At 60.4% G+C, this 461,373-nt stretch carries 409 protein-coding genes, 2 tRNA genes, 1 other RNA gene and 5 pseudogenes (1 of these 417 only partly in view); 192 read left to right on the top strand and 225 right to left on the bottom strand.

The features are described 5' to 3' along the window. Together DXT77_RS13330 and DXT77_RS13325 are read left to right on the top strand one after the other, a co-directional pair. Positions 1-436: the 3' portion of a CTP synthase gene (locus DXT77_RS13330; RefSeq protein WP_119427917.1), read on the top strand. Its footprint begins 272 nt before the window's first position; only the last 436 of its 708 coding nucleotides appear in the window; the start codon falls outside the window, past its left edge; the stop codon is at positions 434-436. After that, a complete protein-coding gene (locus DXT77_RS13325; RefSeq protein ID WP_119427916.1) occupies positions 433-747 on the top strand; it encodes an antibiotic biosynthesis monooxygenase in 315 nt (104 codons plus the stop codon). The genes DXT77_RS13330 and DXT77_RS13325 overlap by 4 nt, the downstream gene beginning before the upstream one ends. 131 nt (positions 748-878) lie before the next feature. Here the strand turns inward: DXT77_RS13325 and DXT77_RS13320 are convergent, their stop codons facing one another. Then, positions 879-1,205: a DUF2025 family protein gene (locus DXT77_RS13320; RefSeq protein ID WP_119427915.1), complete on the bottom strand. Its 327-nt coding sequence runs from the start codon at positions 1,203-1,205 to the stop codon at positions 879-881. A 215-nt stretch (positions 1,206-1,420) separates the two neighbouring features. On the opposite strand from DXT77_RS13320, the gene DXT77_RS13315 reads away from it, so the two are divergent. Then, positions 1,421-2,545, top strand: a complete 1,125-nt coding sequence (locus DXT77_RS13315; protein WP_119427914.1) for a glycerophosphodiester phosphodiesterase — start codon at positions 1,421-1,423, stop codon at positions 2,543-2,545. A gap of 138 nt (positions 2,546-2,683) precedes the next feature. Continuing rightward, positions 2,684-2,989: a PepSY domain-containing protein gene (locus DXT77_RS13310; RefSeq protein ID WP_065259299.1), complete on the top strand. Its 306-nt coding sequence runs from the start codon at positions 2,684-2,686 to the stop codon at positions 2,987-2,989. 60 nt (positions 2,990-3,049) lie between these two features. Here the strand turns inward: DXT77_RS13310 and DXT77_RS13305 are convergent, their stop codons facing one another. Both DXT77_RS13305 and DXT77_RS13300 read right to left on the bottom strand, forming a co-directional pair. Further along, entirely contained in the window at positions 3,050-3,493 is a 444-nt protein-coding gene (locus tag DXT77_RS13305; RefSeq protein WP_119427913.1) for a hypothetical protein, read from the bottom strand. Positions 3,494-3,605: 112 nt separating this feature from the next. Further along, complete coding sequence (locus DXT77_RS13300) at positions 3,606-5,228, bottom strand: methyl-accepting chemotaxis protein (protein ID WP_085709694.1); 1,623 nt, start codon at positions 5,226-5,228, stop codon at positions 3,606-3,608. Positions 5,229-5,504: 276 nt separating this feature from the next. Between DXT77_RS13300 and DXT77_RS13295 the strand changes: the two genes are divergently transcribed. Then, positions 5,505-6,527, top strand: a complete 1,023-nt coding sequence (locus DXT77_RS13295; RefSeq protein WP_085709746.1) for a transporter — start codon at positions 5,505-5,507, stop codon at positions 6,525-6,527. A gap of 108 nt (positions 6,528-6,635) precedes the next feature. After that, positions 6,636-8,249 carry an inorganic phosphate transporter gene (locus DXT77_RS13290; protein ID WP_119427912.1) on the top strand — a complete coding sequence of 538 codons (1,614 nt, stop codon included), beginning with the start codon at positions 6,636-6,638 and terminating at the stop codon, positions 8,247-8,249. A 53-nt stretch (positions 8,250-8,302) separates the two neighbouring features. Here the strand turns inward: DXT77_RS13290 and DXT77_RS13285 are convergent, their stop codons facing one another. Beyond that, complete coding sequence (locus tag DXT77_RS13285) at positions 8,303-9,199, bottom strand: LysR family transcriptional regulator (protein ID WP_119427911.1); 897 nt, start codon at positions 9,197-9,199, stop codon at positions 8,303-8,305. Positions 9,200-9,319: 120 nt separating this feature from the next. On the opposite strand from DXT77_RS13285, the gene DXT77_RS13280 reads away from it, so the two are divergent. Then, a complete protein-coding gene (locus DXT77_RS13280; RefSeq protein WP_119427910.1) occupies positions 9,320-10,075 on the top strand; it encodes an SDR family NAD(P)-dependent oxidoreductase in 756 nt (251 codons plus the stop codon). Between the two features lie 58 nt (positions 10,076-10,133). Here DXT77_RS13280 and DXT77_RS13275 read toward each other — a convergent pair whose 3' ends face one another. Further along, on the bottom strand, positions 10,134-10,571 hold the full coding sequence (locus tag DXT77_RS13275; RefSeq protein ID WP_119427909.1) for a multidrug/biocide efflux PACE transporter: 438 nt from the start codon (positions 10,569-10,571) through the stop codon (positions 10,134-10,136). 88 nt (positions 10,572-10,659) lie between these two features. Between DXT77_RS13275 and DXT77_RS13270 the strand changes: the two genes are divergently transcribed. Then, on the top strand, positions 10,660-11,514 hold the full coding sequence (locus tag DXT77_RS13270; RefSeq protein ID WP_119427908.1) for a LysR family transcriptional regulator: 855 nt from the start codon (positions 10,660-10,662) through the stop codon (positions 11,512-11,514). A 75-nt stretch (positions 11,515-11,589) separates the two neighbouring features. Here the strand turns inward: DXT77_RS13270 and DXT77_RS13265 are convergent, their stop codons facing one another. After that, a complete protein-coding gene (locus DXT77_RS13265; RefSeq protein WP_119427907.1) occupies positions 11,590-12,426 on the bottom strand; it encodes a LysR family transcriptional regulator in 837 nt (278 codons plus the stop codon). A gap of 111 nt (positions 12,427-12,537) precedes the next feature. Here DXT77_RS13265 and DXT77_RS13260 point away from each other — a divergent pair, with 111 nt between their 5' ends. Further along, entirely contained in the window at positions 12,538-13,263 is a 726-nt protein-coding gene (locus DXT77_RS13260; protein ID WP_119427906.1) for an SDR family oxidoreductase, read from the top strand. Positions 13,264-13,409: 146 nt separating this feature from the next. Here the strand turns inward: DXT77_RS13260 and DXT77_RS13255 are convergent, their stop codons facing one another. The 3 genes from DXT77_RS13255 to DXT77_RS13245 are packed head-to-tail and all read right to left on the bottom strand — an operon-like array spanning position 13,410 to position 15,442. Beyond that, entirely contained in the window at positions 13,410-14,639 is a 1,230-nt protein-coding gene (locus DXT77_RS13255) for an RNA polymerase sigma factor (RefSeq protein ID WP_119427905.1), read from the bottom strand. Beyond that, complete coding sequence (locus tag DXT77_RS13250; RefSeq protein WP_007951101.1) at positions 14,632-14,976, bottom strand: YciI family protein; 345 nt, start codon at positions 14,974-14,976, stop codon at positions 14,632-14,634. The genes DXT77_RS13255 and DXT77_RS13250 overlap by 8 nt, the downstream gene beginning before the upstream one ends. Positions 14,977-15,016: 40 nt before the next feature. Next, complete coding sequence (locus tag DXT77_RS13245; protein WP_119427904.1) at positions 15,017-15,442, bottom strand: nuclear transport factor 2 family protein; 426 nt, start codon at positions 15,440-15,442, stop codon at positions 15,017-15,019. 142 nt (positions 15,443-15,584) lie between these two features. Here DXT77_RS13245 and DXT77_RS13240 point away from each other — a divergent pair, with 142 nt between their 5' ends. Next, positions 15,585-16,070, top strand: a complete 486-nt coding sequence (locus tag DXT77_RS13240; RefSeq protein ID WP_119427903.1) for an N-acetyltransferase — start codon at positions 15,585-15,587, stop codon at positions 16,068-16,070. A gap of 17 nt (positions 16,071-16,087) precedes the next feature. Further along, on the top strand, positions 16,088-16,693 hold the full coding sequence (locus tag DXT77_RS13235) for a pyridoxamine 5'-phosphate oxidase family protein (RefSeq protein ID WP_119427902.1): 606 nt from the start codon (positions 16,088-16,090) through the stop codon (positions 16,691-16,693). A 119-nt stretch (positions 16,694-16,812) separates the two neighbouring features. Here DXT77_RS13235 and DXT77_RS13230 read toward each other — a convergent pair whose 3' ends face one another. From DXT77_RS13230 to DXT77_RS13220, 3 genes are all read right to left on the bottom strand, one after another. Next, positions 16,813-17,301, bottom strand: coding sequence for a GNAT family N-acetyltransferase (locus DXT77_RS13230; protein ID WP_119427901.1), 489 nt, complete (start codon positions 17,299-17,301; stop codon positions 16,813-16,815). Positions 17,302-17,617: 316 nt separating this feature from the next. Beyond that, positions 17,618-18,112, bottom strand: coding sequence for a GyrI-like domain-containing protein (locus DXT77_RS13225; protein WP_119427900.1), 495 nt, complete (start codon positions 18,110-18,112; stop codon positions 17,618-17,620). Between the two features lie 69 nt (positions 18,113-18,181). Then, positions 18,182-18,844, bottom strand: a complete 663-nt coding sequence (locus tag DXT77_RS13220; protein WP_039766147.1) for a LysE family translocator — start codon at positions 18,842-18,844, stop codon at positions 18,182-18,184. Positions 18,845-18,983: 139 nt separating this feature from the next. Between DXT77_RS13220 and alaC the strand changes: the two genes are divergently transcribed. Continuing rightward, complete coding sequence (gene alaC, locus DXT77_RS13215; protein WP_119427899.1) at positions 18,984-20,195, top strand: alanine transaminase; 1,212 nt, start codon at positions 18,984-18,986, stop codon at positions 20,193-20,195. 120 nt (positions 20,196-20,315) lie between these two features. Here the strand turns inward: alaC and DXT77_RS13210 are convergent, their stop codons facing one another. Continuing rightward, positions 20,316-21,668, bottom strand: a complete 1,353-nt coding sequence (locus tag DXT77_RS13210) for a GntP family permease (protein WP_119427898.1) — start codon at positions 21,666-21,668, stop codon at positions 20,316-20,318. A gap of 82 nt (positions 21,669-21,750) precedes the next feature. Next, positions 21,751-22,284 (bottom strand): gluconokinase, encoded by a 534-nt coding sequence (locus tag DXT77_RS13205; RefSeq protein ID WP_085730316.1) that lies wholly within the window; start codon positions 22,282-22,284, stop codon positions 21,751-21,753. Between the two features lie 216 nt (positions 22,285-22,500). Between DXT77_RS13205 and DXT77_RS13200 the strand changes: the two genes are divergently transcribed. Beyond that, complete coding sequence (locus tag DXT77_RS13200; protein ID WP_065259320.1) at positions 22,501-23,532, top strand: LacI family DNA-binding transcriptional regulator; 1,032 nt, start codon at positions 22,501-22,503, stop codon at positions 23,530-23,532. Position 23,533: 1 nt separating this feature from the next. Here the strand turns inward: DXT77_RS13200 and DXT77_RS13195 are convergent, their stop codons facing one another. Further along, positions 23,534-24,406: a LysR family transcriptional regulator gene (locus DXT77_RS13195; RefSeq protein ID WP_119427897.1), complete on the bottom strand. Its 873-nt coding sequence runs from the start codon at positions 24,404-24,406 to the stop codon at positions 23,534-23,536. A gap of 121 nt (positions 24,407-24,527) precedes the next feature. Here DXT77_RS13195 and DXT77_RS13190 point away from each other — a divergent pair, with 121 nt between their 5' ends. The 4 genes from DXT77_RS13190 (at position 24,528) to DXT77_RS13175 (ending at position 27,845) form a co-directional block, all read left to right on the top strand. Further along, positions 24,528-24,968, top strand: coding sequence for a PACE efflux transporter (locus DXT77_RS13190; protein WP_119427896.1), 441 nt, complete (start codon positions 24,528-24,530; stop codon positions 24,966-24,968). A gap of 125 nt (positions 24,969-25,093) precedes the next feature. Beyond that, on the top strand, positions 25,094-26,518 hold the full coding sequence (locus tag DXT77_RS13185; protein WP_119427895.1) for an MFS transporter: 1,425 nt from the start codon (positions 25,094-25,096) through the stop codon (positions 26,516-26,518). Positions 26,519-26,670: 152 nt separating this feature from the next. Further along, a complete protein-coding gene (locus DXT77_RS13180) occupies positions 26,671-27,228 on the top strand; it encodes a hypothetical protein (protein WP_119427894.1) in 558 nt (185 codons plus the stop codon). A gap of 185 nt (positions 27,229-27,413) precedes the next feature. Next, complete coding sequence (locus DXT77_RS13175; RefSeq protein WP_119427893.1) at positions 27,414-27,845, top strand: DUF6252 family protein; 432 nt, start codon at positions 27,414-27,416, stop codon at positions 27,843-27,845. Between the two features lie 54 nt (positions 27,846-27,899). Here DXT77_RS13175 and DXT77_RS30390 read toward each other — a convergent pair. The 6 genes and pseudogenes from DXT77_RS30390 to DXT77_RS13145 all read right to left on the bottom strand — a co-directional run. Continuing rightward, positions 27,900-28,328: pseudogene (locus tag DXT77_RS30390) on the bottom strand (methyl-accepting chemotaxis protein); the annotation flags it as partial. 120 nt (positions 28,329-28,448) lie between these two features. Beyond that, positions 28,449-29,219: pseudogene (locus DXT77_RS30385) on the bottom strand (PAS domain-containing protein); the annotation flags it as partial. Positions 29,220-29,737: 518 nt separating this feature from the next. Further along, positions 29,738-30,751 carry an ABC transporter substrate-binding protein gene (locus tag DXT77_RS13160; protein WP_085709672.1) on the bottom strand — a complete coding sequence of 338 codons (1,014 nt, stop codon included), beginning with the start codon at positions 30,749-30,751 and terminating at the stop codon, positions 29,738-29,740. Next, a complete protein-coding gene (locus DXT77_RS13155) occupies positions 30,748-31,293 on the bottom strand; it encodes a sigma-70 family RNA polymerase sigma factor (protein WP_119427892.1) in 546 nt (181 codons plus the stop codon). The genes DXT77_RS13160 and DXT77_RS13155 overlap by 4 nt, the downstream gene beginning before the upstream one ends. A 127-nt stretch (positions 31,294-31,420) precedes the next feature. Next, a complete protein-coding gene (locus DXT77_RS13150) occupies positions 31,421-32,212 on the bottom strand; it encodes a phosphate/phosphite/phosphonate ABC transporter substrate-binding protein (protein WP_119427891.1) in 792 nt (263 codons plus the stop codon). Between the two features lie 7 nt (positions 32,213-32,219). Then, positions 32,220-33,161, bottom strand: coding sequence for a fatty acid desaturase (locus tag DXT77_RS13145; RefSeq protein WP_119427890.1), 942 nt, complete (start codon positions 33,159-33,161; stop codon positions 32,220-32,222). 325 nt (positions 33,162-33,486) lie between these two features. Between DXT77_RS13145 and DXT77_RS13140 the strand changes: the two genes are divergently transcribed. Continuing rightward, on the top strand, positions 33,487-33,906 hold the full coding sequence (locus DXT77_RS13140; protein WP_119427889.1) for a GNAT family N-acetyltransferase: 420 nt from the start codon (positions 33,487-33,489) through the stop codon (positions 33,904-33,906). Here the strand turns inward: DXT77_RS13140 and def are convergent, their stop codons facing one another. The 3 genes from def to DXT77_RS13125 form a co-directional block, all read right to left on the bottom strand. Then, positions 33,907-34,446 carry a peptide deformylase gene (gene def, locus DXT77_RS13135; protein ID WP_114885021.1) on the bottom strand — a complete coding sequence of 180 codons (540 nt, stop codon included), beginning with the start codon at positions 34,444-34,446 and terminating at the stop codon, positions 33,907-33,909. 2 nt (positions 34,447-34,448) lie between these two features. Next, positions 34,449-35,399, bottom strand: coding sequence for a YihY/virulence factor BrkB family protein (locus tag DXT77_RS13130; RefSeq protein ID WP_119427888.1), 951 nt, complete (start codon positions 35,397-35,399; stop codon positions 34,449-34,451). Positions 35,400-35,575: 176 nt separating this feature from the next. Further along, positions 35,576-35,767, bottom strand: a complete 192-nt coding sequence (locus DXT77_RS13125) for a CsbD family protein (protein WP_114885023.1) — start codon at positions 35,765-35,767, stop codon at positions 35,576-35,578. A gap of 198 nt (positions 35,768-35,965) precedes the next feature. On the opposite strand from DXT77_RS13125, the gene DXT77_RS13120 reads away from it, so the two are divergent. Next, positions 35,966-36,343 (top strand): hypothetical protein, encoded by a 378-nt coding sequence (locus DXT77_RS13120; protein WP_119427887.1) that lies wholly within the window; start codon positions 35,966-35,968, stop codon positions 36,341-36,343. Between the two features lie 49 nt (positions 36,344-36,392). On the opposite strand, the gene fadD1 is transcribed toward DXT77_RS13120, so the two are convergent. Together fadD1 and fadD2 are read right to left on the bottom strand one after the other, a co-directional pair. Further along, on the bottom strand, positions 36,393-38,090 hold the full coding sequence (fadD1, locus tag DXT77_RS13115; RefSeq protein WP_085709665.1) for a long-chain-fatty-acid--CoA ligase FadD1: 1,698 nt from the start codon (positions 38,088-38,090) through the stop codon (positions 36,393-36,395). 351 nt (positions 38,091-38,441) lie between these two features. Beyond that, positions 38,442-40,130 (bottom strand): long-chain-fatty-acid--CoA ligase FadD2, encoded by a 1,689-nt coding sequence (fadD2, locus tag DXT77_RS13110; RefSeq protein WP_119427886.1) that lies wholly within the window; start codon positions 40,128-40,130, stop codon positions 38,442-38,444. Positions 40,131-40,378: 248 nt separating this feature from the next. Here fadD2 and DXT77_RS13105 point away from each other — a divergent pair, with 248 nt between their 5' ends. Then, positions 40,379-41,323, top strand: a complete 945-nt coding sequence (locus DXT77_RS13105; RefSeq protein ID WP_119427885.1) for an alpha/beta hydrolase — start codon at positions 40,379-40,381, stop codon at positions 41,321-41,323. Positions 41,324-41,365: 42 nt separating this feature from the next. Continuing rightward, entirely contained in the window at positions 41,366-41,836 is a 471-nt protein-coding gene (locus DXT77_RS13100) for a MaoC family dehydratase (protein WP_003227420.1), read from the top strand. Positions 41,837-41,964: 128 nt separating this feature from the next. Here the strand turns inward: DXT77_RS13100 and DXT77_RS13090 are convergent, their stop codons facing one another. Beyond that, entirely contained in the window at positions 41,965-42,432 is a 468-nt protein-coding gene (locus DXT77_RS13090; protein WP_025112834.1) for a PA2169 family four-helix-bundle protein, read from the bottom strand. A 204-nt stretch (positions 42,433-42,636) separates the two neighbouring features. Between DXT77_RS13090 and DXT77_RS13085 the strand changes: the two genes are divergently transcribed. Both DXT77_RS13085 and DXT77_RS13080 read left to right on the top strand, forming a co-directional pair. Then, entirely contained in the window at positions 42,637-42,873 is a 237-nt protein-coding gene (locus DXT77_RS13085) for a DUF3820 family protein (protein ID WP_003213031.1), read from the top strand. Between the two features lie 30 nt (positions 42,874-42,903). After that, on the top strand, positions 42,904-44,085 hold the full coding sequence (locus DXT77_RS13080; protein ID WP_119427883.1) for an aminotransferase class V-fold PLP-dependent enzyme: 1,182 nt from the start codon (positions 42,904-42,906) through the stop codon (positions 44,083-44,085). Here the strand turns inward: DXT77_RS13080 and DXT77_RS13075 are convergent. The 4 genes from DXT77_RS13075 to zwf form a co-directional block, all read right to left on the bottom strand. Further along, complete coding sequence (locus DXT77_RS13075; protein WP_119427882.1) at positions 44,082-44,798, bottom strand: intradiol ring-cleavage dioxygenase; 717 nt, start codon at positions 44,796-44,798, stop codon at positions 44,082-44,084. The two genes, DXT77_RS13080 and DXT77_RS13075, sit on opposite strands and share 4 nt — an antisense overlap. Before the next feature lie 172 nt (positions 44,799-44,970). Beyond that, entirely contained in the window at positions 44,971-45,636 is a 666-nt protein-coding gene (locus DXT77_RS13070) for a bifunctional 4-hydroxy-2-oxoglutarate aldolase/2-dehydro-3-deoxy-phosphogluconate aldolase (RefSeq protein ID WP_119427881.1), read from the bottom strand. Between the two features lie 17 nt (positions 45,637-45,653). Continuing rightward, positions 45,654-46,367 carry a 6-phosphogluconolactonase gene (pgl, locus tag DXT77_RS13065; protein WP_119427880.1) on the bottom strand — a complete coding sequence of 238 codons (714 nt, stop codon included), beginning with the start codon at positions 46,365-46,367 and terminating at the stop codon, positions 45,654-45,656. Further along, a complete protein-coding gene (zwf, locus tag DXT77_RS13060; RefSeq protein ID WP_114885036.1) occupies positions 46,354-47,820 on the bottom strand; it encodes a glucose-6-phosphate dehydrogenase in 1,467 nt (488 codons plus the stop codon). Before zwf ends, pgl begins: the two co-directional genes overlap by 14 nt. A gap of 226 nt (positions 47,821-48,046) precedes the next feature. On the opposite strand from zwf, the gene DXT77_RS13055 reads away from it, so the two are divergent. After that, on the top strand, positions 48,047-48,907 hold the full coding sequence (locus DXT77_RS13055) for a MurR/RpiR family transcriptional regulator (RefSeq protein WP_169842436.1): 861 nt from the start codon (positions 48,047-48,049) through the stop codon (positions 48,905-48,907). A 41-nt stretch (positions 48,908-48,948) separates the two neighbouring features. Here the strand turns inward: DXT77_RS13055 and DXT77_RS13050 are convergent, their stop codons facing one another. The 11 genes from DXT77_RS13050 to edd all read right to left on the bottom strand — a co-directional run bounded on the left by DXT77_RS13050 (position 48,949) and on the right by edd (position 62,250). After that, positions 48,949-49,803 (bottom strand): D-hexose-6-phosphate mutarotase, encoded by an 855-nt coding sequence (locus tag DXT77_RS13050; RefSeq protein WP_119427879.1) that lies wholly within the window; start codon positions 49,801-49,803, stop codon positions 48,949-48,951. Between the two features lie 116 nt (positions 49,804-49,919). Further along, on the bottom strand, positions 49,920-51,269 hold the full coding sequence (locus DXT77_RS13045) for a carbohydrate porin (RefSeq protein ID WP_119427878.1): 1,350 nt from the start codon (positions 51,267-51,269) through the stop codon (positions 49,920-49,922). 95 nt (positions 51,270-51,364) lie between these two features. Beyond that, positions 51,365-52,525, bottom strand: coding sequence for an ABC transporter ATP-binding protein (locus DXT77_RS13040; RefSeq protein ID WP_085709655.1), 1,161 nt, complete (start codon positions 52,523-52,525; stop codon positions 51,365-51,367). A gap of 2 nt (positions 52,526-52,527) precedes the next feature. Further along, a complete protein-coding gene (locus DXT77_RS13035; protein WP_085709654.1) occupies positions 52,528-53,373 on the bottom strand; it encodes a carbohydrate ABC transporter permease in 846 nt (281 codons plus the stop codon). Continuing rightward, positions 53,366-54,274 (bottom strand): carbohydrate ABC transporter permease, encoded by a 909-nt coding sequence (locus DXT77_RS13030; protein WP_085709653.1) that lies wholly within the window; start codon positions 54,272-54,274, stop codon positions 53,366-53,368. The genes DXT77_RS13035 and DXT77_RS13030 overlap by 8 nt, the downstream gene beginning before the upstream one ends. 142 nt (positions 54,275-54,416) lie before the next feature. Then, positions 54,417-55,718: an ABC transporter substrate-binding protein gene (locus DXT77_RS13025; RefSeq protein ID WP_085709652.1), complete on the bottom strand. Its 1,302-nt coding sequence runs from the start codon at positions 55,716-55,718 to the stop codon at positions 54,417-54,419. Between the two features lie 118 nt (positions 55,719-55,836). Further along, positions 55,837-57,096: an AGE family epimerase/isomerase gene (locus DXT77_RS13020; RefSeq protein WP_119427877.1), complete on the bottom strand. Its 1,260-nt coding sequence runs from the start codon at positions 57,094-57,096 to the stop codon at positions 55,837-55,839. Between the two features lie 104 nt (positions 57,097-57,200). Then, on the bottom strand, positions 57,201-58,628 hold the full coding sequence (locus tag DXT77_RS13015; RefSeq protein WP_162803532.1) for an ATP-binding protein: 1,428 nt from the start codon (positions 58,626-58,628) through the stop codon (positions 57,201-57,203). A 31-nt stretch (positions 58,629-58,659) separates the two neighbouring features. Beyond that, positions 58,660-59,391: a response regulator gene (locus tag DXT77_RS13010; RefSeq protein ID WP_003227460.1), complete on the bottom strand. Its 732-nt coding sequence runs from the start codon at positions 59,389-59,391 to the stop codon at positions 58,660-58,662. A gap of 79 nt (positions 59,392-59,470) precedes the next feature. Then, positions 59,471-60,427, bottom strand: coding sequence for a glucokinase (locus DXT77_RS13005; protein WP_119427876.1), 957 nt, complete (start codon positions 60,425-60,427; stop codon positions 59,471-59,473). Next, the gene (gene edd / locus DXT77_RS13000) at positions 60,424-62,250 is read right to left on the bottom strand and encodes a phosphogluconate dehydratase (RefSeq protein ID WP_119427875.1); all 1,827 of its coding nucleotides are present in this window, start codon (positions 62,248-62,250) and stop codon (positions 60,424-60,426) included. Before edd ends, DXT77_RS13005 begins: the two co-directional genes overlap by 4 nt. Before the next feature lie 221 nt (positions 62,251-62,471). On the opposite strand from edd, the gene gap reads away from it, so the two are divergent. From gap to DXT77_RS12960, 9 genes and pseudogenes are all read left to right on the top strand, one after another. Further along, positions 62,472-63,473, top strand: coding sequence for a type I glyceraldehyde-3-phosphate dehydrogenase (gene gap, locus DXT77_RS12995; RefSeq protein WP_119427874.1), 1,002 nt, complete (start codon positions 62,472-62,474; stop codon positions 63,471-63,473). A gap of 190 nt (positions 63,474-63,663) precedes the next feature. Next, positions 63,664-64,182, top strand: a complete 519-nt coding sequence (locus tag DXT77_RS12990; protein ID WP_085709647.1) for an RNA polymerase sigma factor — start codon at positions 63,664-63,666, stop codon at positions 64,180-64,182. 124 nt (positions 64,183-64,306) lie between these two features. Next, positions 64,307-65,272, top strand: a complete 966-nt coding sequence (locus DXT77_RS12985) for a FecR domain-containing protein (RefSeq protein ID WP_119427873.1) — start codon at positions 64,307-64,309, stop codon at positions 65,270-65,272. A 122-nt stretch (positions 65,273-65,394) separates the two neighbouring features. After that, positions 65,395-67,980, top strand: coding sequence for a TonB-dependent receptor (locus tag DXT77_RS12980; protein ID WP_119427872.1), 2,586 nt, complete (start codon positions 65,395-65,397; stop codon positions 67,978-67,980). Positions 67,981-68,088: 108 nt separating this feature from the next. Further along, positions 68,089-68,685: a biliverdin-producing heme oxygenase gene (locus DXT77_RS12975; RefSeq protein ID WP_119427871.1), complete on the top strand. Its 597-nt coding sequence runs from the start codon at positions 68,089-68,091 to the stop codon at positions 68,683-68,685. A 162-nt stretch (positions 68,686-68,847) separates the two neighbouring features. After that, the gene (locus DXT77_RS12970; protein WP_119427870.1) at positions 68,848-69,243 is read left to right on the top strand and encodes a YbaN family protein; all 396 of its coding nucleotides are present in this window, start codon (positions 68,848-68,850) and stop codon (positions 69,241-69,243) included. 102 nt (positions 69,244-69,345) lie between these two features. Continuing rightward, a pseudogene (locus DXT77_RS30380) lies at positions 69,346-70,704 on the top strand (HAMP domain-containing protein); the annotation flags it as partial. Positions 70,705-70,806: 102 nt separating this feature from the next. Then, the gene (locus DXT77_RS30375) at positions 70,807-71,562 is read left to right on the top strand and encodes a methyl-accepting chemotaxis protein (RefSeq protein WP_372238676.1); all 756 of its coding nucleotides are present in this window, start codon (positions 70,807-70,809) and stop codon (positions 71,560-71,562) included. 38 nt (positions 71,563-71,600) lie between these two features. Then, positions 71,601-72,950 carry a CoA transferase gene (locus DXT77_RS12960; protein WP_119427868.1) on the top strand — a complete coding sequence of 450 codons (1,350 nt, stop codon included), beginning with the start codon at positions 71,601-71,603 and terminating at the stop codon, positions 72,948-72,950. A 13-nt stretch (positions 72,951-72,963) separates the two neighbouring features. Here the strand turns inward: DXT77_RS12960 and DXT77_RS12955 are convergent, their stop codons facing one another. Together DXT77_RS12955 and arcD (DXT77_RS12950) are read right to left on the bottom strand one after the other, a co-directional pair. After that, on the bottom strand, positions 72,964-73,815 hold the full coding sequence (locus DXT77_RS12955) for a DNA-3-methyladenine glycosylase (protein WP_119427867.1): 852 nt from the start codon (positions 73,813-73,815) through the stop codon (positions 72,964-72,966). After that, on the bottom strand, positions 73,812-75,239 hold the full coding sequence (gene arcD, locus DXT77_RS12950) for an arginine-ornithine antiporter (RefSeq protein WP_119427866.1): 1,428 nt from the start codon (positions 75,237-75,239) through the stop codon (positions 73,812-73,814). Before arcD (DXT77_RS12950) ends, DXT77_RS12955 begins: the two co-directional genes overlap by 4 nt. Positions 75,240-75,677: 438 nt before the next feature. Here arcD (DXT77_RS12950) and arcD (DXT77_RS12945) point away from each other — a divergent pair, with 438 nt between their 5' ends. From arcD (DXT77_RS12945) to DXT77_RS12890, 12 genes are all read left to right on the top strand, one after another. Further along, positions 75,678-77,105 (top strand): arginine-ornithine antiporter, encoded by a 1,428-nt coding sequence (gene arcD / locus DXT77_RS12945; protein ID WP_096818272.1) that lies wholly within the window; start codon positions 75,678-75,680, stop codon positions 77,103-77,105. 34 nt (positions 77,106-77,139) lie between these two features. Further along, a complete protein-coding gene (gene arcA, locus DXT77_RS12940; RefSeq protein ID WP_119427865.1) occupies positions 77,140-78,396 on the top strand; it encodes an arginine deiminase in 1,257 nt (418 codons plus the stop codon). A gap of 69 nt (positions 78,397-78,465) precedes the next feature. Beyond that, on the top strand, positions 78,466-79,476 hold the full coding sequence (locus DXT77_RS12935) for an ornithine carbamoyltransferase (protein WP_025126828.1): 1,011 nt from the start codon (positions 78,466-78,468) through the stop codon (positions 79,474-79,476). A gap of 73 nt (positions 79,477-79,549) precedes the next feature. Further along, positions 79,550-80,479, top strand: a complete 930-nt coding sequence (arcC, locus tag DXT77_RS12930) for a carbamate kinase (protein WP_119427864.1) — start codon at positions 79,550-79,552, stop codon at positions 80,477-80,479. A 64-nt stretch (positions 80,480-80,543) separates the two neighbouring features. After that, entirely contained in the window at positions 80,544-80,906 is a 363-nt protein-coding gene (locus DXT77_RS12925) for a DUF5064 family protein (RefSeq protein ID WP_119427863.1), read from the top strand. A 221-nt stretch (positions 80,907-81,127) separates the two neighbouring features. Then, complete coding sequence (locus tag DXT77_RS12920) at positions 81,128-82,636, top strand: sigma-54-dependent transcriptional regulator (RefSeq protein WP_085709635.1); 1,509 nt, start codon at positions 81,128-81,130, stop codon at positions 82,634-82,636. A 429-nt stretch (positions 82,637-83,065) separates the two neighbouring features. Further along, positions 83,066-83,449, top strand: coding sequence for a glycine cleavage system protein GcvH (gene gcvH / locus DXT77_RS12915; protein WP_119427862.1), 384 nt, complete (start codon positions 83,066-83,068; stop codon positions 83,447-83,449). A 10-nt stretch (positions 83,450-83,459) separates the two neighbouring features. Then, on the top strand, positions 83,460-86,312 hold the full coding sequence (gcvP, locus tag DXT77_RS12910) for an aminomethyl-transferring glycine dehydrogenase (protein ID WP_119427861.1): 2,853 nt from the start codon (positions 83,460-83,462) through the stop codon (positions 86,310-86,312). Positions 86,313-86,387: 75 nt separating this feature from the next. After that, on the top strand, positions 86,388-87,764 hold the full coding sequence (locus DXT77_RS12905; protein WP_085730271.1) for an L-serine ammonia-lyase: 1,377 nt from the start codon (positions 86,388-86,390) through the stop codon (positions 87,762-87,764). Between the two features lie 51 nt (positions 87,765-87,815). Beyond that, positions 87,816-88,940 carry a glycine cleavage system aminomethyltransferase GcvT gene (gcvT, locus tag DXT77_RS12900; RefSeq protein WP_114885063.1) on the top strand — a complete coding sequence of 375 codons (1,125 nt, stop codon included), beginning with the start codon at positions 87,816-87,818 and terminating at the stop codon, positions 88,938-88,940. Between the two features lie 404 nt (positions 88,941-89,344). Further along, positions 89,345-89,557: a cold-shock protein gene (locus DXT77_RS12895; RefSeq protein WP_007951194.1), complete on the top strand. Its 213-nt coding sequence runs from the start codon at positions 89,345-89,347 to the stop codon at positions 89,555-89,557. 97 nt (positions 89,558-89,654) lie between these two features. After that, positions 89,655-90,143 (top strand): RDD family protein, encoded by a 489-nt coding sequence (locus DXT77_RS12890; protein ID WP_085730269.1) that lies wholly within the window; start codon positions 89,655-89,657, stop codon positions 90,141-90,143. A gap of 58 nt (positions 90,144-90,201) precedes the next feature. On the opposite strand, the gene nadA is transcribed toward DXT77_RS12890, so the two are convergent. The 19 genes from nadA to DXT77_RS12795 all read right to left on the bottom strand — a co-directional run bounded on the left by nadA (position 90,202) and on the right by DXT77_RS12795 (position 105,262). After that, complete coding sequence (gene nadA / locus DXT77_RS12885) at positions 90,202-91,260, bottom strand: quinolinate synthase NadA (RefSeq protein WP_119427860.1); 1,059 nt, start codon at positions 91,258-91,260, stop codon at positions 90,202-90,204. Between the two features lie 270 nt (positions 91,261-91,530). Next, positions 91,531-91,606: transfer RNA gene (locus tag DXT77_RS12880), tRNA-Lys, on the bottom strand. A 63-nt stretch (positions 91,607-91,669) separates the two neighbouring features. Beyond that, complete coding sequence (gene queC, locus DXT77_RS12875) at positions 91,670-92,362, bottom strand: 7-cyano-7-deazaguanine synthase QueC (protein WP_119427859.1); 693 nt, start codon at positions 92,360-92,362, stop codon at positions 91,670-91,672. 1 nt (position 92,363) lies between these two features. Continuing rightward, positions 92,364-93,011: a 7-carboxy-7-deazaguanine synthase QueE gene (gene queE, locus DXT77_RS12870; protein WP_119427858.1), complete on the bottom strand. Its 648-nt coding sequence runs from the start codon at positions 93,009-93,011 to the stop codon at positions 92,364-92,366. Positions 93,012-93,176: 165 nt separating this feature from the next. Continuing rightward, entirely contained in the window at positions 93,177-94,010 is an 834-nt protein-coding gene (ybgF, locus tag DXT77_RS12865) for a tol-pal system protein YbgF (RefSeq protein ID WP_114885069.1), read from the bottom strand. A gap of 6 nt (positions 94,011-94,016) precedes the next feature. After that, complete coding sequence (gene pal / locus DXT77_RS12860; protein WP_003178634.1) at positions 94,017-94,514, bottom strand: peptidoglycan-associated lipoprotein Pal; 498 nt, start codon at positions 94,512-94,514, stop codon at positions 94,017-94,019. A 52-nt stretch (positions 94,515-94,566) separates the two neighbouring features. After that, the gene (gene tolB, locus DXT77_RS12855; protein ID WP_162803533.1) at positions 94,567-95,847 is read right to left on the bottom strand and encodes a Tol-Pal system beta propeller repeat protein TolB; all 1,281 of its coding nucleotides are present in this window, start codon (positions 95,845-95,847) and stop codon (positions 94,567-94,569) included. Between the two features lie 17 nt (positions 95,848-95,864). After that, on the bottom strand, positions 95,865-96,944 hold the full coding sequence (gene tolA, locus DXT77_RS12850; RefSeq protein ID WP_085709625.1) for a cell envelope integrity protein TolA: 1,080 nt from the start codon (positions 96,942-96,944) through the stop codon (positions 95,865-95,867). Continuing rightward, the gene (gene tolR / locus DXT77_RS12845) at positions 96,944-97,396 is read right to left on the bottom strand and encodes a protein TolR (RefSeq protein ID WP_162803534.1); all 453 of its coding nucleotides are present in this window, start codon (positions 97,394-97,396) and stop codon (positions 96,944-96,946) included. The genes tolA and tolR overlap by 1 nt, the downstream gene beginning before the upstream one ends. Before the next feature lie 23 nt (positions 97,397-97,419). Next, a complete protein-coding gene (tolQ, locus tag DXT77_RS12840; protein ID WP_007912733.1) occupies positions 97,420-98,115 on the bottom strand; it encodes a protein TolQ in 696 nt (231 codons plus the stop codon). Next, on the bottom strand, positions 98,105-98,572 hold the full coding sequence (gene ybgC, locus DXT77_RS12835) for a tol-pal system-associated acyl-CoA thioesterase (RefSeq protein WP_085709624.1): 468 nt from the start codon (positions 98,570-98,572) through the stop codon (positions 98,105-98,107). The genes tolQ and ybgC overlap by 11 nt, the downstream gene beginning before the upstream one ends. A 127-nt stretch (positions 98,573-98,699) precedes the next feature. Beyond that, the gene (gene ruvB, locus DXT77_RS12830) at positions 98,700-99,761 is read right to left on the bottom strand and encodes a Holliday junction branch migration DNA helicase RuvB (RefSeq protein WP_085709623.1); all 1,062 of its coding nucleotides are present in this window, start codon (positions 99,759-99,761) and stop codon (positions 98,700-98,702) included. Continuing rightward, positions 99,762-100,370, bottom strand: coding sequence for a Holliday junction branch migration protein RuvA (gene ruvA, locus DXT77_RS12825; protein WP_007951205.1), 609 nt, complete (start codon positions 100,368-100,370; stop codon positions 99,762-99,764). 114 nt (positions 100,371-100,484) lie between these two features. Continuing rightward, entirely contained in the window at positions 100,485-101,009 is a 525-nt protein-coding gene (gene ruvC / locus DXT77_RS12820) for a crossover junction endodeoxyribonuclease RuvC (RefSeq protein WP_065258525.1), read from the bottom strand. Positions 101,010-101,110: 101 nt separating this feature from the next. Next, positions 101,111-101,857 carry a YebC/PmpR family DNA-binding transcriptional regulator gene (locus DXT77_RS12815; RefSeq protein ID WP_085709622.1) on the bottom strand — a complete coding sequence of 249 codons (747 nt, stop codon included), beginning with the start codon at positions 101,855-101,857 and terminating at the stop codon, positions 101,111-101,113. Between the two features lie 129 nt (positions 101,858-101,986). After that, a complete protein-coding gene (aspS, locus tag DXT77_RS12810; RefSeq protein ID WP_085709621.1) occupies positions 101,987-103,762 on the bottom strand; it encodes an aspartate--tRNA ligase in 1,776 nt (591 codons plus the stop codon). 108 nt (positions 103,763-103,870) lie between these two features. Further along, on the bottom strand, positions 103,871-104,092 hold the full coding sequence (locus tag DXT77_RS12805; protein WP_065258528.1) for an FmdB family zinc ribbon protein: 222 nt from the start codon (positions 104,090-104,092) through the stop codon (positions 103,871-103,873). 113 nt (positions 104,093-104,205) lie between these two features. Continuing rightward, a complete protein-coding gene (locus DXT77_RS12800) occupies positions 104,206-104,550 on the bottom strand; it encodes a ribbon-helix-helix domain-containing protein (RefSeq protein ID WP_114885071.1) in 345 nt (114 codons plus the stop codon). Positions 104,551-104,791: 241 nt separating this feature from the next. After that, positions 104,792-105,262, bottom strand: a complete 471-nt coding sequence (locus DXT77_RS12795; RefSeq protein WP_119427857.1) for a Dps family protein — start codon at positions 105,260-105,262, stop codon at positions 104,792-104,794. Between the two features lie 309 nt (positions 105,263-105,571). Here DXT77_RS12795 and DXT77_RS30270 point away from each other — a divergent pair, with 309 nt between their 5' ends. After that, entirely contained in the window at positions 105,572-106,174 is a 603-nt protein-coding gene (locus DXT77_RS30270; protein WP_114885073.1) for a cold-shock protein, read from the top strand. A 70-nt stretch (positions 106,175-106,244) separates the two neighbouring features. On the opposite strand, the gene DXT77_RS12785 is transcribed toward DXT77_RS30270, so the two are convergent. After that, positions 106,245-106,451, bottom strand: coding sequence for a SlyX family protein (locus DXT77_RS12785; RefSeq protein ID WP_085709618.1), 207 nt, complete (start codon positions 106,449-106,451; stop codon positions 106,245-106,247). A 2-nt stretch (positions 106,452-106,453) separates the two neighbouring features. After that, the gene (locus DXT77_RS12780) at positions 106,454-106,879 is read right to left on the bottom strand and encodes an HIT domain-containing protein (protein WP_085709617.1); all 426 of its coding nucleotides are present in this window, start codon (positions 106,877-106,879) and stop codon (positions 106,454-106,456) included. 189 nt (positions 106,880-107,068) lie between these two features. Here DXT77_RS12780 and DXT77_RS29810 point away from each other — a divergent pair, with 189 nt between their 5' ends. Together DXT77_RS29810 and DXT77_RS12775 are read left to right on the top strand one after the other, a co-directional pair. Beyond that, positions 107,069-107,614 (top strand): hypothetical protein, encoded by a 546-nt coding sequence (locus DXT77_RS29810; RefSeq protein ID WP_158593092.1) that lies wholly within the window; start codon positions 107,069-107,071, stop codon positions 107,612-107,614. Between the two features lie 143 nt (positions 107,615-107,757). After that, complete coding sequence (locus DXT77_RS12775) at positions 107,758-109,104, top strand: OprD family porin (RefSeq protein WP_114885075.1); 1,347 nt, start codon at positions 107,758-107,760, stop codon at positions 109,102-109,104. A 120-nt stretch (positions 109,105-109,224) separates the two neighbouring features. Here DXT77_RS12775 and DXT77_RS12770 read toward each other — a convergent pair whose 3' ends face one another. After that, positions 109,225-110,064 carry a mechanosensitive ion channel family protein gene (locus DXT77_RS12770; RefSeq protein WP_119427856.1) on the bottom strand — a complete coding sequence of 280 codons (840 nt, stop codon included), beginning with the start codon at positions 110,062-110,064 and terminating at the stop codon, positions 109,225-109,227. A gap of 138 nt (positions 110,065-110,202) precedes the next feature. Then, the gene (locus DXT77_RS12765) at positions 110,203-110,688 is read right to left on the bottom strand and encodes a YajQ family cyclic di-GMP-binding protein (RefSeq protein WP_011335651.1); all 486 of its coding nucleotides are present in this window, start codon (positions 110,686-110,688) and stop codon (positions 110,203-110,205) included. A 140-nt stretch (positions 110,689-110,828) separates the two neighbouring features. On the opposite strand from DXT77_RS12765, the gene DXT77_RS12760 reads away from it, so the two are divergent. Genes DXT77_RS12760 through DXT77_RS12750 form a run of 3 tightly spaced genes read left to right on the top strand, consistent with a single transcriptional unit; the run spans position 110,829 to position 114,416 of the window. Next, the gene (locus DXT77_RS12760) at positions 110,829-111,746 is read left to right on the top strand and encodes a putative 2-dehydropantoate 2-reductase (RefSeq protein WP_119427855.1); all 918 of its coding nucleotides are present in this window, start codon (positions 110,829-110,831) and stop codon (positions 111,744-111,746) included. Between the two features lie 45 nt (positions 111,747-111,791). Continuing rightward, positions 111,792-113,828 carry an ATP-binding protein gene (locus tag DXT77_RS12755; RefSeq protein WP_119427854.1) on the top strand — a complete coding sequence of 679 codons (2,037 nt, stop codon included), beginning with the start codon at positions 111,792-111,794 and terminating at the stop codon, positions 113,826-113,828. Between the two features lie 3 nt (positions 113,829-113,831). Further along, a complete protein-coding gene (locus DXT77_RS12750) occupies positions 113,832-114,416 on the top strand; it encodes a cob(I)yrinic acid a,c-diamide adenosyltransferase (protein ID WP_119427853.1) in 585 nt (194 codons plus the stop codon). Between the two features lie 137 nt (positions 114,417-114,553). Here DXT77_RS12750 and DXT77_RS12745 read toward each other — a convergent pair whose 3' ends face one another. From DXT77_RS12745 to secA, 4 genes are all read right to left on the bottom strand, one after another. Continuing rightward, positions 114,554-115,498 (bottom strand): Nudix family hydrolase, encoded by a 945-nt coding sequence (locus tag DXT77_RS12745; protein WP_119427852.1) that lies wholly within the window; start codon positions 115,496-115,498, stop codon positions 114,554-114,556. After that, complete coding sequence (locus DXT77_RS12740) at positions 115,495-116,127, bottom strand: glutathione S-transferase family protein (RefSeq protein WP_119427851.1); 633 nt, start codon at positions 116,125-116,127, stop codon at positions 115,495-115,497. Before DXT77_RS12740 ends, DXT77_RS12745 begins: the two co-directional genes overlap by 4 nt. Before the next feature lie 158 nt (positions 116,128-116,285). Continuing rightward, positions 116,286-117,503, bottom strand: coding sequence for a bifunctional glutamate N-acetyltransferase/amino-acid acetyltransferase ArgJ (gene argJ, locus DXT77_RS12735; RefSeq protein WP_108563086.1), 1,218 nt, complete (start codon positions 117,501-117,503; stop codon positions 116,286-116,288). Positions 117,504-117,625: 122 nt separating this feature from the next. After that, the gene (gene secA, locus DXT77_RS12730; protein ID WP_119427850.1) at positions 117,626-120,364 is read right to left on the bottom strand and encodes a preprotein translocase subunit SecA; all 2,739 of its coding nucleotides are present in this window, start codon (positions 120,362-120,364) and stop codon (positions 117,626-117,628) included. 307 nt (positions 120,365-120,671) lie between these two features. On the opposite strand from secA, the gene DXT77_RS12725 reads away from it, so the two are divergent. Continuing rightward, complete coding sequence (locus tag DXT77_RS12725) at positions 120,672-121,127, top strand: DUF721 domain-containing protein (protein ID WP_085709608.1); 456 nt, start codon at positions 120,672-120,674, stop codon at positions 121,125-121,127. A 23-nt stretch (positions 121,128-121,150) separates the two neighbouring features. Here DXT77_RS12725 and DXT77_RS12720 read toward each other — a convergent pair whose 3' ends face one another. After that, positions 121,151-122,638, bottom strand: a complete 1,488-nt coding sequence (locus DXT77_RS12720; protein ID WP_119427948.1) for a helicase HerA-like domain-containing protein — start codon at positions 122,636-122,638, stop codon at positions 121,151-121,153. A 188-nt stretch (positions 122,639-122,826) separates the two neighbouring features. On the opposite strand from DXT77_RS12720, the pseudogene DXT77_RS30370 reads away from it, so the two are divergent. The 3 genes and pseudogenes from DXT77_RS30370 to DXT77_RS12710 form a co-directional block, all read left to right on the top strand. Next, a pseudogene (locus DXT77_RS30370) lies at positions 122,827-123,858 on the top strand (cache domain-containing protein); the annotation flags it as partial. Positions 123,859-123,951: 93 nt separating this feature from the next. Beyond that, positions 123,952-124,716, top strand: coding sequence for a methyl-accepting chemotaxis protein (locus DXT77_RS30365; protein WP_372238675.1), 765 nt, complete (start codon positions 123,952-123,954; stop codon positions 124,714-124,716). Positions 124,717-124,903: 187 nt separating this feature from the next. Further along, positions 124,904-125,899, top strand: coding sequence for a lysylphosphatidylglycerol synthase transmembrane domain-containing protein (locus DXT77_RS12710; protein ID WP_119427848.1), 996 nt, complete (start codon positions 124,904-124,906; stop codon positions 125,897-125,899). Here DXT77_RS12710 and DXT77_RS12705 read toward each other — a convergent pair. Both DXT77_RS12705 and purU read right to left on the bottom strand, forming a co-directional pair. Continuing rightward, positions 125,868-126,062, bottom strand: coding sequence for a hypothetical protein (locus tag DXT77_RS12705; protein ID WP_119427847.1), 195 nt, complete (start codon positions 126,060-126,062; stop codon positions 125,868-125,870). The genes DXT77_RS12710 and DXT77_RS12705 overlap by 32 nt on opposite strands. Before the next feature lie 85 nt (positions 126,063-126,147). After that, positions 126,148-126,996 carry a formyltetrahydrofolate deformylase gene (gene purU / locus DXT77_RS12700; RefSeq protein WP_007912774.1) on the bottom strand — a complete coding sequence of 283 codons (849 nt, stop codon included), beginning with the start codon at positions 126,994-126,996 and terminating at the stop codon, positions 126,148-126,150. A gap of 337 nt (positions 126,997-127,333) precedes the next feature. Here purU and mvaT point away from each other — a divergent pair, with 337 nt between their 5' ends. Next, positions 127,334-127,711 (top strand): histone-like nucleoid-structuring protein MvaT, encoded by a 378-nt coding sequence (gene mvaT / locus DXT77_RS12695; protein WP_046054737.1) that lies wholly within the window; start codon positions 127,334-127,336, stop codon positions 127,709-127,711. Between the two features lie 100 nt (positions 127,712-127,811). Here the strand turns inward: mvaT and sbcB are convergent, their stop codons facing one another. Next, positions 127,812-129,242, bottom strand: coding sequence for an exodeoxyribonuclease I (sbcB, locus tag DXT77_RS12690; RefSeq protein ID WP_119427846.1), 1,431 nt, complete (start codon positions 129,240-129,242; stop codon positions 127,812-127,814). 180 nt (positions 129,243-129,422) lie between these two features. On the opposite strand from sbcB, the gene DXT77_RS12685 reads away from it, so the two are divergent. The 6 genes from DXT77_RS12685 to DXT77_RS12660 are packed head-to-tail and all read left to right on the top strand — an operon-like array spanning position 129,423 to position 136,139. Continuing rightward, positions 129,423-130,148, top strand: a complete 726-nt coding sequence (locus tag DXT77_RS12685; protein WP_119427845.1) for an RDD family protein — start codon at positions 129,423-129,425, stop codon at positions 130,146-130,148. Further along, the gene (locus DXT77_RS12680; protein ID WP_119427844.1) at positions 130,145-131,122 is read left to right on the top strand and encodes a stage II sporulation protein M; all 978 of its coding nucleotides are present in this window, start codon (positions 130,145-130,147) and stop codon (positions 131,120-131,122) included. Before DXT77_RS12685 ends, DXT77_RS12680 begins: the two co-directional genes overlap by 4 nt. Beyond that, the gene (locus DXT77_RS12675) at positions 131,109-132,653 is read left to right on the top strand and encodes a DUF4129 domain-containing protein (RefSeq protein ID WP_119427843.1); all 1,545 of its coding nucleotides are present in this window, start codon (positions 131,109-131,111) and stop codon (positions 132,651-132,653) included. The genes DXT77_RS12680 and DXT77_RS12675 overlap by 14 nt, the downstream gene beginning before the upstream one ends. After that, entirely contained in the window at positions 132,650-133,813 is a 1,164-nt protein-coding gene (locus DXT77_RS12670) for a DUF4350 domain-containing protein (RefSeq protein ID WP_119427842.1), read from the top strand. Before DXT77_RS12675 ends, DXT77_RS12670 begins: the two co-directional genes overlap by 4 nt. Then, the gene (locus tag DXT77_RS12665; protein ID WP_085689472.1) at positions 133,810-134,811 is read left to right on the top strand and encodes a MoxR family ATPase; all 1,002 of its coding nucleotides are present in this window, start codon (positions 133,810-133,812) and stop codon (positions 134,809-134,811) included. The genes DXT77_RS12670 and DXT77_RS12665 overlap by 4 nt, the downstream gene beginning before the upstream one ends. After that, the gene (locus tag DXT77_RS12660) at positions 134,808-136,139 is read left to right on the top strand and encodes a DUF58 domain-containing protein (RefSeq protein ID WP_119427841.1); all 1,332 of its coding nucleotides are present in this window, start codon (positions 134,808-134,810) and stop codon (positions 136,137-136,139) included. The genes DXT77_RS12665 and DXT77_RS12660 overlap by 4 nt, the downstream gene beginning before the upstream one ends. A gap of 39 nt (positions 136,140-136,178) precedes the next feature. Here the strand turns inward: DXT77_RS12660 and DXT77_RS12655 are convergent, their stop codons facing one another. The 6 genes from DXT77_RS12655 to DXT77_RS12630 all read right to left on the bottom strand — a co-directional run bounded on the left by DXT77_RS12655 (position 136,179) and on the right by DXT77_RS12630 (position 152,841). Then, a complete protein-coding gene (locus DXT77_RS12655) occupies positions 136,179-137,450 on the bottom strand; it encodes a hypothetical protein (RefSeq protein WP_119427840.1) in 1,272 nt (423 codons plus the stop codon). Positions 137,451-137,522: 72 nt separating this feature from the next. Then, a complete protein-coding gene (locus tag DXT77_RS12650; protein WP_119427839.1) occupies positions 137,523-138,482 on the bottom strand; it encodes a hypothetical protein in 960 nt (319 codons plus the stop codon). Then, complete coding sequence (locus tag DXT77_RS12645) at positions 138,475-142,197, bottom strand: hypothetical protein (RefSeq protein ID WP_119427838.1); 3,723 nt, start codon at positions 142,195-142,197, stop codon at positions 138,475-138,477. The genes DXT77_RS12650 and DXT77_RS12645 overlap by 8 nt, the downstream gene beginning before the upstream one ends. Beyond that, a complete protein-coding gene (locus DXT77_RS12640; RefSeq protein WP_119427837.1) occupies positions 142,194-146,297 on the bottom strand; it encodes a neuraminidase-like domain-containing protein in 4,104 nt (1,367 codons plus the stop codon). Before DXT77_RS12640 ends, DXT77_RS12645 begins: the two co-directional genes overlap by 4 nt. A gap of 12 nt (positions 146,298-146,309) precedes the next feature. Then, positions 146,310-149,885, bottom strand: coding sequence for a Tc toxin subunit A (locus DXT77_RS12635; protein WP_158593091.1), 3,576 nt, complete (start codon positions 149,883-149,885; stop codon positions 146,310-146,312). Between the two features lie 133 nt (positions 149,886-150,018). Continuing rightward, on the bottom strand, positions 150,019-152,841 hold the full coding sequence (locus tag DXT77_RS12630; protein ID WP_147406997.1) for a hypothetical protein: 2,823 nt from the start codon (positions 152,839-152,841) through the stop codon (positions 150,019-150,021). Between the two features lie 471 nt (positions 152,842-153,312). Between DXT77_RS12630 and DXT77_RS12625 the strand changes: the two genes are divergently transcribed. After that, a complete protein-coding gene (locus tag DXT77_RS12625) occupies positions 153,313-153,717 on the top strand; it encodes a DUF6124 family protein (protein WP_119427834.1) in 405 nt (134 codons plus the stop codon). 46 nt (positions 153,718-153,763) lie between these two features. Here the strand turns inward: DXT77_RS12625 and DXT77_RS12620 are convergent, their stop codons facing one another. Both DXT77_RS12620 and DXT77_RS12615 read right to left on the bottom strand, forming a co-directional pair. Continuing rightward, on the bottom strand, positions 153,764-154,123 hold the full coding sequence (locus DXT77_RS12620; RefSeq protein WP_119427833.1) for a PilZ domain-containing protein: 360 nt from the start codon (positions 154,121-154,123) through the stop codon (positions 153,764-153,766). A gap of 216 nt (positions 154,124-154,339) precedes the next feature. Continuing rightward, positions 154,340-154,723 carry a tol-pal system YbgF family protein gene (locus tag DXT77_RS12615; RefSeq protein ID WP_085709591.1) on the bottom strand — a complete coding sequence of 128 codons (384 nt, stop codon included), beginning with the start codon at positions 154,721-154,723 and terminating at the stop codon, positions 154,340-154,342. A 171-nt stretch (positions 154,724-154,894) separates the two neighbouring features. Between DXT77_RS12615 and pyk the strand changes: the two genes are divergently transcribed. Then, positions 154,895-156,346 (top strand): pyruvate kinase, encoded by a 1,452-nt coding sequence (pyk, locus tag DXT77_RS12610; protein WP_085697206.1) that lies wholly within the window; start codon positions 154,895-154,897, stop codon positions 156,344-156,346. Positions 156,347-156,528: 182 nt separating this feature from the next. Here the strand turns inward: pyk and DXT77_RS12605 are convergent, their stop codons facing one another. Genes DXT77_RS12605 through DXT77_RS12595 form a run of 3 tightly spaced genes read right to left on the bottom strand, consistent with a single transcriptional unit; the run spans position 156,529 to position 159,342 of the window. Next, positions 156,529-157,278, bottom strand: a complete 750-nt coding sequence (locus tag DXT77_RS12605) for an enoyl-CoA hydratase-related protein (RefSeq protein WP_119427832.1) — start codon at positions 157,276-157,278, stop codon at positions 156,529-156,531. Positions 157,279-157,307: 29 nt separating this feature from the next. Continuing rightward, positions 157,308-158,243 carry an iron-sulfur-binding ferredoxin reductase gene (locus DXT77_RS12600; protein WP_119427831.1) on the bottom strand — a complete coding sequence of 312 codons (936 nt, stop codon included), beginning with the start codon at positions 158,241-158,243 and terminating at the stop codon, positions 157,308-157,310. Further along, positions 158,236-159,342, bottom strand: coding sequence for a diguanylate cyclase (locus DXT77_RS12595; RefSeq protein WP_119427830.1), 1,107 nt, complete (start codon positions 159,340-159,342; stop codon positions 158,236-158,238). The genes DXT77_RS12600 and DXT77_RS12595 overlap by 8 nt, the downstream gene beginning before the upstream one ends. A 441-nt stretch (positions 159,343-159,783) precedes the next feature. On the opposite strand from DXT77_RS12595, the gene DXT77_RS12590 reads away from it, so the two are divergent. The 7 genes from DXT77_RS12590 to DXT77_RS12560 all read left to right on the top strand — a co-directional run bounded on the left by DXT77_RS12590 (position 159,784) and on the right by DXT77_RS12560 (position 176,153). Further along, positions 159,784-161,307, top strand: a complete 1,524-nt coding sequence (locus DXT77_RS12590; RefSeq protein ID WP_007960181.1) for a fumarate hydratase — start codon at positions 159,784-159,786, stop codon at positions 161,305-161,307. Between the two features lie 153 nt (positions 161,308-161,460). Next, positions 161,461-165,912, top strand: a complete 4,452-nt coding sequence (locus DXT77_RS12585; protein WP_119427829.1) for a SpvB/TcaC N-terminal domain-containing protein — start codon at positions 161,461-161,463, stop codon at positions 165,910-165,912. Next, positions 165,909-168,659 (top strand): RHS repeat-associated core domain-containing protein, encoded by a 2,751-nt coding sequence (locus DXT77_RS12580; RefSeq protein ID WP_119427828.1) that lies wholly within the window; start codon positions 165,909-165,911, stop codon positions 168,657-168,659. Before DXT77_RS12585 ends, DXT77_RS12580 begins: the two co-directional genes overlap by 4 nt. Before the next feature lie 4 nt (positions 168,660-168,663). Beyond that, a complete protein-coding gene (locus tag DXT77_RS12575) occupies positions 168,664-171,522 on the top strand; it encodes an RHS repeat-associated core domain-containing protein (protein ID WP_119427827.1) in 2,859 nt (952 codons plus the stop codon). Between the two features lie 57 nt (positions 171,523-171,579). Further along, positions 171,580-173,340, top strand: a complete 1,761-nt coding sequence (locus tag DXT77_RS12570) for an ATP-binding protein (protein ID WP_119427826.1) — start codon at positions 171,580-171,582, stop codon at positions 173,338-173,340. Next, entirely contained in the window at positions 173,340-174,668 is a 1,329-nt protein-coding gene (locus DXT77_RS12565) for a sigma-54 dependent transcriptional regulator (RefSeq protein WP_119427825.1), read from the top strand. The genes DXT77_RS12570 and DXT77_RS12565 overlap by 1 nt, the downstream gene beginning before the upstream one ends. A gap of 165 nt (positions 174,669-174,833) precedes the next feature. Next, entirely contained in the window at positions 174,834-176,153 is a 1,320-nt protein-coding gene (locus tag DXT77_RS12560; RefSeq protein ID WP_119427824.1) for an MFS transporter, read from the top strand. A 63-nt stretch (positions 176,154-176,216) separates the two neighbouring features. Here the strand turns inward: DXT77_RS12560 and DXT77_RS12555 are convergent, their stop codons facing one another. Next, positions 176,217-176,975 carry a hypothetical protein gene (locus DXT77_RS12555; RefSeq protein WP_119427823.1) on the bottom strand — a complete coding sequence of 253 codons (759 nt, stop codon included), beginning with the start codon at positions 176,973-176,975 and terminating at the stop codon, positions 176,217-176,219. Between the two features lie 347 nt (positions 176,976-177,322). Here DXT77_RS12555 and DXT77_RS12550 point away from each other — a divergent pair, with 347 nt between their 5' ends. Together DXT77_RS12550 and DXT77_RS12545 are read left to right on the top strand one after the other, a co-directional pair. Next, positions 177,323-177,724, top strand: a complete 402-nt coding sequence (locus tag DXT77_RS12550; RefSeq protein WP_119427822.1) for a hypothetical protein — start codon at positions 177,323-177,325, stop codon at positions 177,722-177,724. A 128-nt stretch (positions 177,725-177,852) separates the two neighbouring features. Next, on the top strand, positions 177,853-178,482 hold the full coding sequence (locus DXT77_RS12545) for a flavin reductase family protein (RefSeq protein ID WP_114885139.1): 630 nt from the start codon (positions 177,853-177,855) through the stop codon (positions 178,480-178,482). A 6-nt stretch (positions 178,483-178,488) separates the two neighbouring features. Here DXT77_RS12545 and DXT77_RS12540 read toward each other — a convergent pair whose 3' ends face one another. Both DXT77_RS12540 and DXT77_RS12535 read right to left on the bottom strand, forming a co-directional pair. Continuing rightward, the gene (locus DXT77_RS12540; protein WP_065258578.1) at positions 178,489-178,731 is read right to left on the bottom strand and encodes a hypothetical protein; all 243 of its coding nucleotides are present in this window, start codon (positions 178,729-178,731) and stop codon (positions 178,489-178,491) included. A 43-nt stretch (positions 178,732-178,774) separates the two neighbouring features. After that, positions 178,775-179,128, bottom strand: coding sequence for a putative quinol monooxygenase (locus DXT77_RS12535; RefSeq protein ID WP_119427821.1), 354 nt, complete (start codon positions 179,126-179,128; stop codon positions 178,775-178,777). Positions 179,129-179,463: 335 nt separating this feature from the next. On the opposite strand from DXT77_RS12535, the gene DXT77_RS12530 reads away from it, so the two are divergent. Next, on the top strand, positions 179,464-180,405 hold the full coding sequence (locus DXT77_RS12530) for an AraC family transcriptional regulator (RefSeq protein WP_119427820.1): 942 nt from the start codon (positions 179,464-179,466) through the stop codon (positions 180,403-180,405). 112 nt (positions 180,406-180,517) lie between these two features. Here DXT77_RS12530 and DXT77_RS12525 read toward each other — a convergent pair whose 3' ends face one another. The 6 genes from DXT77_RS12525 to DXT77_RS12500 all read right to left on the bottom strand — a co-directional run bounded on the left by DXT77_RS12525 (position 180,518) and on the right by DXT77_RS12500 (position 187,932). Then, positions 180,518-181,573, bottom strand: coding sequence for an ABC transporter ATP-binding protein (locus DXT77_RS12525; RefSeq protein WP_085709574.1), 1,056 nt, complete (start codon positions 181,571-181,573; stop codon positions 180,518-180,520). 16 nt (positions 181,574-181,589) lie between these two features. Continuing rightward, positions 181,590-182,438, bottom strand: a complete 849-nt coding sequence (locus DXT77_RS12520; protein WP_007960165.1) for an ABC transporter permease — start codon at positions 182,436-182,438, stop codon at positions 181,590-181,592. Next, positions 182,435-183,343, bottom strand: a complete 909-nt coding sequence (locus DXT77_RS12515) for an ABC transporter permease (RefSeq protein ID WP_007960163.1) — start codon at positions 183,341-183,343, stop codon at positions 182,435-182,437. Before DXT77_RS12515 ends, DXT77_RS12520 begins: the two co-directional genes overlap by 4 nt. A 182-nt stretch (positions 183,344-183,525) precedes the next feature. After that, entirely contained in the window at positions 183,526-184,629 is a 1,104-nt protein-coding gene (locus DXT77_RS12510; RefSeq protein WP_085730221.1) for an ABC transporter substrate-binding protein, read from the bottom strand. Positions 184,630-184,846: 217 nt separating this feature from the next. Next, entirely contained in the window at positions 184,847-186,295 is a 1,449-nt protein-coding gene (locus DXT77_RS12505) for an aldehyde dehydrogenase family protein (RefSeq protein WP_178083466.1), read from the bottom strand. Further along, positions 186,295-187,932 (bottom strand): 5-guanidino-2-oxopentanoate decarboxylase, encoded by a 1,638-nt coding sequence (locus DXT77_RS12500; protein WP_119427818.1) that lies wholly within the window; start codon positions 187,930-187,932, stop codon positions 186,295-186,297. The genes DXT77_RS12505 and DXT77_RS12500 overlap by 1 nt, the downstream gene beginning before the upstream one ends. Positions 187,933-188,071: 139 nt before the next feature. Between DXT77_RS12500 and DXT77_RS12495 the strand changes: the two genes are divergently transcribed. Beyond that, positions 188,072-188,950 carry a LysR substrate-binding domain-containing protein gene (locus tag DXT77_RS12495; protein WP_085709569.1) on the top strand — a complete coding sequence of 293 codons (879 nt, stop codon included), beginning with the start codon at positions 188,072-188,074 and terminating at the stop codon, positions 188,948-188,950. 122 nt (positions 188,951-189,072) lie between these two features. Here the strand turns inward: DXT77_RS12495 and DXT77_RS12485 are convergent, their stop codons facing one another. Further along, positions 189,073-189,687: an NAD(P)-dependent oxidoreductase gene (locus tag DXT77_RS12485; protein WP_119427817.1), complete on the bottom strand. Its 615-nt coding sequence runs from the start codon at positions 189,685-189,687 to the stop codon at positions 189,073-189,075. A 46-nt stretch (positions 189,688-189,733) separates the two neighbouring features. Continuing rightward, complete coding sequence (locus tag DXT77_RS12480) at positions 189,734-190,612, bottom strand: MBL fold metallo-hydrolase (RefSeq protein ID WP_119427816.1); 879 nt, start codon at positions 190,610-190,612, stop codon at positions 189,734-189,736. A gap of 114 nt (positions 190,613-190,726) precedes the next feature. On the opposite strand from DXT77_RS12480, the gene DXT77_RS12475 reads away from it, so the two are divergent. Beyond that, a complete protein-coding gene (locus DXT77_RS12475; protein ID WP_119427815.1) occupies positions 190,727-191,632 on the top strand; it encodes a LysR family transcriptional regulator in 906 nt (301 codons plus the stop codon). Between the two features lie 41 nt (positions 191,633-191,673). After that, positions 191,674-191,901 carry a hypothetical protein gene (locus tag DXT77_RS12470; RefSeq protein WP_085730216.1) on the top strand — a complete coding sequence of 76 codons (228 nt, stop codon included), beginning with the start codon at positions 191,674-191,676 and terminating at the stop codon, positions 191,899-191,901. 9 nt (positions 191,902-191,910) lie between these two features. Here DXT77_RS12470 and DXT77_RS12465 read toward each other — a convergent pair whose 3' ends face one another. Further along, complete coding sequence (locus DXT77_RS12465) at positions 191,911-192,807, bottom strand: helix-turn-helix domain-containing protein (protein ID WP_119427814.1); 897 nt, start codon at positions 192,805-192,807, stop codon at positions 191,911-191,913. 178 nt (positions 192,808-192,985) lie between these two features. Here DXT77_RS12465 and pobA point away from each other — a divergent pair, with 178 nt between their 5' ends. Continuing rightward, complete coding sequence (pobA, locus tag DXT77_RS12460; RefSeq protein ID WP_119427813.1) at positions 192,986-194,179, top strand: 4-hydroxybenzoate 3-monooxygenase; 1,194 nt, start codon at positions 192,986-192,988, stop codon at positions 194,177-194,179. 75 nt (positions 194,180-194,254) lie between these two features. After that, complete coding sequence (locus DXT77_RS12455) at positions 194,255-195,772, top strand: MDR family MFS transporter (RefSeq protein ID WP_119427812.1); 1,518 nt, start codon at positions 194,255-194,257, stop codon at positions 195,770-195,772. A 121-nt stretch (positions 195,773-195,893) separates the two neighbouring features. Here DXT77_RS12455 and DXT77_RS12450 read toward each other — a convergent pair whose 3' ends face one another. The 4 genes from DXT77_RS12450 to DXT77_RS12435 all read right to left on the bottom strand — a co-directional run bounded on the left by DXT77_RS12450 (position 195,894) and on the right by DXT77_RS12435 (position 199,772). Then, complete coding sequence (locus DXT77_RS12450; RefSeq protein ID WP_119427811.1) at positions 195,894-196,739, bottom strand: cache domain-containing protein; 846 nt, start codon at positions 196,737-196,739, stop codon at positions 195,894-195,896. Between the two features lie 132 nt (positions 196,740-196,871). Beyond that, a complete protein-coding gene (locus DXT77_RS12445; protein WP_119427810.1) occupies positions 196,872-197,726 on the bottom strand; it encodes an ATPase in 855 nt (284 codons plus the stop codon). 105 nt (positions 197,727-197,831) lie between these two features. Further along, positions 197,832-198,824, bottom strand: a complete 993-nt coding sequence (locus DXT77_RS12440; RefSeq protein WP_119427809.1) for an NAD(P)-dependent oxidoreductase — start codon at positions 198,822-198,824, stop codon at positions 197,832-197,834. A gap of 54 nt (positions 198,825-198,878) precedes the next feature. Further along, positions 198,879-199,772, bottom strand: a complete 894-nt coding sequence (locus DXT77_RS12435) for a LysR family transcriptional regulator ArgP (RefSeq protein WP_119427808.1) — start codon at positions 199,770-199,772, stop codon at positions 198,879-198,881. Positions 199,773-199,868: 96 nt separating this feature from the next. Between DXT77_RS12435 and DXT77_RS12430 the strand changes: the two genes are divergently transcribed. The 10 genes from DXT77_RS12430 to DXT77_RS12385 all read left to right on the top strand — a co-directional run bounded on the left by DXT77_RS12430 (position 199,869) and on the right by DXT77_RS12385 (position 213,848). After that, on the top strand, positions 199,869-200,270 hold the full coding sequence (locus tag DXT77_RS12430; protein ID WP_119427807.1) for an ACT domain-containing protein: 402 nt from the start codon (positions 199,869-199,871) through the stop codon (positions 200,268-200,270). Positions 200,271-200,275: 5 nt separating this feature from the next. After that, positions 200,276-200,878 carry a LysE/ArgO family amino acid transporter gene (locus DXT77_RS12425; RefSeq protein WP_119427806.1) on the top strand — a complete coding sequence of 201 codons (603 nt, stop codon included), beginning with the start codon at positions 200,276-200,278 and terminating at the stop codon, positions 200,876-200,878. Positions 200,879-201,054: 176 nt separating this feature from the next. Next, positions 201,055-201,651, top strand: coding sequence for a superoxide dismutase (locus tag DXT77_RS12420; RefSeq protein WP_016773431.1), 597 nt, complete (start codon positions 201,055-201,057; stop codon positions 201,649-201,651). Positions 201,652-202,006: 355 nt separating this feature from the next. After that, positions 202,007-204,058 (top strand): bifunctional diguanylate cyclase/phosphodiesterase, encoded by a 2,052-nt coding sequence (locus tag DXT77_RS12415; RefSeq protein ID WP_085709556.1) that lies wholly within the window; start codon positions 202,007-202,009, stop codon positions 204,056-204,058. A gap of 192 nt (positions 204,059-204,250) precedes the next feature. Further along, entirely contained in the window at positions 204,251-205,594 is a 1,344-nt protein-coding gene (locus tag DXT77_RS12410) for an imelysin family protein (protein ID WP_085709555.1), read from the top strand. Positions 205,595-205,871: 277 nt separating this feature from the next. Beyond that, on the top strand, positions 205,872-207,299 hold the full coding sequence (locus DXT77_RS12405) for a di-heme oxidoredictase family protein (RefSeq protein ID WP_119427805.1): 1,428 nt from the start codon (positions 205,872-205,874) through the stop codon (positions 207,297-207,299). Between the two features lie 26 nt (positions 207,300-207,325). Further along, positions 207,326-208,390, top strand: coding sequence for an imelysin family protein (locus DXT77_RS12400; protein ID WP_119427804.1), 1,065 nt, complete (start codon positions 207,326-207,328; stop codon positions 208,388-208,390). A 14-nt stretch (positions 208,391-208,404) separates the two neighbouring features. Next, positions 208,405-209,505, top strand: coding sequence for a DUF1513 domain-containing protein (locus tag DXT77_RS12395; RefSeq protein ID WP_119427803.1), 1,101 nt, complete (start codon positions 208,405-208,407; stop codon positions 209,503-209,505). Between the two features lie 145 nt (positions 209,506-209,650). After that, positions 209,651-210,799 (top strand): efflux RND transporter periplasmic adaptor subunit, encoded by a 1,149-nt coding sequence (locus DXT77_RS12390; RefSeq protein WP_119427802.1) that lies wholly within the window; start codon positions 209,651-209,653, stop codon positions 210,797-210,799. Positions 210,800-210,812: 13 nt separating this feature from the next. Then, entirely contained in the window at positions 210,813-213,848 is a 3,036-nt protein-coding gene (locus DXT77_RS12385) for a multidrug efflux RND transporter permease subunit (protein ID WP_119427801.1), read from the top strand. 67 nt (positions 213,849-213,915) lie between these two features. Here DXT77_RS12385 and DXT77_RS12380 read toward each other — a convergent pair whose 3' ends face one another. From DXT77_RS12380 to colR, 5 genes are all read right to left on the bottom strand, one after another. Then, positions 213,916-214,143 (bottom strand): hypothetical protein, encoded by a 228-nt coding sequence (locus DXT77_RS12380; protein WP_114885184.1) that lies wholly within the window; start codon positions 214,141-214,143, stop codon positions 213,916-213,918. Positions 214,144-214,145: 2 nt separating this feature from the next. After that, positions 214,146-214,859: a lipopolysaccharide kinase InaA family protein gene (locus DXT77_RS12375; RefSeq protein WP_119427800.1), complete on the bottom strand. Its 714-nt coding sequence runs from the start codon at positions 214,857-214,859 to the stop codon at positions 214,146-214,148. 4 nt (positions 214,860-214,863) lie between these two features. Next, positions 214,864-215,532: a class I SAM-dependent methyltransferase gene (locus DXT77_RS12370; protein ID WP_119427947.1), complete on the bottom strand. Its 669-nt coding sequence runs from the start codon at positions 215,530-215,532 to the stop codon at positions 214,864-214,866. 124 nt (positions 215,533-215,656) lie between these two features. Beyond that, the gene (locus tag DXT77_RS12365; RefSeq protein WP_119427799.1) at positions 215,657-216,967 is read right to left on the bottom strand and encodes a HAMP domain-containing sensor histidine kinase; all 1,311 of its coding nucleotides are present in this window, start codon (positions 216,965-216,967) and stop codon (positions 215,657-215,659) included. Further along, positions 216,957-217,640, bottom strand: coding sequence for a two-component system response regulator ColR (gene colR, locus DXT77_RS12360; protein WP_085709546.1), 684 nt, complete (start codon positions 217,638-217,640; stop codon positions 216,957-216,959). The genes DXT77_RS12365 and colR overlap by 11 nt, the downstream gene beginning before the upstream one ends. Positions 217,641-217,843: 203 nt before the next feature. Here colR and DXT77_RS12355 point away from each other — a divergent pair, with 203 nt between their 5' ends. Together DXT77_RS12355 and DXT77_RS12350 are read left to right on the top strand one after the other, a co-directional pair. Then, positions 217,844-219,793, top strand: coding sequence for an LTA synthase family protein (locus tag DXT77_RS12355; protein WP_119427798.1), 1,950 nt, complete (start codon positions 217,844-217,846; stop codon positions 219,791-219,793). Positions 219,794-219,845: 52 nt separating this feature from the next. Further along, positions 219,846-220,589, top strand: a complete 744-nt coding sequence (locus DXT77_RS12350) for a phosphatase PAP2 family protein (RefSeq protein ID WP_119427797.1) — start codon at positions 219,846-219,848, stop codon at positions 220,587-220,589. Between the two features lie 90 nt (positions 220,590-220,679). Here DXT77_RS12350 and groL read toward each other — a convergent pair whose 3' ends face one another. The 4 genes from groL to DXT77_RS12330 form a co-directional block, all read right to left on the bottom strand. Further along, the gene (gene groL, locus DXT77_RS12345) at positions 220,680-222,326 is read right to left on the bottom strand and encodes a chaperonin GroEL (RefSeq protein ID WP_119427796.1); all 1,647 of its coding nucleotides are present in this window, start codon (positions 222,324-222,326) and stop codon (positions 220,680-220,682) included. A 51-nt stretch (positions 222,327-222,377) separates the two neighbouring features. Further along, complete coding sequence (locus tag DXT77_RS12340; protein WP_011335724.1) at positions 222,378-222,671, bottom strand: co-chaperone GroES; 294 nt, start codon at positions 222,669-222,671, stop codon at positions 222,378-222,380. Between the two features lie 259 nt (positions 222,672-222,930). Further along, on the bottom strand, positions 222,931-223,407 hold the full coding sequence (locus DXT77_RS12335) for an FxsA family protein (RefSeq protein WP_085709542.1): 477 nt from the start codon (positions 223,405-223,407) through the stop codon (positions 222,931-222,933). A gap of 65 nt (positions 223,408-223,472) precedes the next feature. Continuing rightward, entirely contained in the window at positions 223,473-224,201 is a 729-nt protein-coding gene (locus tag DXT77_RS12330; RefSeq protein ID WP_119427795.1) for a HugZ family protein, read from the bottom strand. 163 nt (positions 224,202-224,364) lie between these two features. Here DXT77_RS12330 and DXT77_RS12325 point away from each other — a divergent pair, with 163 nt between their 5' ends. After that, entirely contained in the window at positions 224,365-225,123 is a 759-nt protein-coding gene (locus DXT77_RS12325; protein ID WP_119427794.1) for an SDR family oxidoreductase, read from the top strand. Positions 225,124-225,191: 68 nt separating this feature from the next. Here DXT77_RS12325 and apbC read toward each other — a convergent pair whose 3' ends face one another. Beyond that, a complete protein-coding gene (gene apbC, locus DXT77_RS12320) occupies positions 225,192-226,286 on the bottom strand; it encodes an iron-sulfur cluster carrier protein ApbC (protein ID WP_119427793.1) in 1,095 nt (364 codons plus the stop codon). A gap of 155 nt (positions 226,287-226,441) precedes the next feature. Here apbC and metG point away from each other — a divergent pair, with 155 nt between their 5' ends. The 8 genes from metG to DXT77_RS29905 all read left to right on the top strand — a co-directional run bounded on the left by metG (position 226,442) and on the right by DXT77_RS29905 (position 233,471). Continuing rightward, entirely contained in the window at positions 226,442-228,493 is a 2,052-nt protein-coding gene (gene metG / locus DXT77_RS12315; RefSeq protein WP_119427792.1) for a methionine--tRNA ligase, read from the top strand. 131 nt (positions 228,494-228,624) lie between these two features. Further along, positions 228,625-229,194 (top strand): electron transport complex protein RnfA, encoded by a 570-nt coding sequence (locus DXT77_RS12310; RefSeq protein WP_119427791.1) that lies wholly within the window; start codon positions 228,625-228,627, stop codon positions 229,192-229,194. After that, positions 229,191-230,405, top strand: coding sequence for an electron transport complex subunit RsxB (gene rsxB / locus DXT77_RS12305; protein ID WP_119427790.1), 1,215 nt, complete (start codon positions 229,191-229,193; stop codon positions 230,403-230,405). The genes DXT77_RS12310 and rsxB overlap by 4 nt, the downstream gene beginning before the upstream one ends. Next, a complete protein-coding gene (locus tag DXT77_RS12300; RefSeq protein WP_119427789.1) occupies positions 230,392-231,375 on the top strand; it encodes an RnfABCDGE type electron transport complex subunit D in 984 nt (327 codons plus the stop codon). Before rsxB ends, DXT77_RS12300 begins: the two co-directional genes overlap by 14 nt. Next, complete coding sequence (locus DXT77_RS12295) at positions 231,372-231,977, top strand: RnfABCDGE type electron transport complex subunit G (RefSeq protein WP_119427788.1); 606 nt, start codon at positions 231,372-231,374, stop codon at positions 231,975-231,977. Before DXT77_RS12300 ends, DXT77_RS12295 begins: the two co-directional genes overlap by 4 nt. Then, a complete protein-coding gene (locus DXT77_RS12290) occupies positions 231,974-232,555 on the top strand; it encodes an Rnf-Nqr domain containing protein (RefSeq protein ID WP_119427787.1) in 582 nt (193 codons plus the stop codon). The genes DXT77_RS12295 and DXT77_RS12290 overlap by 4 nt, the downstream gene beginning before the upstream one ends. Next, positions 232,552-233,190, top strand: coding sequence for an endonuclease III (gene nth / locus DXT77_RS12285; protein ID WP_085709532.1), 639 nt, complete (start codon positions 232,552-232,554; stop codon positions 233,188-233,190). The genes DXT77_RS12290 and nth overlap by 4 nt, the downstream gene beginning before the upstream one ends. A 107-nt stretch (positions 233,191-233,297) precedes the next feature. After that, the gene (locus tag DXT77_RS29905; protein ID WP_167443787.1) at positions 233,298-233,471 is read left to right on the top strand and encodes a PA3496 family putative envelope integrity protein; all 174 of its coding nucleotides are present in this window, start codon (positions 233,298-233,300) and stop codon (positions 233,469-233,471) included. An 87-nt stretch (positions 233,472-233,558) separates the two neighbouring features. Here the strand turns inward: DXT77_RS29905 and DXT77_RS12280 are convergent, their stop codons facing one another. Then, positions 233,559-234,185 (bottom strand): response regulator transcription factor, encoded by a 627-nt coding sequence (locus tag DXT77_RS12280; RefSeq protein WP_085730184.1) that lies wholly within the window; start codon positions 234,183-234,185, stop codon positions 233,559-233,561. A 333-nt stretch (positions 234,186-234,518) separates the two neighbouring features. Here DXT77_RS12280 and DXT77_RS12275 point away from each other — a divergent pair, with 333 nt between their 5' ends. Further along, positions 234,519-235,103, top strand: a complete 585-nt coding sequence (locus tag DXT77_RS12275) for a hypothetical protein (RefSeq protein WP_119427786.1) — start codon at positions 234,519-234,521, stop codon at positions 235,101-235,103. 158 nt (positions 235,104-235,261) lie between these two features. Here the strand turns inward: DXT77_RS12275 and DXT77_RS12270 are convergent, their stop codons facing one another. Together DXT77_RS12270 and DXT77_RS12265 are read right to left on the bottom strand one after the other, a co-directional pair. Then, a complete protein-coding gene (locus DXT77_RS12270; RefSeq protein WP_007963976.1) occupies positions 235,262-236,479 on the bottom strand; it encodes an argininosuccinate synthase in 1,218 nt (405 codons plus the stop codon). A 129-nt stretch (positions 236,480-236,608) separates the two neighbouring features. Further along, the gene (locus DXT77_RS12265; protein ID WP_119427785.1) at positions 236,609-237,517 is read right to left on the bottom strand and encodes an OmpA family protein; all 909 of its coding nucleotides are present in this window, start codon (positions 237,515-237,517) and stop codon (positions 236,609-236,611) included. Between the two features lie 160 nt (positions 237,518-237,677). Between DXT77_RS12265 and pyrC the strand changes: the two genes are divergently transcribed. Then, the gene (gene pyrC, locus DXT77_RS12260) at positions 237,678-238,724 is read left to right on the top strand and encodes a dihydroorotase (protein WP_047296199.1); all 1,047 of its coding nucleotides are present in this window, start codon (positions 237,678-237,680) and stop codon (positions 238,722-238,724) included. After that, positions 238,721-239,395 (top strand): ribonuclease T, encoded by a 675-nt coding sequence (rnt, locus tag DXT77_RS12255; RefSeq protein ID WP_119427784.1) that lies wholly within the window; start codon positions 238,721-238,723, stop codon positions 239,393-239,395. Before pyrC ends, rnt begins: the two co-directional genes overlap by 4 nt. Before the next feature lie 74 nt (positions 239,396-239,469). On the opposite strand, the gene DXT77_RS12250 is transcribed toward rnt, so the two are convergent. After that, on the bottom strand, positions 239,470-240,072 hold the full coding sequence (locus DXT77_RS12250) for a peroxiredoxin (protein WP_007963972.1): 603 nt from the start codon (positions 240,070-240,072) through the stop codon (positions 239,470-239,472). A 291-nt stretch (positions 240,073-240,363) separates the two neighbouring features. On the opposite strand from DXT77_RS12250, the gene DXT77_RS12245 reads away from it, so the two are divergent. Both DXT77_RS12245 and bfr read left to right on the top strand, forming a co-directional pair. Then, a complete protein-coding gene (locus tag DXT77_RS12245) occupies positions 240,364-240,582 on the top strand; it encodes a bacterioferritin-associated ferredoxin (protein ID WP_003227725.1) in 219 nt (72 codons plus the stop codon). A 200-nt stretch (positions 240,583-240,782) separates the two neighbouring features. Beyond that, the gene (bfr, locus tag DXT77_RS12240; RefSeq protein ID WP_011335740.1) at positions 240,783-241,259 is read left to right on the top strand and encodes a bacterioferritin; all 477 of its coding nucleotides are present in this window, start codon (positions 240,783-240,785) and stop codon (positions 241,257-241,259) included. Positions 241,260-241,365: 106 nt separating this feature from the next. Here the strand turns inward: bfr and grxD are convergent, their stop codons facing one another. The 3 genes from grxD to DXT77_RS12225 form a co-directional block, all read right to left on the bottom strand. Then, entirely contained in the window at positions 241,366-241,707 is a 342-nt protein-coding gene (gene grxD, locus DXT77_RS12235) for a Grx4 family monothiol glutaredoxin (RefSeq protein WP_039765841.1), read from the bottom strand. Positions 241,708-241,804: 97 nt separating this feature from the next. Beyond that, positions 241,805-243,910, bottom strand: a complete 2,106-nt coding sequence (locus tag DXT77_RS12230; RefSeq protein ID WP_119427783.1) for a molybdopterin oxidoreductase family protein — start codon at positions 243,908-243,910, stop codon at positions 241,805-241,807. A 137-nt stretch (positions 243,911-244,047) separates the two neighbouring features. Next, positions 244,048-244,338, bottom strand: a complete 291-nt coding sequence (locus DXT77_RS12225; protein WP_119427782.1) for a hypothetical protein — start codon at positions 244,336-244,338, stop codon at positions 244,048-244,050. A 392-nt stretch (positions 244,339-244,730) separates the two neighbouring features. On the opposite strand from DXT77_RS12225, the gene argF reads away from it, so the two are divergent. Continuing rightward, positions 244,731-245,651, top strand: a complete 921-nt coding sequence (gene argF, locus DXT77_RS12220) for an ornithine carbamoyltransferase (protein ID WP_119427781.1) — start codon at positions 244,731-244,733, stop codon at positions 245,649-245,651. After that, on the top strand, positions 245,648-246,757 hold the full coding sequence (locus DXT77_RS12215; RefSeq protein ID WP_119427780.1) for an ABC transporter ATP-binding protein: 1,110 nt from the start codon (positions 245,648-245,650) through the stop codon (positions 246,755-246,757). Before argF ends, DXT77_RS12215 begins: the two co-directional genes overlap by 4 nt. 42 nt (positions 246,758-246,799) lie before the next feature. On the opposite strand, the gene DXT77_RS12210 is transcribed toward DXT77_RS12215, so the two are convergent. Both DXT77_RS12210 and ybaK read right to left on the bottom strand, forming a co-directional pair. Continuing rightward, positions 246,800-247,582 (bottom strand): PhzF family phenazine biosynthesis protein, encoded by a 783-nt coding sequence (locus DXT77_RS12210; protein ID WP_119427779.1) that lies wholly within the window; start codon positions 247,580-247,582, stop codon positions 246,800-246,802. 88 nt (positions 247,583-247,670) lie between these two features. Continuing rightward, positions 247,671-248,141, bottom strand: a complete 471-nt coding sequence (gene ybaK / locus DXT77_RS12205) for a Cys-tRNA(Pro) deacylase (RefSeq protein WP_114885222.1) — start codon at positions 248,139-248,141, stop codon at positions 247,671-247,673. Positions 248,142-248,502: 361 nt separating this feature from the next. Here ybaK and DXT77_RS12200 point away from each other — a divergent pair, with 361 nt between their 5' ends. The 14 genes from DXT77_RS12200 (at position 248,503) to DXT77_RS12135 (ending at position 262,812) form a co-directional block, all read left to right on the top strand. After that, positions 248,503-249,354 carry an MIP/aquaporin family protein gene (locus tag DXT77_RS12200; RefSeq protein ID WP_119427778.1) on the top strand — a complete coding sequence of 284 codons (852 nt, stop codon included), beginning with the start codon at positions 248,503-248,505 and terminating at the stop codon, positions 249,352-249,354. A 78-nt stretch (positions 249,355-249,432) separates the two neighbouring features. Next, the gene (gene glpK / locus DXT77_RS12195; RefSeq protein ID WP_119427777.1) at positions 249,433-250,935 is read left to right on the top strand and encodes a glycerol kinase GlpK; all 1,503 of its coding nucleotides are present in this window, start codon (positions 249,433-249,435) and stop codon (positions 250,933-250,935) included. A 95-nt stretch (positions 250,936-251,030) separates the two neighbouring features. Then, a complete protein-coding gene (locus tag DXT77_RS12190; RefSeq protein ID WP_085709487.1) occupies positions 251,031-251,786 on the top strand; it encodes a DeoR family transcriptional regulator in 756 nt (251 codons plus the stop codon). Positions 251,787-252,072: 286 nt separating this feature from the next. After that, positions 252,073-253,608, top strand: a complete 1,536-nt coding sequence (glpD, locus tag DXT77_RS12185) for a glycerol-3-phosphate dehydrogenase (protein WP_119427776.1) — start codon at positions 252,073-252,075, stop codon at positions 253,606-253,608. 343 nt (positions 253,609-253,951) lie between these two features. Next, entirely contained in the window at positions 253,952-254,878 is a 927-nt protein-coding gene (locus DXT77_RS12180) for a glutamate/aspartate ABC transporter substrate-binding protein (RefSeq protein WP_119427775.1), read from the top strand. Positions 254,879-255,070: 192 nt separating this feature from the next. Next, a complete protein-coding gene (locus tag DXT77_RS12175; protein ID WP_085709477.1) occupies positions 255,071-255,817 on the top strand; it encodes an amino acid ABC transporter permease in 747 nt (248 codons plus the stop codon). After that, complete coding sequence (locus DXT77_RS12170) at positions 255,817-256,488, top strand: amino acid ABC transporter permease (RefSeq protein WP_114885245.1); 672 nt, start codon at positions 255,817-255,819, stop codon at positions 256,486-256,488. Before DXT77_RS12175 ends, DXT77_RS12170 begins: the two co-directional genes overlap by 1 nt. After that, entirely contained in the window at positions 256,485-257,219 is a 735-nt protein-coding gene (locus tag DXT77_RS12165) for an amino acid ABC transporter ATP-binding protein (RefSeq protein WP_085709475.1), read from the top strand. The genes DXT77_RS12170 and DXT77_RS12165 overlap by 4 nt, the downstream gene beginning before the upstream one ends. A gap of 176 nt (positions 257,220-257,395) precedes the next feature. After that, on the top strand, positions 257,396-259,309 hold the full coding sequence (locus tag DXT77_RS12160) for an ATP-binding protein (RefSeq protein WP_119427774.1): 1,914 nt from the start codon (positions 257,396-257,398) through the stop codon (positions 259,307-259,309). After that, on the top strand, positions 259,306-260,634 hold the full coding sequence (locus DXT77_RS12155; RefSeq protein WP_085709473.1) for a sigma-54 dependent transcriptional regulator: 1,329 nt from the start codon (positions 259,306-259,308) through the stop codon (positions 260,632-260,634). The genes DXT77_RS12160 and DXT77_RS12155 overlap by 4 nt, the downstream gene beginning before the upstream one ends. Positions 260,635-260,654: 20 nt before the next feature. Then, positions 260,655-260,984 (top strand): GlpM family protein, encoded by a 330-nt coding sequence (locus DXT77_RS12150; protein WP_167443801.1) that lies wholly within the window; start codon positions 260,655-260,657, stop codon positions 260,982-260,984. Positions 260,985-261,105: 121 nt separating this feature from the next. Then, a complete protein-coding gene (locus DXT77_RS12145; protein ID WP_119427773.1) occupies positions 261,106-262,026 on the top strand; it encodes an arginase in 921 nt (306 codons plus the stop codon). Then, entirely contained in the window at positions 262,023-262,397 is a 375-nt protein-coding gene (locus tag DXT77_RS12140) for an EamA family transporter (protein WP_085709470.1), read from the top strand. Before DXT77_RS12145 ends, DXT77_RS12140 begins: the two co-directional genes overlap by 4 nt. A gap of 31 nt (positions 262,398-262,428) precedes the next feature. Further along, positions 262,429-262,812 carry an EamA family transporter gene (locus DXT77_RS12135; RefSeq protein ID WP_371856504.1) on the top strand — a complete coding sequence of 128 codons (384 nt, stop codon included), beginning with the start codon at positions 262,429-262,431 and terminating at the stop codon, positions 262,810-262,812. 45 nt (positions 262,813-262,857) lie between these two features. On the opposite strand, the gene DXT77_RS12130 is transcribed toward DXT77_RS12135, so the two are convergent. Next, positions 262,858-263,724 (bottom strand): fatty acid desaturase, encoded by an 867-nt coding sequence (locus DXT77_RS12130; RefSeq protein ID WP_119427772.1) that lies wholly within the window; start codon positions 263,722-263,724, stop codon positions 262,858-262,860. Between the two features lie 67 nt (positions 263,725-263,791). After that, entirely contained in the window at positions 263,792-264,553 is a 762-nt protein-coding gene (locus tag DXT77_RS12125; protein ID WP_119427771.1) for a MipA/OmpV family protein, read from the bottom strand. 218 nt (positions 264,554-264,771) lie between these two features. On the opposite strand from DXT77_RS12125, the gene DXT77_RS12120 reads away from it, so the two are divergent. From DXT77_RS12120 to DXT77_RS12095, 6 genes are read left to right on the top strand one after another with little or no spacing between them, the layout of a single operon-like run. After that, on the top strand, positions 264,772-265,485 hold the full coding sequence (locus tag DXT77_RS12120; RefSeq protein WP_085709466.1) for an HAD-IB family phosphatase: 714 nt from the start codon (positions 264,772-264,774) through the stop codon (positions 265,483-265,485). Further along, positions 265,478-266,872: an aspartate aminotransferase family protein gene (locus DXT77_RS12115; protein WP_085709465.1), complete on the top strand. Its 1,395-nt coding sequence runs from the start codon at positions 265,478-265,480 to the stop codon at positions 266,870-266,872. Before DXT77_RS12120 ends, DXT77_RS12115 begins: the two co-directional genes overlap by 8 nt. Beyond that, on the top strand, positions 266,869-267,750 hold the full coding sequence (locus DXT77_RS12110) for a carboxylesterase (protein WP_119427770.1): 882 nt from the start codon (positions 266,869-266,871) through the stop codon (positions 267,748-267,750). The genes DXT77_RS12115 and DXT77_RS12110 overlap by 4 nt, the downstream gene beginning before the upstream one ends. A 42-nt stretch (positions 267,751-267,792) precedes the next feature. Next, the gene (locus DXT77_RS12105) at positions 267,793-268,920 is read left to right on the top strand and encodes a GNAT family N-acetyltransferase (protein WP_119427769.1); all 1,128 of its coding nucleotides are present in this window, start codon (positions 267,793-267,795) and stop codon (positions 268,918-268,920) included. 6 nt (positions 268,921-268,926) lie between these two features. Next, positions 268,927-270,702, top strand: coding sequence for an ATP-binding protein (locus tag DXT77_RS12100; RefSeq protein ID WP_119427768.1), 1,776 nt, complete (start codon positions 268,927-268,929; stop codon positions 270,700-270,702). After that, positions 270,692-272,080 (top strand): sigma-54 dependent transcriptional regulator, encoded by a 1,389-nt coding sequence (locus DXT77_RS12095; protein WP_119427767.1) that lies wholly within the window; start codon positions 270,692-270,694, stop codon positions 272,078-272,080. The genes DXT77_RS12100 and DXT77_RS12095 overlap by 11 nt, the downstream gene beginning before the upstream one ends. Before the next feature lie 37 nt (positions 272,081-272,117). On the opposite strand, the gene DXT77_RS12090 is transcribed toward DXT77_RS12095, so the two are convergent. Then, positions 272,118-272,783: a DsbA family oxidoreductase gene (locus tag DXT77_RS12090; RefSeq protein WP_119427766.1), complete on the bottom strand. Its 666-nt coding sequence runs from the start codon at positions 272,781-272,783 to the stop codon at positions 272,118-272,120. Between the two features lie 50 nt (positions 272,784-272,833). Further along, positions 272,834-273,868, bottom strand: a complete 1,035-nt coding sequence (locus DXT77_RS12085) for an alpha/beta fold hydrolase (protein ID WP_119427765.1) — start codon at positions 273,866-273,868, stop codon at positions 272,834-272,836. Between the two features lie 210 nt (positions 273,869-274,078). Between DXT77_RS12085 and DXT77_RS12080 the strand changes: the two genes are divergently transcribed. Then, positions 274,079-279,634 carry a dermonecrotic toxin domain-containing protein gene (locus tag DXT77_RS12080; protein ID WP_119427764.1) on the top strand — a complete coding sequence of 1,852 codons (5,556 nt, stop codon included), beginning with the start codon at positions 274,079-274,081 and terminating at the stop codon, positions 279,632-279,634. A 39-nt stretch (positions 279,635-279,673) separates the two neighbouring features. On the opposite strand, the gene metE is transcribed toward DXT77_RS12080, so the two are convergent. Then, positions 279,674-281,986 carry a 5-methyltetrahydropteroyltriglutamate--homocysteine S-methyltransferase gene (gene metE / locus DXT77_RS12075; protein WP_119427763.1) on the bottom strand — a complete coding sequence of 771 codons (2,313 nt, stop codon included), beginning with the start codon at positions 281,984-281,986 and terminating at the stop codon, positions 279,674-279,676. Between the two features lie 111 nt (positions 281,987-282,097). Between metE and metR the strand changes: the two genes are divergently transcribed. Then, on the top strand, positions 282,098-283,015 hold the full coding sequence (gene metR, locus DXT77_RS12070; RefSeq protein WP_085709456.1) for a transcriptional regulator MetR: 918 nt from the start codon (positions 282,098-282,100) through the stop codon (positions 283,013-283,015). Here metR and DXT77_RS12065 read toward each other — a convergent pair. The 4 genes from DXT77_RS12065 to DXT77_RS12050 all read right to left on the bottom strand — a co-directional run bounded on the left by DXT77_RS12065 (position 282,999) and on the right by DXT77_RS12050 (position 286,056). After that, the gene (locus DXT77_RS12065; protein ID WP_119427762.1) at positions 282,999-283,529 is read right to left on the bottom strand and encodes a GNAT family N-acetyltransferase; all 531 of its coding nucleotides are present in this window, start codon (positions 283,527-283,529) and stop codon (positions 282,999-283,001) included. The genes metR and DXT77_RS12065 overlap by 17 nt on opposite strands. 2 nt (positions 283,530-283,531) lie before the next feature. Further along, positions 283,532-284,170 carry a LysE family translocator gene (locus DXT77_RS12060; protein WP_119427761.1) on the bottom strand — a complete coding sequence of 213 codons (639 nt, stop codon included), beginning with the start codon at positions 284,168-284,170 and terminating at the stop codon, positions 283,532-283,534. 23 nt (positions 284,171-284,193) lie between these two features. Further along, positions 284,194-284,628 carry an NUDIX domain-containing protein gene (locus DXT77_RS12055; protein WP_119427760.1) on the bottom strand — a complete coding sequence of 145 codons (435 nt, stop codon included), beginning with the start codon at positions 284,626-284,628 and terminating at the stop codon, positions 284,194-284,196. 72 nt (positions 284,629-284,700) lie between these two features. Next, positions 284,701-286,056: an HD domain-containing phosphohydrolase gene (locus tag DXT77_RS12050; RefSeq protein ID WP_119427759.1), complete on the bottom strand. Its 1,356-nt coding sequence runs from the start codon at positions 286,054-286,056 to the stop codon at positions 284,701-284,703. A 248-nt stretch (positions 286,057-286,304) separates the two neighbouring features. Here DXT77_RS12050 and DXT77_RS12045 point away from each other — a divergent pair, with 248 nt between their 5' ends. The 5 genes from DXT77_RS12045 to DXT77_RS12025 are packed head-to-tail and all read left to right on the top strand — an operon-like array spanning position 286,305 to position 294,229. Continuing rightward, the gene (locus DXT77_RS12045) at positions 286,305-288,179 is read left to right on the top strand and encodes a bifunctional diguanylate cyclase/phosphodiesterase (protein WP_119427758.1); all 1,875 of its coding nucleotides are present in this window, start codon (positions 286,305-286,307) and stop codon (positions 288,177-288,179) included. Then, positions 288,176-290,050: a bifunctional diguanylate cyclase/phosphodiesterase gene (locus DXT77_RS12040; RefSeq protein ID WP_119427757.1), complete on the top strand. Its 1,875-nt coding sequence runs from the start codon at positions 288,176-288,178 to the stop codon at positions 290,048-290,050. Before DXT77_RS12045 ends, DXT77_RS12040 begins: the two co-directional genes overlap by 4 nt. Then, positions 290,047-291,015: a cytochrome-c peroxidase gene (locus DXT77_RS12035; protein WP_119427756.1), complete on the top strand. Its 969-nt coding sequence runs from the start codon at positions 290,047-290,049 to the stop codon at positions 291,013-291,015. Before DXT77_RS12040 ends, DXT77_RS12035 begins: the two co-directional genes overlap by 4 nt. Next, positions 291,015-292,829 carry a DAHL domain-containing protein gene (locus DXT77_RS12030; RefSeq protein WP_119427755.1) on the top strand — a complete coding sequence of 605 codons (1,815 nt, stop codon included), beginning with the start codon at positions 291,015-291,017 and terminating at the stop codon, positions 292,827-292,829. The genes DXT77_RS12035 and DXT77_RS12030 overlap by 1 nt, the downstream gene beginning before the upstream one ends. Beyond that, complete coding sequence (locus DXT77_RS12025) at positions 292,826-294,229, top strand: ATP-binding protein (protein ID WP_119427754.1); 1,404 nt, start codon at positions 292,826-292,828, stop codon at positions 294,227-294,229. The genes DXT77_RS12030 and DXT77_RS12025 overlap by 4 nt, the downstream gene beginning before the upstream one ends. Positions 294,230-294,231: 2 nt before the next feature. On the opposite strand, the gene DXT77_RS12020 is transcribed toward DXT77_RS12025, so the two are convergent. Beyond that, positions 294,232-295,557 carry an APC family permease gene (locus DXT77_RS12020; RefSeq protein ID WP_119427753.1) on the bottom strand — a complete coding sequence of 442 codons (1,326 nt, stop codon included), beginning with the start codon at positions 295,555-295,557 and terminating at the stop codon, positions 294,232-294,234. A gap of 206 nt (positions 295,558-295,763) precedes the next feature. Then, on the bottom strand, positions 295,764-296,585 hold the full coding sequence (locus DXT77_RS12015; protein WP_119427752.1) for a carbon-nitrogen hydrolase family protein: 822 nt from the start codon (positions 296,583-296,585) through the stop codon (positions 295,764-295,766). A 125-nt stretch (positions 296,586-296,710) separates the two neighbouring features. Here DXT77_RS12015 and DXT77_RS12010 point away from each other — a divergent pair, with 125 nt between their 5' ends. Together DXT77_RS12010 and DXT77_RS12005 are read left to right on the top strand one after the other, a co-directional pair. Continuing rightward, positions 296,711-297,511, top strand: coding sequence for a LuxR C-terminal-related transcriptional regulator (locus DXT77_RS12010; RefSeq protein WP_119427751.1), 801 nt, complete (start codon positions 296,711-296,713; stop codon positions 297,509-297,511). A gap of 36 nt (positions 297,512-297,547) precedes the next feature. Continuing rightward, a complete protein-coding gene (locus DXT77_RS12005) occupies positions 297,548-299,167 on the top strand; it encodes an FMN-binding glutamate synthase family protein (RefSeq protein ID WP_119427750.1) in 1,620 nt (539 codons plus the stop codon). Positions 299,168-299,176: 9 nt separating this feature from the next. Here the strand turns inward: DXT77_RS12005 and DXT77_RS12000 are convergent, their stop codons facing one another. Together DXT77_RS12000 and DXT77_RS11995 are read right to left on the bottom strand one after the other, a co-directional pair. Next, positions 299,177-300,682 (bottom strand): glucosyltransferase domain-containing protein, encoded by a 1,506-nt coding sequence (locus DXT77_RS12000; RefSeq protein ID WP_119427749.1) that lies wholly within the window; start codon positions 300,680-300,682, stop codon positions 299,177-299,179. A gap of 171 nt (positions 300,683-300,853) precedes the next feature. Beyond that, complete coding sequence (locus tag DXT77_RS11995) at positions 300,854-302,272, bottom strand: amino acid permease (RefSeq protein WP_119427748.1); 1,419 nt, start codon at positions 302,270-302,272, stop codon at positions 300,854-300,856. 496 nt (positions 302,273-302,768) lie between these two features. Here DXT77_RS11995 and DXT77_RS11990 point away from each other — a divergent pair, with 496 nt between their 5' ends. Continuing rightward, the gene (locus DXT77_RS11990; protein ID WP_119427747.1) at positions 302,769-305,879 is read left to right on the top strand and encodes a transglycosylase domain-containing protein; all 3,111 of its coding nucleotides are present in this window, start codon (positions 302,769-302,771) and stop codon (positions 305,877-305,879) included. 176 nt (positions 305,880-306,055) lie between these two features. Continuing rightward, positions 306,056-311,014, top strand: a complete 4,959-nt coding sequence (locus DXT77_RS11985) for an NEL-type E3 ubiquitin ligase domain-containing protein (protein WP_119427746.1) — start codon at positions 306,056-306,058, stop codon at positions 311,012-311,014. 14 nt (positions 311,015-311,028) lie between these two features. On the opposite strand, the gene DXT77_RS11980 is transcribed toward DXT77_RS11985, so the two are convergent. The 7 genes from DXT77_RS11980 to DXT77_RS11955 form a co-directional block, all read right to left on the bottom strand. Continuing rightward, complete coding sequence (locus DXT77_RS11980) at positions 311,029-312,291, bottom strand: hypothetical protein (protein ID WP_119427745.1); 1,263 nt, start codon at positions 312,289-312,291, stop codon at positions 311,029-311,031. A 49-nt stretch (positions 312,292-312,340) separates the two neighbouring features. After that, complete coding sequence (locus tag DXT77_RS11975) at positions 312,341-312,844, bottom strand: CS1 type fimbrial major subunit (protein ID WP_119427744.1); 504 nt, start codon at positions 312,842-312,844, stop codon at positions 312,341-312,343. Between the two features lie 18 nt (positions 312,845-312,862). Continuing rightward, on the bottom strand, positions 312,863-313,603 hold the full coding sequence (locus DXT77_RS11970) for a molecular chaperone (RefSeq protein WP_119427743.1): 741 nt from the start codon (positions 313,601-313,603) through the stop codon (positions 312,863-312,865). Positions 313,604-313,640: 37 nt separating this feature from the next. After that, positions 313,641-314,117 carry a hypothetical protein gene (locus DXT77_RS30265; RefSeq protein ID WP_305955958.1) on the bottom strand — a complete coding sequence of 159 codons (477 nt, stop codon included), beginning with the start codon at positions 314,115-314,117 and terminating at the stop codon, positions 313,641-313,643. Beyond that, positions 314,077-314,874 carry a hypothetical protein gene (locus DXT77_RS30260; protein ID WP_305955957.1) on the bottom strand — a complete coding sequence of 266 codons (798 nt, stop codon included), beginning with the start codon at positions 314,872-314,874 and terminating at the stop codon, positions 314,077-314,079. The genes DXT77_RS30265 and DXT77_RS30260 overlap by 41 nt, the downstream gene beginning before the upstream one ends. A gap of 3 nt (positions 314,875-314,877) precedes the next feature. Then, on the bottom strand, positions 314,878-317,400 hold the full coding sequence (locus DXT77_RS11960) for a TcfC E-set like domain-containing protein (protein WP_119427742.1): 2,523 nt from the start codon (positions 317,398-317,400) through the stop codon (positions 314,878-314,880). A gap of 81 nt (positions 317,401-317,481) precedes the next feature. Beyond that, complete coding sequence (locus DXT77_RS11955; protein WP_119427741.1) at positions 317,482-317,982, bottom strand: CS1 type fimbrial major subunit; 501 nt, start codon at positions 317,980-317,982, stop codon at positions 317,482-317,484. A gap of 494 nt (positions 317,983-318,476) precedes the next feature. On the opposite strand from DXT77_RS11955, the gene DXT77_RS11950 reads away from it, so the two are divergent. Continuing rightward, positions 318,477-319,052 carry a PadR family transcriptional regulator gene (locus DXT77_RS11950; RefSeq protein ID WP_119427740.1) on the top strand — a complete coding sequence of 192 codons (576 nt, stop codon included), beginning with the start codon at positions 318,477-318,479 and terminating at the stop codon, positions 319,050-319,052. Further along, positions 319,049-319,834, top strand: a complete 786-nt coding sequence (locus DXT77_RS11945) for a siderophore-interacting protein (protein ID WP_119427739.1) — start codon at positions 319,049-319,051, stop codon at positions 319,832-319,834. The genes DXT77_RS11950 and DXT77_RS11945 overlap by 4 nt, the downstream gene beginning before the upstream one ends. An 18-nt stretch (positions 319,835-319,852) precedes the next feature. On the opposite strand, the gene DXT77_RS11940 is transcribed toward DXT77_RS11945, so the two are convergent. Both DXT77_RS11940 and DXT77_RS11935 read right to left on the bottom strand, forming a co-directional pair. Next, on the bottom strand, positions 319,853-320,491 hold the full coding sequence (locus DXT77_RS11940; protein WP_119427738.1) for a Pr6Pr family membrane protein: 639 nt from the start codon (positions 320,489-320,491) through the stop codon (positions 319,853-319,855). Between the two features lies 1 nt (position 320,492). After that, positions 320,493-320,723 (bottom strand): VF530 family DNA-binding protein, encoded by a 231-nt coding sequence (locus DXT77_RS11935; protein WP_007956650.1) that lies wholly within the window; start codon positions 320,721-320,723, stop codon positions 320,493-320,495. Positions 320,724-321,023: 300 nt separating this feature from the next. Here DXT77_RS11935 and DXT77_RS11930 point away from each other — a divergent pair, with 300 nt between their 5' ends. The 12 genes from DXT77_RS11930 to cmoB all read left to right on the top strand — a co-directional run bounded on the left by DXT77_RS11930 (position 321,024) and on the right by cmoB (position 335,837). Then, positions 321,024-322,385 (top strand): carbohydrate porin, encoded by a 1,362-nt coding sequence (locus DXT77_RS11930; RefSeq protein WP_119427737.1) that lies wholly within the window; start codon positions 321,024-321,026, stop codon positions 322,383-322,385. 92 nt (positions 322,386-322,477) lie between these two features. Continuing rightward, complete coding sequence (locus tag DXT77_RS11925; protein ID WP_119427736.1) at positions 322,478-324,889, top strand: glucose/quinate/shikimate family membrane-bound PQQ-dependent dehydrogenase; 2,412 nt, start codon at positions 322,478-322,480, stop codon at positions 324,887-324,889. 166 nt (positions 324,890-325,055) lie between these two features. After that, positions 325,056-326,282, top strand: coding sequence for a hydroxymethylglutaryl-CoA reductase (locus DXT77_RS11920; protein WP_119427735.1), 1,227 nt, complete (start codon positions 325,056-325,058; stop codon positions 326,280-326,282). Between the two features lie 38 nt (positions 326,283-326,320). After that, entirely contained in the window at positions 326,321-327,340 is a 1,020-nt protein-coding gene (locus tag DXT77_RS11915; protein ID WP_119427734.1) for a mevalonate kinase, read from the top strand. Next, entirely contained in the window at positions 327,337-328,338 is a 1,002-nt protein-coding gene (gene mvaD / locus DXT77_RS11910; RefSeq protein ID WP_119427733.1) for a diphosphomevalonate decarboxylase, read from the top strand. Before DXT77_RS11915 ends, mvaD begins: the two co-directional genes overlap by 4 nt. A 338-nt stretch (positions 328,339-328,676) precedes the next feature. Further along, a complete protein-coding gene (locus DXT77_RS11905) occupies positions 328,677-329,051 on the top strand; it encodes a DUF6124 family protein (RefSeq protein WP_119427732.1) in 375 nt (124 codons plus the stop codon). A gap of 659 nt (positions 329,052-329,710) precedes the next feature. After that, complete coding sequence (gene lon, locus DXT77_RS11900; protein WP_119427731.1) at positions 329,711-332,134, top strand: endopeptidase La; 2,424 nt, start codon at positions 329,711-329,713, stop codon at positions 332,132-332,134. Positions 332,135-332,325: 191 nt separating this feature from the next. Continuing rightward, entirely contained in the window at positions 332,326-332,718 is a 393-nt protein-coding gene (locus DXT77_RS11895; RefSeq protein WP_119427730.1) for a protease inhibitor I42 family protein, read from the top strand. 2 nt (positions 332,719-332,720) lie between these two features. Then, the gene (locus tag DXT77_RS11890; RefSeq protein WP_178083463.1) at positions 332,721-333,356 is read left to right on the top strand and encodes a lysoplasmalogenase; all 636 of its coding nucleotides are present in this window, start codon (positions 332,721-332,723) and stop codon (positions 333,354-333,356) included. A 132-nt stretch (positions 333,357-333,488) separates the two neighbouring features. Next, on the top strand, positions 333,489-333,971 hold the full coding sequence (locus tag DXT77_RS11885; protein ID WP_102620812.1) for a hypothetical protein: 483 nt from the start codon (positions 333,489-333,491) through the stop codon (positions 333,969-333,971). A gap of 205 nt (positions 333,972-334,176) precedes the next feature. Further along, complete coding sequence (cmoA, locus tag DXT77_RS11880) at positions 334,177-334,884, top strand: carboxy-S-adenosyl-L-methionine synthase CmoA (protein ID WP_219737186.1); 708 nt, start codon at positions 334,177-334,179, stop codon at positions 334,882-334,884. Continuing rightward, positions 334,881-335,837: a tRNA 5-methoxyuridine(34)/uridine 5-oxyacetic acid(34) synthase CmoB gene (gene cmoB, locus DXT77_RS11875; RefSeq protein WP_119427728.1), complete on the top strand. Its 957-nt coding sequence runs from the start codon at positions 334,881-334,883 to the stop codon at positions 335,835-335,837. Before cmoA ends, cmoB begins: the two co-directional genes overlap by 4 nt. A gap of 122 nt (positions 335,838-335,959) precedes the next feature. Here cmoB and tadA read toward each other — a convergent pair whose 3' ends face one another. Beyond that, on the bottom strand, positions 335,960-336,457 hold the full coding sequence (tadA, locus tag DXT77_RS11870) for a tRNA adenosine(34) deaminase TadA (protein WP_119427727.1): 498 nt from the start codon (positions 336,455-336,457) through the stop codon (positions 335,960-335,962). Continuing rightward, entirely contained in the window at positions 336,457-337,833 is a 1,377-nt protein-coding gene (locus tag DXT77_RS11865; protein ID WP_119427726.1) for a multicopper oxidase family protein, read from the bottom strand. Before DXT77_RS11865 ends, tadA begins: the two co-directional genes overlap by 1 nt. 197 nt (positions 337,834-338,030) lie before the next feature. On the opposite strand from DXT77_RS11865, the gene DXT77_RS30105 reads away from it, so the two are divergent. The 3 genes from DXT77_RS30105 (at position 338,031) to DXT77_RS11855 (ending at position 345,655) form a co-directional block, all read left to right on the top strand. Continuing rightward, the gene (locus DXT77_RS30105) at positions 338,031-339,797 is read left to right on the top strand and encodes a dermonecrotic toxin domain-containing protein (RefSeq protein WP_256662939.1); all 1,767 of its coding nucleotides are present in this window, start codon (positions 338,031-338,033) and stop codon (positions 339,795-339,797) included. 191 nt (positions 339,798-339,988) lie between these two features. Further along, positions 339,989-341,122 carry a membrane-targeted effector domain-containing toxin gene (locus DXT77_RS30100; RefSeq protein WP_256662938.1) on the top strand — a complete coding sequence of 378 codons (1,134 nt, stop codon included), beginning with the start codon at positions 339,989-339,991 and terminating at the stop codon, positions 341,120-341,122. 183 nt (positions 341,123-341,305) lie between these two features. Beyond that, on the top strand, positions 341,306-345,655 hold the full coding sequence (locus DXT77_RS11855) for a membrane-targeted effector domain-containing toxin (protein ID WP_119427725.1): 4,350 nt from the start codon (positions 341,306-341,308) through the stop codon (positions 345,653-345,655). Positions 345,656-345,736: 81 nt separating this feature from the next. Here the strand turns inward: DXT77_RS11855 and guaA are convergent, their stop codons facing one another. The 4 genes from guaA to DXT77_RS11835 form a co-directional block, all read right to left on the bottom strand. Beyond that, positions 345,737-347,314 carry a glutamine-hydrolyzing GMP synthase gene (gene guaA / locus DXT77_RS11850; protein WP_085709414.1) on the bottom strand — a complete coding sequence of 526 codons (1,578 nt, stop codon included), beginning with the start codon at positions 347,312-347,314 and terminating at the stop codon, positions 345,737-345,739. Positions 347,315-347,413: 99 nt separating this feature from the next. Beyond that, on the bottom strand, positions 347,414-348,883 hold the full coding sequence (gene guaB, locus DXT77_RS11845; protein ID WP_034156270.1) for an IMP dehydrogenase: 1,470 nt from the start codon (positions 348,881-348,883) through the stop codon (positions 347,414-347,416). Between the two features lie 115 nt (positions 348,884-348,998). After that, positions 348,999-349,547: a hypothetical protein gene (locus DXT77_RS11840; protein WP_011335799.1), complete on the bottom strand. Its 549-nt coding sequence runs from the start codon at positions 349,545-349,547 to the stop codon at positions 348,999-349,001. 163 nt (positions 349,548-349,710) lie between these two features. Further along, positions 349,711-350,478 carry a sulfite exporter TauE/SafE family protein gene (locus tag DXT77_RS11835; RefSeq protein ID WP_119427724.1) on the bottom strand — a complete coding sequence of 256 codons (768 nt, stop codon included), beginning with the start codon at positions 350,476-350,478 and terminating at the stop codon, positions 349,711-349,713. 101 nt (positions 350,479-350,579) lie between these two features. Here DXT77_RS11835 and DXT77_RS11830 point away from each other — a divergent pair, with 101 nt between their 5' ends. The 4 genes from DXT77_RS11830 to leuA all read left to right on the top strand — a co-directional run bounded on the left by DXT77_RS11830 (position 350,580) and on the right by leuA (position 355,727). Further along, positions 350,580-351,467 (top strand): LysR family transcriptional regulator, encoded by an 888-nt coding sequence (locus DXT77_RS11830; protein WP_119427723.1) that lies wholly within the window; start codon positions 350,580-350,582, stop codon positions 351,465-351,467. Between the two features lie 10 nt (positions 351,468-351,477). Beyond that, on the top strand, positions 351,478-352,857 hold the full coding sequence (gene xseA, locus DXT77_RS11825; protein WP_119427722.1) for an exodeoxyribonuclease VII large subunit: 1,380 nt from the start codon (positions 351,478-351,480) through the stop codon (positions 352,855-352,857). A 3-nt stretch (positions 352,858-352,860) separates the two neighbouring features. Then, positions 352,861-353,682, top strand: a complete 822-nt coding sequence (locus DXT77_RS11820; protein WP_119427721.1) for a peptidoglycan DD-metalloendopeptidase family protein — start codon at positions 352,861-352,863, stop codon at positions 353,680-353,682. Positions 353,683-354,047: 365 nt separating this feature from the next. Beyond that, entirely contained in the window at positions 354,048-355,727 is a 1,680-nt protein-coding gene (gene leuA, locus DXT77_RS11805) for a 2-isopropylmalate synthase (RefSeq protein WP_085709408.1), read from the top strand. Positions 355,728-355,860: 133 nt separating this feature from the next. Here leuA and DXT77_RS11800 read toward each other — a convergent pair whose 3' ends face one another. From DXT77_RS11800 to trmJ, 21 genes are all read right to left on the bottom strand, one after another. Continuing rightward, positions 355,861-356,652: an amidohydrolase gene (locus tag DXT77_RS11800; protein ID WP_119427719.1), complete on the bottom strand. Its 792-nt coding sequence runs from the start codon at positions 356,650-356,652 to the stop codon at positions 355,861-355,863. Next, positions 356,640-357,788 (bottom strand): pyridoxal phosphate-dependent aminotransferase, encoded by a 1,149-nt coding sequence (locus DXT77_RS11795; protein WP_119427946.1) that lies wholly within the window; start codon positions 357,786-357,788, stop codon positions 356,640-356,642. The genes DXT77_RS11800 and DXT77_RS11795 overlap by 13 nt, the downstream gene beginning before the upstream one ends. Positions 357,789-357,905: 117 nt before the next feature. Then, complete coding sequence (der, locus tag DXT77_RS11790) at positions 357,906-359,378, bottom strand: ribosome biogenesis GTPase Der (protein ID WP_085699823.1); 1,473 nt, start codon at positions 359,376-359,378, stop codon at positions 357,906-357,908. Between the two features lie 140 nt (positions 359,379-359,518). After that, positions 359,519-360,670: an outer membrane protein assembly factor BamB gene (gene bamB, locus DXT77_RS11785; protein ID WP_085734103.1), complete on the bottom strand. Its 1,152-nt coding sequence runs from the start codon at positions 360,668-360,670 to the stop codon at positions 359,519-359,521. Beyond that, positions 360,663-361,304 carry a tetratricopeptide repeat protein gene (locus DXT77_RS11780; protein WP_119427718.1) on the bottom strand — a complete coding sequence of 214 codons (642 nt, stop codon included), beginning with the start codon at positions 361,302-361,304 and terminating at the stop codon, positions 360,663-360,665. Before DXT77_RS11780 ends, bamB begins: the two co-directional genes overlap by 8 nt. A gap of 41 nt (positions 361,305-361,345) precedes the next feature. Continuing rightward, positions 361,346-362,635 carry a histidine--tRNA ligase gene (gene hisS, locus DXT77_RS11775; RefSeq protein ID WP_119427717.1) on the bottom strand — a complete coding sequence of 430 codons (1,290 nt, stop codon included), beginning with the start codon at positions 362,633-362,635 and terminating at the stop codon, positions 361,346-361,348. Between the two features lie 22 nt (positions 362,636-362,657). Further along, positions 362,658-363,767 carry a flavodoxin-dependent (E)-4-hydroxy-3-methylbut-2-enyl-diphosphate synthase gene (ispG, locus tag DXT77_RS11770; protein WP_007956680.1) on the bottom strand — a complete coding sequence of 370 codons (1,110 nt, stop codon included), beginning with the start codon at positions 363,765-363,767 and terminating at the stop codon, positions 362,658-362,660. A 3-nt stretch (positions 363,768-363,770) separates the two neighbouring features. Further along, positions 363,771-364,814: a RodZ family helix-turn-helix domain-containing protein gene (locus DXT77_RS11765; RefSeq protein ID WP_119427716.1), complete on the bottom strand. Its 1,044-nt coding sequence runs from the start codon at positions 364,812-364,814 to the stop codon at positions 363,771-363,773. Beyond that, positions 364,814-365,572, bottom strand: a complete 759-nt coding sequence (pilW, locus tag DXT77_RS11760; protein WP_085709401.1) for a type IV pilus biogenesis/stability protein PilW — start codon at positions 365,570-365,572, stop codon at positions 364,814-364,816. Before pilW ends, DXT77_RS11765 begins: the two co-directional genes overlap by 1 nt. A 12-nt stretch (positions 365,573-365,584) precedes the next feature. Continuing rightward, the gene (gene rlmN / locus DXT77_RS11755) at positions 365,585-366,733 is read right to left on the bottom strand and encodes a 23S rRNA (adenine(2503)-C(2))-methyltransferase RlmN (protein ID WP_119427715.1); all 1,149 of its coding nucleotides are present in this window, start codon (positions 366,731-366,733) and stop codon (positions 365,585-365,587) included. 28 nt (positions 366,734-366,761) lie between these two features. Continuing rightward, entirely contained in the window at positions 366,762-367,187 is a 426-nt protein-coding gene (gene ndk, locus DXT77_RS11750; protein ID WP_003227894.1) for a nucleoside-diphosphate kinase, read from the bottom strand. An 88-nt stretch (positions 367,188-367,275) separates the two neighbouring features. Further along, on the bottom strand, positions 367,276-367,476 hold the full coding sequence (gene iscX, locus DXT77_RS11745; protein WP_085709399.1) for a Fe-S cluster assembly protein IscX: 201 nt from the start codon (positions 367,474-367,476) through the stop codon (positions 367,276-367,278). A 14-nt stretch (positions 367,477-367,490) separates the two neighbouring features. Continuing rightward, positions 367,491-367,832 carry an ISC system 2Fe-2S type ferredoxin gene (gene fdx, locus DXT77_RS11740; protein WP_041071821.1) on the bottom strand — a complete coding sequence of 114 codons (342 nt, stop codon included), beginning with the start codon at positions 367,830-367,832 and terminating at the stop codon, positions 367,491-367,493. Next, positions 367,832-369,697 carry a Fe-S protein assembly chaperone HscA gene (hscA, locus tag DXT77_RS11735; RefSeq protein WP_119427714.1) on the bottom strand — a complete coding sequence of 622 codons (1,866 nt, stop codon included), beginning with the start codon at positions 369,695-369,697 and terminating at the stop codon, positions 367,832-367,834. Before hscA ends, fdx begins: the two co-directional genes overlap by 1 nt. A gap of 51 nt (positions 369,698-369,748) precedes the next feature. Further along, positions 369,749-370,270, bottom strand: a complete 522-nt coding sequence (gene hscB, locus DXT77_RS11730; RefSeq protein ID WP_085709397.1) for a co-chaperone HscB — start codon at positions 370,268-370,270, stop codon at positions 369,749-369,751. A gap of 8 nt (positions 370,271-370,278) precedes the next feature. Then, positions 370,279-370,602 (bottom strand): iron-sulfur cluster assembly protein IscA, encoded by a 324-nt coding sequence (gene iscA, locus DXT77_RS11725; RefSeq protein ID WP_003227904.1) that lies wholly within the window; start codon positions 370,600-370,602, stop codon positions 370,279-370,281. Between the two features lie 28 nt (positions 370,603-370,630). Continuing rightward, on the bottom strand, positions 370,631-371,017 hold the full coding sequence (iscU, locus tag DXT77_RS11720) for a Fe-S cluster assembly scaffold IscU (protein WP_064589074.1): 387 nt from the start codon (positions 371,015-371,017) through the stop codon (positions 370,631-370,633). A gap of 101 nt (positions 371,018-371,118) precedes the next feature. Further along, positions 371,119-372,333, bottom strand: coding sequence for an IscS subfamily cysteine desulfurase (locus DXT77_RS11715; protein WP_119427713.1), 1,215 nt, complete (start codon positions 372,331-372,333; stop codon positions 371,119-371,121). Between the two features lie 50 nt (positions 372,334-372,383). Then, positions 372,384-372,875, bottom strand: a complete 492-nt coding sequence (gene iscR, locus DXT77_RS11710) for a Fe-S cluster assembly transcriptional regulator IscR (protein ID WP_007956690.1) — start codon at positions 372,873-372,875, stop codon at positions 372,384-372,386. Between the two features lie 168 nt (positions 372,876-373,043). Further along, entirely contained in the window at positions 373,044-373,820 is a 777-nt protein-coding gene (cysE, locus tag DXT77_RS11705) for a serine O-acetyltransferase (protein WP_119427712.1), read from the bottom strand. Positions 373,821-373,822: 2 nt separating this feature from the next. Next, positions 373,823-374,593, bottom strand: a complete 771-nt coding sequence (trmJ, locus tag DXT77_RS11700) for a tRNA (cytosine(32)/uridine(32)-2'-O)-methyltransferase TrmJ (protein ID WP_007956692.1) — start codon at positions 374,591-374,593, stop codon at positions 373,823-373,825. A 145-nt stretch (positions 374,594-374,738) separates the two neighbouring features. Here trmJ and suhB point away from each other — a divergent pair, with 145 nt between their 5' ends. Beyond that, positions 374,739-375,557 (top strand): inositol-phosphate phosphatase, encoded by an 819-nt coding sequence (suhB, locus tag DXT77_RS11695; RefSeq protein ID WP_085709393.1) that lies wholly within the window; start codon positions 374,739-374,741, stop codon positions 375,555-375,557. A 115-nt stretch (positions 375,558-375,672) separates the two neighbouring features. Here the strand turns inward: suhB and DXT77_RS11690 are convergent, their stop codons facing one another. From DXT77_RS11690 to queA, 6 genes are all read right to left on the bottom strand, one after another. Beyond that, positions 375,673-376,221, bottom strand: a complete 549-nt coding sequence (locus tag DXT77_RS11690; RefSeq protein WP_085709392.1) for a glycine zipper 2TM domain-containing protein — start codon at positions 376,219-376,221, stop codon at positions 375,673-375,675. Positions 376,222-376,341: 120 nt separating this feature from the next. Beyond that, positions 376,342-377,256, bottom strand: coding sequence for a protein translocase subunit SecF (gene secF, locus DXT77_RS11685; RefSeq protein ID WP_085709391.1), 915 nt, complete (start codon positions 377,254-377,256; stop codon positions 376,342-376,344). A 9-nt stretch (positions 377,257-377,265) separates the two neighbouring features. Further along, positions 377,266-379,134, bottom strand: coding sequence for a protein translocase subunit SecD (secD, locus tag DXT77_RS11680; protein WP_119427711.1), 1,869 nt, complete (start codon positions 379,132-379,134; stop codon positions 377,266-377,268). 64 nt (positions 379,135-379,198) lie between these two features. Then, a complete protein-coding gene (gene yajC / locus DXT77_RS11675) occupies positions 379,199-379,534 on the bottom strand; it encodes a preprotein translocase subunit YajC (protein ID WP_065257675.1) in 336 nt (111 codons plus the stop codon). 43 nt (positions 379,535-379,577) lie between these two features. Beyond that, entirely contained in the window at positions 379,578-380,693 is a 1,116-nt protein-coding gene (gene tgt / locus DXT77_RS11670) for a tRNA guanosine(34) transglycosylase Tgt (RefSeq protein WP_178083462.1), read from the bottom strand. A gap of 14 nt (positions 380,694-380,707) precedes the next feature. Continuing rightward, positions 380,708-381,772, bottom strand: coding sequence for a tRNA preQ1(34) S-adenosylmethionine ribosyltransferase-isomerase QueA (gene queA / locus DXT77_RS11665; protein WP_119427709.1), 1,065 nt, complete (start codon positions 381,770-381,772; stop codon positions 380,708-380,710). Between the two features lie 108 nt (positions 381,773-381,880). On the opposite strand from queA, the gene DXT77_RS11660 reads away from it, so the two are divergent. Further along, positions 381,881-381,965: transfer RNA gene (locus DXT77_RS11660), tRNA-Leu, on the top strand. A 93-nt stretch (positions 381,966-382,058) separates the two neighbouring features. Next, on the top strand, positions 382,059-382,388 hold the full coding sequence (locus DXT77_RS11655; RefSeq protein WP_119427708.1) for a hypothetical protein: 330 nt from the start codon (positions 382,059-382,061) through the stop codon (positions 382,386-382,388). Positions 382,389-382,395: 7 nt separating this feature from the next. Here DXT77_RS11655 and DXT77_RS30095 read toward each other — a convergent pair whose 3' ends face one another. Both DXT77_RS30095 and DXT77_RS30090 read right to left on the bottom strand, forming a co-directional pair. After that, entirely contained in the window at positions 382,396-382,836 is a 441-nt protein-coding gene (locus tag DXT77_RS30095; RefSeq protein ID WP_256662937.1) for a hypothetical protein, read from the bottom strand. Then, on the bottom strand, positions 382,820-383,143 hold the full coding sequence (locus DXT77_RS30090; RefSeq protein ID WP_256662936.1) for a hypothetical protein: 324 nt from the start codon (positions 383,141-383,143) through the stop codon (positions 382,820-382,822). Before DXT77_RS30090 ends, DXT77_RS30095 begins: the two co-directional genes overlap by 17 nt. Positions 383,144-383,166: 23 nt before the next feature. Here DXT77_RS30090 and DXT77_RS11645 point away from each other — a divergent pair, with 23 nt between their 5' ends. From DXT77_RS11645 to DXT77_RS11625, 5 genes are all read left to right on the top strand, one after another. Continuing rightward, positions 383,167-383,628 (top strand): hypothetical protein, encoded by a 462-nt coding sequence (locus DXT77_RS11645; RefSeq protein WP_256662935.1) that lies wholly within the window; start codon positions 383,167-383,169, stop codon positions 383,626-383,628. Between the two features lie 116 nt (positions 383,629-383,744). Continuing rightward, positions 383,745-384,488 (top strand): hypothetical protein, encoded by a 744-nt coding sequence (locus tag DXT77_RS11640; RefSeq protein ID WP_119427706.1) that lies wholly within the window; start codon positions 383,745-383,747, stop codon positions 384,486-384,488. A gap of 72 nt (positions 384,489-384,560) precedes the next feature. Beyond that, on the top strand, positions 384,561-386,480 hold the full coding sequence (locus DXT77_RS11635; protein WP_119427705.1) for an alkaline phosphatase D family protein: 1,920 nt from the start codon (positions 384,561-384,563) through the stop codon (positions 386,478-386,480). Positions 386,481-386,679: 199 nt separating this feature from the next. Then, on the top strand, positions 386,680-386,934 hold the full coding sequence (locus tag DXT77_RS11630; RefSeq protein ID WP_119427704.1) for a type II toxin-antitoxin system Phd/YefM family antitoxin: 255 nt from the start codon (positions 386,680-386,682) through the stop codon (positions 386,932-386,934). Then, positions 386,931-387,185, top strand: coding sequence for a Txe/YoeB family addiction module toxin (locus DXT77_RS11625; RefSeq protein WP_119427703.1), 255 nt, complete (start codon positions 386,931-386,933; stop codon positions 387,183-387,185). The genes DXT77_RS11630 and DXT77_RS11625 overlap by 4 nt, the downstream gene beginning before the upstream one ends. Here DXT77_RS11625 and DXT77_RS11620 read toward each other — a convergent pair. Continuing rightward, entirely contained in the window at positions 387,179-388,366 is a 1,188-nt protein-coding gene (locus DXT77_RS11620) for an aspartate aminotransferase family protein (RefSeq protein WP_119427702.1), read from the bottom strand. The genes DXT77_RS11625 and DXT77_RS11620 overlap by 7 nt on opposite strands. Before the next feature lie 102 nt (positions 388,367-388,468). Between DXT77_RS11620 and DXT77_RS11615 the strand changes: the two genes are divergently transcribed. Next, a complete protein-coding gene (locus DXT77_RS11615; protein ID WP_119427701.1) occupies positions 388,469-389,374 on the top strand; it encodes a LysR family transcriptional regulator in 906 nt (301 codons plus the stop codon). 85 nt (positions 389,375-389,459) lie between these two features. Continuing rightward, positions 389,460-389,975, top strand: a complete 516-nt coding sequence (locus DXT77_RS11610) for a DUF6622 family protein (protein WP_119427700.1) — start codon at positions 389,460-389,462, stop codon at positions 389,973-389,975. An 18-nt stretch (positions 389,976-389,993) separates the two neighbouring features. On the opposite strand, the gene msrA is transcribed toward DXT77_RS11610, so the two are convergent. From msrA to msrB, 3 genes are read right to left on the bottom strand one after another with little or no spacing between them, the layout of a single operon-like run. Further along, entirely contained in the window at positions 389,994-390,698 is a 705-nt protein-coding gene (gene msrA, locus DXT77_RS11605; RefSeq protein WP_119427699.1) for a peptide-methionine (S)-S-oxide reductase MsrA, read from the bottom strand. A 15-nt stretch (positions 390,699-390,713) separates the two neighbouring features. After that, entirely contained in the window at positions 390,714-392,522 is a 1,809-nt protein-coding gene (locus DXT77_RS11600) for a cytochrome c biogenesis protein DipZ (protein ID WP_119427698.1), read from the bottom strand. Positions 392,523-392,565: 43 nt separating this feature from the next. Then, on the bottom strand, positions 392,566-393,084 hold the full coding sequence (gene msrB / locus DXT77_RS11595) for a peptide-methionine (R)-S-oxide reductase MsrB (RefSeq protein WP_119427697.1): 519 nt from the start codon (positions 393,082-393,084) through the stop codon (positions 392,566-392,568). A gap of 151 nt (positions 393,085-393,235) precedes the next feature. On the opposite strand from msrB, the gene DXT77_RS11590 reads away from it, so the two are divergent. The 3 genes from DXT77_RS11590 (at position 393,236) to DXT77_RS11580 (ending at position 396,291) form a co-directional block, all read left to right on the top strand. Continuing rightward, positions 393,236-393,952 (top strand): response regulator transcription factor, encoded by a 717-nt coding sequence (locus DXT77_RS11590; RefSeq protein WP_119427696.1) that lies wholly within the window; start codon positions 393,236-393,238, stop codon positions 393,950-393,952. Continuing rightward, a complete protein-coding gene (locus tag DXT77_RS11585) occupies positions 393,949-395,469 on the top strand; it encodes a HAMP domain-containing sensor histidine kinase (RefSeq protein ID WP_119427695.1) in 1,521 nt (506 codons plus the stop codon). Before DXT77_RS11590 ends, DXT77_RS11585 begins: the two co-directional genes overlap by 4 nt. A 117-nt stretch (positions 395,470-395,586) precedes the next feature. Then, positions 395,587-396,291 carry a hypothetical protein gene (locus DXT77_RS11580; protein WP_119427694.1) on the top strand — a complete coding sequence of 235 codons (705 nt, stop codon included), beginning with the start codon at positions 395,587-395,589 and terminating at the stop codon, positions 396,289-396,291. A 69-nt stretch (positions 396,292-396,360) separates the two neighbouring features. Here DXT77_RS11580 and DXT77_RS11575 read toward each other — a convergent pair whose 3' ends face one another. The 9 genes from DXT77_RS11575 to hmpA all read right to left on the bottom strand — a co-directional run bounded on the left by DXT77_RS11575 (position 396,361) and on the right by hmpA (position 405,196). Next, a complete protein-coding gene (locus DXT77_RS11575) occupies positions 396,361-396,852 on the bottom strand; it encodes a RidA family protein (RefSeq protein WP_085709372.1) in 492 nt (163 codons plus the stop codon). A gap of 194 nt (positions 396,853-397,046) precedes the next feature. Beyond that, positions 397,047-397,934: a heme o synthase gene (cyoE, locus tag DXT77_RS11570; protein ID WP_039765651.1), complete on the bottom strand. Its 888-nt coding sequence runs from the start codon at positions 397,932-397,934 to the stop codon at positions 397,047-397,049. Between the two features lie 10 nt (positions 397,935-397,944). Further along, positions 397,945-398,280 (bottom strand): cytochrome o ubiquinol oxidase subunit IV, encoded by a 336-nt coding sequence (gene cyoD, locus DXT77_RS11565; protein ID WP_065261339.1) that lies wholly within the window; start codon positions 398,278-398,280, stop codon positions 397,945-397,947. Next, complete coding sequence (locus DXT77_RS11560) at positions 398,280-398,906, bottom strand: cytochrome o ubiquinol oxidase subunit III (protein ID WP_007956720.1); 627 nt, start codon at positions 398,904-398,906, stop codon at positions 398,280-398,282. Before DXT77_RS11560 ends, cyoD begins: the two co-directional genes overlap by 1 nt. Positions 398,907-398,909: 3 nt before the next feature. After that, a complete protein-coding gene (cyoB, locus tag DXT77_RS11555; protein WP_085701769.1) occupies positions 398,910-400,940 on the bottom strand; it encodes a cytochrome o ubiquinol oxidase subunit I in 2,031 nt (676 codons plus the stop codon). Positions 400,941-400,943: 3 nt separating this feature from the next. Next, positions 400,944-401,885 (bottom strand): ubiquinol oxidase subunit II, encoded by a 942-nt coding sequence (gene cyoA / locus DXT77_RS11550; RefSeq protein ID WP_065261342.1) that lies wholly within the window; start codon positions 401,883-401,885, stop codon positions 400,944-400,946. 823 nt (positions 401,886-402,708) lie between these two features. Next, positions 402,709-403,218 carry a disulfide bond formation protein B gene (locus DXT77_RS11540; RefSeq protein ID WP_085709370.1) on the bottom strand — a complete coding sequence of 170 codons (510 nt, stop codon included), beginning with the start codon at positions 403,216-403,218 and terminating at the stop codon, positions 402,709-402,711. A 25-nt stretch (positions 403,219-403,243) separates the two neighbouring features. Continuing rightward, on the bottom strand, positions 403,244-403,804 hold the full coding sequence (locus DXT77_RS11535; protein WP_119427693.1) for an ester cyclase: 561 nt from the start codon (positions 403,802-403,804) through the stop codon (positions 403,244-403,246). Positions 403,805-404,014: 210 nt separating this feature from the next. After that, positions 404,015-405,196, bottom strand: coding sequence for an NO-inducible flavohemoprotein (gene hmpA, locus DXT77_RS11530; RefSeq protein WP_119427692.1), 1,182 nt, complete (start codon positions 405,194-405,196; stop codon positions 404,015-404,017). Positions 405,197-405,359: 163 nt separating this feature from the next. Between hmpA and norR the strand changes: the two genes are divergently transcribed. The 5 genes from norR to DXT77_RS11505 all read left to right on the top strand — a co-directional run bounded on the left by norR (position 405,360) and on the right by DXT77_RS11505 (position 409,649). After that, positions 405,360-406,916 (top strand): nitric oxide reductase transcriptional regulator NorR, encoded by a 1,557-nt coding sequence (norR, locus tag DXT77_RS11525; protein ID WP_119427691.1) that lies wholly within the window; start codon positions 405,360-405,362, stop codon positions 406,914-406,916. Positions 406,917-407,044: 128 nt separating this feature from the next. Continuing rightward, positions 407,045-407,947: a chemotaxis protein CheV gene (locus tag DXT77_RS11520; RefSeq protein WP_085709366.1), complete on the top strand. Its 903-nt coding sequence runs from the start codon at positions 407,045-407,047 to the stop codon at positions 407,945-407,947. A 27-nt stretch (positions 407,948-407,974) separates the two neighbouring features. Continuing rightward, positions 407,975-408,433 carry a GNAT family N-acetyltransferase gene (locus DXT77_RS11515; RefSeq protein WP_119427690.1) on the top strand — a complete coding sequence of 153 codons (459 nt, stop codon included), beginning with the start codon at positions 407,975-407,977 and terminating at the stop codon, positions 408,431-408,433. Positions 408,434-408,494: 61 nt separating this feature from the next. Further along, a complete protein-coding gene (locus DXT77_RS11510) occupies positions 408,495-408,812 on the top strand; it encodes a hypothetical protein (RefSeq protein WP_119427689.1) in 318 nt (105 codons plus the stop codon). Positions 408,813-408,899: 87 nt separating this feature from the next. Further along, the gene (locus DXT77_RS11505) at positions 408,900-409,649 is read left to right on the top strand and encodes a YkgJ family cysteine cluster protein (protein WP_119427688.1); all 750 of its coding nucleotides are present in this window, start codon (positions 408,900-408,902) and stop codon (positions 409,647-409,649) included. Between the two features lie 96 nt (positions 409,650-409,745). Here the strand turns inward: DXT77_RS11505 and DXT77_RS11500 are convergent, their stop codons facing one another. The 3 genes and pseudogenes from DXT77_RS11500 to DXT77_RS11495 form a co-directional block, all read right to left on the bottom strand. After that, entirely contained in the window at positions 409,746-410,813 is a 1,068-nt protein-coding gene (locus DXT77_RS11500; RefSeq protein ID WP_372238674.1) for a methyl-accepting chemotaxis protein, read from the bottom strand. Positions 410,814-411,056: 243 nt separating this feature from the next. Then, positions 411,057-411,338 (bottom strand): annotated as a pseudogene (locus DXT77_RS30360) (PAS domain-containing protein); the annotation flags it as partial. Positions 411,339-411,488: 150 nt separating this feature from the next. Then, positions 411,489-411,716, bottom strand: coding sequence for a hypothetical protein (locus tag DXT77_RS11495; protein WP_114885412.1), 228 nt, complete (start codon positions 411,714-411,716; stop codon positions 411,489-411,491). A 755-nt stretch (positions 411,717-412,471) separates the two neighbouring features. On the opposite strand from DXT77_RS11495, the gene DXT77_RS11490 reads away from it, so the two are divergent. The 7 genes from DXT77_RS11490 to DXT77_RS11460 all read left to right on the top strand — a co-directional run bounded on the left by DXT77_RS11490 (position 412,472) and on the right by DXT77_RS11460 (position 422,323). Further along, positions 412,472-413,632 carry an efflux RND transporter periplasmic adaptor subunit gene (locus DXT77_RS11490; RefSeq protein ID WP_119427686.1) on the top strand — a complete coding sequence of 387 codons (1,161 nt, stop codon included), beginning with the start codon at positions 412,472-412,474 and terminating at the stop codon, positions 413,630-413,632. Next, positions 413,629-416,730 (top strand): multidrug efflux RND transporter permease subunit, encoded by a 3,102-nt coding sequence (locus DXT77_RS11485; RefSeq protein ID WP_114885416.1) that lies wholly within the window; start codon positions 413,629-413,631, stop codon positions 416,728-416,730. Before DXT77_RS11490 ends, DXT77_RS11485 begins: the two co-directional genes overlap by 4 nt. 8 nt (positions 416,731-416,738) lie before the next feature. After that, positions 416,739-417,416: a heavy metal response regulator transcription factor gene (locus DXT77_RS11480; protein ID WP_053123617.1), complete on the top strand. Its 678-nt coding sequence runs from the start codon at positions 416,739-416,741 to the stop codon at positions 417,414-417,416. After that, positions 417,406-418,770, top strand: a complete 1,365-nt coding sequence (locus tag DXT77_RS11475) for a heavy metal sensor histidine kinase (RefSeq protein WP_119427685.1) — start codon at positions 417,406-417,408, stop codon at positions 418,768-418,770. The genes DXT77_RS11480 and DXT77_RS11475 overlap by 11 nt, the downstream gene beginning before the upstream one ends. Positions 418,771-418,891: 121 nt before the next feature. Continuing rightward, positions 418,892-419,113, top strand: a complete 222-nt coding sequence (locus DXT77_RS11470) for a hypothetical protein (protein ID WP_085709734.1) — start codon at positions 418,892-418,894, stop codon at positions 419,111-419,113. Between the two features lie 194 nt (positions 419,114-419,307). Next, positions 419,308-420,624 carry an OprD family porin gene (locus tag DXT77_RS11465; protein ID WP_119427684.1) on the top strand — a complete coding sequence of 439 codons (1,317 nt, stop codon included), beginning with the start codon at positions 419,308-419,310 and terminating at the stop codon, positions 420,622-420,624. Between the two features lie 190 nt (positions 420,625-420,814). Next, a complete protein-coding gene (locus DXT77_RS11460; RefSeq protein ID WP_119427683.1) occupies positions 420,815-422,323 on the top strand; it encodes a sensor domain-containing diguanylate cyclase in 1,509 nt (502 codons plus the stop codon). A 61-nt stretch (positions 422,324-422,384) separates the two neighbouring features. On the opposite strand, the gene lpxC is transcribed toward DXT77_RS11460, so the two are convergent. The 18 genes from lpxC to rsmI form a co-directional block, all read right to left on the bottom strand. Beyond that, positions 422,385-423,296: a UDP-3-O-acyl-N-acetylglucosamine deacetylase gene (lpxC, locus tag DXT77_RS11455; RefSeq protein ID WP_065261513.1), complete on the bottom strand. Its 912-nt coding sequence runs from the start codon at positions 423,294-423,296 to the stop codon at positions 422,385-422,387. 112 nt (positions 423,297-423,408) lie between these two features. Beyond that, positions 423,409-424,605: a cell division protein FtsZ gene (gene ftsZ, locus DXT77_RS11450; RefSeq protein WP_085709356.1), complete on the bottom strand. Its 1,197-nt coding sequence runs from the start codon at positions 424,603-424,605 to the stop codon at positions 423,409-423,411. A 67-nt stretch (positions 424,606-424,672) separates the two neighbouring features. Beyond that, positions 424,673-425,932 carry a cell division protein FtsA gene (gene ftsA / locus DXT77_RS11445; RefSeq protein WP_065261511.1) on the bottom strand — a complete coding sequence of 420 codons (1,260 nt, stop codon included), beginning with the start codon at positions 425,930-425,932 and terminating at the stop codon, positions 424,673-424,675. A gap of 15 nt (positions 425,933-425,947) precedes the next feature. Further along, positions 425,948-426,814 (bottom strand): cell division protein FtsQ/DivIB, encoded by an 867-nt coding sequence (locus DXT77_RS11440; protein WP_085709355.1) that lies wholly within the window; start codon positions 426,812-426,814, stop codon positions 425,948-425,950. A 4-nt stretch (positions 426,815-426,818) separates the two neighbouring features. Next, complete coding sequence (locus DXT77_RS11435; RefSeq protein WP_119427682.1) at positions 426,819-427,793, bottom strand: D-alanine--D-alanine ligase; 975 nt, start codon at positions 427,791-427,793, stop codon at positions 426,819-426,821. Continuing rightward, positions 427,790-429,250, bottom strand: coding sequence for a UDP-N-acetylmuramate--L-alanine ligase (murC, locus tag DXT77_RS11430; RefSeq protein WP_085709353.1), 1,461 nt, complete (start codon positions 429,248-429,250; stop codon positions 427,790-427,792). Before murC ends, DXT77_RS11435 begins: the two co-directional genes overlap by 4 nt. Next, entirely contained in the window at positions 429,243-430,313 is a 1,071-nt protein-coding gene (murG, locus tag DXT77_RS11425) for an undecaprenyldiphospho-muramoylpentapeptide beta-N-acetylglucosaminyltransferase (protein ID WP_085709352.1), read from the bottom strand. The genes murC and murG overlap by 8 nt, the downstream gene beginning before the upstream one ends. Next, positions 430,303-431,520: a putative lipid II flippase FtsW gene (ftsW, locus tag DXT77_RS11420; RefSeq protein WP_085709351.1), complete on the bottom strand. Its 1,218-nt coding sequence runs from the start codon at positions 431,518-431,520 to the stop codon at positions 430,303-430,305. Before ftsW ends, murG begins: the two co-directional genes overlap by 11 nt. Then, entirely contained in the window at positions 431,517-432,863 is a 1,347-nt protein-coding gene (murD, locus tag DXT77_RS11415; protein ID WP_114885424.1) for a UDP-N-acetylmuramoyl-L-alanine--D-glutamate ligase, read from the bottom strand. The genes ftsW and murD overlap by 4 nt, the downstream gene beginning before the upstream one ends. Before the next feature lie 5 nt (positions 432,864-432,868). Then, positions 432,869-433,951: a phospho-N-acetylmuramoyl-pentapeptide-transferase gene (mraY, locus tag DXT77_RS11410; protein WP_015096766.1), complete on the bottom strand. Its 1,083-nt coding sequence runs from the start codon at positions 433,949-433,951 to the stop codon at positions 432,869-432,871. Beyond that, positions 433,951-435,318: a UDP-N-acetylmuramoyl-tripeptide--D-alanyl-D-alanine ligase gene (murF, locus tag DXT77_RS11405; protein ID WP_119427681.1), complete on the bottom strand. Its 1,368-nt coding sequence runs from the start codon at positions 435,316-435,318 to the stop codon at positions 433,951-433,953. Before murF ends, mraY begins: the two co-directional genes overlap by 1 nt. Beyond that, positions 435,311-436,774: a UDP-N-acetylmuramoyl-L-alanyl-D-glutamate--2,6-diaminopimelate ligase gene (locus DXT77_RS11400; RefSeq protein WP_085709348.1), complete on the bottom strand. Its 1,464-nt coding sequence runs from the start codon at positions 436,772-436,774 to the stop codon at positions 435,311-435,313. The genes murF and DXT77_RS11400 overlap by 8 nt, the downstream gene beginning before the upstream one ends. After that, on the bottom strand, positions 436,774-438,513 hold the full coding sequence (locus tag DXT77_RS11395; RefSeq protein ID WP_170929662.1) for a penicillin-binding protein 2: 1,740 nt from the start codon (positions 438,511-438,513) through the stop codon (positions 436,774-436,776). The genes DXT77_RS11400 and DXT77_RS11395 overlap by 1 nt, the downstream gene beginning before the upstream one ends. After that, entirely contained in the window at positions 438,513-438,806 is a 294-nt protein-coding gene (gene ftsL / locus DXT77_RS11390) for a cell division protein FtsL (RefSeq protein WP_007956777.1), read from the bottom strand. The genes DXT77_RS11395 and ftsL overlap by 1 nt, the downstream gene beginning before the upstream one ends. Next, a complete protein-coding gene (gene rsmH / locus DXT77_RS11385) occupies positions 438,803-439,750 on the bottom strand; it encodes a 16S rRNA (cytosine(1402)-N(4))-methyltransferase RsmH (protein ID WP_372238671.1) in 948 nt (315 codons plus the stop codon). Before rsmH ends, ftsL begins: the two co-directional genes overlap by 4 nt. Beyond that, complete coding sequence (mraZ, locus tag DXT77_RS11380; protein WP_003205355.1) at positions 439,747-440,202, bottom strand: division/cell wall cluster transcriptional repressor MraZ; 456 nt, start codon at positions 440,200-440,202, stop codon at positions 439,747-439,749. Before mraZ ends, rsmH begins: the two co-directional genes overlap by 4 nt. A gap of 403 nt (positions 440,203-440,605) precedes the next feature. Continuing rightward, positions 440,606-440,959, bottom strand: an RNA gene (gene rnpB, locus DXT77_RS11375) — RNase P RNA component class A. A 73-nt stretch (positions 440,960-441,032) separates the two neighbouring features. Further along, positions 441,033-441,938, bottom strand: coding sequence for a 16S rRNA (cytidine(1402)-2'-O)-methyltransferase (rsmI, locus tag DXT77_RS11370; protein ID WP_119427680.1), 906 nt, complete (start codon positions 441,936-441,938; stop codon positions 441,033-441,035). 177 nt (positions 441,939-442,115) lie between these two features. Between rsmI and DXT77_RS11365 the strand changes: the two genes are divergently transcribed. The 4 genes from DXT77_RS11365 (at position 442,116) to DXT77_RS11350 (ending at position 445,560) form a co-directional block, all read left to right on the top strand. After that, on the top strand, positions 442,116-443,927 hold the full coding sequence (locus DXT77_RS11365; RefSeq protein WP_119427679.1) for a penicillin-binding protein activator: 1,812 nt from the start codon (positions 442,116-442,118) through the stop codon (positions 443,925-443,927). Further along, complete coding sequence (locus DXT77_RS11360) at positions 443,927-444,289, top strand: YraN family protein (protein WP_007956783.1); 363 nt, start codon at positions 443,927-443,929, stop codon at positions 444,287-444,289. The genes DXT77_RS11365 and DXT77_RS11360 overlap by 1 nt, the downstream gene beginning before the upstream one ends. Before the next feature lie 102 nt (positions 444,290-444,391). Further along, complete coding sequence (locus tag DXT77_RS11355; protein ID WP_007928463.1) at positions 444,392-444,985, top strand: phosphoheptose isomerase; 594 nt, start codon at positions 444,392-444,394, stop codon at positions 444,983-444,985. Beyond that, entirely contained in the window at positions 444,982-445,560 is a 579-nt protein-coding gene (locus tag DXT77_RS11350) for a BON domain-containing protein (protein WP_085709343.1), read from the top strand. The genes DXT77_RS11355 and DXT77_RS11350 overlap by 4 nt, the downstream gene beginning before the upstream one ends. Positions 445,561-445,612: 52 nt before the next feature. On the opposite strand, the gene DXT77_RS11345 is transcribed toward DXT77_RS11350, so the two are convergent. From DXT77_RS11345 to rplM, 7 genes are all read right to left on the bottom strand, one after another. Further along, on the bottom strand, positions 445,613-446,026 hold the full coding sequence (locus DXT77_RS11345) for a ClpXP protease specificity-enhancing factor (protein WP_065261496.1): 414 nt from the start codon (positions 446,024-446,026) through the stop codon (positions 445,613-445,615). Between the two features lie 16 nt (positions 446,027-446,042). Continuing rightward, on the bottom strand, positions 446,043-446,660 hold the full coding sequence (locus tag DXT77_RS11340; RefSeq protein WP_007956788.1) for a glutathione S-transferase N-terminal domain-containing protein: 618 nt from the start codon (positions 446,658-446,660) through the stop codon (positions 446,043-446,045). A gap of 147 nt (positions 446,661-446,807) precedes the next feature. Next, positions 446,808-447,590 (bottom strand): cytochrome c1, encoded by a 783-nt coding sequence (locus tag DXT77_RS11335; RefSeq protein WP_064383969.1) that lies wholly within the window; start codon positions 447,588-447,590, stop codon positions 446,808-446,810. Next, positions 447,590-448,801 (bottom strand): cytochrome bc complex cytochrome b subunit, encoded by a 1,212-nt coding sequence (locus DXT77_RS11330; RefSeq protein WP_119427678.1) that lies wholly within the window; start codon positions 448,799-448,801, stop codon positions 447,590-447,592. Before DXT77_RS11330 ends, DXT77_RS11335 begins: the two co-directional genes overlap by 1 nt. Further along, positions 448,801-449,394 (bottom strand): ubiquinol-cytochrome c reductase iron-sulfur subunit, encoded by a 594-nt coding sequence (gene petA / locus DXT77_RS11325; RefSeq protein WP_003228055.1) that lies wholly within the window; start codon positions 449,392-449,394, stop codon positions 448,801-448,803. Before petA ends, DXT77_RS11330 begins: the two co-directional genes overlap by 1 nt. Positions 449,395-449,663: 269 nt before the next feature. Further along, positions 449,664-450,056 (bottom strand): 30S ribosomal protein S9, encoded by a 393-nt coding sequence (rpsI, locus tag DXT77_RS11320; RefSeq protein WP_119427677.1) that lies wholly within the window; start codon positions 450,054-450,056, stop codon positions 449,664-449,666. A gap of 14 nt (positions 450,057-450,070) precedes the next feature. After that, entirely contained in the window at positions 450,071-450,499 is a 429-nt protein-coding gene (rplM, locus tag DXT77_RS11315; RefSeq protein WP_007928449.1) for a 50S ribosomal protein L13, read from the bottom strand. 244 nt (positions 450,500-450,743) lie between these two features. Between rplM and DXT77_RS11310 the strand changes: the two genes are divergently transcribed. Continuing rightward, complete coding sequence (locus DXT77_RS11310; RefSeq protein ID WP_119427676.1) at positions 450,744-451,784, top strand: NADP(H)-dependent aldo-keto reductase; 1,041 nt, start codon at positions 450,744-450,746, stop codon at positions 451,782-451,784. Positions 451,785-451,833: 49 nt separating this feature from the next. Here DXT77_RS11310 and DXT77_RS11305 read toward each other — a convergent pair whose 3' ends face one another. Further along, entirely contained in the window at positions 451,834-452,970 is a 1,137-nt protein-coding gene (locus DXT77_RS11305) for an acyl-CoA dehydrogenase family protein (RefSeq protein WP_119427675.1), read from the bottom strand. A 245-nt stretch (positions 452,971-453,215) separates the two neighbouring features. Between DXT77_RS11305 and DXT77_RS11300 the strand changes: the two genes are divergently transcribed. Then, on the top strand, positions 453,216-454,112 hold the full coding sequence (locus DXT77_RS11300; RefSeq protein WP_173861364.1) for a GlxA family transcriptional regulator: 897 nt from the start codon (positions 453,216-453,218) through the stop codon (positions 454,110-454,112). A gap of 62 nt (positions 454,113-454,174) precedes the next feature. Here DXT77_RS11300 and zapE read toward each other — a convergent pair whose 3' ends face one another. The 3 genes from zapE to DXT77_RS11285 all read right to left on the bottom strand — a co-directional run bounded on the left by zapE (position 454,175) and on the right by DXT77_RS11285 (position 457,369). Further along, positions 454,175-455,269, bottom strand: coding sequence for a cell division protein ZapE (zapE, locus tag DXT77_RS11295; protein WP_085700854.1), 1,095 nt, complete (start codon positions 455,267-455,269; stop codon positions 454,175-454,177). Between the two features lie 90 nt (positions 455,270-455,359). Beyond that, on the bottom strand, positions 455,360-456,715 hold the full coding sequence (locus DXT77_RS11290) for a tryptophan--tRNA ligase (RefSeq protein ID WP_119427674.1): 1,356 nt from the start codon (positions 456,713-456,715) through the stop codon (positions 455,360-455,362). Positions 456,716-456,739: 24 nt separating this feature from the next. After that, positions 456,740-457,369: an alpha/beta hydrolase gene (locus tag DXT77_RS11285; protein WP_119427944.1), complete on the bottom strand. Its 630-nt coding sequence runs from the start codon at positions 457,367-457,369 to the stop codon at positions 456,740-456,742. Positions 457,370-457,513: 144 nt separating this feature from the next. Here DXT77_RS11285 and DXT77_RS11280 point away from each other — a divergent pair, with 144 nt between their 5' ends. Then, positions 457,514-457,948, top strand: coding sequence for a YhcB family protein (locus DXT77_RS11280; RefSeq protein ID WP_085709336.1), 435 nt, complete (start codon positions 457,514-457,516; stop codon positions 457,946-457,948). A gap of 67 nt (positions 457,949-458,015) precedes the next feature. Here DXT77_RS11280 and DXT77_RS11275 read toward each other — a convergent pair whose 3' ends face one another. Together DXT77_RS11275 and DXT77_RS11270 are read right to left on the bottom strand one after the other, a co-directional pair. Next, positions 458,016-458,753 carry an OmpA family protein gene (locus tag DXT77_RS11275; RefSeq protein ID WP_119427673.1) on the bottom strand — a complete coding sequence of 246 codons (738 nt, stop codon included), beginning with the start codon at positions 458,751-458,753 and terminating at the stop codon, positions 458,016-458,018. Positions 458,754-458,869: 116 nt separating this feature from the next. Beyond that, the gene (locus DXT77_RS11270) at positions 458,870-459,511 is read right to left on the bottom strand and encodes an MBL fold metallo-hydrolase (protein WP_119427672.1); all 642 of its coding nucleotides are present in this window, start codon (positions 459,509-459,511) and stop codon (positions 458,870-458,872) included. 211 nt (positions 459,512-459,722) lie between these two features. On the opposite strand from DXT77_RS11270, the gene DXT77_RS11265 reads away from it, so the two are divergent. Continuing rightward, a partial coding sequence (locus DXT77_RS11265; RefSeq protein ID WP_147406994.1) for a M10 family metallopeptidase occupies positions 459,723-461,373 on the top strand: 1,651 nt, incomplete at its 3' end.

Here is a 461,373-nt window from a genome sequence, read left to right as displayed (position 1 = left end):
CACCTGCGGCGGTTTTCAACATGCCGTGCTGGAGTTTTCCCGCCACGTATTGGGCTGGGCCGATGCCGAGCATGGCGAAACATCGCCCGATTCCAGCCGCGCGGTGCTCTCGCCGCTGACCTGTTCGCTGGTGGAGGCGGTAGACAGCATTCATCTGGTGTCTGGTTCGTTGATCGCCAAGGCGTACGAAACGTCCGAGATTCGTGAAGGCTATCGCTGCCGGTTTGGTGTGAATCCGCAGTTCGAACGGGAATTGCTGACCCATGACCTGCACGCCGTGGGCCACGATTCGGCAGGCGATCTGCGCGCCATCGAGCTGAAAAACCATGTGTTCTTTGTCGCGACGTTGTTCCAGCCAGAACGTGCCGCACTCAAAGGGCAATTGCCGCCCTTGGTGCGCGCGTTTGTCGAAGCCTGCGCGGAGCGACCTCGATGAAACCGGCCACTGAATGTTTCGCGGTGATCTTCACCTCGACTCGCACCGAGGGCGACAACGGCTATGCCGAAGCCTCCGAGCGCATGATGCAATTGGTGGCCGGGCAACCGGGGTTTCTCGGCATTGATTCGATCCGGGGCGCGGACGGCGTGGGGATCACGATTTCGTACTGGGAGAGCGAGGCGGCGATTCTGGCCTGGCGCGAGCATCCGGAGCACCGGGTGATTCAGGCGCGTGGGCGGGCCGAGTGGTATTCGGCGTTTCATACGCGGGTGTGTCGGGTTGAGCGGGAGTATCGGTTTGCTCTGTGAGTATTGAGGTGTTCTCACTGGCCCCTTCGCGGGCAAGCCCGCTCCCACAGGTACCGCGTAATTTTCAGAACAACCCATATCCTGTGGGAGCGAGCTTGCTCGCGATGGAGGCAAGTGAATCACCAAAAACCTCAGCCCTTCACCAGACTACGCACCGCCTCAATCTCCGGCACTTCACGCTTGCTCATATAAACCCGCAACGGCTCGGTGATGTTGATCCGGTCGTCGATATGCTGATCGAGCAGCAACTGGATCAACTCGCGCTTCAACGTCATGGTCTTTTCGGTGGTCGGGGCCCAGACGAACTCGCTGGCGGGAATGATGCCGTCATCGGCCACGTCCATGCCGAACGAATCTTCGCTGAAACGCACGATGTACTGACCGGTCTTGCGGTTGAGGCCGACAAAGCCCTTGAGGTCGTCGGCCGCCTGGCAGATGAGTTGGGATGTGATGCGCATGGTAAACCTCACAAGAGTGATCGAAGGTTTACACGCAGGGCATTGAGGCACACCCTCTGCCGGGGTGGTTGCCGTGGCCAAGCGTACTGCAAACAAACGCACAAAAGTGCGGAAATTTTCGCTTTCAGTACGTTTATGTCGGTCTTGCGATAGCACGTTTTCGTTTGAGTTGCTAAAAGGGACATCTTCGAAAATACCTGCGAAAGGACCTCGACATGCCCGCCACGTTTACCAAAAGCGCTTTGCTGCTGAGCCTGATGCTCGGTCTCGGCCAGGCTCATGCCGCCGCCCAGCCAAGCCCAGTTGCGCTTGCCGCCTCCGAGGGCATTCCGCACCCGGCGGTGATCGCCCACCGTGGCGCCTCCTTCGACGCACCGGAATCCACTGCAGCCTCCTACAAACTGGCCCGGGACCTCGGCGCCGACTACCTGGAAATGGACCTGCAGCGCAGCAAGGACGGCGTGCTGTTCGCCCTGCACGACAACAATCTGCAACGCACCACCGACGTCGCCACCAAGTTCCCGGATCGCAAGGACAGCCCGGCCAACGCCTTCACCATGGCCGAACTGAAAACTCTCGATGCCGGCAGCTGGTACAACAAGGCCTACCCGGATCGCGCGCGTCCTTCATACGTCGGCCTGCAGATTCTGACCCTGGACGAAATCATCGACATCGCCCAGGCCAACCCGCAGCACAAGCCGGGCCTGTACATCGAGACCAAGGAACCGCAACTGTTCCCCGGCATCGAGCATGACCTGAAAGAAAAACTCCAGGCTCGCGGCCTGCTGATCCCGGCCGGCGCCAAACCGGCGAAAAACGTCGCCAGCGTCGGCGAAAGCAACGGCAAGGTGATCCTGCAGACCTTCGAGAAAAACAGCCTCGAACTGCTGCAAAAGGAAATGCCGCAGGTGCCGAAGATCCTGTTGCTGTGGGTCGGCGAAGGCAGCATCGAGCCGAAATCCAAAGTGACCTTTGCCGAATCCGGCGAGAAGGACAAGAACGTTTTCTATGGCAAGCAAGAGCCGAAATCCGAAGCTGAATTCAAGCAATGGATCGACTACGCCAAGGCCCAGGGCGCCATCGGCACCGGCCCTTCGGCCAAACTGACTCACGGCGGAGATCAGAGCTATTCGGACCTCGTGCAGCCATGGATGAACAAGTACACCCATGACAAAGGAATGCTGGTGCACGTCTACACCGTCGATGAGCCAGTGGACTATGAGAGAGTCATGGCCGCCGGCGTCGACGGCATCTTCACCAACCGCGCCAGTGAACTGCTGAAGTTCTACAAACGCCCAGCCGCCAGTGTGGATCAGGTGTTGAAGAACAACGGTTTCTGATCTGTAAATCGGGCGTCAGTATTCGCGAGCAGGCCCGCTCCCATTGGGAGTCCGGCCTGCTCGCTGTGTATTAAGGGTGAATTAAGTTGAGGTCGTTAACCTGAACTCACTTGAACGAATCACCCAAAGGAATAACCGATGAAAACCCTGACTGCCCTGTTTACCGCCGCTGCCCTGACCCTCACCGCTGGCCTGGCCCAGGCTGACGTTCGTGTCGATCAGATCCCTGAGCTGGTCAAATCCGGCAAGATCAAGCCACTGGAAGAGCTGAACAAGATTGCCCTGGCCCTGCACCCGGGCGCGACCATCGTCGACACCGACCTGGACAACCATTTCAACGGCTATGAGTACGAAGTCGAGTTGCGTACTGCCGATGGCAAGGAATGGGATGTGGATCTGGATGCGGCCACTGGTAAGGTTCTGAGCAACAAGCAGGATCACTGATTGCCCCACACGACAAAGCCGCACGATTTTCGGATCGTGCGGCTTTTTTGTGTCCGAAGCTTAAGCGGTGGTACTGACCAACGCCCCCGACGTACTCGAATCCGACTCCTGCAACGCCGCCAGCAAAGCCGCCGTCGCCGTCTGCAACGAAGCCGACGTCGTCGCGATCTGCGACTGCGCAGCGGCAACATCCGCCGCCTTGGCATCCTGACTTTCCTGCTTGGCCTGAGCCGCTTGCAGCGCCTTTTGCTGTTCCTGCAATTGCTTTTGCAGCTCGGCGATCTGCTTGCGCAGCTCTTTCACCGTGTCCGATTCATCATTGCTGGAGCTGCTGTCACCCGACGGCGTCGCACCACCGCCCGCCGCCACTTTGCTGGTGTCGGCTTTCACCCCCGTGCTGGCCGCCGCTGTGGTCGAGGTATCGTCGCCCGTGTCGGCAATCGATGTTTTGCTGGTAGTTGTGGTGACGGTCTGATTGATCGAAACAGACGTGATGCTGACCATGGGGAATCTCCAATGACGGTTATAGATAACCGGCCATCGGCGATGCACACATGAAATTGAGATCGACTGTGTACCGACTCGGTAACCGGGCCGGTACACAATCAGTGGCAGGTCAGACGCTCAGGCGGGCGGTGACGTCGTTGAGTTGGCCGGACAGGCCGTGCAGGTTCTGGCTGGCGCTTTCGGTGCGCTGCACGTTGTCGAGGTTGGTGCTGGCGATCGAGGTAATCTCGGTCAGGTTGCGCGAGATGTCTTCGGCCACCGAGGTCTGCTCTTCAGCTGCCGTGGCAATCTGACGGTTCATGTCACGGATCGCTTCCACCGCATGGGTGATGCGCTCGAGCATGGCGCCGGCCTGGGTCACTTGCTCGACGCTTTCATCGCTGCGGGTCTGGCCGCTGTCGATGGCGTGAGCCGCATCCACCGCACCGGTCTGCACGCTCTGGATGATCTGGTTGATCTCGATGATCGACTCCGCCGTGCGCTGCGCCAGGTTGCGCACCTCATCGGCCACCACCGCAAAACCACGCCCGGCTTCACCGGCCCGGGCCGCTTCGATGGCCGCGTTGAGCGCCAGCAGGTTGGTCTGCTCGGCGATGCCGCGAATCACTTCCAGCACCTTGCCGATACGACCGCTGTCGGCTTCCAGACGACGGATCACCGTGGCGGTGTTGGCGATTTCGCCGCGCATCTGGGTGATGCTGTGGATGGTGCTCTGCATGACCTTTTCACCCTGCTGGGCGGACTGGTCGGCATCGTCGGCAGCACGCGCCGCATCGGCCGCATGACGGGCGACTTCCTGGGCGGTGGCGGACATTTCGTTCATCGCCGTGGCCACCTGATCAGTGCGGTTGAACTGCTCGTTGGTGCCGCCGGCCATCACGGTGGCGATGGCGTTCAACTCTCCGCTGGCGCTGTCCAGATCCTTGGCGCTGCGCTGCAGATGGTTGAAGGTTTCGGCGAGGAAATCGCGCAGGGTGTTGGCCGCAGCAGCCAGATTGCCCAGCTCGTCCTGACGGTCGCTGGCCACACGCTCGACCAGACGGCCCTTGCTCAACTGAGTGACGTAGTCGATGAGTTTGCGGATCGGTTCAACCAGGTTGCGGTTGACCAGCCACAGGCTCAACAGACCGATCAACAGACCGGACGCGAGCATCACCAGAATCCCCAGCATCACGGTGCGATCGGCGCTGGCGCTGATCAGTGCCGACTGCTCGGTGCCCTGCTTGCGCAGCTCGGCCACCAGTTCGCTCATCTGGTCACTGGCGGCGCGGTCGACGCCTTTGACCGCCACGTCGCCCGCCGTCGGATCGGCACCGGCGGCCACATAGGCATCGCGACCTTTCTGGTACGCGGCGCCAAGCAGACGATGCTCTTCACGCAGACGTTCGATGCGGGTTTTCAGCGAAGGCTCCAGGCCTTTCTGGTTGGCCAGTTCACCGAGGATGTTCTGCACATCGCGCTGACGATCCTCGAACTGGCCCCAGTATTTGGCCAGGTCCGCCGGCTGCTTGCCGCGCAGCAGGACGTTTTTCCACTCCTGCACCTGCACCTTGAATTGCAGGTTGGCTTCGTCGATCAGTTGCGAGGTGTGCAAGGGACCGGCGATCAACTGGCTGTAGCTTTGCACGCCGTTGGACAGGAAATGAAAGCAGGCCAGCGCGATCAACAGCATCGCCAACAGGCTGCCGCTCAGCAGGGCGAGAATTTGCGCTCTCAGGGATTTTTGCAGCATCGCAGGTACTCATGACAGGGATGAGGCACGTCCGGTAAGACGTGAATTGTGGCCGGACATCCGTGTCGGCGGACCTTGGCTCTTGGCCGAAGGCGCGCAACCTAACTCATGCGTGATCGGCGTGCCAGAGCACTTCTTGAGAAAATTCCGACCGCCGGTAAGGCATTGATTTTGACGTCATTTCGCCGTCACCAAAACGTCACATTGCATTGCAATGATGCGGCTCAGGTGAATCTGCAAATCCCGCAACAGACGCCTTCCTTGCAGCGAGACTTCATGAACCACAGCCTGGATATCAGCCATCGCGATCCTGATCTGTTTGGCCTGCTTTACGGCTTCCGTTTTCGCCCGGGCGAGCGCGGGCGCGAAGTGGATTCGGCGACCGCCCTGCGCTGCCTGCAGGACGACAGCGACAGCGACGAATTTCTCTGGCTGCACCTGAACCTGGCCCACGCCGCATGCGAACGCTGGATGAAAAGTCATCTGCAATTGCCCCAGGAATTTTTCGAGGCGCTGCACGAGGGTTCGCGCTCGACCCGCATCGAGCATGTGGATTCGGCGTTGCTGGCGGTGGTCAACGACGTGGTGTTCAACCTCAGCAGCATGGTGTCGTCGGACGTGTCGACGCTGTGGGTCTGCGTGCGCAGCAAACTGATCGTCAGTGCGCGTCTGCAACCGTTGCACTCGGTGGACAAACTGCGTTCGTCGGTGAAGGCCGGCGAGTGCTTTCGCTCGCCGTCGGAGTTGCTCGTGCACCTGCTGCGCGACCAGGGCGAAGTGCTGACGCAGATCGTGCGCAAGACCAGCATGAGCGTCGATCAGGTCGAGGACGAGTTACTGTCATCGCGGCTGTCGACCAACCGCGCCGAACTCGGCGCCAACCGCCGAGTGCTGGTGCGCCTGCAACGGCTACTGGCGCTGGAGCCGGGCTCGCTGCTGCGCCTGCTCAACCGACCGCCGTCCTGGTTGCAGAAGGAAGACGTCAAGGAGCTGCGCAAGTCCACCGAAGAGTTCGCGCTGATCATCAACGACCTCACGGCCCTCGGCGAGCGGATCAAATTGTTGCAGGAAGAGATCGCCGCCAACCTCAACGAACAGAGCAACCGCACCCTGTTCACCCTGACCGTGGTGACGGTGCTGGCGCTGCCGATCAACATCATTGCCGGTTTCTTCGGGATGAACGTTGGCGGCGTGCCTCTGGCTACCGATCCGGAAGGGTTCTGGATTCTGGTGGCGCTGGTGGCCACGTTCACCGTGATTGCCGGGCGCTGGGCGTTTCGCAAGCGCGGGGATTATTAGGACCGGCGGCGCGGCTAATCCACCGAACACTGATCTGCCGCAGTCTCTCTGTAATATTTAGCAACGATCATGGGCGACACTCCTTCCCTCGCTCAGGATTGTCCTCCCATGGCTACTCCCTCCCTGACCGCCAGCCCGGCCCCCGCTTCCAGCGGCAGGCCGGCGCTCGACAAGAAAACCGGCCCCTTCACTTACGTGGTGTTCTTCGCCGTGCTGGCCATGGGGATGCTGTTCACCGCCTACAGCCTGATGCACGACATGCACGAACTCGGCACGGTGGTCACCACCTGGACGCCGTTCCTGCTGCTCGGCGTGGCACTGCTGATTGCGCTGGGTTTCGAGTTCGTCAACGGCTTCCACGACACCGCTAACGCCGTGGCCACGGTGATCTACACCCACTCGCTGCCGCCGAATGTGGCCGTGGTCTGGTCGGGTTTCTTCAACTTCCTCGGCGTGTTGCTTTCGAGCGGTGCAGTGGCGTTCGGCATCATCGCGCTGCTACCAGTGGAGTTGATTCTGCAGGTCGGCTCGTCCGCCGGTTTCGCGATGATCTTCGCTCTGCTGATCGCCGCGATTCTGTGGAACCTCGGCACCTGGTGGCTGGGCCTGCCAGCCTCGTCGTCGCACACGCTGATCGGTTCGATCATCGGCGTTGGCGTGGCGAATGCCTTGATGCATGGCCGCGACGGCACCAGCGGCGTGGACTGGGCCCAGGCCACCAAGATCGGTTACGCGCTGCTGCTGTCGCCACTGGTAGGTTTCGGTTGCGCGGCGCTGTTGCTGCTCGCGCTGCGTGCGTTCGTGAAGAACCGTTCGCTGTACAAGGCACCGGAAGGCAACACCCCGCCGCCATGGTGGATTCGCGGCCTGCTGATCGCCACCTGCACCGGCGTGTCCTTCGCCCACGGTTCCAACGACGGCCAGAAAGGCATGGGCCTGATCATGCTCATTCTGGTCGGCACCCTGCCGATGGCCTACGCGCTGAACCGCACCATGCCTGCCGATCAGACGCTGCAGTTCGCGGCGGTGGCCGAAGTCACCCAGCAAGCGCTGGTGAAAAGCGCCCCGCTGCCGGCCCCGGCGGATCCGCGTCCGGTGCTCTCGGAGTACGTGCGCAGCAAGGAAGCCACGCCGCAACTGATCCCGGCCCTCGCCGCGCTGACCGGGCATATCGGTGAAGAGGTGAAAGGCTACGGTTCGCTGTCGAAAGTCCCGGCCGAAGCCATGGGCAACGTGCGTAACGACATGTACCTGGCCAGCGAAACCATTCGCCTGATGGACAAGAACAAGGTCGGCACCTTCGACGCCGACACCACCGGCAAGCTGCAATTGTTCAAGCAACAGATCGACAACGCCACGCGGTTCATTCCGCTGTGGGTGAAGATCGCCGTGGCGATTGCGTTGGGGCTGGGCACCATGGTCGGCTGGAAGCGGATCGTGGTCACGGTCGGCGAGAAGATCGGCAAGACCCACCTGACCTACGCCCAGGGCGCATCGGCGGAAACCGTGGCGATGCTGACCATCGGCGCCGCCGACATGTTCGGTCTGCCGGTGTCGACCACTCATGTGTTGTCCTCGGGCGTGGCCGGGACCATGGTCGCCAACGGTGGCGGCCTGCAGATGAAGACCATCCGCAATCTGCTGATGGCGTGGGTGCTGACCTTGCCGGCGGCAATTCTGCTGTCGGGCAGTCTGTACTGGCTGTTTACCCAGATTTTCTGATTGACCCGAATCCCTGTGAGAGTCTTGGCTCTCACAGGGATTTGCGGCAGGAATCAGAGCGTCGAACGAATCAAATCTCCCAGCCAGTCCATGAACACCCGCACCCGCAACGGCAGATGCCGCTGCCGCGCGTACAACAGTGAAATGCCCATCGCTGGCGCGGTGTATTGCGGCAGCACCGTCACCACTTCACCGGTGTCCAGATAGGTGTTCATCCCGGTTCGCGGCACCTGGATCAAACCGAATCCCCCAAGACACGCCGACTCATAGGCATCGGTGCTGTTGACCGTCACGCTGCCGGCCATCGGCATGCGGTGGACCTGCCCGTCCTGCTCGTAGACAAACCCTTCCGAACGCGAACCCAGCACTCCGACGTAATGCACCAGCCGATGCTGCGCCAGATCTTCCAGCGTCTGCGGCACGCCGTAGCGCTCAAGATACGCGGGGCTGGCGCAATTGATCATGCTGAAGTCCCCCAGATGCCGCGCGACCACCGATTGGTCGGGTTGCGCGCCGATGCGCACCACGCAATCGAAGCCTTCGGCGAGCAGGTCGACCCGACGATCGGTGCTGCTGATTTCCAGCTCCAGGTTCGGATGCCGGGCCATGAATTCCGGCAGCTTCGGCATGATCAGCCGCCGCGACAGAATGTTCGGCATGTCGACCCGAATCCGCCCGGTCAGCGACGCTTCGTCCCGACGGAACAGGTTTTCGATTTCGTCCATGTGCGACAGCAGATCCTTGCTGCGCTCGTACAGCGCGAGGCCGTCCTGAGTCGCCTGGACCTTGCGCGTGGTGCGTTGCAGCAGGCGCGTGCCGAGCAGAGTTTCCAGTGCCTGCACCTGCTCGGACACCGTCGAGCGCGGCAGCCCCAGACTCTCCCCTGCCATCGTGAAACTCGACAATTCGCTGACCCGGACGAAGGTGCGCAGCAGTTCCAGTTTGTTCATGGGCCACCTGTTGATTGTTCGGAATGACCGACCAGTGATTCCGGTTTCAGTCTGTTTATCACCCCACGGCGGATAAATAAACTTTGCCCCATCAACCGTCACCGCCATCGAGGAAGACCCATGAACCGCAAAATCGCATTGATCACCGGTGCCAGCCGTGGCCTCGGCAAGAACGCCGCCCTGCACCTCGCCGCGCAAGGAGTGGACATCATCGGCACCTACAACAGCCGCGCCGATGAAGCGCAATCGCTGGTCGAGGAGCTGAAAACACTCGGCGCCAACGCCGTGATGCTGCAGCTGGATGTCGGTCGCAGCGAAGGTTTTGCCGAGTTCGCCGTGCGGGTCGAACAGGCACTGCAACAGCTGGGACAGCCGCGCTTCGATTTCCTGATCAACAACGCCGGGATTGGCGTGCATGCCTCCTTCGCCGACACCACGCCGGAGCAGTTCGACCTGCTGATGAACATTCAGTTGAAAGGGCCGTTCTTCCTGACTCAGCAACTGCTGCCGCTGATCAACGATGGCGGGCGGATCATCAACATCTCCAGCGGTCTGGCCCGATTCACCCTGCCGGGTTATGCCGCCTACGCGGCGATGAAAGGCGCGATGGAAGTGCTGACCCGTTATCAGGCCAAGGAACTGGGTGCGCGGCAGATCGCCGTGAATATCCTGGCACCCGGCGCCATCGAGACCGACTTCGGCGGCGGCGCGGTGCGCGACAATTCGGCGTTGAACGCGATGGTCGCCAGCAATACCGCCCTGGGCCGTGCCGGGCAGCCGGATGACATTGGCGGCGCACTGGCGTTGTTGCTGTCGCCGGGGGCGCAGTGGATCAACGGTCAGCGGATTGAAGCGTCGGGCGGGATGTTTCTCTAAGCCCGAACAAAATCCAGACAAAAAAATCGCAGCCCTCGCAGGCTGCGATTTTTTGTTTTCAGTTCTGACAGACGCTGCGCATCACCAGCCGCTCGCGCACCACGTCATACCCCCAGTGGTAGATGTAGGTGTACGGCAGGAAGAACAGCAGCACGCCGATGTCGAGCAGGAACGCCTGCCACAGGCTGACCGACAGCCACCAGGCAATCAGCGGCACGCCCATCACGATCAGCCCGCCCTCGAACAGCAGCGCATGCGCCACCCGTACCCAGGCGTTGTGGGCGATGTTCCAGCGCTTGAGCATCCGGTCGAAGAAGCCGTTGAACACCACGTTCCAGCCCAGGGCCAGCAACGCGATGGCCATGGTGACGGCGCCCATTTCGACCAGCGGTTTGCCCATGATCCACGCCAGCAACGGGGTACAGATCAGGATCGCCAGCAGTTCGAAACCGATGGCCTGAAAGATACGTTCAGTGATGGATTTGTTGGCAGTCATGGCCGAAGTCCTCTGTGAAGATGGTTGCCATGATCCAGCACCACACCGATACTTCATAATCAATAACCATCGATCAGGACGATAGTTCATGGCCTCTCAGGAAGTGTTGCTGGCGTTTGTCCAGGCGGCGACTCAGGGTTCTTTTTCGGCGGCGGCGCGCAAACTCGGGCGCAGTCAGTCGACAGTGAGTGCGGCGGTGGCCAGTCTGGAAATCGATCTAGACTTGGTGCTGTTCGACCGCAGCAGCCGCAAACCGACACTGACCCCGGCCGGTCACGTGATGCTGCAACGGGCCGAGGCGATTCTGGCGGCCACCAGCCGCCTGGAAATGACCGCCCGGCAATTGGCTCAGGGTGTCGAGCCGAAACTCACGGTGGCGATTTCCGACACTTATCAGTCCGACCGTTTCGAAGCCGCATTGGTGGGCTTCGAGCAGCGTTATCCGGATCTGGAGCTGGAATGCCTGATCGCCGAGTGCGATGACCTGATCGAACTGGTGCAGCGCGGGCGAGCTCATCTGGCATTCGCGGAGATGCAGGACAACTACCCGCCGGATCTGGCGACCGCGACCGTTGCCGAGCGTACGGAGATCGCGCTGTTTGTGGGTCGCGGCCATCCGTTGGCGACGCAGGATTCCATCGATCAAACAGTCCTTGAGCAACACCGCGAGCTGCGTCTGGCCACCATCGTCAATCCCTATGACAGTCGCGGCAAAGGTCGGGTGTGGTCGGCACCGAGTTATCTGATGCTGCTGGAGATGGCCCAGAAGGGCTTCGGCTGGGCACCACTGCCGCGCTGGCTGGTGGAGCATTTCGGCAATGACTCGCTGGTGGAACTGAACGTGCGCGGCTGGCCGAAACCGGTGTTCGTCGATGCATTGTGGTCGCGACTGTACCCGCCGGGGCCGGCGGGGAGCTGGTTGCTCAGCAAAATGCTGGAATAGCGGTGCCCTCAATCGCTAGCAGGCTAGCTCCCACACCGGACCTTTGGGAGCCAGCCTGCTGGCGATGGCGGCCGCTCAGGCCGCTGCAATATCGACCGGGCGGTTCACCTGAAAATACTCGTGCAACCCGCGCATCGCCGGCAATTCCAGCGCCTGCGCCGCATAACACAACCCCACCCGCCGGGTCGGTGCCGGCAGGTGCAGCGATCGCACAACGATGCGCTCATGCCCGCTCACCAGCGACTGCGGCAACATCGCCACGCCGACACCTGCCGCCACCATGTGCAACGCTTGCTGCAGTGAACCGGCATGCCCCGCCACCGCTTCCGGCGAACGCCCATACAACGCCATCAACCGCTGATGGGATGGATGTTGCGGACAAGTAATCCAGTCTTCGATCGGCGCCCAGCCGGCCTGCGCGTTGGCCATCGGGTGATCGAGGGGCAGCGCCATCACATAGGACTCTTCCCACAACGGCAGGAACAGTTCGTCTTCGCAGCACATTTCCTCGACCGCCAATCGACCATCGCCGTGACAGCCCTCCTCCAGGGTCAGCAGCAGATTGGGCAACGCCTGATGGGCCATGCGCACGAAAGCTTCAATATGGCTGGCGGCGATGTCGCCCTCGATGCCGAGGGTCAGCGGCGCACGGTTTTCGCGGCCGCGAAACATCCGGCTCAGCGCCTCGGATTCGGCCACCATCCGGCGCGCCTGCGGGTACAGCAACCGCGCTTCGTCGCTGACCTCCACGCCACGGGGCTGACGCACAAACAGCGTCGCGCCGAGTTCTTCTTCCAACTGTTTGATGGTCACCGACAACGTGGGCTGGCTGATGAACAGCCGTTGCGCGGCGGCGGTGATGTTGCGTTCCTCGAACACCGCGAGGAACGCCTTGAGATGGCGGATATCCATAGGAGATTCCGATGGCAGACAGAGGAATAAGGCATTTTTCAGCCTCCAGCGGGCTAAATATACTGCGTCCCGAATCTGGTTATTTGTTTTTCTTATCTCAGGAGTCCAACCATGGGCAAGCCATTGATCATCATCACCGGCGCCAGCTCGGGCATCGGCGAAGCCACCGCCCGCCGCTTGAGCGCTGCCGGCCATCCGCTGCTGTTGCTGGCCCGGCGCATCGAACGCCTCGAAGCACTGGCCCTGCCGAACACCCTCAGCCGCCGCGTCGACATCACCGACCGCGCCGCGTTGCTGGCCGCTGTGGCCGAGGCTGAAGCCCAATTCGGCCCGGCCGATGCGCTGATCAACAACGCCGGGGTGATGCTGCTGGGCGAGATGAGCAAACAGGACCCGGCGCAGTGGGACCAGATGCTCGACGTCAACGTGAAGGGCCTGCTCAACGGCGTGCACGCGGTGGTTGCCGGGATGATCGAGCGCAAGCACGGCACCATCATCAACGTCAGCTCGGTGGCCGGGCGCAAGACCTTCCCGAACCATGTGGCGTATGTCGGCACCAAGTTTGCGGTGCACGGGTTGTCGGAGAACCTGCGTGAAGAGCTGTCGCCGCATAACGTGCGGGTGACCACGATTGCACCGGGCGCGGTCGAGACCGAGTTGCTGAGCCACACCACGGATGAGGCGATCAAGACCGGGTATCAGGCGTGGAAGCAGGACATGGGTGGGACGGTATTGAGTGCCGAGGATGTGGCGACGGCGATTGCTTATGCGTATGGGCAGCCGCAGGGGGTTTGTATTCGCGAGATTGTGATGGCTGCTACGCGGCAGCAGGCCTGATCGATAGTCGCTAGTCGTACTGGCCCCATCGCTGGCAAGCCAGCTCCCACGGTATCTTCGCCGTGCAACATATTTGTGTGCGCTGCTAAACCTGTGGGAGCTGGCTTGCCAGCGATGGGGCCAATATTGCCAACGATCCTTTCGGATCATTCCAGTGCTTTAAGCCGCCCTTCAATAAACCGCCGTTCCGGCTCCTGCCGGGTCAGTTCCAAGGCTCGTCGGTAAGCCGCCCGAGCCTCTTCAACCCGCCCCAACTGCCGACAAAACTCCGCCCGCGCCGAATGTGCCAGGTGGTAATCCTGCAACTCCCCGCGCTCCAGAATCCCTTCGATCAAGGTCAACCCTGCCAACGCCCCGTCACGCTTGGCCACCGCCACCGCCCGGTTCAACTCGATCACCGGCGACGGCACCGCCCGCAGCAACACGTCATACAGCCCGACGATCTGTTCCCAATCCGTCTCCCCTGCCGTCGGCGCTTCGGCGTGCACCGCCGCAATCGCCGCTTGCAGGCAGTACGGCCCGAAGCGCCCCGTGGTCAGCGCCCGCTCCACCAGATTGCAGCCTTCGGCAATCAGCTCGGTGTTCCATAATCCGCGATCCTGGTCATCCAGCAGAATCAACTCCCCATCCGCCGATGATCGTGCCGAACGCCGCGACTCGTGCAACAGCATCAGTGCCAGCAAGCCCATGACTTCCGGATCCGGCAATAACTCCAGCAGCAGGCGCCCGAGACGAATCGCCTCTCGGGTCAAATCCTCGCGGGTCACCTGGGCGCCGCCCGACGCCGAGTAGCCTTCGTTGAACACCAGATAAATCACCCGCAATACGCTGTCGAGGCGTTCGGGCAATTCGTTCAGGCTCGGGACTTGATAAGGGATTTTCGCGTCGCGGATCTTCGCCTTGGCCCGCACGATGCGCTGGGCAATCGCCGCCGGGGCCGAGAGAAATGCCCGGGCGATTTCTTCAGTGGTGAGGTCGCAGACTTCGCGCAGGGTCAGCGGCACTTGCGCATCGGCCGCCAGCGCCGGGTGGCAGCAGGTGAAGATCAGGCGCAGGCGATCATCTTCCACGTCTTCAACGTCCCATTCGGACCGTTCAAGCTCTTCCAGTTGCGCCAGCAGCAACGGCTGCGAGGCCTTGAACCGTGCGCGGCGGCGCAACACGTCGATGGCCTTGAAGCGCCCGGTGGACACCAGCCACGCCCGTGGATTGTCCGGCACGCCATCCTGCTGCCAGCGCTCGACCGCGACGAAGAACGCCTCGTGCAAGGCTTCTTCGGCGAGGTCGAAATCGCCGAGCAGACGGATCAGGGTCGCGAGGATCCGCCGCGAGTCTTCGCGATAGACCTGCGCGACCCGGGCCGCGACCTCAGACATTCAACTGCCGCACGGGACGCACTTCGACACTGCCGACCCGGGCCGCCGGAATGTTGCCGGCGACCTGGATCGCTTCATTGAGGTCCCGCGCGTCGATCAGGTAGAAACCGGCCAACTGCTCCTTGGTCTCGGCGAACGGGCCGTCGGTAATCGACAACTTGCCGTTGCGCATGCGCACCGTGGTGGCGGTCTGCACCGATTCCAGCGCTTCGGCGGCGACCATCCGGCCGCTGCCCTGGATCGACTCGGCGTAAGCCCAGCACTCGGCGTCTTCCGGGCTGTCGGGCGACGAATGCAGCAGGCGTTCATCGCTGTAGACCAGGCATAAATACTTCATGGCGTTCTCCTGAATCGGACGGATCAACTATGGCTGAAGATCAGGGTTTCGCATCGAACAGCGTCGAGCCGGTCATCGGATCGAACGGTGCCGACCAGTGTTCGTGGGCAATTTTCCACGTCCCGCCAACCAGCCGATAGCAGGCAGTGGCGCGCATCCAGCAGCTCTGGGTTTCGCCCTTGTCATTGGTCCCGCCGCAGTTGGCGACCCAGTGGGCGAAGGCGATGTTGTCGCCTGTCTCGATGGCGATTTCATGGAATTCGAAGATGTGCGGGCCGGGGCACATTTCCATACAGGCGATCCAATGGGCACGGTAGACCTCCTTGCCCTTGAATTGCAGGGCCTTGATCGCATCGAACGAGAGGATGTCGTCGGCGTACAGGGTCATGACCTTTTCCACGTCCTTGGTCATGACGGCCTGACGGTAGGTGTCGATGATGGCTTGAATCTGCGCTTGCGTACTCATGGGTTTTCTCCCTGGTTTTTGTTGTGAAGACACCCTTTGTCGTTCGGCGACTGGCCGGATCGACAGCTGAAACAAAAAAATTCCGAAGAAGACAAAATCGCTAGAATCCGGGACTCATCTTTGTAGGAAAAAGGAAATTCCCGTGTCAGCCCGACTCGTGCCTTACGAAAGCCTGAACGCCACCCAACGCCAACAGGTCGAGGCCATTGAAATCCACGCCGAGCAGATCAAGTTCTCCGGCGACATCCACGGCGCCCTGCACACGCTGCTGTCGAAACCCGGCCCCGGCGTGAAAGGTTTTGCGCTGCTGGCCGAAGACGTACCGGTGGCATTCTTGCTGCTCAAGCGCCCGCCGGTGTTGCCGGAATGGGCCGATGAGCACAGCGCGACCCTGCATGCCTTGCAGGTCGATCACCGCGCCCAGGGCAAGGGTTATGGCAAGGCCTGTCTGCTGGCGTTGCCGGACGTGGCGCGTCAGGCCTGGCCGGAGATCAAAGGGCTGGAACTGTCGGTGGACGCCGACAACGACGCCGCGATTGCGCTGTACGCCAAATATGGCTTCGTCGACAGCGGCGAAGCGTACAAGGGTCGCATCGGTTACGAGCGGCGCATGGGCCTGTTCTTCTAATCGTCGAGGGAGCAACGATGATCGATTCAATCGAAGCACTGGAAGCCATTTACGGACTGCCCCACGAGCGGGCAGTGCGCAAGCAGATCGGCTTTCTCAACGAGGACTATCAGGCGATGGTCCGGGTCTCGCCGCTGGTGATTGTCAGTTCGGTGGGTGCCGACGGCATCGACGGTTCACCACGTGGTGATGCGCCGGGGTTTGTGCGGATCATCGACGAACGCACCCTGGCCCTGCCGGATCGCCCGGGCAACAACCGCATCGATACCTTGCGCAACGTGCTCCACGATCCACGGGTGTCGCTGCTGTTCATCATTCCGGGAATTGGCGAGACGTTGCGGGTCAATGGCACCGCAACTATCAGCGCTGATCCGGAGTTGTTGGATAGCTTTGCGGTGAACGGCAAACCGGCGCGCACGGTGTTGCTGGTGACGGTGGAAGCGGCGTTCTTCCATTGCTCGAAAGCGTTTGTGCGTTCGGATGCGTGGAATCCGCAAACTCATCTACCGCGCTCGGCGCTGCCTACGGCCGGTGCGTTTCACAAGCGGCTGAATGATGGGCAGTTTGATGCCGAGGCCTATGATCGCGAGGCCCCGGCGCGGGTCTGGGACACCCTCTACTGACACACCACAGCTTTTGTGGGAGCTAGCCTGCTAGCGATGGCATTGGATCAGACACCCTCCATGTTGTCTGACCTACCGCTTTCGCCAGCAGGCTGGCTCCCACAAGGTTTGGTGTTGGGTTAGAGAGTGAGGATCATCTCGTGCCACGCCATCCCGCCGTGGTCGGACTCGGACGGTTTGATGTAGGCAAAACCGAATCCGGCATACAGCGGGATGTGCCGTTCCTTGCACATCAGGTGAATCGTCGCCTTGCCCTGGGCGCGCATGCGCTCGATGAATTCGCCCAGCAGGCGCTTGGCCAGGCCCAGGCCTTGATAGTCCGGATGCACCACCACCGACATGATCACCACGTTCGGCCCGGCCGGGTCGTGGCCGATCAGTTCCTTGAACGCCTCGTCGGACATGTGCACCTCGAACGCCGCGCCGGAGTTGATGAAGCCGGCCACCTGCCCGTCCACTTCCGCGACGATGAAACCGTCCGGCCAGGTAGCGATGCGCGTGGCGATCTTCTCGCGGGTCGCGGCTTCGTCGCCCTCATAGGCGAGGGTTTCGATGGCGTAGCAGCGATCCAGGTCGGCGGCGGTGACGTGGCGGATGACGGTGTTCATGGCAGCTCGAAATCAGTGGAAACAGGGCCGCCAAGGATAAAGGAATAAGGTGTCCATATCGATCCGCACGGACGGCGTAAAGCCTGCGTATAAGCGCTTTTCTTCGGATTCGGGACGGTCTATTCCTGACCACTGTCTCTGATCACCCGAAGGGGAACAGTTTATGAGCAGCATGGAAATCGGTTTGTTGATGGTGTTGGGTATCAGCTTTTTCGGCTTCATCACCCTGGGTATCGACCTGTTGCGGGCACGACGGATCAAGGGCAAGTAAGGCTTGATCGGCAGCGCGAAGCGGATTCGCGCTGCCGGTCGTTCATCAGGTTTTCCTTTCCACCGGGACGCAGATTTCCAGCTTGCCGGTATTGGTTTTCGGATTGAAATCGGCGCTGTAGCGTTCCAGCTCCGGGGCATTCAGCCCCTTGTATTCGGAGGCCGGCAGCCAGGTTTTGTAGATGTACTCGATGGTCTGCGGCAGCAGGTCGAGCGAACCCTTGTGCTCGAACACCGCGTACTGGCGCGGGAGGATTTCGATCCACGGATACTTTTCCTGCGGGAAGTCATCCAGCTTCCTGATTTCGACCCCGGCCATGTAATCGAAACCGCCGTTGCCGTCGAAATTGCTGCACACGCCGTAGGTCACTTCGCCCTTCTGCCCCGGAATATTTCCGATGTGCGGGATGAGTTTTTCCCACAGCGCAGGGATGTCCTGGACGGTCTCTTTGGTGAAGCGATCGCGAAAACCTGCAATCAGCAGGAAGTGTCCATGTTCGAAGCGAGGTTCAGCCACTTCGACGCGTTTTTGCTCATCCATGACTCGACTCCTTGGAACGAAAAAAGTGGGTTCGGCTGGGAGTATAGAAGCCAAACCCGATTCGCACATTTACAGCGTATGCAGGGCCTCGGCGGCGCCGGAGCCGACGAATTCGTTATAGCCGGATACGATCACGTAGACCGCGAAATAGCAGAAGATCGCCGCAGATGCCATGTAGGAATAGCGCAGCAGCTTGTCGCCCAGCAGTTTGCCGCCATGGCTCGCGGCGAAGCACAAACCCGCCGACCACAACAGCCCGGCGCACAGGAAACCGCCAAGGAACAGCGCCGAACTGAGCGGGCCGCCGCCACCGGAACGGGCGATCAAAGTGCCGCCCACCGCCGCGAACCAGAGGATGGCGCTCGGCGACGACATGGCGAGAAAGATCCCGCGGAAGAATTCCTTGCGATGGGAGTTCTGGCCGACCTCTGCCGTCGCTGCCAGTTGCGCCTCGTGGTGGATCGCCGAATAGATCATCTTCGCCGCGAAGTAGATCAACAGCGCCGAACCGCCGATCCACAGCACCCAGCGCACGGTTTCGTATTGGAGCAAAACGGTCATTCCGGCCAGCGCCAGAACGGCGTAGATCAGGTCACCGACGCAGGTGCCGAGGCCCAGGGCAAAACCCTGAAAGTAGCCGCGCTGCATGGCCAGGGTGATCATCGCGATGTTGGCCACGCCGATGTCCAGGCACAGCGAAAGGCTCAGCAAGAAGCCACTGGTGAATTCCATTGACCGTTTTCCTTGGGAAAAAATTGTTGTCGTGCACGCTGGACAGTCTGCCACTGCTGCCCTTATCTTCCGCCACAGGTCACCGCAGTGACCAGCGTCGCTCGGACGGTTCCGGGCGCTTACGTTATCCGAGGCAACAATGGCTGAACAAGGTTCGCCGCGCCGCTTTGCGCGCATAGATCGACTCCCCCCTTACGTTTTCAACATCACTGCCGAGCTGAAGATGGCCGCCCGACGTCGTGGCGAAGACATCATCGACTTGAGCATGGGCAACCCCGACGGCGCCACGCCGCCGCACATCGTTGAAAAACTGGTGCAGGTTGCGCAACGCGAAGACACCCACGGTTACTCCACGTCCAAGGGCATTCCGCGCCTGCGCCGGGCGATTTCCAACTGGTACAAGGACCGCTACGAGATCGACATCGACCCGGAAAGCGAAGCCATCGTCACCATCGGTTCCAAGGAAGGCCTGGCGCACCTGATGCTGGCGACCCTGGATCAGGGCGACACCGTGCTGGTGCCGAACCCGAGCTACCCGATTCACATCTACGGTGCCGTGATTGCCGGCGCCCAGGTGCGATCGGTGCCGCTGGTGCCGGGCGTGGACTTCTTCGATGAGCTGGAACGGGCGATTCGCGGCTCGATCCCGAAACCGAAGATGATGATCCTCGGCTTCCCGTCCAACCCGACCGCGCAGTGCGTGGAGCTGGATTTCTTCGAGCGGGTCATCGCCCTCGCCAAACAGTACGACGTGCTGGTGGTGCACGACCTGGCCTACGCCGACATCGTCTACGACGGCTGGAAAGCCCCGTCGATCATGCAGGTGCCGGGCGCCAAGGACATCGCGGTTGAGTTCTTCACCCTGTCCAAGAGCTACAACATGGCGGGCTGGCGCATCGGTTTCATGGTCGGCAACCCGGAGCTGGTCAGCGCCCTGGCGCGGATCAAGAGCTACCACGACTACGGCACTTTCACCCCGCTGCAGGTGGCCGCGATTGCTGCGCTGGAAGGTGATCAACAGTGCGTGCGCGACATCGCCGAGCAATATCGCCAGCGCCGCAACGTGCTGGTCAAAGGCCTGCATGAGCTGGGCTGGATGGTCGAGAACCCGAAAGCCTCGATGTACGTCTGGGCGAAGATTCCCGAAGCCTACGCGCACCTCGGTTCGCTGGAGTTCGCCAAGAAGCTGCTGGCCGAGGCCAGGGTCTGCGTCTCGCCGGGTGTCGGCTTTGGCGAGTACGGCGACGATCACGTGCGCTTCGCGCTGATCGAAAACCAGGACCGGATTCGCCAGGCGGTCCGCGGGATTCGCGGGATGTTCCGGGCGGAAGGCCTGGTGACGAAGTCCTGAAGCCAGGCACATAACACTGTGGGAGCGAGCCTGCTCGCGATTGCGGACTGACATTCAACATCGTGTCATGCCCTTATCGCGAGCAGGCTCGCTCCCACATTTGTTTTGCGGTGTGCCTGCTTAAACGAACAGCGACAGCAACAGGATGAAGCCCAGACCAACCACCGACAGGATGGTTTCCATCGCTGTCCAGGTCTTGAAGGTCTCGGCCACGGTCATGTTGAAGTACTGCTTCACCAGCCAGAAACCGGCGTCGTTGACATGGGACAGGATCAGGGAACCGGCACCGGTGGCCAGCACCAGCAGCTCACGGTTCACACCCGGGATCATCCCCACTACCGGCACCACAATGCCCGCGCCAGTGATGGTCGCCACGGTGGCTGAACCGGTCGCAATGCGGATCACCGCCGCCACCAGCCACGCCAGCAGGATCGGCGAGATCTGCGCGCTGACCGCCATGTGGCCGATCACGTCACCCACACCGCTGGTCACCAGCATCTGCTTGAAGCCGCCACCGGCACCGATGATCAGGATGATCGCGGCGGTGGGCGCCAGGCTCGCATCCAGCCACTTGAGCATCTGTTGAGAACCGATGCCCTGCTTATGGCCGAAGGTGTACAGCGACAGCAGCAGTGCCAGCAGCAGCGCCGAGATCGGGTGACCGATCATGTCCATCCAGGTGCGGAAGAAATGACCGTCCGGCAGCGCCACATCGGCAAAGGTTTTCAGCAGCATCAGGAACACCGGCAGCAGCACGGTGACCAGGGTGATGCCGAAACTTGGCAGCTTGGTCGAATCGGTTTCACGGGCCAGTTGATCGACCAGTTCCTGATTCGGCGTGCCTGGAATGTGCTTGGCGATGAACGTACCGAAGATCGGGCCGGCAATGATGGCGGTCGGCAGCGCGACGATCAGACCGTAGAGAATGGTCTTGCCGATGTCGGCACCGAACACGCCGATGGCCAGCAGCGGGCCCGGGTGCGGCGGCACCAGACCGTGCACGGCGGACAGGCCGGCGAGCAGCGGGATACCGATCTTGATGATCGACACGCCGGTGCGGCGGGCAACGATGAACACCAGCGGAATCAGCAATACAAAGCCGATTTCGAAGAACAGCGGAATGCCCACCAGGAACGCGGCGAACATCATGGCCCACTGGACCTTGTCCTTGCCGAAGGCGCGGATCAGGGTCTGGGCGATCTGATCGGCACCGCCGGATTCGGCCATCATCTTGCCGAGCATGGTGCCCAGCGCGAGGATGATGCCGACGAAACCGAGCACGCCACCGAAGCCGTCCTGGAACGCCTTGATGATGGTGCCGATCGGCATGCCGGACGTCAGGCCGAGGAACGCGGCGGCGATGGTCAGGGCAATGAAGGGGTGAATCTTGAACTTGGTGATCAGGACGATAAGCCCGATCACCGTGACCACTGCATCAAGCAGCAGGTAGGCGTCATGGGACATGCCAAACATTGGGGGTGTCTCCTGGTTTGTTGTTGTTATTAAAGCGGGTTAATCAGAAGTCGAAAGGACAGCGCTGTCTTCACAATCACACTCATACCGCCTGTTTCAGGCCATGGGCCTGCCACCAGACGTGGGCTTGCGACGCGAGTTCTTCAACGCTGTGGATCGAAGCGTTCAGGGCCAGGGTCAACGGCTCGCCGACCGGCGATTCGAGGGTGGCGAACTGGCTTTCGATCAGCGTCGCCGGCATGAAATGGCCCGGGCGATGGGACACGCGGTCGGCAGCGACTTCAGGCGTCAATTCGAGGAACACGAAGCCCAGGCCCGGCAAGGCACTGCGCAGACGTTCGCGGTAAATGTGCTTGAGGGCCGAGCAGGTCAGCACCGGGCGCTCGCCCAGCGCGTCAACACGACGCAGCTCATCGCACAGGCTGTCGAGCCAGCCGGCACGGTCTTCGTCGTTCAAAGGGATCCCCGCGCTCATCTTTTCGATGTTCGCGGCCGGATGGAAAGTATCGCCTTCAATGGCAGTGGCGCCGCTCAATTGGCACAGGGCCTCGCTGACGCACGTCTTGCCGCAACCGGCAACGCCCATGATGACCAGGGCGGTGATGGGATGATTCATGTAACACCTCAGCGCGCAGACAGCGCTACCTTTGCTAGCTATGACTCTAGTGCACAGGCAGAAGTTGCCGACGCCTTCTTGTCGTTTTTTTGGGTTGCAGCAGGTTTTGTCCAAACGCCAAAAAGCGAGGATCAGGCAGGACCTCGCTCACGCATTTGCAGCTGCATAAGGACAGCGCTACCTTAGTGCCTTGATTTTTGTTTGGCAAGCCGCCCGATGACCACCCCTAAAAACGATAAAAACACCCGCACCACCGGCCGTCCCACCCTCAATGAAGTCGCCCGGCTGGCCGGGGTCAGCCCGATTACCGCCTCTCGCGCCCTGCGCGGGGTCAGCACCGTCGCCACCGAACTGGTGGAAAAAGTCCAGAAAGCCGCGCTGGAACTCAACTACGTGGTCAACCCCGCCGCCCGCGCCCTGGCCTCGGCCCAGAGCCATTCGGTGGTGGTTCTGGTGCCTTCGCTGGCCAACCTGTTGTTCATCGACACCCTGGAAGCCATTCATCGGGTGCTCACGCCCAAGGGCTTCGAAGTGCTGATCGGCAACTTCCACTATTCCCGCGATGAAGAAGAAAACCTGTTGCGCAACTACATGGCCTATCAGCCACGCGGCCTGCTGCTGACCGGTTTCGACCGCACCGAAACCTCGCGGCGGATGATCGAGGCCAGCAACATTCCCTGCGTGTACATGATGGAACTGGACAGCGCCGCCGGCGTGAATTGCGTCGGCTTCTCCCAGCTCAGCGCCGGGGAAACCGCCGCCGAACATTTGCTGTCCCGTGGCCGCAAGCGTCTGGCGTACATCGGCGCGCAGCTCGATCAACGCACCCTGCTGCGCGGTGAAGGTTTTCGCAAAGCGTTGCAGAAGGCCGGTCGCTACGACCCGGATCTGGAAGTGCTGACCCCGCGTTCATCCTCCGTGGGCCTGGGCGGCGAGTTGTTCCTGCAACTGCTGGCGGCGCATCCGGACGTCGATGCGATCTTTTTCGGCAACGACGACCTGGCTCAGGGCGCCCTGCTCGAAGCCCTGCGCAACGGGATCAGGATCCCCGAACAAGTAGCGATCCTCGGCTTCAATGACCTGCCGATGTCGGAGCACATGGTGCCGCGCCTGAGCAGCATCAACACCCCGCGCGAGGCCATCGGCCGGCGTGCGGCGGAGCAGATGCTGACGCTGATGGCCGGCAACAGTGTGGCGCGCCCGGTCGAGGACATGGGCTTCGAATTGAAGATCCGCGAAAGCACCTGACTCAACCGCCCAGCAACTCCACAAGAGCCAGCGCGCCCTTCTGCAATGGCTGGCTCTTGAGCCACACCGCGTGCACCGGCAGTACCAGACCGTTTTCGATGTTGCGGAAATTCAGCCGTTTCAATCGTCCGCTATCGAGCCACGGCTGCACCACCGACAGCGGAAAGTTGCCCCAGCCCAGCCCCGCCTCGACCATCTCCAGCGCCGTCTCCAGACTGTCAGTGCGCCAGTGGGACTCAGCCACCAGCGGCCGGGTTTCGCTGATTGGCAAATCGCGACTGCCAACCACGATCTGCCGTACATGCACCAGATCCTCCAGAAACAGATCCTGCCCCTGCAACAGCGGACTGTCCGCCGCCAGCGTGGCGATCATCCGTTCACTGCCGACAAACTGAAAGCGCTCCAGCACGTTCACGCTCAACCCGGCGAACGCCAGGCACACGCTGACCCGGCCACTGTGAAGCATCGCCAGCACGTCATCCTGCGGCGCGGTCAGCACTTCGATGTCGAGCAGCGGATGACGCTCGCTGATCTCCTTGATTGCCGCCAGCAACCGCCGGCGATCGATATCCGCCGCCACGCCGATCGACAACTTGCTCTCCAGCCCCAACGACAACTGCACCGCATGCACCTGCAATTGCTTGAGCTGATCGGCGATCAGTCGCGCATGGGGCACCAGCGAAAGCGCCATGGCCGTGGGTTGCGGTTCGCGGTGACTGCGGTCGAACAAGGGATATCCGAGTTCGGCCTCCAGATTGCCGATGGCCATGCTCACCGCCGACGGGACTTTGCCCAACGCCCTGGCAGCGGCGGAAAACGAGCCGCGCTCGATCACGGCGAGAAACAGCTCGATGCTTTCGCTGTTGAAATTCACGCTCTCTACCTATCAATAAAACTGAAAGCTTCTGACTTTTTCTGTCATCGACATTGAAGCTATCTTTCGTCGCCTTCGCCAGCCCCACTGGCCACCAGTCGCAAGAAAGAGGCAATTCCCCATGCAAGGCGTCAAACGCAAACTGGTCTACGTGTCGCTCTATGAAGTGATCGGCATGACCTTCTCGGCCCTCGGCCTGGCCCTGTTGTCCGGCACTTCGCCCGGCAGCACCGGCCCGCTGGCGGTGATCATCACCACCATCGCCGTAACCTGGAACTTCATCTACACCTCGCTGTTCGAGCGCTGGGAAAGCCGTCAGGTCTCGCGCACCCGCACGGTGAACAGGCGCATCGCCCACGCCGTCGGCTTCCAGCTGACGCTGATCGTGTTCCTGATTCCGCTGATCGCCTGGTGGATGAACATCAGTCTGGTGCAGGCCTTCCTGCTGGATCTGGCGCTGATCGTTTTCATCCCCTGCTACACATTTGCCTTCAACTGGCTGTTCGATAAAGTGTTCGGTTTGCCGGCCTCGGCGTTGCCGGATCCGGCACCCGCAGCATGAATCGCTGATTGGTAAGCGGATATTGCAAGAAATCGGCGGTTTTCCTGCGTAAGCCGCCGATATAAGCAATCCTTGATTTCCGATAGCAGGCTAAGCTTTTCCATCATAAAAAAATGGATCGGCCCATGACTGCAAACGCCCCCGCCGCCGCGCAACGCGACGGCATCGACCCGATACGCGCCGCACAGATTTCCGCCCGCATCGACCGCCTGCCGGCAGTTGCCACGATCTGGCGGCTGGTGGCGTTGCTATCGATTGGTGGTTTCTTCGAACTCTACGACCTGTTCCAGACGGCCTACATCAGCCCCGGCCTGATCCGTGACGGCATCTTCGCCACCGGCAATCAGGGCGTGTTCGGTTTCTCCGATCAGGCCGCGTTCGCCTCGGCAACGTTCCTCGGGTTGTTTCTCGGTGCCAGTCTGCTCAGTCCGTTGGCGGATCGCTTCGGGCGACGGGCGATCTTCACCTTCGCGCTGGTCTGGTACACCGTGGCCACGGTGCTGATGGGCGTGCAGAGTTCGGCGCTGGGGATCATCTGCATGCGTTTTCTGGTGGGCATCGGCCTCGGCATCGAACTGGTGACCATCGACGCCTACCTCTCGGAACTGGTGCCCAAACGCATGCGCAGTTCGGCGTTCGCCTTCGCTTTTTTCGTGCAGTTTCTTTCAGTACCGGCGGTGGCGCTGATGTCCTGGTGGCTGGTGCCACAGGCGCCGTTCGGGGTGTCCGGCTGGCGCTGGGTGGTGTTGGCGAGTGCAGTGTTTGCGCTGTTCATCTGGTGGTTGCGCAAACGTCTGCCGGAGTCGCCGCGCTGGCTGGCCCAGCATGGCCGTTTCGATGAAGCGAACCGGATTCTCGATGGCATCGAGGCACGCTGCGAGAAGGATCATCGTCAACCACTGGACGCACCGGAAGCGGTAGCCGTGGATGTCGAAGGCAAGGGCCGCTTTGCCGATATCTGGCAACCGCCCTACCGTCGTCGGGCCTTGATGCTGATCGTCTTCCACATCTTCCAGGCCATCGGCTTCTTCGGTTTCGGCAACTGGCTGCCGGCGCTGCTGTCTGGTCAGGGCGTCAGTGTCACTCACAGCCTTATGTACGCCTTCATCATCACCCTCGCCTACCCGCTCGGGCCGCTGTTGTTCGTGAAATTCGCCAACCGTTTCGAGAATAAATGGCAGATCGTCGGCTCGGCCCTCGGCGCCATGACCTTCGGCACCTTGTTTGCGTTGCAGACCAGCGCCTTCGGCCTGATCTTCTGCGGGGTGATGATCACCTTCTGCAACGCCTGGCTGAGCTTCAGTTATCACTCCTATCAGAGCGAACTGTTCCCCACCAATATCCGCGCCCGGGCGGTGGGGTTCTGTTACTCGTTCAGTCGCTTGTCGACGGTGTTCAGCAGTCTGTTGATCGGTCTGTTCCTCGACCACTTCGGCACACCTGGCGTGCTGGCGTTCATTGTCGTCAGCATGTTGATCGTGATGCTGACCATCGGCTACTTCGGTCCTCGCACACGTAACCTGGCGCTGGAAAATATCGCCCATCGCTGACGGGCAACGGTCATCTTCTGCCGCCGCACGGCAAAGGATGACCGCTACCAGAGTTCATACAGCCTCAACCTGTTGAATTTATGGGGTTTAGCCTTCAGGCACGGTAATTGCTTTTTTTACCGCCGACAGCAATTACCACAAGGTCCTCCATCATGTTGGTCAGCTCGAAACAATCGGATCTGATTCATCTGCCCAAGCGCATCACCGATGACGCAACCGCCACGGCAGCGGCCGGTCTGCAAGGCGGGCTTCACAGCGCCATGCTGCAAACCCTGCAAAACCAGGCGCAGGCGCAAACCACCGACGCCACCAATCAGGTGCAAAGCTCGGCCACGCAACTGGCCACCCAGCAGGTCAGCGAAGCCACGCGCATCAGCGACAACGTCGACGAGGCGTTCGCCAAGACGCGTGTAAACCTGCAAGCGACCGATGCCACGTCGACCAAGACCGCCGGCGCTTCCGCCACGGACGAATTCAAGGACTACATGAGCAAGTCGCCGGAACAGCGCCTGCGCGACAGCATCCTGAAGGAAATGGGTCTGACCGAGGACGACATCAAAGCCATGCCGCCAGAGAAACAACTGGCCATCGGCAAAGAGATCGCCGATCGCCTGCAGGACAAGATGAAGCTGGCGCAGTCTGATAAAGAGAACCCTAACGACGTCAAAGACAGCGACAAGATGGCAGACAAGTTTCTGGCATCTCTTTAAGTGTCGGAGTATTGATGAAGGTCCCGCGAGGGGCCTTTTTTTGTCCACCGTTCATCGTTTACCCCGGCCAAAGACTTCCAACCTGTTACTTCTGACAGTAGACAGTGAACTCCATGCATTAAAAGATTGAGTCGAGCGCATCTGGCATAAATGCGCTTCCTCCAATTTCTGCAAGGAAGAAGATCATGAACGGAAAGATGAAAGATAAAGCCCCCAACGCCACCGGACTTTTTGGTTTGTACGCGAATGAGAACGACACGGGTGAAGAACTCGTTCCAGTTAAACGCATGACGCTTTCGCTCGATACGAGTTCTGCATTGATATGGGGAGCCCAAAACAACGCATGGGACTCACAGGGTGTAATAATCAGTATCCACGGTGAGCTGATGCCCAACACTAGCTACCCTTTCAAGAAGGACTCAGCCGTTGCCGACTACATTCCGAAAGTCTGGGCGGGTCGCTCCTGGGATTCTGTCGAAAATAGCGGCCAAGTAAAAATCGACGAAGTGGACCACGTTAAAAAGACTGTAAAAGGCACTTTTGAATTTGCGGCCAGATCCAATGACGGCAGTCAAACTGCACAGGTCAGAGGCAGCTTTAATCTGCGAAACAACTAAGATCGGATACAACAGCCCCCTTTTTTGACTGAGGGGGCTGTTATCCATGCCATATCAGTTCAACTGCAACGTCTCGTTGAACTGACTGATCGCATCCACCACATGCCGCGAGCCCTGCTGAATCTCGCGGATTGCGTCCCCCGCCTCGTTCGCCAGTTCCACCCCGAGCCCGGTGCGGCTCAGGCTCGACTGCATGCTCGACACCGCACTCAGTGACAACTCGTGGTTCTTGCGCACCACATCGACAATCTCCAGCGTCGCCTGACTGGTCCGCGCCGCGAGGCTGCGCACCTCATCCGCCACCACCGCAAAACCACGTCCGTGCTCGCCGGCCCGCGCCGCTTCGATGGCCGCGTTGAGTGCCAGCAGGTTGGTCTGGTCGGCAATCCCGCGAATGGTCTGGACGATGGTGCCGATGATGTCCGACTGCTTGCTCACCGCATCGATGCTCAGCGCCGCTTCGTTGAGGTCGCGGGAAATGTCCTGAATGATCTGCACCGTTTGCTGCACGACCTGTGAGCCTTTTTGCGCGCAGGCGTCGTTTTGTACCGAGGTGCTGTGGGCCGATTCCGCAGCGGTCTGCAAGGTGGTCATCTGATGGGTGATGTCGCTGGCGAACTTCACCACTTTATACAAGCGGCCCTTGGCGTCGAACAACGGGTTGTACGAGGCTTCGAGGTAAACGGTCTGCCCGGACTTGTTTTTGCGCTCGAAGCGGTGCGAGTGATATTCGCCGCGATTGAGCGAAGCCCAGAATGCCTTGTACTGCGCCGACTCGGCTTCGGCACGGTGACAGAACAGGCTGTGGTGATGACCGACGATTTCGTTGAGCGAGTACTGCATGGTCTTGAGGAAGTTGTCGTTGGCGGAGATCACATTGCCTTCCGGGGTGAACTCGATCACCGCCATCGAACGGCTGATGGCGGCAAGCATGCTTTCCTCTTCTTTTTCCTTGTTCACTCGCGCGGTAATGTCCGACGCCACTTTGATCACACTTCGAACCTGTTTGTCCGGGCCGTACACCGGCATGTAACTCGCTTCCAGCCAGATCTCCTGACCCCGCTTGTTCAGGCGCAGGAATGTCCCGCTGAGCGGTTCACCTCGGGCCAGGTCACGCCACAACTTGGCGTATTCCTCACTGCGGTAAAACTCTTCTTCACAAAAGATCCGGTGATGTTTGCCGCGTACTTCCTCGGCGCTGTAGCCCATGGTCTTGCAGAAGTTGTCATTGGCATCCAGCACGATGCCGTCGGGGGTGAATTCGATCATCGCCATCGAACGGCTGATCGCCTCCAGCTTGGCGTTGGCTTCGGTCAGGGCACAGCTGAAGCGTTCGATTTCCTGCAGGTCAGCCTTGTGATGTAGGTTGAACATGTCTCTATCACCTTGAGCGCGGTCTTTTGATTTGATGAAAGTTCAGGTCTTTCAGAATCCACCACTACGTTCCACAGAACAGGCACACGCATTCCTCCACGGGAGGAAGTTGTCAGGTGATAAACGATGATTAATCAAAGAGTCCATGCAGCGACGCTCTAATCAAGACATCCTTCTCTTGATAGCCCGCGAACGGGCCATTCCTAACGTGTAGAAGAACTTCCATTTAAAAAACATGCTCCTTGCCGGTTAAGTGTCGGTGCCTTGGATTGCGCACTCTGGCAGCTTTGTTCTCGGCTAACCGATTACCGTCGAGGCGCTTTGGATGGCGGTCGACATAGTTAGTTACGTGTGAGCATAGACAGCGCAAAGCCTTGCGCAAGGCCACTAGTCGGCCAGTACCACGGGGATTAAGGACAAAAAACGGACAAGAATCGGTTCAGCGGGCGGGATGTTGGTTGCCATTGCGACCGACTCGCAATGGCAACTTTTGAGACGACACAATAATCGGAAAAGAACTACAGACTGCCGCTGACTTTATTCGCCACTTCACCCGGTACCCATGGTTTCCAGACTTGTGGTTGATCGCGCAGAAATGCTTCGGCCACCTGACGTGGCTGCTGGCGCTTCTCGCTCATCCCGGCCAGGGTCTGGTTCAGCAGATCGATCGGCAAGTCGACTTTCTCAAAAAACGTCACCAGTTCCGGGTACTGCGCCTTGAACGGTGCCGACACGCCTATCGCCAGGCTCGCCGGCATCGAACGGGTGCCTTTCGGGTTGGGGTTGTTGGCGTCGGCCAGGGTTTTCCAGGCTTCGGCGTCGAACGGCGGCTCCTCCAGCTTCACCAGTTTGAAGCGACCGAGCAACGGCGTCGGCGACCAGTAGTAGAACAACACCGGTTTGCCGCGCTTGATCGACGACGCCACCTCGGCATCCAGCGCCGCGCCGGAGCCGGTGCGGAAGTTGACGAAGCTGTCGTTCAGCGCATAGGCCTTGAGCTTCTGGCTGTTGACGATCTCCGAGGTCCAACCGGTCGGGCTGTTGAGGAAGCGCCCACGGCTCGGGTCTTCCGGATCTTTGAATACATCCTTGTAGCGCGGCAGGTCGGCCACGGATTTCAGCTCCGGTGCCAGCGGTTTGATTCCGCGCTCGGGGTCGCCCTTGATCACGTACTCCGGCACCCACCAGCCTTCGGTGGCACCCTTCACCGTGTCGCCGAGACCGAATACCTTGCCTTCGGCAGCGGCCTTTACCCACGCGGGACTGCGCCCGGCCCACTCTTCGCCGATCACTTGAATGTCGTTTTTCGCCAGCGCCGCTTCGAGGCTGACGGTGCTGCCCGGCAGCGTGTCGGTCGGGTAGCCGTAGCCTTTTTCGACGATCAGGCGCAGCACTTCGGTGATGAAACTGCCGCTTTCCCAGGTGATGTCACCGAAGTGAATTGGCGCTTTCGTTTCCGCAGCGACAACATGGCCTGCCGTCAGGGTCAGGGCCAGCAGCGAACTGCCGAGCAGGGTTTTGATCGATCTCATGCGGACCTCTTGTTCTGGGAGGAAATCAGGGTTTGGTTGGCGCTGTGGCGGTTGCACAGGGCTTGGGAACGGGTCATGTACATGCTCACCGAACGCTGGGAGATACCCAGCTCGACGGCGATTTGCGGGTAGGTCAGGCCATCGATGCGCGCCAGCAGAAAGGTCGAGCGCACCTTGCCCGGCAGGCGCTGGAGCGTCCGGTCCAGATGTTTGAGGCTTTGCGACAGATCGGCCAGATCTTCGGGAGACGGCGCGTGATCGAGGTCACTCTGTTGCAGTTGATGCAGATGCCGACGCTCCAGATCGCCCCGCCGCCAGCGCTCGTAAAGCAGGCGCTGGGCGATGGTGGTAAGCAAGGCGCGGGGTTCGCGGATGGCGGTCAGGCCTGGTGCTTCGAGCAGTTGCGCGAAGGTTTCGGCGGCGATGTCTTCGGCACTGGCTGCATCGTTCGATTGCCGACGCAGGCGTGTGCACAACCACTGGTAATGGTCGCGAAAGAACGTGTTCACATGATTGCGATGGGATGCGTCGGCGCCGGACATGGGGGCTCCTTGGTCAAGGGTCGCTGAATGTCCGGTCGTCCGGTGGCGCGATCCTAGCAAGGTGCCTTATGCGTTAAAAATACTTAAAAAGAATTTTTATATTCCATTAATGAATTAATCGCAACCGCTAGCGCAAGCGGCCATAACCCAGTTCTTCGGCCTCGCGCTGGTACTCCAGCAGGACTTGGTAATCGCTTTCGCTGGCCGGCAGGACTTCGGCCAGGCCAAGGGTGCGGGCCACATCCGGCAAGTCTTGCAGGCTGCGGTTCATGGCCCGGCGCAGTTGCTCGATCTGCCGGTCCGTCGTGCTGGCAGCGGTGATGAAGGGCAAGGTCGGGCTGAACGCACTGCGCGCCACCACCCGCAACCCACTGACCTCTTCAGCGACGTGTTGCGCCAGGTAGGCAAAGGTCACGCTGTCGATGGCCGCCAGATCGGCAAGGTCTTCGCGCAACCAGCGCAGGCTCTCGCGGTGACCGCCACTGAGGCCGACCGAAGCGAAAAACCGCCCGTCCCGCTGCAATGGCGCCAAGCGCTGGCGCAACACGTTCATGCCGCTGTTGGAGTCCTCGCTGTTGATCACCCCGCGACTGTCGAAGAACTCCGCCAGACTGCGGCGCGGATCATCGGCGCGGGCAAGGATCAGGCTGCAATGATTGCCGGCCGTGGCGTCCGGCAATTCGTAGCGCGGACGGCCGACAATCCTCACCTGGCCACGCAACGCGGTCATCAGCGGATAGCCGCAGGTCTGGGTCAACAACAACTGCGGCGACAGCCAGAGGTCAGGCAGCGACAAGCCTTCGGCCTTGAGTCGCGAGCGGCCCAGGTGATCGAGAACCCGCGCCAGCCACTGCTCGTTTGCCGCGCGGATCGGCTCGGGGGCGATGTACATCAACAGTTCTGCGTAACCTGACGTCATGGTGGCCTCAAATGAATGGATGCTGCGGGCTGTCGATCGGCTTGATGCCGTGCCGGCGCCACAATTGCCCATAACCCTGCACCAGAAATCCGCCGCTGCGTTCGATCCATTGCTCCCGCCGCATGCGGTAGGCCTTGGGCAAGTCGTACCACGCCAGCTTCGGCAAATCGTGGTGCACCAGATGGAAATTCAGGTTCAGGAACAGCCAGCGCCACGGCCATCCGGCTTCGTTGAGCACCGTGCGCTGTTCCGGTTGCGCATGGGGCCGGTGTTCATAGTAGGAGCGGACCATCGCAATCGACAGCGCCGGGATGCTGATCAGCAGCAGGTAATGCCAGACCGGCAATACGCTGTAGCGGGCGATGAACACCAGCATCAGCACAGTCAGGGCACCGTGGGTCAGCCACATCAGCCAGGCCTGGCGTTCGCCGTTTTTCAGGCGTTGCAGTTCTTCATCGGCCAGCGCCAGCAACGCCAGCGGTGCGCCGAGGATGAATCGGCCGAGCACGGTCTTGTTCAGCCAGTGCAGGCTGCGTTCGAACAGCGAACTGCCCCGCCAGCGCTCGGCGCTCAGGTAGCGGCTTTCGGGGTCTAGGTCGGGAATCGTCAGATCTTCGTCGCGATGGTGCTGCAAATGGCTGTCGCGATAGAGGGTGTACGGATACCACACGGCGAACGGCGCGTAGCCGAGGACTTTGTTCACCAGTGTCCAACGCGTCGGATGCCCGTGGAGCAACTCATGCTGCACCGACAGCCACAGCACCAGCAACGGAATCAGCAGCAGCGTGCTCCACCAGAGGCCCAGCCGTTCACTGCCCAGCACAATCGCGAACCAACCGCCGTACACGCCGATCAGAAGCAGCCAGGTCGGCCAGTCGGTACGGGCGGTGAAGCGTTGACGCAGGGTTTCGATCTGTTGGCGATGGGCATCGTCTAAATAGTGGGGCATGGCGTGGCTCGGAACGAAGGTCTGTTCGTTCTGTGCAACACCAGCGGGAAATCTTGCAGATTATTTTTTGCAGAGAAGAAAGGAGCCCGAAAAGCGGGCTCCCGAGGAACGGTATCAATGGCCAAAAATATCGACCTTTTTCGCCCTTTTCTCATGGCGTTTCTCGATGGCGGTCTTGGCCGGTTTCTTCTTCGCAGCTTTCTTCGCATCCATACCTTTGGACATGACGCGTACTCCTCTGAAGGGGATGTGGGATCAGGTATACACCTATCCCGGCGAGTCCGTTGTTTTATAATCCGCGACTTTTGCACCGGCAGTCCGATTCATGACCGACACCCGTTACAGCCAGCTCGACGACCTGTCCTGGCCTTTGATGAACAAGTTCTACCGCCAGCACCAATCGTCGATGAAAGCGGTGCGCGAGGCGCAATTGTGGGTGGCGCGGCGCGAGGAGATCGTGGCTGCGCTGTGCCTGCGGCCGGTGTTCGGCGGGCATTGGCTGACCGGGTTGTTCGTTGATCCGGCCTGTCGCGAACAAGGCATTGCCGCGCAATTGATTACGGCGGCGGTGAAAGATGTCGAGGCGCCGGTGTGGCTGTTCTGCCACCCGGACCTGCGTGGATTCTACGAGCGGCGTGACTTCACCTACGATCCCGCCCTGCCCCAGGCGATGGCCGAGCGCCTGAGCCGTTATGCGCGGAGCAAGCCGATGATTGCCATGGAGCTGGCGCCGCGCACTGGCTGATCAATCGTCAGCGTTGGGATCGAGATCCGGGAACATCACTTCTGTAAATCCGAACTTGCTGAAATCGGTGATGCGCGACGGGTAGAGCCGCCCGATCAGGTGATCGCACTCGTGCTGCACCACCCGCGCATGGAACCCCGAAGCGACACGCACAATCGGCTGCCCTTTGGGGTCGACACCTTCGTAGCGGATCTGCTGATAACGATCCACCGCGCCACGCAGGCCGGGCACTGACAGGCAACCTTCAAAACCCTCCTCCATCAACGGACTGAGCGGCGTGATCAGCGGATTGATCAGGATCGTCTGCGGCACGGCTTCGGCGTCCGGGTAACGCTCACTGTGCTCGAAGCCGAAGATCACCAGTTGCAGGTCGACGCCGATCTGCGGCGCAGCCAGGCCGACACCGCCGACGCTTTCCATGGTCTGGAACATGTCGTCGATCAGTTGCCACAGCTCCGGGCTGTCGAGCATTTCGGCGGGTACCGGCGGGGCTATGCGCAGCAGGCGCTCGTCGCCCATCTTCAGGATTTCACGGATCATGATCAGGCTTCGTCTGTGTTCGGCTTGAGCGACTGATCGCGCCCCAGGCCGGAAACGTGTTGTTTGGGATGTTCATCGAGTTCGCCGGGGACTTTCTCGCCAGGGTCCTTGCCCTCGCTGGACATGTGTTCGATCACCGCATTCATCTCCGCCCCCAGCAACAGCACCGCGGCGGAAATGTAGAAATACAGCAGCAGCACGATGATCGCACCGATGCTGCCATACATGGCGTTGTAGTTGGCGAACGTCTTGACGTAGAACGCGAACCCCAGGGACGCGACGATCCACACCACCACCGCCAGCACCGAGCCCGGGGTGATGAAACGGAATTCCTGTTTGACGTCGGGCATCACGTAGTAGATCAACGCGACGGCGACCATCATCAGAATCACGATCACCGGCCAGCGGGCGATGGTCCACACCGTGACAATGAAATCTTCCAGCCCGACCTGCGCGGCGATCCAGCCCATCACCTGCGGGCCGAGCACCATCAGCGCTGCGGCCACCAGCAACATGCCGGCGATGCCGACGGTGTAGAAAATCGACAGCGGGAAACGCTTCCAGATCGGCCTGCCCTCGACCACGTCGTAGGCGGCGTTCATCGCGCTCATCATCAGGCGCACGCCGGCGGACGCGGTGTACAGGGCGATGACGATACCCACGGAAAGCAGACCGCCCTTGGATTGCTGCAACTGGTCGATCACCGGGTTGACCTGCTCCAGGGCCTGGGGTGGCAACACCAATTCCGATTGCAGGCGCAGCCAGGAAAAGAAGTCCGGCAGGTGCAGGAAACCGATCAGGGCGATCAGGAACAGAATGAACGGGAACAGCGAGAACAGCATCTGGTAGGCCAGTGCCGAGGCATAGGTCGACATCTCGTCTTCCATGAACTCGGTGACGGTACGCACGATGACCCGGTGCAGGGGCAGGCCTTTCATGTCGGGGAAAATCATTCGCGTCTCCTTTCGCCGCAAAACAGGTTGAAGTCGTGGCGACTCAGGGGCCGTTTTCTCTCATCAAAGTAGCCTACTTGGCGACTCTGAAACACTGTGATCCGTGACTGCATGTGAACGACACACAAAAACGGCCATCCTTGGATGGCCGCTTCGGTGTTTCGTTCAAGGCTGGATCAAGCCTTGTCGACGCCTTTCTTGATCGCATCCTTGGCTTTGCCCACCGCTTGCTGGGCCTCGCCTTTCTTCTCTTGCAGTTTGCCTTCGGCTTGCAGTTTGGTGTTGTCAGTGGCTTTACCGATACCCTGTTTTACGTTGCCGACCGCTTCGTTGGCCATGCCTTTTACTTTATCGCCTGTGCTGCTCATGGTTTTTCTCCTGGGTGCATTGAAGGGGAAAAGTCAGTACGTAATGATTGACTGGCCCGGTTTGCGCCAAGTTTCATTTATTTTCAGGGCTTCATTTCGTCGCGGCATGCAGGTTGCGCTTTATGTTTGCGAGCGTAGCCCCGAGAATGCCCACCATAAGGGCGCCAGGCGCCACAGAACCGATCCCGCAGGAATGTTATGAAACTCGATAAAAAGCAGGCCATCGCCCGTCGCAACCAGGAACTGGGCGGTGCCGTGCTCGGCTCCAACAACTGCCACTTCGCCGAACTGAACCGCAACCGCAACATCTGGTGGTTCGACTTGCCGGTGTCGCGTCTGGCCATCGGTCAGTACGAGTGGATTCACCTGTTGATGCACACCCCGGCCACTGACGAACTGCTGCACCTGAAAGTGCCGACCGTGTTTCTGCGCGAAAAGCTCGAAGGTCTGGTGATCCGCAACGAAGGCAAACGCAAGGCAGCCCTGAGCCTGGAACTGAGCGCCGACAAGGACTCGTACCTGCAGGACATGCGCCCGGCCGGGACCAATGTGAATTTTGCGCCGTTCCGTCAGTAAGCGATTCCTGCTGCAACAAAAAGCCCCGCATCTGCGGGGCTTTTTGGTTTTAGGCGGCGCTCTTGGCCTTGATCTTCTTCAGCTCTTCGTCGCGCAGTTCGCGGCGCAGGATCTTGCCGACGTTGGTGGTCGGCAGCGCATCGCGGAATTCCACCGAACGCGGCACCTTGTAGCCGGTGACGTTGGCGCGCATGTGCTCCATCACCGTTTCCTTGGTCAGCGTGACGCCTGGCTTGGCGACTATGAAGATCTTGATCGCTTCGCCCGACTTCTCGTCCGGAATGCCGATGGCTGCGCACTGCAACACGCCCGGCAGGGTCGCCAGCACGTCTTCCAGTTCGTTCGGGTACACGTTGAAACCGGAGACCAGAATCATGTCTTTCTTGCGATCGACAATGCGCATGTAGCCGTCCGGCTGGATCACCGCGATGTCGCCGGTTTTCAGCCAGCCTTCGCTGTCGAGCATCTCGTCGGTGGCTTCCTGGCGCTGCCAGTAGCCCTTCATCACTTGCGGCCCCTTGACGCACAGCTCGCCGATTTCGCCCAGCGGCTGCTCGACACCGGCGTCGTCGACAACTTTGCACAGGGTCGACGGCACCGGAATGCCGATGGTGCCGATCTGGATATTCTGGATCGGGTTGACCGTGGCCACCGGGCTGGTTTCGGTCATGCCGTAGCCTTCGCAGATCGGGCAACCGGTGACTGCTTTCCAGCGCTCGGCGGCGGCCAGTTGCAGGGCCATGCCGCCGGACAGGGTGACTTTCAGCGCCGAGAAATCCAGCTTGCGGAAACCTTCGTTGTTGCACAGGGCCACGAACAGCGTGTTGAGGCCGACGAAGCCGCTGAACTTCCACTTCGACAGTTCCTTGACCATCGCCGGCAGGTCGCGCGGGTTGCTGATCAGGATGTTGTGGTTGCCGATCAGCATCATCGCCATGCAATGAAAGGTGAACGCATAGATGTGATACAGCGGCAGCGGGGTGATCAGGATCTCGCAACCTTCATTGAGGTTGGAGCCCATCAGCGCCTTGCACTGCAGCATGTTGGCGACGAGGTTGCGATGGGTGAGCATCGCGCCCTTGGCCACGCCGGTGGTGCCGCCGGTGTATTGCAGCACGGCGACGTCGCCGCTGTTCGGGTTGGCTTCGGCAACCGGCTGGCCCTGGCCCTTGCTCAGCACGTCGTTGAACTTGACGGCTTTTGGCAGGTGGTAGGCCGGAACCATTTTCTTCACGTACTTGATGACGCTGTTGATCAGCAGACGCTTGAGCGGCGGCAGCAGGTCGGCAACTTCGGTGACGATGACGTGTTTGACGCCGGTTTTCGGCACCACGGCTTCGGCCAGGTGCGCCATGTTCGCCAGGCACACCAGCGCCTTGGCACCGGAGTCATTGAACTGGTGTTCCATTTCCCGCGCGGTGTACAGCGGGTTGGTATTGACCACGATCAGCCCGGCGCGGATGGCACCGAAGACGGCGACCGGGTACTGCAACACGTTGGGCAGTTGCACGGCGATTCGATCACCGGGCTGCAAATCGGTATGCTGTTGCAGATAAGCGGCAAACGCACCGGACAATTCGTACAGTTCACCGTAGGTGATGGTCTTGCCCAGGTTGCTGAACGCCGGTTTGTCGGCGAAGCGTTGGCAGGATTGCTTCAACACTGCCTGAATATTCGGGTACTCGTCTGGATTGATGTCGGCAGCAATTCCAGCGGGGTACTTATCCTTCCAAAAGTCTTCGATCATGGAAGCCCACTCCTCAGCAACGCGAATTCAGCACCGCATTTGATGCGATTATTATTGGTGTTTGTTTTGTATTGGTGAATCTGGCTTTTTATCAGGCCGAGAAGTCACAAAGCGCGCCGAGAGTAGCAGCTTTGCCAAGGGTCGACCAGAGCCAAAAGTGGCCCGCATGGTCACTTTAATGACTCAAGAACTATTGGCAGTCATTTTAGAGCAAAAATCCTATAACACCCTGAAAGTCCCGGTTTACCGGGCCTTCAAAGCAAAAGATCGCAGCCTGCGGCAACTCCGGAACCGGAAACGTGTTTCCTGGAGGCGTTACCGCAGGCTGCGATCTTTTTACTTCACGCTGGCCTATGCGATATCGCGCAGCTCCCGCCGCAGGATCTTCCCGACAGGCGTCATCGGCAACGACTCACGCAGTACGATGTGTTTCGGCACCTTGTACGCCGTGAAATTCTCTTTGCAGTAGGCCTTCAGCTCTTCCAGGCTGACCCCGGTTTCCCGCGCCACCACAAACAGCTTCACCGCTTCCCCGGAACGCTCGTCCGGCACACCGATCACCGCACAGTTGGCGACTTTCGGGTGGGCCATCACCACGTCTTCGATTTCGTTCGGGTACACGTTGAAACCGGAGACGATGATCATGTCTTTCTTGCGGTCGACGATGCGCACGAAACCGTCCGGGTCGATCACCGCAATGTCGCCGGACTTGAACCAGCCCTCGGCATCCAGCACCTCGGCGGTGGCCTCGGGCTTCTGCCAGTAGCCCTTCATGATCTGCGGGCCCTTGATGCACAGTTCGCCGCGCTCGCCCAAAGGTTGCTCTACACCGTCGTCATTGATGACTTTCAACCGGGTGCCCGGCACCGGCAGGCCGACCGTGCCGATTCGCGACAGCTCGCCGTAAGGGTTGGTGCAGGCCACCGGCGAGGTTTCGGTCAGGCCGTAACCTTCGGTGATGCGGCAACCGGTGATCTGCTCCCAGCGTTCGGCGGTGGCTTTGACCAGCGCGGTGCCGCCGGAGTTGGTGAGTTTGAGCGTGGAGAAATCCAGGGTCTTGAAGTCCGGATGATCCATCAGCGCGACGAACAGGGTGTTGAGCCCCAGCAGTGCCGAGAACTTCCAGTTCTTCAGCTCCTTGATGAAGCCACCGATGTCACGCGGGTTGGTAATCAGCACGTTGTGATTGCCGGACACCATCATGCACATGCAATTCGCGGTGAAGGCATAGATGTGGTACAGCGGCAACGGCGCGATCATCACTTCCTGGCCTTCGCGTAACAACGGCTGACCGTCGCTGCCGAACTGGCCGAGGCAGGCGCGAACCTGCTGCATGTTGGCCACCAGATTGCCGTGGGTGAGCATCGCCCCTTTGGCCAGGCCGGTAGTGCCACCGGTGTATTGCAGCACGGCGATGTCGTCCAGGCCGACCTTCAGCGGTTTGATGCCCAGGCCTCGGCCCATGCGCAACGCGCTCTTGAAGGAAATCGCCTGGGGCAGCGAATACGCCGGGACCATTTTCTTCACTTTGCTGACCACGGTGTTGACCAGCCAGCCCTTGGCGGTGGGCATCAGGTCGCCCATCTTCGCTTCGATCAGGTACTGGATGTCGGTGTCCGGCAGCACTTCCTGGACCTTCTGACCGAACATGTTCAGGTACACCAGCGCCCGGGCACCGGAGTCCTTGAACTGGTGGCGCATCTCCCGCGCGGTGTACAGCGGGTTGGTGTTGACCACGATCAGCCCGGCGCGCAGGGCACCGAACACGGCAATCGGATAATGCAGGACGTTGGGCATCTGCACCGCGATGCGATCCCCCGGCGCCAGATCGGTATGGGCTTGCAGGTAACCGGCGAACGCGGCGCTCTGGCGCTCGAGTTCGGCGTAGGTCAGGGTCACGCCCATGTTACTGAACGCCGGGCGATCAGCGAATTTCTTGCAGGAACGCTCGAACACCTCGATCACCGACTTGAACTCATTCGCGTCGATGTCCAGGGGTACGCCCGCCGGGCGTTTGTCATTCCAGAAATCAGGTTGCATTGTTCTTGTCCTCTTTACCTGAGCCGATCCGGGGCCGCTTCGCTGTCATTTCTTTCTATCCCTGAAAAAGCCGAGAGCAAAAAGCGGGGCTTCACGGACACTAGCAGCTATGGTCATTCAGGCAAATATGGGCGGCGTCCTCATTGATCGTGTGAATCTTCCTGCCGTGGCGTGAGCTGATCGGACGCGCTATACAATGCATTCTCTGCAATCCCCTGCAACAAAAGCATGCCGCAAAAGGAATCGCCATGATCCACGACACTTTCTGGCTGGACGCGAGTGACCGCAGCCGCCTCTTCGTCAACCAGTGGCTGCCAAACGCGCCGCTGAAGGCGGTGATTCTGCTGGCCCACGGCATGGCCGAGCACAGCGCCCGGTATGCACGACTGGCCGAATCGTTCTGCGCCGAAGGCTACGGTGTATATGCACCCGATCAGCGCGGGCATGGCAAAACCGCCGATCATGGGACGCTCGGGCATTTCGCCGACGACGATGGCTGGTGCAAGGTGGTCGGTGATCTGGCGAACCTCAACCAGCACATCGGCCAGCGCCATCCCGGCGTGCCGATCGTGCTGCTCGGGCACAGCATGGGCAGCTACATTGCCCAGGCTTATTTGCTGCATCACAGCGCCAGCCTGCACGGCGCGATTCTCAGCGGCTCGAATTTCCAGCCGGTTGCGCTATACCGCGCGGCCCGGCAGATCGCCCGGTTCGAAAAGCTGCGCCAGGGCGCCAAGGGTCGCAGTGCGCTGATCGAATGGCTGTCGTTCGGCTCGTTCAACAACAAATTCAAACCGGCACGCACCGCGTTCGACTGGCTAAGTCGCGATCCGGCCGAAGTCGACAAGTACGCCACCGATCCGCTTTGCGGCTTTCGCTGCACCAATCAGTTGTGGATCGACCTGCTCGGCGGGTTGCAGCAAATCAGCAAAGCGTCCAATCTCGCCCAGATCGACCCGGGCCTGCCGCTGCTGGTGATTGGCGGCGAATGTGATCCGGTGAGCGAAGGCAAGCGTCTGACTGATCTGGCCGATGCCTTGCGCTCGGCCGGCAGCCAGAACCTGCAACTGAAGATCTACCCGCAGGCGCGGCACGAATTGTTCAACGAGACCAACCGCGACGAAGTGACTGCCGATGTGCTGGCCTGGATCGACCAGGCGCTGAGCCATCCCCGTCCACACCGCAGCGAATAATTTTTTGTGGATTCATTTAATCCTTCACAGGAATCAAGACCGATGACCCAGGTTACCAACATCCCTTACGAAGCCCTCGAAGTCGGCCAGACCGCCAGCTACAGCAAGACCGTCGAGGAGCGCGACATTCAGCTGTTCGCCGCGATGTCCGGCGACCACAACCCGGTGCACCTGGACGCCGAGTTCGCCGCCGCCAGCATGTTCAAGGAACGCATCGCCCACGGCATGTTCAGCGGTGCGCTGATCAGTGCGGCGGTAGCGTGTGAACTGCCCGGGCCGGGCACCATTTACATCGGTCAGCAGATGAGCTTCCAGAAGCCGGTGAAGATCGGCGACACACTGACCGTGCGCCTGGAAATCCTCGAGAAACTGCCGAAATTCCGCGTACGCATTGCCACTCGCGTATTCAACCAGCGCGATGAGCTGGTGGTGGACGGTGAAGCCGAGATCCTGGCGCCGCGCAAACAGCAGACCGTTACCCTGCCGACCTTGCCGGCCATCAGCATCGGCTGATTGTCCTGCAAAAAAACAAAGTGGGAGCGAGCCTGCTCGCGATAGGGCCAGATCAGTCAACATCACTGTTGAATGTCAGTCCGTAATCGCGAGCAGGCTCGCTCCCACAGTTTTTTTTTCAGTGAGGCTTACGAACGTGCGCGAGCCTGATTGCGCAGCGCTTTCACCTGATCATGATTGCGTTGAACGCCGTGGTACTGACGCTCGACCAGATCACGAATGCCGACCAGGTTGTGCTTGTTGATCTTCTCGATCGCTTCACGATAAGCCTTCAGGGCGTGGTCTTCACCGCGCTCGGCTTCGTTGAGCACCGCTTCTTCGTCCTTGCCAGTGAACATCGCTTTGACGTCGACCCAGCGACGATGCAAATCACCGCTGACGCTGGTGGAAGTTTCAGGATCGCCGCCCATCGAACGCACGGTCGCCTGCAACTCGGCAGCAGCGGTAGCGCAGTCGGCGGAGCGTTTCGCGAACAGGGCTTTCAGTTCAGGATGCTTGATGTCCTCAGCGCAAGTCTTGAACCCTTCCTGACCGTCCTTGCTGGTTTCGATCAGGTCGTTGAGGACGGAGATGGCTTCTTTATTCATGTCAGTCATTTTTCAATTCCTTGCGTGGGTGAGAGATACAAGGAGTGTTGCAGTGGTCGTGCCAGCTTTTTATGAGAAATTTAATTGTTAATTTTCAATGAGTTATAAATAAAACAGAAATCTGTATGCCTGTTATTTGCATGATCTGTCATTTGGCCTGCATGCAGAATGCCTGTATTTTCCAGACTGTTACGAACTCAGACGATACCCGCAATGAATCCCGAAAAACTCGAACTGCTGATCACCCGCGAAATGCCCTTCGGCAAGTACAAGGGACGGATCATCGCCGACCTCCCCGGCCCGTACCTGAACTGGTTCGCCCGGGAAGGTTTCCCTCACGGCGAACTCGGCGGCCTGCTGGCGCTGATGCAGGAAATCGATCACAACGGCCTGTCGGAGCTGCTTGAACCGCTGCGCGCAAAACACGGCAAACCCGCCCCGCGCCACTGAGGCGTCACCCTGATCCGAGTCGAGTCGACCATGCCCGATAACACCCGCCGCGCCCGAGACGAAGCCTTCTGGCAAACCTTCGCCGACCGTTACGACCGCCATCCCGCCCCCGTGAACCTGGAAAACGGCTACTTCGGGCGCATGTCGCGCACGGTGGTCGAGGACTATCAGCGCCATATCGAACAGATCAACAACAGCAACTCGATCTACGTGCGCCAACGCTTCGAACAGCACGATAGCCTCGACATCCGGGCGCAACTGGCCGAGCTGATCGGCGTGCGCGCGCAAAGCATCGCCTTCACTCAGAACGCCACCGCCGGCCTGCAGTCGCTGATCCGCAACTACAACCGCCTCGAACCTGGCGATCAAGTGCTGATCTGCGATCTGGAATACGACACGGTCAAGGGCGCCATGCGCTGGCTGGCCCGCCATCGCGGGGTCGAGGTGATCGAGATCGAGCACACTCACCCGGCCAGCTTCGACAGCCTGCTGGCGACTTACCGCGAGGCCTTCATCCGGTATCCGAAGCTCAAGCTGATGGCGCTGACACACGTCACCCACCGCACCGGACTGGTGATGCCGGTGCAGGCCATCGCCGCGCTGGCCAGGGAACATGGCGTCGATATCATCCTCGACGGCGCCCACGCCCTCGGCCAGATGGAGTTCGATCTGGAAGCACTGGGCATCGCCTTCGCCGGGTACAACCTGCACAAATGGATCGGCTCGCCGCTGACCCTGGGTTTTCTGTATATCGCTCCGCAGCGTCTGGCGGACATCGACCCGGACATGGGCGAGATGCATTTCCCGCTCAACGACATTCGCTCGCGCACGCCCTACAGCACGCCAAATATTCCGGCGCTGATGACCCTGCCACTGGTGTTCGAAGAGCACCGTGCACTCGGTGGCGCAGCGGCCAAGGGTGCACGGGTGAACTACCTGCGCAACCTGTGGGTCAGCGCCGTGCGCAACCTGCCGGGCATCGAGGTCACCACCCCGGACGACCCGCGTCTGTATTGCGGCATCACCTCGATGCGCTTTACCCGGCATGCCGACCAGCAGGCGATGGTCGAACGCATGCTCAACGACTACAACCTGTTCACCGTGGTGCGCAACGGCGCGGCCTGCGGGCCGTGCATCCGCATCACGCCGTCGTTGACCACGACGGCGGCGGAGATTCAGTCGCTGGTTCTGGCGCTGAATGAACTGCGTTAAACCGTGTATTTGTCGAAATCTTCGGGCTTGATCTGCGACGACACCGCGAAGGTGTCGATGCCGATCGTGAGGTGGCCGAAGTAGCCGTCCTCGTGGGATTCACGGCCGATCGGCCAGACCGTCAGCGTCGAGGCCTCCCCGCACATCCGGGTGTAGTAGTGGTCCTGGCAGTTGTTCAGCGGTGAGGACGCCCGCCCACGATAAGCCTTGGCGTTGAGCACACCGCGAGAAACCACCTCCGGAAAGTACAGCTGTCCGACCCAGGCCACATTGCGCTCATCAAGGTATTCGTTGCCGGCGACGATGCGCACCGCCACGTGAATGTGCAGGGCACGCCCGGCATAAAACCCCGGATAGATCGTGGTGAAACGCACCCTGCCCTTGTGATCGCTGAACTGGCCGCCACGCAGGTAAGTATCATCGTCGGTTCGTGGGATCGAGCCGATGTCTTCAACGTCGACTTCCAGATCCGGGTTGACCCGGCTCCACCCGGAATAGGCACCTCGCGCATTGCAGTGCCAGATATCCACCAGAGCGCCGCTGACCGGCTCGGCGGTCATGGCATCGACGATGGTCAGGCGCAACAGCAAAGGCAGGCCCTCGGCACCTTCGCTGATATTGCGGCGCAACAGCTTGGGATTGCGAAAATACGGCCCGGCGACTTGCTCGGGGGCCAGTTGATAAACCGATGGGGCTGAAGGCTGGTTATCCATGACGCGTTCTCTCTTCCATAAGATGAACGCAGGTTAACGCCACACGCCAAGCCAGGTGCGGTAACTATGTATCGCAAGATAACGAAAGCTTTTTCAGGCAAAAAAAAACGGTGCACCGACCAAGCGCACCGTTAAAGCCGTAGAACACACAACGAAGTGTCGGGTGAAGCGATCAGTCCAGCAGCGCCAGTGCCTCGGCGGTGCATTCCTGAATGCGGGCCCAGTCGCCGTTCTTGATCCACTCCGGATCAAGCATCCAGCTACCGCCCACGCACATGACGTTTTTCAGCGCCATGTAGCTCTTGATGTTGGCCGGGCCCACGCCGCCGGTCGGGCAGAATTTCACTTCGCCGAACGGGCCGCCGAGGGCCTTGATCGCTGCCACGCCGCCGCTGACTTCAGCCGGGAACAGCTTGAAGCGGCGATAACCCAGGCCATAGCCTTCCATGATGCCGGAGGCGTTGCTGATGCCCGGCAGCAGCGGGATCGAGCTTTCGACGCTGGCTTCCAGCAGGTCACGGGTGATGCCCGGGGTGACGATGAACTGCGAACCGGCCGCTTCGGCTGCGGCCAGCATGTTGCGGTCGAGCACGGTGCCGGCACCGGTTACCAGTTCCGGACGCTGTTCGCGCAGGATCTGGATCGCCTTGAGGCCAAACTGCGAACGCAGGGTCACTTCCAGCGCAGTCAGACCACCGGCAGCCAGGGCGTCGGCCAGCGGCAGCACGTCCTGTTCGCGGGCGATGGTGATCACCGGCAGGATCCGCGCCTTGGCGCAGAGGCTGTCGATCAGGGCAACTTTGTCCGCCATGGAAACGGTCGGGGATGGGGTTGTCATAGCGGCTGTTCCTTGGCTCATGGGCACCAGTAAATCTCTAACGTAGGTTGCAGAAACGCGCGAACCGGCATGGCGGCGACGTCGTTGGATGCCAGTGCGGCATTCAGGGTGGTCAGTTTCGACTGACCGGAAATCGACAGAATCTTGTGCTTCGCCGAAGCCAGCAGCGCCCGGCTCATGGTCAGGCGTTGACGCGGTACGCTCGGCGCCAGCATCGGCCAGCAACGACGGGTGCCATCAGTTTGCAGCGCTTCTGCCAGGTTCGGGCTGTCCGGGAACAGCGACGCGGTGTGACCGTCATCGCCCATGCCCAGCACCAGCACGTCGATGGGCGGCAACTCGGCGAGCAACCGATCGGCCTGCTCCGCAGCCTGCTCGACGTTGGCCGCCGCGCTGTAGAGGCTAAGGAACTGCGCCTTGGCCGCCGGGCCCTTGAGCAGATACTGCTTGAGCAAACCAGCGTTGCTGTCGGCGTGCTCGACCGGTACCCAGCGCTCGTCGGCCAGCGTCACGACGACCTTCGACCAGTCCAGCTCCTGCTTGGCCAGGTGCTGGAAAAACGCCACCGGGCTGCGACCGCCGGACACCACCAGCACCGCGTTGCCGCGCGCCGCCAGTGCGTCGCTCAACTGCTTGGCGACATTCAGCGCCAGACCTTCGGCGAGCAGCACCGGGCTCTTGAACTCGTGGGCATTCACGCCCGCGGGCAGTTTCACATCAGATATCGCCATACCACGACCTCCCGTCCCGCGTGATCAATGCAATGGAGCTCATCGGCCCCCACGACCCGGCCGCATACGGCTTGGGCGCGTCACCGGATTTTTTCCACCCGGCGATCAACTGGTCACACCATTTCCACGCGGCTTCGATTTCATCTTTACGGACAAACAGGTTCTGATTGCCGTTCATCACTTCCAGCAACAACCGCTCGTAGGCGTCGGGGATCCGCGCGCTGCGCCAGGTGTCGGAGAAATTCAGTTGCAACGGGCCGCTGCGCAGCTGCATGCCCTTGTCCAGGCCTTGATCCTTGGTCATCACCCGCAGGGAAATGCCTTCGTCCGGTTGCAGGCGGATGATCAGCTTGTTGCTGATCTGCAGGCGCTGCTCCGGGGCGAAGATGTAGTGCGACGGTTCCTTGAAGTGGATGACGATCTGCGACAGTTTCTGCGGCATGCGCTTGCCGGTGCGCAGGTAGAACGGCACGCCGGCCCAGCGCCAGTTGCGGATGTCGGCACGCAGGGCGACGAAGGTTTCGGTGTCGCTCTGGGTGTTGGAATTCGGTTCTTCGAGGTAACCCGGTACGGATTTGCCTTCGCTGTGGCCGGCAATGTACTGACCGCGCACTACCTGAGTGGTCAGGCCTTCCGGGCTGATCGGCGCCAGGGCCTTAAGCACTTTCACCTTTTCATCACGGATGCTGTCGGCGGACAGATCGGCCGGCGGATCCATGGCGATCAGGCAAAGCAGTTGCAGCAGGTGGTTCTGGATCATGTCGCGCAGCTGCCCGGCCTTGTCGAAATAGCCCCAGCGGCCTTCGATGCCGACCTTCTCGGCCACGGTGATTTCCACGTGGGAGATGTAATGCTGGTTCCACTGGGTTTCGAACAGGCTGTTGGCGAAACGCAGGGCGATCAGGTTCTGTACGGTCTCTTTGCCCAGGTAATGGTCGATGCGGTAGGTGCGGTTCTCCGGGAAGAATTGCGCCACGGCGTCGTTGACCTTGCGCGAAGATTCGAGGTCCGAGCCGATCGGTTTTTCCAGCACCACACGGGTGTTTTCGGCCAGACCGACCTTCGCCAGATTCTCGCAGATCGCGCCGTACACCGCCGCCGGGGTGGCGAAGTAGGCAATCATGCGTTGTTTGGTGCCGGCCAGATCGGCCAGCGCCGCGTAATCTTCAGCCTTGAGGAAGTCGACGTGCAGATAGGTCAGGCGCGCCAGAAAGCGCTCGGCCACGGCCTCATCCAGTTCCTTGCCCACGTAGCGGCGCAGTTCGGCGGCAATGAATGCCATGTGCTGCTGTTCGGTGCCTTCTTCACGGGCCAGCGCGATAATACGCGTGTCCTCGTGCAGCAGGCCGGCGCCATCCAGGTGATAAAGGGCAGGAAACAGCTTGCGCAGGGCCAGATCGCCCAGGGCGCCGAACAAGGCGAAGGTGCACGGTTCTACCGTAATCGAAGGCATGATGTTTGTTCTTTTATCAAGTTAAGCTACAAATACCTTTTTTCAAGGCATCACTCAAGGGAAAATGTAGTAATAACCACAACATTTTCGCAAAATACAGATTCCGAGTGGTGGTCGGTCGGAGCCATCAGTAGGATAGGCCACCGTCACGGGCCACATCAAAGGCCCAATTTGCATAGCCGCGCGCTTATCGGCGCCGGTGAATCTAGGAATTCTTATGGACCGCGTGCGAAATTTACTGGAACAGATCCAGAGTCGCCTTGAAGAGCTGAACAAGGCCGAACGCAAAGTCGCCGAAGTGATCCTGCTCAACCCGCAGCAGGCTACCCGCTTCAGCATCGCCGCCCTCGCACAGGCCGCCTCGGTCAGTGAACCGACGGTCAACCGTTTCTGCCGTTCATTCGGCGTCAGCGGCTACCCCGAACTTAAGCTGCAACTGGCCCAGAGCCTGGCCAGCGGCGCGGCTTACGTCAGCCGTGCAGTGGAAGCCGACGACAATCCCGAAGCCTACACCCAGAAGATTTTCGGCAGCGCCATCGCCTCGCTGGACAGCGCCTGCCAGGCGCTGGACCCGAACCTGATCAGCCGCGCCGTCGACCTGCTGATCCAGGCCCGGCAGATCCACTTCTTCGGCCTCGGCGCCTCGGCCCCGGTGGCGCTGGATGCCCAGCACAAGTTCTTCCGCTTCAACCTGGCCGTCACCGCCCACGCCGACGTGCTGATGCAACGCATGATTGCTTCAGTGGCGCACACCGGCGAGCTGTTCGTGATCATTTCCTACACCGGCCGCACCCGCGAGCTGGTGGAAGTGGCGCGCATCGCCCGGGAGAACGGCGCTTCGGTACTGGGCCTGACCGCCGAGAACTCGCCACTGGCCAAGGCCAGCACCCTGAGCCTGAACATTCCGCTGCCGGAAGACACCGACATCTATATGCCGATGACCTCGCGGATCATTCAGTTGACGGTGCTGGATGTGTTGGCGACGGGGATGACATTGCGTCGCGGGGTGGATTTCCAGCCGCATTTGCGCAAGATCAAAGAGAGCTTGAACGCCAGCCGGTATCCGGTGGGTGACGAGTTCAACTAGTTCGCGCTGATCGCTCTCACGCTTACGCGTGGGAGCAATGACTAAGCAGCGGCCCACGCCTGCAAGCTCAAATGCGCCTTCTCCCCCGGCGCCAGATGCAGGCTGTCGGTGCCCCCCGCCGCCGCTTCAACACAGACAAATTCCGAGATCTCATCCCAGGTCACGCCCAACAACGGCCGCGCCCCCGGGTGCCAGACCACCGTGTCCGCACTGTCACCGGTATCGATGCACAACTCGCGCTGCCAGGCATGATCCTTGAGCTGCAATTCGCCGTCGTGCTGGAACACCCGCTGACAGCCACCATCAACCCGCAACTCGCCTTCCTGCTGACAGACTTCACGGTTCAACTGGTCATAACCCTGCGCCCCTTCGAGCCCAGACAGCGCTATCTCACTCACATCGCCAATACGCCAGTAAGCGTGCAAAGCCTGGCTCAACTGGCACGGCATGTCGTCCTGATGCTCGGTGCTCAGGCGCAATTCCATGCGTTCGCCCAGGTGCGCGTGCAGGTCTACTTGCCAATCGCACAGCTGCAATTGCCAATGCAGGCGCACGCCGTCATCGGCGGTGCTGCTGTCGAGCAGTTTCCAGTCCAGCAATCGCGCCCAGCCATGGGAGGGCCATGCGTTTTCGCTCGGATGGCGGCCATACCACGGCCAGCAAACCGGCACACCGCCACGGATTGCGCCGACATGCGGCCACTTCGCCGCGCACCACAGCCACGGCTTTTGTCCGCGCGGCTGAAAGTGCAGCAACTGCGCACCCTGACGACTGAACACCGCCTGACACAGCGGATGGTCGATCACCAGCACATCGCGCATCTGATAGCGCTCCCAGGCGAACACCGGTCGTTCGCGCAAGGATTTGAAGAAGCGTTGCAGCGGATGCTCATGCATGGGCCACGGTTCCAGATTCAACTTTCATGGGCTGCGACACCCCTTTCCAAAAAAAAGCGGACAGCCTGGGCTGTCCGCAAATATGCGCACATAGAGAGGAGCTTATCGCAGACGCGTTAGAACGTAGACTGAATTTTCAGGCCAGCGACCAAAGCGTTGTCCACTTGATCCACGCCACCCGGGTGAGTGATGTATTGCAGGTTCGGACGCACAGTCAGCCAGTTGGTAACGTGGAAGCCGTAGTTGATCTCGTAGTTGTATTCGGTCTCGCGAATCGGCGAGAACACCGGATTGTCGTAGTCCGAAACACCGTTGGACGCGTTCAGCAGCTCGGCGTTTTTCTTCACGTCGTCGTTGACGTGGATACGCGCCGCGCCGATACCGACGTCATCCTTCGGACGGGCGTCGAACGGGCCTTTGTAGACAAACATCACCGACTGGTAGTTGTCGATGAAGTTGGTGTCCTTGTCGTGGAACGTGGCGTTGGCCGCAATGTTCAGACCACGGGAAGCGTCGCCGTTGTGGCTGGTGAGTTGCTGTTGCGCAACGAACCAGTAGCCGTGCTTGCTGCTGTGGGTGCGGTAGGCGTTGCCGGTGGTGGCTGCGTCGTTGCCGTTGATGTCTTCGCGGACGTCGGCGGCATCAGCCGTGCTCTTGTAGTAACCGACGCGGTATTCGCCCGGCAGGCTGTTGACCTTCGGCGACCAGACCAGCTCGACCGGCAGCACAGTACCGGCGGTGCCGCTGCCGCTGAGCTTGAAGCCGTTGCCGTGTTCCAGCTGCGACGGGTTCTGGTTGTACGCGCCGATCTGCGCGTAGAGCTCGTCGTTGATGTTGTACTTAACACGGATCGCGGCCTGGCTGACGGGCCAGTTGTACCAGATGTTGGTCGCCCAGTTACCGACCTGCGAGCCACAGAACGCCAGGTTCTGGAAGTCGCACGGGAAGGTGTTGAAGTCTTCGCCTTCACCGAAGTAACCGGCCTTGACGTCGAGCTTGTTGTCGAAGAACTGGTGCTGAATCCACAGTTGGGTCAGACGCACCATGTGGCCACGACCGTAGACTTCCTGCGAGGAAGACAAGGTGCCGGCACGCGGGTCGCCAACGCGGTCGTTGGAAATGTTCTGACCGTTACGGTTGGTCAGCTGGATCTTGGCCTGAGTGTTGTCCCAGCCCCAGAGTTTTTGCAGGTCCAGGGCCACGCCCAGACCGAACTGGTCGCTGTAGCGGCCGGTCTTGTCGTCGTTGTAGCCGCCGTGCAGGTTGGCGCCCATTTCGCCAACGTAGTCGGCCTTGATGTCGATGCCTTGCTCGATCAGCTTGGTCCGCTCGCCACCCCAGTCGCCCGTCATCCACTTGGAATCGGAGCTGAATGCATCGGCGGCCATGGCATTGCCGGCCATGACCAATGCGGCCGCGGCTGACACTTGGCAGATCAACCGGGCATTGACGTGTTTCTTTTTCATCCCTACATCCTCGTCTTTATTGTTATTAACTGTTTTTTTCCAACGCGGTTTACATCCCCTGCGGAAATGGGCGCGCCCACTCCCGCATTGATTTCTTACCGACCCTTGAACTGAGCGACATTGGCGCTGTGCGCTTCGGTCTTCGGCAGCCCTGCCACACCCAGGCGCTCACCGCTCTTGGCGTCGAACAGCAGCACTTTCGACGGATCGAACTGCAGGGTCAGGGTTTCGCCCACCTGCGGCGCCACGTCCGGCGCCAGTCGGCAGCAGACCTTGGTGTCGTTGAGGTTGACGAACACCAGGGTGTCCGGACCGGTCGGCTCGGTGACCTGCACTTCAGCCTTGATGCTCGGCAGGCCGTTGCCCTCGCCGTTCGCCAGCGCGATCTGCTCAGGACGCAGGCCGAGGATCACTTCGCGGTCTTCGAGACCGGCGTCCTGCATCGCCATCGGCAGCTCGCAACGGGCCTGGCCGCTGTCGAGCAGCGCCACCAGACGGCCGTCCTTGCGTTGCAGGCGCAGCGGGATGAAGTTCATCGGCGGCGAACCGATGAAGCTCGCCACGAACAGGTTGGCCGGGTCGTTGTAGATCTCTTTCGGCGTACCGAACTGCTGAATGATCCCGTCCTTCATCACCGCCACTTTATCGCCCAGGGTCATCGCTTCGATCTGGTCGTGGGTCACGTAGACCGTGGTGGTTTTCAGGCGCTGGTGCATCAGTTTCATTTCGGTGCGCATCTCGACGCGCAGCTTGGCGTCGAGGTTGGACAGCGGTTCGTCGAACAGATAAATCTTCGGCCGACGCGCCAGCGCACGACCCATGGCGACGCGCTGTTGCTGGCCACCGGAGAGCTGGCCCGGCTTGCGATTGAGCAGGTGCTCGATCTGCAGCAGCTTCGCCACGCGAGCGACTTCCTCGTCGATGGCCGACTGGCTCATCTTGCGGATCTTCAGACCGAACTCGATGTTCTCGCGCACGCTCATGGTCGGGTACAGCGCGTAGGACTGGAACACCATGGCGATGTCGCGATCTTTCGGGCTCATGCCGCTGACGTCCTGATCGCCGATCATGATCGCGCCGCCGGTGATGGTTTCCAGGCCGGCGATGCAGTTCATCAGGGTCGATTTGCCGCAGCCCGAAGGCCCGACAAGGATCAGGAACTCACCGTCCTTGATCGACAGTTCGATGTTCTTCAGGGTGTCCGGCAGGCCGGCACCGTAGGTCTTGTTTACATTGCGAAGTTCGAGCGTAGCCATGATTACCCCTTGACTGCGCCGGCCGTCAGCCCGCGCACGAAATACTTGCCTGCGACCACATAGACCAGCAGGGTCGGCAGCCCGGCGATCATCGCCGCCGCCATGTCCACGTTGTATTCCTTGGCCCCGGTGCTGGTGTTGACCAGGTTGTTCAGCGCCACCGTGATCGGTTGCGAATCACCGCTGGAGAACACCACGCCGAACAGGAAGTCGTTCCAGATCTGGGTGAACTGCCAGATCAGGCAGACCATGATGATCGGCGTCGACATCGGCAGGATGATCCGGCGGAAGATGGTGAAGAACCCCGCACCGTCCAGACGTGCAGCCTTGATCAGCGCATCCGGAATGCTCACGTAGTAATTACGGAAAAACAGCGTGGTAAACGCCAGGCCGTAGACCACGTGCACGAACACAAGGCCGGTGGTGGTGCTCGCCAGGCCCATCTTGCCAAGGGTGAACGACGCTGGCAGCAGCACGGTCTGGAACGGCAGGAAGCAGCCGAACAGCAACAGGCCGAAGAACAGCTGCGAACCCTTGAAGCGCCAGAACGACAGCACGTAGCCGTTCAGCGCACCGATGGCGGTGGAGATGATCACGGCCGGAACGGTGATCTTGATCGAGTTCCAGAAGTAGCCGTCAACGGTGGCCCAGGCTTTCACCCAGCCGATACCGCTGACCACCGTCGGCCAGCTCAGCAGGTTGCCGGTGGAGATGTCTTCCGGGGTCTTGAAGCTGGTCAACAGCATGACCACCAGCGGTACCAGATACAGCAGGACCGCGAGGATCAGCACCGCGTAGATCGCGATGCGGCTCAGGCTGATGGCCGGTTTGGAGGCGAGACTAGTCATGACGCTTGGTCCTCAGCTCGGAGTACAGGTAAGGCACGATGATCGCGAGGATCGCACCGAGCATCAGGATTGCACTGGCCGAGCCCATGCCCATCTGTCCACGGCTGAACGTGAACGAGTACATGAACATCGCCGGCAAATCGGAGGAATAACCCGGACCGCCGGCCGTCATGGCCGCCACCAGGTCGAAGCTCTTGATCGCGATGTGCGCCAGGATCATCACCGCACTGAAGAACACCGGACGCAGGCTTGGCAGCACCACTTTCCAGTAGATGCGCGGCATGCTCGCCCCGTCGATCTGGGCGGCGCGGATGATCGACTGATCAACGCCACGCAGGCCGGCGAGGAACATCGCCATGATAAAGCCCGAAGCTTGCCAGACCGCCGCGATCACCAGGCAATACACCACGCGATCCGGGTCGATCAGCCAGTCGAGACGGAAGCCTTCCCAGCCCCAGTCCCGCAGCAATTTGTCCAGGCCCATGCCCGGGTTGAGCAGCCATTTCCACGCAGTACCGGTAACGATCATCGAGAGCGCCATCGGATAGAGGTAAATGGTGCGGATGAAGCCTTCGCGACGGATTTTCTGATCGAGGAAAATCGCCAGCGTCACGCCGATCACCAGAGTGATAGCGATGAACATGCCGCCAAACACGGCCAGGTTCTTGCTCGCCACCCACCAGCGGTCGTTGTCGAACAGCCGCGCGTATTGCGCCAGACCTGCCCATTTATAGTTCGGCAGGAAGGTCGATGTGGTGAACGACAGGACAAACGTCCAGAGGATATAGCCATAGAAGCCCACCAGAACGATGAACATGCTCGGCGCCAGCACCAGTTTCGGTAGCCAGCGCTGCAATGCGTCGAACGGCGAGGCCTTGCTGAACACAGCAACAGAACTCATGGGAAGATCCAGTAGAAGGATTAAGAATTACGGATGCGATCCCTGTGGGAGCCAGCCTGCTGGCGATTGCGTTGTGTCAATTCACACTTTCGGTGGCTGACAGTCCGCTATCGCGAGCAGGCTCGCTCCTACAGGCCAAGCATTACTTGGCAGCCTTGACGGCGGTGCCGAGTTTCTTCGCAGCGTCGGCCGGGTCGGCTTTCGGGTCGTTGATGAAGTTGGTCACGACATCGAAGAACGCACCCTGTACGGCCAGGGTGGTCGCCATGTTGTGCGCCATGCTCGGCTGCAGGCCGCCGGTCTTGGCGTCTGCCAGGAAGTCCTTGGCAGCGGTCTGGGCGCAGGAATCGAAACCGTACTTGCCCATGTCGGCGAGCATGTCGTTACGCACCGGGATCGAGCCCTTGTTGATGCTGAAGACTTTCTGGAAGTTTTCACCCAGCACGACCTTGGCGATGTCCTGCTGACCGGCCGCGGTGCCCGCGTCCTTCTGCTTGAACACGGCCAGCGAGTCGATGTTGTAGGTGAACGCCTTGTCGGTGCCCGGGAAGGCTACGCACTCGTAATCCTTGCCGGCGACTTTCTTGGCAGCGGTCCATTCGGACTTGGCCCAGTCACCCATGATCTGCATGCCGGCCTTGCCGTTGATGACCTTGGCCGCTTCCAGGTTCCAGTCCTGGCCTTTGCCGTCGACGTCCATGTAGGTCGCGACTTTCTTCAGCTCGGTCAGGGCCTTGACCATTTCCGGACCGGTCAGGGCAGCGTTGTCCAGGTCGACCAGGGCTTTTTTGTAGCCATCAACGCCCATCACCGACAGCACGACCGCTTCGAACACGGTGCTGTCCTGCCAAGGCTGACCGCCGTGGGCCAGCGGGATGAAGCCCGCAGCCTTCAGCTTGTCGCCGGCGGCGTAGAATTCTTCGAGGGTGGTCGGGGCTTTGGCGATACCGGCTTTCTTGAAGACTTCCGGGTTGATCCACAGCCAGTTCACACGGTGAATGTTCACCGGCACGGCCACGTAATCACCGTCGTACTTCACGGTATCGGAGACTTTCTTGTCGAGCAGGCTGTCCCACTTCTCGGACTTGGAAACGTCCTTCAGCACGTCGGTGTCGAGCAGACCGGTGGACGCCCATTCCTGGATGTCGGGGCCTTTGATCTGGGCCACGCCCGGCGGGTTGCCGGCGACCGCACGGCTTTTCAGCACGGTCATGGCGGTCGCACCGCCACCACCGGCGACAGCGCCGTCTTTCCAGGTGAAACCGTCTTTTTCCACTTGTGCCTTGAGCACATCGACGGCGGCTTTTTCGCCACCGGACGTCCACCAATGCACGACTTCCACCGAACCTTTGGATTCGGCAGCGGAAACACTCAGGGGCAGCACAGCGAGCGGGAACAGGGAGGCGACAGAAATGACAGTAGCGAGGCGAGAAATCGCATTCATCTGAGATGTACCTTTCTTGTTGTTATGCATGCAAGTCTGGTGCTTGCGCTGCACACGAGTTTAAACAGGACGTTTCCCCTCGCAGGTAACGAAGGGACGCGCAAATGTCACCGCATGGTTACACAGGAACGGGCCGGGACAACTGTGCCAGCGCAGTCGCCATGCTCGGCGCCAGCGGCAGACGCGGGATCAGCACCGCCTGCCAGGCGTGATACAGATCCGGTTTGCCCGCCCAGATATCGGCACTTGGACGGTTCTGCGGATCGAGTTCGTGATGCCAGCTGCCGTCGCAGCGGTCGATGAAATTCGCTTCGCAGAATTCCCAGAATAGCCGGTACCAGGATTCGTACTGCGCATCGCCGGTACGTTTGAGCAACGCACTGGCGGCAGCGCTGGCTTCGGCGTGGGTCCAGTGCAGGCGATGGCGCACCACGGCTTTGTTGTCCCAGTCGAGGGTGTAGACGATGCCCGGGGCGCCATCGACGTCCCAGCCATGACGGCAGTTGTTCTCGAACAGCTTCTGCGCATCGGTGGCCAGCCAGCCCGGCGTGAGCATGCCGGCCTGGACCCGCGCTGCTTCGAGGTGCAGGAGCAGGCGCGCCCACTCGAAACCGTGGCCCGGCGTGGTGCCGAAGGGGCGGAAACCGTCGGCGGGATTGTCTTGGTTGTATTCGCGCAGCGGTTGCCAGTTTCGGTCGAAATGCTCGATCACCAGATAATCATTGGCAGCGGCGTGACCGTGAATCACCCGCTCGACGATGCGCTGCGCACGCACCAGCCAGCGCGGGTCTTCGGTGACGTCGGCGAGCGCGAGGAACGCTTCGGTGGCGTGCATGTTGCTGTTGGCGCCGCGATAGGCTTCTTCTTCACTCCAGTCACGGTTGAAGAATTCGCGCAGGGCGCCCTCTTCTTCGCTCCAGAAATAGGTGTCGATGATGTCGATGGCGTCATCCAGCAACGCCTGCGCGCCCGGTCGTTGCGCGACCACGGCGGAACTCGCCGCGAGGGCCACGAAAGCATGCAGATAAGCGTTCTTGCCGGTGTTGCCGTCGCGGTGTTCGGCGACAGCGAACCAGCCACCATGCAGCGCATCCCGCAACGGGCCACGCAGGGCCGCAATGCCGTGATCAACCAGTTCGGCAAACCCCGGCAGGCCCTGAATGTGGGCCATGGCGAAGCTGTGGGTCATGCGCGCGGTGTTCATGGTTTCGGCTTGCGCGCCGGCCTGGAGCTGGCCGCGCTCATCGAGATTGCCGAAGCCTTCGGGCAGTCGTGAAGCCTTGGCGAACGCCAGCAGGCGCAGGCCTTCGTCGGCGAGCCATTGCTGATGGGCAGGGGCATTCAGCCAACTGCTGAAGCCCGGATTGAAGTGATCCATGGATGGCCTTTTTTGTTGTTATGACTGCGGGCAGTCTAAACAACGGGCCGGGGTGGGCTTGTAACGAAGGGGGCAGGTTTTGTCACCAGTCGGTGACATTCAGATCAATCCGCCGAACGCGGCAATTGCAGGGTCACACGCAATCCGCCTTCACGCAGATTCTGCAACGTCACTTCGCCGCCATGGCTATGGGCAATGTTGCGGGCGATCCCCAACCCCAGCCCATACCCCTGCTGCTGCCCCGCCAAGCGGAAGTGCGGCTCGAACACCTGCTCCAGCCGCTGTTCCGGCACGCCTGGCCCTTCATCGTCGACATGCAGCACGAACGCACTCTCGTCATCATCGATATGCAGATGGGCGTTCTGTCCGTACTTCAGCGCATTGTCGATCAGGTTGCCAATACAGCGCTTGAGCGCCAATGGCTTGCCCGGATACGCCGCCAATGCCCGTCCCTGCTGGGTCACGCGGCCGTTGCCGTTGGGCGCCAGATAGGGTTCTACCAAGCAGTCGAGCACATGGTTCAGATCCACCGGCTCGATGTTTTCGTGGATGTCGGTGTCTTTCACGCATTGCAGCGCACCTTTGACCAGCAGCTCCAGCTCATCCAGATCACGGCCGAACTTGGTTTGCAGCTGTTCGTCTTCCAGCAGTTCGACCCGCAGTCGCAGACGGGTGATCGGCGTGCGCAGGTCATGGGAAATCGCGCTGAACAACTGACTGCGCTCGGTCAGGTAACGGCTGATGCGCTCGCGCATGGTGTTGAAGGCACGCCCCACTTCCACCACTTCGCTGCCGCCGCCCTCGGCCACCGGCTCGACGTCGGCGCCCAGCGACAAGTCCCGCGCCGCTCGCGCCAGACGCTTGAGCGGCCGGCTCTGCCAGTGCACCAGCAGACCGATGAACAGCAACAGAAAACCGCTGGTGAAGACGATGAACCACACCTGCTGGGTCGGCAGGCCCTGTTCTTCGAGACTGGTGTAAGGCTCGGGCAACAGCGAGGCGATGTACAGCCATTCACCGGGCGCCAACTGGATCTGGGTCACCAGCACTGGCGGATTCACCGGTTCCAGGGTCAGCGCGTAATGCGCCCAGGAGCGTGGCAGCTCGTCGAGTTTCAACCCGGCGTTGAAGATCCGCAGATCATCGGGGCTGACGAAAGTCACCAGAATGTCGGTGTCTTGGCCCAGAGACTGACGGAGTACTTCATCCACGGCTTGAAGCACCGCTGCCTTGCGCGGTGTAACCGGCAACACTTCCATGCCCAGCGGTTTGTCGTTCAGCGTCACCACAAATCGGGTGCCGCCCATGCTGCGCAACTGATCGAGCACCAAAGGCCGGTAAGCCACCGGCAACGAGCGGAAATAACTGACGCTGGCGGTCATCGAATGGGCGAGGCTGCGGGCGCTGGTGACCAGGCCTTCGAGCTGGGTCGCGCGCAACTGGGAAACCCAGATCACGCTGGACAGCGTCTGGGCGAACAACACCGCGAGCAATGTCAGCAGCAGCATTCGTCCGAGCAGCGAACGGGGCATCGGCACTTTGCGCGCGGTGTTGCGCAGGAACTCAGTGACCATTGCCGGCAACCACATTGGCTGCCAGTTGGTAGCCGCTGCCGCGCACGGTGCGGATCAGCCGCGGCGGCTTTTCGGTGTCGCGCAGACGCTGGCGCAAACGGCTGACCGCCATGTCGACGATACGATCAAGGGGCATCAGGTCGCGGCCACGGGTGGCGTTGCCGATGGTGTCGCGGTCGAGGATTTCCTGGGGGTGATCGAGGAACAGTTTCAGCAAGGCGAAGTCGGCGCCAGACAGAATCACTTCCTCGCCGTCGGTGTGAAACAGCCGATGGCTGACCATGTCCAGTCGCCACTCATCGAACGCCAGCACGTCACTGCCGCTGCGTTCCTGACCGAACTGGGCACGGCGCAACAGGGCTTTGATTCGGGCTTGCAACTCACGGGGGCTGAAAGGTTTGCCGAGGTAGTCGTCGGCGCCCAGCTCCAGACCGATCACCCGATCGGCCTCGTCGGAACTGGCGGTGAGCATGATGATCGGCACCTGGGCCTGACGCGGATGCTGGCGCACCCAGCGGCACAGGCTGAAGCCATCTTCATCGGGCAGCATCACATCAAGGATCACCAGATCGCTCGGCGCCTCGTTCAGCGCCTGGCGGAAACTGGCGCCGTCGGCCGTGGCCCGTACCTGAAAACCCGCGCGGGTCAGGTAGGTTTCCAGCAACTCGCGTATCTCCTGGTCGTCATCGACCAACAAAATCGACTTGTTGACTGAACTCACTTCGAAGGCATCCTTGTTGTTGGAATTGGGCGGATTATGCCTGATGTGCCGAGGGTTCCCACGCTCGGCGTGGGAATGTTCATTTACCGGATTGTTCGAGCGCCACTCCTGCACCGACCAGACCCGAGTACGGCGCGGTTACCAGCCACACCGGAATCCCCTTGAAGTAATCGCTCATGCAGCCCTTGTCGGCAAAGCTGCGGGCGAAACCGCTTTCGAGGAAGAAATCGGCAAAGCGCGGAATCACGCCGCCAACGATGTACACCCCGCCACGGCCACCAGTGGTCAGCACGTTGTTGCCGGCCACACGACCGAGCCAGCAACAGAACTGCTCCAGCACTTCCAGGGCAATCGGGTCACCGGCAAGGCCAGCTGCGGTGATCGCTTCCGGTGTGTCGAGTTTTGGCTCGTGGCCATCCACGGCGCAGATCGCCCGGTATACCCGAGGCAACCCGCCGCCGCTCAACGCGGTTTCCGCGCTGACGTGGCCGATTTCGTTGTGGATGTGCTGCCAGAGCTGGGTTTCACGCGGGCTGCTCAGCGGCAGATCGACGTGACCGCCCTCCCCCGGCAACGCGGCAAACCGGCCTTCGCCCAGATCGAGCAAAGTGCCGACGCCCAGGCCAGTACCTGGACCAATCACCACCGCCGGACGCAACGGTTCCGGCTCGCCTTCGCAGACCACGCGGAATTCGCCGGGCTGCAATCGGGTCATACCCAACGCCATCGCGGAGAAGTCGTTGACCAGCAGCAACTGCTCGACCTGCAACGCCTGGCAGAACGCCTTGCGGCTCAGGCGCCAGTGGTTGTTGGTGAACTTGAATTCATCGCCGCTCACGGGACCTGCCACCGACAGGCACACCGAACCGATGGCGCCCGGTGCCAGGCCGAGCCCGCTCAGATAGAGGGTGATCGCCTCTTCCGGGCCGGCATGGTCGGCCGTGGCCAACACCTGCACCGATTCGAGCTGCTGATCTTTCCACAACGCGAACCGCGCGTTGGTGCCTCCGATGTCACCGACCAAAGCCAGTTTCAATTAAGCGTCTCCAGGGCAGAAGTGAAGGCGCTGGCGCCCTGCTCTGCCGAGCTGAAGGCCATACGCATGAAGCCAAACAGTTCGCGACCGCTGCCGATGTTGTTGCCCAACAGGCCTTTGGCGGGTTCGCGCGCTGCAAATTCGGCGGCGTCCACCTTGAGTTCCAGGGTGCCTTTGACGCCATCGACGCGGATGATATCGCCCTCTTGCACGCGCGCCAAAGCGCCGCCGACATAAGCTTCGGGGCTGACGTGAATGGCCGCCGGGATTTTTCCCGAGGCGCCGGACATGCGTCCGTCCGTCACCAGCGCGACCTTGAAGCCGCGATCCTGCAGCACGCCGAGGAACGGCGTCATCTTGTGCAGTTCCGGCATGCCATTGGAACGAGGGCCCTGGAAGCGCATCACCGCAACGAAATCCTTCTCCAGCAAACCAGCCTTGAAAGCGTCGGCCAGATCCTGTTGATCCTGGAACACCATGGCCGGTGCCTCGACGATCTGGTTTTCCAGCGCCACGGCGGACACCTTCATCACGCCGCGACCGAGGTTGCCTTCCATCACCCGCAAGCCGCCCTCTGCCGAGAACGCACGGGCCACCGGACGCAGGATGTTTTCGTCGAGGCTTTCGGTCGGGCCTTCGCGCCACACCAGTTTGCCGTTATCGAGGAATGGCTCCTTGGTGTACTGGCTCAAGCCGTGGCCGAGCACGGTGTTGACGTCTTCGTGCAGCAGGCCGGCTTCGAGCAGTTCGCGGATCAGGAACGACATGCCACCCGCCGCCTGGAAGTGGTTGATGTCGGCCTTGCCGTTCGGATAGACGTGGCTCAGGGTCGGCACGACTTCGGAGAGGTCGGCCATGTCCTGCCAGGTCAGTTGAATGCCCGCCGCCATGGCAATGGCCGGCATGTGCAGGGTGTGGTTGGTCGAGCCGCCGGTGGCGTGCAGCGCAACGATCGAGTTGACCAGCGCCTTCTCGTCGACGATTTCGCCGATCGGCAGGAAGTTGCCGTTTTGTTTGGTCAGACGCGTGACCTGATGCGCGGCTTCGCGGGTCAGGGCCTCGCGCAGCGGCGTGTTCGGGTTGACGAAAGAAGCGCCCGGCAAGTGCAGGCCCATGACTTCCATCAGCAACTGGTTGGTGTTGGCGGTGCCGTAGAACGTGCAGGTGCCCGGGCTGTGGTAGGACTTCATTTCCGATTCCAGCAGCTCTTCGCGGGTCGCCTTGCCTTCGGCGTACTTCTGCCGCACATCGGCTTTTTCCTTGTTGGAAATCCCCGAGACCATCGGCCCGCCAGGTACGAAGATCGTCGGCAGGTGACCGAAACGCAGGGAGCCCATCATCAGGCCCGGCACGATCTTGTCGCAGATGCCAAGCATCAGCGCGCCGTCGAACATGTTGTGGGACAGCGCCACTGCCGTCGACATCGCAATCACTTCGCGGCTCGGCAGGCTCAGCTCCATGCCCGGCTCGCCCTGGGTCACGCCGTCGCACATGGCAGGCGTGCCGCCGGCGAACTGGCCGACCGAGCCGATTTCGCGCAGGGCGTTCTTGATCTGCTCCGGGAAGACTTCGTACGGCTGGTGCGCCGAAAGCATGTCGTTATAAGACGACACAATGGCGATGTTCGCCGAGTTCATCATCCGCAGGCTGTGCTTGTCTTCACTGCCACACCCGGCCACGCCGTGGGCGAAGTTGGCGCATTGCAGCTTGCCGCGCATCGGCCCGTCGGTTGCGGCGCCGCGAATGAGCGCAAGGTAAGCCTGACGCGTGGCGCGGCTGCGGGCGATAAGCCGTTCGGTGACCTCAAGAACGCGGGGATGCATGTGTAGAACTCCAGGCTAACGGATGTGGCGACCTGATTGTCTATGCTGACCAAAGCGCCCGCACGCGTGAGATGACGGGCGGTTTCCTTGACCATTCGGACCAGTTGATTCAGGTCACTCGTTGTAGATAAAACAAAATATTGCCACTAAAAAGGCTTGTTTTCTATTTTTATGCGAATAATCTTGTAATTCCAACAACAAAACGACGGCGGCGCTGTTCAATGACTCTTCGAATCGCAATCAATGGTTTTGGCCGCATCGGCCGTAATGTCCTGCGCGCACTGTATACCCAAGGCTATCGACAGGATTTGCAGATCGTCGCCATCAACGATCTGGGCGACAGCGCGATCAATGCGCACTTGCTCAAATACGATACCGTTCACGGCACGTTCGATGCCGAAGTTGCGCACGACAACGAGAGTCTGACCGTCAACGGTGACCGTATTTCGGTCAGCGCCATCCGCAACCCGGCCGAGCTTCCATGGGCTGCAGAAAAGATTGATGTGGTCTTCGATTGTACCGGTCTGTTCACCGACCGGGCCAAAGCCGCCGCGCATATTACTGCCGGTGCGCGCAAAGTCATCATCTCGGCCCCGGCCAAGGGCGCCGATGCCACTGTCGTCTATGGCGTGAACCACGACATCCTGCGCCAGTCGCACCAGATCATTTCCAACGCCTCGTGCACCACCAACTGCCTGGCCCCCGTGGCCCAGGTGCTGCACCGCGAACTGGGCATCGAAAGCGGTCTGATGACCACCATTCACGCCTACACCAACGACCAGAACCTGACCGACGTTTATCACACCGACCCGTACCGCGCCCGCTCCGCCACGCAGAACATGATCCCGAGCAAGACTGGCGCTGCCGAAGCCGTGGGCCTGGTGCTGCCGGAACTGGCGGGCAAGCTGACCGGCATGGCCGTGCGTGTGCCGGTGATCAATGTGTCGCTGGTTGACCTGACTGTGCAGCTGAAGCGCGAAGCCTCGGCCGATGAAGTCAACGCACTGATGAAAGCCGCGAGTCAGCATTCGAAAATCCTCGGCTACAACACCCTGCCGCTGGTATCGAGCGACTTCAACCACAATCCGCTGTCGTCGATCTTCGACGCCAACCACACCAAATCCAGCGGCAAACTGCTGAAAGTGCTGGCCTGGTACGACAATGAGTGGGGCTTCTCCAATCGTATGCTCGATAACTGCCTGGCGCTGTGCAACGCGGAATAAAACCACAATCCCTGTGGGAGCGAGCCTGCTCGCGAAAGCGGTGTATCAGCCAGCATAAATGTTGAATGACACATCGCATTCGCGAGCAGGCTCGCTCCCACAGGTTTTCGATTTCAATTTGAAATCAGGGCTTGACCATCCGACTAGATGATAAGCATTATCATTCGCTCGAAATAGATCAGGTCCTCCCGTGAGTCAGTCGCAGTTCAATCACGTTTTCCTCGCCCAGCGCACTTCATTGCTGCGAACGCTGGAGCGCATGGTCAACAACCACAGCACCGCCGAAGACCTGTTGCAGGAAACCTACCTGCGCGTCACGCGGGCGCTGAGCGAACGGGCCATCGATCACCTTGAACCCTTTGTCTTCCAGACCGCGCGCAACCTGGCGCTGGACCACTTGCGTGCGCGAAAGATCCACTCACGCACCATGGTCGACGACGTGCCGCAGGACGTGGTGCACAGCGTCGCCGCCCCCGCCAGCAGCGCCGAAGACGCCGCCCACGCCGAACAATTGCTGGAGCGCTTGAACGTGAGCCTCGGTGAACTCAGCCCCCGTCAGCAGCAAATCTTCATCCTCAGCCGCCTGCACGGGCACAGCTATCAGGAAATAGCCGAAGAACTCAGCGTGTCCCTCAGCACGGTGCAGAAAGAACTCAAACTGATAATGACCATTTGCATCGGTGTCGCCGAGCGCTTGAATGGCGACTGATGCCGTAGGCCTTTTCGGTAAACGACAGGATCGACTGCACTGATCATCGGCCTTTGTTACCCTTGCCCGACTTTTACGCTTCACTAAAAAAACAGCCGTGCACAGACACTGCCGAGGAAACACCGTGACGGACACCCACCGCCCTCCTTCGCCCGACACGGCGCAGGACGCCGCCAACGCAATGGACCAGGCTCTGGACTGGCTCATCGTGCTCGGCAGCCCGGACGAGGAGCAGACCCGGCAGTTTCATGCCTGGCTGGCGGCCGATCCGTTGAACGCCCAGGCATTCGCCAAGGCCCAGTCAATCTGGGACGGTCCGCAGATCGCCCAGTGCGCACAAGACCTCGCGGCCAGACCGAAGAAAGTCACCGTCCTCACACGCCTGCGCCCGCACTGGAAACCGCTGGCCACCGCTGCGGTGCTGATTCTCGGTCTGTTCAGTTTCAGTAACCTGCCGATGCGTCTGCAGGCCGATCACCTGACCGTGGTCGGCGAGCGGCAACGTTTGCAACTTGAGGACGGTTCGAAAGTCCTGCTCAACACCAATTCCGCCTTCTCCAGCACGATCAACGATCGTCAGCGCGTGGCGCGCCTGTATCAGGGCGAAGCGTTTTTCGAGATCCCGGCCAGCCGCAACCAGCCGCTGGAAATCGACGCCGGGCCGGTAAAAGCCAGCGTGCGCGACACCGCGTTCGCCGTGCGTTATCTGGACGGTGTGGCGCAGGTTCGGGTGCAGCGTGGCGATGTCGATCTGCGCGCGACCCGCGACGATGCGCGGGTACGCCTGTCCGCTGGGGAAAGCATCCGCATCGGTCCAAACGGTTTCGACCGGCCGGCCAAGGTCGACGCCGCTACGGATCTGGCGTGGGTGCAGGGTCGGTTGATCTTCGAAAACTGCCCGTTGAACCAGGTGCTGGCGGAACTGCGCCGCTACTACCCGGGTTTCATCATCAACACCAACGAACACCTGGCCGACGTCGCCGTCACCGGCAATTACCGCCTCGACCAGCCGCTGGACGTGGTGCGTTCGCTCGCTCACATCACCTCGGCCAAGCTTCAGGAGTTCCCGGCGCTGGTGATCCTGAACTAAATGAGAATTATTTTTACTCGATAGCCAAAGCTCGTTCGTCTCGTTATAGCCAATGCAATTGATTCGCATCTTCGGACGTGAATCAGCACCTATAAAGATTCGTGCGACACGGAGCGCTATCGATGTCCTCACGCCTTACCCGCCAGACTTCTTCCCCTTCCCGCGTGCTGTCGTTGCTGACCGCCGCCATCCTGATGGCCGGCACCGCGCCACTGATGGCCGCCACCGAGCAACCGGCACGCAACATGGGCGATTACTCGTTCGCCATCGGCCAGCAATCGCTGGTGTCGGCGCTCAACGCGTTCACCGCCGTCACCGGCTGGCAGGTCGGCTTGCCGGCTGAATTGGGTAAAGGCGTGTCGTCGCCGGGCGTGCGCGGTTCGCTGCCACCGGAAAAAGCCCTGGAGCGTCTGTTGGTGGGGACCAACCTGAGCTTCCGCAAGCTGAGCAACAACAATGTCGTGCTGGAAAAACGCAACAACAGCGGCGCGCTCAACCTCGATCAGGTAACCATCAGCGCCACCCGTCAGGAACAGTCGGTCAACAGCGTGCCGGCCACCGTCACCGTACAGACCCGTCAGGACCTGGACCGCAACAACGTCAACACCATCAAGGATCTGGTGCGCTACGAGCCGGGCGTGTCCGTCGGCGGCGCCGGTCAGCGCGGCGGTATCAGCGGTTACAACATTCGCGGCATCGACGGTGACCGCATCCTGACTCAAGTGGATGGTGTCGAAGTACCGGACGGCTTCTTCAACGGCCCGTACGCCAAGACCCAGCGCAATTACGTCGACCCGGAAATCGTCAAACGCGTGGAAATCCTCCGCGGTCCGGCCTCGGTGCTGTACGGCAGCAACGCCATCGGCGGCGCGGTCAGCTACTACACCCTCGACCCGGACGACATCATCAAGCCCGGCCAAGACGTCGGCGCCCGCCTGAAGACCGGCTACAGCTCCGCCGACGACAGCTGGCTGAAATCCGCCACCGTTGCCGGTCGCGCCGAGCAGTTCGACGGCTTGCTGCACTACAGCCAGCGCGATGGTCATGAAACCGATTCCTACGGCAGCAACAACGGCACCGGTCTTGAGCGCACCGCCGCCAACCCGGAAGACGTGAAAGCCTCCAACGTGCTGGCCAAGATCGGCTGGAACTACAACGAAGGTTCGCGTCTGGGCCTGACCTACGAGAAGTACAAGGATGATCGCGACACCGATCAGAAAAGTGCTTACGGCGGCCCGTTCTTCAATGGCGCTCCGACCATTCCGAACAGCGTGCTGCCCGGCGGCATGTACCAGTGGCGTACCGGCAACGACACCGTCACCCGTGAGCGTTTCGGCCTGGAACACAGCTTCGCCCTCGACAGCCTGCTGGCCGACAACGTGAAGTGGAGCCTCAACCACCAGGTCGCCAAGACCGACCAGAGCACCGAAGAGTTCTACTACCCGATGACCCGTAAAGTGCTGCGTACCCGCGACACGATCTACGAGGAAAAACAGTGGGTGTTCGATGCGCAACTGGACAAGGCATTCGCTATCGGTGACACCGATCACGTGCTGACCTACGGCACCACGATCAAACAGCAGAAAGTCACCGGTTCACGCAGCGGCGACGGCAAGTGCCTGGCAGTCGGTCGCGGCTGCACCGCCATCGGCGCCACCAGTGCGGCGGACGTGCTGAAGAAGTCCAGCGACTTCCCGGACCCGACCATCAACACCTACAGCCTGTTCGCCCAGGATCAGATCAGCTGGAACAAGTGGACCTTCCTGCCCGGCCTGCGCTACGACTACACCCAGCTCAAGCCGCACATCACTCAGGAATTCCTCAACACCGTGGCTGCCGATGGCAAAGGCACGGTCAGCGACGAGAACAAGACCTGGCATAAAGTCTCGCCGAAATTCGGCCTGACCTACGCCCTGACCGACAACTACACCTGGTACGGCCAGTACGCCGAAGGCTTCCGCACTCCGACCGCGAAAGCGCTGTACGGTCGCTTCGAGAACAGCACCACCGGCTACAACGTGGCGCCGAACCCGGACCTGGAACCGGAAAAAAGCAAAAGCTATGAAACCGGCCTGCGCGGCAACTTCGAGCAAGGCTCGTTCGACGTGGCGGTGTTCTATAACAAGTACCGCGACTTCATCAATGAAGACGCCGTCACCCCGGGCTATAGCGAGCTGACCTTCCAGTCCAGCAACATCAAGCACGCCACCATCAAGGGTGCCGAAGTCAAAGGTCGCCTGAACCTGGATTCCTTCGGTGCGCCGCAAGGTCTGTACACCCAGGGTTCGATCTCCTACGCCTACGGACGTAACAACGACAACGGCGAGCCGTTGAACAGCGTCAATCCGCTGACCGGCGTATTCGGTCTGGGTTATGACCAGGACAACTACGGCGGCCTGCTGAGCTGGACCGTGGTGAAGAAAAAGGATCGCGTCGACGACACCAACTTCAAGTCGCCGGACGGTGTCAGCAGTCAATTCAAGTCCCCGGGCTTCGGCATTCTCGATCTGGCCGGCTACTACAAGGTCACCGACGACGTCACCGTCAGCGGCGGCATCTACAACCTGACCGACAAGAAGTACTGGTTGTGGGATGACGTGCGCGGTTACGACAGCGTCGGCGAAGCGTCGGTGACACAACCGGCCAACCTCGATCGCCTGACCCAGCCGGGTCGCAACTTCGCGATCAACCTGGTCTGGGACATCTGATCCGGATGACCTCACGGCGCGTGCATTGTCGCGCCGTGAGGTTTTTTTACTGTCCGGCGCTTGCCCGTTCGTCTCGTTATCAAGCGCCTCTTTTATCAAGGACATCTCATGAGCACCCCGGAAAAAGCCCTGCGTTCACAACGCCTGAACCAGATCACTCACGAGCCGCACAGCAAGCTCGATGCGCTGGTCAAGGCCCACGCGCCGTTCGAGACCCGCGCCAATTTCGCCCGTTTCGTGGTCGCGCAGTACCTGTTCCAGTCGGAACTGGTCTCGCTGTACAACGATGCCGAACTGACCGCCATCGTCCCTGACCTGCCGGCCCGCTGCCGCGCCGAAGCGGCCAAGGCCGACCTCGCTGACCTGGACACCGAAGTGCCTGCGCCCGTTGCCGGCGCGGTGAAAAACCCGAGCAAGGCCCGCGCCCTGGGCTGGATCTTCGTGTCCGAGGGTTCCAAGCTCGGCGCGGCGTTCCTGATCAAACGCGCTGTTGCCCTGGAGCTGAATGAAACCTTCGGCGCCCGTCACCTGGGCGAGCCTGAAGGCGGTCGCGCCGAAGGCTGGAAGAGCTTCGTGCGCACCCTCGATTCGCTGCAATTCACTGCCGAAGAAGAAGCCGAAGTGGAGCAAGGCGCGATCGACGCGTTCAACCGCTTCACCGTGCTGCTGGAACAGGCTTACGCCACGGAAGCCGAGCCGGCCTGAAGCCACGCCACTACCCACTGTGGGAGCTAGCCTGCTAGCGATTGCGGCCTGACATTCAATTCAGATGTCGACTGATATACCGCCATCGCGAGCAGGCTCGCTCCCACATGGGAACCGAGCAAGTCTGTAGAATCCCCGTTTCGCCTCACACACCTCGAGCCCATGCCCCAACCCGCCTCCTCCCGACTCGCCCGCCTGCTGTTCGGCCTGCTCGCCTATGTCAGCCTCGGCATCGGCCTGATCGCCATCGTCGTGCCCGGCCTGCCGACCACCGAATTCATCCTGCTCGCCGCCTGGGCCGCGACCCGCAGTTCGCCGCGCCTGAGTGCCTGGCTGGAAAACCATCGGCTGTTCGGGCCGATCCTGAGCAACTGGCGCAACGGCAAGATCATCGCCCGCAAGGCCAAGGTCAGCGCCACGGTGAGCATGCTGCTGTGCGCGACCCTGATGCTGGTGATGCTCGATCACGGCTGGCCGGTTTACCTGGCGATTGCCGGCATGACCCTGGGTAACCTGTGGATCTGGTCGCGACCGGAATCGCTGCCGAAGATTTCCTGATTTACCCCCTCTTTTCAGGGCTTTTGCCCGCGCAAACGTTTTGCCGTGACCGTTCGTCGGCCTGCGCCTCATGCACCCTCGCCCCGCGCCGATGAGCATTGAATGGCGCTGAATGGATTTGGCGAACCGGGCAACTCCGTGCCCCGTAGGCAACAGTTCATTCATTCGCGAGAACGTCCCATGTTCGACTCCCTGTCCATTCGCCTGAAAATCGTCCTGCTGTCCGGGCTCTGCCTGCTCGGCGTGGTTGCGCTGATCGTCGGCATCAACATCTACCAGACCAACCAGAACGACGAACTGGTCAGCGATTCGAGCAGCAAGATGCTCACCGCCAGCGTGCAGAACCTGCTGCAGGCCAAGGCGGCCGAACAGGCGGTGCAGGTGCAGAAAACCTTCGGCGAGAGCCTGCTGGTGATCACCGCACTGGCCGACCAGATCAAGGACATGCGCGTCATGGCCGCCAAGCGTTCGCTGGACGCCGGCGCCTTGCGTGAAGAGTTGAACCTGAGCCTGAAAACCGCGTTCGAGCGCAACAGCAAAGTGCTGGGCATCTGGCTGGCCTTCGAACCCAACGGGCTGGACGGCAAGGACAGCGAGTTCGTCAACGACGCGGCGCGCCAGTCCAACGAAGCCGGGCGCTTCGCCACCTACTGGAGCCGGGCCGCCGGATCTGCGCTGAACACGATCATGGTCGAAGAAGACATGACCAAGACCACCCTCAGCGTCAGCGGCACGCCTTACAACAGCTGGTACACCTGCCCTCGCGACAACAAGCGCACCTGCCTGCTCGACCCTTACGCCGACACCGTGGGCGGCAAGGAAATGCTCATGACCACCATTGCCGTGCCGCTGCTGGTGGATGGCAAGGCTATCGGCGTGGTCGGCGTCGACATCGCCCTTGATGCACTGCAAGCGGCGGCCGTGGGTTCCCAGCGCGAACTGTTCAACGGTGCCGGGCACATGCTGATCGTCTCCGGCAGCGGCGTGCTCGGCGCCTACAGCACCGACGCGACCAAGGTCGGCAAAGGCATCGCCGAAACCCTTGGCGCCGAAGGCAAGGACATCCTGCAACTGCTGAGCGCCGGCACACCGAAGATTCTCGAACAGGGCGACCTGATCCGCGCCGTATACCCGGTCGATCCGATCGGCAACTCTCGCGCCTGGGGCGTGGTCATCGACCTGCCGAAACAAGTGCTGCTGGCCGACTCGGTCAAGCTGCAAGCGGTGCTCGACGATGCTCAGCAAACCGGCGTGATGACCGCGTTGGCGGTGGCCGTGATCGCCGGTCTGATCGGCCTGGTACTGATCTGGCTCACCGCCTCCGGCGTGACCCGTCCGATCAACAGCGTCGCCGAAATGCTGAAGAACATCGCCAGCGGCGAAGGCGATCTGACCCAGCGCCTGAACTACACCAAAAAAGATGAACTCGGCGAACTGGTGAACTGGTTCAACCGCTTCCTCGACAAGCTGCAACCGACCATCGCCCAGATCAAACAGAGCATCACCGAGGCCCGAGGCACCGCCGATCAATCGTCGGAAATCGCCCGCCAGACCAGCGAAGGCATGCAGGTGCAGTTCCGCGAAATCGATCAGGTGGCCACCGCCTCCAACGAAATGAGCGCCACCGCCCACGACGTGGCCAACAGCGCTTCGAACGCGGCCAACGCGGCGAAAGGCGCTGATCAGTCGGCCAAGGACGGGATGTCGATCATCGAGCGCAGCACCCGCGACATCAATCAACTGGCCGATGAAGTCAGCAAAGCGGTGACCGAGGTCGAAGAACTGGCGGTCAACAGCGAGCAGATCGGTTCGGTGCTGGAAGTGATCCGCAGCATCGCCGAACAGACCAACCTGCTGGCGCTGAACGCCGCGATCGAAGCGGCCCGTGCCGGTGAAAGCGGTCGCGGTTTTGCGGTGGTGGCCGACGAAGTGCGTAACCTGGCCAAGCGCACTCAGGACTCGGTCGAGGAGATCCGCCTGGTGATCGAACGTATCCAGACCGGCACCCGTGGCGTGGTCGCGACCATGCATTCGAGCCAGACCCAGGCCCACAACAACGCCGGGCAGATCCGCCAGGCCGTGGACGCCCTCGGAAAGATCAGCGACGCGGTCACCGTCATCAGCGACATGAACCTGCAGATCGCCAGCGCCGCCGAACAACAAAGCGCCGTGGCCGAAGAGGTCAACCGCAACGTCTCGGCGATCCGTACCGTCACCGAAACCCTGACCGAACAGGCCACCGAATCGGCGGCGATCAGCAGCCAGCTCAACGCCCTGGCCAGTCAGCAGATGAAATTGATGGATCAGTTCCGCGTCTGATTTGATCTATGATCAGGCCCTCTCCCGGAGGGCCTTCGATGACTGATCTGCTCACGTCCATTCAAGCCGCACTCGGCTTGCCCAGCACGCCGATTCCGTTCACCGGCGAGGGCGCCCTGCCCTCGGCGTTTGCCGTCACCGACCTTGCCTGCGCGAGCATCGCCGCGGCCGGACAAGCGGTCGGCGAATTGCTCCGGCAGCAGACCGGCCAACTGCCCGACGTAGAAGTTGACCGCCGCCTCGCCTCGTTCTGGTTCGCCACTTCGCTGCGTCCGATAGGTTGGGAAGTGCCGCCGCTGTGGGACCCTGTGGCTGGCGACTACGCGACCCGGGACAGCTGGATCCGCCTGCACACCAACGCCCCGCATCACCGCGCCGCCGCTGAAAGCGTGCTGGGTGCCTGTGCCGACCGTGCGGCCATGGCCGCGAAAGTCGCGCAATGGACCAGTGCCGATCTGGAGCAAGCGGTGGTCGAGGCCAAGGGTTGCGCTGCCGAAATGCGCAGTTGGGAACAGTGGCAGAAACACCCGCAAGGATTGGCGGTGAACGCCGAACCCTTGGTGCATTTCAGTGATGGGAAAGATGAAAGTCGTCAACTCTGGCAAGGCTCTGTGGCGCAGCCATTGGCCGGGCTCAAGGTGCTCGATCTGACCCGCGTCCTCGCCGGACCTACTGCCAGCCGCTTTCTCGCGGGGCTCGGCGCCAATGTCCTGCGCATCGACCCGCCGACCTGGAACGAACCCGGCGTGGTGCCGGAAGTGACCCTGGGTAAACGCTGTGCACGACTGGATCTGCATCAACCGGCAGATCGTGCGGTGTTTGAAGGTTTGCTCAAGGACGCTGACATTCTGCTGCATGGCTATCGCGCCGATGCGCTTGAGCATCTCGGTTTCGGTGCCGAACGTCGCCGACAACTGGCACCGGGACTGATCGATGTCTGCCTGAATGCCTATGGCTGGAGCGGCCCGTGGCAGAACCGCCGGGGCTTCGACAGCCTGGTGCAGATGAGCAGCGGGATTGCCGAGGCGGGACAGCGCTGGAAGCAGGCTGACAAACCGACACCGCTGCCGGTACAGGCGCTGGATCATGCGACGGGGTATCTGATGGCGGCGAGTGTGATCAGGTTGCTGGCTGAAAGGCTGCGCAGTGGTCGAGGTGGGTCCGCGCGACTGTCGCTGGCGCGGACGGCGAAGTTGTTGATCGAGCATGGGCCGGGCACGAACGAAGTGCTGCGTCCGGAAGATGCAAAGGATCAGAGTTTGCAGATGGAGCAGACGCCTTGGGGGCTGGCGCATCGGCTGCAAGCGCCATTGAAGATCTGCGGGACGCCATTGCAGTGGGCATTGCCGGCCACTGAGTTGGGTTCACATCAACCGCGATGGATTTGAATGTGTGCGGGTATCAATCCGCACGACTCGACGATGTCCACAACACCTGCGCCGCATACCCGCGATACGGCCGCCAAATCTCGGCGCGGGCAGACAATTCCCGCGCCGTCATCCGCGTTCCCTCCAGCACCTCGAGCGCCCGCAGCAACCCCACATCCCCGGTCGGAAACCCGTCCATATCCCGCAACTGCCGCAGGGCAATGTATTGCGCCGTCCAGTCGCCGATCCCGTTCAGCGCCAGCAACCGCGCGGTCCCGGATTCAAACAGCAGCGGATCATCCAGCAACGCCTGCGACACCCCGGACAAGGTCCGTCCTCGACTTTTCGGCATGCCCAGCGCCGCCAGATCGGCCTTCGCCAGAACCGCCGCGTCGGGAAATGCATGAGTCAATCCCGGCACTGTTGAGCGCAATGGCTCGCCATACTGCGCCACCAGTTTCCCCGCCAGCCGGATCGCCCCGACCACCGTAATCTGCTGCCCCAGCACCGCCCGAAACGCCAGCTCCAGTCCGTCCCACGCCCCCGGCACCCGCAACCCCGGGCGTTCGGCAATCAATGGCGCCAGCAGCGTGTCCGTCGCCAGATGGCGCTGCATTGTCGGCAGATCCGCGTCCAGATCGAACAGCCGATGCAAGCGCATGATGATCTCGGGAACCGCTGACGGATCGGTGAAGTCCAGCTCGACCTCCAGCGCATCACCGTCACCGGGCCAGACCGAAACCGTGCCATGCACGCCGTTCAACCCGATGCTGCGCGAATACACACCATCGATCACCGCCTCCATCCCGACCACAGCCCGCGCCGCCAGAAACTCGAACATCGCCGGCCAGTCGTAGGGCGCCTGGTATTCGAGCCGCAGCCTCACAGTGACAGCAAACCGCTGTACAACCCGTAGGCCGCGAGCCCGGCCCCGGCGATCACGCAGGTGAAAATCCCCTTTTCGATGGTGGTGAACAGCGGCTCGCCCTGCTCATGCTTGGCCTTGGCGAACAGGATCACCCCCGGGGCATACAGCAACGCTGACAACAGCAGGTATTTCACCCCGCCGGCATACAGCAACCACACCGCGTAGCACAGGGCGATGCCGCCGATCAGCAGGTCCTTGGTACGTTCGGCCGAGGCATGTTCGTAGGTTTCGCCGCGCCCGCTCAACAGCACCGCATAGGCCGCCGACCACAGGTACGGCACCAGAATCATCGACGAAGCGAGGTAGATCAGGCTGGTGTAAGTGCCGGCGGAAAACAGCGTGATCAGCAGGAAAATCTGGATCATCACGTTGGTCAGCCACAGCGCATTGACCGGCACATGGTTGGCGTTTTCCTTTTTCAGGAACGCCGGCATGGTCTTGTCCTTGGCCGTGGCGAAGAGGATTTCGGCGCACAGCAGCGCCCACGACAGCAACGCACCAAGCAATGAAATCGCCAGACCGATACTGATCGCCAGCGCGCCCCACGGCCCGACGATGTGTTCCAGCACCGCCGCCAGCGAAGGGTTCTGCAGGGTCGCCAGTTCCGGCTGACTCATGATCCCCAGCGACAGCACGTTGACCAGCACCAGCAGCGCCAGCACACCAATGAACCCGATCACCGTGGCCCGGCCGACATCCGAACGTTTCTCGGCCCGCGCCGAATACACGCTGGCGCCTTCGATACCGATGAACACGAACACCGTCACCAGCATCATGTTGCGCACCTGATCCATCACCCCGCCGAAATTCGGGTTGCTGCGGCCCCAGATGTCGCGGGTAAAGATGTCGGCCTTGAACGCCACGGCAGCGATGACGATGAACATGACCAGCGGCACGATCTTGGCCACAGTGGTCAGTTGGTTGATGAACGCCGCCTCCTTGATCCCGCGCATCACCAGAAAGTGTACGGCCCACAGCAGCACCGAGGCGCAACCGATGGCGATCGGCGTGTTGCCCTGACCGAACACCGGAAAGAAGTAGCCGAGGGTGCTGAACAACAACACGAAATAGCCAACGTTGCCCAGCCAGGCACTGATCCAGTAACCCCACGCCGAAGAGAACCCCATGTAATCGCCGAATCCAGCCTTGGCATAGGCGTAGACGCCGGAATCCAGCTCCGGCTTGCGGTTGGCCAGGGTCTGGAACACGAACGCCAGGGTCAGCATGCCGATGGCGGTAATTCCCCAGCCGATCAGGATGGCGCCGGCATCGGCACGAGCCGCCATGTTCTGCGGCAAGGAAAAAATCCCCCCGCCAATCATCGAACCCACCACCAGGGCGATCAGCGCGCCAAGGCGCAGCTTTTGCGTCGGTTGCGACATACAAATCTCTTTGAAAGATGTGGTGAGGTTTTATTTGTAACAACTATTAACTAAACGGCTAACAGTCGAAGACGTTTATCAGGTAATGCCAACAAACGCCCACTTATATATAGCGGATGACGCTAACGCCTAGCACGTTAAGTCAGTTTTGTGCGCCGATCCTAATAAATCAATTCTGTACTGAAAACAGATGTGAAAAATTTGCCAAAACCCGAAAAGCAACTAGCGTCATAACTCGAAAGTAATAGGATCCATTCCCAACCATATCGACCAAAGGCCTCTGGGACGGGCCTTCCAGACAGTAGCCTTATGCCTGCAGTGGATTCATTAAGTCATTCATTAACAATGGAATGTGGCCATGCACTGATCTATGTCAGCTGTTTGAACAGTCAACAGAACTACGCTGTGAACTCTTCTCTCCTGCAATGGAGTCATGCAATGTCTGAAGCTCCCGGAAAACTACGACTAGGTGCACTGGTTGCCCTGGTAGTCGGATCAATGATCGGTGGCGGGATATTCTCTTTGCCACAAAACATGGCCGCCAGCGCCGACGTCGGTGCGGTACTCATCGGGTGGGCCATCACCGCCGTCGGCATGCTCACCCTCGCTTTCGTCTTTCAAACCCTCGCCAATCGCAAACCTGACCTGGACGGCGGCGTGTACGCCTACGCCAAGGCCGGTTTCGGCGACTACATGGGTTTCTCGTCCGCCTGGGGCTACTGGATCAGTGCCTGGCTGGGCAACGTCGGTTACTTCGTTCTGCTGTTCAGCACCCTCGGTTATTTCTTCCCGATTTTCGGTGAAGGCAACACCGTTGCTGCGGTGATTGGTGCCTCGGTGCTGCTGTGGGCCGTGCACTTTCTGGTGCTGCGCGGGATCAAGGAAGCGGCGTTCATCAACCTGGTGACCACCGTCGCCAAGGTCGTGCCGCTGCTGCTGTTCGTCCTGATCGCGATTTTCGCCTTCAAACTGGACATCTTCACCGCCGACATCTGGGGCGTGAAAAACCCGGACCTGGGCAGCGTGATGAACCAGGTGCGCAACATGATGCTGGTCACCGTGTGGGTGTTCATCGGCATCGAAGGCGCGAGCATCTTCTCGGCTCGGGCAGAAAAACGTTCGGACGTGGGTAAAGCCACCGTGATCGGCTTCATCACTGTGCTGCTGTTCCTGGTGCTGGTGAACGTGCTGTCGCTGGGCATCATGACCCAACCGGAACTGGCCAAACTGCAGAACCCGTCGATGGCCGCCGTGCTGGAGCACGTGGTCGGTCACTGGGGCGCGGTGCTGATCAGCGTCGGTCTGATCATCTCGCTGCTGGGTGCGTTGCTGTCGTGGGTGCTGCTGTGCGCGGAGATCATGTTCGCCGCCGCCAAGGACCACACCATGCCGGAGTTCCTGCGCAAGGAGAACGCCAACCACGTGCCGGTCAACGCCCTGTGGCTGACCAACGCAATGGTCCAGCTGTTCCTGATCATCACCCTGTTCTCGGCCAGCACTTACCTGTCGCTGATCTACCTCGCCACTTCGATGATTCTGGTGCCGTACCTGTGGTCGGCGGCCTACGCCCTGCTGCTGGCGGTACGTGGCGAAAGCTACGAAGGCTTCGCGGCCGAACGCCGCAAGGACCTGATCATCGGCGGCATCGCCCTGATCTACGCGGTCTGGCTGCTCTACGCCGGCGGCGTGAAGTACCTGCTGCTCTCGGCCCTGCTCTATGCGCCCGGCGCGATCCTGTTCGCCAAGGCCAAGCTCGAACTCAAACAACCGGTTTTCACCAACGTCGAGAAGCTGATTTTCGCCGCGGTGGTCGTGGGCGCCCTGGTGGCCGCCTACGGTCTCTACGACGGCTTCCTGACTCTGTAATTGCCAAACGTTTTATCTCTGGAGGATCACTGAAATGACCACGGAAAAAGTCAAGTACGGCGTCCATTCCGAAGCCGGCAAACTGCGCAAAGTCATGGTTTGTTCCCCAGGTCTGGCCCACCAGCGGCTGACCCCGAGCAACTGCGACGAGCTGCTGTTTGACGATGTGATCTGGGTTAACCAGGCCAAGCGCGACCACTTCGACTTCGTCACCAAGATGCGCGAGCGCGGGATTGAAGTGCTGGAAATGCACAACCTGCTGACCGATATCGTCGGCAACCCTGAAGCGCTGAAATGGATTCTGGATCGCAAGATCACCCCTGACACCGTCGGCGTCGGCCTGACCAACGAAGTGCGCAGCTGGCTCGAAGGCCTGGAGCCGCGCAAGCTCGCCGAGTTCCTGATCGGCGGAGTGGCCGGCGAGGATCTGCCGGACAGCGAAGGCGCCAGCGTGATCAAGATGTACCGCGACTACCTGGGCCACTCCAGCTTCCTGCTCGACCCGCTGCCCAACACCCAGTTCACCCGCGACACCACTTGCTGGATCTACGGCGGCGTGACCCTCAACCCGATGTACTGGCCAGCCCGTCGTCAGGAAACCCTGCTGACCACCGCCATCTACAAATTCCATCCCGACTTCACCGGCGCCGACTTCGAAGTCTGGTACGGCGACCCGGACAAGGACCACGGCAAAGCCACCCTCGAGGGCGGCGACGTGATGCCGATCGGTAACGGCGTGGTGTTGATCGGCATGGGCGAGCGCACCTCACGCCAGGCCATCGGCCAACTCGCACAGTCGCTGTTCGCCAAGGGTGCGGTGGAAAAAGTCGTGGTCGCCGGCCTGCCGAAATCCCGCGCGGCGATGCACCTGGACACCGTGTTCAGCTTCTGCGACCGCGATCTGGTCACGATCTTCCCGGAAGTGGTCAAGGAAATCGTGCCGTTCATCATCCGTCCTGACGAAAGCAAACCTTACGGTCTGGACGTACGACGGGAGAACAAAACGTTCCTCGAAGTCGTGGCCAGCTCGCTGAACCTGCCGAACCTGCGCGTGGTGGAAACCGGCGGCAACAGCTTCGCCGCCGAACGCGAGCAATGGGATGACGGCAACAACGTGGTGGCCGTGGAACCGGGCGTGGTCATCGGCTACGACCGCAACACTTACACCAACACCCTGCTGCGCAAGGCAGGCGTGGAAGTCATCACCATCAGCGCCGGCGAACTGGGCCGTGGCCGTGGCGGCGGCCACTGCATGACCTGCCCGATCATCCGCGACCCGATCGACTACTAAAACTCTGAGCCCTGGCCGCCGCTAACCGAGCGCGGCCAGGGGGATAACCGACACCGAAGGAGATCCATCATGGCTTTCAACATCCACAACCGTAACCTGCTCAGCCTGGAACACCACACCCCACGTGAGCTGCGTTACCTGCTCGACCTGTCCCGCGACCTGAAACGCGCCAAGTACACCGGCACCGAGCAGCAACACCTGAAGGGCAACAACATCGCCCTGATCTTCGAAAAAACCTCGACCCGCACCCGCTGCGCCTTCGAAGTCGCCGCCTATGACCAGGGCGCCAACGTCACCTACATCGACCCGAACTCCTCGCAGATCGGCCACAAGGAAAGCATGAAGGACACAGCCCGCGTGCTGGGTCGCATGTACGACGCCATCGAGTACCGTGGCTTCAAGCAGGAAATCGTCGAAGAGCTGGCAAAGTTCGCCGGCGTACCGGTGTTCAACGGCCTGACCGATGAATATCACCCGACCCAGATGATCGCCGACGTACTGACCATGCGTGAGCACGCCGACAAGCCGATCCACGAGATCAGCTACGCCTACCTGGGCGACGCCCGCAACAACATGGGCAACTCGCTGCTGCTGGTCGGCGCCAAACTGGGCATGGACGTGCGCATCTGCGCGCCGAAAGCCCTGTGGCCCCACGATGATCTGGTGCAGCGCTGCAAGAAATACGCAGAGGAAAGCGGCGCCCGCATCACCCTGACCGAAGACCCGAAAGCCGCCGTCAAAGGCGTGGACTTCATCCACACCGACGTCTGGGTATCGATGGGTGAGCCGGTTGAAGCCTGGGCCGAGCGCATCGAGCAACTGCTGCCGTATCAGGTCAACGCACAACTGATGAAAGCCACTGGCAACCCGCGCACCAAGTTCATGCACTGCCTGCCGGCGTTCCACAACAGCGATACCAAGGTCGGCAAACAGATCGCCGAACAGTATCCGCACCTGGCCAACGGCATCGAAGTGACCGACGACGTGTTCGAGTCGCCGGCCTGCATCGCCTTCGAGCAAGCGGAAAACCGCATGCACACCATCAAGGCGATTCTGGTGTCGACCCTGGCCGATCTGTAAGCGTTGCCCCTGACCTGCGGGCGCCGCCAAAGGCTGCACCCGCAGGCTCACCGAATTCTGAAAGGACTGCATTATGCGTATCGTCGTAGCTCTGGGCGGTAACGCCCTGCTCCGCCGTGGCGAGCCGATGACCGCTGACAACCAGCGCGCCAACATCCGCATCGCCACCGAGCAAATCGCCAAGATCCACCCCGGCAATCAACTGGTCATCGCCCACGGCAATGGCCCGCAAGTCGGCCTGCTGTCGTTGCAGGGCCTCTCCTATAAACCCGATGAAGCCTACCCTCTGGACGTGCTCGGTGCCGAAACCGAAGGCATGATCGGCTACATCATCGAACAGGAACTGGGCAACCTGCTGGACTTCGAAGTCCCGTTCGCCACCCTGCTCACCCAGGTCGAAGTCGATCCCAAGGATCCGGCTTTCAAGGACCCGACCAAATTCATCGGCCCGGTCTATGCCAAAGAAGAAGCCGAGCGCCTGGCCAAAGAGAAAGGCTGGGTGGTCAAGGCCGACGGTGACAAATACCGTCGCGTGGTTGCCAGCCCGAAACCCAAGCGCATCTTCGAAATCCGCCCGATCAAGTGGCTGCTGGACAAGGGCAGCATCGTGATCTGCGCCGGCGGTGGCGGCATCCCGACCATGTACGACGAAAAGCGCACCCTCAAAGGCATTGAGGCAGTCATCGACAAGGACCTGTGCTCGTCGCTGCTCGCCGAACAGCTGGAAGCGGACTTGCTGGTGATCGCCACCGACGTCAACGCGGCGTACATCGACTTCAAAAAACCCACCGAGAAAGCCATTGCCCAGGCCCACCCGGACGAACTCGAACGCCTGGGCTTCGCCGCCGGATCCATGGGGCCGAAGGTGCAGGCAGCTTGCGAATTTGCACGCCATACTGGCAAGGTCGCGGTAATCGGTTCGCTGGCGGACATCGAAGCCATCGTCCAGGGCACCGCCGGTACGCGGGTGAGCACCTCGAAACCCGGCATCACCTACCGATAAAAAAGAAATACTGGGGCAGACTCCAGGTCTGCCCTTCTCCCATGCCTTGAAAGGAGAGAACACCATGGCCCAGTTCGAACCCGGTCATTTGCACATCGAACGGCACGCGTTGACCAAAGATGACGTCAACTACAACATCCGCCTCGAATACGAGGTGTCGCAGGATCCGCAAAAAGGCAAAGGGATACAGTTCCGGCTGGTTGGAAGCATCCAGGGCAAAGAGGTCAACGAGCCCTTCTTCCTGCCAAAAGAAGAGGCTTACAACTTCGCTCGCAACGTGACGCAGATTGCCGAAAAGTACGGCATCCCCAAGAGCCACAGCCAGATCGGCTCGGTCCACAAGCATTACGATTTGATGTTTGAAGACATCCGTGTGCAGTTGAATATGAAATCCGGGGATCCGGTTAATCCCGAGCATTTCGAGTAACCCTGCCCTACCTTGAACACCACAGATCCATTGTGGGAGCGAGCCTGCTCGCGATTGCGGTTTTTTCTGTCGACATCTTCTTTGCTGACACACCGTTATCGCGAGCAGGCTCGCTCCCACATAAGCTGGGTGTCGAGCTGAAATTCCGCGCTGGAATTCACCAATTCCCCGCCCCAAGGCATACTTGCCCCTCTCCGCACTCCAGAACCCAGAACCACTCCATGCGCATCCACGTCAGTTTCATCGACCGCGTCGGCATCACCCAGGAAGTCCTGGCCATTCTCGGTGGACGCAATCTCAATCTGGATGCGGTGGAAATGGTCCCGCCGAACGTCTACATCGACGCCCCGACCCTCAGCCCGCAAGTGCTCGAAGAGTTGAAAGACGCGCTGTTCCGGGTGCGCGGCGTGGAAGCCGTGGTGGTGGTCGACATCCTCCCCGGTCAGCGTCGGCACTTGCAGCTCGACGCGTTGCTCGCGGCGATGACCGACCCGGTGCTGGCGCTGGACAGCGCCGGCAAGGTGCTGTTGGCCAACCCGGCGCTGATCGCCTTGTACGGTCGCGAGCCAGCGGGCGAAAGTGTCTCGGAGCTGTTCAACGATCCGGGCCTGCTCGAAACCCTGCTCGAACAGGGTTTCCGCCTGCCGCTGCGGGAAATCACCGTCAACGGCCAGACCCTGTTGCTGGACGCCACACCGATCACCGATGCCGGCGCCCTGCTGACGCTGTATCAACCGAACCGCATCGGCGAGCAGCTCTCGGCGCTGCACCACGATCACGCCGAAGGCTTCGACGCGCTGCTCGGCGAGTCCCCGCCGATCCGCACGCTCAAGGCCCGGGCGCAGCGCGTGGCGGCCCTCGATGCGCCGCTGCTGATCCAGGGCGAAACCGGTACCGGCAAGGAACTGGTGGCCCGCGCCTGTCACGCCATCAGTGCCCGACACAACGCACCGTTTCTGGCGCTGAACTGCGCGGCCCTGCCGGAGAACCTCGCCGAGAGCGAACTGTTCGGCTACGCCCCCGGCGCCTTCACCGGCGCACAACGGGGCGGCAAACCGGGGCTGATGGAACTGGCCAACCAGGGCACGGTGTTTCTCGATGAGATCGGCGAAATGTCGCCGTACTTGCAGGCCAAGCTGTTGCGCTTTCTCAACGACGGCAGTTTCCGCCGGGTGGGCGGTGATCGCGAAGTGAAGGTCGATGTGCGGATCCTCAGCGCAACCCACCGTGACCTGGAAAAAATGGTCAGCGAAGGCCTGTTCCGCGAAGACCTGTTCTACCGCCTCAACGTGCTCAACGTCGAAGTGCCGCCGTTGCGCGAACGCGGTCAGGACATTCTGTTGCTGGCGCGCTACTTCATGCAGCAGGCCTGCGCGCAGATCCAGCGCCCGGTCTGCCGCCTCGCCCCGGGCACTTACCCGGCGCTGCTCGGCAACCGCTGGCCGGGCAACGTGCGGCAATTGCAGAACGTGATTTTCCGCGCCGCCGCCATCTGCGAAAGCAGCCTGGTGGACATCGGCGACCTCGACATCGCCGGCACCTCGGTGGCGCGGCAGACCGACACCGACGTCGACAGCCTGGAAGAAGCGGTGGAAGCGTTCGAGAAATCGCTGCTGGAAAAACTCTACGTCAGCTACCCCTCGACCCGCCAACTGGCCGGCCGCCTGCAAACCTCGCACACCGCAATCGCGCACCGATTGCGCAAATACGGCATCCCCAACAAACCCTGATCTCACCGCAAATTCCCTGTGGGAGCGAGCCTGCTCGCGATGCTGGTTCAGCCAGCATTGATGGCGGCTGCGCCCCCTCTTCGCGAGCAGGCTCGCTCCCACAGGTATGTGGCGGATTCGAAATCCGTTCAAAAGCGACCTCCATCTGTACTGAAAGCGCTACAGCGGAACGATATCGCTACACCCTTCTCCGATCACCGCCGTGCAAGGCTTTGATCCGCTTCAGCTTTTTTCTTCGCCCCGAGCTGTAGCGATTTCGCTACAAGCCTCACCCTCAAAGCCCATCGACAAAATATCAAATCATTGATTTATAACGATATTTTTTACGTTGGCCGCGTTCTTGCTAAGTAACCGCTCATAAAATCAGGGCATTACCGCCCCAAGTAATCCACCGCGTCCACCAGACGAGTCTGGCCCTTAGGAGATTCCATGAGCGAGTTGCGTTTTACTGAAGATCACGAATGGCTGCGCGCCGAAGCCGATGGTTCTGTCACCGTTGGCATCACCGCTTTCGCGCAGAACGCTTTGGGCGATGTGGTCTTCGTGCAACTGCCTGAACTGCAGGCTTACGAGAAAGGCGCCGAAGCCGCCACCGTGGAATCGGTCAAAGCCGCCAGCGGCGTGTACATGCCACTGGATGGTGAAGTGCTGGCAGTGAACCCGGCGCTGGAAGATGCCCCTGAACTGGTCAACGAAGATCCGCTGGGCGAAGGCTGGTTCTTCCGCTTCAAGCCAGCCGACGCTTCCGCCGTCGCCAAGCTGCTGGATCAGGACGCCTACGACCGTCTGATCAAAGCCCAAGCCGAAGCCTGAGGAACCTGACATGACCCAAGTTAATCTCGGCACCGCCAACGAATTCATCGCCCGTCACATCGGCCCGCGCGCCGGTGACGAGCAAGCCATGCTCAACAGCCTCGGCTTCGACTCGCTCGAAGCCCTGAGCGCCAGCGTCATCCCGGAAAGCATCAAGGGCACCAGCGTGCTCGGCCTCGAGGACGGCCTGAGCGAAGCCGATGCCCTGGCAATGATCAAAGGCATCGCCGGCAAGAACCTGCTGTTCAAGACCTACATCGGCCAGGGCTACTACAACTGCCACACGCCGTCGCCGATCCTGCGCAACCTGCTGGAAAACCCGGCCTGGTACACCGCTTATACGCCGTACCAGCCGGAAATTTCCCAGGGCCGTCTCGAAGCGCTGCTGAACTTCCAGACCCTGATCAGCGACCTTACCGGCCTGCCGATCGCCAACGCGTCCCTGCTCGACGAAGCCACCGCCGCTGCCGAAGCCATGACCTTCTGCAAACGCCTGAGCAAGAACAAGGGCAGCCACCAGTTCTTCGCCTCGATCCACAGCCACCCGCAAACCCTCGACGTGCTGCGCACCCGTGCCGAGCCGCTGGGCATTGAAGTGGTGGTCGGCGACGAGCGTGAACTGAGCGACGTGACGCCGTTCTTCGGCGCCCTGCTGCAATATCCGGCGAGCAACGGTGATGTGTTCGACTACCGTGAACTGACCGAGCGCTTCCACGCCGCCAACGCTCTGGTGGCTGTGGCCGCCGACCTGCTGGCCCTGACCCTGCTGACTCCGCCGGGCGAATTCGGCGCCGACGTGGCCATCGGCAGCGCCCAACGTTTCGGCGTACCGCTGGGCTTCGGCGGCCCGCACGCGGCTTACTTCTCCACCAAAGATGCATTCAAGCGCGACATGCCGGGCCGTCTGGTCGGTGTCTCGGTTGACCGCTTCGGCAAACCGGCCCTGCGTCTGGCGATGCAGACCCGCGAGCAACACATCCGCCGCGAGAAGGCCACGTCGAACATCTGCACCGCGCAAGTGCTGCTGGCCAACATCGCCAGCATGTACGCCGTGTATCACGGCCCGAAAGGCCTGACCCAAATTGCCAACCGCGTGCATAACCTGACCGCGATCCTGGCCAAGGGCCTGAGCGCACTGGGCGTGACCGTCGAGCAAACCAGCTTCTTCGACACCCTGACCCTGGCCACCGGCGCGCAAACCGCCGCGCTGCATGACAAGGCCCGCGCCCAACAGATCAACCTGCGGGTGATCGATGCCCAGCGTCTGGGCCTGTCGGTCGACGAAACCACTACCCAGGCCGACATCGAAACCCTGTGGAGCCTGTTCGCCGACGGCAAGGCTTTGCCTGATTTCGCAGCTCTCGCCGCGGCCGTGCAAAGCACCATTCCGGCTGCGCTGGTTCGTCAGTCGCCGATCCTCAGCCACCCGGTGTTCAACCGTTATCACTCGGAAACCGAGCTGATGCGCTACCTGCGCAAACTGGCGGACAAGGACCTGGCGCTGGATCGCACCATGATTCCGCTGGGCTCGTGCACCATGAAGCTCAACGCTGCCAGTGAAATGATCCCGGTGACCTGGGCCGAATTCGGCGCCCTGCACCCGTTCGCCCCGGCCGAGCAAAGCGCCGGTTACCAGCAACTGACTGACGAACTGGAAGCGATGCTCTGCGCCGCCACCGGTTACGACGCGATCTCGCTGCAGCCGAACGCCGGTTCCCAGGGTGAATACGCGGGTCTCTTGGCGATCCGCGCTTATCACCAGAGCCGTGGCGAAGACCGTCGCGACATCTGCCTGATCCCGTCGTCCGCCCACGGCACCAACCCGGCCACCGCCAACATGGCTGGCATGCGCGTGGTCGTGACCGCCTGCGACGCCCGTGGCAACGTGGACATCGAAGACCTGCGCGCCAAGGCCATCGAGCACCGCGAACACCTCGCGGCGCTGATGATCACCTACCCGTCGACCCACGGCGTGTTCGAAGAAGGCATCCGCGAAATCTGCGGCATCATTCACGACAACGGCGGCCAGGTGTACATCGACGGCGCCAACATGAACGCAATGGTCGGTCTCTGCGCACCCGGCAAGTTCGGCGGCGACGTCTCGCACCTGAACCTGCACAAGACTTTCTGCATTCCGCACGGCGGTGGCGGCCCGGGTGTCGGCCCGATCGGCGTGAAATCGCACCTGACTCCGTTCCTGCCGGGCCACGGCCACATGGAACGCAAGGAAGGCGCGGTCTGCGCGGCACCGTTCGGCAGCGCGAGCATTCTGCCGATCACCTGGATGTACATTCGCATGATGGGTGGTGCAGGTCTGAAGCGCGCCTCGCAACTGGCGATCCTCAATGCCAACTACATTTCCCGTCGCCTGGAAGAGCACTACCCGGTGCTGTACACCGGCAGCAACGGTCTGGTGGCGCACGAGTGCATCCTCGATCTGCGTCCATTGAAAGACAGCAGCGGCATCAGCGTCGATGATGTTGCCAAGCGCCTGATCGACTTCGGTTTCCACGCCCCGACCATGTCGTTCCCGGTGGCCGGCACGCTGATGATCGAGCCGACCGAAAGTGAATCCAAGGAAGAGCTGGACCGCTTCTGCGACGCCATGATCCGCATCCGCGAAGAAATCCGCGCGGTGGAAAACGGCACCCTGGACAAGGACGACAACCCGCTGAAGAACGCTCCGCACACCGCTGCAGAGCTGGTTGGCGAGTGGACTCACCCGTACAGCCGCGAGCAAGCGGTGTACCCGGTGGCGTCGTTGATCGAAGGCAAGTACTGGCCGCCGGTCGGTCGCGTCGACAACGTGTTCGGCGACCGCAACCTGGTCTGCGCCTGCCCGTCGATCGAAAGCTACGCTTGACCTGTGAGGGGGCGGGTTCGCCCGCCCCTTTCATGCGTGCCTGATGTGCCTATAACAAGAAACCGGAGAACAACCATGTCGTTAAGCGTGTTCGACCTGTTCAAGATTGGCATCGGCCCCTCCAGTTCTCACACCGTCGGCCCGATGCGCGCAGCCGCGCGCTTCGTCGAAGGCCTGCGCCGGGAAAACCTGTTGTCGGCCACCACCAGCGTCAGGGTCGAGCTGTACGGATCCCTCGGCGCCACCGGCAAGGGTCACGGCAGCGACAAGGCTGTGCTGCTGGGCCTGGAAGGTGAACACCCGGATACCGTGGATACTGAAACCGTCGCCGCACGTCTCACGCAGATTCGTGGCAGCGGGCGTTTGAACCTGCTCGGTGAACACAGCATCGCGTTCAACGAGAAAGAACACCTGGCAATGATCCGCAAGCCGTTGGCCTATCACCCCAACGGCATGATCTTCCGTGCCTTCGATGCGGCGGGATTGCAGATCCGCAGCCGCGAGTACTACTCGGTTGGCGGTGGTTTTGTGGTCGACGAAGATGCGGCCGGTGCCGACCGTATCGTCGAAGACGCCACACCACTGACCTTCCCGTTCAAGAGTGCCAAGGACTTGCTCGGTCACTGCGCCACCTATGGTTTGTCGATCAGTCAGGTGATGCTGACCAACGAAAGCGCCTGGCGCCCGGAAGCGGAAACCCGCGCCGGTCTGCTGAAAATCTGGCAAGTGATGCAGGACTGCGTGGCTGCCGGCTGTCGCAACGAAGGCATCCTGCCGGGTGGCCTCAAGGTCAAACGTAGGGCGGCGGCACTGCACCGGCAACTGTGCAAGAACCCGGAATCGTCGCTGCGCGATCCGTTGTCGGTGCTGGACTGGGTCAACCTCTACGCCCTCGCCGTCAACGAAGAAAACGCCAACGGCGGGCGCGTGGTCACGGCACCGACCAACGGCGCGGCAGGGATCATTCCGGCCGTGTTGCATTACTACATGCGCTTCATTCCCGGCGCCAACGATGACGGCGTGGTGCGCTTTCTACTGACCGCGGCGGCCATCGGCATTCTGTACAAGGAAAACGCCTCGATCTCCGGCGCCGAAGTCGGCTGTCAGGGCGAGGTCGGGGTGGCCTGTTCGATGGCGGCCGGTGCGTTGTGCGAAGTACTCGGCGGCAGCGTGCAACAAGTGGAAAACGCCGCTGAAATCGGCATGGAACACAACCTCGGCCTGACCTGCGATCCGATTGGCGGGCTGGTGCAGGTGCCGTGCATCGAGCGCAATGCCATGGGCTCGGTCAAGGCAATCAACGCCGTGCGCATGGCCATGCGCGGCGACGGGCAGCACTTCGTCTCCCTCGACAAGGTCATCCGCACCATGCGCCAGACCGGCGCCGACATGAAAAGCAAATACAAGGAGACCGCCCGTGGCGGTCTGGCGGTCAACATTATCGAGTGTTAATTAGCCCCCTCTCCCGCCGGGAGAGGGTTGGTGTGAATCAAGGAGTCACGCATGTCCACCGAACAACTGTCGAAAACCCCGCTGCACGCTCTGCACATCGAACTCGGCGCCCGCATGGTACCGTTCGCCGGCTACGACATGCCGGTGCAATACCCGCTGGGCGTGATGAAGGAACATCAACACACCCGTGAGCAGGCCGGGCTGTTCGATGTCTCGCACATGGGCCAGATCCGCCTGACCGGCGCCAATGCCGCCAAAGCCCTGGAAACCCTGGTGCCGGTGGACATCATCGACCTGCCGGTGGGCATGCAGCGCTACGCGATGTTCACCAACGAAACCGGTGGCATCCTCGATGACCTGATGGTCGCCAATCTCGGCAACGACGAACTGTTCCTGGTGGTCAACGCCGCGTGCAAGGATCAGGATCTGGCGCATCTGCAAAAACACATCGGCGATCAGTGCACCATTACCGAGCTGTTCGAAGCCCGCGCCCTGCTCGCACTGCAAGGTCCGGCGGCTGTAACCGTACTGGCACGCCTGGCGCCGGAAGTGGCGAAGATGACCTTCATGCAGTTCGCCCGCGTGACGCTGCTGGGCGTGGATTGCTTCGTCAGCCGTTCGGGCTACACCGGTGAAGACGGTTTCGAAATCTCGGTTCCGGCAGCCGATGCGGAAAAACTCGCCCGCGCTCTGCTGGCCGAACCGGAAGTCGCCGCCATCGGCCTCGGTGCCCGGGACTCGCTGCGTCTGGAGGCCGGCCTGTGCCTGTACGGCCACGACATGAACACCGACACCACGCCAATCGAAGCCAGCCTGTTGTGGGCCATCTCCAAGCCACGCCGTGCCGATGGTGCCCGGGCCGGCGGCTTCCCGGGTGCAGAACAGGTTTTCGGCCAGCAGCAGAACGGTGTCGCACGCAAACGCGTCGGCCTGCTGCCGCAGGAGCGCACGCCGGTCCGTGAAGGTGCTGAAATCGTCAACGAAGCCGGCGACATCATCGGCAGCGTGTGCAGCGGCGGTTTCGGCCCGACCCTGGGCGGGCCATTGGCGATGGGTTACCTCGACAGCGCCTATGTCGCACTGGACACGCCAGTCTGGGCCATCGTTCGTGGGAAAAAGGTGCAAATGCTTGTAAGCAAAATGCCATTCGTTCCACAACGCTACTATCGTGGTTGATTGACTGTTTCTATAAGTAACGCGATTGCGTTATGCGTGCACTAATGTGTAACGCAATCGCCATAAAACAGTGCACTTTCCTTACATTCGATTCGAATATGAACTTGGCTTATAACGTTCGAAAACAATTGAACAAGCTAATCGTATAAGCCCGACTAGTGGACTGACTAACAGCCGGCAAGCACAGGAAAACCGGGGCCTTCACGGGGCTTGTTTTTCCTCCTGTAGTTGGCGTAGAGTTTGTCCACTGTGTTTGCATGGGTCAGCTTGGAATCGTGACCTGGGCAGTAGCCTACAAGTTAGCTACATCCCGTTCGACGTCTTCTTACTCTCCTGCAACCAGCCCCAGTACTCTTTCATGAGGAAGAGACTGTCATCAATTTTTGCGTCAAAGGAAATAAGAAATGTCCACACGTCAGAGCGGTACCGTCAAGTGGTTTAACGACGAGAAAGGTTTTGGTTTTATCACTCCAGAAAGCGGTCCGGATCTGTTCGTGCATTTCCGCGCTATTCAGGGCAACGGCTTCAAGAGCCTGAAAGAAGGCCAGAAAGTGACTTTCGTTGCCGTACAAGGCCAGAAAGGCATGCAGGCTGATGAAGTCATCGCTGAAGCCTGATTTTCTGTAACGAAAAAGCCCCTGATATTGATATCAGGGGCTTTTTTGTGCGCGCGAATCCGTAAAATGGCGCTTCACTTTCCGTCCAGAGGCTGCCATGTCGAAACACCTGCTCCTTCCCCAGGGCGACTTTCCTGCCGTCGGTCTCGGCCGTCGTCTGGCAGCGATGTTCTACGATTTTCTTCTGTGCACCGCTCTGCTGATCGTCACCGGCTTCATCTATAAGCTGATCCAGGCTGCAATCATCGGCGAAGAACGTCTGCGCGCAATGACCGACGCCGGAAAACTGGACGGCGACCCGCTGTACTCCACCGTGCTGCTGCTGGTGCTGTTCGGTTTCTTCGCCAAATTCTGGACTCACGCCGGCCAGACTTTGGGCATGCAGGTCTGGGGCATCCGTGTACAGAACGCCGATGGCACCGCGATCAGCCTGTGGCAGGCGCTGCTGCGGTTCATGGTGTCGATCGCGTCGTGGCTGTGCCTCGGCGTGGGGTTCTTCTGGTCACTGTTCGACAAGCGCAAGCGCGCCTGGCATGACATCTACTCGGACACGCAACTGGTGCGGATCCCGAAGAAAGCCAAATAATCCGGCAGATGCAAAAACGCCCCGATCGAATCGGGGCGTTTTCGTTTGCGGCTCAAAGTCAGGCGTTGCCTGCCAGCTTCATCCGCGCAGCCTGAGTGAAGTCGAGCATGCGCTTGAGCGGGCGGATCGCCTGGGGAATCAGCGCCGGGTCGACGAAGATCTCGTTCGAGCCCTCCTGCAAGCACTTCAGCGTGCGCTCAAGGGTGTTCATGGCCATCCACGGGCAATGTGCACAACTGCGGCACGCCGCGCCGTTACCGGCCGTTGGCGCCTCGATGAAGACCTTGTCCGGGCACAGCTGCTGCATCTTGTAGAAGATGCCACGGTCAGTGGCCACGATCAGGGTCTTGTTCGGCAGCGATTGTGCGGCAGCGATCAACTGGCTGGTGGAACCGACGGCGTCCGCCAGCTCGATCACCGACGTCGGCGACTCCGGGTGCACCAGAATGGCCGCGTCCGGGTACAGCGCCTTCATGTCTTCCAGCTGCTTGGACTTGAACTCTTCGTGAACGATGCAGGCACCGTCCCAGAGCAACATGTCGGCGCCGGTCTGGCGCTGAATGTAGGTGCCCAGGTGCTTGTCAGGGCCCCAGATGATGGTCTCGCCGTTATCCATCAGGCTTTCGACGATCTCCAGTGCGCAACTCGATGTCACCACCCAGTCGGCCCGGGCTTTGACCGCGGCCGAGGTATTGGCGTACACCACAACGGTGCGTTCCGGATGCTGATCGCAGAACGCCGAGAACTCATCCACCGGACAACCCAGATCCAGCGAGCAGGTCGCCTCCAGGGTCGGCATCAGAACACGTTTTTCCGGGTTGAGGATCTTCGCGGTTTCACCCATGAATTTCACCCCGGCAACCACCACGGTCTTGGCCGGGTGGGCGTTGCCGAAGCGGGCCATTTCCAGCGAGTCGGAAACGCAACCACCGGTTTCTTCGGCCAGGGCCTGAATGATCGGATCGCAATAAAAGTGGGCAACCAGCACCGCGTCCTGAGCCTTGAGCTCGGCGGCGATGGCGGAACGGTAATAAGCCTCTTCCTCGGCCGTCAGCGGCTTGGGCTGCTTGGCGTCGAGGTGGGCTTGTACCAGAAGGCGTTCGGAAATCTGCGTCATGTTCGCAAGACCTGCAGGCGCATTCGCGCGAAAGTCGAGTATACACCCGGCTCCGGACCGCTTGAGGGTACCGCCGGGAGAGTGAGTTTTATCAGGCACGGACAGCGTTGAAGCTGCGCAAGGCTACAGAATATCCCGATGATGCAAAAGATGATTCTGACCTGTGTCAGCGCAACGGCTGCCAAAAGGAGTGACGCCGAATCGCAGGCAAAAAAAAACCCGGAAATCCTCACTTTCGTGGGCCTTCCGGATTTTCTAAACCGCCAAATATGGTGGGTCGTGTGGGATTCGAACCTACGACCAATTGGTTAAAAGCCAACTGCTCTACCAACTGAGCTAACGACCCGCTGTGTGGTGGCGCGTATAATACTGATTTTTAAGGACTATTCAACACCTAATTTGAAAAAAATCAAAAATAAGGTGTCGGGTCGCTGATTCCGGCCGCTGCAAAGCCTTCTGCACGCAGTCGGCAGCTGTCGCATTTACCGCAGGCACGGCCATTATCGTCCGCCTGATAGCAGGAAACCGTCAGTCCGTAATCAACACCCAGCTTCACGCCAGCCTGAACGATCTGTGCCTTGCTCAGATTCTGCAGCGGGGCCTGGATGCGGAAACCATTGCCTTCCACACCGGCCTTGGTCGCCAGATTGGCCATACGCTCGAACGACTCGATGAACTCGGGACGGCAGTCCGGGTAGCCGGAGTAATCCACGGCGTTGACGCCGATAAAGATGTCACGGGCGCCGAGTACTTCAGCCCAGCCCAATGCCAGCGACAAGAACACCGTATTGCGCGCCGGCACGTAGGTGACCGGAATGCCCTCGCCCAGTTCTTCAGGGATATCGATGCTGCTGTCGGTCAGGGCCGAACCGCCCATGCCATTCAGGTTCAGGCCAATGACCTTGTGCTCGATCACGCCCAGATCGCGGGCAACGCGAGCAGCGGCATGCAATTCAGCGTGGGAACGCTGACCGTAATCGAAGCTCATGGTGTAGCAGGCGTAGCCTTCAGCACGGGCCATTGCCACCACGGTGGCCGAGTCCAGACCACCCGACAACAGGATGACCGCACGTTTTGCGTTGGTGTTCAGTTGTTCAGTCATCTCAGCGCCCCGGCTCATCATTCCATAGATATTTGTGCAGCTGCAGTTGCAACCGCACTGGCAGGTTATCCGCCACCACCCAGTCCGCCAGATCCCTTGCGTTCAGGTCATGGTGACTTGGAGAAAACAGGACTTCGCCGGCACGCCGATCAAGCCCGTACTGGATCAGCCTGGAAACCGCCCAGTCATAGTCGCCCCGCGAGCAGATGACAAACTTCACCTGATCGTTGGGCGTCAGCAGGTCAATGTTCTCGTAACGGTTACGATGGGCTTCTTTGGAGTCTGGCGTTTTCAGGTCGACCACCCGACTGACCCGCGGATCAACCGCTGAAATGTCGAGGGCGCCGCTGGTTTCCAGCGAGACTTCGTAACCGGCATCGCACAATTGTTTGAGCAAAGGGATGGCATTGGGCTGCGCCAGCGGCTCACCGCCAGTGACACAAACGTAGCGCGGGCGAAACCCGGCCACTTGCTCGAGGATGTCGTCGAGTGTACGAATGGTGCCGCCGCTGAACGCATAGGCACTGTCGCAGTATTGGCAACGCAACGGGCAACCGGTCAGGCGCACAAAAACAGTGGGCAGCCCGGCAGTCCGCGTTTCCCCCTGCAACGAGTAGAAAACTTCGGTGATTCTCAATGTGTCTTGCATAGTCGCCACGGGCGTAACAGCTAAACAGGCTGTCCGCCTCCGTCAGGCACTTCAGGCAACCCCGCCAACGCGCAGATCACCAGAAGCGTGTTTCATAAAAGGGCGTGAATTCTAACGAAAAAACCCGCGACAAGCGCGGGTTTCTTCCAAACGGGTCAAACAGTATTACATGCGCTGCAGATCGCGTTGGGCCAACTGGGCAGCGGAGGTCCCCGGATACTGGGACACAACTTGTTGCAGAATGCCTTTGACCTTGTCGGTGTGACCGAGGCGGCGCTCTACGTCAGCCAGCTTGTACAGCGAATCCGGCACTTTGGCATGCTTGGGATACAGCTGCGAGACCTTGGCAAAAGCCTGACCTGCACCTTGCAGATCGCCTTTGGCCAGGTTCACTTCACCCAACCAGTACTGGGCATTGCCCGCGTACTGGCTGTTCGGGTATTTACGCAGGAATGCGGCGAAAGCCTGGCTGGCCTTGTCGAAATCCTTGGCCTTGATCAGGTCGAAGGCTGCATCGTAATACAGCTTTTCCTTGGCCGGATCAGCCGGTTCGCCACTCGCGGCAGGTGCCTGGGCAGCAGCCCCTGCTCCAGCAGCGGCACCGGCAGCAGCACTTGCATCGCCACCGGCAGAAGAATTCTCGGGAGTCGCGGCAGGTGCAGCACCGGATCCTATGCGCCGATCAAGATCCTGGTATCGCTCCAGGGATTCCTGCTTCATGCGCGCAACCTGATTCTGCAGTTCTTCGATCACGCCCTGCTGGCGCGATATCTGATCCTGCATTTGTTGCAATTGGTTGAACAGCATGCCTTGTGCCGAGGCAGGGGCCGAAGCCGCTCCCCCGGCATAGGCGCCGTTCGTACCGTAACCTGCAGGCGGATAACTGCTCCCGCTATTGTTATAACCGGAGTTGTCATCGACCACAGGAACCGCAGCCCACGCCGCAAGCGGCGCGAGGCTGAGAGCCAGAACAGTTACAGCACGACGGCACGTTCGCATATCGAATTACTTACGCAGTTCGACGCGACGGTTTTGAGCCCAGGACTGCTCGTCGTTGCCGGTAGCAACTGGACGCTCTTCGCCGTAGGAAACCAGTTCCAGCTGAGCTGGGGAAACACCTTGCAGTACCAGGTAGCGCTGAACGGCTTTCGCACGACGCTCGCCCAGTGCCATGTTGTACTCACGAGTACCACGTTCGTCGGTGTTGCCTTCCAGAACAACGCGAGCGCCGTTTGCTTTCAGGTCTTTGGCGTGAACGTCCAGAGCGCGCATGGCTTCTGGCTTCAGGTCCGAGCTGTCGTATTCGAAGTAGAAGGTGGTGATTGCGCGCAGAGCAGCTTCTTCGCTCAGGGAACCGTCAACGGCACCGGTGTTTGCGCCGTAACCAGCGTTTGGATCAACAGCGCCTTCACCGGCGTTGTCGCCGCCTTTGGACGAGCAACCTACAGCTACAGCCATGGCCAGAGCCAGCGCAGCAAATTTACCAAACTTCAGCATTTCCATCGTGAAACTCCTAATGAACCCCAGTGTGTTAAGTAAAACGTGTAGCGCCCGCTCACTTCAGGTAAGGGGACCAGGACGGTTCTCTGACTTCGCCTTGAGCGGTAGGAAGCGGGAGCCTAACGCGTCCATTAATGGACACGAGCATCAAGACTCCCCGGCCCTGTTGGCGGGTGGCGTAGATTACCATGGTGCCGTTGGGCGCAACAGTAGGCGACTCGTCCAGAGTGCTATCAGTGAGGATTTTTACACTTCCGCGCTGCAAATCCTGAGCCGCCACTTTGAAATTGGTGAAACCGTCCTGACGATGGATCATCACCAGGGTCTTTTCATCAGCCGACAGCTTCGGGTTGGCGTTGTAGTTACCCACGAACGTCACACGCTCGGCACCACCGCCATTGGCGCTGGTCTTGTAGATCTGCGGTTTGCCGCCACGGTCGGAAGTGAAGTAGATGGTCGAGCCATCCTTGCCCCAGTACGGTTCGGTGTTGATGCCGGGACCTGCGGTCACACGAGTGATCTGACGCGAACCGAGGTTCATCACGTAGATGTCCGGGTTACCGTCTTTCGACAGCACGAACGCCAGGCGATTGCCATCCGGCGACCAGGCCGGAGCGCCGTTCAGGCCTTCGAAGTTGGTGATCTGCTCGCGGCGACCGGTGTCGATGTTCTGCATGAAGATGCGCGGACGCTTCTGCTCGAACGATACATAGGCAATACGCTTGCCGTCCGGTGCGAAACGCGGCGACAGGATCGGCTCGCGCGATTGCAGCAGAGTCACGGCGCGGGCACCGTCATAGTCCGAACGCTGCAGGGTGTAACGGGTGTTCTTCTCGGAGAAGCGTTCAGCCGTCACGTACAGCAGGCGAGTCGAGAACGCACCGTCGATACCGGTCAGTTTCTGGAACGACTGGTCAGAGATGAAGTGCGCCATGTCCCGAATTTGCTCGGTCGTACCGGAAACACTGCCGTCCGCCACTTTCTGTTCGGTGGCAACGTTGAACAACGCCCACTGAACCTGCAGGCGACCACCGGCCGGCGTGATATTGCCGACCATCATGTACTGGGCACCTACTGCCTTCCAGTCACGGAAGATGATTTCGCTCGGCTGGCTTGGCTGGCTGATCATGTTCTGTTTTGGAATCGGCGAGTAATAACCCGAGTTCCGCAGGTCGTTACCAATGATTTCAGCCATGTCGTCCGGCAGGACGGCACCGCCCTGGAAACCGAACGGTACGACGGCGATCGGGGTCGCCCGATCGCTGCCGCTGGTGACCAGAATGTTCTTTTCATCCGCCATCGCGATCCCTGCCATGCAGCAGATCACGACCAGCATTCCTCGAAGAAGGTTTCTCACAAGGCTAGATCCTCAGGTGTGAATGTCATCTTGAATGAACGATACGGAGCGAAATCGCTCGGCTTCATTCCCTGCATTTCCGTCAAACGTCCAATATTCTTGACCGCCGCCACTGCCGACGCATCGAACGGACCGTCGCCACTGGACTTGGCCACGCTGACCGTAGTCACCGTACCGTCCGGCAACATGCCGATCTGCAGTACAACCGTCATGCCTTTGCGTGCCGAAGGAGGACGTGCCCAACCTTCCGCTGCCCGCGCACGAATCAAGTCATCGAAGCTGCCCGCGGTTTCGTCACCACGCTCATCCGCCAAAGCCTGCTGACGCTCGGTCTTGTCGGACAGCAGGTCGGCCAGAGCCTGGGCCTTCTTGTCCTCGACCGACTTGCGTGCCGCGTCCTGCGCTTTCTTCTTCGCAGCATCGGCAGCAGCTTTCTTCTTGGCTTCATCGGCGACTTTCTTCTTCGCCTCTTCAGCCTCGGCTTTCTTCTTGGCGTCTTCGGCGGCTTTCTTCTTCGCGTCTTCGACGATTTTCTTCTTGGCTTCTTCAGCGGCCTCTTTCTTGGCCTCTTCTTCAGCAGCCTTCTTGGCTTCTTCTTCAGCTTTCTTCTTGGCTATATCAGCCAATTGTTTCTCTTCTGCCTTCTTGGCTTCGGCGGCTTTCTTAGCGTCTTCGGCTTTCTTGGCTTCGTCAGCCTTCTTCGCCTGTTCCGCTTTCTTCGCCTCATCGGCCTTCTTGGCTTCCTCGGCCTTTTGAGCCGCTTCTTCTTTCTTTTGTTCCGCAGCCTTCACCGCTTCCTGCTCGACCTTTTTCTGCTCCATCTGCTCGACTTCGGTCTGGCGCGCGGCGGATTTCTTCGCCTCACCCGCAATCTTCTGATTGGTCTGGGTGGTTGCCTGACTTTTCGATTTCAGCTGGTAAAGGGTCGCCTGGACAATCGGCTTGGCCGGCGGCAGCTCCGGTGTCATGGCGAAACTGACGAACAGCATGCCGAACACCAGCACGTGCAAGCCAATCGCCCAGACACTGGGCCAGAAGTAGCTTTCCGAGGCGGACGGCTCTCGCTGTTGCTGCATCAGGGGGCCTCGGTGATCAAGCCAACATTACCGACCCCGGCTTTCTGCAACCCGCCCATGGCACCCATGACGGAGCCATAATCGACGGACTTGTCGCCACGGATGAAGACCTGGGTGCGCTTGCCGCCTTCAGTGCCGGCGCGGATGATCTTGGTCACCGCGTCGGTCATCTGTGGCAGGGTCATGGCCCGGTCCTGTTGCTTCTCGGTGTCGACTTCGCTGCCAAGGTTCCAGTAGTAGGTCTTGTCAGCCTTGATCGAAATGGTCAGCACCTGGGTGTTGTTGTCCTGCGGCAAGGCTTCGCTGGAAACCTTGGGCAGATCCACTTTCACGCCCTGATTGAGCATCGGCGCAGTCACCATGAAGATGACCAGCAGCACCAGCATCACGTCGATGTAAGGCACTACGTTCATCTCGGCGACCGGCTTGCGCTTGTGTCGGGCTCGAGTGATTAAAGCCATCGGTAAATACCTGCTTATTCTTCGCTGGTGTGCACTTTGCGGTGCAGGATCGCCTGGAATTCATCGGCGAAGGTGTAGTAGCGGCTCAGCAAGGTTTCACTGCGGGCAGAGAAACGGTTGTAAGCGATAACGGCCGGGATCGCGGCGAACAGGCCGATCGCGGTGGCGATCAGGGCTTCGGCGATGCCGGGTGCCACAGTGGCCAGGGTGGCCTGTTGTGCGCTGGCCAGACCACGGAAGGAGTTCATGATCCCCCACACGGTACCGAACAGACCGATGTACGGGCTGACCGAACCGACGGTGGCGAGGAACGGCAGGCTTTGCTCGAGCTTCTCTTCCTCGCGGGAGATGGCTACGCGCATGGCACGGGCCACGCCTTCCATGACCGCTTCAGGGTCGACGCCCGGCTGCTGGCGCAGACGCGAGAATTCCTTGAAACCGGCACGGAAGATCTGCTCGACGCCCGAGTCCGGATCCGGGTTGCTGCCGGCCTGACGGTACAGTTTGGACAGGTCGATACCCGACCAGAAGCGCTCCTCGAAGCTCTCCAGGGCACGTCGACCGGCGCGCAGCAGATTGCTGCGCTGAAAGATCATGATCCATGAGGTCACCGATGCGGCTACCAGGGTCAACATTACCAACTGCACCACGATGCTGGCATTGCTGACCAGGCTCCACATGGAGGAATGGTCGACGACGTTAGCTTCCACGCTTTATCTCCTGCTTCAAGTGTGTACCCGTGCCGACCGCGTCGGCGAAAGCCGCACGCAAGTCTTCGGGAAGGGCCCGGGGTTTCAAACTGTTAGTGCGCACACAGGCCACCAGAAACTGCCCCTCACAGAGCAGCACATTATCCGTTGCCCGCCTGACCTGCTGTCGAAAGCGCAGGCTGGCACGGTTCAATTCGATTACATCAGCGCTTACCAGCAGCTCGTCGTCCAGTCGCGCCGGCGCGTGATAACGCGCTTCGCTGGAGTGCACGACGAACAACAGGTCCTCCCCTGCCAGCGCCGACTGGGCAAAGCCCAGCTCCCGGAGCCGCTCGGTTCGAGCCCGTTCCATAAACTTGAGGTAATTAACGTAATACACGATGCCGCCCGCATCGGTGTCCTCGTAATAAACGCGACAACGATGTGCGAACGGCTCAAGCCCGTTTTGCGCGCGCATACTCTAGTGCTTACTCCTCGGGTTGCCAATCCGGCCAGGCAACTGTTTTTCATAGTTCGAAGGCTTTACCGCAAAAGTACCGTCCTGAGACAGTACAAACGCTGAATAAATCGCCAATAAATGTGTATCAATCATCCACGGCATCGAGAAACTCGTCTGCCACGGGCATTTCGCCCATTCGTGACGGAATGTTTAAACCAAAATGCAGATACGCGTGCCGGGTCACCACCCTGCCCCGCGGCGTACGCATGATGTAGCCCTGCTGAATCAGATACGGTTCCAGCACATCTTCGATGGTGTGGCGCTCTTCACTGATCGCGGCCGCCAGGCTGTCGATGCCAACGGGCCCGCCATCGAACTTCTCGATCATGGTCAACAGCAATCGCCGGTCCTGATGATCGAAGCCGTGTTCATCGACATCCAGCAGATTCAGTGCCAGGTCGGCAACGGACTTGGTGATATGCCCCTTGGCCCGGACTTCGGCGAAATCCCGCACCCGGCGCAGCAGCCGGTTGGCAATCCGCGGCGTACCACGGGCACGACGGGCAATTTCGAAAGAGCCTTCCGGGTCCAGCGGCAGACCGAGGATGTTCGCCGAACGGCTGACAATCGTCGCCAGGTCGGCGGTGCTGTAGAACTCGAGACGCTGGACAATACCGAAACGGTCACGCAACGGATTGGTCAGCATCCCCGCCCGCGTCGTTGCGCCAACGAGGGTGAACGGCGGCAGATCAAGTTTGATCGAACGCGCTGCCGGCCCCTCACCGATCATGATGTCGAGCTGGAAGTCTTCCATCGCCGGGTACAGCACTTCTTCGACGATCGGCGACAGACGATGGATTTCATCGATGAACAACACATCGTGGGGTTCAAGATTGGTCAACAGCGCGGCCAGATCCCCCGGCCGTTCGAGCACCGGGCCTGAAGTGCTCTTGATCGACACGCCCATTTCCTGGGCAATGATGTTGGCCAGGGTGGTCTTGCCCAGCCCCGGCGGGCCGAAGATCAGGGTGTGGTCGAGGGATTCGCTACGGCCGCGGGCGGCCTGGATAAACAGTTCCATCTGCTCGCGAACGGTCGGCTGGCCAATGTATTCGGCCAGACTGACGGGACGTATCGCCCGATCCTGGACTTCTTCGCGCTCACGCGGACTGTGCGTGGCGGCGATCAGACGATCAGCTTCAATCACTTAAATCATTCCCTTCAGGGCGCGTCGGATCATGTCTTCACTGCTCAAGCCTTTCTCCTTGATCGCGGAAATCGCCTTGCTCGCTTCCTGCGGCTTGTAGCCCAGGGAAATCAGCGCGCTGACCGCGTCGTTCTCGGCGGTATTGACCGGTGCCGGGCCGTCCGGCTGGTTCGGTACCAGCGCAAACATGGCCGGCGAGGTTTCCCAGGCCTTGAAGCGGTCCTTGAGTTCGACCAGCAGACGCTCGGCGGTTTTCTTGCCCACACCCGGCACTTTGGTCAGCGCCGAAGTGTCCTGGGACTGCACGCAACGGATCAGCTCATCGACTTCCAGACTCGACATCAAGGCCAGGGCCAGTTTCGGGCCCACACCATTGAGACGGATCAACTCGCGAAAAAAGTCTCGCTCACGCTTGCCAGCGAAACCATAGAGTAACTGCGCGTCTTCGCGTACGACCAAATGGGTGTGCAAGGTCAGCGGTTCACCGACCGACGGCAGGCGATACAGGGTGGTCATGGGCACTTCCAGCTCATACCCGAGGCCGTTTACATCCAGAATCAGGTGCGGCGGCTGTTTTTCAGCGAGGGTGCCGCGCAAGCGTCCAATCACGTTTCAGATCCTTGAGCGTTGGCCAGCCGCGGGCTGGCGACAAAACGGAATACGGATTCGGGCCGACGACCCAGGCACAAAATCCATATACCGGAAAATTGATTGCTGATGCTATCAGAGACGCAGGCGCCCGCCACGACTGCGTGCGGTTCCCAGGCCGTGAGGCAACAGGCTGGAGCGGGTGTGCGCATGGCAAATGGCAATGGCCAGGGCGTCCGAGGCATCGATTTGTGGCTTGCTGGTCAGTTTGAGCATGTGCATGACCATCATCTGCACCTGCTCCTTATTGGCTGCACCGGTGCCGACTACGGCCTGTTTGACCTGAGTGGCTGTGTACTCGGCGATCTCCAGGCTCTCTTCGGCACCCGCGACGATCGCGGCCCCACGGGCCTGCCCGAGCTTCAGCGCCGAGTCGGCGTTTTTCGCCATGAACACCTTTTCGATGCCCATGGTCACCGGACCGTAGGTCTGGATGATTTCCCGCACACCGCGATAGACGATCTGCAAACGCTCATGCAACTCGCCGGCACCGGTACGAATGCAGCCGGAAGCCACGTAGACACAACCACGCCCGGTATCGCGTACCACGCCATATCCGGTGATGCGCGAACCGGGGTCGATACCAAGAATTAAAGTCATAAGCCTGCAGGTTCGAAAAAACACAAAAACAAATGTGGGAGATTCCATGTTCGAGATAACCCCTCAAACATGAAATCTCCCACATTGAAGCCTAGCCGTTATCAGCCGAGCTGAGCCGCCACGTCTTCCGGAATGTCGGCATTGGAATAGACGTTCTGCACATCATCCAGATCCTCGAGCATGTCGATCAGCTTGAGCACCTTCTCCGCGCCTTCCAGATCCAGTTCGGCACTGGTGGTCGGCTGCATGACGATTTCCGCGTCATCACCCTTGAAACCGGCCGCTTCCAGCGCGTTTCGCACGGCATAGAAACTGGTGAACGACGTGAACACGTCAATCGAGCCGTCTTCATGAGTGACCACGTCGTCGGCATCGGCTTCCAGTGCCGCTTCGGTCAGCGCATCTTCGTCGACACCCGGTGCGAAGCTGATCTGGCCCTTGCGTTCGAACAGGTAGGCCACCGAACCGTCAGTTCCGAGGTTGCCGCCACACTTGCTGAACGCATGGCGCACGGCCGCGGCGGTTCGGTTGCGGTTGTCGGTCATGCACTCGACCATCACCGCCACGCCACCCGGGCCGTAACCTTCGTAGGTCAGTTCTTCAACGTTGTCCGCTTCGGTCGCGCCGGCACCACGGGCCACTGCGCGATCGATGATGTCGCGACTCATGTTGGCGCCCAGCGCCTTGTCCAGGGCCAGACGCAGACGCGGGTTGGAACCCGGATCGCCACCGCCCTGACGGGCCGCAACGGTCAGTTCACGGATCCACTTGGTGAAGATCTTGCCTCGTTTGGCATCCTGACGTTCTTTGCGGTGCTTGATGTTCGCCCACTTGGAATGACCTGCCATATCTCGCTCCGAATTCTCTTTGAAACGTTGCCCGCCGCGCACATCGCGCAGCCAGCAAACAAAAAAATCTCGACCTGCTTTCTATAGAAAGAAAAAAGGCGCATCCGAAGATGCGCCTTCAGGCCCGTCTTACTCAGCCTTTGGTGTTTCGCGCAAACGAATGTGCAGTTCGCGCAGTGCCTTGGCATCCACGACACCCGGCGCCTGCGTCATCACGTCGGCAGCACTCTGGGTTTTCGGGAAGGCGATCACTTCACGGATCGACTGGGCGCCGGTCATCAGCATCACCAGACGGTCCAGACCGAAGGCCAGACCACCGTGCGGCGGTGCACCGTACTTCAGCGCGTCGAGCAGGAAGCCGAACTTCTCTTCCTGTTCCGCTTCGTTGATGCCCAGCAGACGGAATACCGCTTGCTGCATCTCCTTGCGGTGGATACGGATCGAACCGCCACCCAGCTCGGTGCCGTTCAGAACCATGTCATAGGCACGGGACAGCGCGCCAGCCGGGTTGGCTTCGAGCTCTTCCGGAGTGCACTTCGGTGCGGTGAACGGGTGGTGCAGGGCAGAGAAGCTGCCGTCATCGTTCTCTTCGAACATCGGGAAGTCGACGACCCACATCGGAGCCCATTCACAGGTCAGCAGCTTCAGGTCGTGACCGAGCTTGATACGCAGCGCGCCCAGGGCTTCGCTGACGATCTTGGCCTTGTCGGCGCCGAAGAACACGATGTCGCCGTCGACTGCACCGACGCGATCGAGGATCACGTTCAGGTTGGCTTCCGGGATGTTTTTCACGATCGGCGATTGCAGACCTTCAACACCGGCAGCACGCTCGTTGACCTTGATGTATGCCAGACCCTTGGCACCGTAGATGCCGACGAACTTGGTGTAGTCGTCGATCTGCTTGCGCGGCATGCTTGCCCCGCCTGGAACGCGCAGTGCGGCGATACGGCATTTCGGATCGTTGGCCGGGCCGCTGAACACCTTGAAATCAACTTCTTTCAGCTGATCGGCTACGTCGACCAGCTCCAGCGGGTTACGCAGGTCCGGCTTGTCGGAACCGTAGCGGCGCATGGCTTCTTCGAAAGTCATGTGCGGGAATTCACCGAATTCCAGATCCAGCACTTCCTTGAACAGGTTGCGGATCATGCCTTCGGTCAGGCCCATGATGTCTTTTTCGTCGAGGAAGCTGGTCTCGATGTCGATCTGAGTGAACTCAGGCTGACGGTCGGCACGCAGGTCTTCGTCGCGGAAGCACTTGGCGATCTGGTAGTAACGGTCGAAGCCGGCGACCATCAGCAGTTGCTTGAACAGCTGAGGCGATTGCGGCAGGGCGAAGAACGAACCGGCGTGCGTACGGCTCGGCACGAGGTAGTCGCGCGCGCCTTCTGGAGTTGCGCGGGTCAGGATCGGCGTTTCCACGTCGAGGAAGCCGTTCTCGTCGAGGTAGCGACGGATGCTGGTGGTCATGCGCGAACGCAGACGCAGCTTCTCGGCCATTTCCGGACGACGCAGGTCGAGGAAACGATAGCGCAGACGGGTTTCTTCACCCACGTCCGAGAACTCGTTCAGCGGGAACGGCGGGGTTTCCGACTCGTTCAGCACTTCCAGTTCGTAGCCCAGGACTTCGATCATGCCCGACGCCATGTTGGCGTTGGTGGCACCGGCCGGACGCAGACGCACCTTGCCGGTGATCTTCACGACGTATTCGCTGCGCACGCGATCGGCGGCGGCGAAGCTCTCGGCGCGATCCGGATCGAAGACCACCTGGGCCAGACCGTCACGATCACGGATATCGAGGAAGATCACCCCGCCGTGGTCGCGGCGACGGTGAACCCATCCGCAAAGGGTAATTTCCTGGCCTTCCAGGCTTTCGTTCAGTTGGCCGCAATAATGGCTGCGCATCATGGTAGTGGTTTCGCTTCTCGTAATTCGAAATTCGGTGGAGATCCGCCGCACTCAAGCTCTGTGCGACCGGTGGATGCTCGCGCGTGTCGTAAGACCCGGGCCTGAACCCTAGTCAGATTTGTCGCCACCGGCCAGATTCTTCTTCGCGCCGGTCTTGAAATCGGTTTCGTACCAACCGCTGCCGCTGAGGCGAAAGCCTGGCATGGACAGCTGTTTCCTGAGCTCTGGTGCCTGACAGGCAGGGCAATCGACCAGCGGTGCATCACTGATCTTTTGAATGGCTTCCAACTGATGACCACAGGAAGCACATTGGTAATCGTACATCGGCATGGAGTTGTCTCGGCGATCAGATTGCCAGCTGCCGCAGGGCGGTGTGGCGAAAGAGCGGGATTATATCCATTAAATGCGGCCTGTGCAGCCGGAAGACTGCACGGGCCGCCCGGTCACTGGCAACCCCCGACGGTCACCGGGGCATCCCGCAGGCCGTGCACGACACACACCACCCGCACCAGACCGCTGAAGTTCTTCACGCCACCGTGACGCAAGTGCACCTCGCGATCGACACGGGACAGCAAGGTGCCGACCGAACAGCAATTATCCTCGGCCATACGGCCCAGAATATTCCAGTAGACCTGCTCCAGCCGCATGCAGGTCGCAAACCCGTTCAAGCGCACCGACCTGGCCAAGGGCCGGATCAATGCCATGTCGAACTCTTCAAGAAACGGCGCCACGGCCCTGTCCTGCCGCGAGCCGATGACGATTCCACTTCGCCTGTCTCCAACTTCCATATCGTTGACACTCCTATGCCATCTCTGCTTGTTGCCAAGGCAACATCCTGTGACCTCATTAAAAGCGCAGGGACAAAGGCATGGCCAGACGACTTTTTGACCGTCCTCGTAGGATAAGCCAACAGAAAAGGGAGGATCATGGACCAGCGAAGTGCTTTCCTCGCTTCCTACAAACGCGAGTGCTTTTTCCTCGCCAGGACGGGCGCACGGCCGACAATTCGTGGCCGTGCGCCACGGGCGATCAGACTTCGAGCAGCGCCCTGAGCATCCACGCGGTTTTCTCGTGGACTTGCATGCGCTGAGTCAGAAGATCAGCCGTCGGCTCGTCACTGACCTTATCCAGCAGCGGGAAAATCCCCCGCGCCGTGCGAGTGACCGCTTCCTGGCCTTCGACCAGTTGTTTGATCATGTCTTCGGCACTCGGCACGCCCACCTCTTCCTTAATAGAGGAAAGACGCGCGTAAGTCGCATAAGCACCCGGCGCAGGGAAACCCAGGGCGCGGATGCGTTCGGCGATCGAATCCACGGCCAGTGCCAGTTCGTTGTACTGCTCCTCGAACATCAGGTGCAAGGTCCGGAACATCGGTCCGGTGACGTTCCAGTGGAAGTTGTGGGTCTTCAAATAGAGCACGTAGGTGTCCGACAGCAGACGCGACAGCCCTTCGACGATGGATTTGCGGTCTTCTTCACTGATACCGATATCGATTGCCATGCTTACCCCCTAACGGCGATTGAATTCATCCAGCAGGTGTCGGTTCACTGTAGCAAGGCCTCCCTCCCGTGGCAGCCCCCGTATCGACCCGATAGAGGCGACAAATCGCCCCACGCATTGCCACTGGCCGGCGTGATTTGAGTAGCCACGGGCTTTGCTGTTAAATAGGCAGTGTGTCGCTACGCCCCGTTTTCCGGGCGTTGCGCATAGGCTGATGCCGGGTACGTGTCCAACGCCTCTTATTGTTTCGAAGCGAACCGTGCGCCTTCAGCTCTTCCTTGTGAGCCGTCATAACGTGAGTCAATAAAAATGTTGAAAATCGTCCACCTGCTAATGGGCGCAGCGGCGTTGCTGCTGTCGTTCATACCTAGCTTGAAATCCGAAGCCGTTCCTTACCTGCAACAACCCGATGCACTTTACCTGGCCTTTTTCGGCCTGCTGAACCTGGTCATTGCCCCGGTGATCCCTTACTGGAACAAAGGCCCGCGCCAGCATCTGCAAAATCTGGTCAGCGCGCTGCTGGTGCTGACCGTCGTCCTGCAAACCCTGACCCTGATCGCGCCGATGCCTGTCATCGCCGGCCAGCCAGCCGTGCTGTTCAGCCTGGTGATCGCCCTGGTCGCCGTGGTCCTGCACCTGGCCGTCAGCTTCTACAAATCCTCACCGGCCGCCGCCGCGCAAAGCTACGACATGAGCAACCGCGATACCGGCACCGTCAAGTGGTTCAACACCTCCAAGGGCTTCGGCTTTATCTCCCGGGATTCCGGCGATGATATTTTCGTGCACTTTCGCGCCATCCGTGGCGAAGGCCACCGCGTCCTGGTCGAAGGCCAGCGCGTGGAGTTCTCGGTGATGAACCGTGACAAAGGCCTGCAAGCCGAAGACGTGATCGCCGCCCTGCCGCGTCGCTGATCCAGAACGAAAAAACCGCGAACAGCCTGGCTGCTCGCGGTTTTTTATTGCCCCTACGAAATACGCAAACTCAGTAGTGCGGCGGCGGTGCGTCTTCCTCAAAGGAGCCGAACTGGCCGACCATTTCTTCCTGGCGCTTGAGCAGCGCGGCCATCTGCAACTGCAGACGCTCCACGACTCGCTGCTGCTCCACCAGCACATCGTTCAACGCCTGAATGGTGTCATCCTGAAATGCCAGGCGGCTTTCCAAATCGGTAACGCGTTGTTCCAGGCTCATGATCAGCCCTCCAGAAACTTGAAATCTTCGTCCAGCACCAGGCGCAGGCGTTCGCGGATCGCGGCCACCTGTTCGGCGCTGTAAGGCTTGGCCGGGTGCTTGCCCCAGACCGGCGCCGGCCACGCGGCGTCATCACGTTTGCGCACGATCACATGCATGTGCATCTGGCTGACGACGTTACCCAGGGTGGCAACGTTCATCTTGTCGGCATCGAACGAGTCCTTGAGCACCTCCGCCAGGGCCGTGGTTTCCTGCCACAGACGCTGCTGATCGGCGACATCCAATTGAAACAACTCGCTGATATCGTCGCGACGAGGCACCAGGATGAACCACGGGTAGTTGGCGTCGTTGGACAGCAGCAACCGGCAGAGCGGGAAGTCGCCGATGGTCAGCGTGTCCTGTTGAAGGCGTGAATCTAAAGCAAACACTGGGTGTACTCCCGGCTGGTCGACAATATTCAGCTTAGTGGGCCTGCCCGGTGGACGGCGCACTAAACGACAGGACGGCAGCATACCTTCGAATGCCCTGCCCTTCACGATGAAGCGGCGCCCCGTCATGGAACATTTCCGGCGATTGCGCACCAGCACGAGACCCGCCGTGCCAGGCAATACGCCGAAATGACCGTGACTCACTACCGCGTTCAGGGTCATGACAGGGCTCAAGTGTTTGAATTCGGTACAGCCGGAAAAAATATTTGCACCAAAACCGTACAGCGGGTCTACGCTCAATGGCTCGGGCATCCGCCAAATACTCACTGGCAGGGTGAACCGGTAACGTTTTTGGTTGTCATGCGCAAAATCGAGCGAGGCAACACCAAGCGAGGAAGCGCGTCAACCCTGATCAAAAAGGGGCGCGCGAGCCCGCATTTACAAGGTTTTTACAGCAACAAGCGGGGCCATGGAAAAATAACCGCATCAATTTTGCGGTTTGTGCACGCTTGTTGCATTCGTACTCATATGGGCTATGAGCCCGCCACGGGAAGTGGTGGTTCAAACCCCGAAAAAAACAGTGGCAGGGTTGCCCGATGGAGATTCAAGTGTTTTGCCAGGGACTCTTTTTTACCGATGCAAAAAGGCCCAGAAACAGCGATAAAGTTGTCAGCCCGACTGCGTGGGTACTGTGAATTTGCGACATCGACCAAGCCATTTGCGACAGCGTCGTAAAGAACATGAAAGGTTGTATGTGCAAGTATCGCCAACATTGTCGGCGTGATATAAGTTTGCGCCGACACAAAAAGAAAGAGCCGCCCAGATAATAAAACAGGTGGGACGGCAGTACTCTTCTAAAACCAAAGGAGCAAATCACGATGCGCGTGATGAAGTGGAGCATGATCGCACTGGCCGTTACAGCAGCCAGTACTCAGTTGGCTACGGCCGCACCGTTTGTTAGTGATCAATCTGAAGCCAAAGGCTTTGTTGAAGACGCCAAACTGACCGAAACGTTGAAGAACTACTACTTCAACCGTGACAACAAGAACGGCGGCCACGACCAGAAAGACTGGACCCAGGGTTTCCTCGGCAACTTCACTTCCGGTTACACCCAAGGCACCGTAGGCGTCGGTATCGATGCATTCGGTTACCTGGCCGTGAAACTGGATGGCGGTGACGGTACTTCCGGTACCGGTAACATGAGCCGCAGCAATACCGTCAAAGCCAACGGTTATGCCCATGACGTTGATGAAAGCCAAGGTAAAGCCGGCGCTGCCATCAAATTCCGCATCTCCAAGACCGAGCTGAAAATCGGCGACCAGCAGCCAAGCACTGCTCCAGTGTTCGCTGTCGGCGGTTCCCGTATCCTTCCGCAAACTGCCAGTGGCTTCCAGCTGCAGAGCAGCGAAGTCAAAGACCTCGATCTCGAAGCCGGTCACTTCTACTCGGCGACCAGCCAGGACAAGAACGCCCGTGAAGGCGGCCTTTACGCCACCTACGCCGGTGTCGAAGCCAAAAACATCGACTACTTCGGTGGTAAATACGCCATCACTGACAACCTGACAGCTTCGCTGTACGGCGCCAAGCTGGAAGACATCTGGAACCAGTACTACGCGAACGTGAACCTCACCACGCCATTCGGTGGTGACACTTCGCTGAACACTGACTTCAACATCTACCGCACCACCGATACCGGTAGCGCCAAAGCCGGTGACATCAGCAACACCGCGTTCTCCCTGGCGACTGCCCTGTCGTTCCTGAAGGCACACACCTTCACCCTGGCCTTCCAGAAGGTCAACGGCGACACCCCGTTCGACTACATCGGCGTGGGCAAGAACAACCGTGGCGGCGACTCGATCTTCCTCGCCAACTCCATCCAGTACTCCGACTTTAACGGTGCAGGCGAGAAATCCCTGCAAGCCCGTTACGACCTGAAAATGGCCGAGTACGGCGTTCCTGGTCTGAGCTTCATGGTTCGTTACGTTAAAGGCTGGGATATCGACGGTACCCACACTCCTGCGGGTAGCGCTTACGCCGGTCTCTACGGTGAAGATGGCAAACACCACGAAACCAACTTTGAAGCCAAATATGTGGTTCAAAGCGGTCCGGCAAAAGACCTGTCCTTCCGTATTCGTCAAGCGTGGCACGTTGCTAACGCTGATGAAGGCGAAGGCGACGTTAAAGAGTTCCGTCTGATCACCGAGTACCCACTGAACATCTTGTAATCGTCAGTGGTTAGTTTGGTTGAATGAAAAAGGCCCATCTTCGGATGGGCCTTTTTTGTTATCTGTCACTTGCAATAAATGCCTGACCAACAAGTCAGGCATTTAATTAGCAACCTATCATTACACCGCCGACTCCTGAACCACACGAATCACGCGTTGTGGAAACGGAATATCAATACCGGCAGTCTTCAAACGATCACGGGACTGTTCGTTAAACATGAACATCACATCCCAGTAGTCTGCTGTCTTGACCCAGACACGCAGGGAAACAGTGATCGAACTATCACCCAGCGTCGAAATGACAGCCTGTGGCGCCGGATCCTGCAACACGCGATCATCTTTCGCCAGATCCAGCAGCACCTGACGGGCCTTTTGCAGATCGGCTTCGTAATCGACACCCACATCGAACACAACCTTGCGGGTTGGCTGACGGTTGGTGTTGGTGATGATGCCATTCGATAGATTGCCGTTCGGTACGATGATGGTCTTGTTGTCGCCGGTACGCAGCACGGTGTGGAAGATCTGGATGCTGTCAACAGTACCCGCCACGCCTTGCGCTTCGATCCAGTCGCCGATGCGGAACGGACGGAACAGCAGAATCAGCACGCCACCGGCGAAGTTCGCCAGGCTGCCCTGCAACGCCAGGCCGATGGCCAGGCCGGCCGCACCGATCGCCGCCACGAACGAAGTGGTTTCGACGCCGATCATCGATGCCACGCTGACGATCAGTAGCACTTTGAGAATAATGTTGGCCAGGCTGCTGATGAAACCTTGCAGCGCCAGGTCGGCATTGCGCAGAGCCAGCAAGCCACCGAGCTTTTGCGTGACCTTGTTGATCAGCCACCAGCCGATCGCCAGGGTAATCACCGCCAGCAGCACACGGCTGCCGTATTCCATGATCATCGGAATCCACGCCTGGGACACCTTGACCAGGTTGTCTACCTCAGCATTCAAATCCATCTTTTATCTCCTGATTGCCGGCTTCCCGGGCTGAAAAAATCAGCGGCAGAACGACCGGGCCTGTGGGGGCTCAATCGTTTCTGCCGCTGCTTGGGCCTCGGACGCTGAAAACGCCGAGAGGTTCCCGACTCGGATGGCTCAGTCGCGGAAGTTGTTGAATTGCAGTGGCATGCCGAATTCCTTGGCACGCAGGGCAGCGATGGCTTCCTGCAGATCGTCACGCTTCTTGCCGGTCACACGTACCTGCTCGCCCTGAATGGCGGCCTGCACCTTGAGCTTGGCTTCCTTGATGTGGCCGACGATCTTCTTCGCCAGTTCCTTGTCGATGCCTTCCTTCAGAACGGCGTCCTGCTTCATCAGCTTGCCCGAAGCGAAGGAGTCTTTGACTTCGAGGCACTGCACGTCGATCTTGCGCTTGACCAGGGCCAGCTTGAGGATCTCGATCATCGCTTCCAGCTGGAAATCGGCTTCAGCGGTCAGGTGGACGGTCAGGTCCTTTTCCTTGTATTCGAAGCTGCCCTTGCCTTTCAGGTCATAACGACGATCGAGTTCCTTCACGGCGTTCTCGACCGCGTTGGTGAGTTCGTGTTTGTCCAGTTCGGATACCACGTCGAACGACGGCATGTAATCTCTCCAATAAAAAGGCGCGCTCGTTCAGGACGCGGCGCGCTTGGCTTGCGGTTAAAATCGGGCTCATTATAACGGGTCTTTTCCCACCGACACGGCGAGCCTTGCATGCCTGTACCTTACCGAGTGAAAAACTGATGTCCACCCCCTGGCACATCCTCGGCGCCGGAAGTCTCGGCACCCTCTGGGCCACGCGTCTGGCCCGGGCCGGATTGCCGGTCCGGCTGATCCTGCGCGACATCGACCGCTTGCATGACTATGCGACAGCGGGCGGCCTGACGCTGGTGGAGCAAGGCGTGGCCAGCAGTTATGCCATCCCCGGCGAAACCCCGGACAGCCCCGAACCGATCCGGCGCCTGCTGGTGGCGTGCAAGGCCTACGATGCCGAAAGCGCCGTGGCCGGTGTCGCTCATCGTCTGGCGCCGGACGCCGAACTGATTCTTCTGCAAAACGGCCTCGGCAGCCAGGAAGCGGTCGCCGCGCAAGTCCCACAGGCCCGCTGCATCAGCGCCTCCAGCACCGAAGGCGCGTTTCGCGACGGCGACTGGCGCGTGGTGTTCGCCGGGCACGGTTACACCTGGCTCGGCGATGCCGGTCATCCCGTGGCACCGTTCTGGCTGGATGATCTTGAAGCGGCAAAGATTCCTCATGAATGGAGCGCGGACATCCTCACCCGACTGTGGCGAAAACTGGCGCTCAACTGTGCGATCAATCCCCTGACTGTGTTGCATGACTGCCGTAACGGCGGATTGCAGGAACATCATTGTGAAGTCGCCACTCTGTGCGCCGAACTGACCGAGTTGCTGGAGCGTTGCGGCCAGCCTGCGGCGGCGGACAACCTGCAACAGGAAGTCGAGCGGGTGATTTCGGCTACCGCCGCCAATTTCTCCTCCATGTATCAGGACGTGGCCAACAAGCGCCGCACCGAAATCAGCTATCTGCTGGGCCATGCCTGTAAGGCTGCGCAGCGGCATCAGCTCAACCTGCCGCATCTGAAACAATTGCTGCAACGGCTGACAGCCCATCTGCACAGTCTCGGATTGCCCGTCGACTGAGCAGCGGCTACGCTGCCCACTTGTTCCTTTGTTGCGATAAGCCCGATGCCATTGCGCCAGCGCCTCGAAAACCTGCCGGTCGGCCAGAAACTGCTGGCCGCCCTGCTGGTGCTGTTGACCACCGTGTTACTGGTCGCCAACCTGACCTTCATCAGCGCGGCCTATTACATTTCCCAGGAAAGCATGGCGCCCCAGGCGCTGCAAACCATTGGCCGACTGGTCGCAAACCCGAGCCTGATCGCCGAAGCGCTGCAATCACCACAAAGCGCCGAACGCCTGCTCAAGGAGCTCGACAGCTACTCGCCGCTGCGGGCCGCCGCCCTGTATGACGGCAAGGGCGATCGCATCGCTCAGGTGCAACGCGGCGACAAGCTCAATCTGCCGGAACGTTACCGGCACATCGAAGCCTGGCAACTCACCGAGTTTCGCAGCAATCAACTGATCACCCTGCCCCGCCCCGGCACGGCGCCGGGTCATCTGCTGCTGGTGGCCAGCAGCGAACTGCCGATGGCGTTCTACACCGGCACCCTGACGGCGAGTCTGGGGATCCTGATTTTCAGCGTGCTGTTGTGGCTGGTGATTGCCCGGCAGATCAAGCGCCTGATCACCCGGCCGATCCACGAACTCGAAGAACTCTCCCGCCAGGTGACCCGCGAGGAAAACTACGCCTTGCGCGCCTCGCGCGGCAACCACGACGAGATCGGCAGTCTGGCCGAGGCCTTCAATACCATGCTTTCACGCATCGAGGCCCGGGAGCAGCAGCTCAAGCGCGCCCGCGATGACTCGCAAGCCGCCTACGATCAGGCTCAGGGGCTGGCCGAAGAAACCCGCCACACCAACCGCAAGCTGGAGCTGGAAGTCCAGGTGCGCAGCAAGATCGAGAAGAAGCTCACAGGTTTCCAGAACTACCTCAACAGCATCATCGACTCCATGCCCTCGGCGCTGATCGCCCTCGACGAGCAGCTCTACGTCACGCAATGGAACCAGGAAGCCAGCGCCCTCTCCGGCACCCGGCTCGACGAAGCACTGAATCAACCGATCTTCCTCGCGTTCGAACCGCTCAAGCCGTTCCTGCCGCAGCTCAAGCAGACCGTCGAACAACACACCGTGGCGAAAATCGAGCGGGTGACCTGGTTCAAGGACGACGAGCCCAAGCATTACGCCCTGACCTTCTACCCGCTGATGGGCGGTGCCGGGCGTGGTGTGGTGATCCGTATCGACGACATCACCCAGCGCCTGTCGCTGGAGGACATGATGGTGCAGTCGGAAAAAATGCTCTCGGTCGGCGGCCTCGCGGCCGGCATGGCCCACGAAATCAACAATCCGCTGGGCGCGATCCTGCACAACGTGCAGAACATTCGCCGGCGTCTGTCGCCCGACCTGCCGAAAAACCTTGAACAGGCCGAACAACTGGGCATCGAGCTGGAGACCGTGAACCGTTACCTGCAAGGCCGGGAGGTCCCGCAACTGCTCGACGGCATCCAGCAGGCCGGGGCCCGGGCGGCAAAGATCGTCACCCACATGCTCAGTTTCAGTCGCCGCAGCACCCGTCAGATGGCCCCGTGCGACCTGCCGGCGCTGATCGATCAGGCCGTGGAAATCGCCGGCAACGACTTCGACCTGGCCATCGGCTTCGACTTCAAGGGGCAGGCGATCATCCGTCAGTTCGATCCGGCGCTGGGTCCGGTTCCGGGCACCGCCAACGAGCTGGAACAAGTGCTGCTCAACCTGCTGAAAAACGCTGCGCAGGCGATCCATTTGCGCGAAGACGACAGCGAGCCGGGGCGGATTATTCTGCGCACGAAGCTCAATCCGCCGTGGGCCGAGATTCAGGTTGAAGACAACGGCATCGGCATGAGCGAGAACGTGCGCAAACGCACCTTCGAGCCGTTCTTCACCACCAAGGAAATCGGCCAGGGCACGGGGCTCGGGCTCTCGGTGTCGTACTTCATCATCACCAACAATCACAAAGGGCAGATGGAAGTGCAGTCGGCACCGGGGCAAGGCACCTGCTTCACCCTGCGCCTGCCGCTGTCGCAACCGGCCCCCATCGCCGCCGAAACCAATCAACCACCGAGGTAAACCATGGGCTTTCGCTTGTCGAAGATCTACACCCGCACCGGCGACAAAGGCGAAACCGGCCTCGGCGATGGTCGCCGCGTCCCCAAGGATCATCCGCGCATCGAGGCCATTGGCGAAGTCGACACCCTGAACAGCCAGGTCGGCGTGCTGCTGGCCGGGTTGATCGCCGAACGCGAAAACTGCCCCGGACTCAATGAATTGATCGACGTGTTGGCGCCCTGCCAACATCGACTGTTCGACCTGGGTGGCGAGCTGGCAATGCCGGAATATCAGGCGCTGAACACGGCAGAAATCGAACGGCTGGAAGCCGCCATCGATATCTGGAACGAGGAATTGGGGCCGCTGGAGAACTTCATTCTGCCCGGCGGCTCGGTGCTGATTGCCCAGGCCCACGTCTGCCGCAGTCTGGCGCGCAGTGCCGAGCGGCGTTGTCAGCATTTGAATGCGATCGAACCGTTGGCCGGGGTTGGCCTGGCTTATATCAATCGCTTGTCGGATCTGCTGTTTGTGGCGGCGAGGTTGATTGCCCGCCGACAAGGGATTGCCGAAATTCTCTGGCAGCCGGCGGCAAAACCTTCAGAAATGTAGCGCCGATCAGGACGCCTTCGTCGGAACACCGCCCGGAGCAGGCCCGCTCCCACAGGGAAATGTATTCCTACAGTTGGAATGCAATCAAATGTGGGAGCGAGCCTGCTCGCGAAGGGGCCAAATGCATCAATGCCAAATCAAGCCTCAGGCCAGAACGCCCGAATCCCCGCCACACCCTGAGCCCCGGCATTCCACGCTTTCTCGCGCTCGGCCGGGCCGACTCCGCCCAACAGGAATACCGGCCTGCTGAAGCCTTCGATCAATGTAGAAGCCTGCTCCCAGCCCAACGGCTGCGCATCCGGGTGAGTCAGGGTCGGCTGCACCGGCGACAGGGTGACGAAGTCCACGCCCATCTGCTCGGCCAGCGCCAGTTCTTCAGCATTGTGGCAGGACGCCGCCAGCCAGCGCTCCGCCGGTAGCGGGCGCCCGGCTGCCGCGTACTTGCGCAGTTGCGCCGAGGTGATGTGCCAACCGGCGGACGGGAAATCCCCCAGCCACTCGAACGGGCCCTTGATCATCAACTGCGCCTTGCCGGCACACAGGCCGACCGCGTCCACCGCCAGATCGCGGTATTTCGGGTCATAGCCATTGGGCGCACGCAGCTGGATCAGCTTGATGCCCCCGGCAATCGCCTTCTGGATGCCGCGCAGCAGGGCCGGAGCTTCCAGGTCTTCCGGGGTGATCAGGTATTCAGCAGGCAGACGCGCCGCCGCGACGATCGGCTGGTTGGCCGCCGGGAACTCGTAATTCGTCAGTTCCTTAGGCGAAACCCAGGCCAATGGCTGGCCTTCGGCGCCGTGGGGTTCGCCGGTGAAGCTCGAGACTTCCCAGACATCCAGCAACACCTGTTTGTCCGGGTAATCGTGACGCACCTTGATCAGCGGGCGGGCGGCGCCGACGACAATGCCCAGTTCTTCGTGCAGCTCACGGGCCAGCGCGGTCTGCACCGACTCGTCGGTTTCGACCTTGCCACCGGGAAACTCCCACAGGCCACCCTGATGCTGAGTGTCAGCCCGGCGGGCGATCAGAATCTTGCCGCTGTCGTCACGAATGACGGCGGCGGCGACGTGTACACGTTTCACGACTGCAACTCCTCCAGTCCGGCCTTTTGCCAGGCCTTGAAGGCCGGCCATTGGTAGACGGTTTCAACATAGGCTTCATCTTCGGTCGGCAGCTTCACCTGATAGGTACGCAGGCGTACGGCAATCGGCGCGAAGAAGGCATCCGCCAACGACACGCGACCAAACAGGAACGGCCCCGGCTCGGTGGCAACGGCACGGCATTCTGCCCACAGCGCCAGCATGCGTTCGACATCGACCTTCACCTCTGGCGGCACCGGGTTGAGCGGTGCATCGTGGCTCAGGTTGAACGGCATGTGATTGCGCATGGCGAAGAAACCGCTGTGCATTTGAGCGCAGGCAGAACGCGCCTGAGCGCGGGCCGCAATATCGGTCGGCCAGAGCTGTTCGGATGGAAACTGTTCGGCCAGGTATTCGGCAATCGCCAGTGAGTCGGCAATCGTGCCCCGTGCGGTTTTCAGCAGCGGCACCTTGCCGGTGGGCGAATGCTTGAGCAGGCGCTCGCGGGTGTCGGGCTTGCCGAGTTTGATCAGTTCTTCGGTGTAGGGTGCGCCGGTCAGCTCAAGCGCGAGTGCCGCGCGCAGGGACCAGGAGGAAAGCAGTTTGTCGCCGATGATCAGGTGCAAGGACATGGTTAGGTGCCTTTCATCAGGAGGGACAGGCCAGAATCTACAGTGCCTGGTCGGCCGTTTTCGCGAGCAGGCTCGCTCCCACATTGGATCTGTGTCGCTTACAAATCCCTGTGGGAGCCAGCCTGCTGGCGATGCAGGCGACCCGGTCTCAGGTTAGATCATGTGCGGTATTCGGCGTTGATCTTCACGTACTCGTGGGACAGGTCGGTGGTCCAGATGGTTTCGCTGCAATCGCCGCGACCCAGTTCGATACGGATGGTGATTTCTTCCTGCTGCATCACCGCCGAGCCCTGGGCTTCGGTGTAGGTCGCGGCGCGGGCGCCACGGCTGGCGATGCACACGTCGCCGAGGAACACGTCGATCTTGCTTACGTCCAGATCCGGCACACCGGCACGGCCGACAGCGGCGAGGATGCGGCCCCAGTTCGGGTCGGAGGCGAACAGTGCGGTCTTGATCAGCGGCGAGTGAGCCACGGTGTAGCCGACGTCCAGGCATTCCTGGTGATTGCCGCCGCCGTTGACTTCAACGGTCACGAACTTGGTCGCGCCTTCGCCGTCACGCACGATGGCCTGGGCCACGTCCATGCACACTTCGAACACGGCCTGCTTCAGCTTGGCGAACAGCTCGCCTTCGGCACGGGTGATTTCCGGCAGCGCAGCCTTGCCGGTGGCGATCAGCATGCAGCAGTCGTTGGTCGAGGTGTCGCCGTCGATGGTGATGCGGTTGAACGACTTGTTGGCGCCGTCCAGCATCAGGTTGTGCAGCACGTCGCGGGAGACTTTGGCGTCGGTGGCGATGTAGCCAAGCATGGTCGCCATGTTCGGACGGATCATGCCCGCGCCCTTGCTGATGCCGGTGACGGTGATGGTCACGCCGTCATGCTGGAACTGACGGCTCGCACCTTTTGGCAAGGTGTCGGTGGTCATGATGCCGGTAGCGGCAGCTTCCCAGTTGTTTTCCGACAGATCGTCCAGCGCGGCCTGCAAGGCGCCTTCTATCTTCTCGACCGGCAGAGGCTCGCCGATCACACCGGTGGAGTACGGCAGGATCTGGCTGGCATCGACGCCGGTCAGTTCAGCCAGTTTCGCGGTGGTGCGCTCGGCGGCAGCCAGGCCCGGTTCGCCAGTGCCGGCGTTGGCATTGCCGGTGTTGGTCAGCAGGTAGCGCACAGCGTTCTGCACGCGCTTCTTGGCCAGGATCACCGGCGCTGCACAGAAAGCGTTCAACGTGAACACGCCCGCCACGGTCGAACCTTCAGCACAGCGCATCACGACGACATCCTTGCGCCCAGGGCGCTTGATGCCGGCCGAAGCGATACCGAGTTCAAAACCGGCAACCGGGTGCAACGTTGGCAAAGGACCAAGACCAACAGCCATGAATGCGCTCCTTACTCAATGATGTCAGCACCGCCAAGCGTAGTGGCGGTGGTGTAAATGGCAAAACGCCGCGACGGCTGGTGCCGGTCGCGGCGCGGGTATTTCAGCGATTGAAACGGGTTTTACTGGATCTGCCCGTGGCAATGCTTGAATTTCTTGCCCGAACCGCAGTAGCACAGTTCGTTGCGGCCCAGCTTCTGCTCGTTGCGAACCGGCGCGGTGGCCAGGGCCACATCGACCTCTTCACCGACCAGTGCTTCCGGCTGCTCCAGACCCGGGGCTTCGGCGTGTTCGAACTGCATGCGAGCGGCCAGCGCCTCGGCTTCCTGACGCAGACGCGCCTCCTCCTCGGCCGGATCTTCGCGGCGCACCTGAACGTGCGACAGCACACGGATCGAGTCGCGCTTGATCGAATCCAGCAGCTCGGAGAACAGTGTGAAGGACTCGCGCTTGTATTCCTGCTTCGGGTTCTTCTGCGCATAACCACGCAGGTGGATGCCGTGACGCAGGTGATCCATGGTCGACAGGTGGTCTTTCCACAGGTCGTCCAGCACGCGCAGCACGATCTGTTTCTCGAAGGAGCGCAGTGCCTCGGCACCGGCCTGGTCTTCTTTCTCGTTGTACGCGGCGATCAGCTCGTTCATCAGCTTCTCGCGCAGGGTTTCTTCGTACAGGTGATCGTCTTCGTCGAGCCATTGCTGGATCGGCAGCTTCACGCCGAAGTCGCTGGCAATCGCGGCTTCCAGACCGGCCACGTCCCACTGCTCAGGCAGCGATTGCGGAGGAATGTGCGCACTGACGGTGGCGTTCAGGACGTCCTGACGGAAATCAGCGATGGTTTCGCCGATGTTGTCGGCGGCCAGCAACGTGTTGCGCATGTGATAGATCACTTTACGCTGCTCGTTGTTGACGTCGTCGAACTCCAGCAGTTGTTTACGGATGTCGAAGTTGCGACCTTCAACCTTGCGCTGGGCCTTCTCGATGGCGTTGGTCACCATGCGGTGCTCGATCGCTTCGCCAGGCTGCATGCCCAGGGCCTTCATGAAGTTCTTCACCCGGTCGGAGGCGAAGATGCGCATCAGGCTGTCTTCCAGCGACAGGTAGAAGCGGCTGGAACCGGCGTCGCCCTGACGGCCGGCACGGCCACGCAACTGGTTGTCGATACGACGGGATTCGTGACGCTCGGACGCGATCACCTGCAGACCGCCGGACTCCAGCACTTGCTGGTGACGCTTCTGCCAGTCGGCCTTGATCTGCGCGATCTGCTCAGGGGTCGGGTTTTCCAGCGACGCGACTTCAACTTCCCAGTTGCCGCCCAACAGGATGTCGGTACCACGACCGGCCATGTTGGTGGCGATGGTCAGGGCGCCCGGACGACCGGCCTGTGCAATGATTTCAGCTTCTTTTTCGTGGAACTTGGCGTTCAGAACCTTGTGTTCGATGCCTTCCTTCACGAGCAATGCGGACATGTGCTCGGAAGTTTCGATGGTCGCAGTACCCACCAGCACCGGACGGCCGGCGGCCATGCTTTCCTTGATGTCGTTGACGATTGCCGCGTACTTCTCTTCGGCGGTCAGGAACACCAGGTCGTTGTAATCCTTACGGGCCAACGGTTTGTTGGTCGGGATGACGACGACCTGCAGACCATAGATCTGATGGAATTCGAACGCTTCGGTGTCCGCAGTACCGGTCATGCCGGACAGTTTTTCGTACAGACGGAAGTAGTTCTGGAACGTGGTCGATGCCAGGGTCTGGCTTTCGGCCTGGATGTTCAGGTTTTCCTTGGCTTCAATGGCCTGGTGCAGGCCTTCGGACAGTCGACGACCCGGCATGGTACGACCGGTGTGTTCGTCGACCAGTACGACCTGACCGTCCTGCACGATGTATTCGACGTTGCGGTTGAACAGTTTGTGTGCACGCAGGCCGGCGTAGACGTGAGTCAGCAGGCTCAGGTTGTGCGCCGAGTACAGGCTCTCACCCTCGGCCAGCAGACCGATGCTGGTCAACTGGTCTTCGATGAACTGGTGACCGGCTTCGTTGAGTTCGACCTGACGGGTCTTCTCGTCGACGGTGAAGTGACCTTCCTGGGTGACTTCGCCTTCGACTTCTTCAACGTGCAGCTTGAGTTTCGGGATCAGTTTGTTGATCTCGATGTACAGCCTGGAGCTGTCCTCGGCCTGACCGGAAATGATCAACGGAGTACGTGCTTCGTCGATGAGGATGGAGTCGACTTCGTCGATCACGGCAAAGTTGAGTTCGCGCTGGAATTTCTCTTCCATGCTGAACGCCATGTTGTCGCGCAGGTAGTCGAAGCCGAATTCGTTGTTGGTGCCGTAAGTGATGTCGGCAGCGTAGGCGGCGCGTTTCTCTTCCGGCGGCTGGAACGGCGTCACGATGCCGACGCTCAGGCCGAGGAATTCATACAGTGGGCGCATCCAGTTGGCGTCACGGCGGGCCAGGTAGTCGTTCACGGTCACAACGTGCACGCCCTTGCCGGACAGCGCGTTGAGGTAAACGCCCAGTGTACCCACCAGGGTCTTGCCTTCACCGGTACGCATTTCGGCGATCTTGCCTTCGTGCAAGGTCATGCCGCCGATCAACTGAACGTCAAAGTGACGCATGCCCATGACGCGCTTGCCGGCTTCGCGGGCGACCGCAAACGCTTCGGGCAACAGCTTGTCGAGGGTTTCCCCTTTGGCGATACGGTCCTTGAACTCGGCAGTCTTGGCGCGCAGTTGATCGTCCGAAAGAGCGACCATCTTCTCTTCGAAGGCATTGACGAGCTGCACCGTCTTGAGCATGCGTTTGACTTCACGCTCGTTCTTGCTTCCAAAAAGTTTCTTTAACAAAGGCGCAAACATATCGGCAGGATCTTCCACACTAAAGGGATGGAGGGCGGCCCCGTGAGTCGCCCGTGCAGCCCTCATGGCCGCATGCGAACGAGCATTCTACCCGGAAACGGTGGTGAGGAAAGTGGCGATATTCCACGATGCTGGCACTGCGCTTTGACGGGGCTCACTTAAAATAGGGGCGTTTTGCTCAACTTCAAGCCGTTGGCGGCAGAAGTTAGTCGTTGATTTAATGGGCAAAGCAGGGACAAAAGCAATGGGCGAGTGAAATGGGGCCCATCTGCTACCATGGCGCCTTTGCAACTTCAGGTGTTGGATCATGGCATTTCGCCCTCTTACAGCCAGAGCGCCCGCCGTTCTGCTACGCGAAGCCAGGCCGTTGAAAGCCATCCTCGGCCATGCTCAACGCCTGGCCCATCTGCAGCGCCTGCTCGACAGCCAGCTGCAACCCGCCGCCCGCGAGCACTGCCATGTGGCCAAGTGGCGCGAAGGCGAACTGTCGCTGGTGGTCACCGACGGTCATTGGGCCACGCGCCTGCGCTATCAGCAAAAACGCCTGCTGCGGCAATTGCAGATGTTCGACGAGTTTGCCGGTCTGACGCGGATCAAGTTCTCGGTGCGACCACCTGTCATTCAGCCGAGAGCAGCCGGGCATACGATGGATCTGTCGACGGATGCCGCAGCGACCATTCAATCCACCGCCGACGGGATCAGCGATCCGAGCCTGCGGGCGGCGCTGGAGCGTCTGGCAGCGCACGCCAAGGCCAAATCCTGACCCTGGCCCGCCCGCAACAGTTCTTAGCGGCGCTTGCTGCCACCGAGCAACGATCCCATCAATCCCCGCACCAACTGCCGGCCCAACTGGTTCGCCGCCTGGCGCATCGCCGACTTCAACGCCTGCCCCGCCGCGGTTCCGAGGAATTCCCCGGCCTTGTCCGCCAGGCTTGGCTCTTCAGGCGCCGGTTTGCCAGGTATCGCCTCGGCTTCAGGCCCCAGGTTCTTGCGCCCGGTGAGGATTTCATAAGCCGACTCGCGGTCGATCGGCTTGTCATAACGCCCCTTGAATGGCGACCCGGCAATCAGCACCGTGCGTTCGGTCTCGGTCAACGGCCCGATCCGCGATTGCGGCGGCGCCACCAACACGCGCTGGACCATTTCCGGGGTGCCCTTTTCCTGCAGGGTGCCGACCAGCGCCTCGCCAATCCCGAGTTCGGTCAACACCGACAACGTATCGAACGCCGGATTCGGCCGGAAACCGTCCGCCACCGCCCGCAGGGATTTCTGCTCCTTGGCGGTGAACGCCCGCAGACCGTGCTGCACGCGCAACCCGAGTTGCGCCAGCACGTTGTCCGGCAGATCGCCCGGTGACTGGGTGACGAAATACACGCCCACGCCCTTGGAGCGGATCAGCCGCACCACTTGTTCCAGACGTTCCTGCAAGGCCTTGGGCGTATCACCGAACAGCAAGTGCGCTTCGTCGAAAAACAGCGCCAACAGCGGTTTGTCGGCATCGCCCCGCTCCGGCAGTTGCTCGAACAATTCAGCGAGCAGCCACAGCAGAAACGTCGCGTAGACCTTCGGCGCTTCATGCACCAGACGACTGGCATCCAGCAAATGAATCCGGCCGCGACCGTCGGCGGCCGGTTGCAAAATGTCTTCCAGCTGCAGCGCCGGCTCGCCGAACAAGGCTTCGGCGCCCTGCTGCTCAAGGATGGCCAGACGCCGCAACAGCGCCTGGCTGGAGCCAGTGGTGAACAGCGCCGCGTCGTCGCCGAGCAGTTGCGGGTTGTCCTTGAGGTGATTGAGCAATGCTTTCAGGTCTTTCAGATCCAGCAGCAACAGCCCTTCACGGTCGGCGACCTTGAACGCTGCGTACAGCGCCGACTGCTGGCTGTCGGTCAGCTCCAGCAACGCACCGATCAATAACGGTCCCATTTCACTCAACGTGGTGCGCAGCGGATGACCGGACTCCCCGTGAATGTCCCACAAGGTCACGGGATAAGCCTGAGGCTTGTAGTTGAGCCATGGCATGCCGGCGATGCGCTCGGCAACCTTGCCCTGAGGATTGCCGGCAGCACCAAGACCGCACAGGTCACCCTTGATGTCGGCGGCGAATACCGCGACCCCGGCGTCGCTGAAGGCTTCGGCCAGACGCTGCAAAGTGACGGTCTTGCCGGTACCGGTCGCGCCGGCCACCAGTCCGTGACGGTTGGCCAGGCGCATCGCCTGGGCGATCGGTTGCCCGGCGAGGTCGGCGCCGATAACGAGTTGCGAGGAGTCAGGCATTTGGTCACCCAATAGTTAATCTTTGTCGAGCATGGCCGATAGAGAGGAGTGAGAGACCCGATCAAAAGTCCGGTCTGAGATTTCCCTAAGGAGAGACGGAAATATCAGTGAGCTTTCACCCCTGCCCATATTGCGCGCCTTTATAAAAGCACGCCCTGGACATTAAGACCTTAGCGGAACCCCAAGCCATGAACAAAAATCTACGCTTCAGCCATAAAATCTTGCTTGCCGCCGCCCTCATCGTCATTGCCGCCTTCGCCTCGTTCACGCTGTACAACGACTGGCTGCAGCGCAATGCGATCCGCGATGACCTGAACAACTACCTCAACGAGATGGGCGAGGTCACTGCCGACAACATCCAGACCTGGCTCAGCGGGCGCATCCTGCTGATCGAGAACGCGGCACAGAACATCGCGATCAACCCCGAGCCGTCCGCCGTCGCCAGCCTGCTGGAACAGAAAGCCCTGACGTCGACCTTCATGGCGTCCTACCTCGGCGACGCCACCGGGCACTTCACCATTCGTCCGGATGCGAAGATGCCGGACGGTTTCGATCCGCGGGTTCGCCCCTGGTATAAAGGTGCCGAAAGCAGCAGCACCTCGACCCTGACCGAACCGTACATCGACGCGGCCACCGGCCAGACCATCATTTCCATCGCCACCGCCGCGAAAAAGGCCGGCCAGAGCGTCGGCGTGGTGGGCGGCGACCTGAGCCTGCAAACCCTGATCGACACCCTCAGCGCCCGGGACTTCTCCGGCATGGGCTACGCGTTCCTGGTCAGCGCCGACGGCAAGATCCTGGTGCACCCGGACAAGGCCCTGGTGATGAAATCGCTCAAGGAAGCCTATCCGCAGGACACTCCGCGCATCAGCAGCGATTTCAGTGAAATCACTGTCGACGGCAAGACCCGCATCGTCACCTTCGCCCCGATCAAGGGCCTGCCGTCGGTGAACTGGTACATCGGTCTGTCCGTGGACAAGGACAAAGCCTTCTCGATGCTCAGCCAGTTCCGCACCTCGGCCGTGATCGCGACCGTGATTGCCGTGGCCATCATCATCGCCCTGCTCGGCATGCTGATCCGCATCCTGATCCAGCCGCTGCACGTCATGACGCGCGCCATGGAAGACATCGCCGACGGCGAAGGCGACCTGACCAAGCGTCTGACCATCCAGAACCAGGACGAATTCGGCGTGCTCGGCACGGCATTCAACCGCTTCGTCGAGCGGATTCACGGTTCGATCCGCGAAGTGTCGTCCGCCACCGGGCAAGTCAACGAAGTCGCCCTGCGCGTGGTCGCGGCCTCGAACTCGTCGATGTACAACTCCGACCAGCAAGCGTCGCGTACCAACAGCGTGGCCGCCGCGATCAATCAGCTCGGTGCCGCCGCCCAGGAAATCGCCCGCAACGCCGCACAGGCCTCGACCCAGGCCAGCGACGCCCGTGGCTTGGCCGCAGACGGCCAGCAAGTGGTGGATCGCAGCATCAAGGCGATGAATCAACTGTCGAGCATGCTCAGCGCATCCAGCAGCAACATCGAATCGCTGAACAGCAAGACCGTGAACATCGGCCAGATCCTGGAAGTGATCACCAGCATTTCCCAGCAGACCAACCTGCTGGCGCTCAACGCCGCCATCGAAGCTGCGCGGGCCGGTGAAGCCGGACGCGGGTTCGCCGTGGTGGCGGACGAAGTGCGCAACCTCGCCCACCGCACCCAGGAATCGGCGCAACAGGTGCAGACCATGATCGAGGAGCTGCAAGTCGGCGCCCGCGAATCGGTCAGTACCATGAGTGACAGCCAGCGCCACAGTCAGGACAGCGTAGAAATCGCCAACCTCGCCGGCGAACGCCTGAACAGCGTGACCCAGCGCATCGGTGAGATCGACGGCATGAACCAGTCGGTGGCCACTGCCACCGAGGAACAGACCGCCGTGGTCGAGTCGATCAACGTCGATATCACCGAGATCAATACGCTGAACCAGGAAGGCGTCGAGAACCTGCAGGCGACCTTGCGTGCCTGTTCCGATCTGGAACAGCAGGCTTCGCGTTTGAAGCAACTGGTCGGCAGCTTCCGCATTTAAGCCCCTCCCCCGATTGTCTTCGCGGGTCAGCCCGCGAAGACATCTCACCTCCCGCAAACCTCCCTACCGCACATCCCGACCGAACATCTATTCTGGAGTAAGGTCAACACGGGACATCAACACGCGGAGGGGCGTTCACTGTGCATATCGCTGAAATCACGCTAACGCGCCAGCACGGACATAGCGCATGAGTCGCGGCATCCTGTTGCTGATCGGTCTGCTGGCCGCCGTGCTGATCCCTTCCTTACTGGGCGGCGGTGAAACCTGGACGCGGCTGCAAGCCTTTCCTCTGCACTGGCTGTCCATCCTGCTGGCCATGGTTCTGCTGTGCTGGGGCATCAATACCTTGCGCCTGCGACTGCTGCTCGGCGATCAGCGTGAACGGGTCACGCCGCTGAAAAGCCTTGGCGTGGTCATGGCCGCCGAATTCGCCTGGTGCGCCACACCCGGCGGCACTGGCGGGCCGTTGACGATCATGGCGCTGCTGGCCCGCAGCGGAGTGCGCCCGGCCCGGGGCAGCGCGGTGTTTGCGATGGATCAGTTGAGTGACCTGCTGTTCTTCCTGTGTGCGTTGGGCGGGATTTTGATTTATGCCTTGTTCCAGCATCTGAGCGACCGGATGGAATGGCTGCTGATTGTCAGCGCCATTTCGTTGTTCGGCGGGTTGTTCGGTTGTGTGCTGGTGGCGCGTTATCACCGGATGCTGATTCGCTGGAGTGGCCGGTTGCTGGCGCGCATGAACGTGCAAACCGCCACGCGATGGCGCTGGGCGCGCAAGCTGCTGCATTTTCTCGCGGCGTTCACCGATGCCCTGAAACTGCCGCGACAAACGCTGTTCAAGGTGTTTGCCCTGACGTGCGTGCATTGGTCGCTGCGTTACAGCGTGCTGTATCTGACGTTGCGGGGGCTGGAAGCGGAAGTGCAGTGGGCCTGGACGTTTCTGATTCAGATGCTTTCGCTGGGGGCGGGACAATTCAGCCTGTTGCCGGGCGGGGCCGGGGCGGCGGAACTGACGTCGGCGGCGCTGCTGGCGCCCATGGTGGGGGCGTCGACCGCTGCCGCGGCGATCCTGATCTGGCGGGCGATGACGTTTTACTTCTACCTGCTGGTCGGCGGGCCGATTTTCCTGCTGATGCTCGGGCGACCGCTGCTCAGGAAACTGATGAAGGTGCGCCAGGCTTAGTATCGTCCGGCTTCTCTTCGTTGAGCTGTTCCCACAACTCAGCGGCGTCGGGGAAGTCCGTGCCGTCCTCCGGGCTCAGATCATCCGGGTCATAGCGGCTCAGACAGCCTTCACCCAGGGTGGCGGGCGCTTTGGAGGTGGCTTTGTCCAGTGGATCGCTCATGGGCGTTTTCTCCGGGGGCTGAAACAAAAAAGGGCCTGAAGCGATTGAACGCCCAGGCCCTTGGTTTTTCAACCGAAAGGTTCGATCAGAACACGACGGTCTTGTTGCCGTGCACCAGCACGCGGTCTTCCAGGTGATAGCGCAGGCCACGGGCCAGCACCATCTTCTCGACGTCACGGCCGAAACGCACCATGTCTTCGATGCTGTCACTGTGGCTGACGCGCACCACGTCCTGCTCGATGATCGGGCCGGCATCCAGCTCTTCGGTCACGTAGTGGCAGGTGGCGCCGATCAGTTTCACGCCGCGCAACGACGCCTGGTGATACGGCTTGGCGCCGACGAACGACGGCAGGAAGCTGTGGTGAATGTTGATGACCTTGTGCGCATATTCGCGGCACATGTCCGGCGGCAGGATCTGCATGTAGCGCGCCAGCACCACCACTTCGGCATCGTGCTGCTTGACCAGGCGCGACACTTCGTCGAAGGCCGGTTGCTTGTCCTGCGGATTGACCGGGACGTGGTAATAAGGAATGCCGTGCCACTCGACCATGCTGCGCAGGTCGTCGTGGTTGGAAATCACGCAGGAGATCTCGCAATCGAGCTCATCGCTGTGCCAGCGGTGCAGCAGGTCGGCCAGGCAGTGGGACTCACGGCTGGCCATCAGCACCACACGCTTTTTCTGCTCGGTGTCGGTGATGCGCCAGTCCATCGAGAACTCTTCGGCGATCGGTGCAAACTTCTCGCGCAACACCTCGATACCGAAAGGCAGGGAATCGGCACGGATTTCGTGACGCATGAAGAACCAGCCGACCTGATTGTCCGAGTGGTGGCTCGCTTCGGTGATCCAGCCATTGTGGGCCGCCAGAAAGTTACTGACTTTGGCAACGATGCCAACGCGGTCCGGGCAAGAAATCACCAGCCGAAAAGTGCGCATGAGGGGGAAACTCCAGAACTTCGCAAAGGCGGACATTCTAGCGACTACGCCGCAAAACTGCAGTATCGATGAGCCTTGAGCCCCGCCAGGCCTCGCCGCAGCTTTTTTGACGCGGGCAATCGTCAGGATGATGGCGCGCTAATAGCCCTGCACCAACCGGTCTCTGTGAATATCTGTGAAGACTGCATCACATTATTTAACTGAATATTCAATTCAGGGCTTTTCAACGTAACTAATCCAAATAAAAAGCCCGGTTAAATGTTTACTTGATGAAACAGCCTGACTATTATTGCCGCACTGTCCCCTGCCATCGCGCACTCCCAATAAGGTAGTAATCATGTCCTTGATCAACGAATATCGTGCCACCGAAGAAGCCATCAAAGAGCTGCAAGCCCGTTTGAAGAACCTGTCGCAAGACGACAAACTGCAAGCCGAGCTGGAATTCGAAGGCAAACTGCGCACCCTGATGGGCGAATACTCCAAGTCCCTGCGTGACATCATCGCGCTGCTGGATCCAGAGTCCAAAACCAAGGCCCCACGTGGCGGCGCAGTAAAAACTACCGGCACCAAGCGTGCACGCAAAGTTAAACAATACAAAAACCCGCACAACGGCGAAGTCATCGAAACCAAAGGTGGCAACCACAAGACTCTGAAAGAGTGGAAAGCCAAGTGGGGCGGTGACGTGGTTGAAGGCTGGGCTACCCTGCTGGGCTAAGCCGCAACCCTTGTCGCAGACCCGTCCGCGACACAAAAAAACGCCAGCATCCGCTGGCGTTTTTTTATGCCCGCCGTTCAGGCAACGAACATGTTCGATTTCAAAGATTCAAACGTTTGCGCAATGCCTGGACATAACTCTGCCATTCAACCAGCACCTCGCGCTGTAATGGCGAGGCACTAAGCAACCATTGCTCCGCGGCCTCTGTAAAAGATTGCAAGGTATTAGGGGCACCCCATTCAGGCTCGGACAAGCGCTGCCGACAAAAGATTTGCCAGCGTTCTTGCTCTTCGAAATTCAACGTATCCGGAAAGTTACGTGCGCGATATCGAAACAACAATTCAGGCAAACGTTCGTCATCGAACGGCCATTGCTCTCGCGCCAATTGCGCAGGATCCACCGTCCTCACTTGCTCACATAAACGACGATCACGATCGCCGATAAATCCGTCGTACAACTGTTGTTCGGGATCTTCACTCGGGGTGAAATCTTCGCTGGCATAAATCGCCGGGACTTTATCTTTCCAAACTTGTTGTGCGTCACTTAGTCGCAATGCGCGGGCCTGATACAGCGCCATGTCCAGACCCAGACGCTGCTGATCTTCAGCCCTCAACACCGACAACGGCGCCACCACCGGGCACTTGTTGATGTGGATGAGCTTGAGCGGCACCGGCAATTCGCCTTCGGCCAGATCTTCACGGCGGGTATACAGGCGCTGGCGCAGGGTCTGCGCATCCAGATCGAGCAGACCTTGTGGATCGAGATGCAGATCACAAACGATCAATGCGTTCTTGTTGCGCGGATGCCAGGCCAGCGGCAGCACCACACCGACAAAACTGCGCGCCGCCGAGAAGCGTCCGGAAATGTGCACCATCGGCTGCAACAGACGAATCTGGTCCATGACCTTCTGTTTGCTGCGCAGCTGGAACAGCCAGTCATACAACTTCGGCTGCTTCTCGCGGATCAACCGGGCCAGAGCGATGGTGGCGCGAACATCCGACAACGCCTCGTGGGCATTGCCGTGATCGATGCCGTTGGCGGCGGTCAAGCGTTCGAGCTTCAACGTGACCTTGCCTTCGTCATCGGTCGGCCAGACCAGCCCGTCGGGACGCAACGCATAAGCAGCGCGCACCACATCGATCAGATCCCAGCGGCTGTTGCCGCCCTGCCATTCACGGGCATAAGGATCGAAAAAGTTGCGGTACAGGCTGTAACGAGTCATCTCGTCGTCGAAACGCAAGGTGTTGTACCCCGCGCCGCAAGTGCCGGGAGCCGCAAGCTGGGCGTGAACCCGGGTCATGAAATCGGCTTCGCTCAAACCTTGTTCAGCAAGACGGCTCGGGGTGATGCCGGTGATTGCGCACGCCGCCGGGTGCGGCAGGATGTCTTCGCTGGGCTGGCAGTAAAGATTGACCGGTTCGTCGATTTCGTTGAGTTCGTGATCGGTGCGAATCCCGGCCACCTGCAACGGTCGGTCGCATCGCGGATTGATGCCGGTGGTTTCGTAGTCGTACCAGAAGATGGAAGTCACGGGCGGTTCCTGAACTGAAGATCGGCAAAGTCTAGGCGTTCGACCGCCGTCGCGGCCAGCTCCGCATCATTCAGTCACCTTTGGTTGAACGATGTGAATGACATAGTTATGTCGTTTTCCCCCGAGAGGCTGCTAGCATCGGATTCACTCGCATCCCGATCCGGCAACATCAGGTAGCCCATGCTCGAGACCACAGCACCGCCAAGGAAAGCAACGCTGGCCCCGCCGCTGGACACACGGCACCAGGTCGAAACGCCGGAAGGCATCGACCTGCCGCTGCGTCCCGCCGGCCTGATGGTGCGTGCCGTGGCCTTCACCATCGACTTGGTTTTGCGCGGGTTGATCATGGGGCTGCTGTTCATGTTGCTGGCGCTGCTCGGCAAACTCGGCATCGGCCTGGGATCGCTGCTGCTGTTTGCGGTGAGCTGGTGGTACATGGTGCTGTTCGAAGTGCTGCGTCAGGGCCGTTCGCCGGGCAAGCAATGGATGGGCCTGCGGGTGGTACACGACGATGGCACGCCGGTCGGCTGGTCGGCCTCCTTGCTGCGCAATCTGCTGCGTTTCGTTGACCTGATGCCGTTCGGCTATTTCCTTGGCGCCATCAGTTGCCTGCAACATCCGACCTTCAAACGCCTCGGCGACATCGCTGCCGGGACGCTGGTGATCTACAGCGAACGCCCGCTCAAGCGCCCTCAGTTGCCCGATGCCGAACCTCGCCGCTCACCGGTCCCGCTGACCCTGACTGAACAACGGGCCCTGCTCGCTTTCGCCGAGCGTCAGGGGGAACTGTCGACGGCGCGGGTCAATGAACTCGCAGCGCTTCTGGCTCAGCCACTGCACATCAGCGCGCCGAAAGCCGTCGGTGAACTCAACGGCATCGCCCGCGGCCTGCTGGGGCCGACATGAAGCAAAGTCTTTTCGAAACCCGTCACAAGGCCGAATGGGAGCGTTTCACGCTCGCCCTCGAACGTCTGGAACGCGGCAAGGACACTTCGCAGGTGGCTGAATTCCCCAAGGCCTACCGGCGACTCTGCCAGCATCTGGCATTGGCGCAGGAACGTGGCTACAGCAGTTTTCTCGTCGATTCGTTGCAACAGCTCGTTCTGCGCGGCCATCAACAGCTTTACCGTCACCGCAGTCAGCTCGGCGCCAACCTGCTGGGCTTCATCCTGGCCGGATTTCCACGGCTGGTACGCGCCGAATGGCGCTTCGTGCTGGCCGCCGGGTTGTTGTTCTTCGGCAGCCTGATCGGCTTCGGATTACTGGTGTACCTGTACCCGGAGCTGGTCTACAACCTGATCCCCGCCGATCAGGTGCGCGAGATGCAGAGCATGTACGACCCCGCCGCCGGCCACCTCGGGCGCTCGGCCGAACGTGCGGCGAGCGAAGACTGGGTGATGTTCGGCTACTACATCATGCACAACATCGGCATCGCCTTTCAGACCTTCGCCAGCGGATTGCTGCTGGGGGTGGGCAGCGCGTTTTTCCTGTTCTACAACGGCTTGATCATCGGCACCGTGGCCGGGCACCTGAGTGAAATCGGCTACGGCCAGACCTTCTGGTCGTTCGTGATCGGGCACGGTGCCTTCGAACTCACCGCCATTGCCCTGGCCGGGGCGGCGGGACTGAAGCTGGGTTGGGCATTGATCGCGCCGGGTCGCCTGACACGCGGCGAGGCCCTGAGACACGCGGCGCGCCAAAGTGTTTTGCTGATCTGCGGAGTGATGCTGTTCCTGTTGATTGCCGCGTTTATCGAGGCTTACTGGTCGTCACGCACCGGGGTCACGCCGCAGACCAAATACCTGGTCGGCGCCGGGCTCTGGATCTGCGTGGCGACATACCTGTTTTTCGCCGGAAGGACCCGCCATGCGCCTGAGTGACGCGACCGTGGTGATCCGCCCGCGCACCACCTGGGAAGCCATGGACCTGGGCGTGCGCATGAGCCAGCAGCACCGGCGTCTGTTGATGACCAGTTGGGCCATCGTCACCCTGCCGTTGTTTGTTGTTCTTAGCCTGTTGCTGTGGGATTCGCCGTCGCTCGCGGTGTTCATCTTCTGGTGGCTGAAACCGGCGTACGAACGCTTGCCGCTGTACATCCTGTCCAAAGCCCTGTTCGGCGAAACGCCCACACTGAAACAGGCATTGCGCCAATGGCCAGAACTGCTCAAACCTCAACTGCTGGCGAGTCTGACCTGGCGACGCCTGAGCTTCAGTCGCAGTTTCCTGATGCCGGTGGTGCAACTCGAAGGCCTGGGCGGTCTCGCGCGCCAGCAACGTTTGCGGGTACTGCTGCAACGCAATGCCGGCGCAGCCCAGTGGCTGACGATCATTGGCGTCCATCTGGAAACGGCGCTGTGGATCGGTCTGATGGTGCTGTTCTATTTACTCCTGCCACAACAGATCGAAACCGATTGGGACTGGCAAAGCCTGATCTTCGCCGCCGACCACCAATGGCGCTGGCTCGAGCACCTGACCAATGCCTTCTATGCCCTGATACTGGTGATCTGGGAACCGATCTACGTCGCCTGCGGTTTCAGCCTCTATCTGAACCGGCGCACCGTGCTTGAAGCCTGGGACATCGAACTGGTGTTCCGCCGCCTGCGCCAACGCCTGAACAGCAGCGCTCTCGGCTTGCTGCTGGCGGTTTGTCTGCTGCTGCCGGGAGTGCCGTCGACGTGGGCCGCCGACCCTGCCACCGCCCCGGATGCGCCCCGGCTCCTGAATCAGCCACTGACCAGTCAGGCCTCCCGCAACAGCATCAAGGCCTTGCTGGAACAACCGCCGTTCAAGAACAAGGAAACCGTCACCCGTTATCGCTTCGGCGAAGATCCTGCCACCGTAGAAAAGGCCAAGGACAGCAAAGCCCCACAATGGCTGAAAACCCTGCTGGGCTGGCTCAATGGTCAACACCTCGACGGGCTGGCCAAGTCGATTGAAGTGTTGCTGTGGGCCGTGGTGATCGGGGCACTCGGATGGTTGATCTGGCGCTACCGCGAGTTTCTGCAAACGTTCGTCAGTCGTCGCCCGCGATTGCCGGAGCGGATAAAACGCCCCGTGCCACAGCAAGCCTTCGGCCTCGACCTGAGCCGGGAAACCCTGCCCGACGACATCGCCGCCAGCGCCGAACAGCTCTGGCAGACCCAGCCCCGTGCGGCGCTCGGCCTGCTGTATCGGGCGCTGCTCAGCCACCTGCTGCACGACTTCAACCTGACCCTGAAACCCGCCGACACCGAGAGCGAAGTACTGGCGCGGATCGAACATTTGCAGCGTCCCGACCTGCTCGCCTACAGCCGTCATCTCACCGGCCACTGGCAGAACATGGCCTATGGGCACCGCGTACCGGCGGCGCATCTGCAACAGGAATTGTGTGAGGGCTGGCGGTCACTGTTCGGCAAGGGAGCTGCCCGTTGAACCGGCGCGCACTCTGGCTGATCGGCGCATTGATTGTTGCCTTGTTGGGTGCGCTGGGCGTTTATCTGTACCTCAAGGCCACGCCTTACCAGGCCGTGGTCGATCACGGCCCGTCCCCCGCCGCGCAAGCCAATCCTTATCTGGCGGCGGAGATGTTTCTACGCAGCCACGGGATTACCGTCGGCCATGCCGAGAGCCTCGCCGTGCTGCCAGAAATCGATCCTCGACGACACACGCTGCTGCTGTTCAACGACCGTTCAAAAATGACGCCGCGTCAGGTCGATCAAGTCTTGAACTGGGCCCGGGCCGGCGGACGACTGGTGTTCGTCGCCGAGTCGCTGTGGGATGAAAAGACCGGCCAGAGCAACGACCTGCTGCTCGACCGCGTGCAGCTGCATCAGTCCCTGAGCAAGGATCTGAAAGACCCGCCGCCGGATGCCGACGACGATCCCTGGCCCAACCTGACCAAGCTTTATCTGGAAGACGAAGACGCGCCCGCCTACGCCGGGTTCGACACCGCGTTCCACCTCGACGACCCGAAAAACCTCGCCCAGGCCTGGGCCAACAGCGCCCGGGCCACGCACATGATGCAACTGCCCTACGGCGTCGGCACGATCACCGTGGTCACCGATGCCGATCTGTGGAAAACCCCGGCCATCGCTCAACACGACAATGCCTGGCTGCTCTGGTATCTGAGCGCCGACACCGCCGTGACGCTGCTGTACAACACCGAGCACGACGGTCTGCTGACCTTGCTCTGGCGCTATTTCCCGCAGGCCATCGTCGCCCTGTTGGCGCTGATCGGTCTGTGGCTGTGGCATGTCGGCGTGCGTCACGGGCCGGTGCAGGCTCCTGCCCCGAGCGGTCGTCGTCAGTTGATGGAACACCTGCGCGCCAGTGCCGATTTCATCCTGCGCCACAACGGTCAACAGACCTTGCTGCAAGCCTTGCAGCAGGACGTCCTGCGTCGCGCCCGTCACCGACATCCCGGTTTTGACCAATTGAACGTCGCCGAACAATGGCTGGCCCTGTCACGCCTGACCCGCCAGCCGACCCGTGCCATCAGCCAGGCCCTGAGCCCGGCACCGAAGCGGCGCCTGTCCAGCGCCGAATTCTGCCGTCAGGTGGCCCACCTGCAAGCCCTGAGGAACTCGCTATGACCGAACACATCGAACCCGGCTCGCCCAGCCACGCGGCCCAGCAACGCCACCGAGCCAGTCAGTTGGCCCAAGCGGTACGCGGCGAATTACAGAAGGCGCTGATCGGCCAGAACCCGGTGATCGACGACGTCCTGACCGCGCTGATCGCCGGCGGCCATGTGCTGCTCGAAGGCGTTCCCGGCCTCGGCAAAACCCTGCTGGTACGGGCCCTGGCCAAATGCTTCGGTGGCGAGTTCGCACGCATCCAGTTCACCCCGGACCTGATGCCCAGCGACGTCACCGGCCACGCGGTTTACGACCTGCAGACCGAACAATTCAAACTGCGCAAAGGCCCGCTGTTCACCAACCTGCTGCTGGCCGACGAGATCAACCGCGCCCCGGCCAAGACCCAGGCCGCATTGCTCGAAGCGATGCAGGAACGTCAGGTCACCCTCGAAGGTCGGGCCCTGCCGATTGCCCAGCCGTTCATGGTGCTCGCCACGCAAAACCCGATCGAACAGGAAGGCACCTATCCCCTGCCCGAAGCAGAGCTCGACCGCTTCATGCTCAAGGTGCGCATGGATTACCCCGATGCCGATCAGGAGCTGGACATGGTGCGTCAGGTCAGCCGCTCGACCCGCGCCGACATGCTCGACGTGCAACCGCTGCGCACCGTGTTGCAGGCGAAGGACGTGCAAGCCCTGCAACGCATCGCCAGCGATCTGCCGCTGGACGATCAGGTGCTCGACTATGCCGTGCGACTGGCCCGCAGCACCCGCACTTGGCCGGGGCTGAGCCTCGGCGCCGGGCCTCGTGCCTCCATTGCACTGGTGCGTTGCGCCCGCGCCAGGGCCCTGTTGCGCGGCGGCGAATTCGTGATTCCCGACGACATCAAGGGTTGCGCACTGGCGGTGTTGCGCCACCGCGTTCGCCTTGCTCCGGAGCTGGATATCGAAGGCCTGCAGGTCGATCAGGTGCTCCAGCAACTGCTTGACCAGATCCCGGCGCCGCGCCTGTGAAACCCTCGCGCCTGCTGTTGATCTGGCTGGCAATCCTGCTGACCATCGGCATTGTGCTGGGCACGTTGCAGGCGCTGGATGTGGAAGTGTCTTCGAGCCTGTTGTCGATCAACTGGGGGTTGCTGCTGGCGCTGCTTGCGCTGAGCCTGCTGGACGCGCTGCGCCTCAAACGCCTGCCCTCGCCCCGTGTACAACGACAGATGCCCGGCAGCCTGGCCCTCGGTCGCTGGAGCGAAATCCGGCTGGAAGTCGAACACGATTTCGACCAACCACTGGTCATACAAATCTTCGACCATGTCCCCGATGGCCTGAGTTTCGAAAACCTGCCCCTCGACACCGAGCTGCAACCCGGTCAGCGCAGCCTGATCGGCTATCGCCTGCGTCCGCTCAAACGCGGCCACTTCACCTTCGACACCTGCGAACTCAACCTGCCAAGCCCCTTCGGCCTGTGGTCCGGCAAACGCCTGCTGAACCTCACCGACCACACCCGCGTCTACCCCGACTTCGCGCGCCTCTACGGCGGCCAGTTGCTGGCGGTGGACAACTGGCTCAGCCAGCTCGGCGTACGCCAGCGCCAACGCCGTGGCCAAGGCATGGAGTTTCATCAACTGCGGGAGTTTCGCGAAGGCGACAGCCTGCGCCAGATCGACTGGAAAGCCACCGCCCGCCACCGCACACCGATTGCCCGGGAGTACGAAGACGAACGGGATCAACAGATCATCTTCATGCTCGATTGCGGGCGGCAGATGCGCAGTCAGGATGGGGAGCTGTCGCATTTTGATCATGCGTTGAATGCTTGTCTGTTGTTGAGTTATGTGGCGCTGCGGCAGGGGGATGCGGTGGGGTTGATGACATTTGCCAGTGATCAGCCGCGGTTTATTGCACCGATCAAAGGTGCGGGGCAGCTCAAGGTGTTGCTCAACGGTGTTTATGATCTGGATAGCACGCAACGTTCGGCGGATTATCCGGCGGTGGTGAATCAGTTGCTGGCGAGGCAGAAGCGTCGGGCGCTGGTGGTGTTGGTGACGAATGTGCGGGATAAGAATGATGAGGAATTGCTGAACGCTGTCAGACAACTAAGCCAACAGCATCGAGTACTCGTGGCCAGCCTGCGAGAAAGCACACTTGAGGATGCACGGCATGCGCAGGTGCAAACGATCGGGGAAGCACTTGTATACTGCGCGACGGTGGATTACCTGAATAACCGGGCAAAACTTCATGAACAGTTGAGCGCCCATGGACTACAGGTACTGGATGTCGAGCCCGACAAGCTGGGCACGGAGATGCTGACGCGGTACTTGAGCTGGAAAAGAGCCGGGGAATTTTAATGCCACGGCGCGGTGGTGACGATCTGTGCAGCTCCCGACCTATGCAATCACTTCAATGAGCATTCGCTGCACAAAGGTGTTGTCCCTGGAAGCAACGACTAATGCCAAGCGCGCTCCCACTGGAGCAGAGAGGATGACAGCCCAATTAAACCAACCGTTTTCATTCACAAACTGGTAGTTACCAGGCAGTGGGGTAGACGAAATACCGTCATCCAGAAAGATAGCAAAATCCTTATCCGCTGATCCTTCATTTACACCTACTAGAAATCGAATGAATTGCTCCTTGCCGGGCTTCAACTTGACGACAATATCGGGAAGCAACAAGGGACTTTCATTGACCCATAAAGTAATACCGCGCACCGCAGGATCCTTCACCCACACCTTCTTCACCAGCGTCATCTCTCCTGCCTGCCCCGCATAGACCGTTGCACTCACCGTTGCAAAGTGATCTGTTGGAACGTGATTCGCCGTGAATACCGCACTTGCCCAGCCATCCGAATTCGTGGGGACTCGCTGATCCGCCTCTCCTGTATAACGCAACAGCACCTCCTTTCCCTCTATAGAAGGTAATACTCGAGCCTTGACTACAACGGTGCTACCAAGCGTCACTTCAGAAGGAAAAATACTCAACTCTGCCACTTCACGATACCCAACCGTGAAAACCAGTGATTCTTCGCTGCCAGACTGTACCGTCGCTGTCAGAAACTGCCCCCCAAGACTAGTCGGCACGAATTGAATCGAAGCAGTTCCATCGTCCCTTGTTTGAGTACTTGGCAGCTGTTGTCCCGCGAATGTCCAACGAATGCTGACGTTACCCATTGCCAGACCGCTATCTCTATCAACGACCTTGATATCGGCTCTTGATAGTTCACCGACAAAAATCTTCAAGTCCGGGCTTGTCAACGACTCAATCACAAAATCATTAAAAATCATTCCCGCAAGTCGCGGTGAATCTGGCATGCCCGAGTAACCAGGCATTGAAAAATAGATCCAGAACGAGCCGTGCTGCGCCTGCCCGGTTGAAAGGTTCCATGTCACGCTGCTGAATGTGTGCGGATCTCTGATTAATTCCACCAATTGTGATTCTGGAGGCGAAAACTCAATGTTGTTTTCAAGTAAATCCAATACGCAATGCAAAGCAATGGGCGACTCGGGATCGTCCGTCAAATAGCTTTCATCAAACTCCAGAGTCAGCTCACAGCTCTCACCCGCTACCAGCTTCAATACCAAATCATCCCATCTCCTTCGAACACCATCGAGATGAGGCCTGAAATTGGCGCGCCAGGTCGAATACTGTGAATACTTGGGCATTCGTCATGCTCCTGTTTAATAAATATCCGTTGATTTATCGGACCTGGTAATCATGCCCACCTTAAATCCTCTTCATCCTTCAGCATCTAAAACCAAAAACGATGATGACGCGCTGCTTTCTGTCTGGGCATACATATGTACCGATATCCTCCCTGATCCACTTTGAGCAGGTGTGAACGTCATGCGGACTTGTCCCCGGTCATCCGAATAACTCATATCGATATTTTTTTCGTCTTGTTTCAAAATAACTTTTATTCCCTCTAATCGGCCCATTGAAAAACGCTCCTGAGCTACCAGACTTATATGAATGGTTTCTCCAAGATTCAGCCTTTTGGGTTCGAATGACGCTCCATAAAACGTTGCATCCGGCATCGGCAGTCCCGTAATTTCCAGCGTCTTTGAATCGAGATTTCCAGAAGGCTGAACCACTGCCAAAGTATGCTCGCCCAACTCGGCAATTAAGGTGTTTAACGCATTACCGTCGGTTCCCGAAATGGAGTCTGGTAAAGACTTCTCCGCATAACTCCATTTGAGCGTGGCCCCTGGCTGAGGTCGACCGCTGGGGGAAGCCAACATCAGGGCCTGAGCATTGACTTCATATCCAACATAAGTCACAGGTCGATCGCACCTAAGCGAGTCGATAAGCACGTCCTCTATTTTTCCCGGAACCAACGGTGAAGGTGGCATCCCTTGATAGAAAGGCATCTCAAAATGCAGTTCAAACGGTGCACCGGATGTCTTGCGGGCACAAATATGCCAAGTCAGTTCGATAAGTCCTTCCTTCATTTCCACCAGTTGCCCAAAAGGCGGATCACACTCCAACCCCAACGACTCCACGTCCGGCTCACAACACAACTTCAAAGGGGACTCCGGATCGCCAATCAAATAGCTGTATTCAAACTCCAGCGTCAGATCGATGCACTCTCCCGCCATCAGAGACAAATACAGGTCGGGCCATCTTACTTTTGTGCCATTCACGTAGGGTCTGAAGTTCTGCAACCAGGTCTGAGAAGTAACGGAAATACTAGACATTCGCCCCCCCTTTGAACTCGACTTGTTTGACACTCCAACCGACAATCCCGCCTCTCACGGTTGCGCGAAGGACCGCTTTATTGAAGGCTGGTAATCTGAACACAGCTTCAGCCTCTCCTTTGTCATCGGTTATCGTCGGTGGGATGGAAAGATCAAGGAATTTCCATTCAACTTCGACGCCTTTCAAACGCCTGCCACTGATGGCCGACACCAAAATGATGTGTGCTGTGACCCTCGTCCCCGGTGTTCCCTCCGTTACATCGGAGAACAAGGCTTCAATCCGGCGAGGTTCATTCATGAAGTATTGGAAATCGATATACGCCGAGTCAGCGCCACCCTCTACTGACGCACGAACTGCGCCTGGACCAGGAAAGTCCGGGACGAAGCTGAGCCACGTCCTGCCCCGATAATCACTGGTCGTAAACGTCGCCTCATGTTCCGGCCGCTCCCACTTGACCTGGATGTTTGCCATCGCCTTGCCGGTCAACGCATTCGTCAATCGAACTTCGCAAACAACAGGTTTCCCCCAATTGACAGTCTGAAACACACCTGCGCTCGCATTGATACGCGCAGCAATAGCTTTTGTACCCAATGACATGGCTTGAGGAGGCGACAACTCCAGTAACCGACTGGCGGCCAATCGGACGGACACGCCGCCGTCCTTGATATCGCCGGCATTGAACGAGTATTTCAGCCCCTCGCTCGTCCAGTCCCGGAGTTCACCCAACACCTCGCTGAACTCCAGCCCAAGCTCGCTCGGGGCAGGATGATCCACGCCGACAGCCAGCCGTTGACTGCGCAACGGATTGTCATCGTCGGCCTGCAGATCAAAGCTGAACGACTCGGCACGTCTGGGGAACAAAGCACGTTGTCCCCAAAGCCCCTCGGATGACTCGGTGACCAACCGCAGACTTTTCCAGGGATCGTCCGGCAAGGTCTTGAGTTCAAAATGCTGCTCGGCCGTTGTCTGATCGTACAGATTGAGAGCGGTCGCGCTTACGGTGTTGATACCCGCGCTTTGCGACTGTGCGTCAAACGTTGACCAGCCATCCGGATCTGTCGGGGCATTGACCGGATCTGCACTCCCCACCTGCCATCCAATCAACGAAGACTCAACCGGCCGATCAGCAAATGCCGAGTAGAACTGCGCTTGCACTCGCGCACGCTGTCCCTTGCTCAATACCGGATCAATGGCCGGCCCACGAGCGGCAACCGCTTTGATTTTATTGTGCCCCAGCTTCAATTGAGTCTGCGCCATCAGCGGCTCATCACCCAACATAACGGTCTCGGTCAACGTCATCACTGCATCGTCCGGGCTATTGGAAAAATTCAGTTCCCGGCGCGCGCCCCCCGCCGTCATAAAAACATCGGTTGAAAGCGGGGGATCGATTACCAGACCGGGTGGAATCGGAGTCATCGCGGTCTTGACCGTCAAACCGTGCAACGCACTGACCCCGATCGGCATGAGTGTGAATTTGTGGGTAGCCCAAAGGCAGGGGTAAAGCGTGTCTTTACCCGGTTCAGCTGAAACATGATCAAGCATCGCCCGGGCCTCACTGGCGAGATCGGCGGCCAGCAGCCGCAGTGGAAACTCGCGCTTTTCGGGCAAATGAGAACTGCTGAACGCCAGGGTCGAAAACCCACTTTTGTCAGAGCCTGAGCTGATGTCCCACTCAAGGCCGGAAATGCTCATCACCCGGGCAACACCGGCTGCCGGACTCAACTGGAATCCCGGTAAAGGAGGCGTATCGCCGTTCCAGCCCAGTGCAATCGACTTGCCGATAAAGCTGCTGCCCGCAACGGGGTCAATACGCAGCTTGTGCGCTTTGCCGCGTCGGCAGACTACGCCCTGAATCAGCCGATCGACCGGTTTTCCGTCCAGGGAGACATTGACCTGCCCTTTCCAGGCATTGGTGGGCGAAGCCTTGACCGAGAATGAGTGCTCATCCACAGGTGCGTCGTCGTGGCGTTGCACCCGTGCGACGATAGCGTAATCACCGGCACTGGCCGGCAGATGATCGACGCTCCCCCAGCCATCCACCCCCGTGACCGACCTGACCGGACCGGCAGGTGTAACAAACTCTATTTGCACATTGCTGACCGGTTGTCTGTCGCGTCGTTGCACTTTCACCATGCAGGTGACGACATCGCGTTCATCCACCACCGGCGACTTGTTCGGCCCCCAGGTCTCGCCGATCCCGATTTTGTTGTGCGCCAGTGACATGGCATTGCCACGGGATAGGTGCTGCAACCTGGAACAACCAAGAATCCAGTCAAACATGCCGTCGCGCTTGTCCTCGAAGTGCGCGTTCCAAATGACTGAATCGTCAACAACAGCCACTTGCTCTTCAAAGTCCGGGACAGAAGTCGCTCCCACATCCGCAGGCGAATCCCCGCTCCCCCACTTCAGGAAAAATGTAGCGTCACTCAGCGGGTGCCCCGCCGGAATGTCCAGATTGACGGGAAATGCCTCTCCGCGCTCCGGATAGCGGGTCTTCTCCCCCCAGGCGGCCGGTGTCCCACCATCGAACCGAGCCAGTAAGGTTTTGAAAGGATCAATGGCAAACGCCCGAACCTCGAAGGTATGCGTCGCTTCACCACCGTCGGACAAAAGGCTGGCAACCGAGGCGGTCACCCTGCTCATCCCCTCCTCGGTCGGTGTGTACGGGTACGTCGCACGACCTTGAGTATCGGTGGATGCCCGGTGCAGAACCGTCCCCGCCTTACCCTCCAGCCGCCAGACCACCTCTCCCGCTACCGGTGCGTGTGTATAGAAGGATCGGACCTGAACCTGCAGCTCCACCGATTGGTTGTACTCGATGACCGGGTACGTCTCGGCCTGCTTGAGGGCAAGCAGCTCCAGGCGATGATGCCCCCATGAAACCAGCAGCGAACAAGATGGCGCCGAGTATTTGCTGTAAATCCTTGCCGTCAGTTCATAAGACTCTTTGCCTGACGGCTGCGGGCAATCGAGCTGCCAGTCCAGACCGATGAGCTGAGACTGTCCCAACTCGGGCTCAGCGGTAATGGCCTCCAGCGGGTTATCTTCAAGCCACAGGCTGGCCTCAAGGTTTTTCCAGACGCTTTGCGAGTCAACCGCAAAGGATATTCTGTGACGTTGCTCCCCGCTGGCACCCAGGCAGATCGGCAGGACACTGCCGGAGTCGAAACGTTTGCCATCATTGATGACGGCTTCCAGCGCCAGCGCCGGAAGATTCAGTTTTATCTCAATCCCGGTCAGGCGGATTTCCACTGAGCTGGGCTCGCCCACCTCTCTTTTCGGGCTGCTCAGATTGATCTCCAGCTCATCACCCGCTTGCAGCCCCAGCCTGTCCGGCAAATCCTCCTGCATCTCAAGCAGATCAACCGCAAAAGGATCGGCAAGTCCCGCCTTCGCCGGCAATTCGATTTCGAACTTTTCAGCATTGCCCCTTTTGTTGACCACCACGCGTCCGACCGAATTCGGATAAGTGTTCTCATAGAGAAAACGCAGGCTGTAACGAGTCTCCACCTGCTGTCCGATCGGCACGACCATCCTTTGCCTGACCGCCGCGAGGTTGGTCAGCGTCATGATCGACACGAGGGTGTCTTCCCATCGGTCATCCCGGATGACGACACCTGCAGGATTGGTCACATCGTCCCAGGACTCATAACCCTCGGTCATGTCGCCGTTCTTCACGAAGTTATAATCCGTGTCGATTTCTCTTTCGCTCATGATTGCGTCCCCTTGGCCCCGGTCTTGCTTTCAGCTTCGTTGACCAGCTCCTGAACCTTTTTGGAAAAGGCCAGATCCCCGAGTTTGGAGGTGTAATAAACCTTGATCACGATATCGGTCAGCGATAGCAACATCGGCTTTTGCTTCACGAACCAGGGAAATACGATCCGCCAGCGCGAGACCGCGCCGGTGTTTTCGAACGGCAGCGTCAGGCCCTCGTCAGCTCTGAGCGAAACCACACCGGTATCATCCAGCCCGGTGGACAGGGACACCTGCTGCCCGCTGCTGAGGTTGATCAGCACATCGGCAGGCGCCACGCCCTCACCGGCGTGCAGATACTCCAAAGACTCGTTCGACGGTTTCATGGCGATATAACTGCCGACCTGTATCAGGTTCGCCACCACGTTTTCGAAAGGGCCCGTGAGCACCGGCAGAGAGACTTCGACGCGAAGAATCTGTCGGCAGTAATGATCGTGGTAGTCGCGATCGAACAGCAGCTGATTCATCTCGAAATCCAGAGAGCCCGTATCAACCAGGTGCCCCAGTGCCTCGGCCCAGTTTTCATACCCCTTCTGCCGGGTCGCCGGATCGTCGAACAACCGTTGCAGCGAAACGGTCTTGAGGACCTCCTGGCGTCGCTCCCGTCGTTGCAGATATTCCGAGCGCATTCGCAACAGACTGGCCCGCAAGGTGGCACCGGCCGTCAATCCGTGTCGCTGGTCGCGCCAGACATCGGTGTCCAGGTGATAGGCATCGAACTCACAGGTTTCCGCGTGCAAGGCCGTCTGAGCGCTCCGGCACAGTGCAACAGCTGCGTCATACGCCTGAAAGTGCAAGGTTTTCAGTTGCCCCATCAGCCACTGGTAAAGCTCCGGGTTGGTTGCCCGGGTCTGCAGAAACTGGAACAGATCAAGCGCCTTGGCATTGGCCGCGAGGGTGTGCTCCAGATTGATTCTTGCCGACGCGATGGCCCGCTCCTGGGCCGCGATCTGGGCACTGATCGCATTCTTCTCGGCAACGGCCTGATTTCGCATCAGTAACCATTCATGCCGACGACGACGGTAGTTTTCGGAGGTGGCTGTCTTGTCGGCGTTCGCGCGTTGGACGTCAGCAGCAATCTGAAAGCCAAACCCTACGGCACTCACCAGATGACCCGGCTGATGGCCGCCGTTGGCCAACCCGAAGATATTGGGGAACGCATGGATGACTGCCGCCCCCAGTTGAAAGCCGGTGGCCAGAGCCACAAAGCCTGCAGCCGCTTCGACATGCTCCATGACTTTGAATTCGTCAGGTGAAATGTGTTTGTCGTACAGATCGGCGTAATGCAGTTCGCGCTCTTCGGCCATGGTTCTGCTGTGGTGCAACGCCGTCAGAAGCTCGACCTCACGTGCGATGGATTCTTCCTGGGCCCGGCGAGCGAAATCGCCCAACTCGGTCAATTGACGTTGCTGCAATACCTCCTGCTGAACCCTGTCCTGCTGTTCAAGAAGCTGCTGCACCTCGTTTCCCAACTGCTGCAATTGCTCCACCATCTGCAATGCCGCATCGAACAGGACAATCCAGCGGTAGGCCGCCACCCGCAACTGCCCGCCCATCGGTCGTACCGGGCCGGCGTTACCGGCCGCCAGACGGTTCAGCAAGTCCCGTGCATCCATGGCAGAAAAGCGCGGGATGGATGCCTGCTTGCCATCGATGGTCCGGCCATGCCGAATGTTGTCGATCCGCTGGTTCGGCAGGTCAAAGAACGTCAGCAATCTCGGGCTCACCGGTATCTTGAATGAAGATGTGCCGTAGACACCCAAATGCTGAGTGCGCCCAGCCCTGACCGGTAGATGTTCTTCTTGCAACTGCAATGTCTTTTCAAATTCTGCGAGGGCCGTCCGGGTCTGCATCTCCTTCACCAGATCCCCCAGTTCCCTGGCCACCCAGCGATTGACGCTGCGTGTATGCGGTCTGGCGCCCATCAGCGATCTGGCGCGGATATATTGCAGTTTGGCGGCCGTCAGACTGTCTCGCGTCATCTGGCGATACAGCCAGTCGCCCCAGGCGATGAGGTTGTTCACGTAGTCTAGGAAAATCACGATCTGGTAATGCCGGGGTGATGAATAGGCAATGGCATCCGGATCACCCGGTGCAAAGACTTCGTAGGCGATGTCAGGCTTTTTCACGTTCAGAGGCCGGCAATGCCAATATTGCGGTCTTGCCGGAGTCTCACCCTGCGGGTCTTTCGCTGGCGCCTGAGGCTTGAATATGAAGTGCAGCCAGCGCTGCGCCTGATCAAAGCGGTTTTCATCACGCAGCCGGGCGGCAATCAGATGCGGCAGGTGAAAGAACAGCTCCCAGAAAAACAGACCGTTTGCACCATCGAACGGGCCGTTCGGCTCCACCTGGCTCTCGGGTAAAGGCGGTTCCTTGGGAAACTGCGTCGCCCAGTCCAGCAACGCCCCGATCGATACACTGGAGCGCAATACCAGTTCGTGCCCGATCAACGTATTGAGCCGGACGTATTTCAGCTTCAAAACGCTTGCCGGTTGATTGAAGGCCAGAAACTGGGCGCCCTGCGCATCGGTGTCATGAATGGACGGCAACGGCCCATGCTCACCGAGCGTGGCGGGGACCGTCAGGACGAGGGTTCGCTGACCGTAGCTGGCGGCTCCTGTCAGCGTCACGGTGATCGTGCCGCTGTTGAATGCCGACCGCGTGATTTCCAGCCATTCCGTTGCCCATCCGCCGGAAGACGAAAACTTGTCGGTCAATGACTCCGGGTCGCCACCGGTGGAGAACTCAACGGTCAGCGTGAAATCTATCGCTGTGCCACTGCCACGCGAGACATGAGCACAATATCCCTGGACCCAAAGCGAGTGTGCAGTCGGGCTTTTACGCACGATATATGCCTTGATCCCCAGATACTCGGCCAGCGTTCCGGTCGTGCTGACCCGACTGTCAACCGCCGGAAACAACTTCGGCTGCATTTTTTGCTGAAGCGTACGGCGATCGACAAACAAGTGATTGGCCAGGTAATCCATGACTGCCGTTTCGTTCTTCACCTTGCGAAACAGCGAGTCACGGGTTTCATAAATCGCCACAGACAACGTCGATGACGTACCGACTTTGGGCTGGGCATTGGTCACATGCACCGCCAGCCGGCCCTTGGGATACGCGGTATCGATCTCGTCGCGCAAGATCACCGCGACCAGCCAGCATCCCTTCGAAACGTCTTTGTCCGTCTGCAGCAGATGCAAACGAACAGGTGGCGACCAGCTATCGTCCAGGGCGATGAACGCCACCATGACTTCCAGCTCATGGAGGGTTTGCAGTTCACCCGTGTTATCGAAAACACCCGGGCGCCACTGGACCCAGACCATGCAGGGCCGGCCCTCCCAATAGACCATCCGGCAATCCAGCACCGTGTCATCGGTCGGGATGTCCGCAGGTTTCCATTCTCGCCATGCCGTCGGATTGACCGCTGGCGAATTGAGCGCAAGCTCGATGTGTGCTTCTCGCCAGAACCACTCATAAGGTGCAACGCGCTGTCTGCCTACCAGGTAATAACGGGTTTTCAGTGGGTTCGCACCATCCAGATAACCGCTCAGGACATTCAGATTGCAGGTTTCCTCAAAGCTGCGCAGGTAACGCTGTGCGCCCTTGAGTACCGAATCGTCGGTGATCGAAGTCTGGTTCACATGACTCTCGAGCGCTTTGAACAACCCGGTTTTGCGGATGCGTACATAGGGCGTGATGTAGTCCTCCGGGGTGCACAGCAGCAGCATTTTTGCAGACCACGGCCCATAACTGCCGGCAATGTCCCATTCATCCAGCAGGTCGGGATCGAATTCCCGCCCGTCGTATCCTGGTTCGAGCTTCTGAAACACCGCATGAATGTAGGCCTGCAAACAGCTCACGGCCTCCGCCACCCACGAGGTTTCAATCTCATCGCTGTCCAGCGGATCGGAGCGCAACCACTCCCAGAGGTCGTCCGCCGATTGGGTGTTCATCGGAAAGGGAAGGCCGGCCTTTTGATGCTTGGCGTGAAGGCAGAAATCGATCAGCGCATTACGACGCAGGGCCGAGAGTTCACCTGACTGCTTATTGTTGTGCATCACCGTCTCCCCTCACTGTTTGCGTTGTTTGCGGGCTGCCGATACTCGCGAGTGCACTGAGAGGTCCGCGACAAACCTCACATCGCGGAGGGAAACGCTTGTCGAGTTTTCAGCTTTCGCCTTGACCTTCACGGTGACCGGTACGTCACTGGTGAAAGTCAATTCGGTGCGCCCCTGGCGGTCAGTGACGGTTTTGATCTCACCCTGAGGCAGGGGATCCAGCGTCCAGGTCATCGAATTGTCTGCGATGGGGTTGTCCCAGTCGTCCTGGACGAAGGCACGATAGGTCACCAGCGTTCCGACCGGTACGGTGCTGTCTGGCAGAGGGGAAGGGTTGTCGGTCTTCGTTTGGAGAGTGGCCATATCCGGACCGATTTCGATCTCCGGCGCGGCGGTCTCTTCACCCAGATCAAGCCAGAACACAGGCGTGACACTGCCCATCCGGCCTTCCGGGAAAAACTTGACCTTCGCCGTGCCATCGATACCGGTGGTGATCATTGAATGCTCGAACCGGCCCAGCGTAGTAGCGCAGTAAACATTGACATTCCGTCGCGCCTCACCTTTGCGGTTCTCTACTTTCACGGTGAACTCGGCGGACTCACCCGGCTTTTTGGCGATCAACCTGACAGGATCCGGGTCCGTGGACCAACGCACCACCACGTCCAACCCCACAGCCATGACATCGTCCGTATAGGTCGGCTCGGTCGGGGTCGTAAGGCTGGCTCTGACGAGGTCTGCGACGTGGTCATAATCTGCGTAGGGGCTCTCGGGCAACAGACTCCCGACCTTGAGAAGCGTCCCGGCACTCTGTCCGGTTTTTTTGGCAAGCAAGCGCAGGCGTGTCAGCACATCAAGGTGCTGCAACGTCACGACCAACTTTTTCGAGGGGTTCACATGAGCGGCGCAGGTGCGGACTTCATCCACGCTCCAGTTGAACAGTTCCGCAAGCCACTTCGCGGCCCGTTCCTGAACAAGCTCAAGTCCGTGGTTGCTCAGATTGGCGGGGAGCGCATGCATTCGGCGCAGATAGTCGAGCAGTCTTGCCTCAGGCTGATCGCTCACGTTCAGGGCACGTTTGTAGACCGTGAGGTCATTGAGCGTCGACAGCGTGAGCGCTTTGTCTTGCGGCGCACTTGTCGCAATGAAATGCGTCAGGAATTCACCACTGAGCTCCAGCATCGCGACCACGGCACTGCGTCTCGAGAACTCGGCCAGCACCCGTAGAACAGGGTCGCTCGGCAAGTCCGCCCGTGGCGCAACGGTGGTGCCTTCATTGGGGATTTCCGGCAATCCGAGCACTTGTGCCAGTACGAAATGCACACTACCGCCAGACCAGCCAAGCACCTGCAACACCCGATCCGGATTCAGACCGCTATACGCCGCCAGCCCCTCCTGCACCACACTGCTCTGACTGGCGCGGCTACGCAGCACGACTGCCAGAATCAAACCGACCAGACCGGGATCGAGGCTGCCTGTCTCCAACTGGACGGCCCGCTCGATCATCTCCCGGGCATAGGCTTCAAAGGTCTGATCCGCTGACTCGACGAAATCACGAATCAACCCTCGCTCGTCGACCAGCGCCGCCAGCGCCCGCAACCAACGCCGATCATTCGACAAGGGTTCGACACCGGCCATTCTCAGTGCATCTTCCGTCACCTGAGCCGGCGTGACCTGCCGGCGCCACTGGTCGAATAGCGTAAGTTGTCTTTCATCGGGCTGAGCCGGTGGCCAGGCCATTGCCTGTCTTACCACCCAATGCACCGGCAGTTGTGCGGCCCGAGCCCATTGCACGCAATCCATCAAGGCATGCATCACACTCAGTACATCCGGGTTATCAAGTATTTTCCTGTCGTTGATCTGTGGCACGCCGGCCAGGGCGTTCACCCATATCTGGCCGCCCATCATGTTCAGCAGCAGGACCGCCTCGATCGGCGTGATCCCCAGCAACCGCGGCAGCCTGACCATGCGATAAAAACCGGACACCACCGGCAAACTGCACTTGAGCTGAGGCAGTTTGTGAGCGGCGGCAATCAGGTTGGCCAGGTAAAAATAGGTTTCCAGATCAATGCCCAAGCCTGCGCACAACTGCCTGACCGTGAGCAGGTCGGCAGGGGTCTCGGGAATCACCGGGAAGGATCGGTCGTCAAGTACCAATGGACGGGAACGGGCGCCACCCCTGTTGAAGATTCGATCGAACTGAGCGCGCTCCGTGCCGCGCCCGAAAACGGAAAGCGCTCCGATGAAAGCAGCGAAGTCGTCTGCAGTGCATCCAAAGGTCTCACGAAGTTCCTGAAACAGGCCAAGCGCTCGGAGGGCATTGGCTGTCATCCAGTAACGAGAAGGTGTCGGCGCGGGCACTTCAGCGAGCACTGCTGCAACGATCAGTCGATCGGTTTCGTGACTGGCCAATCGCAACCAGTCGGTCAGTCGCACTATACGGTTGGCACGGTCAACCCGGTCGGGCTCCATATCTTCGAAACGGTTGAGCAGTTCCACACCGGTATTAACGATGGTAATGGGCGGGGCCTTGGCCTCATTGATAAAGACAGACCCATGATCTTTGCCCGTTACCAGCCCCGCTACGAAACCCGGTGCGTTTTCGGACAGGAAAGGAGTAGAAGCCCCAATCGAAAGCAACGCCTCAAGTGCCGGCGTGTCCAGTTTTGTTCTTTCATTGAAAACGGACACGAGCCTCAGATTGCCGATTGAAATATCCTTGAGGCCGAGGTATTTCGCGTAGAACTCGTCTGCATTGTCTGGAAAATGCCTCGCCTCGGTCAGGATTGTCCGCTGTGAAGGACTCAACCGTGAGGCTTGAATCAGGGCCTTGTCGGACTGGCTGCTCCACGGTCCTGAACGAAGAAAGTACGGATACTGCAAATCGCACAGACGCACCACGCTGCCCACCGATTCGCCATGCCCCTTCAGGACATGATCGAGCGTGACCCAGGGCCAGTGAAAGGGCAGTTCCCGAGGAAACGCCTTCTGGTTCAACGCCTCATCGAGATCTTGAATGGGCCCCAGCGTGGCGGCGATGAAGCGCTCCATGATGCGGCTGATCACCTCCACTGACAACACCACGCCCTGAACGGCATTGACATCGATCAGCAACTTTACGAGATCCGTACGCCGTCCCACCAGTGGCAGGCCTTTGCCATCGGTCACGCCCAGCCGATGCATGGCCCAATACATCAGGGCGGTCAGATACGCCGCCGGCGAATGAATGGCTTCAATGGCACCCGGCGGGCACAACGCATCGAAATTCGGATTGAACAGCAAGGCGTAGGTAGGTCCGTTATCGAGCCCTGCACGCGCTAGAGTCGCGGCGCCTTTGGCGGTCAATTGGTGCTCTATGAACTGCCGTAAAACCACGGTTGACAGCACATTGAGACGCTGCTGAAGCTCGCTGGCCTGATGCCGGTCCAGGCCATAGTCGTGCATCAACCCGTCAACGCCCTTGTTTGCCAGCGCGACGACCGATCCCCCCGACTTGAAAAAACGTGTGAGTGCCGTTGTGGACGAACGCTTGGGTTTACCGACTGCCTCGGTGAACATCTTCTGAGCGATCTGAGCGGGAGAGCGGGTCATGTTGATGCTCCTGGTTCCGACACGGTTTCCATTAGGTGTCGCACGTTGCGTGTTGGGCATGCCTTGCATTTGGCGTGATCGAGCCAATGACGTCTACTGTCAGAAATGACAGTTGACGTCGCCATTGGTCGGATTAGCTCGAGCGTGGCTCGTCGGCCGGCAGGACTTCGAATCGTTTGCTGTCAGCCGCCATGGAACGTTTTCCGCCCACGATCTGCACGGCACGGGCCCATTGCGGACCGGCGGGCAGATTTCGTTCGGGCACACCGGCCCAACGTCCGCCGTTGGTCAAAAGGCCTTCGGCATGGTTCTCGTCGGGGTCGTACCAGGCAAACACATCAACCTTCGAATTCGCCAGGGCACTGCCTGCGAAGCCTGGTGTCGTTCCCTCCCAGTTGCCCTCCGGCGGCTCGCCAAACGTGGGAGGGTGCTCAAGCCGCTGCACGGCTCTGGGTTGCGACCAACCCGAGTGGAACTCACCGTTGCGCTGCTCGGTGATGAATGAAAGGTTGGCGCCAGACTCAGGCAGTTCGACAGGGCAAAACCACGTTCCGTCTTCCTGGACCCTGGCCTGTCCCAGTTCCGCGCCGCCCGGCAGGGCAACCACGACGGTATCTTCCGGGTATCCAAACCCGCAGATCACCGCAGTCTGTCCGACTGCCTCACCAGTACCCGGCGTTTCGATAAGCGCCTTGTCGGGAACGATCGTGAGAAGTATCTCTTGGGCAGGCGGCGACTCCTGATCCTTGAAGTACTGCCTGGCTGTCAGCACGCAGGGTCCCAATGGCAGGGTGAAATACTCTTTGAAATAACCATCGCCAGCATCTGGATAAATGCGATGGGCGACGTCATCGAGGTACACATCCACCTCCGTACGGTCGAACCCTTTTCCCGCTCTGGCGTAGCCTTCTACCGTGAAGGTCCGGGGGACCGATGTTCTGGTTATTGGAAAGTTGATCCTTGGCGCGAACAACACCACTTTGAAAGCGACCGAAGTGCTGCGTTGCGATTGCAGGTCACCCAGTTTTTGCACAGCGAAAACGGTATGGGTCAGGTAATCGAGTTCCGTGAGCTGCACCGACCAGGCATCGCCTGTTGCGAGCGCTTCACCCAACAGCTCGTGGGTCACGTAATCGAACACGCTGATCGTGAAACCGTCGATCCCGCCGGTGCCGTGCAATACCGGCAAATGATCCGTTTGCCCACCGGGTGGCGGAGTGATCACCAGCACGCTCACCGCTATCTCGAAGGTCGTCGTCACCGGGTTGGAGGTTTGCCCGCCGAACGTCTGCGTGACCGTGACCGTGTGCCTGCCGGGGCGGAACGCTGCGGGGCGCTGGAAATCCCACTCCCCGTTCTTGTCGGTATCCGTAACCGGATGGGGGGTTGGGCTGTCACTGAACGTGATCGTCACCACCGCTCCCGGCCAGCATTGGCCATTCACCTTTGCAAACAGGCCGTTCGGGGTCACTTTTTCGATAACGGCAAGAGGCGAGGAGATGACCACGGAAACAAGCGGCAGAACCCAGTTTGATTGCAGTGTTGTGAACCACTGAGTGGCCGTAACCTGATACTTTCCGGGAGCCCAGCGTTCGATTGCCGTGCTGGACCAGGTCGTATCTGCACGAACGTCGACGATTGGCACGATTGCAGAGCCGGCGTTGTTCAATCGGACCTCTACTCTGGAGGCCGGTTGACCGGACCAGTTCCTGCCCGTACCGGAGAAGGTGGGAATGCCTTCCTCCGGGCTGACACGGAAACTTAACGTCGGCGGAGGAACAGGCACAACAACCGTGGTGCTCTCCGGTGTCCAGTCCGAATAAATCGGCTGCCCCGCACCATCGGGCACGCTTTGCCGACCGCCAATCAGCGAAGTGCCCGGCAGCCAATCGGGAAAGAGCACCGACCAGGGTGTAGTTGACACGGTGAAGGAGCGGAAAGGCGTCATGTTGCCTACGACGTGAAGATCGAACGTCGCGCCAATATGTCCGACGCCCCCAAGGGTCACATTGCCCTGGGCATCGACCTGTGCCGTCAGTTTGGTCGGTTGCGGGGGTTTTAATTTGAAGGCGCGATAAACGCTTCGATCGGAAGGGGTACCGTTTAGCGTCTGCTGCGCGACTAAACGGACTTCCCCTGGCGGGATACTGTCAGGAAGGACAACCGGCACACTCCAGTCATCTCCGGTGACCGCCTCATCACCGACTTTAATCTGCGTCAAGTCGATGAACACCTGCATGGTGGATCCCGACACACCATTTTTTCCTGAAATTCTGAACTTCCGGTCTTGGACAGTTCCCGCTAACGGCAAAGTAATCTCGGGAGTCTTATTGGTTGGAGCTAGTACATAAGTGACTCGGTGGGGAACATGAGATCCACCCAGGCCGTCGTGAACAGCTTCAATAATGAATGATGTACCCGAGGTAGGTGCGACGATCTGCATTTCCCAATAGCCTCTCGCACCAGGAATGCGAGTGCCCAAAATGAGGCCAGCAGAAACATTTGTTACCGTAACAGTAGACCCCGTTATACCTTGGCCCGTTATGGTAAAGGGTTGCCCCTGAGGAAGAACTGTCCCGCCAGCGGGGAAACCAATGAACGATGGACAGTTCTTTTGCCAGGTAACAGCCCTCGAAACTCTTAGCATCGGACTACGGATCATGGCGGCAAATATTATGGTCGGATAAGTCAAGCTCGTAAGGTCGTCTTCTACTTGCCAATAACCGTTAACGTCTCTGGGCGGATACAAAGTTCGGTTTACTTCAACTACAACCTCCTCGGAAGGATTTTGCGGAACAGCCCGTCCTCGGACAATGACTTTGCTGCCCAGTAAGGCATTATTGGGCGGAAAATCAATTTGCAGTATCTGGGCCTTTTCGCCATCCAATTGTGCCGAGAATGAGTTATCCGTTCCCGGATCGATGGACTCACCAACACCACTTTCAGACTTATCCATCATCTACTCCTCAGTGGGCAATATTGCTAAACGCGAGACTTGAAACCATTGAATGCCGATAGCGTTCATTGCCACACCTGACAGATCTGACAGTCCCGACAAACGGTAACTCTTCCCACAGCCCGGTCCGGCAACGTCCTGCAACTCGTAACAACGGGCTACGACGCCTTGTGCCATTGCCTACAAATCCCTCAGAATCCGCCGGCTTGTGCGCCTTGGCGTTGCCCCGTAACTTGATCCGTGTCGCTGCCAATCAGCGGCCGGGTTTAGTCGCCCGGGGTCTTTAGTACGTTGCGCATAAGCGTCATCCAGTCGGGTATTCCCTATCCCCGCACTCGATGGTGGCTGTTCGCAGGGCGCCCTCGGGCGCGCCGGTTCGCGTACTCCCGGTCGACTAACCTGCTTACAGCCGCCACCCTTTTCTCGTTTAGTCGCGAGCCAATGGTGGCCCTAACGACGAGTACGAAATACATGAAGAAGCCAGTTCCAAATCCCCCTTCGGACACCGATCCAAAGGACCCGACCGATCAACCCGATCCGGTTTCCCCCTACGCTTCAATCGATTCAAAAAAACTCCACGACGCGGCGCACAAGGCCCTCGACTTCTACCTCAACCCCAAGGCAGAGAAACCGCGCAACTCCGTGGATCGCGGCATGCAGATGTTCAAGGTCGATCCCGAGATCAATTCCGAGGCGATCGCCATCCAGACCTATGAAACCTTTTCTTCGGTCAGCATTCTGCTGCTGGACCTGGCCGACAGCCTGGACGACAAGCCGCGACACCTGGCGATGGCGATCTATCAGTTGAGCGAGATGGGGTTGCTGCTGGCGGAAAAGACGCTGGATAACGAGCGGGCGATTGCGATAGGCGCGTAACGAAAAAGGGTCATGACCTGCGGCAGGTCATGACCCTTTTGTTTTGTCAGGCCGAAGCCGGTAACGGCTGAAAACTGAAGTACTGCTTCAACGCCTCGACCAGTTGCCCGTATTCCGGCGGCGTGCGGAACAGACTGAAGCCGGCGTCGTAATGTCGGGGCGTCGCGTCCTCATGGCACCACAGGCAGCAGGCGCTGAGGTCGATCACCTGCTGGCAGCCATCGCCCACAGGAATCTTCAGACGCAATTTGAATTCGGCCCCGATCATCATCGGCAACTGGCTGATGAGCATCAGCCCGTCTTCGGAGACGTTGCCCAGAAACCCGATGGGTTTGTCGGTGACGCTGTTGAACACTCGCAGAAAATACGGCAACTGGTGCCGTTCGATTCGACGGTCGGTAAACATGAGCGTATCGCCATGCAGGGCCCGGCAAACGGGCCGCACTGTGCTTCGGAACGAACCTGCCCGACAGGCCCGCTCTCCCCGCTCCCGGTGTGGCGCTCGCCACGTACTGCTCATGCCAGTCGCAGGTGTTGCGCCGGTACAGAATGCATCTGCACCGGTGTCATTCGACTATAGCTCACCTTGTACAGCCGGCCAGCTTTTGTATGACAACCGCCATCAGAAACGGGCGGGTGGCACCACGGCGGCGCTGCGGGTCGGGTAGTGGCCCAGGCTCTGCAGGGTTTCCAGACGCGCACGGGCGCGGTAGGCGTATTCGCTGTTGGGATACGAGGCAATGATGAACTGGTAGGTCTGCGCCGCGTCGACAAACATTTTTTGCCGTTCCAGGCACTGGCCGCGCATCATCGACACTTCCGGCCACACGTAAGGGCGGGCGCGGCTGGCGCGTTCGACCTTGGACAGTTCGAGCATCACCTGCTCGCAATTGCCCCGGTCATAGGCGCTGTAGGCGTTGTTCAGATGATGGTTCATCGACCAACGGGTGCAGCCCGAAGCAGCGAGGACGCTGAGGGCAAGGGCGGCAATGGGCAACAATCGCATGGGGGTTCTCCTGTCTTGTGCTCTGTATCGACCCCTTGTGAGAAATCTTCAGAGCCGTTTGCGCCGATTGTCGCGTTCAAAAAAGAAAATCGTAAGTAGTGCAAACGAACAATGACTACACCCTTCGAGCATAGTAGCCTTCGCTGGCGCTTGAACCTGAGGAGTCTTTGCATGTCCGTCCGTCGTACCAAAATCGTCGCTACCCTTGGCCCGGCCAGTAACTCGCCGGAAGTTCTCGAACAGCTGATTCTGGCTGGCCTGGACGTCGCCCGTCTGAACTTCTCCCACGGCACCCCCGACGAGCACAAGGCTCGCGCGAAGCTGGTGCGTGACCTGGCTGCCAAGCATGGCCGCTTCGTCGCCCTGCTGGGTGACCTGCAAGGCCCGAAAATCCGTATCGCCAAATTCGCCAACAAGCGCATCGAGCTGAAGATCGGTGACAAGTTCACCTTTTCCACCAGCCATCCGCTGACCGAAGGCAACCAGCAAGTGGTCGGCATCGACTACCCGGACCTGGTCAAGGACTGCGGTGTGGGCGACGAGCTGCTGCTCGACGACGGCCGCGTGGTGATGCGCGTTGAAACCGCCACCGCCACCGAACTGAACTGCGTGGTGACCATCGGCGGTCCGCTGTCCGACCACAAAGGCATCAACCGTCGCGGTGGCGGCCTGACCGCACCGGCCCTGACCGAGAAAGACAAGGCCGACATCAAGCTCGCCGCTGAAATGGAAGTCGACTACCTCGCGGTGTCCTTCCCGCGTGACGCTGCCGACATGAACTACGCCCGTCAACTGCGCGACGAAGCCGGCGGCACTGCCTGGCTGGTAGCGAAGATCGAACGCGCCGAAGCCGTGGCCGACGACGAAACCCTCGACGGCCTGATCAAGGCCTCCGACGCGGTGATGGTTGCCCGTGGCGACCTGGGCGTGGAAATCGGCGACGCCGAGCTTGTGGGCATCCAGAAGAAAATCATTCTGCACGCACGCCGCCACAACAAGGCGGTGATCGTGGCGACCCAGATGATGGAGTCGATGATCCAGAACCCGATGCCAACCCGTGCCGAAGTGTCCGACGTGGCCAACGCCGTGCTCGACTACACCGACGCCGTGATGCTGTCGGCCGAATCCGCTGCCGGCGCGTATCCGCTGGAAGCCGTGCAGGCGATGGCACGCATCTGCGTCGGCGCTGAAAAGCACCCGACCAGCAAGACCTCCAGCCACCGCATCGGCAAGGAATTCGAGCGCTGCGACGAGAGCATTGCGCTGGCGACCATGTACACCGCCAACCACTTCCCGGGCGTCAAGGCGATCATCGCGCTGACCGAAAGCGGCTACACCCCGCTGATCATGTCGCGTATCCGTTCTTCGGTGCCGATCTACTGCTTCACCCCGCACCGCGAAGCCCAGGCCCGCGCGGCGATGTTCCGTGGCGTGTACACCGTGCCGTTCGACCCGGCTTCGCTGGCCCCGAACGAAGTCAGCCAGAAAGCCATCGACGAGCTGGTCAAGCGCGGCGTGGTGGAGAAAGGCGACTGGGTCATCCTGACCAAGGGCGACAGCTACCACACCACCGGCGGCACCAACGGCATGAAGATCCTGCACGTCGGCGACCCACAGGTCTGAGTGACCGGTTGCTGAAAACGAAAAGCCCTGCCATGTGAGTGGTGGGGCTTTTTGCTTTCTGATCCTGAAGAAGTGTTGTCTCAGTCAACCCTATCGCCAGCAGGCTGGCTCCCACAGGAGTGCGCAATCCCAATGTGGGAGCCAGCCTGCTGGCGATGGCGCCGTTTCAGGCAATGAACATCTCAATGCCGTTTGATGAACCCGGTCAACGCCGCCAGCGCCTCCGGCGATCTGAGCCGCTGAGTAAACAGCACCCCCTCCTCCTCGATCACCTTGCGGATCAACTCGCGATCCGGCGCCCGCATCAGTTGCTTGCTGATCCGCACTGCTTCAGCCGGCAACTCATCAAACCGCAGCGCCATCTCCCGTGCCTTGACCAGCGCGGCTTCGCCACTGCCCAGCGCCTCGGTGGCGATCCCCCATTGCGCCGCTTGTTCACCGGTGAAGCCTTCACCGAGCAGCAACAATTCCGACGCTTTGGCCTGCCCAAGCAAACGCGGCAGGATCAGGCTGGAACCGAACTCCGGGCACAACCCGAGATTGACGAATGGCATCCGCAAACGCGCATCCCGCGCCACATAAACCAGATCGCAATGCAGCAACAGCGTCGTGCCGATCCCCACCGCCGCCCCGGCCACGGCGGCGATCACCGGTTTGCGGCATTCAAGCAGTTCGAGCATGAAGTGAAACACCGGGCTGTCGAGGTCACTCGGCGGTTGCTGGATGAAGTCGGCGATGTCGTTGCCAGCGGTGAAGCACTCGGCGCTGCCGGTGATCAGCACGGCGTTGATTTCCGGATCGCTGCCGGCCTGTTTCAGCGCTTCGGCCAACTGGCTGTACATGGCGCGGGTCAGGGCGTTTTTCTTGTCCGGGCGGTTGAGGCGCAGGGTCAGCAAACCGCGTTCACGGTGCAGCAGGATGGCTTCGGGCATGGCAGGTCTCGCGTCTGAGAATTCAGCGCTCAACCACGGCTCAGGAAGACATCGGCCAGCAGTTGATTGCGCGGCAGTCCGGCCAGGAACAGACGCTTGGCAAACGCGTCGATGCTGGCAGTCGAACCGCAGACTAAAGCCAGGGTTTGCCGGGAGACAAGGCGCAGTTGCGCCAAAGCGCCCGGCAACTCGGCCGCCGTCCACAGTTCGACGCTGAGGTTTTCCCGCTGCGCGGCCAGTGCTTCAAGGGGTTTGGCCAGGTAATGCCCGTCGGCATCATGGGCCAGGTGAATGACGCGAATGGCGCCCCGATGATCGTGACGCAGCGCCTCTCGCAACACGCCGAACAACGGGCCGAGGCCGGTGCCGGCGGCGAGCAGCCACAGCGGCCGGTCGTGCCAGTCCGGGTCGTAATGCAGCGCGCCGCCGCGCAGCTCACCGAGGCGGATCGGGTCGCCGATCTGCAACCGGCGCGCAGCATCGCTGAATTCGCCGGGCTCGCGGCAATCGAGGTGAAACTCGAGAAAACGATCTTCTTCGGGAAGGCTGGCCAGCGAATACGGCCGCGCAATGTGGCCGAGCCACAACACCAGATGCTGGCCGGCGCTGTAGCGCAGCGGCCGCTGGGGTGTCAGGCGCAGACGCAACACGCTGTCGCCGAGCCAGTCCAGCGCTTCGACCGTGGCCGGACGACCGTCAGTGACCGGATCGAAGGTGTGCACCTGCAAATCTTCGATGACCTGACACTGGCAGGCCAGCCGCCAGCCCTGGTCACGCTGCCCGGCGCTCAGGGCATCCGGGCGACTGTCAGCAGGCAAGCCCTGCACGCATTGCACCAGACACGCATGGCAACTGCCGGCGCGGCAGCTGTAAGGTACCGCCACGCCGTTCTGATTGAGAGCGTCGAGCAGGTTGCTGCCCGCCGCCACCGACCACTGTCGCTCACCGACTCGCAGTTCAGGCATCGGCGTTCTCCCACGCGGCGGCGCAACGGTTGCGCCCGTCGCGCTTGGCCCGGTACAGCGCCTGATCGGCACGCTGCAAGGCGTCGTCCAGATCATCGCCCAGTTCCAGCAGGGTCATGCCGGCGGACAGGCTCAGGTTTTTCACATTCAGGCCCACCAGTTCGACGTCGGTAAAGGCGATGCGCAGGCGTTCGCAGCAGGCGGTCAGCCGTTCCGCGTTGCAATCGGGCAGCAGCACCACGAATTCCTCACCACCATAACGCGCCAGCACGTCGCCGTCGCGCAGACAGGCTCCGGCCACGCCAGCGAACGCCTGCAACACCTGATCGCCGGCGGCATGGCCGTGCAGGTCGTTGATACGTTTGAAGTGGTCGAGGTCGATCAGCGCCAGACCATGCACGACGTCCGCCTCCATCGCATTCAACTCGCGGGTGGCCAGGCGCAGGAAATGCCGGCGGTTGAACAGCCCGGTCAGTTCGTCGGTGGCCACCAGATCTTCGAGCTGGCGCATCATCCCGCGCAGGGTGTCCTGATGCGCCTGCAAGGCAAACCGGCGCTGGCGCATGCGTTGCCGCGAGGTCTGGACGAAGCGGGCGTAGATCACCAGCCACGCCAGCACGATCAACAGAATGCAGGCCTGCAACGCGGACAGTGCCGGATCGTGCAGCCGGAAGTGGTAACCGTCCCACAGCGTGATGGCGCAGAAACTGAAGAACACCAGCATCGCGCAGCGCACGAAGGCTCGCCGCGACAAATGGAACAGGCCGAACAGCAGGATCAGCACATAGAAGACCAGGAACTCGCCCCGGGCTTCTTGCAGATGCGCGATCAGCCACGTCTGCCAGCCGAGGCCGAGCAGCACTTGCGCCTCGGTCAGGCTCGGATCGGAGAAGCGCAGGTTGGCGCCCGAGAAAAACACCGCGAACAGGGTCGCCTGGCTGATGACCACCAGGGCGCTGCCGACGGCGACGCCTGCCAGCGAATCTTCGTAGTGTCCGGTGAAATACGCCAGCCACAGCAGCAGCAAGGCCAATCCGTAGGTGGCTGCAGCGAGGGCGAAGCGTTTGAGCAAAAGACGTTGAATGGCGTTATGGGTCAATCGTTGACTCACCGTGCGATAAGAGGCTGACCGAGTGTCCTACTCTACAGACCGGCTGCCACTTTAGTGGCCCGGTCGATAAATGACCATTGATTTTCGGGCCGGATATTTGGCGTCAAAAAAGCCCTTGGGCCCGCCCCTCCCGGGTTCCCGGAGCGCCCGCCAAAAGCACCGGCCACGCGTGATTTTTTGTCGGCCTTCACGGCCCCGAAACAGCGCGCCGGACGCGCATCCGGAAAATCACGACAACCGGCTCCCGCCATGCGACCAACGAATGACTACCGGCGCGTGTCACCACCGGGGAGGCGCGGTATACTGCCGCGCCTTTTTAGCGTCGCGCCAGCAGCCCCGGCGTGCCTTGAAAGGTGTCTGCGACCGACCGATGCACCCAAGCCGCAGGCACCTTATTGAATGTTCCCGTCTTTTAGAGGAGCGCGACTCATGACCGTGATCAAGCAAGACGACCTGATTCAGAGCGTTGCCGACGCCCTGCAGTTCATTTCCTACTACCACCCCGTGGACTTCATCCAGGCGATGCACGAAGCCTACCTGCGCGAAGAATCGCCAGCGGCCCGTGACTCGATGGCGCAGATCCTGATCAACTCGCGCATGTGCGCCACCGGCCACCGGCCGATCTGCCAGGACACCGGCATCGTGACCGTGTTCGTGCGTGTGGGCATGGACGTGCGTTGGGATGGCGCGACCATGAGCCTGGACGACATGATCAACGAAGGCGTGCGCCGCGCCTACAACCTGCCGGAAAACGTCCTGCGTGCCTCGATCCTCGCCGACCCGGCGGGCGCTCGTAAAAACACCAAGGACAACACCCCGGCGGTCATCCACTACTCCATCGTCCCGGGCAACACCGTGGAAGTGGACGTGGCGGCCAAGGGCGGCGGTTCCGAGAACAAGTCGAAAATGGCCATGCTCAACCCGTCCGACTCGATCGTCGACTGGGTCCTGAAGACCGTTCCGACCATGGGCGCCGGCTGGTGCCCGCCGGGCATGCTGGGCATCGGCATCGGCGGTACCGCCGAGAAAGCCGCGGTGATGGCCAAGGAAGTGTTGATGGAGTCCATCGACATTCACGAGCTGAAAGCCCGTGGCCCGCAGAACCGCATCGAAGAAATGCGTCTGGAGCTGTTCGAGAAGGTCAACCAGCTGGGCATCGGCGCCCAGGGCCTCGGTGGCCTGACCACCGTGCTCGACGTGAAGATCATGGATTACCCGACTCACGCAGCCTCGCTGCCGGTGTGCATGATCCCGAACTGCGCCGCCACCCGTCACGCGCACTTCGTGCTCGACGGTTCCGGCCCGGCCTCGCTGGAAGCGCCACCGCTGGACGCCTACCCGGAAATCGTCTGGGAAGCCGGTCCGTCGGCCCGTCGCGTCAACCTCGACACCCTGACCCCGGAAGACGTGCAGAGCTGGAAGCCGGGCGAAACCGTCCTGCTCAACGGCAAGATGCTCACCGGTCGCGACGCCGCGCACAAGCGCATGGTCGAGATGCTGAACAAGGGCGAAACCCTGCCGGTAGACCTGAAAGGTCGCTTCATCTACTACGTCGGCCCGGTTGATCCGGTCGGTGACGAAGTGGTTGGCCCGGCTGGCCCGACCACCGCCACGCGGATGGACAAGTTCACCCGTCAGATCCTTGAGCAGACCGGTCTGCTGGGCATGATCGGCAAGTCCGAGCGCGGCCCGACCGCCATCGACGCGATCAAGGACAACAAGGCCGTGTACCTGATGGCCGTGGGCGGCGCCGCTTACCTGGTGGCGCAAGCGATCAAGAAGTCCAAGGTCCTGGCGTTCGCCGAGCTGGGCATGGAAGCGATCTACGAGTTCGAGGTCAAGGACATGCCGGTCACCGTCGCGGTGGACAGCAAAGGTGAATCGGTGCACATCACCGGCCCTGCGATCTGGCAACAGAAGATCAGCGAAAGCCTGGCGGTGGAAGTGCAGTAAGCGCTTCATCTGCTAGTGAAAAACCGGGCGGTCAGCGATGACCGCCCGGTTTTTTTTTCGCCTGCCGTCAGTCGGCACCTGTCAGATCTGACAGGTGTCTGGCGCATGCCGCTCTGCTAGCGTGATACCTCGACATCTTCAGGTTGCGACGCCATGACCCCGGATGCAGATGCGCTCGTCACTGCTCCCACCATTGCCAAGACTGCGTCCATTGCAACGAACGGACGCAGTTGGGGGGAGATCGGTGCGACCGGGCAGCGCTCTTACACCCTGCCCCTCCCGATCCTGAATGCGCGCACACTCAATCCCGAGTTGCCGTTGGTCTACGACGGCAACGCGGGCAACGACAAATGCGGACTCGGCTGGGATCTGCCGCTGCCCGCCATCTCGCGCAAAACCAGCAAAGGCGTGCCGAAATACGAGGCCGCCGATGTCATGCAGGCCGACGGCACCGACCTGCGTCCCGAGCTGACGGTCCGTGGCAGGATCAAGGCAACCCGGCGCACTCGAGGCAAAGGCCGGCGGGCCAGAAAATTTTCCGTGGTGCTCTACATCCCTCGCCTGGAAAGCACGTTCGACCGTTACGAGCTCTGGACACCCGATACCGGCAATCCCTTTTGGGTGGTGTCCCGTGCCGACGGCTCGCAACATTGCTACGGCAACTCACCGGAATCATGCATTTACGACCCCGAAGATCCAACCCGCATTGCCGTATGGCTACTGGTGGAAATCAGGAACGCCGTCGGGGAAAACATCTTTTTCGAATACAAATCCGACGACACTGACGCTGATCCACGCTTTGACTATCGGGCCCAGCGCTACCTGCGCCAGATCTGCTACTGCAACAAGTCCGCCAGCACGGATCTGCTGTGTCTCGAACACCCGAAACCGCAGGATCTGGAGTGGTTGTTCAGATTGATCGTCTGCTACGGCGAACGTGCCACCCGGCTGGATGAGCTACCGACATTTGAACCTGTTCGCGCGTGGCCATTGCGCAGCGACCCTTTTCGCATGCATCGCTACGGGTTCGAGGTGGGCACCCGGCGCCTGTGCCGGCAGTTTCTGTTGTTCAACCACATCGGCCCCACTCCGGTGCTGGTCAATCGACTGCTGCTGGAGCACGAACCCACACAGCATCGGTACAACCACCTGAAAGCCGCGCACTACATGAGTTATGACGTGACAGGTCGCGTCAAGCACATGCCGCCCCTCGAATATTTTTATGAAGCGCTGATACTCGACACCACCCCCCAACCCTTCCTGCAACTCGACCACATGCCCGGCCTCAATGACGGCCAGCCCTACCATTGCGTCGATCTTTACGGCGAAGGCCTGCCCGGTTTTCTCTGCCAGTACGACGGCGCCTGGTATTACCGCGAGCCCTTGCGCGGAGCGCCCGGTACGGACGAAATCGTCTACGGCCCCTGGAGACTGCTCCCGCTGATTCCGAACGCCGACAGCAGCAAACCGGTGGTGCAGATCCTCACCGACCTCACCGGCGACGGGCGTCTGGACTGGATCGTCGCGCAACCCGGTGGCAGCGGGTATTACACGCTCAACCCGGACGGCACCTGGTCGTTGCTCAAGCCGTTCAGCCAGTTTCCCGTGGAGTATTTCCATCAACTGGCACAACTGGGCGACCTGAGCGGTGATGGCCTGGATTCCATGGCCCTGATCGGCCCGAACAGCGTTCGGGTGTACGCCAATGTGCGGGAAAAAGGATTCGCACCCGGCAAGGATGTGCCCCATGCCCCGGACAGATTGCCGCTGTTCGGCAATGCCCGCAGCGAACTGGTGTCATTCAGTGGCATGGGCGCCAGCGGCATGGAGCTGTGCCGGATCCGCCACGATGAAATCCGCTGCTGGGCCAGCCTCGGACATGGTCGGTTTGGAGTGGGTTTCAAGCTGAGCGACTTGCCGTTCGACAATCGCGAATTCGATGCCGACCGGGTGCGTATCGCCGATCTGGACGGCTCCGGTGCCCCGGCCTTCATTTACCTGTCTTCGGACTACTTTGAAATCTGGTTCAACCAGGGTGGCAATGGTTTGGCCTCGACACCCGTACGTGTGCCATGGCCCACCGGCATTCGCTACGACAACCTATGCCAGGTGACCTTCGCCGACCTGCGCGGCATCGGTTGCGCCAGCCTGCTGTTCACCAAGTCACACATGAAACCGCAGCATTGGGTGTATCACTTCGTCAGTGAACGGCCCTATCTGCTCACCGGCTGCAACAACAACATGGGCTACGGTGCCACGCTGAAATATCGCAGCAGTGCGCAATTCTGGCTGGATGAGAAACGTCTGGAACTGATGGCGCGCCGACGTCCGGTCTGCCTTCTGCCCTTTCCCCAGATGGTGCTTCACTGGTTGCGCCAGGACGATGAAATCACCGGCAATTACCTGATGCAGTTCCACGAATATTTCGAGGGCTACTACGACGGTTACGAACGTGAGTTTCGCGGTTTCGGCAAGGTCTGCCAGACCGACAGTGAACTGGAGCCGGGCGAGGCTGAAAGTGGCCACACGGCACCGATGCGCGTGACGCACTGGTTTCATACCGGCAGAAACATCGACCTTGTCTTGAAAGGCATCCGCGAACCCGACCACGAGATCGCGCCGCCGGGGCCCACGGTTATTTCAACGTTCGATGTCAAAGGCAGAAAGGAGCGTGTTCGGACGCGGCGCAAAGCCGACGACCATCGCGAAATTGCCTACGCCCTGGCCGGTCGCCCACTGCGCAGCGAGGTGTGTCAGGCGGACGACCCCGCCCCGGCGCGCCTGTTCTCCCTGAGAGAATTTCGCTATCGGGTACGGGTGGTCAAAGACAACCCGTCCAGTTTGCTGGTGCTCGAACTGGAAACCCGCAGCCATCAATACGAACGGTTCATGGACGACCCGAACTGCCAGCATGCAGTCAATCTGGCATTCGACGAGTACGGCCTCCTGACTCACGGATTGACGGTCGCCTGTGCTCGCCATCGCTCCGAGACGGACAAACCGCCCTTCGATCGAGAAGACCAGCTTCGAGCCTGGGTGGACAGTCACGATGAGCAGCAACGGTACTTTTATTTGACGGAAACACTCGCCGCCTTCATTCACCTCACTACTGACGGCCACTGGCTGCTCGGCTTGCCCTGGCGCCAGCGCAGCAACGCAATGAAGCTGCCCAAGGGCGCGCTGCCGAGCGGGCTGCGAGCGGCGGACATCAGTTTTGAAAATTTCGACCGGTATAAAGACAGTGCCGAATGGACAGCCGCGCGGGAGCTGACCTCGCTCTCGCAACACACGTATCTGGAGTCCGCCGGCAAGATGCTCTACCCGCCGTTGACCGGGCCGACCGAGCAGGCCGTGTTCGACAAAAACGCCCTGGAGGCCTACGACGACGTCCCGATAGTCATCCGGGACGAGCTGACAAAGATCGGCTACACGCCAATGAAGCTGTTCTTCCCGGAAGATCCTGCACAGGATCTGCTGCAAAACCTCTGGTCGGCGCAAAGCGGCTTTTTCACCTACGCCGACGCCAGCGGCTTTTACCACGTCACCGAGGTGCAACAGACCGCCAGCCATGGCGTGACGCACATCACCTGGGACGCAGACCATCTGCTGACCATTGCCATCACCCTGCCGGACGGCTGCGTGACATCGATGACATATGACATGCACACCCTGCAGCCGCTCAAAGTCACCGATCCCAACGAGAACATTCAGGAAGTTCTCCATGACGCAGGCGGTCAGCCCATGGTGCTCAGTTTTCATGGCACCGAAGAGGGATTGCCGGCTGGTTTCGCCCCCCTGTCCGCTTATCCGGCGCAGCCCGATCTTAGCGTCGAATACGCTCTGGCCAATCCGAAAACCGTACTGGCTTCCGCCGCCAGCGCAGTGCGCACCGAGCTGTTCAGTTGGATGCCTTCCCTACCGCTCAAGACATTGCCGCTTAAAAGAAAGGAATGGATCGCCAAAGGCTTGATCCTGCCCGATGGTCACATCCGCGCTTCGGCATTGCGCTGGCTGAACCAGCGCAAAAAACGCACCGCCAGCGAACAGACCCTGCTCAAGATCATCCACACCGCCCTCAGGCAACCGGTGCACAGCCTCAACCTGGTTGCCGACCGCTATCACACTGACCCGTTGCAACAGATTCAGATGACGATCAGCTACGTCGACGGCTTTGGCCGCGAGTTGCAAAACAAACAGCTCGTCCCGCAAGGCAAGGCGTTCCAGGCCACATTTGAAGACAAGCTTGTCATTGACGCAAATGGCGATCCTGTCGAGGCACAAGCAGATCCGCGCTGGCGGGTTCAGAGGCGTGTGGAATACAACCACAAGGGCGAAACCATCCGGGTCTACCGCGCTTACTTCCTCAACACCCATCGCTGCATCAATGACAGCGCCATGCGTGAACATGGCTACCACGACCGGATGTTCTACGACGCCCTGGGCCGACCGATCAAAACCATCAATGCCCTCGGCCATCTGGCCTTCGACGTTCTGCATCCGTGGTTCAAGCTCAGCTACGACTACAACGACACGGACGACTCGCCACTGGCCAGGCCCGCGAAAAGACCGGCGCCTGCAAGACCCGCAAAACGGATCAAATCATGAACGCCAGCGTGCACCATCTCACACCGATTCTGTCGGTAATCGGCCCGCGCGGCGAAGCCGTCAGACAAGTCGAGTACCTGCGCACGGTGGCCGGGGAAGCCGTGCGAGCACTCATCCGTCGACTGCAATATGACGTTGCCGGTCATCCTGTTGCACAGCGGGATCCGCGTCTGCCCACGCCCAATACAACAACGGTGTTCCGGTTGGACGGCCTGGCGCTCAAAACTCACAACGTTGACAGTGGCGAAAACACGGTGCTGCCTGGACCCGGCGGCGAGTTTTTGCAGAATTGGGATGCAAACGGCAATCACCGGGAGATGACCTACGATGACCAGTTGCGCTTGTTGGCCGTTGAAGAAAACGGGACACCGGATATCGAAACCTTCACCTACGCTGATCGCTCGGGCGATCCCGCGCACAACCTGCGAGGGCAACTGATCCGGCAGGAAGATCCGTCAGGCTCTGTGGAGGCTCGCAGCTTCGCACTGTCTGGCCAGGTGCTGCGGGAAATCCGTACCTTCCACGATGCTAAAGCGTTTATCAGCAGTCGCCGTTACAGCCCGCTGGGCGCAGTGTTGACGCAGACCGATGCCGGCGGTCACCAGCAAGAGTTCACACACGACGTGGCCGGCCAACTCACCCGGGTGCAACTGCAGCTCAACGGACAGTCCGGTTGGCGGCCCGTACTGAAGGCGGCGCAGTACAACGCCGCCGGACAGATCCTCGAACAACAGGCCGGCAATGATGTCATCAGCCGTTGGCAATACCGCGCTGCCGACGGGCGTCTGCACCGCCACATCGTGCAAAAGGCATCGGAGCCGCCGCTACAGAATTTCGAATATGAATACGACCGGGTGGGCAACATCACCCGTATTCTCGATCATGCCTACACGCCAACCTACTTCCGCAACCAGCAAGTCGATGGGCACCAGTCGTTCGACTACGACACGCTGTACCAACTGATCCGCGCCACCGGCTACGCCGACGCCCCACCCTCGGACAACCTCGGCAGGCCGCAGCCAAGCGATCCCGCCAACCGGCGCAATTACATCGAGCATTACAAATACGACGACGGCGGCAACCTCGTCGAAACCGTCCACATTCGCGACGGTGCCAGCCACACCACCGAGATGTCGATCGATCCGTCGAGCAATCGCGGTGTGCGCTGGAAACGCGGTGATCCACTTCCGGACTTCACAAAGCTGTTCGACTCCGCCGGCAATCTGCAAGCCCTGCAACCCGGCGTGCCGATGCAATGGAACAACCGCGGCGAGCTGGACAGGGTGATCATCGTCGACCGCAACGGCAGCAGCGCCAACGATGAAGAGTATTACCACTACAGTCAGGACGAGCGGGTCTACAAACGTCACGATACTCACACGACAAAAGTCAGCCATTTCCATGAGGTGCGCTATTTGCCGGGGCTGGAAATTCGCACCCGAGAAAACGGCGAAGAGTTACACCTGATCCCTCTGTCGCTGCCCAGTGGCAGCGTGGTCTGCCTGCACTGGAAGGCCGGCAAACCCTCGGGCATCGAGGCCGATCAGCTGCGCTACACCTACAGCGATCATCTGGGGTCGGTTTCGCTGGAACTGGATCAGCAGGCGCGAATGGTCAGCGACGAAGGTTATCTGCCGTTCGGTGGCACGGCATGGATGGCGGCGCGAACGCTGATTGAAGTGAATTACCGCTTCATCCGGTACTCGGGCAAGGAAATGGATGTCACCCGCCTGTATTACTACGGCGTCCGTTACTACGCCGACTGGCTGGGGCGGTGGATCAGTGCCGATCCGGCGGGCGATGTGGATGGGCTGAATCGGTATGCGTTTGTCGGGAATAGCCCTTTGCGTTATTTCGATAGCGGCGGGACTGAAAAAACGCCATCCGAGCAAAGGCAATTGGTCGTTCAGCAAATCAAATTTCTCTCCACTGCTCAGCAGAATCTGAACGATGTAAAAAAACAGTTTGGCAATCTGACTTCACCGTCGACGTTCCGGCTCCAGATATTGAAAAACTTTGTGTTTCTTGCTGGCAGGGCCGCCGCCGGTTTCTTAAGCGGTTACCACACCACCGGACATACCTTCCAGGAAAGCAGCCTGCCCGGAGAACTACAAGGGCTGACACTGGGAAACTTTGCGGCTGATTCTGCCGCAGAGGGGTACACGCTTATAACAGCCCCGCTCAAGTTGAATACACCGATCCTGCCAAGACATTCGGATCTGGAGCCTGGATCGATCATGAAACAAAGTGCCGGAATTTCCGCCGGACCTCTGGACGATTTCATAACCAATCCTCAAACGTGGCAGGAGCGGTCGGAGAATATCAGGACGTTTTTCCGCTTCGGTCGTAACACTGTGGGTGGCGCGATATGGCCCGGGGTCTCGGAGCTTTCCGAACTCATGCACGTTGCCAAGGATGCGACAAAGGCTGAACAGTTGTTGACCGAATACGAATTGAAAACCTATGAATCGTTACTCGACAGTCTCGAAGAGACAATCGGTAGCGTTGCAGACGCGGCCGAAGCCGGATTCGACGCCATGGGTGTCGAGCAGTTTTATGCCAGAACGTGGGACCTGCTTATCGATATCGGCCTGGGCAAGGCAGGGACGGCCGACTCTCGAATGGTCAGTCGCTCGGACATAAAAAAAATAAGGGGACAGGCATTGCAAAGCCTTGGCGAGACCCGAGCCACTATCACCCGATATCGCCAATATGCTCAGCAAAGAACGGCTTCGAAGGCGGCTTGAGACCATGAGAGCAGCGGTCCCTCCTATCCATTCCGGCACGCCGCAACTGATTGTCAGCGATGCCGCTGGACGGTTGGTCAGACAGGTCAAATACTTGCGCAAGGTAGCGGGAGAGGACGTGCAGGCACTCATTACCCGTCAACACCATGATGTTGGCGGACGAACCGTGGTTGAACTCGATCCGCGCCTGTCCGCGCCGAATACCCTGACCCTTTTCGCGTTGAATGGTCAGGCGCTCAGAACCGTCAGTGCCGACGCCGGCATAGACACCACGCTACCAGGGTTGGCCGGGCTACCCGAACAATCCTGGGACGCGAATGGTCATCATCGAGTCATGACCTACGATGACCAGCTGCGCTTGTTGGCCGTTGAAGAAAACGGGGCACCGGATATCGAAACCTTCACCTACGCTGATCGCTCGGGCGATCCCGCGCACAACCTGCGAGGGCAACTGATCCGGCAGGAAGATCCGTCAGGCTCTGTGGAGGCTCGCAGCTTCGCACTGTCTGGCCAGGTGCTGCGGGAAACCCGGACCTTCCACGATGCTAAAGCGTTTATCAGCAGTCGCCGTTACAGCCCGCTGGGCGCAGTGTTGACGCAGACCGATGCCGGCGGTCACCAGCAAGAGTTCACACACGACGTGGCCGGCCAACTCACCCGGGTGCAACTGCAGATCAACGGACAGTCCGGTTGGCGGCCCGTACTGAAGGCTGCGCAGTACAACGCCACCGGACAAATCCTCGAGCAACAGACCGGCAATGATGTCATCAGCCATTGGCAATACCGCGCTGCCGACGGGCGTCTGCATCGCCACCTCGTACGAAAGACATCGGGGGCGGCGCTTCAGGATTTCGAATATGAATACAACCGGATGGGCAACATCACCCGTATTCTCGATCACGCCTGGACACCGACCTTCTTCCGCAACCAGCAGGTCGATGGTCAGCGTACCTTCGGTTACGACTCGCTCTACCGGCTGATCCGCGCCACCGGCCATGCCGATGCCCCACCCTCGGACAACCTCGGCCGACCGAAGCCCACCGATCCTGCCGACCGGCGCAACTACATCGAAACATACGAGTACGACAGCGGCGACAACCTCGTCAAAACCGTCCACATTCGCGACGGTGCCAGCCACACCACCGAGATGTCTATCGATCCGTCGAGCAATCGCGGCGTGCGCTGGAAACCCGGTGATCCACCTCCGGACTTCACAAAACTGTTCGACTCCGCCGGCAATCTGCAGGCCCTGCAACCCGGCGTGCCGATGCAATGGAATAATCGTGGCGAGCTGGATCAGGTGACCCTCATCGACCGCAACGGCAGCAGCGCCAACGACGAAGAGTCCTACCGCTACAGCCAGGGCGAGCGGGTCTACAAACGCCACGACACCCACACGACAAAAGTCAGCCACTTCCATGAAGTGCGCTATTTGCCGGGGCTGGAAATCCGCAGCAAAGACAACGGTGAAGAGCTACACCTGATCAACCTGCCGCTGGTCAGTGGCGACGTGGTCTGCCTGCACTGGGTGACCGGCAGACCGACGGGCATCGAGGCCGATCAATTGCGCTACACCCACAGCGATCATCTGGGGTCGGTCTCGCTGGAGCTGGACCAACAGGCACGAATGATCAGCCACGAAGGTTATCTGCCGTTCGGCGCCACGGCCTGGATGACAGCGCGAACGCTGATCGAAGTGGATTACCGCTTCATCCGGTATTCGGGCAAGGAAATGGATGTCACCCGCCTGTATTACTACGGTGCCCGTTACTACGCCGACTGGTTGAGGCGGTGGATCAGTGCCGATCCGGCGGGCACTGTGGATGGTTTGAACCTGTACGCTTTCGTGAGAAATAACCCGATTACTTTCATCGACGATGACGGACAGGAGCTGTGGGACTTCATGGACAGCTTTCTGGAGACTGGGCAGCAACGTTCCACAAGAAAATCCCGAAGCGCAGCTGATCAACAGCAATACAGGGCCAATATGGCGCTATCCAGAGCGCTGGGCCGGCATACAAAAATTCTGGATCTCACGACACGACGCGCGCGCGAAGCCGAGACACAAATCAATAATCACCAGTCTGCTTTGGCACACGGACAATCCGCTGCGTTGAGGATTGGCACACACGTTGCTGCGCAAGCCATCTCTTATGGAGCGGGTATCGGCATCGGAGCGACAGCGGCGGCGCTGGGTAGTGTCGCCGGCCCTCCCGGTATTGCCGTTGGCGCGAGCCTCGGGGTCGTAGCGAAAAAGGCAGTGAGCATGGGGCTGGATTATGCATTGGAGCGTACGAGTCTCAGTGCATCGGTCAAATTCAAGTCCGGGAAGCTGGATCCGAACCGGATCATCAATAAAGGTGACTACAAGGCCATGAACTATGGTTCGTACGCGTACAACAAGTTCAAAGGCATCGGGCTAGGTATCGTGCAAATGAACAGAAAGGGCTGGCTGAAGGGCGGCAAGGAGGCTCTGAATGTCGGTGCGAGTATTGGCATGAAGGCCGCCAATACACCGTTCTCGAGCGAAATCGGTGCGGCGTTGAGTACGGTGACCGGAACCTTTGAAATACTTCATGAGATCGCAGGAGCGGGTCAGGAACTGACGGACGAAAAGCTGACCCGTGCCGATCAACACATTTCCGGAATGATCGCAATCCTGGATGAAGCCGTGGGTGTGCTGGACAGCCTGTTCGAAGCCGCCGGGCGCGACGCTATCCACACCTACAGGCCGCTCGGCAAAGTTTTCGGCAACGCTGCCGGTGATACACGTGAAACAGTAATCACTGCAACGAATGCAACCATCACACAATTGAGGCAGACCCAATCTGTGATCAGACGTGCACGCCAGGGTGGCACCTAGCGAGAAGTCCGCCTGTGCATGCTATCGTGCTCGCCCCATTCCGCACCTGATACGTCCATGCCCGCGACCTCACGCCTTGTGCGCCTGACGCTGTACACCCTGTTGATCCTCGCCGGCGCCGCCCTCGCCGCGACGCTTGCGGTCCGTCACGCCGAACGCCAGGCGCTGGTGGAAGACGCCGCCCGGGCCAACCAGCAACTGGCGCTGTACGCCAATTCGCTGCACACCCTGATCGACCGCTACCGCGCCCTGCCCGCCGTGCTGGCATTGGACCCGCAATTGCGTGCGGCGCTGGCAGGTCCCGTGGATGCCGAACAGCAGGCTGCGCTGAACCTGAAGCTGGAAAAAATCAACGGCGCCGCACAATCCTCCACCCTTGAATTGCTCGATCACACCGGCCTTGCGGTAGCCGCCAGCAACTGGCGTCTGCCCAGCAGTTACGTCGGCCACAACTATGGTTTTCGCCCGTACTTCAGCCAGACCCGCACCCAGGGCACCGGGCGCTTTTATGCGGTCGGGGTGACCAGCGGGATTCCCGGGTATTTCCTGTCCAGCGCCGTACTGGGTGACAACGGCGAGTTCCTCGGGGCGATGGTGGTCAAGCTCGAATTCCCGGAGCTTGAGCGCGAATGGAGCCATGGCAACGACACCCTGCTGGTCAGCGATGCCCGAGGCATCATCTTTATCGCCAACCAGCCCGAGTGGCGCTATCGCCTGCTGCACCCGCTGACCCCGGCCGATTACCGGGAGATCAAGGCCACCCGCCAATACGACAAACAGTCGCTGGTGCCGCTGACTCATCTGTCACTGCGCCGCTTCGATGACAACAGTGACCTGCGCCGTGTCGAGGCTCCGCAAGGCACGGCGGATTACCTGTGGGAATCCCTGCCGCTGACCGCAGAAGGCTGGACCCTGCACCTGTTGCGCCGTCCGCAATTGTCCTTCGAAGACCAGCGCAATGCCGGGCTCGCCGCGGCCGGGGTGTGGCTGGCGCTGGTGTTCCTGCTGTTGTTCCTCAACCAGCGCTGGCGCCTGGCGAAGATGCGCCAGCGCAGCCGCGAAGAGCTTGAGCAACTGGTCGAGGAACGCACCCGCGATTTGCGCACCGCCCAGGATGGTCTGGTGCAATCGGCAAAACTGGCGGCTCTGGGGCAGATGTCGGCGGCGCTGGCCCACGAAATCAATCAGCCACTGACCGCCCAGCGCATGCAGCTTGCAACTCTGAGGCTGCTGCTCGATCACGGCCGGGTCGATGACGCCTACAAGGCACTCAAACCGGTGGATGAGATGCTCACGCGCATGGCGGCCCTCACCGGTCATTTGAAAACCTTCGCCCGCAAGAGCCCCAGTGGTTTGCGCGAGCGGCTGGACCTGTCGACGGTGGTCGATCAGGCCCTGCAATTGCTGGACGCGAGAATGCGCGACGAACAGGTCAGCCTTGTGTTGCATCTGACCCGACCGGCCTGGGTACGCGGCGATGCGATCCGCCTCGAACAGGTGCTGATCAACCTGCTGCGCAACGCCCTCGATGCGATGCAGGGCAAACCTTGCAAGCGCCTGGAAATTCGCCTGGAGGCCGACGAGCAACTGTGGCGCCTGAGCGTCATCGACAATGGCGGCGGCATCGCCGAAGAACATCTGGGTCAGGTGTTCGATCCGTTCTTCACCACCAAACCGGTGGGTGACGGCCTCGGTCTCGGACTGGCAGTATCCTTCGCCATCGTCCACGAATCCGGCGGGCGCCTGAGCGCCGAGAACGGCGACAACGGCGCGGTGTTCAGCCTGACCCTGCCAATCGATCTGGAGGCGCACCTCTGATGCTCAACCGCGTGATGGTGGTCGATGACGAAAGCAGTATTCGCAGTGCCGTCGAACAGTGGCTGAGCCTGTCCGGTTTCGAGGTCCAACTGTTCAGCCGCGCCGAGGAATGCCTGGCGGCGCTGCCGAAGCATTTTGCCGGGGTGATTCTCAGCGATGTGCGCATGCCCGGTCTCAGTGGTCTTGAACTGCTGGCCGAAGTACAGCGCCGGGATGCCGACCTGCCGGTAATCCTGCTCACCGGCCACGGCGATGTGCCGATGGCGGTCGAAGCGATGCGCGACGGCGCCTACGATTTTCTGGAAAAACCCTTCAGCCCCGAGACCCTGCTCGGCAGCCTGCGCCGGGCGCTGGACAAGCGTCGTCTGGTGCTGGAAAACCGCGCCCTGCACGAGCAGGCCGACAATCGCGCCAGACTCGATGCCACACTGCTCGGTGTATCCCGTGGCTTGCAGACCTTGCGCCGGCAGGTGCTGGATCTGGCGACCCTGCCGGTCAACGTGCTGATCCGTGGCGAAACCGGCAGCGGCAAGGAGCTGGTCGCCCGCTGCCTGCACGACTTCGGCCCGCGCGCCGACAAACCCTTCGTGGCGCTGAACTGCGCGGCGATCCCCGAGCAGTTGTTCGAAGCCGAGTTGTTCGGCCATGAGAGCGGCGCGTTCACCGGAGCCTCCGGCAAACGCATCGGCAAGCTGGAATACGCCGATGGCGGCACACTGTTTCTCGATGAAATCGAAAGCATGCCGCTGGCCCAGCAGGTAAAACTGCTGCGGGTGTTACAGGAACAGAAGCTGGAGCGGCTGGGGTCGAACCAGAGCATTCGCGTTGACTTGCGCATCGTCGCGGCGACCAAACCTGATCTGCTGGATGAAGCCCGGGCCGGACGGTTTCGCGAGGACCTGGCGTATCGACTGAACGTCGCGGAATTGCGCCTGCCGCCACTGCGTGATCGTCGGGAAGATATTCCGTTATTGTTCGAATCCTTCGCCCAAAGCGCCGCTCAGCGATTGGGCCGGACTTTTCCGCCGCTCAGTGGTGCGCAATTGAGCCACCTGCTGAGTCATGACTGGCCGGGTAATGTGCGGGAACTGGCGAACGTTGCCGAGCGGCAGGTGCTGGGGCTGGATGAGCCGGTGCAGGGCATCGATCCCGGTCAGTCGCTGGCGGCGCAGCAGGAAGCGTTTGAGGCGCAGTGCCTGCGGGCGGCGTTGACCCGGCACAAGGGTGATGTGAAAGCCGTACTGGAGGAGCTGCAACTGCCGCGGCGCACCTTCAATGAAAAGATGCAGCGGCATGGACTGACCCGGGAAATGTTCGTATCTGAATGAGCGGAAATCCGCTCATTCATTCCGGCCCATCGGCAAAAACCCGCTCAGCAACTCCCCCTCCCCCCTCTAAACCGGCCCTCTCCCCGTTGGCACAGCTCCTGCTATAGCCCCCGCAGGCTGCGTATCAACGCGCTCCACAAAAACAATTAAACGAAGGATCCTTCAATGGATAACTCCAACGCCCTGCCTCTTGGGTCGGCTGCCGTGCCGGCCAAAGAAAAAACCACCGCCAGTCGCATCAAGTCGATCTTCAGCGGTTCCGTCGGCAACATGGTCGAGTGGTACGACTGGTACGTCTATGCCGCCTTCTCGCTGTACTTCGCCAAGACCTTCTTCCCCGCCGGTTCCACCACCGCCCAATTGATGAACACCGCCGCGATCTTCGCCGTGGGTTTTCTGATGCGCCCGATCGGTGGCTGGCTGATGGGCCTGTACGCCGACAAGGTCGGACGTAAAAAGGCGCTGATGGCCTCGGTGTACCTGATGTGCTTCGGCTCCCTGCTGATCGCCCTCAGCCCGAACTACGAAACCATCGGCATCGGCGCACCGATCCTGCTGGTGTTTGCTCGTCTGCTGCAGGGCCTGTCGGTCGGCGGCGAGTACGGCACCTCCGCCACTTACCTGTCGGAGATGGCGACCAAGGAACGTCGCGGCTTCTTCTCCAGCTTCCAGTACGTGACCCTGATCTCCGGCCAGCTCATCGCGCTGGGCGTGTTGATCGTGCTGCAACAGATGCTCACCACCGAGCAACTGTACGCATGGGGCTGGCGTATTCCGTTCGCCATCGGCGCGCTGTGCGCAATCGTCGCGCTGTACCTGCGTCGCGGCATGGAAGAAACCGAATCGTTCACCAAGAAAGAGAAGTCCAAGGAAAGCGCCATGCGCACCTTGCTGCGCCATCCGAAGGAACTGCTCACCGTGGTCGGCCTGACCATGGGCGGTACACTGGCGTTCTACACCTACACCACCTACATGCAGAAATACCTGGTGAACACCGTCGGCATGAGCATCTCCGACTCCACCACCATTTCCGCGGCCACGCTGTTCCTGTTCATGTGCCTGCAACCGATCATCGGTGGTCTGTCCGACAAGATCGGCCGTCGCCCGATCCTGATCGCCTTCGGCGTGCTCGGGACGATCTTCACCGTGCCGATCCTGATGACCCTGCACACCATCCAGACCTGGTGGGGCGCGTTCTTCCTGATCATGGCGGCGCTGATCATCGTCAGCGGCTACACCTCGATCAACGCCGTGGTGAAGGCCGAGCTGTTCCCGACCGAAATCCGCGCCCTGGGCGTCGGCCTGCCGTACGCACTGACCGTGTCGATCTTCGGCGGCACCGCCGAATACATCGCGCTGTGGTTCAAGAGCATCGGCATGGAAACCGGTTACTACTGGTACGTGACCGCGTGCATCGCGGTGTCCCTGCTGGTGTACATCACCATGAAAGACACCCAGAAACATTCGCGCATCGTCACTGACTGATCGCAAAAAAAACGCGCGAAGGTGCAAGACCTTCGCGCGTTTCTTTCCTGTCCGATTTCCCGATCAGGACAACTCGGCAACGCCCTGTTTGCCGCCATAGCGCTTCTGCGCATAAGACGCGCCCACGATCATCACCAGCAGAATCCCTGCCAGCACTGCCGACGAACCGATGGTGCCGAAGTCCAGTCCGCCCTTCTCATGGGACTTGGTCATCAGGTCGCCCAAGGTCGCGCCAAACGGCCGGGTCAGCACGAACGCCACCCAGAACAGCGCCACCGACGAAATCTTCGTGAAGTACTTGAGCAGTACCACCACCGCAATCGCCGAGCCGATCAACAGCGCGCCACCGGCAAAGCCCAGGCCCGAGTCGTCCGCCAGGTAATCGCCGAGCGCGGTGCCCAGGGTGTTGGAGAACAGGATCGCCATCCAATAGAACATCTCGCCGCGAAAGCTCTGCACCTTGGTGACGTTAAGCGAGTCGCCGCTCAGGCGCCACGCCGCGAAGATCGCCAGCAGGATCGCGATCAGGATCATCGAACCGGTGGCGTAACCCAGCTCCAGCGTGCGGTCCATGAAGTCGGACATGGTGGTGCCGGCGGTGCTGGTCGACAGGATCACGATCCAGTACAGCAGCGGCTTGTAGGTCTTGGACATCAGTTGCGTGACCAGCGTCAGGACGAACACGCTGATCAGGATCAGCGAGCTCATGGCGTAGCCGACATTCAGGGTCATCGACAGCAAATCCCCCGCGGTTTCCCCCAGGGTCGTCGCGCAGATTTTCATGACCCAGAAGGCCAGGGTGATTTGAGGCAGTTTGTTCATTGCAGGTAAAGCTCCAGTGTGTGACGGCCGGTTCTTGGTTTTCTGGCCGCCGGCAGACTGGCGTTACGCGGGTGAAAAACCGGTCGGGAATGTATGAAAAATCTGTCACGCAAGCCAAAAGCAGCGATTAATCACCGGTTAATGCCCCTGCCGCATCCTGCACTCACCTGATCGATTGACTGCGCGTCGCTCGCTCCCACGACGAGACGAATTCAATGCGCCGCCCTTAATATCAAGTTAATCGATTGTTTTTAGCATTATTTTGCGCTTTTTAATCAATTTAGTTGGCGTAGCATGAAACCCATGCAAGACACACCGCCAACGAATTTCGAATCTGGAGAACGACCATGAAAACCAAACTGATCCTCGCCCTGACCCTGTCCGTACTGGCCGCCAACACCTTTGCCGCCGATGGCTCGGACAAAACCAAATCCGCCGATTTCATCAACGGCGCCAGCGCTGCCATCGAAACCAGCCACTCGGGCACCTACGCTGCCGATGGTTTCGATAAAACCAACGTCGGCAAAGCCGTTGCTGCCGATGGCTTTGACAAGACCGGTACTGCCGCAGCCATCGCTGCTGACGGTTTCGATAAAACCGGCACCGCCGCTGCCATCGCGGCCGACGGTTTCGATAAAACCGGCACCGCCGCTGCCATCGCGGCCGACGGTTTCGACAAGACCGGTACTGCTGCTGCCATCGCTGCCGACGGTTTCGATAAAACCGGTACCGCCGCTGCCATCAGTTGATCGGCAGAATGCAGACACCAAAGCCCGGCCATTGCCGGGCTTGTTCATTTCCTAAGGTCGGGATTTGATCTTCGCGGACCGGACTTGCACTATTGGCCGCTTATAAAAGCCTTCAGGAACACCCCGCCATGCCCGATGACATCCATTTCTACGAACCGGCCAACGGCCACGGCCTGCCCCACGATCCGTTCAACGCGATTGTCGGTCCGCGCCCCATCGGCTGGATTTCTTCGCAGGATGCCGAGGGCAAGCTGAACCTGGCGCCCTACAGCTTTTTCAACGCGTTCAACTACATTCCGCCGATCATCGGGTTCTCCAGCGTCGGGCGCAAAGACAGCCTGAACAACATCGAGCAGACCGGTGAGTTCGTCTGGAACCTAGCGACCCGGCCGCTGGCCGAGCAGATGAACCAGAGCTGCGCAGCCGTCGCGCCGGAGGTCAACGAATTCGAACTGGCGGGACTGACACCGGTGGCGTCGAAGGTGATTGCCGTGCCGCGCGTGGCCGAAAGCCCGGTGTCCTTCGAGTGCAAGGTCACGCAGATCATTCAGTTGCAGCGCGCCGACGGCGAGACGGTGCCGAGCTGGCTGGTGCTCGGTGAGGTGGTCGCCGTGCACATTGCCAAATGGCTGTTGAAGGACGGGATCTACGACACCGCCGCCGCAGAACCGATTCTGCGCGGCGGCGGGCCGGCGGACTACTTCCAGCTGGGGCCGGAGGCATTGTTCAAGATGTGGCGCCCGGGCGCCGTCAAGTAAACGGAGTTACCAGATCAGCTCGGCGTCATCAGTGACGCCCTTGAGCTTGTCCAGCTCATTGATCGCCGCTTCATCGGCGGCAATGGCACCAGGGAACACCTGGTCATTCAACAGTTTGTGAAAGCGTGGCGCACCGCCGTCAACCAGGGCCTTGACCGCGATTGCCGCGAAATAACCCTTGTTGCTGCCCAATTCGACGGGGACTACAGCGGAAACCGCTTCGAAGTGTTCGAACTCTTTACGTGCCATGTCGCAGGTCCTGGCTCAGTCAGATAGGCCGGCCATTAAACCCTCAACCGGCGAGTTTGTGTATCGGCGCGCAACTCTGACCCAGCGCCTGCGCTGCCGACACGTCTTTAAACGTGTGGAAATCCAGGCTGTTGACCACCAGGTCCTGCACCAGCTCGGCAAACACTTCCATCGATGGGCTGCTGAAATAAGCGGTCATCGACTGCTGGTTGCTCCAGAAACCGGAAACCAGCCACAACTCGGGATCACACTGCGAATGCTGCAGGGAAAAGCTCAGGCAACCGGCGGCGGCACGGGATGGTTCGATCAACGCGCTGAGGCGCATGCCGAGTTCCGCCGAGCGCCCGGCGCGCGCTCGAACGAAGGCCATATGACTGACGGGAATCTGCTTGGACATGTTCAACCCTCCCAGGGAGTCGCGTGGCAGCCGGGGACGGGCTGCGACAGGATCCAAGGTTAAGGGCCGGGCAATGCTCGCCGTTAGTCGATTCCTGCCGTTGCGTTGCACAATCCTGCGAGACTGTCTTTCAGACCTGTAACAGATCGTGAATTGCTGTCACCGTCCTGTCACACCGGTTTCGAGCAAGTTTGCCGGCATGCGCCCTGTCATGTCTGGGCAGGCCAGCAACGCCATGCAGGATCAGGCAAGCATTTCGCAGGATGTGTCTACCGCTTGCGCTTGCACAAACTTATGCTCTGCTCCCATTCCATCCCTTGCCGAGGAGGCTGTGCATGACGTCATTCGATCGTTTTCAGGCGCCGCCCGATGCCGACATGGCAGCTGACATGGAAAAACAGCGCGAGGAACTGGCGGCGATCATTCGTCGCAACACCTCCGAAGATGGCAGTTATGCCACCGCCGTCGGCTCGCTGTTCATGTCGCGCCACACCAAATCCCACGATTTCGCCCCGGTGCTCGCGCAACCGGCGCTGTGCATCATGGCCCAGGGTCGCAAGGAGGTACGGCTGGCGGACGAGTACTTCAATTACGATCCGCTGAATTATCTGGTGGTCTCGGTCTCGATGCCGTTGAGCGGTCGGGTGGTGAATGTCTCGCCTCTGGAACCGATCCTCGCCGTGCGCCTGGACATCGATCCGGCAGAAATCACCGCGCTGATCGCCGATGCCGGCCCCATGGGCGTACCGACCCGGCCGACCGGACGCGGTCTGTATGTGGAAAGGATCGACAGCGCGATGCTCGATGCGGTGCTGCGTCTGGCCCGACTGCTCGACACGCCGAAAGACATCGCCATGCTCGCGCCGCTGATCCGTAGGGAAATTCTCTATCGCCTGCTGCGCAGTCCGCAGGGTCATCGGCTGTACGAAATCGCCATCGCCAACAGCCAGAGCCACCGCATCAGCCAGGCGATCAAATGGCTCAACGGCAACTTCGAACAGCCGTTGCGCATCGATGATCTGGCGAAGGAAGTGAACCTCAGCGTCTCGACCCTGCATCACCGCTTCAAGGCGATGACGGCGATGAGTCCGTTGCAGTATCAGAAGCAGTTGCGCCTGCAGGAGGCGCGGCGCCTGATGCTGGCTGAAGGGCTGGAGGCATCGGCGGCCGGATATCGCGTGGGTTATGAAAGCCCGTCGCAATTCAGCCGCGAGTACAGCCGATTGTTCGGCGCGCCGCCGCTAAGGGATCTGGCGCGGTTGCGGCTGACGGTCTGATCCGATTTTTTATAGCGGCCGCTGGCCCCTTCGCGAGCAAGCTCGCTCCCACATTGGATCGGCGTACAACTGAACCTGTGGGAGCGAGCCTGCTCGCGATGGGGCCTTTGATTCAAGCGCCGAGTACCCGACACGCCTCGCTCGGCAACGTCACCGACACCGGATGCCCGATCCCCAGCCCAATCCCCTGACACGGCGTACTCAGCGCCGTAAACGTCACCCCGGAACATTCCACCGTAGTCTCGATGGTCGCGCCGATATCCCGCACAAACGTCACCTTGCCCAGCAGGCGATTGCCCGCCGTGGCCTGGGGCGCCGACAGTTGCAGGTCTTCCGGGCGGATCAGCATTTTCACTTTCTGCCCGACCACGATGCTGCTGCAGATCGGCACTTGCAGGGCGTCGCCGCCCGGCAGCACGACCTTGCCATCGCCCAGCGCGGTGGCCGGGAAGATATTGCCGGAGCCGATAAAGTCCGCGACGAACTCGTTGGCCGGGTGCCGATAGATTTCAATCGGCGTGCCCACCTGCTGCACCCGATGCTCACCGAGGACCACCACGATATCGGCCATGGTCATGGCTTCGCGTTGATCGTGGGTGACCATGATGGTGGTGATGTTCAGGCGTTGTTGCAGTTGGCGGATTTCCACCTGCATCGACTCACGCAGCTTGGCATCCAGCGCCGACAGCGGTTCGTCGAGCAACAGGATTTTCGGGTGCGAGGCAATGGCCCGGGCAATCGCCACCCGTTGACGCTGACCGCCGGAGAGTTTGGCCACCGGGCGATCAATCATCGGTTGCAGCTGGATCAACTCCAGCAACTCCACCACCCGCGCCTGTTGATCGGCCTTGCTCACGCCCCGCAGTTTCAGCGGATAGGCGATGTTCTCGCCCACGGTCATGTGCGGGAACAACGCCAGCGACTGGAACACCATACCGAAGTTGCGCAGGTGCGCCGGGGTGTGGCCGATGTCCTCGCCATCCAGGCGGATTTCGCCGCCGGTGAGGGTTTCCAGCCCTGCGATCATTCGCAGCAACGTGGTCTTGCCGCAGCCCGACGGGCCGAGGAAGCACACCAGTTTGCCCTCGGGCAAATGCAGGTTGACGTCTTTTACCGCGCAGGCCGAGCCGTAGTGTTTCTCGACGTTTTCCAGAATCAGACCAGACATAAATCACCTCAAGAAATCAGAACGAAACGCCACCTTCACCGACCAGCTTCTCCAGCGCCCAGATCAGGACGAAGTCGATCAGCACGATCAGCACGGCAAACGAGAACACGGTAGGGTCGAGCGATGACACGGTGCGGCTGTACATCCAGATCGGCACGGTCATGACGTCGATGGTGTAGAGGAAATAGGTCACGGTGAATTCGTTGAACGAGACGATGAACGCCAGCAGCATCCCCGCCAGAATCCCCGATTTCATCAACGGCACCACCACGTCGACGATGGCCCGCAGTGGCGAAGCGCCGAGCATCTGCGCAGCCTCTTCGACTTCGCTGCCGATGGAAAGCATGGCCGCCGTGCAATTCTTCACCACGAACGGCAGCGCCAGAATCACGTGGGCAATCACCAGTCGCGAGGTGGTCATGTGGAACGGCAGGCTGTCGAACACCAGCAGCAAGGCCAGCCCCAGCACCACCATCGGAAACACCAGCGGCAGCGACATCAGTTGCAGCGCCACGCCCTTGCCGCGGAACTCGCAACGGGTCAGCGCATAAGCCGCCGGCACCGCGATCAGCGTGGCGAAAATCATCGTCAGGCACGACACCAGCAGACTGGTGCCCATGGCCTGGCCGAGGCTCAGCACATCGCTGGCATCCGGCGAAACGAAGGTGTGCCAAGCCGCCTTGTACCACTGCAGGCTGTAGCTGCTCGGCGGGAAGTCGAGGTTCGACGCGCCGCTGAACGACATCACGATCATGGTCAGGATCGGCAACACTGCCAGGAACAAAATGATCCCGGAAAGAATGCCGGCGAACTTGCCGGTGTCGCCCGGCAACAGCGACTGACGCTTCTTGATCAGGGCACTCATTGCGAAGCCTCCAGCAGACGGCGACGGCGGCCGGTAATGTATTCGGACAAGGTCATGATCGCCAGGGTGGTGACGATCAGCACCACCCCGGCAGCGGACGCGGCGGGCCAGTTCATCAGCGGGGCGATCTGGTCATGCACCATCACCGCGAGCATCGGCACGCGCCGACCGCCGAGCAGCAACGGCACCACGAAGCTGCTGGCGTTGTAGGCGAACACCAGAGTCGCGCCGGTGATGATCCCCGGCAGGCTCATCGGCAACACCACCTGACGGAACACCTGAAAACGGCTGGCGCCAAGGGTCGCGGCAGCCTCTTCGTAGCTGCGGGCGACGCCGCGCATGGCGCTGGCAATCGGCAGCACGGCCAACGGAAACGCGGTCTGCACCAGGCCCATCAACACGCCGTTCTGGTTGTACAGCAACATGATCGGGCGCTTGATCAGACCGAGGCCCATCAGGGTCTGGTTGAGCATGCCGCCGGGGCCGAGGATCACCAGCCAGCCGTAGCTTTGCAGCAACAGGTTGACCAGCAACGGCAACAGCACCGCCGCGAGGAAAATCCGCCGCACGAACGGCGAGGTCAGGCGCGACATGGTGTACGCCACCGGGATCGCCAGCACCACGGCGATCACCGCGCTGATCAGCGCCAGACGCAAGGTCAGCAGCAACGATTTGAGGTAGTAGGGTTCGAGCAACTGCGCGTAACTGGCCAGGCTGAAACCGGACCACTCCGCACCCTTGGTGCCGACGCTCATGCGCAGTACCAGCAGGCTGGCGGCAATCAGCACGCCGAGAAACAGCATCGACGGCGTGAGGAAAAACCACGCCCGCGCAGTCGGCGAAACACCGCGCGCCGGGCGCACGTCACCCGCGCCGACCGGTTGGGTCAGGGATTGATGTTCCATAGCAATGATCTCGTCAATGGAAAAGCAACGGCCTCAAGCTCACCTTGGCCCTCTGTGGGAGCGAGCCTGCTCGCGATTGCGGACTGACATTCACCAACGACGTCGGCTGACAGATTGCTATCGCGAGCAGGCTCGCTCCCACAGGAACTTTCAGTGTTTGAGCGCCTGTGTACGTCACTCGATCAGGAAGAAAAAATTTCCGTGTAGCGACGAATCCACTGGTCATGCACGGTCGCCAGGAAGGCGTTGTCGTGCATGATCGCCTTCTCCGCGATCTGCTCCGGGGTGAGGATGAACGGGCTCTTGCGCGCTTCGGCGGAGATGATCGCCTTGGCGTTGACCGGGCCGTTGAAGATGTCTTCGGCCATCTTGCCCTGCACCAGCGGGTCGAGGGAGTGGTCGATGAAGGCGTAGGCCAGGTCGGTGTCGCCCGGACGATTCTTCGGCATCACCGAGAGCATCAGGTCGGTGTAGAAACCTTCCTTCATACCGAACGTGGCGCCGAGGCCGTAGTTCGGATCGCGGATTTGCTTGGGAAAAAACGCCGGGGCATACAGGCCGCCCATGTCCAGGGAGCCGGTGCGGAACAGCTCGGCAATCTGGTTGGGGTTTTCGCCCAGGGTCACCACGCGTTCCTTGAGTTCGGCGAGTTTCTTGAAGCCCGGTTCGATGTTGTGCTCGTCACCACCGGCCAGTTTGGCGGCGATGATGATCAGGTCCATCGCCTCGGTCCAGTTCGGTGGCGGCAGGAAAATGTTCGGTGCCAGATCGGCGTCCCACAGCGCGGCGTAACTGTCCGGCGCTTCCTTCTGGGTGCGGGTGCTGTAGACCAGACTGTTGCACCACAGCAGGTAACCGATGCCGTGACCGTTGGCCCCGGTGCGATATTTTTCCGGTACGTCGATCAGGTTGGGAATACGGTTGAGGTCGGGTTTTTCCAGCAGTCCGGCAGCGGCCAGACCTTCGGCACCGACCCCGGCCAGGGTGATGATGTCGTACTGCGGACGATCACCGCCGGCCTTGAGTTTGGCGACCATTTCCGAGGTGCTGCCAGTGCGGTCGGCAATCACTTTGGCGCCGGTCTTGGCCTCGAACGTTGCCGCGATGTTGCGCAGTGCGGCCAGCCCAGTGTCATCGGACCAGGTCAGCAGGCGCAGGGTCTTGCCGGCAAAACGGGTGTCGCTGGCACTGGCCCGGATGAAGGGCATGCTCATGGCCGCCGCAGCCACCGAGGCCACGCCGACGGTTTTGATGAATTGACGCCTGTTCAGATCGTGCTCGCCCATTTGGGACTCCCATTATTCTTGTAAGTATGAGATTGACCGCAACCCTTGCCGTGCGTGATCGGAGCCGCTCAAGCCCCCCGGTTTCAAAGGGTTTGAGCGTGATCAGCGGGTTCATCCTGAGGTCGTGCAAAACACCTGACTATCGATAAAAACTCATTGGAGCCATGACGCCGGCGCATGCCTCGTTGCGAGGCATGCGCTGACCTTTTTCGGGCATTCAGAGTGCGCGGAGCACGTGCTTGATTTCCTGGAATGCCGTCAGGCCCCACGGCCCCAGTTCGCGGCCGATGCTGCTCTGTTTGTAGCCGCCCCACGCCGTCTGCGGGAAGATCACCTGCGGCGCGTTGAGCCACACCAGCCCCGCCTGCAAGGCGTTGGCGACCCGGTCCGCAGTCTCGACATTGCGCGTGACTACGCTGGCCACCAGACCGAACTGGCTGTCGTTGGCCAAGGCAATCGCCTCGGCTTCCGAAGCGAAACTGCGCACGCAGATCACCGGGCCGAAGATCTCTTCACACCACAGCGCACTGTCGAGGGGCACTTCGGTGAAGACCGTCGGCTGCAAGAAATATCCGCGCGGCAGATCCGCCGGGCGATTGCCGCCACAGATCAGCTTGGCACCGGCACTGAGGCCTCGGTCGATGTGACCGAGCACACGCTGGTATTGCGCCTGATTGACCAGTGCGCCCATCTCGACTTCAGGATCGAACGGGTCGGCCACACGGATTTTCTCCGCACGGGCCTGCAAGCGGATCAGAAATTCATCGGCCAGTTCATCGGCAACCAGCACCCGGCTGGTGGCCGAGCACATCTGCCCGGCGTTGAAGAAACCGCCACCGCAGGCCAGCTCCACCGCCAGATCAAGGTCGGCATCTTCCAGAATCAGCAGCGAGGATTTGCCACCCAGTTCCAGGCTCACGCCCTTCACGGATTCGGCGGCGCGCTGCATCACTTGCACACCGACGGCGTTGCTGCCGGTAAAGGAAACCTTGGCGATGCGCGGGTCCGCCGACAGCGGCGCACCAACCGCCAGACCGGTGCCGCACACCACGTTGAACACACCTTTGGGTAGACCGGATTCGGCGATGATCGCTGCCAACTCCAGCTCTGGCAGCGGCGTGACTTCCGACGGTTTGAGCACCACGCAGCAACCGGCGGCCAGGGCCGGGGCGAGTTTCCACGCGGTGGTAACCATCGGGAAATTCCACGGCACGATCAGACCGACCACACCGCACGGCTCGCGGCGCAGGCGTGCGCTGAAGTCGTCGCTGGGCAGCGGCACATCGCTGTCCTGTTTTGCATCGAGGCCTTCGGCGAGTTCGGCGTAGTACTCGAAGGTGGCGATCACGTCGTCGACATCGATGCCCGCTTCGAACTGCGGTTTGCCGTTGTTGCTCGACTGCAATTTCATCAAGTGATCACGGCCGTTGCGCACGCCATTGGCGATGTTGCGCAGTATCGCGCCGCGCTCGGCACCCGAGGTTTTCGACCAGTCCTTGAAGGCTTCGGTCGCAGCCGTCACCGCTTGGTTGACGGCGCTTTCGTCACCGCCATTGACCGTGGTCAGCAGCGCTTCGGTGGCCGGGTTGATCACGCGCAGGTGTTCGCGGCCGGCGGACCATTGGCCGTTGATGTACAGGCCGTCGAGTGTGGTCGGGAAATTCATCATTGGGCCACCGCCTTCATCCATTGGGTCTGGTCGATTTCGATCAGGGTCGGGCCCTGACGATCGGTGGCGGCGCGCAGGGCACCGCGCAGGTGTTCGGCCGAGCTGATCGCTTCCGCCGCGCAACCCAGGGCCTTGGCCACACCGATGAAGTCCGGGGTGTAGATGTCCACGCCCACCGGTTCGATGGCGCGGTTGACCATGTATTTCTTGATCTCTTCGTAACCCTGGTTATTCCACAGCAGGATGATCACCGGCGTGCGCGCTTCCACGGCGCTGGCCAGTTCCGGCAGGGTGAATTGCAGACCGCCATCGCCGATCAGGCACACCACCGGCGGACGTGCGCCGTGTTCGGGGTGGCCGCCGAGCCACGCGCCAATCGCCGCCGGCAAGGCGTAACCGAGGGTGCCGTAACCGGTGGACGAGTTGAACCAGCGGCGCGGGCGCTCCGGGTTGAACGTGAGGTTGCCGGTGTACACCGGTTGCGTGGAGTCACCGACAAACACCGCGTTCGGCAGTTCGTGCAGCACGGTTTCGAGGAAACGGGTCTGAGCCAGGGTCGGCGCGTCCCAGGTTGCGGCCAGGTCTTCACGCAGACGCGCGGCGCGTACCTGGCCCCAATCGTTGCGGCGCTCGGCCAGCGGCTTGTGCGACAGCGCGCTCAGCAATGCTTGTGCAGCGTTGCGCGAGTCGGCGACCAGCGCCACATGAGGCGGGTAGTTGCGCACGGTCTGGTCCGGATCGATATCGACGCGCAACAACTTGCCGGGGATTTCGAAGCCGCCGGCGAAGGTCACGTCGTAGTCGGTTTCCGCCAGTTCGGTGCCGATCGCCAGGATCACGTCAGCATCGGCTACCAAGGCGCGGGTCGCCACCAGGCTCTGGGTCGAACCGATCAGCAGCGGATGACTGGACGGCAACATGCCTTTGGCATTGATGGTCAGGGCCACCGGCGCATCGAGCAGTTCGGCCAGTTCGGTGAGTTCGGCAGCCGCGTCAATGGCGCCGCCACCGGCAAGGATCAGCGGACGCTGGGCGCCGGCCAGCAGCTCAGTCATGCGGCTCACGGCGGCCGGCGCGGCACCGGCGCGGTCGATATTGACCGGCACGCTGGCCAGCAGTTCGTCGGCTTCTTCGACCAGCACGTCCAGCGGAATCTCGATGTGCACCGGACGCGGACGCCCGGCCTGGAACAGCGCAAACGCACGGGCCAGTACGCCCGGCAATTCGGACGCCGACATCAGCGTGTGGGAGAACGCCGCCACACCGCCGACCAGTGCGCTCTGGTTCGGCAGTTCATGCAGCTTGCCGCGACCGCCACCCAGTTGACTGCGCGACTGCACGCTGGAGATCACCAGCATCGGGATCGAATCGGCGTAGGCCTGGCCCATGGCCGTGGTGATGTTGGTCATGCCCGGGCCGGTGATGATGAAGCACACACCCGGTTTGCCACTGGTGCGGGCGTAGCCGTCGGCCATGAAACCGGCGCCTTGCTCGTGTCGTGGAGTCACATGGTTGATGCTCGAACGGGCCAGCCCGCGATACAGCTCCACGGTATGCACCCCGGGAATGCCGAACACCTGCTCGACCCCGTAACCTTCGAGTAACTTGACCAGTACTTCGCCACACGTCGCCATGTCTTTGCCCTTCTTGTTCGTTGAGGCACCGGGCCTTGAAGGAACCGGTGATTGGCCTCATTGAAACGGGCGACCCGTAGCCGCAACAATCGATAAAAGCTCATACTAGCCATGTCCTCACGTCATACCTTGGATCCACATGAAACGACTGCCACCCCTGCCCGCCCTGCACACGTTTCTGATCACCGCGCAGTGCTGCAACTTCACCCGGGCCGCCGAGCAGTTGCACATCACCCAAGGTGCGGTGAGCCGGCAGATCGCCGGGCTGGAGGAACATCTGGGTTATGAGCTGTTCATTCGCCTGGCCCGGGGCCTGGAGCTGACGGCCGAAGGTCGCGAATGGCTGCCACGGGTGCAGCAGGTGTTCAGCCTGATCGGCGATTCGATGGAGCAGATCGGTGCAAAACGCGAGACCCTGCAACTCAAGGCCCCGAGCTGTGTGATGCGCTGGTTGCTGCCACGGCTGTTGCAATGGCAGCGCGAGCGCCCGGACGTGCCGGTGAAACTCACGGCGTCGTTGCAACACGGTGTGGACTTTCATCGCGAGCAGTTCGACGCCGCGGTGATCTACGGCACCGCGCCCCACGACTCCCCTGCCACGCTGCATCTGTTCGATGAGCAACTGACGCCGGTCTGCTCGCCGACGCTGCTCAACGGTGGGCCGGCCCTGCATACACCGGCAGACTTGCAACAACACCTGCTGCTGCATCCGACTCACACCGATGACGACTGGACGCTATGGCTTGAAGCCGCCGAACTGCACTTGAGCAACATCAGCAGCGGTCAGCATTTCGAGACGCTGGATCAGGCGATGTCGATGGCGTCCCACGGGACGGGGGTGGCGATTGGCGACTGGTCGTTGATCGGCGATGACTTGAACGCCGGACGGCTGGTGATGCCGTTCGATCTGAAGGTGAAGACGGGATTGGGTTATTACATCGTCGCGCCGGCGTCGGAGCCGTCGGCGAAATTACAGGAATTGATGGGGTGGCTGGTGGAGCAGGCTCATACGCGGTGAACACCCTAATATCCTGTGGGAGCAAGCTTGCTCGCGAATACGGTGTGTCATTCAACGTTGATGTCGACTGACACGCCCTCTTCGCGAGCAGGCTCGCTCCCACATTGGATCGGTGTTGAGACTCAGTAACCGACAGTAAACCGCTGACGCGAATGCTTCGGCGTTTCCACTTCGTCGATCAGCGCAATTGCATAGTCGGCAAAGCTGATCGAGCTCTGGCCTTCGGCGCTCACCAGCAAGTCATCCTTGCCGACGCGGAACTTGCCGGTGCGCTCGCCTTCGAAGAACAGCGCCGACGGCGACAGGAAGGTCCAGTCCAGTTCCTTCTCCTGACGCAAGGCATCGAGGAACGCTGCACCAGCACTGGCCTCGGCCTTGTACTCGGCCGGGAAACCGGCGCTGTCGATCACGCGGGTGCCGTCCGGCAGCAGCAGCGAACCGGCACCGCCGACCACCAGCAGACGTTTCACCCCGGCCTGTTTCACCGGGCCGATCAGCGCGCTGGCCGGCACCGTGGCGAAATGCGCGGCGCTGATCACCACATCGTTACCGGCGACTGCCGCTTGCAGGGCGGCGGCATCCAGCACGTCGACGTTTTTGCTGACCACACCGGCTCGGGCGCCGATCTTCGAGGTATCCCGGGCAATGGCGGTGACGCTGTGGCCGCGACGCAGGGCTTCTTCCAGCAATTGGCTGCCGGCACGGCCGGTGGCACCAATGATTGCGATCTTGCTCATGACATTCTCCAGTTGGCTTGAGAGTGCTGCGTTTTTCAGAATCGGGTTACCACTTCATCTCGCCCTTGGCGACTTTGGCGCTCAGCTCCAGCGAGCTCTCTTCGCCCAGTTTCGGGTAGCGTTTTTTCATCGCGGCGATCAGCGCGGCAGAGTCCTTGGCCTTGGCGGTCTCTTCATCGAACGCCTTGATGTAGTCGGCCGTGAATTTCACCGCAGCCAACGAACGGGCGCTGTCACCCAGGTAGTGACCCGGTACGACGGTTTTCGGTTTCAGGGTTTCGATCGAGTGCAGTGTTTCGAGCCAGTCGGCGTGAGATTGCGCAGTCTGGGTGTCGGCCATCCACACGTGAATGTTCTCGGCGACAACGACACCGCCAACCACGGCTTTCAACGACGGAATCCACACGAAGCTGCGATCCGGTTGCTTGCCTTCCAGGCCGACCACCTGCAGTTTCTGCCCTTCCAGCATCAGGCCGTCGCCCTTGAGCACGCCCGGCACGATGGTTTGCGCCGGCACGTCGGCGCCCATTTTCGGGCCCCAGAAGGCGAGTTTGCCGTCAACGGTTTGCTTGATGTGATCAACGGTCGGCTGCGAGGCCAGCACGTTGGCATTCGGGAAGGCCTTGGTCAGGGTGTCGAGACCGAAGTAGTAATCCGGGTCACCGTGGCTGATGTAGATGGTGGTCAGTTGCTTGCCGCTGGCGCGGATCTTTTCCACCACTTGCTCGGCCTGTGACTTGCCGAACTGCGCGTCCACCAGGATCGCGTCCTTCTCGCCGCTGACCAGCACCGAGGTCACCGGGAAGATTGCGTTGGTGCCCGGGTTGTAGACATCGAGGCTCAGGTTCGCGGCCGCTGCGTGGGCAGCAAAGCCGAGGGTGGCGGTGGCCAGTAAAACGCGCTTGAGAGTGGTGAAGCCGATCATGGGTTGCTCCGCTGTTCGTATGCCGTGCTTGGCGATGGGACAGAGCTTAGTTGCCAGACTCGTTACAAAAAATGCGATGCTTAAACATAGTTTGTTTCTGAAAGCGGGCAAATCATGGATCGTCTTCAAGCAATGCGGGTGTTTGTCACGGTGGTGGATCTGGGCAGCCAGTCGGCGGCGGCTGATCACCTGGACCTGTCCCGGCCAGTGGTGTCGCGGTATCTGGCGGAACTGGAAGATTGGGTCGGTGCACGCCTGATGCACCGCACCACACGCAAACTCAGCCTGACTGCGGCCGGCAACGAGATCCTGCCGCGCTGCCGGCAGATGCTGGAACTGTCGAGCGACATGCAGTCTGCCGTCAGCGAGCCCGACGATGCACCACGGGGTTTGTTGCGGATCAGCGTCAGCACCTCGTTCGGCCAGGCGCAACTGGCCGATGCCATGGCCGCGTTCGTCAAACGCTACCCGGGCGTCAACATCGATCTGCAAATGCTCGATCGCACGGTGAACCTGGTGGACGAGCGCATCGACCTGGCGATCCGCACCAGCAACGACCTCGATCCCAACCTGATCGCCCGGCGCCTGACGGTCTGTCGTTCGGTGGTCTGCGCCGCACCCGCCTATCTGCAGGAACATCCACAACCGCAGCGCGTAGAAGATCTGAGCCGGCACAACTGCCTGACCCATTCCTATTTCGGCAAGAGCCTGTGGCATTTCGAAGAAGATGGCGAACCGGTTTCAGTGCCGGTGCAAGGCAACATCAGCGCCAACGAGGCCAGCACCCTGCTGCGCGCCACGCTGGCCGGCGCCGGAGTGGCGATGCTGCCGACCTATCAGGCAGGGGTGCATATTCACAGCGGCGAACTGGTGCGCCTGCTGCCCAACGCCGAACCTCGGCGGATGAACATTTACGCGGTGTACGCCTCACGCAAGCACATGCCGGCGGCGCTGCGCAGCATGCTGGATTTCCTGGTACTGCGCTTTCCCGAAAATCCGCAATGGGATGTCGGCTTGTAAACCCGTTCGCCGCGCAGCTGGCAACTCCCCGGCGCTGACCTATGCTGAAAGTAGTACCCAAGGGTATTCGTTCAGAGGTCAACGCCATGATCATGAGCACCAGAACAAGAAGATACCTCGCGATTTTCATCACCTGCGCGGCCACGCTGGCGCTGTACGGCACCGCAGCATGGCGCGTGGAGCAGTTGCGGCAACTGCCCCGTGAGTATGCGAGCTGCAACTTCGAGCGCTGCATCCCTCACAACGCCACCCTCAACGCCCTGCGCTGATACAGGACGTCAGGCGTCGTCGTTCTGCTCGGCCTTCAAGCGGTCGCGGAACGCCTTTGGCGAGATCCCCACACGGCGCCGGAACAGGCGCGTGAAGTTGGTCGGATCGGAAAAACCCAATACCTCGGACATCTCGTAAATCGTCATGCTGGTGTACGTCAGCAGACGCTTGGCTTCCAGCAACTGACGCTCATGCATGATCTGCAACGCCGGCTGCCCCGCCAGTTCGCGGCAGGTGCCGTTGAGGTGCGAGACGGAAATCCCCAGACGATGAGCCAGGTCCTCGACCTTCACATGCTGGCGGTAAGTCTCTTCGACCAACTGGATAAAACCGTTGAGGTACTCGCGTTGACGCTGCGGGCGTTGGCTCGCGTTATGCCGGCGGATCGCCTGACGGCTGACCCACACCATGATCACGCTGACCAGCGAATGCATGAGCATTTCCCGCGCCGGTTGATGGCCGTTGTACTCGGCCTGCAACGCGGCAAACAGACTGTTGAGGTACTCCGCGTCCTGCCCCGCCGGATAACTTTCGGCCTGGGCCAGGGCCTGCACCGCGCTGCCCAGCTGCGCCTGCAAATGGTTGATCAACGGTGTGGCGAGGGTGACGACGAATCCTTCGACGTCCTCGGAAAAACGGAATCCATGCACCGATAGCGGCGGCAGGATCTGGATCGCGGCTTCGTTCAGTTGCGTGCGTTGACCTTCGATTTCAAGCTCTGCCTGACCTTTGAACACGAAGAGCAACTGGCACAAATCGGCGTGGCGGTGGGGGTTGATTTCCCATTGATGTTCGCGGCTGCGTTTGGAAATGGTTTCACAGTGCAGCAAGTCAGGGGTCGGCCAGTCCAGGCTTTCACCGTAGAGCTTGAACACCGGAATCGAAGGCAGGTCAGGCTTGTTCATCACTTCAATCCAGGCCTCGAAGGTTGCGGGCGATAATCGCACCGATTGGCAGAATGTACAGGTATCGGCTCAGTTTTCACCTTCAATTGACAGACCCGCAAGGGAAAAATGCAAGCACTCGAATCCTGAAAATCATTCACCGGCCGTTGTCGCGTGAAGCTTGCGAGTCATAAAAACAATGAAAACGCTGAAAACCCAAGTCGCCATCATTGGCGCCGGTCCGTCCGGATTATTGCTCGGCCAACTGCTGCACAACGCCGGCATCGACACCCTGATTATCGAGCGTCAGACACCTGATTATGTGCTCGGCCGAATTCGCGCCGGAGTCCTTGAACAGGGCATGGTAGAGCTGTTGCGCGAGGCTGGCGTGGGTCAGCGGATGGACGCCGAAGGGCTGGTCCACGGTGGGTTCGAACTGGCCCTCGACGGGCGTCGGGTGCACATCGATCTGCAGGCGCTGACCGGTGGAAAAACCGTGATGGTCTATGGCCAGACCGAGGTCACCCGCGACCTGATGGCCGCTCGTCGGGAGACCGGCGGACAGACAATCTATGAAGCACGCGATGTCGTTCCCTGTGGCATGAAAAGCGACGAAGCCTATGTCACCTTCGAAAAAGATGGCGAAACCTGGCGCGTCGATTGCGATTACATCGCCGGTTGCGACGGTTTCCATGGCGTGGCCCGACAGTCGATCCCGGCGGAATGCCTGAAGGTCTTTGAACGGGTTTATCCGTTCGGCTGGCTGGGGATTCTCGCCGACACGCCACCGATTCACGACGAACTGGTCTACGCCCGCCACGAACGCGGCTTCGCCCTGTGCAGCATGCGATCGGCGACCCGCACCCGCTACTACCTGCAAGTGCCGGCCGAAGAAAACGTCGACGACTGGTCGGATCAGCGCTTCTGGGATGAACTGCGCAATCGTCTGCCGGAGGATCTGGCGCAGAAACTCGTGACCGGTCCGTCGATTGAAAAGAGCATCGCGCCGCTGCGCAGCTTTGTGGTCGAGCCGATGCAGTACGGGCGCATGTTTCTGGTGGGCGACGCGGCGCATATCGTTCCGCCGACCGGGGCCAAGGGTTTGAATCTGGCGGCCAGCGATGTCAGCACGCTGTTCAGGATTCTGCTGAAGGTCTACCGCGAAGGTCGCACTGACTTGCTGGAGCAGTATTCGCAAATCTGCCTGCGCCGGGTGTGGAAAGCCGAGCGGTTTTCGTGGTGGATGACTTCGATGCTGCACCGTTTCGACGAGCACGACGATTTCAGTCAGCGCATCAGTGCATCGGAACTGGACTACTTTGTCAGCTCGCAAGCAGGGCAAAAAACCATTGCAGAAAATTACGTCGGGCTTCCATATGAGGCTATCGAATAGCCTGCTATCGACTTACACTGGCGAGCATTGATCCGCTCGCCACGGCGGATATCATCTCTGCCCACAGGTTTGCCCGTGACCACTCTCAACCACCCCGAAACGCCCAGACCGGCCATTCGCAGCGTGCTGGTCGCGCTGATGCTGGCGATCTTCCTTGGCGCGCTGGACCAGACCATCGTCGCGGTTTCCATGCCGGCCATCTCCGCGCAATTCAAGGACGTCAGCCTGCTGGCCTGGGTGATTTCCGGCTACATGGTGGCGATGACCGTGGCGGTGCCGATCTACGGCAAGCTCGGTGACCTGTACGGGCGGCGCAAACTGATGCTGTTCGGCATGGGCCTGTTCACCCTCGCCTCGCTGTTCTGCGGCATGGCCCAGAGCATGGAGCAGCTGGTGCTGGCGCGGATTTTCCAGGGCATCGGCGCTGGCGGGATGATTTCGGTGAGCCAGGCGATCATCGGCGACATCGTGCCGCCCCGTGAGCGCGGGCGCTATCAGGGTTACTTCTCCAGCATGTACGCGGTGGCCAGCGTGGCCGGCCCGGTGCTGGGCGGTTACATGACCGAGTACCTGTCGTGGCGATGGGTGTTCCTGATCAATCTGCCGCTGGGCCTTGGCGCGTACTGGGTGGCGCGACGCAATCTGGTCGGCCTGCCGATTCCCCAGCGCAAACCGGTCATCGATTACCTCGGCACACTGCTGATGATCATCGGCCTGACGGCGCTGTTGCTGGCGATCACTCAGGTCGGCCAGGGTCATGCGTGGCGCAGCAGCGAAGTGCTCGGGCTGTTCGCTTGCGCGGTGGCGGTGCTGGCGGTGTTCGTCTGGCATGAGCGCCGTGCCCGAGAGCCGTTGCTGCCGATGCACCTGTTCACCAACCGCAACGCTCTGCTGTGCTGGTGCACGATTTTCTTCTGCAGCTTCCAGGCGATTTCGCTGATTGTGCTGATGCCGTTGCGCTTCCAGAGCGTGACCGGTGCCGGCGCCGACAGCGCGGCCCTGCACTTGCTGCCGCTGGCGATGGGTTTGCCGATCGGCGCGTATTTCGCCGGGCGCCGCACCTCGATTACCGGGCGCTACAAACCACAGATTCTCACCGGCGCGCTGTTGATGCCGATCTCGATCCTCGGCATGGCTTTCAGCCCGCCCGATGCGACGCTGATCAGCAGCCTTTTCATGTTGCTCAGCGGTATCGCCGGCGGCATGCAGTTCCCGACCTCGCTGGTCGGTACGCAAAATTCGGTGGACCAAAAAGACATTGGCGTCGCCACCAGCACCACTAACCTGTTCCGCTCCCTGGGCGGCGCGGTGGGCGTGGCGTTGATGTCGGCACTGTTGCTGGCGTTGTTGCAGGACTCCAGCTTTGCCCACCTGACCGGCGCATCGTTGATCGGCGAAGGTCACTCCGGCAACGTGCTGCTCGATGGCCTGAACGCAGCACCCGGCGATGCACAGAATGCCTTGCGTGCCGAGTTGCTGGTGACGTTCCGGCATTTGCTGATGGTCAGCGCCGCGGTGTCGCTGCTCGGGCTGGCGGCAGCGATTGCCATGCCGAACCGCTTGTTGCGCGGGCGTGAGCACGGCGCCCGCTGACTAAAGAACACCGCATGACCTGTGGGAGCGAGCTTGCTCGCGATGAGGGCGTGTCAGTCGAAGATATTGGTGAATGACACATTGAATCGCGAGCAAGCTCGCTCCCACAGTCGAAGTGCATTCAAGCGCTGTAATAACCGACCGCCACCAGGAACCCGCCAACCTTCTTCAGGTAGGCATGTTTGTCCTCGACCTTGCCGGTCACCGGGTTCTTCCAGCGGTATTCGTACTCGCCCTCATCCTGCTTGCCGATCAACGCCAGAATCGGCTCACCCACCGGTTTGCCTTCCGGGTCCTTGACCTTGGCGAAGTCGGTGTTGATCAACCGCAGGTTGGTGCCATGGGCGACGTAGCGCTGGGTGTTCAGATCCACCACGAACACATACAGGTCATCCTGCAGGTAACCGCCCTTGAGCGAATTGATCGCCGTCAGCGTGCCCTTTTCGTCCTTGGTCAGATCGATGGCGGCTTTGTCGAGCAATGATTTCGCCTGCTCCGCCGACGCGCGCGGCAAGTAGTAACCGACCGCCAGAATCCGCTGACCGATGCGCTGATAGAACACATGCTTGCGCTCGACCTTGCCGTCGGCCTGGTTCTGCCAACGGTACTCGGCCTGCTGGATGCCGTTGCCTTCCGGCACTTTCAACGCGTCCTTGAACGCCTTCTGCAAATCCGGGCCAAGCACTTCGCTCACATCCCGGCCGATCAACGCCGAAGACGGCCCGCCGCTGGCGAGCATCACGCCCTTGGTATCGACCACGAACACGTAACGATCCTTGTCGACGAATTCACCCTGGCGGCTGAATGCCGCGAACGCTTTGTCGCCGTTGTCGTGATAGTAGGCCAGAGCCTTTTCCAGCAAGGCGATGGCGGCCTTGCTGTCGTCCTTTTCCGTGGCCGCATTGGCCTGTCCGAAACTCAACAACAGCACCGCGCCGAGCCAGGCCAGTTTTTGCACAAACCCCATGACGCATCCCTCGTTCTTGTTGGTGTTTCAAGAGCGTAGACGGCCTGAGGGCATGTATGGATATTCAGAAAGCGTCTGAATGTTGCGAAGGGGTTGTGGCGAGGGAGCAGGTTCCCTCGCCACAGAAGGGGCTCATGGCCGGGCGTTGAGCTGCTGTTGCAGGTTCTGGATCTGTGCCTGCAAGGTGTTGATGTTGCGGGTCATCTGCCCACGGAACGCATCGAACTCGGCGGTGCTGGAGCCGCCCTGCGCAGCGGCCGGACGGTTGTCCTGCTCGCTCTTGAGCACGACGATTTCCTGCTCCAGACGCTCGATGGCGGCGTTCGAACTGCCTTGTTTCTTCAGCGCCGTGATGTCGGCACCGAGGCTCTTCAACTGCGCGTCGAAGCCCTTGAGTTGCGCGTCGACCTTGCTGGTGTCGGCCGGCGCGTTTTTCAGCGTCGCCAGCTCTGCACTCAGGGCTTTGACCTGAGCCTGCAACTGGGTGTTGGCGTTCTGTTGCTCAGTGGTCTGGGCGGTCATCAGCGCCAGACGCTTGTCCAGATCCGTCGCCTGACCCGCGACACCTTGCTGCTGCTTGCTCTGATCCTGCAGTGCGCTTTGCAATTGCTTAATCTGCAGTTTCAGCGCTTCACTGTCGGTGTTGACGTTGGTCTGGCTGGCCACGACCTTGCCGGAAATGTCCTGCAGGCGCCCCGCCGCTTCTTCACTGATCCGCGCGAAGCTTTCCTGGGTCGCCACCAGTTGCTGCTCCATCAGCGAAATCTGCTGGAAACTCCACCAGGCCAAGCCGATGAAAGCGAAGAACAACGCGCCGACCAGCGCCCACAACGGCCCGGTACTGGCGGCCTTGACCTTGACCACCGGCGGTGTGCGCGAATGCACGGAAGTGCGGGCGGTGGTCGGGAAATCGTCGTCATCGAGTGTGTCGGCGCGCAGGCTCGGAACATCGTCGAAATCGTCGTGGGCATCGTTACGCATGGACATTGAGGCAACCTTTGTGAAACCCGGTAATGGCTGATTGCGGCGCAGTATAAACCCCGCAGCCGCAGGGATTGACCCCCAACCCGCGGCGGGGTTCAGCACTTCGTATCAACGAATGTCCTGGGCCTTCCACCAGCCACAGAACTCATCGAGGGCCGTCCAGAGACTGACTTTCGGATCGTAGTCCAGATAATGCCGGGCGCGACTGATGTCGAGGGTGAAATTTTTGTTCATCACCTGCATGCCCAGACGCGACAGGGTCGGTTCGGGACGTCCCGGCCAGAGTTTGCATGCGCCTTCATTGAGCGCCGCCACACTGTAGGCCAGCCCGTAGGACCGGTACTTGGTGACCTGTGGGACTTCCATTTTGCGCATCACGTAATTGACCACATCCCACAGCGGCACCGGGGCGCCGTTGCTGATGTTGTAGGCCTTGCCCAGCGCCGAACCGGCCGCCAGCAGACTGCTCAGCAAGGCTTCGTTGAGATTGTGCACGCTGGTGAAGTCAACCTTGTTCAGGCCGTTGCCGATGATCGCCAGACGCCCCTTGCGCTGCATCTTCAGCAGGCGCGGGAAAATGCTCATGTCGCCGGCGCCAGTGACGAAACGCGGGCGCAGGGCCAGGGTTTCGAGGCCGAATTCCTGGGCGCCGAAGACTTTCTGCTCCGCCAGATATTTAGTTGCCGCGTAATGATGTTTGAAACGCCTGGGCACCTGCTCTTCGGTCAGGCCAAGGTGATCGCGGCCGTCAAAGTAGATCGACGGCGACGACAGATGCACCAGGCGCCGCACCCGTTGCTTGAGGCAGGCCTCCACCACGTTTTCGGTGACCTGCACATTACCCTGATGAAAGTCCTGATAACGTCCCCACAGCCCGACCGCGCCGGCGCAATGCACCACGGCTTCGACGTCGGTGCAGAGCGCACGCACCAGATCCGGGTCATTCAGATCCCCCTGAACGAACTCGGCGCCGCGACGCACCAGATGCTCGACACCTTCGGCCCGGCGGCCGTTGACCCGCACGTCCAGGCCCTGCTCCAGGGCAAAACGCGCAAAGCGTCCGCCAATGAAGCCGCTTGCGCCGGTGACCAGAATTTTCATGTAGAGCTCCGCTGTCTTTCGTTTTGCCTGATTCGTGAGTCTTGACGCTGGCCGTCAGTCCAACGGCACCAGCCATTGCGCCGACGAACGCACCAATTGCTCGGTCAACAACCCCAGCAACTGGCCGCCATTGCGCCAATGATGCCAGTACAACGGCACGTCGATCGGTTTATCTGGTAACAGTTCGCGCAACACACCGCGTTCCAGTTGCTCGCGCACCTGTAATTCCGGCACCAGCCCCCAGCCAAGCCCGGCTTCGGTCAGGCGGATGAAACCTTCGGACGACGGGCACAGATGATGTTCGAAACCGCCATCGACGCCGAGGGACGCGAGGTAGCGATGTTGCAGAAAGTCGTCCGGGCCAAACACCAACGCCGGGGTGCGCGGTAATTGTTCAGCCCGCACACCATCGGGGAAATGCCGCTCGATGAACGCCGGGCTGGCCAGCGCCCGATAACGCATGGCGCCGAGCAGCACGCTGCGGGCGCCCGCCACCGGTCGTTCACTGGCACACAGGCAAGCGGCTACTTCGCCGGCGCGCATACGCTTGAGGCCGACGGTCTGGTCTTCGACGATCAGGTCCAGCAACAAGTGTTGTTCGGCGCAGAAGTCGCCCACCGCCTCGGCCCACCAGGTGGCGAGGCTGTCAGCGTTCAGGGCGATACGCAGCCGTTCCGGCAGGCCCTCTTCGTCCAGCGCCGGCACCAGCGTCTGCAAATCCCGTTCGAGCAGGCGCACCTGCTGCACATGGTTGAGCAGGCGCCGACCGATCTCGGTGGGTGACGGCGGCGTGCCGCGCACCAAAACCGGTTGGCCGACCCGCGCCTCCAGCAGTTTGATCCTTTGGGAAATCGCCGATTGCGAAAGGCCCAGCACCTGCGCCGCCCGTTCGAATCCGGCCTGCTCGACCACGGCGGCCAGAGCGGAAAGCAATTTGTAGTCGAACATCAGTTTTCCTAATGAGCGATCAGCACTATTGGTTTTTCTTATACAGCGTCTGCCCGGAGAATAGCCAGCAAGCACTCTTTATCAAGGACCACCCCCATGGCTGGCGAAACCTCGTTGACCACCCTGCTGCGCAGCATGAGCCCGCAGCTCAATGCCGGCGAATACGTGTTCTGCACCTTGCGCGACGGGCAGTTGCCGAGCGGTCTGGAAGTTGTCGGAAGTTTCCGTGAACAGGAAGGCCTGACGGTGATTCTCGAGCGTTCCCACGCCGAACGCGCCGGTTTCAGCTTCGACTATGTCGCGGCCTGGGTCACCTTGAACGTGCACTCGGCGCTGGAAGCCGTCGGCCTGACCGCCGCATTCGCCACTGCACTGGGCAAGGCCGGTATCAGTTGCAACGTGATTGCCGGCTATTACCACGACCATCTGTTCGTCGGTCAGGCCGACGCTGACCGCGCCATGCAAGTGCTGCGCGATCTCGCAGCCAACGCGGAGTAATTGTCATGTGGCAAAGCTATACCAACGGCCTGCTGGTGGCCTTCGGGCTGATCATGGCGATCGGCACCCAGAATGCTTTTGTACTGGCCCAGAGCCTGCGGCGTGAACATCACCTGCCAGTCGCTGCGCTTTGCGTTGCCTGCGATGCATTGCTAGTGGCGGCGGGTGTATTCGGACTGGCCACGGTACTGGCGCAGAATCCGACATTGCTGGCGGTTGCCCGCTGGGGCGGTGCGGTGTTCCTGATCTGGTACGGCAGCCAGGCGTTGCGCCGGGCGTTCTCGAAACAGAGTCTGCAACAAGGTGAAAACCAGACTGTGCGTTCATTGCGGGCGGTGATGCTCAGCGCACTCGCGGTGACCTTGCTCAACCCGCATGTCTATCTGGACACCGTGCTGCTGATCGGCTCTCTCGGTGCGCAACAGTCAGTGCCCGGCGCTTATGTCGTGGGCGCGGCGAGTGCTTCGCTGCTGTGGTTTTTCACTCTGGCGTTCGGCGCCGCATGGCTGGCACCGTGGCTGGCGCGGCCGGGGACCTGGCGAATTCTCGATCTGTTGGTGGCGGCGATGATGTTCACGGTAGCCGGGCAATTGATATTGGCTTCGTGATTTATTCCAAAAGGCTCTGGAACCTCTATCCCACACAGTTGTTGCGTGGTTATGCCGCACCCCCGGTGCTATGATCCGAACCCTGCGCCGCAAAGAGTAAAAACTCGCCGGTGCATTTCTGGCCGCCCGTGATCGGCCTTGCGCTCACCGCAACAGACCTGATTAGGAGAATCATCATGGCTTTCGAATTGCCGCCGCTGCCTTACGCACACGATGCCCTGCAGCCGCACATTTCCAAGGAAACCCTGGAATTCCACCACGACAAGCACCACAACACCTACGTCGTGAACCTGAACAACCTGGTGCCAGGCACCGAGTTCGAAGGCAAGACCCTGGAAGAGATCGTCAAGACTTCCTCGGGCGGCATCTTCAACAACGCCGCTCAGGTCTGGAACCACACCTTCTACTGGAACTGCCTGGCGCCAAACGCCGGCGGTCAACCAACCGGCGCACTGGCTGATGCCATCAACGCGGCGTTCGGTTCGTTCGACAAGTTCAAGGAAGAGTTCAGCAAAACCTCGATCGGCACCTTCGGTTCCGGCTGGGGCTGGCTGGTGAAAAAGGCTGACGGTTCCCTGGCCCTGGCCAGCACCATCGGCGCCGGCAACCCGCTGACCAGCGGCGACACCCCGCTGCTGACCTGCGACGTCTGGGAACACGCTTACTACATCGACTACCGTAACCTGCGTCCAAAGTACGTCGAGGCGTTCTGGAACCTGGTCAACTGGAAGTTCGTGGCCGAGCAGTTCGAAGGCAAGACCTTCACCGCTTAAGCTGCGCGCCAGACAAAAAACCCGGCTATTGCCGGGTTTTTTTATATCTGTGCAATCAGGTCGGCGGACACCGTCACAAACAAGGCCATTTCCCACACGCAAAGCAGCCCTTGCTCCCTTGCTCCCAAGCCACAGCGGACTAACATCAAACAGAGGAAAAATTGTCTGACGCCCCTCAAGTTGGAGAGCAAAACTACCGACACAGTACAATCAGGGCCAATACTCCAGGCAGCCGCATTTCGGCCAAGGCCACGGACAAACTTTCCGCGGTTCGATTGTCCCTTTGACTGCCAACACGGGATTGCCAATACTCATGGCAACTTGACGCTACCCGCACGGAACAAGGAATAACCCTTTGAAGCTGGAACTCAAGAACAGCTTGTCGGTGAAGTTGCTCCGGGTCGTGCTCCTGTCGGCATTGATCGTCGGCGTGGTCTTGAGCTGCGCGCAGATTGTCTTCGATGCCTATAAAACACGTCAGGCCGTCGCCGGTGATGCCGAACGTATCCTCGACATGTTCCGTGATCCCTCCACTCAGGCGGTCTACAGTCTGGACCGGGAAATGGGCATGCAGGTGATCGAAGGCCTGTTCCAGGACGACGCCGTGCGCCAGGCTTCCATCGGGCATCCCAACGAAGCGATGCTCGCGCAGAAATCCCGTGAATTGCAGCAATCCAGCAGCCGCTGGCTGACCGACCTGATCCTCGGCCAGGAACGAACCTTCACCACCCAACTGGTGGGGCGCGGTCCCTACAGCGAATATTACGGCGACCTGAGCATCACCCTCGACACCGCCACCTACGGCCAGGGTTTCATCGTCAGTTCGGTGATCATCTTCATTTCCGGCGTGTTGCGCGCCCTGGCCATGGGCCTTGTGCTGTATCTGGTCTATCACTGGCTGCTGACCAAGCCGCTGTCGCGGATCATCGAGCACCTCACCGAAATCAACCCGGACCGCCCCAGCGAACACAAGATTCCGCAGCTCAAGGGTCACGAGAAAAACGAACTCGGGATCTGGATCAACACCGCCAACCAGTTGCTCGAATCCATCGAACGCAACACCCATCTGCGCCACGAAGCGGAAAACAGCCTGCTGCGCATGGCCCAGTACGACTTCCTCACCGGTCTGCCGAACCGCCAGCAGTTGCAGCAGCAACTGGACAAGATCCTGGTGGACGCCGGCAAGCTGCAGCGCCGGGTCGCGGTGTTGTGCGTCGGGCTGGATGATTTCAAAGGCATCAACGAACAGTTCAGCTACCAGACCGGCGACCAGTTGCTGCTGGCCCTGGCGGATCGCCTGCGCGCCCACAGCGGCCGCCTCGGCGCCCTCGCCCGACTGGGTGGCGACCAGTTCGCCCTGGTGCAGGCCGACATCGAACAGCCTTACGAAGCGGCGGAACTGGCGCAAAGCATCCTCGACGATCTGGAAGCCCCGTTCGCCCTTGATCATCAGGAAATCCGCCTGCGCGCCACCATCGGCATCACCCTGTTTCCGGAGGACGGCGACAGCACCGAGAAGCTGTTGCAGAAAGCCGAGCAGACCATGACCCTGGCCAAGACCCGCTCGCGCAACCGCTATCAGTTCTATATCGCCAGCGTCGACAGCGAGATGCGCCGCCGTCGCGAGCTGGAAAAAGATTTGCGCGATGCCCTGCTGCGGGATCAGTTCTACCTCGTCTACCAGCCACAGATCAGCTACCGCGATCACCGCGTGGTCGGCGTCGAGGCGCTGATTCGCTGGCAACATCCGGAGCACGGCTTGGTGCCGCCGGACCTGTTCATTCCGCTGGCCGAACAGAACGGCACAATCATCGCCATCGGCGAGTGGGTGCTGGATCAGGCCTGCAAGCAACTGCGCGAATGGCACGATCAGGGCTTCGTCGACCTGCGCATGGCAGTCAATCTGTCCACCGTGCAACTGCACCACGCCGAATTGCCTCGGGTGGTCAACAACCTGTTGCAGATGTACCGCCTGCCACCGCGCAGCCTGGAACTGGAAGTCACCGAAACCGGCCTGATGGAAGACATCAGCACCGCCGCCCAGCACTTGCTGAGCCTGCGCCGCTCCGGCGCACTGATCGCCATCGACGACTTCGGCACCGGCTACTCCTCGCTGAGTTATCTCAAGAGTCTGCCGCTGGACAAGATCAAGATCGACAAGAGCTTCGTCCAGGACCTGCTGGATGACGACGATGACGCGACCATCGTTCGCGCCATCATTCAACTGGGCAAGAGCCTGGGCATGCAGGTGATCGCCGAAGGCGTGGAAACCGCCGAGCAGGAGACCTACATCATCTCCGAAGGCTGCCACGAAGGTCAGGGCTATCACTACAGCAAGCCGCTGCCGGCGCGGGAACTGAGCGTGTACCTCAAGCAGGCGCAACGCAGCAACGCCGCCATTCTCTGAAAGCTCCGGCACAGGACTCCCCGCCACCGATACCGGGAAGAACCCACGCCGTTGATCCAGCGCAACCCCTGCGCAAACAGGAAATATTTCCAGCTACAACCCTTTACACATAATGCGAAAGATTTGCATTATGTCGCAGCTTTTGCGCACCCCCGCGCCTGTCCACTCAATTACCGAAGCAGGATGTTCGCCATGATTCGTATGCCTCTGGCTACCGCCAGTCTGCTGGCCATCGCCATTTCCCTCGCCGGTTGCGGCGAAGGTAAAGACAAGGCCGCCGCTCCAGCTGCGCCGACGCCAGCCGCCAGCACTGCCGCACCGGCGACGCCTGCCGCTGCCGGTAAAGTCGACGAAGCCGCTGCCAAGGCTGTGGTCGCGCACTACGCCGACATGGTCTTCGCCGTCTACAGCGATGCCGAATCCACCGCGAAAACCCTGCAGACCACCATCGACGCGTTCCTTGCCAAACCGAATGCCGAGACACTGAAGGCCGCCCGTGAAGCCTGGATCGCCGCCCGCGTTCCTTACCTGCAGAGCGAAGTGTTCCGCTTCGGCAACACCATCATCGACGACTGGGAAGGTCAGGTTAACTCCTGGCCGCTGGACGAAGGTCTGATCGACTACGTCGACAAATCCTACGAACACGCACTGGGCAACCCGGGCGCCACCGCCAACATCATCGCCAACACCGAAGTACAGGTCGGCGAAGACAAGGTCGACGTCAAGGACATCACCCCGGAAAAACTCGCCAGTCTGAACGAGCTGGGCGGTTCCGAAGCCAACGTTGCCACCGGCTACCACGCCATCGAATTCCTGCTCTGGGGCCAGGACCTGAACGGCACCGGCCCTGGCGCCGGCAACCGTCCGGCGTCGGACTACCTGGAAGGCGCCGGCGCCACCGGCGGTCACAACGATCGTCGTCGTGCCTACCTGAAAGCGGTGACCCAACTGCTGGTCAGCGACCTGGAAGAAATGGTCGGCAACTGGAAGCCGAACGTGGCCGACAACTATCGCGCCACCCTGGAAGCCGAACCGGCTGAAAGCGGCCTGCGCAAAATGCTGTTCGGCATGGGCAGCCTGTCCCTGGGCGAGCTGGCCGGCGAGCGCATGAAGGTGTCCCTGGAAGCGAACTCCCCGGAAGACGAACAGGACTGCTTCAGCGACAACACCCACAACTCGCACTTCTACGATGCCAAAGGCATTCGTAACGTCTACCTGGGCGAGTACACCCGCGTCGACGGCACCAAGATGACCGGCGCCAGCCTGTCGTCGCTGGTGGCCAAGGTTGACCCGGCTGCCGACACCGCCCTGAAAAACGATCTGGCCGCTACCGAAGCCAAGATCCAGGTCATGGTCGATCACGCCAACAAGGGTGAGCACTACGACCAGTTGATCGCTGCCGGCAACACCGCCGGTAACCAGATCGTCCGTGACGCCATTGCCTCGCTGGTCAAGCAGACCGGTTCGATCGAAGCGGCTGCCGGCAAACTGGGCATCAGCGACCTGAACCCGGACAACGCCGACCACGAGTTCTGATCACAGCGTCCGCGTTAAAAAAGGCGACCTTCGGGTCGCCTTTTTTATTCCTGCCATACACAAAACCTGTGGGAGCGAGCCTGCTCGCGATGGCAATTTCTGCGCCAGCACTTTCGCTGAGACGAACGCCGTTATCGCTAGCAGGCTAGCTCCCACAGGTTTTTGCCGTGATCCTTCACAATTGCTCCACATCAAGCAAACGATAATTCCTCTTATTCAAACCCCCTCGCCCTGTTAGACTTTGCGCCTTTATTTTCGCCCGTCCGCAGGAAGTCTGATGCCGTCGCTGCCTCTTCGCTTGTCCGCACTGTTTCTGGCCCTTGGCCTGAGTGCCTGCGATGACGCCCCGCGTTTCACCAAGGCCGAGCCCGGCGAAGCCCGCTCCGGCGGCGCCGCGACCGTGCGCAAGACGGATCAGAATGCGTTCTCCCTGCCCTCGGCCAACCTGCCACCTTCGCGTCGGGTGGATTTCAGCGTCGGCAACAGTTTCTTTCGCAGCCCCTGGGTGATCGCGCCGTCGACCACCACCGCCCGCGATGGCCTCGGCCCGCTGTTCAACACCAACGCCTGCCAGGGTTGCCACATCAAGGACGGTCGCGGACATCCGCCACCTCCGGATGCGCCAAACGCCGTATCGATGCTGGTGCGTCTGTCGATTCCCGATGCGCCGCAGTACGCCAGATTGATCGAGCAGGTCGGCGTGGTGCCGGAGCCGGTCTACGGCGGGCAGTTCCAGGACATGGCCGTGCCTGGCGTCGCGCCGGAAGGCAAGGTGCGGGTCGAATACACGTCAGTGCCGGTGCGCTTCAAGGACGGCACCGAAGTCGAGCTGCGCAAACCGGTGTTGCAGTTCTCTCAGCTTGGCTACGGGCCGATGCACCCCGACACACGTTTCTCCGCACGGGTTGCGCCACCGATGATCGGTCTGGGTCTGCTCGAAGCGATCCCCGAAGAAGCCATCATCGCCAACGCCGCCGCGCAGGCCAAAGAGAAAAACGGCATCAACGGCCGGCCCAACCGGGTCTGGGATGACGCACAGCAAAAGACCGTGATGGGCCGATTTGGCTGGAAAGCCGGGCAACCGAACCTCAATCAACAAAATGTTCACGCGTTTTCTGGTGATATGGGCCTCACCACAAGCCTGAGACCGTTTGATGACTGCACCGACGCGCAAATCGCCTGCAAACAGGCGCCCAATGGCAACGGCCCGGACGGCGAACCTGAAGTCAGCGACAACATCCTGCGCCTGGTGCTGTTCTACACCCGCAACCTCGCCGTTCCCGCACGCCGTGGCGTCAATGATGCTCAGGTGCTGGCCGGCAAGAACCTGTTCTTCCAGGCTGGCTGCCAGTCCTGTCACACGCCGAAATACACCACCGCCGCCAACGCGGCCGAACCTGAACTGGCCAATCAAGTGATTCGCCCGTACAGCGATCTGCTGCTGCATGACATGGGCGAAGGCCTGGCCGACAACCGCAGCGAATTCCAGGCCAGCGGCCGCGACTGGCGCACGCCGCCGTTGTGGGGCATCGGCCTGACACAGGCGGTCAGCGGTCACACCCAGTTCCTGCACGACGGCCGCGCCCGCAACCTGCTCGAAGCCGTGCTCTGGCATGGCGGCGAAGCCCGGGCGGCACAGCAACAGGTTTTGTCTTTCAATGCCGAGCAGCGTGCCGCGCTGCTGGCGTTCTTGAACTCACTTTAAACACTTAAAAGAATCGGGAGCCCGACATGTTCCGTCCCAAGCTGTTGTTCACCAGCCTTGCCGCACTGGCCCTCGGCGCCTGCTCACCGCAGGATCCGCAAGCCGTCACCTCGGCCGCCATCGCCAAATCGGTGATCCTGCCGACCTACACCCGCTGGGTCGAAGCTGACCGGCAACTGGCCGTCAGCGCTCTCGCCTACTGCCAGGGCAAGGAAAACCTGGAAACCGCCCGCGCCGACTTCCTGCACGCGCAGAAGGCCTGGGCCGAACTGCAACCGCTGCTGATCGGCCCGCTGTCCGAGGGCAACCGCTCGTGGCAGGTGCAGTTCTGGCCGGACAAGAAAAACCTCGTTGGCCGTCAGGTCGAGCAACTGGTCACCGCCCAGCCGCAGATCGACGCCGCCGCCCTGGCCAAATCCAGCGTCGTGGTGCAAGGCCTGTCGGCCTACGAATACATCCTGTTCGACGCCAAGCCTGACGTGGCCAACGACGAACAGAAAGCCAAATACTGCCCGTTGCTGGTCGCCATCGGCGAACGCCAGAAACAACTGGCCGAAGAGATTCTGAGCAACTGGAACAACACCGACGGCATGCTCGCGCAGATGAGCAAGTTCCCCAACCAGCGCTACGCCGATTCCCACGAAGCGATCGCCGATCTGCTGCGGGTACAGGTCACCGCCCTCGACACCCTGAAGAAAAAACTCGGCACCCCGATGGGCCGTCAGAGCAAAGGCGTGCCGCAACCGTTCCAGGCCGATGCATGGCGCAGCCAGTCGTCGCTGACGGCGATGGAAGCCAGCCTCACCGCTGCCAAAACCGTCTGGGAAGGCGTCGACAACAAAGGCCTGCGCGGCTTGCTGCCGGCCGAACAGAAACCGCTGGCGGACAAGATCGACGCGGCGTACGCGGCTTCGCTCAAGCTGTTCGGCAGCACTCAGCGCTCGCTGACCGAAATGCTCGAAGACGACGCCGGTCGCCAGCAGCTCAACGACATCTACGACAGCCTCAACGTCGTCCATCGCCTGCACGAAGGCGAACTGGCCAAGGCGCTGGGCATTCAACTGGGCTTCAACGCCAACGACGGTGACTGATGAGGGCAAGTGCCATGCTGCGACGCCAGGCTCTGACTTTAGGTAGTTTGCTGCTGGGAGCAGTGACACTGGGCGGCTGGACGCTGTTCAAGCGCAAGGATCAGAGCCCGCTGCTGCTGTCGGCGCGGGACGATACCGACGGCAAGCACTACGCCGTCGGTTATCGGCTGGACGGCACCCGGGTGTTCGCCACCGAAGTGGGTCAGCGCTGCCACGACATCATCAATCACCCGACGCTGCCGATCGCGCTGTTCGTCGCCCGGCGTCCGGGCACGGAGAGCTACCTGATCGACTTGCGCGACGGTGCGTTGCTGCAGACCGTGACCTCGCAGCCGAACCGGCATTTCTACGGCCACGCGGTGATCCACCACAGCGGCGATTACCTGTACGCCACCGAGAACGACACCACCGATCCGGGCCGCGGCCTGCTCGGGGTGTACAAGTTCGAAGGCGAACGGCTGGTGCACAGCGGGGAGATTTCCACCCACGGTCTCGGCCCGCATCAAGTGTCATGGATGCCCGACGGCGAAACCCTGGTGGTGGCCAACGGCGGAATCCGCACCGAGGCCGAAAGCCGGGTCGACATGAACCTCGACGCCATGGAACCGAGCCTGGTGCTGATGCAACGCGACGGCACCCTGCTGAGCAAGGAAACCCTCGCCCAGCAGATGAACAGCGTGCGGCACCTGGGCATCGCCAGCGATGGCACCATCGTCGCCGGCCAGCAATTCATGGGACCTTCCCAGGAGCGCTCCGAACTGCTGGCGATCAAGCGTCCGGGCCAGCCGTTCGTGGCGTTCCCGGTGCCGGATCATCAGTTGCAGTCGATGGGGCACTACACCGCCAGCGTCGCCGTGCACAGCGAACTGCGTCTGGTGGCACTGACCGCACCGCGTGGCAACCGCTTCTTCATCTGGGATCTGGACAGCGGCGAAGTGCGCCTCGATGCGCCGTTGCCCGACTGCGCCGGTGTCGGAGCGGTGAAGGACGGCTTTGTCGTGACTTCGGGGCAAGGACGTTGCCGCTACTACGATTGTCGCCAGGATGAACTGCTGGCCAAACCGCTGGATCTGCCCGCAGGGCTCTGGGACAACCATCTGCACCTGATGGCCTGAAAATCGCCGCCGACCGTCCGGTCGGCGGTGCTCCCCTCCTCCACCTCATCCCCTCATACCTGTAAAAACTGGCAGTTGGAATCCCTGCCGGAGTCGGGGTAATGTGCCCGCCTGTCTCGCCTGATTTTCTCCAAGGAACTGGAATATGCTGCGTCGCCGCATGCTGATCATGTTGGGTGTTGTACTGCTGATCGTTCTGCTTCTCGCCGGTTACAAGGCGTTCTCGATCTACACCATGATCCAGGGCTTTGCCAAACCGAAACCGCCGATCAGTGTCGCCGTGGCCACAGCCGCCGAGCGCCCGTGGCAGATGCGCCTGCCCACCGTCGGCACGCTCAAGGCGCTGCAGGGTGTCGAGCTGAGCCTGGAAGTCGCCGGTACCGTCACAGAACTGAAATTCGAATCAGGTCAGAAGGTCAAGGCCGGGCAACCGTTGCTGCAACTCGACAGCGCCGTCGAATCCGCCTTGCTGGAAACCGCCAAGGCCGACCTCGGCCTGGCGCAACTGGACTTCGGCCGTGGCAGCCAGTTGGTGGGCAGCAGCGCGATTTCCAAGGGCGAATTCGACCGACTGTCGGCGGTGTTGCAAAAGAACCGCGCCACGGTCAATCAGCTCAATGCGTCGCTGGCGAAAAAACGTATCGTCGCACCGTTCAGCGGCACCATCGGCATTCGTCAGGTGGACGTCGGCGACTACCTCGCCAGCGGCACGAAAATCGCCACCCTGCAGGATCTGAGCAGCCTCTACGCCGACTTCTATGTGCCCGAACAATCAGTGCCGAAACTGGCCATCGGCCAACCGGTGCAGATTTCGGTAGCCGCGTATCCCGGCCTGAATTTTCCCGGCGCCATCAGTGCGATCAACCCGATTGTCGAAAGCACTACCCGCAACATTCTGGTTCGCGCGACGCTGGCCAACCCCGATGGCAAGTTGTTGCCCGGCATGTTCGCCAGCCTTGAAGTGCTGCTGCCGGATCCGCAGAAACACATCGTCGTACCGGAAAGCGCGATTACCTACACCCTTTATGGCAACTCGATCTACGTGGTCGGGCAGAAGAAAGCCGAGGACGGCAGCCTCGAAAAAGACGACAAGGGCCAGCCGGTGCTGATCGCCGAGCGCCGTTTCATTGAAACCGGTGAGCGCCGCGAGGGCCTGGTGATGATCAACAAGGGCGTACAGAGCGGCGAGCAAGTGGTGACGGCCGGCCAGATCAAACTGGACAACGGCGCCCACATCGCCATCAGCGAAGACAAGACCCTCGGCGAGCCGAACAGTCCGCGCCGCGCCGACTGATCAAGGAATCCTCATGGCCTTTACCGATCCGTTCATTCGCCGTCCGGTGCTCGCCACCGTGGTCAGCCTGCTGATTGTGCTGCTGGGCTTCCAGGCCTGGAGCAAGCTGCCGTTGCGCCAGTATCCGCAGATGGAAAACGCCCTGATCACGGTGACTACCGCCTATCCCGGAGCCAACGCCGAAACCATCCAGGGTTACATCACCCAGCCGATGCAACAGAGCCTGGCGAGTGCCGAGGGTATCGACTACATGACCTCGGTCAGTCGCCAGAACTTCTCGGTGATTTCGATCTATGCGCGCATCGGTTCCAACAGCGACCGTCTGTTCACCGAACTGCTGGCCAAGGCCAACGAGGTGAAGAACAAACTGCCGCAGGATGCCGAAGACCCGGTGCTGAGCAAGGAATCCGCCGATGCCTCGGCGCTGATGTACATCAGCTTCTTCAGCAAGGAATTGAGCAACCCGCAGATCACGGACTACCTGTCGCGGGTGATCCAGCCAAAACTGGCGACGCTGCCAGGCATGGCCGAAGCCGAGATTCTGGGTAACCAGGTGTTCGCCATGCGCCTGTGGATCGACCCGGTGAAGCTCGCCGGTTTCGGCCTCAGCGCCAGCGACGTGACCAATGCCGTGCGCCAGTACAACTTCCTCTCCGCTGCCGGTGAGGTGAAAGGCGAATACGTGGTCACCAGTATCAACGCCAACACCGAACTGAAATCTGCCGAAGCCTTTGGCAAGATTCCGCTGAAGGTCAACGGTGATAGCCGCGTGCTGCTGAGCGATGTGGCGCGGGTGGAAATGGGCGCGGAGAACTACAACTCCATCAGTTCCTTCGGCGGCACGCCCTCGGTGTACATCGGGATCAAGGCCACCCCCGGCGCCAACCCGCTGGACGTGATCAAGGAAGTGCGCAAGATCATGCCGGAGCTGGAAGCCCAGTTGCCGCCCAACCTCAAGAGCGAGATCGCCTACGACGCCACGCTGTTCATCCAGGCCTCCATCGACGAAGTGGTGAAAACCCTGTTCGAAGCCGTGCTGATCGTGATCGTGGTGGTGTTCCTGTTTCTCGGCGCCCTGCGTTCGGTGGTGATCCCGGTGGTCACCATTCCGCTGTCGATGATCGGCGTGATGTTCTTCATGCAGATGATGGGTTACTCGATCAACCTGCTGACCCTGCTGGCGATGGTGCTGGCCATCGGTCTGGTGGTGGACGATGCCATCGTGGTGGTGGAAAACATCCATCGGCATATCGAGGAAGGCAAGACCCCGCTGGAGGCCGCACTCGAAGGCGCCCGGGAAATCGCGATGCCGGTGGTGTCGATGACCATCACCCTGGCGGCGGTGTATGCGCCGATCGGTTTTCTCACCGGGCTGACCGGGGCCCTGTTCAAGGAGTTCGCGCTGACCCTCGCCGGGGCCGTGGTGATCTCCGGCATCGTCGCCCTGACGCTGTCGCCGATGATGTGCGCCCTGCTGCTGCGACACGAGGAAAACCCCAGCGGGCTCGCCCATCGCCTCGACCGGATCTTCGACAACCTCAAGCGACGCTACCAGAGCATGCTCCACGGCACGCTCAACACCCGGCCGGTGGTGCTGGTGTTCGCGGTGATCGTGCTGTGCCTGATTCCGGTGCTGCTCAAGTTCACCAAATCGGAACTGGCGCCGGACGAAGACCAGGGCATCATTTTCATGATGGCCAACGCGCCGCAACCGACCAACCTCGATTACCTGAACACCTATACCGAAGAATTCGTGAAGATCTTCAAGGAATTCCCGGAGTACTACTCCTCGTTCCAGATCAACGGCTACAACGGTGTGCAGAGCGGCATCGGCGGTTTCCTGCTCAAACCGTGGAACGAACGCAGCCGCACCCAGATGCAGATTCTTCCCGAGGTGCAGGGCAAGCTCGGCAGCATTCCGGGGCTGCAGATCTTCGGTTTCAACCTGCCCTCCCTGCCCGGCACGGGCGAGGGCCTGCCGTTCGAATTCGTGATCAACACGGCCAACGACTACGAGCTGTTGCTGCAGGTGGCTGACCGGATCAAGAAGCGCGCGATGGAGTCGGGCAAGTTCGCCTTCGTCGACCTTGACCTGGCCTTCGACAAACCGGAAGTGGTGGTCGATATCGACCGCGCCAAGGCGGCACAGATGGGCGTGTCGATGCAGGATCTGGGCGGTACCCTCGCGACCTTGCTGGGCGAAGCGGAGATCAACCGGTTCACCATCGAGGGCCGCAGCTACAAGGTGATCGCCCAGGTTGAACGGGCCTATCGCGACAACCCGGACTGGCTGAACAACTACTACGTGAAAAACACCCAGGGCGAGCTGTTGCCACTCTCGACCCTGATCACCGTGACCGACCGGGCACGACCGCGACAGCTCAACCAGTTCCAGCAACTCAACGCGGCGAAGCTGTCCGGATTCCCGCTGGTCAGCATGGGCGAAGCCATCGACAGCGTCGTGCAGATCGCCCGGGAAGAAGCCCCTGCCGGTTTTGCCTTCGATTACGGCGGTGCCTCACGGCAATTCGTTCAGGAAGGCAGTGCGCTGTGGGTAACTTTCGCCCTGGCACTGGCAATCATTTTCCTGGTGCTGGCGGCGCAGTTCGAGAGCTTCCGCGACCCGCTGGTGATTCTGGTGACCGTACCGTTGTCGATCTGCGGGGCGCTGATTCCGCTGTTCCTCGGCTGGTCGAGCATGAACATCTACACCCAGGTCGGGCTGGTGACGCTCATTGGTCTGATCAGCAAGCACGGGATCCTGATCGTCGAATTCGCCAACCAGTTGCGCAAGGAGAAAGGCCTGACGGCCCGCGAGGCCGTTGAAGAGGCGGCGGCGATTCGCTTGCGGCCGGTGCTGATGACCACTGCCGCGATGGTGTTCGGCATGGTGCCGCTGATCATCGCCAGTGGCGCGGGAGCAGTGAGCCGTTTCGATATCGGCACGGTGATTGCCACCGGGATGTCGATCGGGACCTTGTTTACGCTGTTCGTCCTGCCCTGTGTCTACACCGTGCTGGCCAAACCCGATCCCGCACCCGCCCCGTAACCGCCGTTTTCACACGCGCACAAAAAAGGCCTCGCATCTGCGAGGCCTTTGGCTCGTTTCAATCGATTCAACTCTGCGGCCTCATCCCTTGAGAAAGCCCGAACATGAACAGCAACAGATCATGGTCGGGTTTGGTTGCCACGGAGGCTTTCGCCACCCGCGGCATCGGACAATGGGCATCGCTGCTCGATGCCCCGATCACTTGCATGCGTGGCTGTTCCCAGGCCGCCACCGCCAAAGATGCAACTGCCAAGGCTCCTACCAGAAACAAACCTCGCGCAATTTCTAGTTTCATCGCTATAAACCCTTGATAGCGCTGCCAAACGCCGTCTCATAAAAATAGACGAGTTTTTTCCAGTCCGTAGGGCTGAACGACGAGTGGCGGCGCAATTGTTTCATGTCATGGGAGGCCGCACGGTAAGCGGTCAGGCGCTGACGGCATTTTTCCAGATCGATCAGGGCCACTTCGACCTTGGCCGAGTCGCCTTCACCGGTAACGCGGACAAAGACGTGCTTGATGTAAATGCAGCTGTGCTGCCAACGACCCTTGTGCATGCGGGCCAGGTTTTCGGCGAGATCCTTGAGCACGCGTTCATACACGGCTTCACCGTACTGCTCGCGGCCGCCTGCCGCTTCCCACTGTTCAAGTTCCTGGAAACCGTCCAGCGACTTGGTGACCAGCAAGGCCCGCCATTTGTGCTGCGGATCAGGCTGGGCCCCGCAAAAAACGATTTCCGGCACCCGGACGCCAAGTCTGGCTACGCCGGTCAGTGCATCCAGTTCACGCAATACGGTCGGCCGACCGAACGGATGCAACCAGCTGCGATAGATATGTCCTGTCTGGCGTTTGGCATACAGCAGTTGACCATCGCGCCCCACCACCCGCTGCACGCCACTTTCGCCACCACGACGCACGTTGGGTTCTTCCACCCACTCACCGCGCTGGTTCCAGTAGTAGTCAAAGCGATCCTGGGGAGCGACTCCCGTTTCTGCTGCAAATTGCACTGCCATCCTCTTACCTCTTGCGTAATACGTAAACTCGCCACATGGCATAGAGCGGAATGAAGTCCAGTTGTTCCTGGATTCTGAATCCTGCCTCTTCGAATTCCTTTTCGACCGTAGCGGCCGGTAACACAAACCGGTTCTGATAACCTTCCTGGCCGCGGCGTTTCTCGGCGCGCTTGCGTTTCCAGGCCTTGAAATTGCCGTCTACCCACAACGAAACGATCACACTGTCCCGGGTAACCCGTTCGAATTCCCGCAAAATCGTCCGCCGATGCTCGGCCTCGCCGATGTGATGCAGCAGACGCATGCAGAAAATGCTGTCCACGGAGTTGTCAGGCAACGCGATATCGAACGCCGAGGTGTGCAAGGGTCGTACCCGCTTCACCACATCCGCCGGCTGGGCCTGCATCGCCGTCTTGATCATCGACTCGGAATTGTCTGCCCCGATGATTACCCGATTGGGCTTTTCTGCCAGCAACGGCCAGAAACGTCCGGCACCGCACGGCAGATCCAGCACCAGTCCCGGTTCGCCAACCAGTGTCAGCGCCTTGCGGGCCAACTGCTGATCACGCCAGTTGGACAAACGACGCCCCAGACCATCCTGGTGCTTGCGCAGATACTTCTGCGCATGGTTGTCGTCGTACTTCTCGGAAAAATCGAGTTTGATCGGGCCGGCCATCATCGGGACTCCTGAATTGCTGGTATCCCCACCTTATGCAGGGGCGTGTCAGCGTCAGGTCATCCCTTTGTGAAAAAAACGTCGCGTAAACCCACGAACTATTTCAAGGTTATACAGCATTTGTTCAGGTTGGCAGCTTTTTTGTGCCATTTGGGAGGGATTCCTGTTTGCCCAGATCTACCTCGAAACGGCAGCCATTGGGTTCCATCGTACTCAAAGTGACGCTCCAGCCCTGGTTTTCACAGATGCGCTGCACCAGTGACAACCCCAGTCCAAGGCCTTCTCCGCGTTTTTCGTTGCCGCGCACGAACGGTTTGAACATTTCCTCGCGCTTTTCCTCGGGAATGCCTACACCCGAGTCTTCGACCACAAAGCCGTTGTCGTTGAGCGTCAGCCGAATGAAACCTTGCTCGGTGTAGTGCAGGGCATTACGCAGCAGGTTACCCATCACGGCATTGAGCAGTGTGGCGTTATAAGGGGTGTCCGGCGGGTTGCCCGGCTCGAAAATCAGCTTCAGCCCCTTGGATTCGATCGGCTCGCGCCACACGCCCAACAGATTGTCCGCCACCTGACCGAGACTGTGCCGGGGCGCCGCCCCCGCATCTTCGCGCTGGGCACGGGCCAGCATCAGGAAGGTCTGCACCAGTTCGCGCATTTCTTCGCTGGCACGGGCAATACGCTCGACCTGGGCGCGGCCGCGCTGATCGATGCCAGGGTTTTCCAGCAGCAGTTCACAGGAGGTGGCCAGTACCATCAGCGGTGTGCGCAATTCGTGGCTGACGTCACTGGTAAACAACCGCTCACGGGTCAACGCCTGACGCAAACGCCCGAGCGTCGCATCGAAGGCCACCGCCAGTTCACCCACTTCGTCAGCGGCGTAGTCCGGCGCCAGCGGCGGTGCCAGCCCCAGCAACTGATCGCGATGACGCACCTGACGTGCCAGCCGGACCACCGGCGCCATCACCTTGCGCGCCAGGACCCAGCCGAGGAATACCGCCAGCGCCAGACTGAGCACGAAGCCCACCAGCACCACGGCAAACAGCACGCGTTCGCGCTCTTCGAAATCGCTTTGATCCTGCAGCAACACATAACGCCGACCGTCGACGATTTCGACCATCGCGTGATAGGACAGCTGTTCACGGAAGACTTCGTGGAACCCCGAATCCAGATGTCGCAGGTCCTTGGGCAACTCGAAGTCCCCCGGGCCGCCGCTGAAATAGAACAACTGATCCGGCTCCGGCCGATGGCTCCAGTCCGAAACGTTGTCCATCAGCAACAGGCGCTGCAAGTCGCCGCCCAGTCCGGCAGAAATCAGTTTCTCTTCCACCAGGTGCACGGTCGCAACGATGCCCATGGCGAAGGCCCCTGCCACCAGTGCGCTCATCAGCGCAAAAGCGATGATGATCCGCTGGGCAAGGCTCTGCTTAAACTCCATCGCGGCCCTCGGCCAAGCGATAACCCACGCCGTGCACGGTGTGCAGCAATGGTTTGGCGAACGGTTTGTCGATCACCTGACGCAATTGGTGGACGTGGCTGCGCAGGCTGTCGCTGTCCGGGCAATCGTCGCCCCACAGGGCTTCTTCGAGAATTTCCCGACGCAGGACGTGCGGGCTCTTCTGCATCAGTACCGCGAGCAGTTTCAGCCCGACCGGGTTGAGCTTGAGCAACTTGCCTTCGCGGGTCACCTCCAGTGTGTCGAGGTCGTAGCTCAGGTCGCCGACCTGCAAAGAGCGACGACCGCCGCCCTGGGTCCGGCGCATCACCGCCTCGATTCGCGCCGCCAGTTCCGACAGTGCGAAGGGCTTGACCAGGTAATCGTCAGCCCCGGACTTGAAGCCCTGCAAGCGATCATCGAGCTGATCGCGGGCGGTGAGCATGATCACCGGCGTGTCGCGACGGGCATCTTCACGCAGGCGTTTGCACAGGGTGTAGCCGTCGATGCCCGGCAACATGATGTCGAGCACGATCAGGTCATAGTGCTCGGTGGCTGCCAGATGCAGGCCCGACAGACCGTCCTGGGCGCAATCGACGGTATAGCCTTTCAGGCCCAGGTAATCGGCCAGGTTGGCCAGGATATCGCGGTTGTCTTCGACCAATAGAATTCGCATGGGCACCTCTTCCGTACACAGTAACGGCCGTCATGGCCCGCGCAGCTTAAGGCCTGTTTCGGCTTAGGGCCAGCGCTGGTGCCCCGGCGGATGAAATTGCCCGGACGAAATAAATCTTTAACAAAGTTTTCACTCTCGATTCACAACCTGACTACAGTGGCGCCGCGAAACTCTCGTGCCATTGATAAAAGGAAAAGAAAACAATGGGTTTCTTCAAGACAGCGCCTATGCGCTATCTGTTGTTGGTCACCGGCGCCTGGCTGGTCGTGTTTCTCCTCACCCGCACCGTACTGCTGCTGACTCATCTGGATGAGGCCGGTGGCGGTGCGTTGTCCGTGTTCGGCGTCGGCCTGGTCTACGACCTGGGCTTTCTCGCCTACGCGGCCCTGCCGATGGGCCTGTATCTGCTGCTGTGCCCGCCGGGCCTGTGGCGGCGGCGCGGTCATCGCTGGTTCCTGCAGGGACTGCTGACCGTCAGCCTGTACGCCATGCTGTTCACGGCGGTGGCCGAGTGGCTGTTCTGGGATGAGTTCGGGGTACGCTTCAACTTCATCGCCGTCGATTATCTGGTGTATTCCGACGAAGTGCTGAACAACGTGCTGGAGTCCTACCCGATCGGCAAGTTGCTGAGCATCCTGGCGGTGCTGGCCATTGTATTGAGTTTCGCGCTGCGCAAACCGTTCAACGCGGCGCTGGATGCCCCGCTGCCGCCATTGCGCGGACGCCTGCTCAATGCCTTGGCCTTGCTGGTGGTCGCGGGTCTGAGTCTGCAACTGATCAGCCAGGACGCCCCACGCGCCCAGGGCGGCAACGCCTATCAGAACGAACTGGCGAGCAACGGCCCGTATCAGTTCTTCGCCGCGTTCCGTAACAACGAGCTGGACTACAGCCAGTTCTACAAGAGCCTGCCAGCGGACAAAGTCGCCGATCAGATGCGTGCCGAACTGAACGAGCCCAATGCCCGCTTCGTCGGTCAGGATCCACAGGACATCCGTCGCGACATCGACAACCCGGGCGTCACCCGCAAACCGAACATCGTGCTGGTGACCATTGAAAGCCTCAGCGCCAAATACCTGGGCAGCAATGGTGATGGCCGCAACCTGACGCCGAACCTCGACGCGTTGCGCAAGCAGAGCCTGTATTTCAACAATTTCTACGCCACCGGCACCCGCACCGACCGGGGTCTGGAAGCCATTACCCTGGCCATTCCGCCGACGCCGGGCCGTTCGATCGTCAAGCGCATCGGTCGCGAAAGCGGTTTTGCCAGCCTCGGCCAGCAGCTGAGCGCGGTCGGCTATGACAGCGTGTTCGTCTACGGTGGCCGTGGCTACTTCGACAACATGAACGCGTTCTTCAGTGGCAATGGCTATCGCGTTGTTGACCAGAGCAGCGTCGATGAGTCGGAGATTCACTTCAAGAATGCCTGGGGCATGGCCGACGAGGATCTGTACAAGCAGACCCTGAAACTGGCGGATGCCGACTACGCCAGGCAGCAACCTTTCCTGTTGCAACTGATGACCACCTCCAACCATCGTCCGTACACCTACCCGGAAAACCGCATCGATATCAAATCCGGCAACGGGCGCGATGGTGCGGTGAAGTACACCGACTACGCCATTGGCCAGTTCCTGGAGCAGGCGCGGCAGAAACCATGGTTCGACAACACGATCTTCATCTTCGTCGCCGACCACACCGCCGGCAGTGCGGGCAAGGAAGACCTGCCCATCACCAACTACCAGATCCCGCTGTTCATCTATGCACCAAAGCTGATCGAGCCACGGGAAAACGCGCAACTGGCCAGCCAGATCGACCTCGCGCCGACGCTGCTGGGGCTGCTGAACCTGGATTACCAATCGACGTTCTTCGGTCGCAACCTGCTGGCGGACAACCCCCTGCCGCCTCGGGTCGTGGTGGGCAACTATCAGCATCTGGGCCTGTTCGACGGCAAGGACCTGGCGATCCTCAGCCCGCGCCAGGGTCTGCGTCGGCATGACGACGCACTGACCGAAAGCCGCGAGTCCCGGGTCAACAGCGACGACCCGCTGGTCAGCCGCACCATCTCGTATTACCAAACCGCCAGTTATGGCTTCAAGCAACAGCTGCTTGGCTGGAAAGCACCCAAGGAGGGTGCCGCGCAAGTCAGCGATCGTTAATCGAAGCGCCCCGGACTGATGCTCCGGGGCGTTTTCCCGTTCTGGATCCCTCATGTCATCAAGCGTTGTACGCCCTGCCCCTCGCCCGCTGAACTTCTGGCTGAGCCTGGGGATTCCCGCCGTCGCGGCCGCCCTTCTGATCCTGCTGGAACTGACCGATCTGGATATGAATCTGGCGCGGATGTTCTACGACCCTGCCGCTGGCGACTTCATCGGGCGCCACAGTTACTTCCTGGAAAATATCCTCCACGATCGCGCCAAGCAGGTGGTGATCGCGTTTTCGGTGTTTTCCGTCATCGGCTTCATCGGCGCGTTTTTCATCGACCGGATCAAACCCTACAAACGTGAACTGGGCTGTCTGGTGCTGTCCCTGGGCCTGGCGACTTCGTTCGTGACACCGATGAAAGCTGTGACTGCTGTGCAGTGCCCATGGAGCCTCGAGCAGTTCGGCGGTCATGAAACCTACAGCAAACTGCTGGATTACCGCCCGCCGACCGACAAACCCGGCCGCTGCTGGCCCGGTGGTCATGCGGCAACGGGTTTCACCTTGTTTGCGCTGTTCTTCGTGCTGCGTGATCGTCGCCCGCGACTGGCGCGGCAGGCGTTCATCTTTGCCTTTGCGCTGGGGTCGGTGTTCTCGATCAGCCGGATGATGCAGGGCGCGCACTTCTTTTCGCACAACGTGTGGACGGCGATTTTCTGCTGGCTGATCTGCCTGGGGTCGTATTACTGGGTGCTGTACCGCCCGACCGTGAAAGCTGAAACGGTCATGAAGGCACAACCGGTAAACGCCTGATTACTCAAACGCCAGATAACAAAATCAGGACAATAAAAAACCCCGCCTGCTCATCGCAGGCGGGGTTTTTCGTTTCGGGGTAAGGCTGGCTTACATCATGCCGCCCATGCCACCCATGCCACCCATGTCCGGCATACCGCCGCCTACTGCACCTTCTTTCTTCGGTGCTTCAGCAACAGCCGCTTCGGTGGTCAGGATCAGACCGCCGATGGACGCTGCAGCTTGCAGAGCCGAACGGGTAACCTTGGTTGGGTCCAGGATACCCATTTCGATCATGTCGCCGTATTCGCCGGAAGCAGCGTTGTAACCGAAGTTACCTTTGCCGTTCTTCACTTCGTTGACCACAACGCTTGGCTCGTCACCGCTGTTGGCGGAGATCTGACGCAGCGGTGCTTCAACGGCACGACGCAGAACAGCGATACCGACGTCCTGATCGGCGTTGTCGCCTTTCAGTTCGCTGATGGCTTGCAGAGCGCGGATCAGCGCAACGCCACCGCCAGGTACCACGCCTTCTTCAACGGCTGCGCGGGTTGCGTGCAGGGCATCTTCAACGCGGGCTTTCTTCTCTTTCATTTCTACTTCGGAACCGGCGCCAACCTTGATCACCGCAACGCCGCCGGACAGCTTGGCCAGACGCTCTTGCAGTTTTTCACGGTCGTAGTCCGAGGAAGTCTCGGCAACCTGGGCACGGATCTGAGCGATACGGGCTTCGATGTCGCCTTGAACGCCAGCACCGTCAACGATGATGGTGTTTTCCTTGGACAGGGTCACGCGCTTGGCGCTGCCCAGGTGCTCCAGAGTAGTGCTTTCCAGGCTCAGGCCGATCTCTTCGGAGATAACGGTACCGCCGGTCAGAACGGCGATGTCCTGCAGCATGGCCTTGCGACGGTCGCCGAAGCCTGGAGCCTTGACGGCTGCGACTTTGACGATGCCACGCATGTTGTTCACGACCAGAGTCGCCAGGGCTTCGCCTTCAACGTCTTCGGCAATGATCAGCAGTGGACGGCCGGCTTTGGCAACGGCTTCCAGCACTGGCAGCATTTCGCGGATGTTCGAGATCTTCTTGTCGACCAGCAGGATCAGCGCGCCTTCCAGCTCGGCAACCATGGTGTCCGGCTTGTTGACGAAGTACGGGGACAGGTAGCCACGGTCGAACTGCATGCCTTCTACGACCGACAGTTCGTTTTCCAGGCCCGAGCCTTCTTCAACGGTGATCACGCCTTCTTTACCGACTTTTTCCATGGCTTCGGCAATGATGTCGCCGATGGAGTTGTCGGAGTTGGCGGAGATGGTGCCGACCTGAGCGATGGCCTTGGTGTCGGCGCATGGCTTGGACAGGGCTTTCAGCTCTTTCACGATCGCGATGGTCGCTTTGTCGATACCGCGCTTCAGGTCCATCGGGTTCATGCCGGCAGCGACGGCTTTCAGGCCTTCGTTGACGATCGACTGAGCCAGAACGGTAGCGGTGGTAGTACCGTCACCAGCGTCATCGTTGGCACGGGAGGCAACGTCTTTGACCAGCTGCGCGCCCATGTTTTCGAAACGGTCTTCCAGCTCGATTTCCTTGGCAACGGAAACGCCGTCCTTGGTGATGGTCGGAGCGCCGAAGCTCTTCTCGAGGATCACGTTACGGCCTTTCGGGCCCAGGGTCGCTTTTACCGCGTCAGCCAGGACGTTTACGCCAACCAGCATTTTCTTGCGGGCGGAATCGCCGAATTTAACTTCTTTAGCAGCCATGATCGATATTCCTTAAATACTTTGTAGTAGCGGGAAAATGGACGGGGGTAATCAGCCTTCGATAACGGCGAGGATTTCGTTCTCGCTCATTACCAGCAGGTCTTCGCCGTCGACTTTCACGGTGTTGCTGCCGGAGTACGGACCGAACACAACCTTGTCGCCCACTTTCACGGACAGTGCGCGCACTTCACCGCTTTCCAGTGCCTTGCCCGGGCCTACAGCCAGAATCTCACCGTGGTTGGCTTTTTCAGCAGCCGAACCTGGCAGGACGATACCGCCAGCGGTTTTCTTTTCTTCTTCGCTGCGACGGATGACGACGCGGTCATGCAGAGGACGAAGCTTCATTGTCGATCTCTCCTAATTGTGGTTTTCATCGGCCGGTGTAGTCCCGGCGGGTTTAACGAATCCGGCCTGCGCCGGTTGCGGCTCGTCGAGCGAACCGCGGAAGTCTGTCCGGTTCAAATACCGGAAACCTTTCGGTGACCGATACATAAGGGCGCATAAGCTTATTACAAGGGCAGGCCTAAAATTTTTTCATCGCGGCTCGTCATGGGCACGGCCGTAAACGAACACGGCACCCGAAGGTGCCGTGTGAGTGCAGAAGTTACTTGGTATCGCGGTGTTCGAACTCGCCTTCGATCACATCGCCTTCGCGGCCCAGAGGCTGGCGCGGTGCGGGACCGCCGCGAGGTTGCAGGTCATCGGCAAATGCACGCTGACGCATGGCCTGTTCTTCGGCGCGCTGGCGCATCTTGTTGGCGAACAGGCGACGGCTGAACGGCAGCAGCAGGATCAGACCGGCCACGTCGCTGATGAAGCCCGGCAGGATCAGCAGGCCACCGGCCAGGGCCAGCATCAGGCCTTCGAGCATGGTCTGCGCAGGCAGTTCGCCGCGGTTCAGGCTTTCACGGGCGCGCAATGCGGTGGCCAGTCCGGCGATACGCAGCACGAATACGCCGAACATCGAGCCGAGAATGATCAGCAACAGGGCCGGGAAAAATCCGATCGAGCCTGCCACTTTGACGAATACGAACAGCTCCAACACCGGGAACAGCAGAAAGAGCAACAAAAAAGGGCGCATCAAAGTTTCCTCAACGCAAGAAATGCCTTGCAGTAAGCCTTAGATGACGTCGCCCTTTCGTGAATTCAAGCGTCGGCTACCGCATTTTTTGGCCAGACCTCGGCGTGAGCCAGAGAAACCAAGGCTTCGCGCACTTGTATCGGCGTATGACAAGGCGCTTGAAACGGCAGCCAGTACAGCGCCTGACCGATACGCAGGTGCATGCCTTCGGTGTCGATCCCGGCCATTTGTGCCGGTACGCTTTTCGGCAGCCCGGCGAGGTCGACGTAATGCGCGATGGCCTTGGCGTGGTCGCTGTTCATGTGCTCGACCATGCTGATTTCGGCCTTGCCGGCGAACGGGTTGGCCAGGGTCAGGTGATCGACCCAGTGGATCGCGCCGAAACCGCCGATGTAGCGATGACGCACCGGGTTGAGCACCCAAAAATCGAAATCGTGGGCCTTGTGGTAATTCTGCGAATCGGGGAAATAGCGGTAGTAACGCTCGGCGGCTTCGATGGCGGCAGCGTCTTCGAGTTTTTCCGCTTCGGCCAGATAGGTCAGGCGACCAACGGCTTGCACATCGTCAGCCTCGCGCTCACCTACCAGCAGCGAACATTTCGGATCTTTCTGCAGGTTGTGGGTGTGCTGGGCGATGCGGCTGATCAGGATCAGCGGCCGGCCCTGCTCGTCCAGGCAGTAGGGAACCACGGAGCCAAACGGAAAACCGGGCATTGATTTGGAGTGGGTCGACAGCACGCCACGGTATTCCTTGAGAAGCAATTCTCGGGCATTCTTAGCCGCTTCAACGCTCAATTTATGACTCCTTAATTAGAATCCGTCGAAAAAACGGACGGGCAACCTGGATTACGTCCCGGTCGCCATCGGGGCAGTTCTCATGTGCAGCCGGGCCATGTCGGGCGCAGATCGAGAGGCTCTCTAAAGGACACCACTCTGACCTGCTCTCGGGGACATGCGAATGCAACTCAACGACAAAGTAATCATTATCACTGGCGGTTGCCAAGGCTTGGGCCGCTCGATGGCCGAGTATTTCGCCAGCAAGGGCGCGAAGCTGGCGCTGGTCGACCTGAACCAGGAAAAACTCGACGACGCCGTCGCGGCCTGCAAGGCCGAGGGTGTCGAGGCACGCAGCTATCTGTGCAACGTCGCCAACGAAGAGCAGGTGACGCACATGGTTGCCCAGGTCGCCGAAGACTTCGGCGCGATCCACGGCCTGATCAACAACGCCGGGATCCTGCGCGACGGTCTGCTGCTCAAGGTCAAGGACGGCGAAATGACCAAGATGAGCCTGGCCCAATGGCAGGCGGTGATCGACGTCAACCTGACCGGCGTGTTCCTCTGCACCCGTGAAGTGGCGGCGAAAATGGTCGAGCTGAAGAACAGCGGCGCGATCATCAACATCTCGTCGATCTCCCGCGCCGGCAACGTCGGCCAGACCAACTACTCCGCCGCCAAGGCCGGTGTGGCGGCAGCGACCGTGACCTGGGCCAAGGAACTGGCGCGCTACGGCATCCGCGTGGCGGGCATCGCACCGGGCTTCATCGAAACCGAGATGACCCTGGGCATGAAGCCCGAAGCGCTGGAGAAAATGACGTCGGGCATTCCGCTCAAGCGCATGGGCAAGCCGGAAGAGATCGCCCATTCGGCGGCGTACATCTTCGAGAACGATTACTACACCGGCCGGATCCTGGAGATGGATGGCGGGTTGCGCATCTGACGTCAGTCGCGCAATGAAAAACGCCCCGGTGCACAGGCACCGGGGCGTTTTTGTTTAAATCACAGGCATCAATCGTCGCTGATGGTGATGTTCGGCATCGCCGGCGATGCCGCTTCCTGCAACACGATCCGCGCGCCGACGTGGCGGGCCAGTTCCTGATAGACCATGGCGATCTGGCTGTCCGGCTCGGAAATCACCGTCGGCTTGCCGCCATCGGCCTGTTCGCGGATCAGCATGGACAGCGGCAGCGACGCCAGCAGTTCGACGCCGAACTGGGTCGCCAGCTTCTCGCCACCGCCCTCACCGAACAGATGCTCGGCATGCCCGCAGTTCGAGCAGATGTGCACGGCCATGTTTTCCACCACGCCCAGCACCGGAATATTGACCTTGCGGAACATCTCCACGCCTTTGCGCGCATCGAGCAGCGCCAGATCCTGCGGCGTGGTGACGATCACGGCGCCAGCCACCGGGACTTTCTGCGCCAGGGTCAGCTGGATGTCGCCGGTGCCTGGCGGCATGTCGATCACCAGATAATCCAGGTCGCCCCAGGCGGTTTGCGTGACCAGTTGCAGCAGCGCGCCGGACACCATCGGCCCGCGCCAGACCATCGGCGTGTTGTCGTCGGTCAGGAAAGCCATCGACATGACTTCCACGCCATGGGCCTGCAGCGGCACAAACCACTTCTGATCCTTGACCTGCGGGCGGCTGCCTTCGGGAATGCCGAACATGATGCCCTGGCTCGGGCCGTAGATATCGGCGTCGAGAATCCCGACCTTCGCGCCTTCACGGGCCAGTGCCAGCGCCAGGTTGGCGGCGGTGGTGGATTTGCCCACGCCGCCCTTGCCGGACGCCACGGCGACCACGTTCTTGACGTTGGCCAGGCCCGGAATCTGCACCTGGGCCTTGTGGGCGGCGATCACGCTGTTGACCTCGACCTTGGCCGACACCACGCCGTCTAGGTTTTCGATGGCCAGTTGCAGCAATTGCGCCCAGCCGCTCTTGAACAGACCGGCGGCATAACCGATTTCCAGCTGCACGTTGACGCGGTCGCCAGCGATTTCGATGTTGCGCACGCAACCGGCGCTGACCGGGTCCTGGTTCAGGTAAGGGTCGGTGTATTGGCTGAGGACGGCTTCCACCGCTGCGCGAGTGACGGCGCTCATGGGCAACTCCGATAACAAGACTGGGAAAAGATGGCGGGTATCCTACCCCTTCTGTCGTCCGGACGGCATGTCCGGCAACCATTTGCAGGGGTGAAATATCTTTCCCGGCGCTTTATAGTGGCCGACCTCCGTTTCATCAAGTAGCGAAGCCCCACATGTCCGAACCACGCAAGATTCTCGTCACCAGCGCCCTGCCCTACGCCAACGGTTCGATCCACCTTGGCCATATGCTGGAATACATCCAGACCGATATGTGGGTGCGCTTCCAGAAGCATCGCGGCAATCAGTGCATTTATGTCTGCGCCGACGACGCCCACGGTTCGGCGATCATGCTGCGCGCGGAAAAGGAAGGCATCACCCCGGAACAACTGATCGCCAATGTCCAGGCCGAACACAGCGCCGACTTTGCCGAGTTCCTGGTGAACTTCGACAACTTCCACTCCACTCACGCCGAAGAAAACCGTGAGCTGTCGAGCCAGATCTACCTGAAGCTGCGTGACGCCGGGCACATCGCCCAACGTTCGATCACCCAGTATTTCGACCCGGAAAAGAAAATGTTCCTGGCCGACCGCTTCATCAAGGGCACCTGCCCGAAATGCGGCACCGAAGACCAGTACGGCGACAACTGCGAAAAATGCGGTGCAACCTACGCGCCGACCGACCTGAAGGATCCGAAGTCGGCAATCTCCGGCGCCACCCCGGTGCTCAAGGATTCCCAGCACTTCTTCTTCAAGCTGCCGGACTTCCAGCAGATGCTGCAGACCTGGACCCGCAGCGGCACCCTGCAGGACGCCGTGGCCAACAAGATCGCCGAATGGCTGGACGCCGGCCTGCAACAGTGGGACATCTCCCGCGATGCGCCGTACTTCGGTTTCGAGATCCCGGGTGAACCGGGCAAGTATTTCTACGTATGGCTGGATGCGCCGATCGGCTACATGGCCAGCTTCAAGAACCTGTGCAACCGCACACCGGGTCTGGACTTCGACGCGTTCTGGGGCAAGGACTCCACCGCCGAGCTGTACCACTTCATCGGCAAGGACATCGTGAATTTCCACGCACTGTTCTGGCCGGCGATGCTCGAAGGCGCGGGTTTCCGCAAGCCGACCGGGATCAACGTGCACGGCTACCTGACCGTCAACGGTCAGAAGATGTCCAAGTCCCGCGGCACCTTCATCAAGGCCCGTACCTACCTGGACCATCTGTCGCCGGAATACCTGCGCTACTACTATGCGGCCAAACTGGGCCGTGGCGTGGACGACCTCGACCTGAACCTTGAAGACTTCGTGCAGAAGGTCAACTCCGACCTGGTCGGCAAAGTCGTCAACATCGCCAGCCGTTGCGCCGGTTTCATCCAGAAGGGCAACGCCGGCCTGCTGGTGGACAACAACGCCGCGCCGGAACTGACCGAAGCCTTCCTGGCCGCTGCGCCAAGCATCGCCGATGCCTATGAAGCCCGCGATTTCGCCCGTGCCATGCGCGAAACCATGGCCCTGGCCGACCGCGCCAACGCCTGGATCGCCGACAAGGCACCGTGGTCGCTGAACAAGCAGGAAGGCAAGCAGGATGAGGTTCAGGCGGTCTGCGCCACGGCGATCAACCTGTTCCGCCAGCTGGTGATCTTCCTCAAGCCGGTGTTGCCGGTGCTGGCCGCCGATGCCGAGGCGTTCCTCAACGTCGCCCCGCTGACCTGGAACGACCACACCACCCTGCTGGCCAACCACCAGTTGAACGAATTCAAACCGTTGATGACCCGCATCGACCCGGTAAAAGTGCAAGCCATGACCGACGCCTCGAAAGAAGACCTGACCGCCAGCCAGACCGACACCGGCGCCGCCGCGCCTGCCGGCAATGGCGAACTGGCCAAGGATCCGCTGTCGCCGGAAATCGACTTCGACACCTTCGCCGCCATCGACCTGCGCGTCGCGCTGATCGTCAAGGCCGAACACGTGGAAGGCGCGGACAAGCTGCTGCGCCTGACCCTGGACATCGGTGACGAGCAACGCAATGTGTTCTCCGGGATCAAGAGCGCTTACCCGGATCCGTCGAAACTCGACGGTCGCCTGACCATGATGATTGCCAACCTCAAGCCACGGAAAATGAAGTTCGGCATCTCCGAAGGCATGGTGATGGCGGCCGGCCCCGGCGGTGAAGAAATCTACCTGCTGAGCCCGGACAGCGGCGCCAAGCCGGGTCAGCGCATCAAGTAAGGTTCTGCACTGACCGATCCCACAGGCGTACCCCGTGCGCCTGTGGGATTTTTCATATCTGGCCCTCCCGTCATGGCGGCCGGATAATGCCTAATCTTGAGTGACACCCGCCCGCTCTCACCGGCAGAACCATGACCGAACTCGTGCTTACGCTCTTCAGTGCTGCGCTGATCAACAACTTCGTGTTGCACTGGCCGCTGGGCGTCGATCCGCTGTTGACTGGCGAACGCCGCCAGGTGCATGCGCTGGGGCTGGCAACGTTGTGCCTGATGCTGATTGTCGGTGTGGCGGGCTACGCGATCCGGCATTGGCTGCTGGTGCCGTTGCAACTGGAATTCCTGCGGCTGTTTGTGTTTCTGCCGCTGAGCGTCCTGCTGATCGCGCCGCTGCTGAAGTTGCTGGCGCGTTGGCGACCCGCTCTGCCATTCGACGGTTTGTGGCCGCTGCTGCTGGGCAATGCCGGTGTATTGGGGCTGACGCTGATCAACGCGCAAGCGGATAAGGGCCTGTTTCATGCCACAGCATTGAGCCTGGGCGCCGGCCTGGGTTTCTGGCTGGTGTTGAGCCTGTTCAGCGATTTGCGCGAACGCACGGCCGACAACGATATTCCACTGCCCTTTCGTGGCCTGCCGATCCAGTTGATCGGCGCCGGACTGATGGCGGTGGCTTTTCTCGGATTCAGTGGACTGATCAAAACATGAGTCTGATTCAACGCATCGATGCCTTGCTGCCGCAGACCCAATGCGGCAAGTGCGGCCATCCCGGATGCAAACCCTACGCTGAAGGCATCGCCGATGGCGAGCCGATCAACAAGTGCCCGCCGGGTGGTGACGAAACCATCGCGGCACTGGCCGAACTGTTGAAAATCCCGGTGCTGGAACTGGATATCAGCCGTGGCACCGCACCGCCGCAAGTGGCGTTTATCCGTGAAGCCGAATGCATTGGCTGCACCAAGTGCATTCAGGCCTGCCCGATCGATGCCATCGTCGGCGCGGCGAAACTGATGCACACGGTGATCATCGACGAGTGCACCGGTTGCGATCTGTGCGTGGCGCCCTGCCCGGTCGACTGCATCGAGATGCACCCGCTGCCGCTCGGAACGCTGCCAGTGGTGGGCGGCCTGGCCAGCAGCCTCGAAGAACAACGGGCGCGCACCGCCAAGCGCGATCACGCCCGCCAACGTTTCGAACGCCGTAACGCCCGGCTGCAAAAAGAAGAACAGCAGAAGCAGGCCGAACGTGAGGCCCGGGCGCAGCGAGCGGCACAGGTTGAAGCTGCGTTCGCCACGCTTGATCCGGTGCAGGCAGCGCTGGAACGGGTGCGAGCGCAGAAAGCCGCGACCGCCGACGCCGCGCTGAAAAAGGCCAAGATCGATGTGGCGATGAGCCGCGCCCAGTTGCACAAATCACTGAAAGCCTTCGGCCATCCGCCGACCTTCGAGCAGCAGTCGCAACTGATCGTGCTGCAGCAGCAATTCGAAGCCGCCGAGCAGGCCCTGACGAAACTGGAAAGTAGCGCCGCACCTGCGCCAGTCGTGACAGCCCCAGTGAAAGACGCCGATCTGAAACGAGCGAAAATCCAGCTGGCGATGCGCCGTGCCGAGCTGAAAAAGGCGCAGACCGCAGAGGCTCCGCAGGAGCAGATTGCTGCGCTCGAACAAGCCCTGCGTGAAGCCGAACAAGCGTTGCACGACGCAGAAGCGGCCAGCGAGCAACCGGCTCCCGATCTGGTGCGTGTGGAGAAACGTCCGATCGACAACCAGCTTCGTCAGCTGAAAACCGAACTGGCCTACGCGCGCGCCGACCTGAACAAACTGCAACGACGTGACGGCACGCCAGCAGAAGCCCTCGACAAGGCCCGCACCCGCCTGCAAGAAGCGGAGCGGCAGGTGGAAGCCCATGTCATCCATTGAAACCAGGGACGAACGCCTGCAACAGGCGATGAAGCTGGTTTTGCTGGCGACGTTGCCGGGGTTGCTGGCGTTGTTCTGGTTTTACGGCTGGGGCGTGTTGATCAACCTAATCCTGTCCGTCGCCACAGCCTTGAGCGTCGAAGCTGCCGTGACCTCTCTGCGCCGGCAGCCGCTGCAAGCGAACCTGACCGATGGCAGCGCGGTGGTCAGTGCCACGCTGCTGGCCATCGCCCTGCCGCCTTACTGCCCGTGGTGGCTGACGGTCACGGCGATCGGCTCAGGCCTGCTGTTGGGCAAACATTTGTACGGCGGCGTGGGCCGAAATCCTTTCAATCCGGCCATGCTCGGCTTTGCCCTGGTGATGGTGATGTTTCCGCAGCCGATGACTCATTGGCCTGCCCATGGGATGGATCTGACGGCGGCTTTTGGCCAGGTATTCAACTTGGGCACGCAGCCGGACGCCTGGGTTCAGGCCACCGCGCTGGACAGTCTGCGCATCAACAAAAGCTTGACCATCGATGAGTTGTTTGCCAGCAATCCGGCATTCGGCCGTTTTGGCGGTCATGGTGTGGAGTGGGAGAATCTGGCGTTTCTCGCCGGCGGGCTGTTCCTGCTGCAGCGGCGGGTGATCGGCTGGCAGGCGCCGGTCGGCATGCTCGCCAGCCTGTTTGTCATCAGCCTGCTGTGCTGGAACGGTTCGGGGTCCGACTCCCATGGCTCACCGCTGTTTCATCTGCTGAGCGGCGCGACCATGCTTGGCGCGTTTTTCATCGTCACCGAACCGGTTTCCGGTGCAAAAAGTCCACTCGCCCGCTTGTTGTTCGGCGTGGGCGTGGGCCTGCTGACCTATCTGATTCGCACCTGGGGCGGCTATCCGGATGGCGTGGCATTTGCGGTGTTGCTGATGAACCTTTGCGTGCCGACACTGGAACGCTTTGCCGCTGCCGGTCAGGCGCAGGTGAAGCCATGAACCGCACAAAAAGCCTGATCACCCTGGTGCTGCTGGCGACGGCAGGCGTCGGGCTGACTTATGTCGTGCAACACAGCAATGCGCCGCACATCGCCGCCGAACAGCGTCAGCTCGAAAGTCGCAAACTGCTGGACGTGCTTTCAGTCGATGCGTACGACAATCAGCCTCTCGAACAACCTCTTGCACTGGCCGACACCCACTTGAGCCACAGCGAGTTGCTGGGTGGTTATCAGGCGACCAAGGCCGGCCAACCGGTAGCGGTGCTGCTGCGCAGCCGGAGCGAGGGCTATGCGGGTCCCATCGAGTTGCTGATTGCCATCGATGCCAATGGCCGATTGCTCGGCGTGAAAACCCTGGAGCAAACTGAAACGCCGGCGCTGGGCGGGCACATCGGCGACTGGCCGAACACCTGGCTGCAGGCGTTTACCGGCAAATCCGGCAGCCAACCGACCGATGCCGGATGGGCCCTGAAAAAGGATCAGGGACAATTCGACCAGATCGCTGGTGCAACCATCACGTCCCGCGCAGCCATCAACGCCATCCACGATGCCCTGCGTTATTTCGATGATCACCGGACGACCCTGCTCGGGAGCGCGCCATGAACACGTCAGCGACACTGTCGAACTCAATGATGCTGGCGCTGTTGATCGGCGCCACTGACTCCGTGGCCGGTGCGCTGGCGATTGTGTTGATGTTCGCTGTTGTGATGAGCCTGTACGGCGTGTGCATGGCACCGCTGCGGGCACGACTGAGCGGCGAGAGCCTGTTACCGGTCAGCCTGGTGCTGGCCGCGACGTTGACGGGATGCGCCGATACTCTGCTGCAACGCAGCGCTTTGCAGTGGCATCAACTGATCAGCCTTTACGCCGGCCTGATCGGTTTGCAGTGCGTCATATTCGAACACAATGGATTCTTTCGACTGCCAGCCCGAGGACGTCTGAAACTGTGCGGCTTGTTCATCGCACTGATGACCGTGCTGGCGGTGTTGCGCGAGCTGCTCGGTCAGGGCAGCATCGGCCATCACCTGTCGGATCACTGGCAAGGTTTGATTCTGTTCGGTGACGGCCTGCATTTCGCGACGCTGGCTCCCGGCGCCTTCATTTTGCTGGGGCTGTTGCTCGCCGCCCGTCAGGCCTGGACTCGCTCCGCCGCCCCACCCGAGGAAACGCATCACCCATGAATGCCGCAAAACGTCTGGAGATCTTCCGCCGGTTTCACGAAGACAATCCCGAACCCAAGACCGAGCTCGCCTATTCCTCGCCTTTCGAGTTGTTGATCGCGGTGATTCTGTCCGCCCAATCGACCGACGTCGGTGTGAACAAGGCGACAGCAAAGCTCTACCCGGTGGCCAACACACCGGCCGCCATTCATGCCTTGGGCGTCGAAGGTCTGTCCGAGTACATCAAGACTATCGGCCTCTATAACAGCAAGGCCAAAAACGTGATCGAAACCTGTCGCATGCTGGTCGAGCTGCACAATGGCGAAGTCCCGCAGACACGAGAGGAGCTGGAGGCGTTGCCCGGCGTAGGCCGCAAGACCGCCAACGTGGTGCTCAATACCGCGTTCCGACAGTTGACGATGGCGGTGGATACCCACATTTTCCGGGTCAGCAACCGCACCGGCATTGCCCCCGGCAAGAACGTGGTCGAGGTGGAAAACAAACTGATGAAGTTTGTGCCAAAACAATACCTTCTCGATTCACACCATTGGCTCATTCTCCACGGGCGCTACGTGTGCCTGGCCCGCAAGCCGCGGTGTGGCAGCTGTCGGATCGAAGACTTGTGTGAATACAAGGCCAAAACTTCGGACGATTGAGCGTCTATTGGAATTATTGATATTGCGATTGAAAAAATCTTTTTTACGATCTGCTGGATTATCGATATAAGGAGCGCCAAAGGCAGTCTTAGCCTGGAGTTAACCTTATGAGCACCAGCAAAGAGCAAGTGGACGTAGAAGACGATTTCGTCGCGGATGCGGACGACGAACCGGTGGTTGAGGTCGCCAAAACCAACCTGAGCAAACGCCGGACCATCGATAACATGCTTGAGGAACGCCGACTGCAAAAGCAATTGGCCGATTACGACTTTGATCTCTGACATTTAAAAGCCTCCGCAACGGAGGCTTTTTCGTTTCTGCTGCAAGCTGATGCCGATCTGCCCATGATCCGTCAGCATCTGAAGCGGTCAGACCAGGCCATTGCGCTGGGCCAGTTCGATCAGATCCACCAGCGAACGCGCGTTTAGCTTCAACAGCAACCGTGTCTTGTAGGTGCTGACGGTCTTGTTGCTGAGAAACATGCCATCGGCGATTTCCTTGTTGGTCTTGCCGCGTGCCAGTTGCTGCAACACCATCATCTCGCGCCCGGAAAGACGATCGACCATATCGGCTTCACTGGCATTTCCCAGACTTGTGCGTACGGTGTGCAACGCCTGATTCGGAAAATAACTGTATCCGGACAGCACAGCCTTGATAGCGCTGAGCAGTTCGGTCAGATCCTGTTGCTTGCAAACATACCCTGCTGCCCCCGACTGCATGCAACGCATGGAGAAATGCCCCGGGGCCTGGGATGTCAGCACCAGCACTTTCAGGGGCATCGCGCTGGTCGTCAGCCGCGCAATCACTTCCAGGCCATCAAGTTTCGGTATACCGATATCGAGAATGACAATATCGGGCATCTGGTCGCGAGCCAGTTGTAATGCATCCACTCCGTTATCCGTTTCTGCAATGACTTCGTAGCCATGACGTTCCATCAGCATACGCACCGCAAGACGAATGACAGGATGATCATCCACGATCAGCACTTTATTCATGGGCAAGTCCAGTTTCGCTGTTCGAATTTTTAGAACCGGCACAATAACGTAGTCATTTCATCCATGGCATAGCGAAGTTCCCTTGCATCAGTAGCGAGAGACACTTCCTACAGGCAATAAAGATTTATCCTACAGAAAAGACTCATGGGCATGACTACTGGATAGCGGACCTTGAAAAAAATGCACTCAGCAGGACAAAAACCCGAAACAACATACTTATATCCATTCGGCCTTTTTTACTATAAACACCAATACGGGAAAAAAAACCCTCCCAATTACAACAATTCAAACCACCCAACATGACGAGAATGATCACACTCATGAGTAAAGAAAATGTTAAAGAACAACAGAAAAATCACCAACCCCATCAGTGTCATTGCCATATTCGCGTTTATCTCCGAAACGTCTGCGGCGGTGTCCTTGCCCTTCCTTGACAATGATGAACGGGAAATCTACATCTGGTTTCTGATCAGCTTTCCGTTCTACTTGTTATTTCTGTTCTTCATCACATTGAACTTCAACTACCGATCACTTTATGCGCCCTCCGACTTTGACAATGACAAGAACTTTCTCAAAGCATTTAAAGATAAACCTCCTGACTTTCTCGACGAGTCGACAGTTCAATCACATACAGGATCGCACACCGTAAAACTACCAAAACCACTGAACACGCTGTGCATCATCGATATTCGAGGAATGAACACCGAAGCTAAAATCGACACGTTATTGAAAAAAATCCCACACCCCGGCAAGCACTCAACAAGAATTTCCCTCGTTTTAACCGACGACATGTCAGAAATTTTACCGAAAGAAAATCTCGCCAAAATTCTTAAACAAGGAAGAAAAGCCATGGGAACGACGTATTGTATTATTTACGACATTCACTCGCTGAACATCACAGTATTGGGAAAGGTTTAAATTGAAGCGCGGATACACGAAGTACATCTATGCGATGTACAAAGTTTCAATTAATTCAGAAACGCTGATCGGCAACGATCAGGCAAACAGAAGGGTTTTACAACATAGCGGCCTTGTCACAACGACAAGGCCGCTATTTCACATCAGGCCCGAGGGGCTCAGAACAGCTTGCGGCCCTTGTTGGCAGCAATACGCATGCGCAGCGCGTTGAGCTTGATGAAGCCCGCCGCGTCGGCCTGGTTGTAGGCGCCGCCGTCTTCTTCGAAGGTCGCGATGTTGGCGTCGAACAGCGAGTCGTCGGACTTGCGGCCGGTCACGATCACGTTGCCCTTGTACAGTTTCAGGCGCACGACGCCGTTCACATTGACCTGGGATGCGTCGATCATCTGTTGCAGCATCAGACGCTCAGGGCTCCACCAGTAGCCGGTGTAGATCAGACTGGCGTACTTCGGCATCAGCTCGTCTTTCAGGTGAGCGACTTCGCGATCCAGAGTGATCGATTCAATGGCGCGGTGAGCACGCAGCATGATGGTGCCGCCCGGGGTTTCGTAGCAGCCACGGGACTTCATGCCGACGTAACGGTTTTCAACGATGTCGAGACGGCCGATACCGTGTTGACCACCGATCTTGTTCAGGGTCGCCAGTACGGTGGCCGGGGTCATTTCGACGCCGTCCAGCGCGACGATGTCGCCGTTGCGGTAGGTCAGTTCCAGGTATTGCGGGGTGTCGGGAGCCTTCTCCGGGGAGACGGTCCAGCGCCACATATCTTCCTCGTGCTCGGTCCAGGTGTCTTCCAGCACGCCGCCTTCATAGGAGATGTGCAGCAGGTTGGCGTCCATCGAGTACGGGGATTTCTTCTTGCCATGACGCTCGATCGGGATCGCGTGCTTCTCGGCGTAGTCCATCAGCTTCTCGCGGGACAGCAGGTCCCACTCGCGCCAAGGGGCGATCACTTTCACGCCTGGCTTGAGCGCGTAGGCACCCAGCTCAAAACGTACCTGGTCATTGCCCTTGCCGGTCGCGCCGTGGGAAATGGCGTCGGCGCCGGTTTCGTTGGCGATTTCGATCAGACGCTTGGCGATCAGCGGACGCGCGATGGAAGTACCCAGCAGGTACTCGCCTTCGTAAACGGTGTTGGCACGGAACATCGGGAACACGAAGTCACGCACGAATTCTTCGCGCAGGTCGTCGATGTAGATTTCTTTGACACCCATGGCCTGCGCCTTGGCGCGAGCCGGCTCGACCTCTTCGCCCTGACCCAGGTCAGCGGTGAAGGTCACGACTTCACAGTTATAAGTATCCTGCAGCCACTTGAGGATCACCGAAGTGTCCAGGCCGCCGGAATACGCCAGAACGACCTTGTTTACGTCCGCCATGCCATCACTCCACGGGGTTCTACGGAAAGCCGAGGAGTCTACCGCTCAAACGCGATAATTTACAGAGGCGCGACAGCTTAAGACGACAAAGCGACAGAATCTGTCGAGAGCGCGACGATGACCGACAGGTCAGGAAGTCGCCGCGGCGTTGGCAGGCGTACTGGCTTGAGGTGCTGGAGCGGTAACCGGTGCCACCCGGGCCAAATTCACGCTGACTCGCCGGTTTTTCGCCCGGTTGGCGGCGTTGGTGTTCGGTACCAGCGGGTATTGCTCGCCGTGGAAACGCACGGTGATCTGGGATTCGGCGATGCCGTTGGCCTTGAAGAAATCAACCACCGCCAGCGCACGACGGCGCGACAGCTCACGATTGGTCAGGCGATTGCCGCTGTTGTCGGAATAGCCATCAAGCTCAATGTGATTGACCGTCGGATCGGCCTTCATGAACTCGAGCATCACTTGCAGTTTGGCTTTCGCGGCAGCATCCAGATCGGTGCCTTCGCCCGGAAAGCCGACCTGGGAGTTTTTGACCTGATCGAAATTCTGCGGGAGCAGTTTCGCCACGCAGGTCTGATAGTCGTTGAACGCCTTGCTGAACTTGACCGGCAGCAGACGCACTTCGGAGACCCGGCCATCACCGGAGGCACGTCGCACCACCGGGCTGCGACCTTCCAGCAAACCGCTGATCAACCCGCCGGCCTGCGACTGCGAACTGTTGAACAGCACGTTGCCGGTACCGATCCTGACGCTGCCCAGATTGATATCATTGCGCCCCGGCTGCCAGGGCGCTGCCGCCGCCAGCAAGGTTGCCGAACCACCGCCCAGCATCGCGTTGTAGGCGTTCAGGCGGAAGATCGCCTGCTCGCCGGCCTTGCGCACGAACTGGCCCGAGCCGAAATCGGTGATCGGCTGCGTCAGGCGGCATTCGAACTTGTCGCCTTCGACCGTCCACTCAATGTTCTCCAGACGGGTCTGGTAGGTCAGTGCCATCGCGGGAAGACTGGCAAACACACTGAGCAAGGCTAAATAACGCTGGCGCACGGGAGGCTCCATTGGCTTCTACAACAAAAAAGACCGATACATACATGTTTACGGCATACCTATGGGATATCGGACGCTCGTCGCAAAACTTGATAGCGAGTGCCTGCAAGAGTCTTTTCCGGTAGCATTCGCCTCAGTTTGACCCGCCTGGAATCCCCTCATGTCCGACCGCCTGACCCTGCTGCGTCCCGACGACTGGCACATTCATCTTCGCGATGGTGCCGTGTTGACCAATACCGTTGCAGATGTTGCGCGCACCTTTGGTCGCGCCATCATCATGCCTAACCTGGTACCTCCGGTGCGCAACGCCGCTGAAGCCGACGGCTATCGCCAGCGGATTCTCGCTGCCCGCCCGGCCGGCAGTCGTTTCGAGCCGTTGATGGTGCTGTACCTCACCGACCGTACCCAGCCCGAAGAAATTCGTGAAGCCAAGGCCAGCGGTTTTGTCCACGCGGCCAAGTTGTACCCGGCCGGCGCCACCACCAACTCCGATTCCGGGGTCACCAGCATCGACAAGATCTTCCCGGCGCTGGAAGCCATGGCCGAAGTCGGCATGCCGCTGTTGATCCACGGCGAGGTCACCCGTGGCGACGTAGACGTGTTCGACCGCGAAAAAATCTTCATCGACGAGCACATGCGCCGCGTGGTCGAGCGTTTCCCGACCCTCAAGGTCGTGTTCGAACACATCACCACCGGTGATGCCGTGCAGTTCGTCAACGAGGCTTCGGCCAACGTCGGCGCGACCATCACCGCCCATCACCTGCTGTACAACCGCAACCACATGCTGGTGGGCGGAATCCGGCCGCACTTTTACTGCCTGCCGATCCTCAAGCGTAATACGCATCAGGAAGCTCTGCTCGACGCCGCCACCAGCGGCAGCGCGAAGTTCTTCCTCGGCACCGACTCGGCGCCGCACGCCCAGCACGCCAAGGAAGCCGCCTGCGGCTGCGCCGGCTGCTACACCGCGTACGCTGCCATCGAGCTGTATGCCGAAGCCTTCGAGCAGCGCAATGCGCTGGACAAGCTCGAAGCGTTCGCCAGCCTCAACGGCCCGCGCTTCTACGGTCTGCCGGCCAACACCGACCGTATCACCCTGGTTCGTGAAGAATGGACCGCCCCGACCAGCCTGCCCTTCGGCGAGCTGAACGTTATCCCGCTGCGCGCCGGTGAAAAACTGCGCTGGCGCCTGCTGGAGGAACACGCGTGAGTGAAGACCATTTCGACGACGAACTGGACAGTCAAGGTGGCGGCGGTTCGCGCCATCCGATGGCAGCACGCTTTCGCGGCTACCTGCCGGTTGTCGTCGACGTAGAGACCGGTGGCTTCAACTCGGCCACCGATGCGTTGCTGGAGATTGCCGCGACCACCATCGCCATGGATGAAAAGGGTTTTGTCTACCCGGATCACACCTACTTCTTCCGTGTCGAGCCGTTCGAAGGCGCCAACATCGAAGCGGCGGCGCTGGAGTTCACCGGGATCAAGCTCGATCACCCGTTGCGCATGGCGGTCAGCGAAGAGACGGCCCTGACCGACATCTTCCGTGGCGTGCGCAAGGCCTTGAAGGCCAACGGTTGCAAGCGGGCCATCCTGGTTGGCCACAACAGCAGCTTCGACCTGGGTTTCCTTAATGCTGCCGTTGCTCGGCTGGACATGAAGCGCAACCCGTTCCACCCGTTCTCCAGCTTCGACACTGCGACCCTCGCCGGTCTGGCGTACGGTCAGACCGTACTGGCCAAGGCTTGCCAGGCAGCCGACATCGATTTCGATGGCCGTGAAGCGCACTCCGCGCGTTACGACACCGAAAAGACCGCCGAGCTGTTCTGCGGCATCGTCAACCGCTGGAAGCAGATGGGCGGCTGGGAAGACTTCGACGACTGATGGTCGTCGGGTTAAATCCCGCGCATGAAAAAACCGGCTCAAGAGCCGGTTTTTTTGTACCTCGACGTTGCGCCTTACAGGGCAGCAGCGTTCTCGGTCAGGTATGCCGCAACGCCTTCTGGCGAAGCGTTCATGCCTTTGTCGCCTTTTTTCCAGTTGGCAGGGCAGACTTCGCCGTGCTCTTCGTGGAATTGCAGAGCGTCGACCAGACGGATCAGCTCTTCCATGTTACGGCCCAGCGGCAGGTCGTTGATGATCTGCGAGCGGACAACGCCCTTGTCGTCGATCAGGAACGCGCCACGGAAAGCCACGCCGCCTTCGGATTCAACGTCGTAAGCCTTGGCGATTTCGTGCTTCATGTCGGCAGCCATGGTGTATTTCACCTGGCCGATGCCGCCATTGTTGACCGGGGTGTTGCGCCAGGCGTTGTGGGTGAAGTGCGAGTCGATCGACACAGCGACCACTTCTACGTTGCGCGCCTTGAAGTCAGCCATGCGGTTGTCCAGAGCGATCAACTCGGACGGGCAGACGAAGGTGAAGTCCAGCGGGTAGAAGAACACCAGGCCGTATTTGCCTTTGATGGCCGAGGACAGGGTGAAGCTGTCAACGATCTCGCCATTGCCGAGTACGGCCGGGACGGTGAAGTCAGGGGCTTGTTTGCCTACGAGTACGCTCATTGATATCTCCTGGTGTAGAAACTTGAAGTTCAGGGTCCGCGCCAGCCTGTCACCCTCAGGCGACAGCCCTGTGACACGAACCCGCTTCGCAAGGGCCGACCATCATACACTGCGTTTTTCGACTGTCCTCAAAGGTTTTTCGCGAAATCCCGGCTGGCATTCAGCCATGCACCACCGTTCGTCAGTCACAGCCGTTGGCGATGAAAACCGTTGGGAAAGCACTTTGACAATCATTCTCGTTAACATTAAGATCCATCGCAATTGAGCCACAACCAGCGACGGTTCTCACTTATGTATGTTTGCCTCTGCACTGGCGTCACCGACGGACAGATCCGCGAAGCGATCTATGAAGGTTGCTGCAGCTATAAAGAAGTCCGTCAGGCCACCGGCGTAGCCAGCCAATGCGGCAAATGTGCCTGCCTTGCGAAGGAAGTGGTACGCGAAACCCTGACCAAGCTGCAAACCGCCCAGGCCGCGATCCCCTACCCTGTAGAATTTACTGCAGCGTAATTGCACCCTCTTTCGAAGAACCGGACTAATGTCCGGTTTTTTTATGCCTGCAAATCAATTGCTTAGCGACTAGACGCGGAACACAAACATTCTTATTCCGATTAATTTTCATATATTATTCAATAACTTAGGTTTGACACTTATAAATACCAAGCTCAAACTCTGCCGTATATACCGCTACTTAGGGCAGGACTCCCATCATGAAAGGCGACGTAACAGTCATCCAGCATCTCAACAAGATCCTTGCCAATGAGCTGGTCGCGATCAATCAGTACTTCCTGCATGCGCGCATGTATGAAGATTGGGGCCTGAACAAGCTGGGCAAGCACGAGTACCACGAATCCATCGACGAGATGAAGCACGCGGACAAGCTGATCAAGCGCATCCTGTTCCTCGAAGGCCTGCCAAACGTGCAGGACTTGGGCAAGCTGCACATCGGCGAGCACACCAAGGAAATGCTGGAGTGCGACCTGCGTATCGAGAAGACCGGCCATGCCGATCTGAAGGCCGCCATCGCTCATTGCGAATCGGTTGGCGACTTCGGCAGCCGCGAACTGCTTGAAGACATTCTCGAATCCGAAGAAGAACACATCGACTGGCTGGAAACCCAACTGGGCCTGATCGATAAAGTCGGTCTTGAGAACTATCTGCAATCGCAGATGGGCGAAGACGAATAATCAGCAAGCGCTGAACTCGAGACATTAAAAAGCCCCGCCCTCTTTCGAGAGGCGGGGCTTTTTATTGCCCGGACTTCCGACTCGCCGAAATCCGGGCAGAAACCGATCAGGCTTCGGACTTGGCCGCAGCAGCCTTGGCGGATGCTTCCTTGACCAGAGTCTGCAGCTCACCGTTGGCGAACATTTCAGCCATGATGTCGCTGCCGCCGACCAGTTCACCGGCTACCCACAGCTGCGGGAAAGTCGGCCAGTTGGCGTACTTCGGCAGGTTGGCACGGATTTCCGGGTTCTGCAGGATGTCGACGTAGGCGAACTTCTCGCCACAGCCCATGACGGCCTGCGCAGCTTTCGCGGAGAAGCCACACTGCGGGGCATTCGGCGAGCCTTTCATGTAAAGCAGAATGGTGTTGTTGGCAATCTGCTCTTTAATCGTTTCGATGATATCCATGGAGCACCTCGGCTGAACTTTCCGACTCATGGGTCGGCACGGTGGCGCATTGTAACGGAATCCCGAGCGCGCTGCTCGGTCTCCCCGACAGACATGCTCAAGCCGCCGCCACCGTCACCGGCACGCCATTGAGCGCCGCATTGCCCGACAACTCGTCGAGCTGGCATTCATCGGTCAGATCGTTGGCGCTGGAGCCCGGCTGACCGCTGGCAATCGCCATTTGCACACCCGGGCGGGCATGGCCCCAACCGTGGGGCAGGCTGACCACGCCCGGCATCATGTCCGCACTGCCGAGCACCTCGACCTCGATCTGCCCGACCCGGGAGCTGACCCGCACAAGCTGACCATCACTGAGCCCGCGACTGGCGAGATCCTCCGGGTTCATCAGCAACTGATGGCGCGGCTTGCCCTTCACCAGTCGATGATAGTTGTGCATCCACGAGTTGTTGCTGCGCACGTGGCGGCGACCGATCATCAACAGTTCACCGGCAGCCGGCGCCTGCAAGGCAGAGAAACGCGCCAGATCGGCGAGAATTTCCGGCGGCGCTGCCTGGACTCGTTGATTGGCGGTCTTCAAGCGCGGTGCCAGGTTAGGCTTCAGCGCTCCCAGATCAACGCCGTGGGGATGATCGAACAGCGTCGCCAGCGACAGCTTGAGCTCGGAGGCGTCGCCATACAAGCCCATGCGCAGACCCATGTCGATCATCTTCGCCGGCGGCATCGTCGGCTTCAGCTCCTTGTCGGTCTTCGCCGCAAAGGCCTTGGCCAGGCCGACGAAGATCTCCCAGTCATGCAGCGCACCTTCGGGTTTGGCGAGGATAGCCCGGTTGAAACGGGTGACGTTGCGCACCGCGAACAGGTTGAAGGTGGTGTCGTAGTGATCGTTTTCCAGCGCCGAGGTAGACGGCAGGATCAGGTCGGCATAACGGGTGGTTTCGTTGATGTACAGATCGACGCTGACCATGAACTCCAGGCCGTCCAGCGCCTGCTCCAGTTGCCGGCCGTTGGGCGTGGACAGCACCGGATTGCCGGCGACGGTGATCAATGCGCGAATCTGCCCTTCACCTTCGGTGAGCATTTCTTCAGCCAGCGCCGAGACCGGCAGCTCGCCGCCGTACTCCGGCCGCCCCGAGACACGGCTTTGCCATTTGTTGAAATGCCCGCCCGAGGTGGACGCCACCAGATCCACCGCCGGCTCGGTGCACAGAGCGCCGCCCACCCGGTCGAGATTGCCGGTCACCAGGTTGATCAATTGCACGACCCAATGGCACAGCGTGCCGAAGGCCTGGGTGGAAACCCCCATCCGGCCGTAGCAGACGGCGCTTGGTGCAGCGGCGAAGTCCCGGGCCAATTGGCGGATCTGCTCGGCGGGGACGGCGCACAACGGGCTCATGGCTTCGGCCGTGAACGCCGCGACCGCTGCGCGCACGTCGTCGAGACCGTCCACCGGCAGATGGCTGTCCGACGTCAGCCCTTCGCTGAACAGCGTATTGAGCACACCAAACAGCAACGCCGCATCGCCACCGGGACGCACGAACAGATGCTGATCGGCCATCGCCGCCGTCTCGCTGCGCCGCGGATCGACCACCACCACTTTGCCGCCCCGGGCCTGGATGGCCTTCAGGCGTTTTTCCACATCCGGCACGGTCATGATGCTGCCGTTGGACGCCAGCGGATTACCGCCCAGGATCAGCATGAAGTCGGTGTGATCGATGTCCGGGATCGGCAGCAGCAAACCATGGCCGTACATCAAGTAACTGGTCAGGTGATGGGGCAATTGGTCGACAGACGTGGCCGAATAGCGATTGCGGGTTTTCAGCAGGCCCAGAAAGTAATTGCTGTGGGTCATCAGCCCGTAGTTGTGCACGCTTGGATTGCCCTGATACACGGCAACCGCGTTCTGCCCATGACGCGCTTGAATCGCCGACAGTTTTTCAGCCACCAGCTCAAAAGCCTCTTCCCACCCGATCGGCAACCATTCACTGCCGACCCGACGCATGGGCTGGCGCAGGCGATCCGGATCGTTCTGGATGTCTTGCAGCGCCACGGCTTTGGGGCAGATGTGCCCGCGACTGAAGGTATCCAGTGCATCACCCTTGATCGAGGTGATCTGCACCTGGCCGTCGGTTTCAGTGGTTTCGATGCTCAGACCGCAGATGGCTTCGCACAGGTGGCACGCACGGTGGTGGAGAGTCTTGGTCATGGCCAGTCTCTGTCTTGTTCTGGGCAGGCAATAACGCCTGCGGGAACAAAACTATGGCGCGTGGCCGGGCGTGGCGCCAGCGACGTTCGTCTTGTGAATCGACGACCATCAGGCGAGCCGATAGCCCTTCATCGCGATCATTTGGAAGGCAACTGGGGCGGTGCGGCCAGCTGGATTTCCTGAATGGTTTCGATCTGCTCGTGGGCGACGTGCACGCCGGTGAGTTCACCGATCAGTCGCCAATGCTCGTCGAGCCCGGTGCTGATGGTCGCCATGCGATCGATCATGTGGCGGCCGGCGGTCTTGACCACTTCGTCTTCACTGCGCAGCAGTTCGAAGGACAAGGAGGTGACCGATGCGGTCAGATGAGTCAGTGAGCGTGCCGTGTGGCCCAGCAATTCCATTAACAGTTTTTCTTTCGATTCCATGCGGAGGCTTCCTGCGTCGCTCGTGAGTTATTTATAACCCAGCACTTTGCTTTAGCAAATGTTTCAGGTCTGACATCCGACCAGCGCTTCCATGGCCGACCGGTCGCAAACCGACCAGGCCTGCTCCATCCCCGCCCTGCCTGATTGCCAAGCCCCGCGGCGCCAGTGTACAAAGGTCTGGAATCCGGCTCGAAACCGGCGCTTCGTGTGACCTCGTCACCCTCGCACTATCCGCAAAAATCGTAGCCTATTGGAAAAACGCGACATTTAGTGTCAATATCGCGCCTCCCCCTATTTCGTCGCCCCGTGCGGCTTACGCCGCAGGTCTCGCCCGTTGTTCCTGTAAACAAGGCTTTGAGCATCTGCGGTTTGTAGCAAAAAGGTAGTCAATGATGAGCGCAAGGCACTTTCTCTCCCTGATGGATTGCACGCCCGAAGAGCTGGTCAGCGTGATCCGTCGAGGCGTTGAGCTCAAGGACCTGCGTAACCGCGGCGTACTGTTCGAGCCTCTGAAAAACCGCGTCCTGGGGATGATCTTCGAGAAATCCTCGACCCGTACCCGGATCTCTTTCGAGGCCGGCATGATCCAGCTCGGCGGCCAGGCGATCTTCCTTTCGCCACGCGACACCCAGCTGGGCCGTGGCGAGCCCATCGGCGACTGCGCCATCGTCATGTCGAGCATGCTCGATGCGGTGATGATCCGTACCTTTGCCCACAGCACCCTGACCGAATTTGCCGCCAACTCCCGCGTGCCGGTGATCAACGGTCTGTCCGATGACCTGCACCCGTGCCAGTTGCTGGCCGACATGCAGACCTTCCTCGAACACCGCGGCTCGATCCAGGGCAAGACCGTGGCCTGGATCGGCGACGGCAACAACATGTGCAACAGCTATATAGAAGCGGCGATCCAGTTCGACTTCCAGTTGCGCGTGGCCTGCCCGGAAGGCTACGAGCCGAATCCCGGGTTCGTCGCCAGGGCCGGTGACCGCGTGACCATCGTCCGCGACCCGAAGGACGCCGTGCGCGGCGCGCATCTGGTGAGCACCGACGTCTGGACCTCCATGGGCCAGGAAGAGGAAACCGCCAAGCGTCTCCAGCTGTTCGCGCCTTTCCAGGTCAATCGCGCCCTGCTCGACCTGGCCGCCGAGGACGTGCTATTCATGCACTGCCTGCCCGCCCACCGCGGGGAGGAAATCAGCCTCGACCTGCTCGATGACCCGCGCTCCGTCGCCTGGGATCAGGCAGAAAACCGTCTCCACGCACAGAAGGCCCTGCTCGAGTTCCTTGTAGAACCGGCATATCACCACGCATGAGTCATGAATTACTGCTGAACCTGCGCAACCTCGCTTGCGGCTATCAAGATCAACGTGTGGTGCAGAACCTCAATCTGCACCTCAACGCCGGTGACATCGGTTGCCTGCTCGGCTCCTCGGGCTGCGGCAAGACCACCACCCTGCGTGCCATCGCCGGTTTCGAGCCAGTGCACGAAGGGGAAATCCAGCTGGGTGGTGAAACCATTTCCAGCGCCGGATTCACTCTCGCTCCGGAAAAACGCCGGATCGGCATGGTGTTCCAGGACTACGCGCTGTTCCCGCACCTGAGCGTCGCGGACAACATCGCCTTCGGCATTCGCAAGCACCCGAACAAGGAGCGCGTCGTCGAAGAGTTGCTGGAACTGGTCAACCTGAAGAACCTCGGCAAGCGCTTTCCGCACGAATTGTCCGGTGGCCAGCAGCAACGTGTCGCCCTCGCCCGTGCCCTTGCGCCGGAACCACAACTGCTGCTGCTTGACGAACCGTTCTCCAACCTCGACGGCGAACTGCGACGCAAGCTCAGCCACGAGGTGCGCGACATTCTCAAGGCCCGTGGCACGAGCGCGATTCTGGTGACTCACGATCAGGAAGAAGCCTTCGCCGTCAGCGATCACGTTGGCGTGTTCAAGGAAGGCCGGCTGGAGCAGTGGGATACACCTTACAACCTCTACCACGAACCGGCGACGCCGTTTGTGGCGAGCTTTATCGGTCAGGGTTACTTCATTCGCGGCCAGCTCGGCAGCCCGGAATCGGTGCACACCGAACTCGGCGAACTGCGCGGCAATCGCGCCTACACCTGGCCGACCGGTGGCGCGGTGGATGTGCTGCTGCGTCCGGATGACATTGTTTATGCGCCGGACAGCGAGTTGAAGGCACGGATCGTCGGCAAGACCTTCCTCGGGGCTTCGACCCTGTATCGCTTGCAACTGCCGACCGGCGCTCAGCTGGAATCGATCTTCCCGAGCCATGCTGACCATCAGGTCGGTGCGGATGTCGGGATTCGGGTGGCGGCGGAACATCTGGTGTTGTTCCAGGCGTCCGGTAGCACTGCTGCGCAGATTCCGGCCGTGGAAAACGGTGTTCGCCGGTATAGCACTGCCCACTGACCCGCAAAAAGAGAGGGAGCCTAATGGCTCCCTTTTTTTGCTTCAGCCCAGCATCAATGTGCCGCTCGCAACGAGCGTCGCATTCCCGCCAATCTTCACCCGCTCGCCTTCCAGCCGACAGAACAATTCCCCGCCTCGCGCCGAACGTTGGCAAGCGGTCAGACTCGATTTGCCCAGACGTTTTGACCAGTACGGAATCAGACTGCAATGGGTCGAACCGGTCACCGGGTCTTCATTGATGCCGATCGCCGGGGCGAAATAGCGCGAGACGAAATCATGCTGATTGCCACGGGCCGTGACGATGGCGCCAAGCCAAGGCAGCTTGGCGAGAGCGACCATGTCCGGTGTGCAATCGAGCACCGCCTGCTCCGACTCCAGCACCACGAACAGCTCGTTGGAACTCAGAACATCCACTGCCTGGACATTCAACGCCCGCTCGATCTCCACGGTGACGCCTTTCTCCACCGCTTCGATGGCCGGGAAATCCAGCCACAGCCGGCCACCTTCGCGGCTGACACTCAACGGCCCGGCCTTGCAGGTGAAATCCAGACGCTCGGCTGTTTCCTTGTAGATCTCATACAACACATAAGCACTGGCCAGGGTCGCGTGACCGCACAACGGCACCTCCGTAGTCGGGGTGAACCAGCGGATGTGCCAGGCCTGCCCTTCGCGCACCAGGAACGCGGTTTCCGCCAGGTTGTGTTCGGCGGCGATCTTCTGCATCAAGTCGTCCGCGAGCCAGGCGTCGAGCCGATAGACCATCGCCGGGTTGCCACTGAAGGGCCGATCGCTGAATGCGTCGACCTGATGAAACTCGAGCTGCATAACCTTCTCCCTGTGTCAGTCGAAAGAGCATGCCGCTACGGCTTGTTCATCGCCAGTGACAGAACCGGTCAATTTTTCTCATACAGACTCAGGCGCGACCAATGTCGGCAAACTTCGCCTGGGTGTGCTCGGCGAGAACCGCGGGCGCCAGTTCGACTTCCAGACCGCGTCGACCGGCACTGACATAAATGGTCGCAAAAGCCTGGGCGGAATTATCAATAAAGGTGCGCAGGCGTTTTTTCTGCCCCAGCGGACTGATACCGCCCAACAGGTAACCGGTGGAACGCTGCGCGGCAGCCGGGTCGGCCATTTCCACCTTCTTCACGCCGGCAGCGTGGGCCAGCCCTTTGAGGTCGAGGCTTCCGACGACCGGCACCACCGCCACCAGCAATTCGCCTTTTTCGCTGGCCGCCAGCAGCGTCTTGAACACCTGCGCCGGTTCCAGCCCCAGCTTTTCCGCGGCCTCCAGCCCATAGGACGCAGCCTTGGGGTCATGTTCGTAACTGTGCACGCGATGTTCGGCACGAACTTTTTTCAACAAGTCCAACGCAGGGGTCATGGCAGCTCCAGGCTCGGCAGTGGCAAAAAATCCTGCGCCGGATTCTAGGCCATCGCCACGCAAAAGGCTCTACTGCGCGCCACGTTTCCCGGGGCTTGCAGGCTGACAGACGCATTTCCCGAAGAGTGCCCCGCAGGATCATTCACCTGACTGATAGTTTATTTGTGACCGATGGTTCACTTTCGACCTTTGACAGCTTTGTTTCTTGTCTATATTTTTTCGAATCTGAATAATGTAAGAATTATCGTCACCGCAGCACCCAGCAGTAAACCGGGAACAGGATGGGGATCCTGCCCCGGCGAAAATCGCGCCTTGCCCTGTCGGCAACCGCGCCAGACAACAACAAAAACCGAGGTTTTCAATGACAACTGCGTTACAGCAACCATCGCTCTCGAGCCAGTGCCTGGCCGAGTTTCTGGGTACTGCACTGCTGATCTTTTTCGGTACGGGCTGCGTCGCCGCGCTCAAGGTCGCGGGCGCAAGCTTCGGCCTGTGGGAAATCAGCATTATCTGGGGCGTCGGCGTGAGCATGGCGATCTACCTCACCGCCGGAGTGTCCGGCGCGCACCTGAACCCTGCCGTCAGTATCGCCCTGAGCATTTTCGCCGACTTCGAAAAGCGCAAACTGCCGTTCTACATTCTTTCCCAGGTCGCCGGCGCCTTCTGCGGCGCGCTGTTGGTTTACACGCTGTACAGCAATCTGTTCTTCGATTTCGAACAGGCTCACCACATGGTTCGCGGCTCGGCCGCCAGCCTGGAACTGGCCTCGGTATTCTCCACGTTCCCTAACCCAGCACTGTCGACGGCCCAGGCGTTCCTGGTCGAGGTGATCATCACCGCGATCCTGATGGGCGTGATCATGTCCCTCACCGACGACAACAACGGCCTGCCGAAAGGCCCGCTGGCGCCGCTGCTGATCGGCCTGCTGATTGCCGTGATCGGCAGTTCGATGGGCCCGCTGACCGGTTTCGCGATGAACCCGGCCCGTGACTTCGGTCCGAAACTGATGACTTTCTTCGCGGGCTGGGGTGAAATTTCCTTCACTGGTGCCCGTGAAATTCCGTACTTCCTGATTCCGATTTTTGCACCGATTGTCGGTGCCTGCCTCGGCGCTGCCGGGTATCGCGGGCTGATTGCCCGTCACCTGACCGGCGCCACACCTGCTACAAAGGACGCAGAACCGGCCATTGACGGCAAACCAAGAACTTCTTGAAACAGTCGGCGCGGGTTCCTGCCCATTTCGAGCCCGCGCCACGGCCCACTCACCCTTATTTCGTCCAAGGCAATCGACATGACCGACATTCAGAATAAGAACTACATCATTGCCCTCGATCAGGGTACGACCAGCTCCCGCGCGATCATTTTCGACCGCGATGCGAACGTGGTCTGCACCGCGCAGCGCGAATTCGCCCAGCATTACCCGCAAGCCGGCTGGGTCGAACACGACCCGATGGAAATCTTCGCTACCCAGAGCGCAGTGATGGTCGAGGCGCTGGCCCAGGCCGGTCTGCATCACGACCAGGTGGCCGCCATCGGCATCACCAACCAGCGTGAAACCACCGTGGTCTGGGACAAGACCACCGGCCGCCCGGTCTACAACGCGATCGTCTGGCAATGCCGCCGCAGCACCGAAATCTGCCAGCAGCTCAAGCGCGACGGTCATGAAGACTACATCCGCGACAACACCGGTCTGGTCACCGACCCGTACTTCTCCGGCACCAAACTGAAGTGGATCCTCGACAACGTCGAAGGCAGCCGCGAACGTGCGCGCAACGGCGAACTGCTGTTCGGCACCGTCGACAGCTGGCTGATCTGGAAATTCACCGGTGGCAAGGTGCACGTCACCGACTACACCAACGCCTCGCGGACCATGCTCTTCAACATCCACTCGCTGGAGTGGGATTCGAAGATGCTGGAGATCCTCGACATCCCGCGCGAGATGCTGCCGGAAGTCAAAGCCTCCTCGGAAATCTACGGTCGCACCAAAAGCGGCATCGCCATCGGCGGTATCGCCGGCGACCAGCAGGCTGCACTGTTCGGCCAGATGTGCGTCGAGCCGGGCCAGGCGAAAAACACCTATGGCACCGGCTGCTTCCTGCTGATGAACACCGGCGACAAAGCGGTGAAATCCCAGCACGGCATGCTCACCACCATCGCCTGCGGCCCGCGCGGCGAAGTGGCCTACGCGCTGGAAGGCGCTGTGTTCAACGGCGGTTCGACCGTGCAGTGGCTGCGCGATGAACTGAAAATCATCAACGACGCCCACGACACCGAGTACTTCGCCAATAAGGTGAAGGACAGCAACGGCGTCTATCTGGTGCCGGCCTTCACGGGCCTCGGCGCTCCGTACTGGGACCCGTATGCCCGCGGCGCGCTGTTCGGCCTGACTCGCGGCGTGCGTGTGGATCACATCATCCGCGCGGCGCTGGAATCGATCGCCTACCAGACCCGCGACGTGCTCGACGCCATGCAACAGGACTCCGGCGAACGCCTCAAAGCCCTGCGCGTGGACGGCGGCGCGGTGGCGAACAACTTCCTCATGCAATTCCAGGCCGACATCCTCGGCACTCAGGTCGAGCGCCCGCAAATGCGCGAAACCACTGCACTGGGTGCGGCGTACCTGGCCGGTCTGGCGTGCGGCTTCTGGGGCAGCCTGGAAGAACTGCGCGGCAAGGCAGTGATCGAGCGCGAGTTCGAACCGAGCCTGGACGAAGCGGCAAAAGAGAAGCTGTATAAAGGCTGGAAAAAAGCCGTCAGCCGTACCCGTGACTGGGAACGCGAAGACGCCGAATAAGCCACGAACCGGACTCGTATCCGTATGTAACTGGTAGGGAGCGGATTCCTGCGGCATCATGGGCAAATTTTGCACGGCAGCCCAAAGGAAGCCCCATGAATCTGCCTCCCCGTCAGCAGCAAATCCTCGAGCTGGTCCGCGAACGCGGCTATGTGAGCATCGAGGAAATGGCCACGCTGTTCGTTGTAACCCCGCAAACCATCCGCCGCGATATCAATCAACTGGCGGAAGCCAATCTGCTGCGTCGCTACCACGGCGGCGCCGCCTATGACTCCAGCGTCGAAAACACCGCCTATGCGATGCGCGCCGATCAGATGCGCGATGAAAAACAACGCATCGGTGAAGCCATCGCCGCACAGATCCCCGATCACGCCTCGCTGTTCATCAACATCGGCACCACCACCGAATCCATCGCCCGCGCCCTGCTCAACCACAGTCATCTGAAAATCATCACCAACAACCTGCACGTCGCCTCGATGCTCAGTGCCAAGGATGATTTCGATGTATTGCTCACCGGCGGCAATGTCCGTCGCGACGGTGGCGTGGTGGGTCAGGCGAGCGTGGACTTCATCAATCAGTTCAAGGTCGACTTTGCGCTGGTGGGCATCAGCGGCATCGACGAAGACGGCAGCCTGCTCGACTTCGATTACCAGGAAGTGCGGGTGTCCCAGGCGATCATCGCCAATGCCCGGCAGGTGATCCTGGCGGCAGACTCCAGCAAATTCGGCCGTAACGCGATGATTCGCCTCGGTCCGATCAGCCTGATCGATTGCCTGGTCACCGACCAGCAGCCGGTGCCGGCTCTGGCGCAACTGCTGAGCCAGAACAAGATTCGCCTGGAAGTCGTTTAACCCCGTCATATCTTCGCTGGCTGTACCGACGTCATCGCGAGCAGGCTCGCTCCCACATTTTGAAATGCATTTCCCCGTGGGAGCGAGCCTGCTCGCGATAGCGATAGTCCGATCAACGAGCCTTCTGCGCATTTCATGTTCGAATATTTTCTTTTAGCCGCCCTTCGATGAGTTTTTTCAATCGAAGTCGACTGGCTGCGCGCGTCTTTATGGGCTACCATTTTCGCAAATGAACATTCATGTTCGATTTCCAAGACAGAAAATCAAAAGAGCCCGAGGCCAGCCGATGTCCACCTCTACCTTGCGTACGCCCCCTATCTCCGAGATCTACGATATCGCCGTCATCGGCGGCGGGATCAATGGCGTGGGGATCGCAGCGGATGCCGCCGGTCGCGGTCTTTCGGTGTTCCTTTGCGAAAAGGACGACCTGGCCAGCCACACCTCGTCGGCCAGCAGCAAGCTGATCCACGGTGGTCTGCGCTACCTCGAGCATTATGAATTTCGTCTGGTGCGCGAAGCCCTGGCCGAGCGCGAAGTGCTGCTGGCCAAGGCCCCGCACATCGTCAAGCCGATGCGCTTCGTACTGCCACACCGCCCGCACCTGCGCCCGGCGTGGATGATCCGTGCGGGTCTGTTCCTGTATGACAACCTCGGCAAGCGCGAAAAACTCGCAGGCTCCAAAAGCCTGAAGTTCGGCGCCGACAGCGCGCTGAAAAGCGAAATCACCAAAGGTTTCGAATACTCCGACTGCTGGGTCGATGACGCCCGCCTCGTCGTATTGAACGCCATGGCCGCCCGTGAAAAAGGCGCCCATGTGCACACCCAGACCCGTTGCGTCAGCGCCCGCCGCGCCAAAGGCCTGTGGCACCTGAACCTGGAACGCGCCGATGGCAGCCTGTTCTCGATCACCGCCAAGGCACTGGTGAACGCCGCCGGCCCGTGGGTCGCCAAGTTCATCCGTGACGACCTGAAGATGGAATCGCCGTACGGCATCCGCCTGATCCAGGGCAGCCACATCATCGTGCCGAAACTGTACGAAGGCGATCACGCGCACATCCTGCAAAACGAAGATCAGCGCATCGTTTTCACCATTCCGTACCTGAACAACCTGACGCTGATCGGCACCACGGACCGCGAGTACACCGGCGATCCGGCCAAAGTAGCGATCACCGACGGCGAAACCGATTACCTGCTGAAAGTGGTCAACGCCCACTTCAAGAAGCAGATCAGCCGTGACGACATCCTGCACACCTACTCGGGCGTACGTCCGCTGTGCAACGACGAATCCGACAATCCTTCGGCCGTGACCCGCGACTACACCCTGGCGCTGTCCGGCAGCAGCGAAGAAGCCCCGTTGCTGTCGGTGTTCGGCGGCAAGCTGACCACCTACCGCAAACTCGCCGAGTCGGCGATGGCGCAACTGATGCCGTTCTTCACCCAGATGCGTCCGAGCTGGACCGCCAGCGCCACGCTGCCGGGCGGCGAAGACATGACCACACCGCAGGCCTTGAGCGCGCTGATCCGCGACAAGTTCGACTTCGTCCCGAGCGAAATCGCCCGCCGCTGGGCCACTACCTACGGCAGCCGCACCTGGCGCATGCTCGAAGGCGTGGACAGCCTGGCCGACATGGGTGAACACATCGGCGGCGGTCTCTACACCCGTGAAGTCGACTACCTGTGCGCCGAAGAGTGGGCGACCACCGCTCACGACATCCTGTGGCGGCGCAGCAAGCTGGGGCTGTTCACCACCCCGGTCGAACAGGAAAAACTGGCGGCGTACCTGAACAAGGTCGAGCAGAATCGCAAGATCGAAGCGGCATGATCGATCCGCCGGTAAAAGGAAAAGCCCCTGAATCGCGAGATTCAGGGGCTTTTTGCATTCAGGCTGAAACGAGGCCCGCCTTATGGCATTCGGTTTTCCGAACGCGACCTGTCGGTCGGTTCGGATTACCGGATCAGAAACGCTGAAAAACACCATCACAAAACTTTAATCACCAGCAAAATCAACCAGTTAACTTGTTGCAACTGGTCTGGCACGACTCATGCTCTACACTCCTTCGACGAATGCCTGTTGCGCCAGCACAACAGGAGCCGTCAGGCATTCGAAGCTCAAAAAGGGCCCGTTCAACCGGCTCCATAAAAAAAACAATGTCGAGGAAAATTTGATGCGCATCGTTCCCCATATCCTGGGCGCAGCCATTGCTGCCGCTCTGATCAGCACACCAGTTTTCGCTGCCGAGCTCACCGGCACCCTTAAGAAGATCAACGACTCGGGCACCATCACCCTCGGGCATCGTGACAGCTCCATTCCCTTCTCCTATATCGCCGATGCTTCGGGCAAACCTGTGGGCTACTCCCACGACATTCAGGTCGCTATCGTCGAAGCCCTGAAAAAAGACCTGAACAAGCCTGACCTGAACGCCAAGTACAACCTGGTCACCTCGCAAACCCGTATCCCGCTGGTGCAGAACGGCACCGTGGACATCGAGTGCGGCTCCACCACCAACAACGCCGAACGCGCCCAGCAGGTCGATTTCACCGTCAACATCTTCGAAATCGGCACCCGTCTGCTGGTCAAGAAAGACAAGGAAGGCAAGCCGTCCTACGCCGACTTTGCCGACCTCAAAGGCAAGAACGTCGTGACCACCGCCGGCACCACCTCCGAGCGCATCATCAAGGCGATGAACGCCGACAAGCAGATGGGCATGAACGTCATCTCCGCCAAGGACCATGGCGAAGCCTTCAACATGCTGGAGAGCGGCCGCGCCGTCGCCTTCATGATGGACGACGCCCTGCTGGCCGGCGAAGAAGCCAAGGCCAAGAAGCCGGACGACTGGGTCATCACCGGCACCCCGCAGTCCTTCGAAGCCTACGCGTGCATGGTTCGTAAAGACGATCCGGCCTTCAAGAAGGCTGTAGACGACGCCATCGTCGCGCTCTACAAGTCCGGCGAGATCAACAAGATCTACAGCAAGTGGTTCGAAAGCCCGATCCCGCCGAAGGGTCTGAACCTGAACTTCCCGATGAGCGAAAAGGTTAAAGAGCTGATCGCCAATCCGAGCGACAAGCCTGCGCCAGACGTAAAAATCTGACACTGATCTAACCTTGTCACCTGAGGGAGCCAACCCTCCCTCGGGCGACAGTTAATACCTGCTGGTTTCAACTGGAACACTCGACCTGGTGGTTTTCGAGCCGATCGCGTGTGCCTGACGTTCAACGTCAGACGGGAAAGGATCTTCCCCAGGCGGGCACTTGTACATCGATCGAATCGAGGGGAGACCCTAATGAATTACAACTGGGACTGGGGCGTGTTCTTCAAGTCCACCGGCGTGGGCAGCGAGACCTATCTCGACTGGTTCATCTCCGGCCTGGGCTGGACCATCGCCATCGCCGTCGTGGCCTGGATCATCGCCCTGTTGCTGGGCTCGCTGCTGGGCATCATGCGCACCGTGCCGAACCGCATCGTGGCGGGCATCGCGACCTGCTACGTCGAACTGTTCCGCAACGTGCCCCTGCTGGTTCAGCTGTTCATCTGGTACTTCCTGGTACCCGACATGCTGCCGCAGAACCTGCAGGACTGGTACAAACAGGACCTGAACCCGACCACCTCGGCCTACCTGAGCGTTGTCGTGTGCCTGGGCCTGTTCACCGCCGCCCGGGTCTGCGAACAGGTTCGCACCGGTATCCAGGCGCTGCCACGCGGCCAGGAATCCGCCGCCCGCGCCATGGGTTTCAAGCTGCCGCAGATCTACTGGAACGTGCTGCTGCCCCAGGCCTACCGGATCATCATTCCGCCGCTCACCTCGGAATTTTTGAACGTGTTCAAGAACTCCTCGGTGGCCTCGCTGATCGGTCTGATGGAACTGCTGGCGCAAACCAAACAGACCGCCGAGTTCTCGGCCAACCTGTTTGAAGCCTTCACCCTGGCGACCCTGATCTATTTCACCCTGAACATGAGCCTGATGCTGCTGATGCGCATGGTCGAGAAGAAAGTCTCCGTGCCCGGCCTGATCTCCGTGGGGGGTAAATGATGGAATTCGATTTCAGTGGCATCGTCCCGGCCATTCCCGGCCTGTGGAACGGCATGCTGATGACCCTCAAGCTGATGGCGCTGGGCGTGGTCGGCGGGATCATCCTCGGTACCATCCTTGCGTTGTGCCGTCTGTCCCACAGCAAACTGCTGTCGAACCTTGCCGGCGCCTACGTCAACTATTTCCGTTCGATCCCGCTGCTGCTGGTGATCACCTGGTTCTACCTGGCAGTGCCGTTCGTGCTGCGCTGGATCACCGGCGAAGACACCCCGATCGGCGCGTTCACCTCGTGCATCGTGGCCTTCATGATGTTCGAAGCGGCGTACTTCTGCGAAATCGTCCGGGCCGGCGTGCAGTCGATTCCCAAGGGCCAGATGGGCGCCGCCCAGGCACTGGGCATGACCTACGGCCAGATGATGCGCCTGATCATCCTGCCCCAGGCGTTCCGCAAGATGACCCCGCTGCTGCTGCAGCAGAGCATCATCCTGTTCCAGGACACCTCGCTGGTCTACACCGTGGGCCTGGTGGACTTCCTCAACTCCGCCCGCTCCAGCGGCGACATCATCGGACGCTCCAATGAGTTCCTGATCTTCGCCGGTGTCGTCTACTTCATCATCAGCTTTGCCGCCTCGCAGCTGGTCAAGCGTCTGCAAAAAAGGTTCGCCGTATGATCTCTATCAAGAACATCAACAAGTGGTATGGGGACTTCCAGGTGCTGACCGATTGCAGCACCGAGGTCAAAAAGGGTGAAGTGATCGTGGTCTGCGGTCCGTCCGGTTCGGGCAAGTCGACCCTGATCAAGTGCGTCAACGCGCTGGAGCCGTTCCAGAAAGGCGACATCGTCGTCGACGGCACGTCGATTGCCGACCCGAAGACCAACCTGCCGAAACTGCGCTCGCGCGTCGGCATGGTGTTCCAGCATTTCGAACTGTTCCCGCACCTGACCATCACCGAAAACCTGACCATCGCGCAGATCAAGGTACTGGGCCGCAGCAAGGAAGAAGCGACCAAGAAAGGTCTGCAACTGCTTGATCGCGTCGGCCTGTCGGCTCACGCCCACAAGCACCCGGGCCAACTGTCCGGCGGTCAGCAACAGCGTGTGGCGATTGCCCGTGCGCTGGCAATGGACCCGATCGTCATGCTGTTCGACGAACCGACCTCGGCGCTGGACCCGGAAATGGTCAACGAAGTGCTCGACGTGATGGTGCAACTGGCCCACGAAGGCATGACCATGATGTGCGTGACCCACGAAATGGGCTTCGCCCGCAAAGTGGCCGACCGCGTGATCTTCATGGATGCCGGCAAGATCATCGAAGACTGCAAGAAAGAAGAGTTCTTCGGCGACATCAGCCAGCGCTCCGAACGCGCGCAGCATTTCCTCGAGAAAATCCTGCAGCACTAAGCAATACCTTCGCCGGAGCAACTCCAATCCCTTGTGGGAGCGAGCCTGCTCGCGATGGCGGACTGACATTCAACATCAATGTTGACTGTAATAGCCTCATCGCGAGCAGGCTCGCTCCCACAAAGGGCCGGCGATAGCTTTCAGGTAAGTGTTGTGGTTGACCCAAGGCATCTGTGATGAAATGCGACCCCAATCTCTATCGCGCAACCACGCCATCACTTGCCGTGAAACCCCGTCTGATCCGCCATTTGTTCCTGCCGCCGCTGATCATCATCCTGATGGTCGGACTGGGTTACGCCGGCTTCTGGATCAGTGAACGCTTCGGCATTCGCAGCCTCAGCGAAAACGGCCAGCGCCAGCTCGAACTGAACGCCCGCGCCGTCGAAAGCGAAATCAGCAAATACACCTACCTGCCCAGCCTGCTGGAACTCGAATCGAGCGTTTCGCAGTTGCTCGACGACCCGACCCCGGAACACCGGCAAACGGTCAACGATTACCTGGAAGGCCTGAACCGGCGCAGCCGCAGCCGGGCCATCTATGTCATGGACACCACCGGCCGGGTCATGGCCACCAGCAACTGGCGCGACGTCGACAGTTACCTCGGCGAAGACCTGTCCTTCCGCGCCTACTTCCAGAAAGCCGTGCGTGGCGAACCCGGACGCTTCTACGGGATCGGCAGCACCAATGGCGAACCCGGCTACTACCTGGCCCACGGCCTGGAAGAACACGGCAAGATCATCGGCGTCGCGGTGGTCAAGGTGCGCATGGAAGCCATGGAGGAACGCTGGCAACGGGCGCGCCTGGAAGCCTTCGTCAGTGATGAGAACGGCATCATCATTCTCTCCAGCGACCCGGCCCGACGTTTGAAATCCGTGGTGCCACTGAGCGACGAGACCAAGGAAAAACTCGCCCGCAGCCTGCAGTACTACTGGTTCCCGCTCAACGAACTGCAACCGCTGGCCCGGGAGACCCTGGCCGAAGGCGTGGAGAAACTCACGTTCCCGGCCAACAGCGAAGTCCTGCCGCAACAGGACCGCGACGAAGAGAACATCAGCTACCTGGCACAGACCCGGCCATTGAGCGACACGCCGTGGAACTTCACCCTGCTCACGCCGTTGCAGGACCTGCGACGCGAAGCGATCAATCAGGGGATTCTGGTAGCAGTCGCTTTTGCGCTGGTGGCGTTCCTGCTGATTGCCTGGAACGAGCGCCGCAAGGTCATCGCCACCCGCCTCGCCGCCCGGGAAGCCCTGCAGGAAGCCAACAATCAGCTGGAGCGTCGGATTACCGAACGCACCGCCGACCTGCGCGCCAGCAATGAACGGCTCAAGAGTCAGATCCGCGAGCGCCGTCAGGCCGAAGAAACCCTGCGCCGGGCCCAGGACGAACTGGTGCAGGCCGGCAAACTTGCGGCCATCGGCCAGATGTCCACCAGCATCGCCCACGAACTGAACCAGCCACTGGCGGCGATGCGCACGCTGTCGGGCAATACCGTGCGTTTTCTGGAGCGCGGCCAGCTCGACGTCGCCAGCACCAACCTCAAGACCATCAACGATCTGATCGACCGCATGGGCCGGATCACCGCCAGCCTGCGCTCGTTCGCCCGGCGCGGTGACGACAAGGGCCGCGCCAGCCTCGGCAAAGCGGTGGACGCGGCACTGCAAGTGCTCGGCGCCCGTGTCGAAAAAGCCGCGCTGCAAGTGCACCGTCAGTTCATTGATGAGCAAGTGCAGATCGACCAGACGCGACTGGAACAGATTCTGGTCAACCTGATCGGCAACGCCCTCGACGCCATGCAGGCCCAACCGCTGCCGGAGCTGTGGCTGGAAGGCGAAGAATTCGACGGCAAATACCGCCTGCGGGTGCGCGACAACGGTCATGGCATCGACGCCGAAGCGCGCAAGCATCTGTTCGAACCGTTCTTCACCACCAAACCCGGCGAACAGGGCCTGGGCCTCGGCCTGACCCTTTCCGCCAGCCTGGCCGCCGCCACCGGCGGGCATCTGGGTGTCGAGCACCCGGCCAGCGGTGGTACCACCTTCGTCCTCAGTTTACCGTTGGTAAGCCCTACTCCTGCCGAGCCAATATGAACAACGACCTTAGTGTGCTGATCGTCGAAGACGATCCCCATGTGCTGCTCGGCTGCCAGCAGGCACTGACCCTGGAAGACATTCCCTGCATCGGCGTCGGCAGTGCCGAAGAAGCGCTGGAGCGGGTCGGCGACAATTTCGCCGGCATCGTCATCAGCGACATCCGCCTGCCCGGCATCGATGGCCTGGAGCTGCTGACCCGCCTCAAGCAACGGGATCGCAGCCTGCCTGTGGTGTTGATCACCGGTCACGGCGACATTTCCATGGCCGTCGGCGCGATGCAGAAAGGCGCATACGACTTCATGGAGAAACCGTTCTCCCCGGAACGGCTGGTGGATGTGGCCCGGCGTGCGCTGGAGCAACGCAGCCTCGCTCGTGAGGTCTCGTCCCTGCGCCGGCAACTGGCCGAGCGTGATTCCCTTGAAGGACGAATTATCGGTCGCTCGCCAGCCATGCAGAACCTGCGCGAACTGATCGCCAACGTCGCCGATACCTCGGCCAACGTGTTGATCGAAGGCGAAACCGGGACCGGCAAGGAACTGGTCGCCCGGTGCCTGCACGACTTCAGCCGCCGCCACACCAAACAGTTCGTCGCGCTGAACTGCGGTGGCCTGCCGGAAAACCTGTTCGAAAGCGAAATCTTCGGCCACGAGGCCAACGCCTTCACCGGCGCCGGCAAACGGCGGATCGGCAAGATCGAGCATGCCGACGGCGGCACGCTGTTCCTCGATGAAGTGGAAAGCATGCCGCTGCCGTTGCAGATCAAACTGCTGCGGGTGTTGCAGGAACGCACCCTCGAACGCCTCGGTTCGAACCAGAGCGTGGCGGTGGATTGCCGGGTGATCGCGGCGACCAAGTCCGACCTCGACGAATCGAGCAAGGCCGGCGAGTTTCGCAGCGACTTGTACTACCGCCTCAACGTGGTGACGCTGGAACTGCCGCCCCTGCGTGAGCGCCGCGAAGACATCCTGCAACTGTTCGAACACTTCACCCAGCAATCGGCCCTGCGCTTCGACCGCGCGCTGCCGGAGCTGGACAACCAGACCCTGTCCAGCCTGATGAGCCACGACTGGCCGGGCAACGTCCGTGAACTGCGCAACGTCGCCGAGCGCTTCGCCCTTGGCCTGCCGGCGTTCAAGAAGTCCGGCGCCGGCAGCGGCGGCCAGGGCCTGGCGTTCGCCGAAGCGGTGGAAGCCTTCGAACGCAACCTGCTCAGCGATGCCCTGCAGCGCAGCGGCGGCAACCTGACCCAGGCCAGCCTGGAGCTGGGCATGGCCAAGACCACGCTGTTCGACAAAGTGAAAAAATACGGCCTGAGCCATTAAGCGAGAACGACGTGGATCTGATTTTCAAAGCCTTTCTGGGTGCGGCGGTGGTGGTGATCCTCGCCATGCTGGCCAAGACCAAAAACTATTACATCGCCGGTCTGGTGCCTTTGTTTCCGACCTTCGCCCTGATCGCCCACTACATCGTCGGCAAGGGCCGCTCGGTCGATGACCTGAAGACCACCATCGTGTTTGGCATGTGGTCGATCATTCCCTACTTCGTGTATCTGGCGACGCTGTACGTGATGGTGGACCGGATGCGTCTCGAAGCTTCGCTGGCCGTCGCCGCGGTGGCATGGCTGATGGCGGCAACGGTGCTGGTCAGCGTCTGGGTCCGTCTGCACGCCTGAGCTGCCGTGCGGGAGAGGGGCTGGCCCGTCCCTTGCATTTACCCCCGAAAGCCCGCCCGGCCGGCGCTCATGTTCGATGAGGCCGGTGTCTGGGAGGGTCTGCCAAGGGTGAATTGCGACCTTGAATATTTTAGATCTCGACCACAGCCTGACCGCTCAGGCGTCCATCACGCGGCTGCTCGACAGCGGCCGCGCCCGGCGCCTGGACCTGCTCGACCTCGGCCCGAAACTGCGGCTCTGGTCCAGCGAACGCACCTTCCGCCGTTTCACCGAACGCTTGCGTGAACGGCCCAGGCACAGCGGCCCGGCACCGGAAATCTTTTTCGTCGGTTCCGGCGACTATCACCATCTGACCCCGGCCTTTTTGACTGACCTGCCGGAGCCGGTGAGCCTGATCCACTTCGACAATCACCCCGACTGGGTGCACTTCGCGCCCCGCCGGCATTGCGGTTCATGGGTCAATCAGGCACTGAAACTGCCGAACATCGAACGCATCGTCACCCTCGGGCCGTGCAGCGACGACCTGCAAAATCCGCAGATCAAGGGCGGCAATCTCGGCGCCCTCAAACGCGGGGTGTTGCAGTTGTTCCCGTGGCAGCACCCGCCATCGAAAGTCTGGGGTCGGGTCGGTGACGGCGCCGGCCATCAGCAACAGGAGAACCTGCTGCACTGGCACAACCTGGCCGATCAGGACTGGACAGCGTTTCTCGAGCGGATGATCGCCAGCCTTCCGACCCAAGCCGTGTGGATCACCATCGACAAGGACGTGCTGGCCAGTGAAGACGCCGCGACCAATTGGGATCAGGGCCAGATGCGCCTGAGCCATTTGCTCCAGGCCATCCGCAGCCTCGCCGCCAGCAAGCGCGTGATCGGCATCGACATCTGTGGCGAATTCGCCCGCCCGGCCTTCAGCAACGCCTTCAAACGCTGGGAGGCCAAGTCCGACCAGCCCCCGGCCGAACGCTGGAGCGAGGCCGATCTGCTGCGCAACTCGGCGACCAACCAGGCGCTGATCGAGTTGTTCGAGGAGCTGTTCCCATGACCTTGACCGTGATTCTGCTGGTGGCGTTTTCCATCGTGCTCGACGTGATCGGCCAGCTCTGTTTCAAGCTCGGCCTGGACCGTCTGCCTGAACTGGAAGGCGGTTTTCGTCTCGGTGCGTTCTGGGGCCAGGTGTTCAACGCACCGCTGTTGTGGTGCGGGATCGGCGCCTACGTGATCGAGTTTTTTGTCTGGCTCGAAGCCCTGTCCCGGGCACCGCTGAGCCTGTTGTTCCCTGCCGCCGCACTGGCCTATTGCGGCGTGGTGCTGGCCGGCAAGGTGTTTCTCGGTGAAACCGTCAGCCGCCGGCGCTGGATGGGCACTCTGGTGATTACGGCGGGCGTGATGCTCGTGTGTGTCGGCCATGCCTGATTCTCAACTGATACTCAAAAGGAATGGCTCGATGGATTGGCTGCACGGCCGCCTCGGCACCGTGGTGCTCTGGGCATTGTTGATCATTCTGGAAAGTGGCGGGCAGATCGCGACCAAGGTCGGCGGCGATCAACTGGGGCAAATGGACTTCACCCTGCAATGGCTGCTCAGCGTCGCCCAGGCACCGGGCGTGCTGGTAGCAATTGCCTGCTACATCGGCGCGTTCTTTGTCTGGATGCTGATTCTGCGGCGCAGCAGCCTGTCCCTGGCGTTCCCGCTCAGTTCGCTGGTGTTCGTCGGGGTACTGCTGGGGTCGTGGCTGGGGCTCGGTGAAGAGATCAGCCTGCTGCACTGGGTGGGCGTGGCCGTGATCATGGGCGGCATTGCGCTGCTGGCCGAGGGCGAGGAAAACTGAGGTGAACGGTCGTGGGAGCCTGCGGGCTCCCACCTTTTTTACGGTTCAATCCTTGCGATGCGCCACCAGAAATCCGAGGCCGTGGGCCACCGGAATATCCTTCACCCCCGCCTCCCGCTGCTGCCCGGCGATTTCCCGGTGAAACGCCTTGACCCGGGTCCAGTGCATTTTCGGCCGGTAGTGATGCTCGGCGTGATAGCCGTTGTTCATCCACAGCAGGTTGTAGAGCGGGCTGTAGGCGCTGACGCCCCAGGCGATGGGCGAATCCGGGTTGCCGCCAAAATGCTCGTAGTAACCGTTGAGCGATGACAGCGCCTGACCCAGATACCAGAACGGCAGCAACACCAGCACCGCCCGCCAGTCACAGATCGCCAGTCCCAGATAGAACGCCACTGTCACACCGATCTCCACCTTGACCCAACGCGCATCGGCGGGACGTTTGCGCTGCATCTCGTCGTAGATCGGCTTGGGGTCGTCGCGAAAAAAACTCAGGAAGGTGTAAGCCCATGGATTCTCGGGCTGATCGTCCTTGCCGCGCTGATAGATCGACAGCGGATCGATGGTCTTGCCATCCGCCCCCGGCCGGTCCGAGTTGCCCCGGTGATGGCGGTTGTGGATATCGCGATAGAGGGTCTGGGAGAAACCGATGGTCACCGACAGCAGCAGGTCAAAGGCACGATTGAGCCACGCCGGAGTGAAGTAAGCGTTGTGGATCTGGTTGTGGGAAATGCTGTTGATGCTCCATGACAGGCTCACCGCGTAAACCAGCGCCAACGGCACCAACGCCCACCAGGACAACGCATGAAAGGCCAGGACCAGCCACACCACGAAGGCGAAGTGGGCCAGGCCGAGGGCCACGGGAATCAGGTCCCACAACGAATGGGCCAGCAAACGGTAAGCAGGGCGAGCCATGAAGAACATCCTGAAACAATGGGTTCGTCACGGCTGTCTGCAAAGGCCAGACCAGTTCCCGTCGGGTTTACTTGAATTTATAGGCGATCGCCATCTGCACCTCGCCCTGATTGGTATCGCCGACGCTTTTGACGATGCTGCTGTCGGCGGCCGAACCGGTCAGGTGAATCCAGCTGGCGCTGGTCACCAGCGACCATTGCGGACCAAGCGGGAACTCGAAACTCTGGGTCAGCGCGATGTTCTGCAGGCCACCGCCGGCGTTGTAGGCACGGATGCCTGACGCCAGGGCTTCCTTGTCGCTGACACCAAAGAACGTGTTGTTCTGCCGGGCGTTGGCGAAATGCGCGGTCAGATTGCTGCTGCCGATCACGCCGCCGCCCAGTGGATAACCGATCTCGCCGCCGACCCGACCAAGCACGCCGCCCTGCCCGCCATTACCGCCGATGGCCTGGCCAACGGAGGCGAATACCCGCCAGAAGTCGGCCGGCGCGTACTGCACGAACCCACCGGCCTCGGCCATGTCCGGCACATCGCGCAAGCCGCGCAGTTCGCCGTTGGAGGTGCGACCCGGCAGGTAATTCACATAAGGGCCGGCGCTGAAGCCATTGGTCTTCAAGGCGCTCCAGGTCAGGCCGTCGTCGGTGCTCAGGCTGACGTCACCCCAGTCCAGATCCAGATACGGTATCGGCCGGGTTTCATAACGGCTGCCACTCGGGTCGTGAGGCTGATAACCCAGGCCCACGCCCGCTTCCCCGGTAATCCCGTCCGCCATTGCGCTGGCCGAAAAAGCGCCCAGCGCTGCGAATAAAAACAGTGTCTTCCTCATCATGAGGCCATTCCTTTAATTGAACATGCGCGCATCAATCCCCGGATGCCACCCACCGCGCAAGCACTCATGTTGTTTGTAGCAAGCTACAAAAATTGTAGCTTCGAATTGCCAAAGCACCTCACCGGCCCCGCCGGCAAGGGGCTGATGGCACTTGGCACAGTCCCTGCTCTACCCCTCGGCAAGCGCACACAGCGCGCTCTGACCAATAGGTAATGCAGATGATTGACTGGCATATCGTGTGTGATTTCGACGGGACCATCACCCGCACCGACGTGATCGACAGCATTCTCGAACGCTTCGCCGACCCGAGTTGGGAAACGATCGAAAACCAGTGGCTGGCCGGTGAAATCGGTTCCCGTGAATGCCTCAGCCGCCAGCTCTCGCTGGTCAAGGCCACGCCCGGCCAATTGCTGGAATTCTTCGACAGCATCGAGATCGATCCGGACTTCCCCGACTTCGTCGACCACGCCATCGGCCTGGGCGCTTCGTTCGAAGTGGTCAGCGACGGCATCGAGCAAGGCATCGCGCGGATTCTGTCGCGCAACTACGTGACCCTGCTGCCGATCCTCGCCAACCGCCTGCGACAGCTCGACCACGAAAGCTGGCGCATCGACTTCCCGCATTCCAGCGACGCCTGCCGCGCAGCGTCCGGCAACTGCAAATGCAAATCCACGCCGGGCAACAAGCGCGTGCTGGTGATCGGTGACGGCCAGTCCGACATGTGCGTGTCGTCCACCGCCGACTTCGTTTTCGCCAAGGGCCGCCTCGCCGAGTACTGCGAACGCAACGCGATCCCTTACGCCCGCTTCGACAGCTTCGCCGAACTCCCGGCGCTGCTGGCCCTGCTGCCAAAGGCCAGCGCGGCCAACGCCACCGCTTTCAACTCCGACACCTTCAATACCGAAACCCAGGAACTCTTCCACCATGTCTGATATTCGAATCGCTACCCAGGAAGACCAGATCCTTCTGGAAAAAGAAGCCAAGTACTGCTCCTACGGCGACACCGTTCACTACATCGAACCGCCGCGCATCTTCAGCCGCTGCGAAGGCTCCTATGTCTGGGACACCGAAGACCAGGCCTACCTCGACCTGCAAATGTGGTACTCGGCGGTCAACTTCGGTTACGCCAACCCGCGCCTGAACAACGCGTTGAAACAGCAGATCGACACCCTGCCGCAAATCGCCAGCCAGTACCTGCACAAAGGCAAGATCGAGCTGTCGGAAATGATCGCCGTGGACGCCAAGAAGAAGTTCGGCCTCGACGGTCGCGTGCACTTCAACGTCGGCGGTTCGCAGTCCATCGAGGACTCGCTGAAAGTCGTGCGTAACGCCAGCAACGGCAAGAGCCTGATGTTCGCCTTCGAGGGCGGTTACCACGGTCGTACCCTCGGCGCCTCGTCGATCACTTCCAGCTACCGCTATCGCCGCCGCTACGGCCACTTCGGCGAGCGCGCCAACTTCATCCCGTTCCCGTACCACTTCCGCGGCCCGAAAGGCATGACCAAGGAAGAATACGGCAGCCACTGCGTGCAGCAGTTCGCCCGTCTGTTCGAGACCGAATACAACGGTGTCTGGGACCCGAAAGTCGGCGCCAGTGAATACGCCGCGTTCTACGTCGAGCCGATCCAGGGCACCGGCGGCTACGTGATTCCACCGATGAACTTCTACAGCGAACTCAAGCATGTGCTGGACCAGCACGGCATCCTGATGGTGGTCGACGAAATCCAGATGGGCTTCTATCGCACCGGCAAGCTGTGGTCGATCGAACACTTCGACGTCAAACCGGACGTGATCGTCTTCGGCAAGGCACTGACCAACGGCCTCAACCCGCTGGGCGGCATCTGGGCCAAGGAAGAACTGATCAACCCGAAAGTCTTCCCGCCAGGTTCGACCCACTCCACCTTCGCCTCCAACCCGCTGGGCACCGCCGTGGGCCTGGAAATGTTCAAGATGACCAGCGAAGTCGACTACGGCGCGATGGTCATGGCCAAGGGCAAATACTTCCTCGAAGGCCTGCAGGACCTGCAGAAACGCTACCCGATCATCGGCGACGTCGATGGCCTGGGCCTGGCCCTGCGCTGCGAAATCTGCGCCCCGGACGGCTTCACCCCGGACAAGGCCACCCTGGACTTCATGGTCGAGGAAGGCATGAAGGGCGACATCGAGATCGACGGCCGCAAACTGGGCCTGATCCTCGACGTGGGCGGTTACTACAAGAACGTGATCACCCTCGCGCCGTCGCTGGAAATCAGCTACCCGGAAATCGACCTGGGCATCGCCCTGCTCGACCGTCTGCTGGCCCGGGCGATGAAACGATGAACACGGCCGGGATCGATCTGGGCGAAGGCGACGCCGGTTTCGTTCTCGGCACAGGGGAGGTCGCGGTGTTGTTGATCCACGGCCTCACCGGCACCCCGACGGAGTTGCGTCGGGTCGCCGTGGGACTGGCCAAGGCCGGTTGCACGGTGTACGTGCCGACCCTAGCCGGGCACTGCGGCGGCAATGCCGACCTGCAGGCCACCGGCTGGCGCGACTGGTACGAAGGCGTGCGCAAGACCTTCGTCGGCATTCGCCGCCAGCACAGCAAGGTATTCGTCGGCGGTCTGTCGATGGGTGCGGTGATGTCGATGTACGTGGCGTCCGAACACCCAGGTCAGGTCGCCGGATTACTGATGTATTCCACGACTTTGAAGTACGACGGCTGGAGCATCAACAAACTGGCGTTCCTCACGCCGTTGCTGATGAAAATCCCGTTCGGCGTGCACATCTGCAAGTTCGAAGAGAAACCACCCTACGGCATCAAGAACGAGCGCCTGCGGGCCATCGTCGAACGGCAGATGAAGGAAGGCCACAGCAGTGAGGCCGGCCTGTTGACCATGGAAGGCGTGACCGTGCGCGAACTGCACCGGATGAACGCCGTGGTGCGCAAGCGCATGCCTTCGATCACCGTGCCGGCGCTGGTGCTGCATTCCATCGAGGACGACATCACCAGCCGCTGGAATGCCGACTATGTGGAACGCAAGCTCGGCGGCGAAGTGGTAAAGATCCTGCTGGACGACTGCTATCACATGATCACCGTCGACCTGCAGTACCGACGCGTCGTGGAACTGAGCGTGCAGTTCATCAACAACCACCGCACCGACCTTGCGCCAACCGCTCATTCCCTGCCAACCGAGGAATACCGGCAGCGAGCGTGAAGCGCCTGCAAAACGACATGCCATGCCGGTTAAGGAAACGACGTGATCACGGCCCAAGCCTTTTCAACCATCGAAGCGATTGATCGCGACGCGTGGAATGCCTGCTTTCCCGAGGAGCTCGAAGACTGGGCCTACTATCGCGCCGTGGAACAGGCCGGCATCGACGGCTTTCACTGGCGCTATCTGGCGCTGTTTGAAGACGACCGACTGATTGCGGCCGTCGTGGCCTTCACCACGGCTTATTCGCTCGACACCACTCTGCAGGGCACCGGCAAGCGCTTGAGCCAATGGCTGCGCAGTTGCTGGCCGGGGCTGTTCGACATTCGTCTGTATGCCCTCGGCTCGCCGGTGGCGGAGCAGTGCCATGTCGGCACGCACCCGTCGCTCGATCCGGCACGTTTGCCGTCACTGTTCGCACGCCTGCTGCACCTGGCCCGCGAGGACGCGGACCAGGCCGGCGTCGGCCTGCTGGCGGTCAAGGATGCTTCCCACCGCAACCCGCAATGGCTCCAGGCCTGTCGCGAGGCCGGTTTGCAAAGCATGCCGGGGTTGCCCGGTGCCGAGCTGCCGATCAAGTTCGCCTCGGTCGACGCTTACCTCGGCACCCTGGGCAAATCCACCCGCAAGGACCTGCGCCGGACCCTGCGCGGTTCGGGCCCGCGAATCGAATGGCGACGTTCGGTGGACGACCTGCTGCCGACCATGATGCGGCTCTATGAAGCGACACTGGCACGCAGCGACCTGACCTTCGAATGCCTGCCGGCGGCCTATTTCCGGCAAGTGCTGGAACACCTCGACGAGCGTGCCGCCTGCGTTTTGTACTGGGTGGACGATGAGCTGGTGGCGTTCAATCTGGTACTGCTGGACGAGCAGCGGCTGGTGGACAAGTTCTTCGCCCACGATCTGGCCCGCACCCGCGAGCACAAACTGTACATGCGCAGCTGGCTGGCGAATGTCGGCTACTGTATTGAACACCGGATTCCGATCTACGCGTGCGGCCAGGCCGGTTATGCCAGTAAGCTGCGCCTGGGCTGTTCGTTCATCGGCAATACGGTGTTTTTCCGCCATCGCCACCCCGTACTCAATCACCTGCTGCGGCTGGTGAAGATTTTCATCCGCCCGGACCTTACCGATCCGGCCATGGCGACTGCGATAAGCGAACAACAATAAGCGAGCATGATGAGCAAAGACCGACGCGCCACCGCCCGACCCTTCGCCCTCTCCGGCTGGAGCCTGCAACGCAAACTGGTGCTGGCGTTCTGGCTGGTCAGCGTGATTCCGACCATGATCGCCGCCGAGCTGGCAGCCACCACCCTGTCGCAGATTTTCGACAGCAACGTGCGGATCTGGCTGCAGGAGTCGACCAAGATCGTCGAGGACGAGATCCGCGAAATCGTGCGCGACAATGCCCGTGCCGCGCAGTTGTTCCTGCGCTACACCCGTCCGCCAACGGACCGCCAGTCGGCCCGGCGCGACAAGCTGACTTCCGACATTGCCGACTCCATGGGCATCGACGTGGTCGCGCTGGTGCGCAACAGCGATCACAAAGTGGTATTCAGCACCGCCGCCGATGACATCGTGCGACAGATCAGCACCGCGCCCAAAGCCGTTCTGCAAACCCTGCAGGTCGGCGGCGTGGCAACCGGCGCCGTGGTGTCGACCTTCGAGAGCGAGCAGGACGGCACCGACTACAAACTGATCGTGGTGACCTACCTCGACAACAGTTTCCTCACCAGCGTCGCCGACGTGCACTCTCTGGACCTACGCCTTTATCTGGCCAGAGACGCCGATTTCTCCGAGATCTTTTCCACCCAGCGCTTTGAAGATCACCCGGCAATCGTTCCGGAAAGCATCGAACAGCAACTGCGCAGCACCAAGCAACCGATCGAACAGTCGACCAAGCGCTACAGCGGTATCTACCGACCGATTCTCAACGAAAACGGCGAACTGCAAGGCGTGGTATTCAGCGGTCTGCTGCGCCATACCACGCTGGTCGGACTGGTCAACCAGAGCAACCTGTTCATCCTGATTTTCATCCTCAGCTCGGCGGCTTCGCTGGCGGTGGGCTGGCTGGTATCGGAGCGCATGACCAAGCCGCTGCGCGGTCTGGCCAAAGGCGTGCAAGCGGTGATCGCCGGGGACTACCGCCAGCGCCTGCCGGTCACCGGCGGCGATGAACTGGCGGAACTGAGCAGCATCTTCAACCACATGAGCGAACGCCTCGGCGAGTTGCAGCATCTGGAGTCGCAACTGCGGCGCCGCGACCGCCTGCATGCGCTGGGCGAAGTGGCGATGGGCCTGGCTCACGAAATCCGCAACCCGCTGGGCATCATCAAGACCGCCACGCAACTGCTGCACCGGCGCGCCGACCTGCCCGAGACCGACAAGCGTCATCTGGAATACGTGGTCAGTGAAGTCAGCCGCATCAACGACCTGATCACCGAATTCCTCGACTTCGCCAAGCCCAGTGCGCCACTGCGTTCAACCCAACTGGCACGGCCACTGGTGGATGAACTGGTGGGTTTCTGCGCCCCGGAACTGGCCAGCCACAACATCGATGTGCAGATCGAGGATCGCGCGCCGGGTGCGACCCTGTATGCCGATGCACGGCAACTCAAACAGGCGGGCCTGAACCTGATCGTCAATGCCATCGACGCCATGCCCGACGGCGGCCGTCTGACCCTGGGCATCCACAGCGATCAACACAACACGGTCATCAGCATCAGCGACACTGGCCAGGGCATCGAAGCGGACATGCTCGAACGGATTTTCACACCGTTCGTCACCACCAAGGCGTCCGGCACCGGGCTCGGTCTGGCCAAAGTCTTCTCGATCATGGAAAACCATGACGGGCGCATCGAATGCGTCAGCGAAAAAGATGCCGGCGCCACCTTCAGCCTGTACATTCCGGCCAACGGTGAAGATTTCGACGAGGACAGCGATGACGCATAACGTACTGGTGGTGGACGACGAGCCCAAGCTCTGCGACCTGCTGGCATCGGCCTTGAGTCAGAACGACATTGCGGTGTTCACCGCCGGCAACGGCCTGCACGCGCTCAAGGTGCTGGAGTCCGAAGACATCGATCTGGTGATCAGCGACTGGCGCATGCCCGGCATGGACGGCCCGCAATTGCTGGCGGAAATCAAGAACCGCTACCCGCAGTTGCCGGTGATCGTGATGACCGCCTACAGCACGGTGAAGAATGCCGTGCAGTCGATGCGCAACGGCGCCTTCGACTACATCGCCAAACCCTTCGACATCGATGAGCTGGACATCACCGTCAGCAAGGCCCTGCAGTTTCGCGACATCCTCAAAGACAACCTGCGCATGCGCGCCGAACTCGACGAACACCAGCAGATCGACAGCCTGGTGGGCGACAGCCCGAGCTTTCGCCGGGTCCTAAGCGCAATCGATTCGGTGCGCGAAAGCAACGCCACCATTCTGCTGACCGGCGAAAGCGGCACCGGCAAGGAAATGGTCGCCCGGGCCATCCACAAACACGGCAACCGCGCCGACAAACCGTTTGTCGCGGTCAACTGCGCGGCGATCCCGGAAGGTCTGCTGGAAAGCGAAATGTTCGGCCACCGCAAAGGCGCGTTCACCGGTGCGGTGGCGGACCGGGTCGGGCGCTTCCAGCAGGCGGACAAGGGCACGCTGTTTCTCGATGAAATAGGCGAAATGCCTTTGGCGTTGCAGGCGAAAATCCTCCGCGCCCTGCAGGAACGCATCATCGAACCGGTGGGCGATCCACGCGAGCGCAAGGTCGATGTGCGGGTCATCGCTGCGACCAACAAAAACCTGCTGGACGCGGTGGCCAACAAGGAGTTTCGCGAGGACCTGTATTACCGCCTCAACGTGTTCCCGATTCCGTTGCCGGCGCTGCGGGAACGGGTCGAAGACATTGCCCCGCTGGCCCGGCATTTCGCCCACACGCTGGGCGCTGCGGCGGGCAAACGCTTCAGCGGTTTCAGTGCCGAGGCGTTGCAGGCCATGGCCCGTTATTCGTGGCCGGGAAACATTCGTGAACTGCAGAACTGCGTCGAGCGCGCGACCATCGTGGCGTCCGGCGCGGAGATTGAAGAACAGGACCTGCCGGCCTATCTGTTTGCCTCACAGCCGACCCAGCCGGGTGCGCTGGTCGCTGAAGGCAGCGTGCCGGCTGACCTGGAAGCGGCGCTGGCAGAAGTGGAAAAAGCCTACATCCTCGCCGCGCTGGCCCAGAGCAATGGCGTGCAGGCTGCGGCGGCGCAACTGATCGGGATTTCCGAGCGCAGCTTCTGGTATCGCCTGAAGAAACTGGGGATTCACGTCGACAAGATCGTCCGCTGATCCGGGCTCCCGGGCCATGCCCGGGAACCGCGCGGCCTCAATTCACCGTGCCGCCCTTCGCCTCGCTCATGATCTGCCGGATCGCCCCGACAAAGGTGTCCACCGGTTGCCCGCCAGTCACCGCGTATTGCCCGTTGAACACCACGGTCGGCACCGAACTCACGCCCCGCGACAGCCACAGTTGTTCTTCCTTGCGCACGTCGCTGGCGAACTCGTCGGACGCCAGAATCGCCTCGGCACGCTGTCGGTCCAGCCCCACGCTCTCGGCAATCTGCGCCAGTTGCGAGTGATCGGACGGGTTGCCGCCGTCGGTGAAATACGCCTTGAACAGCGCCTCTTTCAACGGCAACTGCAAGCCCTCCTCGCCCGCCCAATGCAGCAGCCGATGCGCATCGAAGGTGTTGTAGATGCGGCTGTTGGAATCGGTGCGGAAGGCGAAACCGACATCGGCGCCACGGGCGCGTATCACTTCACGGTTCTTCTGTGACTGCTCCGGGGTCGAGCCGTATTTTTCCTGGATATGCTCGCCGATGTTCTGCCCTTCGGCGCCCATCTTCGGGTTCAGCTCGAACGGCTGGAAACGGATCTCGGCCTGCACCTCGTCACGCAGAATCTCCAGCGCCCGCAGCAAACCGTACAGACCGACGACGCACCACGGGCAGGACACGTCGCTGACAAAATCGATTTTCAGGGCAGAACTCATGACACACCTCGCGCGTTCAATCGGGGTCAAAGACCTGCACGATACACCCGCTAGAGCAGGTTGCGCTCGCCCACCGGTTCGATCTGCGCCCAGTGCGAGGTGTCTTCACGGTGTTGCTGCAAATACGGCAACACCGCCGCCAGCAACGGCGCCTTGAACGCCTCCTGGAAACGGTGGGCCAGACCCGGAATCAGCTTCAACTGGCTGCCGCGAATGTGCGCCGCCAGGTGTACGCCGTGCATCACCGGCAGCAACGGATCGGCGGTGCCGTGCACCACCAGGGTCGGCACTCGCAACTGATTGAGCAGCGCCACCCGGCTCGGTTCGGCGAGGATCGCCATGATCTGGCGCTTCACGCCTTCGGGGTTGAACGCCCGGTCATAGGCCACCGCTGCCTGATGCAACAGCATCTGACGATCATCGGTAACCATCGGGCTGCCCAGCGCCGCCAGCAGATCCGCTTGCTGCTCCAGCGCCACTTCGCGATTGGGTGCGCCGCGCCGCGACAGCAATTGCACCAGTGCCGCGCTCGGTGCCGGCAAACCTTCGGCACCGGAGCTGGTCATGATCAGCGTCAGGCTCTCGACCCGTTGCGGCGCCATGGCTGCCAGGTGCTGGGCGATCATCCCGCCCATGCTCGCGCCGAGCACGTGGAATTGCTCGACGTGCAACGCGTCCATCAGGCCCAGCGCATCGTCGGCCATGTCGGTCAGGCTGTAAGGCGCCGCCACCGGCAGACCGAGTTTGTAGCGCAGCACTTCAAACGTCAGGTTGGCCTCGGCCGGTGCCTGGCGCCAGGTCGAAAGACCGACGTCGCGGTTGTCATAGCGGATCACCCGGAAACCCTGCTGACACAGGGCGATCACCACCTCGTCCGGCCAGTGGATCAACTGCCCGCCCAGCCCCATCACCAGCAACAATGCCGGATCCGACGCACGACCGATGCTCTGGTACGCCAGGCTCACCTGTGCCAGATCGACCCGTTCGGTCGGTACATTGACATCACAACGCGACGCCGCAGAAGACGCCGGAACGAAAAAAACCGCGGCCAACAACGCCGCGATTGCAAAAATTCCCTTGAACATGAAAAACACCGAAACGCAGAACCCCAGTAGAGCGCGAGTCTGATGAAGCTTGTTCAAGCGCGCTGCCACAGTTCGATGACAGTTTGATGAAGAGTGCCGAGCGGTCATGGGCGATAGCGATAACTATGTAACGCCGTCGCCTGTGGTTTTCTCCTTTCAATGATCGGCAGACGGAGCGGATCTCCTGCTCCCCTCGCGAACCTGTTGACCATGTCCGAAAGCATTTTTACCGAACACTTCCCGCCGGCACCGCAGGTCTGGCCGGCATCTCAGCCCTTGCCGCAGAACATTGACAGCGCCCTGCTGCATGACGCTACGACACGTTCGCGCAACGCCAGTGAGGCGTTGCGCGAGTTGTTGGCCGGTGTGCCTTCCATCCGTGCCTCGCTGACTGATCTGCTCGAGCGCGAACTGGATCTGGGAGAACCGGATGCAGGCCTGCGCTTCTCGGCAATAGATGCGCATCCCGAACAATTTGTCGGGTTTGCATCGATCCTGGCGTTTATCTATCAGAGAGATCGGCCTGACATGACACTGGACCGCCATGCAGAAGTGGTCGGTCTGGACGCAAACCATCTGCTGAATGCCCTCACCCCACAGCAACTGCTGACCCGAATCAAGAGACTCGATCCGTCGAAAGAACTCGACCGGCGCTGGAACTCGTATTGGGCTGCGCGCGCCCCCGGTACGCCACACTCGCGCCGCGAGCACGCCGGCAGGTTGTACCTCGCGCATCTCGAAGCAGCGGCGCAAGTCGCTCTGGCTCAGCGCTCACTGACCGAGGATCAGTTACAGCCATTGTGGCGGCTGATGGACGACACCTCCCCTGAACCGCGTCTGGAGAATCAACCGATACACGGTGAGCGACTGGAACTGGTGTTCGACAACCAATGCCGGAGCCGTTTGCCCGGCGCGTGGGTGATCAGTGTCGGTGAGCGGCAACCTGCGCGGCAATTACTGTACTTACCGCATAGGTCGGTGTCCTTGCAGTCTTTCGCCAACCGCAGCGACATGGAGTCATGGCTGCGTGCCCAGCCGCTTGTTCAGCAGGAATTGTCCGCCTCAAGGATTCACTTTGAATACAGCAGCGGCACCCTGCCATTGAGCTGTGGCATGAGTGAGTGGTTAAGCCGGATGCAGGAGGCTCGACTCAGCACCTTGCGCCAGAGTCCGGACAGCTCGCTGGATCTGGTTGAACAGGGAATCCGGGCACTGGTTCCGGCCGATCGTGTGGATCGCCAGCACAGCATCGCCGGAGCACTGGCGTTACCTCCCCTGTTGCCGACGCCGATGCCTTCGTTGCCTGAGGATGAGTCCCCCCTGTTTGGTGCACTGTTCGCTGATATCCCCTGGGGAGTGCGTCAGACAACGCTGTTGCGACAACAGAACGCGCTGCAAGACCGGGCGAACCAGGCCGGCGAAGAAGGGCAACGAACGCTCGACGTTTTACTCCGGCGCATGGAAGAGGCCGAGCAGATGGCGGATGTGGCCGCTCAAGCACTGATCTACCGTGAACGGGTACTGGACACCGTCACGTTCAATCGCGAGTTCACCGCGCTTCATCAGGCACACAAAACCGCTCTGCTCGCCGAAGCCGGGTTGCAGCAGACACTTGGGCAATTGAGTGAGGATCAACGGCGGGCAATCGAATCGGCACTGAATGACGTCAGCGACAGCAAAACCGACCAGTGCACGGCCGAAATCTCGCTCGCGATGCACGAGCAGTCAGGTTCATCGACCCGAGAACAGACGCTCGGCGGTCCTTTGGTCATCACTCATCCGAAGGTTCTGTCGGAGTCGGCCGCGCTGTACGGCCTGTTGCTGTACTGGCCCGGAAGCGGGGGCGGCCTGCGACAGTTCGATAACCGACGCGAACTGGAGCGTGAGCTGTTCAAGATTCAGGAACAGGACACAGTGCTGACTCTGCACCTGAAGCGAATCTCCGGCGATCCCCTGCAACATGCCCTGAATCAGGTAACCCACGACTTCGAGGAGCGAGTGGGCACGATCCGTCAGCGACTCGCGCAATCACCCTCGGCGCAGCAGGCCGAACATCTGGAAGCCGTGCGCCTGCAATACCGGTCTGCACTGCAAGTCCCCGTAAACGCTGCTCTGCGTCTGGCCGCCAGCCATTTGCGCGAGCAACGCACCAGCACCTCCATGGCTGCCCGCCTGCCGGGCTGGTTGAGCGATCTGCCCGGTGCTGACCGAAGCAGACTCAGGTGGCAGATCGAGGCGTACATCAAGGCCATGCAACAGAGCCAGACATTGATGTCGACGGCCCTGCCGCCCCGTGAGGATTTCACCCGACAGCACTTGCATGCGCGCCTGCGCAGGGACTTTTCGGTCAAAGGTCACTTCGCCGTTCGACTGGACCTGCCTGACTCGGTCGCCATGGAAAGGCATACGATCAGTGCGCCCGGAGCGCCTGGTACACCCCAGAAGCTCGAACTGGTTCCGGGCAAGGCGCGCAGCATGATGACCCTCGAAGACCTGGCTCAACACAACATCGACAATACGCCGTCGATGAGCCTGGAACCGCTGCTGCTGCGCATGAGTTTCATGACCGTGCAAGTGAGTGCTGGCGACGAGAAAGAACGTCAGATCCTGACCACCGGCATCACAAAGGACTATCTGCGCAAGACCCTGCCGGAACTGGATCTGCCCAAGGCCTACGAAACCCTGATTCGCAAGGTGTTCATGGGCTCGAACGATGACCTGCCGTTCGTCAACGATCATCGCCGCGAATGCTTGCTGGAGCCCTGGCGATTGATGCTCAGGCTGCAGGGCGAATGCGCTCGTCTGCAAAACCGTATCGGCGCGCAGGATCTGCAAATCCTCGAGACCGCCATCGATGCCGACACACCCTTTGCCTGGCGTGTGAACAACCGGCACATCGTCTTGTTGCCCGCTCTGCTCGTCTCAGGCGGCAAGGACACGCCAAACGAAGGTCCGGTCACGCTGTCCGGTGTGAGCTTCATCCAGGAACAAGTCAGTGGAGCGACGTTGCTGTACCTGACCGACAGCCCCGATGGGCAATCCCTGCGTCGTTATGACAGTCTGGAAGCGGCGCGCAAGGCGCTGTTCAGCCTGTGCGTGCAGGAAAAATGGTCGCGCTGGCTGGCCGGTCGGGCTGTGGAGGGCGACGCACAGGCCCACGAGCACCGTATAGGTCAGGCCGTGCTCAAGCACTTCGACACCTTGATCGGAGTGGGCGAACGCTGGCCGGCCACGACCTCCCTGGCCGCGCACTTGCTCGATGCGCAAATGGGGCGACTGATCCAGGCCCATCGCAGCACCTCTCGCTCCAATGCCGACTTGTTCATGGAGCGTGCTGCGCGGAGCGGCTCGCATCTGTTTACCTGCATCAAAATGGCCTTGGGACTCGTGCCGTTTGTCGGTACGGCCATAGGCCTGTACGACGCCTGGAACAGCGCCAATCAGGCCGTGGCGGCTTTTTTGCGCGGCGCTGCGGGTGACGGGCTGGCCGAAATCGAAGCGTTGCTGTTGGCGCTGATCGACGCAGCGATGGATATCCTGCCCACGGTAGGCGCAGGGAGCGGCGCCGCTTCGCTGACCAGCACTCGTCAATTGCGCAGACTGGCCAGCAGCCCCGCCGCATTGCAGGCAACCGACGGGCGAGAGGCAAGACACTTGAAGGCACGATTCGCTGGCTACGAGCACCAGCAGCCGGTTTTCCTGAGCGGCCTGCAACCGGCCAGTGCAGGGCTGTTTCGCAACGTCTACCGACATGCCGACGGCGATTTCGTTGTGCGTCAGGGACAGATCTATCAGGTGGAGCTGAGCAAGGACTCACGAGGCTGGCGCCTGGCAGGCAACTCGCAGAAAACCTACAAGCAACCCATCGCCCTGGATGAGGCTGGAAACTGGGACACTCATTTCGGTGTGTACGGAACGACATTCGACGGAGGCGGAGCCGGAGGTGGCAACGTGGCCGGACACCTCGCCGATGCACTGGATCCGGTCTGGCCCATGAGCATCCGGCAACGCCTGCCACGCTGGTGGGCCGACCGGGTGTTTCGCCGCCAGCAGCAGTTGACCCAGGTGACCGATGACCTTGCAAGGCAGATCGACACCCGATTCGCCGAGAGTCATGCAGCCATCACCCGCTACAACGATGCCCCACTCGACCTGCGTCCGGGCTTGCGAGCCGCCGCCGATACAGCCTGCATCGGCGATATCGAGATAGCCAGCCGTCGGTACCGACTGCTGACCGATCTGCTGCCCCTGACCCATGGCAACAAACGACGCAAGGTCATCGAATGCATGAGCCTCGATGCGTGGAAGGTGGCTGATCGTCTTCAGTTACGCGTTCATCACGTCAATCATCAGGTCAGCCCGCTGCTGGACCGGATCGACCCACTGATCGAACGTCTGACCGAGCTGCCGGGAAACTTGCCCGGCGAACACATCTCCCTTCACCGGGAAATTCGCGGATTGCGCCTGGAAACGCTGCAAAGAACCGAAGAGATCGAAGGCCTGATGCGCGATCTCAACCACTGGTACGAGCGCATCAGCCTTCCTCGGGACAAAGCGCAAATGCGAGCAGAAGTCGAGGGTCTGAACAGACGCCTGAGCGACAGTAACCTGCTCTACCTCAAGACCGGCAGTCTTCTGGAAATCGTCCAGTGCTACGACAACCTCGGCGAAGTGTCCTGGCATTTTCTGCAAAACCAGGCACGGGAGCTGCGCGCCAGGATGGACCGGGCCCTCTACACACAGTTCAGCCTGCCAGAGGCCGGCGCCACCCGGGGCCAGCGCAACCAGATCCTGCAGGACTGCCTCGACACTTATGCGCAGTTTCGGCGAGCCATGACCGTATGGACGGCCAGCTACTCCCAACACTTTTACATGGATGACGTCCCGGCCCTGCTGGCCGGTATCGAAAAAATGGCCGAACGCGCCCGCAAGACCCTGGAGCTGCCGACGGTTGTCGGACCCACCGGGCGCAGCAACAAAAGGATCTTCACCACCGAAGACGATCAGTTGCTGATCGGTGTCGAACATTGGGAGTCGACCACCCGGACGCGCCGCTATCATCTGACCGGCAAGGGCGGTGTCGAGGAGATCTGGGAACAGGGCAGCAACGGCAAATATCGCCTGTTGAGCACGCCTGCCCGACCACCGTCGCCCATGGAGCGGGATCTGGGCGCACTGGTGGCAGAGGCACGCACCCGTCTGGATCGATTGCCGGCGTACGAGGTCAAGGTAAATGCCCATGCCCGGCAGGACATGCTCCCGGTCGATCTGGAGCACATGATGGTCAGCGAAGCTGACGAGCTGATACGCCGGGCACAGGGAATCGGGCAGATCGACAGGCAGAACCCGCTCATCGCCACCCTGCGAGGCAAAGCGACCGAGCTGCGGATCCGAGGACGACAAATGCGTACCCGTCAGTCACTGAGCAGCAAGCATCCAACCGATGGCATGCTCGACGATCTGATCGGACAGAACGCAGTGGACGTCCGCAAGATCGCCCCTTTGAAAAACCTCGGCAAACGCAAGGACGGTCGCATCGATTATCTGCAGGAGTACGAAGTCCGTGACCTGACCCAGGCACCACCAAAACTGCTGTGGTACGCCCACTTCCACTACTCAAAGGCGACACCGGGTTTTCGCGAATTCGAAAAAGCCCATTTGAAGCTGCCCGAACACCGGTCACTGACCCACGCCGACGATCCTTCCCTGCCCCATGCCGACATCGGCAAACGCTCATCGGTACTGACCCATTTCGAGAATCTGTGAAACCGAACGGGGGAGCGATCAATCCGCTCCCCCGTTTTGTCAGGCCAACTGACTGCGCAACTGCCGTGCTGCCGCAACCATATTGACCAGCGCCGCTTCGGTCTCCGGCCAGGCACGGGTCTTCAATCCGCAATCGGGGTTGACCCACAACCGCGCTGCCGGAATCCGTTTCACGGCCTTGCTCATCAGCTTGACCATTTCCGCCGTGTCCGGCACCCGTGGCGAGTGGATGTCATAGACACCCGGGCCGATATCGTTCGGGTAGTCGAACGCTTCGAAGGCATCGAGCAATTCCATGTCCGAACGCGAGGTTTCGATGGTGATCACGTCGGCGTCCATGTCGGCAATCGCCTTGATCACGTCGTTGAATTCGCTGTAGCACATGTGGGTGTGGATCTGGGTTTCGTCCTTCACGCCCGAGGCGGTCAGGCGGAACGCTTCCACCGCCCAGTCCAGATATTCCTGCCATTGCGCACGGCGTAGCGGCAAGCCTTCGCGGAACGCGGCTTCGTCGATCTGCACGATTTTGATCCCGGCGTTTTCCAGATCCACCACTTCATCCCGCAGGGCCAGCGCCAGTTGCTGCGCCTGAACCTTGCGCGTCACGTCTTCGCGGGGGAACGACCACATCAGCATCGTCACCGGGCCGGTCAGCATGCCTTTCATGACCTTGTCGGTCAGGCTCTGGGCGTAGCTGATCCAGTCGACGGTCATGGCGTTCGGACGGCTCAGGTCACCGTAGATCACCGCCGGTTTCACGCAACGGGAACCGTAGCTCTGGACCCAGCCGAAGCGGGTGAACAGATAGCCGTCGAGCTGCTCGGCGAAGTACTCGACCATGTCGTTGCGTTCGGCCTCACCGTGCACCAGCACATCCAGGCCCAGACGCTCCTGGACTTGCACCGCATGGCGGATTTCGCTGCGCATGGCGTCGTGGTAATCGTTGGCCGACAGCTTGCCCTGCTTGAACGCCTGACGGGCCAGACGGATCGAACCGGTCTGCGGGAACGAGCCGATGGTGGTGGTCGGGAACGCCGGCAATTTCAAACGTGCCTGTTGCGCAGCGATGCGCTTGGCGAACGGCGAATGACGCTGGCTGTCGCGGGCGTTGATCGCGTCGATCCGCGCCTGCACATCGGCCTTGTGAATACGCGGCGAGCGGGCGCGGCTTTCCTGAATGGCGCGGCTTTCGGCCAGTGCGCTTTGCACTTTCGGTGCTTGAGGATCGTTCAGCGCATCACGCAGCACGGAGATTTCGGCGCACTTCTGCACGGCGAATGCCAGCCAGCTTTTCAATTCCGGATCGAGCTTGTCTTCACGCTCGACATCCACCGGACTGTGCAGCAACGAGCAGGAACTGCTGACCCACAGATTGTCGCCAAAGCGCTCCTGCGCCGGTTGCAACTGCGCCAGTGCCTGCTCCAGCTCGCAGCGCCAGACGTTGCGGCCGTTGACCAGACCCACCGAAAGAATCTTGTAAGTCGGCAGACGATCCAGCACCTGACCGAGCTGATCCGGCGCACGCACGGCATCGATGTGCAGGCCTTGCACCGGCAGGCCCACGGCCAGGCCGAGGTTGTCTTGCAGACCGCTGAAATAGGTCGCCACCAGTTTCTTCAGCGGCGAGTACTGAAGGATGTGATAGGCGCGTTCGAAGGCGTTTTTCCAGGCCTGCGGCAGATCGAGAGTGAGGATCGGTTCGTCGATCTGCACCCACTCCACACCCTGTGCAGCAAGCCGCCCGAGGATTTCGTTGTACACCGGCAGCAGGCGTTCCAGCAGGTCGAGCTTGTCGAAATCGTTGCCTTTCGCCTTGCCCAGCCACAGGTAAGTCAGCGGGCCGATGATCACCGGTTTGACGTTATGACCGAGGGCTTTGGCTTCTTCGACTTCATCGAACAGCTGTTCCCAGCTCAGCTTGAACGACTGATCCGCGGTGAACTCCGGGACCAGGTAGTGGTAGTTGGTGTCGAACCACTTGGTCAGCTCTTGTGCATATTGGGTTTTGCCGTGCTCACCGCCGCAGCAGGACGCCGTGGCGCCCCGGGCCATGGCAAACAGGGTGTCGAGGGTCGGCAGACCGCGTTCATTGCGCACACCATCGAAGCGCTCCGGGATCACACCGAAGGTCAGCGAGTGAGTCAGCACCTGGTCGTACCAGGCGAAGTCGCCGACCGGCAGCAAGTCGATGCCGGCGCCCTTCTGCAGTTGCCAGTGCCTGGCGCGCAGCTCGCGGCCGACCTTGTTCAAGGCCGACTGATCGAGATCGCCTTTCCAGTAGGCTTCGAGGGCTTTTTTCAGTTCGCGGTCGGCGCCGATGCGCGGGAAACCAAGGGTGTGGGCCACGGCCATGTCGAGTGTTCTCCATTGCGTAAAAGATGGCGCCATTGTCGACAGCCGAAGCAACATGAGACAAACTCAACCTTTTCGTGTTGATCACAAATTTTCCTCATGGAGCCTGTGGTGCTTGAAATCCGTCACCTGAAAACCCTGCATGCCCTGCGCGAAGCCGACAGCCTGGTGGATGCAGCCGACCGCCTGCACCTGACCCAGTCGGCGCTGTCCCACCAGTTCAAGGAACTGGAGGAGCGCATGGGCATGCCGTTGTTCGTGCGCAAGACCAAACCGGTGCGCTTCACCAGCGCCGGCCTGCGCCTGCTGCAACTGGCCGACGCGACCCTGCCGCTGCTGCGCGCCGCCGAACGGGACATCGGGCGTCTGGCCGGGGGCACCGCCGGGCGTCTGCACATGGCCATCGAATGCCACAGTTGCTTCCAGTGGCTGATGCCGACCATCGACCAGTTCCGCGATGCCTGGCCGGAAGTCGAACTGGACCTTGCTTCGGGTTTCTCGTTTGCACCGCTGCCAGCGCTGGCCCGAGGCGATCTGGATCTGGTGGTGACCTCCGACCCGCTGGAAATTGCCGGCATCACTTATGTGCCGCTGTTCACCTACGAAGCCATGCTCGCGGTCGCCAACCAGCACGCCTTGGCGAGCAAACCGTACATCGTCCCCGAAGACTTGCTGACGGAAACCCTGATCACTTATCCGGTTGAGCGCGACCGCCTCGATATCTTCACCCGCTTCCTCGAACCCGCCGACATCGAACCGGCGCAAGTGCGCACCTCGGAACTGACGGTGATGATGATGCAACTGGTAGCCAGCGGCCGTGGCGTGTGCGGCATGCCGCACTGGGCGCTGCATGAATACAGCTCGCGGGGTTACGTGAAGGCCAAGCGCCTGGGGGAAAAAGGTCTGTTTGCGACGCTGTACGCGGCGATCCGTGCCGACATGCTCGACGCGCCGTACATGCGCGATTTCCTGCTGACGGCCAAGGACACCTCGTTCTCGACCCTGGATGGGGTCAGCGCGGTTCGTTGAGGCTGGCGGATGGCAGCAAAGGCGCGCACCACATGTGGATCTTGTCGAAGTAGTCCTCACCGACCCGAACCGCCATCGGTTCCAGACCGAACTGGATAAAGCCGCAGCGCTGGTACAGCTTGAACGCCGCGTCATTGCCGGCAGTGACGGTCAGTTGAATGACTTTCAACGCCGGATGCTGCTGCGCTTCCCCCAGCACCGCCTCCATCAACTTCAGGCCCAGCCCGCGCTGACGAAATTCAGCCGACACATACATGCCGAATACCGTTGCCTTGTGCCGGGCCTTTTCCCGAGGCTCGAACGCCAGGCCGACGATCCCCGCCAGGCGGCCTGCTTCGAACGCGCCAAACACCGCGTCGAGCTTGTTGGTCAGGCGCGACTCCCACCAGCTCAGCGGCATCGCCGCGCGCTCGCGCACGCTGGAGGTGAAGGCCTGCGGATGCCGGTCGTAAGCCTCCAGCATCAATTCCCGATAGGCCAGCGCATGACTGGCATCCAGCCGTTCGATCCACATGCTCAAGCTGCCTTGCGCTGCTCAAGAATCAGGCGCACCGCCAGGCCGCCGAGCACGAAGCCCATGAAATAACGCTGCGCCGCCAGCCACGTCGGATTGTTGGCGAACCACGAGGCAATGCCCGCCGCCGACAGCGCGATCAACAGGTTGACGCTGAAACTGACGCTGATCTGGGTCAGGCCGAGGATGATGCTCTGGCTGAATACCGAGCCGTGTTCCGGCGTGATGAACTGCGGAAACACCGAGAGGTAGAACACCGCGATCTTCGGGTTCAGGGCGCTGGTGAGAAAGCCCATGGTGATGAGTTTGCGCGACGAGTCCGCCGGCAATGCCTGCACTTCGAACGGCGAACGCGCACCGGGTTTCACCGCTTGCCAGGCCAGCCACAGCAGGTACAGCGCGCCGGCCCACTTCAACACTTCATAGGCCATCGGCACCGCGAGAAACACTGCCGTCAGACCGGCCGCCGCCGCAAACATATGCACGAAGAACCCGGCCACCACGCCGAGCAGCGACGTGACCCCGGCCTTGCGCCCCTGACAGATCGAACGGGAGATCAGGTAAATCATGTTCGGCCCCGGCGTCAGTACCATAAGCAATGCGGCAGCGGCAAAAATCAGCAGGTCTTGAAGCGGGATCATGACGAAGTCCTTTGTACGAATGATCAGGCGATCGCGGTCAGCGAGGCTCGATAAAACGGCAGGATCAGGTCACGTGTCAATGGGGCGAGAACCACATCGCCGTCGGTGGCCGGGTCAATCCAGATCACCTCTTCGATCTCGGCCGCCGGGAAGACTTCGGCGTCGATGGTCAGCTGAAAGATCTCGGCCTGCACGACGAATCCCGGCTCGTTGGCAGCCGGTGCCGAGAACTGACCGAGAAAACTCGCCTGCGCCGGCTCGATCACCAGGCCCAGCTCTTCCTCCAGTTCGCGGGCCAGCGCATGCACCGGCAGTTCATGGGCCTCAATCTTGCCACCCGGCTGCATGAACGCCACGGTACCGCGCTTGCGCACCAGCAGGGTCTGGCCTTCGGGGTTGAGCAGCAGCGCGGCGGCAATACGAATGATGCGGGGGGAAACAGCGGATACAGAGGTCATGGGTCAGCCACCGGCCTTGGGAAAAACCGCAAGGATCCCATGCCGGCCGCGCCAGCGTCACCTCGTACGGACTCAAGAACCGGCCAGCAGCCCCGCTTCGCCCTCCTCCGGGACTTTCACGAACACCTTGTATTTAGCCCCCTCCATGGCCTCGAAACTGATCAGTTTGTCCACCAGCAGCGCACTCAGCACCTTGCCGGCATTGAGCAGCAACATGCCGTTGTCGGCATTGAGGTTGCGCGCCAGGATCATCCCCGCCGCCAGCTCCCGGGTGCCCAGCACCTTGACGCTCGGATCGGTCAGGGTGATATCGCTGACCAGCGCGCAGACCTTGATGAAGTCCTCGATCAGCTCGGGATCATAGAGTCTGCCGGCGTACTGGCGCAGGTACAGCAACGCCTCGTCGCTGTTCATCTGCCGTTCGAGAATCAACCCGCGCTGCAACTCGACGAAATCCACCGCCAGTTTCAACAGCCGCGAGCCCAAGGGAATGGCCTCACCCTTGAGCCGATCGGGAAAGCCGCTGCCGTCCCAGTGTTCCTGATGGTGCAGGATCAGCCGCGCGGCATCCTTCATCGGGTCCAGGGTCATCAGCAGTGACTCGCTCTGTTTCGGATAACCCCGATAGCGGTCGCGGTCGGTGCTGTGCAACAGGTCCGAAGGGGTGGTCATCATGCTGTCGGTCCAGCTCAGCTTGCCGATGTTGTACAGCGCGGCGGCCATGGTCAGGTCGCGGCTGGCGGCTTCGTCCAGCCGATGCACCTTGCAGTAGCCGCGCACCAGTTCAATGATCTGCCGGTTGGTCTGCTTGGCCGGCGGCAGGCGCAGGTTGGCCAGCAGCGAGAACACTTCGGTGCCGGTCACATAGCTGTGCTTGAGCTCTTCGTAGGCCAGATCGAGCATGTCGGCGGTCTGCTGCAACTCGGCGGTACGGGCGCTGACATGTTTTTCCAGGGTGCTGTTGAGCAGCTTCAACTGATCGTTCTGCACCCGGGTCAGTTGCTCCAGGCGCTCGCGCTCACGGGCCAGATGCTGATGTTCCAGGGCCTGGCGCAGGATCAGCAGCATCTCCTCGTCGTTCCAGGGTTTGCTGATGTAGCGGTCGATCTGGCCTTCGTTGATGGCCTTGATGATCGCCGAAGGGTCGGCATAGCCCGTCAACATGATCCGCGTGGTCGACGGGTACAGCTGACGAACGCTGGCCAGGAGCGTGGCGCCGTCCATATTGGGCATCCGCGCGTCACTCATCACCAGATCGACCGGACGTTGCGCCAGCACTTCCAGCGCCTGGGCACCGCTGCTGGCGAGCAACACCTCATAGGGCTGGCCCCGCAGCAGACGGCGCAGGCTGTTGAGGATCGACTCCTCGTCATCGACCAGCAACACGGCAGGCCGATGGGCCGGAGTCGGGGCGGATTGCTCTTCCATGGCGAGGCCTCGCGAATGACGATGGACGTGGCAGGCGTGTCGACAGACCTCCTCACTTGCCCGCGCCTGAGTGACAGGCTAGATGATTTTTTCGCCGGGACCGCACAAATCATCGGGTAAGGCGAAGTACCCACAGGGCAACTATGCTCAAGTCGCTGGACGACACCATCCGCCTGCGCGCAGGCCTGTGATGAGGGGAAAAGGATGCTCCCGATGACGATCGTGCGTGAACTTGCGGGTATGGCGCCATGAGTGCGCCACCCGGACCCATCAATCGCCGTGTACTGATCGTCGACGATACCGCGTCGATCCACGACGATTTCGCGAAAATCCTCAAGCCATCCACGGTTGAAGACGACAGTCTGGGCGAAACCGAAAGCCTGCTGTTCGGTACCCCGCCCGGCGCGTCTGCCACACACAACGAAATTTTCGAACTGGATTCGGCCTTTCAGGGGCGCGAAGCACTGGACAAGGTCGAAGCCGCGCTGGCCGCAGGTCGCCCCTACGCCATGGCCTTCATCGACATGCGCATGCCACCGGGCTGGGACGGCCTGGAAACCATCGAGCGGCTCTGGCGGGTCGATCCCAAGCTGCAAGTGGCCCTGTGCACCGCTTATTCCGATTACTCCTGGGAAGAGATCGATCAGCGGTTGCCGCTGAATGATCGCCTGCTGATCCTGAAAAAACCCTTCGATGCGATCGAAATACGCCAGATGGCCAGCGCTCTGACGGTCAAATGGCAAATGACCGAAGACGCCGCACTGAAGATGAATCAGCTGGAACAAAAAGTGACCCTGCTGGCCCGCACGGACGGCCTCACCGGGCTGGCCAACCGCGCCACGCTGATCGAGCGTCTGCATCAGGCCTTCGCTGCCGCCCGCCGGGGGGCAGCGCCATTCTCGGTGTTTTACCTGGACCTGGATCACTTCAAACGGGTCAATGACACCCTCGGTCATCCGGTCGGCGACCTGCTGTTGCAGCAAGTGGCACAACGGATCAAGGCCGTGGTCCGGGAAAACGACGTGGTGGCGCGCCTGGGCGGCGATGAGTTCGCGATCCTGCAACTGGATGTCAGCGAACCGACACAGTCCGCCGCCATGGCCACCAAGATCCTTGAAACATTGCAGGCCCCCTACCAACTGGGCGGCAATGCCGTGCGCATTTCGGCCAGCATCGGCATCAGCGGCTACGCCCCTGCCAGCTTCGATGCCGACAGCCTGCTGGGGCAGGCCGACATGGCGCTGTACCGCGCCAAGGAGTCCGGACGCGATCAGTTTCACTTCCACTCGGAGGACATCACTCGGGAGGTCGCCGAGCGCATGGTCCTTGCCGAGGAGTTGACCACGGCCCTCACCCAGGGAGGACTGAAGCTCGATTACATGCCGGAAGTGGACCTGCACAGCGGCAGGATTCTCGGCATGGCTGCGCAGGTCAGTTGGCAACATCCCAGGCTTGGCCTGCTGCCGGCATCAGCCTTCGTTCCGGCGGCGGAAAAGACCGGCGCAATCATTCCTCTCGGACGCTGGATTCTGGATCACGCCTGCTGGCAGATGCACCAGTGGCAAAACGACGGGGTGGCGCCTCCGGTGATGGCGATCAAGATTTCCCTGGCGCAGCTCAAGTCCGGCCCCGAACTCATCTACGATGTGTTGCGCACCACGGCCCGTTGGGAACTGGCGCCATGGGACCTGCGCTTCGATGTCACCGAAGCCACCCTGGCCCAGACCCAATGGACCCACAACGATGCGTTGCCGCGCCTGCGCGAGCTGGGTGTGACCATCGCCATCGATGATTTCGGCACCGAATACTCATCGTTCGATTACCTGAAAACCTACCGGGTCAATCACCTCAAACTCGCCCAGTCCCTGATCGACAATGCGACCCGGGATGAAGACGGCGCCAACCGGCTGCGGGCGATCGTCAATTTCGCCCGGGACCTGGCCATCGACATCAGCGCCGAGGGCGTCCGGCCGGACGCTCAGGGCGCAGCCCTCGTGCCCGGCGCACCGTTGAAAAACGTGCAGGGCTTTTGCCTGAGCGCAGCGGTCAGCCCCGAGCAGGCCGCCCGACTGCTGAAGGACGCGAGCGCGGCCGCCCCGCTGCCCAGGGAGGATGAAGGATGAAAACGCCTTTTCCCCAGACTAACCGGCGCATTCTGATCGTCGACGATACGCCGGCGATCCATGCCGATTTCCGCAAGATCCTCGCCCCCGAGACGGCGGCTGAAGCGGATCTGAGTGGTCTTGAACAGGCGCTGTTCGGCACCCGCCAGTCGCCGCATCTGACCTTTCAGCTCGACTCCGCCTATCAAGGCCAGGAAGCGTTGAAGCTGGTGCAACACGCGCTGGACGAAGGTCGCCCCTATGCCCTCGCCTTCACCGACATGCGGATGCCACCCGGTTGGGACGGTCTGGAGACCATCGAAAAACTCTGGGAGGTCGATCCGAACCTGCAAATCGCCTTGTGCACCGCCTACTCCGACTACAGCTGGGAGGCCATGGCCGAACGGCTGGAATTCGGCGATCAGTTGCTGATCCTGAAAAAGCCGTTCGACACCCTGGAAATCCGTCAGATGGCCAATGCCCTGACCTGGAAATGGCAACTGGCCCAGGACGCGGCGCTGAAGTTGCTCAGCCTCGAGCAAACCATTGAGGCCCGGGTGCATGAGCTGCTCAAGGTCTCGCATCTGCTGCAATACGACAGCCTTACGGGCCTGCCCAACAGCACCTTGCTTGGTGACCGCCTGACTCAGTCGCTGGCCGCTTGCCGGCGCCATGACAAACAGCTGGTGGTGATGTTTCTCGGCCTGGACCGCTTCAAGCGCATCAACAATGCCCTGGGCCATCCGGCGGGCGACGAGATGCTCAAACGGGTCGGCCAGCAACTGCTGACCTGCGTGCGCGAATCGGACTCGGTGTTTCGCTATGGCTCCGACGAATTCGTGGTGATGCTCAGCGACATCAACCACCCGCAGCAGACCCGCAGCATCGCCGAAAAACTGCTGGCGGCCATCCGTGAGCCCCAGACGATTGTCGGTCACGACGTCAGTGTCACCGCCAGCGTGGGCATCAGCATTTATCCGGACGACGGGCTGGAAGCCATCGACCTGATCAAAAAAGCCGAGACGGCCATGCGCAATGCCAAGGAAAGCGGTCCGAACGAGATCGGTTTCTTCATCGAGGCCATGAACCAGCGCGCCCGGGAACAGCACGGCATCGAGTCGGGCATTCGCCTGGCCCTGCAACGGCACGAATTCGTCCTGCACTACCAGCCGAAAATCGATCTGGGCAGCGGCCGGGTGGTGGGCGCCGAGGCACTGGTACGCTGGCAGAAACCGGGGCATGGCTGGGTGTATCCATCGGAGTTCATCCCCGTGGCCGAAGACAGCGGCCTGATCGTGCCGCTGAGCAAGTGGGTGCTGGGTGAGGCGTGCCGTCAGACGCGGGACTGGCAACTAGCCGGGTTGCCGCCGATCCGCATGTCGGTCAACACCTCGGCCATCGACTTTCGTCAGCGCCTGTTTGTCGAGGGCATAGAACAGGTGCTCAAAGAGACCGGGCTGGATCCCGCCCTGCTGGAACTCGAGATCACCGAAGGCGTGCTGATGCAGAACGTCGACGCGACCATGAGCGCGTTGAACCGGCTCAAGGCCCTGGGCGTCAGGCTGGCCATCGATGATTTCGGCACCGGCTATTCCAGCCTGAGTTACCTGCGGCGGTTCCCCATCGATGTGCTGAAGATCGATCAGTCGTTCATTCGCGGCCTGAGCCATGACAGCAGCGATGCCGCGCTGGTCGGCGCGATCATCAGCCTGGGCAAGAGCCTGAACCTGAACGTCATCGCCGAAGGCGTGGAGACCGCACAACAACTGGCCTTTCTCAGGGCCCACGACTGCGAGGAAGGCCAGGGTTTCCATTTCAGCAAAGCCTTGCCGGCGGACGCCTTCGCCCGCCTGCTGGTGGCCGGGGTGCCTGGTCCCTGGAGCGTTGCATGAACACGCCGACGACATGCCCGTCGCTCAGTGTTTTGTTCCTGATGCTTCTCGCGCCCTGGGCCAATAGCGTTGCCGCGCCGCTGGACGAGCCACTGAAACCGCTGCCCGACATTCCGAAACAGGATCCGAAACGGGTCGAGCTGGGCCGCCGGCTTTTTCAGGATCCACGGTTATCGGTCAACAACACCCTGTCCTGCGCCAGTTGCCATCAACTGGACAAGAACGGCGCTGACAGCCGGGCCCTTTCCCTGGGCTTCGATGGACAAGCGGTGGCGGTCAACACCCCGACCGTGCTCAACGCCAGCCTCAATTTCCGCCAGTTCTGGGACGGTCGCGTGGAAACGCTGGAAGAGCAGACCAACGTCGTCATCACCAGCCCCCACGAAATGGGCAACGACTGGAACACTGTCGTACAACGGATCTCTGACGATTCCGGCTATCGCCAGTCTTTCAGTGCCGCCTACCCGGATGCCGTGACGAAAGCCAATATCCAGAACGCCCTGACGAGCTACGAGCGCACGTTGCTGACACCCGGCTCACGCTTCGATCAGTACCTGCTCGGCAACACCGAGATCCTGACCCTCGATGAGAAATACGGCTATCAGCGCTTCAAGGACTACGGCTGCATTGCCTGCCATCAGGGCGTAAACATCGGCGGCAACATGTATCAGAAGTTCGGGGTGTTCGGTGACTACATCGCCGATCGCGGTAACCCGACGCTGGCGGATCAGGGCCGGTTCAACGTCACCGGAGACGAAAACGATCGGGCCGTGTTCAAGGTGCCGAGCCTGCGCAATGTGGCACTGACCGCGCCGTACTTCCACGACGGCTCGGCGCCCACCCTCGAACGGGCCGTGGACGTGATGTTCCAGTATCAGTTGGGGCGCATGCCGAGCGAGGAAGACAAGGCGCTGATCATCGAGTTTCTCAAGACCCTGACCGGACACTGGGAGGACCAGCCATGATGACAACCGTCTCGGGGCGGCGCAGCCTGCTGTTGCTCAGCCTCCTGGCCGTATTGCTGGCCTCGATACTGGTGTTTCTGTACCTCAAGTCCAGTTCCGAGCAGACCACCACCTACACCGAATCCCGGGACCTGATCCGTCAGATCAAGCAACAGGATTCGCAGTGGGAAAGTGAAGTCCTCAAGGCCCGGGTGGCGATCACCCACAATTACGACCCGCTGGTCTCGCCGATGAACGAGATGAATCGCCTGTGGGCACGTTTCGAATCCATGGAATCCGGGCATGGGCGCGGCGAATCCACACAATGGGACCATGCCCACGAACGCTACCTGGACGCCATGCAGGAAAAAACCCGTCTGGTGGAGCAGTTCAAGTCGCACAACGCGTTACTGCGCAACTCCCTGGCGTTTCTGCCCAGCGCCGAAGATGACATTCAGGCACAACTGGCCAATCTGTCCGACCTCGACAAGATTCAATTGCAGAACATCGTCACCGACACCTATGACCTGTTGCTCAGCGCACTGGAGTTCGCCCAGGTCGCGTCTGACGACAAAGCCTCCGACATCGAGGTGGGCCTGAACAAACTGGCGGTGAACGCGCAACGCCTGCCGGCGGACTTTCAAACCCCGATCAGGATCCTGAGCAATCACATCGCCCTGATCCTGCGCGAGCAACCGATCGTCAATCGCCTGCTCGATCAGATCGAGTCGATCCCTGTGGCCGAGCGCCTGGACACCATCACCAACATGCTCGACCTGGATCAGCAACAGGCCGAACGAACCGACCAGAAATACCATTTCTACCTGCTGCTGTTTTCCGTCCTGCTGATGTTGTCGCTGCTGTGGCTGGCCATCCGCCTGATCCGCAGCTTTGCCGAAATCAACCGGGTCAATGCGGCCCTGCAAACCGCCAACGATGTGCTCGAACAACGGGTCGACGAGCGGACCCGCGAACTGAAGAACGTGCAGAGCGAGTTGCTCGACGCCGCACGACAGGCCGGCATGGCGGAAATCGCCACCAACGTGTTGCACAACGTCGGCAACGTGCTCAACAGCGTGAACATTTCCTCCGACCTGATCTCGCGAAAACTGCGCAGCAGCAAAGCCTTGGGGCTGGGCAAGGCGATGCAGTTGATCAACGAACACCCGGACGACCTCGGGTCGTTTCTGACCGAGGATGCCAAGGGCAAGCTGCTGCCCGGCTACCTCAACCAACTGGTGGGCGCCATCGCCCAGGAACAGCAGGAAATGGCCGACGAACTGGCGCAGATGAACAAGAGCGTCGATCACATCAAGGACATCGTCGCCACCCAGCAATCCTATGCCGGCGCCAACAGCATGACCGAACCGCTGTACATCAACGAACTGCTCGAAGATGCACTGCGCATGAACGCCGGGGCGCTGACCCGGCATCACGTCACGGTGTTCAAGGAATACGGCGACGTGCCCCAGGTAATGGGTGACAAGCATCGACTGCTGCTGATCCTGATCAACCTGATCAGCAACGCAAAGTACGCGATGTCCGACCTCAGCAACCGCCCGCGGACCATGACCCTGGGGGTGAAAATCGTTGATGACGGTTTTCTGGAGATCAGCGTCAAGGACGATGGCGAGGGCATCGCACCGGAGAACATGACGCGGATCTTTGCCCACGGTTTCACCACCCGCAAGGATGGCCACGGCTTCGGCCTGCACAGTTGCGCCCTGGCGGCCATCGAGATGAACGGCCATCTGACCGCCCACAGCGACGGGCCTGGCCTGGGCGCCCTGTTCACTTTGCAGATCCCGCTGATCACGGTAACGGAGAACGCATGAGCGAACTGTCGAACCGCCGCATCCTGCTGATCGACGACATGCCGTCGATCCACGAAGACTTTCGCAAGATCCTCACCCCGAACCGGGCGCAGTCGGCGGAACTGGACGAGATGGAGGCGGCCCTGTTCGGCGCCCCCGCCAAGCCCCGGCGGGCGATGTTCGAACTGGACTCGGCCTATGGCGGCGAGGAAGGCCTGGCCAAACTCAACCTGGCCCTGCAGGAGCAATGCCCCTACGCCCTGGCCTTTGTCGACATGCGCATGCCCGACGGTTGGGACGGAGCGAAAACCATCGAACAGTTGTGGCTGCAGGATCCGCAATTGCAGGTGGTGGTCTGCACCGCGTATTCCGATTATTCCTGGGATGAACTGCTGGATCGCCTGCACGCCCATGACCGGCTGCTGATCCTGAAAAAGCCGTTCGACAACATCGAAGTCCAGCAGATGGCCAACACCCTGCTGACCAAATGGCAGATGACCGAACGTGCATCATTGCAAATGCATCACCTGGAACATCTGGTGGACCAGCGCACCGCCCAGTTCAAGCAGGCCAGCGAAGCCTTGCAGCGAGAGATCGACGAACGCAAGCAACTGGAAGGCCAGTTGGTGCAGTCGGAAAAACTCGCCTCGCTGGGGCAACTGGCTGCCGGGGTCGCCCACGAAATCAACAATCCGATCGGCTTCATTTCCTCCAACCTCGGCACCCTCGACGGTTACTTCCAGCAACTGCTGGCCATGCTCGGCGCCTACCACTCAGCGGGGCAGGCCCTGGCTGCCGAGCCGGCTGCGCAGTTGCAACAACTGCGCGAGCACCTCGAAGTGGATTTTCTGCTGGAAGACATTCCGGTGCTGATCCGCGAATCCAAGGAAGGCATCGGCCGGGTCGGGCAGATCGTCAAGGACCTCAAGGACTTCTCCCGGGTCGATACCCAGCAACAATGGCAGTGGGCGAACCTGCAACAGGGTATCGAGTCGACCCTGAACATCGTCGCCAGCGAACTCAAGTACAAGGCCGATGTGGTCAAGGAGTATCAGGACCTTCCGGAGATCGAGTGCCTGCCCTCGCAGATCAATCAGGTCATCATGAACCTGGTGATCAACGCGGCGCAGGCCATGGGCGCCGAGCGCGGCACCATCACCTTGCGCACTGCGGTGCAGGGTGAGTCGGCGATCATCGAAGTGGCCGACACCGGCTCGGGCATTGCCCCCGAGACCCTGCAGAAAATCTTCGATCCGTTCTTCACCACCAAACCCGTAGGCCAAGGGACAGGGCTGGGCCTGTCCCTGTCCTATGGCATCGTGAAGAAACATGGCGGGGACATTTCGGTCAGCAGCACTTTGGGCACCGGCACCACGTTTCGCGTGCAATTGCCCTTGCGCCAGACCCGGCCTGCGGCCTGATGTCAGGTCGCTTCCTGGAAATCCATTTCCGGTGGCTGGCGACGGAAACCGCCGGTCAGCACCGCCAGATACACCACGCCAATCGCCAGCCAGCTCAGGCCCAGATACACCGCCAGGTGATCGAGGCTGACCATCAACCACAAGTCCGCCACCAGACCGATGAACGGGAACACCAGAAACAGCAGCAGCTCACGCAGACCTTTTTTCTCGCCACCGATCCAGTAATGAAAGATCACTGACAGGTTGACCAGACTGAAGGCCAGGAATGCGCCGAAGTTGATGAACGAGGTCGAGGTGGTCACGTCGAGTTTCAGCGCCAGCAATGCCACCACGGCGCAGAGCAGGATGCTGTTGACCGGTGTGCCGAAGCGTTCGTGCAAGGTGCCGAAGAATGACTTGGGCAACACACCGTCACGGCCCATCGCGAACAACAGCCGCGAACCGCTGGCCTGGGCGGACAGTCCCGAGGCGAACTGACCGACGATCAAACCGATGAGGAAGATCGACACGAACAGATCGCCGCCGATATTGCGCGCAATCTCATAGGCCGCCGAGTCGACGTTGTCGAACTGGAACGACGGATGAGCGACCTGCACGAAGTACGACACGCCGACGAAAATCAGCCCACCGATCAGGGTGATCAACATGATTGCCCGAGGGATGGTGCGACGTGCATCGCGGGTTTCTTCGGTGAGGGTGCTGACCGCATCGAAACCGAGGAACGAGTAGCAGGCGATGGCCGCACCGCTCATGATCAGCGGCATCTGCATGTCGCCGTTGAAGAACGGCTTGATCGACCACAGCGGCGTGCTGGCATCGCCGCCGACGTAATGCACGCACAGGGCGACGAAGGCGATCAGCACCAGAAACTGCACCAGCATCAGCCAGGCGTTGATGCCGTTGGCCAGCTTCAGGCCGATGATGTTGATCGCACTGGTGATGCCGATGAACGCCAGCACCCAGATCCACTGCGGGATCGACGGGAAGGCCGAAGCGAGATATGCGGCACCGATCAGCCAGATCGCCATCGGCAGAAACAGGTAATCGAGCAGCACCGCCCAACCGGCGATGAACCCGAGTTTCGGGCTGATGGCCTTGCGCACATAGCTGTAGGCCGAGCCGGCCACCGGGAACGCGGCGGCCATGCGGCCATAACTCATGGCGGTGAAGAACATCGCCACCAGCGCCGCCAGGTACGCGGCGGGCACCATGCCGGCGGTGGACTGGGCGAGGATGCCGAACGTGCCGAGGACAATGATCGGCGTCATGTAGGCGATGCCGAACAGCACCACCGACCCCAGCGAAAGGGTGCGTTGCAAACGAGCCATGGGCGACTTACTCCGGATTTTATTGGATTTATGGCAGAGGCCGAGTTCGGCGAGTGTTTCGGGTGTTGCGTTGTTGTTTTTGGTCAAGCAAGTGTGTTGTCTGTCAGGGCCTCATCGCGAGCAGGCTCACTCCCACAGTGACCACTTCCCCCTGTGGGAGCGGGCTTGCCCGCGAAGGCGCCAGCCCGACAAATACAAAATCCGGATCAACGTGAAGGAATCAGCAGCTCCCGCAGTCCAGAAGCGTGTTCAACCACCTCCCCCGGCAACCTCAACCGCTGATCATCCAGATACCGATAATCCTTGCGCGCCAGCTCCAGCTGAGCGAAATCCAGTTCGACACTGAACCGCCCTTCCTCACGCCCGGCCTCGAACAGCACCGTGCCCAGCGGATCCACCAGCGCACTGCCGCCGGCGAACATCAGCCCGTCATCCCCGGCTTCCACCCGGTTGACCATCAGCGCAAACGCCTGGTTTTCCTGGGCCCGGGCCATGATTGCGGTGCGGTGGGTCGGGCCGTAAGGGTCCATGTTGCCGTTGGTGACGATCAGCAACTCGGCGCCCAGTTGCGCCAGGGCACGGGCCGATTCCGGGAACTCGATGTCGTAGCAGATCAGCAGACCGACCCGCACGCCGTTCCACAGGCACGTGGCGTAACGGTCGCCGGCCTCGAACACACCGCGATCCGAGGCCCAGAGGTGGGTCTTGCGGTATTTCAGGGCGATGCCTTCGGGGGTGATCAGCAGCGTGGTGTTGTAGAAGCGGCCGTTGTCGTTTTCAGCCATGCCGATCACCACGACAATGTTGCGTTCGCGGGCAGCGGCCTGCACCGCGCTGACGGTCGGGCCGTCTACCGCTTCGGCGATCTGCGCCACGGTGTCGGCGGTCGGGAAGCCCATCAGGTGGGTCTCGGGGAACACGATCAGTTGCGTGTCGGCCGGGCACTCGGCAATCGCCGCCAAGGCGCGTTCAAGGTTGTACGCCGTGTCTTTGTCACGGCCCGTCAGCTGGGCGAGTTCGACTTTCATGGGGAGTCCTTGTTATGAGCGCCGGGCGCCGAAAGATTGCCCGGCGGCTGTCTGTGGGCCAGTATGCTTCGCATTCGACCGGCCAGGGAATTACGCGGCCGGGGTAACCCGATAGGGGTAGAGGCATGACTGTTTCGTTTGACGACATCACCTGGCACCGCGCCGTCGGGCAGTTGATCGACGCCCTCGACAAGCCGAATTTCTGGGCGCAACTGGTACGCCTGCTCGACCAGTACGTGCCGTTCGATAGCTGGGTGGCGCTGCTGTTCAGCGCCGACCGTCACCCCCAGGTGTTCGCCGAATGCCCGGGGGAAGACGGCAGTCCCGACCAGTTGTTCCAGGATTACCTGCGCGGGTTGTACCTGCTCGACCCGTTCTACATCGCTTGCCGCGAGCAATCGCGCACCGGGTTGTACCGCCTGTCGGAGGTCGCGCCGGAGCATTTCGAGCTCACCGAGTATTACCAGCGATACTTTCGTCTGAATGTGGTGGCCGACGAAATCCAGTTCAATTGCCAGCTCGAAGGCGACCGCACGCTGTGCCTGTCACTGGGCAGCAAACAGCGTTTCAGTGGCGAGCAGATTGCCCTGCTGTCGCTGATCCAGCCGTGGGTGCTCGGCCTGTTGCGCCAGCGCCTGCCCTACGAGATCAATGAAATCGTCGCCCTCGCCCCGTCGCCGGCGCAACCGGACTGGCGGGTGCAGCTTGAAGCGTCGGTGCAGCAACTCAAGGGCGCGCAACTGACCGCCCGGGAACTGGATGTCGGGCGTTTGATGCTCAGCGGTTGCTCCAGTAAAGAAATCGCCCGTAAGCTGGAAATCTCTGTTGAAACCGTGAAAGTCCATAAGAAACACATGTACAGCAAGCTGGGGATCAAATCCCAGTCGGAGCTGTTTTCGATTTTCCTGCAGGCGCAGAACGCCTGACTGCCGCAAAAAATCTGTCCGAACCAAGGAAACCGTATGAGCCTGTCACTCCTGAGCCGCTACGCCTTCTTTGCCGTCTGCGTGATTTTCACCCTCGCCAGCCTGCCCTTCCTCGAACACGACTGGCTGTGGCCGATCACCGCCGTCACCGGGGTGCTGAGCCTGCTCGGTCTTTTCGACCTGATGCAAAGCCCGCACGCGGTGCGCCGCAACTACCCGATCCTGGGCAACATCCGTTATCTGGTCGAGGGGATTCGCCCGGAAATCCGCCAGTACCTGCTGGAATCCGACAGCGACGCCCTGCCCTTCTCCCGCGCCCAGCGTTCGCTGGTGTATTCGCGGGCCAAGAATGAAAGCGCCGACAAACCGTTCGGCACCCTGATCGACGTGTATCAGTCCGGTTTCGAGTTCATCGGCCACTCGATGCGCCCGGCGCCGCTGAGCGACCCGAACAGTTTTCGCGTCACCGTTGGCGGCCCGCAATGCACCCAGCCGTATTCGGCGTCGGTGTTCAACATCTCGGCCATGAGTTTTGGCTCCCTCAGCGCCAACGCGATCCGCGCGCTGAACCAGGGTGCAAAACTCGGCAACTTCGCCCACGACACCGGCGAAGGCAGCATCAGCCCCTATCACCGCGAACACGGCGGAGACCTGACCTGGGAACTGGGCAGCGGTTACTTCGGCTGCCGTACCAGCGACGGCCGTTTCGACCCGGAACGCTTCGCCGCCCAGGCGCAGACGCCGCAAGTGCGGATGATCGAAATCAAGATGAGCCAGGGCGCCAAACCCGGCCATGGAGGAATTCTGCCCAAGCACAAGGTCACCCAGGAAATCGCCGACACCCGCGGCATCCTGATGGGCGAAGACTGCATCTCGCCGTCCCGCCACAGCGCGTTCTCCACGCCGATCGAAATGATGCATTTCATCCAGCAACTGCGTGAACTGTCCGGCGGCAAACCGGTGGGCTTCAAGTTCTGCCTCGGTCATCCGTGGGAGTTCATGGGCATCGCCAAGGCCATGCTGGAAACCGGCATCCTCCCGGACTTCATCGTGGTCGACGGCAAGGAAGGCGGGACCGGCGCCGCACCGGTGGAGTTCACCGACCACATCGGCGTGCCGATGCGCGAAGGCCTGCTGTTTGTGCACAACACGCTGGTCGGTCTGAATCTGCGGGACAAGATCAAGCTCGGCGCCAGCGGCAAGATCGTCAGCGCTTTCGACATCGCCAGCGTGCTGGCCATCGGCGCCGACTGGGCCAACTCGGCGCGGGGCTTCATGTTCGCCATCGGCTGCATCCAGTCGCAAAGCTGCCACACCAACAAATGCCCGACCGGCGTCGCCACCCAGGACAACCTGCGCCAGCGCGCACTGGTGGTGCCGGACAAGGCCCAGCGGGTCTACAACTTCCATCGCAACACGTTGAAGGCACTGGCGGAAATGCTCGCCGCCGCCGGCCTCGATCATCCGTCGCAACTGTCGGCCAAGCACCTGGTACGGCGCATGTCGGCCACCGAGATCAAACTGTTCTCGCAGTTGCATGTGTTCCTGAAACCGGGGGAACTGCTCACCGGGGAAGTGAACGGCGAGTTCTATTCGCGGATGTGGCAGATGGCGCGGGCGGACAGTTTTGAGCCGCAGGACATCGCGGCTGCCTAGCGGTAACGCTCACCAACTCAAGAGCCGACCATGAGGCGGCTCTTTCATGACGATGAAACCGTAATCGCCGATCAGATAGATGCGGTAATAGAGGCTGTCCACCAGCGCTGGAAAACCCTGATAGCCGACGCGGGTGGCGTTGCGTCGCTCGCGTTCGGCGACCACGTTGGTGATGCCGGCCGAGGGCAGGTTTTCGGCGAGCATGAAGTAGTCGATATTCAGCAGATAGCGCAGCACCGGCAGCTGTTTGAACGTGCCCGTCGCACTCGCCAGCCAGCGGTCGGAGTAAGTGACCGAAATATAGATCCGCTTGGCTTCGCGCAATTCGCGATGGGCAGAAATGTCGTGACTGAGGCTGTAGAGAGCGCTGCTGGCGAAGGTTTTCTCCATCGTCAGCACCCGCCCGTACGCGAAGGACAGCGACAGCGTGGCCAGAAGCGGAATCGCCAACAACAGGGGCAGCTGCGAGTGCAGCGACGTCAATCCGATACGGGCCAGATAGAACAGCAACATCAGCAGCACGCCGAACCCCATCAGGGTTCGCGCACCTTCGTTGAAGTCGCGAAACAACAATGTCATCCCCGGCACCAGCAGCACAATCAGCGGCAAAGTCAGCAGGCAGCCAAAGCTCAGGAGCAGGCCCTTTGCGAGTGGTTCCCGGCGCAGGCGAATCTGCCGTCCCAGTGTCACACCACCGAATAAAGCACACACAAGCAACACGACGAACACCGCCGTGTAGCCACCGTGAAACAGCAGTGCCACCTTCTCCAGGACCCGGCCAGAATTGATGCCGATCTGCAACAGTGGATCAGCACTGAAGTCGAGCAATTCGGTGCGTGTTGAATCCGTGAACGGATAGGCCGTGACTGCGTAGATCGACACGCCCAGCACCAGTTGCGCCAGCCTCCATCCCGACAGGCGCCAGAACTCCGCCCACGGCACTCGCCGATGAACAGTCCTCAGTAACTCCACACAGCACAGTCCGAGAAACACATTGAGGCTGATCTGATACAGCCCGATCGCCAGCGCCAGCAACACCGAAGGCACCAGCCATCGCTGTATCCGGGAAGTGCCGCAAAACGTGATCGCGTAAATCACCGCCACCAGACTCAGGGCCATGCCGGCCCCGTCGTATTGATAGGACAGGTTCTGCAGCAGGAACGGGTTGTACCAGAGCGGCAACGGCACCAGACAACAGGCCAGGGTCGGTTCAGGGAAATAGTGAAAGGTCAGTCGGGTCAGGGCCAGTGACATCGCCAGCGTGGCGAGCAACAGCGGCAAGGGATAGATGTTCGGCGCAGCGCCCGTGAACGTCAGCGCTTTATACAGCCAGTCCATGAACAGGCGCCCCTGCCCGGCCCACACATTACCGGCAGCCAGGGTGCGCCAGTTGTCATCGATGTAGGGGAAGTCGGCGAGGATCAGCGGCAGGATGTACAGCGTCGTGGCGAGCAGGAAAAACAGCACGACCTGACGGCGGCCGAGTTCTCGTACGAGAAAATCGCTGATCCTCATACCGGCGCCTCTGTGCACTGCCGCGCGGGAAACTGCGTCTATAAAGCTTGGAACATGGCACGAGGTCAGAGGTCGTTTTTTACGCGGTTTTCAGACAAGCGGCCTCAATCTCTCGCCCACAAACAAGCCCCGGCCAATCGACCGGGGCTTTCAGGTTTCAGCAATGGCGATTTACGAAGCCGAACGCACCGCACCTTGCGACACATCGGTCGGTTGCAGCTTGAACACGTAGAACAGAACGGTCAGCAGCACCAGGAACGCCGGGCCGACATACAGCGCCACGCGGGTGTCCGGGAAGTACGCCATCAGGCCCACCACCAGCACCAGGAACGCCAGCGCCAGATAGGAGCTGACCGGGAACAGCCACATCTTGTACTTCAGGCCGGCCCGCTCGCTGGCGCTCAGGCCTTTGCGGAATTTCAGCTGGGCCAGCAGGATCATCACCCAGGTCCAGATCGCGCCGAAGGTGGCGATGGACGTCACCCAGACGAAGACTTTTTCCGGCACCAGATAGTTCAGCAGTACGCCCAGCAGCAGGGCGAAGATCGACAGCAGCAACGCCCGACGCGGCACGCCGTTGGAGGTCTTGGCGAAGCCGGCAGGCGCCTGGCCGTTCTGCGCCAGGCTGTAGAGCATGCGCCCGGTGCTGAAGATGCCGCCGTTGCAGGACGACAGTGCGGCAGTGATCACCACGAAGTTGATGATGCCGGCGGCGGTCTTGATGCCCAGACGTTCGAAAGTCATCACGAACGGGCTGCCCTGCGTGCCGATTTCATTCCACGGGTAGATCGACAGGATCACGAACAGTGCGCCGACGTAGAACAGCAGAATCCGCCAGAACACCGAGCCGATGGCACCGGGAATGGTCTTCTGCGGGTTCTTCGCTTCACCGGCGGTCAGGCCGATCATCTCCACGCCCAGATAAGCGAACATCACCATCTGCAGCGACATCAACACGCCCGTGACGCCGTTGGGCATGAAGCCGCCATGGGTCCACAGGTTGGAAATCCCCAGCGCCACACCGTCGTTGCCGAAACCGAAGGCGATGATGCCAATGCCGCCGAGCACCATGGCGATGATGGTGACGATCTTGATCAGCGCAAACCAGAACTCGAACTCACCGAAGGCCTTCACCGCGATCAGGTTGATCGAGCCCATGCTGACCAGCGCCGCCAGCGCCCAGATCCAGCGCGGCACATCGGGGAACCAGATGCCCATGTACACCGCCACTGCGGTGATTTCCGCGACGCAGGTCACCAGCCACAGGAACCAGTAGTTCCAGCCGGTGAGAAAGCCTGCCAATGGGCCGAGATAATCCTGTGCGTAACGGCTGAAGGAACCGGCCACCGGGTTGTGCACGGCCATCTCGCCGAGGGCGCGCATGATCACCAGGATCGCCAGGCCACCGATGATGTAGGACAGCATGATCGCCGGGCCGGCCATTTCGATGGCCTTGGCCGAACCGAGAAACAGACCGACACCGATACAGGCGCCGAGCGCCATCAGACGGATATGCCGTTCGCCGAGTTCGCGTTTGAGTGGACCGCCGTTCGCGGTCTCGCCATGGGGCGGGTGATTGCCGACTGGCATGGGGGACTTCCTCGTCTTGTTATTGGATAGACCACCGAGTGTCGAAGCGTCGGCCGATAAGCCCCGGCTTCCCGACACCGCACCGGCCTCGTGGGCAGACGCGTCCTCCAGGTCCGGGCCTGGGGATCAGCGGGGCTGGCAGTATAAAAAGCTTCCAGCAGGATATTTCACTCTAAAAACCGACTTATTCAGCGACAAGCATCGTTATAAATCGGCATTTCGAGATAAAAACTCCTGAAAAAACCGGATTATTCACTGCCGAAATGGGCGCCGAGTATTGCACAGCAATGGTGCAGCGTCATGCCCCTACCCAAGTCGTATTTACCCGCGAACCGCTCTGATCCGCGCTTTTTCGAGACATTCACAGGCGTTGCTGCCGGATTGCCCACTGCGCAGATTTGTTCAGGGTCGAAGCTTCACAATTTTTTCACCCGCGCCAACCACCGACTAAGCTTCAGTCAAGTCCGATCAATCTGCGTGAATGGATCAATCGACTATGGGCGCTTTGTGGCAAACCGATTCGAGTGAAAAAGTGGTTCCGACTGAACGTGTGGATGAAGCGCCTGTTCCTGAGAAACCCCGTCGTAACCGGCATGGGTGGAAGGCTTTCTGGCTGTTGCTGGTGATCATTGCGATTGTGGTGGGCCTGGCCGCGATGAAGGAAATGCGCACCTCGCGTTTTCAATCCCGCGAGGTCAGCCAGTACGCCGCCAAATTGACCTATGAACTGCAACCGGGCCCCAGCGAAGCCATTCGTTACCCAGGCAACGGGCCGTTCGATCTGCGTCTGGGTTACAGCTCGCTGGATGAGTTTTTGCCACGACTGCTCAAGCGCAATTACGTGATCACCGAACAGACGCGCTTCTCGCCAGCGCTGCTCGGCTATACCGACAAGGGCCTGTTCGTGCCCTACTCCGAGAAAATCCAGGCGGGGCTGTCGATCACCGATTGCCGGGCCGCGCCGCTGTATCAGTACAACTATCCGCAACAGCTGTATTCAAGTTTCGAGTCGATCCCGCCGGTGGTGGTCAACAGCCTGCTGTTCATCGAAAACCGTTTCCTGCTGGATCCCAAACAACCGCTGGCCAACCCGGCAGTGGACTGGCCGCGCTTCGGCATGGCCGCGTGGTCGCAGGTTGCCAAGTTGCTGCACTTGCCCGGGCAGTCGGCGGGCGGCAGCACCCTGGCCACGCAACTGGAAAAGTATCGCCACTCGCCCGACGGACTGACGGTGAACGGTGCCGAGAAAATCCGCCAGATGATTTCCGCCAGCGTACGCGCCTATCAGGCCGGACCGGACACCTTGCCGGCGCGGCGCAACATCATTCGTGACTACCTCAACAGCGTGCCGTTGTCGGCAGTGCCGGGGCATGGCGAAGTCCATGGCATGGCCGAAGGCTTGCGGGTCTGGTACGGCGCCGATTTCAACGAAGCCAACAATAAACTCGCCAGTACCGCGACCGATCCACAGACCATGGCCGACAAGGGCCTGGCTCTGCGGGAAATGCTCTCGCTGATGATCGCCCAGCGCCGTCCTTCGCATTATCTGACCAAAGGCCGGGAAGAACTGGCCGACCTCACTGACAGCCACCTGCGCCTGCTCAAACAGAATGGCGTGATCGACAACGCGCTGGCCGATGCCGCCCTGGCCAGCAAGGTCACTTACCGCGACTGGCAGACCCAGCCAACCATTCAGCCGATCGAGACCAATAAAGGCATCAGCGTCGCCCGCAGCCGGTTGGCCTCGATGCTCAATCGTCCGCTGTACGACCTCGACCGCCTCGACCTCTCGGCCACCAGCACCCTGCAAGGCGAACTGCAAACCCAGGCCACCGCCTACCTGAAGAAACTCGCCGACCCGGCCTACGCCGCCGAAGTCGGCCTGATGGGCGAACGCCTGCTGACGCCCACCAGCACCACCCAGGTGCGCTACAGCTTCACCCTGTTCGAACTGACACCGGACGGTTCGCGGGTGCGGGTGCAGACCGACAGCACCGACCAGCCGTTCGACATCAACGAAGGCAGCAAACTGGAACTGGGCTCCACGGCAAAGATGCGGGTGCTGACCACCTACCTGCAAATCATCTCGGAGCTGCATGACAAGTACGGCGCCATGACCGTGCCGGAACTGAAGAAAGTCGACGTGCCGGATCAGGACCGCCTGACCCAGTGGGTGATCGATTACCTGATCCAGAACAAGGATCACGATCTGTCGAAGATGCTCGGCGCAGCCCTTGACCGCAAATATTCCGCCAGCCCCGGCGAAGCGTTTTTCACCGGTGGCGGCCTGCACGTGTTCCACAACTTCCGCAAGGAAGACAACGGCCGCATGCCGACCCTGCGCGATGCCCTGCGCGAGTCGATCAACCTGCCGTTCATTCGCCTGATGCGCGACCTGGTGCGCTATACCACCTACTCCGGCCCCAACAACAGCGCCGAGCTGCTCAAGGACGACCGCGACCCGCGGCGTCAGGAATACCTCGCCTCGTTCGCCGACCGCGAAGGCACTTCGTTCCTGCTCAAGTTCTGGAAGAAGTACAAGAACAAGGACACCCAGGCTCGCCTCGACACCTTCCTCGACAGCATGCGCCCGACGCCGATCCGCATGGCCGCCGTGCACCGTTATCTGCTGCCCAACGCCAGCCAGGAAGACTTCAACAGCTTTGTCCGCTCACATCTGAAGGGCGTGAAAATCACCGAAAAACTGACCGACGAACGCCTCGAACGGCTTTATCTGGCCTACGGCCCCGGCACCTACGATTTGCCCGACCAAGGCTTCATTGCCAAGGTCCACCCGCTGGACCTGTGGCTGATCGGCTACCTGCTCAATCACCCGGACGCGACCTGGAGCCAGATCGTCAAGGCCAGTCAGTTCGAACGTCAGGAAGTCTACAGCTGGCTGTTCAAGAGCAAGCACAAGGGCGCCCGCGACAGCCGGATCCGCACCATGCTGGAGATCGAAGCGTTCCTCGACATCCATCAGCGCTGGCAGAAAGTCGGTTACCCGTTCGATCACCTGGTGCCGTCGCTGGCCACCGCCATCGGCAGCTCCGGCGACCGCCCTGCCGCGCTGGCCGAACTGATCGGCACCATCCTCAATGACGGTGTGCGCATGCCGACCCTGCGCATCGACAGCCTGCATTTTGCCGCCGGTACGCCTTACGAAACGCGAGTGGTCAATGACCCGCATGTCGGCAAACGCGTGATGCCTTCCGAGGTCGCTACCGCCATGCGCGAAGCGCTCTCCCAGGTGGTGGATTCGGGGACTGCCAAACGTGTTTCCGGCAGTTTCAAAATGGCCGATGGCCGACCGCTGATCATGGGCGGCAAGACCGGTACCGGTGACAACCGGATCGAAGCCATCGGTTCCGGCGGACGGATCCTCAGTTCCAAGTCGATCAACCGTACCGCCACGTTTGTGTTCTACATCGGCGACAGTCATTTCGGCACGCTCACGGCCTATGTGCCCGGTCGTTCGGCGGAGAACTTCAAATTCACCTCGGCGTTGCCGGTCCAGGTGCTCAAAGGCATGGCCCCGATTCTTAACAACTATCTGCAACCGGGTAGCCACACGCAATGCCAGCCGGTCGAGGTTGCGCGCCGCTGAAAGGTGGCGCGTCATTTCCCCGATATCGCTGCCGGGTCATATTTATTTGGTTTTCACATTCAAATTCAAGAACATGAATCACGGGATCCGCTGGTGTTCCGACAGGATATTTTGACTTTTATTTGAGAGACAGAGGAATACGCTAATGATCCTCTGACAAACGAAATGGAATTCAGATGTCCAGCCTTAAAACAAATACCCCACCTCTCTCGACAACTTCTTTCACGATAAAAGGCCGACACTACGAGCTCATCAAAAACACTATCCACGACACATTCAAACAAACTTCACTGCACCGGGCCGTGGCTTTGAATTCAGCCTCTCTGAAGAAGTATCCATGGCACGAAAAACAGAGTCAGGCGTCAGTGAAAGCGGCAAATCTCGTCGCCTGGCATGCACAGAACCAGACTGATCAGGCCCTGAGCAAAATCAAAAGTCTGGAATCGTTCGCCGTACATTTGCTGAAAAACGAACTCAAGGAAAAATTTGGCCTGACTATCAATGTCAAGCGAACTTACTTGAGATTGTATTTCCCGAAGGAACTGCCTTGGTACACCATCAATGTATTACCTGGTTTTTCCAGTCGAACCGTGTCCCTTCTGGACGCGGCGCTGCACAATTTCGCAAGTAAGGAAACCTTTACTACCGATTCCGATTTCATCAGTAAACCCGATGAAAACGGACACTTCGATGTACTGGAAATCAAACAGAAAATGTCAATCGAGCAGTTCAAGACATTGTGTCGAGAACTGGATATCGGCAAACGCTACACCCGTTATCTGCGACACCACTTACTGCCTCGCGATCCCGCAACACGTGCCGCGCTCGAGAAACAGACGACCGACAGCCAGAAAGCTGCGTTGATACTCGCTGCGCATCTGGCTCTGCTGACCAACGATATTGGTAGCAACGCCCATGCCGTGGTTCTGGGCATGGCCGAAGGGCAATCCGGGCTGACGCTGGATGGAAAGGTCATGCAGTGTTGCGAATTGTCGATCATGGATGCTGCATTGACCGGAATCGTGCTGTTCACTTCGGTCGAGCGGCAGAGCGCTGGTGAAGACCGGATGATTGCTTACATTCCCCATGACCCCGAGCACCCGTTGAAGGAGTACGCCTCGTCGCTGGACTTCGTCAGAGAACTGACTCGCCAGCTACGTGCCAACGAGACCCTGTCCAAAGGACAGAGCAACTATTGGCAATTTTTCAGCCAGTTCATCGATCAGCAACAGCGCGGTCATTTCTTTGCCGGACTCGACCAGCGACTGAACGAGATCAAATGGCCGAAAGAGAAGGATCGTCTGGACCCGGGGCCGACCTGGAGCCCCACTCGGGTGGAGAAACCCCGACTGGCCTTTCAGGTTCGACCGTTCACGCAGAATCTGTGGAGGCATCAGTACCAGCGAAAAATCGACAAGATCTTCAACGATGCTCGAGACATCGCCGTTTCAACCGAAATGGCCGACCGAAAGGAACGCTGGGCCTGGTGGGACAATTTCGAAAAAATGCTTTCCGACATTTTCCAGGCCGCCTTGCTGGTTCTTACGCCTTTTGTTCCTGTTGTCGGTGAGCTCATGATGGCCTATACCGCTTATCAACTGATCACGGACACTGTAGAGGGCTGGATCGATCTGGCGGAAGGGCATTGGGCAGCATTTGGCGAACAGGTGCTCGGAGTCCTGACCGACTTCATCCAATTGGGTACATTCGCCATCGGCGGCGAGATCGGAAAGGAGTTCAAACTCAAGGTTTCGTCCTTTGTCGACAACATGCTGCCAGTCATATCCCCCGACGGTAATATCCGTCTGTGGCACCCCGACCTCGGCCCGTATGAGATTAGTGGAGCGCCGCCACCGCCCGGCTCTCGTCGTGACGCCAAAGGTCTTTACCAACATGCCGGCAAAAACGTGCTGACACTCGATGGCAAGCACTATGAAGTCAGACAGGACTCACACAACGGCCAGTATCGTATCCAGCATCCAGCACGTCCCGGCGCCTACGCGCCGAAACTTCGCCACAACGGTCGTGGCGCCTGGGTGCATGAAGGTGAAAACCCGAGCGACTGGGCAGGCCCGAAACTGATGCGCCGCCTCGGCGCCATGGCGGAGGGCTTCAGTGATCCGCAACTGGAGACCGTCCGCCTGATCAGTGGCACCGAAGAGCATGCATTGCGCCGGATGTATGTCGAGAACGATCCCCCTCCGTTACTGCTGGAGGACACGCTCGAGCGTTTCCGGGCATCGCGGGACACTGCAACCGCCGTCTCGGATATTCGCGCCGGGCGTCCTATGGATCCCTCATCCTTATGGTTCGAACAACTGGTAACCGAATTGCCGGGCTGGCCCGAAGACTGCGCATTGAAGGTTGATCATGGTGCCGACGGACAAAGCGCCGCACACATTTACGGTAACGCCAACGCCCAACCGTCACGGACATTGACCGTCAGTCTGGCGGATGTCATGGCAGGCAGACTGCCGGAACAGGTGACCGGTTTTCTCTATGAAGCGCAGCTGGAGCGATTGCTTGGCGCCCGGGTTCCGAAGGAACGACGCGTGCAGACCCTGCGCGAACTGCTGGGGAACCAGGTCGATGCCCGCCGATACGACATTACGCAATATACCTATCGGTATCGCACGATCAGCCATGACCCGCGGATTCTTGAGCTTCAACGTCAGTTTCCGGACCTGCCGACAATCATCGCCGAACGTCTGGTCGCTCACGCCCGCCAGCGCGAACTGGACGCTCTGGACAACCATGACCGCCTTCCCCTTGACCTCAGGGCAACAGCCCGTGAATGCGCTTTCGAAACCCGCACGACGCGGGCGTTCGAAGGTTTTGGCGAGAATGAACGGCCGACCCCGGACACCGAGCGACTGGCTTTGAATGTGCTTCGTCTGCACAGCGACACCTATCGCGATTTGCGTATCGAAGTGCGCGATGGCTCGTTTGACGGGTCGCTGCGCTGCAACGCAGGTCCTGCGGATGCGAGCGAAATCCGCGTCCTTTTGCATGACGGGCATGGCCGCTATGAAGTCTTCGACGGCAACCGGCGCCCGTTGTCCGGTCTGGCCGATTTGTACGAGTCGATCCTGCAGGCGATTCCCGCTCAGGCAAGACAACAAACCGGATACAGACCAGGTCAGGGTCGTGCTTTCAAGCAATGGCTGATGGCAATGAGTGAATCGCCAAGGGAACGTCGCACGCTGCTGCTTGAACCTTCGATCCGGCCAGCCGTGCAGACTTCAATGGAGAACCTGGTGCGCGGTCCGGTATTTTCCAGATCGGCCCGGACGATCGAACAACGGGTGAAAGAACTGTATCCACAGTTGAATGATCGGGAAGTGGACATCTTCGTGAGCTCTCTGCCTGCAGGGCGTGATCCTTTCGAGACGGTCCGGGAGCTCAAGGATGAACTGCAAAGGCTGGAGAACCTCCTCGACGAGTGGAAATACTCACAGAGAAGTCCGGATCCCGACGGCTACGGGATCGTACCTGCCGGAGCGTGGACCATCACCGAGCGCCTGCTGGCGTGTTTCAAGCGAGAGGCGCGGACGTTCAACGAGCGCAGTGTTCGCCATGACGGTGGTTACACGCTGGATCTTTCCAGCGAGGGACTGGGAGTTGACCTTGAGAAATGGTGGAAGACACTCCCCGATCTGAAGCTCTGGTTCGATCAGGTCACGACCCTGAATCTTGACCATGCACGCTTCTCACCGGCATCCAGCGGTCTCTTGAAGCACTTCCCCAATCTGCGCCATTTCAGTGCCCGCCAATGCAGTCTGAAGCTGCTGCCTGCCAGAGTTGCCGAGATGCCGAAGCTGGAAACCTTACGACTCAATCGCAACCAGATTCGCCTGACGGCCGAATCATGGGCACAGCTCAGAGACCTTACGCACCTGCGTGTCCTGCGACTTTCCCTGAACCAGCTGGGGCGTGCGCCGGACGTCGGTCGAATGCCTCACCTGGCCGTGCTGGATCTGGCTTACGCCGGTATCGACAGCTGGCCGCAAGGGCTGTTCTCACCTCATCAACGTCCTCGCGGTTTCTTTCTCGATCTGTCCAGTCCGGCAATCACCAGCGTACCGAATGTTGAACCGGGATCGGCGGATGCATGGCTCATTGCTCGAACACGGTTGTCTGCGAGTTTCCTGGAGCCTGAAGATCGCGAGACCTTTTATCAATACCGAGATTCGGTGGGCCTGCCTCGAGAAAACCATTATTCGTTCCTTGCCTCAGAAGCTCGCAGCAAATGGTCAATGAGTGACGACTCTCTATTCTGGAGCGACGATGATCCAGGCCTGGCGACCTATCGCAACGAAGCCTGGGATAACCTGATGCACGAACCAGGCTCCCAGGGCTTTTTCCAGATCATCGACAGCCTCACTCAATCCGCCGATTACCGGGAGGGTGGCGCCTCACGCCAGATTCTGACCCGACGTGTCTGGGACCTGATCGACGCCATGGACATTGATACCGGGCTACGTGAAAACCTGTTTCGCACCGCTGAACAGCCGACCACCTGCGCCGATGCCAGCTCGGAAGTGTTCAACATCATGGGGGTACAAGCCCTCGCGTCACAGGCCTATTCCTACTCCGTCTCAGCCGTGGAGCTCGAAGGCAAACTGGTGAAACTGGCCCGAGGCGCTGCGCGTCTGGAACGGCTGAACGAAATTGCCCGTGCCGATGCACTGTCCCGACCGAGTCGCGAAGAAGAAGTCGAGATCTATCTGGCCTATCAGACCCGCCTCGGGGCGCGGCTCGAACTGCCCTGGCAGTCCGAATCCATGCTGTATGAAGGCATTGCAGGCGTGACGCGAGCCAGCATCGATAATGCCTACAGCACCATTATCGAGCTGGAGAACGGAGACGGGCTGGTCAACGGGATGCTCGAACAACCGTTCTGGGAACACTATCTGCGTGAGCAGCAAGCCGAGGCATACAGGATCAACGACGCGTCCTTTGAACGACAGTTGGCTCGGCTCGAACAAAGGCATTCACCTGATTCCGTGGCGCCGATCAGTGACGATGAGTACGCGCGCGAACTCGCCGAACTGGCGTACCGACGACAGGGGTTGGGACGCTCGCTGACAACCACAGCAATGCGCCGGCACGGGCTGCTGCCGATGCCTTCCTGAGGATATCGGCCCGATCAGACTTCCGAATCCCAGATCACCGTGACACTGCCGGCATAGTGCTTCGCCTGGCCGGGTTGCAACATGTGCTCCATGTAGTGACTCGGCACTTCGAAGTGCAGAACGCCAGGGGCACGATCCACGTAAGCCCCTGGTTGAAACAGCGTATCGGTCGGACGTTCGGTGAGGCGCTTGTGCTTCACCGGCTGGCCGGCAGCATCGGTAATGCCATGGGGCAGGCTGACGCTCAGATAGACCTGGGGAAACGTGCTGCCACTCTCGGGGTCACGCAAACTACAGGCGCCGACTCCTCCGAACTGACATTCGAAGGACATCCGGAATCGCGATGAAGTGGACAGATTGAATGTCTGGTCCCGGAACAACCGGACGGGACGTCGCCCCTCCTGCAACCAGGCCTGCCAGCCGCCCTGCGGTACCAGTTCGATCCTGCTGCCACCCGGCGGCAGGTCGACCTTGAGTACGTGCTGCACGTCCAGTACGAATCTGAAGGTGATGGTTGAATTGTCGGGCAGCAGGTTGTCCCCCGCATCGATATCCTGACCTGGGCCCGTGCCATAGGTGAGTTCGCCGGTATAAACGCCGGCCGACATCGCCAGCGGATTGGGGGTACGCAACTCATAGCCCACGTCCAGATAATCGTAGGACATCCACGGAATGCGAAAAGCCGCCTCCTTGCTGCATACGGCTTCAGCCGGCCCGCGCCAGAATGAGCGATAGAAGTTAGGTCCATGCGCGCTCATCGCCCCGGCATCACAAGGCCTTGAAGGAAACCACCAGCCTCTGCCACCCCACAGTTCGTTGTGTGCCTGTTGATCGTTGGCGGCGCCCGTGAGATTCACTGCCGTATCACTCAAGACGTACTGTGTGCCTACCCCTCCGATTCGCATTTCAACCGTGGCCGCTTCGCCGGTGGCGACGTGCTTCACCGTCAGGCTGCGCCATTGGTTCGGAATCTTGAACATCGCACCGTTGCGTACCGTCGCTCCCGGCTCGATCGAGCGCACTGAGGAGAAGCGCAACGGCAGCCGGACACCCGAAAGGTTATGGGCCTTGCAGTCGGCCACATAGGTACCGCAATAACCGCTTTGTGGCGTCTGATCGACAAATGCGTTGTTTTGCGGCCGGCCCGGGTCAGGAATGAAGCTGGCGCGCATTTCCTGGGTCACCGCGTGCGCTGTGGTGGACAGCATTGCACCCAGCCCCCACACAAACGCGCTGTTACTTGTAAACGTCCTGTTTTTTCCGAAGCTGAACTTCATGCAACATCCTTGCAGTGAAATGCGATGGAGGGTGGCCGAGCAAGCGCTCCTAGCCCCGGGGAGCCGCCGCGTTGAACATGAGACTGACGGTGCCGTAATAGTCGCCGGGCTTGTAGCCGTCGAACTGTTTTACCGGCTGGATCTCCAGCAACACCCGTGCCCCGGCCTTTGCTTCTTCGGCCGATACCACCTGCTGTGGAACGGGCTCGTGGCTTAATTCCTTGCCGTTGAAAAACACCCGCAGAATGATGTGCTGCTGCGAGTCCCTCGCATTGGTCAGGTAGGGAAAGCTCTCCAGGCGTGCCTCGATGGCACTGCTGTCATGCCTGACGTCGAAGTGCTTGCGCAGGGTGCTCAACGCGGAGGCATTCACGTCCCAGTGCAGCACCTGTTCGCGATGAATCCAGTCCGGCTCGCTGGGTATGACGTAGAACTGAAGCGTCGGAATATCCACCGACACATGGAACTCCAGCTCTTCCCGCGCCGCGAACGCCCAGGTGCTCATCAATCCCAATCCTGCGGCCGACGTCAGGGCCATCCATTGTCTGATCATTTTTCGTTTCCCTGAGGGTCAACCGGCGGTTTTCAGGTTCTTTTTGCTGTCGCCTTCGACCAGGATGAAGCGATATTCGCGTCCCGGCTTTTTCTCGAATTCGAACGTCTTGCCGGCCATGACATGGTGTTTGGTGGTCGGATCGCACTCGGCCTCATTGGTTCTGGAGCAACTCTTGAATTCGTCGATCACCACCACGGTGTTGCCGTTGTTGCGCACCTTGTAAGTGTCGGCACTATCGTCGATCACGCTGTCGAACCGGGCATTCTGCGGGCGGACGAAGAAGATCGTGCCGAAACCGGCCATGACGTTGACGCCCGCCGTCAGGGTCTTCTTGTATTCCTCGCGCTCTTCGCTGGAGACTGCGAATTCGTCCTCCTTCTCCGGTACCACCGGGACGAAGCGCACACGGAAGTAACGCTCCTTGTCGCGCTCCCCCATGAACAGCAATCGAGTGGCCTGCATACCCTGAGCAGGAATGATCAAGCGGGCGGGACTGGCCATCACCCCGTCCCGGGCGCCCGCCTCACCCTGCGCCTTGACCGGCACTTCAGTGGAAGTGCCGTCGGCGTTGTAGATGATTTCCAGCACGTTGATCTTGACGAACGCGGTGCTGTCACCGCTGTTGTAGACGCGTTTCAAGTAAGTGCTTTTGTCACCGGCCAGATAGTCGTAGACCACACCGATATTGATGTTCGGACCGGCGTGGGCGGATGGGTAAAACAGACTCAGAACCAACAGGGCAAATAATTGCTTCATGCACACGAACTCCTTTGTTGATCAATAACCAGATCGATCAGATCTCCGAGTCGAAAACGACAACGACTGTCTGCGAATACTTACTTCCTTTTTCCACCGTCAATATCTTCCTGATGGACTCCTTCTCGACTTCGAAATGCAAGGTTCCCTGCTGACGGTCAACGTATATGCCGGGCTGAAAAACAACGGCATTGACCTCATGGGGACGAAGACGCTGCCGATTGACCGGCCTGCCGCCGGCATCGGTCAAACCACCCGGCAGGGAGACGCTGACCGCCATCGCGGCATAACTCGACCAGTCATCGTTGAACAGAAAACAGTACTCGCTGGTGGCCGTACCGCCGCAGTCCAGATACACCTTGAACCGCGAACTGGCCGAGATATGAAACGTCTGGTCGCGAAACAGCCGCTCGGGAATTCGCCGGGTGTTGAGCCACGGCTGCCAGCCTCCCTCGGGTTCCAGCGCAATGCGATTACCGCCGGGTGGCAGGTCGACTTTCAGGGTGTGTTGCACATCCAGTACGAAATCCAGCGTCAGGTGAGTGTCGTCCGAGTCGAAGAACGGCCCCATATTGAAATCGGCGGAACCCCTGCCAACGCTGTAAGTCAGCGAGCCGGTATACAGGCCGGCTGACATGGTCAAGGGGTTCGGGGTTCGGGGTTCGCAATTCATAAGCGATATCGAGATGTTCGAAAGACATGTGCACCACATCGAATGCCGCGATCTTGTTGCAGCTTCCCGACTGCGGTGTCTTCCAGAAAAAACGATAAGTACTGGGCGTGTAAGCACCCACTCCGCTGTATTGGCAGGGAGGCGGGGCATAGACCCAGGAACTGCTGGTCCACAGTTTGCGATGCGCTTCGAGAACGTCTGGCTCACCCGTCAATTCAGTTACCGGCCTGCTGAGGCGAAAGTCGGAGCCTATGCCGGAAATGCGTACTTCCACCGTACTCGTTTGCTGAGTCTCAGGGTTGGTCACAGTCAGGCTGCGCCATTCGGCGGGCACCTTTACCCAGACGCTGTTACCCGAAAACATCGGTGTCACTGTATTGAAGCGAACCGGCACCTGAATACTGAACATGTTATTGGCAGCGCACTGATCGGGATAAATCGCGCAATAACCGCTGTTAGGTGTCTTGTTGATGAACACATTCTTCCATGGCATCGACGGATCAGGCTGAAACAATGCCTTGATCTCCTGATTCGCCGCTCGCGCTTGCGACAAGCCAAGCACCATCAGCAACCCCGACCAATACAAAAGTCTTTTCATCACTCACCCCGCCTTTTGACCAGTAACGGTCGCATCGGCCAACGTATCCGGGCTGCATCGCAAATCACCGATCATCAACACATTGTTCTCCACTCGCCCCTGCTGCGGATCGAGACGGAACTGGCACAGCAACTGATCGGCAAACCGCACTTCCAGCGTCGGCGAGCCGGCGTTCATTTCCATGGAGAAGAATCCATCCACCTCGCTCACCCCACGGCTGGCGTGGTTGATGACGTGATGGCCCTTGAGCGGCCGTCCCTGAGGATCAAGCAGACGGCCCAGCACGGTGAATGTTTTCATCACGCGCACCTTGCGATAGTCCACACCGCCCTTGTTGAGGTGATAGCGGGTGCGCGCCGGCTCGATGGATGCTGCCGGCGCATCGGTGCCAACGAAGTCGAAACTCACCGAGCTGTTCTTGTACGCGGTGATCGGGATGAAGTTGCGCCCCGGTCGCAGCGCAGCGCTGCCACCGCTCAAGTCATCGGCACGCAGCGCAATGCCGTCGATATCGGATTCGACATCCACGATCATCCCTGCGCCCCGGCCGTGAGGCTGGCTGGTCATGACAATGGCCTGCCCACCGATGGCCAGCGTGCTGTCCAGGTTGAAGCCGCCGGTGTAGTTGCCGTTGTAGGACGAACGCTGAACGAAGCCATCGCCATTGACGACGTCGGTGCTGAAGTTGGCCTGCCCGTTCAGACCGATCCCGTAGGTATCCGTGAGAACGGTCGCCATCACGCTTTGCAGTACGTGATCGTCAAAGTTCTTGCGGTAACCGAGCGAACCATTGTTGTCACGAGTACCGTCACGGGCGGTGCGTGAGCCAATGCTGCCGGAAATCTGCTGGCCTGGGCCGCCGAGTGCCACGTTGAGGCTGAGGTCGACGCCCCGGTTGCGGGCATCGCCGCTGCTGTAGCTGCCGGGGCGGTCGAACAGCGACAGTCGCCAGTTGGAGTCGCTGCCAAACACCGTGGTGCGCTGGGTCCAGCCCAGATCGACACCGACGCCCTCGACATTGCCTTCACTGTGGGCCACCCGGGCATTGAGCGAGCTGTTGCGGCTGACCCGATGATTGATCGCCAGCGAGGAGTTGCTGGTCTGGCCGATGAAAACATTGCGCTGACGGATGCGGGTGCCGTCCGGCAGCGTGTCGTAAATATCGGTGGTGTCGAGCCAGCTGCGATTGTGGCTGACCACCAGACTGCCGGCCCCGTAGTTGTACAGGCCTTGCAGATCCAGTCCGGTGCCGTGGTCTTCGGTCTTGTAGACGTTGGCAAACATGCTCACGCTGTTGGCGAGCGTCCAGTCGATGGAGGTGCCGTACTGCAACTTCTCGCGAACCTGGCGGGCCGACAGCCCGAGGATCACTCGCGGGTGCAACAGATAGTTGAGCGAGGCGCCGGCGGTAGCGTCGCCACTGGCCTGCCGGTCCCAGTTGCTGAGCAGCTTGGTTTCCTGGCCGGCAAATACGTTGTAGCGCCAGCGCTCGTCGGGATTGCGCCAGTTGTTTGGCTTGTAGACCAGTTCCTGAGTGGTCGAGGTGATCTGACCGTCCTCGATCAGACGTACCTCCACTTCATAAATGCCACCGGGCAAAGGACGGGTGTCGAGTGTCTGCAACCCGGCAGGCACCGATTGCGAATTGATCAGCAGCCCGTCGCGAAAAATCTCCACCGACGCCTGGCGGTTGGCGGTGACGTAGATCGGGTAAACGCTGGGGTTTTGCAAGTCGACCGCCAGACTGTCAGAACTGCCGTACATCAAACCGACCGTTGTGTCGGGGCTGTTGCCAAATGAGCGCGGCTGGCGAGTCAGGCCTTCGGAAGTCGGCGTGAAATAGCCCATGCGCAGGAAACTGCCTTGCAATTCGCGCTGGGTGTGCAACTCGTAGACCGCGTGATAGAGCTTGTCGTCCGGTCCGCCGAGGCGGGCCAGCTGCATGTTGAAGGTCTGGCTCCAGTTACCCAGGCTGCCATTGGCTTCGAGGCCGTAGCGGCCACCCAGATCCTGGTCCTGACCGCCATTGAGGTTGAGCTGGTTGCGCACGATCAGGCCGGTGCTGCCGTCCTGTGGCTGCTCGTAGTAACGCGGGGTTTCAGTGTCCCGCTCGGCGTTTTCGGTGACGATCGATACCAGCGAGCTTTCCAGGTTGTAGTGCACGGCGAGCATTTGATCGGGACATTGACGGGTGCAGCCACCGAGTGCCACACCGGGCTTGAGATAGCTGGCCCATTTCTCTCGCTCGGCGGTGCCGAAACGGTTTTCACTGGTATCGGTGAAATCAAGCAAGGTGATGCGGTCATCACGCGTCAGCACGATCATCGCTTCGCCCAAAGGTTGCTGGTCGAGCTCCACCCGTACAGCCAGAGGAACGTCGAAGAAATGCTCCTCGAAATCTTTCGGCAAGCCTTTGGCCTGCGCCAGCAGACTGCGCGGCGTTGTACCGGCAGGTTCGGAAGCCGCCACTGCACCGGCACAAAACAGCAGCGCAAGCGCAGTCGCGATGGAGGTCATCGGGAACATGGGTCGGACTCTGATTGCGAACGGATAAAGTCCGGCCGACCGACGAATGCGTCAGCCTGCCGGCTTTTATTACTTCACGGGTTAGAGCGAGCTGACGGCGTCAACCGGAAGAACCGCGTCAAAGATCAACGGGACTGCGCCGGTGTAGTCGCCCGGTGTAAACGTGGTGCCCTTGGCGGTAATGGTTATCGGTGCACGGTAGTTCACGTTGGACTCCGACTCGCCTACGACCAATTGTGGAGTCTGGTTGAGTACGATGTTGTTGAACTTGATCTCCAGAGGGATGAGGCTCGAACCGCCGATCAGTGTCGGAATTCCCTCCAGATAAGCATGAACCGAACCGTTGGTGTTGCGCACGTCGAAGTGCCCGTTGACGGTTTTCATGGTGCCGGTCAGCGGGTTGTAGCTCATGTCCTGGTCCTTGTTGACCAGATCCGAATCAACCGGCACCACATGAAAACCATTGGTCGGCACGCTGGCCTTCAGGGTGATGGTGTGACGTGCATCACCTGCAGCGAACGCCACGGAAGAGCTCAGAGCCAGAATAGCCAGCGGTGCAGCGAAAGCGATTTTCTTGAACATCGGTCAGTACCTGTTTTCTTTTAAGGAATCGAAACATTGAAGTTCATGTCACACCGGCCGATAGGGCCTTAAACCATGAAAGTTCAACGCCGGGGCATGATCGACTCTTGAATCGAGAATGTAAGCAGGCAACTTCCCACGAGCGCGTAGTTCAACAGCCTCGCAACTTGAAAGAAAAAACATCGAAAACCGAATATATAAAACAGTGACTGTAAGGAACGCCCTACCTACAGTTAAAAACAAAAAACAATACAGCACTTTCGCCAATATATAACGGCACTTTTTTCTGCTTTTAGAATATAAGCTCGATTATCAATAGAGTGATAGCTTTAACTTTATGGTCATTGTTGTCTGGATGAACAAGTAACCCCTGTTCGTCCGGCAGCGTGCCCTGCTCAGCCACTGACCGCTCGTCAGCTCTCAGGCCAAAAGCCCTTGTCTCGTCGTAAAGATATATCTTAAGTTGTATCTAAACACGACGAGAGAAGACTGAAATGAGAGACCATCATTCCCCCCACCGCGACCACGGCGACAGCCGTGACGGCTTCGAAAAACGTCACGGCCGCGAGCGCGGCGGACGCGGCCCGCGGGTATTCGCACCCGGCGATCTGAAATTGTTGCTGCTGGCATTGATCGCCGAGCAGCCGTGCCACGGCTATGACCTGATCCGCCAGATCGAAACCATGTTCGACGGCGCCTACAGCCCCAGCCCCGGCGTGATCTACCCGACCCTGACGTTTCTCGAAGAAAGCGAAATGATCACCGGCGATGCCGAGGGCGGCAAAAAGCGTTACGCAATCACCGATGCCGGTCGCCAATCCCTGAGCGAACAGGCCGTGGCCCTCGACGGCGTGCGTATGCGTATCGACGTCAGCAAGCGCTCATTGCGCGGCCACGACCGGCCGCCGGAAATCCATGAAGCGGTGCACAACCTGCGCCACGCCTTGCAGATGCACCACGGGCGCTGGAGCCCGGAAGAAATCCTGCGCGTTCGCGACCTGCTCAACGACACCGCCAAAGTCATCGTCGACGGCCCCGCCGTTCAACCTGCTCCGGAGAAAGCCGAATGACTGAAGTCCAGACCCAAGGCATCCACCGTGTGATGCACGAAATCAAACGCCGCCGACTCGAAGTTCTGCGCGTGGTCGACCTGACCCCGCGCATGCGCCGCATCACCCTCGGCGGACCGGAACTGGCCGGGTTCATCAGTCTGGGCACTGATGACCACGTCAAACTGCTGTTTCCGCAGAACGCCGAACAGGCCGCCGCGCTGGAAACCCTGGTGCTCGGTGCCGGCAAGAGCGACATGCCGATGCCGGAGATGCGCGACTACACCCCGCGTCGCTACGACCTCGACAAGCTGGAACTGGACATCGACTTCGTCCTGCACGGCGACGGCCCTGCCTCGACCTGGGCCGAACAGGCCAAACCCGGGCAGTACCTGCACATCGGCGGCCCGCGCGGTTCGATGATCGTGCCGGACATCTTCGACAGCTACCTGCTGATCGGCGACGAAACCGCCCTGCCCGCCATAGCCCGCCGCCTCGAAGGCCTGGCGGCCAATCGCAAGGCGCTGGTGGTGATCGAGGTGGAAAACGGCAAGGAGCAGCAAACCCTGGAAAGCGCGGCGCAGGTCAATGTGATCTGGGTTTTGCGCGAAGGCGGCAAGGACAATCTGCTGGCCACCATCAAACAATTGCAGGTGCCCAAGGGCAATCTGTATGCGTGGGTGGCAACCGAGACCAAGGTTTCGCGGCAGATCCGCCGGGTGCTGCTCGATGAGCACGGGCTGGACGAGCAGTTCGTCAAAGCCGTCGGTTACTGGCGAGCCGAAGGCTCCGAAGAAGAGTGAACAGGAGCGGCGGCGCTGTTAAAGGCGCCGCCCTTGCCAACGATCAATCCCGATCACCAGCAACGCAATCAGCACAAACCCCAGCAGAATCCCCCCGGCATTGACGAACACCTGTGGATAACCCAGCAGCGCCACGTCAATGAACGGATACGCGTAAGCCCCCAGCAAATGCCCGCGCAACAGCGCATAGGCGAAGTACACCAGCGGATAGATCAGCCACAGCGGCAGATGCTTCAGGCGCAAGGTGCCCTTCGGCACACACACCCACCAATACGCCAGGAACAGCAGCGGCATCACGTCGTGGAGCAATTCGTCAGCGATAAACTGCCAGCCCTGCGGATGCCACAGATGCCGCAGCAGGATGCTGTAGGCCAGGCCCACCACGGCAATGCTGACGGCGATCCCGCTGCTGACCCAGGGTTGCAGAAACCAGCGCCGTGCAGAGGATTCGCGATCCGTCACCGTGCAGGTCAGCACCACCGCCACCAGGGTGTTGGTGATCACGGTGAAGTAACTGAAGAAACTCACCAGCCCGCCCAGCAGACTGGCGCCGACACTCACGCGGGCGAAGAAAATCAGGTACAGCTGAATCCCCAGCCCGGCCCACCCCAGCACTGCAGCCGAAGTGATCAGGCGTCGCCGCAGTACGGCGTTCATTTCAGAGCGGACGCTTGGTGCGCATCAGTTTCACGTACAGCCGTTCGACCTTTTCCCGCGCCCATGGCGTCTTGCGCAAAAAGGTCAGGCTCGACTTGATGGTCGGATCGCTCTTGAAGCACCGGATGTCGATGCGCTCGGCCAGGCCCGACCACTCGTAATGGGTCACCAGTGCATTGAGGATCTGTTCGAGGGTCACGCCGTGCAGCGGATCGGGATTGTGGTCGTTCATGCCGGGCCTTTGGGCGAAGTGAAAATGCAGAAGCCGCGCACCTTAGCCGAGGGCATGGGCGGGTGGAAGGCCTTGGAGTAAATGTAGGCCAACCGGAGAAGATCGCAGCCTGCGCCAACGCCCGCAATGCGCTGTATTGCCGCACTGTTACCGAATCCGAAAGGGTTCATGTCTGCAAAAGCACTTTGTGTTTTTGTAACAGGACATTATCCTGCCGCCCTTCTGCTGAATCGCTTCACTGCCTGCGTCAAATCGTAGCGGTCAGCCCGTCCCCCAAAAAAGATCAAGAAAGACCATTTCATGCCCGATTTTCCGTTCTCCCGAGACAGCGCTATCTCAACCCTGCGCCTGATCGGCGGCTGCACCGCCCTAGGCCTCGCCACCTGCTCCCAGGCCGCTCCGGCCTTCGACAGTGAATCACCGTACATGCTCGGTGACTGGAACGGCACCCGCAGCGAACTCTCGGCGAAAGGCATCGACTTCAAGCTCGACTACACCGGCGAAATGGGCAGCAACCTGCACGGCGGCTACGACCACGACCGCACCGCGCGCTACAGCGATCAATGGGGCCTCGGCACCCATCTGGACCTGCAAAAACTGCTGGGCTGGAACGACGCCGAATTCCAGTTGACCGTGACCAAACGCAGCGGCAACAACATCAGCAACGACCGCATCAACGACCCGCGCGTCGGCGGCTTCACTTCGGCCCAGGAAGTCTGGGGCCGTGGCCAGACCACCCGCCTGACACAGATGTGGTACCAGCAGAAATTCTTCGATCAGAAGCTCGACATCAAGGTCGGCCGCTTCGGTGAAGGCGAAGACTTCAACAGCTTCCCGTGCGACTTCCAGAACCTGGCATTCTGCGGCTCCCAGGTCGGCAACTGGGTGGGTGGCATCTGGTACAACTGGCCGGTCAGCCAATGGGCGCTGCGCGTCAAATATCACCTGACACCAGAGTTGTACGCGCAGGTCGGCGCCTATGAGCAGAACCCGTCGAACCTCGATCGCGGCAACGGCTTCAAACTCAGCGGCAGCGGCACCCAGGGCGCGATCCTGCCGGTGGAACTGGTGTGGACGCCGAAGCTCAACGGCCTGCCGGGCGAATACCGCGCCGGTTACTACTACAGCAACGCCAAGGCCACCGACGCCTATAAAGACAGCAACGGCCAGCCGGCGGCCCTGAGCGGCGAGGCCTATCGCAGCGCGTCGAGCAAACACGGCGTGTGGCTCGGCGTGCAGCAGCAGATCACCAGCGTCGCCAGCGACAACTCCCGCGGCTTGAGCCTGTTCGCCAACGGCACGATGCACGACAAGAAGACCAACGCCATCGACAACTACGTCCAGGCCGGCGTGGTCTACAAAGGCCTGTTCGACGCCCGCGCCAAGGACGACATCGGTTTCGCCCTGGCCCGCGTCCACGTCAACCCGGCCTACCGCAAGAACGCCGAGGCGACCAACCAGGCCCGCGCCGTCTACGACTATGACGATCCGTCGTACCTGCCACCGCAGGACACCGAATACAGCGCCGAACTCTATTACGGCGTGCACGTCACCAATTGGCTGACGGTGCGCCCGAACCTGCAATACATCCGCCACCCCGGTGGTGTGGACAAGGTCGACGATGCGCTGATTGGCGGGATCAAGATCCAGTCGTCGTTCTGATTTCAATTTTGCAATGAACCATGCCCGCGCCCAATCGTCATCTAAAGTGACTACAGCGCGGGACTACTTGAAACGTCACGGAGAACCACACTATGAGCACCGAAAGTGCTTCGAGTCGAGGCCGTCTGCTTCCGAGCCTGCTCGGCATTCTGCTTCTACTGATGGGCCTGGCCATGCTGGCCGGGGGAATCAAGCTGAGCACGCTCGGCGGCTCGCTGTACTACCTGCTGGCCGGTATCGGCATCACGCTGACCGGCATTCTGTTGCTGATGCGTCGTCGCGCAGCACTGGGCCTGTACGCCATCGTGCTGTTTGCCAGCACCGTCTGGGCGCTGTGGGAAGTCGGCCTGGACTGGTGGCAACTGGTGCCGCGTCTGGCCCTGTGGTTCGTCCTCGGCTTCGTGATGCTGCTGCCGTGGTTCCGTCGTCCGCTGCTGCTCAACGGTCCTGCACCGATGGGCACCGGCGGCCTGACCGTGGCCGTGGTGCTGGCCGGCCTCACCGCTCTGGCCAGCCTGTTCACCCACCCGGGCGAAACCTTCGGTGAGCTGGGTCGCGAAACTGCCGACACCACCAGCACCGCGCCAGCCATGCCCGATGGCGACTGGCAGGCCTATGGCCGCACCGAGTTCGGTGACCGTTACTCGCCACTGAAGCAGATCACCCCGGCCAACGTCGGCAAGCTGCAGGAAGCCTGGCGCATCCAGACCGGCGACCTGCCGACCGCTGATGACCCGGTGGAGCTGACCAACGAAAACACCCCGCTGAAAGCCAACGGCATGCTCTATGCCTGCACCGCTCACAGCAAAGTGCTGGCGCTGGACCCGGACACCGGCAAGGAACTGTGGCGCTTCGACCCGCAGATCAAGAGCCCGGTCGGCTTCAAGGGCTTCGCCCACATGACCTGCCGTGGCGTGTCGTACTACGACGAAGCCGCGTACGCCAAGTCTGAAAACGCTGCGTCCGCCGTCATCTCCGAGGCCGGCAAAGCCGTCGCCCAGGCCTGCCCGCGTCGCCTGTACCTGCCAACCGCCGATGCACGCCTGATCGCACTGAACGCCGACACCGGCAAGATCTGCGAAGGCTTCGGCAACAAAGGCGTGGTCGACCTGACTCAAGGCATCGGCCCGTTCACCGCCGGTGGCTACTACTCCACCTCGCCAGCCGCGATCACGCGTGACCTGGTGATCATGGGCGGTCACGTCACCGACAACGAATCGACCAACGAGCCATCGGGCGTGATCCGCGCCTTCGACGTGCGCGACGGTCACCTGGTATGGAACTGGGACAGCGACAAGCCAGACGCCACCGAGCCTCTGGCCCCGGGCCAGATCTACAGCCGCAACTCGGCCAACATGTGGTCGCTGGCCAGCGTCGATGAAAAACTCGGCATGGTCTTCCTGCCACTGGGCAACCAGACCCCGGACCAGTGGGGCGCCGACCGCACCCCGGGCGCCGAGAAATTCAGCGCCGGCATCGTCGCGCTGGATCTGGCCACCGGCAAAGTGCGCTGGAACTACCAGTTCACCCACCACGACCTGTGGGACATGGACGTCGGCAGCCAGCCAACCCTGCTGGACATGAAAACCGCCGACGGCATCAAGCCTGCGCTGATCGCCCCGACCAAACAGGGCAGCCTGTACGTCCTCGACCGTCGTGACGGCACGCCGATCATCCCGATCCGCGAGATCCCGGTTCCGCAAGGCGCCGTGAAAGGCGACCACACCGCACCGACCCAGGCCCGTTCGGACCTGAACCTGCTGGCCCCGGAACTGACCGAAAAAGCCATGTGGGGCGCCAGCCCGTTCGACCAGATGCTGTGCCGCATCCAGTTCAAGGAACTGCGCTACGAAGGCCAATACACGCCTCCGTCGGAACAGGGCAGCCTGATCTATCCGGGTAACGTCGGCGTGTTCAACTGGGGCGGTGTTTCTGTCGACCCGGTTCGTCAGATGCTGTTCACCAGCCCGAACTACATGGCCTTCGTCTCGAAGATGATCCCGCGTGCCGAAGTGGCCGCCGACAGCAAGCGCGAAAGCGAAACTGCCGGCATCCAGCCAAACACCGGCGCGCCATATGCCGTGACCATGCATCCGTTCATGTCGCCACTGGGCGTACCGTGCCAGGCCCCGGCCTGGGGCTACGTCGCCGGTATCGACCTGACCACCGGCAAAGTCGTGTGGAAACGCAAAAACGGCACCAGCCGCGACAGCTCGCCAATCCCGATCGGCTTCACCCTGGGCGTGCCAAGCATGGGCGGCTCGATCGTGACGGCCGGCGGCGTCGGCTTCCTCAGCGGCACCCTCGACCAGTACCTGCGCGCCTACGACGTGAACACTGGTAAAGAGCTGTGGAAATCCCGTCTGCCTGCTGGCGGCCAGGCGACTCCGATGACCTACACCGGCAAGGACGGCAAGCAATACGTCCTGCTCGTGGTGGGTGGTCACGGTTCACTGGGCACCAAGATGGGTGACTATGTGATTGCGTACAAACTGCCGGAATAAGCTTTAGCGGCGGTAATGAGAAGGCGATGCCCTGTGAGGGGTGTCGCCTTTTTTTATGGGCGCCAATCGCCAATCGATATAAAAGACTGTCAACTTTGACAGGCGCTGTCCTGCCCGTTTACTCCGATCATCAACCTCATGCAGCGGTTGAATCACGGAGCCTTCCATGTCAGATACGCGCTTTGGCAACCACTGGATCGAAGCGCTGACCAAAGGGCAGACCCGCTTTCACCAGTTGCCCGCCGATCTTGATCACAACGAAGCCGCCCTGATTCGCCGTGAAGCCCTGCAACACATCAGTGGCGCCTCGCTGCGCAGCATTGGCGATTACACCCGCGAACAGCAGCCGGCCCATTGTGAGAACCGGATCGGCTCCATCCAGATTCCGCTGGGCGTCGCCGGCCCATTGCTGGTCAAAGGCCAGGCCATCACTGCCCAGGAACCCGTCTACGTTCCCATGGCCACCACCGAAGGTGCACTGGTCGCCAGTACCTCCCGTGGCTGCCGGGCATTGCACGCCGCCGGCGGTGCAGTGGTTCGGGTCGAAGATGTAGGCATTACCCGTGCGCCGGTGTTTCGCTCCAGCGGCATCCTGCAGACCGAGACCTTTCTGGCCTGGATCCGCGACAATTTCCAGCAAATCAGACAGGTCTGCGAACAGGGCAGCGCTCATCTGCAACTGCGAGACATCAAGTCTGCGGTGGTCGGTACCACGATCTATCTGCGCTTTCGTTTCCGTACCGAGGATGCGATGGGCATGAACATGGCAAGCATTGCCTGTGACCGGGTCATCCGTGAGTTGATCACCCCCGCAACCGGCGTCCCGTGCCTCAGCATTTCGGGCAACTACTGCACGGACAAAAAACCGGCGATGGTCAACTTCATCAACGGACGCGGCCAGCGGATCCACGCCGAAGTCCGGCTGAGCAAAGACATACTGCGCGACATTCTCAAGACCGACGCCCAGGCACTTTGCGAGCTGCAGTACCGGAAAAACCTGCTGGGTTCGGCCATGGCCGGCACCATCGGCTGCAATGCCCATCATGCCAACATACTCGCTGCGTTCTTCATCGCCACCGGCCAGGACGTCGCTCAAGTGGCGGAAAGCGCCATCGGCATCACCTGCCTCGAAGCCTGTGAACACGACGCCATCTACGCCTCGGTCACGATGCCGGACGTGCCGCTGGGCACCGTCGGCGGCGGTACGTCCCTTTGTACCCAACGCGAAGCCCTGGCCTTGATGGGGATCATCCCCGGCAGCAAAAAACCGGGCACCGACACCCGACGCCTGGCGGAAATTCTCGGTGCCCTGGTACTCGCCGGAGAACTGTCGATCATGGCTGCCCAGGCCTCGCATCAACTGGTTTCGGCCCATCAACGGCTGGGGCGCTGACCGTGATCCATGCCAGAGCCCCCGGCAAGATCATCCTGATGGGTGAACATGCGGTACTGCACGGATGCCCGGTGATTGCCTGCTCCGTGGGCCTTTACTGCAACGTGTGGGTCCAGCGGCGCCAGGATCGCGAGATTCAGTTGCAACTGCCCGACCTGTCTTTCCAGCAGATCTACTCGCCGTACCAATTGACCGACTACGTCGGCCGCATGCGCCTGGCATGGGCGCACTATCGCGCCGCCCCCAGCGCAAAAAGCTTTGCCCCCCTGGGTACCGTCGATCCCGATCATCTGGTCAAGTGCGCCATCGGTGAAATCCTCCACCGACTGCCTCCAGGAAACTGGCGCGGCTTCACCTTGCAAGTGCAATCGCAGATTCCGCCCGGTGCCGGTTTCGGCAGCTCCGGCGCTCTTGCGGTCACGCTCACGGCTGCGCTGATGCAATGGTTCGGGCTGAAAGAAGCCGATTGCCCGCTCGAACCGCTGGCAATGTCGATAGAACGCTATCAGCACGGCGAGCCATCGGGCATCGATCACAACACCAGCCTGCTGGGCTCGGTCATCGAAGGCCGACGCAACGCGAAAGGCGAGTTCAATCTGCACACGCTGCCCGCCATTGCCTCGAACCTGCTGCCCGATGCCTTGCGCCTCTTCAACACCGGCACCGCCAACGAGAGCACCGGCCAGGTCATTGCCGCCACCCGACATCGACTGACGGGCACTGACAATCCCCTGCTGGCCAGCATGCGGCGCAACACCGAGCGCTTCGGTTCGTTGCTGCGTCAAACACGTCCAATGCCTGAAACATTTTGCGCGGTGATACGCGATTACCAGGCCGATCTGGAATCCCTGGGCGTCGTTCCCGCCGCTGTTGCAAAAGTGATTCGCGCGGTAGAAAAAGCAGGCGGTGCAGCAAAGATCTGCGGCGCCGGCGCACTGTCCGGGGATCAGGCCGGCGCGCTGCTGGTACTGGGTGCAACGAATCTGCCGGAGCTGGCGCACTACCGGCAGATCAACGCCCCTCTCGCGGTGGCAGGGCTCGAGATCACCCGGTCATGAATCGCACCAGCGTCTCCTCCCCCGCCAACATCGCGCTGATCAAGTATTGGGGCATGCGCGATGCACTGAACACATTGCCTAACAACGCCTCGCTTTCGATGACCCTGACCCGCTGCGTCAGCCTCTGCACACTGGCCCCGCTGGCCAAGGGCACGACCGATGAAATTCTGTGGAAAACCTCGCGCGGCGCGCTGGTGCCGGCCGATCCCGTCCTGCGGGCCGGGATCGAACATCACTTGCAAGCCTTGCGCGAACACTTCGATCACTGGCAACCGCTACGCATCGCCACCACCAACAGCTTCCCGACCCGCGCGGGCATCGCTTCGTCGGCAGCGGGCTTCAGCGCCCTCGCGGCGGCATTTTCCGTGTATCGCGGATGCTTGCTGACGGATCCCGCCCTCAGCGATCTGGCGCGCCTGTCCGGCTCCGGCTCGGCGGCGCGCTCGGTAACCGGTGGTTTTGTGCAATGGCCCTGCAATGCGCAGCTACTCTCGGGACCGGCCGTGCAGATCGCCCCGGCACGCCACTGGCCGCTGCATGACCTGATCGCCGTGGTCGACGCCCGACATAAAACCGTCAGCTCCCGCCAGGGACACCTGCTCGCCGACAGCAGCGAATTTTATCCGACCCGCCTGACGCTGCTGCCGGAACGTCTGGAACAAGTGCGCCGCGCCATTCTCGAACGCGACTTCACCCGACTGGCCGACGCCGTGGAGCGCGAAGCCATCGAACTGCACCTGATCGCCATGACTTCGCAGCCACCGATCTTCTATTGGCGCCCGGCGACCCTGGCCGTGCTGGAACAGGTCCGCCAGTTGCGTCGCGAAGGCCTGGACGTCTGCGCCACCCTCGACGCCGGGCCCAACGTGCACGTGCTGTGCACGCCGCAACATTCCCCAAAGGTGTTTGCCGCGCTGCGCAAACTGCCTGACATCCAGCGCTGGATACTCGACAGAGCGGGAGACGGCCCCCGGCGGCTGGAGCAGCATCTGTTTTGAAACTTGCGTCCTACAGACGGGGTGTTTTTTGGCGACGATTCCGACAAGTCGCGTCGGTTGTCCCTAGGAAACGGGGTGGATAGGCTTTGGGGGTCGCTGCAAATTCAGCGATGGGGCGTCGCGGCCCGAGCAGTTCATTCAATTTGATGCATAATCGCCGGCCCAAACCGAAACACTCAGGTGTTTTTCGTTTGGTTTGATGGTGGCTGTGCGCGGGATACCTTCGGGTATGCCGAGCTTGCCGAATGACTCGGTCCGCGACCCCGCGCACAGCTGCCTCCCTCTATCGCGTCGCGGTGATCGAGCAGGTAGCTCCACTTTTCGTTCGGAGTTCCACTATGAAAAAACCAACACCCAATCCCCCCGAATCAAACGACGCATCGCCCTACGAATCGCCAGATTCCAAAAAACTCCACGAAGCCGCCGAACGCGCGCTCGACCACTACCTGAAACCCAACGCCACCACCCTGCGTTTCCATAAACCCAGCATTATGTTCCAGGTCGCACCCGATCAGGACAGCGAAAGCCTGCTGGTCCACGCCTGCGAATCACTGGCACAGGCCAGCCTCATGACCAGTGACATCGCCGCACACATCGACCTCCCGCAGCGGCGGATGATTCTGGCCATTCAGCAAATCATCATGCTGGCCGAGCTGACGGTGAATCGGGTGCTGGATAACGTCGAAGTACATCGTTACCCAACACACAGCTAAGCCGCCCTGACGAAACCGACCTGCCAGCGACAGACCGCATTCGCTGGCAGATCGATTGGGACGCGGAGCGTCCCGGGCTGCATTTCCACGCAGAGCGTGGGAACGATCGAGTTACAGCCATGCGTGGGAGGGCCTACGCCCTGCCAGGTTCCATTCCCCGGTCGACCAACCCGCGCATGGCTCCACAAAAACAGGAAGAGCGTTAGCTCGACAACGCTCTTGATCTTGATCCACAGGTCCCGTCGGCAGGCTGAGTGGAGGGGTTCATCCGGGGGTAGGCGCGCAGCGCCGTTCGACGCAGTCGAACACATCGAGAGGAGGTGCAGCGCAGCAAACCGGAGGCGATGCCCCCGGATGAATCCCGGAGCGAAGGAACCCCGAGCCTCAGCGAGCGGGCCGAACGTTGGGACAAGCCTTTTTTTGCTTACTTTTTTGAGGCGTTTGTCAAAAAAGTGAGTCGCCGTAAGGGCGAAACCGCCAGCAGGCGCACCCGAAGAAACGGATATGGACCCGATAAAACCGCAGCTTGGTCGGCCCAAAGGCCGCCAAGTTCAAAACCCTGTCAAAACCCTGAACACACAACCAGAAACACCCACCCCCATTGAAACCACCAAACCCCTGCCCCATCTAAGACCCATACCCCATTGCGCAGGTGCCCCATGAGCGACCAGCAAGAATTCCCCGAGAACCCCGACGACATCACCGAAACCGACGCCGAACACATCGAACACCACGTCCCCGGCAAAGGCCTCGCCCTGCCCGGCCAGAACCTGCCGGACAAGGTCTACATCATCCCGATCCACAATCGCCCGTTCTTCCCGTCCCAGGTCCTGCCGGTCATCGTCAACGAAGAACCCTGGGCTGAAACCCTCGAACTGGTCAGCAAATCCGAACACCACTCCCTGGCCCTGTTCTTCATGGACACGCCTCAGGAAGACCCGCGCCACTTCGACACCAAGGCATTGCCGCAATACGGCACCCTGGTCAAGGTGCACCACGCCAGCCGCGAAAACGGCAAACTGCAATTCGTCGCCCAGGGCCTGAGCCGTGTGCGCATCAAGACCTGGCTCAAGCACCATCGCCCGCCGTATCTCGTTGAAGTCGAATACCCGCACCAGCCCACCGAGCCGACCGACGAGGTCAAGGCCTACGGCATGGCGCTGATCAACGCGATCAAGGAACTGCTGCCGCTCAACCCGCTGTACAGCGAAGAGCTGAAGAACTACCTCAACCGCTTCAGCCCCAACGATCCGTCGCCGCTGACCGACTTCGCCGCCGCCCTCACTTCCGCCACCGGCCCCGAGCTGCAGGAAGTGCTCGACTGCGTGCCGATGCTCAAGCGCATGGAAAAAGTCCTGCCGATGCTGCGCAAGGAAGTCGAAGTCGCACGCCTGCAGAAAGAAATCTCCGCTGAAGTGAACCGCAAGATTGGCGAGCATCAGCGCGAGTTCTTCCTTAAAGAGCAGCTCAAGGTCATCCAGCAGGAACTCGGCCTGACCAAGGACGACCGCAGCGCCGACCTCGAACAGTTCGAGCAGCGCCTGGAAGGCAAAGTCCTGCCGACGCAGGTCGAGAAGCGCCTCGAAGAAGAGATGAACAAACTGTCGATCCTCGAAACCGGATCGCCGGAATACGCGGTCACCCGCAATTACCTCGACTGGGCGACCTCGGTGCCGTGGGGCGTGTACGGCGAGGACAAGCTCGACCTTAAGCACGCGCGCAAGGTGCTCGACAAACACCACGCCGGCCTCGACGACATCAAGGACCGCATCCTCGAATTCCTCGCGGTCGGTGCCTACAAAGGTGAAATCAGCGGTTCCATCGTGCTGCTGGTCGGCCCGCCGGGCGTGGGTAAAACCAGCGTCGGCAAGTCCATCGCCGAATCCCTCGGCCGGCCGTTCTACCGCTTCAGCCTCGGCGGCATGCGCGACGAAGCCGAAATCAAGGGCCATCGCCGCACTTATATCGGCGCGCAGCCGGGCAAACTCGTGCAGGCGTTGAAAGACGTCGAAGTGATGAACCCGGTGATCATGCTCGACGAGATCGACAAGATGGGCCAGAGCTACCAGGGCGACCCGGCCTCGGCGCTGCTGGAAACCCTCGACCCGGAGCAGAACGTCGAATTCCTCGACCACTATCTGGACCTGCGGATGGACCTGTCGAAAGTCCTGTTCGTCTGCACCGCCAACACCCTGGATTCGATTCCCGGCCCGTTGCTGGACCGGATGGAAGTGATTCGCCTGTCGGGCTACATCACCGAAGAAAAAGTTGCCATCGCCAAGCGTCACCTGTGGCCGAAACTGCTGGAAAAGGCCGGCGTGTCCAAGGGCAGCCTGAGCATCAGCGACAGCGCCCTCAAAGCCCTGATCGACGGCTACGCCCGTGAAGCCGGCGTGCGCCAGCTGGAAAAACAGATGGGCAAACTGGTGCGCAAAGCGGTGATGAAACTCATCGACGACCCGAAAGCGGTGATCAAGCTCGGGCCGAAAGATCTGGAAGCGTCCTTAGGTCATCCGGTGTTCCGCAACGAACAAGTGCTGTCCGGCACCGGCGTAATCACAGGACTTGCCTGGACCAGCATGGGCGGCGCGACCCTGCCGATCGAGGCCACGCGGATTCACACGTTGAACCGCGGCTTCAAACTCACCGGGCAACTGGGCGATGTGATGAAGGAGTCGGCGGAGATCGCCTACAGCTACGTCAGCTCGCACCTGAAGTCTTTCGGTGGCGATCCGAAATTCTTCGACGAAGCCTTCGTCCACCTGCACGTGCCGGAAGGCGCAACACCGAAAGACGGCCCGAGCGCCGGCGTGACCATGGCCAGCGCCCTGCTCTCGCTCGCCCGCAACCAGCCACCGAAAAAAGGCGTGGCCATGACCGGTGAACTGACACTGACCGGGCATGTGCTGCCGATTGGCGGGGTGCGCGAGAAGGTGATTGCGGCGCGGCGGCAGAAGATTTTCGAGTTGATTCTGCCGGAGGCGAATCGCGGAAACTTTGAAGAGCTGCCGGATTACCTGAAGGAAGGGATCACCGTGCACTTTGCCAAGAAGTTTGCGGATGTGGCGAAGGTGCTTTTCTGATAGCTCAGTAGCGCCTGGAGCACCGCTTTCGCGAGCAGGCTCGCTCCCACAGGGTTTGTGGCGAGTAGCACAAGGTATGTGTTCGCCACGGACCACTGTGGGAGCGAGCCTGCTCGCGAAGGCGTCGTCACACTTTGTCTCATCTTCAGTTATGCTCGCCGTTCGTCGCCAACGCCGGAGCCACTGAGCCTATGTCCCCCACTCGCCTGTTTGTCCCCCTGTCCCTCGCCCTGCTGGCCGCCTGCGCCACGCAACCGAAAACCAACGTGACCGTGGAAAAACAGAGCGAATGCCCGGTGCGGCTGACCAACGGCCAGAACCTGACCGTCATGCTGCCAAGCAACCCCACCACCGGCTATCGCTGGGCCATTCAGGACTCGGCCGGCGGGGTGCTGCATGCGCTGAGCCCCGAGGTCTACAGCAGCCCGAAAGATTCCGGCATGGTTGGCGCGGGCGGTTTCTCCACCTGGCGTTTCCAGGCCTTTGCCAACGGCACCGGCCGCCTGCGCCTGACGTCGCAGCAACCCTGGGAACCTGAGGTCGAGCCGGTGGAAACCTTCGACTGCGCGATCTCGGTGAACTGATCGTGGGCTGGCTGATCCTCGCGCTGATGGGCGCAGCGACCTTTCTCTATGGCGTCAGCACCCATGCGGCGCTGCTTTGCCTGCTGGTCAAACCGTTACCGGTGCTGGCGTTGCTCGGCTGGCTGCACGATGCGCCGCCGAGTGACTATCGCCGCTGGATCAGCCTGGGCCTGATTTTCTCCTTGCTCGGCGATGTGTTGCTGGCATGGCCGGGAGATTTGTTCGTGTTTGGCCTGGGTGCGTTTCTGGTGGCGCATCTGGCGTATCTCAAGGCTTACCTGAGCGATTGCCGGCGTCTGGCCCTGCTACCGCTGATCCTTGCTGTTGGCGTTGGCGCAATTCTGCTCGGCATCCTGATTTCCAGCGGACTCGGACCGTTGACCGTGCCGGTGATCGTCTACGGCACCGCCATCAGCGCCATGCTCTGGCGCGCCCTGGCCCGCCTCGGCAGCGGCGTGCCGCAACGTTCGGCGCTGCTGGCGGCGGGCGGCGCGGTGGCGTTCGTGTTCTCCGACAGCGTGATCGGTATCAACCGGTTTGTTTCACCATTCAATGCCGCGCCCTACATCATCATCCTCAGTTACTGGCTGGGGCAGTGGGGGATTGCAGCGTCGGCATTCAATCAGAAATCAAAATGATGAGAACGCTGCTTTCATCTATCGCTAAAAGCTCTTAAAAACTGTCATATCTGACAGTACCCCCGCCTCCTCCTGCGGAATTAGGATTCGAGTGGCGTCATCAACCACCTCTCTAACCCAAGGAAGAACAACATGAGCTTTTTTCAAAGCAACAAAAAACGGGGCGCTGCTCAGCGTTTCATTACTGTCAGCGCAGAAACCACTGCAACGGTTTCCAACCGAGTAGATCTTAGTACTCAGGTTGTTCAGTTCGAGGCTGACGAACACAGCAACAATGTTGTGTTCGCTTCACGGGCCAATACTGGCGATTACTCCGAGCGAAACAAAAAAGGCATCGTGCTTGTATTGGATAAAGATACCCCGACCGGCCAGTACTCAGCGACAGATCCAAAATTCCCCTCCCTTTACTATTTTGAGACGGGTGAAAATGAGAACTTCACGACTTCATATCAGTATCACGCCAAAAGCGGTTCCCTGACGTTGGAGGTCGTGGAAAACAGTACAGACAAGCTGCATTTAGAACTCGATTTTGATTTCAAGGGTGAAGACAGTAGGACAGAGGAGCTCAAGATCACCGGCAAATCGGTCTTTATCGTCCTGTTCAACGACAAATGATTCACGCTTGAATCCTGAGTGGCCAAACATCTTTATCCGTTGTTTGGCCACCCAATCATTTTTTTGAGTAATCACGCTTCGCCATCCCCTCGCTTTATCAGACACCCAAGCATCCGCGCGCTACTTTGGCTAAAATGCCGGCCTTTTCATCGACACCGCCGGAACCGCCGTGAGCAAAGAACCCGATCGCATTTTCGCCCAGCCGATGGCCCAGGTGCCTGACTTCGCCTTCAACGAAGACGTGGTGCGGGTGTTCCCGGACATGATCAAGCGTTCGGTGCCGGGTTACCCGACCATCGTCGAGAACCTCGGCGTACTTGCGGCGCAATTCGCCCAGCCTAACAGCGTGCTCTACGATCTCGGTGCCTCGCTGGGTGCCGTGACCCAGGCCCTGCGTCGCCACGTGCGCACTGACGGTTGCCGGGTGATCGCGGTGGATAACTCGGCGGCAATGGTCGAGCGCTGCCGCGAGTACCTCAACGGTCAGGACTCGATGTTCCAGGAGTTGCTGCCGGTCGAGGTAATCGAAGGCGACATCCTAGCCCTCGATTTCAAACCGGCTTCGGTGGTGGCGCTGAACTTCACTTTGCAATTCATCGCCCCCGAGCAGCGCACGGCGTTGCTGTCGCGCATTCGCCAATCGCTGCTGCCGGGCGGCGCGTTGATTCTGTCGGAGAAGCTGCGCTTCAACGACGCCGAAGAACACGCGCTGCTCACCGATCTGCACGTCGCGTTCAAACGCGCCAACGGCTACAGCGAACTGGAAATCGCCCAGAAGCGCAGCGCCATCGAAAACGTCATGAAGCCCGACAGCCTCGAAGAACACCGCGAGCGCCTGCTGGCCGCCGGGTTCTCGAAAGTCGTGCCGTGGTTCCAGTGTCTTAACTTTGCCTCGTTGATTGCCTTGCCATGATTGATCTGTCTCCCCTCGCCCGCCGTCTGGCCGGTACGCCGCTGGCCGAATGGGCCAACACCCTGCAAGCGCAGCTCGACAAGAAAATGGAGAAAGGCCACGGCGATCTGGAGCGCTGGCAAAGTGCGCTGGACGCCCTGCCGAAGATCCAGCCGAGCGAAGTCGACCTGCTCGACGGCCTGAAGCTGGACACCGATTGCGACGACGAAACCCGCGCACAGATGCGTACCGCGCTGATGGGCCTGTCGCCGTGGCGCAAGGGGCCGTTCGATCTGTTTGGCGTACATGTCGACACCGAGTGGCGTTCGGACTGGAAGTGGTCGCGGGTCGCTCCGCACCTGGATTTGAAGGGCAAGCGCATCCTTGATGTCGGCTGCGGCAACGGTTACTACATGTGGCGCATGCTCGGCGCCGGTGCCGACAGCGTGATCGGCGTCGATCCGAACTGGCTGTTCTTCTGCCAGTTCCAGGCGGTACAGCGTTATCTTTCAGAGCCGAATGCCTGGCACCTGCCGTTCCCGTTCGAAGACCTGCCGCCGAATCTGGAAGGCTTCGACACGGTGTTTTCCATGGGTGTGTTCTATCACCGCCGTTCGCCGATCGAGCATTTGCTGGCGTTGAAGGATTGCCTGGTGAAGGGCGGCGAACTGGTGCTGGAGACGCTGGTGGTCGAGGGCGACAAGCATCAGGTGCTGGTGCCGGAAGACCGTTATGCGCAGATGCGTAATGTGTGGTTTTTGCCGTCGGTGCCGGCGCTGGAATTGTGGCTGCGACGTGCGGGATTCACCGACATTCGTTGCGTGGATGTCAGCATGACAACGGTCGATGAGCAGCGCGGGACCGAGTGGATGAAGTATCAGTCGTTGAGCGATTTCCTCGATCCGGAAGATCACAGCAAGACGATCGAAGGGCTGCCGGCGCCGATGCGGGCGGTGATTGTCGCGAAGAAATAATTCCTCCGAACACCCAAAAAACTGTGGGAGCGAGCCTGCTCGCGATTGGATCTGACAGACACCGAAGTATTGAATGTCTGACCGCGATCGCGAGCAGGCTCGCTCCCACATTGGTTTTGTATTCAGTCTGAGGGTTTTGCCCGCCGTGCCCGGAAGAACTCGGTCAACACTGCCCCGCACTCCTCCGCCAGCACCCCACCTTCATACAACACTCGATGGTTGAGAAAGCCCTGAGTGAAGAACTGTCCCTGACTCTGCACAATCCCGGCCTTGGGCTCCAAAGCGCCGTACACCACACGGGCAACCCGCGAATGCACGATCAACCCGGCGCACATGCTGCACGGCTCCAGCGTCACGTACAGCGTGCTGCCCGGCAGACGATAGTTGTCCACTGCTTGCGCGGCGGCGCGGATCGCGACCATTTCTGCGTGTGCGCTGGGGTCGCTGGTGCTGATCGGGCAATTGAAGCCGCGACCGATGATCTCGCCGTCCTGCACCAGCACTGCACCCACCGGCACTTCGCCGAGGGCTGCGCCTTGCGCCGCCAATTCCAGCGCCTCGCGCATGAAGTCGCGATCACGGCTGCGGTCGATGATCGCCGCGGGGCGAATCTGACGCATCACTTCACCTCGATGGCGGCCATCAGGCCGGTTTCCATGTGGTCGATCACGTGGCAGTGGAACATCCATACCCCCGGGTTATCCGCCACCAGCGCCACTTGCGCACGCTCGTTCTTGCCCAGCAGATAAGTGTCAGTGAAGTACGGCACGATCTTGTGCCGGTTCGACGCAATCACCTTGAAGCTCATGCCATGCAGGTGGATCGGGTGCTGGTACTGGGTCATGTTCTTCAGTTCGAAAATATAGCTCTGGCCCAGCTTCAGGCTGGCGATCGGCCGGTCGGCGCAGGTCTTGTCGGTGATGTCCCAGGCCTTGCCGTTGATCTGCCACAGGCTCGGCGGCTTACCGTTGTCGACATTGACCGACACCGAACCGACCCATTCGAAATTGAAGTTGAGTTTCTCGGCATTGGCCAGGTCCGGCTCGGCCACCGGGTTGGCCGGCAGTGCTTTCGGCCAGTCGGTCGGCGCATCATTGTTGGCCACTGAACGCAGGGTGCCCAGGCGAACCGGGCCGTTGCGCAGCGACAGTTCCTCACCGGCGGGCGGTGCCTTGAGCGCCAGGCAAATGCGCATGCCCGGGCCGAGCCAGTATTCCTTGCCCAGCGGTCGGGGCTCGACCGGGTTGCCGTCCAGCGCGTAGATCTGCGCTTCGACGCCGGGAATATTGATGCGATAGGTCAGGGTGTTGTCGAGGTTGAGCAAACGCACACGGGTGATCTGCCCGGCGGGCAACTCGATCACCGGCGACGGCACGCCGTTGATAGTCGCCAGCCGCCCCGCCGTACCGCCACGGGCGGCTTCGCGGGGAATGCTGAATTCGACGAAGTTGCCTTCTTCATCGACGTGCCAGCTCTTCAGGCTCAGGGTCTTTTCGTACTTGAACCCGGTCGGCTCGCGCTCCTCGACGATCAGCGGCCCGACCAGCCCGCGTCCGAGCTCCTCGCTGCTGCTGACGTGCGGGTGATACCAGTAGCTGCCGGCGTCCGGCACACGGAACTTGTAATCGAAGTATTCACCCGGCAGCACCGGCAATTGCGAGACGTAAGGTACGCCGTCCATTTCCAGCGGCAGGCGGATGCCGTGCCAGTGAATGGTGGTCGCGACCGGCAGATGGTTGATGAAGCGCACCCGCAGCCACTCACCCTGACGCACGCGCAACTCGGTGCCCGGTGCCGACGGGCCGAACGCCCAGGCTTCGGTCTTGTGCCCCGGCACCAGTTCGACGTCCAGCGGTGCAGCGATCAACTCGTAGTCATGCCCGGCGTTGGCATCGGCCACCTTGCCCAGCCAATACCGCGTCGCACCACCGGCTCCCGCGCCAACCACTGCCAGACCGGCCAGGCCACCGAGAATTTGTCGACGGGTAAAGGACATGGGCACAACTACCTCTCGTATCAGCCACGGGCCAAGGCGCCCGCAAAAGGCGAATACGATACACCTGCGGTTGCGAAACAGTAAGGGCAGCGCGGCGGATGGCCGCACATTCGGGGTGACACCAGGTAGTAACCCTGTACCACATCCCCCTTGAGCAAATGGTTCACCCTTCCTACTTCTCTCAAGGAATAGAGCGAATGAACTCAGCAGAACAGCGCCTACAGCCCAACGCCGCCGACAAGGCTGCACTTCAGGTCATGGCCACGCAGGTCGTCACAGCCTGTCCGAGTCTTGACGACACGGCCCGTCAGGTTGCCACCGAAGTGCTCGCCAGGCATGGCATTACCGGGATCGACCCCGATCACGTCTATTACCATCGATTCAGAACCGCTCAGAGTTTGTCCATCTCGTTCACCGGTTGGCAGCATTATGGTGAGAAGCCCTATGAAAGCCTGACCCTGACGCAGCTGGTGATTCAGCGCTTCCGGGCCACCGATCAGGACAACGCCGACCTGCTCGATGTGTACGGCGGGTTTTACAGCGCCGGACCGGACGCCGAAAACTTCGATGCAACCAACGAAGTCCGGCTGCACGGTAACGAGGTACTCAGCGATTTCTGGAACATCAACTTCAGCGAGCGTTACCGCAACGAGCTGCAGTCGTTCTGGGATCAGCACTCCAGCGACTTCCGCACGCTGGCCAAATGCAACTTCCTCGGCAAAGCGGTTGAAGCCCGGGAGCTCGGCCACCTGAGCGACGGGGACTTCCAGACGGCAATCAGCGCGGTCATCGGCCCCCTGACCTGGCCAGTAAGCCTGCACAGTCTGCAAACCGAGTTCATGGCCGGTCATGGCCTACGGGTTTGCGCACTGGACATCGACGGCCGCATGGCCACCGATATCCTGCGCATCATCGACTCGACAGGCCGGCAAATCCTTTATGTGCCCGGCGACAACCAGCCTTTTCATGTGCTGGACAGTCCCACTGACATGCACTGGTGGGCGTTGCAACAGTTGAACGAGAAAGCACCGCGCGATCTGTTCCTCAAACATTTCTCGCTGGCTGACCGGCAATGGATGACCGAGCACATCAGCGACCTGATGAACCGACTGGTCAGCACCTGGGGATATTCGGATCATCATCTGATCAACCGCAACGATCACACTGTCACGGCGGATGCATTCAACTGGCTGCGTGACTGCACACACAACGCGATGTTCGCCGAAGCGGACCTTTCCCTGACCTCGAACGGTGATCTGCGCAAGAAACTCTGGATCGGCTATCTGAACGCGGGTCTGAAAGTCTTCGGCCCGATGGCCGTAGTGGGCTGGCCCGTTGCATTACCGGTGATTGGCGGGAGCCTCGCCGACATGGTGTTGAACATCGACAAGGCCGTCAACGGCAAGACTTCCGCGGAGCGCAAGGAAGGTGTCCTGGGGGCCATTTTCAGCGGTATCGATGCGTTGTTTAATATTCCGTTTCTCAAGGGCACCGGTGCACTGGCCGAGTTTGACGCGCCTTCAGAGATCTACGAGGCAGACCAACTGGCAGAAACCGATACCGCAGCGGACCCGGCGCCAGAAGAACCGAACGAGATTCTGCCTGCTCCGCAAGAGCGGCCCTCGCTCTCCTCCCAAACCGTTCAAGCCCGACAGATTCCGCAGCGCTTTCAATCCAACGAAATACTGGAGGGCCTGAATCCGGTTACGGAGCCGGGCAAATACCAGGGAATCTACAGGCTGAACTCCGATCCGCCCTATGCAATCCTGATGAACGATACGGCCTATAGCGTCCGCTACTTCAACGATTCACGGGGGGGCGGATTCTGGGCAATCATTGATCCGGCCAGACCCAACCAACTGATCCACGCAATACCCGTGCGCTTGAACAGCGAAGGTCTTTGGGAGCGCATGACTCAACTGGGACTCAGGGCGGTCAGTGTCTGGGCAGGCAATGCACTGTAGATGTGGCGCTTGAGCTTGATGCGCGCGAGCCCTCGGCCACAGAACCGGAACAGCCCGCAACGCAGCCTGCCCCTTCGAACCCGGCGCCAGTCGCGCCTCAACCTTCGACCTCAAACAACATTCGCATTGTCATAACCCCTTACGCGGTAGACGCACAGCGGGAGCTGGAACTGCGACGATGGGCCCTGAACTTGCGCGAAACCCACATTGAACTGCGGATCGGTCCTGACGGCGGGTTAGTTTCTCCAGATCGTTATGCGCTGTATTTCTCCGAAAAAGCACGGGCACTACAGATCTCCGCCAGACGCTTCTACAAAAATCTCCAATGGGCGAACCTTCCATCACGCCCACAGATTCCTGCGGTCACCCCCTCAACGACTTTCTCGGACTTCGCTGCACAAGCACTTGAGGAAGCGCCCGGCCTGGTCATCGGCGAAACTCCGGGCCGTATCACCAGCATGCGACTGGTCATCGAAAACATGTCCACTCTGGCGCGCCAGGGAGTCAAGACCCTCTATGTACGCCGATTGCTCAGCGACTTTGCACAGGCCGAGCTGAATGCCTATTTCAGGTCAGGCGTCATGTCCGATGATCTTGAGCAGTACCTGAGTCGTCTCGGCACCGATCCGGCTGAGCGGTTAGACGAACTGGCGCTGGTGAAAAGCGCCAGAGAAAACGGTATTCGGGTCCAGGCCACCGATTGCGCGGCGACCTACAAAAAGCCTGTTTCACTTACGCTGCCCGAGGAACAGATCATGACCAACCACCTGACAGCCGACATCATGTTCATGGACAAAAGCCTGAACAATGTCGGTAAGTGGGTGGTGCTGACGGGGGTGGAAAATACCAATACGTTCAGAGGCGTTGCGGGTGTCAGCGAACTGGAGGGTGGCATCGGCGTGCGGATTGAAGAGGTCGATCCGGGACAAGGCGAACGTTTGACAGTAGACCCGGGCGTTGACATCGAACGGGGTCCACATTCGCAGACTCTGGTACAACGTGGAACGCTCGAAACGCATTACGCTGATGTGCTTCTGCAAATCGAAGCTGCGCCGGTCAGCCGCACCGAGTTGCAAATACACCGACTGCTTTATCGCGCGGGCATGTATGTTTTCGAACGCTCGCAAGGCGCCTACCGGCTATTCCACCGAAACCTGAATGGCGAGATTGTTCAAACCCCAGTCCAGACTTTCGCCGATGGGCGCTATTACATTGACCGCCCGTCATGGGGTGCGATACACCGCGTACCCTTCGACAATCTTGAGCAATTATCCAGCGCACTGAAGCAGATTGGACTGCAACTCCAAAGCCGTCTTCCAGCTTGAACGGAAACCGGGCGGGTCAATTTCGACCCGCCCGGGTTACGGATCGCTCGTTGGCTGCGGAGTTTTCCTATCCGGTTTTCCCCAAGTACGACAATCAATCGTCACGTTAGCTGACAGACGTGTCGTGCCTGCACTTGAAATGATCTCGGTGTTTTTTTCAACCACCACGCTCAAGGAAAGACTGTGGACACAACAAAAGACATCGCCCTGCCCAACGCCGACGACCGGAAGGCGCTCAAGGCATTGGTGCCGACACTGGTCGAGGCCTGCCCCGACATGTATGAAATGGCCTGTGCGATTGCCAGAGATATTCTCGCCAGCCATGACCTCGCTCACCTGGAACCCGAACAGGTTTACTGGCATCGGTTTACTGCCTCACAAAGCAGCCCTCGAACCTTCACCGGCTGGGAACATCTGTTCGAAACCCCGCGCGAGTCGATGACCCTGCCGCAACTGGTGATTCAGCGCTTCAGCGTTCACGATCAGGACAACGCCGACCTGCTCGACTCCAATGCCGGTTTCTACACCGCCGGCCCGGACGCCGGCACCTATAACGAAACCAATGAAGTGAAGCTGCACAGCAGCGATGTGCTCAAGACGTTTTGGGCGATCAACTTCGCCGACCGCTACCGCAAAAAGGTCGATTCGTTCTGGACCAAGCACGGCAAGACCTTCCGAACCCTGGCCAAGTGCACCTTTCTGGCCAAAGCCACGGAAGACCGAGAAGGTGGTCGGCTGTCGGACGACAATTTCCGCACCGCTGTCAAAGCCATCGCCGGCAATGTCAGCTGGCCAGTGACCCGCGAGATGCTCGAGGAAGAAGCTGCGCAAGCCGATGGGTTGCGCATCGGCCTGCTGAAAATCGGCGGGTTCGTAGCGACGGATATCCTGTGTATTACCGATGGCAAGGGCGGTGCAATTCTCTACATCCCGGGAGAAGTCTGGGGTGTGCATGCCCTGCAGAACGCCCGCGACCTGCATTGGTGGGTGCTGTCGCAGATCAGAAATCCGTCTGATCGAAAACGCTTCATGTCGCACTTTCAGGTCGCCGATCACGACATCATGGAGGACACATCCTGGCGTGCCGTCGCGAAACGGCGCTGGCTCTGGGCCTTCGGCCCGCTGGCGGGAGGTATCTCGGAGTTGTGGCGCGCCCCTCATATCGAGAATGTCGGGCTGAACCCTGTGCTGGATCTGCTCGTCAGCACCTGGGACAGCGACGATCACACCCTGGTGGCTCACACCGGTATTGCACTCAATGGCGATATCTTCAGTTTTCTGGCGACCGCCACCCATGCCCGCATGATCAGCGATGCGGAATTCATGCTGCACTCCAACGGCGACCTGCGCAAAAAGCTGTGGATCGGTTACCTCAACGCCTTCAACCGCGTATTCGGACCGATGGCGGCCGTTGGCTGGCCGGTGGCGCTGGCGGTGGTCGGTGCGGGCATCGCCAACGTCGGGTTGCAGATCGATCAGGCGGTCAACGGCAAGACACCACAGGCGCGCAAGGCCGGCGTGACCGGAGCAATCTTCGCGGCCATCGATACGCTGTTCAACGCCACGTTCATCAAAGGCAGCGGACAACTGCCCGAGATTGCCGAAACCGAGACCTTCATTGCGCCGGAGGAAGAACTTGCTCAAACCGGACTGTCCGTAAAACCGGACGAAAAACTGGCCGAAGCCGCACTGGAGCGTTCACCACTGCCGACACTGGCAGAGATCGCACCGAAGCAAGTGCTGCCGGCAGCGCCGGAGGATTTTCTGGCGTCCTTCAAGACCGAGATCGGCGAAGGCACCCGGATGGAAACCGGTGACCCAAAATTCCAGGAGATCATTCAGACCGCTTCCGGCAAGTACTACATTTATATGCGCCGAGCCTTGGGTAACCAGGGTTTCTACCAGGTGCGTTACGTTGAGCAGATGCGTAGCTGGGTCATTGTCGACCCGGCCAATCCCTATTCGTTTTATCGCAACGTGCCGGTACGCCTGAACGAAGCGTTGAAATGGCAGCCAGTCGCCCGCCCAGGACTCAAAGGGGGAATGAAATTGTTCGGCGATTGGCCCTGGGGTCATACGGCAAACCCATTGCCCGAAATGGCCACACAAACGATGCCTTATGACACGTCACTGTGGTCCAGATCGACTCTGCGCCCGTTGGCGGAAAATCATGTCGATGACTTCCCGCTGAACAGCCAGACCGGGAGCGACAGCCTCTATCAGGATTTCAAGTCTTTGCGGCGCAGTCTGTATGACGACGCCATCGACTTTTTCAGCGCCCCGAACTCCTCGCCACGTCCAGCGATACCGGCCTTCAAACCCGCAACGTCTTTCGCCGACATGAACAAGCGCCTGCTCAAAGAGGCGCCTGGGCTGGTCATTGGACAGGACAGCAGCACTGGAGCCCGTGGCGTTTTGATCGACAACTTCAAGGCATTGAACAAACAGAAGGTGCGAACCCTTTATCTGGATCATCTACTAAGCGATTTCCATCAGGCGGACCTGGATGTATTTCACAAGTCCGGCAAGATGCCGCCCGCGCTGGAAGATTATCTGAAATCACTGGACACCCGCTTCGGCACCGACCCGACAGGGCCCCACTCGTATACGGAAATGGTCAGGAACGCTCAGAAAAGCCATATCCGTGTTCAAGCTATCGACTGTATGGCCAGCCGACGTTTCCCGAACATGGAGCACACGTCTGAAGTCAGCAGCCGCAAGATGCTGAATTACTTTTCCGACACCGTGATCAAGGCCGATCAGGCAGCACGGGGCGCCCATCGCTGGGTGGCGTTAGTGGATGAGGGGCGTGCCAGCCGCTTCGACAAAGTCGCCGGCCTGGGTGAGCTGGAAGGTGCACCGACACTGCGAGTCGAGGAGATCACCGTAGGTCAGGCGGAAGGCCTGACAACCGACCCGGGCAAAAAGGTACGCGATCTCGCCGGCAACCCTATCGACCTGCTTAAAAGCGATCTGCGCCTGCAATTGAACGGACCGCCTCCGGCGATCACGGCCCGAACGGTCGAAGAAGCCTTGCCCAGAAGGGGCATGTTCATGCTTCAGGAACCCTCCACACTCATCCATCGCAGCGGCGACGGCACGCTGGTGAAAACAGCGATCCAGAAGGATGCCGGAGGCTTTTTCATCGTCCGCCCAAAATGGATTTCAGTCAGCGGACGGCACTTCGACAGTGTTCAGGAATTGGCAACAGCCCTGGACGATGAAGGCCTGACACTCCGGCGCGTGCGCATCGATCCACTGGCGGCCGAGGGGCCATCGCCGGGCATGGAACCGTCGGTACCCGTCTCCGGTGCCGACGCTGCGCTCAATCCTGAAGTGTCACTGCCTGATACCCCGTTAATCAGCTCACCTTATGAAATTCCCGCGTCGTTTCGCAATGAACTGAAAAATGCCGCGGTCATCGGCAATGATCGAACACTGGGCGATGCTTTTGTGAGCTTCGACGCTGACCCGGCACTCGAAAGGTTCAAGGCGTTGCGCCAACAACTGCGTGAAACCGCCAACCACTTTCATGCCGAGCTCAATCTCGCTCCACGTCCGACGCTGGCGCCCATCGAGCCGGCCACGAGCGCCGAATCGTTCATCGAAAAATCCCTGGAGCAATTCAACGGTCTGGTCGTCGGTGAAAGCCATGCAGACATCGGCAGCAAACAATGGCTCATCGAACAGATGCCGGTGCTCGCTCGAAAAGGCGTGAAGACCCTGTACATGGAACATCTGCTCACGGACTTCCATCAGGCAGCGCTGGACAATTTCGCCAGAACCTCGGTCATGCCTCGGGATCTTGAGCTGTACCTGGAGGGCCTCGACCAGGGTCACATCACCGATCCCACAGGTCGCTATACCTTTCTCAACCTGGTGAAGGAAGCCAACCGTAATGGGGTGCGTATTCAGGCGATCGACTGCATGGCCAGCTACCGACTGGAAGGCATGCGAGGCCTGGAGCCAACGAGTCGACAGAAAATGATGAACTTCTATGCCCACACGATCATCGAGGCCGATCAGGCCGCGCGCGAACCACACAAATGGGTCTCGCTCATGGGCAACTCACATTCCAACATATACGAGGGCGTCGCCGGCGTCAGTGAGCTGGAAGATGCCATCGGCCTGCGTATCGAAGACGTTGGATACGGCAAATCCCGTGGATTCGAACCGGATCCCGGAAGGACTTTTGTCGACGACAAGGGCAAGCCGACCGGGCAGGTGAAAGGTGACATTCGCCTGCAGGTGCAGACGCCGTGGAAAGCCCAGACGCAAAAGGAGATCGATCAATTATTGAATCGTCCGGGGATGTACACCCTGAAACAGGAACCCCGCTCCACCTTTCTGATTCACCGCAGCCGCGACAATGCGATTGTGCGCACGGAGATTCATTGGGAATCCGGCCGCTGGTTCATCGAGCGCCCGGAGTGGCCCGCCCTCCATGAAAAACGCTTCAACAGTATCGAAGACCTGTTCAAGGCACTGAACGAACGGGGCATGACCCTGGCCGGTTGGTCCGGCCCCTTGTAAGCGGCCATAAAAAGGCCGCGTGAACACTGTTCACGCGGCCTCGGGGTAACCTGCTCTTACGCCGTCAGGGCGTGTGCGGGATCACTCCCACTCAATCGTCGCCGGCGGCTTGCTCGACACGTCGTAAGTAACGCGGGAGATGCCTTCGATTTCATTGATGATACGGCCGGAGACGGTTTCCAGCAGTTCGTAAGGCAGGTGTGCCCAACGCGCGGTCATGAAGTCGATGGTTTCCACGGCACGCAGGGCCACGACCCAGGCGTAACGACGGCCATCACCGACCACGCCCACCGATTTCACCGGCTGGAACACGACGAACGCCTGGCTGACCTTGTGGTACCAGTCGGCCTTGCGCAGTTCTTCGATGAAGATGTGATCGGCGCGACGCAGCAGGTCGGCGTATTCCTTCTTCACTTCGCCGAGGATCCGCACGCCCAGGCCTGGGCCCGGGAACGGGTGACGGTAGACCATGTCGTACGGCAAGCCCAGTTCCAGGCCCAGACGGCGGACTTCGTCCTTGAACAGTTCGCGCAGTGGCTCGACCAGTTTCAGGTTCATTTCGTCCGGCAGGCCGCCCACGTTGTGGTGCGACTTGATCACGTGCGCCTTGCCGCTTTTCGCGCCAGCCGACTCGATCACGTCCGGATAGATGGTGCCCTGAGCGAGGTACTTGATGTTGTCCAGCTTGCAGGATTCGGCATCGAACACGTCGATGAAGGTACGGCCGATGATCTTGCGCTTCTTCTCCGGGTCGGCTTCGCCGGCCAGGTTGTTCAGGAACTGGTCTTCAGCGTTGGCGCGGATCACCTTGACGCCCATGTTCTCGGCGAACATGGCCATCACTTGCTCGCCTTCGTGCAGACGCAGCAGGCCGTTGTCGACGAATACGCAGGTCAGCTGATCGCCAATGGCCTTGTGCAGCAGCGCCGCAACCACCGAGGAATCCACACCGCCGGACAGGCCCAGCAGCACGTTGTCGGTACCGACCTGTGCGCGGATGTTGGCGATCGCGTCTTCGGCAATCTTCGACGGGGTCCACAGGGCTTCGCAGCCGCAGATGTCGAGAACGAAGCGCGACAGGATGCGACCGCCCTGCTTGGTGTGGGTCACTTCCGGGTGGAACTGCACGCCGTAGTAAGCACGCTCGTCGTTGAACATGCCGGCGATCGGGCAGCTCGGGGTGCTGGCCAGGATGTGGAAATCGCTTGGCATTTTGGTGACCTTGTCACCGTGGCTCATCCATACGTCGAGGCCGAACAGGCCGTCGGCGTCGATGTGGTCTTCGATGCCGTCGAGCAGACGGCTCTTGCCGACCACGTCAACGCGGGCATAACCGAACTCACGCAGTTCGGAACCTTCAACCTTGCCGCCCAGTTGCTCGGCCATGGTCTGCATGCCGTAGCAGATGCCGAAGACCGGTACGCCCAGGTCGAACACCGCTTGCGGGCAGCGCGGGCTGTTGGCTTCGTGCACGGACTCGGGACCGCCGGCGAGGATCACGCCTTTTGGAGCGAATTCGCGGATCGCATCCTCGTCCATGTCGAACGGGTGCAGTTCGCAGTACACACCGATCTCGCGCACGCGGCGGGCGATCAGTTGGGTGTATTGCGAACCGAAGTCGAGGATCAGGATGCGGTGAGCGTGAATGTCGAGGGCCATGATTCAGTCTCGTCTAAGTAATTCAGAAACAGTCTTGATTCAGAAACGACTCGGGGCTGAATAAAACAGCCCCGGTCATTTAACGTTTTGCTTGAAGCCTCAACCTACGCGGTAGTTTGGCGCTTCCTTGGTGATCTGCACGTCGTGGACGTGGGATTCGGCCATGCCGGCACCGGTGATCCGCACGAACTCAGGCTTGGTGCGCATCTCTTCGATGTTGGCGCTGCCGGTGTAACCCATCGAGGAGCGCAGACCGCCCATCAACTGGTGAATGATCGCGCTCAGGGTGCCCTTGTAAGGAACACGGCCTTCGATGCCTTCCGGAACGAGCTTCTCGGCGCCTGCCGAGGAGTCCTGGAAGTAACGGTCGGAAGAGCCTTGAGCCTGAGACATGGCGCCCAGCGAACCCATGCCGCGATAAGCCTTGTACGAACGGCCCTGGAACAGTTCGATCTCGCCCGGTGCTTCTTCGGTACCGGCGAACATCGAGCCCATCATCACGCAGGAAGCACCGGCCACGATGGCCTTGGACAGGTCACCGGAGAAACGGATGCCGCCGTCGGCGATCAACGGAACGCCGGTGCCTTCGAGGGCAGCGGCAACGTTGGCGATGGCACTGATTTGCGGAACGCCGACACCGGCGACGATACGGGTGGTGCAGATCGAGCCAGGGCCGATACCGACCTTGACCGCGTCGGCGCCGGCTTCGGCCAGGGCCTTGGCGGCTGCGCCGGTGGCGATGTTGCCGCCGATCACCTGCACTTCAGGGAAGTTCTCCTTGACCCAGCGAACGCGGTCGATCACGCCTTTGGAGTGACCATGAGCGGTGTCGACCACCACCACGTCAACGCCGGCATTGACCAGGGCTGCAACACGGTCGCCGGTGTCTTTACCGGTACCGACCGCAGCGCCGACGCGCAGACGACCCTGGTCGTCCTTGCTGGCCAGCGGGTAGGCCTTGGCTTTCTCGATGTCTTTGACGGTCATCATGCCTTTGAGGGCAAACTTGTCGTCGACGATCAGGACTTTTTCCAGGCGGTGCTTGTGCAGCAGCTCGCGGACTTCGTTCTTGTCGGCGCCTTCGCGAACAGTGACCAGACGCTCTTTGGGCGTCATCACTTCACGAACAGTCGCTTCCAGACGGGTTTCGAAACGCACGTCACGGGAAGTGACGATGCCGACCAGGTCGCCATCGTGCAGAACCGGAACGCCGGAAATGTTGTGCATGCGGGTCAGTTCGAACAGATCACGAACCGTGGCGTCAGCCTCGATGGTGATTGGGTCCTTGACCACACCGGCTTCGAACTTCTTGACCTTGCGGACTTCGGCAGCTTGCTGCTCGATGGTCATGTTCTTGTGGATAATGCCGATGCCACCTTCCTGAGCCATGGCGATTGCCAGACGGGCTTCGGTGACGGTGTCCATGGCGGCAGAAACCAGAGGAATATTCAGTTCGATGCCACGGGTGAGGCGGGTCTTGAGACTGACTTCGTTAGGAAGCACCTCGGAATAACCAGGCACTAAAAGAATGTCGTCGAAGGTCAGAGCTTCTTGGCTGATACGCAGCATCGCGGGGGCTCCCGAGCGGGAAAATGGAAGCGCGCCATTATAGTCAGACACCCCTTCGGGTTCAATGTAAAACTTGTCTTATATCAATGTTGCTGATGTACGGGAAAAGCCGCCCCTACAACTCGACCTTGACCCAGCTCACCGGTTGATCCAGCCAGTCGGCGAATTCGTCGATGAAACTCTGCTTGAACCCCGCCTCCAGCCAGTTATTGAAGATGAAACCCAGGTTGGAAAACCCGCACTCCTGCAAATACAGAAAGCCGTTGATGTCGTCTTCATGACCGCATTCAGGGCAGGTGAAATTGTCGGTACGGCCCGGCATCCAGTCTTCCAGGCTTTCGAACAGCGCTTCGCCGATTTCCTGACGACACTCGGCGCAACCGGCCTCTTCGAGAAAGCCCTTGGCCGGAGTGTAGATGCAGCGTTTGGTTATGACTTCCAGACCATTGATCGGCTCACCGAACGGCAGCGCCTCGGGGTGCAGCACCACCGCACGGGCGCCATCGGCGATGGCGTAGGCCATGCGGTTGCCGGTACGTCCGCAGGTGCTCAGTTCTTCCTTGACGATGTTCTTGCGCACCAGCCAGCGCAGAATCGCCCGGGCGCGGGGCTCGTGCACCGGCAGGTTGGAGATTTTCGGGACGATGATGCTTTGGGAGTTCATGGTGCAAGCCTGCTGCAAATACCGAAGGTTACCCCTGTGGGAGCGAGCCTGCTCGCGATGGCGGTAAGTCAGTCACTTCAATGCTGGCTGATACGGCACTATCGCGAGCAGGCTCGCTCCCACAGAAACTGCGGCCGGCAGCTTAATCCCTGAGACAATCCGGTCAAGTGCTTAAATAGCGACCGATCAACGCCAGCCCGCTCGCCAGCACCAGCCAGGTCACCAGCCGCACAAAGGCTTCGCGGGACAAACGCATCGTCAGCCGCCGTCCGATCCACAAGCCCAGCGCCATGGCCGGCAGCAGGCACAGCGCAAGCATCAACAAGGGTAGCTCCGCATACACGCCTGCGATGGCGAACAAACTCAAACGCACCACCGTGCTGCAACTGATCAGCGCACTTTGCGTGGCCCGGGCCGCGTCCTTGGGCAGCCGGCTGTTGAGGTAGATCGCATAAAGAAAGCCGCCACTGCCGAACAACGCCCCGAACAGTCCGCCCACCGTGCCCATCGGCAACGCCCACATCGCGGACAACTGCGCCGGCCGGGCCTTGATCCACAAGCTGTAAACCGCATAGGCGCTGATGAACAGTCCCATCAGCAACAACAGCAGATCGGACTTGAGGTTGAGCAGGAAAATCACCCCCAGCGTGCACCCGACTGCCATGCACGGCAGCAGCCGCAGCAACTCCGGCTTCGCCACATCTCGCCGCGACGGCAGCAGATTGCCGAACGCGGCGACAAAATCCAGCAACACCAGCAACGGCACGATTTTCGACAGCGGCATGAACAGGATCAGGATCGGCCCCGCCACCAGCGCCGTGCCAAAACCGGCAATGCCGAACACGATGTAGGCCAGCGCGACACCCACTCCGATGACTGCCCAGCCCCCGAAGCCCCACGACCATTCGCTCAACAAACCCGCCACACTCATCCGCTCGCTTCCTTTAATAAGCCTGTGATGACTTTAGCCAGCGCCGAGGGTTGCGACTAATATCATCAAAACCGCCAAGCCATCTCGAAAAGGCATGCCTCGTGCTTTCAACCCGTCAATTGCGCTACTTCGTGGAAATTGCCGAGTGCGGCAGCTTCAGCGCTGCTGCCGAACGCCTGTTCATTGCCCAGTCGGCGCTGAGCCGGCAGATCAAGGACATGGAAACCCGCCTGCAAACGCCGCTGTTCGAACGCACGGCACGCCAGCCCCGGCTTACTGCCGCTGGCGAAGCGTTTTTGCCCCGAGCCAGAAACCTGCTCAATGAATTGAACAAGGCCAGCACCCTCGCCACGGAAATCGGCCAGGGCCAGCGCGGCACGTTGCGCTTGTGCCACTCCAGCACAGTGCCGATCAGCGGCCAACTGTTGCGCGACATGAGCGCTTACCTGGAGCAGCAACCCGGGGTTTCGCTGGACATCGGCACGCTCTCCTCGGAAGCACAACTTGAAGAGCTGGCTGAGGGCCACCTCGATATCGGCCTTCTGCGTCTGCCGGTGCTGCGCCAGCGCGAAGGTGTTCAGGTTGTTCCGCTCTACACCGAGCGCCTGCTGCTTGCCGTACCGGCGGATCATCGACTGGCACAGGCCGATGCGGTCAATCTGGCGCAATTGAAGGATGAAGCGTTCATCTCCATACCGCATCCGCAGCGCGGCGGGCTGAGCTATTTGTGTGCGGACCTGTGCATGCGTCACGGCTTTTTCCCCCAGGCAGCGCGGGTAATGTCGCGCAAGACCACACAGCTGCAATTGATCCAGGCCGGTTTCGGCATCGCCCTGCTGCCGGAGTCGATGCAGGACATCGCGCCTGCCGGTGTGAGATTTGTGCCGCTGACCGGCGATTGCCAGAGCACCGTCGCCCTCGCCTTTCGGCAAAATCCCACACCCTTGGTGCAACACTTCCTCCAGACATTCACCGGCGAAAGCCTTTAAACTGCGCCCCATGATTAAAGATCCCTTTGCAAGACTCGGCCTCGACCGCGAAGTCCTGACCGTCAGCCAGCTCAACGGCCGCGCGCGGGTGTTGCTCGAAGACGTGTTCAGCAACATCTGGGTCGAAGGCGAAATATCCAACCTCGCCCGCCCGGCGTCCGGCCATGTGTATTTCACGCTCAAGGACAGCGGTGCGCAGGTGCGTTGCGCACTGTTCCGCCAGAATGCTGCGCGGGTGCGTCAGGCGCTGAAGGACGGTCTGGCGGTCAAGGTGCGCGGCAAGGTCTCGCTGTTCGAAGGGCGTGGCGACTATCAGTTGATTCTCGACACCGTGGAACCTGCCGGTGATGGCGCCCTGCGTCTGGCCTTCGATGCCTTGAAGGAAAAGCTCAGCGCTGAAGGGCTGTTCAGTGCCGAGCGCAAAGTGCCGCTGCCGGCCCATCCGCAGCACATCGGCATCATCAGTTCGCCGACCGGCGCGGTGATCCGCGACATCATCAGCGTGTTCCGACGCCGTGCGCCGCAAGTGCAACTGACGCTGATCCCGACTGCCGTTCAGGGCCGCGAAGCCACGGCGCAGATCGTCCGCGCCTTGAAGCTGGCGGACGCCCGGGGCTTCGACGCACTGATCCTGGCGCGCGGCGGCGGTTCGCTGGAAGACCTCTGGTGCTTCAACGAAGAGGCCGTGGCCCGGGCGGTGGACGCCTGTGTGACGCCGATTGTCAGCGCGGTCGGCCATGAAACCGACGTGTCGATCAGCGACTTTGTGGCCGACGTGCGCGCACCGACGCCGTCCGCTGCTGCTGAACTGCTCGCCCCGGATTCCAGCCACCTGATCCGTCAGGTCGAAAGCCTGCACCGCCGACTGGTGATGCGCATGCGCGACCGCTTGATGCGTGATCGTCTGCGACTGGAAGGAATGGCCCGCCGCTTGCGCCATCCCGGCGAACGTCTGCGCCAGCAGGCACAGCGTCTGGATGATCTGGACATGCGCCTGCGCCGGGCGTTCGAGCGCCAGCTCAATACCCGCCGCGAACGTCTGATTCGACTGGAAACCCGCCTTGCCGGGCAACACCCCGGACGGCAGCTGGCGCTGCTGCGCCAGCGTCTCGACAGTCTCGCCGAGCGCCTGCCACGCGCCATGAACGAAGGCCTGAAACGCCGACGCCTGCAGTTGCAAAGCCAGATGCAGACCCTGCACGTGGTCAGCCCGCTGGCGACCCTCGGTCGTGGCTACAGCATTCTGCTCGACGAGCGTGGCAACGCGATCCGCAACGCGGCGCAAACCCACACCGGCCAGCGCCTCAAGGCCAGACTGGGCGAAGGCGAACTGCAAGTGCGCGTCGAGGACAATCACCTGACGCCTGTCACTCTCTCTTTACTGGACTGATCCATGCCGCGTTTTCTTGTTCCGCTGTTGTTGCTGTGCCTGACCTTCAACGCCCACGCCGACAGCTACATCACCCGCCTGCTGAACAAACCAGTGCCGGGCGGCGTCGCGGTCGTCGATTTGGGCAGCGCCGCGCAGGCACCGAAAGCCACGTATCAGGGCAAACCGGTGCTGGTGGTCAAGGAACAGAACAACTGGCTGGCGATTGTCGGCGTTCCATTGACCGTCAAACCCGGCACCCAGCAAATCAGCAGCGGCGGCCGTAACCTCAACTTCACCGTCGGCAACAAGAAGTACCCGGAACAGCACATCACGCTGAAGAACACGCAACAGGTCAATCCGAACCCGGCGAACCTGAAGCGCATCGAGGGTGAAATGGCCGAGCAGATCAAGGCCTATCGCAGCTTCAGCCCGAACACACCGAGCAACCTGTTGCTGGACAAACCGGTCAACGGGCCGCTGTCGAGCAAGTTTGGCGTGCGCCGTTTTTTTAACGGTGAAGAACGCAATCCCCATGCAGGTCTGGACTTCGCGGTGCCGGCCGGCACACCGATCAAGACTCCGGCAGCGGGCAAGGTAATCCTGATCGGCAACTACTTCTTCAATGGCAACACCGTGTTCGTCGACCACGGCCAGGGCTTCATCAGCATGTTCTGCCACATGTCGAAGATCGACGTGCAGAACGGCCAGCAACTGGCTCGCGGCGCGGTGGTGGGCAAGGTGGGTGCCACAGGTCGGGCGACCGGGCCGCACATGCACTGGAACGTCAGTCTGAACGACGCGCGGGTCGATCCGGCGATTTTCATTGGGGCGTTCCAGCCTTGATTTACGGGTGAGGCGACTGGCCTCATCGCGAGCAAGCTCGCTCCCACAGGGATTGCGCACGACGAAAGGACTGCGCAATCTCTGCAAACAATCCCTCTAATTCAAAGAATAAAATCTCGGAAAAAACTGCTTTCCGGGTATTCCTCTCAATTTTTTTCGACTGCTTGCCATCCTCATCCCCCGCGGTTAGGGTTGAAGGCATGAAAACCTCTCACACCCTTATTCAGCTTCGCCAGCACCGCAGCCTGTGCCTTGTCAGCGCACGACTGCCGGGCTGAATCGCTGCGCCTCGTCCCAAGCTTCTCCGAACATTCGTTCCACCGGCAGGCCGCCTCTTTTCGGCCCAGACAATAAGGAATTTCCCGATGAGCATGCTCAAAGACCCGTCTTCGAAATACCGCGCGTTTCCTGTGATCAACCTGCCGGATCGCACCTGGCCGTCGAAAACCATCGATGCCGCGCCGATCTGGTGCAGCTCCGACCTGCGTGACGGCAACCAGTCGTTGATCGAGCCAATGGACGCGGTGAAAAAGCTGCGCTTCTGGAAAACCCTGGTGCAGGTGGGCGTGAAGGAAATCGAAGCCTCGTTCCCGGCGGCTTCGCAAACCGACTTCGACTTCGTGCGTACCCTGATCGAAGACGGTCACATCCCGGACGACACCACCATCCAGGTGTTGACCCAGGGCCGTGAAGACCTGATCGAGCGTACTTTCGAATCCCTGCGCGGGGCGAAGAAGGCGATCGTTCACCTGTACAACGCCACCTCCCCTTCTTTCCGTCGCATCGTGTTCAATCAGGACAAGGACGGGATCAAGGCCATTGCCGTGAACGCCGCCAAGCTGTTCGTCAAATACGCTGCCATGCAGCCGGACACCGAGTGGACCTTCGAATACTCGCCGGAAACCTTCAGCGCCACCGAGCTGGAATTCGCCAAGGAAGTCTGCGACGCGGTGATCGAGGTCTGGAACCCGACGCCCGAGCACAAGATCATCCTCAACCTGCCGGCCACCGTTGAGTGCGCGACCCCGAACGTCTACGCCGACCAGATCGAGTGGTTCCACCGCAACATCAACCGTCGTGACAGCGTGATCATCAGCCTGCACACCCACAACGACCGTGGCACCGGTGTGGCTGCCACCGAGCTGGGCCTGATGGCCGGCGCCGACCGCGTCGAAGGCTGCCTGTTCGGCAACGGCGAGCGTACCGGCAACGTCGACCTCGTGACCGTGGCACTGAACATGTACACCCAGGGCCTCGACCCGCAACTGGACTTCTCCGACATCGACGGCGTGCGCAAAGTCGTCGAAGAGTGCAACCAGATTCAGGTACACCCGCGTCACCCGTACGTCGGCGACCTGGTGCACACCGCGTTCTCCGGCTCCCACCAGGACGCGATCCGCAAGGGCTTCGCCCAGCAGAAACCGGACACCCTGTGGGAAGTGCCGTACCTGCCGATCGACCCGGCCGATATCGGCCGCAGCTACGAGGCGGTGATCCGCGTCAACAGCCAGTCGGGCAAGGGCGGTATCGCCTACCTGCTGGAGCAGGAATACGGCATCAGCCTGCCGCGCCGCATGCAGATCGAGTTCAGCCAGGTCGTGCAGCGTGAAACCGATCGCCTCGGCCTGGAAATGACTGCCCAGCAGATCCACTCGCTGCTGCACACTGAGTACCTGCAAGCCAACACTCCGTATGCGCTGGTCAGCCATCGCCTGCAGGAAGAAAACGGCCACAGCGCCGTCGAAGTGGAAGTGGCGAGCAAGGGTCAGGGCGAAACCAACCTGCACTGGCGCGGCAAGGGCAACGGCGCGCTGGAAGCGCTGGTGGCCGGTCTGCCGATTCCGGTGGAGATCATGGACTACAACGAACACGCCATCGGCGCGGGCACCAACGCCAAGGCTGCGGCTTATATCGAGCTGCGTGTGAATGGCGAACGCGCAGTGCACGGCGTGGGTATCGATGAAAACATCACCACCGCCAGCTTCAAGGCACTGTTCAGCGCGCTCAACCGCTCGCTGAGCCAGCCGGAAGCGAAAGCGGCGTAACTTCACCGCTGAAATGCAAAAGGCCCCGGAGTGCGAACTCCGGGGCCTTTTTATGCCTGCTGGCTTTATGTTGCCCGAACTGGCCTTTTCGCGGGCAAGCCCGCGAAGAGGCCCGCACTGACAACGCAAAAACTCAGGTGAACTCGAACGTGTCCGCATCCAGATTCGCCGGGAATCGCTCGCGGTAAGCCGCCAGCGGTGCAGCTTCCAGTACGGCCTTGAACACCCCGTCCGCCTCCCCCGCCGCCAGCAAGGTCTCACCCTGGAAGTCCAGCACCTGACTGTCGCCGGTGTAGGCAAAACCCTTGCCGTCAGTGCCGACACGATTCACGGCCGCCACATAGCACAGGTTTTCAATCGCCCGCGCCGGCAGCAAACGGTTCCAGTGCAGACGCCGCGCCCCTGGCCAGTTGGCGGTGTACAGCAGCAGGTTGGTGTCTTGTGCATCGCGACTCCACACCGGGAAACGCAAGTCGTAGCAAATCAGCGGCCGGATGCGCCAGCCCTTGAGCTCGAACTGCACCTGGCGTTCGCCGGGCGTGTAGTGATTGTGCTCGCCGGCCATGCGGAACAGATGGCGCTTGTCGTAATGCCACACTTCGCCGTCCGGACGCGCCCATAGCAAGCGATTGCGATGGCTGCCGTCGGCGGCCTGGATAATCACGCTGCCGGTGATCACCGCATCGAGCTTCGCCGCCTGTGCCTTCATCCATTTGCTGGTCGGGCCGTTTTCGGCTTCCGCCAGGGTTTCGGATTCCATGGAGAATCCGGTGGTGAACATTTCCGGCAGGATGATCAGATCCGCCCCACGCGCCTGTTCCAGCAAAGCGTCGAAATGCTCAAGATTGGCCTGACGATCATGCCAGGCCAGGCTGGTCTGGATCAGCGCCAGGTTGAGATCGGGCAAAGCACTCAGATCACGCATAGTTTTGCCGCCGCTTCCCGCAGCGTCTCCTCGCGTTTGGCGAAGCACAGCCGCACCAGGCGCTGGCCTTCAGGTGGATTCTGGTAGAACACCGACACCGGGATGCTCGCCACACCATGTTCGCGGGTCATCCACATCGCCATCTCGACGTCGTTCAGGTCGGGACGGATCTGCGAATAATCGACCAGTTGGAAATAGGTGCCGGTGACCCGGGTGAAGCTGAATCGCGACGGCGCCAGCAGATCACAGAACAGATCACGCTTGGCCTGATAGAAGCCCGGCAGTTCTTCGACGTGTTCCGGATGCTCAGCCATATAGTCGGCCAAGGCATATTGCAGCGGCGTCACGCCACAGAAGCTGACGTACTGGTGCACCTTGCGCAGCTCGGCAGTCAGCGCTGGCGGCGCCACGACGTAGCCGGTTTTCCAGCCGGTGACGTGATAGGTCTTGCCGAACGAGCTGACCACGAATGCGCGCTGATACAGCTCTTCATGGGCCAGCACGCTCACATGCGGAACGCCGTCGTACACCAGGTGTTCGTAGACTTCGTCGCTGATCACATAGATGTCACGATCGCGGATCAGCGCCGCCATCTGGTCGAGCTCCGCGCGACTGATCAGCGCACCGCTCGGGTTGTGCGGGGTGTTGAGGATGATCATCCGCGTGCGTGGGCTCAGCGCTGCACTGAGCTTGTCGAAGTCGATGGAGAAATCATCCAGACCGAGCTGCACATGCACGCAGCGCCCACCGGCCAGCTCCACCGACGGCTCGTAGCTGTCGTAGGCCGGATCGAACACGATGACTTCATCGCCACTGTGGATAACCGCCTGGATCGCACAGAAGATCGCCTGGGTCGCGCCGGGGGTGACGGTCACCTCGTGATCGGCATCGACATTCACCCCGTAGCTGCGGGCGATCTTCGCCGCAATCTGTTGGCGCAGGGCCGGCAGACCGGTCATGGGCGAATACTGATTATGGCCGCTGGCGATGTGCCGACCGACCGCATCGCGCAGCGACTGCGGGCCGTCGAAATCGGGAAAACCCTGGGACAGGTTGATGGCTCCGGTCTGTGCCGCGAGCTGAGACATCTGCGTGAAAATAGTGATGCCGACATTCGGCAGCTTGCTGTTGATCATCGGGGTTCCCTGCTCTGCCCCGGCACTGACGACGGCGCGGGAGAGCCCGAGGATAGCCCATCCGGCGCCCATAAAAAAAGGGCGCCAGACGGCGCCCTTCTCTCTTGATGACCGGGATCAGCGCTTGTCGCGGCGCTTCTTGCTGGCCTTCTTGTTGTGCGACATCAAACGACGCTTCTTGTTGACCTGGCGGTCGGTCAGCGTGTTCTTGTTGCCTTCGTACGGGTTCTCGCCGCCCTTGAACTCGATACGGATCGGCGTACCGACCAGTTTGAGCACACGGCGGTAAGTGTTTTCCAGATAGCGCACGTACGAGTTCGGCACTTTCTCGATCTGGTTGCCGTGGATCACGATCAGCGGCGGGTTGGCGCCACCGAGGTGGGCATAACGCAGCTTGATCCGGCGGCCGTTGACCATCGGTGGCTGGTGCTCGCTGACCGCGTCTTCGAGGATCTGGGTCAGGCGGCTGGTCGGCCAACGGGTGACCGCCGACTTGAACGAGTTCTGCACCGACGCGTAGAGGTTGCCCACGCCGGTACCGTGCAGCGCCGAGATGAAGTGGATGTCGGCGAAGTCGACGAAGAACAACCGGCGTTCCAGTTCGGTCTTCACGTAGTCACGCTCGCCCGGAGTCATGCCATCCCACTTGTTCAGTGCGATGACCAGCGCACGGCCGGACTCGAGGGCAAAGCCCAGCAGGTTGAGGTCGTGATCGACCACACCTTCGCGGGCATCCATCACGAAGATCACCACGTTGGCGTCTTTGATCGCCTGCAGGGTTTTGACCACGGAGAACTTTTCGACTTCTTCGTGGATCTTGCCGCGCTTGCGCACACCGGCAGTGTCGATCAGCGTGTACTTCTCGTCGTTACGCTCGAACGGGATGTAGATACTGTCGCGAGTGGTGCCCGGCTGGTCGTAGACGATCACTCGTTCTTCACCCAGCATGCGGTTGACCAGCGTCGACTTGCCGACGTTCGGCCGGCCGATGATGGCGATCTTGATGCCGTCCTTTTCGCTCGGGCCAGGAATGCGCTTGGCTTCCTCGCCTTCGGCAACTTCTTCCTGCTCTTCGCCTTCCTGCGGCTCGTCCTCATCTTTCGGGAATTCGCTCAGGGCGATTTCCAGCAATTGAGTGATGCCGCGGCCATGGGCGCCGGCGATCGGGATCGCATCGCCCATGCCCATCGGGGCAAATTCAGCGCGGGCCATTTCCGGATCGATGTTGTCGACCTTGTTGGCGACCACGTAGGAACGCTTGTTACGCTTGCGCAGGTGTTCGCCGATCATCTGGTCGGCGGCGGTGAAGCCGGCCTTGGCATCTACCAGGAACAGAACGACATCCGCTTCTTCGATGGCCAGCAGCGACTGCTCGGCCATTTTTTCGTCCATACCATGTTCGTCACCGGAGATACCGCCGGTGTCGATCAGAATGTAGGAACGCCCTTGCCACTTGGCCTCACCGTACTGGCGATCACGGGTCAGACCGGACAAGTCGCCGACGATGGCGTCGCGAGTCCTGGTCAGGCGGTTGAACAAGGTGGACTTGCCGACGTTCGGTCGGCCCACCAGGGCGATTACGGGAACCATGCGGCTCTCCACTTCGTTATTTCAGAAAATACAAAAGCCGCTGCGAAGCAGCGGCTGGTGCTCGGGGCAACACCCATGGGTGTTGCAAACCCTGACGGAGCAGGGCCGCTTGGGGTTCAACCCCAAGCATAGTCAAACCATTACTTGATGGTCAGGGCTTCCAGTTTGCCGCTGTTGCCATACACGTAAATCGTGTCACCCACCACCAGCGGACGGGCACGCAGGCCGTCGCTGTCGATGCGCTCGCGGCCGACGAAACGACCGTCCACCTGACTCAGCAGATGCAGGTAACCTTCCAAGTCACCGACTGCAACGTAGCTGGAGAACACTTCCGGAGCCGACAGTTGACGGCGGGCCAGCGAGTCGTTGGTCCACAGTGCAGTGGTCGAACGCTCGTCGACGCCTTCAACGGTGCCCGAGGACAGGCTCACGTAGACGTTGCCGAAACCCTGGGCGATACCGGCGTAGCTCGACGCATCGCGCTGCCACAGTTGACGGCCGCTTTCCAGGTCCAGTGCCGCAACGCGACCCTGATAGCTGGCAACGTACAGTGTGCCGCCGGACAGCAGCAGACCGCCGTCGATGTCGACCACGCGCTCCAGTTCCGAACGACCTTGTGGAATCGCGATCCGTTGTTCCCAGACCGGCACGCCGTTGGAAATGTCCAGAGCGACCACTTTACCGGTCGACAGGCCAGCCACCGCGAGGCGGTTGGTCGCGAGCGGTGCACTGGTGCCACGCAGGGTCAGTACGGCCGGGGTGCTGTCATACACCCAGCGCTGTTGACCGGTGGATGCATCCAGACCGATCAGACGATCGTCCTGGGTCTGCACGACCACGATGTCGCCGTTGCTGGCTGGTGGCGCCAATACTTCACTGGTCACGCGAGCGCGCCACTTCTCTTCACCGTTGATGGTGTCGAGAGCGATGACGTCGCCACGCAGCGTGCCGACCAGAACCAGACCGTAACCCACGCCGACGGCGCCGGAGACAGGCACATCCAGTTCTTTCTTCCACTTCACGTCGCCGTTGCTGCGATCCATGGCCATCACGATGCCGGTCACGTCGGCGGCGTAGATGGTGTCACCATCGATCGCCGGTACCAGCATGTTGTAGGTTTCGCCCTGACCGTCACCGATCGAACGGCTCCACACTTTGTGCAGAACCACTTCTTCCTTGAAGGAAGTCAGTTCGGCTGGTGGCAGTTCTTTTGTGCTGTTGCTGCTGCAACCCGTGGCCAGAATGGCCAGAGCCAGCAATGCTGCATGCTTCCAACCGATCACGTCACGCATCCCCTTTGGCCAGGTCGTCCAGCTTGATTTGAAGGCCGCCGACTGCCGCTTCATCCGACAGTGCCGCCTTGGCTTTTTGATACGCCGCGTTCGCTTCGTCCGTGCGGCCCAGCTGTACCAGCAGGTCGCCCTTGAGTTCTTCGCGAGTGGCCAGGAACGACTTTTCGGCATCGCCTTCAAGCAGTTTCAGGGCTTCATCCGCCTTGTTCTGTGCACCCAGCACCTGCGCCAGACGCTGACGGGCGATTTCGCCCAGTGCTGCGTTGGCCGGTTTGGCAACGATGGCTTTCAGCTCGGTCGCCGCGTCGTCCAGCTTGCCGCTGTCGACCGCTACCTTGGCCACGAACAGGCTGCCGTACTGCGCGTAGGCAGTCCCGCCGAATTCACTGTTGAGCTTGCCGGCCAGATCCGCAACGCGCGCAGCGTCAGGCTTGCCGTCCGGGGTCAGCGTGGTTTCCAGCAATTGCTGATAGAGCACCGAGGCGCCTTGCGACTGGTTGCTCTGATACTTGTGAAATGCCTGCCAGCCGAACACGATGACCAGCGCCAACAGGCCGCCAGTGACCAGAGGTTTGCCGTTGCGTGTCCACCAGTCCTTCAAATCCGCCAACTGTTCGTCTTCGGTACTCGACACCCCAATACTCCTTAATCGCTAAATCGGCTGTTTAAACAGCTTCAACCCTGCACGACGCAGGTGGCCAGGTGAGCGGCAAGCGCATCCCAGGCAATGCTTTGTTGTTCGCCCTGGCCACGCAGGGGTTTGAAACCTACCACTTGCTGGGCCATTTCGTCGTCACCGAGGATCAGTGCGTACAGCGCACCGCTCTTGTCGGCTTTCTTGAACTGGCTCTTGAAGCTGCCGGCACCGGCATTGACCTGCAGGCGCAGGTTAGGCAACTGGTCGCGTACACGCTCGGCCAGGGCCAGACCGGCCAGCTCCGCTTCTTCGCCGAAGGCGCAGAGGTAGACGTCGACCTGACGGGCGAGTTCTTGCGGGATCTGCTCCAGGGTTTCCAGCATCAGCACCAGACGCTCGATGCCCATGGCGAAACCGACGCCCGGGGTCGGCTTGCCGCCCATCTGCTCGACCAGACCGTCGTAACGGCCGCCCGCGCACACGGTGCCCTGGGCGCCGAGCTTGTCGGTGACCCATTCGAATACGGTTTTGCTGTAGTAATCGAGACCGCGTACCAGTTTCGGGTTGAACACGTAAGGAATGCCGACGGCATCCAGACGGGCCTTCAGGCCTTCGAAGTGGGCACGGGATTCGTCATCCAGGTAGTCGGCCATCTTCGGCGCATCGACGAGGACGGCTTGTGTGTCGGCGTTCTTGGTGTCGAGCACGCGCAGCGGGTTGGTTTTCAGGCGACGCTGGCTGTCTTCGTCCAGTTTGTCGTGGTGCGCCGAGAGATACTCGACCAGCGCTTCACGATAACGGCCGCGGGACTCGCTGGTACCCAGGCTGTTGAGTTCGAGCTTGACCGCATCACGGATGCCCAGCTCGCCCCACAGGCGCCAGGTCATGATGATCAGCTCGGCGTCGATGTCCGGACCGTCGAGGTTGAAGACTTCCAGACCGATCTGGTGGAACTGGCGATAACGGCCTTTCTGCGGACGCTCGTGACGGAACATCGGACCGATGTACCAGAGTTTCTGCACCTGGCCACCGCCGGTGATGCCGTGCTCGAGCACGGCACGCACGCAAGCGGCGGTGCCTTCCGGACGCAGGGTCAGGGAGTCGCCGTTGCGGTCGTCGAAGGTGTACATCTCTTTTTCGACGATGTCGGTCACTTCGCCGATCGAGCGTTTGAACAGCTCGGTGAACTCGACGATCGGCATGCGGATCTGCTTGTAACCGTAGTTATCCAGCAGACGCGAAACGGTGCCTTCGAAGTAGCGCCATACCGGGGTCTGTTCCGGCAGGATGTCGTTCATGCCACGAATGGCTTGCAGGGACTTGCTCACAGAAATTCCTTAATTCGTTCGATCAGCCGCGCGCGATGACCGCTGCGTCGGCTTCGACCTTCTCGGCCGCCTTCTCGCGGATCAGCTTTTCCAGCTCGTCCACCAGATTGTCATTCGTCAGTTTCTGCGACGGCTTGCCGTCGATATAAATCAGGTTCGGCGTACCGCCGGTCAAGCCGATATGGGCTTCTTTTGCTTCGCCCGGGCCGTTGACCACGCAACCGATCACCGCAACATCCAGCGGCACCAGCAGGTCTTCAAGGCGCCCTTCCAGTTCGTTCATGGTCTTGACCACATCGAAGTTCTGCCGCGAGCAGCTCGGGCAGGCGATGAAGTTGATGCCACGGGAACGCAGATGCAAAGACTTGAGGATGTCGTAACCGACCTTCACTTCCTCGACCGGATCGGCCGCCAGCGAGATGCGGATGGTATCGCCAATCCCCTCGGCGAGCAGCATACCTAGGCCCACGGCGGATTTCACTGTACCGGAGCGCAATCCACCGGCTTCGGTGATGCCCAGGTGCAGCGGCTGGACGATTTCCTTCGCCAGCAGGCGGTAGGCTTCGACGGCCATGAACACGTCGGATGCCTTCACGCTGACCTTGAAGTCCTGGAAATTCAGGCGTTCGAGGTGTTCGACGTGACGCAGTGCGGACTCGACCAGCGCGGCCGGGGTTGGCTCACCGTATTTCTTCTGCAGGTCTTTTTCCAGGGAACCGGCGTTGACACCGATGCGGATCGGAATCCCGCGGTCACGGGCGGCATCGACCACCGCACGCACGCGGTCTTCGCGACCGATGTTGCCCGGGTTGATACGCAGGCAGTCCACACCCAGTTCGGCCACGCGCAAAGCGATCTTGTAGTCGAAGTGGATGTCGGCAACCAGCGGCACCTTGACCAGCTGCTTGATCTTGCCGAACGCCTCGGCGGCGTCCATGTCCGGCACCGATACGCGAACGATGTCGACGCCAGCGGCTTCCAGACGGTTGATCTGGGCGACGGTGGCAGCGACATCATTGGTGTCGCTGTTGGTCATGCTCTGCACCGCGATAGGTGCATCGCCGCCCACAGGCACGTTACCGACCCAGATCTTGCGCGATTCGCGACGTTTGATTGGAGATTCGCCGTGCATGACTTATTGACCCAACTTCAGGCGAGCAGTCTCGCCACTGGTGAACGGAGCGACATCGACCGGCTGGCCGTTGTAGCTGACCTGCGCAGCCCGGGCAACACCCAGACGCACGGCCAGCGGTGGCTTGCCTGCCACGGAGACGCTGTCGCCTTTATGTTTCAGACCGCTGAACAAAACCTTGCCGCGACCATCGGTGACCTGTGCCCAGCAATCAGCGGTGAACTGCAGTTGCACCTGACCTTCGCCTGCTGCCGGAGCAGTGGTTTCTGCGGTGGGTGCCGGGATTGCCGGGGCAACGGGTGCAGTGACGGTCGGTGCCGGAGTCGCCGGAACATTAGGGGCAGGTGCAGCCGGAGTGGCAACAACCGGTGCCGGGACATGAGCCGGAGCAGCTGGCGTCGCCGCCGGGGCAGCAGGCACGGCCGGTGCGGCTGCCGGAGCGACTGGCTCGGCACCGGTCGACTCGGCAGCGGTTTCCGATTGGGGCAGTGCCAGCGCTGTCGCGCCCTCGGTCTGACCTTCGGTAACGGCCTGGTCTTCCGGCTCGTCGATCGGATGAATCTGCGTGGTGCCATCGGCGCCTTCGACTTCAACGTGCTCCGGGGCCAGACTGGTCAGGTCCTTGGTGCGCAACGAGGTCTGATCCTGCCACCAGACGAAGCCGCCGCCGATGACCGCGATCAGCAGCAACAGGCTGACGATCCGCAAAATGGTATGGGAAACACGAACCGGCTCTTCGATCCGGCCCAGCGCATGAACATTGCTGCCCTGGGAGTCGGTGCCGGTGGACTGGTCGAACTGCTGGACCAGGACCGCCTGATCCATGCCGAGCAATTTGGCATAGGCGCGAATATAGCCGCGAGCGAAGGTATGCCCCGGCAACTTGTCGAACGCACCGGCTTCGAGGTTGGTCAGGGAAGTCACGGTGAGGTTGAGCTTGAGGGCCACTTCGGCCAGCGACCAGCCATTGCTTTCGCGGGCCTGGCGCAAGGTCTCACCGGGGTTAACGCGATTCGCTGCTACAACTTCGGGATGCGCCGCTTTCATCATTGCTCCGACAGGTATTGCTGATATTCCGGCGTACCGGGATAGAGTCGTTTTAATTGCAGGCCCGCACTGGCGGCCTTGTCGCGATCTTCAAACACTTTTGCCAACCGAACCGCGAGCAACAGACTACGTGCATTTTGCTCGGACAGCTGGCTGAAACGGTCGTAATAGTCACGCGCGGGCACATAATGCCTGTCTTCGAATGACAACTCAGCCATTTCCAGCAATGCTCGTGGTTGCTGACGGTTCAAACGCAATGCTTTTTCCAGTTGCTGCTGGGCCAGATCACGCTGGCCAAGCTTGGACGCCGTCATGCCGAGGTTCTCGAACACACGGGAACGCTCAGGATACAGGGTATCGGCGGCGGCCTGTTCAAAACGCTCGTAGGCTTCCTTGTAACGCTGTTCTTCGTAGAGAAAACTGCCGTAATTGTTGAGGATGCGGGCATCGGCGGGACGGGAGGACAGTGCCTTGCGAAAGTGTTCGTCGGCCAGCTTCGGCTCCATCTCGGACTGAAAGACCAGCCCAAGAGCCGCGTTGGCGTCGGGATCGGAACCGTCCAGCTCGAGGGCCTTTTTCAAGGGCACCTTGGCCCGTTCGGTCATGCCTTGCTGCAAGTATCCCAGCCCCAGCTGAACGTAGGCGGCCCGCGCTTCGTCGCGGCCCTTGCTGGTCTTCATCGGGTTGTAATCACCCGACAGGACACAGCCAGCACACAGGCTGGCCAACAGCAACAGCAGCGCAAAGCGCAGGGACATAGAGATCCTCTCTTAGTTAGTGTTCGCGGCGTTCTGTGCCAGATCGCTGTCGGCGCTCAATTCGCGCACGGCGATGTAACGTTCGCTGCGACGGGTGCGATCCAGCACCTGCCCTACCAATTGACCGCAAGCCGCGTCGATGTCTTCACCACGGGTGGTGCGCACGGTCACGTTATAGCCCGCCTGATGCAGCTGATCCTGGAACCGGCGAATCGCGTTGTTGCTCGGCCGCTCGTAACCGGAATGCGGGAACGGGTTGAACGGAATCAGGTTGATCTTGCAGGGAATATCCTTGAGCAGCTCGATCATTTCCACAGCGTGCTCAAGCTTGTCGTTAATGTCCTTGAGCAAGGTGTACTCGATGGTCAGTACACGTTTCTCGCCCAGGGCGGACATGTAGCGCACACACGAATCGAGGAGCATCTTAAGCGGATATTTCTTGTTGATCGGCACCAATTGGTTACGCAATGCGTCATTCGGTGCGTGCAGGGACAACGCCAGGGACACGTCGATGTGCTTGGCCAGCTCATCGATCATCGGCACCACACCCGACGTGGACAGGGTCACGCGGCGCTTGGAGATCCCGTAGCCCAGATCATCCATCATCAGATGCATGGCGGCCACGACGTTGTCGAAGTTCAGCAGCGGTTCGCCCATGCCCATCATCACCACGTTGGTGATGGCGCGGTCGATGGTGGCCGGAACACTGCCGAAGGATTTGTTGGCAATCCACACCTGACCGATGACTTCGGCGGCGGTGAGGTTGCTGTTGAAGCCTTGCTTGCCGGTGGAGCAGAAACTGCAGTCCAGGGCACAGCCTGCCTGGGACGAAACGCACAGAGTGCCGCGTTTGCCCTGGGGAATGTAAACGGTCTCGACGCAGCTGCCGGACGCCACGCGCACCACCCACTTGCGGGTGCCGTCGCTGGAAATGTCCTCGCTGACCACTTCGGGACCGCGAACTTCAGCAACAGCCTTGAGCTTTTCGCGCAAGGCCTTGCTGACGTTCGTCATGGCGTCGAAATCATCGACGCCAAAGTGGTGAATCCATTTCATTACCTGACCGGCACGGAAACGCTTCTCCCCGATTGAGTCGAAGAATTTTTCCATTTCCGGCTGGGTCAGACCCAGCAGGTTGGTTTTAACAGTCGATGTAGTCATGGATTCACCTTCACTCTTAAGCCAATGCTTAGCGAGTGGTTACTTCAGTAGCTGCGAAGAAGTACGAGATTTCGCGAGCGGCAGCGGCTTCGGAGTCCGAACCGTGAACGGCGTTGGCGTCGATCGACTCAGCGAAGTCAGCACGGATGGTGCCGGCAGCAGCTTCTTTAGGGTTGGTAGCGCCCATCAGCTCACGGTTGCGAGCGATAGCGTTTTCGCCTTCCAGAACCTGAACGACAACCGGACCGGAGATCATGAAAGCAACCAGGTCACCGAAGAAACCGCGCTCTTTGTGCTCAGCGTAGAAGCCTTCAGCTTCGGCTTTGGACAGTTGCTTCATTTTCGAAGCAACCACTTTCAGACCAGCCTTTTCGAAACGGGTAACGATTTCGCCGGCAGCGCCTTTTGCAACGGCGTCAGGCTTGATGATGGAGAAAGTACGTTGAACAGCCATGGTGTAACTCCAGAAACGGTAATTTGCGAAAAATTAAACCCGCGAATTATACGCGGGTTCTTGGGTATTGCCTAACCTGCAAGGATGATCAGTCTATTTCATCATTCCAGAGCTGCTGAACCGCTTCCAACACCTTCTCGCCGACCCGGCCAGAGTTAGCGTCGAAGTCAGGCAGCTCCTTGATCCACTGCTGCAACTCGACGAAATTGACAGAATACGGATCTACACCCGGCTTGGCCTCAGCCAACTCTTCTGCAATACGTTGAACATCATTCCAACCGTAGCTCATGACAGTCTTACCAGTCAGTGCGGCGCTTCGGCCGCATGGTTAAGCGAATATTTCGGAATCTCGACGGTGAGGTCTTCCTCGCCGACGATGGCCTGACAGGCCAGACGCGACTGCGCCTCCAGACCCCAGGCACGATCGAGGAAATCTTCCTCCAACTCGTCAGCTTCTTCCAGCGAGTCGAAACCCTCGCGAATGATGCAGTGACAGGTGGTGCAGGCGCAGACGCCGCCGCAGGCGCTTTCCATCTCGATATGGTGTTCGTGGGCCAGCTCGAGAATCGAAGTGCCGGGCTCAGCCTCGACCACCATGCCTTCAGGGCAGAACTTCTCGTGGGGCAGAAAAATGACCTGCGGCATCAGATATCCTCGATTTCATTCAGGTTGCGCCCCGACAGAGCGGCTTTCACCGTCTGATCCATACGGCGGGCAGCAAAGGCATCGGTCACTTGCGACAGACGCTTGGTCTGCTGCTCGATGGCGTAACCATCGGTACCTTTCATCAGTTCAGTCAGTTCCTGCACCTGCAGATCGATGACCATGCGCTCTTCGGCGTCGAGCAAACGCTCGCCATCCGCCTCCAGAGCGCCCTGCACCGCTTCGATCAGGCGCTGGGCATCAACCTGCTGCTCGCGCAGGACGCGGGCAACCTTGTCGTCATTGGCGTGCTGGAACGAATCCTTGAGCATCTTGGCGATTTCGCCGTCGGTCAGACCGTAGGACGGCTTGACCTGAATGCTCGCCTCAACGCCCGAACCCAGTTCACGGGCAGAGACGCTGAGCAGACCGTCGGCATCGACCTGGAAGGTCACGCGAATCTTCGCCGCGCCTGCGACCATCGCCGGGATACCACGCAATTCGAAGCGAGCCAGGGAGCGGCAATCGCTGATCAGCTCGCGCTCGCCCTGCAACACATGGATCGCCATGGCCGACTGGCCGTCTTTATAAGTGGTGAAGTCTTGGGCGCGAGCAACCGGGATGGTGGTGTTGCGCGGAATTACCTTCTCCATCAGGCCGCCCATGGTTTCCAACCCCAGGGACAACGGAATCACATCGAGCAGCAGCAGTTCGCCACCATCGCGCTTGTTGCCGGCCAGTGTATCGGCCTGGATCGCGGCACCGATGGCCACTACCTGATCCGGGTCGATTTCGGTCAGCGGTTGACGGCCAAAGGCTTCGGCGACGGCTTCGCGAACACGTGGAACGCGGGTCGAACCACCGACCATGACCACGGCATGCACGTCTTCCAGCTCAATACCGGAGTCGCGAACGGCACGGCGACAGGCTTTCAGGCTGCGGGCGACCATCGGCTCGATCAGTGCGTCGAAGGCCTCGCGGGTCAGTTGTGCTTTCCAGTCACCATAAGCAACTACAACACTGTCGGCATTCGTCAGTGTTTCCTTGGCCGCGCAGGCGGTTTGCAGCAGATTGCGCTGCGCACCCGGATCGAGATCGGCGGACAGGCCCGCGCTTTCGATGATCCAGCCGGCAATCGCGTGGTCGAAATCGTCACCGCCCAGGGCACTGTCGCCACCGGTGGCCAGAACTTCGAAGACGCCGCCGGTCAGACGCAGAATCGAAATATCGAAAGTACCGCCGCCAAGGTCATAAATGGCGACCAGGCCTTCGGCATGCTGATCCAGACCATAAGCCACCGCAGCGGCGGTCGGCTCGTTGAGCAGGCGCAGTACGTTCAGACCGGCGAGTTTTGCCGCATCCTTCGTAGCCTGGCGCTGAGCGTCGTCGAAATAGGCCGGAACGGTAATCACCGCGCCGACCAGCTCGCCGCCCAAGGTCGCTTCCGCACGCTGGCGCAACACTTTCAGGATATCGGCAGAGACTTCGACCGGGCTTTTCGGGCCCTGCACGGTGTCGATGAACGGCATGTGCGATTCGCCGCCGACAAAGCGGTACGGCAGTTGATCGCCCAGTTGCTTGACGTCGGACAGGCCACGGCCCATCAGGCGCTTGACCGACAGCACGGTATTCAGGGGATCGGAGGACGCGGCCAGTTTGGCCGACTCGCCGACTTCGACGCGATCGGCGTGATAACGCACGGCGGAAGGCAGGATGACCCGCCCTTCGGCATCGGCCAGCGGCTCGGAAAGACCACTGCGCAACGCAGCGACCAGCGAATTGGTAGTGCCCAAGTCGATCCCCACAGCCAGACGACGCTGGTGCGGTTGAGGACTTTGGCCGGGTTCGGCGATCTGCAGTAGGGCCATCGTGATCAGGACTTATCTGTATATCAGGCGTGCGACCGGAGCGGCACTGGGTTAATCGTCGAGGCGCTCTTCTAACTGGCGCACTTCGTAGGTGAGCTTGTCGAGGAACTGCATGCGCCGCATCAGGCGCTCGGCCTGTTCACGTTGCGCTGCATCATCCCAACAGGCTGCGAAGCTTTCGTTCAGCTGCTCCTGGGCGGTCTTCAGGCGACGCTTGAAGGTCGCGACTCCCGCCAGGTCGGCACTGTCCTGCAGATCTTCGAGCTCTTCGCGCCATTGCATCTGCTGCAGAAGAAACTCGGGATCATGGACCGTGACTTCCATCGGCACTTCATGACCGCTGATGGTCAGCAGGTAACGTGCACGCTGGGCCGGACTCTTGAGCGTCTGATAGGCATCGTTGAGCCGTGCAGACTGCTCGAGCGCCGAACGCTGCTCACGCTCGGAAGCGTCGGCAAAGCGATCAGGATGAACGCCGCGCGCCAGCTCGCGATAGCGCGTGGCCAGTTGCTCGAGATCCAGACGAAAGCCCGGTTGCAGCTCGAATAAAGCGAAATGACAAGGAGTTCCCACGACCAGCCTCAGATGTTGAAGCTTTCGCCGCAGCCACACTCACCGCGCACGTTGGGATTGTTGAACTTGAAGCCTTCGTTCAACCCTTCCTTGACGAAATCGAGCTCGGTGCCGTCGAGGTAAGCCAGGCTCTTGGGGTCGATGATCACTTTTTCGCCGTGACTCTCGAACACCTGATCTTCTGCAACCACCTCGTCGACAAACTCCAGCACGTAGGCAAGGCCGGAACAGCCCGTGGTGCGAACACCCAGACGAATCCCTTCACCCTTGCCGCGCCCGTCGAGGGAGCGTCGCACGTGTCGAGCAGCCGCTTCTGTCATGCTGATAGCCATCGTTGACTCCTTACTCGTCGCCCAATACTTAGATCAAGCCTTTCTTCTGCTTGTAGTCGCGAACGGCCGCCTTGATGGCGTCTTCAGCGAGTACCGAGCAGTGGATTTTCACTGGCGGCAGGGCCAGTTCTTCGGCCAGCTGGGTGTTCTTGATGGTTTCCGCTTCGTCCAGGGTCTTGCCCTTCATCCACTCGGTGGCGAGTGAGCTGGAAGCGATAGCCGAACCGCAGCCGTAGGTCTTGAACTTGGCGTCTTCGATAACGCCCTGGTCGTTGACCTTGATCTGCAGACGCATCACGTCGCCGCACGCCGGAGCGCCGACCATGCCGGTGCCGACATCTGGATCTTCCGCGTCCATCTTGCCGACGTTACGCGGGTTTTCGTAGTGGTCGATGACCTTTTCGCTGTAAGCCATGATTCTCAATCCTCACTCATCAGGGCCGCTCTTGAGACCCTGCAACTGCGCTGCGCAAACCGCCGCGTCGCTACAGGATCCGTATCCGGCGGCTTCTATGTTTAGTGTGCCGCCCACTCGATCTTCGAGATATCGACGCCGTCTTTGTACATGTCCCACAGCGGCGACAGAGCGCGCAGCTTGGTAACGGCCTCGCAGACTTTCTGCGCGGCGTAATCGATTTCTTCTTCGGTGGTGAAACGGCCGAAGGTGAAGCGGATCGAACTGTGTGCCAGTTCGTCGTTGCGGCCCAGGGCGCGCAGTACGTACGAAGGCTCCAGGGACGCCGAGGTGCACGCCGAACCGGACGAAACCGCCAGATCCTTGAGTGCCATGATCAGCGACTCGCCCTCAACGTAGTTGAAGCTCAGGTTCAGGTTGTGCGGAACGCGTGCGGTCAGGCTGCCGTTGACGTACAGCTCTTCCAGATGCTCGACCTGTTTGTAGAAGCGATCGCTCAGGGCTTTGATGCGCACGTTTTCGGCAGCCATGTCTTCCTTGGCCACACGGAACGCTTCGCCCATGCCGACGATCTGGTGGGTCGCCAGGGTGCCGGAACGCATGCCACGCTCGTGACCGCCACCGTGCATGGTCGCTTCGATGCGCACACGCGGCTTGCGGCTGACGTACAGCGCGCCGATGCCTTTAGGACCGTAGGTCTTGTGGGCAGAGAACGACATCATGTCGACTTTCAGCTTCTGCAGGTCGATTTCGACCTTGCCGGTGGACTGAGCGGCGTCGACGTGGAACAGAATGCCTTTCGAACGGGTCAGCTCGCCGATGGCGGCGATGTCGTTGACCGTACCGATTTCGTTGTTCACGTGCATCACCGACACCAGGATGGTGTCTTCACGCAGCGCGGCTTCGATCATGGCCGGTGTGATCAGACCGTCTTCGGTCGGCTCGAGGTAGGTCACTTCGAAACCTTCACGCTCCAGTTGGCGCATGGTGTCGAGGACAGCCTTGTGCTCGATCTTGGAGGTGATCAGGTGCTTGCCCTTGGAGGCGTAGAAATGTGCCGCACCCTTGATTGCCAGGTTGTCGGACTCGGTGGCACCGGAGGTCCAGACGATTTCGCGCGGGTCGGCGTTGACCAGGTCGGCCACCTGACGACGGGCGTTTTCGACGGACTCTTCGGCCTTCCAGCCGAACACGTGGGAACGGGACGCCGGGTTACCGAAGTTTCCGTCGACCAGCAGGCATTCACTCATCTTTTGCGCAACGCGCGGATCGACCGGGGTGGTCGAAGAGTAATCAAGGTAAATCGGCAATTTCATGGACTATCTCCTAAATCAGGCTGGCTGGCGTGCCGCTAGCTCTCTGGCTGTCATTCGACGGCGGACGCTTCAATCTTGTCCAGGCGCGGCGCCTTGCCATTGCAACGACGCTGATCCTGACGCTGGGCCACTTCCTGCACCTCACGGCGAGTTACGAGGTCGGCCAAGCTGATACCGCTGAGAAATTCGTGAATCTGCAGGCTCAGGTCGCACCACAGGTGATGGGTCAGGCAGGTGTCGCCGGAATGGCAATCGCCCTGGCCCTGGCATTTTGTTGCATCGACCGATTCGTTCACCGCATCGATCACCTGGGCGACCTGGATGCCCTGCATGTCGCGGGACAACTGGTAGCCACCGCCCGGACCGCGAACACTGGATACCAGGTTGCTGCGGCGCAGCTTGGCGAAAAGCTGTTCGAGATAGGACAGGGAGATGCCTTGGCGCTCGGAGATATCGGCCAGGGACACCGGCCCGTGCTGCGCATGCAACGCCAGGTCAAGCATGGCGGTCACAGCGTATCGGCCTTTTGTAGTCAGTCGCATGGACAATTACCACGGAGTTCGGAATGGGCGGGAGTATGCAATTCCCGAGCATTTAAGTCAACTATAAGACCTAGTGCTTTAGTCGGGTTTACCCGCAAAAGAGCGCGCGAATGATAGCAGGGTCTGCGGCTTAATGGCACACCGGCCGGCAGCAGCCCTGCAAGCGCATCAATGCGTCGTGGATTCGTCCTTGCCCTGGACGCAGGCGAAGTCTTCTTCGCGCAGCTCAGGCAGATCTTTCGCACAGTAATTGCTGCCCAGATCCTTCAACGCCCCGCACATCCCTTCCAGACGGCCATCCACCGCCTGCAGGTGATCGAGCAATTGGCCAATGGCACGCGCCACCGGGTCCGGCATGTCACCGCTCACGCCATAGGCATCGAAACCGATCTTTTCGGCCATCGCCTTGCGTTTCGCATCGGCTTCATCATCGGACTTGACGATGATCCGCCCCGGAATGCCCACCACAGTGGCGCCCGGCGGCACTTCCTTGGTCACCACCGCATTGGAACCGACCTTGGCGCCAGCACCAACCGTGAACGGGCCGAGCACCTTCGCCCCAGCCCCCACTACAACGCCATCGCCGAGCGTCGGATGACGCTTGCCCTTGTTCCAGCTAGTGCCTCCAAGGGTCACGCCCTGATAGATGGTGACGTCATCGCCGATTTCAGCGGTTTCGCCAATGACGATGCCCATGCCATGGTCGATAAAGAAGCGCCGCCCAACCTTGGCGCCTGGATGAATCTCGATTCCGGTCAGCCAGCGACCGAAGTTCGACACCAGCCGCGCCAGCCATTTTAGATCATTGCGCCAGAGCATGCCGGCCAGTCGATGAATCCAGATCGCATGCATGCCGGGGTAGCAGGTCAGGACTTCAAAAGCGTTACGCGCCGCCGGGTCTCGGTGGAATACGCTCTGGATATCTTCACGCAAACGCTCGAACATCATTAATCCTTCCGCTTAAGGAGCTCGCCACGGGCCGCTTTCTGGGTTTCCGTGAGGATGCCACGCAAAATATTCATTTCCGCCCGGCTGACCGAGCTGCGTCCGTACAACCGGCGCAGGCGCGCCATCAAGTGCCGAGGCTTTTCCGGATCGAGGAATTCGATGGCCACCAGGGTCTGCTCCAGGTGCTCATAGAATCGCTCCAGCTCATCCATGGTCGCCAGCTCGGCGCTTTTCACGGAGGCCACTTCTTCTTTCTCGATCTTGGTCGGCTGCCCTTGAGCGGCCAGCCAGGCCATGCGCACTTCATAACTCAACACCTGCACCGCCGCCCCGAGATTCAGCGAGCTGAATTCAGGATCGGAGGGGATGTGCACGTGATAGTGACATCGCTGCAGCTCGTCGTTGGTCAGGCCGGAGTCTTCACGCCCGAATACCAGCGCGATTTCCGCGCCCTGCCCGGCCTCCTCGACCACTTTGGTCCCGCATTCGCGCGGATCCAGCAGCGGCCAGGGAATGCGCCGGTCACGGGCACTGGTGCCGAGCACCAGATTGCAGCCGACCAGGGCGTCTTCCAAGGTGGCGACGACTTGCGCATTTTCAAGGATGTCACCGGCACCCGAGGCGCGGGCATCGGCTTCGTGATGCGGAAAGACTCGCGGATCGACCAGCACCAGCCGCGACAAACCCATGTTTTTCATGGCGCGCGCGGTCCCGCCGATGTTTCCCGGGTGGCTGGTATTGACCAGGACGACACGAATGTTTTGCAGCACGGCGGGCGCTCTCGGACTGGGGAAAGGGGTGCAAATCTTACAGAACAGCCTACCGTTAAGCTATGAAAGCGAACAGCGACCTTCACCTGAAGAAAAGTTCTGATAGAATGCGCGGCTTTCTTTAACAACCTTAGGTGACACATCCATGCAGCCCATGCTGAATATCGCGCTGCGCGCCGCCCGCAGCGCCAGTGAACTGATCTTCCGCTCCATCGAGCGCCTGGATACCATCAAGGTCGACGAAAAAGACGCCAAGGATTACGTATCCGAGGTCGATCGCGCCGCCGAACAGAAAATCATCGACGCCCTGCGCAAGGCTTACCCGAATCACTCGATCATGGGTGAAGAGACCGGCATGCACGCCGGCAGCGGCATCGAAGGCGAAGAATACCTGTGGATCATCGATCCGCTGGACGGCACCACCAATTTCCTGCGCGGCATTCCTCACTTCGCTGTCAGCATTGCCTGCAAATACCGTGGCCGCCTGGAACACGCCGTTGTTCTGGATCCGGTTCGCCAGGAAGAATTCACCGCCAGCCGTGGTCGCGGCGCTCAACTGAACGGTCGTCGTCTGCGTGTCAGCGGTCGCACCAGCCTGGACGGTGCCCTGCTCGGCACCGGTTTCCCGTTCCGTGACGACCAGATGGACAACCTCGACAACTACCTGGGCATGTTCCGCGCCCTGGTTGGCCAGACTGCCGGCATCCGCCGCGCCGGATCGGCGAGCCTGGACCTGGCTTACGTTGCTGCCGGTCGTTTCGACGCGTTCTGGGAGTCGGGCCTGTCCGAGTGGGACATGGCGGCTGGCGCCCTGCTGATTCAGGAAGCCGGCGGTCTGGTGAGCGACTTCACCGGCGGTCACGACTTCCTTGAAAAAGGCCACGTCGTTGCCGGCAACACCAAATGCTTCAAGGCAGTTCTGACGGCGATCCAGCCGCACCTGCCGGCCTCGCTGAAGCGCTAAGCTTCTCGCGAAACCGGAAAAGCACCCTTCGGGGTGCTTTTTTTATGCCTGTCATCACGTTAATCCCGGGCACAAAAAAGCACCCCGAAGGGTGCTTCTTTTTTACTACAACCGCTTATTGCCCAGGCTGCGCCTGCGACAGGATCAGCTTGCCTTCCTTGTCGACCGGAATCTGGTTGCCCGGATCACGATCCATCCGCACTTTGCCTTCCTTGCCGTCCAGCGAATAGCGGACGTCATAACCTACGACCTTGTCGCTGATGTCATTCACCGTATTACAGCGAGTCTGAGTGGTGGTGTAGGTATCGCGATTCTGCATGCCTTCCTGCACCTTGTTGCCGGCATAACCGCCACCGACCGCGCCAGCTACCGTGGCAATCTTCTTGCCGGTGCCGCCGCCGATCTGGTTACCCAGCAAACCACCTGCCACGGCACCGATGGCGGTACCGAGAATCTGGTGTTGATCCTTGACCGGCGCCTGCCGGGTCACAGCGACATCCTTGCATACTTCACGTGGCGTCTTGATCTGTGTCTTGACCGGTTCAACGGCCAGAACCTGCGCATACTCAGGGCCGCTTTTAACCAGGCTGTAGGTGGCAACAGCGCCCCCGGCAGTCACACCGACAGCACCCAGTACCGCACCAACCAGCAACGACTTGTTCACATGAACCTCCTGACCATCACATGCGGGACGCGCCCGCGCTTCTCCCAGCCTTGGAGCAATAAAAAAGGCGCGAGTTCAACTCGCGCCTTTTTTGACTGACAACCGGGGAAACGATGGCCGTTATGGACGGTCGTCGACTTCCTTCTCGGTATTGGCCGGCGGAATCAGGTCTTCCGAGGACAGGTTCAGCCAGATCAGCACCACGTTGGCGATGTAGATCGACGAGTAGGTACCCGCCAGAACACCGATGAACAGGGCGATCGAGAAGCCGAACAGGTTGTCGCCACCGAAGAACAGCAGCGCCGCGATCGCCAGCAAGGTGGAGATCGAAGTCGCCATGGTGCGCAGCAGGGTCTGCGTGGTCGAGATGTTGATGTTCTCGATCAGCGAAGCCTTGCGCAGCACGCGGAAGTTCTCACGCACCCGGTCGAACACGACGATGGTGTCGTTCAGCGAGTAACCGATGATCGCCAGTACCGCCGCCAGCACCGTCAGGTCGAAGGTGATCTGGAAAAACGACAGGATACCCACGGTCACGATCACGTCGTGAATCAGCGAAACGATGGCACCGACCGCGAATTTCCACTGAAAGCGGAAAGCCAGGTAGATCAGGATGCCGCCGAGCGCCAGCAGCATGCCGAGGCCGCCCTGGTCGCGCAGCTCTTCACCGACCTGCGGGCCGACGAACTCGACACGCTTGACCGTCGCCGGGTTTTCACCGCCGACCTTCTGCAGCGCTTCCGCCACCTGATGGCCCAGCTGCGGGTCTTCACCCGGCATGCGTACCAGCAGGTCGGTGGTCGCACCGAAGTTCTGCACGACCGCTTCGTGATAACCGGCGGTAACCAGTTGCTCACGCACCTTGGTGACGTCGGCCGGACGCTCGTAGGTCAGCTCGATGAGCGTACCGCCGGTGAAGTCCAGGCCCCAGTTCATGCCCTTGTGGAACACGCTGAACAAGGCCAGCACGGTAAGGAACAATGTGACGCCGAACGCGAAGTTGCGAACGCCCATGAAGTTGATTGTACGTAACATGGCAGCCCCTTAAATCCACAACTTCTTGAAGTCACGACCGCCGAAGATCAGGTTGACCATCGCGCGGGTCACCATGATGGCCGTGAACATCGAGGTAAAGATCCCGAGGGACATAGTCACTGCGAAGCCCTTCACCGGGCCGGTGCCCATGGCGAAGAGGATGCCGCCGACCAGCAAGGTGGTCAGGTTGGCGTCGAGAATCGCGGTGAATGCCCGGCCGAAGCCTTCGTTGATTGCACGCTGCACGGTCATGCCGGCGGCGATCTCTTCGCGGATCCGCGAGAAGATCAGCACGTTGGCGTCGACCGCCATACCCATGGTCAACACGATACCGGCGATACCCGGCAGGGTCAGGGTTGCACCCAGCAGCGACATCAGCGCCAGCAGCAGCACCATGTTCACCGCCAGAGCGACGGTGGCGATCAGGCCGAAGAAGCGGTAGATGGCGATGATAAACAGCGAGACGAACAGCATGCCCCACAGCGATGCATCGATACCCTTGGTGATGTTGTCCGCACCCAGGCTCGGGCCGATGGTACGTTCTTCAGCGAAGTACATCGGAGCCGCCAGACCACCGGCACGCAGCAGCAGCGCCAGCTCGGAAGACTCGCCCTGGCCGTTCAGGCCGGTGATGCGGAACTGCGCACCCAGCGGCGACTGAATGGTCGCCAGGCTGATGATCTTCTTCTCTTCCTTGAAGGACTGCACCGGCACGTCTTTCTCGACGCCGTCGACCATCTGCTTGACGTAGGTGGTCACCGGACGCTGCTCGATGAAGATCACCGCCATGCTGCGACCGACATTGCTGCGGGTCGCGCGGCTCATCAGTTCGCCACCGTGGCCATCCAGACGGATGTTCACTTCAGGTGTGCCGTGCTCGCCGAAACCGGCCTTGGCATCGGTCACCTGGTCACCGGTGATGATCAGGCTACGCTCGATCTGTGCCGGAGGACGCTTGCCTTCGCGGAACTCGAAAGTCTCGGAAGTGGCTTTCGAAGCGCCAGGCTCGGCGGCCAGCCGGAATTCCAGGTTGGCGGTCTTGCCGAGGATACGCTTGGCTTCGGCAGTGTCCTGCACGCCCGGCAGCTCAACCACGATGCGGTTGGCGCCCTGACGCTGGACGATCGGTTCGGCAACACCCAGCTCGTTGACGCGGTTACGTACCGTGGTCAGGTTCTGCTTGATGGAGTATTCACGGATTTCCGCCAGCTTGGCCGGGGTCATCGCCAGACGCAGCACCGGTTGACCGTTGAGGTCGGCCGGAACAATGTCGAAATCGTTGAAGTTCTTGCGGATCAGCGCACGGGCCTGTTCGCGGGAGTCAGCATCGCTGAAGCCCAACTGAATGGCGCCATTGAGCTGCGGCAGGCTGCGATAGCGCAGTTTCTCTTTGCGCAGCAGGCTCTTGACGTCGCCTTCGTAGACTTTCAGGCGTGCGTCGAGGGCTTTGTCCATGTCCACTTCCAGCAGGAAGTGCACACCACCGGACAAGTCCAGACCCAGCTTCATCGGGTGCGCGGCCAGGCTGCGCAGCCATTGCGGGGTGGTCTGTGCCAGGTTCAGCGCGACAACGTAGTCATCACCCAACGCCTTGCGCACAACGTCTTTGGCCGGCAACTGGTCTTCAGCCTTGGTCAGACGGATCAGGCCGCCCTTGCCGTTGGCTGCCAGGCTCGACGCCTTGACGTTGATCCCGGATTCCTTGAGCGCGGTGCTCACGCGGTCCAGGTCGGCCTGGTTGACCTGCAGGGCCGTGCTGGCTCCGCTGATCTGGATGGCCGGGTCATCGGGGTATAGATTCGGAGCGGAATAAATCAGACCGATCGCCAGCACCGCCAGGATCAGAATGTATTTCCACAGAGGATATTTGTTCAGCATCACGCCGCCCGTTATGACGCGGGGCGCCTTGCGCGCCCCGTCGATTGAGTAGAAGTTGTTGCCCTTAGATCGCTTTCAGCGTGCCTTTTGGCAGCGTGGCGGCGATGGCGCCCTTCTGGAACTTCATTTCCACGGTGTCGGAAACTTCCAGAACCACGAAGTCATCGGCCACTTTGGTGATCTTGCCGGCGATGCCGCCGGTGGTGACCACTTCGTCGCCCTTCTGCAGGCTGTTCAGCAGGTTCTTCTGCTCTTTGGCGCGCTTGGCCTGTGGACGCCAGATCATCAGGTAGAAGATGACCAGGAAGCCGACCAGGAAAATCCACTCGAAGCCGCCGCCCATAGGCGCTGCAGCCGGTGCAGCCGCGTCAGCCATGGCGTTAGAGATAAAAAAGCTCATTTAGCACTCCAGTTGCAAATGTTGAATCTTGGGGTCAGAAAACTCAGTCCAAAGGCGGAACGGGGAGCCCGCGTTTGGCGTAGAAGGCATCGACAAAGGCGGCCAATGTACCCTGTTGAATAGCCTCGCGCAAACCAGCCATCAGCACCTGATAATGGCGCAAGTTATGGATGGTATTGAGCATGCTTCCCAGCATTTCGCCGCACTTGTCCAGGTGATGCAGATAAGCGCGGGAGAAGTTCTGGCAGGTATAGCAATCGCAGGTCGGATCCAGCGGCGAATCATCATGGCGATGGAACGCGTTACGGATCTTCAGCACGCCTGTATCAATGAACAGATGCCCGTTGCGGGCATTACGGGTTGGCATCACGCAATCGAACATGTCCACACCGCGGCGCACACCCTCAACCAGATCTTCCGGTTTGCCAACGCCCATAAGGTAACGAGGTTTGTCAGCCGGCATCATGCCCGGCAGGTAATCGAGCACCTTGATCATTTCGTGCTTCGGCTCGCCCACCGACAGACCGCCGATGGCCAGGCCATCGAAGCCGATCTTGTCCAGGCCTTCCAGCGAGCGCATGCGCAGGTCCTGGTGCATGCCACCCTGAACGATGCCGAACAGCGCCGACGTGTTGTCGCCATGGGCATTCTTCGAACGCTGGGCCCAGCGCAGCGACAGCTCCATGGACACACGGGCGACGTCTTCGTCAGCCGGGTACGGGGTGCATTCGTCGAAAATCATCACGATGTCCGAGCCCAGGTCGCGCTGAACCTGCATCGATTCTTCCGGGCCCATGAACACTTTCGAGCCGTCGACCGGAGAGGCGAAAGTCACGCCCTCCTCCTTGATCTTGCGCATGGCGCCGAGGCTGAACACCTGGAAACCGCCGGAGTCGGTCAGGATCGGGCCTTTCCACTGCATGAAATCGTGCAGGTCGCCGTGGGCCTTGATCACTTCGGTGCCCGGGCGCAGCCACAGGTGGAAGGTGTTGCCCAGAATGATTTCCGCGCCAATCGCCTCGATATCACGCGGCAACATGCCCTTGACCGTGCCGTACGTGCCCACCGGCATGAAGGCCGGGGTCTCGACGGTGCCACGGGGGAAGGTCAGGCGACCACGACGGGCCTTGCCATCGGTGGCCAGGAGTTCAAAGGACATGCGACATTCGCGACTCATTCTGTTTCCTCTGGGCCTGTCTGTTCAGGGGCAGTCGGTGCGGGATTACGGGTGATGAACATCGCATCACCGTAGCTGAAAAAGCGGTAACCGTTGTCCACGGCGGCCTTATAGGCGGCCATGGTTTCCGGGTAACCGGCAAATGCCGAAACCAGCATCAACAGCGTGGATTCGGGCAAATGGAAATTGGTCACCAGGGCATCGACCACATGGAATGGCCGGCCCGGGTAGATAAAGATGTCGGTGTCGCCGCTGAACGGCTTGAGCACGCCATCGCGGGCGGCGCTTTCCAGCGAGCGCACGCTGGTGGTGCCCACGGCAATCACCCGGCCACCACGGGTGCGACAGGCGGCAACGGCATCGACCACGTCCTGGCCGACTTCCAGCCACTCGGTGTGCATGTGGTGGTCTTCGATCTTCTCGACCCGCACTGGCTGGAAGGTACCGGCGCCAACGTGCAGCGTGACGAAAGCTGTCTCGACGCCCTTGGCGGCAATCGCTTCCATCAGCGTCTGGTCGAAGTGCAGCCCGGCGGTCGGTGCAGCCACCGCGCCCAGCTTCTCGGCGTAAACAGTCTGATAACGCTCGCGATCCGAACCTTCGTCCGGGCGATCTATATAAGGAGGCAGCGGCATGTGCCCGACACGGTCGAGCAGCGGCAGCACTTCCTCAGAGAAACCCAGCTCGAACAGCGCGTCGTGACGCGCCAGCATCTCGGCTTCGCCACCACCGTCGATGAGGATCTTCGAACCCGGTTTCGGCGACTTGCTGGAACGCACATGGGCCAGCACGCGGTGGGTATCGAGCACCCGCTCGATGAGGATTTCCAGCTTGCCGCCGGACTCCTTCTGCCCGAACAGCCGCGCCGGAATCACCCGGGTATTGTTGAACACCATCAGATCGCCCGGGCGCAAATGCTCAAGCAGATCAGTGAATTGACGGTGTGCCAGGGCGCCGCTGACCCCATCCAGGGTCAACAGGCGACTACCGCGACGCTCGGCCAAAGGGTGGCGGGCGATCAGCGAATCAGGAAGCTCGAAGGTAAAGTCAGCAACGCGCATGATGGGGTTCGTCTAGCAGGGCCGGAAAGTCTAGCGGAAATATCGAAAATTGACCATGAAACGTGATTGACCAACGGTAGGCACCTCTCTATACTTCGCCGCCATTGAGCCCTGATGGCGGAATTGGTAGACGCGGCGGATTCAAAATCCGTTTTCGAAAGGAGTGGGAGTTCGAGTCTCCCTCGGGGCACCAAAATCAAGAAAGGCCTTGCTTTGCAAGGCCTTTTTTTTCGCCTGCCGGAAAGTGCCGCTGGCTGTCCGGCGAGATCTCACACAGGTTCACAGCATGGAAACGTCACTGGAAACAGTCGCCCTTTTCTCCCTGAAACTCGCGTACGAGGAAGAAGGCCTGAGCCCGATTTTGCGGGATGATCTGGTCATGGGCGATTACCAGCGGGATGTGTTCGAGCTGCTGGTACGCCGGGATGATGTCGAAACCATTCAGTTCAAGATGAACGAATGCCTGGGCCTGGCGATGGATGCCCTGGGCGGTATCGAAAAACCGTTGGGGCGTGAGTTGAACAGGTTGTCGGTTGACTTCGGCCAGGCACGATCAGTGGCGCAGATGAATGCACCACTCCTCGCCCTTAAAAGCTACCTGAAAGACATCCTTTAATTCGTCATCAGCGCAGCGCTTTCACGACACGGATATCTGTGGGAAAACCATCCGCGCCAACCAGTTTCTTCCATCCCACGTACTGGAACGTCCCGCGTTCATCGATGTAATCGCCCTTCTCCACGGACCTGCCTCCCAGAACCGCCACACGTTTTTCCTCGCCGCACCCGCCATCCGATGGTCTGACGGTGTAGATCACATACGGTTTCACATACTGCGTAGCGCGAAAGTGTCGGCCGCAGACTGCATCGACGGTGATCATCATGGTCTTGAGGCGAGCTTCGCCGTCCATATCCTCATGCAACTTCAGGAATGAGAGCTCGCCCACATCGCTGAATCCCAGGGAGCGGGCGCGCTGGTACTCGGGGGAGTTCTCGTGAGCGATCCGGCCTTCCTGAACGGCACGCTGAGTGCTGGCTGCATAATCAGCCTTACCTTGGGCGATCATCGATTCGGCTTGCGCGATGGTGCTGTCGCACTGGGCGTACTCGCGGGAATGAGAGATATTCGGGCGTCAGGTTCGGGCGGCGTTCATCGAGAACTCGCAGGTTATCCTCCAGGGCAAACATGATCTCGAAGGCTGTGGTGCGGCCGCTCTGGACGTCAGCCATTTTTTCCAGCATTCGCTGACAGTTGGCGCTGTAGTACTGCCAACTGGCCTGTGGAGCTTCTGTCCAGGCTGCGAACGCCGGGGTTACCGCGAAAACGAGCGTGATCGCGCCGAACAGACGCGAGGCATTGAAGGCGGCAAACATAGGTAGTCCGTTACAGGAGAGAAGTGGCGCGACGCTACTATTTTGATATCTTCTCGTCCACTGCTGACAAGCGCATCAACAGCACCTCACTCCAAAAAAATCGCATTCAAGGAACGAACCGCATGTATGCGTTGTTTTACTTCTTCGCCTGGGCCGCCATGTGGGTTTGGGTCGTGAAGACGCGTGGCAACTGGAATCTGCTTCTGGCCAATCTGGCAGGCGCCGCCAGCGGTTTTCTGGTGGCGCTGGCCATCTCGATTGTATGTTCCGGCCTTTTCCCCTCAGCCGTCCCCCCGTCCTCCGCAAATTTGCTCCGCGACCTGCTGGAGGTGATGACAACCGCAGGGGCGCTCGCGGGGGTCTGGATGTGGATGCTCCGCCGCCCCCAACCCGAACAACCGCTGGCCCGCCACCTGCTCGCAGGCCTGTGCGGACTGACTGCCGATATCACCACGCTAATGTTTTTCGTCCTCAACTTTCGCTGAACAACGCTTACGTCACTGGTATCACGCTTCTATTTTGATATCTTGCCGTCCATCTTCAGCGCTCATCGTCGGGCGACGCTGATTTCCGGTTTTTGAAGGTTTAAGGAAAGGATCGAATGGAGTTTCTGCGTTTTCTGGCATTTGTCGCGGCCTGGGGTTTCATGTGGCGCTGGGTGGTGAAAAACCGCGGCAGCTGGCATCTGTTTTACGGGAACCTGGTCGGTGCGGCGGGCGGCTTTATTGTGGCGATGGTGGTGCTGTCGATCACGCTTTCACTGTTCCCGTCGGCCCATCACTACGAAGCCAAGCAGACTGAAAACGTTGTGACACGGGAAGCCGAGCCAACCTCGTTGCTGCCGGAAGCCGAGTCGGCTGCCAACCCCGCTGCGCTGAAAGCCGCTCCGGTGTTTGCCGCTATCGAGCCAGACGACAAACCCTCACCGCCGGACTCAGCCTTGCTGCCGAACTACGCCAGTCGTGCGCCGAAGACCCTGTCGGTGCAAACCGTGATTGACCAGAGTGACGACCAGGGGCGCAAAGCCCTGACAGCTCTGAGCAAAAAACTGCGTAACGACGCGCAGGGTGACAAGTCGATGCTCGCGTATGTCATGTGCAGCCCGTTCGTGACCAGTACCTTGCGCTTTCCCGCTTCCGCGCGGTTTGCCGATAGCAAAAGCATCGCACCGCAGCGCTTCAAGGATCAGGTCTACACCTTCAGCAATACCGTCACCGCGCGGAACATGAACGGCGACGACGTCACTTACCGTTTCGACTGCTCCGTGCAGGAACAGCCAAGAGTCGACGCGACGCCTGCCGAATGGCACCTGTTGGCGCTGAAGCTGCAAAAGTCGGACTCTTAAGCCTCGCTTAAGGGTTGAAAGCACGGGCTGAGCTATCATCGCCAGCCTGTGCGACCTGAGTTTTGCCCTCCGATGTCTCGAATGTCCGCTGACCTGTCTCCGTTGCCTCCAGTACTGGCCGGCCCGCTCTTGCGACGGCTGGAACCGGCACGCGTAGTGCTTTGGTTGGTCGGCAGCCGGGAGCTGTCGTTGACCTTGCGCCTGCAGGGTGTAGGAGACATTTCACTGGATGCCGGGAAATGCACGGTCATTCCTGTGGGAAGTCGTGCATTCATTCACCTGATAGACGTCACGCTCGACAGCCCCCTGCCTTTTGACACACAGGTCGATTACGACTTGCTGATCGATGGCCAACATTCCCTCGCCGACTGGGCGCCACATCTGCTGTACGGCAAAGCCACGTGCCCGAACCTTGTGGTGCGCTCACGGATCAATCAACTGCTCCACGGTTCCTGCCGCAAACCGCATCACCCTGCGGCAGACGGTTTGCTCTGTGTCGATCAACTGCTCGCGGCTGAAAGCGAACCACAACAGCGCCCTGCCCTGCTGATGATGAGCGGCGATCAGATTTACGCCGATGACGTTGCCGGTCCGATGTTGCGGGCGATTCATGCCTTGATCGAGCGGCTCGGCCTGTTTGGTGAGCAACTCGAAGGCGCGGTGGTCAGCGACAGCGCCCGTCTCTACGAGCACCCCGCCAGTTATTACCACCGTGCAGATTTGTTACCGGCACTTGAGAGCAACGAGACTTTGCGCGAGCGATTTTTCGGTGGCGCGCGCAAGCCGATTTTCACCAGCAGCAGCGCCGACAACCATCTGGTGACGTTTGCCGAAGTCATGGCCATGTACTTATTGGTGTGGTCACCGACACCATGGACATTGATCGATCCGCAAGTCCCGAACCTGACGCCCGAACGCCAGCGGCGCTACATACTGGAGCAGTCCCGGATCGATACCTTCAAGGCAGGTCTGGGCAATGTCGCCCGGGCGCTGGCGCACTTGCCGAGCCTGATGATCTTCGACGATCACGACATCACCGATGACTGGAACCTGTCCGCACAGTGGGAAGAAACCGCCTATGGTCATCCGTTCTCCAGACGCATCATCGGCAATGCGCTGATCGCTTATATGTTGTGTCAGGGCTGGGGCAACAACCCGGACGCATTCAGCGGGTTATTGGAGACAACCCGACGACTGAGTGACAGCGGTGATGACTGCTATCTCGACGCGTCGGTGCAGGACGATCTGATTGATGAACTGCTGCGCTTTCAGCACTGGCATTTCGTGCTGCCGACCAGCCCGGCCCTGGTGGTGCTCGACACCCGCACCCGACGCTGGCGCAGCGAATTGGCGCTCAAACAACCTTCCGGCCTGCTCGACTGGGAAGCCCTCTGCGAACTGCAACAGGAACTGCTCGATCATCCGTCGACGATCATCGTCTCGCCGGCACCGATCTTCGGTGTGAAGCTGATCGAAACCGTGCAGAAAGTGTTCAGCTGGTGCGGTTACCCCCTGTTGGTGGACGCGGAAAACTGGATGGCCCATCGCGGTGCGGCCCAGGTGATCCTGAATATTTTCCGACACACCCGTACACCCGGCAGCTATGTGGTGCTGTCGGGGGATGTGCATTATTCCTTCGTCTACGAAGTGCTTATCCGACACCGCAAGGCCGGCCCGCGCATCTGGCAGATCACCAGCAGCGGCATCAAGAACGAATTTCCGCCCACCCTGCTGGAGTGGTTCGATCGCCTGAACCGATGGCTCTACTCACCCCGCTCGCCGCTGAACTGGCTGACCAAACGCCGACGCATGCGCATCGTGCCGTACGTTCCCGAACATGCCGAAGCGGGTGAACGGCTATGGAATTCGGCGGGGATCGGCCAGGTGTTTTTCAATGAGCAAGGACAGCCCCGGGACATCATTCAGCACAACTCGAATGGCGCGCCGAAGACCCGGATGCTGGCGCCGGATTTGTCGGACACCCCTGATTAGAAAAATCTCACGTAGAGAGCGAGGGAGATGGCAGTCTCGTCGGAATCAGATTACAGAAGTCTCAGAAACGTCTCGATGAGAGTTCGGTGATACTCAGTACGCCGCAGACAGCCCGTCTGTGACACAACCACTGGTAGGTATCGCCTTGTCACTCTGTACTGATTTCTGTACGTTCTTTGCATCAAGCGAGGACTACAACATGGACACCATCAACTACACCACAGCCCATGCGCACTTGGCTGAAACCATGGATCGCGTGAATGAAGACTGCGCCCCATTGCTGGTAACCCGCCAAAAAGGCGAGCCTGTAGTGATGATGTCTCTGGCCGAATACAACGCGTTGGAAGAAACGGCTTATCTGCTGCGTTCTCCGGCCAATGCCGAGCGCTTGATCAAATCGATTGGCGAAATGCGCGCTGGAAAAGCACAAGTCAGGCAACTGATCGAAGAATGAAAATCCAGTTCACGCCAACGGGCTGGGAAGACTACTTATGGTTTCAGCAAAACGATAAGGCACGTCTCAAACGAATCAATCTTTTGATCAAAGCGATCCAGCGCCAACCTTTTGAAGGCTTGGGTAAACCGGAGCCGCTCAAGCACATCATGAGCGGTTTCTGGTCCCGGCGCATTACTGCGGAGCATCGCTTGGTCTATGCAATCGTAGACGGCGAAATCTGCGTCATTACATGCAGACTTCACTACTGACCGAGGGATGAGACATGGCTCAGGGAACGGCTCACCCCTCTGACAATCATCCCCACCTCCCGCTCATCAATCGTCAGCGGCGGCAGCAGCCGGATCGTCTTGCCACGAGTGACGTTGATCAGCAAGCCGTGATCCCGCGCGGCAATCAGGGTCAGGTCGCGGATCGGCTGTTTCAGTTCGATGCCGATCATCAACCCCAGCCCACGAACCGCCAGCACATTCGGGTTGTCCGCCAGTTCCGCCCGCAGGCGGCTGAGCAAACGCTCGCCTTGTACCCGGGCGTTTTCCAGCAAGCCCTGTTCTTCGATGATGTCCAGCACGGTGCAACCCACCCGGCAGGCCAGCGGATTGCCGCCGAAGGTGCTGCCATGGCTGCCCGGCGTAAACAGTTCCGCCGCCCGGCCGCGAGCCAGGCAGGCACCAATCGGTACACCGTTACCCAGGCCCTTGGCGAGGGTCATGACGTCGGGGACGATGCCTTCGTGCTGAAACGCAAACCACTGCCCGGTACGGCCGATACCAGTCTGGATCTCGTCAAGCATCAGTAGCCACCCGTGGCGATTGCACTGTTCGCGCAGGGCTTTCAGGTAACCCGGCGGCGCCATTTGCACGCCGCTTTCGCCCTGGATCGGCTCGACCAGAATTGCCACGATCCGCTCGCCATGTTGCTGCTGCACCTGCTCCAGAGCTTCGGGATCGCCAAATGGCACTTTGACGAAATCCCCCGGCAACTCGTTGAATCCCAGGCGCACCGCCGGGCCATCACTAGCTGACAAAGTGCCGAGAGTCCGGCCGTGAAAAGCATTGGCCATGACCACCACCAGCGGCTGCTCGATCCCCTTGCGCCACCCGTGCAGGCGCGCCAGTTTCAGCGCGGTTTCGTTGGCCTCGGCGCCGGAGTTGTTGAAGAACGCCCGCTCCATCCCCGACAACTGAGTCAATTTCAGCGCCAGTTGTTGCTGCCAGTCGATGCTGTAGAGGTTGGAGGTGTGCAGCAGCAACCCCGCCTGCTCGCTGATCGCCGAAACAATCCGCGGATGCGAGTGGCCGACATTGGTCACCGCCACACCCGCGACCGCATCGAAGTACTCGCGACCGGCCTGATCCCACAAACGGGTGCCCAGACCTTTGGTGAAACTCAGGGCCAGCGGTTGGTACGTGTTCATCAGGGCGGCGGTCATGACTTCAAACTCCAGTGAAGGTCGGTGTGTTTGCAGTATGGTTAGCCACCAGAGCTGGATAAACTCGGCAAATCTTCAATCATTTATAAGCAGGGATTGATAATGGATCTGTTCCAGTCGATGAGCGTCTACGTCAAGGTCGTGGAAACCGGCAGCATGACCGCGGCCGCCCTGCAGTGCGAAATGTCCACGACCATGGTCGGCAATCACCTGCGGGCACTGGAGCAGCGCCTCGGTGTGCAACTGCTGCAACGCACCACTCGCCGTCAGCGGCTGACCGAATTCGGTGCGGTTTACTACCAGCGTTGCCTGGAAGTACTGGGCCTGGTGCAAGACTCCGAACGACTTGCCGAGCAAACCCTGGATGAGCCTCGCGGACTGTTGCGCATCACCGCGCCACTGACCTTCGGTGTCGAACGCCTGGCTCCGGCGCTCAGCGAATTTTCCCTGCAATACCCGCAGGTCAGGATGGATGTCGTGCTGACCAATAGCCGGCCGGATCTGCTGGAGAGTGGACTCGACGTTGCGTTCCGACTCGGCCATTTCGAGCAATCGAACCTGATCGCCCGCCCCCTGATCGACTACACCCTGACCGTGTGCGCGTCTCCGGATTACGTGGCCCGGCGCGGCATGCCGCTCACGCCTGAAGACTTGCAACAACACGATTGCCTGTCGTTCGCCTACCCCGCCGGTGATGACTGGCAATCGGTGGAAAAGCGCTGGCGACTGAGCGGCCCGGACGGCGAAATAATGGTCGACGTCAGCGGGCCGATGCTGATGAACACCTCGGCCGGTTTGCATCAGGCGGCGCGTACCGGCATGGGCATCGTGATGCTGCCCGATGCACTGGTGGAGCAGGATCTGCGCGACGGCAAACTTGTCACAGTAATGCCCGACTACCAGCCACCGAGCCGTCCTTTGCATCTGCTTTATGCACAGGATCGTTATCGGCTGCCGAAGCTTCGCCGCTTCGTCGAGTTTGTGATGCGGACATGGGGGAAGAGCTGATCATCCTGGGGTCAACAAAAAACCGACGGTTACAACGACGCCGACTATTATCCAACTTCCCCTTTTCCAGCATGGATGCTGCGCGATGCTCACGATTCTGCAAAACACCCCGATTCGGGCCTACGTGTTTTTTCTGCTTGTGGTTTATTTCGGCATCAAGGCGTTTTCTCCCCGCCGCGAAAGCCGTCTCTCGATGCTCATCACACCGCCGGCGTTTCTGGCGTGGTCGTTGTACTCCGTGAACTTGACGATCGACCCGGTCCTGTTCCTTGGCAGTTGGTTTGGCGCGCTGTTGCTGGGCAGCCTCTCGGCCTGGCTGGTTTTTTCCCGCAAGGGCGTGGCACTCGACGATACCGCGACGGGGCTGATCATGCCGGGCACCGTGAAAATCCTGATCATGTTCCTGATGTTCTTTTTCGCGAACTATTACTTCGGCTATCAGGATGCGGTAAATCCGGAGCTGGCCGCTTCCCCCGACATGCTGCTGCTCAAGTCCACGGTATCGGGGTTCATGTGCGGCCTGATCAGTACCCGCTCGCTGAAGCTCTACTGGGCACTGCGAGCCCTTGTTGCCCGACAGTCGCCCGTGACCGCACATTAACCATTGGATAACCGGTGATCACGATCCGCTTTTCACCAGCACCGGTTTCTCCTGATAACGCTGGGCAAACAACTGCTTCAACTGCGCCACTTTCGGCAGGTCGTTGATCACGATGTACGGATAGCTTGGGTGTTCGGTGAGGAAGTCCTGGTGATAGTCCTCTGCCGGGTAGAAGCCGTTGTAGGTTTCCAGTTTGGTCACGATGGGTTTGCTGTAGGCATGCGCCGCATCAAGCTGGGCGATATAGGCCTGCGCAACGCGTTGCTGATCGGCATTGACCGGGAACAGCGCCGAGCGATATTGCGTACCGCTGTCCGGCCCCTGACGGTTGAGTTCTGTCGGGTTGTGGGCCACCGAGAAGTAGATCTGCAACAGGCTGCCGTAACTGACCTGAGTTGGGTCGAAGGTGACTTGTACCGACTCGGCATGCCCGGTATCGCCCTCGCTGACCCGCTCATATTCCGCTGTATTCGCCGCGCCGCCGGAGTATCCGGAGACGGCTTTCTGCACACCTTTGACGTGCTGAAAGACACCCTGCACGCCCCAGAAACAGCCGCCAGCGAACACTGCCGTCTCACTGTGCGCCTGGGTGCTCTCATCAAGCGCTGGCGGAGGAATCGCCACGCCTTCCTCGGCGCCGAAGGAAAACGCCGAGCACTGTCCGATCACCCCGGCCACTGCGACGCCCAGCAACAAACGACGCCAGATAATTCGAGTTTTCATGTCACGCACTCCTGATCAGCCGAAGGTAAAGGCGTAGGCCGACACGCCCGGATCGAGAAACTCGATGTTGAAGGTTCGGTCCTTCACCTCATCGGTCTGCCGCACCAATTGGTACAGCCGTTGTTCGGTCACCTGACCACTGCCGTCAGGCGCCACATCGACACCGTGGGCATCGCCCGGCGCCTGACCGTCGATGGTCACTTTGAAGCGCACCGGTTTGCCGTCCGTTCCCGGACCCAGCACAAGATGCAGGTCACGGGCGTGGAAGCGATAGACGATGCGGCTGGCCGGCGCGCTGGCGGTGGCGCGCTCGGCACCGACTGCCCATTGGCCACCGAGACTCCAGTCATTCAGTGCCAGGTTGGTCGGCGTCGTGTAAGCCGCCACCTTGTCAGGCACGAGGCTGGTTTCCGGTACGAAATGTTCCGCACGCTGGTAGCCGACGTAAGTTTCCGGCGACAGCACCTGATTCATGTCCGGCGCCAGCTGCACGCCTTGGGCATCGGCATTGATCAGACCGTCGGCGACGGTTTTCGCACCGGCCTCACGCAGCAGTTGCTGGATGACCCGTTCCGATTCGGCGTAGCCCCCTTCGCCAAAGTGGTGGTAACGAATGCGCCCCTGGGCGTCGGCAAAGTAATGCGCCGGCCAGTATTCATTGCTGAAAGCACGCCAGATCCTGTAGTCGTTATCGATGGCCACCGGGTAGTTGATGCCCAGTTCCTTCATGGCTTTGGTGACGTTGCCTACGTCACGCTCGAAAGCGAATTCCGGGGCATGCACGCCTATCACCACCAGGCCCTGATCCTTGTACTTCTCGGCCCAGGCTTTGACGTATGGAAGAGTGCGCAGGCAGTTGATGCAGGAGTAGGTCCAGAAATCCACCAGCACCACTTTGCCCTTCAATGCCTGTGCATCCTGGGGCGCGGAGTTGAGCCATTGCACCGCGCCATCGAGCGGCGGCAACTGACCTTCGACCGGCAGCGAGCCCGGTGCCTTGGCGGCCATTTTCATCGCACCGCCAGCAGCCATCATGCTGCCGTTCGCCGCGTCATCCGCTGCGGGAATCTGCGCCATCATCGTGCCGTTGCCCTGAGGAGATTTCCCCGACAGTTTGCCGACCAGTGCCTGCTCCAGCCCACCGGTGGAAGCCGTCGACACCCGCGCCAGAATCCCGGTATCGAGCCCCAGCGCAATGGCGGCCACACCGGCCAGCATCGCAGCGCCGAGCCCGCGGCGGATCCACTCGCCGGTGCCGATCGAGCGCTTCATCAGCGCGAAAACCTTACCGCCCAGCAGCAGCGCCGCAGCCAGCGACGTCGCCGCGCCCGCCGCGTAAGCGAGCAACAACAGCGTGGTGGCGATGCTTGCCCCTTGCAGCGCGGCACCGGTCAGAATCAAGCCGAGGATTGGCCCGGCGCACGGTGCCCAGAGCAGCCCGGTGGCGACACCGATCAGAAACGACGCGCCGGGACGCGGACGATTGTCCTGGCCGGCGGCCTCCGACAGGCGACTGCCGGCGGACACCAGCGGCCGGGTCAGGCGCTCGGCCAGACGCGGCAGCAGCAGCGTCAGCCCGAACAGTGCAACGAACAGCAACGCGAGCCAGCGACCGTACTGATTGACTTGCACCACCCAACCGCCGCCCACCGCCGCCAGTGTCGCGACGAGGGCGAAGGTCAGTGCCATCCCGGCCAACAGCGGCAAGCCACTCTTGATAAACGGCTGCCCGGTGCGAGCGAAGACAAAAGGCAGAACCGGCAGGATGCACGGGCTGACGATCGTCAGCACACCGCCGAGATAAGCGAGAACCAAGAGCCACATGGTGTCGTCCTGAAGTGAGTGAAGATTGCAGGCGGGCCATGACTCAGGCCGCCACGGGTTTGAAGGTCATGGCCAGGCCGTTCATGCAGTAGCGCAGACCGGTGGGTTTGGGCCCGTCGTCGAACACATGGCCGAGGTGCCCGCCACAACGTCGGCAGTGAACTTCCTCCCGGGTCATGCCGAAGGACCGGTCCTGGCGGGTGGCCACGGCGTGTTCCAGCGGCGCCCAGAAACTCGGCCAGCCAGTGCGGCTGTCAAACTTGGTGTCCGACGAAAACAGCGCCAGATCGCAGCCGGCACAGGCGAACGTGCCGGCCCGATGCTCGTTGTTCAGGGGACTGCTGTAGGCCCGCTCCGTGCCTTCCTTGCGCAGCACGTCGAATTGCTCGTCGGTGAGCAGCGCATGCCATTCACTGTCGCTGTGGGTCACTTCAAACGCTTCATCGGCGAGTGCCTCACCGACCAGCGCCGAACCCCCGGATAACTTTGGCAATACACCCGCCAGTAACGCTGCAAGCCCCAGCCCGCCGCCCGTTGCCAGAATCTGTCGCCGTGAAAACATGGCCGTCTCCCAAAATTCCAGATGCCTGTCGTGGAACACAGCCTAGGCTTGGGTTGATCGCCAAATCCTCACGGGAAGTTAAACAATTCGTGATAACTCGCCCCGAGGAAAACCCGCACAATGCGCACATTGCGCCGAAGGATTGAGCTTCATGGAACAGACCAAACGCGTCCTGGTGGTCGAGGACGACCTGCACATTGCCGACCTCATTTGCCTGCATCTGCGGGATGAACAATTCGAGGTGGTCCACAGCGCCGACGGCGACGAAGGCATGCGCCTGCTGCAGCAAGGTCACTGGGATGCACTGATCCTCGACCTCATGTTGCCGGGCGTCGACGGCCTGGAAATCTGCCGCCGCGCCCGGGCCATGGCCCGCTATACACCGATCATCATCACCAGCGCCCGTTCCAGCGAACTGCACCGCATCCTTGGCCTGGAACTGGGCGCCGACGACTATCTCGCCAAACCATTCTCGATGCTGGAGCTGGTGGCGCGGGTCAAAGCCCTTCTGCGCCGGGTAGACGCCATGGCCCGCAACCTGAAGATGGACGCCGGCAGCCTGAGCCTCGACGGCCTGACCATCGACCCGATCACCCGTGACGTCGCCCTGAACGGCCAGCGCCTGGACCTCACCCCGCGGGAATTCGACTTGCTGTACTTCTTCGCCCGCCAGCCGGGCAAGGTGTTCTCGCGCATGGATCTGCTCAACGCGGTCTGGGGCTACAGCCACGAAGGCTACGAACACACGGTCAACACCCACATCAATCGCTTGCGGGCGAAGATCGAGGCGGATCCGGCACAACCGGCGCGCATCCTCACGGTGTGGGGCCGTGGCTACAAATTCGGCACGGGTACAGAACAACCATGAAGCTGACCCTGACGCAGCGCCTGTCCCTGGTATTCGCCGTGTTGCTGCTGGCGTGCTGCGGCACGTCGGCATGGTTGCAGGTGCGCTCCAGCCAGATGCATGAGCTGGAGGTGGTGCAGGGTCTGTCCCGGGATCTGGCGCAGCACATCGCCCACGACACGGTACTGATGGACAGCAACGGCCTGATGCCCGGCGCGGTGCGCGAACTGTTCAGCCAGTTGATGCTGGTCAACCCGAGTGTCGAGGTGTATCTGCTCGACACCGAAGGCCGGATCGTCGGCAACGCCGCTCCTGAAGGACGCCTGCGTCGGCAGTCCGTCGATCTGCAACCGATCCGGCGCCTGCTCAATGATCAACCGCTGCCGATCCTCGGTGATGACCCGCGCAGCGTCGACGGCCGCAAGGTCTTCAGTGCCGCGCCGTTGCAGGTCAACGGCAAGCCAGCCGGTTACCTTTACGTGGTCCTGCTCAGCGAAGCGCACGACCGTTTCGCCGAACGCGGCGCCACCAGTGCAGCGTTGAATACGGCGTTGCTGTCCATCGGTCTGGTGGCGTTCCTGTGCCTGATTGCCGGTCTGACGGCATTCAATCTGATCACCCGGCCATTGCGTCGGCTGACCGAAACCGTGAGCCAATTCGATATCGACGGCGCACCGCAATCGCTGCCAATCGCGCCGACGCCTGTGGACAAGTCTGCCGACCCGGACGAAATCGCCGTGCTCGACGCAGCGTTCCGGCAAATGCAAAACCGCCTCGGTGAACAGTGGCGCTCATTGACCCGTCAGGATCAGGAGCGTCGGGAACTGGTGGCGAACATTTCCCATGACCTGCGCACACCGCTGGCTTCGCTGCATGGTTATCTGGAAACGCTGTCACTCAAGGACGCCACCCTGTCTCCGGAAGAACGCCGCCGCTATCTGGGGATCGCCCTGGATCAGAGCCGCAAGGTCGGCGGACTCGCGCAATCGCTGCTGGAGCTGGTACGCCTTGAACATGGTTTTGTGCAGCCGGTACTGGAGCAGTTCTCCCTGACCGATCTGGTCCAGGACATCTTCCAGAAATTCGAACTCGGCGCCGAAGCCCGGAACGTCGAGCTCAAGGCCAGTTTCAGCGCCAACCTGCCGACGGTCTGCGCCGACCTCGGGCTGATCGAACGGGTGCTGACCAACCTGTTCGATAACGCCTTGCGCCATACGCTGCCGGGGGGCGAAATCGAACTCGGCCTGAAACCCCAGGGCGCACTGGTTGAAATCACCGTCAGTGACACCGGCCCCGGCATCGCCGCCGATTTGCGTGAAGGTTTGTTCCTGCGTCCGTTCAATATCGGCGGCGCGCGACGCGACGGCGGACTGGGCCTGCGAATCGTGCACCGGATCCTGCAACTGCACGGGCGCGAGATCCAGTTGCTCGATGTCGCGGGACGGGGCGCGACCTTTCGCTTCTCGCTGCCGGTGGATCAACAGAACGCCGAACAATGGATCGTGCGTTCGATGAACCTGAATACACCTGGCAAATAATCTCCATCGGGCCGTTGCTCCGTGACAATGCCGCCCCGCTCCCCTAAATTAGTCGGCCTGAAAAAGCCCCCCATGCTTTCTCGTCTTATCCCAAGTTAAAAAAGTAGTGAAATTTCAATGTCCGATTTCAACACCGCTGAATCCGTAGTCACCCTGTCGTCCAAAGCGGAATACGAAAACTCCATCAATCTTTCACAACACATTCCACAAGCGAAGATCATCAGCGAGATGGTACTCGACGCGTTCCAGTCGACCCGCGAGAGCGAGCAGATCCGCGAACTGCGCGCCGCGATCCGCCAGGCTCACGATCGCTTCGATGACGATCAGGCCTACGAGCTGATGGGCCAGCTCAAGCGCCTGAAGGATGCCGAGGCAGCCGACATCGCAGCCCTCGAAGACCTGAGCAGCAAGTTCCCGATCAGCCGCATCCTGTCCAGCTTCAAGGACGATCCGGCATTCCAGGAAATCGTCTACGGCCTGGCCCTCAAGGTGCTGAACCAGACCCATCAGGCGATCAGCAACCCGAGCGGCGGCAAGAGCAAGGCTACCCGCGCCAAGAAAGACGTCGAGGTGTTCAGCATCAGCAAGGACGGCATCAGCGTGACCCTGCCAATGCGCACGCCGCGTTCGCGCCTGAGCGTGGATCGTGAGGCGCTGGAATTCCTCGGTTTCACCTTCGTCGGTGAAGGCGAAGAAGCAGAAATCGAAGGCGAGACCTTCGTCGACAACGCCGGCACCGAACACGCGATCAACCGCAAGAACATCATCACCGCGCTGCAACAGCAGACCGCGTTCGATGGTTACAGCATCGCTGCCCAGTAAGCGTAGCGCTGACGAAAAAGCCCCGCTCTGAATCTCAGGCGGGGCTTTTTGTTGCGCGGCTTTCAGCGATTACGCCGACGGATGTACCGCTGCGATCATGTCGACTTCGATGGCCGCGTTTTTCGGCAACTGATAGACGCCGACGGTGGTGCGGGTATGGCGACCGGCATCCCCCAGCACATAACTGAAAACGTCGGATGCGCCGTTGGCCACTTCGCTCAGGTCTACGAAGTCCGGGGTCGACTTCACATAGACCGTGACCCGCAACAGCGCCCTGACCTTGTCCAGCGAACCGACCGCATCGACGATGAACGCCAGGCAACGCATGGCGCTGATGCTCGCGGCGGCTTGCGCATCCTTGAGCGTCAGCTCCAGCCCGACCCGGCCGGGATACTGAATCTTGCCTTCGGTACGCGGCACCATGCCACTGATGTACAGCTCATCGTGATGACGCACCAGCGGCGCGTAATTGCCGCCCACCGTGTTTTCGCCATTGATGTCGTAATTCAGCTCTTTTGCCAGGGCAATGAAGCGTTCGTCGCAGGTCATCCTCTCAGTCATTTCGCCCAGCCTCTTGATCGATGCATGAAGTTGGATCCGAATCTAGGGCTTTTGCCTGGGGATCGCAACCTGTCGATTTCTGGTTAATCATTTACGCCTGAACCAAAACCGCTGTGAGGGATTCACCTGCCGCAGACAACAAAAAACCCCGCTCATCTCTCGATGAACGGGGTTTCTCGTACAGCGTTCGAACCTTACGGCGCGTACGTCAGCAAAAGCTCGGTCGGCACCTTGAAGTCCAGGGACATCATGACGCTCAACGCGGTGATGGTGAAGATCGAGAACACGAACAGCTTGCGTGCCCAGACCGTGTCATCCACCGCCTTGTAGCCGGTCCAGGCCATGTACAGCCAGTACATGCCCATGGCCGCGGCGACGGCGAGGTAGCTCATGCCGGCGTAGCCGCTGAAGGTCAGCATCAGGGTCGCCACGAGGAACGCCAGGATGTAGAACAGGATGTGCTTCTTGGCCACCTGGATTCCGCGCTTCACTGGCAACACCGGAATCGATGCGGCCAGGTAATCGTTGAAGCGGAAGATCGCGATGGCGTAGGAATGCGGCATCTGCCACAGGCTGAACATCACCAGCAGGGTCAGCGCGGCCATGTCGAAGCTGTTGGTCACGGCCACGTAACCGATCACCGGCGGCATGGCGCCCGACAGACTGCCCACCAGCGTGCCGTGAACCGACTTGCGCTTGAGGTACAGGCTGTAGAAGCCGACGTAGATGATGAAGCCGATCACGGCGAACAGGGCAGCCAACGGGTTGGCCACCTTGTACAGCAACGCAACGCCGGCGACACCCAGGACGGTCGCATAGACCAGGGCCAGTTTCAGGGAGATAAGGCCCTGGACCAGCACCCGGTTCTTGGTGCGTTCCATCTTCAGGTCGATGTCGCGGTCGATGCAGTTGTTGAACACGCAACCGGAGGCCACGACCAGGGAAGTGCCGATCATGGCGGCCAGGAACACCGCCAGATCTACATGCCCTTTCGAGGCCAGGAAGAACCCGCCTGCCACAGAAAGCACGTTACCGAAAATGATCCCCGGTTTGGTGATTTGGATAAAGTGCTTGAGCGACATCGGGTCTACCTCACTTCGCCATCATGAACGTGTGGATGCTGAACATGATCCACAGCGACAGGCCGACCAGCAGCAGGATCACGATGGCCGTAAAGACGAACGCGATCACGTTGTTACGCTGGGCCACGGAGCGGTCCAGGTGCAGGAAGTAATACAGGTGAACGATCACCTGGATTACCGCGAACAGCAGGACGATTGCCAGCGTGGTGGACTTCGGCAGGGTCGGGAACATCACCAGGCCGAACGGGATCACGGTCAGGATCACCGACAGGATGAAGCCGATGGCGTACGACTTTACGCTGCCGTGGCCAGCATCATGGCTGTCATGGGAGTGTGCATTAGCCATTACAGGGTCCCCATCAGGTAAACAACGGTGAATACGCAGATCCACACCACGTCCAGGAAGTGCCAGAACAGGCTCAGGCAGCTCAGACGGGTCTTGTTGGTCGCCGTCAGGCCGTGCTTGTTGACCTGGTACATCATGATGCCCATCCAGATCAGACCCGCGGATACGTGCAGACCGTGGGTACCGACCAGGGTGAAGAACGCCGACAGGAAGCCCGAACGGCTAGGACCGAAGCCCTCGGAGATCAGCAGGTGGAACTCGTTGATCTCCATGGCGATAAAGCCTGCGCCGAGCAGGAAGGTCATGAACAACCAGCCCAGAACCTGCTGCTTTTTACCTTTGTACAACGCCAGCATGGCGAAGCCGTAGGTGATCGAACTGAACAACAGCAGAGCGGTTTCGCCCAGCACGTATGGCAGTTCGAAGATGTCGTGGCCCGACGGGCCACCGGCGACGTTGTTTACCAGTACCGCGTACACCGCGAAGATCGACGCAAACAGAATGCAGTCGGTCATCAGGTAGAGCCAGAAACCGTATACGGTCATCTCGCCCGAGTCGTGGTGATGGTCATCGTGCCCATGGTCGTGGCCATGGGCGTGTCCAGCATTGGTCACTAAGTTCGACATTGTTTAAGCCTGTTCCAACTTGGTTTCAACACGGGTCGCGGAAGCAGGGATCTTCCCGGCCGCTACCAGACGCTTGTGCTGCTCGGCTTCGATGCGCTCGATCGTTTCAACCGGAACCATGTAGCCCTGGTCGTCACGTGCAGCGTGGATCACGAAGTAGATGACAGTGCCGGCCAGGCTGGCGATCGCCAACCACCAGATGTGCCAGATCATCGCGAAACCGAATACGGTCAGCAGTGCGCCCATCACCACGCCAGTGGCGGTGTTGTTCGGCATGTGGATCGGCTCGTACTTGGCCGGAGTCTGGTACGCAGTACCGTTTTCCTTGGCTTCGGTGAACGGGTCGATGCAGTCAGCCTTAGGCAGCACAGCGAAGTTGTAGAACGGAGGTGGCGACGAGGTCGACCATTCCAGGGTATGGGCATTCCACGGGTCACCGTGTTCGCACATGTTTTCCGGCTTGTTGCGGTCACGTACCGAAACGTACAGCTGGATCAGCTGGCAAGCGATACCCACAGCGATCAGGATCGCACCGAACATGGCAACGTACAGGTACGGTACCCACTCAGGGTTGGTAGTGGCGTTCAGACGACGGGTCATGCCCATGAAGCCCAGTGCATAGAGCGGCATGAACGCGACGAAGAAGCCCGAGATCCAGAACCAGAACGCTGCTTTACCCCAGCCTTCGTGCAGCTTGAAGCCGAACGCTTTCGGGAAGTAGAAGCCGAAGCCTGCGATGTAGCCGAATACTGCGCCGCCGATGATCACGTTGTGGAAGTGCGCGATCACGAACAGGCTGTTGTGCAGAACGAAGTCAGCACCCGGGATGGCCAGCAGTACGCCGGTCATGCCGCCGATGGCAAAGGTCACCATGAAGCCCAGGGTCCACAGAACCTGGCTGGTGAAGCGCAGACGGCCCTGGTAGATGGTGAACAGCCAGTTGAACAGTTTCACACCCGTCGGGATGGAAATCAGCATCGTCGCCAGACCGAAGAAGGCGTTGACGCTGGCACCCGAACCCATGGTGAAGAAGTGGTGCAGCCAAACCATGAAGCCCAGTACCGAGATCGCGCCCGAAGCGTAGATCATCGAGTGGTGGCCGAACAGTTTCTTGCCGGTGAAGGCCGAGATCACTTCCGAGAAGATGCCGAAGGCCGGCAGGATCAGGATGTAAACCTCAGGGTGGCCCCATGCCCAGAACAGGTTGACGTACATCATTGGATTGCCACCAAGTTCATTGGTGAAAATGTGGAAATCCATGTAACGGTCAAGGGTCAGCAGTGCCAGGGTAGCGGTCAGGATCGGGAACGAAGCCACGATCAGAACGTTTGCCCAGGTGCAGGTCCAGGTGAAGATCGGCATGTCCATCAGTTTCATGCCTGGGGTACGCATTTTCAGCACGGTCGCGAGGAAGTTGACCCCCGTTAGCGTTGTACCCAGACCCGATAGCTGTAGCGCCCAGATGTAGTAGTCCATCCCCACGCCAGGGCTGTATTGCAGACCCGACAACGGTGGATACGCTACCCAGCCGGTCTTGGCGAATTCGCCGACGCCCAGGGACAGGTTGATCAGCACGACGCCGGACACCAGCAGCCAGAAGCTCAGGGAGTTCAGGAACGGGAACGCAACGTCACGGGCGCCGATCTGCAGCGGCACTGCAAGGTTCATCAGGCCGGTGAAGAATGGCATCGCCATGAAGATGATCATGATCACACCGTGAGCGGTGAAGATCTGGTCATAGTGTTCAGGTGGCAGGTAGCCAGGCGAACCCTCGGTGGCCATGGCCAGCTGGGTACGCATCATGATGGCGTCGGCAAAGCCACGCAGCAGCATGACCATGGCAACGATGATGTACATCACGCCGATTTTCTTGTGGTCGACCGACGTCAGCCACTCGGTCCACAAGTAAGTCCACTTCTTGAAGTAGGTGATTGCAGCGAACAACGCCAGACCACCGAGCGCGATCATCGAGATGGTGACCATCACGATCGGCTCGTGGAAAGGGATCGCTTCCCAACTTAATTTACCAAACATCGTTTACTCCTCTGCCCCGGCAGCTGAATGCGAATTCGAGTCCATATCCGTTGCCGCCACTTCTTTCTCTTTCTTCTCGTGCTTCAGCGGCTTGCCCGGTTTCATGCCTTCGTACTTGTCGACGATGGTCTGGAACAGGTTCGGCGTGACCGAGGAGTAGAGCTCGACTGGATTGTTCTGGCTTGGCTTGGCAAGGGCTGCGTATTCAGCTTGTTCAAGCTGTTTAGGTGCCTTTTTGACTTCACTTACCCAGGCGTCGAAATCTTCCTGAGAAGTTGCGATCGCTTTGAATTTCATACCGGTGAAACCAGCGCCGCTGTAGTTGGCGGAGATACCGTCCATTTCAGCGTTGCGGTCAGCGATCAGGTGCAGCTTGGTGGTCATGCCCGCCATCGCGTAGATCTGGCCGCCCAGGCCCGGGATGAAGAACGAGTTCATCACCGCGTCCGAAGTGATCCGGAAGTTGACTGGCGTGTGCGCCGGGAACACGATCTTGTTGACCGTGGCGATGCCTTGTTCCGGGTAGATGAACAGCCACTTCCAGTCAAGCGCGACCACTTCGATGGTCACTGGCTTGACGTCGGACTCGATCGGACGATACGGATCCAGCGAGTGGGTCGACTTGTAGGTGATGTAACCCAGGGCAATGATGATCAGGACCGGAATGGTCCAGACTGCCACTTCGATCTTGGTCGAGTGCGACCATTTCGGGGTGTAGACGGCGTTCTTGTTGGAGGCGCGGTACTTCCAGGCGAACAGGAAGGTCATGACGATGACCGGGACAACAACCAACAGCATCAGCAGCGTAGCGGTGATGATCAGGTTGCGCTGTTCCAGGCCGACCTGGCCCGTTGGATTGAGCAAGGTCATGTTGCAGCCTCCCAGCAACAACGTGCCGAGCAGCGGCACTAGGCCTAGTAATCTGGGGTACCTGTTTTTACTCATCTCACGACCTCTAAAGCAGCTTGCGCAATGCAGTTGGGTTTTGATCGCCAACACTTCACCCTGCCAAGGGTTGGCATTTTCTTTGGATTGAATAAGGGCCGCCCGTCGCGCGTCAGACGCTCGACAAATCCTGGGACAGCGGTCAGTTCTTATTCGAATTCGTGGTCAAAGGCCTTGTTACAGACCAATTCCATTTGGTGCGGAAAGTTGGAAGGCACCGACACCTGGGTGTCTCGCAAGCCTTTCGGCCCCTCGACACCCGACTTCCTGCTCAGTTCCTTATAAAGGTTGAACAGTGCCGGGAATTCAGTGCGGGCGATTGTAGATAGGTAGCGCCCTATACACCATGTCTTATCCCGAAATAATTTTTATCGCTCAGAGCAACAATCCATCACCGTTTTTGCAAAAGTTCCGCATGTTATCGAAATCGATTCTCAACAAAAACACCAAAAAATGTAGGTGTACCTGGCTCGGATCAGACAGTTCCGAAGACTTTTTCCGACACCGTGAAGCGCTTAAACCCCGATAACCCAAGGGCTTTGGCCAATTGCCACAGGTTGTTAAAACTGCCTGTTCCGGCACCACCGTCCCAAAGCCGAAAAACCCTGAAACAGACCAATCCTTTTTTGTAACAACACTCCAATCCGGGCCCGCGAAAGGCACTGCGACACGGCGCGTGTGACAACATGTCGCACACCTGTCGCACCGTCCCTTGCCGTTCGTCACGACGTTTTCACAAAGACCCTGAAATGCAAAACGCCCCGATTTGCGTCACTGCAAATCGAGGCGTTTGTGTTATCGGCGCAGGGGCCGAAAAGTTGATTCAGCGCAATGCTTTTCGGTTGCGCGAGGTCAGCAGCGGCACCAGGATCACCACCAGCACGAAAGCCACCAGAGCCCATTGCGCCAGCGACAGACCGAGGATCGGCGGGTACGGCGTCGAGCAGAAACCGTCGACCTGGAAGCCCAGCGGGAAGATCTTCGCCAGCGGCAGGTCATCGACGATCGGCTGCAGCACATCGATGCCGCAACTCACCGCCGGGTAGAACTGGGTGTACACGTGATGCCCGGCGACGCCGGCTCCGGCAATCGCGCAAATCACCACCAGCACCTCGAACACGGTGATGCTGCGGCGGGTGCGCATGGCCGCGCCGATGAACGCGAACAGCGCGATCAGCAGCAATGCATAACGCTGCAGGATGCACAGCGGGCATGGCGCCTCGCCCAGCACGATCTGCATGTACAGCGCGCCACCGATCAGCGCCAGGCAGATGACGCCCAGCAACACCAGATAGCGCCGTTCACGTCCCAATCGAATCGTTTCCTCGCTCATCGCGTTTCCCTTTCATGTCCATGGTTCAGCTGGCCGGCGGCTGTGCTTGCAGTTGCGCCATCAGGCTGATGTTGTCTTCGATATGCCAATTGGCCGCGATGCGACCGTTGTCGATCTGATAGATATCGGTTGCCCGGAAGTCTACACGCTGACCCTGCCCTTTGAGAGCCTTGAACGTACCGGTGAAATGCCCGCGAAAGTGCAGATGCACCACCACGCGATCACCGGCGACGATCATTTGTTCGATCTCGCAGCTCAGGTCCGGCACCGCCGTGCGAAAGAACTTCGACGCCAGCAGCGGCCCGGTCGGCCCTTGCACCCGGCCTTCCGGCGGGGTCTTGTCGACGAACTGCGGCGACAGGGCGGCGGTGGCCAACGCCTCTTCACCCGTGTTCCAGAAACTGCCGTAACGCCGCGCCGCCAGCTCCATTGCGTCACGCTGGGCCTTGGGCAGGCTCTGATCGACGATCAGGGTCTGCGGCTGGATCAACGCGGATTCGGCAAAGGCAAACGGACTGGACAGCAAGGCAACCGACAGGCCCAACGCGGCCAGGCTGAAACGGCGGGAAGAGGCGAAGTGCGACATGGGAGCGATCCTGATCATGTAAACAAACGAGCGCCTATCATCAGCATCGAGGAATAAACGATAAACCGGTTAAGAAACGATTAACCTTTAAACACTTTTTAAGAATCAAGACCGTATAACGGCTAATCGCTAGCAGGCTAGCTCCCACAACGGATTGCATTCCAATTGTGGGAGCTAGCCTGCTAGCGATGAAGTCGACTCGGTTCTGGATTATTCCAGAGCCGCCGCCGGCCCGAAGAACTCATACCGGCTCTGCTTCTCCGGCACACCCAGCGCCTTCAGATGACGCTTGATCGCCCCCATGAAGCCTTTCGGCCCGAGGAAGTAGGCGTCCACATCACGCTGCACCGGCAGCCACTCGCCCAGTTGTTCCTGGCTCAACAGCCCGACCTTGTCCGCCGCCGGGCTCACGCCGTCATCTTCGGCGTAGCAATAGAAACGCTTGAGCTGCGGATGGCGCTCGGCCAGACCGTCGATCCAGTCACGGAACGCATGCACGCTGCCATTGCGCGCGCAGTGAATGAAATGCACCGGACGCTCGGTTTCCAGCGCTGCTTCCAGCATCGCCAGGGTTGGCGTGATACCAACGCCGCCGCTGATCAGCACCAGCGGTTTGTCGCTGGCAGTCAGAGTGAACTCGCCCGATGGCGGGAACAGCTGGATGCTCGCACCGACATGCAGTTGATCGTGCAGGTGATTGGACGCGCGGCCGCCCGGTTCACGCTTGACGCTGATGCGGTACTGGCCTTTGTTGGCCAAGGCTGACAGCGAGTAATTGCGGCGGATTTCTTCGCCGTCGAGGATCAGCTTCATGCCGATGTACTGGCCTGGCTCGGCTGCGAGAATCGGGCCCTTGTCTGCAGGCTCGAAGTAGAACGAAATGATTTCCGCGCTCTCCTCGACCTTGGCCGCGACGATGAACTCCCGCGCCCCGCGCCAGCCGCCGACGGCCTGTTCTTTCTGGTCATAGATGGCGGTTTCGGCGCCGATCAGGATTTCGGCCAATTGACCGTAGGCCGCGCCCCAGGCACTCATCACTTCCGGCGTGGCAATTTCATCGCCCAGCACCTCGGAGATGGCGCGCAGCAGGCAGGTGCCGACGATCGGGTAGTGCTCCGGCAGAATCTGCAACGCCACGTGCTTGTTGATGATCTTCGCCACCAGATCGCCCAACTGGTCGAGTTGATCAATGTGACGGGCGTACATCAATACGCCGTTGGCCAAGGCGCGAGGCTGGTCACCGCTGGCCTGGTGGGCCTGGTTGAACAGCGGGCGGACTTCCGGGTACTCGGAGAGCATCATGCGGTAAAAGTGGGTGATCAGCGCTTCACCCCCGCTTTCCAGCAGAGGCACAGTGGATTTGACGATGGCACGATCCTGGACGCTAAGCATAAGGGTGACTCCTGAGCTTTCTATAAAAGTGCCTTATGTATTCCAGTAATCGTGCCAAGTATTTTTTCTATATAAATCAATTAGTTGAAATTTATGTAGTCAGATCGACACAAGCCCCTCTATAGTCGCTTCGACTACAACGCGTCTCTTTGACTACAAGCCCATGTCCGCCAAATCACTGCTCACCGCCCTGCTCCCGCTGGTCTCCGACCTGTCCCGTGAATTGCCCGAAGGCGAACGCTACCGACGCCTGCTCGAAGCCATGCGCGCCCTGCTGCCGTGCGATGCCGCAGCTTTGTTGCGCCTCGATGGCGAGTGGCTGGTGCCATTGGCCGTGGACGGTTTGAGCACCGACACCCTCGGTCGGCGCTTCAAGGTCAGCGAACACCCGCGTTTCGAAGTGCTGCTGGCAGGCGCGGGGCCAACCCGTTTCGCCGCCGACAGCGAATTGCCCGATCCTTATGACGGATTGGTCGACGGCCTCGACGATCACCTCGAAGTCCACGACTGCCTCGGCTGCCCGCTGTTCGTCGATGAAAAACTCTGGGGCCTGATTACCCTCGACGCCCTCGATCCCGAGCGTTTCGAACCCATCGAACTCGACGCCCTGCAGGCCTTCGCCAGCCTCGCCTCGGCCACGGTCAACGCCGCCGAACGCATCGAACGTCTGGCGACTCGCGCCGAGGACGAACACCAGCGCGCCGAGGTCTATCGCCAGGCAAGCGGCCAACAGAACCGGGAAATGATCGGCCAGAGCAAGGCCCACAAACGGCTGGTGGAAGAAATCAATCTGGTGGGCGGCAGCGACCTGACCGTGCTGATCACCGGGGAAACCGGGGTCGGCAAGGAACTGGTGGCGCAGGCGATCCACGCCGCCTCCCAGCGTGCCGACAAACCGATCATCAGCCTCAACTGCGCGGCCCTGCCGGATACGCTGGTGGAAAGCGAACTGTTCGGCCACGTACGCGGCGCTTTCACCGGCGCCACCAGCGACCGGCGCGGCAAGTTCGAACTGGCCAATGGTGGCACGCTGTTTCTCGATGAAGTCGGCGAGTTGTCGCTGACGGTTCAGGCCAAACTTTTACGCGTGTTGCAGAGCGGCCAGTTGCAGCGTCTGGGGTCGGACAAGGAGCATCAGGTCGATGTGCGCCTGATCGCCGCGACCAACCGCGACCTGGCCGAAGAAGTGCGCAGCGGCCGCTACCGCGCCGACTTCTACCATCGCCTCAGTGTTTACCCGTTGCGGGTGCCGGCGCTGCGTGAGCGGGGTCGCGATGTGTTGCTGCTCAGCGGTTTTTTCCTGGAACAGAACCGCTCGCGCATGGGCCTCAACAGCCTGCGCCTGAACAGCGATGCCCAGGAAGCGCTGCTGGCCTACACCTGGCCCGGCAACGTGCGGGAACTGGAGCACCTGATCGGGCGCAGCGCGCTGAAGGCGCTGGGCAACTGCAAGGTGCGGCCTAAGATTCTCAGCCTGAGCGCGATGGATCTCGACCTGCCGCGCGAGGTTGTGGATAACTCGCCGGAACCGGCCAGTGCCGTCGCTTCACTGCCTTTGATTTCCGGGGATCTGCGCACCGCTACCGAGCAGTATCAGCGGCAGTTGATCAGTGCTGCACTTGAGCGTAATCGGGACAACTGGGCGAGTGCTGCGCGGGAGTTGGGGCTGGATCGGGCGAATCTGGGGCGGCTGGCCAAGCGGCTTGGCCTGAAAGGCTGAAAGATCCGGCATCGGAACACCACCCGACAACTAACCTAAAGCCCAACCTTTTGACGCCGATAACCCGGCATCAATAGTTTCTGGCGATTTCCACCCTCGCCCACCACCTTTTTCCACAGAAGGTTTTTATGTCTTCCAACAAAGCCCGCGCAGATTCACTTTCGCTTCTGCTGTTTACCTTGCGCAGCGGCAAGCTGATGGCGATCAACCTGCTGAAGGTCAGTGAAATCATCCCCTGCCCGCCGCTGACCAAGCTGCCGGAGTCGCACCCGCACGTCAAAGGCATCGCCACCCTGCGCGGTGCTTCGCTGTCGGTGATCGACCTGAGCCGCGCCATCGGCGAGCGTCCGCTGGAAGACCCGAACGGCGGCTGCCTGATCGTTACCGACGTCAGCCGTTCGAAACAGGGTCTGCATGTGCAGGCGGTGAGCAAAATCGTGCATTGCCTGACCACCGACATCAAACCGCCGCCGTTCGGCTCCGGCGGTTCCCGCGCCTACATCACCGGCGTGACCTCGGTGGACGGCACGCTGGTGCAGGTGCTGGACATTGAAAAAGTCATCCACGGCATCGCCCCGGCGCAGATCGACATGGCCCCGACCGAGCTGAGCATGGAAGACGCCGAAGTGCTGGGCAACGCGCGGATCCTGGTGGTCGACGACAGCCAGGTGGCGTTGCAGCAATCGGTGCACACCCTGCGCAACCTCGGCCTGCAATGCCACACCGCCCGCAGCGCCAAGGAAGCCATCGACTGCCTGCTGGACCTGCAAGGCACCGCGCAGCAGATCAACCTGATCGTCTCCGACATCGAAATGTCCGAGATGGACGGCTACGCCTTCACCCGGACCCTGCGCGAGACCCCGGACTTCGCCCACCTCTACGTGCTGCTGCACACCTCGCTGGACAGCGCGATGAACAGCGAGAAGGCCCGCCTCGCCGGCGCCAACGGCGTGTTGACCAAGTTCTCCTCGCCGGAGCTGACCCACTGCCTGATCGAAGCGGCCAAACACGTCGCCGCCCAGGGTTACTGAGCCTTGAGCGAGACATTCTGCTTTCTGATGCGGCGCGACCTGAGCCAGGACGTGCCGGCCATCGAGTGGCCGAACGGCATCGAACTCACCACCTACAGCGTTGAACGGGCGGCCGCCGTGCATGAACTGATGCAAATCGGTTACCGCGAAGGCGGCGGGCGGGTGCCGGCACTGGACGTCTGGCAGCAACAATATGAAACGGACGCCGAATACGATCCGGCGCTGTGTTTCATCGCCAGCGATGCCGACGGCGTCATCGGTGTGGCGCAATGCTGGACCAGTTCCTATATCAAGAATCTGGTGGTGCATCCCCGGGCGCAAGGTCGCGGACTCGGTCGGGCGTTACTTCTGCATGCGTTCAAGGCTTTTCAGGATCGGCGCGAGGGCTTTGTCGACCTGAAGGTGCTGGAGGACAACTTGCGGGCGCGACGGCTGTACGAAAAGTCTGGAATGTATGCGGTCCGCCGGGAATTGGTGCCGGACTGACAAACTAAAATCCTGCGGCATACTCAAACCCTGGCGATCAACCTCCAAGGATGCCCGAACCATGAAACGCCTCGCCCTCTCCATACTGTGTCTCATCGCCCCGCTTGCCCACGCCTCCAGCCCCGACGCCTGGGCGGCCTACGACAAAACCGTACTCGCCAGTTGCACCAAGGCCAGCGGCCTGAAAGACGCCAAACCGGTCGGCACTGCGGCGCAATTCGATGACCGCGTGGGCTACACCGCCCTGTTGCTGCAGGGCCAGTACCCGCAAAAACACATGAAGGGCCAGCAAGGCACCGAGTTGTGCCTGTACAACAAGAAGTCGAAAACCGCGTTCGTCACCGAATGGGACTCGATCCGCCCGACCGCCAAACCCTGAGCGAATGGCGCACAACTTGCTTCACTCCGGACCTGTACGGCGGCTTTATGTCGCCGATTCGCACCCTGATTGAAGATTGCCCGCTCAATGAATACGACCTTTTCCTGCGTAGGTTGCGGCAAATGCTGCACCGATCACCATGTCCCCCTGACCCTGGCCGAAGCCCGGATGTGGGCGGCCGACGGCGGTCAGGTGATCGTGCTGGTGGAGGCGTTTCTCGCCAACGGCCTGGGTTTACCGGCGCAACAGCGTGAGCATGCACAGCGGCGTTCGGCGGTGGTGCGCAGCGGAACGTCCGACGCCCATGTGGCGATCACCTTCGCCGCCTACAACGTCGGTCCCTGCCGGAATCTTGACGAAGACAAGCTGTGCCGCATCTACGAGCGGCGGCCACTGGTGTGTCGTATCTATCCCGCCGAAATCAATCCGCACATTGCGCTGAACCCTGCCGCCAAGGACTGCCCGCCGGAATCGTGGGAACAAGGGCCGGAGCTGATCGTCGGTGGCGAACTGGTGGATCAGGAACTGGTGACATTGATCCAGCGCTCCCGTCAGGCCGATCGCGACGAGATCCGGACCAAGGATGCGATTTGCGGCTTGCTCGGCATCCGCACCACCGCGCTCAAGGGCGACGGGTTTACTGCTTATTTGCCGGACATGGGCGTATTTGCTTCGGTGATCGATCAGGTCACGGCGCAACCATTGAGCGACGTCTCCAGTGAATGGCTGTTTCATCTCTCCGGTGATGATGTCGCCGGACAAGTGCTGGCGGCCGGGGCACAGGTGGTGACCGAACCGCCGCAGACTTACGCGTTCATTTCATTAAGAGCGGCTTGATTTGATGGCCCAATCGCTAGCAGGCTAGCTCCCACAGGGAAACGCATTTCAAATGTGGGAGCTAGCCTGCTAGCGATTGGGCCGGAGAAAGCAGCCTCAATCCCGAACCTGCCGCCGCCCCCAGAACTCCCGCGCCAGCGAACGCAAATCCCCCGCCAGCCCCGCCACATCCTGTGAGTTGAGCTGGCTCTGGCGCCCTTCATCCACCGTCAGTTCACACGCCGTGCGGATGCTGACAATGTTGCGGTTGATGTCCTCGCTCACCGCGCTCTGCTCCTCGACCGCTGCGGCAATCTGCAGGCTCATCTCGGTGATCTGCTCGACTCGCCCACTGATGCCATCCAGTGCCCGGGCCGCGCGTTGCGCCTGTTCGACGCTGTTATCCACATGTTCGCTGCTCTGCTGCATCACCAGCACCGCATCCCGTGCACCATTTTGCAGAGTGCTGATCATCCGCTGAATCTCGTTGGTCGACTGCTGAGTGCGCTGGGCCAGCCCCCGCACCTCATCCGCCACCACCGCAAACCCGCGTCCGGCATCCCCGGCTCGGGCCGCTTCGATCGCGGCGTTGAGCGCCAGCAGATTGGTCTGCTCGGCGATGCTGCGAATCACCTCCAGCACCCCGGAAATCTCGCTGCTGTGTCCTTCCAGTTGATGAATCACCTCGGTGGCCCTGCCCAACTCCTCAGCCAGCCGCAACACCGCACTGCGACTCTCGCCAACCAAAAGATGACCTTCACGGGTTTCCGTCCCCGCCATATCGGCCGCCACCGACGCCTGCTGCGCATGGCTGGCCACCTCGGCGACACTGGCCGCCATCTGATGAATCGCCGCCGCCACCTGATCGGTTTCCGCCTGTTGCGCCAACGTGCTGGTGTGACTGCTGTGCAGATGATCCACCAGTTGCGCCGCATGCCCGGCCAGCCGCTGCGAGGCATCACCGATCCGCCCGACCACCGCGCCGACCTGAGCCTCAAGCATCTGCAAGGCGAACTCGATCTGCCCGAACTGATCCCGCCGCCCGGTATAAATGCCCTGACTCAACGGGTTGTCGGCAATCTGTTTCGCGCGTTCGGTCAGCCGCTCGAGCGGTCGCAACAACCAGCTCACGCCCAGAGCACAGGCGCCACTGCCGGCCACCAGCGCAGCGGCCTCAATGCCCATGGACTCCGGCCGCAACCAGGCTTCTATCCCCAGCACCGCTGCCAGCACCGAACTGGTCAACGCCACAATCCGCGCCCGCAAACCCAACACCGGCAGCCGCTGCCAACGCGACACCCGCTCGCCACGCAACTGCGCGTAGGCCCGTTCCGCCGCAGCAATCTGCCGCACATCCGGCCGCGTGCGTACCGACTGAAACTCCACCGCCGCACCGTTCTGCGTGACCGGCGTGACATAGGCACTGACCCAGTAGTGATCACCGTTCTTGCAACGATTCTTCACCAGCCCCATCCACGACCGCCCGCGCTTGAGCGTCTGCCACATATGGGCAAACGCCTGCGCCGGCATGTCCGGATGACGCAACAGGTTATGCGGTGTGCCCAGCAGCTCGTCACGGCTGTAACCGCTGATCTTGATGAAGTCGTCGTTGGCGTAGGTGATCGCGCTGGTCAGATCGGTGGTCGAGAGAATGTTCGCATCCGGCGCAACATCGACATTGCGCCCGGTCACCGGGAGATTGATCTTCATGGAAAGCGCGCTCGTTTTATTGGAAAGAGTCGGCAGGGCTGCTGACTCTAAGCGCACTCATCGGTTAAACGTTGATCTGGCTCAGGAACTGAGCAATTAGCCATCACTGTGACCGAAAATCACAGACGATGGCTGCAGGAGGGAAGTGAATCAGCGCTTGCCCATCGAACGACGAGTGCCCGACGGCGCCACACCCGGGGTCCTGGCGTGACGGTCACCGTCCTTGCCCTTGAACTGCGGCTGCTTGGCGGCTTTGGCCGCTGCCAGTTCACCTGGCTTGAACGGAAATTTGAACGCAGGAATGGTCGGCTTGGATTCGCCGGCCTCGGCCAGCTCTGCCGGGACATCGCTTACAGCGTTGTCGATTGGGGAAGTCATGAAAGCTCCGGGAAGCAAAAAGTCCGGCCCGGTGGATGAGCCGCGAAGGCGCGCAGTATACCTGCGTGCGCGGACTTTAAAGAGTCCCAAAAAGGGTACGACCGGTCCCTTTTTGGGACTGCTCGACTAACGGATCACTTCTCCCTATCAACCCAAATACACTGCAGAAACAAACGGTACACCCAACACATTTCCAAACATCCGAAAATGGAACGAGGAGCGTCCCGGGCTGCATTCCCACGCGGAGCGTGGGAACGATCAAGCAGTAAGCAGCCGCCTCTCGCTTCCCACCACTCAAAACGATGAGCGTTAGCTCGAGTACCGCTCTTGACGTACCGGCCCCTTCGGCAGGCTGAGTGGAGGGATTTATCCGGGGGTGGGAGCGCAGCGACCGTTTGGCGAAGCCAAACACATCGAGAGGAGGTGCAGCGAAGCAAACCGTAGGCGATGCCCCCGGATGAATACCGGAACGAAGGAACACCGAGCCAAAGCGAGGTGCCGAACGCAGGGGCCCAGCCTTTTGGTTACTTTTTGGCGTTTGAAAAAGTGACCCGCTGTAAGAGCGGAACCGCCAGCCGCAACACCCGAAGCAACGGATATTCACCCAAAACAACCCACAGCCTGGTCGGCCCAAAGGCCGCCAAGTCAAAGCCGAAACTGACAGCCGCGACAGCTAGCCGTCACCCTCCTGACCCCCAAACAAGTTTATAAAGAACCAACCTGCCCAAACCCCGTCCCCCTGGCGCCCCACAAGCATGCAAATCCAGAAGAAAAAGGCCCTGCTCGCCACCCTGCTGATCGCCCTCGCAGCCGCCGGCCTGTGGTATGCGATAAAACCCGCACCGGCCAAACTGGCCGCCCCGACCGCGATCCCGGTCAGGGTCGTCGCCGTCAGCGAAAAAGACGTCCCCCGCTACACCAGCGGCATCGGCTCGGTGCTCTCGCTGCACAGCGTGGTGGTACGCCCGCAGATCGACGGCATCCTCACCAAGCTGCTGGTCAAGGAAGGTCAACTGGTCAAACAGGGCGACCTGCTCGCCACCATCGACGACCGCTCGATCCGCGCCAGCCTCGACCAGGCCCGGGCACAACTGGGCGAAAGCCAGGCACAACTGCAAGTGGCGCTGGTCAACCTCAAGCGCTACAAACTGCTCAGCATCGACGACGGTGTCTCCAAGCAGACCTACGATCAGCAACAGGCACTGGTCAACCAGCTCAAGGCCACCGCCCAAGGCAATCAGGCCTCGATTGACGCGGCGCAGGTACAACTTTCCTACACCCAGATTCGCTCCCCGGTCACCGGTCGCGTCGGCATTCGCACGGTCGACGAAGGCAACTTCCTGCGCATGACCGACACCCAGGGTCTGTTCACCGTGACCCAGATCGACCCGATCGCCGTCGAGTTCTCTCTGCCCCAGCAAATGCTGCCGACCCTTCAGGGCCTGATCAGCGATCCGCAGCGCGCTCAGGTCAAGGCCTACATCGGCGCCGACACCGATGGCGAAACCGGCAACCTGCTGGGCGAAGGTCACCTGACCCTGATCGACAACCAGATCAACGCCAACACCGGCACCATCCGCGCCAAGGCTGAATTCGACAACCCCAACCAGAAACTCTGGCCCGGCCTGCTGGTGACGGTAAAGATTCAGACGGCGCTGGATAAAGATGCGCTGGTGGTCCCACCTACTGTCGTACAGCGGGGGCTGGATCAACACTTCGTGTATCGGGTCAACGGCGACAAGGTTGAAGCGGTGCAAGTACAAATGGTCTATCAGGGCAGCGGCCAGGACATCATCAAAGGCGTGAACCCCGGCGACGTATTGGTCAGTGACGGCCAGTCACGGCTCAAGCCCGGTTCGACCGTGCAGGTCATGAGCGAGCCGCCGCAGGTGGTACAAGCGGAGCCCAAGCCATGAAGCAGCACAAAGGCGTTTCGACCTGGTGCATCGATCACCCGGTGGCGACGATTCTGCTGACCATCGCGCTGGTGCTGGTCGGGGTGATTGCCTTTCCGCGCCTGCCGATTGCGCCGTTGCCGGAAGCGGAATTTCCGACCATTCAGGTCTCCGCACAATTGCCCGGCGCCAGCCCGGACACCATGGCGTCCTCCGTGGCCACGCCGCTGGAGGTGCAATTCAGCGCCATCCCCGGCATGACCCAGATGACCTCCAGCAGTGCGCTGGGCTCCAGCCTGCTGACCCTGCAATTCACCCTCGACAAGAGCATCGACACCGCCGCCCAGGAAGTGCAGGCCGCGATCAACACCGCCGCCGGCAAACTGCCGAAAGACATGCCGACCCTGCCGACCTGGAAGAAGGTCAACCCGGCCGACAGCCCGGTGCTGATCCTCAGCGTCAGTTCCACACAGATGCCCGGCACTGAACTCAGTGACCTGGTGGAAACCCTGCTGGCCCGTCAGATCAGTCAGATCGACGGCGTAGGCCAGATCAACATCACCGGTCAGCAACGTCCGGCGATTCGCGTACAAGCCTCGGCGGACAAACTGGCGGCCATCGGCCTGACCCTCGCCGACATTCGTCTGGCGATCCAGCAGACCAGCCTCAACCTCGCCAAAGGTGCGTTGTATGGCGAGTCGAGCATTTCCACGCTGTCGACCAACGACCAGCTGTTCCACCCCGAGGAATACAGCCAGCTCATCGTTTCCTACAAGGATGGCGCCCCGGTTCACCTGAAAGATGTCGCCAAAGTCGTCAACGGTTCGGAAGATGCCTACGTGCAAGCGTGGGCCGGCGATCAACCGGGGGTGAACCTGGTGATCTCCCGCCAGCCGGGGGCCAACATCGTCGAGACAGTGGATCGTATTCAAGCCGCCCTGCCCGGCCTCGAAGCCATGCTGCCGGCCTCGGTGCAGGTCAAAGTGCTGATCGACCGCACCCAGACCATTCGCGCCTCCCTGCATGAAGTGGAAATCACCCTGCTGATCGCGATCCTGCTGGTGGTGGCGGTGATGGCGCTGTTCCTGCGTCAGTTGTCGGCGACGATGATCGTGTCGGCGGTACTCGGCGTGTCGCTGACCGCCAGTTTCGCCTTGATGTACCTGCTCGGCTTCAGCCTGAACAACCTGACACTGGTGGCCATCGTTGTGGCGGTAGGTTTCGTGGTCGACGATGCGATCGTGGTGGTGGAAAACATTCACCGTCATCTGGAGGCCGGCGACAGCATGCGCGAAGCGGCGGTCAAGGGTGCCGGGGAGATCGGCTTCACCGTGGTCTCGATCAGTTTCTCGCTGGTGGCGGCGTTCATTCCGCTACTGTTCATGGGCGGCGTGGTCGGACGGCTGTTCAAGGAGTTTGCCCTGACGGCCACCTCGACCATCATGATTTCCGTGGTGGTGTCGCTGACACTCGCGCCGACACTGGCTGCACTGTTCATGCGCAAACCGGTGCATCACGCCCATGACAAACCGGGGTTCAGCGAACGCCTGCTCGGCTGGTACGAAAAAGGCCTGCGTCGCGCCCTCGCCCACCAGAAACTGATGATCGGTGTGTTCGGTATCTCGGTCGCGTTGGCCATTGGCGGCTACATCTTTATTCCCAAAGGGTTCTTCCCGGTGCAGGACACCGGCTTCGTCCTCGGTACGACGGAAGCCGCTGCGGACATCTCCTACAGCGACATGGTGAAAAAGCACCTGGCGATGGCGGAAATCGTCGCCGCCGACCCGGCCGTGCAGGCGTTTTCCCATTCGGTGGGCGTGTCCGGCAGCAACCAGACCATCGCCAACGGCCGCTTCTGGATCGCCCTGAAAAAACGCGGTGATCGCGATGTTTCGGCCAGCCAGTTCATCGACCGCATTCGTCCGCAGTTGATGAAAGTCCCAGGCATCGTGTTGTACCTGCGCGCCGGCCAGGACATCAACCTCAGCTCCGGCCCGAGCCGTGCGCAGTATCAGTACGTGCTCAAGAGCAACGACGGGCCGACGCTCGCTACCTGGACCCAGAAACTCACCGAAAAACTGCGCAGCATCCCGGCATTCCGTGACATTTCCAACGACCTGCAACTGGGCGGCAGCATCACCCACATCAGCATAGACCGCAGCGCCGCCGCGCGTTTCGGCCTGACCGCCAGTGATGTCGACGAAGCGCTGTACGACGCCTTCGGTCAGCGGCAGATCAACGAGTTCCAGACTCAGGTCAACCAGTACAACGTGATTCTGGAACTGGACACCGCACAGCGCGGCAAGGCCGAAAGCCTCAACTACTTCTACCTGCGCTCGCCGCTCAGCGGGGAAATGGTGCCGCTGTCGGCGCTGGCCCGATTCGACGCACCGACCATCGGCCCGCTGTCGATTGCCCACGACGGCATGTTCCCGGCCGCCAACCTGTCGTTCAACCTGGCGCCCGGCGTGGCACTGGGCGACGCGGTGATCCTGCTCAACCAGGCCAAGGCCGAGATCGGCATGCCGACCGCCATCAGCGGCAACTTCCAGGGTGCGGCCCAGGCATTCCAGAGCTCGCTGGCCAGCCAGCCGTGGCTGATTCTCGCGGCGCTGGTGGCGGTGTACATCATTCTGGGTGTGCTTTATGAGAGTTTCGTCCATCCGCTGACGATCATCTCGACCTTGCCGGCGGCGGGTCTCGGTGCGGTGATCATGCTGTGGATATGTGGCCAGGACTTTTCGATCATGGCGCTGATCGGGCTGGTGTTGTTGATCGGTATCGTCAAGAAGAACGGCATCCTGATGATCGACTTCGCCCTGGAAGCCCAGCGTCATCGTGGGCTGGCACCCCAGGATGCGATTTTCGAGGCATGCCTGACGCGGTTCCGGCCGATCATCATGACCACCCTCGCCGCCCTGCTCGGCGCCCTGCCGCTGATGCTCGGCTACGGCACCGGCGCCGAACTGCGCCAGCCGCTGGGGATCGCGGTCGTGGGCGGCCTGCTGGTGAGCCAGATGCTGACGCTGTTCACCACACCGGTCATATACTTGTGGCTTGAGCGGCTGTTCCACAAGCCCAAACCGGCGCCCGTTGCGGCGCTGGCAACGACAGACTGAGGCGGGTCATGCGCGTCCTGATTATCGAAGACGAAGAGAAAACCGCGGACTATCTGCACCGCGGCCTGACGGAACAGGGTTACACCGTGGATCTGGCCCGCGACGGCATCGAGGGCCTGCACCTGGCGCTGGAAAGCGACTACGCGGTGATCGTCCTCGACGTCATGCTGCCGGGCCTCGATGGCTTCGGCGTACTGCGCGCCTTGCGCGCGCGCAAGCAGACGCCGGTGATCATGCTCACCGCCCGCGAGCGGGTTGAAGACCGGATCCGGGGCCTGCGCGACGGCGCCGACGATTACCTCGGCAAGCCGTTTTCCTTCCTCGAACTAGTGGCGCGCCTGCAAGCGCTGACCCGACGCAGCGGCGGCCATGAACCGGTGCAAGTGAGCATTGCCGACCTGTGGATCGATCTGATCAGTCGCAAGGCCACCCGCGCCGGCACCCGGCTGGATCTGACGGCGAAAGAGTTTTCGCTGCTCAGCGTCCTGGCTCGGCGTCAGGGTGAAATTCTCTCGAAAACCGCAATTGCCGAGATGGTCTGGGACATCAATTTCGACAGCGACGCCAATGTGGTCGAAGTCGCGATCAAGCGCCTGCGGGCCAAGCTCGACGGGCCGTTCGACGAGAAGCTGCTGCACACCATCCGTGGCATGGGATATGTGCTGGAGAGCCGTGGTGTCCAGTAACTCCATCGCTTTGCGCCTGAGCGGCATGTTCACGCTGGTAGCGTTGCTGGTGTTCCTGTTGATCGGTGGCGCGCTTTATCAACAAGTGGACAAGGGCTTGGGGCTGCTACCGGAAGCCGAGCTGGATGCGCGCTACAGCGTGCTCGAATCCACCGTCGGCCGTTACGGCACGCCCGAGCATTGGGTCAAGATCAACAGCAAACTCAAGCTGCTCGGCGAAGAAGACAAGCGCATCAGTTTCTGGATCAGCAGCGGCGATCCGCAGTACGAGTACGGCGATTTCACCCCGCAGATTCGTGAATTCGCCAATGGTCCGCTGGGCATGCGCGACCTGCAATTGCCCGGTCAGCCCTACCCGTTGAAAGTGCTGGTCAGCCAGTTCCCGGCCAAGGATCAACGCCCGCCTCTGCGCTTCATGATCGGCATCGATACCGAGACCTTTCACCAGACTCAACACAATCTGCTGATCGCCTTGATCGGCCTGGCGATTGTCGGCGTGTTGATGGCTTCTGCATTGGGTTACTGGGTGGCGCGGATCGGCCTCAAGCCGCTGATCAAACTGTCCCATGAAGCCCAGCGTCTGGCGCCACCGCTGCGGGCCGGGCGCTTGCGTCTGTCGCCGTTGCCGCCGGAGCTGGAACAGTTTGTCGACTCGTTCAACTCGACGCTGGAACGGGTCGAACAGGCGTATTCACGACTGGAATCGTTCAACGCCGACGTGGCTCATGAGCTGCGCTCGCCGCTGACCAACCTGATTGGCCAGACCCAGGTCGCCCTCACTCGCGGGCGCTCCGCCGAGCATTATTTCGAAGTGCTGCAATCCAACCTCGAAGAGCTGGAACGCCTGCGCTCGATCATCAATGACATGCTGTTTCTGGCCAGCGCCGATCAGGGCAGCAAGGCCACCAAGCTGACCTCGACGTCGCTGGCCGATGAAGTGGCGACCACCCTCGAATACCTCGATTTTATCCTCGAAGATGCACAGGTTGAGGTCCATGTGAGTGGCGACGCCCAGGTGCAGATCGAGATCGCCCATCTGCGCCGGGCGTTGATCAATCTGCTGAGCAACGCGGTGCAACACACCGCGCCGGGACAGGCGATCGAAGTGCAGATCACGGTCGAGGAACATCAGGTCAGCATCGGCGTGGCCAACCCCGGTGCGCCGATTGCCGGCGAGCATTTGCCGCGGCTATTCGAGCGCTTCTACCGGGTCGATGCATCGCGCAGCAACAGTGGCAACAACCACGGGCTGGGGCTGGCGATCGTCAAGGCGATTGCGCTGATGCATGGCGGCGATGTGTTCGTGCGCAGTGACCGGGGGATGAACACTTTTGGTATTCATCTTCCGGTCTGAATACTGGGATCGTTGCCATTCCCGCAACAGTCATTTATGAAAATCACGCTGTTTCCCGGTGCCCGGCGACCTTATCTTTGCCCGCACCAAACAGCACTTGCCAAGCAAGAAGGTTTTCAAGATGTCCAACAGTATGGGTATTGCCAGCGCTTTCGTTTTGTCCTCATTGATCCTGTCGCCGATGGCGATGGCTGAAGAATCGCAGTCGTTTGTAGCGCAGAATGCCGCTCGCGCTCACGCATTCGAACAGCATCAGGCAGAAGTGATGGCCAAGGCCCAAGACGCCACACAAGCCCCTCAGGCCGCAACTTCCCAGGCTCAGGCAGCCGAGAAAGACAGCTGAGTCACGCACAGCACAGTTTCCCTCGACGCGGTTGTTTGGCTCTTCCCGTTCAACCGTCGTCCTTCCAGGCCACTGATGTTCAGTGGCCTTTTTTCGTTGTGGTGTGAAAGCGGTCCGGTTCGTCTCTTACAATTAGAAACATCCCGCACCTCAAGACATTGAAGTGTCAGTTGACCCAAGGAGCTTTACCGCAAGTGCGTTACCCAGTCCGCTTTACCCCGCTGTTCATTGCAATCGCCGCAACGATTGCCCCCACCGCCCACGCCGCCGAACCCGAAAAGGAAGGTTTCGTCGAAGGTTCGAGCCTCAACCTCAACGCCCGCAACTACTACATGAATCGCAACCGCTTGCAGAAAGCGGACGACAACATCGAGTGGGGCCAGGGTTTCCTCGGCAAATTCCAGTCGGGTTACACCGAAGGCACGGTCGGTTTCGGTGTCGATGCCCACGCCATGCTCGGGCTGAAACTCGATGGCGGTGGCGGTACGGACAACTCCAGTATCCTGCCGGTCAGCGATGGCAACGGCAAAGCGCCGGGCTCGTTCTCCACGGCGGGCGGCACGCTGAAAATGCGTGCGTTCGATACCGAGCTGAAGGCCGGTGACCTGTTCCTCACCAACCCGGTGATCGCCGGCGGTGAAAGCCGCATGCTGCCGCAGACCTTCCGTGGCGTCAGCGTGACCAACCACAGCTTCGACGGCTGGATGATCGAAGGCGGCCAGGCCAGCTTCACCAAGCCGTACAACCAGAGCGGCCACAAACGCATCGGCACCTCGTACGGTACGTTGGCCGAGGGCGATAAAAGCCAGCACCTGAACTGGGCCGGTGTGTCCTGGAGCGGCGTCGAAGGCCTGACCAGCAACCTGTACGCCGCCGAGCTGAAGGACATCTGGAACCAGTACTACTACGACCTCGACTACACCTGGGCGCTGAACGATCTGGTGACCCTCAACCCGGGCCTGCACTTCTATCACACCCAGGACACCGGCGAGGCGCTGCTGGGCAACATCGACAACAACACCTACAGCCTGCATTTCACCGTCGGCATCGGCAGCCACAGCGTCACCGCCGCGTACCAGCGGGTCAACGGCAACACGCCGTTCGACTACATCAGCCAGGGCGACAGCATCTACCTCGACAACTCCCAGCAATACTCGGACTTCAACGGCCCGAACGAGCGCTCGTGGAAACTCAAGTACGCCTATGACTTCGCAGGCGTCGGCCTGCCGGGCCTGACCTCGGCGGTGTCTTACTCGCGCGGTACGCTGGACCTGACCAAAGTCGACCCGGACAGCAAGGGTTACGCCTCGTGGTACAGCGCCGAAGGCCGCAACGCCAAGCACTGGGAACGCGACATCGACCTCAAGTACGTGGTGCAGAGCGGCCAGGCCAAAGACCTGGCGGTACGACTGCAGTGGGCGACCAACCGTGGCGGCAACGGTTACGGCGCGCTGGACACTGACACAGATGAATACCGCGTGATCATCGACTACCCGATCAACGTCTTCTAAGATCGGCGCTAAGCTGAGGGCGGCCTCCCTGAACAGGCAGGCCACTTACACTGTGGGAGCGAGCCTGCTCGCGATAACGGAGAGTCAGTAACAGGAATGCTGACTGATTCACCGCTATCGCGAGCAGGCTCGCTCCCACATTGTTATCCACAGGCCTACTCTTAGAAGAATCCATCACCGATAGCCAACCATGATCGCGAGCCGTACCCCACCCGCTGCGGGCAAGACCGGACGTCCCGAGCTGCTGCTGATTCTCGGCAGTCTGCTGAGCGTGTTCGCGATTGTGTGCATCGTGACTTTTCTGCTGATTCGCGAGCACGCCAATGCTCAGGAGTCGGCGACTCGCAGCGCCACCACCATCGCCCAACTGATCGACGCCGATGTTCTGCGCACCGTCGAACTGTACGACCTGACCCTGCAAGGGCTGATCGCCGCCGCCCAGCGCGACGACCTGAAAAACGTGTCGCCGCAGATCCGCCACCTGGCGCTGTTCGACCGTTCCACCACCGCGCGCTTCAAGGGCGACATCCTGCTGCTCGACAAGCATGGCGAGGTCATCGCCGACTCCTCGCGGGTCGAACCGCTGCCGGGCAATTTCGCCGACCGCGACTACTTCCTCGCCCACGCCTTCAACCGCGACGCCGGCATGTTCATCAGCCGCCCGTTCAAGCCCCGTTGCGACTGCGACGACGCCAACCAGTGGCGTATCAGTTTCAGCCGGCGCATTTCCTCGGACACCGGGGAATTCCTGGGCGTAGCGGTGGCGTCAATGAAGCTCGATTATTTCGACCAGTTGTTCAACAGCCTCGACATCGGCGTCGACAGCACGCTGAACATCATCAACAACGACGGCATCCTGTTGGCCCAGAAGCCCTATCTGCAGAGCGATTCGATCGGCAAGAGTTTTGCCAACCGCCCCAACGTCGTGCGGATTCTGCGCGACCGCAGCGGCAATGGCAGTTTCAACAGCATTTCGAGCATGGATCACCAGCAACGGCTGTACACCTACTCCCAGGTCGGCAACCTGCCGTTGACGGTGATCGTCGCGCTATCCAGCGAGGAAGTATTCGGCGCGTGGAAGCGTACGGCGATTCTGATCAGCGGTGCCACCGGCGTACTTTGCCTCGGCCTGCTGTGGCTGACCTGGCTGCTGGCCCGGGAGCTGCGCCTGCGCCAGCGGGCCGAACATGAGCTGGCACAACTGGCCGCCACCGACGCCCTGACCGGTGTCGCCAACCGGCGCATGCTCGATCAGGCGCTGCGGCACGAGTGGTTTCGCGCCCAACGCTCGGGCAAATCGCTGTCGTTGTTGATGATCGACGCCGATCACTTCAAGGCCTTCAACGACCGGCACGGCCATCAGGCCGGGGATCAGGCCCTGCGTGAACTGGCCAGAGTCATTACCGCCAATGTGCGACGCCCGGCGGATCTGGTGGCGCGTTATGGTGGTGAAGAGTTCTCGGTGATCCTGGCCGAGACCGACAGCGTCGGCGCGCAGCAGATAGCCGAGCATGTGCGGGCCGCCGTTGAACAATTGCCGCGCATGGAGGGCGATGAAATGCCGATGACGGTGAGCATCGGTATCAGCACCTGGACGGTGGCGAGTGAAACCAGTCTGGAACAACTGTTGTTCGCGGCGGACCGGGCGCTGTATCAGGCCAAGGAAGGTGGCCGGAACCGGGTGGTGCTGGCCTCCTGAACACAGGCATAAAAAAAGGCCACCCAAAGGTGGCCTTCAAAAAACTAGAGAGGTTTTTTACTTACACTGCCGCAACCGGGCGCATGTAAGAGATCGGTGCAGTGCTGGCGTCTTCGAACGTCACGACTTCCCAGGCATCTTTCTGCTCAATCAGTTTGCGCAGAAGCTGGTTGTTCAGTGCGTGGCCGGACTTGAAGCCCTTGAACTCACCAATCAGGCTGTTGCCCAGCAGGTACAGGTCGCCAATTGCATCGAGGATCTTGTGCTTCACGAATTCGTCTTCATAGCGAAGGCCGTCTTCGTTCAGTACGCCATCGGCATCGACCACGATCGCGTTTTCAACGCTGCCGCCGAGTGCGAGGTTGTGCTTGCGCAGGTACTCGATGTCACTCATGAAACCGAAAGTACGGGCGCGGCTGACTTCTTTTACGAACGAAGTGCTGGAAAAATCCACGCTTGCACTTTGGGTGCGGTCCCGGAAAACCGGGTGATCGAAATCGATCTCGAAGCTCACCTTGAATCCGTCGAAAGGGACGAAAGTGGCGCGCTTGTCGCCGTCTTCCACTGTCACTTCACGCAGGATGCGGATGAATTTCTTGGCGGCGTCCTGTTCTTCCAGGCCTGCCGATTGAATCAGGAATACGAAAGGTCCTGCGCTACCGTCCATGATCGGGACTTCGGACGCGGAGAGCTCGACGTAGGCGTTATCGATGCCCAGGCCAGCCATGGCCGAGAGCAAGTGCTCTACCGTGTCCACTTTGACGTCGCCGTTGATCAGCGTCGTCGACATAGTGGTTTCACCGACATTTTCCGCGCGGGCAGGAATCTGCACCACAGGGTCGAGGTCAGCGCGACAAAACACAATGCCAGTGTCGACAGGCGCAGGCTTGAGGGTCAGGTAGACCTTCTCCCCGGAGTGCAGGCCTACACCTGTGGCACGGATAATATTTTTCAGTGTGCGTTGTTTAATCATGGCTTGGGCCGCTTCAGCGCAAATTGCGAACTGGTATCAACAAAGGCTGGCGATAATAGCAGACCGAGCCTTTGCTGAACACCAATCACCTTCATAGCCCTGATACATTCCATCAATCAGCCTGACGACGCAGGAAAGCCGGGATGTCCAGGTAGTCCAGGTCATCTTGCGGATTCATCTTCGCGGCAGTCGCAGCACCGGCCTGAGCCTGGTTGCGCATGACGGTCGGACGGTCCAGGTCACGGTAGTTCACAGCAGGTTGTTCCTGACGCGCAGGGGCCTGTTGTTGCACCGGAGCGGAAGCCATGGTGGTGTGAACGGTGTTGTCGATGACCTTCACAGGCTTCTCGATTTTCGCGCCCAGACCAGTGGCAACCACGGTCACGTGCAACTCGTCGCGCATGTCCGGATCGATAACGGTACCGACCTTGACCATCGCGTGCTCGGAAGCGAAGGCTTCGATGATCGAACCCACGTCGGAGTACTCACCCAGGGACAGGTCAGGACCGGCAGTGATGTTCACCAGGATGCCGCGTGCGCCTTGCAGGTTCACGTCTTCCAGCAGCGGGTTGCGGATGGCCGCTTCGGTGGCTTCACGTGCACGGTTCGGACCGCTGGCGCAGCCAGTGCCCATCATCGCCATGCCCATTTCGCTCATTACGGTGCGTACGTCGGCGAAGTCGACGTTGATCATGCCCGGACGCTTGATGATGTCGGAGATACCGCGAACGGCACCGGCCAGTACATCGTCAGCCTTGGCGAAAGCCGACAGCAGGCTTGCGTCTTTACCGAGGATGGTCAGCAGCTTCTCGTTGGGAATGGTGATCAACGAGTCGACGCTTTCGGAGAGCATGCGGATGCCTTCGTCGGCGATCTGCATACGCTTGCGGCCTTCGAACGGGAACGGACGGGTCACGACCGCAACGGTCAGGATGCCCATTTCCTTGGCCACTTCGGCGATGATCGGCGCTGCACCGGTACCGGTACCGCCGCCCATGCCGGTGGTAATGAACACCATGTTGGTGCCGGCCAGCACTTCAGCGATGCGCTCGCGATCTTCCAGCGCAGCCTGACGGCCAACTTCCGGGTTGGCGCCGGCGCCCAGGCCTTTGGTCACGCCGGTACCCAGTTGCAGAATGGTACGCGCGCCGATGTTTTTCAGCGCCTGAGCATCGGTGTTGGCGCAGATGAACTCGACGCCTTCGATGTTGCTCTTGACCATGTGGTTGACAGCGTTGCCGCCGCCACCGCCAACACCGATAACTTTGATTACCGGGCTTGCGGGGATGTTGTCTACGAGTTCGAACATTTTCCCTCTCCTTACATTCTCTAGTTTTTTCGCCTACTGCATTTTGTTGCGGTGTTGCGGTAAAGCTTTAGAAGTTGCCTTGAACCCACTTCTTCAAACGGTCCAGCAACGGCGCCTGTGGCTCATCGTTGCTGTAGCTGTCGCGGCTGCCGATGCCCGAGAAAGAGATCCCGTCGGACTGCTTCTGCAGGCCGTACATCAACAAGCCCACGCCAGTGGAATAGATCGGGTTGCGCACCACGTCATCCAGGCCCTTCACGCCGTGCGGCACACCGAGGCGTACCGGCATGTGGAAGATTTCCTCGGCCAGTTCGGTGGCGCCTTCCATCTTCGACGTTCCACCGGTCAGCACGATGCCGGCCGGGATCAGGTCTTCGTAGCCGCTGCGACGCAGTTCGGCCTGGATCAGGGTGAACAGTTCGTCGTAACGGGGCTCGACCACTTCGGCCAGGGCCTGACGGGACAGTTCGCGCGGCGGACGGTCACCGACACTCGGCACCTTGATGGTTTCGCCGGCACCGGCCAGTTTGGCCAGGGCGCAGGCGTAGCGGATCTTGATCTCTTCGGCGTACTGGGTCGGAGTGCGCAACGCCATGGCGATGTCGTTGGTCACCTGATCGCCGGCAATCGGGATCACGGCCGTGTGACGGATCGCGCCTTCGGTGAAGATCGCGATGTCTGTGGTGCCGCCACCGATGTCGACCAGGCACACGCCCAGTTCTTTTTCGTCGTCGGTCAGCACCGAGTAGGCCGAAGCCAGTTGCTCGAGAATGATGTCGTCGATTTCCAGACCGCAGCGACGCACGCATTTTTCAATGTTCTGTGCGGCGTTGACGGCGCAGGTGACCACGTGGACCTTGGCTTCCAGACGCACGCCGGACATGCCCAGCGGCTCGCGCACGCCTTCCTGGTTATCGATCACGTAGTCCTGCGGCAAGGTGTGCAGCACACGCTGGTCAGCCGGGATCGCCACGGCTTGGGCAGCATCGAGTACGCGCTCCAGGTCAGCCGAGCTGACTTCGCGGTCGCGGATCGCCACGATGCCGTGGGAGTTCAGGCTGCGGATGTGATTGCCCGCCACGCCGACGAACGCCGAGTGAATGCGGCAGCCCGCCATCAACTGGGCTTCTTCGATCGCGCGCTGGATCGATTGCACGGTGGACTCGATGTTCACCACCACGCCTTTCTTCAGGCCGCGGGACGGATGGGTACCGATCCCGACGATATCGAGCGTGCCGTCGTCCGCAACCTCGCCGACCAGCGCCACCACCTTGGAGGTGCCGATATCGAGACCGACGATCATTTTGCCGCTTTGCACGTTTGCCATGGGTCCTGCCTCTTCTTAATTCTTTGCGACAGCGGGTTGGGCTGTCGTCGGCGCTACTGGTTCCCGCCAGCCAACAGCGAGGCCGTTGGCGTAGCGCAGATCGATACGCGCAATGTTCGTAATCTGGTCTTTAAGCGTCTTGTCGTAGATGGCAATGAAGCGGCGCATCTTTTCCACCAGGTTGCCGCGTCCCAGCAGCAACTCGATGCCGGGGCCGGAACTGCCGGCACCGGTGGTCAGGAACCAGCTGCCACGCTCACGCAGTTCCAGGCGCGCGATCGAGAAGCCCAGCGGCCGGAGCATCTGGCTCAGTACCTGGTATTGCTGCATCACTTGCTGCTGGGCCCGCTGCGGACCGAACAGCTGTGGCAGGTGTTCGTAGTTCGCCAGTTCCTTGGGCGTGAACGCCTGGCCCTGGTTGTTGAGCAGCGACTCGTCGCCCCAACGGGCCACGGGCAGTTGCTCTTCGAGACGGATCACCACCTGATCCGGCCACACGCGACGGACTTCGGCGTGGGCGATCCACGGCATCTGCTCCAGTTCCGAGCGCATGCTGGCCAGGTCGATGGTGAAGAAGCTCGACGCCACGTACGGGGCGATTCGCTGCTGCACCGCCTGCTGGCTGATGTAGCTCAGGTCACCCTGCACGGCGATCTTGGTGATCGGCCGGTCGGCGTATGGCAACAGACGCTGCGCACCTTCGTAGGTACCGAACCCGAGCGCCACCAGCAGCACCGGCCAGAACAGGCTTTTCAGAAACCCGAAATTGGCTTTCGGCAGGCGCGCGGACATCGGCTCTTTGGCCACCATTCGGCTGGCACCCCGCGGCACCGGCTTGCGGCCGGGAGCGGGTGGCTGATGTCTGAGCTGTGCGCCTTGCATGGTCTTAACCTCGCGCCTCTTTATGGCCATCGGCATCGACACTGGCGGCCAGGATGGCCAGGACCAGTTGCTGGAAATCCAGACCGGCCGCTTTCGCCGCCATCGGTACCAGGCTGTGGTCGGTCATGCCGGGAGCCGTGTTGACTTCCAGGAACCAGAATTTGCCGTCGGCGTCCTGCATCACGTCCGCCCGGCCCCAACCGGCGATACCCAGCGCCTCGCAGGCTCGCTCCGTGAGGTCCATGAGTTCTTTTTCCTTGGCGGCATCGAGCCCGCACGGAATCCGATACTGGGTATCGTTGGCGATGTACTTGGCGTCGTAGTCGTAGAACGTGTGTGGCGTACCCAGGGCGATAGGAGGCAACACCTGGTCACGCAGGGTGGCGATGGTGAACTCCGGACCGTGGATCCATTGCTCGACCAACACTTGCGAATCGTAGGTACTGGCCGCTTTCCATGCGTCGATCAACTCGGACGCAGAACTCACTTTGGCCATCCCGATACTTGAACCTTCATGCGCCGGTTTGACGATCAAAGGGAAGCCCAGTTCCGTCGCCGCCGAAATACAATCGGCCTCGGTGCGCAGCACGGCGTGACGCGGCGTCGGAATACCGAGCGTGTGCCAGACCTGCTTGGTGCGCAGCTTGTCCATGGCCAGCGCCGACGCGAGGATGCCGCTGCCGGTGTACGGAATGCCGGCCACTTCGAGCAGACCCTGCATGCTGCCGTCTTCACCGCCGCGACCGTGGAGGATGATGAAGGCGCGGTCGATCTTTTCACTCAGCAGACGCTGCAGAATATCGGCGCCGACATCGATCCCGAACGCGTCCACACCGGCGCCTTGCAGCGCAGTGAGCACGGCGTTGCCGGACTTCAGCGAGACTTCACGTTCGGCACTCAGGCCACCGAACAGCACGGCGACGCGGCCGAAGTCTTTCGGGGCAATGGTGGAGAACAGGTTGGCGTAGGCAGCAGTCATTTCAACTTCCCCTCGACCGGTGCGGCCACGGCACCGGCGAACAACTCGCTTTTCAACAGTTTCGGTGCGAGACCGCCGATATCACCGGCGCCCTGGCACAGCAGAATGTCGCCGGCACGCAGCAGCGGCTTGACCAGCGGCGCCAGGTCGACGCCGCGCTCGATGTAGATCGGGTCCAGCTGACCGCGCTGACGGATGCTGTTGCACAGCTTGCGGCTGTCGGCGCCCGGGATCGGCTCTTCGCCGGCCGGATAGACTTCCATCAGCAGCAGCACGTTGGCGTCGGCCAGTACATTGACGAAATCGTCGTACAGGTCGCGGGTGCGGCTGTAGCGATGCGGCTGGTAGACCATCACCAGACGGCGCTCTGGCCAGCCACCGCGCACGGCCTTGATCACGGCCGCGACTTCGGTCGGGTGGTGACCGTAGTCGTCGACCAGCATCACGTTGCCGCCGTCCACCGGCAGTTCGCCGTAGACCTGGAAGCGTCGGCCGACGCCCTGGAATCCGGACAGGCCCTGCACGATGGCTTCATCGCTGACGCCTTCGTCGGTGGCGATGCAGATGGTCGCCAGGGAATTGAGCACGTTGTGGTTGCCCGGCATGTTCACGGACACATCCAGCGGCTCGCGATCAGGGCGCAGCACGGTAAAGAAGGTCTGCATGCCCTGCTGGCGCACATTGATGGCGCGCACGTCGGCGTCTTCGCTGAAGCCGTAGGTGACGGTCGGACGCTTCACCAGCGGCAGGATTTCACGCACCACCGGATCGTCCAGGCACATTACCGCCAGACCATAGAACGGCAGGTTGTGCAGGAACTCGACGAAGGTTTTCTTCAGTTTGTTGAAGTCACCGTCGTAGGTCGCCATGTGGTCGGCGTCGATGTTGGTCACCACGGCCACCAGCGGTTGCAGGTGCAGGAAGCTGGCGTCGCTCTCGTCGGCCTCGGCGATCAGGTAGCGGCTGGTGCCGAGCTGGGCATTGGTGCCCGCAGCATTCAGACGGCCACCGATGACGAACGTCGGATCCAGGCCACCAGCGGCGAACACCGAAGCGATCAGGCTGGTGGTGGTGGTCTTGCCGTGAGTACCGGCGACGGCGATGCCGTGGCGGTAGCGCATCAGCTCGGCGAGCATCTCGGCACGCGGCACCACCGGAATACGGCGTTCCAGCGCAGTCGCGACTTCCGGATTGGAAGTGTTCACGGCGCTCGAAACCACCAGCACGTCGGCGGCTGCGGCGTTCTCGGCACGGTGGCCGATGAAGATCTGCGCACCGAAGGATTCCAGACGCTCGGTGACCGGCGAGGCCTTGAGGTCGGAGCCGGACACGGCGTAACCCAGGTTCAGCAGCACTTCAGCGATACCGCACATGCCCACGCCGCCGATCCCGACGAAGTGGATGCGACGGATGCGGCGCATTTCCGGTTGTGGCATGGCTTTCTGATTCTCAACCATGGGCCACCTCCAGACAGGTATCGACCACGCTGCGGGTGGCTTCGGGTTTTGCCAGACGGCGGGCCGCTCGGGCCATTTCTTCGAGTCGTTGCGGTTGCATCAAGACCTCTGTCAGGCGCGCGGCAAGGTCCGCGGCACCAGTCGTTCTTTGCGGCATCAGGAAGGCAGCGCCTTCGCGGGCCAGATAATCGGCGTTGCGGGTCTGGTGATCGTCGATCGCATGGGGCAAGGGCACCAGCATCGACGGCAGACCGGCGGCGGCCAGCTCGCTGACGGTCAGTGCGCCGGCACGGCACACCACGATGTCAGCCCAGCCATAGGCCTGAGCCATGTCCTTGATGAAGGGCTGCACCTGCGCGTCCACGCCGGCGGCGCGGTAGCGCTCTGCAGTCACTTCATCGTGATTTTTGCCAGCCTGATGAAACACTTCCGGGCGCAAGTCGGCTGCGACTTGCGACAGGGCTTCAGGCAGCAACTTGTTCAACGGTTCTGCGCCCAGGCTTCCGCCCAGGATCAGCAAACGCGCCTTGCGTCCGGCCAGTGCCGCACGCGGTGTTTCGAGGAACAGCTCGCTGCGCACCGGGTTGCCGGTGGTACGGCGGCTGTCCGACAGGGTAAAGGTGTCGGGGAACGCTTCACACACCCGGGCGGCGAACGGCACCAGCAACCGATTGGCGGTGCCGGCCACGGCGTTCTGCTCGTGAACGATCACCGGCACACCGGCCAGTTTGGCGGCGATGCCACCAGGACCGGTCACATAACCACCAAAACCGACTACGCACACCGGACGCAGGCGGCGGATGATCGCCCGCGCCTGCCACACCGACTTCAGCAGCATGAACGGCGCCTTGAGCAGCGACAGCTTGCCCTTGCCGCGCAGGCCGGTAGCGTTGATGCGATGCAATTCAAGGCCAGCAGCCGGCACCAGGTCGTTCTCGATCCCCCGTGGCGTGCCGAGCCAGTGCACGGTGTAGCCCCGCGCCTGGAATTCACGGGCACAGGACAGTGCCGGGAACACGTGGCCGCCGGTACCGCCGGCCATGATCAATACGTTAGCGCCCATGGTTCGGCTCCTCGGCGAAGTCGCTCTCATGGAATTCCATCTCTTCACTGCCCAGGTGGGTCCGGCTCTCCCACTCGATCCTCAGCAACAAACCAAGGCAGGCGCAGCAGATCACCAGGGAACTGCCGCCATAACTGAGGAACGGCAAGGTCAGACCCTTGGTCGGCAGCAAGCCGACGTTCACGCCGATGTTGATCAGGAACTGACCGATCCACAGGAACGACAGGCCGTAGGCAACATAAGCGGCAAAAAACTGTTTGGCTTTCTCGGCCCACAGGCCGATGTACATGCCGCGAATACACACGAACACGAACAGCGCCACGGTGCACAGCGAGCCGACAGCGCCCAGTTCCTCGGCCAATACCGAGAACACGAAGTCGGTGTGGGCTTCCGGCAGGTAGAACTGCTTCTGCACGCTGTTGCCCAGACCAACACCCAGCCATTCGCCGCGACCGAAGGCGATCAAGGCCTGGGACAATTGATAACCGGCACCGAACTGGTCGGCCCACGGGTCGGCGAAGTTGGTCAGACGCGCCATCCGGTACGGTTGCATCTGGATCAGCAACACCACCGCCGCCACCGCCAGCACCACCATCAGCGAGAACCGGAACAGTCCGACCCCGCCGAGGAACAGCATCGCCGCCGCAGCGCCCATCATTACGACGGTGGCACCGAAGTCCGGCTCCATCAGCAACAGACCGGCCATCGGCAGCAGCACGATGAACGGCTTGAAGAAGCCCATCCAGCTTTCGCGCACTTCTTTCTGACGACGTACCAGATAACCGGCGAGATAAATCACCACGAACACCTTGGCGATCTCGGACGGTTGCACGTTGAAGAAGCTGAAGCCGATCCAGCGCATCGAACCGTTAACCTCACGGCCAATCCCAGGGACGATCACCATCACCAGCAGGCCGAACGCGCCGATCAGCATCATCCAGCCCAGGCGTTGCCAGGTGGCGATCGGAATCATCATGGTGACGATGCACGCGCCCAGGCCCAGCACCACGTAGATCAGGTGACGGGTCATGTAATAGAGAGCACTGCCCGACTGCACTGCACCCACCTCGGTGGATGCCGAAGCAATCATGATCAGGCCCAGGCCGAGCAGCGCCAGGCAACCGGCGAGCATCGGGAAGTCGAGGTCGATCCCGCGCCCGGTGATGATCGGCGACGGATACGGCTTGATGATGTTTCGCAGGCTCATGCCAGATCCTCCACGGCGCGGACGAACTGGTGACCACGGTCTTCGTAATTCTTGAACATGTCGAAACTGGCGCAGGCCGGTGACAGCAGCACTACGTCACCCGGTTGGGCGGCGGCGCGGCATTTTTCGACGGCGTCGATCAGTGTCGTGGCGCGGATCAGCGGCACGGCGTCGCCGATGGCCTCGCCGATCTTGTCGGAATCGCGGCCCATCAGGATCACGGCACGGCAATGGGCCGCCGCCGGGTCACGCAGGTCCTTGAACTCGGCACCCTTACCGTCGCCGCCGGCGATCAGCACGACCTTGCCGCTGATGTCCGCGCCCAGACCTTCGATGGCCGCCAGTGCGGCACCAACGTTGGTGGCTTTGGAATCGTTGTAGTAACCAACGCCGTCCAGGTCACGCACCCACTGGCAGCGGTGTTCGAGGCCGGCGAAGTTGCGCAGGGCCGCGAGCATGGCGTCGAACGGCAGACCGACCGCATGCCCGAGCGCCAGCGCCGCCAGGGCGTTGGACTGGTTGTGGGCACCGCGAATCTTCAGTTCACGCACCGGCATCAGGTTCTGGAATTCGAAGGCCAGGTATTTCTCGCCATTCTCTTCGCGCAGACCGAACGCCTTGAAATCGGGTTTGGTCAGGCCGAAGGTCCAGCATGGCTGGCCCTCGCCCATCAGCGGCCGGGTCAACGCATCCTGACGGTTGACCACGAACTGCTTCGCGCCACGGAAGATCCGGTGCTTGGCCAGGTGATAGGCCGGCAGACCGCTGTAGCGATCCATATGGTCTTCGCTGATGTTGAGCACGGTCGCCACTTCGGCATTGAGCTGATCGGTGGTTTCCAGCTGGAAGCTCGACAGCTCCATCACGTACAGCTCGACGTCATCGCTGAGCAGATCCAGCGCCGGCGTACCGAGGTTGCCGCCGACCGCCACGCGCTTGCCGGCCGCAGCCGCCATCTCGCCGACCAGGGTGGTGACGGTGCTTTTCGCGTTGGAACCGCTGATGGCCACGATCGGCGCCTTCGCGTTACGCGCGAACAGCTCGATGTCGCCGGACAGCTTCACGCCACGGGCCGCGGCGGCTTGCAGGGCCGGGGTCGCCAGCGCCAGGCCGGGGCTCACGTAGAGCTCGTCGGCACGGCACAGGAACTCGACGTCCAGCTCGCCACAACGCACTTCCACGTGCGGATAGTCACGCTGGAGCGTGGCCAGTTCCGGTGGATTTTCCCGCGTATCGGCCACAGCAAACGCCACGCCCCGGTTCGCCAGGAAGCGAACCAGGGACATGCCGCTCTTGCCGAGGCCGACAACGATGCGGAAGTGGTCAGAAGCGATCAGAGACACTCGTTCTACCTCAGCTTCAGGGTGGCAAGGCCGATCAGCACGAGAATCACGGTGATGATCCAGAAACGGACGATCACGCGCGGCTCGGGCCAGCCCTTGAGTTCAAAGTGGTGGTGTATCGGAGCCATGCGGAACACACGGCGACCGGTCAGCTTAAAGGAAGCCACCTGAATGACGACTGACAGGGTTTCCATCACGAACACGCCGCCCATGATGAACAGGACGATTTCCTGACGGACGATGACCGCGATGGTGCCGAGGGCCGCACCCAGCGCCAGTGCGCCGACGTCACCCATGAAGACTTGCGCCGGGTAGGTGTTGAACCACAGGAAGCCCAGGCCGGCACCGATCAGCGCGCCGCAGAACACGATCAGCTCGCCCGCGCCAGGTACGTACGGGATCAACAGGTATTCAGCGAATTTCACGTTACCCGACAGGTAGCAGAAGATGCCCAGGCCACCGCCGACCATCACCGTCGGCATGATCGCCAGACCGTCGAGGCCGTCGGTCAGGTTGACCGCGTTGCTCGAGCCGACGATCACGAAGTAGGTCAGCACGATGAAACCGGCGCCCAGCGGAATGCTGTAGTCCTTGAGCATCGGCAGGATCAGGGTGGTTTCCACCGGCGTGGCGGCAGTCATATAAAGGAAGATTGCCGCGCCGAGGCCGAACACCGACTGCCAGAAATACTTCCAGCGGCTCGGCAGGCCACGGGAGTTCTTCTCGATCACCTTGCGGTAGTCGTCGACCCAGCCGATGGCGCCGAACAAAAGGGTCACCAGCAGCACGACCCACACGTAACGGTTGCTCAGGTCAGCCCACAACAGGGTGCTGACACCGATGGACGACAGAATCAGTGCGCCGCCCATGGTCGGCGTACCGGATTTGGACAGGTGCGATTGCGGACCATCGTTACGAACCGATTGGCCGATCTGACGGTTCTGCAGGGTGCGGATCATCCACGGGCCGTAGCACAGCGACAGGACCAGCGCGGTCAGCACACCGAGGATCCCGCGCAGGGTCAGGTACTGGAAGACCGCGAAGCCTTTGTAGAACTGTTGCAGATACTCCGCTAGCAGCAGCAGCATTAATGTTTCTCCAGACTGGACCCGCACAGGGCCGCAACGATGTTTTCCATCGCTGCGCTGCGCGAACCCTTGATCAAAATGGTGGTGTTTTTGTCCTGCTCGGCACCGAGGGCCTGGATCAGTTCGGCCTGCGTGCCGAAGTGATGCGCCTCTTGGCCGAATGCGTTCACGGCGTGGACCATGTTCGGCCCGACGGCGTAAAGCGCGGAAACCTTGCCCCGGGCGTATTCGCCCACGTCGCGGTGCCCCTGCTCCGCCCAGTCGCCCAACTCGCCGATATCCCCGAGCACCAGGACGGTGCGGCCGGAAAAGCCGGCGAGTATATCAACGGCCGCGCACATGGAGGTGGGGTTCGCGTTGTAAGTGTCATCGATCACGCGCATGCCGTTTTTCGCCAGTTGCGCGACGGTGCGACCCTTGACCGGTTGTACCGCGCCAAGACCGGTGGCGATGCCGAACAGCGACACGCCCAGGGCGTGAGCGGCAGCGGCGGCGGCCAGGGCATTGGCGACGTTATGGGTGCCGAGCAGGTTCAGTTGAACCCGTTCCACACCTTCGGGACTGTGCAGGTTGAACGCCGGGCAGCCACGGGCATCGGTGGCCAGGTCGCTGGCGTGGAAATCCGCTTGCGTGTTGCTCAGGGCGAAGGTCAGCACCTTGCGGCCGGCAGCGCGGGTCTTCCAGATACCGAACGCCTTGTCATCGAGATTCAGCACGGCAATGCCATCGGCCGCCAGCCCTTCAATGATTTCGCCCTTGGCTTCGACGATTTTCTCCGGCCCGCCGAACTCGCCAACATGAGCAGTACCGGCGTTGTTGAGGATCGCCACGTGCGGCTTGGTCAGCCCTACGGTGTAGGCGATCTCACCCAGACGCGAAGCACCCAGTTCGATCACTGCCGCGCTGTGTTCCGGGGCAAGTTCGAGCAGGGTCAGCGGTACGCCAAGGTCATTGTTCAGGTTGCCACGGGTCGCGTGCACCGAGCCGCGTGTGCGCAGGATGCTTGCAAGCATTTCCTTGACCGTGGTCTTGCCGCTGGAGCCGGTCACGGCCGCGACCGGTTTGGTGAACGCGGCACGGTTCAGTGCACCCAGTTGACCGAGGGCCTGACGGGTATCCTTGACCAGCAGTTGCGGCAGCGTGCTGTCGGCGACTTCGCGCTCGACCAATGCAGCAACGGCACCTTTACCGGCGACTTCATTCAGATAGTCATGACCGTCGAAGCGCGGACCAGTCAGGGCGATAAACAGTTGGCCGGCCTTGATGGCACGGCTGTCGATGCTCACGCCGTCGAAGCTTGCGTCCGCGCTGATCAGCCGCGCGTCGAGTGCGTTGGTCAGTTCGCTGAGTTTCAGGGCCTTAAGCATGGGCCACCTCCCACGCGGTCAGGGCATGATCGGCCTCGACCAGATCAGAAAATGCGTGGCGCTCGCCGTTGATTTCCTGATAGTCCTCGTGCCCCTTGCCGGCCAGGACGACTACGTCATCCGCCGAGGCACTGGCGATCAGTTGCGCGATGGCCTGGCCGCGACCGGCCACGAATGTGACGTTATCCACAGCCGTGAAACCGGCGCGGATGTCATCGAAAATCACCGCTGGGTCTTCGGTGCGCGGATTGTCATCGGTGACCAGCACGCGGTCGGCCAGACGCTCGACCACTTCGGCCATCAGCGGGCGCTTGCCGCGATCGCGATCACCGCCACAGCCGAACAGGCACAGCAACTGGCCTTTTACGTGTGGACGCAACGCAGTGAGGACTTTTTCCAGGGCATCCGGGGTGTGGGCGTAATCGACCACTACCAGCGGCTGGGTGCCGCCACCGAGACGCTGCATGCGCCCGGCCGGGCCTTCGAGCTTCGGCAGCACTTTGAGGATTTCGTCGAGGGCATAGTCCAGACCGAGCAAGGCACCGACGGCAGCCAGTACGTTGCTCAGGTTGAAACGGCCCAGCAACGTGCTGCGCAGATGATGTTCGCCCTGGGGGGTGACCAGCGTAGCGCGCACGCCATGGTCGTCGAACTGTGCTTCGCGGACATACAGATAGGCGCTGCTGTCGAGCAGGCTATAGGTGATCAGGCGCGACTCACGTTTTTCAGCGGCCAGTTGCCGGCCGAAATCGTCATCCAGATTGACTACGCGGCACTTCAAGTCATTCCAGGCAAACAGTTTGGCCTTCGCTTCAGCGTAGGCCTCCATGGTGCCGTGGTAATCAAGGTGATCGCGGGACAGGTTGGTCATCACCGCCACGTCGAACGCCAGTGCCGTGACCCGGCCCTGATCCAGGCCGTGGGACGAAACTTCCATGGCCACGGCTTTGGCGCCGGCCTTTTTCAGATCGCCCAGGGTCGCTTGCATGGCAATCGGATTCGGCGTGGTGTGCAGGCCACTTTGCAGCGAACCGTAGAAACCGGAACCCAGGGTGCCGACGATGCCGCAATGCTGGCCGAGCAGGTCCAGCGCCTGTGCGACCAATTGGGTCACGCTGGTCTTGCCGTTGGTACCGGTCACGCCCACCAGATTCAGGTGATGACTCGGCTCACCGTAAAAGCGACCGGCGATATCCGACAGCTGCGCCGCCAGGCCTTTGACCGGAATCAACGGCACGTCAGTGATCGGCAGCACGGTGGCGCCTTCCACTTCGTAAGCAACCGCCGCAGCGCCACGAGCCAGTGCATCGGCAATGTGCGCACGACCATCGAACTTGCCGCCCGGCACCGCGAGGAACAGGTCGCCCGCGCGCACGTTGCGGCTGTCGAGCGCCAGTTCACGGATCAACAGATCGTGGCCGGCGTGGGGGAAAATCTTGTTCAGACTAAGAGACATCAGCCGCGCCCTCCATTGGCTTTCAGCGGAACAGCCGGGGTGGCATTGGCCTGCTGGGTGTTCGGCAGGTTGTCCGGGGTGATGTTCATCAGACGCAGGGTGCCGGACATCACACGGCTGAACACCGGCGCCGAAACCAGACCACCGAAGTAACCGGCCTTGGTCGGTTCATCGATCACCACGACGATGGCATAACGCGGATCGCTCATCGGGCCGAAACCGGCGAACAGCGAGCGATAGGAGTTTTCGGCATAGCCCTTGGTGCCCACCGAGGTCTTGCGCGCCGTACCCGACTTGCCGGCCACGTGATAGGCCGGCACCTGCGCACGGAATACCCCGCGCGGGGCTTCGATCACCTGTTGCAACATGCCCTGCATGGTTTTCGCCACGGCTTCCGGCAGCACCTGGGTGGTCTGCGGCGCCTTGTCGGTTTTGATCAGGGTCAACGGTGCGAGACGACCGTTGTTGGCCAGTGCCGAGAACGCGTGCACCAGCTGGATCGCGGTCACCGAAACACCGTAGCCATAGGACAGGGTTGCGGTTTCAGCCTTGCGCCACTCGCGGTAGTTCGGCAGGTTGCCAACACGTTCACCCGGGAAGCCGAGACCGGTGTCCTGGCCGAGGCCGACTTTCTGTGCCAGACGGAAAATGGTTTCGCCGCCGATGTCGAATGCGACCTTACTCATGCCGACGTTACTGGAATTGATCAGAATCCCGGTCAGATCGAGCACCGGGCCTTCGGTCTTCGATACGTCCTTGATCGTGTATTTGCCGATCTGCAGCGAACCCGGATACACCTCGACGGTGTCGCTCGGTTTCCAGCGGCCGGTTTCGATCGCGGCGCTCATCGAGATCGCTTTCATGGTCGAACCCGGTTCGAACACGTCAATCATCGCGCGGTTACGCATCATCGCCGGTTGCAGGTTGCGACGGTTGTTCGGGTTGTAGGTCGGCTGGTTGACCATGGCGAGGATCTCGCCGGTCTTCACGTCCATGATCACCAGACTGCCGGCCTTGGCGCCGTTCTCGATGATCGCGTTGCGCAGCTCGCGGTTGGCCAGGTATTGCAGGCGCAGGTCAATGGACAACGCCAAGGGCTTGCCGGCCTTGGCGTTCTTGGTGACCTGGACATCCTTGATCAGCCGACCGCGCCGATCCTTGATGACCTGCCGTTTGCCGGGTACGCCGGCCAGCCACTCGTCGTAGGCCAGTTCGACGCCTTCACGACCGTGGTCATCGATGTCGGTGAACCCGACCATGTGCGCGGTGACTTCACCGGCCGGATAGAACCGGCGGAATTCTTCGATGCCGTAGACGCCCGGCACTTTCAGGTCGAGCACGGCCTGGCCCTGCTCGGGGGTCAGTCCGCGCACCAGATAAATGAATTCTTTGTTGGCCTGGGCTTCAAGACGTTCGGCCAGTGCTTTCGGATCCTGGCCCAAAGCAGCAGCGAGTGCCGGCCACTTTTCCTTGGCCAGCTGCATTTCCTTGGCGTTGGCCCACAGGGTGGTCACCGGCGTACTCACGGCCAGAGGCTCGCCATTGCGGTCAGTGATCAGGCCACGGTGTGCCGGGATCGGAATATGACGAACGCTGCGCGCATCACCCTGACCCTTGAGGAAGTCACGGTCGATAACCTGCAGGTCGATAATGCGCCAGCAGATCGCGGCCACCATCACGCCGAGCAGACCGACGACCAGACGGAAGCGCCACGGGAAGAGTGCCCCTTCGAGTTTCATCATGGCGCCACCATCTTCACGTCAGCCGCGCCAGGGATGTGCATCTTCAGTTGTTCGGTGGCCAGCACTTCGATCCGGCTGTGAGCGGTCCAGGTGCTCTGCTCGAGGATCAGGCGCCCCCACTCGGCCTGCGCCTTGTCGCGCACGCTGAGTTCGTTGTAAAGGGTATTGAGCAACTGCCGGTTCCAGTGGGCGCTATAGGACACGCCGATGGCCGACACGAGCACGCCGATGAACAGCAGCAGCATGAAAAAGCTGCCGCCAGGCAGTGGCTTGGCGAAAAGCTTGCTCACCGCAACTTCTCCGCGACGCGCATGACGGCGCTACGGGAACGTGGGTTGGCTTTGAGTTCGGCGTCGGAGGCCGTCTGCGCTTTGCCATGGATCTTGATTTTCGGTTCGAACGCAACGTGGCGAACCGGCAGGTTGCGCGGCAGGTTGTCGGCTTCGCCTTTCACCAGCTTGCGCATGAACAGTTTGACGATGCGGTCTTCCAGCGAGTGGAAGCTGATCACGACCAGACGGCCGCCCACTTCCAGGCATTCGAGCGCGGCTTCAAGGCCCGCTTCCAGATCGCCCAGTTCGTTGTTGACGTGAATGCGCAGGCCCTGGAATGCACGGGTGGCCGGATTCTTGCCCTTTTCCCACGCCGGGTTGGCGACTTTCAGCACTTCGGCCAGATCGGCGGTGCGCTCGAACGGAGTGATGTCGCGGCGCTCGGCCACGGCACGGGACATGCGGCCGGAGAAACGTTCTTCGCCATATTCCTTGAACACCCGGGCGATTTCTTCCACCGGCGCGGTGTTGACGAATTCGGCTGCGCTGATGCCACGGGACGGATCCATGCGCATGTCCAGCGGGCCATCGTTGAGGAAACTGAAGCCGCGCTCGGCATCATCGAGCTGCGGCGAAGACACGCCGAGGTCGAGCAGAATGCCGCTGACCTTGCCGGCCAGACCGCGCTCGGCAACCACCGAGCCGAGCTCGGCAAAGCTGCGCTGCACAACGACAAAGCGGCCGTCTTCGGCCGCTAGCGTTTGCCCGGTGGCAATCGCTTGTGGATCCTTGTCGAATCCGATGAGCCGGCCATCCGGGCCGAGCTTGCTGAGGATCAACCGGCTGTGCCCGCCGCGCCCGAACGTACCGTCCAGATAGCAGCCATCAGGACGTACGGCGAGAGCCTCGACGGCTTCGTCAAGCAGTACGGTGATGTGGTTAAAGCCGCTATCAATAGTCACAGGATCAGATCACGCAGTTCATCAGGCATGGCGCCCGGTTGTTGTATGGCAGCCAGGTCAGCGGCAGAAACCGCGTTCCAGGCATCTTCGTCCCACAGTTGGAACTTGTTCAGTTGACCGACCAGCATCGCGCGCTTGTCCAGCTTTGCGTATTCGCGCAGGCGCGGCGGTACCAGAAAACGACCACTGCCGTCGAGTTCGAGGTCGACGGCGTTACCAATCAATAAACGTTGCAGACGACGGTTCTCTTCGCGGAGCGAAGGAAGCGCGCGCAACTTGGTTTCAATAATTTCCCACTCATCGAGCGGGTAGACACACAGGCACGGATCAACGGCATCAATGGTCACGATCAACTGGCCGGAACTACGCGAAACGAGCTCGTCACGGTACCGGCTCGGCATGGCGAGACGGCCCTTTGCGTCGAGACTGATAGCGTTAGCTCCGCGAAACACGTCTGCGTTTCTCCAATTTTTATCGTTTTGAGCTCAAAAAACCCACTTCATGCCACTTTCCGCCACTTGCGCACACTATAGGAATGCGCCCACCACACCGTCAAGGCGCGGATCAAAGGAAAACCCTTACAGAACGGAGATTTAGGAGCATAAAGGGAGGAGCAACGAGAATCTGGCGGATGCTTTTATCCAACAACTTGAGACAGCACTGATAGCTGCGCTCGAAAGTTAAAGTAATTTGTTAAGAGTAAGATTTTTTCGGTATTACAAAAGCGCTTCTGCTGTTGATTGAAGCAAGGTGGGAAATGGCTATTACTGCGGTTGCCGCTGCCGGACTTCCAGAGCAGGCCTGCTGATAATAAACAGCCCTGTCGCCTTTAATTCAAGCAGGGAAAAGAAAAAGGTGGAGAGTCGATCTGTAAGCCGGGTTCTGTCTTGAACAGTCATTCGTCTACGATGGCCATCACTGGACATCTTTAGCAACCTACCCGGTCCCAGCGCGGGCCACGCCTTGGGACCCTATTTGGTCTTGCTCCAAGTGGGGTTTACCTAGCCACGAACTGTTGCCAGACGTGCGGTGCGCTCTTACCGCACCTTTTCACCCTTACCGGCGCCGAAGCGCTTAGGCGGTTATTTTCTGTGGCACTTTCCGTAGGCTCACGCCTCCCAGGCATTACCTGGCACTTCGCCCTATGGAGCCCGGACTTTCCTCCCCCCCCTAATTTTCATAGAGGGCAGCGACTGTCCGATCGACTCTCCGCCGCGCAGGTTAACGGCAGAGCGCCCGAAGAACAAGCGCTAATAGCCCGCAAACCGGTCTGCGCGACGGGTTACGCGTCTTTTTGCTGATCCAGCGCCACCTGATACAGCACGTTTTTGCGCTCACCGGTGATTTGCGCCGCCAGCGCTGCTGCACGCTTGAGCGGCATCTCTTCGAGCAGCAGATTGAGGATGCGCATCGCCTCACTGCTCACGGCGTCTTCCGACTCCGGTGCAGTCCAGCCAGCCACTACAACCACACACTCGCCACGCTGCTGATTGCTGTCCGCCTCGACGAATGCACGCAACTCGGCCAGCGGCAGGCCCTTGAGCGTTTCAAAGGTCTTGGTGATTTCACGGGCGAGCAAGGCCGGGCGATCAGCGCCGAACACGGCTTCCATATCTTGCAGGCACTCGAGAATACGATGTGGCGCCTCGTAAAAAATCAGCGTGCGCGGCTCTTCCTTGATGGCTTCCAGACGCGCCTTGCGCCCCACCGCCTTGGCCGGCAGAAAACCTTCGAAGATGAAACGGTCGGATGGCAGACCGGCCGCCGACAACGCCGCGATCAACGCACAGGCACCCGGCACCGGCACCACATTGATCCCGGCGGCACGCGCTTGGCGCACCAGGTGATAACCCGGATCGGAAATCAGCGGCGTACCGGCATCGGAAATCAGCGCGACATTGTCGCCAGCCAGCAGGCGAGTGATGAAACGACTGCCCTCATCACGCTCGTTGTGTTCATGGCAGGCCGCCAGCGGCGTGGAGATGCCAAAGTGCTGCATCAAACGCTGGGAATGGCGCGTGTCTTCGGCGGCAATCAGCGCCACTTCGCGCAGAATCTTCAACGCCCGGGCGCTGATGTCATCCAGGTTGCCGATGGGCGTCGCCACCACATAAAGCGAGCCCGCAGCGGAATTCAAAGCACCTGGAGCAGTCAAAGCGCACACCTCATGATCGGTAAAAGCCGCCATTGTAGCGCGTCACGCGCCCGGCGATGTGCTCGCGGCAGACACGGTTTGTCGCACCATTGTGCGGTCGCGCAACATTTACATCAGCTAAATTGACGGTTTCACACCAGCAACATCGCGCCCCGGCCAGCGCTTGGGTACAATTCGACGCTAATTTGATCGAGTATCAGGAACACTTACATGATCGCTTGCCTGCGGCTGTTCACTGCCCTCTGCCTCGCTGCCTTGCTGGCGGCTTGCGCCAGCTCCCCTTCCTCCAGCCTTGGCGAACTTCCACGGACTCCGGATGCCAGCATCGAGCAACTGCTCGAACAGGCCGCCCAGGCCAAATCGCCGGACAAGGCTGCACTGCTGCGCCTGAGTGCGGCAGACATGGCTTACCGCCAGGGCAATGCCGGACAGTCCGCGCAAATCCTGCAACAAGTGCCGATGGAACAACTCCAGCCAGGCCAGCAGGCATTCGCCAGCACTTTGTCTGCCGAATTGGCGATGACCCGCAACCAGCCGAAAGCCGCGCTAGCAGCCTTGAACCATCCAAGCCTGCAGCGCCTGAGCGAAATGTCGATTCCGCTGCAGGTTCGCGCCGGCACCGTTCACGCTCGCGCCCTTGAGGCCGATGGCCAGACACTGGCTGCCGCTCGCGAGCGCATCTTCATCGCGCCGATGCTGGAAGGTGAAGCCGCCAGCAAGAACCACGAAGCGATCTGGACCCTGATTGCGTCGCTGCCGACCGATCAACTGCAACCCAACGGGACCGACGACCTCGCAGGCTGGATGAGCCTGGCCCTGGCCGTGAAAACCGCCGGCACCCTGGAACAACAACAGGCGGCAATCGACGACTGGCGCTCGCAGCACCCGAAACACCCGGCCGCGATCAACCTGCCGCTGCCTCTGACCAAACTCAAGGAACTGGCCAGCCAGCCCCTGAGCAAGATTGCTCTGCTGCTGCCACAGGACGGCCAGCTCGCCTCGGTCGGCAAGGCCCTGCGTGACGGTTTCATGGCCGCGCACTACCAGGCCCAGCAAGCCGGTCAGAAACCACCGGCCATCGTGTTCTACGACAGCTCGCACCTGACCAGCATGGACGAGTTCTACCGCAAGGCCCAGGCCGACGGCGTGCAACTGGTTGTCGGGCCGCTGGAAAAACCACTGGTCAAACAGCTGAGCACCCGCCCGCAACTGCCGATCACCACTCTTGCGCTGAACTACAGCGAAGGCGACCAGGGCCCGGCGCAACTGTTCCAGTTCGGCCTCGCCGCTGAAGACGAAGCCCGCGAAGTGTCCCGCCGCGCCCGCGCCGACGGCTTGCACCGCGCCGCGATCATGGTGCCGAAAGGCGAATGGGGTGACCGCGTCCTGCGCGCATTCAGCCAGGACTGGCAAGCCAACGGCGGCAGCATTGTTGCCACCGAGCGTGTCGATCAACCTGTGCAACTGGCCCAGCAGATCGCCGACATGTTCCAGTTGCGCCAGAGCGAAGCCCGCGCCAAGAGCCTGCAGAACGCTGCCGGCACCAACGTCGCCGCTCAGCCTTCGCGTCGCCAGGACATCGAGTTCATCTTCCTGGCTGCCACTCCGCAGCAGGCGCAACAGATCAAGCCGACCCTGAACTTCCAGTACGCCGGTGACGTGCCGGTCTACGCGACCTCTCACGTGTTCAGCGCCAGCGGCGACGTGAACCAGTACAACGACATGAACGGCGTGCGCTTCTGCGAAACCCCGTGGCTGCTGGATGCCAACGACCCACTGCGCAAACAGGTCACTGCTCAGTGGCCACAAGCCGCCGGCAGCCTCGGCCGCCTGTACGCGATGGGTGTTGACGCCTACCGCCTGGCACCACGCCTGAGCCAGCTCAAGACCCTGCCGGACAGCCGCATCGACGGTCTGTCGGGCAGCCTGGGCATGACCCAGAGCCAACGCGTCGTACGTCAGTTGCCATGGGCCCAGTTTGTCAGCGGCCAGATCCAGCGCCTGCCGGACACCCCACGCTGATGCCCGACAGGTCACACCTGCAAAGCGGCAAGGATGCCGAGCGCCAGGCGCTCGAGCATCTGCAACACCAGGGTCTGCGCCTGCTGGCGCAGAACTGGTTATGTAAACGCGGCGAGCTTGATCTGGTCATGCTTGATGGCGATACAGTAGTATTCGTCGAAGTACGTTACCGAAAGAACACTCAATGGGGTGGAGCGCTCGACAGTATCGACGGGCGCAAACGGCAGAAACTGATTTTCGCCGCACAGTATTTTCTTCAGCGCGAGTCGCGTTGGGCCAATTCCCCCTGCCGCTTCGACGTGGTGGCCATCGACAGCCACCAGGGTCAGCTGAACTGGTTGCAGAATGCGTTCGACAGTTGAGCGCCTGCGCCGACCTGGACATTTTCACTCAACACTTTTGCTCTTTGCTTTGCGGGCTGCACATTCACGTGCCGGACAGCCGCGCTAATTAAGGTCACACAGATGGACATGCAATCCCGAATTCGCCAGCTTTTTCAGGCCAGTATCGACACCAAGCAACAGGCGATGGACGTACTTGCACCGCACATCGAGCAAGCCAGCCAGGTAATGGTCAACGCCCTGCTCAACGAAGGGAAAATGCTCTCGTGCGGCAACGGTGGCTCGGCCGGCGATGCCCAGCACTTTTCCTCGGAACTGCTCAACCGTTTCGAGCGCGAGCGTCCGAGCCTGCCGGCCATCGCCCTGACCACCGACAGTTCGACCATCACCTCGATCGCCAACGACTACAGCTACAACGAAGTGTTCTCCAAGCAGATCCGCGCACTCGGCCAGCCAGGCGATGTGTTGCTGGCGATTTCGACCAGCGGTAACTCGGCAAACATTATTCAGGCGATCCAGGCCGCACATGATCGCGAAATGATTGTCGTAGCTTTGACCGGACGCGATGGCGGCGGCATGGCGTCGCTGCTGCTGCCCGAGGACGTCGAGATTCGCGTACCGGCCAATGTCACCGCACGTATTCAGGAAGTCCACTTGCTGGCGATCCATTGCCTTTGTGATCTGATCGACAGCCAACTGTTCGGGAGTGAAGAATGACCCCTAATCGCCTTGGCCTTCTGGCCTTGACCCTGTGCCTCGGCATTACTGGCTGCACCTCCGTGGTGAATGCCAGCCGCGAAGCACCGATCGAAGACGATCGCGGCACCCGCACCTTCGGCAGCAAGATCGACGATTCATTGATCGAAACCAAAGTCGGCGTCAACGTGGCCAAGGCCGATCCGGGCCTGGACAATGACTCGCACATCGTCGTCACCAGCTTCAACGGCATCGTGCTGCTGGCCGGCCAGACCCCGCGCGAAGACCTCAAGGCCAAGGCCGAACAGGCTGCCGCCAATGTGCAACGCGTGAAGAAGGTGCACAACGAGCTGCAAGTGATCGCCCCTTCGAGCTTCCTCGCCCGCCAGAACGACTCCTGGCTGACGACCAAGATCAAGACCCAGATGCTGACCGACGCCAGCATCCCCGGCTCGCGCATCAAGGTCGTGACCGAGAACGGCATCGTCTATCTGCTCGGCCTGCTGACCAAGCAGGAAGCAGCCCAGGCCACCAATCTGGTCCAGGGCGTGTCCGGCGTGCAAAAGATCGTGAAACTGTTCGAGTACATCGACTGACCCCGCAAAACGCAGGCACAAAAAAAGGCGATCCGGTTGGATCGCCTTTTTATTACTTCACCACTTTCAGGCTTGGCCGGCCGCTTGGGCGCGGTGGTTCGCTGTCTGGTGGCGGAATATCGTCATCCTGCTCGATCTCGTCTTCGTCATCCATCGGCGACTCCAGATCGAACACCATGCCCTGACCGTTCTCCCGGGCGTAGATACCCAGGATCGCAGCAATCGGCACGTACAGGCTGTGCGGAACACCACCGAAGCGACCTTCGAAGGTCACGACGTCGTTGTCCATGTGCAAATGACGCACGGCACTCGGTGAAATATTCAGGACAATCTGTCCGTCACTGGCAAAGCCCTGTGGCACCTGCACTGCCGGGTACTCGGAATTGACCAGCATGTGCGGGGTGCAATCGTTATCCACAATCCACTCGTAGAGCGCGCGGACCAGATAAGGTCGACTGGAGTTCATAGCGGCTCCTTAAGCCTTAGCGCATGTCGCGTTCGACACCAGACAGACTCGCCTGGAAAGCCTCACGCGCAAATTGACGCTCCATATAATCAAGCAGCGGCTTGGCCGGCCGCGGCAGTTCTATACCCAGAATCGGCAAACGCCAGAGTATTGGCAATAGGCAGCAATCCACCAGACTTTGTTCCTCACTGAGGAAAAACGGCTTGTCGGCGAACAGCGGCGACACGCCCGTCAGGCTTTCACGCAATTCCTTGCGCGCCACGACACGCGCAGCTTCCTTGGTGCGTGAATCCAGAATCAGATCCACCAGACCACACCAGTCACGCTGGATACGGTGTATCAACAGACGGCTGTTGGCACGCGCCACCGGGTACACCGGCATCAATGGCGGATGCGGGTAACGCTCATCCAGGTACTCCATCACCACGGTCGACTCCCACAACGCCAGGTCACGATCGACCAGCGTCGGGAGACTGCCGTAAGGGTTCACCTCAATCAGTTTAGGCGGCTGACGACCAGCCTCCACAAAAATGATTTCGGCGCTGACACCCTTCTCTGCAAGCACGATGCGCACTCGGTGGGAATAGTGGTCGGCGGGGTCGGAGTAACAGGCCAACCGATTGGTCACGCCCATGGCGATCCTCCTCGCTTGTTGAAATAGTCGGAGCCGGAAAAACGCGCGCGCCCAGAGGGCGCCTCCCGCAGCACCTGGCTGACCAGGCTTTGCGTTTTCAGAGGCGCCCTTGGGCGCGCGCGATTAACAGCAATTGCTTGAAGCGTATCAGTGCACGTCTTTCCAGTATTCACGCTTGAGCAGGTAGGCGAACACAAAGAAGAACGCCAGGTACAGCAAGACGTAAGTACCGATGCGCTGATGTTGCAGCTTAACCGGGTTAGCCGAGTAAGCCAGGAAGGTTACCAGATTCTTGACCTTCTCATCGAACTGCTCTTCGTTCAGGGTGCCGGTTTTCGGCACGATGGTCAGTTGATCGCAGGCCTCATGAGTCAAAGGCGTACCGGTCAGCGGATCGTACTGCTTCTTGCCATCCTCGACGATCTGCACCTGTTTGCAACCCACGACCTGACGACCTTGCAGGCCGACCAGCACGTTAGGCATGCCGACGTTCGGGAAGACCTTGTTGTTCACGCCCCATGGACGCGCCGGATCTTCATAGAACGAACGCAGATAACCATAAAGCCAGTCGGTACCACGAACACGCGCCACCAGGGTCAGATCCGGCGGCGCCGCACCGAACCAGGTCTTGGCGTCGGCCGGCTGCATGCCGATGTTCATGTGATCGCCGATCTTGGCACCGGTGAACACCAGCTTCTCCAGCATCATTTCGTGCGGAACGCCGAGGTCATCGGCAACACGCTCGTAACGCTGGAACTTGGCGCTGTGGCAACCCATGCAATAGTTGGCGAAGGTTCGCGCACCATCCTGCAGGGCAGCCTTGTCGGAAACGTCGATGTCGACTTTTTCCAGTTCAGGACCACCGTGTTCCGCAGCAAAGGACAGCACCGGCAGGGCAGCAAAAATCAGAGCAAAAAATAACTTTTTCATCAGCCAGTCACCCTTTCCGGAACCGGTTTGGTCTTCTCGAGCCTGGTGTAGAACGGCATCAGAATGAAGTAGGCGAAGTACAGGAAGGTGCAGATCTGCGACACCAGCGTGCGCTCCGGCGTCGGAGCCAGAACCCCCAGAATGCCGAGGATCACGAAGGAAATGCAGAACACCACCAGCCAGATTTTGCTCATCCAGCCTTTGTAGCGCATCGACTTGACGGGACTGCGGTCGAGCCACGGCAGAACGAACAGCACCGCGATGGCCGCCCCCATGGCGATAACGCCCATGAGTTTGTCAGGAACCGCACGCAAGATTGCGTAGAACGGTGTGAAGTACCAGACCGGTGCAATGTGCTCTGGCGTCTTGAACGGGTTGGCTTGCTCGAAGTTTGGCTTTTCGAGGAAGTAGCCGCCCATTTCCGGAAAGAAGAACACAATGAAGCAGAAGATGAACAGGAACACCACAACACCGACAATGTCCTTCACGGTGTAGTACGGGTGGAAGGCAATACCATCCAGCGGGATGCCGTTTTCATCCTTGTGCTTCTTGATGTCCACGCCGTCCGGGTTGTTCGAGCCCACTTCGTGCAACGCCAGAATGTGCAGCACCACCAGACCGAGAATTACGATCGGCAAGGCCACCACGTGCAGGGCGAAGAAGCGGTTCAGGGTGATCCCGGAAATCAGGTAGTCACCACGGATCCACTGAGTCAGGTCATTGCCGATCACAGGAATCGCGCCGAACAGCGAGATGATCACTTGGGCACCCCAGTAGGACATCTGGCCCCATGGCAGCAGGTATCCCATGAAGGCTTCGGCCATCAGCGCCAGGTAGATCAGCATGCCGAACACCCACACCAGTTCGCGTGGTTTCTGGTACGAACCGTAGAGCAAGCCACGGAACATGTGCAGATAGACCACGATAAAGAACGCCGAAGCGCCGGTGGAGTGGAGCAAACGCAGGATCGAGCCGTACTCGACGTCGCGCATGATGTATTCGACGGAGGCGAACGCCTCTTCCGCCGACGGGGTGTAGCTCATGGTCAGCCAGACACCGGTGACGATCTGGTTGACCAGAACGAGCAGCGCCAGCGAGCCGAAGAAGTAGAAGAAGTTGAAGTTTTTTGGTGCGTAATACTTGCTGAGATGGTCTTCCCACATTTTGGTGGCGGGGAAGCGCGCATCAACCCAATCCATGAACTTGCTCATCACGCTTTCTCCGTATCGACGCCAATGACAATCAGGTCATCGGTCTCATAGGAATGCGGGGGTACTGGCAGGTTCAAAGGCGCAGGTTGCGACTTGTAGACGCGGCCAGCCAGATCGTAGTGGGAACCGTGGCAAGGGCAGAAATAGCCGCCTACCCAGTCTTTGCCCAGATCCGCGGGTGCCACTTCGGGACGGAAGGTCGGTGAGCAACCCAGGTGAGTGCAGATCCCGATCAGCAGCAGAATTTCCGGCTTGATCGAACGCACTTCAGGGTCGACATAGGTGGGTTGCGTGGAGTTTTTGGAGGTCGGATCGGAGAGCTGGCCCTCGATCTTCTTGAGATTCCCCAGGATTTCCGCAGTACGGCGAACGATGAATACCGGCTGGCCGCGCCATTCAGCAATCATCTGCTGTCCGGGCTCGATCTTGCTGACATTCACTTTCACCGGTGCGCCGGCAGCCTTCGCCTTGGCACTGGGAAACCATGACCCCACGAACGGGACCGCAGCCCCCACCGCTCCTGCAGCACCCACCACGGATGTGGCCGCTACCAAGAAGCGACGCCGGCCTGCATTCACGCCGTCATTGCTCATTCAGTCCTCTCCCATCAGCTTTGTGGCCTGTTAAATCAGGCATCTACTAAATATGAAACAATGTACTTATAAAAATTTTGCCGAATGGTAATGAAAACCCCCAATTCTGACAAGGTAATTACCCGGAGGGCTGGCCCTCAAGCCTTGTAGTATAGGGGGTCTACGAATGTGGCAAGTTGTCACAGCGCAATTATTCGAGAAATCGCACGCATAAAAAAACGCCCGGTTCCGTGAGGAATCGGGCGTTCTTTTTGAACGCGGAAGCGGAATTAACGCTTCGAGTACTGCGGACGCTTACGCGCTTTACGCAGACCAACTTTCTTACGTTCAACTTCACGGGCGTCGCGGGTAACGAAGCCAGCTTTGCGCAGAGCGCTACGCAGGGTTTCGTCGTAGTCCATCAGAGCGCGAGTGATACCGTGGCGGATTGCGCCAGCCTGACCACTTACACCACCGCCGATCACGGTGACGTAGATGTCGAACTTCTCGACAGTCTCGGTCAGCTCCAGCGGCTGACGAACTACCATGCGGGCAGTTTCGCGGCCGAAGAAGGTTTCCAGCGAACGGTTGTTGATGGAGATGTTACCAGTACCCGGACGCAGGAAAACGCGTGCGGTTGCGGTCTTGCGACGGCCAGTGCCGTAATTTTGAGTCGCCGACATAATGAACTATTCCGTTAAATCTTCAGTTCTTGGGGCTGCTGAGCAGTATGAGGGTGTGCAGCGCCCGCATAGACTTTCAGCTTACGGTACATGTCGCGACCCAGCGGGTTCTTAGGCAGCATGCCTTTAACCGCGGTCTCGATCACGCGCTCAGGGGCCTTGGCGATCAGTTTTTCAAAGTTGATCGACTTGATACCGCCCGGGAAACCGGAGTGGGAGTAGTACATTTTGTCAGTGGTTTTAGCACCGGTTACACGAACTTGCTCGGCGTTGATCACGACGATGTAGTCGCCGGTGTCAACGTGAGGAGTGTACTCAGGCTTGTGCTTGCCACGCAGACGGCTCGCGATTTCGGTGGCCAGACGACCCAGGGTCTGACCAGCAGCGTCGACGACAAACCAGTCGCGCTTTACTGTTTCCGGTTTAGCAGTAAAAGTTTTCATTCTTTATAGCCTCAGGGGCCGCCTGTAAATAAGACGGCGGATCTTACTGAATAGTGCGTACTTTGACAAGTCAAAGGCAGCCGGATACAGACGCTTTCGGGGGCTCGGGTCGGCGCGTCCGTTCAACGGCAAGATTCTTCGGCGGCGGGGCATCACTTCCACTGCAGAAAGAGGTCGGCAATTATGCAGATTGCGAAAAAAATTTCAACCTGCTTTTATGCTTGTTTTGCCCAAGGAGCACCCGATGGACTATCGCCAGCTAGGCCGTACCGACCTGAACGTGAGTGCAATCTGCCTCGGCACCATGACCTGGGGCGAGCAAAACACTGAAGCCGAAGCCTTCGCCCAGATCGAGCGGGCCAAGGGCGCCGGGATCAATTTCATCGACACCGCCGAGATGTACCCGGTGCCGCCGAAAGCCGAAACCTATGCCACCACCGAGCGCTACATCGGCAATTATTTCAAGAGTCGCGGCGACCGCGCCGACTGGATCCTCGCCAGCAAGGTCGCCGGCCCCGGCAACACCATCGACTATATCCGCGACAAGAACCTGCGCCACAACCGCCAGCACATCACCGAAGCCGTGGACGCCAGCCTCAAGCGCCTGCAGACCGATTACATCGACCTGTATCAACTGCACTGGCCGGAGCGCAGCACCAACTTTTTCGGACAACTGGGCTACAAACACAAGATCGAAGCCAACCTCACTCCGCTCGAAGACACCCTCGAAGCGCTCGATGAGCAAGTGAAGGCCGGCAAGATCCGCCACATCGGTCTGTCCAACGAAACCCCGTGGGGCACCATGCGCTTCCTCGCCCTGGCCGAAGCCCGTGGCTGGCCGCGCGCCGTATCGATCCAGAACCCGTATAACCTGCTCAATCGCAGCTTCGAAGTCGGTCTGGCCGAGATCGCCATTCGCGAACAGTGCGGCTTGCTCGCCTATTCGCCGCTGGCATTCGGCTTCCTGTCAGGCAAGTACGAAGGTGGCGCCCGCCCGCCAAAAGGTCGTCTGAGCCTCTACAGCCGCTTCAGCCGCTACTTCAACGCGCAATCGGAAGCGGCGTGCAGCCGTTACGTGGCACTCGCCCGGGAACATGGCCTGGATCCGGCGCAAATGGCGCTGGCCTTCGTCAATCGGCAACCGTTCGTCACCAGCAACATCATCGGGGCGACGACGCTGGAGCAACTGGACAGCAACATTGCCAGTTTCTATCTGAATCTTTCAGACGAAGTGCTTGAAGGGATTGAAGCGATTCACAAGGATCATCCGAACCCGGCACCTTGATCCGGCACTAAAAGCCGCGCTCCCACGCACAAACGTGGGAGCGCCCGGGTCATAGCGACCGCGCAATAATTTCTTTCATGATTTCGTTGGTGCCGGCATAGATCCGCTGCACCCGCGCATCCGCCCACGCCCGGGCCACCGGGTACTCCCACATGAAACCGTAGCCGCCATGCAACTGCACGCACTCGTCGAGCACCTTGCATTGCAGGTCGGTGCCCCAGTATTTGGCCATTGCCGCCGTCGGCACATCCAGCTTGCCCTGAAGGTGCAGCTCCAGGCAGCGATCGACGAATACGCGGCCGATCTGAATCTCGGTGGCCATTTCCGCCAGTTTGAAGCGGGTATTCTGGAAGTCGGCGATGGCCTTGCCGAAGGCCTTGCGGTCACGGGTGTAATCCAGCGTCCATTGCAGTGCTGCCTCGGCTGAAGCCAACCCGCCAATCGCCACCGTCAACCGCTCCTGCGGCAGTTCCTGCATCAGATACGCAAACCCGGCCCCGGCCTGCCCCAACAGGTTTTCCTTCGGCACTCGCACGTCCTGGAAGAACAATTCCGACGTATCCTGGGCCTTCATTCCGACCTTCTCCAGGCGCTTGCCCTTGTCGAAGCCCGGCGTGTTCGCCTCTACCAGAAACAGGCTGGTGCCCTTGGCGCCGGCCTTGGGATCGGTCTTGGCAACGACAATCACCAGATCCGCCAAGAAGCCATTGGTGATAAAGGTTTTCGAGCCGTTGATCACATACTCGTCACCGTCCAGCACGGCGGTGGTCTTGACCCCCTGCAAGTCGGAACCCGCGCCTGGCTCGGTCATGGCGATGGCGCTGACCATCTCGCCGGACACCAGTTTCGGCAGGTATTTCTGCTTCAGCGCCTCGCTGCCGTAATGCAGGATGTACGGCGCAACGATGTCCGAATGCAGCGAGAAACCGATGCCGGTCAGGCCCAGTCGCCCCACTTCCTCGATCACCACGGCGCTGTACAGGAAGTCCGCCCCCAGCCCGCCGTATTCCTCCGGCAGATGCGAACAGAGCATCCCCGCCTCCCCTGCCTTGCTCCAGAGTTTACGGTCGATGTAGCCTTGTTTTTCCCATTGCCCGTGGAACGGCACCGCCTCTTTTTCAAGGAAAGTCCGCACGCTGTCGCGGAACAATTCGTGCTCGGAGCTGAACAGGGTTCTGGGAATCATGCGTCACCTTTCGTTCTTGTTGGAGGGATCAGTCCTTCAGAGACTAAGCCGCACACCCGTTACAGGACACTGGACACATCCGACAAAAAATAAGACGATCCAGCCGTCTGGTGACCACTTTCCCTTATAAAAACAAAAGTTGAATTATGTCCAAGCAAGTCTCCACGCCCTTGCGGCGCGTCAGCATCCTGGCGATCGACCGGGTTTTCGCTTCCACCCTCATGCAAGCCAAGGATTTCTTCCATCTGGCCAGCCTGCGTTACGGCAAACAACTGGGCCACGGCCTGACTCCGGCGTTCGAAACCCGCCTGGTCAGCCCCGACGGCAAACCGGTTAACAGCTTCAGTGACGTGGTCATGCCGGTGGACGGCGGTCTGGAAAACGCCGACGTCATCATCCTCCCGGCCTTCTGGGATGACTTCGACACGCTGTGCCAACGTTATCCACAGGTCCTGCCGTGGCTGCGTGAACAACATGCGCGCGGCGCCGTCCTCTGCGGCGAGGCCACCGGGGTGTTCTGGCTGGCCGAGGCCGGCCTGCTCAACGGCAAGGAAGCGACCACCTACTGGCGTTTCTTCAATGCCTTCGCCGAGCGTTTTCCGCAGGTCTATCTCAATCAGGACAAGCACCTGACCGACGCCGACAACCTGTACTGCGCCGGCGGCACCACCTCGGCCTGTGACCTCTATATCTATCTGATCGAACGCTTCTGCGGTGCCAATGTGGCCCAGGCAGTGGCTCGTGACATTCTTTATGAAGTACAGCGCAGCTACTCACCGGGCCGCATCGGTTTCGGCGGCCAGAAGCTGCACCAGGACGTGATCATCCTGCAGATCCAGCACTGGCTCGAAGAGCATTTCGCCGACAAGTTCCGTTTCGAGGACGTGGCCCGCGAGCACGGCATGAGCATTCGCAACTTCATGCGCCGCTTCCAGACCGCCACCGGTGACAAGCCGCTGCATTATCTGCAACGGCTGCGCATCGAGACCGCCAAGGGCCTGCTCTCCGGCAGCCGCAAGAGCATCAAGACCATCAGCTACGAAGTCGGCTACGACGATGCGAGCTTTTTCGCACGCCTGTTCCGCCAGCACACCGAACTGTCGCCGAACCAGTATCGACAGCAGTTTCAGCAAGCTGCCTGACGATTCGACCAGACACAAAAAAGGGCCTGCATCTGCAGGCCCTTTTTGTTTGCCGAATCCGTTTAAGGCTTGTGTGCCCGGGACAGGAATTCGTGGGATTGCATCTCCAGCAGGCGGCTGAGGGTCCGCTGGAATTCGAACGTCAGACGCCCGCCGGTGTACAGGTCTTTCAACTCGACTTCGGCAGAAATGATCAGCTTGACGTTACGGTCGTAGAACTCGTCGACCATGTTGATGAACCGACGGGCGATGTCGTCGGTGGTGACGCTCATCTGCTCCACGCCACTGAGCAGCACGGCGTGGAAGATCTTGCCCAGTTCGATGTAGTCGTTCTGGCTGCGCGGGCCGTCACACAGTTCGCGGAAGTCGAACCAGGCCACGTCATCGCAGGTGCGCAGGGCGCGGATTTCGCGGTTCTCGATGATCAGCACATCGTTTTCCACAGCGGCCGTGCATTCAGGCGTCAGCGCTCGGAAGCTCTTGCGCAGGCTCTCGTGGGCGACCTCGTCGAGCGGGAAGTGGAACAGCTCTGCCTGCTCAAGGTGACGCAGACGGTAATCGACACCGCTGTCGACGTTGACGATTTCGGTGTTCTGCTTGATCAGCGCGATGGCCGGCAGGAAGCGCGCGCGTTGCAGGCCATCCTTGTACAGACCGTCCGGCACGATGTTCGAAGTGGCGACCAGGGTTACGCCGTTCTTGAACAGCTCTTCCATCAGCGTGCCGAGGATCATGGCATCGGTGATGTCGGAAACGAAGAATTCATCGAAGCAGATGACCCGCGATTCAGTCGCAAAACGCTTGGCGATGATGGTCAGCGGGTTTTTCTCGCCGCCGAGGGTCTTCATCTCTTCGTGCACGCGCTTCATGAAGCGGTGGAAGTGGGTGCGGGTCTTTTCCTTGAATGGCAACGCTTCGAAGAAGGTGTCCACCAGGTAAGTCTTGCCGCGGCCCACGCCGCCCCAGAAGTACAGGCCCTTGACCGGCGTCTGATCCTTTTTGCCAAACAGCTTGCCCAGCAAACCCGGCTTGTTCTGCTCGGCCGCGATCAGATCGTCGTACAGGCGTTGCAAGTGACGCACGGCAGTTTCCTGCGCCGCGTCATGGAAGAAGTCCGGGCGTTTCAGATCAGCTTGATATCGTTCTAGGGGCGTCATAATTCGTTAGCAAGGCAACAAAAACGGGCCGTCACTGTAGCGATGGCCCGTGGGAATGGCAATCGGCCCTTGGTCGGGCCGGCCCGTTGATTATTCCTGAACCGGTGTCAGAGCGATCCGCAAAGCCTCGACGGCAGCATCCCGCGCAGCCACGTCGGCGAACGCCGGGCTGTCACCGACACACTCGCCTTGCAGCCAGACGCTGAAGCTCAGGTCTTCGTTGCGTACATCCAGCGCCTGACCCGATTGCAGTTGCTTGGTCACCTGGCCGGCGGTTTTACCATCGGCGAAGTTGCGCGACAGCAGCAATTGCTCGCCGTCAGCCGCCAGCAGACGGAAACGGAAGCTGCCGTCGTCTTCGCGGAAGCTGACGAAGCGCGCGGCTTTCGCGGCTTTCTTCTTGGTGGTCGCAGCCACCTGAACCTGATTGACGAACGAGCGCAGGCCGACCGCTTCGCGCAGCTCATTAAGGAACGGCGTCGCCACCGCACGGGCCTTCTTGGCGCCGTGCTGCAGGATGTCTTCCAGATCTGCCGGACGCTCGATCAACTGGTGGTAACGCTCGCGGGACTCGCCCAGCTCGTTGTCGAGCAACTGGAACAGACGGTTCTTCGCTTCGCCCCAACCCAGACCGCCCAGCAGCTCGCTGCGGAACTCATCGGCCTGCGCCGGCGTGGCGAACGCCTGGAACAGGGTGAACAGGTGCGAGTTGTCCGGATCTTTCGCTTCGCCCGGCGCACGGGAGTCGGTAACGATGCGCGAGATCGCGTCCTTCATGTCCTTGGCGCTGGTGAACAGCGGGATGGTGTTGTCGTAGCTCTTGGACATCTTGCGACCGTCCAGGCCCGGCAACGTGGCGACGCTCTCCTCGATCAGCGCTTCGGGCATGGTGAAGAACTCCTTGCCCTGACCAAACAGGTGGTTGAAGCGCTGGCCGATGTCGCGGGCCATTTCCACGTGCTGGATCTGGTCGCGACCGACCGGCACCTTGTGCGCGTTGAACATCAGGATGTCCGCCGCCATCAGCACCGGATAGCTGTACAGACCCATGGTGATGCCGGCATCCGGGTCTTCGCCGGTCTCGACGTTCTTGTCCACCGAAGCCTTGTAGGCGTGAGCACGATTGAGCAGGCCCTTGGCGGCGACGCAGGTCAGCAGCCAGGTCAGCTCGGGGATCTCCGGAATGTCGGACTGACGGTAGAACGTCACACGATCCACATCCAGACCACCGGCCAGCCAGGTCGCAGCGATTTCCAGACGCGAGCGCTGGATGCGCAACGGGTCATCGCACTTGATCAGGGCGTGATAGTCGGCCAGGAAGTAGAACGAGTCGGCGTTCGTGTCACGGCTGGCGACGATCGCCGGGCGGATGGCACCGGCGTAGTTGCCCAGGTGCGGGGTGCCGGTGGTGGTGATGCCGGTGAGGATGCGGGTACGGTTCGTCATGGGTAATCGCTTGTCAGACTGCAATCAATTCGAAAGACGCGGCAGGATCAGATCCTTGAGATCGGTCAGCTTGCCATGAAAAAAGTGTCCGCATTCTGCCACTTTCAGCAGCTCATGGGGGCGGCGGAGTTTGTCGGACCATTCGTAGACCAGTTGCGGATCGATCACTTCGTCGGTTTCCGGCTGGATCACGGTCAGCTCACCGTGCTGCGGCAACTGATCCTGATCGCCCAGGCGCATGACCGCAGGCGCGACCATGAACAGATGCTTGAGCGCCACGCCTTGTGCTTCAAGACGACCGCCGAGACTTGCTGCAACAAATCCGCCGAAGGAGAAACCGAACAGGGTCAACGGCAGATCCGGGTGTTTTTCCAGCAGCCAGGCAGCGGCTGCCCGGGCGTCATCGACTTCACCGCTGCCCATGTCATGGGAACCTTCGCTGGCACCGACGCCGCGGTAGTTGAAGCGCAGGGTGATCAGGCCCGCGTCGCGCGCGGTGCGCTGCAGGGTCGAGACGACCTTGTTGAGCATGGTGCCGCCCTGCACCGGGTTGGGATGGCAGATCAGCGCGATGCCGCGTGGCTGTTCGTTATCCAGATACAGGGATTCAAGTTGACCCACCGGGCCATCAATCACTACAGGGGTTTCACGCATCAGCAAGGAAGGAACTCCGTGACCTCGAATCGGGTCGACTCGTCTAGCAAATTGTCTGTGCCAATCTATTGCGAGTGAATCGCGGTATACAGCGCAGGTTCGAGCCGTTAACGTAAAGCAAAGCCGTTTATAGAGGAAGGACTCGTGGAACACTCGCTCTTAGTTTGGTTGTTACCGACTCTTGCCCTGGTTGTGGGTGTCGCCATTGGTTTCCTGATCGCACGCGTTGCGCCGAATGCCGCGCCCAGCCGCACACAGCGTCAACTGGACGACATTCAGGAACGTTTCGACAGTTATCAGAATGAAGTGGTGACCCACTTCAACAGCACCGCCAATCTGGTCAAGAAGCTGACCCAGAGCTATCAGGAAGTGCAGGACCATCTCGCCGAGGGCGCCAATCGTCTGGCCCTGGACGAACAGACCCGTCAGCGTCTGCTGGCCTCTCTGCACTCCGAAGCGGTTCAGGCTCCACGTGAACGCCTGACGCCACCGCACAGCCAGGAGCCACCGCGCGACTACGCGCCGAAGACCCCTAACTCGCCTGGCATGCTGGATGAGCACTACGGCCTGAAGAAGTAATCAGCCTTCGCACCAACAAAAAGCCCCCGGACAATCACTTGTCCGGGGGCTTTTTTGTACCTGACGGTTACGGATACTGCTGAACCGTACCCGGCTGTTGTTGCTGCTGACCCCCGTACTGCTGGCCCGGGATCGCCTTCAGGTTGACTTCAACGCGACGGTTCTGCGCACGGCCATTGACGTCACCGTTGCTGGCGATCGGATTATCCGGGCCGGCACCACGGGCCGACAGGTTGGCACCGCTGACGCCTTGCGAAGTCAGGTAAGTCGCCACGCTCTGCGCACGACGCTGGGAAAGGTCCATGTTGTGCTGGCGACTGCCGGTGCTGTCGGTGTACCCGACGATCTCGATCTGGTTCTGGTTGAACTCCTTGAGCGAGTTGGCCAGGTTGTTCAGCGGCTGGTAGAAGCTTGGAGCGATGTTCGCCGAATCGGTGGCGAAGGTAATGTTGCCCGGCATGATCAGCTTGATCTGGTCGCCCTGACGCTGCACTTCAACGCCGGTGTTGGCCATGCTGGCGCGCAGTTTCTTCTCCTGCTGATCGGCGTAGTAACCGTAACCGGCAGCGGAAGCACCGACGACGGCAGCGCCGATCAGGGCGCCCTTACCGCGGTTATTGTGATCGATGGCAGCACCGGCCAGCGCACCGGCCAGTGCACCGAGGCCGCCGTACTTGGCGGTTTTGCTCATGCCCTGGGAGCCACCGTCGGCCTGACCCTGATTGTCATAGGGGTTGGGCGAGGCGCAGCCGGACAGTACGGCTACGGCAGTAGCGACAATAATCAAACGACGCGTGGTGAACATGGAGAGCTCCTACTTTTTTGCATTCTGTGGTGCAACGGCCGTTTGGCAATGGACCTTTGCGGGCGTTGGATCATGACAATGCACAAAAATTCCGCCGGGCACTCGTGACAAAATGTTTAGGCGCGCACGAACGGATTTTCCCGCATTTCATCGCCCAGACGCGTATCCGGGCCATGTCCGGCCACAACGGTCGCGTCCTCATCCAGTGTGTACAGCCGCTGCTTGATCGATCGCACGATGGTCGCCTGATCGCCGCCCCACAAATCCGTGCGCCCTACTCCGCGCCGGAACAATGTGTCACCGGCAATCAACAGCTTAGCCTCGGAAAACCAAAAGCTCATGGAACCGGGTGTATGCCCCGGCGTGTGCAGCGCCACGCCGCAGCCGCAAGCGAGTTCCTCGTCGTCGCTCAGCCAGCGATCCGGTGACGGCACCGGGGTGTAGGGCACACCGAACATCTGGCATTGCATCTCCAGGTTGTCCCACAGGAACTGATCCTCTTTATGCAGGTGCAGGGTTGCACCGGTTTTCTCTTTCATCTGACCGGAGGCGAGGAAGTGATCGAGGTGCGCGTGGGTGTGGATGATGCTCACCACCTTCAGCCCCAGGGCATCGAGACGGGCCATGATCAGATCAGGGTTACCGCCCGGGTCGACGACGATGGCTTTCTTCGTGATCGGGTCGCCGATGATCGTGCAGTTGCACTGCAAAGGACCGACGGGGAAGGTTTCACGGATTAAGGAACTGGGAACGGTCATGGATATGGATGGCCTGTAATAGACAAAAGGCAGTGAAACGGGCTTCAGGATTCTACTCGACTCGCCGATACAGTTCGCCCGGTCAGTTATTTGACGCCATCGATCAGAAAGTAGTGGCCAGATGATGTCAAACGTAACGTTTCTGGTGCAGAATCGCCTTTTTTGTAGCGGTCGCATTCAGGAAGGACCGCAGCCCATCCAGGAAATCCACATGCCTCGTCCTACTGGTTACACCGATACTTGGTCCGCGTCCCTGACTGGCTCTGCCCCCGTCAACAGTCTCATTGGCGGTACAAAATGGGAAAGCGTCAAGTGGAGCGATCCCACCGCCGTCACTTCGCTGACCTACAGTTTCATGACGCCGGGTGTTTCGTATTTCGCGATCAACTACAGCTCGAAAAACGAGTATCTGGATTCGTACTCGCTGACAGCCGCTCAGCAGACCGCCGTTTCCAATGCACTCGATTCCTGGAGTTCCGTCGCCAACATCCTGTTCAGCAAGACCAGTGACAACATCGTCAATGTCGGTGACCTGCGTTTCGGCGGTTACGCGTCCATGGACGAAAAAACGGCCGCGTGGGCTTACCTGCCTGACGAGACCCCAAAGGGCGGGGACGTGTGGATTGGCCCGGAGACCAACAGCCTGTCGCCGGTCAAGGGGTCGTACGATTACCTGACGTTCATGCACGAGATCGGCCATGCGATCGGCCTCAAACACCCCTTCTCGGCGAGCGCCTTGAACCCGACGGTCATCGACCCGTCCGTGGACGATGTCCGTTACACCATCATGAGCTACAACGACTCCTATTCGTACCAGCCGACCACTCCGATGCTTCTGGACATCCTCGCGATCCAGAACCTTTATGGCGCCAATACTCACTGGCAGGCCGGCAACACAACTTACAGCTGGGCGCCTACCCAGTCGGTGTTCGAGACAATCTGGGATTCGGGCGGTATCGATACCATCGACGGCAGCAACCAATTGGCCGGGGTGAAAATCAACCTGAATGAAGGCCAGTTCAGCAACATCGGCAAGAGCTTCCTCGACCTCAACACGCTGACGGCCATCAACAACGGTCTGACCATCGCCTGGGGTACCAAGATTGAAAACGCCGTCGGCTCTGCGTTTGACGACGTGCTGACCGGTAACGCGCTGGATAACCTGCTGGTTGGCAACGAGGGCGCCGATACCATGATCGGCGGTGCCGGCAACGACACTTACTATGTCGACAATGTCGGCGACGTAGTCGTCGAAACCAGTACCCTGGCCTCGGAAATCGACACGGTCAACTCCTCGATCGACTACACCCTGGGTGCCAACGTAGAAAACCTTAACCTGATCGGCGGCGCCAATCTCAATGCCACCGGCAACGAACTGGGCAACCGCATCACCGGCAACTCCGGCAACAACATCATCGACGGTGGCGCAGGTGCCGATTACATGGCGGGTGGCACCGGCAATGACACCTACATCGTTGATAACGTCGGCGATTACGTCGTTGAAACCAGCACCATTGCCAGCGAAATCGACACTGTCAGGTCTTCGGTTTCATTTACTTTGGGTGCCAACGTCGAAAACCTGACCCTGACCGGCACCGCCAACATCGACGGCATCGGTAACTCGCTGAACAACGTGCTGATCGGCAACGACGGCAACAACCAGCTCAACGGCGGCGCAGGCCTGGACACCATGATCGGCGGCAAGGGCGATGACGCCTACGGCATCGATCAGGCTGGCGAACTGGCCCTGGTTCAGGAAAACGCCAACGAAGGCAACGACACCCTGGCCATCGTTTACACCGCCACCGCGCAGAACAACGTGATCGACCTGAACCTGAGCAACCTGCAGAACGTCGAGAACG

The sequence above is a fragment of the Pseudomonas sp. 91RF genome, assembly GCF_003576265.1.
In the GTDB taxonomy this organism is placed as follows: Bacteria; Pseudomonadota; Gammaproteobacteria; order Pseudomonadales; family Pseudomonadaceae; genus Aquipseudomonas; species Aquipseudomonas kribbensis.
Note: the sequence above shows the minus strand (reverse complement) of the source record. Positions and strands in the feature narration are given on the sequence as shown.

Bases quoted from the DNA above. Each gene is read 5' to 3' on its own strand.
- DXT77_RS13325 (WP_119427916.1), top strand. From the start codon at position 433: ATGAAACCGGCCACTGAATGTTTCGCGGTGATCTTCACCTCGACTCGC.
- DXT77_RS13320 (WP_119427915.1), bottom strand. From the start codon at position 1,205: ATGCGCATCACATCCCAACTCATCTGCCAGGCGGCCGACGACCTCAAG.
- DXT77_RS13315 (WP_119427914.1), top strand. From the start codon at position 1,421: ATGCCCGCCACGTTTACCAAAAGCGCTTTGCTGCTGAGCCTGATGCTC.
- DXT77_RS13310 (WP_065259299.1), top strand. From the start codon at position 2,684: ATGAAAACCCTGACTGCCCTGTTTACCGCCGCTGCCCTGACCCTCACC.
- DXT77_RS13305 (WP_119427913.1), bottom strand. From the start codon at position 3,493: ATGGTCAGCATCACGTCTGTTTCGATCAATCAGACCGTCACCACAACT.
- DXT77_RS13300 (WP_085709694.1), bottom strand. From the start codon at position 5,228: ATGCTGCAAAAATCCCTGAGAGCGCAAATTCTCGCCCTGCTGAGCGGC.
- DXT77_RS13295 (WP_085709746.1), top strand. From the start codon at position 5,505: ATGAACCACAGCCTGGATATCAGCCATCGCGATCCTGATCTGTTTGGC.
- DXT77_RS13290 (WP_119427912.1), top strand. From the start codon at position 6,636: ATGGCTACTCCCTCCCTGACCGCCAGCCCGGCCCCCGCTTCCAGCGGC.
- DXT77_RS13285 (WP_119427911.1), bottom strand. From the start codon at position 9,199: ATGAACAAACTGGAACTGCTGCGCACCTTCGTCCGGGTCAGCGAATTG.
- DXT77_RS13280 (WP_119427910.1), top strand. From the start codon at position 9,320: ATGAACCGCAAAATCGCATTGATCACCGGTGCCAGCCGTGGCCTCGGC.
- DXT77_RS13275 (WP_119427909.1), bottom strand. From the start codon at position 10,571: ATGACTGCCAACAAATCCATCACTGAACGTATCTTTCAGGCCATCGGT.
- DXT77_RS13270 (WP_119427908.1), top strand. From the start codon at position 10,660: ATGGCCTCTCAGGAAGTGTTGCTGGCGTTTGTCCAGGCGGCGACTCAG.
- DXT77_RS13265 (WP_119427907.1), bottom strand. From the start codon at position 12,426: ATGGATATCCGCCATCTCAAGGCGTTCCTCGCGGTGTTCGAGGAACGC.
- DXT77_RS13260 (WP_119427906.1), top strand. From the start codon at position 12,538: ATGGGCAAGCCATTGATCATCATCACCGGCGCCAGCTCGGGCATCGGC.
- DXT77_RS13255 (WP_119427905.1), bottom strand. From the start codon at position 14,639: ATGTCTGAGGTCGCGGCCCGGGTCGCGCAGGTCTATCGCGAAGACTCG.
- DXT77_RS13250 (WP_007951101.1), bottom strand. From the start codon at position 14,976: ATGAAGTATTTATGCCTGGTCTACAGCGATGAACGCCTGCTGCATTCG.
- DXT77_RS13245 (WP_119427904.1), bottom strand. From the start codon at position 15,442: ATGAGTACGCAAGCGCAGATTCAAGCCATCATCGACACCTACCGTCAG.
- DXT77_RS13235 (WP_119427902.1), top strand. From the start codon at position 16,088: ATGATCGATTCAATCGAAGCACTGGAAGCCATTTACGGACTGCCCCAC.
- DXT77_RS13230 (WP_119427901.1), bottom strand. From the start codon at position 17,301: ATGAACACCGTCATCCGCCACGTCACCGCCGCCGACCTGGATCGCTGC.
- DXT77_RS13225 (WP_119427900.1), bottom strand. From the start codon at position 18,112: ATGGATGAGCAAAAACGCGTCGAAGTGGCTGAACCTCGCTTCGAACAT.
- DXT77_RS13220 (WP_039766147.1), bottom strand. From the start codon at position 18,844: ATGGAATTCACCAGTGGCTTCTTGCTGAGCCTTTCGCTGTGCCTGGAC.
- alaC (WP_119427899.1), top strand. From the start codon at position 18,984: ATGGCTGAACAAGGTTCGCCGCGCCGCTTTGCGCGCATAGATCGACTC.
- DXT77_RS13210 (WP_119427898.1), bottom strand. From the start codon at position 21,668: ATGTTTGGCATGTCCCATGACGCCTACCTGCTGCTTGATGCAGTGGTC.
- DXT77_RS13205 (WP_085730316.1), bottom strand. From the start codon at position 22,284: ATGAATCATCCCATCACCGCCCTGGTCATCATGGGCGTTGCCGGTTGC.
- DXT77_RS13200 (WP_065259320.1), top strand. From the start codon at position 22,501: ATGACCACCCCTAAAAACGATAAAAACACCCGCACCACCGGCCGTCCC.
- DXT77_RS13190 (WP_119427896.1), top strand. From the start codon at position 24,528: ATGCAAGGCGTCAAACGCAAACTGGTCTACGTGTCGCTCTATGAAGTG.
- DXT77_RS13185 (WP_119427895.1), top strand. From the start codon at position 25,094: ATGACTGCAAACGCCCCCGCCGCCGCGCAACGCGACGGCATCGACCCG.
- DXT77_RS13180 (WP_119427894.1), top strand. From the start codon at position 26,671: ATGTTGGTCAGCTCGAAACAATCGGATCTGATTCATCTGCCCAAGCGC.
- DXT77_RS13175 (WP_119427893.1), top strand. From the start codon at position 27,414: ATGAACGGAAAGATGAAAGATAAAGCCCCCAACGCCACCGGACTTTTT.
- DXT77_RS13160 (WP_085709672.1), bottom strand. From the start codon at position 30,751: ATGAGATCGATCAAAACCCTGCTCGGCAGTTCGCTGCTGGCCCTGACC.
- DXT77_RS13155 (WP_119427892.1), bottom strand. From the start codon at position 31,293: ATGTCCGGCGCCGACGCATCCCATCGCAATCATGTGAACACGTTCTTT.
- DXT77_RS13150 (WP_119427891.1), bottom strand. From the start codon at position 32,212: ATGACGTCAGGTTACGCAGAACTGTTGATGTACATCGCCCCCGAGCCG.
- DXT77_RS13145 (WP_119427890.1), bottom strand. From the start codon at position 33,161: ATGCCCCACTATTTAGACGATGCCCATCGCCAACAGATCGAAACCCTG.
- DXT77_RS13140 (WP_119427889.1), top strand. From the start codon at position 33,487: ATGACCGACACCCGTTACAGCCAGCTCGACGACCTGTCCTGGCCTTTG.
- def (WP_114885021.1), bottom strand. From the start codon at position 34,446: ATGATCCGTGAAATCCTGAAGATGGGCGACGAGCGCCTGCTGCGCATA.
- DXT77_RS13130 (WP_119427888.1), bottom strand. From the start codon at position 35,399: ATGATTTTCCCCGACATGAAAGGCCTGCCCCTGCACCGGGTCATCGTG.
- DXT77_RS13125 (WP_114885023.1), bottom strand. From the start codon at position 35,767: ATGAGCAGCACAGGCGATAAAGTAAAAGGCATGGCCAACGAAGCGGTC.
- DXT77_RS13120 (WP_119427887.1), top strand. From the start codon at position 35,966: ATGAAACTCGATAAAAAGCAGGCCATCGCCCGTCGCAACCAGGAACTG.
- fadD1 (WP_085709665.1), bottom strand. From the start codon at position 38,090: ATGATCGAAGACTTTTGGAAGGATAAGTACCCCGCTGGAATTGCTGCC.
- fadD2 (WP_119427886.1), bottom strand. From the start codon at position 40,130: ATGCAACCTGATTTCTGGAATGACAAACGCCCGGCGGGCGTACCCCTG.
- DXT77_RS13105 (WP_119427885.1), top strand. From the start codon at position 40,379: ATGATCCACGACACTTTCTGGCTGGACGCGAGTGACCGCAGCCGCCTC.
- DXT77_RS13100 (WP_003227420.1), top strand. From the start codon at position 41,366: ATGACCCAGGTTACCAACATCCCTTACGAAGCCCTCGAAGTCGGCCAG.
- DXT77_RS13090 (WP_025112834.1), bottom strand. From the start codon at position 42,432: ATGACTGACATGAATAAAGAAGCCATCTCCGTCCTCAACGACCTGATC.
- DXT77_RS13085 (WP_003213031.1), top strand. From the start codon at position 42,637: ATGAATCCCGAAAAACTCGAACTGCTGATCACCCGCGAAATGCCCTTC.
- DXT77_RS13080 (WP_119427883.1), top strand. From the start codon at position 42,904: ATGCCCGATAACACCCGCCGCGCCCGAGACGAAGCCTTCTGGCAAACC.
- DXT77_RS13075 (WP_119427882.1), bottom strand. From the start codon at position 44,798: ATGGATAACCAGCCTTCAGCCCCATCGGTTTATCAACTGGCCCCCGAG.
- DXT77_RS13070 (WP_119427881.1), bottom strand. From the start codon at position 45,636: ATGACAACCCCATCCCCGACCGTTTCCATGGCGGACAAAGTTGCCCTG.
- pgl (WP_119427880.1), bottom strand. From the start codon at position 46,367: ATGGCGATATCTGATGTGAAACTGCCCGCGGGCGTGAATGCCCACGAG.
- zwf (WP_114885036.1), bottom strand. From the start codon at position 47,820: ATGCCTTCGATTACGGTAGAACCGTGCACCTTCGCCTTGTTCGGCGCC.
- DXT77_RS13050 (WP_119427879.1), bottom strand. From the start codon at position 49,803: ATGCATGAGCATCCGCTGCAACGCTTCTTCAAATCCTTGCGCGAACGA.
- DXT77_RS13045 (WP_119427878.1), bottom strand. From the start codon at position 51,269: ATGAAAAAGAAACACGTCAATGCCCGGTTGATCTGCCAAGTGTCAGCC.
- DXT77_RS13040 (WP_085709655.1), bottom strand. From the start codon at position 52,525: ATGGCTACGCTCGAACTTCGCAATGTAAACAAGACCTACGGTGCCGGC.
- DXT77_RS13035 (WP_085709654.1), bottom strand. From the start codon at position 53,373: ATGACTAGTCTCGCCTCCAAACCGGCCATCAGCCTGAGCCGCATCGCG.
- DXT77_RS13030 (WP_085709653.1), bottom strand. From the start codon at position 54,274: ATGAGTTCTGTTGCTGTGTTCAGCAAGGCCTCGCCGTTCGACGCATTG.
- DXT77_RS13025 (WP_085709652.1), bottom strand. From the start codon at position 55,718: ATGAATGCGATTTCTCGCCTCGCTACTGTCATTTCTGTCGCCTCCCTG.
- DXT77_RS13020 (WP_119427877.1), bottom strand. From the start codon at position 57,096: ATGGATCACTTCAATCCGGGCTTCAGCAGTTGGCTGAATGCCCCTGCC.
- DXT77_RS13015 (WP_162803532.1), bottom strand. From the start codon at position 58,628: ATGCCCCGTTCGCTGCTCGGACGAATGCTGCTGCTGACATTGCTCGCG.
- edd (WP_119427875.1), bottom strand. From the start codon at position 62,250: ATGCATCCCCGCGTTCTTGAGGTCACCGAACGGCTTATCGCCCGCAGC.
- gap (WP_119427874.1), top strand. From the start codon at position 62,472: ATGACTCTTCGAATCGCAATCAATGGTTTTGGCCGCATCGGCCGTAAT.
- DXT77_RS12980 (WP_119427872.1), top strand. From the start codon at position 65,395: ATGTCCTCACGCCTTACCCGCCAGACTTCTTCCCCTTCCCGCGTGCTG.
- DXT77_RS12975 (WP_119427871.1), top strand. From the start codon at position 68,089: ATGAGCACCCCGGAAAAAGCCCTGCGTTCACAACGCCTGAACCAGATC.
- DXT77_RS12970 (WP_119427870.1), top strand. From the start codon at position 68,848: ATGCCCCAACCCGCCTCCTCCCGACTCGCCCGCCTGCTGTTCGGCCTG.
- DXT77_RS30375 (WP_372238676.1), top strand. From the start codon at position 70,807: ATGCAGGTGCAGTTCCGCGAAATCGATCAGGTGGCCACCGCCTCCAAC.
- DXT77_RS12960 (WP_119427868.1), top strand. From the start codon at position 71,601: ATGACTGATCTGCTCACGTCCATTCAAGCCGCACTCGGCTTGCCCAGC.
- arcD (WP_119427866.1), bottom strand. From the start codon at position 75,239: ATGTCGCAACCGACGCAAAAGCTGCGCCTTGGCGCGCTGATCGCCCTG.
- arcD (WP_096818272.1), top strand. From the start codon at position 75,678: ATGTCTGAAGCTCCCGGAAAACTACGACTAGGTGCACTGGTTGCCCTG.
- arcA (WP_119427865.1), top strand. From the start codon at position 77,140: ATGACCACGGAAAAAGTCAAGTACGGCGTCCATTCCGAAGCCGGCAAA.
- DXT77_RS12935 (WP_025126828.1), top strand. From the start codon at position 78,466: ATGGCTTTCAACATCCACAACCGTAACCTGCTCAGCCTGGAACACCAC.
- arcC (WP_119427864.1), top strand. From the start codon at position 79,550: ATGCGTATCGTCGTAGCTCTGGGCGGTAACGCCCTGCTCCGCCGTGGC.
- DXT77_RS12925 (WP_119427863.1), top strand. From the start codon at position 80,544: ATGGCCCAGTTCGAACCCGGTCATTTGCACATCGAACGGCACGCGTTG.
- DXT77_RS12920 (WP_085709635.1), top strand. From the start codon at position 81,128: ATGCGCATCCACGTCAGTTTCATCGACCGCGTCGGCATCACCCAGGAA.
- gcvH (WP_119427862.1), top strand. From the start codon at position 83,066: ATGAGCGAGTTGCGTTTTACTGAAGATCACGAATGGCTGCGCGCCGAA.
- gcvP (WP_119427861.1), top strand. From the start codon at position 83,460: ATGACCCAAGTTAATCTCGGCACCGCCAACGAATTCATCGCCCGTCAC.
- DXT77_RS12905 (WP_085730271.1), top strand. From the start codon at position 86,388: ATGTCGTTAAGCGTGTTCGACCTGTTCAAGATTGGCATCGGCCCCTCC.
- gcvT (WP_114885063.1), top strand. From the start codon at position 87,816: ATGTCCACCGAACAACTGTCGAAAACCCCGCTGCACGCTCTGCACATC.
- DXT77_RS12895 (WP_007951194.1), top strand. From the start codon at position 89,345: ATGTCCACACGTCAGAGCGGTACCGTCAAGTGGTTTAACGACGAGAAA.
- DXT77_RS12890 (WP_085730269.1), top strand. From the start codon at position 89,655: ATGTCGAAACACCTGCTCCTTCCCCAGGGCGACTTTCCTGCCGTCGGT.
- nadA (WP_119427860.1), bottom strand. From the start codon at position 91,260: ATGACGCAGATTTCCGAACGCCTTCTGGTACAAGCCCACCTCGACGCC.
- queC (WP_119427859.1), bottom strand. From the start codon at position 92,362: ATGACTGAACAACTGAACACCAACGCAAAACGTGCGGTCATCCTGTTG.
- queE (WP_119427858.1), bottom strand. From the start codon at position 93,011: ATGCAAGACACATTGAGAATCACCGAAGTTTTCTACTCGTTGCAGGGG.
- ybgF (WP_114885069.1), bottom strand. From the start codon at position 94,010: ATGCGAACGTGCCGTCGTGCTGTAACTGTTCTGGCTCTCAGCCTCGCG.
- pal (WP_003178634.1), bottom strand. From the start codon at position 94,514: ATGGAAATGCTGAAGTTTGGTAAATTTGCTGCGCTGGCTCTGGCCATG.
- tolB (WP_162803533.1), bottom strand. From the start codon at position 95,847: ATGCTGGTCGTGATCTGCTGCATGGCAGGGATCGCGATGGCGGATGAA.
- tolA (WP_085709625.1), bottom strand. From the start codon at position 96,944: ATGCAGCAACAGCGAGAGCCGTCCGCCTCGGAAAGCTACTTCTGGCCC.
- ybgC (WP_085709624.1), bottom strand. From the start codon at position 98,572: ATGCGCGCGCAAAACGGGCTTGAGCCGTTCGCACATCGTTGTCGCGTT.
- ruvC (WP_065258525.1), bottom strand. From the start codon at position 101,009: ATGACTTTAATTCTTGGTATCGACCCCGGTTCGCGCATCACCGGATAT.
- DXT77_RS12815 (WP_085709622.1), bottom strand. From the start codon at position 101,857: ATGGCAGGTCATTCCAAGTGGGCGAACATCAAGCACCGCAAAGAACGT.
- aspS (WP_085709621.1), bottom strand. From the start codon at position 103,762: ATGATGCGCAGCCATTATTGCGGCCAACTGAACGAAAGCCTGGAAGGC.
- DXT77_RS12805 (WP_065258528.1), bottom strand. From the start codon at position 104,092: ATGCCGATGTACGATTACCAATGTGCTTCCTGTGGTCATCAGTTGGAA.
- DXT77_RS12800 (WP_114885071.1), bottom strand. From the start codon at position 104,550: ATGGAAGTTGGAGACAGGCGAAGTGGAATCGTCATCGGCTCGCGGCAG.
- DXT77_RS12795 (WP_119427857.1), bottom strand. From the start codon at position 105,262: ATGGCAATCGATATCGGTATCAGTGAAGAAGACCGCAAATCCATCGTC.
- DXT77_RS30270 (WP_114885073.1), top strand. From the start codon at position 105,572: ATGTTGAAAATCGTCCACCTGCTAATGGGCGCAGCGGCGTTGCTGCTG.
- DXT77_RS12785 (WP_085709618.1), bottom strand. From the start codon at position 106,451: ATGAGCCTGGAACAACGCGTTACCGATTTGGAAAGCCGCCTGGCATTT.
- DXT77_RS29810 (WP_158593092.1), top strand. From the start codon at position 107,069: ATGACCGTGACTCACTACCGCGTTCAGGGTCATGACAGGGCTCAAGTG.
- DXT77_RS12775 (WP_114885075.1), top strand. From the start codon at position 107,758: ATGCGCGTGATGAAGTGGAGCATGATCGCACTGGCCGTTACAGCAGCC.
- DXT77_RS12770 (WP_119427856.1), bottom strand. From the start codon at position 110,064: ATGGATTTGAATGCTGAGGTAGACAACCTGGTCAAGGTGTCCCAGGCG.
- DXT77_RS12765 (WP_011335651.1), bottom strand. From the start codon at position 110,688: ATGCCGTCGTTCGACGTGGTATCCGAACTGGACAAACACGAACTCACC.
- DXT77_RS12760 (WP_119427855.1), top strand. From the start codon at position 110,829: ATGTCCACCCCCTGGCACATCCTCGGCGCCGGAAGTCTCGGCACCCTC.
- DXT77_RS12755 (WP_119427854.1), top strand. From the start codon at position 111,792: ATGCCATTGCGCCAGCGCCTCGAAAACCTGCCGGTCGGCCAGAAACTG.
- DXT77_RS12750 (WP_119427853.1), top strand. From the start codon at position 113,832: ATGGGCTTTCGCTTGTCGAAGATCTACACCCGCACCGGCGACAAAGGC.
- DXT77_RS12740 (WP_119427851.1), bottom strand. From the start codon at position 116,127: ATGTCCTTGCACCTGATCATCGGCGACAAACTGCTTTCCTCCTGGTCC.
- argJ (WP_108563086.1), bottom strand. From the start codon at position 117,503: ATGGCTGTTGGTCTTGGTCCTTTGCCAACGTTGCACCCGGTTGCCGGT.
- secA (WP_119427850.1), bottom strand. From the start codon at position 120,364: ATGTTTGCGCCTTTGTTAAAGAAACTTTTTGGAAGCAAGAACGAGCGT.
- DXT77_RS12725 (WP_085709608.1), top strand. From the start codon at position 120,672: ATGGCATTTCGCCCTCTTACAGCCAGAGCGCCCGCCGTTCTGCTACGC.
- DXT77_RS12720 (WP_119427948.1), bottom strand. From the start codon at position 122,638: ATGCCTGACTCCTCGCAACTCGTTATCGGCGCCGACCTCGCCGGGCAA.
- DXT77_RS30365 (WP_372238675.1), top strand. From the start codon at position 123,952: ATGTACAACTCCGACCAGCAAGCGTCGCGTACCAACAGCGTGGCCGCC.
- DXT77_RS12710 (WP_119427848.1), top strand. From the start codon at position 124,904: ATGAGTCGCGGCATCCTGTTGCTGATCGGTCTGCTGGCCGCCGTGCTG.
- DXT77_RS12705 (WP_119427847.1), bottom strand. From the start codon at position 126,062: ATGAGCGATCCACTGGACAAAGCCACCTCCAAAGCGCCCGCCACCCTG.
- purU (WP_007912774.1), bottom strand. From the start codon at position 126,996: ATGCGCACTTTTCGGCTGGTGATTTCTTGCCCGGACCGCGTTGGCATC.
- mvaT (WP_046054737.1), top strand. From the start codon at position 127,334: ATGTCCTTGATCAACGAATATCGTGCCACCGAAGAAGCCATCAAAGAG.
- DXT77_RS12685 (WP_119427845.1), top strand. From the start codon at position 129,423: ATGCTCGAGACCACAGCACCGCCAAGGAAAGCAACGCTGGCCCCGCCG.
- DXT77_RS12680 (WP_119427844.1), top strand. From the start codon at position 130,145: ATGAAGCAAAGTCTTTTCGAAACCCGTCACAAGGCCGAATGGGAGCGT.
- DXT77_RS12675 (WP_119427843.1), top strand. From the start codon at position 131,109: ATGCGCCTGAGTGACGCGACCGTGGTGATCCGCCCGCGCACCACCTGG.
- DXT77_RS12665 (WP_085689472.1), top strand. From the start codon at position 133,810: ATGACCGAACACATCGAACCCGGCTCGCCCAGCCACGCGGCCCAGCAA.
- DXT77_RS12655 (WP_119427840.1), bottom strand. From the start codon at position 137,450: ATGCCCAAGTATTCACAGTATTCGACCTGGCGCGCCAATTTCAGGCCT.
- DXT77_RS12650 (WP_119427839.1), bottom strand. From the start codon at position 138,482: ATGTCTAGTATTTCCGTTACTTCTCAGACCTGGTTGCAGAACTTCAGA.
- DXT77_RS12645 (WP_119427838.1), bottom strand. From the start codon at position 142,197: ATGAGCGAAAGAGAAATCGACACGGATTATAACTTCGTGAAGAACGGC.
- DXT77_RS12640 (WP_119427837.1), bottom strand. From the start codon at position 146,297: ATGCACAACAATAAGCAGTCAGGTGAACTCTCGGCCCTGCGTCGTAAT.
- DXT77_RS12635 (WP_158593091.1), bottom strand. From the start codon at position 149,885: ATGACCCGCTCTCCCGCTCAGATCGCTCAGAAGATGTTCACCGAGGCA.
- DXT77_RS12630 (WP_147406997.1), bottom strand. From the start codon at position 152,841: ATGGATAAGTCTGAAAGTGGTGTTGGTGAGTCCATCGATCCGGGAACG.
- DXT77_RS12625 (WP_119427834.1), top strand. From the start codon at position 153,313: ATGAAGAAGCCAGTTCCAAATCCCCCTTCGGACACCGATCCAAAGGAC.
- DXT77_RS12620 (WP_119427833.1), bottom strand. From the start codon at position 154,123: ATGTTTACCGACCGTCGAATCGAACGGCACCAGTTGCCGTATTTTCTG.
- DXT77_RS12615 (WP_085709591.1), bottom strand. From the start codon at position 154,723: ATGCGATTGTTGCCCATTGCCGCCCTTGCCCTCAGCGTCCTCGCTGCT.
- pyk (WP_085697206.1), top strand. From the start codon at position 154,895: ATGTCCGTCCGTCGTACCAAAATCGTCGCTACCCTTGGCCCGGCCAGT.
- DXT77_RS12605 (WP_119427832.1), bottom strand. From the start codon at position 157,278: ATGCCCGAAGCCATCCTGCTGCACCGTGAACGCGGTTTGCTGACCCTG.
- DXT77_RS12600 (WP_119427831.1), bottom strand. From the start codon at position 158,243: ATGCCTGAACTGCGAGTCGGTGAGCGACAGTGGTCGGTGGCGGCGGGC.
- DXT77_RS12590 (WP_007960181.1), top strand. From the start codon at position 159,784: ATGACCGTGATCAAGCAAGACGACCTGATTCAGAGCGTTGCCGACGCC.
- DXT77_RS12585 (WP_119427829.1), top strand. From the start codon at position 161,461: ATGACCCCGGATGCAGATGCGCTCGTCACTGCTCCCACCATTGCCAAG.
- DXT77_RS12580 (WP_119427828.1), top strand. From the start codon at position 165,909: ATGAACGCCAGCGTGCACCATCTCACACCGATTCTGTCGGTAATCGGC.
- DXT77_RS12575 (WP_119427827.1), top strand. From the start codon at position 168,664: ATGAGAGCAGCGGTCCCTCCTATCCATTCCGGCACGCCGCAACTGATT.
- DXT77_RS12570 (WP_119427826.1), top strand. From the start codon at position 171,580: ATGCCCGCGACCTCACGCCTTGTGCGCCTGACGCTGTACACCCTGTTG.
- DXT77_RS12565 (WP_119427825.1), top strand. From the start codon at position 173,340: ATGCTCAACCGCGTGATGGTGGTCGATGACGAAAGCAGTATTCGCAGT.
- DXT77_RS12560 (WP_119427824.1), top strand. From the start codon at position 174,834: ATGGATAACTCCAACGCCCTGCCTCTTGGGTCGGCTGCCGTGCCGGCC.
- DXT77_RS12555 (WP_119427823.1), bottom strand. From the start codon at position 176,975: ATGAACAAACTGCCTCAAATCACCCTGGCCTTCTGGGTCATGAAAATC.
- DXT77_RS12550 (WP_119427822.1), top strand. From the start codon at position 177,323: ATGAAAACCAAACTGATCCTCGCCCTGACCCTGTCCGTACTGGCCGCC.
- DXT77_RS12545 (WP_114885139.1), top strand. From the start codon at position 177,853: ATGCCCGATGACATCCATTTCTACGAACCGGCCAACGGCCACGGCCTG.
- DXT77_RS12540 (WP_065258578.1), bottom strand. From the start codon at position 178,731: ATGGCACGTAAAGAGTTCGAACACTTCGAAGCGGTTTCCGCTGTAGTC.
- DXT77_RS12535 (WP_119427821.1), bottom strand. From the start codon at position 179,128: ATGTCCAAGCAGATTCCCGTCAGTCATATGGCCTTCGTTCGAGCGCGC.
- DXT77_RS12530 (WP_119427820.1), top strand. From the start codon at position 179,464: ATGACGTCATTCGATCGTTTTCAGGCGCCGCCCGATGCCGACATGGCA.
- DXT77_RS12525 (WP_085709574.1), bottom strand. From the start codon at position 181,573: ATGTCTGGTCTGATTCTGGAAAACGTCGAGAAACACTACGGCTCGGCC.
- DXT77_RS12520 (WP_007960165.1), bottom strand. From the start codon at position 182,438: ATGAGTGCCCTGATCAAGAAGCGTCAGTCGCTGTTGCCGGGCGACACC.
- DXT77_RS12515 (WP_007960163.1), bottom strand. From the start codon at position 183,343: ATGGAACATCAATCCCTGACCCAACCGGTCGGCGCGGGTGACGTGCGC.
- DXT77_RS12510 (WP_085730221.1), bottom strand. From the start codon at position 184,629: ATGGGCGAGCACGATCTGAACAGGCGTCAATTCATCAAAACCGTCGGC.
- DXT77_RS12505 (WP_178083466.1), bottom strand. From the start codon at position 186,295: ATGAATTTCCCGACCACACTCGACGGCCTGTACATCAACGGCCAATGG.
- DXT77_RS12500 (WP_119427818.1), bottom strand. From the start codon at position 187,932: ATGGCGACGTGTGGCGAAGTACTGGTCAAGTTACTCGAAGGTTACGGG.
- DXT77_RS12495 (WP_085709569.1), top strand. From the start codon at position 188,072: ATGAAACGACTGCCACCCCTGCCCGCCCTGCACACGTTTCTGATCACC.
- DXT77_RS12485 (WP_119427817.1), bottom strand. From the start codon at position 189,687: ATGAGCAAGATCGCAATCATTGGTGCCACCGGCCGTGCCGGCAGCCAA.
- DXT77_RS12480 (WP_119427816.1), bottom strand. From the start codon at position 190,612: ATGATCGGCTTCACCACTCTCAAGCGCGTTTTACTGGCCACCGCCACC.
- DXT77_RS12475 (WP_119427815.1), top strand. From the start codon at position 190,727: ATGGATCGTCTTCAAGCAATGCGGGTGTTTGTCACGGTGGTGGATCTG.
- DXT77_RS12470 (WP_085730216.1), top strand. From the start codon at position 191,674: ATGCTGAAAGTAGTACCCAAGGGTATTCGTTCAGAGGTCAACGCCATG.
- DXT77_RS12465 (WP_119427814.1), bottom strand. From the start codon at position 192,807: ATGAACAAGCCTGACCTGCCTTCGATTCCGGTGTTCAAGCTCTACGGT.
- pobA (WP_119427813.1), top strand. From the start codon at position 192,986: ATGAAAACGCTGAAAACCCAAGTCGCCATCATTGGCGCCGGTCCGTCC.
- DXT77_RS12450 (WP_119427811.1), bottom strand. From the start codon at position 196,739: ATGGGGTTTGTGCAAAAACTGGCCTGGCTCGGCGCGGTGCTGTTGTTG.
- DXT77_RS12445 (WP_119427810.1), bottom strand. From the start codon at position 197,726: ATGTCCATGCGTAACGATGCCCACGACGATTTCGACGATGTTCCGAGC.
- DXT77_RS12440 (WP_119427809.1), bottom strand. From the start codon at position 198,824: ATGAAAATTCTGGTCACCGGCGCAAGCGGCTTCATTGGCGGACGCTTT.
- DXT77_RS12435 (WP_119427808.1), bottom strand. From the start codon at position 199,772: ATGTTCGACTACAAATTGCTTTCCGCTCTGGCCGCCGTGGTCGAGCAG.
- DXT77_RS12430 (WP_119427807.1), top strand. From the start codon at position 199,869: ATGGCTGGCGAAACCTCGTTGACCACCCTGCTGCGCAGCATGAGCCCG.
- DXT77_RS12425 (WP_119427806.1), top strand. From the start codon at position 200,276: ATGTGGCAAAGCTATACCAACGGCCTGCTGGTGGCCTTCGGGCTGATC.
- DXT77_RS12420 (WP_016773431.1), top strand. From the start codon at position 201,055: ATGGCTTTCGAATTGCCGCCGCTGCCTTACGCACACGATGCCCTGCAG.
- DXT77_RS12410 (WP_085709555.1), top strand. From the start codon at position 204,251: ATGATTCGTATGCCTCTGGCTACCGCCAGTCTGCTGGCCATCGCCATT.
- DXT77_RS12405 (WP_119427805.1), top strand. From the start codon at position 205,872: ATGCCGTCGCTGCCTCTTCGCTTGTCCGCACTGTTTCTGGCCCTTGGC.
- DXT77_RS12400 (WP_119427804.1), top strand. From the start codon at position 207,326: ATGTTCCGTCCCAAGCTGTTGTTCACCAGCCTTGCCGCACTGGCCCTC.
- DXT77_RS12395 (WP_119427803.1), top strand. From the start codon at position 208,405: ATGCTGCGACGCCAGGCTCTGACTTTAGGTAGTTTGCTGCTGGGAGCA.
- DXT77_RS12390 (WP_119427802.1), top strand. From the start codon at position 209,651: ATGCTGCGTCGCCGCATGCTGATCATGTTGGGTGTTGTACTGCTGATC.
- DXT77_RS12385 (WP_119427801.1), top strand. From the start codon at position 210,813: ATGGCCTTTACCGATCCGTTCATTCGCCGTCCGGTGCTCGCCACCGTG.
- DXT77_RS12380 (WP_114885184.1), bottom strand. From the start codon at position 214,143: ATGAAACTAGAAATTGCGCGAGGTTTGTTTCTGGTAGGAGCCTTGGCA.
- DXT77_RS12375 (WP_119427800.1), bottom strand. From the start codon at position 214,859: ATGGCAGTGCAATTTGCAGCAGAAACGGGAGTCGCTCCCCAGGATCGC.
- DXT77_RS12370 (WP_119427947.1), bottom strand. From the start codon at position 215,532: ATGGCCGGCCCGATCAAACTCGATTTTTCCGAGAAGTACGACGACAAC.
- DXT77_RS12365 (WP_119427799.1), bottom strand. From the start codon at position 216,967: ATGGAGTTTAAGCAGAGCCTTGCCCAGCGGATCATCATCGCTTTTGCG.
- colR (WP_085709546.1), bottom strand. From the start codon at position 217,640: ATGCGAATTCTATTGGTCGAAGACAACCGCGATATCCTGGCCAACCTG.
- DXT77_RS12355 (WP_119427798.1), top strand. From the start codon at position 217,844: ATGGGTTTCTTCAAGACAGCGCCTATGCGCTATCTGTTGTTGGTCACC.
- DXT77_RS12350 (WP_119427797.1), top strand. From the start codon at position 219,846: ATGTCATCAAGCGTTGTACGCCCTGCCCCTCGCCCGCTGAACTTCTGG.
- groL (WP_119427796.1), bottom strand. From the start codon at position 222,326: ATGGCTGCTAAAGAAGTTAAATTCGGCGATTCCGCCCGCAAGAAAATG.
- DXT77_RS12340 (WP_011335724.1), bottom strand. From the start codon at position 222,671: ATGAAGCTTCGTCCTCTGCATGACCGCGTCGTCATCCGTCGCAGCGAA.
- DXT77_RS12335 (WP_085709542.1), bottom strand. From the start codon at position 223,407: ATGCGCCCTTTTTTGTTGCTCTTTCTGCTGTTCCCGGTGTTGGAGCTG.
- DXT77_RS12325 (WP_119427794.1), top strand. From the start codon at position 224,365: ATGCAACTCAACGACAAAGTAATCATTATCACTGGCGGTTGCCAAGGC.
- apbC (WP_119427793.1), bottom strand. From the start codon at position 226,286: ATGAGCGCCGTCACTCGCGCAGCGGTGGAAGCCGTCCTCAGCCAATAC.
- metG (WP_119427792.1), top strand. From the start codon at position 226,442: ATGTCCGAACCACGCAAGATTCTCGTCACCAGCGCCCTGCCCTACGCC.
- DXT77_RS12310 (WP_119427791.1), top strand. From the start codon at position 228,625: ATGACCGAACTCGTGCTTACGCTCTTCAGTGCTGCGCTGATCAACAAC.
- rsxB (WP_119427790.1), top strand. From the start codon at position 229,191: ATGAGTCTGATTCAACGCATCGATGCCTTGCTGCCGCAGACCCAATGC.
- DXT77_RS12300 (WP_119427789.1), top strand. From the start codon at position 230,392: ATGTCATCCATTGAAACCAGGGACGAACGCCTGCAACAGGCGATGAAG.
- DXT77_RS12295 (WP_119427788.1), top strand. From the start codon at position 231,372: ATGAACCGCACAAAAAGCCTGATCACCCTGGTGCTGCTGGCGACGGCA.
- DXT77_RS12290 (WP_119427787.1), top strand. From the start codon at position 231,974: ATGAACACGTCAGCGACACTGTCGAACTCAATGATGCTGGCGCTGTTG.
- nth (WP_085709532.1), top strand. From the start codon at position 232,552: ATGAATGCCGCAAAACGTCTGGAGATCTTCCGCCGGTTTCACGAAGAC.
- DXT77_RS29905 (WP_167443787.1), top strand. From the start codon at position 233,298: ATGAGCACCAGCAAAGAGCAAGTGGACGTAGAAGACGATTTCGTCGCG.
- DXT77_RS12280 (WP_085730184.1), bottom strand. From the start codon at position 234,185: ATGAATAAAGTGCTGATCGTGGATGATCATCCTGTCATTCGTCTTGCG.
- DXT77_RS12275 (WP_119427786.1), top strand. From the start codon at position 234,519: ATGTTAAAGAACAACAGAAAAATCACCAACCCCATCAGTGTCATTGCC.
- DXT77_RS12270 (WP_007963976.1), bottom strand. From the start codon at position 236,479: ATGGCGGACGTAAACAAGGTCGTTCTGGCGTATTCCGGCGGCCTGGAC.
- pyrC (WP_047296199.1), top strand. From the start codon at position 237,678: ATGTCCGACCGCCTGACCCTGCTGCGTCCCGACGACTGGCACATTCAT.
- DXT77_RS12250 (WP_007963972.1), bottom strand. From the start codon at position 240,072: ATGAGCGTACTCGTAGGCAAACAAGCCCCTGACTTCACCGTCCCGGCC.
- DXT77_RS12245 (WP_003227725.1), top strand. From the start codon at position 240,364: ATGTATGTTTGCCTCTGCACTGGCGTCACCGACGGACAGATCCGCGAA.
- bfr (WP_011335740.1), top strand. From the start codon at position 240,783: ATGAAAGGCGACGTAACAGTCATCCAGCATCTCAACAAGATCCTTGCC.
- grxD (WP_039765841.1), bottom strand. From the start codon at position 241,707: ATGGATATCATCGAAACGATTAAAGAGCAGATTGCCAACAACACCATT.
- DXT77_RS12230 (WP_119427783.1), bottom strand. From the start codon at position 243,910: ATGACCAAGACTCTCCACCACCGTGCGTGCCACCTGTGCGAAGCCATC.
- DXT77_RS12225 (WP_119427782.1), bottom strand. From the start codon at position 244,338: ATGGAATCGAAAGAAAAACTGTTAATGGAATTGCTGGGCCACACGGCA.
- argF (WP_119427781.1), top strand. From the start codon at position 244,731: ATGAGCGCAAGGCACTTTCTCTCCCTGATGGATTGCACGCCCGAAGAG.
- DXT77_RS12215 (WP_119427780.1), top strand. From the start codon at position 245,648: ATGAGTCATGAATTACTGCTGAACCTGCGCAACCTCGCTTGCGGCTAT.
- DXT77_RS12210 (WP_119427779.1), bottom strand. From the start codon at position 247,582: ATGCAGCTCGAGTTTCATCAGGTCGACGCATTCAGCGATCGGCCCTTC.
- ybaK (WP_114885222.1), bottom strand. From the start codon at position 248,141: ATGACCCCTGCGTTGGACTTGTTGAAAAAAGTTCGTGCCGAACATCGC.
- DXT77_RS12200 (WP_119427778.1), top strand. From the start codon at position 248,503: ATGACAACTGCGTTACAGCAACCATCGCTCTCGAGCCAGTGCCTGGCC.
- glpK (WP_119427777.1), top strand. From the start codon at position 249,433: ATGACCGACATTCAGAATAAGAACTACATCATTGCCCTCGATCAGGGT.
- DXT77_RS12190 (WP_085709487.1), top strand. From the start codon at position 251,031: ATGAATCTGCCTCCCCGTCAGCAGCAAATCCTCGAGCTGGTCCGCGAA.
- glpD (WP_119427776.1), top strand. From the start codon at position 252,073: ATGTCCACCTCTACCTTGCGTACGCCCCCTATCTCCGAGATCTACGAT.
- DXT77_RS12180 (WP_119427775.1), top strand. From the start codon at position 253,952: ATGCGCATCGTTCCCCATATCCTGGGCGCAGCCATTGCTGCCGCTCTG.
- DXT77_RS12175 (WP_085709477.1), top strand. From the start codon at position 255,071: ATGAATTACAACTGGGACTGGGGCGTGTTCTTCAAGTCCACCGGCGTG.
- DXT77_RS12170 (WP_114885245.1), top strand. From the start codon at position 255,817: ATGGAATTCGATTTCAGTGGCATCGTCCCGGCCATTCCCGGCCTGTGG.
- DXT77_RS12165 (WP_085709475.1), top strand. From the start codon at position 256,485: ATGATCTCTATCAAGAACATCAACAAGTGGTATGGGGACTTCCAGGTG.
- DXT77_RS12160 (WP_119427774.1), top strand. From the start codon at position 257,396: ATGAAATGCGACCCCAATCTCTATCGCGCAACCACGCCATCACTTGCC.
- DXT77_RS12155 (WP_085709473.1), top strand. From the start codon at position 259,306: ATGAACAACGACCTTAGTGTGCTGATCGTCGAAGACGATCCCCATGTG.
- DXT77_RS12140 (WP_085709470.1), top strand. From the start codon at position 262,023: ATGACCTTGACCGTGATTCTGCTGGTGGCGTTTTCCATCGTGCTCGAC.
- DXT77_RS12135 (WP_371856504.1), top strand. From the start codon at position 262,429: ATGGATTGGCTGCACGGCCGCCTCGGCACCGTGGTGCTCTGGGCATTG.
- DXT77_RS12130 (WP_119427772.1), bottom strand. From the start codon at position 263,724: ATGGCTCGCCCTGCTTACCGTTTGCTGGCCCATTCGTTGTGGGACCTG.
- DXT77_RS12125 (WP_119427771.1), bottom strand. From the start codon at position 264,553: ATGATGAGGAAGACACTGTTTTTATTCGCAGCGCTGGGCGCTTTTTCG.
- DXT77_RS12120 (WP_085709466.1), top strand. From the start codon at position 264,772: ATGATTGACTGGCATATCGTGTGTGATTTCGACGGGACCATCACCCGC.
- DXT77_RS12115 (WP_085709465.1), top strand. From the start codon at position 265,478: ATGTCTGATATTCGAATCGCTACCCAGGAAGACCAGATCCTTCTGGAA.
- DXT77_RS12110 (WP_119427770.1), top strand. From the start codon at position 266,869: ATGAACACGGCCGGGATCGATCTGGGCGAAGGCGACGCCGGTTTCGTT.
- DXT77_RS12100 (WP_119427768.1), top strand. From the start codon at position 268,927: ATGATGAGCAAAGACCGACGCGCCACCGCCCGACCCTTCGCCCTCTCC.
- DXT77_RS12095 (WP_119427767.1), top strand. From the start codon at position 270,692: ATGACGCATAACGTACTGGTGGTGGACGACGAGCCCAAGCTCTGCGAC.
- DXT77_RS12090 (WP_119427766.1), bottom strand. From the start codon at position 272,783: ATGAGTTCTGCCCTGAAAATCGATTTTGTCAGCGACGTGTCCTGCCCG.
- DXT77_RS12085 (WP_119427765.1), bottom strand. From the start codon at position 273,868: ATGTTCAAGGGAATTTTTGCAATCGCGGCGTTGTTGGCCGCGGTTTTT.
- DXT77_RS12080 (WP_119427764.1), top strand. From the start codon at position 274,079: ATGTCCGAAAGCATTTTTACCGAACACTTCCCGCCGGCACCGCAGGTC.
- metE (WP_119427763.1), bottom strand. From the start codon at position 281,986: ATGGCCGTGGCCCACACCCTTGGTTTCCCGCGCATCGGCGCCGACCGC.
- DXT77_RS12065 (WP_119427762.1), bottom strand. From the start codon at position 283,529: ATGTGGATCGAACGGCTGGATGCCAGTCATGCGCTGGCCTATCGGGAA.
- DXT77_RS12060 (WP_119427761.1), bottom strand. From the start codon at position 284,170: ATGATCCCGCTTCAAGACCTGCTGATTTTTGCCGCTGCCGCATTGCTT.
- DXT77_RS12055 (WP_119427760.1), bottom strand. From the start codon at position 284,628: ATGACCTCTGTATCCGCTGTTTCCCCCCGCATCATTCGTATTGCCGCC.
- DXT77_RS12050 (WP_119427759.1), bottom strand. From the start codon at position 286,056: ATGGAAGAGCAATCCGCCCCGACTCCGGCCCATCGGCCTGCCGTGTTG.
- DXT77_RS12045 (WP_119427758.1), top strand. From the start codon at position 286,305: ATGAGTGCGCCACCCGGACCCATCAATCGCCGTGTACTGATCGTCGAC.
- DXT77_RS12040 (WP_119427757.1), top strand. From the start codon at position 288,176: ATGAAAACGCCTTTTCCCCAGACTAACCGGCGCATTCTGATCGTCGAC.
- DXT77_RS12035 (WP_119427756.1), top strand. From the start codon at position 290,047: ATGAACACGCCGACGACATGCCCGTCGCTCAGTGTTTTGTTCCTGATG.
- DXT77_RS12030 (WP_119427755.1), top strand. From the start codon at position 291,015: ATGACAACCGTCTCGGGGCGGCGCAGCCTGCTGTTGCTCAGCCTCCTG.
- DXT77_RS12025 (WP_119427754.1), top strand. From the start codon at position 292,826: ATGAGCGAACTGTCGAACCGCCGCATCCTGCTGATCGACGACATGCCG.
- DXT77_RS12020 (WP_119427753.1), bottom strand. From the start codon at position 295,557: ATGGCTCGTTTGCAACGCACCCTTTCGCTGGGGTCGGTGGTGCTGTTC.
- DXT77_RS12015 (WP_119427752.1), bottom strand. From the start codon at position 296,585: ATGAAAGTCGAACTCGCCCAGCTGACGGGCCGTGACAAAGACACGGCG.
- DXT77_RS12010 (WP_119427751.1), top strand. From the start codon at position 296,711: ATGACTGTTTCGTTTGACGACATCACCTGGCACCGCGCCGTCGGGCAG.
- DXT77_RS12005 (WP_119427750.1), top strand. From the start codon at position 297,548: ATGAGCCTGTCACTCCTGAGCCGCTACGCCTTCTTTGCCGTCTGCGTG.
- DXT77_RS12000 (WP_119427749.1), bottom strand. From the start codon at position 300,682: ATGAGGATCAGCGATTTTCTCGTACGAGAACTCGGCCGCCGTCAGGTC.
- DXT77_RS11995 (WP_119427748.1), bottom strand. From the start codon at position 302,272: ATGCCAGTCGGCAATCACCCGCCCCATGGCGAGACCGCGAACGGCGGT.
- DXT77_RS11990 (WP_119427747.1), top strand. From the start codon at position 302,769: ATGGGCGCTTTGTGGCAAACCGATTCGAGTGAAAAAGTGGTTCCGACT.
- DXT77_RS11985 (WP_119427746.1), top strand. From the start codon at position 306,056: ATGTCCAGCCTTAAAACAAATACCCCACCTCTCTCGACAACTTCTTTC.
- DXT77_RS11980 (WP_119427745.1), bottom strand. From the start codon at position 312,291: ATGAAGTTCAGCTTCGGAAAAAACAGGACGTTTACAAGTAACAGCGCG.
- DXT77_RS11975 (WP_119427744.1), bottom strand. From the start codon at position 312,844: ATGATCAGACAATGGATGGCCCTGACGTCGGCCGCAGGATTGGGATTG.
- DXT77_RS11970 (WP_119427743.1), bottom strand. From the start codon at position 313,603: ATGAAGCAATTATTTGCCCTGTTGGTTCTGAGTCTGTTTTACCCATCC.
- DXT77_RS30260 (WP_305955957.1), bottom strand. From the start codon at position 314,874: ATGAAAAGACTTTTGTATTGGTCGGGGTTGCTGATGGTGCTTGGCTTG.
- DXT77_RS11960 (WP_119427742.1), bottom strand. From the start codon at position 317,400: ATGTTCCCGATGACCTCCATCGCGACTGCGCTTGCGCTGCTGTTTTGT.
- DXT77_RS11955 (WP_119427741.1), bottom strand. From the start codon at position 317,982: ATGTTCAAGAAAATCGCTTTCGCTGCACCGCTGGCTATTCTGGCTCTG.
- DXT77_RS11950 (WP_119427740.1), top strand. From the start codon at position 318,477: ATGAGAGACCATCATTCCCCCCACCGCGACCACGGCGACAGCCGTGAC.
- DXT77_RS11945 (WP_119427739.1), top strand. From the start codon at position 319,049: ATGACTGAAGTCCAGACCCAAGGCATCCACCGTGTGATGCACGAAATC.
- DXT77_RS11940 (WP_119427738.1), bottom strand. From the start codon at position 320,491: ATGAACGCCGTACTGCGGCGACGCCTGATCACTTCGGCTGCAGTGCTG.
- DXT77_RS11935 (WP_007956650.1), bottom strand. From the start codon at position 320,723: ATGAACGACCACAATCCCGATCCGCTGCACGGCGTGACCCTCGAACAG.
- DXT77_RS11930 (WP_119427737.1), top strand. From the start codon at position 321,024: ATGCCCGATTTTCCGTTCTCCCGAGACAGCGCTATCTCAACCCTGCGC.
- DXT77_RS11925 (WP_119427736.1), top strand. From the start codon at position 322,478: ATGAGCACCGAAAGTGCTTCGAGTCGAGGCCGTCTGCTTCCGAGCCTG.
- DXT77_RS11920 (WP_119427735.1), top strand. From the start codon at position 325,056: ATGTCAGATACGCGCTTTGGCAACCACTGGATCGAAGCGCTGACCAAA.
- DXT77_RS11915 (WP_119427734.1), top strand. From the start codon at position 326,321: ATGGGTGAACATGCGGTACTGCACGGATGCCCGGTGATTGCCTGCTCC.
- mvaD (WP_119427733.1), top strand. From the start codon at position 327,337: ATGAATCGCACCAGCGTCTCCTCCCCCGCCAACATCGCGCTGATCAAG.
- DXT77_RS11905 (WP_119427732.1), top strand. From the start codon at position 328,677: ATGAAAAAACCAACACCCAATCCCCCCGAATCAAACGACGCATCGCCC.
- lon (WP_119427731.1), top strand. From the start codon at position 329,711: ATGAGCGACCAGCAAGAATTCCCCGAGAACCCCGACGACATCACCGAA.
- DXT77_RS11895 (WP_119427730.1), top strand. From the start codon at position 332,326: ATGTCCCCCACTCGCCTGTTTGTCCCCCTGTCCCTCGCCCTGCTGGCC.
- DXT77_RS11885 (WP_102620812.1), top strand. From the start codon at position 333,489: ATGAGCTTTTTTCAAAGCAACAAAAAACGGGGCGCTGCTCAGCGTTTC.
- cmoA (WP_219737186.1), top strand. From the start codon at position 334,177: ATGGCCCAGGTGCCTGACTTCGCCTTCAACGAAGACGTGGTGCGGGTG.
- cmoB (WP_119427728.1), top strand. From the start codon at position 334,881: ATGATTGATCTGTCTCCCCTCGCCCGCCGTCTGGCCGGTACGCCGCTG.
- tadA (WP_119427727.1), bottom strand. From the start codon at position 336,457: ATGCGTCAGATTCGCCCCGCGGCGATCATCGACCGCAGCCGTGATCGC.
- DXT77_RS11865 (WP_119427726.1), bottom strand. From the start codon at position 337,833: ATGTCCTTTACCCGTCGACAAATTCTCGGTGGCCTGGCCGGTCTGGCA.
- DXT77_RS30105 (WP_256662939.1), top strand. From the start codon at position 338,031: ATGAACTCAGCAGAACAGCGCCTACAGCCCAACGCCGCCGACAAGGCT.
- guaA (WP_085709414.1), bottom strand. From the start codon at position 347,314: ATGGCCCTCGACATTCACGCTCACCGCATCCTGATCCTCGACTTCGGT.
- guaB (WP_034156270.1), bottom strand. From the start codon at position 348,883: ATGCTGCGTATCAGCCAAGAAGCTCTGACCTTCGACGACATTCTTTTA.
- DXT77_RS11840 (WP_011335799.1), bottom strand. From the start codon at position 349,547: ATGAACTCCCAAAGCATCATCGTCCCGAAAATCTCCAACCTGCCGGTG.
- DXT77_RS11835 (WP_119427724.1), bottom strand. From the start codon at position 350,478: ATGAGTGTGGCGGGTTTGTTGAGCGAATGGTCGTGGGGCTTCGGGGGC.
- xseA (WP_119427722.1), top strand. From the start codon at position 351,478: ATGATTAAAGATCCCTTTGCAAGACTCGGCCTCGACCGCGAAGTCCTG.
- DXT77_RS11820 (WP_119427721.1), top strand. From the start codon at position 352,861: ATGCCGCGTTTTCTTGTTCCGCTGTTGTTGCTGTGCCTGACCTTCAAC.
- leuA (WP_085709408.1), top strand. From the start codon at position 354,048: ATGAGCATGCTCAAAGACCCGTCTTCGAAATACCGCGCGTTTCCTGTG.
- DXT77_RS11800 (WP_119427719.1), bottom strand. From the start codon at position 356,652: ATGCGTGATCTGAGTGCTTTGCCCGATCTCAACCTGGCGCTGATCCAG.
- DXT77_RS11795 (WP_119427946.1), bottom strand. From the start codon at position 357,788: ATGATCAACAGCAAGCTGCCGAATGTCGGCATCACTATTTTCACGCAG.
- der (WP_085699823.1), bottom strand. From the start codon at position 359,378: ATGGTTCCCGTAATCGCCCTGGTGGGCCGACCGAACGTCGGCAAGTCC.
- bamB (WP_085734103.1), bottom strand. From the start codon at position 360,670: ATGCGTGACGTGATCGGTTGGAAGCATGCAGCATTGCTGGCTCTGGCC.
- ispG (WP_007956680.1), bottom strand. From the start codon at position 363,767: ATGCACGGCGAATCTCCAATCAAACGTCGCGAATCGCGCAAGATCTGG.
- DXT77_RS11765 (WP_119427716.1), bottom strand. From the start codon at position 364,814: ATGAAAGCGGCGCATCCCGAAGTTGTAGCAGCGAATCGCGTTAACCCC.
- pilW (WP_085709401.1), bottom strand. From the start codon at position 365,572: ATGTCCCTGCGCTTTGCGCTGCTGTTGCTGTTGGCCAGCCTGTGTGCT.
- rlmN (WP_119427715.1), bottom strand. From the start codon at position 366,733: ATGACTACATCGACTGTTAAAACCAACCTGCTGGGTCTGACCCAGCCG.
- ndk (WP_003227894.1), bottom strand. From the start codon at position 367,187: ATGGCTGTTCAACGTACTTTCTCCATCATCAAGCCTGACGCCGTTGCA.
- iscX (WP_085709399.1), bottom strand. From the start codon at position 367,476: ATGAGCTACGGTTGGAATGATGTTCAACGTATTGCAGAAGAGTTGGCT.
- fdx (WP_041071821.1), bottom strand. From the start codon at position 367,832: ATGCCGCAGGTCATTTTTCTGCCCCACGAGAAGTTCTGCCCTGAAGGC.
- hscA (WP_119427714.1), bottom strand. From the start codon at position 369,697: ATGGCCCTACTGCAGATCGCCGAACCCGGCCAAAGTCCTCAACCGCAC.
- iscA (WP_003227904.1), bottom strand. From the start codon at position 370,602: ATGGCTATCAGCATGACAGAAGCGGCTGCTCGACACGTGCGACGCTCC.
- iscU (WP_064589074.1), bottom strand. From the start codon at position 371,017: ATGGCTTACAGCGAAAAGGTCATCGACCACTACGAAAACCCGCGTAAC.
- DXT77_RS11715 (WP_119427713.1), bottom strand. From the start codon at position 372,333: ATGAAATTGCCGATTTACCTTGATTACTCTTCGACCACCCCGGTCGAT.
- iscR (WP_007956690.1), bottom strand. From the start codon at position 372,875: ATGCGACTGACTACAAAAGGCCGATACGCTGTGACCGCCATGCTTGAC.
- cysE (WP_119427712.1), bottom strand. From the start codon at position 373,820: ATGTTCGAGCGTTTGCGTGAAGATATCCAGAGCGTATTCCACCGAGAC.
- suhB (WP_085709393.1), top strand. From the start codon at position 374,739: ATGCAGCCCATGCTGAATATCGCGCTGCGCGCCGCCCGCAGCGCCAGT.
- secF (WP_085709391.1), bottom strand. From the start codon at position 377,256: ATGTTACGTACAATCAACTTCATGGGCGTTCGCAACTTCGCGTTCGGC.
- secD (WP_119427711.1), bottom strand. From the start codon at position 379,134: ATGCTGAACAAATATCCTCTGTGGAAATACATTCTGATCCTGGCGGTG.
- yajC (WP_065257675.1), bottom strand. From the start codon at position 379,534: ATGAGCTTTTTTATCTCTAACGCCATGGCTGACGCGGCTGCACCGGCT.
- tgt (WP_178083462.1), bottom strand. From the start codon at position 380,693: ATGTCCTTTGAACTCCTGGCCACCGATGGCAAGGCCCGTCGTGGTCGC.
- queA (WP_119427709.1), bottom strand. From the start codon at position 381,772: ATGCGCGTTGCTGACTTTACCTTCGAGCTTCCTGATTCGCTGATCGCC.
- DXT77_RS11655 (WP_119427708.1), top strand. From the start codon at position 382,059: ATGGAAACGTCACTGGAAACAGTCGCCCTTTTCTCCCTGAAACTCGCG.
- DXT77_RS30095 (WP_256662937.1), bottom strand. From the start codon at position 382,836: ATGATCGCCCAAGGTAAGGCTGATTATGCAGCCAGCACTCAGCGTGCC.
- DXT77_RS30090 (WP_256662936.1), bottom strand. From the start codon at position 383,143: ATGTTTGCCGCCTTCAATGCCTCGCGTCTGTTCGGCGCGATCACGCTC.
- DXT77_RS11640 (WP_119427706.1), top strand. From the start codon at position 383,745: ATGGAGTTTCTGCGTTTTCTGGCATTTGTCGCGGCCTGGGGTTTCATG.
- DXT77_RS11635 (WP_119427705.1), top strand. From the start codon at position 384,561: ATGTCTCGAATGTCCGCTGACCTGTCTCCGTTGCCTCCAGTACTGGCC.
- DXT77_RS11630 (WP_119427704.1), top strand. From the start codon at position 386,680: ATGGACACCATCAACTACACCACAGCCCATGCGCACTTGGCTGAAACC.
- DXT77_RS11625 (WP_119427703.1), top strand. From the start codon at position 386,931: ATGAAAATCCAGTTCACGCCAACGGGCTGGGAAGACTACTTATGGTTT.
- DXT77_RS11620 (WP_119427702.1), bottom strand. From the start codon at position 388,366: ATGACCGCCGCCCTGATGAACACGTACCAACCGCTGGCCCTGAGTTTC.
- DXT77_RS11615 (WP_119427701.1), top strand. From the start codon at position 388,469: ATGGATCTGTTCCAGTCGATGAGCGTCTACGTCAAGGTCGTGGAAACC.
- DXT77_RS11610 (WP_119427700.1), top strand. From the start codon at position 389,460: ATGCTCACGATTCTGCAAAACACCCCGATTCGGGCCTACGTGTTTTTT.
- msrA (WP_119427699.1), bottom strand. From the start codon at position 390,698: ATGAAAACTCGAATTATCTGGCGTCGTTTGTTGCTGGGCGTCGCAGTG.
- DXT77_RS11600 (WP_119427698.1), bottom strand. From the start codon at position 392,522: ATGTGGCTCTTGGTTCTCGCTTATCTCGGCGGTGTGCTGACGATCGTC.
- msrB (WP_119427697.1), bottom strand. From the start codon at position 393,084: ATGTTTTCACGGCGACAGATTCTGGCAACGGGCGGCGGGCTGGGGCTT.
- DXT77_RS11590 (WP_119427696.1), top strand. From the start codon at position 393,236: ATGGAACAGACCAAACGCGTCCTGGTGGTCGAGGACGACCTGCACATT.
- DXT77_RS11585 (WP_119427695.1), top strand. From the start codon at position 393,949: ATGAAGCTGACCCTGACGCAGCGCCTGTCCCTGGTATTCGCCGTGTTG.
- DXT77_RS11580 (WP_119427694.1), top strand. From the start codon at position 395,587: ATGTCCGATTTCAACACCGCTGAATCCGTAGTCACCCTGTCGTCCAAA.
- DXT77_RS11575 (WP_085709372.1), bottom strand. From the start codon at position 396,852: ATGACTGAGAGGATGACCTGCGACGAACGCTTCATTGCCCTGGCAAAA.
- cyoE (WP_039765651.1), bottom strand. From the start codon at position 397,934: ATGTCGCTCAAGCACTTTATCCAAATCACCAAACCGGGGATCATTTTC.
- cyoD (WP_065261339.1), bottom strand. From the start codon at position 398,280: ATGGCTAATGCACACTCCCATGACAGCCATGATGCTGGCCACGGCAGC.
- DXT77_RS11560 (WP_007956720.1), bottom strand. From the start codon at position 398,906: ATGTCGAACTTAGTGACCAATGCTGGACACGCCCATGGCCACGACCAT.
- cyoB (WP_085701769.1), bottom strand. From the start codon at position 400,940: ATGTTTGGTAAATTAAGTTGGGAAGCGATCCCTTTCCACGAGCCGATC.
- cyoA (WP_065261342.1), bottom strand. From the start codon at position 401,885: ATGAGTAAAAACAGGTACCCCAGATTACTAGGCCTAGTGCCGCTGCTC.
- DXT77_RS11540 (WP_085709370.1), bottom strand. From the start codon at position 403,218: ATGAGCGAGGAAACGATTCGATTGGGACGTGAACGGCGCTATCTGGTG.
- DXT77_RS11535 (WP_119427693.1), bottom strand. From the start codon at position 403,804: ATGTCGCACTTCGCCTCTTCCCGCCGTTTCAGCCTGGCCGCGTTGGGC.
- hmpA (WP_119427692.1), bottom strand. From the start codon at position 405,196: ATGCTTAGCGTCCAGGATCGTGCCATCGTCAAATCCACTGTGCCTCTG.
- norR (WP_119427691.1), top strand. From the start codon at position 405,360: ATGTCCGCCAAATCACTGCTCACCGCCCTGCTCCCGCTGGTCTCCGAC.
- DXT77_RS11520 (WP_085709366.1), top strand. From the start codon at position 407,045: ATGTCTTCCAACAAAGCCCGCGCAGATTCACTTTCGCTTCTGCTGTTT.
- DXT77_RS11515 (WP_119427690.1), top strand. From the start codon at position 407,975: ATGCGGCGCGACCTGAGCCAGGACGTGCCGGCCATCGAGTGGCCGAAC.
- DXT77_RS11510 (WP_119427689.1), top strand. From the start codon at position 408,495: ATGAAACGCCTCGCCCTCTCCATACTGTGTCTCATCGCCCCGCTTGCC.
- DXT77_RS11505 (WP_119427688.1), top strand. From the start codon at position 408,900: ATGAATACGACCTTTTCCTGCGTAGGTTGCGGCAAATGCTGCACCGAT.
- DXT77_RS11500 (WP_372238674.1), bottom strand. From the start codon at position 410,813: ATGGGCATTGAGGCCGCTGCGCTGGTGGCCGGCAGTGGCGCCTGTGCT.
- DXT77_RS11495 (WP_114885412.1), bottom strand. From the start codon at position 411,716: ATGACTTCCCCAATCGACAACGCTGTAAGCGATGTCCCGGCAGAGCTG.
- DXT77_RS11490 (WP_119427686.1), top strand. From the start codon at position 412,472: ATGCAAATCCAGAAGAAAAAGGCCCTGCTCGCCACCCTGCTGATCGCC.
- DXT77_RS11485 (WP_114885416.1), top strand. From the start codon at position 413,629: ATGAAGCAGCACAAAGGCGTTTCGACCTGGTGCATCGATCACCCGGTG.
- DXT77_RS11480 (WP_053123617.1), top strand. From the start codon at position 416,739: ATGCGCGTCCTGATTATCGAAGACGAAGAGAAAACCGCGGACTATCTG.
- DXT77_RS11470 (WP_085709734.1), top strand. From the start codon at position 418,892: ATGTCCAACAGTATGGGTATTGCCAGCGCTTTCGTTTTGTCCTCATTG.
- DXT77_RS11460 (WP_119427683.1), top strand. From the start codon at position 420,815: ATGATCGCGAGCCGTACCCCACCCGCTGCGGGCAAGACCGGACGTCCC.
- lpxC (WP_065261513.1), bottom strand. From the start codon at position 423,296: ATGATTAAACAACGCACACTGAAAAATATTATCCGTGCCACAGGTGTA.
- ftsZ (WP_085709356.1), bottom strand. From the start codon at position 424,605: ATGTTCGAACTCGTAGACAACATCCCCGCAAGCCCGGTAATCAAAGTT.
- ftsA (WP_065261511.1), bottom strand. From the start codon at position 425,932: ATGGCAAACGTGCAAAGCGGCAAAATGATCGTCGGTCTCGATATCGGC.
- DXT77_RS11440 (WP_085709355.1), bottom strand. From the start codon at position 426,814: ATGCAAGGCGCACAGCTCAGACATCAGCCACCCGCTCCCGGCCGCAAG.
- DXT77_RS11435 (WP_119427682.1), bottom strand. From the start codon at position 427,793: ATGACTGCTGCCTACGCCAACCTGTTCTCCACCATTGCCCCGAAAGAC.
- murC (WP_085709353.1), bottom strand. From the start codon at position 429,250: ATGGTTGAGAATCAGAAAGCCATGCCACAACCGGAAATGCGCCGCATC.
- murG (WP_085709352.1), bottom strand. From the start codon at position 430,313: ATGGGCGCTAACGTATTGATCATGGCCGGCGGTACCGGCGGCCACGTG.
- ftsW (WP_085709351.1), bottom strand. From the start codon at position 431,520: ATGAGCCTGCGAAACATCATCAAGCCGTATCCGTCGCCGATCATCACC.
- mraY (WP_015096766.1), bottom strand. From the start codon at position 433,951: ATGCTGCTGCTGCTAGCGGAGTATCTGCAACAGTTCTACAAAGGCTTC.
- murF (WP_119427681.1), bottom strand. From the start codon at position 435,318: ATGCTTAAGGCCCTGAAACTCAGCGAACTGACCAACGCACTCGACGCG.
- DXT77_RS11400 (WP_085709348.1), bottom strand. From the start codon at position 436,774: ATGTCTCTTAGTCTGAACAAGATTTTCCCCCACGCCGGCCACGATCTG.
- DXT77_RS11395 (WP_170929662.1), bottom strand. From the start codon at position 438,513: ATGAAACTCGAAGGGGCACTCTTCCCGTGGCGCTTCCGTCTGGTCGTC.
- rsmI (WP_119427680.1), bottom strand. From the start codon at position 441,938: ATGGCGGCTTTTACCGATCATGAGGTGTGCGCTTTGACTGCTCCAGGT.
- DXT77_RS11365 (WP_119427679.1), top strand. From the start codon at position 442,116: ATGATCGCTTGCCTGCGGCTGTTCACTGCCCTCTGCCTCGCTGCCTTG.
- DXT77_RS11360 (WP_007956783.1), top strand. From the start codon at position 443,927: ATGCCCGACAGGTCACACCTGCAAAGCGGCAAGGATGCCGAGCGCCAG.
- DXT77_RS11355 (WP_007928463.1), top strand. From the start codon at position 444,392: ATGGACATGCAATCCCGAATTCGCCAGCTTTTTCAGGCCAGTATCGAC.
- DXT77_RS11350 (WP_085709343.1), top strand. From the start codon at position 444,982: ATGACCCCTAATCGCCTTGGCCTTCTGGCCTTGACCCTGTGCCTCGGC.
- DXT77_RS11345 (WP_065261496.1), bottom strand. From the start codon at position 446,026: ATGAACTCCAGTCGACCTTATCTGGTCCGCGCGCTCTACGAGTGGATT.
- DXT77_RS11340 (WP_007956788.1), bottom strand. From the start codon at position 446,660: ATGGGCGTGACCAATCGGTTGGCCTGTTACTCCGACCCCGCCGACCAC.
- DXT77_RS11335 (WP_064383969.1), bottom strand. From the start codon at position 447,590: ATGAAAAAGTTATTTTTTGCTCTGATTTTTGCTGCCCTGCCGGTGCTG.
- DXT77_RS11330 (WP_119427678.1), bottom strand. From the start codon at position 448,801: ATGAGCAAGTTCATGGATTGGGTTGATGCGCGCTTCCCCGCCACCAAA.
- petA (WP_003228055.1), bottom strand. From the start codon at position 449,394: ATGAGCAATGACGGCGTGAATGCAGGCCGGCGTCGCTTCTTGGTAGCG.
- rpsI (WP_119427677.1), bottom strand. From the start codon at position 450,056: ATGTCGGCGACTCAAAATTACGGCACTGGCCGTCGCAAGACCGCAACC.
- rplM (WP_007928449.1), bottom strand. From the start codon at position 450,499: ATGAAAACTTTTACTGCTAAACCGGAAACAGTAAAGCGCGACTGGTTT.
- DXT77_RS11310 (WP_119427676.1), top strand. From the start codon at position 450,744: ATGGACTATCGCCAGCTAGGCCGTACCGACCTGAACGTGAGTGCAATC.
- DXT77_RS11305 (WP_119427675.1), bottom strand. From the start codon at position 452,970: ATGATTCCCAGAACCCTGTTCAGCTCCGAGCACGAATTGTTCCGCGAC.
- zapE (WP_085700854.1), bottom strand. From the start codon at position 455,269: ATGACGCCCCTAGAACGATATCAAGCTGATCTGAAACGCCCGGACTTC.
- DXT77_RS11290 (WP_119427674.1), bottom strand. From the start codon at position 456,715: ATGACGAACCGTACCCGCATCCTCACCGGCATCACCACCACCGGCACC.
- DXT77_RS11285 (WP_119427944.1), bottom strand. From the start codon at position 457,369: ATGCGTGAAACCCCTGTAGTGATTGATGGCCCGGTGGGTCAACTTGAA.
- DXT77_RS11275 (WP_119427673.1), bottom strand. From the start codon at position 458,753: ATGTTCACCACGCGTCGTTTGATTATTGTCGCTACTGCCGTAGCCGTA.
- DXT77_RS11270 (WP_119427672.1), bottom strand. From the start codon at position 459,511: ATGACCGTTCCCAGTTCCTTAATCCGTGAAACCTTCCCCGTCGGTCCT.